Here is a 461,373-nt window from a genome sequence, read left to right as displayed (position 1 = left end):
GTGAATAATGACCAAACTCATAGTGCCAGGACGGAGCAGGCCAGCATTCGATTAAAAAAGGGCACATATAATTTGAAAGTGCAATATTTCCAAGATCGGGCTGGCAATGTGCTAGAGGTTCATTGGGAAGGACCCGGTTTTTCCAAGCAACCCCTCGATTTTGAGAAGTTGAGTTTTTGAATGAACCATTTCAGCCAAGAGTCCCGATCTCAATTTGCCAAACCCGTTTCCAAGAATCTCAGCTATGAAAAACACGCTTCAAAAACACTTCAAACGTGAAAAAATGAAAAAAATACTTATCCTATTGGGCCTGCTTGCCTATGCGTTCTCCGGCCATGGCCAGCAAAGTGAACACTTCGAAGCCGATGTGCAGGAAAAAAATCCTTGGACTGCCAAACCATTTTATGACGATCCGCTTCACTACAAATTTGCCATTGTCAGTGACCGCACAGGCGGGCTGAGGCCTGGGGTTTTCAAGGATGCGGTAAAAAAACTCAATTGGCTTTTGCCCGAATTTGTTGTGAGCGTTGGCGATTTTATACCAGGAGTAACTACGGACGAAGCAAAAATGGACAAAGAATGGGCAGCGTTTGAAGGAATAATTGACGAGTTGAGAGTACCCTTTTTTTACCTGCCCGGCAACCACGACATTTCCAACGAACCTATGCGGAAAAAATGGATCGAAAAATTTGGGCGCGCCTATTACCATTTTTTGTACAAAGATGTCCTCTTTCTTTGTCTTGATTCGAATCCGGAAAACGCCGAGACGATCGATGAAGTACAGGTTGCTTACTTTGCCGAAGTGTTGGAAAAGTACCCAAATGTACGCTGGACCTTTGTCATGATGCACCATCCTCTTTGGACTTACGGTGAATTTGCTGGCGGTTTCAACGAGATAGAGCGGCTGGTGGAAAGCAGGCCGCATTCCGTGATTGCCGGGCACAACCACCGCTATCTGTACATGCCTCGCAAAAATGCCAACTACTATATTCTCGCCTCCACCGGCGGTGGGAGCCAGTTGCGCGGCCCGAAGTTCGGCGAATTTGACCATGTAACGTTGGTCACCATGGATGAGCAAGGGCCTGTGATGACCAACCTGAAGCTGGATGGTATTTTGGGACACGATGTCACCACCGTCGCCGATTATGAAATGGCACAAGGACTAATCAACAGCACCAATTTTGGTCATACACTGCTACTTTCAGATGATGGGGAAGAAGAGGCCCACCTATATCTTCAATTTACCAATCCTTCGGATTACCCGCTCAACATTTATATGCGGTTTTTCCACGATCACCTTTTGTCGCCAATTCCCCGTGAAAAAGCTTGGGAACTACCCCCCCACAGTTCGGAAAGTGTACAGGTGAAAATCAGCCCAAAAAACGAGGTGGGCAAATTGCGCTCCAAAATATTGACGTTGGATTGGACCATGAGCTACGAGTTCGAAGACCAGGAAGACCTTTCTTTGAGCGGTTCGAAAATAATTGAAATGTCGCCTTCCGCTGTGCCTGTCATCAGCACAGTGAACCCCGTTTTCGACAAAAAAATGTTAGTAGAAATGGCCGTACCTTTGGAAGGAGCAGAAATTCGGTATACGCTTGATGGCACCAGGCCCAGCCTCGAAAGCGCAAGCTATACCGAACCCATTGCCCTCGACGCTACTGCCACGGTCAGCGCACGAATTTTCAAAGAAACGTTCGGGAGTGAGACTGTTGAAAAAATGTACCGGAAAATTCCACCGGGCACCGGGGTATCCTTCGAATATTTTTCCGGAAGATGGCGAAAGCTACCCGACTTCGATACACTCGTAGCGGTCAATAAAGGAATAATCGATACTTTCGATCCAACGATCATCAAGATGCACGAACACCATTTTGCTGTTAAGTATCGAGGAAAAGTGCAAGTGGAACAGAAGGGGAAATACACATTTTACACGACGTCTGACGATGGTAGCCAACTTTTCATCAATGGTATATTAGTAGTAGACAACAACGGTGATCACGGACCCATGACCAAATCAGGCGAGGTGGTGTTAAAAAAAGGCCAACATGACCTTGAAGTGCACTACTTTGAAAACATTGGAGGTGAACTGTTGATAGTCGAGTGGGAAACTGCCAACATGGAGCGGCAGGAAATTCCTTTCTCGCTAATTTCCCATTGACCGATTTTCGCTACCTTATGTCCCATAATATGACCATCGTGCCCGCTTACCATGACGCCCGTTGGGTGATTTTGTCCATAACATTCCTTGGCATAAGATAAGCGTGGGCCATGTTAATGCTGTCAAAAGATTAAGCTGGTAGTAGGATGTGGAAGGTCAACTCTGGGTATACAAGCGTGACCCGTGGGGCAGGTTGGCATGGCTACAGTCACTATAGCATAACCCAACAAGTTTCGGTATCGTCCGGCCTGAAGTGTAACTACTGCAAGGTAAATTGAAAAATACCCGGGCGAAAGATCAAAAGTATTTTAATAAAGTGCAGTCCTCATTATCCCCAGCGGTCAAAAAAATCGCTTTAGCAGACTTTGTAAAAAATAGTGCCCACGATGGCTGATTGGCAGCTTTAAGTAAAAAATCTGACGAAAATGCCTTTCCTTTTCAGCCATTCCGCATCACGCTGGTCCGCAGGAAGTTGGAAATCCTTTCGGAGGAAAAAATAAGAACAACGATCACCAACATCAGAGCCACCGCACTGGAATATTCCATCATACCCATGGCTATATAAAGGTCAAACCCCAAGCCGCCCCCGCCAAAAATCCCTAAGCCTATGGCCCGGCGTATATTCACGTCGAAAGCGTAGAAAAAATGGCTGATAATGGTGGGCGAAGCCTCTGGCAGCAAGGCAAACCAGACGATTTGCAAACGGCTACCCCCCGTAGCTTCTACACTCTGTAAAATTGCATCATCTACTTTTTCTATGGACTCGGCAAACAATTTCCCAAAAGTGCCGATAGTGGTGATACTCAAAGCCAAGGTGCCTGCAAAAGGACCTATCCCAGCCAAAATCAAGAAAAAAAGCAGGATAATGAAAGAAGGGATGACCCTTTCGGCAGAGAAAAGGGAGTAGACCAAGCCGTTGAGGATTTTTTGCGGTACGATGTTCCTTGCCGCCAAAAAAGCCAATACCAATGCAACCATCCCCCCGACAAAAGTTCCCAAAAAAGCCATAGCAATGGTGGAAATAGCCGACTCGAACACATGGGGATTGTGGAAAAGATAATTAAAATTTGGCGGGAAAACCTCCCGTAAAAATGCCCATGCAAACGGCAACTCGGTAATCATCAATATTGGGTCAAACCCGATGAGCAAACAAATGCTCACCACCATGACCGATACAGCAACTACCTGTGCTACCTTGGCACGGTGCCGGACAGGAGGCCAATAATTGGGCTCGGTTTTGGAGGAAAATAATTTACTACGGTTGGACATGGATTCGGTACATTATAATTCTCAAAAAGCGTTTCGAAAAGTTTTCTTTCCATCAACGCTTTTACGCCAATAGCCTGATAGCTGTTCTGAGGCAAACACCAAAGCTAAAATCGTTAGGATTGCAACCGACATTTCCGAATAAGCCAAATAGTTGTAAGCTTTCAATAATTCATACCCAATTCCCCCAGCGCCGATCGCACCCAACAGCACCGAAGTACGAACATTGATCTCGAACCGTAAGATGGTATTAGCGATCAGCGAAGTGGCTATTTCGGGGAAGACACCGAAAAGGATCACCTGTAACTTGGTCGCACCAACAGATCGTAACCCCTGAATAGTAGATTCGGGTATTTCTTCTATTGCATCGGCATACAACTTACCTAACATGCCAATGCAAGAAATGGCAATAGCAACCACGCCAGGAAACATCCCCAACCCAAAAATGACAATCAGCACTAAAATAATCAATACCTCAGAAATGGAACGTTCCAGAGCGATAAGGATCCGGGAAATGTGGTTAGCCCACCGGGGGCTTAGGTTTTCAGCCGCGTAAACCGCGAAAAAGAAAGAAAGAATACTCCCAAAGACCGTTCCCAAAATAGCCAATAGCACCGTTTTAGAAGCAGCTATCAACATAACGGGCAGTACTTCCCATGCCGGATACAAAAAATCGGATAACAAGTTCAAGATCCGAAAGTTTTTTTGTTCAAACACCCGCATGTCCACCTCTACTAGCCAAGCGGAAAAAATCAAAAAAGGGAATAGTATAAAGAACGGCCATAATCGCCGCCATTGCTTCCGTAATTTGAACTTTCGATAGCCGGCGGTGTCCATTACTTTCCAAACATTTCTTTTTTAGTTAAAAGTGCCATTTCCCTGATTTCGTTCCACAGTTCTTGCCGAGCGGGGAAAAGAATGACGTCACGATCACTTACAGGACTGATACCGTACCAGATTTCAGGCGCTTCTTGACACATATCAACCATCGCCTTTATCGCCTTCTGTTTTAGTTCTAGGGGCAGGTTAGGCCTCACTACATAGGCATCTGTTTGGATAGGATCTGATTGAAATAACGTGACGAAATCATTTTCAGTAATTTTGCCCGACTGTAAAAACTTGTTGATGGTGATGTTCATGACGGCAGCCACGTCCACATTCCCCGAAAGTGTTGCCATGAGAGAGGCGGTGTGGTCTGGACAGTACAACACCTCTTCGAAATCAGTTTCAGGGTTAATGCCGTTTTCTTTCAGGTATTTACGGGGTATCAAATGCCCCGAGGTAGAGGCTGGGTTACCAAACGCTAACTTCAAGGTATGGGCTTTTTCCTTAACATCTTCGATTGTCTTCAAATCCTTTCGCGTCGTGATGAATAGAGAAAAGTAAGAGCCTTTTCCGGTGTCTTTGTGCCCACGATATGCTATAGGTTCTATGCCTGCTTTCTCTTCTGCAATGACGAACGCAAAAGATCCCAAAGTGGTCATTTCGATTTTGTTCGCCCGCAATGCCTCAATCGCAGGGGCGTATCCTAGAATCTCATAAAGTTCTACAGGCATTTCGAGTTTCTTTTCCAAATATTGCCTGAAACCGTCCAATTCTGCCATTTTCTCCCCCACATCGACATCTGGCGGACGATAACCATAGCGGAACACCTGCGGAACCTGGCTCCCACTGTTTTCCACATCCGTACAAGAAACCATCACCAAACATACGCAAAAGATATAGACACCCTTCATCGTTGATTTTTTTACTTTCATCCAAACTTAAAAAAGAAAAACTAGCACCAGATTAGGATTTAGTTACGTGTAGGTATTTTTGTGGTTATAATCTTGCAACCCATGCCCACGGTATTTGGTAGGAAACGTTCTGTAACTATCTTTACAAGAATCCGATGCCTTATCAAACGTGTAGCCGTCGGGAAAAATTAGGAAGTGTAGCCAGATTAGTAGCAAGTGAAACAGGAATAGATAACGATTATTGGTATGAAAATCATTTTACTTTCCGACTTTTACCCAGTCCCTGAAGAGCATCTATTACTTCATAATCTTTTCGAACAAGGGCTCAGGTATTTTCATCTCCGAAAGAAAAACTATACAACCGATGAAATGGTTGCTTATTTGAATAAAATCCCCTCCCAGTTCCTTGACAGGATTATCATCCATTCCCATTTCCATTTGGTTGAAGAGTTTGGGCTGAAAGGAGTGCACTTCAACAAAGCTTACACCGTTCGGCATTTTATGCAGGACAACAGCCATACAGTGGAGCGGATGCGGGAAAAATACCGGCACATTAGCCACTCGGTGCATTCCCTCTCTGACATCCAAAACAACGATTTTCCATTTGACTACCTTTTTTTAAGCCCCGTTTTCGACAGCATCTCTAACAAGGGATATAATAGCCAAATCAAAATACTAACGATCAAAAAGTTTTTTAAGAGTGAACCGGATCATGTGGATGTGATCGCTCTTACGGGCATCACCGCTGAGAAGGTAAATAGCATCTATCACGCAGGGTTTAACGGCATGGGGCTTTTGGGGCACATTTGGGTGGCCTATAAAGAAAATGGAAATTTGGAAAATGCTCTGGAAAAATTCAAAAAGGTGAAGGCCAATATTGTGCAAATTCAAGCCGTTGCTCCAAAAGTATTTGGATGAGAATACCTCTGGCAGGTGGGGAAGGCTGAATTTTGCACACTATTACAAGGGTCCTCAAAAATAAAAAACCCTGCCTCCCTACCTGATAATCGGGTTTTCTAAAAAGAGTGCACAAAAATCTCAAACGTTTATACGCTAACAAACCTCTTTTCCTATGCCTCTAAAAATCATTACCCTTAACACTTGGAAATGCGATGGGAATTATTTTCAAAGGCTTAATTGGATGGCGGATACTTTGGCAGCTCTTCAACCTGATATTATATTGTTGCAAGAGGTTTTCCGATCGGTGGACGGGACAATGGCCACGGATTTTTTTTTGAAAGACCGCCTTGGACTGCAGGTTTATTGGATACCTGCGCGTAGGAAATTCCGCCAATTGGCGGGGCAAATGCTGGACAGCCATTCGGGTTTGTCAATTCTTTCCAGGCATCAAAGTGACTTCAACGAACCCCTATCCTTACCCAGCAATGAATCAGATGGTGGAAGAGTGGCGCAGCTGGCCGCTTTTAAAATAGCTGGCCAACAACTTCTTTTTGCCAATGTGCACCTTTCCCACCTGTCTAACTGCAACGGACTCAAAATCCGGCAGGTAAAAGCTGTACTCGACCGACTCACTGAAATCCCTTTCGAACTAGGGTTTTTGGCAGGCGATTTTAACAGCAGGCCCCAATCGAAGACGGTGGAGTACCTTTTAACGCACTCTAAATGGCACATCCGAGATACATACGCAGCCACCGAAACCGCAGAAAATGCTACAGTTGGTGCTACTTTTTGCCACCAAGGTGTAAGCAAAAGAATCGACTACATCTTTACTATCAAACGAACGTTGCAGTCCGAAAAATGGGAGACCACTCAATCACGAGTTGTTTTGAATGAACCTAGCCCCAGGGGCTTACTGCCAAGCGACCATTTTGGAGTGATGACCACATTGAAACTTGTTTAAAAAGCTTTCTGTGCTCGCTACTTATCTGGCTACTTATCCCTTTTATTACCAATGGGTTAACAAATAATCGTAAATATTTACGATAGGTTAAACCCTCTAATCCAATACTAATACTAAGGAAATACTTAAGTAAACCTCGCTGCCTAACTTTAAGGGTAAACCAACCTCTCTCAACCATGTATCGATCATCTATTCTACTCATCGAAGCTAACGCCGATACCTTGCAGGCGCTGACGTCTAACTTCCAACGGGAAGGTGCCACTGTAACCACATTCAACAATGCAACAAGGGGTTACGATTACCTCAAAAAGGGTACAGCCGATCTAATCGTTACCGATTGGAACATGGCCATTTTTGACGGCCTAGACCTCTGTAAGCTCCTCAAACGCTCGCAACAACATGCCCACATTCCACTGGTAATGCTCACCGACCGGGAAAGCGAGATTGATGCCGTCACCGCATTGGAGGTAGGTGTCGAGGATTACATTAGGAAACCCGTAAAAGTTAAAGAACTCATCGTTAGGATGAAGAATATTTTACGGAGGAAAGAAAACTATTATCCTGTGCATGGTTTAAGCAATGGGCTTACTGCATCAGCCGAAGATCGCCCCATCGCTATCCGGCAACCGGTGATCAAGCTAAACGAGGTAAGTTTGGATAACTACAGCCATAAAGCATACTTGCTCGATAAAGAGTTGAGCCTTACTTATTCAGAATTCAAATTGCTGGAGCTATTTATTTCGAACCCTAGGCGGGTATACCAGCGTAGTACGATTATCGAAAAAATCAGCGGAATAGATTATTTTGTAACCGAACGGTCTGTGGATGTCATGGTCGTGGGTCTGAGGAAAAAATTGGGAGAATACAAAAAATACCTGGAAACTGTACGCGGGGTCGGATACCGTTTCATAGGCTAATGCTGAATTCTAATCTATTCCTATTCGTAACTTAATATCTTTCAAATAACGCCCTTGTTACTTTGGGAAAAGTTGATCGCTATACGTATTATGGAATTAATTGAAAGAGATTATATTTTGTGCGAATGCCCTTTGAAGCATTTGGTGGACTTTGTGGCCAAGCTGGAAGACCAATACGAGATCACAGTCAGCAAGGCGCCCGAGATATGCCTGACCATGGTCAAAGCGGAAGATTCAGTAGAAGGGCAAGCGTTCTTTTTGGGCGAAGCGCTCACCACCACTTGTGAGGTAGTAATAGGCAAGGAATCCGGTTTGGGGATCGTGTTAGAAGACCAGCCGGAACGGGCATATTGCATCGCAGTACTGGATACCCTAAGCAAACTAAAAGACAGAAATTGGCCCGAAATCGATGCGTTTTTGAATGCTGAAAAGGCCCAAATCATGAAGGCGGAGACCGAAGCGCACACGAAAATTATGCAATCAGCTGTAGATTTTAAGCTAATGGACGACGCGCACCCATGATGGCGAACGCAACACCATATGACCCAATTTTTGATGCCCAACGCCATTTCAGGGTGCTTTTAGACTGCATGGCCCGGCCGGGAAAAATCGCGGGTTTGGCAGATGTGCCGTTGGCCATGCCAACCGGACTCGGCCTACCAGCGGCTTTGATCGGCTTTGCTTTATTGAATGAATATACCAGTTTTTGGATACATCCTTCCCTCTCTGAAGCATCATCGTATTTCCAAAGGCAAACTGGAAGCCGATCCTGCCCTTTGGAAAAAGCCGATTTTCTTTTTGGATCGGTCTCTATGGAAACCAATTGGGTGCAAAAAGCTCCATTAGGGACGGCAGAATATCCTGAAAGCGGCTCCACATTGATCGCGGAAATCAACGAAATAAGTAATGAACCGCTAAAAGGAACAATGGCAATAACGCTGAAAGGCCCAGGAATAGACCAAGCAAAGACGTTGCATGTTTCCGGCAAAAGCGAAAACTTCTGGCACGCATTACGCGAAAAAAATGAGAATTACCCCTTGGGTGTTGACACCTTTTTGGTGACCAAATCAGGTTTAATTTCCGCTATCCCCCGGTCTACCAAGTTGGATTGGGAAAGGTGAAAACGGCGGGATGGAACGAACGTTACTTTTGGAAAAAGAGATGGACTCGAAGAAGTCGAAGGCGAAACATAGTGCAAGGGTTATTAAATAATGCATGATATCATATGGCCGCTTGACGACAATTTTAAACCTATGAAACCGAGCCTGCCTACCGGACAGGCAGGTAGGACATACCCGTCACACACCGGGATCATTATAAGTTATGCGAGATTCCATAGCCTGTCCCGACTAGTCGGGATGACCACAAAAAGACAATTATAAACAAATGAAAAAATGGGATATGTAGCGGTTCAAGGAGGGAAAGAGGCGATTGAAAATGCGCGCCAGTTGGTGCAGTACTATCGGCTCCAGTCGGGCACGAAATCGATTGAGGTGAACCAGTTGAGGGGCCAATTCCGTTTAGGGATAGACAGGGTGATGGGGGAAGGATCACTTTATTCCACAGAATACGGTGCATTGGCCGTAAAACAAGCCGAAGGGGATGTTTTGGAAGCGGCTTTTATTTTACGCGCCTTCCGGGCTACATTAAGCCGAAACTTTTATTCCGAGCCACTTGACACGCGGAATATGCAAGTCATACGCCGTATTTCTGCTTCCTTTCGGGAAATTCCTGGTGGGCAGGTACTGGGGCCAACCCGCGATTATACCCAACGATTACTCGACACCGAACTTGCCTTTGAAGCCGACGAGGAAATAGAAGCATTTTTCTCCAAGTATGAAAACCAACTAGCGGAAGTGCCAAAAAAATTGCCCCGAACATTTAGCAAAGTGATCGACATTTTGAGGGAGCAAGGATTGCTAAAAGAAGTGGGCGACCGAGAAGACAATCGCCTCATGGATATTACCCGTGAAGCTGTGCGTTTTCCCGCCCCACGTTCCGCTCGACTACAGATGATGGCGAGAGGGGAAACCGGAAGCATTATGGCCTTAGGGTACAGCGCGATGCGGGGCTATGGGGCAGTGCACCCCACCGTTGGCGAACTGCGCGTAGGGTACACCAAAATCCATGTCACCGACCGGCTAGGGAAGCGACGATACATCGGCAAGATCATGGTCACCGAAGCAGAAATGGCTTCCCAAGCCGAAACCAACCGCGAAAAGAATGTGCCCTACATTGCCATAGGTTACGGCCTTTGTTTTGGACAAAACGAGACGAAAGCTATCTGTATGGGCATCCTTGACCGGGCCATGCGAAAAACCAATAAAGATGCACCGGCCAACGACCAGGAATTTGTGCTTTACCACACGGAAGGAATTGAGGCGATGGGATTTACAAACCACCTAAAACTACCCCATTACGTGACTTTCCAATCCGAATTGAAAAACTTGAGAAAAGCTATGGCGCGTGAAGCCAAAACCAGTGATTGATATTCCCGATTTTGTTTTAAAATTTTCCACGATGCACAGGGCCTTGTGGTTCTTTGCCTTTTAGATCCATGATCAAGACCAAAAAGTTTAACAGACCGTACAACTATGCCTTCATCGATGAAGCTACCAAAAAGGAAATCAGGCGAAAATTGCTTAAAGCTGTGTGTATACCCGGTTATCAAGTGCCCTATTCTTCCCCCGAAATGCCCATTGCACGGGGTTGGGGGACTGGCGGTTTGCATGTAACCCTGGCCATTATCGGTAAAAAGGATATCTTCAAAATCATCGACCAAGGCAATGACGAGAGCGTCAATGCCTGTAATTTGCGTGATTTTGTACATGCAGCTGCCGAATGTAAAGTTACATTTGACACCAGCCAGGCCAGCATAATCCAAACCCGCCACCGCATTACCGAGGAGAAACTGACCGACCAACAGATCATGGTTTTCCAAGTACCCCAGCCCGAGCCTTTGCGGTCGGTGGAACGATACGAGAAGAATACCCGGGAAATGCACGCTGAGATGAATTATGCGAAAATGTGGATTTCCCTGTACGAAGCTTATGTGAAATATGGGGCCATTATGCATGGGGCGGGCTATCCGGTAATGGTAAATAGGCGTTATATCATGTCCCCTTCGCCCATCCCCCGCTGGGACGTACCCAACTTGCACCAAAGCGATTGCCTATACCTGTTTGGTGCAGGCCGGGAAAAGCGTCTTTACGCCATCCCTCCCCATACCGAAGTTGAAGCGTTAGAATTCGACGATGTAACGTTTGAAATAGAAAAGTTTTTGGGAACTCCTTGCGAAGTCACCCAAGAGGAGATTGCATTTCTCGACGAAATCTACGAAGAAGGTGGGAAGAAAAAGCACCTTATCAACGACAGCAACTATCTCGATAAAAGGAAAAACAGGCAGGCTATCTTGCAGCATACCAACCCTTATTTGGAAGAACACAAAACCGAACAAAATGAACGAAAATAATTGGTTGCTCCGGGTTCAGAACTTGACCAAAGTTTACGGACCTTACCGTCCAGGCTGCCTGCAAAAGACCGGGCCAGCATTTCATACGAACATCTGCCCCGATACGGGTAGCATCGTTGCCTGTGCCCACATCAACTTCGACATTTACCCTGGTGAAGTTTTGGGTATTGTCGGGGAATCCGGTTCGGGGAAGAGCACCGTAGTTCAGCAACTGTATTTCGATTTGGAAGCCAGCGAAGGAGAGGTGTTTCTTTCCAAATACCAATCTGGGACGACCAACTTGCTGACCGAACCTAACGATAAAAAGCGCTATATCCGCAACCATTTGCTTGGCATGGTCTATCAAAACCCGCGGGATGGATTAAATTTTCGGTTTTCATCCGGAGGGAACATTGCAGAAAAACTGTTAATGGCTGGAGTTTTCCACGTCGGTAAAATACGGGAAAGGGCTTCTGAACTATTGGACCGCACGGAAGTGCCCCTACAACGAATGGACGATGCACCCGCCAATTTCAGCGGGGGTATGCAACAACGGGTGCAAATTGCCAAGGCCATGGCCAATAACCCCCCATTATTGCTGCTCGATGAAGTCACCACAGGCTTGGATGTATCCATCCAGGCCAAAGTGCTCGACCTTATCCGAGAAATCCAACGCGATCTCCATATCTCCATGGTGGTTGTATCCCATGACCTGGGCGTAATCAGGATGTTGACTAACCGGACTTTGGTCATGAAAAACGGGCGGATCGTCGAACATGGACTCACCGATCAAATATTGGAAGATCCGCAGCATCCATATACGCAATTGCTGGTTAGTTCACTGCTTTAAGGGAAGATACATGAAACCGATCCTAGAAATAGAACACTTGCGCAAAGAGTTTCTGTTGCATAACCTCCGCAGAAAGCGGATTTTGGCGCTCGATGATATTTCGCTCACAATCCGGGAAGGGGAAGTCATTGGGTTGGTCGGAAAGTCGGGCTCGGGTAAATCTACCCTAATGAAATGCATTTACCGAACCTATCTGAGCAGCACAGGTAGTATCAAATACCACTCTAGAACTTTGGGCGCCACCGACCTTGTCACCGCTACCGACCACGAAGTACTTGCCTTGCGCAAGTTAGAAATTACGTATTGCCCCCAGTTTTTGATCGCTATACCCCGGGTTCCTGCGGTCGAAATTGTTGCAGCCGGGCTGCGGGAACGGAAAACCGGCCATACTTTTTCTCCCATCCATTTGGCCAAAGAATATTTGCTGCGGATGGGGCTACCAGGTGAACTTACCGATGCCTATCCGGCAACTTTTAGCGGCGGGGAGCAGCAACGGATAAATGTAGCTCGCGCCATCATCTCCCAGCCCCGTTTCCTGCTCATTGATGAGCCGACAGCTTCTCTGGATTTACAAACTAAAAATACTGTTATAGATATGATCTTAGAACTGCGAGAAAATGGATCCTCTGTATTGCTTATCTCTCATGATGAACACACACTCCACCGTATGTGTGACCGGGTGGTCGAGCTGGTGAACGGGAAGACCAATTCCTAAAAAAACTACTGATGCATGAAAAGACTATTGATTTATAATGCCCATATAGTGACGCCTCTAGAGGTAATCCCATTTGGGTCGGTGGAAATTAAGGAGGGAAGAATTGTAGCGGTCAGCCGGGAGAATCCTCCATCAACTGGCACAGGAAATTTTTCGAGTTACCTGGATGCAGAAGGAAAATTATTGATGCCTGGCCTCATTGACCTACACACCGATGCCATTGAAAAGGAGATCCATCCCAGACCGGGCGCTAACTTCCCCGTTAACATAGCCTTCCGGGAACTAGAAAGAAAAATGAGTGGCTGCGGTATTACGACCGTCTACCACTCCATCTACCTTGGCTACCAGGCCGCCGAGGAATATGCTACGACCAGCCGGGTCAATCTTTTCGAAACGGTCGCCCAACTTTGCAAATCCAAGACCATCCTCAACAACCGTATCCATTTGCGCTACGAAATCACAAGTTCGAAGGATGTGGACACCTGCCTCACCCTGATCGAAAACGGATATGTGCAATTACTCTCGTTTATGGATCATACGCCAGGGCAAGGGCAATATGCTGGCGATAAATACCGGCGTTATTTAAAGGCAGACAGCAAAAATAAAGCGGAAATTGAAAGAATTTTCAGAGAAAGAATCACTCGAAACCGAATTATCCAAGGCGAATTGCAACGTATTGCCCAAGCCTGCCTGCACTACCAGATACCTATTGCTTCCCATGACGATGACCACGCGGTAAAAGTGATTGATATGCATAACTTGGGTTGTACGATCTGCGAATTTCCCATTAACTTCGAAGCGGCGCACCAAGGCAGGCTTTTGAACATGTACACCGTTGGTGGTGCAGCCAATATTTTAAGAGGGGGATCTCTTTCAGGAAACCTGAACGTGCAAGAAGCTGTTAAATCGCGGCTGATCAATACGCTTTGCTCTGACTACTATCCGCCGTCGTTACTACACGCCATTTTTAAGTTGGAGCAGGAAAAATCACTTTCACTACCAGAAGCCACGCGGTTGGCGACGTTACATCCCGCCGAAGCTGTAGGGCTAGGCAGTACCAAAGGCAGTATTCAAGAAGGAAAAGATGCCGATTTGATTTTGGTTGGGAGGGTCGAAGGCACGTACGTAGTCAGCCATACGTTTATCCAAGGAAGATTGACAGCCAGAGCGCATCATGAAACGCGCTTTGATTCCCTTCCGGTCGGAATTTAGAAAAGGCGAGGTTTATGAAGTATTTGAAACAAGATCTTTCATTCTCTGAGCACAATGACCACCAGGTCTGTGAAGTGAAACCTCTTACCCTTTGCGAAAAGGGTGATCATTTTCAGTTTGGGAAAAAATTTCGGTTAGTCAATGGCAAGTGGGAAACCTTGCCCTATCGGGGTTTTGCCTTCGTATGTATGGTAAAAGACAATAGCGGAAACGACTCGCTGCTCGACGAGCTTCGTTCTTACCAGCAACAGCTACTTACCGGAGCGCTTCGCGATCAAATTTACCCGTTGCCGCCGGACAGTTTCCATCAAACTATCGCCAATCTATTGTCCGGCAGCCGCTTTGCAACGCACATAGAAACGCCCGGTTTAACCACGGACTATCCACGGATGGTGGAGCAGGCATTGCGGGAAATTGTGCCATTTTCACACCCAAAGCCACTAGTCATGCAAATGATCGGGTTGGGAATTTTCGGATCTGCTTTTGGGGTTTTAGGCATCATCCCCAATGAAACGGATTACAACAAGATTGTCTACTTTAGGAATAAGCTTTACCAAGCACCACAAATGAATCGTATGGGTATCCAATGGACACGGCCTTTTATAGGGCACATTACCCTTGGGTATTTCGGGGAAGACATCGTAAAAAGTGACGTCCGCCAAAAACAGCTCATCGAGAGATGCATATCCCTCAATCAAACCATTAAAAAAGAGGGGCACAAATTCACCCTTCACACTGCCCAATTGAGGCGTTATGAAGATTTATCGCGATTTGAACACCCAAGCAATTATCCTGAATGGATTTTCTAAGTACTCTTGCAATCAATCATCTAGTTATTCTATTTTCTCAATCCAAACCGAATAAAATCAAGCCTGCCTACCGGACAGGCAGGCATCTGACCATTAAAGACAATTATAAATAAATGAAATTCATTGACCAATTTCCAGCAAAAAAGGGGGATTTGCCGCTATTAGGAGAAGAACCGGTGGTGGATGAAACCTGTAAGCTTTACAAAGTAGAATTGGGCTGTTACACCTACCTTGCCCCACACACTTCAGCGCACGATGTCAGTTTTGGGGATTACAGCTATACCGCCGGGAATGTTTCGATGGCTTATGCGCGCATCGGGAAATTTGCCTCTATTGCCAACAGTGTCCGAATCAACCCTGGAAACCATCCCCAATGGCGGGCTACTCAACACCATTGTACCTACCGCCGAGTGCTTTACGGGTTCGATTCTGAAGACGATCATGATTTTTTCCGATGGAGGCATGACCACCATTGCCTAATTGGCCATGATGTGTGGATAGGCCACGGTGCGATCATTATGCCAGGCGTGAAAGTTGGGACTGGTGCTATTGTCGGATCAGGCGCCATCGTCACAGATGATATTCCCCCTTATGCGATTGCCGTCGGCGTAAAAGCCAAGGTGATCAAATTCCGGTTTCCGGAACACATCAGCCAAGCATTACAACAGATCGCTTGGTGGGATTGGGATCGAGTCACCCTGGAGGAACGTTTTAAGGATTTCCTTCAAGTAGAAGCATTTATCGAAAAATATGGTCAATAAGGGGCTCAGACATTTGATGTGGCAACGTGATTTGTCATTTTCAAAATATACTACCATGAAATTGAGCCGGACGAGAAAGTTACTTACACAGTTAAAAGATTATCGAGCATGCTAGATTGACTGCCTGTATTGGCAAAAAGGCATGGCAAATACGTCACACGATGGGATGATCATAAAACATGCGACCAGCTTGCCGGTAGGCAGGGATTCCCCTTCCGACTGGCGTTATCCGGGCATCTGAAGTCTTAAAAAAAATTATAAACAGATGAAATTACAAGTAAAGGGAATCACCAAAGTATTGCCCAATGACAAAAAATTACTTGACCAAATCTCTTTTGAGGTAAAAAAAGGGGAATTTGTTGGGATTATCGGGAAAAGCGGTGCCGGTAAAACCCTCACGTTAAAGTGTATCAATGGCCTTTTGAAACCCGACAGTGGCTCCGTTTGCTTGATCGACGAAGCTGGAAAAATTAGGGAACTCAACAGAGTAAAAGGCAAAAAGCTCCGGGAAACGAGGCAGATGATCGGCGTGGTGTTCCAAGGTTTCCATTTGGTAAAAAGGCTGACCTCCCTGGAAAACGTGCTAATCGGGCGTTTGGGCAGCATTAGCCCCTGGCGGAGCATTTTATTGGGCTTTACAGACAAGGAAGCGCACGAAGCCCTGGATCTCCTCGAAAAAGTAGGCATCAAAGATTTGGCTTTCCGGAGGCTTGGGTCGCTGAGCGGTGGGGAAATGCAGCGCGTAGCCATCGCACGTGCCTTGTTCCAGTCTCCAGCCATCTTGTTAGCCGACGAGCCTATTGCCAACCTTGACCCTGCCAACGCGTTGGCAATCATGCAATTGTTACAACCTTTGAAATCCAAAATGCCTGTTGTAGGGGTTTTTCACCAACCTGAGATGGTGGCTCGTTTTTGCACGAGGGTCATCGGCCTGAAAAACGGTCAAGTTATTTACGATGGCGAACCACGCCTCGAAGCAGCTCAGTTATTGGAAATTTATGGCGAGGAGCTGGGGGAATTGTCGTCTTTAGCTTATTAAACCATGCAAAAAACGATTTTAAAAAACGCGCACATTGTCACCCCCCACGAAGATTTCATGGGCGGGTTGGTCATTGAAAACGGCGTTATCACAGATATTAGGCGGGGCAGGCATCTATTGGAAGGCGAAGATCTGAATGGCAAATGGCTTATTCCAGGTTGCATCGACATCCATTCAGACTATTGGGAAAAAGAGATCCACCCCAGACCCAGCGCTAATTTCCCGCTCAACATGGCTTTTCATTTTATGGACCAGCGTGCGGCGGCCTGTGGCATCACTACAGTTTTTACAGCCATTAGTTTTTCCGAAGATGCTGACAAAAACCGTACCTTTTCCGAGGCCATACACTATGCCAAGACTTTGGAAAACTGCTCCCAATCGGCCCTAGTCAGGCATTTCGTCCATGCACGGCTTGACCCAAACACGGATAAAGTGCTGGAAGTTCTACCCGAAATCAAAAGCATTGAAGCCTTGAAGTTGGTAGTTTTCAATGAAAACATCCCGGGCCAAAGGCAGTTCTCCTTCGAATTTGAGGTAGAAAGGAATGCCCACCGATTGGGGATTTCCCGACCGGAAGCAAGGAGTTTTCTTCAAGAAAAAATAGACCGGATGCGCGAGATCAACCACCGCTCAGCCATCAGCCAAATGCTTCACAAGCAGGTTTGTCTGGGAAGCCACGACGATACCATGGTTACGCATGTAGACGAAGCTGCCGCGCATGGCTGTGTGCTTTCCGAAATGCCCACCAGCATCGCCGCCGCCCGAAGGGCCAAAGAACAGGGGCTATGGGTCTGCATGGGCGCCCCCAATTTAGTCAGAGGCGGGTCGCATTGTGGCAATTTGTCTTCACTGGATGCGATGAAGGAACGCCTTGTCGACATGTTCTGCAGTGACTACCATTTCCCTACGTTGATGACTGGGGTGATGAAGATGCTACAACTTGGATGGACACCCAGCGAAGCCGTAAACCAAGTGTCCCTCAATCCAGCAAAAATGCTTCAGATGAACGAAATAGGAAGTATCGAGATTGGGAAAAAAGCAGATTTGGTGGCTTTCCATCCAGAAGGTACCTTCGCAAAAGTCGAAACGGTTTGGATAGAAGGTATTGAGAAGTTCTCGCTGCGCCTTGGCGAAAAATGACCGAGACGAGGTCGCTTTTTTAATTTGACATAGAAAACATCGCCGCCATTAGCCAAGTGTTTTGCCTGTCAAAAACGCCCATTAATTCCTAATTATGATTGTCCTTTTTCTAATGGGTCTGGGGCTGGTGCGAATGACAGTTGTATGCTCAACTACGGGCCTTGGTCTAACTACCACTGTTCGAGGCCGGAAGTATGGCGGATAATATCCAATCCGGTAGGGTGATATCCAACCGGTATATCTAGGCCCCCAAAACCAAGTCACAATGGATGGAACTCGCCTGTAAGCGGGTATGACCACATAGTTTTTACCATAAAATGCTTCATCTCCTATTACCTCAACATTAACTTCATTATTGCTATCTTTAATCACAACAATAGAAGCAACTGTTTTATTTGTGTTGTCATTCACAGCCGCTTGAACATAAACCGTGCGCTTATCGCCTTCCTCTTTTTCTACGACCTTTAAATAATCTACTTCATCATCTTTATTGAGGTCAAGGTTTGAAATCTTATTAGCTGGATCGTTAAGTCGTCTCTCAAAATCTTCAAGATCTGATGATTCCCCGAAAATTTCCGCAACTACGTCCAAATCCAAATTTTCTTCGGCCTCTTTGATTTCCTCTTCACTAAAAGTGTTTACATCACTCATTTTGATTTCCGGTAAAATTTCAGGCAAGTCTCCTGCTTTATCCCATTCAATCACCTTTTTCCCAAAGCCACTGTATACTGTAATGACAAGCTGTTCATTTTTAGGTTTAAATTCTGCATTGTACCATTCTCCCCTGTCTATCACATATATTTTTCCTTTGTAGGAATCCCCACTTTTCACAAGGTCCTTGACCAAAATGTTGCCAATTTTCGCATTGAAATTATCGGAAGCATATATGGTTCCATCGTACGTATTATTCACTTTTTCTATTTTAACAACCGTGTTTTCTTTACCCGTATTCCACAAACCTTCTAAGGACTGGGCGTTCAAAGAGATTGATGTAAAAATAAGAACAACTAAGACTGCTAGGTTTTTCATTGGTTTACTATTTAACTTACAACTATAACGAATGAATTATAAATCAACTTAATATAAGATAAGAACAGAATCCGGCTCGCGTTTTTTTAAGCAATATTCAGCCTGCTACAATAGTCTATGCGTGCACCAATGCTACTATCTAGTTCACAGTATCTTCTTGTTTATTTTTAAATAATAGCTTAAAAATTACCGGTACAAAAATCAGCAGGATAATTGTTCCAAAAAGTAGTCCAAATATTATGGTGATCGCCATTGGCGACCAAAGTTCACCTCCGCCTGTCCAAAGCGGAACCATACCGCAAGACGTGGTAAGCGTGGTAAGCATAATAGGACTAAAGCGATCGTTTGCCGCTTTTTTGATACTTTCCAACAACCCCTTTCCCTCGTTTAACTCACTACCCATTTTATCTATAAGGACAATAGCATCATTTATAATAATTCCTGCGAGGGAGATTATACCCAAAAAGGCCGTAAAACTAAAAAATGAACCCACTACCAAAAGGCCTCCTGTAACACCTACAATAGCAAGCGGAATAGTCATAAAAATGATGCTTGCTTTCCGGAAGGAATTAAACTGAATTACCAGGAGAAGAATGATAATAAAGAAGGAAAGAGGTAAATTGAGAATAACCGCTCCCATGGCGTCGTTACTACCTTCTGCATCTCCTCCAAATTCATAGGTATACCCACTATCCCATTTTTGGGACTCTTCGTGCATCAAGGGACGGATGGCTTCATCCATTATATCACTCGCAAGGTATCCGTCTGCCACGCCTGCCTGGATAATTAAATTCCGAGCAAGCTTTCGTCTTAATATTTTAGAATATTGCCAAGGGACTTCAATTTCTGCCACTTGCGACAATGGGATACTTGTACCTCTGGCTTGAGAAAATACATTCAGGTTCTCAATATCCGTATACGCTAAATTCTCAATTCCTTCCCTTTTCATAGTCATCGGGATACTTTGATCTTCATCCCGAAACTCACCAACCTCAAAACCATCTAAAGAAGTAAGCAAAGAAATCGCAACATCTTGATTGGTGAGGCCGGATCTTGAAAGTTTATTCTCATCAATTTTTACATATAGTTTTTTAATTCGAGACCCCCAGTCATCTGTAACATTTATAGTTCCGGGAGTTTGAAATAGTTTTGTTTTGATTCTATCAGCAATCCTGAATAATTCATCTGGGTCGTCTCCGGCAATTCTTATTTCTATAGGTGCTGCGGCACCGCCTGATCCCACCAGCCGACTGATTTTTACTTCGGCATCAAGCAGATTATTACCCGCAAAATCCCTTAACTTATTTATTACTATGTCGTTAGCTAAATTAGATGTTGTATTGAGCAGCATATGGGCATAGGATGAGTTAGGTTCACCGGCAAAATACCCTAAGTCATATGCCTCTGGACCTTTACCTATATACGATGACCAATTGATTATGCCTTCTTCAATATTCTCATTGACCAGTAGACTATCTTTTATATAACTTTCAAGAAGCGCCACTTTTGAGTCAGTAGTTTCAATCTTAGTACCTAGCGGATAGTTAATATCTACCACCACTAGATTTCTATCATTTGGCGGCATAAAAATGCTTGGGATGAACCTAAATCCAAAAAGTGACAGGAAAAATAGCACTAGGATAGTTAAACAAGTAAGCACTGGTTTGTTCAATGCCCATTCTAAGTACCTGTTATAGTGCCCCCTCAGGTAATCAAATATGGTTTTATGTTCTTCTGTTCCGTTGTGGACTTTCAAAAGTGAGTTGCCAAAAAGCGGGATGATGGTAAACGCCATCAACCATGAAGAAAGCAACGCCATCGTGATAACTAAAAAGATATTTCCCATCATATCCCCCATAGTGCCATCTGCCAAATAGAAAGAAAGAAAGGCTGCACTGGTAGTTAATGAAGAAATAAGCAGCGGTGTCATATACTCTTTGGCAGAATTTACAGCCGCATCAAATTTTGATTGTCCTGCATGCAGCTTTTCCAGCAAGCCCTCTACCATTACAATGCCATTGTCAACCAACAATCCAAGCGCCATGATAAGAGATGCAAGTGTCACCTGATTAAGCCCAACGTCAAACAATCCCATCAGTAAGAAAGTAAGGATGATGGTACCCGGAACCATACTGGCGATGATTACACCCGCTCTCCATCCCAATACAACTAAAATAACCAAAAGAACGATTACAATACTTTGAAGTAAATTAACTATAAATACATCGATTTTCTTCTTAACCTCTTTATCCTGAGAGGCGATGCGCATGGCATTGATTCCAAGGGGCAATTTTGTCTCATTGTAGTCCTTTATAAGATTATCAACATCGTTACCTAATTCAATTAAGTTAGCTCCTTCTTTTACAGAAACATATAAAGCTAAGGACTGATTGCCGTTTATCCTTACAATGGATTCCTTAGGAGTAACATAGCCTCTTTTAATGGTTGCCAGATCTCCTAACAATACCGTTTCTCCTTGTAGGCCTATGGGTATCACTAGATTTTGAATGGATTCAATAGATTCAAAATTTCCGGAGGATTCCAGAATTATTCGTTCCTCGCCAAGATTGATTTGACCCGATGGGATGATGATATTACTTTCTGAAATAATATTTTTTAGTTGACCTGAAGTGAGTCCGACTTGAGCAAGTTTAGCATCGTTATACTCAATATGTATTCGCTCTTCAACCGTACCACCAATAATTACTTTGGCTGCATCATCAAGCGCTATTAGGTCATCTCTAAGTTTGTCAGCATGGGCTTTTAGCTCATTATATTCATAACCATCGGATTCCAAGCCAACGAAAATGCCATATACCACACCAATATTTTCGTCGTTTAGATTGGGGCCATAAATACCCTCGGGAAGGTCTTTCCTTATATTGTCTATTTTTCTTCTGGCCAAATCCCAAACAGACTGTAATTTATTTGCAGGAACATCTTCCCGGACGGTCATTTTCACAATGGAAACGCCTGTTCTGCTCGTACTTGTTATTGTTTTAACTTCCGGGATTTCTTGTAATATCTTTTCTACTTTATCACTAATAAGGGATTCGACGCGTTCTGGGCTGGCTCCAGGAAATTGGGTGATGATGGTTGCTACTCGTACGGTAAATGGAGGCATACTATCCCGGGATAGGTTCCCGTATTCTACGAGTCCCATTAAAATTACCAGCAGCAAGGCAAGGATCGTTATCCTGTTATATTTAAGTGAGAGTCCTGTTAAATTCATAAGAGTTATTTTTCCAAGAGTTTCACTTTTTTCCCATCGAATAGCGCTCTAAGCCCGGCAACAGCAACAAGATCACCCTCCTTAAGTCCCTTTTTGATGATATACCCATCCTCGGTAATGGCACCTAAGTCTATTGCAACCTTCCTAGCTATATAAATCCCTTCTTCATTATCTGGAATCAGCTTGAATGCATAATTACCTTCTGTTCCACTAGCAATGGCTTTTAAAGGAGCTACAACTTCATTTCTTGTGGCCTCCTTATCCGTACCCACCCTAAAATTAACTTCGCTTACCATGCCCGGTCTTATTTCATCTACTGGGCTAATCATTTTGAGTTTAACCGGATAGGTGGTTGATTTTTCTGAGGCGAATGCGATTTCTACCACCTCTGCCTCAAATAATTGCGCAGGCAACGAAGGGAATTTTACGGTTGCTTGCTGTCCCATCGTAAGCTTATTGATAACAACTTCTGGAACGTTTACTTCAACTTCCGGACGGCCAAGCGAACTCACCTTGGCAATCAACATGCCGGCATTCACTACCTCATTAGCCTGCACCTCTATCGCTGTAATGACTCCATCTATTGGAGACGACAAACGGGTATAACTCATCTGATTGCCAGCAGCCATTAATTGTTGGTCTGTTGTTTTAACTTGCGAACTTGCGGCATCGTATTGTGCTTGTGCCGCATCAAGGGCCGCCTTTGCCTGTTGGTATTCACTAAGAGCCACACTGTTATTTTCATAGAGTTGGGCTACTCTATCGTAGGTTGATTTCGCACTGATGAGCTGGGCTTCAGCCGCTTTCGCATTGGCCACAGCCCCTTCTTTTTGCGAAACCGCCTGATTGGATTGAATAGAATAATCCGCCGGGTCAATCGAGGCGATAAGTTGCCCTTTTCTTACCCTGTCACCTAATTTAACGGCAACGGAGGACAAGGTACCCGCTACCTTAAAACTGAGATTGGTTTCATTTTGCGCTTTTGCCACTCCTGAGAAGGTATATGTTTTCACCCCTGAAGGAAGCTCAACTTTTCCATATTTGATGGAACGAATCTGTTGGTCCGTTTCTGCTGATTTTTCCCCACAAGATATGAGGGCAATCAAAAAAAACGGTATGATAGGTAGCTTCATAGTTAGTTAGTTTTGAAATTGAGAAAGCGCTGAAGAAATTCTGCTCTTTGGGCTTCGGTTGCCAAAAAGGTATAGTTGCCTATGGATCGTTGCAACGCAAAGAAATCGAGCATAAATTGGTAAGCTGCATTGGTTGCATTAAGCTGTGCTCCCAACAGTGAATGCTGCGCATCCACCAAAGTAATAATATCTACCTGCCCAGATTGATATAGATTCCGGACTATTTCGATATTATTCTCCGCTGAGGCTGCGGCACTCTTTGTGAGTCGTATGTTATTATACGAGGCGTTTACCTGTTCCATATTGGCCCGAACCTGTAATTCGAGCAGATTATTCACATCACTTTGTTGATCTTTCAATTGGTACAAACTCACTTTCGTTTTTTGCTTCTCATATTTTCTTGAACCGCCTGCAAACAATGGTATCGACACATTGACGCCGGCATTCCAAGTCGGAAGATTATTTATTTCAACTCCGGGAAGGGGAAGCGGATCGCCCGGATTTACCGTCTTGATAGGATAGTCATAGCCGGCCCCTAAGGCCAGGGTTGGCATGTAAAAGGAACGTCTATTGGATTTCAGTAAACGCTCTTGAGCGGCAATGGCCAATTGGATTTGTTGTAATTCCGGAAGATTCTGTTGCGCTTCATTCACCAAAAAATCAACAAACTGATTAAAACTTGCCTGGTCTTGAATGAGGGTTAAAAAAACTGGCGTTACCTCTTCTATATATTGACTGATATTTTCTGATGACTCAACGGAGAACACGTCACCAATTGGACGGTTTAAGGTCTCATTCAACTGATATCCGGCTGCTTTTAACTGCGCATTAGTTGCATACAGTTCCGTTTTTGCCAGATCTAACTCCGTTTGCCACCTGTACACATCACTCGATCCACTGTAGCCCACTTTTTCCTTATTCTTAGCAATGGCCAGATTTTGATTAACCGCCCTAATGTTATTGTTTTGTAAATCAAAAACTGCTGATGCTTGCATATACGTGAAGTAGCGTTGAGCGACCTCTAGGATGACATCCAGTTCTGATTGCTTTTGAGCCTGTCGTTGACTTTCAAACAGTAGTTTTTGAATGGCAATATTAGCCATTGCTGGCTCTGAAAAAATCAGCTGTGAGAAGGAAGCGCCTGCTGTCCAATTAAAACTTCCCAACGTGCCAAAGGAACTATTTACGGTATTTTCATCTAGGGAAAAGCCTGTTGATTCCACATTTAGTTGAGGTAAATAATTGCTTTTCGCCAAACTCACATCTTTAGCGTTAATCTGGGTTTGTTTGGCTTCAATTTGGTATCCCAAGTTATTTTCGATGCCTTCTGCGATAGCCCCTTTCAAAGTGAGTATTCGTGGCGTGTTCGGTCTATTGATATTGACCAATAATGCATTATCCAAAAGGGTCCAATTTGGATATTTAGCTGTCTTATTGACCGTCTCCATATTGATCACTAGTTGGTTGCTAAAAGATTCCATATTGACTGGTAAATCCTTCGGATTTTCACCGCCTGCAATCTTCTCAATATTGATCGCAATTCTTCGCGGTATCTTATTGATGTTATCGCTTACCGCAAAAGCCGCATAGGCGCCTTGCTGCAGCATCGGGACATCCAACATAGAAAAGGAAGGCAACTTTCTTTCTATTAATTGAGCAAAAAATTCTTCAATTTCTTTGGAAGAATAGGTAGTCAATGGAGACAGGATATAAACGCCACCTACATCCTCCGGAATTTTGGCAACGGTATTTTCTAAAACAGTTTCAAGACTAATCCATTCTATTTCCGTATCAGCCGGAATTTGGATATCTTCTCCACTAAAACCAAGGGTTGAAAGGTTGAAATGGGTCAGAATCGCCAGTTTTGAACAGCGACAAATTTCTTTCAGGGTATTAATCCCTGCCACAATATCGAAAGGGGATTTTATGTAGGTGTAATTAAAAATACCACTCCTAGCATTTGGCAATAGCAGATTTGTACTATCCTCGTTGAAAAGTTGGATGGATGCAATGCTTGGTATTGGAAAGACCCTTTGATTGGAGATGATTTTGCTTGATAAAACACCTACTCCAACCAAGACGTCCACTTGCTTTTTGGCATAAATAGCTCCGATTTCATCGTTGATCTCTATTAAATTTCCATTGGTATAAACTTCTGTAAAACTCAAATCGTATCTGGAGGAAAGCAAAGCACTTATCTCTGCTTTTATTACCCCTTCAAATAAATGTTCACCTTGTTTGGCACCATCCGATACAATGCCCACCTTAAAGGTTTGTTGTCCGTTGGCCTCAAAAAAAAACACCACCGTTAAAATTATACTAATGAATTTTAGAGGACCTAGCGATATTGGTTTTTCCATGTTTTTAGTGCTTGCTTCGTTTAATTATTTTGCCCTTCCTCAAAGTTCTTATATTTTGGAGTGAAAGAGAGCCCCACTGCAAAGTAAGGTGCTGCTTGTGGCGTCCTGTCAATTATTTCACCATCAATATCGACCAATTCCAATCTTCTTCCAACTGCCATACCGCCTTGCAGAGTTATATTTATAGCATTTTTTAACTTCCAGGAAATCGCAGGACCAACTACTAGGCGGCTGTAACCCACTTCGTCGATTGAGCTACTGACAGTCTGAATCTCGGTTGTATTATTAAACACCCCACCATTTAAGCCAGCCCTCAGACCGTAGGTAAACAAATTGCTATGTGTCTTAAACATCAAACTATATTTACTTGGCAAAACAAGATCCAATTCAAGCTTTCTTGTATCGTACTTTATAAAACCCGTTGGGATGAGCAGTTGACGACCAATAAGTGTGGTATAGGCCAACCCAAGCCCATATTTGAAATTTTCATTTTTGGTATTTATCAATAGGGCATTTGCTTGGTACAGCAAATCATCCCCGCTTAGGGTTTCTTCAAGATCCGAAGCAAGAGTTGGGGCAAAGTTGACTACCAATCGCCAATTTGGATTCAAGGATTGGAAAAGCCCGAGGTTATAGGAAATGCTGTGATAGTATCTTTCGGCTTTTACCCTACCGCCAAGGGTTGGGTTAGCTTCGGTAATGACCCTAAGATTGCCATATTCAATTCGATGAATAAGGACCGTCTTTCTGTTTCTTTTAATGGGCTGAGGTATAGCAACCTGTACCCCCCATTCAAAAAAACCAATCTCACCATCTATCGCAGTCTCCTCAATAGTCTGCTTAGGATAATATGCAGATTGAATTTTTATAAACTCAAAATCCTGAGCATACATATTGAAGCTGAATAGCAGCAATGAAATTAAATAAAAACACTTAGACGTAAAATGGACTGTCCGCATACGAATGTTTAATAACCTTTTTTCACAATCACTCCTTTGTCCACTTCAACGTTTTGCTCTTAAACCCTGAACCGACTGTAAGCAGCAGTTGTTTTTCCTCTAGGGCAATAACCGCATCATACCATTCATTTCTTTTGGGACTATACATTTTTCCCTTCCATTTCCCACCAACTGATTTGACATCCTTTGGAATTATATTTCCTATCTTAGCATTGGTATTATCAGAAGAAGCAATTCTACCTTCATAGACATTGTCTTCTGTTATTTCAATTGTGGTATTGTCTTGTCCCATGTTCCAGATGCCATCCAATGATGCCTGGGCATTCATTACCTCGGGAGAGAACACGATGTGGAATATAAGTAGAAGTTCCATTGCTTATGTTTTTTATTTTTTAAACAAAGATATCGACAGTGTGATGTATGTGGCGTTAACAAAGGATCATATATAAAACAGTGCTATTTTTTCTTCACAATTAGCACAATGCCCCACACAAAAAACAGGGACTCCACTGCAGTAGATACCAAAGTGACTCTGTCCACATTCCCGGAAACCAATGTGGGAATCCTGCTCAGTATAAGCATTCCAAAAACAACTAGCACCGCTTTTATATAAATGGCTTTGTTCTCCATACGTGTTATTTCAATAGTTCTTTAATTAGATTTTGATTCGATTTAACTGTCAAGCTGATAAAAGCCCCTTCATTGACCATATATATAGTTCCACCATATCGCGCTCTGACTTCTTTGAGAAATGGCCGTATAATTAAATCATTCCTTTGACCATTTTTATTTCTTGCTCATCCATTCTGACTTGCCTTTTATCTGTTTTCGCCTTTTACGCCAAATAATAAATAGGGCAATGCAAATTATTATAACCAGTAAGAATGGTGAAGCTGATTTACGGATAGCGACAACCGATTTTTTGGTGACCTCCATTTCAGCAGAATAGCCTTCCGGCATGTCGATCACGCCCACTGCAGAAGCATAATCTTGGTATTTGGAAAGCATCTTTTGAAAAAGAACAGGCTGAACAAGAGCCAGATCTTTTGTCTCCCCCGGATCGGTCGGCAGGTGGTGCATATGCCAGGTATTATCCCCGAGGGGAATATTATTCTTTACGATCTTATATCCATCTAGAAAATAGGCAGAACTGTTGCCAGATTCTAAGCCTACCCCTTCATCCTCTCCATATATGGGCTGTGTGGGATCGGTAATATGCGCAAGCATACTCTTGCCGGTAATGGGTGCATAACCTTCGTTGGCGGTAGGAGAAAGCCCTACTAAATCATAAAGAGTTGGCGCGATATCCGTAAAAAAACAGAAGGAGTTAGATTGGATCCCTTGAGGAATACTATTCCCACTCATAATAAAGGGAACCCGTACCCCACCTTCGCCGGCGTAATATTTAAAATAAGAAAAGGGAGAGGCCATGGCATGGGCAAATTCAGGTCCCGTGGCTCCATAGTATCCTTTGTCACCGAACTTGTCAAAATTACGATGGTAACCCTGCCTCAAAGCCCATTTCATGACTGTACTGTGGTACGCTGTCCCTTCTGGACCATTATCAGAAGTAATGATGAAGATCGTATTGTCCATCAGCCCTTCTTGCTCTAAATAATCAACATAGCGCCCTATGTGGAAATCCATCGCTTCAATCATACCCGCTGTGACAGCCATATCTGTTGTATACATTTCCTGATCTTCTACGCCGAGTTCCCCCCATTTTTGGAACTGAGGAAAGATGTCATTTAACTCTGCATTGGGGGAAATAAACCCCAATTCCTTAGCCTTTTCAAAGCGGCTTAGGCGTAGCTTATCCCATCCTGCTGAATAGGTAGTCCTATACGGTTCGACGAATTCCTTAGGAGCCTGTATGGGAGCGTGAATGGCCTGAAAGGCGATGTAAGCAAAGAAGGGTTTGTCTTTATTTTTTTCTTCTTGATGAAAGGATATGGTTTTGTCGATGTAGGTTTTTGAGGAATAAAAATCATCGGGAAGGTCGACCTCCGCTCCATCAGCATACCACTGGGCTGTAGGTTTCATGGGCAAATAGCCCTGAGCCTCATAATTATTGGCACCCGAAGCTCCCAAAATAAAAGAGCGGTCAAATCCTCGCTTGGTCGGGAGAGTATGTTCATCGTGCCCCAAATGCCATTTTCCCGCCGCATACGTGTTGTAGTTTACTTCCTTTAATCGAGTAGCAATGGTTTGCACCCGATTGTTCAATACCCCTGCATATCCGGGTTTATTCTGATATGCTTCTGGAAGCATTTCCGGTAAATTGGCTACACCGGCTAAATGGCTATCGGTCCCTGTCATCAGCATCGCCCGGGAAGGGGCACATGCCGGCGAGGCATGCATATTGGTGAACATCATCCCCTTCCTGGCCAATCCGTCAATCGTAGGGGTGCGTGCTTCTCCACCATAGATCCCAAAATCCATGAAACCCAAGTCATCAACCAATAATACTACAATGTTGGGGAGACGTTGAGTCGTATCATGCTGAGTGAAACCGGATTCATTGAACCCAAAAAGACTAAAAAATAGGCATACATACCTGCATAAAGCTCTTATCTTCATAACTGATTTTCAGATAATACTTTCATAATCAATTGGGCCGTTTCATGTCCTGAGTTTTGATTCTGTCCGGTGACAAAGCGCTTTTCTTCATCCACGACCGTTAGGGTAGCGAAAAAGTCCCTTCTTTTCGTGTTGGCTTGAAAATTGGCTCCGGCTTTCTTCAACTCTGCCTCCGGGTGTTTCGGGGTAAATTCGATGCCCAATTCGTCCAATTGTTTTTGCGTAACCCCAGTCATCGTTTTTCCCTTTATCAAATATGCTCCCGTACTGTCCCTGGCTTCTACAAATGCCAAAGCGCCGTGGCAAACACTGCCGAAGATTACATCTGAATTATAATAACCATCAGAAACCATATCGGCTAATAATTCTGATTGAGCCATATCGTAGGCAGCTCCCCAACCTCCGGCAAAGAACACCACATCGTATTCTGTAAAGTCGACAGCTCTCAGCGGAATGGAGTTTTGTACTTTGGCCTGAAAGACCCCATCTTTCAAATACCTTTTATCGGCGTCATCTTTTATGAAATAATAAAAGGATTGTGGGTCGATCGGTATTTCTCCTCCCTCAATGCTGGCTACATCTACCTCCATGTTGGCATCAAGGAAATCGTAATAAGGGATGGTCATTTCTGAACCAAAAACCCCTGTTGGGTCTCCTGTTGTTTCACCGGGTTTGTTGAGTACTTCATGACTTGTACAAACGATCAAGGCTCGTTTTCCTGTCATGTCGTATTGCTTGCTGCTTTCAAAATCCGGATGCAAACCAAAGGATTTCAGAATAGAAGGCAATGCAAGGACAAAAATGATAAGTATTGCCAGAATGCTTGATGCACTATAAATTAGGACCTTTTTGTTTTTCATCTTTATAAAGCTTTATTTTAAGATTTAACCTCGTTTTTCTTTCATCTTCTTCTGCATCTCTTTCTGCTTTTCTAGGTAGGTCTCATACTGTTCTTTGGAAAGCAATTTTTTCATTTCGGCATTTCTATTCCTGCTGATAGACTGTACCTTTTTGTACTTCGAATACCTACTTCCTCCACCATCTCTAACGGCCATCATCTGACCTACATATTTCTTTGTAATGGATTCAAATTCAGATTTTTGCGTTTCCGAAAGGTTTAAAATCTCCTGGAATTCTTCCAGGTTTTGAGCCAGTTGTTCTTTCTGTTCATCGGTCAGCTTCGTTTCTTGTGATTGCGCAAAGCTAGTGTTGGTGCCCAGTAAAAAAAGGGCAAAGAAAAAGGACAAGATTTTTAAGGATTTCATAGATTTTAATTTTAAAGTGATTGAAAGTTAAATTCAATTGTATTTCTCTTTTACATGATCAAAAATAGGGGAAAGTGGATAGGGATGAACTGCCAATCAAAGTGAATTGAACATAATGGAAGGTGAACTGAATAGATTGGAAAGATTTGGAATCTTGTCGCTTATTTTATGACATCACCTTGGAAGACCTTTGGCTTTCGTTTAATAAAGTAGGCATTTCCCAATCCTGAGTATTCATTCCCTGCTGTTGTTAAAAAGCTAAAGTGGCATCCCACACGCTTTGGATCAGTTTGTTCTTGGTCGGGTTATCTTTTTCGTAGATTGCTCCCCAGCAGAGCCTACGTCCGTTTCAGACCGGTATGGTAAAATTCAATACAAAAACTACATTTACAACCTGTCAGAATTCCCAGCCATATACCCAATGGCCTAAGACATAACCAAAAAGCAAACAATATTCTGATATGCCGAACACTTTTTGGCCGAAATTTGAAGGAGGTTCCAAAACCATTTTGATTCCGAAAAATACGACCCCGACGGGGTCGTGGGTTATTCCTATCGCTTCGCGCTATAAACATGCGACCTCTCCGAGGTCAGCCATTTTCCCTTTAGGATCGTTGCTATATGCATATTATTGCTCTAAGCTTATAATTAAATATTAGGTAGTATTCCGTATGGACACCCCCTAATCGGTACTTTAATAATTATATTTTTCGTTAATATTGAAGAGCTTCGTTACCCACATGATTCCGGAGGGATCAAATGTTTATAGCATCAATGAATAGATATTAAACCACGACCCCAAAGGGGTCGAATTCTTTTTGCCATTAACGCTTTCTATATATTGTGATCTTTCCCCTGAGATTTATGGAAACCCTTTATTCAATGAGAATCTAATGATCGATCCACGAAGTGAAGCGAAACCTACAAAAAATTTAAAATCCTTTGCGGCAAAGACCACTTCAGGCGCTTGGATACCAAACACCAACCGACTATGCAGCATAGGGTTTTCTAAAGGAATCAAACTCCCAAAATGGAAATGGAAAAAGGCTGTCAACTAGACAGCCTCGGGTACCATTTCGGTCGGCCGATCTTATCCCTGGTAAATCCTTGAAAAACGATTTTATTAGGTATCGTTTCAGTCATACGAATCCTACACTGCCATCTGAATCGGTTTCAGAGTTTACATTAAAAACTTGGGATTATAATGCGAACAGCATCGAAAGTTTTCTAGGTCAGGGCAAAAAAACACCAGCCGAACAAGCAATTTCCTCCAATAGCTCCTTTCTCCAGTCTGATTCCAACTGTTCCAGGTAGTGACCAACGGTTTCTGCCTCGTATTGCATCGCTTTAATTTTACCGGACTTCGATTAGCCCCGAACCAATAGTTGATTTTTAGCAGCTACCCCGGATTTCCTACCAACTATCGCCTAACCAAAACTGAGGGCAAACCGAATATTCTAAGGTACTAAAAAATATTGACCCCGGTTGCAGGGCTTGCAAAAAATTGCGGTTGGCTCGGAAATGGCGGGTTGGCTTATCCATCGGGCAATCCGATATTTATAGATCTATGAACCAGGCTTTTACTGCCTATCCTTCCAGCGCCCTTTTGAGGTAAAGCAATTGACCGGTATGGTAGGAGTGGTGATTGGCCATGAGGATAATTTCCCGGAATATCGTGTAATCCGGAGCATGCGCAATGGGGGCAAACAGATCAATCGAATCATCTTCTACCAGCCGGATCAGTTCCTTTCGGTCGGCAAAAAAACCTTCTATAGATTGTTTCCAGGTATACGTGTCCGCTTCGGCTGTTGGCCAATAGTCCTCCGGCCAGTTCATTTCCCGGTAGTTGGGGTTGTTAATAAATTCGATGATATCCCGCTGCGCCCTTCGCATGTGTTCTACTAGGAACCAGGGAGAATGGGGAATGCCCGGCACTTTATTGTTGATGGTCTCCAGCGGAAAGTCGGTCACGGCCCTATCGAAAGTCATGTGTGCTTTTTCACCACTTAGCGATTCGATCAGGTGTTTGCGTAAAATTTGACGTTCCGTTTGGTTTAAGGGCATCGTAGGAATGGCGTTGGTTGAAGGCGTGTCCGTATCAAGCGATCTCCGGGAGGTAGCATAACGTAGGTACAAATCCTACATCTCTCGGTGATTTCAATTCCAAACTCAAAATAAGGATTCGGGATCAAAAAACCACTGGAATCGGCAATTTTCTGGCCCCGGGCGGAAAGAAATACACGCCAATTCGCGACTTTCGGCCTTTTCTGCCGCTAGTCGATAACCTGGTTTGCCTTTGTCTAGGGAATACCTACCTTTCCGTTCATTGCTTGAATCATGGTAGGTCAGCCAGCCTTTGCCCTACCCGTTATTGTTTGATGACCCAAACATCCGTTACCCGCGATTGCTGACGCCAGTTCAGGTGCTCTTCGTCGGGCTTATCGAAACTGATTTCCAATTTGCCATCCGAGATCAATTCCTTGGGAAGCGGAAATTCCTTGAATTCCTCGTATCCCTTCTCATATTTGGTAGGTGTAAGCCGTTGTCCATTGGCCCGCAGGAGGGCTTCCCCATAGCCCGAAACCCGAATGAGGTAATCGGAATTCGGGTCCAGCTCATCGTAGGACAAGGTGGGCGTAAACTGGAACAACTGCGTGGACAGCCGCTTACGGTTGATCCCGTTGTTTTCCCACAAGAAGTCGATGGCATCATCGGTTTTGGACGTCACGTGTTTGGCATCGGCGCTGGAGATGTTGTCGTAAAAGCTTCCTTCTCCCGGGTACTCGTAGGTTTGGATAAAGTCCAACCGGGCGAGTTTTTTGGCCTCGGATCCCAGCGAACGTACCTTTTCAAACTCGTCTTCCAACCACCAGCGGTTGTTGAGCGGGTAATCGATAAAATCCAGAATGGCACCCCGCTCGGCACCACTGGCACCGTATTTTTCCACACTGGTCTGGGCCCCCACGCTCTGGAAAAGCATTTCTCCGTAAGCAAATACTTTTTCCTTAAGGTCCTGAGACACCGGCTCGGTTTCCACTTTTTGCAGGCGTTGCAAAGCCTGCTCTATCGCTTGATCGGCCCCGATGGAGTCGGCTTTGGCCAGAATGGCGTAGGCCTCGGTTTCCAGCTTTTTTTCAAAAGCCAGGCGTTTTTTGATGTATCCATCGTAATGGGCCCGCATCAGCAATTGCTGCCAGCGCCAATTTCCGGCCAGTTCGGGGTTTTCTGCCTCCAATTTTTTCCAAAGGGCCAGCGTTTTTTCTATGTCTGGATTCTCCAAAATGGGTCCGTCCCAATTGTCTTCCAGCGCGAAAATCCCCAGAGCGGCTTTTTCCGCCAGCTCCGCACCAAAGAAAAACCGGGTATATTCCCGCACAATGGTTTCCGGATCTTTTCCGGGATCCCAACCCAATTGGCTCCATACGGCTTTATTTACATCGTCATGCGTACCATCGGAATACGTGATAAACCCATCGGTATGGGGGCTGTCCCGGTTAAACAAGCGCGTATACATTTCCGGCTGCGGGTTGCAGGGTTCCCTGCCCAGGGTCAGCGCATAGGCCTGATCCCAGTTTTCAACCGGATAATGGCAGCGAACGGTATGGGTAATATCGGGGTAAAACCGGTGGAGGTATTTCTCCGGCAGGAGTTCTCGTTCCAGGGCAACCGGCGGACTACTGGGCCCGTTCACCACCCCCGCCAGCCAATCCGGATTATTGGTCTGCAGGTAGTCAAAAAAATACCGCACCTTTTCTTCGTTGAATCCCTGCAGGGAAACCCAGATACCCGCATCCGGATGGTATTGGTGCAACACCGCCGACAGATCCTCCAGATAGGGTATTAGCTCGGAAGGATGGTTATCCCCGGGATCGCCTCCTGGAACAAATACTGCATTCAATCGGGGAACACGCGCATAAAAGTCTTCCTGTTTCTGAAGCCCCTCCTGAGGGGCTCCGGGCGCACTCAGGTCTCGGGGAGCCGGGGTCCAAACCCAATAATCGGCGTCGTATTTTTCACAGATTCGGCTGAGTTCCAACTCCATTTGCTGCGGATTCACTTTAAAATGTGGGCTGGAACCCACTTCCTGGAAAGGAATGTTTTCAAAGGAATTGGCCCCAAAGAGCACCTGCTCCCGAAAATGCTGATCAAACTGCTCTACCGTCCAGGCATCCCAGGAATTGGCCGTGTTCCGGTACCCAAACTGATGCCCGCGAAGGGCATACTGCGGGGATTCGGAAAAATCGATGTTCCTGCTGAGTGCGACCTTACCCTCGCTCAGGTCGGCCGTTCGCAGCAGTTTGCCAATGCCATACAAAATTCCCCGGGTATCCGCACCGATCACCCAGAGCGTATTCCCTGCCTCGTCAAATTCATGAAAGATCCTGTAGCCTTCATCTTGTTGTTCCGGAGCGTCGGATCCCGCTCGTGAAGGAACGGTCTTTCTAAAGAGCACCGTATCGGTAGCCAGCGCGAGGGCAATTCGGGTATCGGATTCCCAACCGTTGCCCAGTTCAAGAGGGATAGTGCTTCGTTTTTCGATCTCTTCTACCAAAATGGTTGACACCGTTTCCTGCATCGAGCCGGCAATCTGTGGCGAAACCAAAATCACGGCCTTGGAAAGATCCAGGGTTTGGTTCTCCCGAGTTGAGCAGGAAACAAGGCCCCAGATAAATACGGCAAGCAGCCAAATGGGTACATAGTTTTTCATGGACTGATGTTTTATGTTGGTCTTCTGTCAATTAACCGATTACCGGCACAACGAAGGAGGCACCTGGCAAAAATGGCCGCACAATCACTTGTACCCAACGTGTAATACGCCGAAAAAGATAAATCCTACCAAGGAAAGATCTACTTTTTTCAAAAAAACATTTCACCAATCTATTTTTTGATTTTCAAAAACAGATTTTCAAGCCAAACAGTAACGCTGTGCCTACCCCTCTATAACACCAGCCGCCTTAGAACCCAATAAACCGAAAAGGCGCTGATTCCTTACAGTAACCGGAGGTTTCCCCCGAATACGTCTGTTGGTTGGATAGATCCGGTTTTGGTATGGCTGCTTTTCCGCTGAAATCGATCTTCTTCAAATCCACCCAAAAGGCATTCGGCCTCAGGGCCACTTCGAAATGGTACACCAGGTTTTTCTGGTCGGCCACCATGCGCAAACGGGTGGTAGACAAAATGGGGTAGCCTTCGATTTCGAATCCGTATGGAACAGATACGTCTCGGATAAGGCTAAATACGCTGGCCAAGGCCCCTCGCATGTTGTATGTCTTTGCGATGGAACTGAGAAAAAAAGATGCCCGTACAAAACAATCGAAGGAAATCACTGAGCCGGGTAAAAAAGGTCTTTCTCGGGATGTTTTCCCAGTACTTGCTGATCGCGAGCTGCTGCTCGTAGGGAGAATCGTTGGTCATGATCTGATAGAAAGCATCGTGGTGGAAATATCCCAGGAGCTTACCCCCAGGCTACCGTATTTGGATGCCCATTCGATGGGATTTTTCCCCACTTCTCCACTGCGCCCTATTCCCCTGTACTCCCGGTTAGCACCGTATTGTTTGGGCCTCTTTACACCCCCGGGTGCAACTTTCGGATTCAGGGATAAAGCCAACAATAACCAGCAAGGGCAAGCAGATCGGAAAGATTGTTTTTGGCAGTAGCCGATTTAGCACGTTCGTATTTTATTTCGTTTAGCCAATAGCGCGTCTGCCGGGGTATTTCCCGAAGGCGTTACTAAGGGTTCGCTAGCATAGCCAAACCGTTTTCGCCGGTATGAATCACCAACGTAAGGTCCTGATTTCGACACTCGCTTGGTTGATTTATGTAGTAGCAAGCGATTAATTTAGGCTATATGAAAAAAAAAGCCATTTACCGTTCTATTTTTGCTTCAATCAAAACGCAAGAATTTGTACCCGCTCTCCGGCAATTAATCGAAAAACCTCGACTATGCTGCCAAACACCAACGAATGACGCATAAAGTTAGCGGTTCGAAAGCGATCAACCGTTCGATAGGTGTTGGTTCTTGCTGGACCGGTTAGGGAGGGTGTAGTTCGGATCTTTTGTTCAAAAGAGTAGGCGTCGCCTTGGTCGCTAACGCCTTACCAGCTTCCACCGGCTCCTCCGCCACCAAAGCTGCCGCCACCGAAGCCACCGAAACCTCCTCCTCCCCCACCGAAGCTTCCCCGGCCGGAGGAAAAATCACCGAATTTTCCCCGGCCGCCGCCAAGCATGTTGGCGAGCAACAGCGTAGTGAAGATGTCCACGCCTCCACGTTTTCCGCCCATGTGATTGTTATTATCCCGTCGGTTTTTAATCAGCGTCAAAATCAGCAGGCCACCCATAAAAAGCAGTACCAGGGGAAACACGGGAGTTGGTCGGTCCGTTTCAGACAATTGCGCTGCATCGTATTCTCCCGACGCAAGTTGAATGATCGTATCCGTGGCCTGATCCAGGCCGGCAAAATAATTCCCTGATCGGAAATTGGGCACGATGAGCTGCTCGACAATCCGCTTGGCCAAGGCATCGGGAACGGCACCTTCCATGCCGTATCCCGTCGCGATAAACACCTTGCGGTCTTTCATCGCGGCGAGGATAAGGATGCCGTTGTCCTTGTCCTTTCTTCCAATCCCCCAGTTGTCTCCCAGTTGAAAGGCATAATCGCTGATCGCATAGGGCCCAACGGAGTTGATCAAAACAACGCTGACCTGAGTGGAGGTGCTGTCGTCATACGCAACCAGTTTGTTTTCGAGCTGTCTGATCTCCTGTGCAGAAAGGGTCTCAGAGAAATCATTTACCAGACGGGGTGGATTGGGTTTTTCCGGAAAATCTCCCTGCGCCCAGCCAGAAAATGAAAGGGATAAGGTAAGCAAAAAGGAAAAAAACGGTATGTTGGTCATGGTAGCTTAGTCAAAGGAAATTTCGTTGGGTAATTCGTTAATATCCCCCTTTTGGTCAAATGGAAAATGTTGCTGTAACTGTTGCCCGGATAGTTCGATGCCTTTTCTAAGTCCTTCGGTGAATTCTCTCTTTTTAAAATGCACCACCATTTCATCCTTGATAGCTTCCCAGAAGTTTTCCGGTACCACTTGATTGATGCCTGCATCACCCAAGATAGCAAATTTGTGGTCTTCTGCTGCCAGGTAGAATAGCACCGCGTTGCGGTAGGTAGTCCGGTGCATTTTGAGTTTTTCAAATACTTCCGCAGCCCGGTCCAGCACTTCACCGCTACAGTGGCTTTCGATGTGAACCTGGATTTCGCCGGATGTTTTGGCTTCTGCGTTCCGGATGGCCTCGGTGATGATGGCCCGGTCTGCTGGACTAAATAGTTTCTCGGCCATATGTCCTATCGTTAAAATTCTACCGTAGGTGCATTTTCAGCGCCTGCAGCGGCTTCGAAATATCCCTTTCGTTCAAATCCATACCAGCCGGCAAAGATATTATTGGGGAAGGTCCGCAGGTTGGCGTTGTACCCTTGCACGGATTGGTTAAAGTTTCTTCTCGCCACGGCAATCCGGTTTTCCGTACCTTCGAGCTGGGCTTGCAGTTCGAGAAAGTTTTGGTTCGCTTTCAGGTCCGGATACCGTTCCACGGCCACCAACAACCGGCTAAGCGATCCGCTGAGTTGATCCTGCGCGTCCTGAAATCGGGCAATATTTTCCGGACTCAGGTCATCTGCCTGCAAGGTGATGGAAGTGGCCTTCGCACGGGCTTCGATGACACCCGTCAAGGTTTCCTGTTCAAAGTCGGCATAGCCCTTTACGGTGTTTACCAGGTTTGGAATCAGGTCTGCCCGGCGCTGGTACTGGGTTTCCACTTCGGCCCATTGACCGTTGACGGATTCTTCGGTTTGGACAAAGGTATTGTAGACCCCTACGGCTTTGCTGTATACAAAGATGCCGATCAAAACAAGGATACCAATGGGAATGAGTACTTTTTTCATAATTTGTGTATGGCTGTTAAAAAACGGTGCAGCTATTGGACGTAAATATAGGCACAGGGGTTGTGAAAATCACTTTTTTTCGCCGACTTTGCAGGTGACAAAACGGATAATTGGCTGCGCAATTCCCTGTCTATTACTAGCTTCAAAAGGAATTGCGGAAATAGTAGATCAAAACAGCCCATCCTTTCGCTTACAGCGAGGTCAGCCTTAAAAAAAATCGTTTTCACCAGTTGCGCTCTCCCGTTTTATGGACCGGCCAATAGGTCAACGAACGACCGTAATCACAAGAAGAATCAACTGTTCACCGGAGCAGCTTTGATTGGGCAAATTGACTGGTGAATTTCTTGATACGATTCCCACAAAAAATCGTTAGTTTTGGTACAATTAGTTGTACGTGCGATGAAAAACAGGTTTCTTATTTTTAGTTTTTTGATCCTTACTTTTTGTGGTTGCGAGCAAGAGCCTGCGCCCGACCCTGTTCCCGCAAGCGACCTTTACTTTCCACCGCTACTTTCCGAGAACTGGGAAACCACTTCGATTCAGCTGGAGGAGGCGAAGGTACAAGAACTGGAAAAAATGCTGGTCGAGAACGGCAGCAGAGCCTTTATCCTGTTGAAAGATGGAAAAATCGCCCTGGAGTTCTATTCCGGAAACCGGCTGGCTTCTAACCTACCCTTTCAGCAAAGCTCATTCTGGTACTGGGCCTCTGCGGGAAAAACACTAACGGCCACGTTGGTCGGCCTCGCCCAAGAGGAAGGATACCTTTCCCTGAATGAGTCCACCAGTGAAATCCTGGGACCTGGCTGGAGCAGTCTTCCCACAGAAAAAGAACCCCAAATTCAGGTGCACCACCACCTGAGCATGACTACGGGACTAGCAGATGATGTAAGCAATCCAGATGATTACAGTCCCGAAAGCCTGCGGTACCTGACCGATCCCGGGAAACGCTGGGCCTATCACAACGCACCCTACACGTTGTTGGATTCCATCCTGACCCGTTCCACCGGTTCGGATTTTCCCGACTTTTTTCACCAAAAAATCGGATCAAAGATAGGAATGAACGGTTTTTGGCAAAAAATAGGATTCAACCAGGTATTTTTTAGTGATGCCCGCTCCATGGCCCGTTTTGGGTTGATGATTCTCGCCGGAGGCCGATGGGAACAAGAGGAGATCGTTCGCGACAAAAACTACTTCTCCGCGATGCTTTCAACCTCTCAGGACTACAACGAAAGTTACGGCTACCTTTGGTGGCTGAATGGCAAGGAAAGCTTTATGCTTCCCGGTGTGCAAACCACCTTCCCGGGAAGTTTTATACCAGAAGGACCCTCAGACATGGTATGCGCCATGGGCCGGGATGGGCAGTTCCTTTGCGTGGTACCCTCGGAACGCCTGGTTTTGGTACGGCTAGGAGAAAACCCCGATCAGAGCCCGGTACCATTTCTGTTTCTGAACCGCATCTGGGAGGTACTTGGGAAATAGGGCTAGTTGTTCACGGCCACTGGCTTTACCTCTACATTAAGCGAGTCAATGACGTTAACTTCGTAGCCCAAATTGATATCGACTTTCGCACCCGTAGCGACGAATTCTGCAGCGGCTTCCTTACTGATACCCGTTTCCCATGCGTAGAGACGCCTCAAATTAGGCAATCCTGCCAGGTGTTCCAGCCCGGCATCACTGACCTCGGTCCCATAGAGATTCAAGGATTCCAGGTATTCCAGGCTAGCCAAATGCGCCAGCCCTGCGTCGGAAATGCGCGTTTTCTCTACCCGCACGCGGGTAAGGTTTTTCATCTTTCCAACCGCAGCCAGGCCCGTATCGGTCAACGGCGTATCTTTTGCATCAAGCCAGGTGATTTGCTCGGGAAAATCTACAGCTAGTTTTTCCAATACCTGATCTACCGAATCTTTTCTATATAAGGTCACCTGTAACCAATTCGAATCATTGGAAAGAGACTTCACGGAAATCCCCTGTTCGGCGTAAGCCCTTAGCTTTTCCTGGTCGGGAGCTATGGTTCCTTCTCCGAGCAATATTTCCACGGCCGACTTATTTGCATTGGGATCGGCGAGGGTGAGCAATACCGACTGTACCTCCTGATCTGCCTTAAGTTCTGCGACCTTTTTATCAAAAGGCGCTCCTTCGTTGATCCACCATTCCAGGAGCAGGACCTGTTCGTCCGTCAATTGGGATTTTCCTTTGGGAGGCATGTGGTCATCGTGATTGGGATCCAGATGAATTCGCTTGATCATCTCGCTTTCTGTGGCATTTCCCGCGAGGAAGATGGGACCATTTTCCCCACCTTTTAGCAGTGCTTCCCGGGTATGCATCTGCAAATCGCCTTTTTTCTTACTGGCATTGTGACAGGAATTGCACCGAATCTCCATGATGGGATGGATGATATCGGTATACACCACGGCCTCGTCCAGGTTTTCAATTAATTTGGGACCCTTTTCTTCTATCGGCATGCCCGCCAGTTGCTTGATTCCATTTGGCAGGTATTGGGTAAGGTAATTTGCCCCGTGGGTCAGCGATCCGCCATAATGACCGGCCACTGCCAAAAAAACCATCATGAGCGCAAACGAGCTCATGTAGGCACGATTTAATTTCAGGGTAGCCTTTTTTTCCTTTTGCCCGTAGAGCCACCAGGTGCCAAATGCGAAGAGCACCAGCAAAATGCCAGCCCATTGATGAATAAATAACAAATCTTCGCCATAATCTCCGGCCTGGGCCAACATCAGTCCAAGTATAGCGGTAAGCAACGCCGAAAGCGCGCCCAGTCCAAGTACAAAGCCAATGGCAGGTTTCAGGTACGAAAACTTCTCCCGGCGAGACATGAATTCCATAAGAAATCCCAAGGCTAAAAAGCCAATAGGAAGATGTAGAAACAAGGGGTGAAACCTCCCGAAAAAGATGATGATGTCTGATGATTGCTCCATGTAATTTATGCGAATAGTTTATGTACTACTTTTCCTGACACGTCGGTCAACCTAAAATCCCTTCCTTGGGCAAAATAGGTAAATTTTTCGTGATCCATGCCCATCAAATGCAAAATACTTGCCTGCAAATCATGTACATGCACTTTATCCTTAATCCCATAATAGCCGATTTCATCGGTTTCTCCATAGGTAAAGCCTCCTTTCACGCCGCCACCGGCCATCCATATGGGAAAGGCCTCGGTGTGGTGATCCCTACCTTTGTACGGCCATTCCCGGCCGCCCCGGTTTTCCTGCATGGGGGTACGGCCAAATTCTCCTCCCCAAACCACCAAGGTTTCGTCCAGCAAGCCCCGCTGCTTTAGGTCCTTCACCAGCGCAGTCATGGCCTGATCCACCGGCTTGCATTTGATCGTCAATCCTTTATCCAGTGATTCACGCTCCGCTACCCCGTGCATGTCCCAGCCCCAGTCAAACAACTGCACAAACCGAACCCCTTTTTCAATCAGTCGTCGGGCCAGCAGGCAATTGTTGGCAAAGGAGGTTTTGCCGGGTTCGGTTCCGTACATCTCGTGGATGTAAGCCGGCTCATCCTTGATATCCATCACCTCAGGGACGGAAGTCTGCATGCGGTACGCCATTTCGTACTGGGAAATGCGTGTCAGGGTCTCCGGATCACCAAATTCCTGATATTCCTTTTCATTGATTCGGTTAATGGCATCGATGGTCTGTTTGCGCAGGGAGCCGTCCATTCCGGAGGGGTTGGTCACGTAGAGGACCGGATCTCCTTCGGATCGGCACTGCACGCCCTGGTAAACAGAAGGCAAAAAACCACTTCCCCATACCGATTTGCCAGCATCCGGGGTGTTTCCTCCCGATACCAATACCATAAATCCAGGCAAATCCTCGTTTTCGGAACCCAACCCGTAGGTAACCCAGCTCCCCATGCTGGGGCGCCCCAACCTGGGCGAACCGGTCTGCAGAAGCAACTGCGCAGGAGCGTGGTTAAATTCGTCCGTGTGCATGGTTTTGATCAGGGTCACCTCATCGACGATGGTCGAAAAATGGGGCAAATTATCGGATACCATCATGCCAGATTCCCCTCTGGGCCGAAATACGGCCTGAGGCCCCAGCATCTTGGGAATGCCCTGAATAAAGGCAAATTTCTTTCCCTCCAGTAGGGATTGGGGACAATCCTTCCCGTCCAATTTGGCCAACTCGGGCTTGTAATCAAACAGCTCCAATTGGGAAGGTGCGCCGGCCATGTGCAGGTATATGATGCGTTTGGCTTTGGGTGCAAAATGAGGTACCTGTCGGAGCAGGTTTTCCACCTCCTGGCCGGAGGCCTCCAAGCCCGGGGACCTCTGGCAGCCCATCATCCCTCCCAGGGCAAGAGCACCCAATCCGGTGGTGCACTGCTTCAGGAAATGCCTGCGGGTTTTGCTTTGCAGGTACCGGTACCGTTGTTCGTCGGCTAAACTAATTCGTTTACTCATGACTTCATTAGAAATTCATCCAGGTTCATTACCGCATTGGCTACCACGGTATAGACCGCCAATTCTTTGTCTTCTTCTCCCACTAATTGACACACGGCCTCCGGCTGTGTGTCAAAATATGCACGACTTTGCTCTAGCAAAACCTGCAAGTCCGAAAGCTTCTCCTCACTGATCCCCCTTCCCGTGGCCCGGCTATATAACAGCGCCAGCCGTTCATCGTCTGACGTTGCGTTTGCCAACACATTTCTTCCCATCGCTTCCGCCGCTTCCAGGTATACCGGATCATTGAGCGTAACCAGGGCCTGAAGGGGCGTATTCGTAGCGATCCGTTTGGGCAGGCAGAACTCCCTGCTTGGCGCATCAAACGCTATAATGGAGGGGTACGGACTGGTTCTCCGCCAAAAGGTATACAGCGACCTGCGGTGCTTGTCTTCTCCTTTGCTTGTTCTCCACTGATCCCCGCTGTAAACCACCTGCCAGATTCCCTCCGGCTGTTCCGGCATCACACTTGGCCCGTACATTTTGTCACTCAACAATCCGGAAACAGCCAATGCCTGATCCCTCACCTGCTCTGCTGTCAACCGCAGCCGGGGCCCTCTGGACAGCCACTCATTCAGCGGATCCAAATCCTCTTGAGGATTTTTGAAATGAGAAGACTGGCGATAGGTGGCCGATAGCACAATTTCTTTCAGCAATCGCTTGATGTCCCAGTTCAGGTCCCGGGAAAAACGCAAGGCCAACCAGTCCAATAATTCCGGGTGTGTTGGAGCAAATCCCTGTGAACCAAAATCCTCCAGGGACGATACCAGACCCCTGCCAAACAATTGCTCCCAAAGCCGATTGACCATTACCCGTGCCGTCAAGGGATTATCGGGACTGAAAAGCCACTCACTGAATCCCAGGCGGTCTTGGCTATAGCCCTCATCAAACGGGTTCCAAATCGCCGGAACGCCAGCGCTGACAGGTTCTCCCGGAACCATCCAGGCACCTTTTTCAAATATCCGTGTCTCGCGTCGGTATTGCTCCGGAAGGGAAACCATCACGGGCGTCGTCTCTTTTTCCTTTTCTGAATTAGACAATTCATAGAACGTCTGTTCCATTTCTTTATACCCTGCCCGATCTTTGCCAGGAAGGGAATGGTGCAGCATCACCCATTCGAAGATGCAGGTGCTCTCCTTACCATCTAGGCCCTCCCAAACCAGGTACAGATCGTGCGTTCCCTGCAGGGATTCGAGGGGTATGGATAGCACTTCGCTTACCGAATAGCTGACCTGCTTTTTCCTCGATTCATCAAAGCGGGTTTTCGTTTTGGCACGAACGTCCCAGGCGGCTACTTCCCTTCCCTGAAGGCTATCTAACCGAAAGCGAATCGCACCAGCCTCCCCCTCTACGCGCACCTTAAACATCATCCGGTCCTCCCCCGAAAAGGGGAGTTGCCGCGTAATCGAATGGATTTTGGGATCCACTTTAAAGGTAGCGGTCCCTCTCACGGGTATACCCCGGTCCATTTGCTCAAAGTAGTGCGGATGAAGCTTGGGTTCGCCCAGGCGGATAAGTTGGGTAAAATAATCCGCTGCCGGACCCTGATTCGCCGAAGACACATCCTTTACCCAGGTTTGAATTTTTTGTAATTTTTGCTGATCTTCCTCGGATTTGAATTCGACGAGTAAGGGGGCTTCGCTTGGAATATCTGCATCGGCAGTCTGATTAAAAAAGGCCAGACTACGGTAGTAATCCTCGTGCCGTATCGGGTCGTAGGGGTGGCTGTGACACTGAACGCATTCCATAGTCGTTCCCTGTACCACGGTCCAGGTCGTGTTTACCCGGTCCAATACGGCCGCCACTCGAAACTCTTCGTTATCCGTTCCACCCTCGTCGTTGTTCATCGTATTGCGGTGAAAGGCAGTGGCAATGTAATTTTCATCCGTGGGATTGGGGAGCAGGTCCCCTGCCAGCTGTTCGGTAATGAAACGATCGTAAGGCATGTTATCATTGAAGGCACGTATCAGCCAATCCCGGTATTTCCAGATCTTTCGGGGGCGATCTGCCTCGTATCCCTTGGAATCCGCATACCTGGCCAAATCCATCCACATTGCCGCCCAGCGTTCCCCATAGGCCGGGGAGGCGAGCAAGCGGTCCACCAGACGCTCGTACGCATCTGCCGATCGGTCTTCCGAGAAGGACTGTACGGCTTCCAAGGTTGGCGGCAAGCCAGTAAGGTCCAAACTCAACCGACGGATGAGGGAATACGTATCCGAAAGGGGGTTGGGTCGCAGGTTTTTTTCTTCCAGTTTTTGGACAACAAATCGATCGATATCGTTGATGGCCCATCCGGAACCTGCAGAAGGAACCTCTTGCGGAAGCGGTGCCTTATACGCCCAGTGGTCGTCCCAGGTAGCCCCCTGATTGATCCATTTGGTAAATAGTTCGATTTCCTCTTCGGTCAAAGGATCCGACTCCAGCGGCATGCGGTATTCCGGGTCCTCGTGTTTGATCCGTTTGATGAGTTCACTTTTCCAGACATTTCCCGGTACAATGGCTCGCTCACCGGACTCGTTGACAGCGAGTGCTTCGTCTTCGAATAAAAGACTGAATCCACCGGACTTTTTTACCCCTCCATGACAAGCAATGCACTTGTTATTGACAATGGGACGAATATCCCGGTTGTAATCGATTCGTTCGCCAAGAACAAATTCCGGAATGACCCGATGCTTGTTTTCAATAGGCATTACACGAAGCACCCAAACCAACAGACCGAGAAACAAGAAGAAGGAAAGGGGGTAACGAATATTTTTTACTAAAAGGCGCATACACATTTTTGCTGACTGCGTCAGTTTCCGAACCAAAGTAATTAAAAAAGCCTTGATTTCAAACATTTATACCAGCTCGGTGGCGATTTCCGGATAAACGGCGTTAATGACACCAATTAGGCAACCGCGAACCGGCTTCCTTCGGATAAAGTCCGTACTCTTTTTTCCTACCCGTTCCAAAGCAAGCAATGGTTTACCTGATTGAAAACGAAAAGGCTGTGGTAAAAAACGGGAAGTATTGCGAAAATAAAAAAAAGGTAAGCGTGTAACCACCTACCTTTTCTAAAAAGAAGGATTAAAAAATCACCAACTTACTCTTTTATATGATACATCATCAAACGAAAGTATGAGCCATTCGCTGTCTGAATCAATTCTTTCCAGCTTTTTTGTTTTTCGGTGTTGGGTGCGTATGTTTTTTCTTCCGATACGGGTGTCGAAGGCGCTTTCGCAAGCACTGCATGCCCCTTTTCCCGCATCTGCTGAAGCTCATGCCGCTCACAGGTAAGGCATAGGACCAATACCAAAAGGACATCGGGGAAAAACAACCATTTACTTTTCATGGGTACGGCTTAATGTATCAAGTATCTCACAGTATAGCCAGTACGGATTCCAGGGATGAAGTGTCCTGAACGTATGATATTTTATTTACTTTTTTTTACTATCGCTATTTTGGGCCATTTAGGAGCTTCCATCCCTTCACCCAAATAAAAATCCGTATGCGGAGGTTGATTGTACCCCACGTTTTGCCATGCAATGCCAAGACGGTACTGCGGGTTATGCATCAGCGTTGGAAATCGGTAGGACGTTGCCTCCCTACTGGTATAAATTCTCAACGATTGGTTGTCCTCCGTTCGAAACACGACCTCTTCCCGCCAGTCGCCAAACAAATCTGCAGATAATGCAGGCGTGGCCTTAGAGCCGTTATTGGCTGCACAACCCGTTGCAGTCAGTAAATTGCACAGCCGTTCCGCTTCGTAATCCCACTTATCGATTCGGTTTTTATCCAGCAATTCCCGCAACAAATCCCCGTCCCACCAGAGGGCAAAATTAATGCTGCCTGGTTTCTTCCCAATTTCTTCACCCTTAAAATTATACAATCCACCGGATCCATTCCACCAAAATTCCGCGCCTTCGTGCCGGGGATCGATATCGGCAGCAAGGCCCCTTCCCACGTCCCTTCCCTCTTCGGCTCCCCAGAGAATGCCGCCGGTTCTGGCGTTGAACAAGGCTACACCAAAGCCTGATTCGTTGGTTTCGTTTTCATGAATTCCCCATACCACCTGATCCGGATAATCCGGGTGAAAGCGGCTCACATGCAGGGCATCTCCGTGCCGCAGTCCGGTACTGTAGCGACCGCTTCCGTCATCCTCTACCACCATCGCTCCGTATACCATTTCATCCCGTCCATCTCCATCCACATCGTTGACGCTCAAACTGTGGTTTCCTTGTCCGGAAAAGGGGTTTTCTCTACCCTCCGAATCAAAAACCCAACGGGATCGAAGGGTTTCCCCATCAAAATCCCAGGCAGCAATGACCGATCTACCATAATAGCCTCGTGCCATAAGTAAGGAGGGCTTTTTTCCATCCAGGTACCCAACCCCCGCCAGAAAGCGATCCACCCGGTTACCATTGCAGTCGTTTCCAGCATTTCCACCTTCCCCACCCCATCCGCAAAGATCGCCTCTATCCGGAATGTAGGCTACGGTGGACAAGGCCTGTCCCGTATTCCCTGAAAAAACCGTCAAATACTCCGGACCGTCCAAAATCTTTCCAGCTTGGTTTCTCCAGTCCTTGCTGCCGTCTCCAATGACCGTACCCAGACCGTCCCTGCTTCCATCGGCCGTTTTGCAGGAAACCTCCGCCACACCGTCTCCATCCAGGTCGTACACAATGAATTGGGTATAATGGGCCCCTTCCCGGATATTGATGCCCAGGTTAATCTCCCATAGTAAGGTTCCGTCCAGGGTATAGGCGTGAAGAATCGGCGGGTCAGTAAATCCATCTTGGGAATTATCGCGGGACTTGCCGGTCATGTGCACGACCAATTCATACCGACCATCTCCGGTCAGGTCGCCTGCCGAGGCATCATTGGGCCGATAGCCTTCCGGTGTCTGTAGGGATATTTCCAAAAAGGAATTTTCCCAAACCACTACAGACTTGCTTTGATCTTGGGTTCCTGTCCGGACGAAATACCTGGGATTCCGGCTCAAATCGACTTTGCGGTCAATAAACGTTGTACTTTGAATCAAGTGCGAGGTGTTCATCTTTACTGCGGGCTCCTCTTCATAGATACGGTACAGGTCAAACCCAGTATCCGCGGGTTCGTCGCCCAGAAGGCGCCAGCTCAGAAAAACCCCACCCTTCTCGTCCGGCAGGGCGATCAGGCCGCGGTCCAGGTATTCCATTTGTCGTTGCCCCATAGCAGACAGACTAAGCGTGATTAGTGCTGTGGCGCAGCCAATCAAAAATCCATTTTTATCAATCATTTCGATTCTATTTCGTCGCCCTTTCCCCTATTGTTTGAGCTGCGTCAATATACGCATTTTCAGGCAAGCACGTAATTCACTGTATCCGATGAAGCGGCAATGCCTGTAAACAGTCACGGCGGCCGCTAGAATGTGCCAAACTGATTCCAATCCAGGAAATGTTCCACAAGCGTTAGTCCCGATAAACCGTACCAGAAGAAAGAAATCGATCATTGCCCGCATGTTTACCAAAAAACGCAGGATTTACTGCCCTCATTACCAGCAGGACGGCACCGCTCGTACCGGGGATTTCTAGGATTTATTTTTGTCGATAAAAACCGCCAAGTACTTGCCGAAAAAATAATGCGGGAATCCTCGGACGACGTTATTTCTAAAATGCTTTGCCAATTTTAAAACGCGCGGCGGGGATAACTTCCCCATCGCTAAACACATTACCTGTATGAGGTCCAATATCGAAACTTACCAGGATATTGTTTTTCCAAAGACGGCTGATACCGATTGGTAGGTACCCATAAGATCCCTCGGAAAAGTACCCCGCTCCCCCAATTAATCCTATATAACCATTCAATTTCCCTGCCCTCGCTGGCGCAAAATACAGCTTCGGGCCAATAGACAGGCCTATTAACCCGACAGCAACCTCTCCGGCTAGTTTTGCGGAAAACAAACGCTCATAAAACAAACCCAGTAGGGGTTCTGCAATTCCTGCTTGTAGCCCAAGGACGCTTTTTACCGATGTCATCTTAGTGGATTTACCCGCCGAAAATGCAGGAAATCTTTCCTTGGTTGTGTATTCAATATGCCGACTATCTGAATTGAAAGAAAGGTTATCTTGCGAATAGGCTATCTGCGAAACGAACAGAAAAAGTAGAACGATGATTTTTCCCATTTTTTAACAAGATGAACAATAACAAAATATAAAGCAATAAAATCCCACGAATTAGTTGAGCGCTAGAAAACATGAAACAAGCCATTCCCGCCGGGCAAATCGCTTCGTCGGCGCACAGATATCTGAATTTCCACCTGGCATCCAAAATACCGGGAGAAAATTCAATGGAACGTCAACCTTACCTGGGATGCATTTTGATACAAAAACGGAACTTCTTCTTCAGGGAGAGGCTGCGCTGCATGGATCGTTCACCTACTTGTGGTTTTCCCAATAAAGTCAGCAGACAGCCTGCCCACAAATAAGCATCGTTTAGAATTATTTGCTGATAACCTCTCCGGGTTGTTGCAACGGGCCGGACAAGGAAGCACTACCGGCCAGGGTATACCCCTTAGGAAGCCAGCTACTATTGCTGCCAACGGGCCCGTTTTTGATTGTTTAACAACCGTAAGGTGAAAAATCCGCTCAACGCCCTTGCAACCGAATAGGTTTTGACAGCGGAAGCACCATTCGAAATTGGTAGCCGCCAAAAAGGAAGCTTTAGACAGACTTCCGGTGATAAAAATACAATTTGGTTATTTAATAGGTACGATTCCGTAAATTACTGTCACCTACGCAACCATTTGGTGCTCCCGCCTGTACAGGCGAATACAAACCCAGCAACCGTGAAAAAACACCTGTCAAAAGAGCTCATCCGTGGAATTTCGAGCGCTGACCCGAAAAGTCAGGAGGAATTGTACAAGCAATTCTACAGCTATGGAATGAGCATTTGCCTCCGGTACGCCACAAGTAGGGAAGAAAGTGTAGAAATACTCAATGATGGCTATTTAAAGGTGTTTCAACATTTTGATCGGTACGATACCACGCGCCCCTTTACCCTTTGGTTTAGGCAAATCTTGATCAACGGAGCCATTAACTACTACAAAAAAAACCAAAATCATTCCCAAACTATTGGCCTGGAAACCATTTCAGAAATCCCAGATCTTGGAAAGGACGTAGCCGATGACCTGAAATACACGGAGATGATCCAACTTATTCAGGCGCTACCAATGCAATATAGAACGGTATTCAATTTATATGCAATCGAAGGATACGATCACCAGGAAATCTCGAATATGCTGGGCATTTCCCCAGGAACCTCAAAATCAAATCTTCACAGAGCGAGACAAAAGTTGCGGGCAATGTTAATCGTTAGAAATCATGAAGAAGCAAGTATCAAAAATGAGTGATAAAGAGCTGGATGATTTCTTTAGAAAATTATCCGCCGAACCAGAAATTCCCTATGAATCCAAGGATTGGGACCGGTTTGAAAAACTGCGGAGCACCAACAATGTAGCACAGCCTATCAATGGTTTTTGGTGGTACTTACTCGGGTCTCTGCTGGTTGCCGGACTTATATTCACGGTTTTGATGACGGTTTCAACCGATGGTATTCAAACCGGTAATGAAAATTCGCTACAACGTGATTCTTCCTTGCGAACCGATTCGGAAGCGTTCGTTGATAATAAAGCAAAACTCCCGGTTGGAAAAAAACCATTACCCGCCATTTTTGAGAGCAACCGCTCGAAACGTCAGAATGCCGCTGCAGCGAGCCAAAAACCCGTACAAAAACCTACTTCGCTTACCGGAAAAAGGGCCGCAAAAAACCCGAGAACAGCCATTCCCCTGCTTTGGGATGCGGATTCAAAAGGGACCGTATTTGATGAATTCAACCGTGTTTTGTACGTGGAAATAGACGAAGGCATCCATAAAACTTCAAAGATCCTGGTGGACCCGATCGCATCTATCCCCCGAAAAAATGGGATCGCACTCGGATTCATGGTTGCTCCCGATATCAGTGCCATCCGCTTTGACCATTTTGCTAGCTCTGGCAGAAGCGTCGGTTTCAGTTTGGATTATTTTGTAGGCAGCAGCTGGAGCCTTTCGATTGGCGCAATTCATGGCCAAAAGCGGTACCGAGACGGACGGGGGTATTGGCGGGGATACGATACCCCTCATCAAGCACTCATCGGCGACTGCTGGCTGATCGAAGTTCCCCTGAATATAAAGTACTACCCCATCAACGGATCGAAAAGCCGCTGGTTTATTAGTTCAGGTTTGTCTTCGTATTTCATGCTGAAAGAAGCCTACTCGCTGGTTTATGAGAACTACAGTGGAGATCGCTACACGGAGGAAATGGAAATCCTCGGTAGTAACCAACATCTCTTTGGCGTGTGGAACATGGGGTTGGGTTACGAGCGGAAAATAGGTAAAAATTTCGCCGTGCAAACCGAACCCTATATCCGTTTGCCGCTGGCAGGTATCGGAGAAGGCAACCTCAATGTAAAAAGCGTGGGTATTTTCTTTGGCATCAAGTATTATCCATCCAATAAAATCGTAAACTTCTAAACCCCAACAACTCCACGACCGATGACTACTAAATACAAACTATTTCTTGTTTTCCTGGTATTTGTATCATTTTCCTTTTTCACCTGCGCGACTGAGAATGAAGAGGATATGTTACCAGAGGTGGAGCGATGCGGTGAGCAGACCGTATCGCTGTCAAACGATGTACTTCCGATTATTACCCAAAACTGTGCCGTATCAGGGTGTCATGTCTCCGGAACCAGTCGGGTAAACCTGTCTATCCAAAGCAATATCCTACAACATGCGAATCAGATTAGGAGCTTTACTCAAAGTGGTTTCATGCCGCCGGAAAGATCGGGAAACCAACTCACCGACCTGCAAGTAGAAACCATTTTCTGTTGGGTCGATCAAGGTGCGTTGGACAATTAATTTACCATGAGACACATCCTATTACTTAGCGTATACCTGTTTGCATTGGCGACCCTGCATGCACAGGGGTACAAAACCACTACGGGAAAAGTGGGTTTCTTCAGCGATGCTCCTGTGGAAGACATTACAGCTGAAAACCAAGCGGTTACCGGACTGTTTAATCTTCAATCCGGAAATCTAGCATTCCTGGTCCCAATCAGTGCGTTCCGCTTTCCAAAATCGCTAATGCAGGAACATTTCAATGAACGGTTCATGGAATCTTACAATTATCCGGAGGCTACGTTTGCGGGGAAAGTAAGCGGGTATGTTCCCACCGCTGCAGGACCGCAGGACGCGCTCGCTGAGGGTACACTAACCATCCACGGCCTGACCAAACCTTACCGCATTCCCGGTACCTTGTCAATTGAAGACGATCGGGTACTAATGAATGCAACGTTTGTGGTGAAGCTGGAAGACCACGCTATTGAAATTCCCAGCGTACTTTTCTACAATATTGCCGAACAAGTAGAAGTAACTGCCCAATTTGTATTTGAAAAAATAGAAAAATGACCTGCAAATCCTTCTTCCTATTTCTTCTCGTATCCCTGTACATCCTTCCCGCAAGAGCCCAGGAAGCCTTTTTGGATCAACTAAAAACTGAAAGTAATGCCGATTGGGACAGCCCACTTTCGACGTTCAAAGCCATCCGGCTAATCAATGGCCACACGGTAGAAACCAGAAGAAAGGGGAATTTGGAATTTTTAATTGCGCACCGCTTTGGCCGCGTAAACACGGGGGCCTACCAGTTTTTCGGAATGGATCAGGCAAACATGCGCCTGGGCTTGGATTATTCGTTGGAGGATTGGCTTACCCTGGGCATTGGCAGAAACTCCTTCAACAAAATGTACGATGGGTTTATTAAAATCAGACTGCATCGTCAGGGGCAGGGAAAAACCAAGCTCCCCATTTCCGTGGTGTGGCTTTCGAATAGCTCCATCAACACCCTTCAACGACCCGAACTACCCATGAATCTGCGACGAAGACTGCGGTACGCGCATCAACTTCTCCTCGCAAGCAAACTAAACCATTCGGCCTCCGTCCAGCTTATGCCAACGTACATTCATCAAAACTTAGTCAGCGAATCCGGCGAAAAAAATAAGGTTTTTGCTTTGGGAGCAGGAATGAGCTATGGCATTACCAAAAGCGTATACCTTACCATGGAATACTACCACCGGATAACCGATCCTGCCAATGACAGCAGGAATCCCCTTTCCTTTGGCGTGGACATTGAGACGGGTGGCCATGTTTTTCAACTGCACCTGACCAATAGTCAGGAAATGACCGAAACCGGCTTTATTCCTTCCACGACGGGTAATTTCTTTAAAGGAGATATCCACTTTGGGTTCAATATCACCCGCAACTTTCAGTTAGGCAAACCCCGCTAGATCGATTTTAGGCTATTTCAGCATGGGTTTTGCCCGCTTACAAAACTGAATGGCCAGGCCCCAGGGGTCCCGTAGCATCAACAACCGGGTTCCATCTGCCAGGGTATCGTCGCTCACCAACACGGCTCCTGCCGCAACAAGGCGCGATTTTTCCTGCTCCGGATCTTCGGATACAAAGGCCAGGTGTAGCATCAAGGGATCCAGCTTGGCAAATTCCAATACCGACGCCTTGGAATTTTGGTAGAGTTCGATCATCACTTTGCCGCTATCATCGGCCAGAAACGTCATGTAGGGCGCCTCGTCCATTTTTTTTACGACCGTTAATCCCAAATTCTTTTCGTACCAGTCGGAGACTGCTTGGGGGTTTGTTACGTTGATTGCCAGGTGTTCGATTTTCATAGGGTAAAGAAAGATAGGGTGCAGGGATCATCAAATGCCAAAAGGTACTAAAAAACCCCTCCATTAACCAAAAAAGGCCGTATGGAGGGGAAAAATTAATTACTTAGGTCCGGTTGGGGCTTGGTTGTATGCTGGTAAGATCGGCGATCTTTACCGGTCCATTGCTTTCGATACTGTTTCTAGCAGCCACGCCGATCAAGACCGACATGATACCGTCCCGCAATCCTGCGGAATGTTTGTACGGATCGGCTGCCTCGGGGTTCTTGAAGATTTTATCGTGTAGCCGCTTGTCGCCTCCTCCGTGCCCCCCACGCTCGCTGACGACCTGAATGATTTGGGGTTTTTCCCGGTTCTTGTGGAGCACCAATGGTTCCCGATTCATGTCCTCGGATAGGTTTTGGTCCATTTCTGCCGCGTGAAGCGCCTCCTGATCCATTGTTTCGTTGCTCATAAAAGGAATATCCAGCCAGGCATCGATTCGTCCCTTCTGCCCATTAAACGCAATCTTCCACCCTTCGTAGGGGCTATAGGTAGTCAGGGAGTAATTGACCACGGCTTTGTTGGCGTATTTGATATTCGCAGACATCTTATCGTAAATATCGATTTCGTGCCGGTATACGCAGCCATCTCTAAAATAGCCGTCGTGGTGCTCGTTTTCCGCGTACAACTTCATGTCACGTGGGCTTTTGGTAATATCCCAATAGTACGTGCAATCATTTTTGTGTGCACAGCTGCGGCAATTTTTGCCACGGAACGGGCCGTTGCTGCCGTAATGCTCCAGGGCACCGTAGGCAAATACTTCTTCTGGGTCCGAATCCAGCCACCAATTGAGCAGGTCAAAATGGTGGGTCGCTTTGTGCACCCAAAGGGATCCTCCGTTTTCGGTAACCCCGTGCCACCTACGAAAATAGGAAGCCCCGTGGTGGGTGTTGAGGTACCAATGAAAATCTACCGATGTGACTTCTCCGATTTCCTTATTTTGGAGCAGTTCCTTTATCTTGGTGATATACGGGCTCCAGCGGTAGTTAAATCCGACGATCAGGTTTTTATTGGAGTTCTTTTCAGCGTCTAAAATTTGCTGACATTTGGCTTCGTCCGTAGTGAGGGGTTTTTCGGTAAGCACATCGGTCCCGGACTCCAGTCCCTTGATAATAAATTCGTGGTGGGTGGAATCCATGGTGGTCACGATCAATAAGTCGGGCTTGGTAGTTTCCATCATCTCGTCAAAATCCACGAAGGTGGGACAATTCACTTTCATGTATTCCAATGCATAATCCAACCTCCCAGGGTTGATGTCACTCAATCCCACAAACTCCAAAATATCCGAATACTGCTCGACCAGTCTTCTTCCCCAAAATGAGGTACCGCGCACCCCGGTACCCACCAGGGCTATGCGTAGCTTGCGCTTCATTCCAAATCCCATCAGGGGGGTACTCACGGCAGTTCCAGCCGCCAGCAAGCTCACGGCGTGAAGAAAAGACCTTCTTGAAAATAAATTCTCCATGGTAGACGAATTGGTTGATGATTGAATCGATCGCTCGGAAAATCAACGCCTGATTCCGTTGCGCAATCGATTGCATTTTACCTATTATTTAAGAATTTGCCAACTATTTTCCAGCAGTACAGAAATTATCGCTTTCAAGAACTCGAGGATCGATATAAAATTTTATTTTGAAAAAATATTTTCATGTTTAATATATACGTTTTTTTTTACTTTTTCACCTGATTAAACAAACGATACTATTGAGTTATGAAATCCAAGCGGCTAGCGACTACTTACTTATTTATAATGATTATACATAGGGCCACGGGCCTTAGGTTGGGTTTGGTTGCGAATACCCGTAACTTGTTGTTGCGAATTGTCACCTGCAACGAATGCTAGCTGCAGGTCTTGTTTTAACCAATATACCCATCTCTATGAAAAGAAAACTTAAATGGGGCGTCCTGGGCGCCGCAAAAATTGCCCGGGAAAAAGTGATCCCTGCCATGCAAAACAGCACCGATTACGAAATTTATGGCCTGGCTTCGAGAGAGCTGGAGCGGGCACGAACCGTGGCCAATGAGCTGGGAATCCCAAAGATTTACGGTTCCTACGAAGAATTGATCCAGGATCCGGAAATTGACGTGATCTACAACCCCCTTCCCAATGATTTACATGTACCCTATACCCTGCAGTGCATTGAGGCTGGGAAACACGTGTTGTGTGAAAAGCCCCTGGCCCTGGACGCAGATGAAATCGATGCTTTGATCGCTGCCAGAGACAAAATGGGGGTAAAAGTAGGAGAAGCCTTTATGGTCGCATCCAATCCCCAATGGATCAAGGCCAGGGAATTGGTTCGAAATGGCTATCTGGGACGCATCAAAGCCGTACACGGGTTCTTCAGCTATTTTAACCTGCAGGGTGACAATATCCGCAATATCCAGGAAAAGGGGGGCGGAGGTATCTGGGATATCGGATGTTATCCTGTCTTCACCTCTCGGTTTGTCCTTGAAAAAGAACCGGGAAGAGTCGTGTCCATGCTGGAATTTGACCCGCAATTCAGAACCGACAAGCTGGGGTCTGTTCTTGTAGATTACCATGAAATTCAAATGACATTCACGGTAAGTACACAACTTACGCCTTATCAGCGCATGTTGTTTTATGGAGAGGAAAAAATCCTTGAGGTACGGATTCCCTTCAATGCCCCATCGGATCAAGGTAACGAATTGTACATCCATGATGGCAACTTCCTTGAACCAAACCCGGAACGGATCGTTTTGCCGGTAAGCAATCAATACACGGCGCAGGCGGATGATTTTTCCCGGGCAATTCTGGAGGACACCGAGGTTCCGGTAAGCCTGGAAAATGCCCGGGCAAACACCCGAATTTTACAGGCTATTTTCGAATCCGACCGGAATGAAAAATGGGTGGCTATTGACTGATTTCCTCGGATGCTTCCGAGTAAACCAGCCTACCCTCCACCAGCGTAAGGCTTACCCGAATATCCGCATCAAACAGTACGATATCGGCGTCCATTCCTCGGCGAATGGCGCCTTTTTTATGCCCAATTCCCATGATGCGCGCGGGGGTCTGACTTATCATTTTCACTGCCTCTAACAGCGGTACATCGGCCATGCCGATCATGGTTCGAAGCAAGCGGTCTGCGGTGGCCACGCTGCCTGCAAACGAACTGCGATCGGGTAGTTTTGCCACCTGGTCTTCAATTATGACTTTGAGCCCATCGTCTTTGTGTCCAAGTATGCTCTCTCCTTCCAGCATACCGGCTCCACGCATGGCATCCGTAATCAGTGCGATTTTCTCCGGGCCCTTTACCTTGTAAATCAGTTTTAAAAGCGGAGCGGGTAGATGCACCCCATCTGCAATGATCTCCACGTCCAAGGCGTCCAAAAGCAGGCTGCTTTCGATTACGCCCGCAAAGCGGTAGGCGTTTTTTCGGGTCACACCGGACATACCCGAATACAAATGGGTTGACAGCGAATAACCGGCTTCAATCGCTTCCAAAACTTCCTCGTACACGGCATCTGTGTGAGCGATTGCAGCCAGGATACCTTTTTCACGCAAGCGCCTGCCAAAGTCCAGGGCACCTTTGCGCTCGGGAGCCGCACTCCAGCGCGCAATGAGATGGGAATATTCCAGGATTGCTTCGTATTCGGAGGGATCCGGATCCCGGATGTACCGGGGGTCCTGAGCACCCCGCTGATTCATGGCAAAATACGGCCCTTCCAGGTGCATCCCCAGAAACGTGGCTCCCTTATCCGTGTAGCGGGAAGCCTCCTCGTAGATGCGGAGCAAGTGTAAAAGCTGCTCCCCAGTACTTGTCAATGAGGTAGGCACCATCGCCGTCGTTCCGTGTCGTGCATGCAGCTGCGCAATCTGCTGAAAACCCTCCACTTCTCCGTCCATAAAATCGTGTCCCCCTCCCCCATGCACGTGCAAGTCAATAAATCCGGGCGAAACAAAACGGCCAGCGGCATCGATGGTCAGCACATCCGGCAGCGCACGATTATCAGGGAAAATAGCGTCAACGCGCCCGTCCCGTATCAGGACGGACGCGTTGCGTACTATTTCAAAAGGCGTAATGACCTGCCCATTGATGATTTGTAAGGATCTCTTGCTCATACCATAGCGGGTATTTTCGGTTTATCGGTCCTTGACCGGAGGAACCAGCTGTTGTTTTTTACCCGTAAGGTGACTAATGAGTGCTACCAGCCCCAAAAATACAAAGAGCAAGAGGTCTAGCCTCAAGCCCGCATACATGTCGGGAATAAAGCCGGCCAGTGAACTCAAGAATACGAGCAATCCGCCGAGGGAAAAATAGATAATGGCCGGAGAAACCTTTCGGTCACTAAGAATCCCCAAAATGATCATGGGGCCCATGATTCCGGTACCGGCAAAACTGACCCTGGCCAGCAAAACCAATTGGTCAAACACGATGATCGAGAAAAAGAAAGCGATGATCGAAAAAACAAAAATGCCAATTTTTGTATTTCGCATGATGCTGTTTTCATTGCCTCGCAAAAGACCCCGCAATTCGGATCCCAAAGCAAAGATTTGCGCATTGGTAGTCGAAAGCCCCGCAGCAATCAAGCCGATAATCGCCAAAGCGGCCACTGCATCCGGTTGATCGTACAGAAATGCATTGGCGAAAAACTCGTCTCTGCCATATTCCGAATACAGGTCCGCTCCGTACATGCCGATAAAAATGGTAGGAAGGATCACCAAAATCGCGAAAGCCCCGAGGGATACGGCCATGAGTTGCATGGTTTTCATACTTTTCATTACCACGATCCGGGTGGTAAATTGCGGCTGCGTGACCGGAATCATCAGAATCGCGATCAACGAAGCAATCAAAAACTGTGGCGTCAGCAGACCCTGCGGACCGGGCGTAGACAAGAGGTCCTCTTGCATTGCACCGACCTTTTCGAACATAGGTCCGATACCTCCAAAATGACTCAGGCAAGCCCAGCCAATGATCCAAATGACGCCCAATAAGAGGAGTCCTTGAATGGCATCGCTGAAAATAATTGCCTTTAACCCACCGATTTCACTATACACCAGCATAATAAGCACAATGCCTGCCGACCAGCCCCATGCCGGAAAAGACCCTGGGAAGGCCGCATCCATAAAGATAGCAATGCCTTGTATCTGAATTCCCACGTAGGGAATCAAAAACAAAAACGCGCTGAGAAAGAATACATACCCGGCAAGTTTGTTTTCGTAACACCTGCTGATCAATCCCGAAACACCCCGGAATTCCATTCCCTTGACCCGGTTACGAATATGGTAGCCAAACCATAGGAGTAAGAAGACCATGGCCCCGTCGGAAACCGCGAGGAAAATCCAGGCGCCTACCCCATTTATCCGGAAAAAATCCGGCATTCCCAAAAACGTAAAGGTGCTAAACAGGGCCGCAGCAAAGGTCAATACCCCCAGCGTCAATCCAATATTGGACCCAGCCATCATGAATTCTTCTGAAGACCGATTCTTCTTGTACGACTTCAACGAAGCGAAAACCAATAGGCCTGCATAAATGAGGCCAAATACCCATACCCAGAATATCATAAATCCTCCTCCTCATTTTGCATACCCGGGTGTACACGTGTACCGATGTAGGTAAGTACGACCAAAAGTACGGTAATAATAAAACTGGTCCACAAGCTATAGGGAACTCCTCCAAGTGCAGGCGTAGCTATTCCTTGTGGAATGACGAGAGGAGTAAATGTCAGGATGCAAAGACCGATCGCAGCGACGCAACAAATCCTCCAATAAAGTTTCTTTTTTTCCATTTGAGTTGGGTTTCGTTTGTTTGATTGACAATATACGTTTGTTGACTGGATTAGTCCAAAATTTTTAGAAAATGCGCCACTAACCGGATTTTCCTCCCGGTTGGTGGCGCATGCCATTATAATCTTGGGATGGTTAGTCCCCCATCTACCATGATCACCTGACCGGTAGAATAGGGAAAGTCTCCTTTGGCCAGGGAGGCGACGGCCAGCCCTACGTCTTCCGGCAGCCCCCATCTGGCCTGTACGCATAGGCCCTGACCAAGCAAGGCATCGTATTTTTCTTTGACGCCCGAGGTCATGTCGGTTGCAATGATGCCGGGACGCACCTCGTACACGGGGATAGCAAATTCGCCAAGCCGCACGGCAAAAAGCTGTGTGGCCATGCTCATACCCGCCTTCGCTACGCAATATTCTCCTCGATTGACAGAGGCTACCGTCGCAGAAATTGACGAGACATTAATGATCGCCCCTTTAAAATCTGCAGACTCCCTTTTCTGCGAAATCATTCGGTTTGCGGCCAGCTGAGAAAGGAAATAAGCGGAGTGAAGGTTCGTTTTTAACACGTAGTCAAAGCTTTCTTCCGACGCCTCCAGGATGTCCTTTCGTTCCTTGGGCGCTACCCCCGCATTGTTTACCAATACGTGAAGCCGACCAAAATGCGCATCAATGGCGTCCATAATTCCTTGCCGTTCTGCAGCATTTCCTACATCCCCCTGGCAATACACTACCTCCGCTCCCAGGGAGCGCAACTCGTCCAGGCTCGCTCGGGTATCTTCTTCCTTTCGCATGCCATTAATGGCCAAGTCAAATCCCTCCCTGGCCAGACACCTGGCGATTCCCAAACCGATGCCTCTTGAGCCACCAGTAACCAGCGCTACTCGTTTCATAGCCATATATTTTATAGTTCAGGAATGTCTACCCAGGCGCGCTTTGCCCAACTTTCCAAGCCTTTTTCTGCCAACTGTACCCCTTTGGCACCTGCTTTCATGTCCCAGGGAAAAGGCTCATCGGCAACCACATGCTTTAAAAACAGTTCCCATTGCACTTTAAATGCGTTATCCATGGGCTCTTGCTCCGGAACCTTGGACCATCCTTCGTAAAAATCGATCGGCTGCACGATATCGGGATTCCAAACGGGCTTTGGTGTATTGCCGTAATGCTGAATGTAACACTCCCGCAAACCAGCCACGGCCGAACCCTTTGTCCCATCCACCTGAACGGTCAACAAATCATCCCTTCGAACGCGTACGGTCCAGGATGAATTAAAATGGGCAATAATATCTCCCTCCAATTCAAAGGTGGCATACGCCGCATCGTCGGCTGTGCAGGTATATGGTTGCCCCTGCTCGTCTACCCGTTCTTTGATATGGGTGGCACCAGTGCAGGAGACTGCCTTCACTGCGCCGAAAATATTGTCCAACACATACCGCCAATGGCAGAGCATATCAACGATAATGCCTCCATCGTCTTCCTTCCGGTAATTCCAGGATGGCCGCTGCGCGGGTACGGTATGTCCTTCAAAAACCCAATAGCCAAACTCCCCCCGTACGGAAAGGATTTCTCCAAAGAAATCATTTTCGATCAAGCGTTTTAACTTCCTGAGCCCAGGCAGCCACAATTTATCTTGAACAACGCCGTTTTTTACTCCTGCCTTGCTGCATATCTCGTGGAGTTCGAGTGCTGTGGCCGTATCCACCGCTACCGGCTTTTCACAATAGATGTGCTTACCCGCAGCGACGGCCTGCTTGACTGCATCTGCCCTGCGGCCGGTGGTCTGTGCATCGAAATAGATGCTATAGCGCTTGTCTTGCATCACGGAATCCAGATCGGTGGTATACGCCTGTACACCGGACCTCTTGCTTAATTCCTGCAATTTGGCTTCGTTTCTGCCTACCAATACGGGGTCCGGCATGATGCGATCGCCATTGGCCAGCTTGACGCCCCCCTGCTTGATAATTTCCACGATGCTGCGCATTAAATGCTGGTTGGTACCCATCCTTCCGGTGACACCGTTCATGATAATTCCTACTTTATGTTCCATGTATATTGGTGTTTACTAGCAATGATAATAACTCGATACAATTTTGTTTAAAAACTCGTTCTGATCCCCGGCCCAATGGCGGTCGGAAAAAATTTCCACCTCATTGAAACCGGAAAATCCTGCCTCCTCTGCCCAGCCTCGAATGGTCGGTATGTCGATGCATCCTTCTCCCATCAGGCCCCTGTCGTTCAGGAAATCTACCGTTGGGCTCATCCAATCACAAATATGAAAGGCGAAAAGGTTCCCGTTTCGCCCGCAGCGGAGCAATTCCTCCCGTAGGTCGGGGTCCCACCAAAGGTGGTAAACGTCGGCTGCCACTCCCACGTAATCGGAGCCAATCGCCTCTGCCATTTCGTTTGCCTGACGCAGGGTGTTGACGGCCGAACGGGTGTCGGCATACATGGGATGTAGGGGCTCAATGGCCAGTTTTACACCGTGCTCAATGGCTTGCGGCAATACTTTTTCAATGCCCTCCCTAATTTGCTTCCGAGAGGTCTCCAGGGACTGGCCTGGGTCGGCTCCACAAACCAACACGATCATGGGGGCCCTTAACGCGGCAGCTTCCTCTACTGCTTTGAGGTTGTCCTGGATGGCTAGTTCTCTGTTTCGCTCGGAAACGGCGGGGAAAAAACCGCCACGCACGAGGGAAACGATTTCCAGACCGTGACTGCGAATCCGCTCGCCTGCAGCGGCGATATCGCGGCCTCCCAAATACTGCCTCCAGACAGATATTCCTTTAACACCCGCCTTCTCGTAATTTTCCGCGGCTTCCTCCAGGCTCCAGGGCTTGGTGGTGATGGTGTGAATACACAGCTTGCTTAAGTCGTTGATGGGTTGTGCGCTCATGATAGACAATTAAAGAAGGTGTAATAGGGATCCTTGTCTACGATTCGTTGTACGTAAAGGGCTAGTTCCCTGGCGTGGTAATCCCCCCACATGCTGGACTCATTGCAGGCAATTTTTTGTCCCCTGGGCACATTGTCCCAACCATTTGGTTGGTGGTAGATGGAATGCAGCAGGATACCCTGATGGTTTTTGTCGGTACTCAGGTAGGGTTCTTCCAACAGGGTTTTCAGTACGGTCAGTCCGGCCTGCCAGTACTTTTTTGCCTTTTCGGTCTGCCCCTTGCGTTGGAGGTAGTGCCCCAGACGCAGCAAGCCCTGAGCGCCAATGGCAGCGGCAGAGCTATCTACGGGTTCGTAGGCATTGTACGGATCGGCCGGCTTATCCAGGTAATCCCCCAATTTATGCAGGCTAGGCGCACCGGTATCCCAATACGGAACGCCGTCCACCGGAGTGTGATCGATGTAAAAATCACAACTTGCCGTTGCGGCTTTCAATAAAAACGCCTCAATTTCTACGGGTGAGCCATAAGCTTTTAAGGAATCATCGGATAAGTTGTCGATGTATTCCAATTCCTCAGCAAAGCCACACATGGCCCAGGCAAGGCCTCTGGTCCAGGTAGAGAAGCCCGTATAACCCTGCTGGGAATTGGGACAGCGGAAATTACCATCCCGGGTATTGAAAACGCTCTCGTGGGCCGTCCTGCCCCAGACATCGTACCGGTCCCTACCCTCCCCGTAAAACACGGAATAATCCGCCGTGGCTTTGGCGTGTTGCAGGCCTCTGACCAGCAAGTTTACCTTTTTGTCGTTTTCCTCCTGAAGCACATGGCCCAGGCTGTAGCTCAGCATGAGTATACGTACGGTTCTTATGGTATCCACAAATAGGGAATGGGGACCGTTAAAGGAGTGGATGAATCCTCCGTCGGGTAGGCCGGTCCACCTGCTGGCCTGTACGGCACCGGAAATTTTCAGGGCCAATTCGTAAAAATTCTTTTCCCATTCGTTGTAGGGTATTTTTTCCTCCACCATGAGACGAAGGAGATTTCCGTAGGTACTGACGTTGTTAAAACCGTGATCGTGTACACCCGTATGGCTGATGTGGGGCGCCATCAATTGCAAGGTTTTCATCTTTCCCTTATCCAGAAACTGTGACTCGCCGGTGGCGTCGAACTGCAAAATAGATGAACCAAACTGAAAGCCCTGCGTCCATTCGGTCCATCCCCGTGTCGTGTATTTTCCATCCTTGGTAAATACCGGTGAACCTTGGTTTTGTGGATACTCGTGCTCAATTGAATGGATCTTCTCCGCAGAAAGATCCCAGAAACGGTCCAGCCTTTTTTTCAAATCCTTGGGCTGAATTTCAAAATCTATTGCTATCATATTTTTAAATGGGTTTAAAATTATTCCGGATATCCGACAAATGTCCCGAAATTCAAAATTTAAATCGGAACCAATTTGTTAAATCTTGCACATTTTACTTCCAAGGATAAAGTTACCTTTAAAAACCACTCCTACAAAGGTATTTTTCAAATTAAAGCTGGTACTTTTCGTTTTCTGACTTTCTAAAGTCCGACGGGGATTTTCCCGTTTTCCGTTTGAAAATTCTGCTGAAATAGGATGGATCCGGGTAGTTTAACTGGTAGGCAATTTCTTTGTTGGAAAGGTCTGTATAAATCAGGTACCGCTTTGCCTGCAGCATCAATCGGTCTAAAATAATCTCACCAGCTGTAAACCCGGTAATGTTTTTGACATGCTTGTTTAGCAGGGAGGGAGTCATGGCCATAAGGGAAGCATACTCCTGCACCTGATGAACCTGACGAAACCGCTGCTCAACCAGCGCATTGAATTGCTGTACCAGCGAAAAATGGGGGTCCAAGGTCTTGTTCGTATCCGCAAAATACCGCAGGTAATATTGCTTACACTTTAAAAGGAAAATTTGCAAATAATGGCGAAGGATGTCTGAGGAAAAGTTATTCCAATGGATGTATTCTTTACGAAGCGATAAAATTAAATTAAGAAGTTCGCTGAAATCCGCTTGGGTCAGGTTTAAAATCGGCACAAGCGTAGGGTTGTTAAAAAAGGGTAATTGAAATAGGACGTCCTCATTGCCCTGCTCCAGTCCGTAAAATTCCCTGGAAAAAACCATTAGATAGCCATGGTAATCGTTTTCGCGACTTATTAAATGAATTTGGCCTGGAGACAAAAAATGGACGCTATTTGAATGAATGGGATGTGCTTCAAAATCAATCTCGTGTTTCCCCGCACCGGTAATAAACACGCAAATTTCGTAATACGTATGCCGGTGGGGACGATCCGTTTCGTGGGGATAGGTGGTGTTCTGTATGGTTTTCCCCTGAACTTCATACAGTTGAAACGCCCGCTGATTGGTATTCGTCGGCATTTCGTAGATTTTTATCGGCTCTCCCATGGACCCTTTTACACTTTTTTTTCCAAGGTAAGGAAAATCCGAAAAAGACCCGTTTACAATTCGTCAATCGATCGGTCATTCCTTTTGTAAAAATTACATTGTTAAATAAAAAACGGGTAAATAATTAAAAATATCATATTTTTTTGAAATACTTATTCAATTATTTTTAATTTCTAACCGGTTATACTACCTTTGAAATATCAAATAAAGACAAATGGTCTTTTTACACTGTAGGATGATGAAATTGGCAGACATGCCCTCCTGTCTCGGGGGTGGGGGTCACAGGACAAAGCAAGTAGCGAGCTCGTATTTTGCCTAACTGCCCCGTGGAGGTTCGAGTCCTTCTCCTACAGCAGGTTATTTTGGGTTTATTGTTAATTGACTAAAGCTATGAGACACTGTTTCATAGCTTTTTTGATTTATAGCGGCTCCTTACCATCCCCGGACTGCCCCATTGGTTTCCCTGAGTGTTACTCCCAGTTGATGCGGGAAAAAAGACGGGTATCTCGGCACAGGGTTGCCAGAGTGCCTTTGTTTTTCAGCTACCTTCTCATGCCATTACCTCGGCTACTCCCCTTTTATTGATCTAAAATCAGCGAGATGGAATCAGCCTTGGTTCGAACTTTCAACCAGGACTTAAGTCGGTCGGTTTCCGGTTTTCCAGGGGTATTGGAAAAGGTGGCAACCGCTACCAAAACAGTATCCTGCCGGTCTTCTAACAAATTGGCCACTACGGTTCGGTTTACCGAGAAAGCAATCAAATCTTTGTGGTTGACCCGGGCTTCCTGCGCCAGGTCTACGACCATCCCTGTCGACGCTGCATATTGGGCCACTTCGCGCTCCAAAAAGGCGATTTTCTGGTCCTTGTCGCGTACCATGGCTTCGTTTCGTTCGTACCGATCTTTCAGTACATCGGAACGGAGCATATTCATATCCATTCCAGTATCTCCACTCTGCTTGACCAGTAGAAAGGTCCGGTTCAATTTAAAGGCCTCGGTTTTCTTTTGCATGCTGGCAATTTCCTCTTCTTTGATGCGCTGTCCCACCATCACCACTTCGATAGTACTGCTATCTGGCTCATAGTGGAAGTTACTCGTAATTATTTGGGTGCTGGGAAAATCAAATTCCATTTGCACAAATTCCTTCGCTGATTTTTCCCAAAGGGTCCGCTTAACGATATTATACGCCAGGTAGATACTGGGTACAATCGTGATGACAATGAAAATGGAAATGTAATTTCGAACCCGTCTTTCACGCTGACTGTCAATGAATTCTTTTTTTGGGAATCCCATGAACCGAACAATCAGGTAGGTGGAGAGGCTGATAAAAACCGAATTGATAAAGAACAGGTAAAAGGCCCCCAGGAAATAATAAAGGTTCCAGGTAGCCAGCCCGTACCCGGCAGTACAGAGAGGCGGCATCAAGGCGGTAGCAATGGCTACTCCAGGGATGGCATTGCTTTTTTCTTTCCTGGACCCTGCAATGATGCCAGCCAGCCCCCCAAAGAGGGCAATCAATACATCCCAAATGGTGGGTTCCGTTCTGGCGAGCAATTCGGATTGCGCATCCGCCAGCGGGGTAAATGAGAAATACAGCGTAGAGGTCATGATACTGATCAGTACGGCGATCCCGAGATTTTTCATCGACTTTTTTATCAATTCAAAATCGTTGACCCCAGCTGCCATGCCAATCCCCATAATCGGGCCCATCAAGGGCGAGATTAGCATGGCCCCAATGATTACCGCGGTTGAATTGACATTCAGTCCGACGGAAGCCACCAAAATCGCAAAAATGAGAATCCATAGGTTTGCACCCCGGAATTCCACATTCTTTCGTATGTATTCAATGGTTTCTAATTCATCCTCTTTGCCTTCGTGAAGATCAAATCTATCCCGGATGAATGTCAGAAAGCCGGCAATTCGCTCTGACAAGACATTCAGTTGCTGTCGGTCGTTATTCATCGAATTCGTTAAAAGAAACGCCTGCAAGTTACCTAAAAAACCATTCGCTGAAAAAAAAAAACTGGAAACAAAAAAGCAGGAGAACCTCCCCTGCTTTTTATTTTTGAAAACTAAACCAACTATTATTTAACTACCATAATACGAACAAAATTAATAATAACTGACAGAAATCAAAATTTCAGCGAAAAAAAGTAAACAAAAGTTTATTTTTTACCACCGACTTTATACAGAATACCCAATGCCAGTGCCTGACTAACTTGCACGCCCGGGTCCTGATCCAAATCGTATAGGGCAATTCCATTTAGCGTCACGTTGATAACATTGGTGATTTTGGCCGTCAGGGTTACGTCAAGGCGGTGGTCGATGGAGTCGAATGCCAGGGTTTCGTAATTCGCAAATAGTGCGTAACGCGTTTTCAGGTTAAGACTTTCGGAAAGGTCTTTGTCTAGGCTGGCGAATATATTCATTGCCAACCATTCGATTCGCATCGTTTCTCCAGGCAGGACACCGTAATTCGAGGGGACGTTATTGATGATTTCTGTATCGGTGACGAAAGTAAAGCGGGGCGAAAAGGGCCCGATACGTACAAAAAAGGTTTCGTTCGGCTTGTACTCGAAACCAAGCGAAGAGGTGAGGAATCCAGGAGCCATAAATTTTGAAATCAGCGTCCGGGTCCCGTCATCGTTGTAATTGTACCCTTCTGCAAATTGGGTCAGGTAGTTTGCAGAAAGGTAGGCAGACCATCGCTCGGTCATTTGGTAGCCCAATTTGGAATCGAGAAAGATTCGATCATTCGATTTTCTGGTTTGCTCCCCTTCGTTGCGTACAATTCCGAATAATAATTCCATCTCGTTATCCCAGGAAAACCGATCTTTTTTGTAGGCAACCTTCCCCGCTACGATACTTCCAAAGGCAACGGAATTTACCCCACCGGCCTTCCAGTTAGCACTAAAACCTGCTTGATTAAAATTGAGACCGGCACTGAACTCAGATTGCCAGAAAGTGGTGTCTTGCTCGTTGGTGGGTGCCTCGGTTTCCTGTGCAAGCAATGCCTGACAAAACACCAGCGTAACGACTAACGTAAGTAAATAGCTTCTCATGGAAAATATATTTGGTTGAAACGTTTAATGTGACAAATTGTACAGTTGATTCAAAGATATACCTTTAAATTTGTGCGTAAAATCATAAATAATCCGCAAATTTATGGAAAATCAAACAGAAGAAACGTTGATCGTTCGCGATTTTTTGGCAAGACAACGAACAAAACTAGCCAATGATCGAACGCTATTATCTTATGTCCGTACGAGTTTGTACTTTGTGGTAAGTGGAACGGCATTAATTAAAGTGAATGACCTCGAAAATGTCAAAGACCTGGGGTACCTTTCTTTTTTGATAAGCATCGTCCTGCTGGTCCTTGGCTTTATCAATTTCTTCAGACTAAAAAAGAAATTACAAAAGGGAAATTACGAGAAGATGTAGTTTTCTATGGCGCCGTTTTATTACGCGAGGAAGTTTGGTAAGCTATTTGTAACGGTAATTAACGAACCAAACGTTTACAAACCATGAAAATTTTAGGAATCGTCCTCATAGTCGCCGGTATCGTTATGTTTTTAGTCACTGGCATTTCGTACACCACCGAAGAAACGGTCATTGATGCCGGCCCAATCGAAGTAAATGCTGAAAACGAGGAATCCCTTAATTGGCCTCCCTATGCCGGAGGAATTGCAGTAATTGCCGGCTTTGTGCTTGTCGCAATCGGGAAAAAAAAGTAAAAATATCGTACCTTTCGTCAGCCATTTTTCCTCATACCCTGAGAAGAGTAGCGGAGGGAGTTGTTTGTCCGGATGCTGAATTCCGCGCATACAGCTCCTTTTCTAATTTGTAACAAACCTTATTCGACAACACAACCACTTTTCATTGAAATTCGCAGCAGTAGATATCGGTTCCAATGCGGTCCGGCTTCAGGTCACCCAAATACATTATTTTCAGGGGCAGCACACCTTCAAAAAACTGGAATACCTTCGCTTTCCCTTGCGTTTGGGTAAGGACGTTTTTTTGAATCAGCAGATTTCAGAGGAAAATCAATATAAATTCAAAGAACTAATGAAGGCGTTTTACATCCTTATTCGATTGTATGGGGTGAACGACTACATGGCATGCGCCACCTCCGCGATGCGGGAGGCGAGGAACGGGAAATCGCTGGTTAAAGAGGTTCGGGAGGAAATAGGCCTGAAAATTACCATCATCGATGGAAACAAAGAAGCCGAATTGATCAACAAGTCGCTTGGCAGTCACATTGACGGGAAAACCTACCTTCATCTGGACGTTGGAGGCGGCAGTACGGAGCTAAATGTATTTAAGAAAGGAGAGAAAGTAGCCGCAAAATCCTTCCAAATGGGATCCGTCCGTACGTTAAATCAGGAACTTCCGCAGGCCGTGCTTCAACAAATGAAACGGTTTATCGATCGCCACCTACTCGGGGAAAAAACCGTGTATGGCATCGGTACAGGTGGAAACATCAACAAGGTTTTCGACTTGTCAGCACCTCAGAAACGGACGAATTACCTCTCCATCGAAAAAATGAGGGAGGTACTCGCCCTGCTGGAACGCCATAGCAATGAGGAAAAACTAAACCTGCTTCAGCTGAATGAAGACCGGGCGGATGTCATTGTTCCGGCAACTAAAATCTACCTGGCTGCCTTTGATGCTGCCCGTATTCAGCGAATTAAGGTACCCGAATTGGGTCTTAAAGACGGCATGCTGCTGCAGCTATTTGAACGAAATCGAAATAAACAGGAGCAGCGCTAGCGAGGACGGCTATCCTGACAACCATTCGGTTGGCTTATTCGATCAGCCGCACGTCTTCAATCATTTCCGGCCTTAACTCAAAGAATTTTTGATGGATATTAAACGGCTCTTCTCCCTCCTTGGGGTGCTTGCTGATATATTGCCCGTCTTCTTGCATGACATAGGCGTTTTCGTTGTCCTTCAGGTTGTACCGGAGGATGTTCATCAGTTGTTTTTGGAGGAATTCACTCTCCACCTTGAACAAAGATTCCAGCCTTTTGTCAAAACTCCGAACCATCGCGTCTGCACTTCCCACGTAGGTCCGGTAGTTGCCATTGTTGTGAAAATGATAAATACGGGAATGTTCCAGAAAATCTCCGACGATTGAAATCACTTCGATGTTTTCACTTAACCCTTTTCTTCCTGGCCGCAGGCAACAAATACCTCTGACGATCAATTTGATGGGTACCCCCGCCTGGGAAGCTCGGTACAAGGCGAAGATAAACTCGGAGTCTTCCAGCGAATTGATTTTGATGAATATTCCAGAAGGCAGGCCTTTGCTGGCATTTTCAGCTTCGATCTCGATAAACTCGATCAGGTTATTCCGCATGTCCCGGGGGGAAGTGATCAGGTTCTGGTAGTTGGTCGGTGCCGAATGCCCCGTGATAACGTTAAAGAATTCTGAAACATCGTTGGCCAGCGTCTCATTTGTCGTCAATAGACCAATATCTGTATAAATTCGGCTGGTTTCCTCGTTGTAATTTCCAGAACCGACGTGGACATACCGTGTCACCTTGTTTTCCTCCTTTTTTACAATGAGCATCAACTTGGTATGCGTTTTGAAATTACTCACACCGTAGATGACGAAGCAACCCGCCTTTTGCATCTTTTTTGCTTCACGGATATTGTTCTCCTCGTCAAACCTGGCTTTCACTTCGAAGAGCACCGAAACGTGCTTGCCGTTTTCTACGGCCTTTAACAGGGCTCCCACAATTCGGGAATTTTTTGCGAGCCGATAAATGGTCATCTTTATCGCCATCACATGGGGATCATCTGCCGCCTTATCCAGTAATTCCAGGATGGGTTCCATGTCGTTATAGGGATGATGCAACAAGACATCCTTGTGTTTCAGTACCTGAAAAATGTCCTCGGATGCGGCTTCGGGATAGGAAAGCGGTGGAACCGGATCTGGCGTGGGCGGAATTTTGTCCTTAAACCGCTTGTTTCCAATAACCTGCCAAAGGCCTGTAAAATCCATTAGGCTTTTACGCTCGATTTTAAAAATACTATCGTCGCTCAGTGTCCATCGCTGTTTCAGCAAGTTGACCATCCACTTGCTGTATCCCTCTTCAATCTCGATGCGTACCACCCTACCGGTTTTTCGCTCGTTTAGTTTCCTTTTTACTTCCTCCAAAAAATTGGAATCCATGTCTTCGCTCTCCTCCAACGTAAAATCGCCGTTTCTCGTGATGCGGAATAGGTTGACGGACTCGATCGTCACGTTCCGAAACAGGGAAACGAGGTGCTCCCGTATCATCTCCTCGATCGGTACATAGATCATTTGGTCTTCACGCTCCAGCTCAAAAAAGCGGGGGATGTTGGAAGGAATCTGTACAAATGACAGTTTTTTATTGTCTTTCTTTTCTCCCGGACCAATGGTAACGACCCCAAAGATCAATAATTTATTCATCAAAATGGGGAACGTATGGTAGCCATCAAACACCATGGGAGTCAGCATGGGGTACACGGCTTTGTAATAGTAGTCCTTAATCGTTTTTTGTTCGTCTTCCTGCAGGTTTCGTACGTTGCTCAGCAGAAATCCGGCTTCCTGGGTTTTGCCCAGCAACTCTTTCACAAACTGATGCTGCAGTCGCTTGTGAAAATGCTGGGATTCGATCATCAATTTCTTTTTGAAATCGTCTTCTCTCAGCCCGGAATAGTCGATACGAACCTTATCGTAATCCAGGTAGTTGTACAGAGAGCCCACCCGAATCATAAAAAATTCGTCCAGATTGGAGGCAGCAATGGCCAAGAATTTAAATTTTTCGAAAATATTGCGTTTTTCCTTTTTTATTTGATCAAAAACCCTTTCGTTAAACTTCAGCCAGCTTAGGTCCCGACTGATAAGTTTACTGTTTTTTATGGTTTCTTCTGTTTTATCATGTTGGATCAGTTTCATAACTTCTCGTTTTTAAAGGGAAAAAAGTAGGCCAATGATAACAAATTAATCGAAGAATAAAAAAAGGGCATGACGCCCTTTTTGCTTAAATTGAACGTATCGTTACATCGATTAGGTATCGATTTTAGCGTATTTCGCGTTTTTCTCAATAAAATCCCTACGCGGGGCAACCTCGTCGCCCATAAGCATGCTGAACAGATGATCTGCTTCTGCTGCAGAGTCGATCGTCACACGCTTTAAGGTTCGGGTTTCCGGATCCATGGTGGTGGTCCAAAGCTGCTCCGGATTCATCTCTCCAAGCCCTTTGTACCGTTGGATGCCTACACTGTCAACTTTTCCATCGGGCGCCAACTCCTGGGTCACGGCTTTTCGTTCATCTTCGGTCCAACAATACCGCTCTTCTTTTCCTCGCTTCAACAAATACAACGGGGGAAGTGCTATGTATACGTAGCCATTTTCGATCAGGTTCCTCATGTACCGGAAAAACAACGTCAAAATCAAGGTACGAATATGCGACCCGTCAATATCCGCATCCGTCATGATGATGATTTTATGGTACCGCAAGTGGGACAAGTCGAGCTCCTTTTCGTCGTTGGCCGTACCGAATTTTACGCCCAGTGCCGTCAGAATATTTTTTATCTCGTCGTTATCGTAAATCTTGTGTTCGTGTGCCTTTTCTACATTAAGAATCTTTCCCTTCAAGGGCAAAATGGCTTGAAAATCCCGATCCCTGCCCTGCTTGGCCGATCCTCCCGCCGAGTCGCCCTCCACGAGGTAAAGCTCACAGATAGCTGGATCCGAATTGGCACAATCGGCGAGTTTTCCCGGAAGACCTCCTCCGCCCAGCACATTTTTCCGCTGAACCATCTCCCGTGCTTTCTTGGCTGCATGTCGGGCCTGCGCAGCCAACACCACTTTGCCTACGATGATCTTTGCCTCCTTTGGATGCTCCTCCAGCCAAAATTGCAGGGTTTCAGATACTGCCGTATCTACTGCTCCGGTTACGTCGGAATTTCCCAATTTGGTTTTCGTTTGCCCTTCAAATTGGGGTTCGGCCACTTTTACTGAGATGACTGCTGTCAAACCTTCTCGAAAATCGTCTCCGGAAATATCTATTTTCACCTTGTCCAGCATGCCGGATTTATCCGCATAGCTTTTTAACGTTCGGGTAAGCGCTCGTCGAAAACCCGAAACATGCGTCCCTCCCTCGTAGGTATTGATCGTATTCACATAGGAAACCACATTTTCCGTATACGAGTTATTGTACCCCATCGCCACCTGCACCGGAACGTTGTTTTTCTCCGTTTCGATGTAAATCGGTCTTTCGATGATCTTTTGTTTGTTTTCGTCTAAATATTCGACAAACTCCACCAGGCCACCCTCGGAAAAGAACTCATCGGATCGAAAATTCCCCTCCTCGTCTTTTTCCCGAAGATCTTTTAAAAATAAACGAATGCCAGCATTTAAAAAGGACATTTCACGCAATCGCGTCGCAATCGTTTCGTACTTGAAATCAAGTACCTGAAATATCTCGTGGTCGGGTTTGAAATGGATGTACGTGCCCCGCTTCTCCGTTTCTCCGATTTCACGTACCGAATACTGCGGAACGCCCCGTACATATTCCTGCTCAAAAACCTTTCCCCCACGGTGAACGGTGGCCTTTAATGAAGACGACAAGGCGTTGACGCAGGAGACCCCTACTCCGTGAAGTCCTCCAGAAACTTTATACGTGTCTTTATCAAATTTACCGCCGGCATGAAGCACCGTCATGACTACTTCTAACGCAGAACGGTTTTCTTTGGTGTGCAAGTCAGTCGGAATGCCCCTGCCGTTATCCTCTACGGTGACCGAACTGTCCGCCTCTATCGTGACAGAAATGGTATCACAATGTCCGGCAAGTGCCTCGTCAATGGAGTTGTCAACCACCTCCCAAATCAAATGATGCAGTCCTTTTACCCCGATATCTCCGATGTACATCGCAGGTCGCTTCCTGACCGCTTCCAATCCTTCTAAAACCTGAATATTTTGGGCTGAGTAATCCTTTCGATTTCCTTCTTTGTTTTCGTTCATAACATGTATCAAACGCCCTTTTTTGATAAAAAAAAGCTATTTTCTCATTAAATAATCAACCCGCAATATTACGCAAAAAATTCGAGAGCACATACCTTTTTGCCGAAGTAAATTACCATTGCCGACGAATACAGTCACCTGAAGAAGTCTTTGGAAAAATGGCTGAAACGCCTATGGATTCTTTCAATTAACGTCGTTTAGCCTGGTTTTATAAAAATTTATATTTTCTACCGGTTCACTACATTTTTCCAGCAATTGGTTTACACTTTACAACATTTGTTTATTTTATGAGATTAAAATTTAAACAAATCCTATTCTGTAAAAGTTTACCAGATTGAAATTTTCATAATCCCATTTCTCATTTTAAAAAAAAAACTATGAACACCGTGTTAACTGCTGATTTGGTTGGTCTGGACAAGATCATCAACAGCGACCCAGTAGCCATCACCTTCTTTATGGGGTATATGGCCATGTTTGCATCTGCTGTATTTTTCATCGTCGAACGAGGTTCGGTGGATGGAAAATGGAAGACATCCCTGCTCGTATCTGCACTCATCACAGGGATAGCAGCCGTACACTACTACTACATGCGCGACTTCTACCTGGAAACCGGTCAAAGTCCTACCGCATTCCGTTACGTAGACTGGACGCTGACAGTTCCGCTGATGTGTGTGGAATTTTATCTACTAACCAAGCCCTTTGGAGCGAAAGGTGCCACCTTGTTCAAATTGATTGTTGCTTCACTCGTGATGTTGATCACCGGATACATCGGAGAGACGTCTGGAATCGAAAATAATATTTTGTGGGGCGTTCTTTCTACCCTGGGTTACCTTTACATCGTATACGAAGTGTTTGCTGGCGACATCGCGAAGCTTGCCAAAACTTCAGACAGCCCAGCCTTGGGTAAGGCCATGTTTTTGTTGAAAATCTTCATTACGTTGGGATGGTCCATTTATCCAATTGGATACATGGTACTACCAGGAAATCTCCTTTCCGGAGCGTTTGAGGTTAGCAGCATTGATTTGTTTTACAATTTGGCAGATGCCATAAACAAAATTGGTTTTGGTTTGGTGATTTACACCGTCGCCATAGCTGAAACTGCTAAAAGCAGAAAAGCGGCCATGGCCTAAACTTCTTCAAAGCTGTCCCAACGGGTTTGGGACAGCTTTTTTTCTACCTTCCTTTCCTAAAGTACCGTAGCCTACGTACACCTTCCATGACCGCTCCCAATTTGACCTATGACTTCGTTATTACCGGATTCGGCTGTGCTGGAATGAGTCTTGTACACTACCTGTTAACTAGCAGTTTGAAAAATGCCTCCATTCTGGTCATAGATTCGTCCACAAAAACAGTAAACGACCGTACCTGGTGTTACTGGGCAGAAAAGCCGCTGGAAATTCACCCAAAGAACAGTCCCATAATCCACTGGGAAAACATCAGTATTCGCCTGGGTAATAGAGAAGTTAAAAAACAACTTGGCGGTCTTAAATATTTTCATATAAAATCATCCGACTTTTATTCCGAGATCAAAGAGCGCATTCAGGAGCACCCGAACGTTCGGGTTGTCAAGGATTTCGTCTGTGAAATCAAGGAAAATGCATTTGGACAGGTGTCAATTATCACCGAACAAGGCACACGCTATTCGGGCAGAAAAGTATTCAATAGCATTCCGGATTCCGGATTTCTCCGACCCGAAAGTACGGCATTGAAACAAGTGTTCGTCGGCTGGAAGATAAAAACACCACGGGCTTGTTTTGATAAAAGTACGGCAGTGATGATGAACTTCCTGTCAGATTCCAACGACAAAACAGATTTTTTCTATCTTCTACCTTTTAGTGAAACAGAGGCGTTGGTAGAGTATACCGTTTTTAGTACCGAAAAAATGGACTACCGGGACATGGAACCAACACTGCGCCGGTACATAGCGGAAAACCTGGGGCAGGAAACCTTTGAGGTCACGTTCCAGGAAGAGGGAAGCATACCGATGACCACGTTTGCTGCCGCCAAATCCAGCAGCCCGCACGTCACCCTCCTGGGCACGTTGGCAGGATGCAGCAAAGCCAGTACCGGCTACACCTTCCACACCATACAAAAACATTGCAAATCCATTGTCGAACAACTTGAACGCTCCCAGGAGTCTTTTGAAGCGAGCTGGGAACGGAAAAGGCGCTTTGCCTTTTATGACAACATCATTCTCAACATTGCGAAAAAATGGCCGAATGCACTTCCCGGAGTTTTTTTCAACTTGTTTGAAACCAATTCTGGAACTGAAATACTACGTTTTTTAAACGAAGAGTCAAACTTCCTGGGTGAATTAAAGCTTCTATCCCGATTGAAGTTTTCCATCTTTATCAAATCATTGCTACACTATGAGAAGCATTGAAAATGGTGGGAAATTGGCGGGTGTTGCGATCGCTCTGATCTACCTGTTTCTTTTTCGGGACAATCCCGTGTTTGAGTGGGTGCTAATTGGCATCGTTTTGGTCACAGTGGGCATTCCTCACGGGTCCCTGGATCATTTGCTGCTTAATCCCAGTATTGGTAAGGTCCACTTACTGAAATTTATCGGGAAGTACCTGGCCATCATACTCGTCTACTTATCGGTTTGGCTGCTCTTGCCGGTTCCTGCGCTGCTGGCATTCCTTGCGATGTCGGCCTACCATTTTGGGCAGAGTCATTTCATCCATACCCCCCTCTTTTTCCTGAAAAAAACCACCTACTTGCTTACCGGGGTCTTCTACCTGAGTGTACTATTTTGGGGAGACTTTGCATCCACTACAGAAATCCTCGGTGGGATCGCCGATACCAGCCCCCTGGCGCCGTACGGGTGGTACGTAATTATCGGCAGTTTTAGCATCAGTGCTATTCTTATCATCCGCAACCTACCGAGAAAGTGGTGGCTACACCTGGTAGAGATGCTCCTGATGGGTTCCCTCTTCTACCACTTACCCCTCTTGCTGGGATTCATCCTCTATTTTGGTTTTTGGCATTCCCTTCCCAGCATGCAGGTAGAATACAGCACGCTAAAGCATCATTTTGGCCCTCAGGGTCTGAAAACATTTATTGGGAAAATGATTCCATTTACGGCCGCAAGCATCCTTGGCATGTCGGCTATCCTGGCGATTGTATATCCACGCAGCAGTACGGAAGAGCTTATCCTATTGTTTTTTGTACTGGTATCCCTGATATCGGCTCCGCATATTTGGTACATGAACCGATTTTTGGAATCCCGGTGATGCTAAAATTGGCCGCTTCGGAGCAATACAAGGTTGCACGCCGGTAAGACCTCAATTCCTTGGTCTTTTGCCAAATCATACAATTCCGGATTTTCGGCCCCGGGATTAAAAATGATGCGTAGGGGATTTAGGGAAAGCATGTAATCGTACCACTCTTTCTGGTTTTGGGGTCCCAGATAAAGCGTAAGTGTGTGTACATCTGAAATCGCTGGTTTCTCGCGGAGATTTTGAATCACTGCTCCAAATACCGTTCCCTGTTTGATCCCGACCGGAACGAAGGGAATCTCCGCTTCCTTAAACATTTTGGCTGCTGTGTAGGAAAACCGGGAGGGGTTTGGACTGGCTCCCAGGATGACTGTCTTTTTTTTAGGATTCATAGGTGTATGTATTCGATCAATTATCAGGCCAGTCTGGGGCGACTGTATTTACTGATAAGCCTTTCGGCGCAGCGTTCCCCGTCCATGGCTGCCGAAACGATCCCCCCTGCATATCCCGCGCCCTCTCCACAGGGGTAAAGCCGCTGAATCTGGGGATGCTCAAGTGATTCCTTGTCTCGCGGAATGCGTACCGGAGAAGAGGTTCGACTTTCCACCCCGATCAGTTGTGCCTCATTTGTTACGTACCCTTTCATCTTTTGATCCATCCCTGGCAGCGCCAGTGCCAGCCGCTTGGCGATAAATTCCGGCAAAACGGCGTGTAGGTCGGAACTAGTGAGCCCGGGCTGGTAGGACGTTTTTAGCAGCTCGCTACTTTCTTTTTTCTGAACAAAATCTATGAGACGTTGAGCCGGCGCCGCCTGGCTTTTGCCAGCTGCGGCCCATGCTGCCTGTTCCACCTCTTGCTGAAAAACCATCGCAGCCAGGGGTCCGTGCTGACGGTATCCGTTCAAATCCTCCAGTTCCACTGCCACCACCATACCTGAATTGGCAAATTTGCCATCTCTCCTACTGGGACTCATTCCATTGACAACAATTTCGCCCGGAGCGGTGGCAGCAGGAACGATAAAGCCACCGGGACACATACAAAAGGAAAAAACCCCACGCTGTTTCCCATCGAGAACCGTCTGTTGAACAAGGCTATATGAGGCTGGAGGCAAAAAGCGCCCCCTATCTATCGGACAATGGTATTGGATACGGTCGATTAATTGCTGATCGTGCTCGATACGAACGCCCAGAGCAAAGGGTTTGGCTTCCAGGTATACTTTATTTCTTGCCAGAAGGTAAAAAATATCCCGGGCAGAATGACCGGTAGCCAAAATCACCCCCATACCCAAGACCCGGGCACCTGCCTGCGTAACCACTCCCTGAATACGATCACCGGCCAAAATCAGGTCCACCACCTTGGTTTCAAAATGGATTTCCCCGCCCGCCTGCAGGATCTGCTCCCGCAGGTTTTCGACCAGTGCGGGCAGTTTATTCGTACCGATGTGGGGATGGGCATCCACCAGAATATCTTCTTTTGCTCCGTGAGAAACCAAAATTTCCATGACCCTCCGGATATCACCTCTTTTCTTGGACCGGGTATACAGCTTACCATCCGAGTAGGTGCCCGCCCCTCCTTCACCAAAACAGTAATTCGAATCGGGATCTACCAAGTGCCGTCGGTTGAGGGCAGCAAGGTCACGTCTCCGGGAGCGCACGTCCTTTCCTCGTTCCAAAACGATGGGTTTGACGCCCAACTCAATTGCTCGCAGCGCAGCAAACAATCCTGCAGGTCCCGCCCCCACGATGATTAATGGATCGGAGTTGCGTACGTTGGGATAGGTCTTTCCTGCATTTATGCGTGCTGGAGGCGGTTCACCTGCAAATACCTCTACGGTCACATTGACTTTGACCTGCCGGCTACGGGCATCAATGGACCGACGGACCTGACGGATCACGAGCTCTTCGCTTGATGCAAACCCCGCTTTGCCTGCCACAAGTTGATGAAAAATCGGTTCGTCGTACGCTTCTTCGGGACGGAGGACCAGGTGCAATTCCTTTCTCATCGCTTAGCCGGAAACTCCTCCCAAAAGCTCTTTTTCCACCCAATTTCTTCCCCAATCGTCCATTTCTGAATCGGTCCATAACTCCGGATAAAAAATCACCTTCTGAAACCGGGGGGGTAAAAACTTTTGCCAATTGGTGCCGCCGGTTGCTGCGATATCCATGGGATCTCTCTGCAGGTATTTTACAGCGGATTTATAATGGGCAAGCGGCCAATAAACGTTTGCTTTTTGATCCAATTCCCGCATGAGATCCGTGAGTGCTTCGTCCTTTTCGGGAAGGTACAGGTATTTTTTCCACAAATTATTTTTCCTGAATTTGGCGATCAGTTCTTTCAGCTCGGGCCCATATTTTTGTTCAAAGGATTTGAGTGTCAGCGTTTTTTCTCCCGTGGCCAGCTCCTTTGCTCCATATTGCCAGTACAAAATATCAAATAAGGAGTCGATGCTCGTTAGGTTAATGTCCTTGTAATCCTCTCTCGCTTCCAGGTATACCAAATTTTGTATATCCGTACACATGATTTCGATCATCCGGTATTGGGCACTTTGAAACCCACTGGCGGGAAGCAGGGACATACGGAATTTCATAAACTGCTCCCGTTCCATTCCCTTCCACATTACGGCAAAAGAAGAAATCAACAAATCGAAATACATGATCACCCGCTTGAGCCTACTTTTAAAGAATTCCAGGCCAATTTCTTTTTCCGCCGCCATCTGCTCCAGTTCCCACAAAATGAGGTTAAAATACAACTCTGTGATCTGGTGATAGACGATAAAGATCTTTTCGTCCGGAAACGAGGTGCGCGGCTGCTGCAAGGTAAGCAAGGTGTCAAGATTGATGTAGTCCCAGTAATTCAGGTAGTCTGCGTGAAGTAACCCTTCCAAATACGAGGACAAATCCTGACCCGAAGATCGAAACTTCTCTTCCAGTTGCTTTATTTTTTCAATGATTTCCTTTTTAGGATACTCCTTTTCCATGTGCGTCATTGCCGGGTTTGTGCTGACCAAAACGAGAAACAGCGGCCGCCTGACCGGTAAAATTCCATCATATTACCCAAAATTACAAATCCACTCACAGAATTAAGCGAATTTGAACGCGCAAACCGTACAATCCGAACGGGCCATGCCCGCCTTAGTCAATCCGGCTTTTGATGACAACGGTTTGCGTTGGATTCAAGGGATCGTTACTGAAAAAAGTCAAGGTCTTGTGGTCAATCCCCCTTCTTCCCTTCGGATCAAAGGTAAAAACCAATACCATTTCTTCTCCCGGGTCCAAGTCGTTGGTGGGAATCGCAAATTCCAGGCAGTCACAATTTGACACTACTTTCCGGAGGTTAAGAGGGAGTGGACCTGTATTTTCCAGGCTAACTCTTCCCGAAACGCTGCTGGCAGAACTGATTTTACCCAAATCGATTTCCCGTTCCGCAATGTTTAGCCTGGGTACCTCGTCCACCTGATCGACTGGTATCGGATCAAAATGTTCGTGAATGGTAGCCATGAGCGCAATGGACACATCCATGCGCTCGCCGGAAAGCAGGGACAACGAAAATGCGTCTTCCACAAAACCCAGGTCCTTTTTTAGCGCCGCATCGTAGGTAATTGAAAAGACCGCCCTGGAACCCGCAGGGACTACGGAAGGAATCATCTCGACTGCAATGTGTTCGGGAAGTTGTGCCTGTTTTTGGCTGAGTTGGATGGGGAAGTCGTTGAAATTATAAAAATCCACAAACTTGGTTTTTGGCGCATCTGTAAACAAGGTGCCGAGGTTGATGACCGGGAATACAAATCCCAGACCCGCTTTTCGAACCCCGTAATGCTTTTGCGGGTCTTTCGGATAAGGCACGTTCACTCCCTCAAGAAACAAGGAGTCTCCTTCCGGATACGCATTGGATCGGACAATAATCAACTTAGAAAAGGTTCCTCCCCTGGACTGTGGATCGTACCTGACCTTCACCAAACCAACTTTTTCGGGAGCCAGGCTGTCTTTGGAATAGTCGGCTACCGTGCATCCGCAATCCGTCTCCACCGAACGAATGTATACCGATGAATCGGTTTTGTTGACGAAGTAAAAATCAGCCGTCGCCGGACCATCTTCTGCCAAAACTGCTCCAATATTAACCAGGCTATTTTCCCACACCAAACCAGAACCTACAACGTCCTGACTGTTAACGTCTACGGAACAGGAAAACAAAAACCCACACACCGCTACCAAAAATGTTGTCCTTTTCATGCGTGCAAATAACGGCAAAATTACCGCAAATTATTGCGTTAATTCCCTTAATTTGCAGCAAAAATACAGTAATGGCAAGAGTATTGACAGGAATTCAGAGTTCGGGCAAGCCCCATTTGGGGAACATTTTGGGCGCTATTAAGCCAGCTATCGACCTGAGCCGAGAGGGAAACAACGAGTCATTTATCTTCATTGCGGATTTTCATTCGCTTACCACCATCAAGGATGCGGCGCAGCGCGTGGAAAATGTAAATGCTGTGGCGGCTGCCTGGCTGGCATTCGGGCTGGACACAGAAAAGACGGTGTTCTACCGCCAATCCCGCATTCCGGAAGTCACCGAGCTCACCTGGTATTTAAGTTGTTTTACTCCCTACCCCATGCTGGCAAATGCCCACAGCTTCAAGGACAAGTCCGACCGACTCGCAGACGTAAACGCGGGGCTGTTTACTTACCCTATTTTAATGGCCGCGGATATCCTCCTGTACGAAGCAAACCTGGTACCCGTGGGAAAAGATCAGTTGCAACACCTGGAAATATCCCGGGACATCGCCAATACGTTTAACCACCGGGTGGGAGAAGAACTGCTCACCGTTCCTGAGCCCAGAATATCCGATAATGTGAAAATTATTCCAGGTACCGATGGGCAAAAAATGAGCAAATCGTACAACAATTACATCGATATTTTTCTACCAGAGAAACAATTGAAGAAAAACATCAATGCCATTGTCACCGACAGTACCCCTCTGGAAGAGCCGAAAAACCCAGATACCTGCACGGTATATGCCTTGTACAGCCTCATCGCCGAAAAAGAACAGACGGCCGCCCTGAGGAACAGGTACCTGCAAGGAAATTTTGGGTACGGCCATGCGAAAAAGGAACTTCTGGAGCTCATCCTGGAAAACTTCGGATCAGAACGAACAACATTCGATCATTTCATGAATAACCCTCAGGAATTGGAGTCGAGACTGGAGGTCGGGGAAAAGCGGGCGCGGGAAACGGCACAGGTCCTACTCAACAAAGTCCGGAATCATCTTGGCTTCAGGTAGAGAAGCAGGCAGCGAGCCCCGGTAAGAATGAAGCCAAAAATAGCCTGTCAGGGGCTAAGTACCTCTCGGATGGCCTCCAGGTAATCGAACCCATGGCCCCTGGACGGCTCAATATGATTGCCCTCCAGGTATTCATTCCAACAGCAGACCATCAAGGTATTTCCATTCGATGACCTGTTTTCCAACAGGACTTCTCTGGCATCCGTCAGCTTGGCTTTGAAGGTGCTTTTGTCCGAACGGACCCGGTCTTTCAAAGGTTCACTGGGGAGCCCACTTTTCTGGGGCCAGGTACCTCCTGCAGGCCTTCTATCCCAGCCCATTGCCACGGGAACCTGATAGTCGAACTGATCGTCATCTCGAAAATACGCAGACCACTTATCCCAATGCCCCCGATAAGTCTTCCGCATATCCGCATAACTTTTATTATTCTGATCGTAAAAGTCATGGTAAATGTAGGCCGTCAATCCCTCAAATCCCAAGTCTTTTAGCCGGGGAACGTAGTCCTGAAAAAGCAAACGATCGGAATAGTTCCCCCCTTTCCAGGGCTTATCGGGATCAAACGGTTTCCAGGATGTAGGCATACCATAGGCCTGTAGAGAGGAAGTCATGGCCCCGGAAGTTACCGCTATAAATTTGATTCCCGGAAATCCCGCTTTTTTCGCCAAATTTTGAGAACGTTGCAACAATTCGTTCAATCGTACACCGTAGTAACTCGCCCTCGCTTCCGTATCGTGAGGAAAATAAAAATAGACCACCGGCCTCCCGATTTCATCGGTCAAGTAATCGGACCGATGAAAATATTTATCAATCCACAGCAGGGTTATTTTATCGTGTACACGTAAATAAAGGTCTTTGTCGGGAGTTTCTCCACGATAGTTGGTCTTCGAGCGAAGATTTTCGGGAGAAGCCATACGAAGCCATTGAATCCATCGATCTTCACTATCGTCACACCAATTAAGCGCAAATTTCAACCGCTTACCTTCTGGTCTTTTGTAATTCTCCTGAAGTAACACATCGAGCTGATCGGTCCATTCCTCCACGCCTGGCACCGCTACCCTCCCGTCACGCGCTGCGTCAATTTTCCAACCCTTCGGATAATAGACGTCCGACTGAGGAGCGAAATTTCGATGGTAATAGTAATGCCGCCCAAAGAACCAATTGTACGCAAAAAAGTCGATGCCATAATCGTACATGAAATCCAATTGCGTTCGGACAACTTCCGGATCATCCCGCTTGTAAAACCCTTTTAATTGCTTTGCGGGCATTTTATCCAGAAAAGGACCTTCGTAGGGATATTTAGTCGTATAAATTCTGCCGTTTGGACCCCATGCACCTTTGTCAGCCAAAAAACGGCAATTTTCACGCCCACGGAGACAGGACCAGAAGCTGTCTATATCCTGCATAGGGTTACCCGAAACATTCCAAGATGGCATAAAAAATACGCCTACCTGAATGGGATCTGAAAAAACGTCGGCGGCATCTTTCTGCAACGCCTCCTTCCCTGGGAACGAGGCAATTACACCGTTTGGATTGGAACGGAGACCGGAACACCCGAACAAACCGTGTATCAATAGAACGAGTCCAATAAGCCGAGAAGCAGGATTCGTACCGGCTAAAATGCAGGCCGTTGGTCCCATATCCTTCCGCTTTTTGGTAACCATTTCCAAATCACTGCCTACCTCGAACGCCAAAGATCTTTTAACGAACGCCCGTTGATTACCATGACAAAGCGCGCTGGATTCGGCACCAGTGCAATGCGCACGTCTTGCCCGTCAAACTGCTCGGATTCGATGGGCACGCCTTCCATCCCTTGCACATCGTAGGTCACCACACCCCGGGCATCGGGCTGCATAGGGACATACGTATTCGCCAGATAGGCCGAGGGCAAAAGCACGTCGTTGTCTGAAGAAAGCGCTTCGTAAATCTCTTCCAACCGGGCCTCTAATTCCTCTCCGTATTGCTCGTTAAGCGTATCCTCCAGGTCGTGAAGTTCTTCTTCGATATCGTCGTAATCCGGGTCCGCATACGTAATGGTACTCAGACGAATTCGTAACTCCACGATGGTGGAAAGATCCTTATCAAGTTTATCAAAATCCATAAAGACAAAAAGCTGTTTTGCATGTTTTAAAAGATGAAGGTAGAGAATATGAGCGCATATTCCAACAACCGCTTTTAAAAATTCCCGAGGGCAGTAGTCGGCCGCTTATGCTTTTAAAATTTGCCTTCCAAAGTAGGCGGAAATGCATATTAATGTGTATATTTTGGCGTTCAAATATCAACCAAAACGAATTTTTTTTACCCATGAAAGATGCAGCCATCGTCAACAAAGCCCAATCCTGGCTTAGCAGTAATCTGGATGAACGAAGTAAAGAAGAGATCCGCGCTTTGCTGGATGCGGAGGACCCCACGGAATTAATAGACGCTTTTTACCGCGACTTGGAATTTGGAACCGGAGGTTTACGCGGCGTGATGGGAATCGGTTCGAACCGAATGAACGTCTATACCATCGGCATGGCTACTCAAGGCCTGGCAAACTACTTGAAAATGAGCTTTCCCGAGGAGGAAATCAAGGTAGCCATTACCCACGATTCACGAATCAATAATACCCTATTTGCCGAAACCACGGCCAATGTGCTTACCGCCAATGGTATTCGCGTTTGCTATTTCCGGGACATGCGCCCCACCCCCATGCTGTCTTTTGCCATTCGCCATTACCAGTGCAAAAGTGGCGTAATGGTCACCGCTTCGCACAATCCAAAAGAGTACAATGGGTACAAAGTCTATTGGGACGATGGCGGGCAGGTGGTCTCCCCACACGACAAAAATATCATCACGGAAGTGCTAAAAATTAAATCCATCGATGATGTCAATTGGGAAAAAAACGATGAACTGAAAGAATTTATCGAAGAGGATTTTGATCTAATTTACCTCAACGAGGTCAAAAAACTGAGTTTATCTCCTCAGAACAACCTTGTGGCAAAGGACATGACGGTTGTCTTCTCCCCCATTCACGGCGCTTCCGGTAAGATGGTACCGGCAGCGCTAAAGGTTTTTGGGTTTGAAAATATCCACCTGGTCAAAGAACAAATCGAGCCAGATGGTACCTTCCCCACCGTAAAGTATCCCAATCCGGAGGAAGCCGAGGCACTTGACCTATCCATCAAATTGGCCCGGGAGGTAAAGGCAGAACTGGTCCTTGCCTGCGACCCGGATGGAGACCGCTATGCAGCCGTTATTCCCAATGAAAAGGGAGAGTACGAACTCCTGAATGGCAACCAAACCGGTGCCGTGATCATCTATTACCTACTCAACCTTTACCGGGAACAAGGCAGGCTTACAGGCAAGCAGTTTACGGTAAGTACGATCGTTACTACCGACCTACTCGGAGTTATTAGCAAGGATTTTGATGTGGAATATTACGACGTACTTACCGGGTTCAAAAACATCGCTGCTGTTATTCTGGAAAATGAGGGCAAAATGGAATTTATCGCTGGAGGGGAAGAGAGCTACGGGTTTCTGGTTGGAGATTTTGTGCGGGACAAAGACGGCGTCTCTGCCTGCGCAATCGTGGCCGAAATTGTCGCCTACTACCGTCAGCGAGGCATGAACCTCATCGATGTACTGGCGGAAATATATATGAAGTACGGTTTTTATAAAGAATCCCTGATTTCAATTACCAAAAAGGGGAAAGACGGTGCGGAACAGATTCAGGAGTTGATGCGTGGATTCCGGACCAATAAACCCACCTCGATCAACGGTATTCCGGTGGAAAAAATCGTGGATGTTCAGGAAAGCAAGGTCTACTCCATGAAAGATGGAAAAACCCATCCCCTGGATCTGGAAAAATCAAACGTGATTCAGTTTTACCTCGAAGACGGGAGCAAAATATCTGCACGACCTTCGGGAACCGAGCCGAAAATAAAATACTATATTTCAGTAAATGAACCCTTACCGAATCGGGAGGCCTATCGGGCAACGGAAGCTTCCCTGGACAAGAAAATTGAATCCCTGAAACAATTTTTCGGTTAATCCATCCGGTTTCGAGAAGGAACGAAAATGGCCCCGCTAAAAAAATAGCGGGGCATTTTTCATTGGTCAAACGCTGTTACGTTTAAGCTGATTACAGGTTTATCCAAATAGGTGACCAAATTCTCGGTCACAGAGGGTGAAAAAAGCTGTTGCAAGTCGGTCTTACCGTGGGTAATGAGCGCCACGGCATCCACATCGGCTTCCTGAGCAAATTGTATGATGCCCCGCTCCACATTATAGGCGCTGTAGATATGGATTTCGTGAGGGTATAAGCCAAATTTTTGTAGAAATTCTTCCCCTAGCTGCTTGATTTGGGAGTTTTCCATAAAATTGGCCGGGGTATTTACGTACAACAATTCAGGAGTCCCCCCCATAAACCGTATCGTATCCCCAAGGGTCTGAAAGGCTTTTCCTGAGGCTTCCTTAAAGTCGGTGGCCAATACCACCTTACCGAAGGTAAAGGCGCCTTCAGAAGGCTTCACCACAACAACGGGTATGCCGGCTTTTCGCAGTACGGTGTAAGTGTTGGAACCAAGCACATGGGCTTTGAACCCGTACTTTCCATGGGAACCCATGACCACCATGTCAATTTTCTCTGCGGAAATGTACGAGATAAGGCGCTCCTTGCCATCACTAAAATGCAACCATTCACTGGCACGAACACCGGCCTCTTTCAACCGTTCCAAGCGTAAAGACAGTTCTTTCTTTGCTTTCCGGATGATTTCCAGGGTATCCGGATACAGGTTTTCTTGTTCTTTGGTTAATTTCGTCCAGTTTACTGGCGTCAACACCACGTGCGTCAAATAGATCTCGGCATCGTACTTCTGGGCCAATTGCCTGGCAAAATCAAGCGCGGCGTCTGCATACGCCGAGAAATCCGTGGGAACCAATAGCTTTTTCATATCAAGTTGGATTGAAAGGTTTGCACTGATTAATGGCTTAAAGATAACACAGGGGCCGAAAAAAATTACTTACTTCCATCAATCGAAACCATGACAAACGTCATATTTTGTGATTTTACACGCATTTTATGGTAGGTAAGCGGTGTTTACTTGACGGAAATTATTCCTTCTCCTGCTTTTTTCTCGCATACAAGCCAAACAGGTAAGCAGCGATCAGCACACCGCCGCTAATGGCAGGTATGTAGGGATGATTAATCTGTCCGAAAAAATGGAGCATGTATACGCCGGCAGCCAGGAGGCCCACAATCGCTACAGCAATCTGTAGGGTCCGATTCATGGTGATTTAAGGGTAAATTCCACGGATGATCCTCCTTTGGAATGAAAAAAAGAAGCGTTAGTAAACGAAGGAATTGAGAAAGGCTTACGGGCATCGTTGGAAAAACCGTAGGCATCCTTGGGCATCCCAAAGATCGACTTTCGCATCACCCCGTCTTCGTCTGCATCATGAAAAGCGGATGCGGCATAAAAGCCCTCTTTCAACCCAGAAAACAGAAAGATAGCTTTGCCGGCATCGACAGGCGCTGATTTGGAGCGAACGGCCTTTTTGGGCTGGTCAGGAAAACCCGCAGCTGAATCAAAAACCAGCAATTGAATCAATCCCTTGTTTTCACCCGGGATATGGACGGTTATTTGCAAAAACCCATTATTTCCTTCACTAGTAATGACCATAAGCAAGGCAAAAAGCGTACACATTATTCGTTTTCCCATGCTACTAAGGTACGTATTTGATCGATTTTTCCAGTGGTAGTCCAGCAAAAACGAGGAATAAACCGGATGTCTTTTGGATTCCAATACCGGGGCAAAAGCGCCTTCGCTGCTTTCAGGAGGCGTTCGGCACGTAGTTCATCTCCAATCCCTTCTACCACCAGTACCAGCACTTCTCCCAGCCTGGCGTCTGGGATTCCGGTCAGAAAAAAGTTCCTGGACGGGAATAGTTCCTGGACCAGGGGAGCTATTTGCCCAGAAATTTCTTCCGGATACAGTTTGATTCCCCCGGAATTCACCACAAAATCTGCCCTACCCTTCCACAAAAAAGATCGGTCGGAAGTCAATTCTACCACATCATGGGTGACCAGCCAATCCGCTCCGCTCATGGGTGAGTGAACGCACAGCCGATTGCTGCTATCCGTAGCCAGCGTTACTTCCGGAAGTGCCCGGTATTCCAGCGGTCCGGATGCCTTTAAGTCCGCCAGCGCTACATGAGATACCGTTTCCGTCATGCCAAAGGTTTGGTACACGTTACCAGATAATCCCTTAATTCTTTCACGTAAGTCCGGGCCTACCGGGGCTCCGCCGATAATCAATATTTTGATCCGGTTTAGTGCCTCCCGTGCATGGGGATGATCGAAACAAGCGGCAACCTGCATGGGTACCATGGCCACAAAATCAAGGCTTTCCTGCTGCATATTCTCGAGTGGATTGGCTACCGGCGGTACTACCTGCAGGACGCCTTCCCATTCTAGCCCACGAAGCAACATCATTTTTCCCGCGATCTTCTCTGTATCCAGGCAACACAACAGGCTGCTTCCCTTTTCTATTTCGAAAAATCGACGGGTAGCATGGACGCTGGCCAGCATTTGCTCGCGCGTCACGGAAATCTCCTTGGGGGAACCCGTTGAGCCGGAGGTACGAACACGAAACGAGTCGGTACCCTCCAACCACTGCCGGCAAAAACCAAACGCCTGCTCAAATTCTGGTTTCAGGCCTCTGCGATCCCCTGTTTTGATTGCCTCGGATGTAAAAGATGTGTCACCAAAAATTACCATTGCTACTTTTTTTGTAAAATAACTAAAAAATAAACCTATTGATCGGACTGCGGAAGGGATTCTTTCTGAAAATTCACATTTGACTGCTATCTTGCAGGTAAAAACTTGCTAACAATGATGGATTGGAAGACCGTAAAAGACTACAAAGACATAACCTATAAAAAATGTGAGGGCGTGGCCCGAATTGCCTTCAACCGACCAGAGGTACGGAATGCATTTCGACCGCAAACGACCAGTGAGCTGTACGAAGCCTTTTTGGATGCACGGGAAGATACCCGTATTGGTGTGGTTCTCTTGTCGGCAGAGGGCCCTTCTCCCAAAGACGGCGTGTATTCTTTTTGCAGCGGCGGTGATCAAAAGGCCCGTGGAAAACAGGGATATGTGGGAGAAGATGGCATGCATCGCTTAAACATCCTGGAAGTGCAGCGGTTGATTCGCTTTATGCCTAAGGTGGTCATTGCAGTGGTCCCCGGCTGGGCCGTTGGTGGCGGACACAGCCTGCACGTGGTCTGTGACCTCAGCCTGGCCAGCAAGGAACACGCCCTATTCAAACAAACCGATGCGGATGTAACCAGTTTTGACGGGGGCTATGGTTCCGCTTATCTGGCGAAAATGGTTGGGCAAAAACGGGCACGAGAGATATTTTTTCTGGGGAGAAGCTACACGGCTCAGGAAGCCTACGACATGGGAATGGTCAACGCGGTGTATCCACACAAAGAATTGGAAGACCGGGCTTTTGAATGGGCGCAGGAGATTCTCGCCAAATCCCCCACTTCCATCAAAATGCTTAAATTTGCGTTCAATCTTACTGACGATGGGATGGTAGGGCAGCAGGTGTTTGCCGGGGAAGCAACCCGCCTTGCCTACATGACGGACGAAGCCAAGGAAGGAAGGGATGCCTTTTTGGAAAAACGAAAACCAAACTTTAAGCACATTAAATGGATTCCCTAAAGCGCTAGGTGGGAATCCGTGCAGTTTTTCGCTGGGTATAAACCGGATAGCTGCTTTCTGCAGTGGGGTTTTCTTTTTACGGCCCCGATACCCTCTCCGACGGGACCCCTTGGGTTAAACCTCTGCTAGATCGGACAGGTTTTGGGCTTTGTGATGTTTATTACATACTTCTACTGGTTTTTTCGTCTTCTTTATTTGATTATTAACCAATAAAACCAATGAAGAACTATAAAATTTTAATCGTAGGAGGTGGCACGGCCGGAATCATGGTGGCAGCCAGACTAAAACGCGCAGACAAGCAGCTGCAGATGGCTATCATCGAACCCTCCGAAAAGCATTACTACCAGCCTGCATGGACCCTGGTCGGCGCAGGTACCTTTGATATGGAGAAAACGATACGGGATGAAGCGCAATACATTCCGGAGGGCGTTGACTGGATCAAGGATGCGGCTACTTCCATTGATCCGGAAAACAAAGTAGTGGGCACCCAATCTTCCGGGCAATTTAGCTACGACTACCTCGTGGTAGCGCCGGGGCTGGTAATGAATCTGGATGGGATCGAAGGATTGCGGGAAAGCCTTGGAAAAGATGGGGTATGTTCCAACTACGTGGATCCGGAATATACCTGGGAAGTGCTGCAGAATTTTAAGGGTGGCAATGCCGTATTTACCCAACCCGCCACGCCTATCAAATGCGGCGGGGCGCCTCAAAAAATCATGTACCTGGCCGAAGATTATTTACGAAAAAATGGGTTGCGGGACAAGTCAAACGTGATTTTTGCCACTCCGGGAACCGTCATTTTCGGTGTCAAGGCATTTGCAGATACGCTGAATAAGATTATACAAGAGCGGGATATTTTCTTTAAGCCGTTTTATACACCGGTCAAAATTGATTCTAAAAACAAAAAGATACACTTCAAGTATTCCCAATCCGGTATTAATAGTTGCGTGGGAACCGAAGATAGCAGCATTCGCGAAGAGATCGTGGGAGAAACAGAGATTGTTATGCCCTACGATATGCTGCACCTGGCCCCACCCCAGGAGGCCCCACGATTCATCCAGGATTCCCCGATAGCACACCAGGACGGGCCCTCCAAGGGATGGGTAAAGGTGGATATCAACACCATGCAGCATTTAGACTATCCGGATATTTTCGCCCTGGGAGATGTGGCAGCCCTGCCCACGGCAAAAACCGGAGCGGCCATTCGCAAACAAGCCCCGGTGGTTGCCGAAAACCTGCTCCATCTAATCAAAAACAACAAATTGGGAGAAAAGATCTACGAGGGGTATTCCAGTTGTCCTTTGGTTACCGGCTATGGAAAAATGGTATTGGCTGAGTTTAAATACGACAATGTTCGGGACAGCGATCCGCTATTAAGCAAGCTTTTCGATACGTCAAAAGAGTTGTATCCCATGTGGCTTCTAAAAAAATACGGCTTGCCTTACCTTTATTGGAACCGGATGCTCAAAGGGAAAATGTAATTTAGTTGGAACCCCAAAAAACCTGATACCCTTCAGGTTTTTTTGCTTAATTCGACTAATAAGTTGATAATCCGTGGATCGGTTTGTACTTTTAGGTTCATTTGGACCAAAATCAAACCCATTTATGGATTTTAATTTAACGGCTTACGGGATTAACGTGCCGGATATTTTTCGTAATAGTGCGTCTGCCATTTTATACGAGTCGGCATTACGGCTGGAAAAAGGGTCCGCAATTTCCAACAAGGGGGCACTGATGGTATATTCCGGTAACAAAACCGGTAGAAGTCCCAAAGATAAGCGCGTTGTCCGGCATCCCACGTCGGAAAAAAACATTGACTGGGGTGCCGTGAATTACGAGATGGATGAACATACCTTTCTTGTGAACCGAGAGCGGGCCATCGATTATTTGAATACCCGGGATCACCTGTATGTAGTGGATGCCTTTGCCGGATGGGAACCCAAATACCGCCTGAAAATACGGATTATTTGTACCCGGGCCTATCATGCCTTGTTTATGCAAAACATGCTGATTATGCCCAATAGCGAAGAGCTGGCATCTTTTGGAGAGCCGGATTACATCGTTTTCAATGCGGGTAGCTTTCCAGCCAACCACTTTACTACCAACATGACCTCCAAAACCAGCATCGGACTTAGCCTCGAGCGGAAAGAAATGGTCATTTTGGGTACGGAGTATGCAGGAGAAATGAAGAAAGGCGTGTTTTCTATCATGAACTACCTGATGCCGATGAAGGATGTACTGCCCATGCACTGTTCGGCAAATGTAGGCGAGTCAGGAGACGTATCCTTATTGTTCGGCCTATCGGGAACCGGTAAGACCACCTTAAGTGCCGATCCAAAACGCAGGTTAATCGGCGATGACGAGCATTGCTGGCATGAGGAAGGCGTTTTTAACATCGAAGGCGGCTGCTATGCCAAAGCCATTGATCTAAGTGCGGAAAACGAACCGGACATATTCAACGCCATCCGGTATGGCACCGTGTTGGAAAATGTGGTCTACGATCCGAAAACCCGAGAGGTAGACTACAGCGATACCTCCATTACTCAAAACACCCGGGCTTCCTACCCGATCGAATTTATTGACAACACTCAAATCCCCTGCACCGCAGGACACCCCAAAAATATTATTTTTCTCACCTGCGATGCCTTCGGTGTGTTGCCACCCGTGAGCAAACTCAGTCCCGAGCAGGCCAGTTACCATTTTATTTCGGGCTATACGGCAAAAGTAGCCGGTACAGAAATGGGCGTCAAAGAACCACAGGCCACCTTTAGTGCCTGTTTTGGGGCAGCCTTTATGATGTGGCACCCGAATACCTACGCAAAACTCCTGGCGCAGAAAATGAAAGACCACCAGGTAAATGCCTGGCTTGTAAATACCGGTTGGAGTGGTGGGGATTATGGGTCCGGTGCCCGAATCAAACTCCGCTACACACGGGCAATCCTGGATGCCATTCACAACGACGACTTCAAAGACGTAGCTACCCATGAGGAGAAAGAATTTGGCTTAACCATACCGCTGTCCTGCCCTGGTGTGCCAGCGGAACTATTGGTACCGGAAAACACCTGGGATGACGCAGATAAATTCCGTGACGTAAAAACCAAACTGGTTCGTCTTTTCAACGAAAACTTCAAGCAATTTGAAAAGCAGGTTGATGCGGCGATCACGAATGCCGGCCCTCGGTGAAGCGACCATGGATAAAGTCAAGGTATACCTGCTTTTGGTTTTGATTGGCGGCTGCATTTCCCTGAGTTGTCAAACCAAAAACAACGAATTGCTTGACTACTCCAGCGTGGAATTGGACAATTCGGCGCTAGTCAATTTTGAAAATTGTGCTTCTGAGGTTGCATTCATTCCCCTGGTAGCACCAAAAGATAGCCTCATTAACCTGTCTTGTCGCGTATTCGAATTGGTCGTAACGGATAAAATCTATTACGCCAACAAATGCGTTAACGACCTATCCATTCATTCCTTTGATTTAGCGGGCAATCACTTGAAAAGCTGGAATAGAAAAGGAGACGGTCCCGGAGAATATCCGTCCCTTCACGGCATGATTGTGGAAAAAGACGATCTCTATATCAATACCGGAAGAGGAACGCTTCTCAAGTACCAGCTACCCCAATTTGACCTGAAGCAAGAAATCACGCTGGGCGACTATGGTTTTGTTCCCACGGTTTCACTACTATCTCCCGAAAACTTTTTGATCGCATCAGAACCGGTTAGAAATGTCGGGAATCAGGTATTTCATGCCGTGAATGTAGAAACAAAAACGTCGAAAACCCTTCCGATCGCTACCTTGCCTTACAGCGGCGAGCTTAACCCCGGAATGATCACAAAAATGCAAAACGGCCATTTATTGAGTTTCGGGCTAAGCGACACCATTTATCAATTCATCGATGACTCGGTTTCTACCTTTATCCACCTCAATTTTGGCGAAAAAGGCATGCTACCCGCTGACTTTGAACTGAGCGGTGAAGCATTTATGGAAAACGTCCTGCTCTCTCAAAACTATGCCTTCAATACTGGGCAAATTGACTTCACCGAGGGGGTTACAAAGGTCCTGGTCTACGGGATTGAAAGAAGCCCCAACTTCTCAAGTGAAGACCTTATCACCTTTCCCTTTTTCGAGGTATTCATCCATCGGGATACCGGTAAGAAAAAAATTACAAAGTCGCTATTGGGTTTCCGCAATCAAAGCTATTCAAAAGATGGCTACTTCTACCAGGTGATGCAGCCGTCCGATTGGCAACGGGCGTTGGATATCGGCTATTTCGGCAGCCACGAAAACAAACTCCTTGAGACGGTTGAGCAATTAACAGACCGGGAGGATCCGATAATCGTAACCTACAAAGTCGTGTTTTAATCGATGACTAGCCGAGCGAAACCTGGTAAAAAAGCCAGCTGTACCGGACTAAAAGGAAATGGTGGTTTTCCGGAAATGGCCTTATATTGCCAAAAAAATAGGGAAGCCAGGTCCGTTTGGAGACTCCGACAGAGCCGGCTCAGCCGCCGGTAAATTTCAGGTAAGTCCGTGGTCTGCTCAAAAGTGAATAGGTAGTGAAATCAACAAATGACAATCAAAAAACCCATGCTTACATGAACAAAAAAATCACTTTCTTTCTGCTCCTTCTTTTGGGAGTATCGGGCAATACTTCCACGTTTTTTGCGGTGGCTCAATCCATGGCAAATGAATTATACAAAGTAGCAGGCACCGATAGCCTGGAGATGGAAATCTACTTCCCGGAAAACCCGGCAGATTCCCAACCGGCCATTGTATTTTTTTTTGGTGGGGGCTGGAATGGAGGAAGCCTGCATCAGTTCAAACCCCACGCGGAACACTTTGCCAAAAAGGGACTGGTAACTGTACTTGCCGACTACCGGGTTCGCTCCCGGCATCAGACAAGCCCCTTTGACGCTCTGGAAGATGCCAAGTCTACGATCCGATACCTGAAAATGCATGCGGAACGACTGAAAATCGACAGTAGCCGAATCATTGCCTCGGGTGGATCGGCAGGAGGCCATCTAGCTGCAGCCACGGCACTTATTCCCGGTTTCAACGCTCCGGCGGATCCACCAATCAGTCCCAAACCGGCGGCACTGCTGCTGTTTAATCCGGTCATTGACAATGGGCCGGGAGGCTACGGCTACGAACGCATCGGCCCGCGTTACCCGGAATTTTCTCCCCTGCACAACCTGGCTGAGGGTGCCCCTCCCACGCTGTTTTTCCTGGGAACCCGTGATCGATTGATTCCCGTTATCACGGCACAATACTACGCCATGGTCATGGAAAAAGTGGGAAGTGATTGTCAATTGATCCTGTATGAAGGCGAGGAACATGGGTTTTTTAATTACCGAAATCGCGAAATTTACGAGAAGACCGTGAAAGAAACTGAAGATTTTCTGGTTGCCCAGGGCTTCTTACCAGCAGGCAGGTGACACCGGGCTCTGTCCAATGGCATGCTGTTGCCAGCTGGTATGCCAAGACAGGCTCTCTGGAAAATAGAAAAAGCCGCTGCATGCATTGCAACGGCTTTTTTCATGAATTTTTTTGATCAATAGCCGGAATTTTGATCGGCATTGGATAAGGCGGAATTGTTGTCAATTTCCACCAATGGGATGGGCAATACGTCGTTCCTGGATTGGAAGGCGGGAATTGGCTCGGATGGAAGGGTTCCTTGTCTCCTCCATCGCCGGATATCCCGGTTTCTAATCTGTTCGCCTGCCAACTCCACCCGGCGCTCGTGCATGATGGCCAGCCGCATTTCTTCCCGGCTACCGGTTGGATACTGGACCGTCGGGTACGGAGGCATGTCCACATCTGCCCTCGCTCGTACCTGGTTGATATACGGCAAAGCAGCTGCGGGTCCGGATGTCTCGTTTTCCACCTCAGCCATCATCAGCAGCACATCCGCATAGCGGATCACCCGGAAATTAATACCGGAGTTGGTGTCTTCGTTTTCTCGCTTGTAAATGGCCTGGTACTTTCTCCAGCTGGGACGATCGGTCGCACCCTGTACTTTATCTGCGGTCAAAACGCTTTGCCCGTTATTGTACGTATCTCCAATTCGGAAGAACGTATACCTTCCTCTGGGATCGTCCTTTTCGGCACCGTTTTCCACCGTTTCGTACGCTTCCACCAGGCTGATGGAAGGGATGACGTTCCTCCAGGCAGTGGGTCCGTATTCCTGACCACGGAACGTTACCTCTGCGATGTTGTTTCCATCACCGCTCCAGCCACCCGCATTACCGAATTCTTCCGAAAACTGCACCTCCCATACGGATTCGGAATTGTTTTCATTTTCTGCTTCAAAGTTATCCAAATAGCGATCGACCAATGCATACTCGTTGGAATTGATGACCGCTTCCAGGAAGGGACGTGCTTCCGCAAAGTTCCCGCGGAATAAATGTGCCTTGGCAGCCAATGCCTGTGCGGCTCCGCGAGTAGCCCTACCGATGTCTTCCGAGGCATACTCGCTTTTCAATGGCAGGCGAGAAATAGCCTCCGCAAGATCGGCAAAGATAGTCTGGTATACTTCTCCCTCCGAGGTCCGGGGTAAGCCATCCGGCGACTCGGCGGAAGAGGTCATCAATGGGATTGGACCCCACAAACTCACCAATTCAAAATTAGCCAATGCCCGGAGAAAATAGGCTTCCCCCAAAATTCTATTTCGAAGACCATCCGTAATCTCTTCTACCGCCTTGTCGGCATTTTCCAAAACCAGGTTTGCCCGGTGAACCACGCGAAACCAACCCCGCCAATTGGCCGTGACCAGGGGATTCGATGCATCGAACACATGATTGAGAACCTGGGCCCGGGGAGCTTCCAATTGGGGTCCACCCGTATCACAGTCGTCAGAGAGGAGGTCTTGCAGGAAGAAGTATTCGCGGTTGTACAAATTATTTGCCTGTAGTCCCGCATAGACTGAATTGACCGCCGCTTCCAATTGCGGACCGGAGCGGTAAAAGGTTTCAATACCCAACTGATTGGGGTTTACCGGTTCCAACTTTTCCTCATCGCAGGAAACCATTCCTACAAAGAGGGCTATAAACATGCTTATATATTTCGTTTTCATGGTTTTCGTATCTTGTAAGTGGAATCAAAAGGTAAGTTGTACACCTGCCATCAGGGTTCGTGCAGCCGGGAACTGCCCGTAATCAATACCGGTACCCAGGGTAGAATCCACGCCTGTGCGCACGGCAATCTCCGGATCGTAACCGGAATAATTGGTCAGGGTCAACAAATTCTGACTGGAAAGGTATAGCCGTAGGGAGGAGATGGTACCTCGACTAAACGATTCGAGAGCTGCCCCCGGAATGGTGTACCCAAGAGAAAGGTTCTTTATCCGGAAATACGACCCGTCCTCTATCCAGCGCGAACTGGCCCGGGCGTTTCGGTTGGGATCACCGGAAACCGCTCGGGGGATATCGGTATCGGGACGTTCCGGCGTCCAACGATCCAACACCTGGGTACCGGCATTAAACAACCGGGTCATGCCTTCGGTATGAAAACGCAACAAGTTGAAAATTTCATTTCCCTGGACGCCCTGCATGAAGACGTTCAGGTCGAAATTTTTGTAATTGGCTAAAAAATTTACTCCATACGTGAAGTCGGGAAGGTAATGCCCCAAAAACGTTCGGTCCGCATCTGAGATAGTGCCATCTCCATTTACATCCACAAAGCGAATGTCGCCAGGTGACGCATTTGGCTGCATGCTGGTATCTTCACCCTGCTGAAAGATACCGTCCGTTTGCCAGCCATAGAAATACGCAATGGGTTGCCCCTCTTCGGTAAAAGTCATCTGATCCCCCTGAAAACCGGGTCCAAAGATGGTATTGCCCGTGCCCAGAGAAGTCAATTCGTTGTCGACAAAACCTATATTTCCATCCACGGAGAATTGAAAGGCGCCGGAGTACTTTCGGTAACCGGCCGTAAATTCCAGCCCTCTGTTGGACACGTTTCCAACATTGGCTACCGGTGCCCCGTCATATCCCAGTGAGGGGGGAATTGGCACGCCCAGGATCATTCCCTCCGTGGTGTTATCAAACCACTCTGCAGAAAGGCTAAACCGGTCGTTGAACAATCCCAGGTCCAGGCCAATGTTCCGCATGATGGTGGTCTCCCATCGCAAATCGGCATTGGCCAGGGAGGAAATCGTACTTCCTCCCTGTAGCGAACCGGCAAAGTTGTAAAAGAAGTTACTGTTGATGGTCCCCTGATACACGTAATCGCCGATGCGGTCGTTTCCGGTCTCTCCGTAGCTTGCGCGAAGTTTGAGGTCGCTGACCGCAGGAAGGGCCTGCATGAATCCCTCTTCGCTAATCCTCCAACCCAGCGATAAGGAAGGGAACGTACCCCACTTATTGGCCGGACCAAATCGGGAACCACCGTCTCGTCGAACAGAGGCACTAATCAGGTATTTTTGTGCGTAGTCGTAGTTAATCCGACCGATGTAGCTTATCAACGCATATTCGGTTTGATTTCCGCTGGTGGTTTGATTTTGTACTCCTTGCAACACCCGCACGTCGTTGGTCAGGAAATTTTGCCCGGAACCCTGCAGGCCAGTTTGTTTAAAGGTCTGTTGCTCAAGTACCGCAAGCGCATCGATGGAATGATCTCCAATAGTCTTGCTATAGGAAAGTTGGTTGCTGATCAGAGGGGACACAAACGTAGACCTGTTTTGCTGGATGGATGCAAAAGGCTGGAAATTAAAATCTCCCGCATCAAACCGCGGCGTATATTGATCCTGCGTGCCCAGGCCTATATCCAAACCGACCAGAAACTTGTAGGAAAGGCCGTCGTAAATATCCACATCGATATAGCCGGTACCCAGAATTTTAAAATCTTGCTGGCGGTTGGTACGCAATTCGGCATTAAGCACCGGATTTTCCGGATCGGAACCGTCCACTCGGTCCGGGGAACGGAAGCCTCCCAGCCTGCTGGCATCCCTGACCGGAATATACGGCACCTGCTTGACAATGTGTTCGATTTGGCTTCTACCACCGGAAAACGGTTCGTTGTCCCGGTCCGAATAGGCGAGGGTTAACGTCTGCCCGATGCTGATGCGGTCGTTGATTTTAAAATCGGTATTACTTCGGAAAGAAACCCGTTTGAAACCCGTTCCCCGCATGATACCCTCCTGCTGGAAATAACCGACCGACACATTGTACAAGACGCTTTCGGTACCTCCACTGATCGCCACATTGTGATCTTGTATGGGCGCCGAGCGAAACATCGCTGCCTGCCAGTCGGTATCCACATTGGCAAACTCCCCGAGGTTATCAAAACGCTGCGGGGCAGGCTCCCCCCCATTGGCCAATAAATCCCTGCCAAAATCCAGGTACTGCTCCCGGTTGAGTAAATCCAATTGCTTCCAGGCTGTTTGGGTGCCATAATAGGAATCTACAGACACCCGGGGGGCACCCTGCTTTCCTTTCTTGGTGGTCACCAATACGACACCATTCGCCGCCCTTGACCCGTAAATGGCCGCGGCCGAAGCGTCTTTCAATACCTCTATGGACTCGATATCCGCCGGATTGATCTGATTCAGGCCTCCAGCAGGTACCCCATCGATTACATACAAGGGATCGTTGTTTCCGACTGTCCCGATACCCCGTACCCGGACGATGGGGTTGCTCCCCGGAGCTCCCGAGTTGGTCACGCTTACCCCGGCTGCCCTGCCCTGAATGGCGGAGGCGAGGTTAGGAACCGGCAGGGCACGAATTTGCTCGCTGCTTACCGAAGAAATGGCCCCGGTAACCTTGGCGCGTTCCTGTGTACCGTAGCCAACCACCACCACTTCTGAAAGTGCAGAGAGCTCTGGCTGCATGGCCACATCCAGGCTGCTCGAATTCCCAACCCGAATCTCTTGTACTTCAAAACCGATAAACGAGAAAGCCAAAACGGCATCGGCAGAAGGCACTTGAATGCTGTACTTTCCTTCAATGTCGGTAGCCGTTCCGACCGAACTTCCTTTCACTAAAATGTTTACGCCTGGAAGGGTTTCGCCGGAATCGGCAGAGGTTACGGTCCCGGTGACGGTCCGTTGCTGGGCAAACAGTTGATTGCCACTACCCAGCATACTGCCGACCCAAAAGAGGGACAGTAATGAGCGAAGCAGGGTCTGTCTAACCCTGCGTTTGATAAGGTGTTTCATAGATTACAAAATTAGGTTTATAGGTAATTGAATTAAAACGATCTTAAAAAGCCAAGCCCAACGCACATGTTAACCGTACTGACGGAAAACGGCACTTTAGGTAGCATCATTTAAGAATGATAGCTAATTTTAGGTATTTTTAGTCATATAACCAAAAATTTAGCTAATAAAAATTAGTACTCGCCCGTCAAGAAAAATTGAGCAAATGCAAGGATTAATTTGGGCCAACAACCCTTCTACACCGACCTGCGTAAAGCAAAAATGGTAGCACTAATTAGTATTATTAAATGTAAATAAAACACTTATTTTACTCTTAACCGACTGAAAAACACATAATTTTATTTCGTGAAAATAAAATATACAGATTTTTGTATTTTTTTCTTTTTTTTCTGGTAGATAGTTGGGCAAGCGGCTTGTCCTTCCAGTTGATTTTACTAAGTTTAGCAATCATTCCAAAACACTACGTGCGAAATGAGGCTTTTGCCGAAAAATATAGCTGTAGTCAGTTACTATAAACCCATACCAGGAGTCTTTGCAAACCATCGGCTCCTTTTTTTATTATTGCAGGAGGAAGGTTTCCAACAAATCTCCCACATAATAAGCTACCAAGGCAGCGATGAAGCCGAGAGAAAGTGTTTCCATAACACTTCGAAAAAGTCCTGTTTGATTGACCCAGCTTTTCAGTGCGCCCACAAATAAAAATGCCATTCCGGTCAAAAGGCAGGTCCAGAAAAACACATCAAAGGCAACGGTGTAAAAGTAATCCCACACGTAGACGGTCAAGGGGATAAACCCAACGAGAATAAATGAAATGAGGGTGGCCAATCCGATTTTGAACGGACTTTTGGTTTCTTCCATCATGTTCAATTCATCTTTCATCATTTCGTCCACCCAGCGGTGCCGGTCGGATACGATGACATCCACTACCTGCTGGAGTAATTCTCCCTCGAAGCCTTTTTCGCGGTAAATCACTTCAATTTCTTCGCGCTCCTTTTCGGGTAAATTGTCTACTTCCCAGTATTCGATGCTTTTGTGTTTGGCGTAATTTTCTTTTTCCGATTTGGAGGACAAGTAGGCCCCAATTGACATGGAGAGCCCGTCTGCAAATAGGTTGGCAAATCCGAGGATGATGATTACGATGGGGTCTAGGTTGGCTCCTACCGCGCCGGCCACTACAGCGAAAGTGGTGACCGCACCGTCGATTCCACCATAAACGAATTCCCGCAGGTATTCCTGTAAGTTTTTAAAAATGGGTATTTCCTGATGTAATTGCGATTCTTTCAAAGGCTGGATACGGTTAAAACGTTTACAAACGAATAGCATAAGGTAAAAATAAATTTCGATTAAAACGGCCTTTACTCAGCAAAACTTACGATCCCCCGGCCAGTTTGGGAGTGAAATTATCCCCTAAACGGTTGTGCCGCCCATAATGCATTTAGAAACGCGCCACCTCGCCTGCGGATTAGCGGCGACCAGGAAATTAATCTCGTTGAGTATGAAACCAATAAATATCCCTATCATATTTTTTTCTGGTTGGCCTTGTGTGAAAAAAAACAATCGCCTACCTTTGCATCACTTCAAAAGAGAAGTACAAAACATTTAACACCAAAAACCATAAAAATACCTGGTTAATCTAGGGATTTCGCTAGCAAAAAATCGGTGTTCAAGATGGCTACTCGGTGTTAATGACTAAAATTAGAGTGGTAGTTCAGCTGGTTAAAATGTCCCGACGCATCGGGAAGGTCGCGAGTTCGAACTATTGAACAGATAAATAATTGGAGTGGTAGTTCAGCTGGTTAGAATGCCTGCCTGTCACGCAGGAGGTCGCGGGTTCGAGTCCCGTCCATTCCGCTTAAAAGCCTGGGGTTCCCCAGGCTTTTTTGGTTTAAAACTTTTCTTAACCCATTTAGCTGGGTAGATTGTCCCGACGCGTCGGAAAGGTCGCTTATGCTGGTCCTCCTTTAAAACGAGTTTTTAAAGTACATGAGACCAACCAATTGCCTTTTGGTACGAAAACTGCCTCGGTTTCTGCTGTTATACCAATCCGGTTTTTCACAGTCTTTTCATCAATACTTACCATTTTCGTAACACACGTGTAACCCCGCTTTCGTAGCTTTGTTTGATACCATTCGTTGAAATCCAAACCTGATTTTCGTACCTTGCTCGATATCCATTCAAAGCATTCCCTAAAAATGAAAAACCTTTTTGTTACCCTGTTACTAGTTGCCGCCTGCCAATGGAGCATGGCCCAGGAATACCGCATCTACAAAGCCCCATCTTTTCGCGAAGAATGGAGCAAACCTTCGTATTATCCGGATCGGATTGTGCTGAATTTTGGTGCGGACCCCGCCCATCAGGCCAGTGTCACCTGGAGAACCGACACCAGCATCACCCAGACTTTTGCGGAAATTGCGGTGGCAGATGGCGCACCCAAGTTCTGGCGTAACGCAACTACGCTGCCTGCCAAAACAGAATTACTGGATGCCTCCTCGGTGGAAGTAGCCCGCGTTAAGGCGCATTACCATTCCGTAACCTTTTCCGACCTGCAGCCAGCCACCACCTATGCCTATCGGGTCGGCGATGGGGATACCTGGAGCGAATGGATTCAATTTAGCACGGCATCCACCGACAAGGACGCACCGTTTGCCTTTCTCTATGTGGGCGACACACAAAATTACATTCTGGAACTGTGGGCCCGGCTGATTCGGGAAGGGTACCGTAAGGCACCGGATGCCAAATTTATCATTCACGCGGGGGATTTGGTGAATACTGCCCACCGGGATCAGGAATGGCACGAATGGTTTACCGCAGGAGGTTTTATACACAGCATGGTTCCCTCCCTCTCTACGCCCGGAAACCACGAATACCGCAGCATTCCCGAATGGGACGGGGCAGACGCGGAACGCAGACTTTCCCTGCAGTGGAAACCCCAGTTTACCTTGCCCGAAAACGGACCCGAAGGCCTGGACGAATTAGCCGAAACGGTCTACTACATGGACTACCAGGACGCCCGGATCATTTCTCTGAACAGCAACGTGATGCAGGCAGAACAAATACCCTGGCTGGAAGAAGTTTTGGCCAACAATCCCCAGAAATGGACCATTGTCACTTACCACCATCCACTGTTCTCTGCCTCCGAAGGAAGAGACAATGCCCGGCTTCGGGAAGCGTGGAAGCCACTCTTTGACAAATACAAGGTCGACCTGGCCCTGCAAGGACACGACCACAGCTACGCCCGGGGACGCGTATCTCCGGGAGACAATGTGTTGGACGGCGTGAACGCGCGGGACAAAACCGGAACGGTATACGTGGTGTCCGTAAGTGGAGGAAAGATGTACGAGCTACGCAAAAACGCATGGGATGATCTAGAGGCCGACCGCGACCGGGCCGCTGAAAACACCCAATTGTTTCAAGTCATTCACATCGAAGGCGACAAGCTGAGCTTTGAGTCCTATACCGCCATTGGAGAGCTATACGATGCTTTCGATCTGGAAAAACAAGCAGACGGCACGAACAAATTTATCGAGCGAAAATCCGAAGCCATCTCGGAACGGCGGTTTTCGAACACCATCCCTTACGAAGACCCCTTACCGGAAAACCTGCAAACGATTCTTCAAAGCAAGTACCCGGATTACGCCATCACGCGGGTAAGCGCCCGGAAAGAAGCGAACAACCTGATTTTTGCCGTGCGACTGGAGAAAGACGGCGAAAGAAAAGAACTCAGCATTGACGAGCAAGGAACTATTAGCGAATAAATGCTTGCCGGATTGCGTTCCCTTTGCAAAAAAAAAACATCTTAAAAAACAGAACAGGCGAACTCCCTCCGCAATCGCAGAGGGAGTTTTGTCTTTTAGAGCCTATCGTTTACCTTGTTACTTCGCAGTACCAGCGAAAGCGGCATGTGATCCAAATGCATCGTATTAAAAAATAGCCGCGCTAATCTGTGACCATCTGTGGTGAACGATTTTGTTTACGTCCTCACATTTTCGATTTCAAACTCGTTGCTCAAATTTACTCCTCCGGTAAAGCAAAGGCCACATACGCATCTCCGGCCGGGGTACCCAGTCGATTGGCCCCTCCAGCGGCGATGACCACGTATTGCCTGCCCTCCACTTTATACACCGAAGGCACCGCATAGCCTCCGGCAGGCAACTGGTATTCCCAAAGCACTTCTCCCGTTTCCGCATCAAAAGCCCGGAACATTTCGTCGGCTGATCCACCAATAAACACCAGTCCTCCGGCTGTGGCCACACAACCTCCGAAATTTTGGGTACCCGTAGGCGCCACACCCCGGGCTTTCAATTCGGGATATTCACCCAAGGGCACTTTCCATTTGATGGTTTGGGTGGTCAGGTCGATGGCATTCAATGTTCCCCAGGGTGGTCGACTCGCGGGAAAACCTTCCTCGTCTGTAAAAATGCGAAACCCTTGCAATACATACCGGTCCATGGCTTCCTTTTCTGCTGCACTCGATTCCTCAGGGGTCGTAGCGGGTACTTCGTCCAACAGATAACCGAGCAAGGCGTCCAATTGCTCCTCTCCAAAACCGCGAAAAGCAGGCATCACCCCATTGCCTCCGGTAATGATCTTTTTTGCGGATTCACGGTCGTGCCGCTCCTTCAGGTCCGTCAGAGCCGGGAATGCCTCCCCCAGGCCCTGTCGATTTGCCCCATGGCAATTGGAACAATTGGACAGGTAAATGTACCTGCCAGAACCGGGCCCGCTGACCAAATCTCCCTCCTCGAAATCCCCGGAAAGGTTCCTTAGCTGAAGTACCATGGGTATTTCATTGGCATTCACATAGACCATGTGGTTTTCCGGATCGTGGGAAAGCCCGCCCCACAGCATGCCGCCACGAGTGGCCGGAAAGGTAAGGGAGCCCTCCAGGCTGGGCGGTGTGTACATACCCTCGTTGCGGTATTTTCTGAATTCGCTTTTTGCATAGGTCGCTGCCTCCTCGGAAATCGTCGTCAAATACGTACTGTCCAGCCCCTGCGGGACGACCCGAATTCCCTGTCCGATTTTTTGCGTTGGATGGGCTACTTCTCCGGGCACGTAGGAAGGTGGCACCAGTTGCTCTTCCAGATCAAGCAAGGGTTGTCCGGTCTCCCGGTCCAGCAGTATCAATTCCCCCATTTTGGTCGGCTGAATCAGCGCCTTGACCATTTTCCCATCCATGGGAAAATCTGCCAGGGTCGGTGCGCAGGGCAGGTCGTAATCCCAAATATCGTGACTTACCGCCTGGTAATGCCATTGGTAGGCCCCGGTGCTGGCATCCAGGGCAAGGATGGAATTGCCGTAAAGGTTCTCCCCGATGCGGTTGCCCCCATAAAAATCGTAGGTGGGCGATCCGGTGGCCACGTATACCCATCCGCTTTCTTCGTCCAGACTCAAACCGCCCCAGTTGTTGGTGCCCCCGTAATTTTCGCCCTCCACCCAGCGCCAGGTGTCGTATCCGTATTCCCCTTCCTGCGGGATAGTATGGAAAATCCACCGAAAATCACCCGTTTCGGCGGAATAGGCGCGGACATGTCCTGGAGAAGCATCGTATCCTTCCCCGGTTGCCGATCCAATGATCAACAGATCCTTATAGACGATCCCCGGCGTGTTTAAGGATACCGAAAGCGTTTCCGGATCCCGCCCCAGGTCCTTGCGTAGGTCCAACATGCCGTTTTCCCCGAATGCTTCTACCAGCGCTCCTGATTCCGCATCAAGGGCAAACAACAGGTGCCCGGCTGCCATAAAAATACGGGTTTTACCGCTTGCGGTATACGCCGTAACGCCTCGATTGACGCCACCAGATTGCCCGTACTTCTCCGGATCAAAACGCCAAAGCTCCTCGCCTGTCGCTGCATCCAGGGCGATGAGATCCAACTGTGGCGAAGTCAGGTACATGGTCGTTCCCACGACGATGGGATTGCATTCCATGGGTGTTCGCTCCCGCTTGTCGCCCGTGTGAAAGGTCCAGGCGGGTTCAAGCAGGTGTACATTTTCTTTGGTAAGTTGATCCAAACTGGAAAACTGAGCAGCCGTGGAACTCCCCCGGTACTGTTCCCAGCTACTAAACGGATCTTCAGAGGTACAACCCGATGTCCAAAGCGCACAAGCGCTCAGCATCAAAAGGCAAGTCGTTACGTTACTCATTCTTGCTACTAGTTTTCGGTTTCTATTTTCGAACGGAAAGGCCATTCCGGATCTTCCATCCGGGACGCCTCCATCAATCGATCCATTTCTGCCACGATCTCGGGATGATCTTTGCTCAGGTCTCGGGTTTCGCCGGGGTCCTGTTCAAGGTCATACAGCAAAATTTCCTGATTACCTGCAAAAACATTCAGGCGAATTCCCTTCCACTTGCCCATGCGTACCGCCTGCTTGCCTCCTTGCTCGTGAAATTCCCAATAAAGATGGTGATGGGTCTCCTGTTCGCCTTCTCCCAAAAGGGTAGGCAAAAAGGAAATTCCGTCAATGCTTTGTTGGTAACGCGCACCCGCTGCTTCGGCCAGTGTGGGCAAAACATCCCAAAAAGTGCTGATATGATCCGTTTGACTGCCCGCTTTCACCTTTGCCGGCCAGCTGGCGATCATGGGTACGTGAATCCCTCCTTCGTGTAAATCCCGCTTGTATCCCTGAAAGGGTCCATTGCTGTTAAAGTAATCGGGATCTGCTCCTCCCTCCAGATGGGGGCCATTATCAGAGCTAAATACAATCAGGGTATTTTCCAGAATACCGAGGGAATCCAGCCTGGCCACAATCTGTCCTACCTGATCGTCCAACAGGGTCACCATGGCCGCAAAAGCGGCATGGGGATAGGGCTGGGATCCATAGCCGCCCACTTTGTACCGGGGATGGTCCGGATCGTCTACCCCTTGGTAGGGCGTTTCGGGGCCCAGCAGGCTTTCGTATTGATAAGGTGGCTCCGGATTGGTTCGTTTCAGAAACGTTTCCATGTACGCTTGCGGCGCGAATAACTCCGCATGGGGAATAATGGACGGCATGTATAGGAAAAAGGTAGTGTCTCTGTTCGCTTCGATAAACTGCAACCGTCGTTCCTGAATCAGTTCCGGCGCATATTGCCCCTCTTCGGCACCCTGATTGCCCTCCAGGGTCAAGATGGCATCGTTATCGTTTAATTCCCTGGGGTAGTAATTATGGGCAATGGTCTGGCTATTGTATCCAAAAAAAACATCAAAGCCTTGTACCAGGGGATCGCCCGTAGAACCGGGATAGCCCAATCCCCATTTCCCAAAAGCGCCCGTTACATACCCCGCATTTTTCAATACCTTTGGTAAGGTTTGCGTGGATTCCGGTAAAGGGTATTGGCCCCCGTTCAGACCTCGGTTACCGCGTACCGGCGTATGCCCGGTATGCAAGCCGGTCATCAAGGCCGAGCGGGACGGAGCGCAAACCGTCGTTCCCGCATAATGTTGGGTAAACACCATGCCCCGGGCTGCCAAGGCATCGATATGCGGCGTTTGAAATTTTTCCTGCCCCAAAAAACTCAGATCGCCATACCCCAGGTCATCGGCAAGTATGTAGATGATATTGGGTTTTGATGCAACCTCTTCGCCGCTTTCCTTGGCGGATCCGCAGGAAAATGCAGCACAGGCGATAACAAAAAGCAGCAAGTGCCTGGTGTAGGATGGTAATGGTTTTTTCCTTTCCATAGTTTTCGTCAATTATCCCTGTTTGCGTACAACCCAGTATTGCCCTTTTCTAACTGAGGCAATAGCGCTGCGACGATTTCCGGAAATTCCCCGGCAATGTTTACCGTTTCCATGGGATCGTTCTGGTGATCAAAAAGCTCTAGCGTGGGTTCTGCCTCCCGGAAATACCGGGTGAGCCGGTACCGATCGGTGCGCATGGAAATGCCGTTTCTGAAATAACTAAAAGCCATTGCCGCTCGTTGAGCGTCCCTTCCGCTTTTCATCAGGGGCACCAGCGACTGCCCGTCCAAAGGGAAATCGGTGGGAATACCCGTCAGTTCCATCAAGGTAGGATACAGGTCGATACTGCTAACGGGCAGTTCATTTCCTATTTTTCGGGCTGCCATTCCTGGAACCTTGATCATCAGCGGACTGCGCACCGCCATTTCAAAGGTGGTATGTTTCCCCCAGACCCGGTGATCTCCCAAATGCCAGCCATGGTCTCCCCAAACCACGATGATGGTATTGTCTGCCAGGCCTTCTTCTTCCAGTGCTTCCAGTACCTTGCCCACCAGGGCATCGCTGTAGCTGACGGCCGCATAGTAAGCATGCCGGAGTTTTCTGGCATATTCGTCGGAAAGCTTCCGGTCCAGTCCGGCTTTCTCCTCTCCCAACTGGTACTGATTGAATTCACCACTACCCTGAAGGCTGCTGGGATGAACGTTTTCGGGTAAATCCGGAAAGGGAGACAGTGGAATATCCGCACGGTCATAGAGATCCCAGTATTTTTTGGGTGCCGTAAAGGGCAGATGGGGCTTAAATAAACCCAATCCCATAAAAAAGGGCTGGCCTTTCGTCGAAAGTTCTTTCAGTTTTTTGACAGCCAGCTGGGTAGAAAGTCCGTCCGGATAACCCAGGTCATCCACATCTCCTACTTCGTAGGGTTTGACCTGCTTGTTTTTCCCCTGCCGGTTGGAGCCGTCTGCGTAGCCAAAAAAGGCATTCCAGCCCGTTCCCCATTTGCCGGCATCGAACAGCATCTCGTCCCAGCTATGGGGCATTTCCATTTTGGCTCCCTCGGGGCTTTCTTCGTAGCCATACCACAAGCCATCCACGGAATGGCTGATTTTTCCTATCCCGACCGTGTAATAGCCGTTTCTTTTGAGATGATGGACAAAACTTTCCGGTCGTTCTTTTTCCGGCTCGTTGGATAGAAACTGCTCTATGGCAGAATTCTGCAGATGATTGGTGGTCTGCGGCAGCATGCCGGTCAAAATGCTACACCGGGAGGCACCACAGGTGGGTACCTGCACGTAATGGTTGAGAAAAACCGATCCGCCATTACCGATGGCATCCAGATTTGGTGTCTGAATGATGTCATTGCCATACACCCCCAGTTCGGGTCGTAGGTCATCAATGGCAATAAACAAAATATTGTAGGGTTTTTCTTCGGCTGCCGGTTCGGAGCAGGAAAAAAAAACGGTAAAACACAGGATGGAAAAGATACAAGCGTAGTTTTTGGTCATTGGGTAACTCGTTAATTCGGAAATACGGGTGAAGCACTGGCTTAAATATAGGGGGAAATCGGTAAAATTAAAACAAAGCCCGGTTGATCCTCAAAAAGCTACCCTTCCATTTCGCCCGCTTTTCCTTTTGGTAGCTGCCGATACGAACCTACACGAAAAACCTACCGTTTTTGGGTGACCGATACCAGTCATCCTCAAAATGGAACATATGGACAACTTCCTGGAACATCCGTGCTAACAGGAGGTATCGTTGATTTACTAATTTGGTAGTGTTTAAATAGCAATCCAGCAACTGGAAAAAAGTAGAAAAAATTAACAGCCAATTATATACGGAAGTATAGCCGTATAATAAATTATTCGTATATTATTTTCCAAATAACCCATCGTTAATTTTCTATTTTTGATACATTTCACTTTTACATACGGTAGACTTACACAAAAGAGAATCTGTCGGGAGGCTATTGGTTTCGCTCCTGTCCATTTTCATAGGAGCATAGCTGTGCATTCGCTGCCGCTCATCTGCCTGTTGTGCTTTTTTCTCTATTCCCATACGAGTGAAGCAACACCGATGGATTCAACCAGTGTGATCCTTTCCGAAGTTGACACCAATCCGATTATCCTCAATCAGAACTGGAAATTTCATCCGGGAGACGATCCCTCCTGGGCACATCCTGATTTTGACGACAGCGATTGGTCGCCTATTGACCCCACTACTGACATCCATTACCTGACAGTTTTGAGACAGGCCGAGATTGGTTGGTTTAGGCTGCATGTAACGGTCGATTCCGCATGGTTGAACACGCCGTTGTCCATGGCCATTTTTCAAAGAGGGGCATCGGAACTATTTCTCAATGGAAAGTTGGTACAAACGTTGGGTCAGGTCAGCAAGGATTCCAAAAAGGAACTCATTTATAATCCAAATTTTGTCCCCTTCAGTTTTCAATTTGAAGACAAGCCCCATCAGGTTTTGGCAGTGCGCTTTTCGTTTACAAAACGAAATCCCTACATGAATTTCCTCGGACTATGGGGAGGCAATCCAACCCTGGTTATTGAGCTGGATCAAATGGATAAGGCCGTGAAACGGTTGGTATCCAAACGGGCATTTGTAACTTCCAGATTGGTTGGCAAAGCCACTTTTTTGCTCTTCCTTGCCTTGCTTCATTTGTTCTTTTTCATCACCTTCCCCGTCAATAAAACCAATCTCTTCTACAGCCTGTTTACGTCAAGTCTGGCACTGGGGTATTTTTTGGAACATGTTTTCCGCTTTATGCCCAGGGAAGGAGATTCCTATTTTGTGATTGGATTGATCAGTTGCTTGTTTTTTAGCACATTCATCATATGGGGACTACTTGCCGTGTATTCATTTGCCAGAGAGAAGCTCGATCGATTGTTTTGGTTTGCCACCGTTTCCGCTTTGCTATTTATTCCCTCTTGGAAATGGCCTTATGAAGCAGCAAATTATTATTGGCCGTATTACCTTACGATGGGCCCTTTGGTGGCCGCTCTGGTTAGCTGGAGAGCAGTACGGAAAAATAGTAAAGGTGCCTGGGTAATTTTTTTTGGTTGGCTAGGGAGTTTTGTGTTCTGGTCATTATTTTGCTTGTTCCATGGCAACGTATTACCAGGGTTTCCCTATGATACAGCCATCACATTGGATTTGGCCGTATTTTCTGCAGCCGTTTCCTTTTCTGCATTGTTAGCGGTCGAATACGCCCAAACCAAACGTTCCCTGCAAAAAAGCCTGTTTGATATGGAGGTAAAACGGCTGGAAACCGAAAAAATGCGCGACCTGGACAAAACAAAATCGGACTTTTTTGCCAATATTTCCCACGAATTCCGAACCCCCCTTACCCTGATCTCCGGAACGGTGGACCGCCTTGAGGACGAACAAAAATCTCCTTCACTCCTGCAGGAAAGCCATCGCCTGATAAAAAGAAACGCCGATCGACTGCTCCAATTGGTCAACCAATTGCTCGACCTTTCCAAACTGGAAGCCGGCAAATTAACCCTGGAAAAGGAACCCGGAGAAATCGTCGGCTTTGCCAAAAGACTGGCCGGCACCTTTTCCTCCCAGTTTGAGAGCAAGCAAATCGCTTTTTCCGGCAGTTATCCCGAAGGCCCGATCTGCCTAAATTTTGATCCCGATAAATTGGAGAAGGTGCTTTCCAACCTCCTGACCAATGCCTACAAATTCACCCCAACTTCCGGAACCGTCAGGTTTGACGTTTCCTGCCAGGCCCAAACCGAAGCAGACGTCCGGCTGCAATTCAAAATCGCCGACAACGGCATCGGAATCCCCGCCGAAAGGTTGCCCTATATCTTTGACCGCTTTTTCCAGGGAGAGGCTTCGGCCACCCGCAGCTACGAAGGTACCGGGATTGGCCTGGCACTGGTCCGGGAACTCATCGAGCTTCAGGGAGGAACCATCCAGGTGGAAAGCGGCGCCGATTCGGGAACCTGCTTCACCGTTGAGTTGACCCTGGAGCGGGCCGAACCCGGGGCGATTCCCGGGCTGAAGCAATCGGAAGCCGCACTGGATACCGCCTGGATACCGCAAGCACCAAAGCCAGCCGGGAAACGATCCCTCAACCACCTGGCGATCAGGACTACCGTGCTAATCGTCGAAGACAATCCGGAACTCCGGCATTTTCTCGCACAAAGCCTGCAAAACCAGTACCGGATCCTGGAAGCCGATAATGGACAAGAGGGCTTTACGATTGCCGCTACAAGCGTACCGGACTTGATTATTTCCGATGTGATGATGCCCGTAATGGACGGAATTAGCCTAAGTGAAAAGGTGAAAAATGACGAGCGGACCAGCCACATACCCTTTGTCCTCCTTACCGCCCGCGCCGATTCGGAAAGCAAAATCGGCGGACTGGATACGGGTGCAGATGCCTACCTGACCAAACCTTTCGATATGAAAGAGCTCCGGGTACGGATACACCACCTTATCGAAGGCCGAAAAAAACTCCGGGAACGGTTCAGCCGTTCGCTTGATCTGAAAACCTCCGAGATCGCCGTAACTTCCACCGATGAGAAATTCCTGAAAAAAGCCATGGCCATCCTGGAAGACAATATTGCGAATACGGATTTTGACGTGGTATTTTTCAGCCGGGAAATTGGCATGAGCCGGACCAACCTGCACCGGAAGCTCAAGGCATTGACTGATTACTCAGCTACCGAGTTTATCCGGGCAGTTCGGCTGAAACGGGCCCTGTACCTGCTGGAACAAAAATCGGGAAATATTACCGAGGTGGCCTATGCCGTCGGGTTCAATAGCGTATCCTATTTTGATAAGTGTTTTAAGAAACAGTTCGGGAAAACGCCGTCGGACTACCTGCTACATTAAGTATGGGATTGTAACCGATGAACACCAGCGTCCGGAATTTTTTCGTAACAAGACACACCGATCCTTGATTACCAGGATTCGAACAATGTGCCCCAATTGTACAACTAGTTGGAACATCTGTACTAACGCTTGATTGATCAAAATCCGTAATTTTCATTTTCAGTTTCCACTTGCTTTACAGATAACCCACAGAAGCCGTAAACGGCCTTGACCATGAGATACCTTATCCTGCTGTACGTGTTGCCTGGAATGCCTGCCATCCTTTCCGCGCAAAGCCAACTTACCGGCACCGTAACCGAAGCAAATGGCAGCCCCCTCCCCTACGCGAACGTACGAATATTAGCCGTAAAAGACTCCTCATTGGTAGCGGGGTCAGTCTCTGAAGTCGACGGTAGTTTTCGTTTTGACCGGATTGCCGCCGACGACTACCTGCTCTCAATAACGTCCGTGGGGTTTCGCGCGTACCTGCAAAAGATCCGGGTACCTCGGGACGAAGGGCTCATCGTACCCCCAATTGTACTTATGGAAGGTGAGGACGAACTGGCCGAAGTCGTCGTAGCTGCCCAAAAGCCCCTGTATGAAAAACAGATGGACCGGATGGTGATAAACGTGCAGGAAAGCATCACCGCGGCGGGAAGTTCCGTATTGGAGGTGCTCTCCCGATCTCCAGGGGTGATGGTCAATCAGCAACAAAACAGCATCGCGCTAAACGGCCGGGAGGGAGTGATGGTCATGATAAACAATACGCTGAGCAGAATTCCCATGGGATCCCTTATGCAAATGCTGGAGGGAATGAGCGCTGCCAATGTAGAGAAAATAGAACTGATATCCCAGCCACCCTCCAACCTGGATGCGGAAGGGGCCGGGGGCATCATACACATCGTTACCAAAGAAAGCACCGACTTCGGAACCAACGGTACCTTCGGCTTGAGTGCCGGAGCAAAAAGAGCTGAAGTCTATGGTGCAAATTTAAGTCTCGCCCATAGGGGAAAATCCTTTTCTGTTTTTGCCGAATACGCCTATTTGCATACCCACAATGTACTTCTGTGGCGAAACGCCTTTCGTTCCGAGTCGCTGAGCGGGCTGTTGAAATCCTTTCAAAGCGATACAGATCGGGCCATACTCTCGCAATCCCATCAGTTCCGAGTGGGTATCCAAAAAACCTTTGACAAAACCTCCGAAATCGGTGCCTATATCAATTTGACACAAAATAACAACAGCATGAGAGGAAAGGGTGGGACAATCCTTCAGGTTGGTGATTCACTCGTTCGAGCTGACATTTTGTACCATGAATCAAGAGATATATCAAATCAAAGTTCCCACATTCATTATTCCTTTCAGCTGCGGGACAAACATACATTCAGAATAGATTACGACTGGGTGACCCTTCAGCTGGACAATCTTTCCACCTATGACAACGCCGCTTATTTTGCCGAACAAAGCGAAGCCATCCAGTTTGATTTGGAGAGTTATGCCCCCATGAACTTTCATATCGCTGCCTTAGACTACCAGTTTCAACCTGCCGAAGGCATCAACCTCAAAGCAGGCGCAAAAAGATCCTGGATGGACTTTGATAACTCCATAAAGTCTACTTACGATGAAAATGGTGTCGGGGAACTCGATTCCATCCTGGCCGGTTCGGCCCATGTGCAGGAAATCGTCTCCGCAGCCTATATCAGTAGCGATTGGAAAGCAGGAAACAAGCTAGCGTTTAAAGTAGGGGTACGATATGAACACACGCTCACGGACATTGAAAATGGCAATGAAAAAGGGGATATAAATAGAAATTACGCGAATTTATTTCCCTCTCTCCTGATAGAGAAAAACCTACATGAAAATACAGCAATGGCATTGGGCTACTACCGAAGAATCACCCGCCCCTCCTTGGGAAACCTGGTACCTGTCGTATTGCTTATCAATCAAAACACGCAATTTGACGGCAATGCCGCATTGTTGCCATCACTTATTGACACCTATAAACTGGAGCTAACCTACAAACGAGCATCCGTAGCACTCGAACATAGCTATACGGAAAATGCGATTGCTCTCTTTCAACCCAGTTATGACCCAAAAAACGAACTGGTTACGTATAGTCCTCAAAACCTTCGGTATCTTCAATCCACCGGTCTGCTTTTTTCGGCTCCCTGGATTATTGCTGCCAACTGGGATTTACAGTCTTCCGTTCAGCTGAATCGGAGAAGTTTTGAAACAGCGCACTTACCCGTAAATCAACGGAATGCCGTTTTCGATCTCAATTTGAACCTGAGCAATACTTTCCTGCTTGGAAACGGGTATACGGCGGAAGTGGGTGGGAATTTTCAATCCAGAAGAAACTGGGGCCTGTTGATTTTTCGGCCCATAGGCTCCCTGAACATAGGCCTCCAAAAAAAACTAGCCGGGGAAAATGGAAGCATTCGTCTTGGAATCGTAGATCTACTCAATACCAACAATAATTTGGTTGATACGGAATTCCGGGAACCTCCCCTTCATATACACATCGACTTTTATTTAAGAAACAGGACCCTTATGCTCAGCTATTCCCGATCCTTTGGAAATAAAAAACTGAAGGCAGTAAAAGTCGAATCCGCTTCGGAAGAAGATCGGAAACGGATGGATGTCAAGTAGCGGTGGGAAACCAGAATCGGTCTTTTGGTCGCACCATATGGAGCAAATCAACTGATCGAACAGCTTACTACGGGGAATTATTAATGGTTAAGTTTACCACAACACCAAATACAGAGTTGGGAAACCTCAACGTTCTTAAACCTTTGGGGTCTTTGAGACCCCGAAGGTTTTTTCGTGAACACTCTGGTATAGAATTCGGGGTTGGGAAAACCCCAAAGGTCTGCATGCTGGTTAACCCTTGAGGTTTTGGAAACCTCAAGGGTCTGAGTTGGTTTACTTTTCCTTTTCTAGTTTCTCAGGCCGGCAATTCATGCCGAAGGTGGCTTCTACGGCATCGTACCAATCGGTATCCTCCTGCGCATTCCAATCCACCCATTGCTCGTCAGTCATTGAAGCACGCCAGTTAATAAACGGCACAGCATCGGGGCCTACAGGATGTTTTAATTGCCATGTGCCGCTTTCGGCTATTTCCAATATTTTGTTCGCTACCAAACTCGCTGGTGTTGGGGTTTTGAGAGCTTCAGCGAACAATCTGGCAAAACGACGTACTTGTGGATAAAGGGAATTAATCATTAATGAACATCTAACGGCTGCTTCGGTATCAATAATTCCCGGCTCAACTACTGATACTCGAATATTGAAGGGCTTTACCTCTTGTGCCAACGCCTCGGTAATCGCCTCGAGTGCAAATTTGCTCGCGCTATATGGTCCCATCGGTGTACAGGCAATTTTACCAGATATAGAACTGATATTGATTATACAACCACTTTTATTTTTCCGCATGGTAGGCAGAACGGCCTTTATACACCGAAGGGCTCCAAAATAGTTGGTTTCCATCTGGGCTTTAAATTCTGCTATAGGCGCTTCTTCTACCGAACCAGGCTGCCCAAATCCTGCATTGTTCACCAGTACATCAATGGGCCCATGATCGGAAGCAATCTCCTGTATGCACTGCGCAACGGATTCATCCGAATCTACATCCAGTTGGTAGATGGAAATTGGCAAGGATTCCTGTTCGCTGTAGCGCATAAGCTCAGCCCCGTTTTCAAGGTTTCGCATGGTGGCAAAAACCTGGTGGGCAGCACGGCCAAAAGCAAGGGCGGTTTCCATTCCGATCCCTCTGTTTGTTCCGGTTATTAGTACTTTTTTCATACGATATTTGTTTAGGTGTAGATGGGTTTATCTGGTAGTCTCTCTCTAGAAATGAAAACAACCCCCTGGCTAGGGAGCGATGGTTTTGTTGCACCGAAAGCAGTTTTTGGGATCGAATTCTTGTTTTAGCTGCTTTAACCGTTCTTAATTATCTCCGTATGCCACCCGTACACGATCCGCTCCATCGGTTTCCGATCAAGCATGTCATTCCAACTAGCTCTTGCTGTATCGTAGTGCTATGAATGGGGGAATACAACAGATCCGGAAACCGAACGAACGAGTTCAGCCCAGACCTCAATCGGTAGTCTTTGTTGGAAAACTTCCATGTACGCGTGATTGAAGTAAACAATCGATTTAAACTGACTGGCTATCTATTCCTACAAAGGTATCGTGTATCGACTCATCCATGTAGTACATATGTTTCTATTTGTAAGCTATTTGTTTCATAAAGCGTTGATACAGAAGATTAACCGCCTACTGCGATAACCGGGTAGTAACCCACGAAACGAAGGGCATAGGGGTGGCTGGAAAAAACGAGTTCCATTCCCTTTTTCAACTTCTCGCCGTAACCTGGAAGTAGCATTCGGAACATGCAAGCTGCTGGTAGCACGAATGTCGGAACTACGAAAAAAAAACCGGTGGCCAATGACCCCGGTTTTTTTTGGTAAATAATCCAATTCAATCTGATGTTTTTATTTTTTTCCCGAACCTCAAGGCACCAGCGGATTCCCGTTTCCGGGTATCGGATGCGTTCACCCCTCCCGGATTTTCTGTCCGCCCCGGCTGAAACAGACCTAGCTGTGCGCTAACCCGGGTGCGCCGCAGATCCATTCAGGAAATGGTCTGGTTCCTCCCCCATGCAAACATGTAGCCTGGTGAAAAACCACCGGATACGCCTGCGTTGGCTGAATCGTTGACAGAAATCAGCCGTCCCGTAATTGAGGTAAATCTAGACCATATTTTATTCATTCGGTAGAACAACTATTCCAATAATCGGTACTTAGGTTGCAATTTTAAGTAACGGAAAAGATCGGGGCCTACTGCTATAACTTTTGGAACATCTACACCAGTTTTTGGAACATATGGCCTACTCCTTTTTTGCTCTTTTTCTTAGGTTTACTTCGCCCCTGCAACGGCGTGAATACCCTGTACCAGCCGATTGCTTCGGGACGGTAACAAACACAATTCAACCAAACCCCCATTTTTATGAAAACCAACGATCTGATCTCAACCGACAAAAACGCTCCGGAAATTGATACAGCAGCCTTCCAATCCTCGTTACGGGGAGCGCTACTACTTCCCGATCAGGAAGGCTACAACCAGTCCCGGACCATCTGGAACGCAATGATCGACAAGTATCCGGCCATGGTGGTCAAGTGCGCCGGGGTCTCGGATGTGATCGCTGCGGTGAATTTTGCCCGGGAAAACCAATTGGTGCTGGCGATAAAAGCGGGCGGACACAGTTTTGCCGGAAGATCGACCTGTGATGGCGGACTTTTGATCGACCTGTCCGCCATGAAAGGGGTGCGTGTAGATCCGGTAAAGCAAACCGCAAGGGCGGAAGCCGGTGCGTTATTGGCGGACCTCGATCACGAAACACAGGCATTCGGTCTTGCGGTCACAGCAGGGGTGGTATCCCACACCGGCATCGCAGGATTGACCCTGGGCGGGGGACAGGGATACCTGATGAATAAATTCGGGCTGACCATAGACAACCTGCTTTCGGTAGACATGGTCCTGGCAGACGGGAGCTTTGTCAATGCCTCCGAGACGGAAAACAAGGACCTGTTTTGGGCCATTCGCGGAGGAGGGGGAAATTTCGGTGTGGTTACCTCCTTTGAATACAAGCTACACAAGGTGGGGCCGGAGGTACTGGCTGGCATGATCCTCTATCCCCTGGCTCAGGCAAGAGAGCTGCTGCAATTTTACCGGGAGTACTCCATGAATACACCCGACGACATGAGCGTTATTGCCGGGATCTTTACACTACCCGATGGGACGAAGGTTTTTGGGTTCGTGGTTTGCTGGACGGGAGATATCGACGAAGGGAATCGCCAGTTGGAACCGCTCAGGGCCTTTAGGCCACCCATGGCAGACCTGATTGCTCCAGGCCCTTACGTACAGCTTCAAAAAAGTTTGGATGCAGCCGTTCCCCATGGCTTGCAACGGTACAACAAAATGGGCTATCTCCCAGAAATAAGTGACGAGTTGATCGACATCGTCGTGAAAAACACCGAAGGCATCAGTCCTTATTCCATGGTCTTATTCAACGCGATGAAAGGCGCAGTGACCCGGGTGGATCCGGAAGAAACGCCCTTCCCCTACCGGGACCAGCAATGGTATTTCGACATTACCCCACAGTGGGCGGATCCGCAAGAGACCGATTCGCTGATTGCCTGGGCAAAAGCTTTCTGGGCCGAAGTGGAGCCCCATACGCGGGGCACCGCGGTAAACTGGCTCTCCCCAGACGATGGCCTGGACCGGGTCAAGGTGGCCTACGGGCCGAATTATTCCCGATTGGCCAAACTAAAGCACCGGTACGACCCAGACAATTTCTTTCACCTAAACAATAACATTCTGCCCAATGCGAACGGTTAATGTGGGTGGGAATACCTCCCAACAGGCAGAAAATACGAAGAGAAGGCCACAATCGCTAGCGGGGGCAATAGGTGTGATCTGTGGGCTGTTGATGGCCGCAAGTAGTACGCTGAACTCGGTATCCTACGGACAAAGCAGCCTATCCGCCGCCGACATCATTGATCCGCGTGCGACGGTTAGAGCAGTGTTTTCCGGTGGAAAAGCTCACAGAAATCCGAATCCCAGAAAATATACCGTCCAACCTATGCTTCGGAACCGGCCAATGGAGCAACACACTCTTTATAACTGCCAGAAAAACACTTTACCAGGTAGCGACGAAAAAACAGGGATTTCATAACGAATTGACAGATTAAGTAGCCATTCGTGCTTTTGTGATTCGAACGCATCAACGGTACGCTACATGCTGGCTTTGATATTTAATACGGGCAGCTCCCAGCAAAGTCTCCGAAACATCTGTACCGCTTTTTGGAACATTTGACGCAATCCCTTTCCTCGGTATTCCCTAGGTTTGTCTCGTGCACAGGAAGTCCAATGGCACCCGAAACGTACCAGATGTCCGGTGACGTTACCCATCCTGACCGATCAAAAGTCCGCCAGGATGAAGGCCAGCGCTGTCCTTTATAAAGGGGCCATACGTACAAAAATTGGCGTAGAAATAAGTTATCCTGAAGGAAACGAGGCAACTGGCCGAATACCCGGACGGACTTTCCGAATCTTTTAAATCAATAAGGCATGAAAACGGTAATCGGTTTAATTCTTTGTTCCTCGCTACTTACACCGGGATTTTCGCAGGGAGTCATTCAGGGAGACGTGCGGGATTCCAGGGACAAAGCGCTTGCATTTGCAAGTGTATTGCTCCGGAATGAAACGGATTCTGCCCTGATTAAGGGAGCTATTTCTGATGAATCGGGACACTTTGTTTTTTCGGACATACAAAAAGGGACTTATTTTGTAGAAGTCTCCCTGCTTGGCTTCGAAAAAAGCCATTCTCCCGGCTTTCACTTCCCGGGAACCGGTAAAAATGAGCTGCCTCCTATCCGGGTAATAGAAGAACAACAGCAGCTGGATGAAGTGACCGTGATGGCCACCCGCCCACTATTTGAGCTGGAACAGGGAAAAATGATCGTTAATGTGGCCACTAGCATTACCGCCGCCGGGTTATCCATTCTGGAGATGCTGGATAGGTCTCCCGGCGTATCCGTGGACCGGCAAAACAATTCGCTTTCCGTCTTGGGCAAAAACGGCGTCGTTATCCTGATGAATGGACAACGATTCCGAATGCCCGTAGAGGCCGCCTACCAGATGCTGGCGGGTCTCAACGCAAGCGACGTCGAAAAAATCGAGCTCATCACCGTGCCTCCTGCCAGGTACGACGCGGACGGCGATGCTGGGTTTATCAACATCGTCATGAAAACAAACAATGGTACGATTGGCACCAACGGTTCCCTGACCACGGGTCAGGGATATGGCTCCGGCTACAATGGAAGTATGAGTTTCACCCTGAACCACCAAGGGCCAAAATTCAGCTGGTTTGGGCTATTGTCTGCTTCACATGCCGATCAGGTCCCCTTCGCAACCCGATACAGAGGAAACAATAACGGTTTTGAGGATCTGGGAATCCAAATAGACAGCGATAACTTCCACCGCAGGAAAACATTCAACTATCAGGCTGGATTTGATTACGTGATGGGAAGCAAGACCATCCTTAGCGGACTTATTAGTGGCTACGAGAACCGTAGACATAATAGCGCATCCACACGTACCGCATCCACCTATTCCATCTCCCCGGATTCGCTGGCTGTCATGTCCCTGGATGAAGTTGACAACTGGAGCCATGTAATGGGCAATATCCACCTACAGCATACATTAAGCAGGGATCAGGTCTTTGGTTTTAATTTGGATTACCTGTGGTATACGAATTCCTTCCCTACCAAAAATCAAATCGACTTTTACGATGAGTCAAGTAATTTCATCGAATCGGAGGAAGTAAGAATAGCCAAAGATACGCCCATAGCGCTTTGGGTGGGGGATGCAACCCATTCCATCAAATTAGGGGAGTCGGTTGCGCTTGAATCCGGTATTCGGGGTACCTTTTCACAGCTGGAAAATACCGTCGTATTCGATAAAAAAGTGGGAACGGAATGGGTGTTCAATCCTACGTTTAGCAGCGATGGCGTCCTGCAGGAAGATATCCTGGCTGCTTTTTCCTCGGCCAGCATCGTATTGGATGAAAACACGACGATGGATGCTGGATTACGCTACGAGCATACGTCCAGCAACCTGACTACCGCCTCGGGAGTAGAACTCGTTAACCGAAGCTATGGAAATTTCTTTCCTACCCTGTTTTTTTCCCGAAAAATTAATTTCAATCACCGGGTTCATGCCTCCTATGGGCGCCGGATTACCCGTCCTTCCTTTAACGAGATGGCACCATTTGCACTACTTTTCGACCCCTATACCTTTTTAGCAGGAAATGAAACCATACTGCCTACCTATACCACTACGTTTATGGCTGACTATTCCTTCAAGAGCCTACTTCTATCGGTGCAACACAGTCTGGACAGAGACGTCATCGCACGTTTTCAACCCACCCTGGATGCGGAGACCAATATCCTATTCCTGAAGTCGGAAAATGTTGACCGAGCGCAGACCGTTGCCCTGACGCTCGCCTTCCCAATGGAGTTTACTTCCTGGTGGGAGACCCAAAGTAATCTTACCGCGAACTACCAGAAAATCAATTCTGTGCTGAATGGAGAGGTATATGAGGTGGACCAACGAGGGATTCAGCTGGTGCTGACCAACACCTTTACCCTTTCCAATAACTACACAGTGGAGCTTTTGGGGAATTACCGCTCTCCGACCATAAACGGCTATTTAAATTGGCTATCGAGAGGTTTTATCAACCTCGGTATTCAAAAGGACTTTGAAAAAGCCGGAGTCCTACGGATCGCCTGCAACGACCTACTCGAAACCAACCAACTCCGATTACGCTCATTTGAAGATGCTGTGATTGATTTTTCCGGCAGGGTTAGGTTTGACAATCGGGTGTTTATGGCCAGCTATACCTACAAATTTGGCAACAGCAAAATCAAAGGAACCAGAAAGAGAAAAGTAGGCTCGCAGGAGGAACAGAAACGGGTAACAAACTGACACGGTCCAGAACCGGTAAGCAGCTGGAATAAGGTGCATTGGAATGGATCCGCCAGGTTCCTCCTGAGATAACCAAACTCCCCACTACACCTTTAAGAGAATTCGGTACTGGTTTTGCTCCAGAAAACGTTTACTGAAATGAACTAGTAACGGATCTCTTTCCGAAGAGCCCTTATTTTTGTGGTAGGTTTCAACGTGGAAACCTTCCAACATGAATACGGCATCTGACCAAGCAAACCTGACAAGCAGTCCAGACAGCCTGCCCTTTTGAATATTTTTTTGTAGCATCTATGGGAATATTGTAAAGTTTGCTTTTCTTTAACCTCACCTGCGCCACCCTAGACCCGAAAAAAATGAGCCCAAAAAGAAGCGTCAAACTTAGCCCCCCTCCCAAAACCGCCGCAGGTCCACGATCCATTCAGTCCGTGGCCTACTCCCTGTGGGAAGAAACCCATATCGGTCGGGGGATAAAAACCCTTTTCAAACTTAACCAACCCAAAGGCGTTGATTGCCCCAGTTGTGCCTGGCCGGACCCCGACCCGGAGGAGGTTTCGAAACTAGCGGAATACTGCGAGAATGGAGCCAAGGCGGTGGCCTGGGAGACGGGCTATAAACGGATAGCACCTCCCTTCTTTGCGCAGTACAGCATTCGGGAGTTGGTCGAAAAAACCGACCATTGGCTGGAAAAACAGGGCCGCCTCACTGAGCCCATGGTCCTGGAAGAAAACGCCAGCCATTACCGCCCCATTTCCTGGGAGGCTGCTTTTTCGCTCATCGCCGAAAAACTCAACGGATTGAACCATCCGGACCAGGCCCTGTTCTATACCTCTGGCCGCACAAGCAACGAAGCGGCTTTTCTCTACCAATGTTTTGTCCGGCAATTTGGGACGAACAATCTCCCCGATTGCTCCAATATGTGCCACGAGGCTTCGGGTAAGGCCCTGTCGGAAACCCTGGGTATTGGGAAAGCATCCGTGACCCTGGCAGACATTCCCGAGACCGATCTGCTGCTGGTTCTTGGCCAAAACCCCGGAACCAACGCTCCCCGCATGCTCACCTCCCTGGAAAAACTCAAACGAAACGGAGGCAAAATCATCATGGTAAACCCTCTTCCGGAAACAGGATTGATCCAATTCAGAAACCCCCAAAAACCCTGGGAATGGGTGGGCAAACCAACGGTCATTCATGACCTGCACCTACAGGTAAAGCTGAACGGGGATCTGGCACTGCTAAAAGCCCTACTAAAAATGCTGTTGGAAGCCTATGCCGCCGGGAAGGCCCATACATTGGATCGTACCTTCATTCGGCAGCAAACCAGCGGCTTTGAAGCGCTGCTTTGGCATTTGCAGGAAGTCGACCTGCAACAGTTGATCGAAGCCAGTGGGGTACCGGAAGAAAAAATCCGGGAGGCCGCCGACCTGCTTGCCTCCAGCAAGAAAATCATCATTGCCTGGGCCATGGGCATTACCCAACACCGCAACGCGGAAAACACCATCCGTGAAATCGTCAACATCCTGTTGGTAAAGGGTTCGATTGGCAAAAAAGGAGCCGGAACGCTGCCCGTAAGAGGCCATAGCAACGTACAGGGGGACCGCACCATGGGTATTTGGGAGAAAATGCCCGATGCTTTTCTGGATCGGTTGGGAACGGCCTTTTCTTTCGATCCTCCCCGACACCATGGCCTGGGTGCAGTAGGTGCGGTAGAAGCCATGCTCTCCGGGCAGGCCCGGGTATTTTTTGGAATGGGCGGGAATTTTGCGCTGGCAGCTCCGGATACCGCCAAGGTATTCCAGGGCTTGCAGCAGTGTGAGCTGACCGTTCAGGTTTCCACCAAGCTCAACCGAAGCCACCTGATTCATGGGAAAACAGCGCTCATCCTTCCTTGTCTGGGGCGCACGGAAAAAGACATCAGCCCCGCCGGACCGCAATGGGTCAGCACGGAAGATACGGCTGGACGGGTTCGCATGTCGCAGGGTGACCTGGAACCGGCATCCACGCAGCTCAAGAGCGAAGTGGCCATCGTTTGTGGGTTGGCCAGGGCAGTTCTGGGGAAAGACAACCCGACGGATTGGGAGGGCATGTCGGTTGATTACGACCGAATCCGGGACAAGGTTGAAGAAGTCATACCGGGTTTTGAGCGTTACAACCAACGGGCACGTATTCCCGGAGGGTTCTACCTGCCAAACGGAGCACGGGAAGGTATCTTTCATACGGACGATCAAAAAGCAAAGCTCACGGTCAATCCGCTGCCGACGGATTCGGCGGCAAAGACGCCCTTTACGCTGATGACCATCCGCAGCCACGACCAGTTCAATACTACCGTCTATGGCTACGACGACCGTTACCGCGGAATCGCCAATAGCCGGGAGGTGGTCATGATGCATCCCGAAGACATGGCGGAATACGGGTGCAAAACAGGAGACCGGGTGAAGCTCAGCAGTGTTTTTGAAGGGGAGGAACGGATCCTGGAAGGATTTCAGGTGGTGCCTTACGCCATCACGAGGGGCTGCCTGGCGGTTTACTTCCCGGAGGGAAACGTGTTGGTGGCCCTGGGAAACCGCTCCGGCGAAAGCCAATGTCCGGCGTCCAAATACGTGGAAGTGCACCTCAAACGGATGAACCCATGAGCGGACAAAACGCCTTGGTCATGCCCTGGGAAATCAGAAAACAGCGGGGTTCCTGCACCGAAACCCTGTCGGATTTAGTTGCCGTGGAAGAGCCGCTACAGATCCGTCTGGAGTTTGAAAAATGGGGAGAATGGCAGGAGAAAGACCTGGTGGTCACCATGCGTACCCCCGGACACGATTTTGATCTGGTGATGGGTTTTCTGTACGCAGAGGGTATCATCCAAGCAGAAAAGGACCTGTTGGGAATGCGGTATTGCCAACGGGTAAAACCGGAGGAGGAAGGCAATGTGGTTCGGGCACGCTTGCGGGGAAACCTGGCGATTGATCCCGAAAACCTGGAACGGAATTTTTTTACCCATGCCAGTTGCGGGGTTTGTGGCAAAACAGCCATTGAAGCGGTTAGCTGCAAGGCAGCGGAGTTACCCATGGATGGTCGTTGGACAATCCCGGCAGAAACGATTCGGTCCTTGCCCTTAGCGCTGAACGCCGAACAGACCGGTTTCAACTACACCGGAGGCCTTCACGCCGCTGTTTTGTACGATGCCAGCGGAAAGATGCTCCTGCTTCGGGAAGATGTGGGACGGCACAATGCCCTGGACAAATTGATTGGAGCCGCCCTGCGCCAGGGAATTGCACCCCGGGAAAACAAAATCGTGCTGCTTAGCGGTAGGGTGAGCTTCGAAATGGTACAGAAAGCGGTGAATGCCGGTATTCAGGTCCTGGTAGCACTGGGTGCCCCTAGCAGCCTGGCGGTACGCCTGGCCCAGGAAAAAAACCAAACACTAATTGGCTTTTTGAAACACGACCGGTTCAATAGCTACAGCGGCTGGGAGCGAATAAGCTAGAGAGCAAAAAAATCACCTAAATAATGCTCTCCAGTTTCCATGGAAAAAATCCCATTTCGAAAAATGTACTTATCACCCAGCACAAAGTTAGCCAGATAGGTATTCCGAAAAATACCCGGATCGGGGTATTTTTTCTGCATTTCGCTGGATTTCAATGGGCAGCAACCTGCCCAAACCGGCCGCCTGCCTACCTGATCAGAGCCTTCGGTGGCAATCATTTACCATGCGAATTTATGTTTCACGCAGCAAATCAAGGCACGGGTAGTCCGAAACCAAGCGTAGATTTTCGGGGCGAAACACCTACCGGCAGAGGAGGTGCTAAAAGCAAAAAAAGGCCCAGCTGTGCTGAACCTTTTTTGCTCAAATTTTCACTATGTACAAAATTTACCGTTCAACTGGACGCTGCGGCTTCAGCTACCTGTATGCAAGGGAGCCTTTGCTTCGAAAAGTAGTCCGTTTTGAAGCATCCATTTTCTTAACCGGGATTGCTCTTCTCCAGTCAGTACCTGATTGGCTTTGTGAAGTTCCTTCTTCACCAGACCATAGTCGAAGCTTACCTTTTCCAATATCATTTTGTAGTAATCCAAATAAGACGTACGCATCATTTGTAGCTGTTTTTGGGAGTGAAACCATTGGACTTTATTCGGATATATCGATGATTTTTATGGGTTTCCGCCTGGCTTCCTCCCGCTTTGGTAAGGTAAGCGCCAACAGACCATTATCGAACCGGGCATCGATTTGCTCGGTATCTATGGTCTCCGGGAGTTGGAAGGAGCGGCTAAAGGAGTGGTAATTGAACTCCTTGGTCAGGTAGTGTACCTGCTCATTTGCGGCGTTTTGTTTCGCACTTCCGCTGATACTCAGGACCTGCTGATCCAACTCCACCTTTATTTCCTCCCGGTTCGTACCGGGAAGTCCCATTTCAATACGGTAGGCTTCATTGGATTCCAGAATATTTACCATCGGCACAAAAGCCGTATTTCCTCTGCGACGATTGGTTTGGATCCAATCTCCGGCTACCAAATCGTCGAACAAGCCCGTTGTGGGCTTCCATCCATTTTTACTAATTACCTGTTCCATGGCGTATACGTTTTAAGTAAAACATCAAATAAACCGATTCAATGGGTTACAAATTGCCGGAAATCCGGCAACAACCGTTAACCATTTTATCCAACCAAAAACAAATCATATGCCAATTACGATCGGATCGTTTCCCAACTACCCCGCTGTCAGATTGACAGCGGGGGGAGGGGACCTATCCGGTTACTTATTGACCAAAAACACTGTCAGAATGACACTAATTGATGTGTCGGGTTTCGCATTTTTTATTCGTAGTTGGGATTTTGGGTAATCAATCCCCGACCCAGGTCTATCTGGTTTTGCGGAATGGGAAAGTACTCGTTCTTTCCGGCGGTAAATACCGCCCCGGTCAAATGGGGTCTTCGGGTTTTTTCCACTTCAAAGTACGCATCCAAAACCGTTTTTGCGAGGCCCCATCGAACCAAATCAAAAAAGCGATGTCCTTCGTGGGCAAATTCCAACCTTCTTTCCGTCCGCAATGCCTGTAGTGCCTGCTCTTTGTCTGAAAATGCCTGCGTGTAGGGACTCAGCAGGTAATTGGCTGCATCGGACACCCCGTCCAGTTGGCGTACCCGGCTACCCGAAGCACCGCGCTCCCGCACCAGATTGATATACCGCCTACCTTCTTCCAGCTGGCCGTTTTGAATCGCTGCCTCTGCCTTCCACAGTAATAGGTCAGCATACCGGATTATGTAATAGTTCAAGCTATTCACGTACGGCCAAATTTGCAGGTAATGAGGGGAAAGGGCAGATACCATTCGCTTTTTGGGGCTATAGGGACCGTAAGTAGACAGATCCCGTGCCCAGGAGGCCTCGTAATTGATACCCAAATCCATGTAAGGAATACCCGGCCGGGCCAGGGTGTGGTCAATTCGGGGATCGAAAGACTGCCCATCTACCGGGTCGCTATTGTCTGCCATCGGTAAGCCATTCTCGTCCGTTTTGTAAGCGTTTACCAGATTTTGGCTGGGCCGCAAGAATCCGTATTGCGGATAAAAAGGTCCTCCCGGAGCCATCAATCGATCTCCGATGGATCCGTTGTAATTGCTGGGTGAGCCGTCGTTGATGGAATGTTGCACTGCAAAGATGATTTCTTTCCCATTGTCATTCTCAGGTAGGAAGACGTCCCGGAAATTTTCCATTAGCTCGTATTGCCCGCTTTCGATAACCTCGTCAGCCGCTGCTTCGGCCTGGGTCCAATTTTGCTGGTAAAGAAATACTTTTGCCAGGTATGCTTTTGCCGCCCATTTTCCAGGTCTGCCTGGCTCCTCCGCCGTATCCGGCAAAGCATCAAAAGCCGCATTAAAATCTGCTTCGATCTTGCCCCACAATTCCACCTCGCTCAGTGCGGTATTTGACACGTAATAATCTTCTGCTGTAAGGGCCGTTTCGTCCACATAGGGTATCCGGTTATAGATTTTTTTTAATTCGAAATAAAAATGTCCCCGTAGAAACCGCATTTCTCCCAACCGTCTGCCGGCCACAGCCGCTTCCAATTCCTCACTTTGCTGAATCAGGCGGATCGCCAAATTGGCTCTTTTTACACCCTCGTAAAGGGCAAGCCATTTACGTTCTACATCCCGGATCGAGGGATTGGTAAGGAACAGCTCCATCTGATGGATTTGGTTTTGGTCGCCGGTACCGCCCCCTCCTTTGTACGCATCGTCAGACACCACATCTCCGAAATTCCAGTTGGAGGCGGGAGAATTGAAGGCGCTGGATGCATTGTCCATCTGACCATTTAAAATGCTGTAAGCCGACACAATCGCACCTTCCAGGTTTTCAACCCGAAGGATTTGGTCGGGAGAGATTTCTCCGATGGGCTCTTCGTCCAGGAACGATTCCGAGCAGGAGACGAACAGTAGGGCAAGACTAAATATGCTTGGTAGTAATCGTATATTTTTCATCACAAGGTATGGTTATCGAATCCCCTCCGGACAGCTCGGTAATACCGGGCTGCCCCACAGAGGAATTCATTTGTTTTGTTACAACGTAAGATTTACTCCCAACGTAAAGTTTCTGTTTGGAGGATAGATACCCCGGTCTACACCGATATCCAGGTTGCGCAGCTCCGAATCGTAATTTTGAAGTCCGATCTCCGGATCCAACCCTTCGTAACCCGTAATCGTGAATACGTTTTGGGCCTGAAGATAAATTCGTAGCTTACTCAGGCTTAATTTTCCAGCCAGAGCTTCTGGTAAGGAATATCCTACCTGCATGTTTCTCAACCGAAGGAAGGACCCGTCCGACAAGAAATAAGAGCTGGGGCGAATGTTGTTATTTCCGTCGTTCAGCGACAAGCGCGGCACGGTGGCATCTGGATTTTCGGGATTCCAGGCTTCCGACACACGAAGGTGTTTGTTGTAGGCGCTGAGGTTAAAGAAATCCAGGTAGTATCGGGTGAGGTCGTAGGTTTCGTTACCAAAACTTCCGTAGAAAAAGAGCGCGGCGTCAAACTGCCGAAAAGTAGCCGATAGGTTTAATCCCACCGTCAGATCTGGATGGGGATTGCCTATGAAGGTCCTGTCTTTGCTGTCAATGATGCCATCTCCGTTTGTGTCCCGGAACTTGATATCCCCCGGCTGGGCGTCCGGCTGGGTTGCGTGAGCGGCAATCTCTTCCTGACTTGAAAACAAACCCAGGGCCTCAAATCCGTAAAAGGACGCGATGGGCTGACCAACTGCGGAACGGGTCACTTCCTGTCCAAAGTTAACGGTATGCAACAGGGAGCTGGGAAGTGCAATGTATTCGACTTCCTCGGGCAAGGAAATGAGCTCGTTTCGAATGGAAGACAGATTTAGCCCTACCGAGTAGTTAAAATCCCTTCGTTCTTTTCCGAAATACTGCAGGTTCAGTTCGAGTCCCTTGTTCCGCATCTCGCCCGCATTATCCCAACTGGAAATATTGGATCCACCCAGCATGGGAGTCAGTGGCCGTTCGATCAACATGTCGCGGGTAGTCTTGACAAAATAGTCCACATTAACTCCAAGTCGATGGTTAAACAAGGTCGCGTCCAGCCCCAGGTTGGTTTGGGTGGTTGTTTCCCATTTCAGGTCGGGGTTACCATTTCTCGTTTCTGTCAAACCCAGGACAACGCTGTTTTGGGAACCCGAAAGCGGGTAGTTGGAATAGTTGGGAAAGCTGCGGTAGCTTGAAAACGTGGAATACGGGGGAATGTCCTGATTGCCCGTTTCTCCCCAACCCACGCGCAATTTCAGGTCATCAACCGCGGGGAGATCAAAAAACTCCTCAGCCGATACACGCCAACCGGCTGAAACAGCGGGAAAGGTACCCCAGCGATTGTTGGCAAGTTTGGAACTTCCATCCCTGCGCAGGGTTACCGAAGCAAGGTACTTATCCGCATAGGAATAATCCAGCTTTGTCAGGTAGGAAAAAAGCGACCAATCGGAGGCCGTGCCAGCGTTGCGTTGATCGCTGCCATCTCCCGCGTCCAGGTACCTGAAGTTGGGGTCGTCATACGGAAAGCCAAATCTGCTTGCCGAAAAACCCTCCTGGTAAAAAGAGATTGCTTCCACTCCTGCCAGTAACCCCAATTGATGATCATTGAAAGTACGGCTGTAATTCACCGTATTCGACCAAACCCACTCGTATTGGTACCGATTGTTCGTAGAAAGGTCACTCAATACCCGCTGCGTATACGTCTCCTGAAAACTGGGATTAAATCTCCGGTAATTGTAATTCTCAAAGTTGATTCCCAGGTTTGATTTCACTTCCAGGCCCTCTGTGAGCTCTAGAATACCGTATACGTTTCCAAAAAGCTTTAGATTTTTCCGGACATTATCCTTGTTTCGGTAAAGCCTGCCCAAGGGGTTTTGGGTATCGCTGGTTGCCGAACCGGCAAAATCGCCATTTACGTCATAAACCGGAGAAATGGAAGGAAAACGGTACGCATCGTATACCACACTGCCAAGGGCGGCGTTGGTGGTCACATCGGTATTCCAGGTATAGGCGGCCGTTAGGTTTTCACCAAACGTAAGGCGGTCCAATACCTTGTATTCGGTATTAAAACGGGCAGATACCCGCTTAAAACCGGTATGCTTGATCAATCCTTCCTGTTCAAAATAGTTAAAGGAGACGAAATGATTGGCATCGGAGGTATTTTTGGAGAAATCCAGGTTATGGGACTGAATAAACGCGGGTCTGAAAATTTCCGCTACCCAATCCACATCTGCGGAGGGAATGGTCTGCGCTGCATCCAACCAGGTAGGAATGACAGGCTCCGACCCGGACCCGTACACGTCGCTGGATGGCTGACCACCGTCATTGCGTGTAGCTTCCCATAGCAATTCTCCGTATTGTCGGGCATTCAGCATCTCGGGAAGATTAAAGGCCGTTTGGATCCCTGCATAGCTGTTGAAATTCAAACGTGTTTGCTCCGATCTCCCTTTTTTGGTCGTGATAATCACCACACCATTTGCGGCACGAGAGCCATAGATGGATGCGGCGGATGCATCTTTCAATACCTGAAAGGTGGCAATATCGTTGGGATTGATCATGTTGATTCCCGAGGTGGTGGGCACGCCATCGATGACGTACAACGGATCGTTGTTACGAATAGTCCCAAAGCCCCTGATTCGGACCGCTACCCCACCTCCGGGGGCATTGTCCGAGACCACACTCACGCCGGCCGCTCTTCCCTGGATCATCGCATCCACACCTGCGGCAGGAATATTGGATAGTTCCTCCATGTCGATGCTCGATACGGCACCGGTCACGTCTTTTTTCTTTTGGGAACTGTAGCCGGTGACGATAAATTCGTCCAGAAACAGATCATCGGTCTGAAGGCGTATCTCGAAAAAACGTTGATTACCTACTGAAACCTCTTTGGGGACAAAGCCCACATAAGATACCAGCAAGGCCTCGGCTGCATCCGTTAGTTGTAAGCTGAATTTGCCGTCGATGTCCGTAACGGTCCCTTTCGTGGTGCCTTTGACCGTAACTACCGCACCGATAAGTGCCTGGTCGGTGTCATCGAACACGACGCCTTCGACGGTGCGTTGCGCCTGCACCATCCCACTCGTGAGCAGCAGCAGAAAAAGAAATACTTGTAGTTTTTTTCCCATGGTTGATTCATTTTTTATTGAGCCACAAAGCTCATCAATGAATCTTTCCTGAGATTTACATGGGGGTTATCAGTTGGTCACCAATTGCATTTAAAACTGAAACCAATTTAACAAAACTATAATGGATTTCGAGCGAAATGATGGCGGAAAATAGCTTATACTACGCGAGGTAATGCAGGCAGAGACCATCACTCAGTTGCCGGAGCTCCCTGAAAGGCGAAGGCCCGCTGACCGGTAAAATCACTGCTAAGCATGGAAGGTGCCCAATACCGCTCCACATGGGCTACGACCAATTCCGTTCCCTCAAAATGACTTACATAGGGGGGCATTTCCGGGTTGTACATGGTATCGGTCATGTCTCGCATCAATACCACGTTTTTATCCAGATTTGCCATCTGCCGAATGGCAAATGGCCGTCCCAACACGCACATGTTCAGATGCACGCCCATCACAACGATGTTTTTGATATCCCTGGACTGAATGATGTTGAAAATCTCCTGCCCCTGATCGGATATAAAATCGCCTTCCGCAATGTCTATTTCCGGCGTTTGCCGGGTCCAGGCGGTTCGCTCCTCACAGGGCTCGCCATCGGAGCAAGGCTTGTCACAGCCACCATCGCTATCATCAATGGGCAGGGGGGATTCGGTGTCCGGGTCGAGGTAACACCAATCGTTGATGGGAAATGCTTCGGGAGCTGCATGATAGGCAACGGCTTTTGCCGCGGCTCGCTGCGGGGCATCGGCATAAAACTCCATGGTCCCGCTGGGCGCATGAATGATGGTGACCCCTCTTTCCCGGGCGGCAGCAATGGTGGCGTTCATGGCAGGTGCCAACTCCCCTACCCGCTGTGTTGCACTCTCGCACCAATGCTCGTTCCACATATCGGTCACGATAAAGGCTGTTTTGGTGGGGTCCCATTCCTCCTGGTAGGCCCTGGTTTCCCAGGCCACGTTTTCACTGTTGATGGCCACCTGTTTTCGAAGGTTAACCTGTATCCCATTTGATTCAGAAGTAGCAGCACCCTCCTTGTTTCCAGACTGGCAAGAGGAAATCAGGGCGATTACAAGCAATACACAAAAGATAGGTTTCATCGTACCGGATTTTTCGGTAAGATACGTTATTAATTTAAGGTTTTAAAATACAAAATAATGGAAGTGATGTCATTTTCAGACAAAACACCCAAAAACGAAGGCATTTCTCCTTCCCTGCCTTGTACCACTTTCGCTCCCGGATCCACGATGGACTCCCGGAGGTAGTCCTCATCTGCGGATGCAGTCGTACCATCGGTAAAAGTCCTTTCCGAGCCGTAGAGCCCGTTTACGTTGGGACCGATTTTACCCTCCCCGCTGCCTTCCACCGCATGACAGGCGATACATCCGTAATTCATAAAAAGTTCCTTCCCACGGACAGCATCGGCTTCCTCGCCTGCCGCATCCGCCAGCAAGGAAGCGTCGTATTCCTGATTCAAATCCGCTTCGCTTACATCACTGAACCCCTCCGCCAGTAAGTTTGGCCGGACCACCTCGTTTACGGTCATCCATACCTTATCCGACCAGGAAACGCCCGCTTTCGTTTTCAGCGCATAGCCCACTTCCATCTGCATCACCTCAGTAATCTGGGGCACGATCAGGAAAACCGCTTTCCGATCGTCGGAAAGAACCGCCTCCAAAACGGGTAGGTTCTCCTCCCCCACTGTCCCGTCCAACTTGTAATGCCCGGATCCGTATTTTTGCGTTCGCTGGTAATTCCAGCGCTTTACCTGGTAGGCAGCGATGTCCTGCGCCGCGGCTGGATCCAATTCCAGGTCAAACCGCAAAACGATACCGCCTTCCCGCACCTTGTAGTCACGGGGCATAAAATTATCCTTTCCGGTATAACGCAGCCGGTGTAGGGCACTTAGGGTCTCCGAATTGTGCCCCCAAAGGGAAAATCCGGTATAGTAGACCAACCCATCTCCCGGATTGACTTTTCCCTTCATGGTCGGCGCGGGGTAACTGCCCGGGATGACATTCACACCTCCTTGAATTACGGTCGATCCGCTGTCGATTTTTACCTGAAACAACCCCGGCCTGCCGTAGGAAAGATGTAAGAGTTGGCCGTTGAGGGGACCCATTTCGCTGCTTGTTACCCAGACCTGGCCTACCCCCGAGCGATCCTGACTGTGCGGTATCCAGGCGATGGGGGGCGCGGTCTCTGGAATGGGATCCCGGTGCGCGGTGGCGGGCACCCCGTAATAATCGCCTTTGCGGATCAACATGATCGGGGTGGAAGGCATGTAATGCCCTTGCTGGTCCGAACCGGTCAACCAGCCCTCTTCCGGGTGAATGCCCAGGTAGGGTCCGCGAAATCCCGTTGCAAAGGGGGTCACGGACCGGCCATCCGCAGAAACTTTCAAAACGGATCCATCGTGGTGCGAAGCCGAACGAAATCCCATCAGGGATTTGGGAGATGAAGTCTCGGGTCCCATGTCCAGGGCGCCAAATTTGGCCACGTAAAAACCTCCGTCCGGATCGGCCACCATGCTGGATGCCCATTCCCTGGTTTCGATGGACTGCGCCATGGCATTGGAAAAATTCTCGTACCAGTCGGCTGCGCCATCCCCATTCAAGTCGTGTAGTCGGGTGATTCCGTCTTTCCCGTATACATAAATCGCGCCGTCTACTATCTCCAAACTCTGGGGTTCGTACAGGCCCGAAGCAAAACGAGACCAGGACAGCCGCTCCAAATCAGCCTCAATGCCATCCATGATCCACACGTCTCCTTCGAAAGTAACGAGGGCTGCTTTAGTTGCATCAAAAAATCCAATGTCCACCAAACGCACGTTCCGCTTCCAGGGATTAGGAACGGGAAGGGTAAGGCGATCTGTCACAAAAGCAGCCGTGTCGGGGGAGACATGGCCCTGTGTAAGCACGGCTTCGGTCCAATAAGCAGGCCCTCCCTGATCATAAGCGGGCATCTTTCCCTTAAATTCGGCCGTTGCCGCCTCAAAGGCAGGTAGTTGTTCCGGTGCCCCTTTCCATACCAGCAATCCAAATTCGATCGCTTCCGCATGGGGGGCTATTTTGGCTACTAAATACCGGTCATCGAATACGGCCAGGCGTACACCGGAATGACCCGGTGGAAGGCCAAGACCGGTAATTTCTCCCTTCCGATGAATCAACAGGGTGTTTTCCCCCTGTTCCACCCGGTCGGCACCAGCTACTTCGGCCACTACCAGGAAAAGGGAATCTTCTGTAGGTGCAACCTCAAAATGCCTTGTAAAGGCCGTCATTTCCTCCTGCTTCAAACTACCGGGCAATTCGTGAATACGGGTTTCTCCCACCGAATAGGCAATTACTGCCTGTTCACCAAGGGTATATATCCCTTCGTACCGGCCGATTTCCGCGGGAATCGCTCCCCAGGCTGGGCTCTGCGGGTGAGGAGAGGGTGTTCGGGGATCCGAGAACAGCGGCTTACCGGAAGACCAACCCGGATAGCTACCGGTGGCTACCTTGGGATCGCCGGCGATTTTGGGAATCTGGTTTCCCTTATTGTAAAAATCATCGTAGGATATCTGAGCCATGGTAACCATGGGCATAAACGCGCCCGTCCAGGCCACCGTCCAGCGTAGCATGTCCGTATCAAAGCAGGCGTAGGCTTCATTGCCCAATTGCAGGGCCAATACCCGGGCGGAAATATTGTCCGCAGGAAACCCTTCTCCCAGTTCCCGGCCGTCCATGGATGTGGTAATAAAGGGAAAATTCGGTTCGACAAAAGGAGCGAATGCTTCGGTTTCAAAATCAACCGCTGTGATCTTTTTCTCAGGTACCTTCTCCTGGCAGGAAAAAACCAGAATAACTACTAAAAACAGCAGAACGGATTGGATGCTACGTGTAAATTTCAAGAATGGAACGGTGGAATTTGCGTACTTCATGCGTTTATAAAACAACCTTTACTAAAGTTTTGAGAACAGTCTCCCAAATTACTGCCAAAAGTTTCAAATACAAAAATTTTGGGAGGCTAAGGTCCAGCCGGTGGCACCTTGAATTTGGATTTGGGGACCACTGCACAGAAAATGTGGTTGAAGGTGCCGAAATAAACTCGATTTTTCTGACAAAATCCCTCGCTTTTCCTCTTGCCAGCCTACTGCCTGCTTTCGCGATCAAAGAGAAGAGCTTCCCAGGTACCTATCTTTTAGCAAATGCAGCATATACACATTGATTTCCCATTGGTTGGCAACCGGCATTTGGGTGTAAGCCAGGGAAGGCATGTACGGAAACGGTCCAAACTCGGTGGTAATACGCAGGCTGGTACCGGCCTTGCGGTGCCGCTCCACCACCCGATCCCACCAACCCAGGTGTGCCTGCAAGGCATCGCTCCATTCCGGAGCCCGGGGATCGTTTACCTGGGGCCCTTCCGCAAACCCTACCCGGCTGTGAATGTGATCGGTTCGGGAAAGGGCCAGATCCACGGCTTCCTTTTGGTCTTCCAGTAAAGACTCGTGCACGTTGCACCAATGCGAAATATCCAAACAAATGCGCAGCTCCGGAATTTTTTGAAAATACATGGCTGCCACCGGGGCCGAATACAGGCATTTTCCGCGATGGGTTTCGTGGGTGATGGGAATTCCAGAGGCTTCCGACAGTTCTCGGGCCAGCGAAAAATGGGGCTCGTTTTCCTGAAAGCTGAAAAAATCTTTACCCGTTTGGCAGTTAACCGCTACCGGGGCGGCCTCCAGTAAGTGCTCCAGGTAGCGGCGGTAAGCAGCGAGATTGGCAACCGGCTCCGGTTCAAAAGACTGGTAGTACTGGGCGATCAATTCCAGACCGTATTCCTTCAAGGTATTCAGCACCTCGCGCTTCGCCGTCACGTCCAGCGGAAGTTCCATTTCCACGCCTTCGTACCCGGCTTCGGTTACGTTTTTACAAAATTCCTTAAACGAGCGCGTATTGCCCCACAAGGGAGCGTAAAATTTGATCGACATGTCTTCTGATATCGTTAGTTACTAGTATTTCCAGTATCAACCGATACTGGAAAAAACTAGTGGGTAAAATCAACTTCTACGGTTTTTGCTTTACGTGTCTGGTGCGTTCTCGCATCGGAAATCATCCATTTTATTTGGCTTCGAGTCAGTGTCTGACCTAAAAACCAGCAAACCCTGGCCGGGAAAATCATTCACCCTGCTGTCTTCCCAATCAGGCGACCAAAAATGTGTCAGGAATAAAAACTCCTGGGAAAGATCGAGGCCTGAGGTCAGAAACAGACCAAATAAAACTCAGCCATCTTTACGCACCTGCACGTCTGCTTCCCAACCCGTATTTTTGAGGGCCGGGTCGTTTTCTTTTTTTAGAAAATCTGCCTCCGAAAGAGACGCCGCTTCCCATTCCAGAATTGCTTCGTCCGGCACTTGCTCGATGGGTTCTTTCCAGGCAGTAGACGTCTCATTGTAGGCCAGGTTGGATTGGGAATTAAAGCAGGAAATAATGCTCCACCTGGGTTTATCGGATAGGTTTGCGGCCGAGCGGTGAAGCAGGTTGCTGTGAAAAAACAAGGCATCGCCGGGCTGCAACTCGCAATATACCAATTCCATGGTTTTTAGTGCATTATCAACCATCACCTGATCTGCCCCTACCTGTTCGCCGGCAAAGCCATGATTGACTCTACCCAATTTGTGGGAGCCCTTAATTACCTGCAAACAACCATTTTCTTTGGTGGCAGGCGTCAGGGCTACCATCACACTAAGTAATTGGTCCGGAAACATGAACTGATTTTTGTACCAATAGCCGTAGTCCTGATGCCATTCCCAGGCCCCTCCGACTTTGGGTTCCTTTTGCATGAGTTTGGAATGAAAATGGCAAACCGGGGAGTCCCCGTCCAAAAGCGCAGCCACGGACTGCACCATTTTTCGGCTCCGCGTCAGGTAGCCGAAAACATCGTTACCCGGCTTGAACCATAGCGACAAACGCGTCTTTTTCCCCGATTGGTCGTTCAGGTCCATCGCATTCGTTCGCATGGCTTCGTCCTCAATGGCGACTCGGTACAGCGTATCCGTTTCCTTCCGGGAACAAAACTCCGGCACAAGCAGGTACCCGTCTCGGTTATAATCTTGGATTTGTTGTTTGGTAAAGCTATTCATTAAGGAAAACTAACCATATTTTTCGAAAAATAAAAGGCCATGTTACACCTCTCCGGTTTGTTGCTCTACCTCTTCTACACGTACCAAAGATTTTGCGCATCCAACCCCCCCTCGCCGGAGTACCGGTAAGCGACCAACTTTCCTTGGTTTGCGACGCTGTAATCCAGGCAACAGACATTGGTTTTTTGAAAGGAGGGAGTTCCTTTTAACCAATAATGCCCAAAAAACACCTTTTTTTCAGTCGCTCCGTAATACACCTGGGATGGAAAATCTGCCGCGTCTAGCGGAAGATCCGGAAGTTTTTCGTTGGGCTCCACACTGATAGACCGGTAGGTCATTTGGGAAGGGTTTTCCCACCATTTAATCCGTATGGACGACCGCAGCGTACCGTCCTTATCCGGGTAGGTTTCGCCCTCCGGTAGCGCCAACTCTTTTCCTTTCAAGGTCTCCTCGACGGCCAGATTAAGGGCTGTTCCAACGTTGACCGATTCGTAAATCAGCGCATCCGTCAACTTCTGTTCTTGCAGCGTTGCTTGCAAAAAATCGATTTGTTGCTGATCCCAGCACGCATGGACAGCTCTAAAGCCTTCTGTTTCCACATAAAGCGGCAGCGTTTTAAACCATTCCAGGTATTTTTCGTACTCAGATTGCTTGTTTTGAAACTGCTTGAGCGTGTCGTAATGCTGGATGATGTTCTTTATTTGGTGTTTTCGAAGGTGGCCCCCTCCCCTTTCCTGAAAATGAAAACAGAGCGCATTGTACTCATGATTTCCCATCAACGCGGTGGCATGGCCGCTTTCGCACATTCCCTTGACCAGTTCAAGGGTTTCCCTAATTTGGGGGCCGCGATCAATATAGTCCCCCACAAACACCACCTTTCTGCTGGGGTGCGCATAGACGGATCCTTTTTTGCGGTACCCGAGTTTGAACAGCAATTGTTCCAGTTCGGCGGCATGGCCGTGTATATCTCCAATAAAATCTATCCCCATCGTTTTTTCTTTTGTTCAGATTCTACTACACCAAATTTAGGAGGATTCGTTTGCTTGAGGCATCCCCGGCCGAATTTTTTCTCAAAAAGTACGGATAGCGATGAGGCATATTTAGCGGAAGCAAGGCCGAGTCGTTGCGCATTTTTCCAAAATTTTGACTAGCTTGGAAAATTGCTTGCAGCCAAAAAACCCGGTTCAGGCATACCTGAATCAAAAACCCAGCTAACTTCATGATGTATACGTCGCGCTCATTTTCCTGGTACGTACCGTTTTTAGTCCTTATTCTTCTGCTATCGCCTTTTGTATCCACAGCGCAGCAAGAGCCGGTACCGAATTCCATCCTTTCCTACCTGTACCAATCATCTGCTGCCCTGAGTGCCGATTTTCCACTTGCCGATCTTTCCGCGTCCACTTGGGAACGTGAGCGACCGGAACGCCACCGGCAGTTTATGGAAATGATGGGGTTTTCACTGGAAGAACCGCGCGACCCACCCACTGTTCGGCACACAGGCACGGTACAAGAAGACGGCTTTCGCATCGAGAAATTCTTCTTTGAATCCATGCCCGGATTGTACGTCCCCGCCAACCTGTACGTTCCCGAAGGCAGCAATGCACCCTCCCCCCTGGTGTTGTACCTCGCTGGACATGCCCCGGGACAAAAAGTCCACTACCAGGCCCATCCCAGAAAGCTTGCTCAACTGGGGTTTGCTTCCCTAATCTTTGACACCGTCCAATTTGGCGAAGTCGCCGGCCACCATTGGGGGCCTTATAATAGAGGTTGGTTTCATTGGTACTCCAGGGGTTACAACCCGGCCGCCGTGGAGCTGTGGAATGCCATACGGGCCCTGGACTACCTCGCCATACGGGAGGAAATCGATATGGAAAATGTGGGCGTCACTGGTATTTCGGGAGGCGGATCCCAAACCTGGTACCTGGCCGCCGCCGATTCCCGAATCAAGGCGGCTGCCCCCGTTTGTGGAGCGGGAACCCTCGATTCTCAAATTGGCGAGCGACGAATCGACGGGCACTGCGATTGCATGATGCCGCACAACCCGTTCCAATGGGACTTCACGGACATCGGGGCACTGATCGCCCCCCGGCCATTATTGATTGCTCAGTCCGATCGGGACGAGTTGTATGGCATAGAATCGACCCGTGCCTTTCACCAAAAATTAGCTACCTTCTACCAGAACCTGGGTGCAAAAGGCCAGGTCAGCCTGGTAGAAACCCCCGGGGGACATTCCTACCACAAAAAATCGCGTACGGCCATTTTTTCTTTTTTTCTCGAACACCTGATGGGCAAACATATTTCGCCCGAACAGATCACCGACATTGAAACGGATACGGAAGCCCTGCTTTCGGCCGAACAGCTGCAGGTGTACAGCGAGGGAGCCCCGGCTGACGACCTCACCCCGGTCATTCAGGATCATTTTCTCAACATGCCCCCGCCCCCTGTCATTCAAAACGAGGCAGACCTGCTGCAACTGCATAAAAAAGTCACCGACTACCTGCGAACCCATACTTTTGCCGCCTTTCCCAAAGAAGCGGCACGTTTTGAAGGGAAAGAAATCTACCGCACGGACGATTTGGCACCGCATGGAAACAAGACATTTGCCTTTACGAGCGAGGCAGGTTGGCGGTTGAAACTGAATGTATTCTACCGCCAAAATCCGGAGGAAGCGCATCCGCTTGTGATTGTTTTGCGGAACCCGGGAGAATTGCGTTGGGATTCGGAAAGTTTTGCTCAGAAAATTGCCCGGGGCCAAAACGTTGCCTACCTGGAAGTGCGGGGCACCGGAGAGGTTGGTTGGGCACCTGAGTTAAACTGGCATATTCGAAGAGCGGCAGCCTGGACAGGTAGAACACTTCCTTCCATGCAAGTGTACGATGCCCTACGGGCTATCGAATTTGCGCGCAACCTACCCGGAGTGGATCCACAGAAAATTAGCATCGCGGCTCGGGACGGAATGGGACTGGTGGCGATGTATGCAGCATTGCTGGATGGATCCTGCGAAAAACTAATCCTCTCCAACCCTCCTGAGACCCATGACCTACCCAGCCCCGCACACGGTATGGATACGGCATTGGAACTCCTGGGGGTACTAAAATTTACGGATATGTATCAAATTCCTGCCCTGCTGTACCCCACCCGAACCAGCTTTTTGGGAGAAGTACCAGCACGGTACCTTTGGTCCGAAAAAAGTCTTAAAGCCGCAGGTAGACACGGTTTTACTCGACTGTAGTTGTTTAAAAACCGGTAGTCTTTTCACCACCGGGTTTGCGGCCAGGAAGGACCAAACCCTATTCAATCTGCCACCGGGATGCATCGAAGGTAGTTTGTTTTATAATTTGGCCTTGATTTCTTTGATTCGGCCCTTGATGCTCGTATTCTCGATGTCTATTTTTTCGGAAACAGCCAGCAGAAATTCCTTTACCGCACCTGCATGTTCGGTAGACTTTCCTTGGGCCATGTCTACGTACCGCATGGTCGTCCAGAGCAGGGTTTTCAACTCTTCCTTGTTGTCATCGGTCATGTAATACTCGATAAGTACTGTTTGGTGGTCGTGCCAGATCACCCGACTCATGATGCGTACCCATTCTCCCACCCGGGCAGGCCGGATATAGGAGATAGTGTGGTTATACACCACCCAGGCGGCCTTGTATTTGCGAATAAAATCGATCATTTCCACCCCATACAGCTTGGGAACCTGGTCCTCCCGGGCATTGAAAAAATAATCGAAATACTTGGCATTATTCAGGTGTTGGAGCGGGTCGCAATCCTGAAACCGGACTACCACCCGGCTTTCCGTTTCCTTCGGATAGTGTTTATTTTTATCAAATTCAAACATACGCTTGCGATGGATTTCTTGTCAATTGCAAAGATATATGATTTAAATCATTGTGGCGAATCGATTAAAAATCCGTACCTTAATGACTGTAAAAACCACATACTATGAAAATCTTGGTCCCTACCGATTTGTCGGAAAATGCCGCCAATGCATTCGCTTTTGCCCGGTCCTATGCCCGGCAGCAGGATGCCAGTATCACGTTAATGTATTCGTATTATGCCGTGTATGACTTTGCTGCACAGGCAGCAGAGATCATTCAAGCCATCGAAACGGACGCCAAAGCGGCGTTGAAAAAAGCCATCAGCGAAACCGATGGCTCGGTGAAGGTGGATTATAAAATCATCCAGGGAACCGTGTCCACGGCCATATTTGCCACCGTGGCCAACGGGGATTACGACTTGATCATCATGGGGACGCAGGGAGCCAGTGGGATCAAAAAAAACCTGATTGGGTCCAACACCGCCACAGTTGTCAAAGAAAGCGAGGTCCCGGTCATAGCAGTTCCCTTTGGGGCCGGTTTTGATGCGGTAAAATCGATCAAGGTAGCCCTGGAACTGGAAAATGAGAACGAGTCCATGTTTCGGAAACTGGTCGAACTGACCGAAACCTGGAACCTACCCTATGAGGTGGTCCACGTGTCTTCCGACGCGGACTTCACCAAGGAAATCAGCTTTAAGGGGGTTGAAACCTACCTGGACGAGCATTTTCCCGATTGCGACTTTTCGTTTCAAAAACTCAGCGGAAAAGATGCAAACGAGGGGTTGAGTCGATACCTTCAGGATAAATCCGATAGCTTGCTCGTCATGTTTTCCAAAGAAAAAAGCTTCTTTTATTCACTTTTTAAATCCAGTCATAGCGTAGAAATGGCCTACCATACCCATATCCCACTGCTGGTAATCAAATAATGATGAAGGCTGTTGTGATCAAACAGGCTGGTCCAGCGGAGGTGATGGAGCTATCCGATCATCCGGTGCCGGTTCCGGGAGACAATGAGGTACTTATTCGGGTTCGGGCAGCGGGTGTCAACCGTCCCGACCTGGCGCAGCGCAAAGGAAAATACCCGGCTCCGGAAGGTGTTCCGGCAGATATTCCCGGACTGGAGGTTTCAGGTTGGGTGGAGCAGTTGGGGAAAACGGTAAAAACCTGGGAGATCGGAGATCCGGTTTGCGCACTACTCGCAGGAGGAGGGTATGCTGAGTACGCGGTGGTTCCTGCAGATCAATGCCTCACGATTCCGGAAGGCGTCAGTCTGGAGGAAGCGGCAGCGCTTCCGGAGACGTTTTTTACAGTTTGGAACACTATCTTCTCGATAGGTAAATTTCGCTCCGGAGAGAAGGTTCTGGTGCATGGAGGCAGCAGCGGAATAGGTGTGGCCGCCATCCAAATGGTCCGGGCACTTGGGGGAGAAGTCTACACGACCGCAGGCACAGACGAAAAATGTCGGATCTGCGAAGAGTTAGGGGCCAGTCTGGCCATCAATTACCGAGAGGATGATTTTGAGGAAAGGCTAAAAAACCACCTGCAGGGAGCGAAAATCGACCTGATCCTCGACATGGTAGGTGGCGCCTATACATTAAAGAACATTCGGTTGCTCGCCCGGAAGGGACGACTAATCCTAATCAATGCGATGAGTGGTACCCTGGGGGAGGTGGACCTGATCCGGATAATGAAAAAGGAACTCGTACTCACTGGCTCGACCCTGCGTCCCCAATCGGTCGCCTACAAGGGGAAAATTGCTACCCAACTCATGGCTCAGGTTTGGCCATTGTTTCCGGATCTTATCCGGCCGGTGGTACACACCGCCTTTCCATTAAAGGATGCTTACAAGGCGCATCAGCTGATGGAAAGTTCCACTCACGTGGGAAAAATCCTGCTACTGGTCCAATCCGGGCAGGCACCCGCTATGTAAACCCAATTAACCTCATAGGCCATGAACTACCTATTGTCTCTCGTTTCACTCAGTCTACTGCTATTCTCCTGCGGATCAAACACGCAAACCTACCCGCTAAATGCCGATTATACCGTGCTGGAAAACGTTTGGCTAATCGACGTAGCCACCGGCAAAATCAATAAATGCCACGTCGTAGTTGGAGACCGGATAATCGACCGCATCTTACCTGCCGGACACCCGGTAGATTGGGGGGCAGGTACCGTCATTCCTTGCGAAGGGAAGTACCTGTTACCCGGCCTTACGGAAATGCATGCACATATTCCGGCAGCAGCCTGGGACGATTCCCTGGTCAAAGAAACACTATTTCTCTACCTCTCCAACGGCATTACCACCATCCGTGGTATGCTGGGAAATCCGGTTCATTTACCCCTTCGTGAAAAGGCAGATCAAGGCCTGATTCTATCCCCCCGGATAGTCACCTCCAGTCCCTCCTTGAATGGCACCACCGTACGAACCCCCGAAGAGGCACGTGAAAAAGTAACCGCATACGCCAATGCGGGCTACGATTTTCTGAAATTGCATCCCGGAATCCGCCTGCATGTTTTTGATACCTTGGTCCAAGCCGCCCGCGAGGCAGGCATCCCGTTTGCCGGTCACGTGTCCAACCTGGTGGGAATTCGGCATGCACTGGAAAGCGGATACCAGACCGTGGATCATGTCGATGGCTTTCTGGAAGGCCTGGTACCGGAATCAGTTGGGGTCAACCCGATCGAAAATGGGTTTTTCGGTTACAACTTTACCGGTGTGGCAGATACCTCAAAAATCTCCGAACTGGCCGCTTTGAGTAAAGCGAACGGGGTCTGGGTAGTCCCAACACAGGCGCTGTTTGATCGCTGGTTTTCTCCGATACCTGCGAGCAAACTGGCAAGCGAGCCGGAGATGCGCTACATGCATCCGGAGACCATCCAAGCCTGGATCGCCAGCAAAAACAACCTTACTACCGGGGAAGCGTACGACCCGGAGCAATGGCAGCGATATAATAAAATTCGACACCAATTGATCAAGGCCCTTCACGAGCAGGGACAGGGCTTACTGCTGGGTTCGGATGCGCCGCAGGTTTTCAACGTTCCCGGCTTCTCCATTCACCACGAGTTACAGGGCATGCTGGATGCCGGATTGAGTCCGCTCGAAGCCCTGCAAATTGGCACACTCCATCCGGCGGCCTTTTTTAACGGAAACTTCGGGGAAATAAAAACAGGAAAATCCGCTGACCTGATCCTGGTGGATAAAAATCCCCTGGAAGACCTGAAATACCTACGCCATCCGGCAGGCGTGATGGTACGTGGAACCTGGTTGGATGGAAAAACCATCGAGAAAGAACTGGCTGCCATCGCCAATAAGTACGCAAGTCAGGAGCAGGAATAGACCCGGGAAGGCAGCTCACAAATTGGGGATTTCGGGCATGACCAAGTAGATGTCCTCTTTCTGTTCCCAACGGTCATACCCCTGCAAGTATTATTTTTATCGCTATGCGGCTGGTACAGGGAGGCACCTCGGCTGCCGTCTGGGTCGGCGGTCCTTCCTACTCCCTGCTGCGGTAGCGTTTTTTCCAGTGGATGTCGAATTTCCGGCTTTCTATACAGGGAAGTCTTCATCGTTTCCGATGGGATTTAAAAAAAAATATGGTTTATTTACACATCGGAAGCATGTTTGGCTACACAACTAACGAGTAACTATGAGACCCTATATTTTGGCAGAGACCAACTGGAAAGCATTAAAGGACGAGCGTATCGAACTGGCGGTACTTCCCTGGGCAGCAACCGAAGCCCATAATTACCACCTGCCCTACGGCACGGATTGTTACGAAGCAGATGCCATCGCAGCAGCTGCCGGAGAAATTGCCTGGAAAGCTGGTGCCAAAATCACGATCCTACCCACCATCCCGTTTGGAGTCAATACGGGGCAGTCGGACATCTACCTGGACATGAACCTCAACCCCTCCACCCAGATGGCGATCATTCGGGATCTGGCAACGGTATTGCAGCGGCAGGGTATTCCCAAGTTGCTGATTCTTAACAGCCATGGAGGCAACGATTTCAAATCCATTTTGCGAGAAATCGGTCTTGCCTTTCCCGATATGTTTTTCAGTACCTGCAATTGGTTTCAGGCCATGGATAAAACGGCCTATTTTGAGCACATGGGCGATCATGCGGATGAAATGGAAACCAGTCTCATCCTTCACCTACAACCTCATTTGGTGGGCCCTTTGGAAGAAGCGGGCGACGGAGCCGAAAAAAAATCCAGGATCAATGCCCTCCGGGAAGGATGGGCCTGGGCAGAACGAAAATGGTCCATGGTGACCGAAGACACCGGCATTGGCAATCCGAAAGCCTCTTCCAAAGAGAAGGGCGAGCGTTTTTTTACCGATGTCACCCAAAAGGTAGCGGAATTCATGATCGATTTGGAAAAACTGGACCTGGCAGACCGCTACGAATAAATAATCCTCCTACGCATGCAGCAACTCGCTTTCCAAAAAATTGGCTCCCTCGCGCTTTTGTGCACCACTTTGTATACCCTTACCCTCTTCCCAACCCAGGCCCAGCAGACTTCTGTGCCGTATTCCCGGCAGGACAGTTTGCGGGGAAGCATCACAGAGGAAAGGGAATGGTGGGACTTGCTGTATTACCACCTGGACGTGGAGGTTGACCCGAGGCGAAAATCCATTCAGGGCAAAAATACCGTTCACTATAAGGTTCTGAAATCCTACCAAACGCTTCAAATAGACCTGCAGGAACCCATGGAAATCAAAGGCTTTTATCAGGAAGGCCGAGAAATGCCTTACCGGCGGGAGGGCAACGCGTATTTTGTGGAATTGGAATTGCCTCAGAAGGTCGGTGAAATCCATCAACTCCAGGTAGTCTATGGCGGAACCCCACGAATAAGTCCGAATCCCCCCTGGAGTGGCGGCCTCACCTGGGAAAAAGACCAGAAAGGGCGGCCCTTTATCGCCAACTCCAATCAGGGCGATGGAGCCAGTCTCTGGTGGCCCTGCAAGGATCACATGTATGACGAGCCGGATAGCATGCTGATCAGTGTGACCGTTCCGGATCCATTGATGAACGTGTCCAACGGAAGGCTCCGAAAGACCGAAAAACCGAGTCCGGAAAAAACCACCTATCACTGGTTCGTAAGTAGCCCCATCGCCAATTACGGCGTTAATATTAGCATAGCCGATTACGCCCATTTTTCCGAAGAATACCTTGGGGAAAAAGGCCCGCTCACACTGGATTTTTACGTATTGAGGGAAAACCTGGAAAAGGCTCTTGTTCAGTTTAAGGATGCTCCCCGAATGATGCGGGCATTCGAGCATTGGTTTGGACCGTATCCGTTTTACGAGGATGGTTTTAAACTAATCGAAGTCCCCTACCTCGGCATGGAGCACCAATCGGCCGTTACCTACGGAAACGGATACCAGCAGGGCTACAAGGGCAAGGACTTTAGCGAAACCGGCTGGGGCCTTACCTTCGATTACATCATCATTCACGAAGCGGGGCACGAGTGGTTTGCCAACAACATCACTTACCGGGACATCGCCGACATGTGGATTCACGAAAGTTTTACCACGTATTCAGAAAGCCTTTTCCTTGATTACCACTACGGCGTGAACGCCGGGAACGCCTACCTACAGGGAGCCCGTAGCGTGATCAAAAACGACATCCCGATCATTGGTGATTACGGGGTAAACCAACGGGGATCAGGTGACATGTACTTCAAGGGGGCCAATATATTGCATACCCTCCGGCAGTGGATAGATCAGGATGAAAAATGGCGGGCCATTCTCCGAAAAATGAATGCGACCTTTTACCACCAAACCGTGTCTACACAGGATATAGAAGGGTTTTTGGCACGCGAAACCGGTCTGCCGCTGCAGACATTTTTCGACCAATACCTTCGGACCGCTCAGGTACCGCTTTTTCAGCACTATTGGAAAGACGACCGACTGTATTACCGGTGGCAGGAAGTGGTGGATGGCTTCTCCATGCCGGTCACAGTCAGCCAAAATAACCTAACCCATGTGCTGCATCCAACGGCTGCCTGGCAGTCCACCGACTTGCTGCTACCGGGCAGGGTATTCGAAACAGATCCCAACTTGTATATTTTCACCCAACAAATTCGAGCACCGTCCGAGTAGCGCCCGTGCTATTTTTAGAAAAATAATTGACTAAATTTACACCTATATCGTAAATAAGAAACCAGAAATGGAAACCAACACCAAGATTGCCATTATAGGTTGTGGAAACCTGGGACTGTCCATCGTAAACGGGTTGCTGGGAAGCAAAGGGTTTGATGGCAAAAACCTAACTGTAACCAAACGGCATCCGGAGAGTCTGTTTTACCTGCAGTCCCAGGGCGTTCGCGTTTTGGCTGATAACAAAGAAGCCGTACGGGACGCCGACTTGGTCATCATGGGCGTAAAGCCGTATAACATTGTGCCCATTTTACAAGAAATCCGACCATTTCTTGTAAAAGAGAAGGTGGTCATTGCCTCTCTCGCCGCTGGAGTTACCATCGCTACCTTAAAAAATGAACTGGATCCCGGTACCACCATTTTTCGCGTGATGCCAAACATCGCCGCAGACATCAAGGAATCCATAACCTGCATTTGTGGGGAAAATTTTAGCCCCGAATCGGAAGACCTGGTAAAAGCCATTTTCAACAGTGTCGGCATCTCCATCACCATTGAGGAGCACCTCATGGAAGCGGCTACCGTTCTGGGCGCATGTGGTACAGCCTTCGTGTTGCGGTTTATGCGAGCGATGACCCAAGGGGGGATTCAAATTGGTTTTGATGCCAAAACGGCCAATAAAATCGTGAATCAAACAGTGAAGGGTGCGGCGGAGCTAATCATCCAGAAAGGCATCCATCCCGAGGCAGCCATAGACAAGGTCACCACCCCAAAGGGATCCACCATCAAGGGTCTTAACGAAATGGAACACCATGGCTTTAGTTCGGCCATGGTACGGGGAGTTGTTGCTTCGTACGAGGATATAAAAAAATAACCCATGAAAAAACTTATTCCCTGGCTAATGGGAACGGCCATTTTACTGGTCATCCTGTACATGGTAGGTCCGAAAGAAAGCGTTCAGGACCTCCGTGGTGCGTATCCTGAGGTGCCGGAAAATTTAACCGCATTGGAGAGCTACGTTCGGAACAAAGAAGATACGGTAGCTGGCCTGAAGCCGGGCAACCGGGCTACCATTGTCTGGGCGGATAGTACCCGGAAGGAGAAAACACCGTATAGCATTCTCTATGTGCATGGCTTTGGTGCCAGCCACATGGAGGGCGATCCGGTACACCGCAAAATTGCCGCACATTTTGGTGCCAACCTGTACCTGAGTCGCCTACCGGAACACGGAATCAGCCGGCCAAATGCCTTCGAATACCTGAGTGCATCCGATCTGATCCGGGGAGCACGGGAAGCGTACATGATCAGCAGGCAGTTGGGCGAAAAAGTAATTGTCCTCGGGACTTCGATGGGGGGAGCCTTGTCCCTGGTTCTGGCCGAAGAGCGTCCGGAAATAGCAGCCGTCTTGCTGTATTCACCCTGCATCGCCATTTACGGAGACCGGTTGGATCCACTTTTTCAGCCCTGGATGAAGCAATTGATGCAACTGACCATGACCGAGTCGGGAATCATGGAAGTACCGCGGGAACCCGAAGAGGGAAAATACTGGGCCGGCCGCCTCCACATCAATGCTTATACCAGCCTTGCCGTATTGGTAAAAAGCAAAATGAATGCCGAGACCTTTGAGAAAGTCCGGCAACCGCTTTTTATGGGCTATTTTTACAAAAATGAAGAAATCCAGGACAGGGTCGTATCGGTACCAGCCATGTTGACCATGTACGAGCAACTGGGCACACCGGAAGCGGACAAACAAAAAATGACCTTTCCCGATGCCGGTGACCACGTAATTACGTCCCCGATCAAAACCGATCAATGGGCGTCCGTGCTCGATGCTTCCATTTCTTTTCTGGAAGAGGTGGTCAACGTACCGGCGCGGGAAATCCCCGTGCCTTCCGGAGAGTAGCCTACCCGTGGCTGGTCAGCAAAAAAAAACGGAACGCCCGCCACACGTAGTTGGCAAACATTCCGTTTTGAATGCTAAAACCCATTTACTGCACCGGCGATCAGCCCAATCACCAAAAGTACCAAAAACAAGTAGAAAATAATTTTAGCGATAGACGCAAGACCCGAAGCAAGTCCGGAAAAGCCCAGTACGGCGGCGATCAATGCTACGACAAGAAATACGATTACCCATGTTAACATAGTTAGAGTGGTTTGGTAGTACGGTTTTAAAATTTACTCTTCGTTTACTACAAAAAGCAAACCAAACTCCGCAACTACCGGATTCAGGTGGTTTAATCCCTGGTTTTCTACCGCTGATTGCTGCCCATTACGGATTCCCAATAAGTATGCCCAGTTCGGCATAACTTGCCGGATTATCGTCCAGTTTATCCAGTGCCCGCAACTGAATGTACCTGCCTGTTACGGTAGGAAAAGTAACCCGTTGCTCGATAGGGCTGTTCACAATGTTACCAAATTCGCCCTCACTCACCTGCGTCCACTGTCGCCCGTCTTCGCTAACTGCGAATGCGTACCGGGTAATCAGGCCGGATAGGTACCTGTTTTGCATGGGGAAATAGGTAAATCCGGTCAATGCATAGCTTTTTCCCAAGTCGATGGAAACACGGTCCGTATCTGTAAAATAGTTTGTCGTCGGGTCTTCGTCGATCAGGTGTTCGGACTGTTCGCCATCACCCAAGACGGTCCAATCTTTTCGGGCAAGTTGCAATGCCTTGAGTGCAACCTCGCTAATTTCTCCAGTCCCCGGATCTTTTGAAAGCACCCGAATCGCTGTTGGATCCAGTACGGGGAAAGGCTCGGTATACCGCTTGCCTTGCTGCGCCGGGTCGGAGCCATCCAGCGTGTACCAGATCTCCAGCCCCTCTTCCGGTGCTTTCAGGCTTACCATGCCGGATTTATCCCGGTTGATGCTGGGAGGAAGCAGTAATTTGGGAGCCAGGTAAAACGCCAGGTGTTGCACCGTGGGGCTTGCTTTTGCATCCGTAATGGCGAAACGAATGGCCGTGGTTTCCGTATCCGGCAGGCGTAAGATCCGCTTAAAGCCCACGGTGGTGCCGGAGGCAAGAGGCGTCCAGCTTCCCTCCTCTGTCCTGATTTCGACATCAAATGCCTTGATTCGTTGCCCCAGCTCAATATTTTCCTGGACGAGAAACCGGTTGAACCGGACCGGGTCGGGAAACTCCAGCTGAATGGTGGCTGCAATGGTTCCTTCCGCTGCCGCCCAATAGTGGCCCTTTTCTTCCAATATGGCCGACACTTCGTATCCCTTTCCCAAAGTGGAAGTAGCCGTAATGCTGGCCTTATCCAGCGGCAGCGGTACAGAAAAGTCCTCCCGAATTTTATGGACCAATTTCATCAGTTGGGCCTGATCATTTTCGTGAATCAAGCCCCTTCTATCAATGGGAAAATTCAGCAAAAGGGAACTATTTCGTCCGATACTGTGGTAGTAAATATCCAGTAACTGTGGCAGGGATTTAACCTTATGGTCTTCATAGGGATGGTAATACCAGCCTGGCCGGATGGAAACATCCGCTTCTGCGGGCACCCAGTGGGTTCCATTTTCCTGGCCGGGAGCGTAGACTTTGGCGTATTCCGGCATACCACCGTACACCGAATCCCGCATCAGATTAGACCAGGTGGTCTCGTAGGCAAAACCGTGCTCGTTACCTACCCAACGTACGTCCGGTCCAGCATCCCCAAAAATGACGGCATTGGGCTGCAATTCACGAATCAAGTCAATGGTGGTAGCCCAGTCGTAGTAGCTTTTTTTGTCCACCCGCCGCTCTTCATTGGCTCCGCCATAGTATCCAGTCCCGCCGTTTGCACCATCAAACCATACTTCAAAAATTTCTCCGTAGTTGGTGAGCAATTCCCGGAGTTGCTGCCGAAAGACATCGATGTACTCCGGCTTTCCATAATCGGGATGATTTCTATCCCAGGGAGAAAGGTACACCCCAAATTTGAGACCTTCCGCCCGAAACGCTTCGGAAACCTCCCGAACGATATCTCCCTTCCCATCCTTCCAGGTGGCGTTTTTTACGGAATGGGAGGTGGTTTCGGTAGGCCAAAGGCAGAACCCGTCGTGGTGTTTGGCCGTTAGGATGATTCCTTTCATACCTGCCTCCCTGCAAATTTTCGCCCACTGCGAGGGGTCAAAATCGGTTGGGTTAAACAAGGCAGGATCCTCGTCGCCCATGCCCCATTCCCGATTGGTAAAGGTGTTCATATTAAAATGGGCAAATGCGTAAAATTCCATATCCTGCCATTCCAGCTGCCGTTCGTGGGGAATGGGCATCACGGGTTCCGGTGGGGTCGCCGAAGGCCCGGAACAGGCACCTGACAATACGAGCGCTAACAGGAGGTAGTACAAGCTAGTTATCCTCGTTTTCTTTTTGGTAATGAGAGGGGATTTTTCCATAATTGGCTTTAAAGTGTTTGGAGAAATATTTGGCATTGTTGTAACCTACCTTGTAGGCGACTTCCGATACGGTAAACCGATTGGTAACCAACAATTGGGCTGCACGCTGCAGGCGAATGGATCGGATGAACTCCAGGGGCGTCTGTCCGGTAAGTGAGTTAATTTTTTTGTACAGGTGCACCCGGCTCATTCCAAGAAGCTTACTAAGTGTCTCTACCGAAAAGTCCGGATTATCAATTTCCTTTTCGACCTGCAGTACGGCGTTTCGTATCAGCCGGTCATCCAGTGATTCCAGCTCGGCTTCGCTTGTTTTCACCGTGATGAGTTTGCGGTAATGTTGCTGCAGCCGTTCCCTTTCCCGTAGTAAGTTGGCCAGTGATGAACGCACGATTTCGAGATTAAAAGGTTTTTCCAGGTAGAGGTTGCAGCCGGATTGCAAGCCAAGCAAATGATCTTCTTCGGCAGTTTTGGCGGTGAGTAAAACTACCGGTACATGGGAAGTCTTAATGGTGGTCTTGATCGCCTGACAAAGAGCCACCCCATCCATTTCCGGCATCAGCACATCGGAAAGAATGATATCCGGGATTTTCCGAAGCGCAATAGCAAGGGCCTCTTTGCCGTTGGCTGCCTGATCGATGATATAAGAATCACGGAGCACCTCCGCAAGGTATTCCCGCAAGTCTGGGTTGTCTTCTACCAATAACAGGCTGGGGCGGTCCTGTTCGGCCTGCCCCGAACCAGAGGAAATCAGCTCTTCCTTTCCAGTATCCATGAAAAATTCCTCCCAGACCAGGTAGCCCTCCCGAAGGATAAGCGGAAGCGAAACAATAATCGCCGCTCCCTGGCCCGGGATGCTCTCGGCCCTGGCACTGCCTCCGTGTAGTTTTGCGTATTCTTGTACCAAAGAAAGCCCGATACCTGTACCCTGGTTTTCGGAAGAACTAAGCGTGACATAACGCTCAAAGATGCGGTCCAGTTGATCCCGAGCAATTCCCGGTCCCGAATCCCGAACGCAAATAGCTGCCCAGCCCCCGGACAAGCTGTGTTGTTTGAAATCCAGGCTTACATTGATTTCTCCTTCTGCTGGCGTAAATTTAAAGGCGTTGGAGAGTAAATTGTACAGGATTCGCTCCATCTTTTCTCCATCAAAAACGGTCGGAATATTCCGTACATTGGAGCTAAAGGTGAGACCAATTTGCCTTTGTATAGCCAAACTCCGAAAAGCGTGAACCTGCTCTTCCAAAAAAGTGACCAAATCTGCTTCTGCCGTTTGCAATTCCAGTTGCTCGTTTTCCACCTTTCGGATTTCCAGGAGTTGGTTGACCAGGGTTAGCAGCTTTCGGGCATTTTTCTGGACAGTTTGCAGCTGAAACCGCACGGGACCATCCGGGGTGTCGGTTACCAGTTTTTCTACCGGTGCCAGAATAAGCGTCAGTGGTGTCCGAAACTCATGGCTCACGTTCGTGAAAAACCTGCTTTTCATCTGGTCCAGTTCAGCCAGACGTTTGTTCTCCTTAATTTCCTCCAGTCGGCTAAGCCGTTGACGTTCCCGGTACACAAACCACTGCCAGGAAGAGGCAATACATATAACTAGCACCAGGCCATACATACCAAATGCCAGGGGTGTTTGCCAGAAAGGAGCCAAAATCTCTATATCAAGGTTGGCCACTTTCGCTCCCCAGGCTCCGTCGATGGAGGAAGCTTTCACCTGTAAGGTGTAATTTCCAGGGTCAAGGTTGGTAAAAGTGACTTCAAAAGGGGAAGTCTCCACAGCAATCCACTCCTTACTGAACCCCTCTAGCCGATACAAAAAGCTGCTTTTTTCCGGGTTTAGGTAATTCAAGGAAGAAAAAGAAACGGAAAAAATATTTTCATGGTGCGTTAGTTGTACCGATCGACTTACGTTCAGGGGTTTGTCCAGCAACACCCGGCCGTTTACCCGTTCGTTCACCGCTACGGTTTGGTTGAACAGGCGAAAATCCGAAAAAACCACCTGTGGCTCGGCGTCAAAAAAAGGAAAGGTTTCAGGATGCAAGTAGGTTATCCCATCCACTCCGCCGAAATATACCCTACCATCGCTGGATAGGTAGGCGGCATTTTTGTTAAAGCTATCACCTTGTAATCCATCCCCACTAGTGAAAAATCGAAACGAGAGGGAAAGAGCTGTAGCACTACGGTCCACTTCGGCCTGAATCAAGCCGTCATTGGAACTCAACCACAGATTCCCTTGCTTATCCGGTACCAGACTTACCAGAAAATCGTTTTTCAACCCGTTGGACTGGTCAAATACATGAAAGGAATCCGCTGTTTCTTCAACATAGAACAAGCCCTGGCCTGTGCTTATCCAAATGATTCCATAGCGATCCCGAAACATGTCCGAAACGTTTGAGTGGCTAAATCCGGATGGATCGGTAGAATTTCCAGGAAAATACCGTTGGTAGCCTTTTTCGGGATGAAAAATGTCAATCCCAAGGCTTCCCCCCACCCAGATATTTCCGGAATTGTCTTCGGTAATGGCAGTGATGTATTGGTTATTCAATGCGATACCCATGTCTTCCGGGCTGCACTGCGTAAAGGTACCCGAGGCTTTGTCGAATAGAAAGAGCCCTTTCCGGAGCGTACCTATCCAAAACCTTCCGGCACTATCTTCAAAAATCTTCCAAATATTGTTATCCTGTAATGCATCCGGCTTGCCTATTTGGGCCTCATAGTGGGTAAAATTTTTTCCATCGTATGCATACAAGCCTCGTTGGTAGGTACCGATCCACAAGGTACCGGACCGGTCGCTGTACAAATCAACCACTACTACATCGGAATCAGGCACGGGTCCTGTATCGTTTGGCCACTGCGATACATCCAAGTAAGTGCCGGATTTGGAATCGTACCGCCACAAGCCTCCACCGTTTGATCCCACTATAAGGCTCCCCGAGGGATCCTCCTCGATCGCATTGACGTCATTTATGGGCAAGGGGTTTTCCGGATCAATATCCCTCCTAAGCAACCCAAATCGATCCAAATTGGGGTGGTATAAGTCTACTCCCCTTTTGTGCGTACCCACCCATACCACTCCGGATGCATCCTTAAACAGAACGTAGACCGCATTGTGGGATAAGGCCAGGCTACTTTCCGGCCTGTTGAGCACATAATGAACGTTGTTACTTTGGGTGTCAATAATATTAATCCCCCCGTGATCCGTACCTACCCAAATTTCTCCTGGGGCATATTCCAATACGGATTTAACCAAGGGATTGTTAAGACGAATCCCCTCGGAATCCTCGCGAATGGCCTGCACCTGCCAGGTTTTACCAGAAATATGAAACAAACCAAGCGGAAAATCCGGACAAAAAACCCAGGCATCCCCCGATTGATCCAGCACCAATTCAAAAATATAGTTCTGAAGAATCTCCGACTCATCGAGTAATGACAGCCTTTTTTTAACCCGTAAATTCGCCCCGGAGAGAATATCAATCCAACCATTTGCGTGAACCAGCCAGAAATTACCTTCCGAATCTTCCTGAATATCCGTGACCAAATTGCTACCTATGGTTCCATCCTCCGATGTTTTGGAAAAAAAATACCGTGCCTCCTGCAAGCTGCTGTCAAGGAGCGTAATGCCCTCGAAGGGGTGCAAAAACCAATACCGTTTTTTGGAATCTTCGAAGACCTTGGTTATCACTGCACTTCTCAGCTGGTACCGGGCGGCAAACTTTTCCATGTCTCGTGCAAAGATTTCCTTGTCCTTTAGGTACACGTTGACAATCCTCTCGGCATCCTTAAACCATAAATTACCCGCCGGTCCCGGGTAGATTTTGCTGATGGAATTACTACTGATCGTACTGGAATCATGCTCATCTGCAAAATACCTGCGCAACCTGGATCCATCAAACCGATTCAGCCCATTGCTGGTGCCCAGCCACATGTAGCCATCCACATCCTGAAAAATAGCCTGTATGTCTCCGCTGGAAAGGCTTTGACCGGTATACAGCTTTTTAAACCGGAACGATAAGGCCTCCTGCGCTTGAAGCGTTGGTAGGCACACCATCACCATACAAATCAACCTAAAAAAAAGGAAGCCTTTTCCCATAGACTACTTCATTTCTTGAACCTTCGTTGCCCGCGACTGGCATTGGGTGACTCCTATGGTTCCCGTAAGCGGTTGGATTTTTTCACACGCACAAACGGGTTTCTAAGGGGCATTTATTTACTAATCAATTCCTCAAAATCATCGCGAATGTAGATCACGTTTCTACCCAGCTCGATCCACTTTTTCTTTTCCAACTGCTTGAGCAACCTGGAGATTACCTCGCGGGAGGTACCCAGCTCCGAAGCTATTTCCTGATGGGTGGTGTGCAATTCATTAGCCTTTGCCTGCTTCATTTTGGTTACAATGTAACGCATCAATCGCTCATCCATTCGCTTAAAAGCTACCGCATCGAGTGTCTCAAGCATTTCCTGAAATCTGGATTGATAGGTGGTGGAGACGTAGTCTTTCCATTGTTTGAATTCGTCCGACCATTGCTCGTGGGTATGCACCGGAACGGCCAAAATGAGGGTATCTTCTTCGGCTACGGCCTTGATTTCACTGGGTTTGGAAGCCGAACAGCAGGTGAGCGACAGGGCGCAGGTTTCGCCGGGCTCCAGGTAATACAGAAACAATTCCCTTCCTTCCTCGTCCATACGTAGCACCTTGATGCTTCCCTCCAAAACGATCGGCACCATTTTCACAAACTGACCGGGTTCCATGATGGTCTTTCCCTTGGGGATTTCCATGACCTTGCCTTCTTTTGCCAGGGCCTCCCGAAGTCGGGAATCGGTGATAAAGGGTAGGTTTGTTTTTAAAACTTCGATATCAATCTTGTCGATCATAGGAACTTATTTAGCGGATGGGTTGGACGCGTCCAACGAAAAGGTATTCACCTCATTAAACTCATATACCAACACAAAAAACAACAAATGAATCATTTGCGAGGGCAGGGCGGACCAATTTTCAATCATTGAAGTACCAAACATAAGCAAAAGCATCAATAAAGCACCGCTGATACCGGCAATTCGCGTCTTCCAGCCCAAAATAAGCGCCAGTCCCAGCATCAACTCCAGAAAGGGCAGCACCAGACTAAAAAGAGTCACCAAAAGTTCGGGCAAATAGGATTCGCTAAAATTGCCTACCATCCCGGCACTGAAGGCAGACAGCTTCGGGATTCTAACCAAACCATGCCCGAGCATACTGATGCCGATTCCCAACCGGATAAAAACAAAGGATACGGGTTTCATCTATTTATAATTGTCTTTAATGGTCAGATGCCTGTCCCGATCACATCGGGAGGATCTCGCATGATTACTAATCATTCTTCCATGTACCGCTTGCGCTATGCATGTCTACCTAAGGAAGGATCGATTTCATCTGTTTATATTTTTTTTCAGCGGTCAGATGGAATCTCGCATGATTGATAATCATCCCACTGTGTGACGTTTTCGTCATGCTCGATTTCATGTGTTTAAAACTGTCTTTTAGTGGTCACATGGAATCTGTTAATACTCTTTTTTTTAGGCCATAGGCCTGTCATAACCTTCAGAAGAACCCTGCCTACCGGCACGCAGGTCGCATGTCTCTCCTCCCGACGCTTATCGGCGAGGGGATGTTATCGGGATATTACCTCGCGAGGCGTATTTGTCAGGAATTTCCGCCTCAGACAAGCACTATTTCAGTTTTTTATCGGTTAAAATTAATCGTTCCCGCCGTTCCCACCAAGTGTTTGCCTGCCAATATGTCTCCTTTCTATTTTTTTTCTGCTTTTTGGATGTTTTTAATCCCTGCTAGCAGGGCATCGGCATTAAATGAAATGCTATCGATCCCCAACCCGACGAGAAAACCGGCAAACTCCGGGTAATCACTGGGAGCTTGTCCACATAATCCGATCTTTTTTCCCTTTTTCTTAATGGCCCGGATGACCTTTGTTAACATCTCTTTTACGGCAGGGTTATTTTCATCAAACAATCCGCTCACCATGGCCGAATCCCGGTCCACCCCGAGCACTAGCTGAGTCAGGTCGTTGGACCCGATGGAAAACCCGTCAAATAAGTCGGCAAAAGACTCCGCAAGGATGACATTGCTAGGGATTTCCACCATCATGTAGATTTCCAGTTTGTTTTTTTTCCGTTCCAGACCAAACGACTGCATGCATTCCAGGACACGCACGCCCTCATCCACCGTCCGGCAAAAGGGGACCATGAGTTTCACATTATCCAAGCCCATCTCTTCCCGAACACGTTTCATAGCCTTGCATTCCAGGCCGAATCCCTCCCGATACAGCTCGTGGGAATACCTGGATGCACCCCGAAATCCCAACATGGGATTTTCCTCCTCGGGTTCGAAGTACTTGCCGCCGATCAATTCCCGGTATTCGTTGGATTTGAAATCGCTCATGCGTACAATCACTTCCTTGGGGTAAAAGGCGGCGGCTACCATGCCCACGGAAGCTGCCAATTTTTCCACAAAGTACTGCTGTTTGTCCGCATAATCCATTGTCATGGCCTGTATGGCTTTCTTTTCGTGACTTTCCACCATCTCGTCGAACTTCACCAGTGCCATCGGATGGATCCGAATGGCTGTGGAAATGATAAATTCCATGCGTAGCAGCCCCACTCCCTGTTGGGGATACATGGCCAGCTGGAAGGCCCTTCCCGGGTCTGCAAGAATCAGCATGGCCGCGGTCTTTGTCGTCCGGAGCCCTTTCAGTGACACCTCCTTTTCCTCCCAATCCAACTTTCCCTCAAATACGCTACCCCGATCTCCATCAGCGCAAGACACGGTCACCAACTGCCCGTCCTGCAGTTTTTGCGTGGCATTGCCCGTTCCTACCACGGCGTGAATGCCCAATTCCCTGGCCACAATGGACGCGTGGCTGGTTCTACCACCCTTGTTCGTAACTATACAAACGGCTTTTTTCAGCAATGCATTCCAGTCAGGATTCGTACTGTCCGCCACGATAATATCCCCCATTTTAACTTTAGGACCATCTGCAAGGGAATTGACGATGACTACCTTGCCACTTGCAATGGCCTTACCGACGGCTTTTCCCTGGCAAATCGGTTTCGTTTCAGGCTGTAGGTGATAGGTCTTTAATGTCAGCGGCTGTTGTTGGTGCACCGTCTCCGGGCGGGCCTGAACAATAGTCAACTCCCCTGTTTTCCCATCTTTGGCCCATTCAATGTCCATGGGACGCTGGTACATTTTTTCGATTTCCAGACACCATTTACCCAATTGTACGACCTCCGTTTCGCTCAGGGAAAATTCCTTTTGTTCCCTACCGGAGGTCGGGATTTTTTTTACAGGATTTTTCCGGTCCTTAGTGTAGACCATTTTGTGTTCCTTTTCCCCGAGTTTCTTTTCCAATAACGGCTGTGGTAATCCTTTTTCAAGCGCAGGTTTGAACAGGTAAAACTCATCCGGGTTTACAGCTCCCTGAACGACCAGTTCACCCAGGCCCCAGGCGGAGGTAAGGTAGACCACCTTGTCAAAACCCGATTCGGGGTCCAAGGTAAACGCGACTCCCGCGCTGCCTTTGTCGGATCGGACCATGTATTGCACCCCCACAGAAAGGGCTACTTCCAGGTGATCAAACCCCTTATCCAACCGGTATTTTATGGCTCGATCGTTGAAAAGAGAAGCATAGCAATTCCGGATCGAAGCCAACAATGCGGAAGAACCCCTGATATTCAAAAAACTATCGTGCTGTCCGGCAAAACTGGCCGTGGGAAGATCTTCCGCAGTGGCACTACTTCGGACCGCTACGGCCTTCTTTTCACCCAGCTGCTGATAGAATTTCACCACTTCTTCCTGCACGGAATCCGGTATTTCTGCCGACAAAATCAACTTTCGACAGCTGCTTCCTACCTTATCTAAATTTTTCAGCGTTTTCGTGTCAAGGGAGTCCAGACTCTTTTTCAGCGGTTCGAGTAAGTCTGAAGCTTCGATATACTCCCTGTACGCGGCAGCGGTCACCGCAAATCCGCCAGGCACCTGTATTCCCAGCGGCGTCATTTTTCGAATCATTTCTCCCAGGGAAGCATTTTTTCCTCCCACACGCGAAAGGTCCGTGTGCCGGATTTGCTCAAATGGAATACAATATTTGGTCATTTTAGGGCTAATTTGTTTACAAAGAGTAAGTTACCCAATTTTAGCAATCAACATCATGACCTCGCTCATGTTCAAAAAGAAAAATACAACCCATCCATGCAAACACTGCCCCACCCTTTTCTTCACTCAGAGACCAAGAGTTTGGCGTAGTCCAATTTGTAAAGATTTTAGAACCCCCTATCTGTTGTAAAAAACGTTAAAAAAAACCCGAACCTTGGGTCCGGGTTTTCTTTTCGTTTAGGGATGTGTCTCCAACAATTAATACCGGTAGTAATCCGGTTTGTAAGGTCCCTGTTGGTTGACACCGATGTACGACGCCTGATCGGGCGACAGTTCATCCAGTTCCACACCGAGTTTTTTCAGGTGCAAGGCTGCTACCTTCTCGTCCAGGTGCTTGGGAAGCATGTACACACCCGCTTCGTACTGATCGGTATTGTTCCACAATTCCATCTGGGCAAGGGTCTGATTGGTAAAGGAGTTGGACATCACAAACGAAGGATGTCCCGTAGCACAACCCAGATTCACCAACCGGCCTTCCGCAAGCAGGATGATGTCTTTGCCATCCAAATGGTACAGGTCCACCTGCGGTTTGATTTCGTCTTTGGTATGTCCGTACTGTTCGTTCAGCCAGGCCATGTCAATTTCGTTGTCGAAGTGGCCAATATTGCAAACAATGGCTTTGTCTTTCATCGCGCGAAAATGTGCCTCACCGATGATGTCTTTGTTGCCGGTTGCCGTAACCACAATATCCGCTTCCTTTACGGCATCCATCATTTTTTTCACCTCAAATCCATCCATTGCTGCCTGTAGGGCACAAATGGGATCGATTTCGGAAACAATGACCCGGGCTCCGGCACCCCTGAGGGATGCAGCAGAACCCTTGCCTACATCACCATAACCAGCTACGGCAGCCACTTTACCCGCCATCATAATATCGGTAGCCCGGCGGATTGCATCGACCAGCGATTCCTTACATCCGTACTTGTTATCAAATTTTGATTTGGTGACCGAATCGTTGACATTGATCGCGGGAATGGTAAGGGTACCGTTTTTCATTCGCTCGTAGAGTCGGTGAACACCCGTGGTGGTCTCTTCCGACAGTCCCTTGATACCGGAAACCAATTCCGGATACTGGTCCAACACCATGTTCGTCAAGTCTCCTCCATCGTCGAGAATCATGTTTAGCGGCTTGCGCTCCTCTCCGAAGAAAAGTGTTTGCTCGATGCACCAATCGAACTCTTCAGCGGTCAACCCTTTCCAGGCGTACACGCTGATACCAGCTGCAGCCACCGCAGCAGCGGCATGGTCTTGTGTAGAGAAAATATTACAAGACGACCAGGTCACCTCTGCCCCCAGGGCCACTAGCGTTTCGATCAGCACTGCGGTTTGGATGGTCATGTGCAAACAGCCCGCAATCCGGGCGCCCTTTAGCGGTTGGGAGGCACCGTACTCTTCTCGCAGGGCCATTAGACCCGGCATTTCACTCTCCGCAAGACGGATTTCTTTTCTTCCGTATGCGGCCAATGAAATATCTTTCACCTTATATTGAATATATTTCTGTGATTTGGTTGTTGACATGTTAACGAAGCTATGGTTTAAATTAATTTTTGACAAATTTAGGAATTCACGGACACAAAAGAAAATGCTGAACTAAACGAATGCTATTTGTTTCAGGTCATAACAGGCTACACTACCGTTTTGTTTGCGTACTTGTAGCCGGCCGTCTTCGCCCACGCCGGTAATCTTTCCGGTAAATAGCTCCCCGTCGTTGTAGGTAGCCCAGCTTCCAAACCGGTACAACTGTCCAAGGTATTCGTTATGGATGGCCTCCCATTTGCCGGCCTTCAGCCGAAGGTAATAATCCTCCACCGATTGTAGAACGGCCGACAGCACCTCATCCAGCGAAAACGTGTTACCAGAAATCCCCGCCAGGGAGACCGCCTGCGGTACCGGAAACTCCAGCTGATTCACATTGATGCCGATTCCTGCCACCTGAAGCACCAGCTGCTTTCCCCTCACACTATTTTCCAGGAGCATGCCACCCACCTTTTTTCCCCCTTCGTACAGAAAATCGTTGGGCCACTTGATGGAAAGACCCGATACAAATTCTGACAACCCCTTGTGAACCCCAAGGGCAACGGCCATGTTCAACACAAACTGCTGGTTTACAGCAATAAATTCAGGCCTGAGTACGATGGAAAAGGTGAGATTCAATCCAGGGGCCGCGTACCACTGCCTGCCTCGTTGTCCTTTGCCTCGGGTCTGGTTTAGGGCTAGCACAACCGTTCCCTCTGCGGCCTTCCCGGAACGAACCAATGAAAGGGCCGTTTCGTTAGTAGAATGACAGTCTGTCAGTATTTGCAAATCTTTTCCTAAAAAAACCGTATTGGCAAGGATTTTATGCATTTATAATTAGTTATTTTATTCGATAATCTGGATATTTAAAATCAGGTTAAATGTAGGAATAAAATAAATTTTAACTAAAAAACCACAGAAAAAAGCACCTATGACGGCAGAGGAGTTGAGCAAAGTGATCGTGACCGGGATGGAAGACAAAAAAGCATCCGATATTGTAGTAATGGATTTGCGGGACATCACGAGTACGATGACCGATTTTTTTGTGATTTGTTCGGGCTCCTCTGACACGCAGGTAGAGGGTATCTCCAACGCCGTGGAAGAAACCGTCTTCAATCGAAGCAACGAACGTCCCTGGCGGAGCGAGGGAAAAACAAACCGGCAATGGGTACTGATGGATTACGTTAATGTGGTGGTTCACATATTCTTAAAAGAAAAAAGAGAATTTTATCAGTTAGAAGAGCTTTGGGGAGATGCCAAGGTCACCAAAATAAACAGTCACTAAATCAACTGGATTTAAACTTTCATTTTTTAATTTCGTTGTACAAAAAGTTTATAGAAATAAAAAAATCAACATGAGTGATAAAAATAAATCGAAAAAATTTGTTCCAAAACCACCTCAGAAACCTAATTTTCAAATTTGGTTGATCATAACCGCGGTTATTGTCCTGATCGGTGTCACTTGGTTCAACCAAAATTCAGCTACGGTAGAAATCACGATGAAACGGTTTGAGGATATGGTGCTAAGCAGCGATGTCCGGAAGGTTACGGTGATTTACAATCAAAATTACGTAGAGGTCTCCCTTCGGGAAGAGGCACTCGAAAACCAACGGTACAAAGACGAATTGGAAGCCCAAAACCGATTTTACAATCCAACAGGACCTCACTACCGAATCAACATCGCGTCCGTAGACAATTTTATTGAAAATTATACCCGCCTGGAAGAGCAACTCCCCGAGGAAGAACGCATCGGCTATTCGGCCAAAGAACAGGAAAGTTGGGGAAATTGGATCTCGAGTTTCGGCTTTCTGATTTTGATATTTTTCCTTTTTTGGATGATGATGCGTCGCATGTCAGGGCCAAGCGGTCCGGGAGGTCAAATATTCAATGTGGGCAAATCCAAAGCCCAATTGTTTGATGCAGAGAACAAGGTCAAAATTACATTTGACAACGTGGCAGGCCTGGATGAGGCGAAAGAAGAAGTGGAAGAGATCGTCGAATTTCTTAAAAACCCCGGGAAATTCACCAAACTTGGTGGCAAAATACCCAAGGGTGCGCTATTGATTGGCCCTCCCGGTACCGGTAAAACCCTGCTAGCCAAGGCAGTGGCCGGTGAAGCAGGGGTACCTTTCTTTACCCTATCCGGGTCAGATTTTGTGGAAATGTTCGTCGGTGTGGGAGCTGCCCGTGTACGGGACCTCTTCAAACAGGCCAAAGAAAAAGCACCTTGCATCATCTTTATTGATGAAATAGACGCCATTGGACGCTCACGGGGAAAAGGGCAAATGCCTGGTTCCAATGACGAGCGCGAAAATACGCTGAACTCGCTCCTTGTGGAGATGGATGGATTTGGCACCGACTCCGGAGTAATCGTGTTGGCGGCAACAAACCGACCGGACGTACTGGATAGCGCGCTCTTACGCGCTGGTAGATTTGACCGTCAAATCAGTATTGACAAGCCGGACATTGTGGGAAGGGAGGCCATCTTTAAGGTCCATTTGGAGCCAATCAAGACGTCGGATGACGTAGAACCCAAAAAACTCGCGGCTCAAACTCCCGGTTTTGCCGGAGCAGAAATAGCCAATGTCTGCAATGAAGCTGCCTTGATTGCTGCAAGACGAAATAAAAACGCGGTAGACATGCAGGACTTTCAGGATGCCGTCGACCGGGTCATTGGTGGTTTGGAAAAGAAAAATAAAATCATCTCTCCGGAGGAGAAAAAAATCGTTGCCTACCACGAGGCCGGTCATGCCGTAGCCGGTTGGTTTCTGGAGCATGCCGATCCCTTGGTGAAGGTGAGTATCGTACCAAGAGGTATAGCCGCCTTGGGCTATGCACAATACCTTCCCAAGGAACAATTTCTCTACCAAACCGAGCAATTGATCGACGAGATGTGTATGGCCCTTGGAGGACGAGCCGCAGAACAGATTATTTTCGGTAAAATCTCTACAGGAGCATTGAGTGATTTGGAACGCATCACCAAGATGGCGTATTCGATTGTTTCCATATACGGGATGAATGAAAAAATTGGGAACGTATCCTTTTACGATAGCAAGGGGAGCGAATACAAATTTGATAAACCGTATTCGGAAAGCACTGCACAAACCATTGACGAGGAAGTTCGAAAGTTAATCGAGTTTTCCTACGGCAAAACCATTACCTTACTGAACGACAGAAGGAACGAACTCGAGATAATTGCCAAGGAGTTATTGGAAAAGGAGATCCTTTTTCAATCCGATTTGGAAAGCCTTATAGGAAAAAGACCTTTTGACAAAGAGACCACCTATGAGAAATTCACCAAAGTCGTAGACGGCAAAAAGATCGAAGCTGAAGTCAAAAACGATGCGGAAGCCACCGGAGAGCCGGAGGAATCCAAAGAAGACGTAGTAGAAAACAAGGACTGATACCCGACCTCGACGATGACCCCAGTTCCAGAGCAAAAGCGGCAAAACCCGCTATTGCTCTGGAATTGCTTTTGGAGGCAACACGGACCCCATGCCCTACGGTCAGCGGCAAAATTGCCTGGCACAGGAGGCTTTCCAGGCGCTATTGCTCTTTTTTTAGGCGATTGTTTTTAACTTGCGATGGGGTTGGCCGGTTCAGCCCCTTTCCCTTACCAATGGAAGCCTCGTGTGTACGATGGTGCAATAACTAGTACTCCAGATATGTCATCCTTCGGAAACGATACGCATGTTACACCAAAAATGAAAATTCGGTTATTGGATCACCAAAAAGTCTATTTTGTCTCAGACTTTCATCTGGGAACACCCGATGCGGAATCCAGCAGAAAAAGGGAGAAGAAAATCATTAACTGGCTAAGTGACATCGAAAAGGATGCGGCTGCGGTTTTCTTTGTAGGAGATATATTTGACTTTTGGTTTGAATACGACAAAGTCATACCCAAGGGATTCGTGCGATTTATCTCCAAGATTACTGCCATGAGAGAAAAGGGCATTCCTTTATTCTTCTTTACCGGAAACCACGACTTGTGGATGAAAGACTATTTCACCAGTGAGCTGGATATTCCGGTATTTCACCATCCCCAGGAAATGGAAATTAATCAGAAGAAATTCCTGGTCGGCCATGGAGACGGACTGGGGCCAGGGGACCGCAAATACAAGATACTCAAACGATTTTTCACGAGCAAAACCTGCCAATGGCTATTTAAATGGATTCACCCCGATATTGGCATGGCCATTGCTCATCGCTGGTCCCAAAACAGTCGCTTAACGAACGATCAAAAAAACGAAGGGGAATTCAAAGGAAAGGAGAACGAGTGGTTGTACCAATATTGCCTGGAGATTGAAAAGAAAATGCACTTTGACTATTACGTTTTTGGGCACCGGCACCTTCCACTAAACCTTTCGGTTTCCAGCGAAGCCACCTATTTTAATCTTGGTGAATGGGTACATCAGTGCCATTATGGCGAATTCGATGGATGGGCCTTCCAACTCAAATCCTACAACGGATATGCCATCAAATCCGATTAGCAGCCTGCTATTCTTTTCCTTTCTCCTCGCCGCCCTTCCAGGATTGGCTCAGGATATACAGCTGTCCGGAGAACGATGGCAATTGGACCTGAGCGAGGCCTCCCGAATTTCCGTAGACCGAAACGGTGCGATCTTTGTCAGCGACCGAAGCGGCTATTTGCGTCAGTTTGACGCAGGGGGAGATTCGCTAAACATCTATGCACCGGCTATCAGCACGGAACTGAATCAGTTAGAGGCATACTGGACGGTAAATCTGTTTCTTTTTTCTGCGGGTCAGCAGGTAATCGAAATCCTGGATCGCTTCCTGAACCCACTCAGCAGAAACTCAATGGCGGATTTGGGCTTTGGGGGCTATATTAGTCAGGCCACGCTGGGTAACAACCATGGCCTCTGGCTATACGACGAAACAGACCTGAGCCTGAAAAAAATTGATTTTTCCACGGGGCAACTGTTGCAGGAACAACCCCTAAACATCCTGCTACCGAACAGTAGCCTGCAGGTGCTGCAGTTGCTGGAACGGAAAAACATCCTATTTCTACAAATAGTCGATGAAGGCATGTACCTTTTTGACAATCAGGCAAACCTAATCAAAAAACTTCCGCTAGCGGGGAGTATTCCCGCCTTTGTGGACAACGAACACACCTACCATCTGGAAACCCAGCGATTGGTAAGAACCAATTTTCTGAACGGGGACCGCAGCAGTCTTGCCCTACCGGCACTACCCCCAATCATCGGTTTGGCATTGACCAAAAACCAAATTCTATTGTTGACTTCATCCAAGCTCTACGCCTATGACCGCCCGGATAACTATTGATGGGAAAGCCCATGTCACCGTACCACTTACATAAAACCAAACAATTTGATTCCTTTCGGAGTATTGTATTCCGATATAAATTATAATTTTGTTAATTAATAGTAATTATAGGTGAAAAATTAAAATTTTTCAATTCGATTTTTGCAATTTGCACATCAATGGATGAAGATACGCATACCCACAGACTCCTATTTCCGGTCATTCTCCTGATGGCCTTTTTTTATGCAGGCAGCCTATTGGTTCGGGCACAAAATGTCGGACGGCCAGTTGAGACATCCATTTCTTTTCCAAAAGACCTGAGTACTCCCATTGTTAATTTTGACCTTCAGTCGCTGGGAAATAAAAAATTTAAATTGGTTTTGGAAAAACCCAATAACCAACTCACCGATGTAAAAATATACGACATACTGGGTAACCTTATCTTGCACGACCGACTCCGGCCAGCGGACGGAAAGCAAAAAAATTACGATTTCACCCATTTAAACAGCAAGATCTTTGTAGTAGAGGTAGGCAATGCCAAATACAACAAAACAAAAAGCATCTATGCCAATCCGCAGGGAAACCTAGAAAAAAGCTCGGCATTGGATAAATAAGTAAAGGGAGACCCTTGCAGCGCATGGTCTCCCCCCTTTCCTTTACCTAATGCATACCTTACGATACTTCGACAAGTTTGATATCAAATACCAGGTCCTGCCCTGCCAGGGGATGGTTGGCATCCAGGGTGATTTTAGCCTCGTCAACGTGAACCACCTTTACGGGGGTTGGTTGTCCCTGCTGGTTTTGGATGGAAAGATCCATTCCTACTTCCGGTTTGATATCCGCAGGAACCTGTTCGATGGGTACGTCTAACATCATGTCCTCTCGTTTTTGGCCATAAGCCTCGTCGGCAGGAATGGTCACACTCTTATCGTCTCCTACCTGCATACCCTGAACGGCCACGTCAAATCCCTTGATCATTTTCCCGTCTCCCAAAATAAATTCCAACGGCTCCCTATCCTGGGAGGAGTCAAATATTGTTCCGTCCTTTAGTTTTCCTGTGTAGTGTACCTTTACGGTATTTCCTTTAGTTGCTACAGACATATGTATGTATTTTTTTGTTTAAATAGCAAAGATAGCACTTTTATCAAGGGAATAAAAAGCAAAGGAATATCAATCCCTACTTGTTCATTTTCGTACCAATTATGTCCAATTACGGACAACACAAGTAGGTGAATCGGCATTTTCTTTGTAAATTGGCAGGATTTAACATTGGCATTATTTCAGCACTAATCGGTTAAAAAAGGATGGAAGATAAGAATTTAGGCAAATTGTTGATAATTGACGACAACGAAGACCTTTTGTTTGCCGCCAAAATGTTATTAAAAAAGCATGCAAAAGAGGTACATATCGAAAAAGATCCCCGACGGATCCCTTTTTTGGTTACGAATAATAGTTTTGACGTGATCCTTTTGGACATGAATTTTACGGAAGATACCACCTCCGGAAAAGAAGGGTTTCATTGGCTTCGTCAGATCAAGGAAATCGATCCAAAAGCGGTGGTTATCCTGATTACCGCTTTTGGCGATGTGGAGATGGCCGTGCAGGCACTTAAGGAAGGGGCTACAGACTTTATTTTAAAGCCCTGGCAAAACGAAAAATTATTGGCCACGTTGTCCGCAGCTATCAAATTAAAGGAAAGCTACAACGAGGTCGACAAGCTATCCAGTAAACAACGGCAGTTGCAGGCAGATCTGAAAAAACCCTTTTCCGATATCATCGGGCAGAGTGCCTCCATGAAAAACGTTTTTTCCATCATCGAGAAAGTGGCCCGAACGGATGCCAACATCCTGATTCTTGGGGAAAATGGGACGGGAAAAGAGCTGATCGCCCGGGCTATTCACGATCGTTCGGAGCGGAAAGACGAGATTTTCGTAGGCGTGGACATGGGTGCCATTACGGAGAGTTTGTTTGAGAGCGAACTCTTCGGCCACAAACGAGGAGCCTATACCGACGCTAAGGAAGACCGGGCCGGAAGGTTTGAAGTGGCGGATAAGGGGACCTTGTTCCTGGACGAGATCGGCAACCTGAGCATGCCGCTACAATCCAAGCTACTTACCGTACTGCAAAAGCGGGAAGTAACCCGGATCGGTACCAATAAATCCATCCCGATAGATATTCGACTCATATGTGCCACCAACATGCCGGTGCACGAAATGATTATGGAAAACAGTTTCCGGCAGGACCTGTTATACCGAATCAATACGGTGGAAATTTTTCTTCCGCCACTTCGGGACAGGCAAGACGACATCCCCATTTTAGCCGCCCATTTCCTAAAGGTCTATTCTGCCAAATACCGGAAGCAATTCAAAGGCCTGAAGCAAAATGCCCTGCAACTGCTGCAACGGTATAGTTGGCCGGGAAACATCCGGGAACTGCAGCATGCCATCGAACGGGCCATTATCATGGCGGAAGGAAACGAGCTGGATAGCCGGGATTTCTTCTTTCTTTCTGGAAAGCCTGCCACCGATAAAGTCAGCACCAATACCTACAATCTGGACGAGGTCGAAAAAACCCTGATTCAGAAAGCCATAGACAAAAACGGAGGCAACATTTCCAAAGCAGCAAAAGCGCTGGGATTGACGCGGGCCTCCCTGTACCGAAGGTTGGAAAAATATGGATTATAAAATCGGCTTACTGGGTAGGATTTTTGTGCTCACCCTGACCTTGTTTTTGTTTGCTTACATGATCCTAACGGAGGCGGGCGTATTTGCCATCTCCTTATTCATTATTTTGACATTTGTACAGCTGATACTCCTAATCCGCTATGCGGAAAGCAGCTTTAAAAAAGTACGTCAGTTTTTGGACAATATCAAACAAAACAACTATTCCACGGTCTATCCGGTGAAATTCGACGGGACAGAAACCGACGACCTGCATATCGAATTCAATGCCATTTTGGCAAAACTCAAGGAAGATCAGATGGAAAAAGAAGCCAACTTCCACTATTTTCGGACGGTCTTTCAGCACCTCAGCATCGGTCTGATTACCTTCGAGGCAGACGGCAGCGTGCAGATCCTTAACACGGCCGCCAAACGCATGTTAAACATTGAAAAGCTTTCCCATATCCAGGAAATCGCTTCCATCAACAAAGAACTCCATCATGCCATCGAAAACCTGCGTACGGGTGGAAGCGAATTGATAAAAATCGCCCATCCGGACGGGATCATGCAGCTCTCCGTCTATGCCATCGAGCTGGTACTTCGGGATGTTAAATTCAAATTGGTCTCCCTGCAAAACATCCAAAGTGAACTGGAAGAAAAGGAAATGGAGGCCTGGCAAAACCTGATTCGGGTGCTGACCCATGAAATCATGAACTCCATTGCGCCCATATCCTCACTAGCGGCTACGATCAGCATGGATATTAACCAAAAACTGAATCAGCAGGCAGCGGTGGATACGGAGGAACTTCAGGATTACCAGATGGGCCTATCCACTATTGAAAAACGCAGCGAGGGGCTGATCAACTTTGTCAGTGATTTCCGAAGTCTCGCCCATATACCGGCACCAAAATTTTCGGCAATTAAGATCCATGACTTATTCGACCAGATGGACATGCTCTTGCAAAATCAGCTCGAAACTCAGAAGGTCAACCTGCACAAACAGATCACTCCGGAAGACCTTCTTTTATTTGCAGATTGTTCACAGATCGAACAGGTACTGATCAACCTTACCCAAAACGCCATCCATGCCCTGGAGGATGCACCTGAAAAAAACCTATACCTACGGGCCTTTATCGATGATCACGGCAAAATTATTATCGAAGTAGAGGACAGCGGCAAGGGCATTGAAGAAGAAGCCCTAAGTAAAATATTTATTCCCTTCTTTACCACCAAAAAGAGGGGATCGGGCATCGGATTGAGCCTTTCCAAGCAAATCATGCGCAGACATAAGGGCAATATTCAAGTGAAGTCGTCCCGAAACAAGGGGACGATCTTCAAACTTATCTTCAATGCATGAGGTAGGCCAACACCCGTATAACCGGTAGGTAACAATTCATTCACACCTTTCGGTAGATCAGCTACTTTAATAGCATTTTGATAAACGATTCTTCATCACCAGTTTATCTTATCCAGCTACATTGCTTCCAAAACAACAACGTTTTGGAAACAAACTTTAAAACCATTGTTCTTTCCGATATACATCTGGGAACAAAAGGCTCCAAAGCCAAAGAGGTGGTGCGGTTTCTCAAGCAGTACCAATGCGAAAACCTCATTCTCAATGGAGACATTATCGACGGGTGGCAGTTGAAAAAATCCGGTAGTTGGAAACGAAAGCATACACGGGTATTCAACCGGGTGCTAAAAATGATCGACTGTGACCGAACAAAGGTGGTTTACCTCCGGGGAAACCACGACGATTTTTTAGACCAGGTGTTGCCGCTCGAAATCGGCAATCTGTCGATACAAAAAGACCTGGTATACGAAAGCCAGGGTAAAAAATACTTCATTACTCACGGTGACGTATTTGACAACATCACGACAAACCTGCGTTGGATCGCCTACCTCGGCGATATGGGCTACACCTTTTTACTCTGGCTCAACACCCGGGTCAATCATTACCGGCGTAAAAAGGGACTTCCCTATTACTCCCTTTCCCAGTATGTAAAATCCAAGGTAAAATCTGCTGTGTCCTACATTGACGGATTTGAAACCGAACTCTGCAAAATCGCCCGGTCCAAAGGCTGTGACGGCATCATCTGCGGACACATCCACAAAGCAGAAATACGGACTATTGACGGCATCGACTACCTCAACTCCGGCGATTGGGTGGAATCGTTGAGCGCACTTGCCGAAGACCATGAGGGTAATTGGCAGCTGATCTATTACAACGAGCTGGATTTTGGAAAAGGTCAGCAGGAGGAAAGCAAGGTAATTCCCCTCCGGGAGCCGACCGTTTCCCGGATAGATAAATTTTCCTAACTGCCATGAAATTTTTATTCATTGTTCAGGGCGAAGGTAGGGGACACATGACACAGGCCATGGTCGTCAGCGAACTGCTTCGAAATCAGGGCCATGAAGTAGCAGCAGTGGTGGTAGGCAGCAGCACGCGTAGAAAAACCCCCGCCTACTTTCTCCAAGCATTTTCTTGCCCGGTTTACCGGGTACAAAGCCCCAATTTTGTCACCGATAAGGAGCAAAAAGCTATCAAGATGGGTTCGACCATTCTTGAAAACCTAAAAAAGCTACCGCTGTATATCCGCAGCATTCGACAGCTGGATCGTTGGGTACAGGCGCATCGACCGGATTGCATCTTGAATTTTTACGATATACTGGGAGGGATTTATGCCATGTGCTACCCTCAGCGGGCCACTTACCTCGCCATCGGACACCAATACCTGATGTACCATCCGGATTTTACTTTTGCCCAACCGGGAGGCGTTCAAAAGCTATTATTCAAACTAAATACCCGCATTACCTGCTGGAATTCCTCCCAAATCATTGCGCTCTCCCTATGGGAACCCCGCCGGGTGGGAAAGAAGAAAAACCTGGTTGTGTGGCCTCCCCTGATTCGCAATGGCGTCCGTCAAGCCAGTCCCGCTACCCGGGATTTTTTTCTCGTATACATCGTCAATTCGGGCTACGCAAAGGAGGTATACACCATTGCGGCGAACCATCCAAGTATTTGCATAGAGGCCTTTTGGGATGCCCAAAAAATGCCCCCGGGTTATCAGGCGCTGCCCAACCTAACGTTTCATCACATTGACGACCGGCTGTTCGTTGAAAAACTGAGTCAATGCAAGGCCTACCTGTCCACCGCGGGCTTTGAATCCATAGCAGAAGCCATGTATCTGGGAAAAAAGGCCCTGATGGTTCCGGTGAAAGGACAATACGAACAGCAATGCAATGCATGCGACGCGGAAAAGGCTGGAGCAGGAATGGCGGCCGATCGCTTTGCGGCTGAATTTCTGGACAAACTATTGGAGGAAGAAACCGACAGCAGCCAGTCAGGCAAGGAATTTTACCAATGGCAACACGGGCTGGAGACAGCATTTGCCGACTTTCTGAAACGCCTGCCTGTCGCGGAGGAGGTTCCCGTAACCCCTTGATACATATCCACTGCCGATCCATTCCCAATTTTTCAGTCTGACGTGAAAAAAACAGGTCAAAAAAAACACCTATCGGCTGCTTGTATGGCTTACTGACAACAAGAACGTACAAAATTTAACCTCATTAGAAAAAAATAGAAATACATCCGGGATAAGTTGGCAATTAGAACGGTAAATGGTTTAAATTCGCTCTTTATACGGACGGCCAGCTATACCCATGAATAAAGAGTTAGAACGACTAAAGGAAAACCGCGAAAAAATCCGTCATTGGAAAAAATGGGGGCCCTACCTCACCGAAAGACAATGGGGCACCGTGAGAGAGGATTACAGTCCGGATGGAGCTGCCTGGGAAAACGTCACCCACGACGATGCCCGGAGTAAGGCCTATCGATGGGGAGAGGAAGGGATCGGGGGAATCAGCGATCACAAACAGAAGCTTTGTCTTGCATGGGCCTTTTGGAATGGAAAAGATCCCCTAATAAAGGAGCGTTTTTACGGGCTTACGGGAAACGAGGGCAATCACGGAGAAGACGTGAAGGAGTTGTACTACTACCTGGACTCCTCTCCTACGCACAGCTACATGAAAATGCTGTACAAGTATCCCCAGGAAGTATTCCCTTACCAGCAGCTGTTGGAACAAAACCAATTGCGGGGGAAAAACGAAAAAGAATACGAAATACTGGATACCGGTGTATTTGACAAGAATGCCTATTTTGATATTTTTCTTGAGTACGCCAAAGCCGATGTGGAGGATATCTTTGCCCGGGCTACCATTCATAACCGCGGTTCGGAAGAAGCCACTATCTGGGTAATGCCCACCATTTGGTTTAGAAAAACCTGGTTTACCGGGGATGAACCCTTTATGCCCAGTTTGAAAAAAAGCGGACCTTCAAAAATGACCGCTTTTTCTCCAAAATCCGGAAACTACACCTTCACCTTTTCAGGGGAACCGGATTTACAGTTTTGCGACAACGAAACTAACCGGGAGCGGTTGTACCACATCGGCAACCAGAAGAAATACCTGAAGGATGCCATCAATGACTACGTTTTACAGGGAGATAAAAAACACCTGAACCCCAAATTTACCGGAACCAAAGCAGCGGCCATCTACAAAATCTGCATCCCGGCAGGAGAAAAAGCGGAAGTTGTTTTTCGGATGCAACACGCAGCAACGGAAACACCCCTGGAGTCTGCAGAAAAAACCTTTCAGGACCGAATAGCAGATACGGAATCCTTCTACGGGGACCTGCAGGAGCGGGTGAAGGACGAGGAAATGAAGCTGATACAACGCCAGGCTTTTGCCGGCATGCTATGGAGCAAACAGTTTTACTACTACAACGTGGAGCGCTGGCTGGAAGGAGATCCGGGCAGGTACCAACCTCCGCAGGAACGAAAGTCGGGCAGAAACAGCAATTGGCGCCATTTGCAAAACTACGACATTATTTCCATGCCGGACAAATGGGAATACCCCTGGTATGCCGCCTGGGACCTGGCCTTTCACTGCATACCCCTGGCCAGACTGGACCCGGATTTTGCAAAAGACCAGCTTTTGGTCCTGTTAAACGATTGGTACATGCACCCAAACGGGCAGATGCCTGCCTACGAATGGAATTTCAACGATGTCAACCCTCCCGTACATGCCTATGCGGTTCAGCGGGTGTATCAAATTGACAAAAAATACAACGGACAGAATAGAGGCGACCAGGAGTTCCTGGAACGGGCCTTTCACAAATTACTACTTAATTTTACCTGGTGGGTCAACCAAAAAGACGAGGAGGGTAAAAACATCTTTGAAGGTGGGTTTTTGGGGCTGGATAATATCAGCGTTTTTGATAGAAGCCATGTGGACAAACTCTTCGGGAAACTCGAGCAGGCAGATGCTACCTCCTGGATGGCGATGTTTTGTTTGAACATGCTGCGAATTTCCCTGGATTTGTGTGAATTCAACAAGGTATACCAGCATACAGCGACCAAATTTTTGGAGCATTTTTTATACATCGCCGGGGCCATGAGCAATATCTCCAAAGAAAATATCAGCCTTTGGGATGACGAAGACAATTTCTTTTTTGATGTGTTGCACTTGTCGGGAGAAGAACCAAAGTTGATGAAGGTGAAGTCCATAGTGGGGATCATTCCGCTATTTGCAGTGGAACCCATACGGGAAGAGCTTTTCGACGACCTTCCCGAATTCAAAAAACGTCTGGATTTCTTTTTTAAGGAAAAACCAAAGTTGGCCGCGTTGGTTTCCAATTGGATACATCCCGGTCAGGAAAAAAGAAGGCTTTTTTCGCTCCTCCGCGGGCACCGCATGAAAAGCATTCTGTACAAAATGCTGGATGAAACCGAATTTCTATCCGAGTACGGCATCCGTTCCTTGTCCAAAGACCACCTCAAAAATCCCTATTCGGTGCAGATCAATGGCAGCCGGTTTTCGGTCAGCTACGCGCCCGGTGAATCGGAGACCACCATGTTTGGCGGCAACAGTAACTGGAGAGGCCCCATCTGGTTTCCTATCAATTACCTCATTATCGAATCCCTGAAAAAATTTGATTTTTATTACGGGGGTACTTTTTCCATCGAATATCCCACCGGTTCCGGAAAGTTTATGACTCTGGACTTGATCGCAAAGGAACTATCACTTCGGCTAATCAACCTGTTTCGCAAGGATTCCAGCGGCTACCGCCCCATTTACGCAGACAACAAAAAAATGCAGGAAGACCCGCACTTCCAGGATCTGATCTTGTTTTACGAGTATTTCCATGGGGACAATGGCCGGGGCCTCGGGGCCTCCCATCAGACCGGCTGGACAGGTCTGGTGGCGGAACTGATCCACAAGTACTACAAGGAGAAAGAGTTTTATCCAAATGCTGCTACCTTATTTAAAAGCTAACCGAAAAGAGGCCGGCTGCGACGAGGTAGGCAGGGGATGCTTGTGCGGACCGGTGGTGGCAGCAGCGGTGATCCTTGCCCCCGACTACGCCAATGAATGGATCAACGACTCCAAAAAGATCATCAAATCCCGCCGGGAATCGCTAGCAGAAGAGATTAAATCCCAGGCTTTGAGCTGGGCCATAGGAAGCGCTACGGTAGCCGAAATCGACGAATTAAATATTCTGAACGCCTCCTTTCTGGCCATGAATCGGGCTGTAGATGCGTTGGATGTATCACCCGATCATTTGCTGATCGACGGAAACCGATTCAAATCGGTACGAGACATCGGCTTCGATTGTGTCGTAAAAGGAGATGGGAAATTTGCCAGCATTGCAGCCGCCTCCATCCTGGCAAAAACCTACCGGGACGAACTCATGGCCAGGCTTTCCCGGGACTATCCGGGCTATGGCTGGGAACGAAACGTGGGTTACCCTACCCGAGAACACCGGGAAGGCATTCGGAAACTGGGCCCCAGTCCCCTACACCGCAAATCCTTCCGGCTCTTACCGGAGCAGTTGAAAATCGACCTGTAAGCGAAGATCCGGTCTGGGCTGGAACGAATGCTGTTCCAAGAGGGTTTAAACAAATAAAAATAACCGAATGCATATGAATCCCACACCTGTTTTTTACCTACTCCTTTTCCTCTTCCTGCACCTTGGCTTGCAGGCGCAAACCCCTGTGCAAAAAGCCCAGCCCATTTTGGGCGAAGTACCACAGAAAACCGAAGACGTATTTCTCCCGGAGGTACCCGGTGTAAAAGTTGAAGTCTGGGTGGATAGCCTGACCATACCCTGGTCCCTCCGGTTTCTGCCTAATGGCGACGCCCTGGTAGCACAGCGACCCGGAACGATCGTCCGTATCCCCGCCGGGCATTCCGAACCAGTCCCCTACCTGGATGTTCCCGGTACCATTCACGAAGTGGATGCCGGCCTGATGGGTATGGCAGTACATCCGAATTTTGAAACCAATCAGTGGATTTACGTCATGCATGCCTACCGGGATGCGGAAGATCGGCTTTTAAGTAAAGTGGTTCGGCTAAAAGATACCGGCACTACTGCCCAAGTAGACAAGGTGATTTTGGACAAAATACCGGCCTATGCAATCCACCTGGGTGGTCGGATTGCGTTCGGCCCTGACGGCATGCTGTACATTGGAACCGGCGACATGTCCCAGCCCTTTGTGGCACAGGATACCAAAAACCTGGCCTCCAAAATACTGCGACTAACCGACGAAGGGGCAATTCCCTCTGACAATCCCTTTCCCAACTCACCGGTCTATTCCTACGGGCATCGGGTGGTGCAGGGATTCGCCTGGGATCCGGAGACGGGCGCGTTCTTTAACTCTGAACACGGTCCTTCGGGCGCTGAAGTAGAGGGAAGTGTGCGCTACCGGGACGAAATAAATATGGTGGAAAAAGGAGGTAACCATGGGTGGCCCATCGTTGTCGGAGCTCCCGGGATGCAAGCCTATGTGGATCCCAAAGCCTCCTGGAACAAAGCGGCCGTCCCTCCGGCCGGCATGACTTTCTACAAAGGGGATTTGTATGTGGCCTCCCTTGGAGGGCAAGCACTGATCCGATTGGTAGTCGATAAGGAAAACGAGTACGAAGTAAAGCGGGTCGAACGCTGGTTTTCCTATGCCCCTTCCAAAGGGATTTACGGACGAATGCGGGACGTCACCGTTGGGCCCGATGGAAATCTGTACGTGACCACCAGCAATACTGACGGGCGGGCAGCGTTGCGCCTACATGATGATAAAATTTTGAAACTGACGTTCGAATAAAATCAGACGATACCGAAATGCCGAAAACTCTCGGGTATTTTTTCAAGGATATCACTGGCCAGGGTCCCCCTTCCGAATTGGGACCCTGCCAATTCCCCGGCGTGTCCGTGATGAAACACACCACATAAAACGGCGTTTTTCATGGAATAGCCCTGCCCAAGAAACGAGGTGAGTATGCCGGTCAATACGTCTCCCGAACCGCCAGTAGCCATGTGTACGGAGCCCGAATTATTGAATACCTGTTGCCCATCCGGAAAACTAATCAGCGTATAGGCCCCTTTTAGCACCAACACGCAGCCGTATTTCACTACGAAATCCCTGGCAAGATCCATCCGGTGAAAATGATTTTTCCCTTCAATGCCCGTGAGCCGTTCAAACTCCTTGAGGTGGGGGGTCAACACCACCTTGGCATGCAAAAACGACAGCCATTCCGGATGATCGCCCAAAATATTGATGGCATCGGCATCCAGAACGGTGGGACCGGAGTAACGGCGCAGCAACTCATGCACTAATTCCACCGCACCTTTGCCCTTGCCAAGCCCGGGACCCATGCCCACCGCATCGATCCCCTCGGTTTCCAGGCTACCACCCACTTCGGTTTCTCCCCCGGGTGGCAGTACCATGGCTTCCGGTATGCTGGTTTGTAGGATGTCTACGCCACAAGCAGGGACCTTGCAAAAAACCAGGCCCGACCCGGTACGCAAAGCGGCACGGGTACTCAGGCCGATGGATCCCATTTTGCCATAACTTCCTCCTGCCAAAATGATTCTCCCAAAATCACCCTTGTGGCTTGAATTTGGAAAAGTCTTGTGCAGGGTTTCCAGGGCTTCACCCGAATAAAAAAACCGTCTGGAATCAAAGGATTCAAAATAACGTCTGTCGATACCGATGCTTTTAACCACTAGCTTGCCGGTGAATACCGCGTGTTCCGGTGCCAATAAAGAAAGCTTTGGAAATTGGAAACTCACCGTATAATCGGCTCGAAACACATCCCCCTCGGCAGGCCCATCGGAAGGCAGGCCCGACGGCATGTCCACACTTATTTTTAATGCAGCACGGGCATTTAACTCCTGCACCAGGCTTTGGTAATCACCGCCCAATGGTCGATTGATACCCACGCCAAAAACCGCATCAACAATCACCTGCCCGGAAGGACATTTTTCCCAGCTATCCAGGGAAACCCTTTCCGGCAAAACCTGAAGGTTTTGCCGGAAATCGGGCGAACCGGAATCTGGATCCCCTATCAGCCCTACATGAACCGAATATCCTTTCCCATCAAGCATTCGTGCAATGGCCAGCCCATCTCCTCCATTGTTTCCTGTCCCGCAGTAAATGGAAACGGATTTCTCCATTGGTACCTCTTGAACAAACCACGCACAGAAAACCCGCGCCGCTCGTTCCATCAGTTGGTACGAGCAAATTCCTTCCCCTGCAACGTACTGTTGATCCAGTGATTTTACCTCATTACCCGAAAGTATCTTTTGCATGTCCTTGCTTTTTTTGTTCCAGAATACCGCCACTCGCCGCACGGAAAATCGGAGGAGCCAATGCGCTTACCGGCCAACCTGACCGGGACCCCTTCGTTTGCCGTGGAAGCTGCTAAATGAAACAGAAGTTCGGGATTTAAAAAAAAATAACCTAATGAAACGCCCGGGATTAGGGAAAAATGGTAGCCTACCGGGGATCCGCACAGCGCGCAGGAGTACGCAAATGGCTCCCGGGAGCCACCTTAACCCGCGTTGCTACGAAGGGATTCAACTTCGTCGGGGGAAGTTTCCAGTGGCGTACCCAAAAGCTCCGAACCATTAGGCGTAATCAGAAAATCATCCTCGATCCGAATACCACCAAAATCACGAAAATCGGCCAATTTTTCGAAATTGATAAAGTCCCGATGCAGGTTTTGGGCATTCCAGGAATCCATTAGTTGGGGAATAAAATAAATACCCGGCTCCACTGTGAGCACCTGCCCTGCTTCCAGTTCCTTGCCAAATCGCAAGGATTTTAGGCCAAATTGGCTGCTTTTCTGCAAATGATCCGTGTATCCTACGTACGACTCACCCAAATCTTCCATGTCGTGTACGTCCAATCCCATCAGATGACCCAGGCCGCAGGGAAAGAACATGGCGTGCGCTCCTTGTCGTACGGCCTCCTCTACATCACCCTTCATAAGCCCCATGGTTTTGAGCCCTTCGGTAATCTTCCGACAGGCCAGGAGGTGTACATCCAGAAAACGTACGCCTGGCCTCAACGCGGCAATTGCCGAACGGTGCGCCAGCCATACGATCTCATATACCTCTCGCTGTACTGCTGAAAACCGCTTACCGACCGGAATCGTGCGGGTAATATCGCCGGCATAATGCATGGCTGTCTCGGTACCAAAGTCACCGAGTAGCATTTTCCCCCGCTCCAGGCGGTTGGCATACCGGTGGTTGTGCAAGGTCTGCCCATCGGTGGTAATGATGGGCGGAAACGAAAGGCTACCTCTTCCCGACAATGTTTCCCCGGAGACCATTCCTAGCAATTCGTATTCGTACATGCCCGCTTGGGCGCTTTGCATGACCTTGCGATGCACGTTTACGGTATGGTTCACTGCTTTGGTAATCTCACGGACTTCCTCGGCTGATTTAATCGATCGTAACACCGCAACGGCCTTGATGAATTCCACCGAAACCCGGTCCTGAATTTGGGCGGCTGCAAGGCCCAGCCAGTCCATCAGCTTCAGGGTATTTTCCGGCCGGTAAGGGGGTAGAAAATGAATTCTACGCTGGGTGGATTTGGCAAGGAAGCTGCCAATCTCTTTGGATGGTCTCACTTCTTGTACCCCAACCAAGGCCGCCAAATCTACCAATTTGGGCTTTTCTCCATGCCATACCAGCTCTTCGGTAGACAGCTCGTCTCCAAAGAGGATCACCTGGTCCGCTTCCAGGTCCGCCACTGCTACCAGACCCGGCAAGTCCAGCCCAAAAAAATACAAAAAGGAACTATCCTGCCGGAAGGGATACCAGTTGTCTTTAAAATTACTACTACTTTCTTCATTACCTAAAAACAATAAAACCCCGCCAGAGACGGATTTCATCAAGTTGCGTCGTCGTTCCTGGTAGGTTTCTTTTGAAAATAAATCCATGGTTCGTTCCATACAGTTTGGGTGCACCAAGCCGGTGCGGGTAGAAATACCCGTGTGTAAATCTCTATAAAATTTCCTGGCTTACCCAACGCTCATAGGGTCATTTTTTGCCAGGTCGGTAGATCGGGCCGTACAGCAAGCGAATCTTCGATAATTTTCCAAATTTGCTTCCGTTCTTCCCCGGACAGCATCAGCCGCGGTGCCCGTACGTATTCCGTTCCCAAACCGGTGGCGACCTCTGCCAACTTGATATATTGCACCAGTTTTGGGTGAATATCCAATTCCAAAAGTGGGAAAAACCAACGGTAGATTTCCAATGCCTCTGCAATTCGCCCTTCCTTTACAAGGCGATAAATGGCCACAGTCTCGTAAGGAAACGCACATACCAGGCCGGCTACCCAGCCATGCGCCCCGAGTACCAGGCTTTCCAGGGCCAATGGATCTACACCTGCCAGGATTTTGAACCTATCTCCAAAACGGTTGATCATCTTGGTAATCAGCGTGAGGTCTCTGGATGAGTCTTTGACAGCTTGTATATTCTTACACGATGCCAATTCCTCAAACATGTCCGGGGTTACCAAAATCTTATAATCGATGGGATTGTTGTAAACCATGATGGAAAGGTCGGTGGCAGCCGCAACTTCCCTGAAAAATGCAAGCGTTTCGCGCGAATCCGCGTAGTACCGCATGGGCGGCAAAACCATCAAGCCCTTGATGCCACTTTCCTGCGCGGCCTGTGCCAACTCCACCGCTTTTTTCGTGGATTGCTCAGCTATGGTCAGTACTACTGGAATTTTATCAGATACCAGTTCCACGGTGGATTGTACCAGTACCTCTTTTTCCCGGTCGCTGAGCGTACTTGCCTCACCCAGACTACCACCGATGATGATTCCATCGATTCCCGCTTTTAGTTGTACCTTGATATTGGCATGAAAAGCGTTTAAATCAAGCTTGTCATCCGAAGTAAATTTGGTGGTAATCGCTGGAAATACTCCTTTCCATTTTATCATAGCTTTTTATTTAAGAGTTTCAACATAGCCTACTGTTTTGCATTCAGGGTTAGTATAAACGCATTTTCAGGGCTCCGCCTAACGGGGTCCCGGTTCCAAATGTTCTATCCAGAATTTTTTCATGGTCTCTCGCACGTGAAGGGAGGTGTTTTCTCGTTCATTGATCCCATGCGCCCGCATCGGGTATACCATCATGGAAAACTGCTTGTTATACTGAATCAAACGATCTACCAACATTTCAAAACTTTGGTAGTGTACGTTGTCATCGGCCGTGCCGTGCATGATAAGCAGATCGCCCTGCAGGTGCTGGGCGTGATGAATGGGAGAACCATCCCGGTATCCCTCCGGATTGTCCTCCAGGAGCCCCATGTAGCGTTCCTGATACGTGGCATCGTACAGGCGCTGATCCGATACGAAGGATACCGCAATACCAGTTTTGTACACGTCTGGGTAGCGGAACATACAGTTTAAGGTCATCTGACCTCCACCGCTCCATCCCCAAATTCCCACGCGGGATGCATCGATAAAGTCATGGGAGGAGAGGATCTTTTGAGCGGCTGCATGCTGCTCCTCCGCGGCCAGAATGCCTATCTGCCCATAAATGGACTTTCGCCAATCCCTGCCGCGTGGAGTTTTGGTTCCCCGGTTGTCAATACTCACGATCACGTAACCCAGCTGCGCCAGGTACTGGTGCCAAAGATCCCCGTTCATCCAGCTGTCCTGCACAGTAGATCCCGCGGGCTCGCCGTACACGTAGAGTAACAACGGATACTTCTTGGTCGGGTCAAACGCAATGGGCTTGATCATAAATGCATCCAGGACCAGCTCACCAATATCCACTTTGATAAACTCCTTCGGACGTAGTCCGAGAGCATCGTATTTTTCCTTAAGCGCCCGATTTTCTTCCAATATCCGTAATTCGCGATGGGTAGGAAGTGCTACCAGCGAAATGCGCGGGGGTCTGACCGCATTGTGATAGGTGTGTATAGCAAAGCGTGAGTCGCCCGAAAGCTGATAGGCATGCTGTCCGGGAAGATTGGTAGGTGTAATTCGCTCAGCCGGCCCCGGTCGGTCTATCGGGCTTCGGTACAGGTACCGTTGGGTGAAATTATCAGGAGAGGCGATGTAATACACATACCCTCCCTCGGGATCGATGTGACTGATTCGTTCCACGTCGAAATCCCCCTGGGTGAGTAAGGTAATGGAAGATCCATCGCGGGATACCTTGTACAAATGCCTCCATCCGTCCCGCTCACTGGTCCAGGTAAAGTACTGCTGTCCATCCAGCCAAATCAGGTTGTCGTGAATGTCCAAAAAGGTTTCTTCTTTTTCTTCCAGCACCCGGGAAAGCGACATGGTAGTGATATCCCCCGCCCAAACGGTATTGGTATTCTGCCGCCGGTTTAGCTGTTGGATCAGCACCTCGTCAGAATCCGGAATAAAATCCATCCGGGCCAGGTAATTGTTTTTTGGGTCGCCCGGAACTGCAAACCACCTGCTGTCTCCTCCCTCAGCAGAAACCACACCGATTTTGACGGTTGATAGCTTGCTTCCGACTTTGGGATAGGGTAAGGGAATGGGTTGGGAATACACCGAGTCAATGTTATTTATCAGGTAAAAAGTCCCAATGTCGCGCGTATCGGAATGCCAGTAGGCGATGTGCTCCCCATCGGGACTCCAGCGAAAGCCATCGCGACATCCCAACTCCTCCTCGTATACCCAATCAAAGGTACCGTTGATGGTATTTTCTCCTCCATCGTTGGTAAGTGGAATGATCGCTCCACTTTCCAGGAATTCAACGAAAATATTGTTTTTGCTTACATAGGCGACGCGGGAACCGTCCGGAGAGAACTTGGCAAACATCAGACTGGACCCCGGGAGTCCCCTACCAAGCTGCCTCAATGCTTTTGTTTCCCGATCCAATACCCAATAGTCACCCCGGGTATGGTACCGCCATACCTTTCGCGTGTTGGTAAAAAGCAGCAACTTCCGGTTATCCGCCGACCAGTGGTAATCGGCTATCTGCAAAGGTGCTGTCTGACCTTCCGGAATCAATTCTTCCGCAGACACAAGAAGGCTTCGCCGGCCTGAGGCTGCATCGTACCGAACCAGGTCGTCCCCGTCTACGTCTGCATTCTTTTCAATACTTGAATAGCCCTTCGAATCCCGCATCCACCGAATGGGGCCGAATTTGGCAGCAGCAAATGCATTGTCCCGGTAGATATCCTCCAGGCTAAAACTGCGTTGGGAGAAACCGACTCCTGAAAGGATAAAAAAATACACCGAAAGAAAAACGATCTTATTCATTTGCAGACACGAACTAGTTGCACACCTAAACCCAGTCAGCGTATACGGCTATGCCTTCCAATCTCCTGGAATACCGCTCGCTAACTACAGGCATAAAGATAGGCGCTTCCAATAGATTTACTATTCCATCATTTTATCCAAAGGGTATGGTATTTTAACGAAAAACAGGAAACCCACGCCGATGCAACCCTTCGCCATGCAGCAATTTTTATTTGCCTGCTTCTCGGTATTCGGCACAAGCAATCCATCGGAAATCAATTCGATTGTTTCAGGATATTGTTTCTGTATTCAAGCGGCGTCATACCGGTGACACTTTTAAAATGTTTGTGGAAGTTGGAAAGGTTGTTGTAGCCGGAACTGTAGCAACATTCGGAGGTATTGAAATCATCCTGGTACAAGAGGCGGCAGGCATTGGCTATCCGAACTTCTATCAAAAACCGGGAAAAGGTCTTTTGGCTTTTGTACTTAAAATACCGGCAAAAGGCCGTCGGCGACATGTTTACCAATGCTGCAACTTGTTTGAGGCTGATCTTTTCGCTGAAATTTTTCCTTACGTAATCAAAAACCAGGTTTATCTTGGGTAAATTCTCCTGTACGGAATGTAAGGGAATGCCCAGCGATGAAATAAAATGGAGGTTGTTGTCCTTGGAGATGCATTCAAGGATATCCAACAGCCCCAGAAATCGTTCAAAGGAATTTTTGTCGGGAAGTACGGCCAGCTTTCTACTGATTTCTGCTTGTTTGGAATCGGAAACCTTCACCCCATATACCGAAAAATCAATCAATCGCTGTATGGCATAAGCTTCCGGAATGTCACATAGCGAATTTTTTAGCACATCCTGATTAAAGAAAACCGAGACAGCCCTGGCCTTGTGGTGGCCGCTACCGGCAAAGGCAAAGTTTTTGTTTCGAAATACGTGTGGAAGATTCTTGCCAAAAAGGTAAATCTCCCCTTTCTTAAAGGGGATGACGCTTTCCGCAACAAACAGGGAACCCTCCCCTTCCCGGATCAATGAAATCTGAAACTCTTCGTGGTAATGGATGGGTTCGAAAAAATTATCCAGGTCCCAACATTCCACCCGGATGGTCTCTTCTTTTAATCGGGGTACTTTAAAGTGTAATGGCTGCATGGCTTAAGGAACAATGGTTACTCACTCGATTAATTTAGACCAAATGCAGATAGAAAGCAAAAAAGCATACAAATAATCAGCGAATTGCTAAGATAGTATACAAATTAGCTAAAATTTGAAAATGGATCGGCGGCAAATACCACTACATTTAACTACAGACCAAAACAATAGCAACCATGAACTATCCAAGTATATTTAACGACGTCGTAGGCCCGGTGATGCGGGGACCTTCGAGCTCTCACTGTGCCGCTTCGCTTCGAATCGGACGGATCTGCCACGACCTAATGGGCGGGCGCATCTCCTCCATTGAAATAGAATTTGATCCGGAGGGCTCCCTGGCCACTACCCACAAGGAACAGGGATCGGATATGGGATTGTTTGGCGGCTTTCTGGGATGGGAGGCGTACGACGAGCGCCTGGTTCAGGCCGAGCAGCACATGGGCGCTGCCGGTATTCAAGTTACCATTTCCATCCGCGATATACAGGCCGACCACCCCAATACCTACAAAATCACCCTGACAAATCCCTGGGAGACGCATCAGGTAACGGCCATTTCTACCGGCGGAGGCATGATCGAAGTAATTGATATTGACGGGGCCGAGGTGTCCTTTGCCGGAGATTGCTACCTGACCCTGATCTACACTAACGATCCAGCTGGCACAATAAACTACTTAAGTCATGCCTTACCGGAGGTAGATGGTCTGGAAATACGGACCGGCGAGCCACCCTATATTGAACTAAAAGCACAACAATTTCTGGAGGAAGCGATCTTAGGGGAACTGGAACAACTTGAAAACGTGTCCGGGGTAAAACAAATACGGCCCGTTTTGCCAGTGCTCACCGCCAAAAATCAACAAGTTCCTTTTATTACCTGCGAGGAGATGTTGGCCTATAACGAAGGCAAGGACCTATCGCTTTGGGAGCTGGCCCTCCGGTACGAAAGCATGCGGGGAAACATTTCGGAACAAGAGGTACTGGACAAAATGGACGACATCCGAAAAATCCTCAAGGATGCGGTGAGCACCGGCCTGAAAGGCACCGAATACCAGGACCGGATCCTGGGTCCACAATCCGTGAAATTCAAATCCCTGATGGAAAGCAAAAAGCTTGTGGATGGAGACGTGCTGAACCGAATCATCATGTACGTGTCTGCGATCATGGAAGTAAAAAGCTCCATGGGAGTAATCGTGGCCGCACCAACCGCCGGCTCCTGCGGGGCCATGCCCGGTGCTGTACTGGGAGTTTCGGACTCCTTGGGCTTATCGGAAGAGGAAACGGTAAAAGCCCTGCTAATTGCAGGTCTGATCGGTGTATTTATTGCGGCCCATTCTACCTTTGCTGCCGAAGTGGGAGGCTGCCAGGCAGAATGCGGCTCGGGCTCATCCATGGCTGCTGCCGCGCTGGTATACCTGGCCGGGGGCCAGCTACCCCAAAGTATTTCCGCGGCTTCCATGGCCTTGCAAAGCTCCCTGGGCATGATCTGCGATCCCATAGGCAACCGGGTGGAAGCCCCCTGCCTAAACAAAAATGTGATGGCCGCCTCCAATGCCCTTTCCTGCGCCAACATGGCACTGGCGGATTACGACCATTTGATTCCCCTGGACGAAGTCATCGAAACCATGTACGAGGTGGGCAAAAGCATTCCCAATACCCTGCGCTGCACCAATCTGGGTGGGCTATCTATTACGAAGGCCGCAAAAGAAATCGAACGAAAACTCGGACAGGGCCAATTTTATAAAAGCTGTTAAAAATTCATACCAAATAGCGTATTAACCCCTCCAGCCCAGGTATGTGACTGGAGGGGTTTTTGTTACAAGGAAGATGCCTCTCCCAGCTTGTGAATGGTGTTTTGAATCAATCCTTCCACGGCTTCGCCGCTTTCGCTTTCCAGCGAATAGTGGATCTCCATCACCCATGTGGGTTGAATACCAGGGATTTTTAGCTTAACCGATTTTCCATCCCGACCCAATTCGGCCGCCTCCAGGGGCAATTCCTGTTCGTTGTAATGCTTGGATCCGTACTTTCTTGACCGCAGTAAATCCCAGGTAGCAACGGTAAAATTGTCCAAATTTTCTACGCTGTTTTCATCCAGTTTTTCGGTAAAGGTTAGTAGCACCCCATCTTCCTGGGCCTGAATTCCTACCGGCAGATTCACCGGGGTATCGGTCATGCGAATGCGGTAGAGTCCTCCCAATTGGGGCTGCGTCGAACCCCAGGCAGAAAGCCCACAAAGATACAAATGACCATCCTCTGGATTGAACCGACCCCGCATCACGCCGGTGGCAAAACGAGGTAAGGGAAGCTCTACGATCCCTCCCTGTACCTGACCGTCCAGTTTTTCAAATGGAACCAGATAGATCTTTCCGTAACCATACGAGAAACTGAGCAGTTTACCGTTCAAGGCTCCCCATTTTTTACTATCCACCCAAAGCAATTCGGAGGGCGATCGATCCCGCTCCCGCTCTACCCACACCAGCGGCTGTTCCATTCCGGAGTCGGTGCTATCCGCCGGTGGATTAAAACCAAACATGTTGCCATAAAAACCGCCCTCTTCCACCCAGTTGATGCGGTTCATGGGGTTCCAGTGCCCCTCCTGATCGGTGACAATAAAGGTACCGTCCGGATTGAGGCAGACCCCGTTGGCCGCCCGAAATCCCGTAGCAATAATGTCCGTGCGCTCCCCATCCGGACTGACACGTAGCAAGGTCCCGTGCTGCGGTACGAGGGCTTCTCGGGCATGACGGGCACTTTTGGCATAGTACAGATTCCCTTCTGCATCGGCCTGCAAGCCCATGGCAAACTCATGAAAATGGTCGGTAACCTGATGATCGCTATTGAAGCTTTCGTAAAAGTCGGTTTCTCCATCCCCATTGTAATCCTGCAGCCGGACGATTTGGTCCCGGCAGGTTACAAAAATTTCTTCGTTGATTACCTTGATTCCCAGGGGCTGAAATAGCCCGGATGCGATGCGCTGCCAGGTCAGTTTGCCCTCGTTTTCGGTAAATCCTTCCACCAGCCAAACGTCTCCATCCGTGGCACAAACCACACCTTTGTTTCGGTCTTTGAAAAAATCCAGCCCACTCAAGCGCAGCTGGTTTTTCCAGGGACTGTTAAACGGTGGATTCAAAATATCTACCTGAAAAGCACCCTCCTGCTCCCCCGGTATTATGGCCGTCTCCAGAAGTTGCGGATAGCGGGCGGGCCCTCCACTGATAAACGCCGATAACGATTCGGCGGGAGCGGCATTACGCACGTACTCCTGCAAGCCTGTAAAGCCCGGTGCCGCCAGAAATAGCTTGATCTTGATCGGGTCGGTAGCCGTGACGTGCAGTAGCTGGTAGCCGTTTTCCTCTACCAGTTCCGCTCCTGACCCCATCAGGGCTACTTCTGTTCCCACTGGAGCCACCCGCATTTTTAGTAATTCACCCGAAGGGCTGAGATTCAATGTTCGGGTAAAAACGGGCCGATCGCCAGAATACGCAACACCGAATGTCTCCAAAACAGGTGTATCGCCTACGGTGTAAGAAACGATTGTCCGGTCTTCGTACTCATACAGCCCTTTGTACTGTGCCCAATCCCGGGGAAGGGGTCCGAATCTGCGTCCGTCGCGGGCCTGAAACCGGGGATCCTCAAACGTTCCGCTTCGCGGATGCGCCCAGCCGGGGCCGGTTTCGTTTTCGAAGTGCAGTTCTCCGATCGTTCTCGGCGAAATGTTGTGTTTTTCGTTGAAAAGAATGGCTTCCCAGTCGATAAAACCTTCTCCTGTCCAGCCGCCGGCTACCCGCATCAGGTCGTGATCAAATAGCATCCAGGCATTTCCTGCAGCCACGCCCCCGCTTCCTTCGTCCAGTCGAACGGCAATGCCTTTGTAGGCAAAATTAGCCTTGCTAAAATCCTCATCCGGGAGCGGCTGCACCGGCCCGGTGGACCGCTGCCTGGGGGCTGCATCCGCCGGCACCAGTTCGTAGGTGTTGATCAGAAAGTTGCCGTAATCCATCTCCGCCCAGGGCTTGTATTCCCGGGGTTCCGGCCCCATGCTGCTGCCAGCAGGCAAACCTGCCAGATACGCTTCGTTGAGGGCAAGGTATTGGGTGGGGTTTTCCGGGGCTACAAACGTTTCGCGTATGTAGTGAATGACGTCGTATTTTTCCACAGGCGTCAGGTTTACCTGGGGAGGCATGGCACCGTGACCGCGGGTAAGGGTCTGGTAAATGGAATAAGGATCGTTTCCCACCTTAAACGTGCCCTCCCAAAATTTAAACGCCGTCGGCAAGGATCCCTCCTGTTCCGGATCCCCATGGCACGTGGCGCAGGTATTCGTATAGATGTGTTCTCCAGTACGCATGGACTCCCCGTGCCTGTCGCCAAGGGCTTCCAGTAATCCTCTATGATCGATGTTTTTTTCGTAAGCCGGTAGATCGGATTCCTGAAGGATAAAACCATCAGCCGAGATTTCCATGGTGGTCTTCTTGTCGGAATTGTTTTCGCAAGCCAAGGCAATAAATAGGAAAACAAGCGCCTGTTTTGCATCAAATTTTAACTTCATGGGTTTTGTCAACGATTCTGTTCAAAAGATAAATGAAATACACCGAATAAAAAACAACAGGGATGGGTTTAATCGGGAATCCGTCCCCACCAGGGGCCTTCGTCCCGGATGTCCAGCCAAAGTTGTTGCATTTTGGGAATCAAATCCAGCAACCGCCCGTATTCCTGCTGCGAAATATCCCGGGTTTGACCTGGATCTTTTTTAATGTTGTACAGTTCAAAGGAGTCGGGAACGGCAGTTTTCAGCCAATCCACAGCCGGATAGGTTCCCGGACCTGGCAGACCGGTAAAGTCTCCACGGGCAGGGCCCAGTCTGCCCACCAACACATACTCCGAATCGCGCATGGCCATTTGGGCCATTCCAGGCATGTCAGAAGCATTCAACAGAAAAAACCAGATAGGTAGAACTTCACGTTCGTAGTCTTTTCCGAGAAACGCCTGAAAAGCATCTGTACCATCGATGGTTCGGTCCTTCGGTATGGCGGTGCCGGCCAGTGTGCACAGCGTGGGGAGGAAATCGGTCCCGTTAAAGAGCCGATCGCTCTCCGTCCCGGCGGGAATCTGTCCGGGCCATCGAATCAAGCCGGGAACGCGATGCCCCCCCTCGTAGGGATACCGCTTCATGCCCTGCAGTATTCCGGGGGTACCAAAACAGTTGTCCCGAATGGGGTCTTCCCATTCGCCTTTGGACTCTTCCAGGGTAACGGGATATTCCGGACCATTATCGCTGGTGAAAATGACCAGGGTGGATTCGCGCAATCCTTGCTCATCAATAAAGCGCATAAACGTGCCAAAAGAATGGTCTAGCTGCGCTACCGTTCCGTAGTATTCCTTTGAATGGTGCGTCAAATCTTTGGTAGGCCGCGGTACGCCGCCGTAAGAAACCTGCCCGGATAGTTTCCGCACCTCCTCCGTATCATAGGCGCTTGCGAAGCTTTTCGGAGGATCCAGCGGGGTGTGTGGCTCGTTGGTCGAAACGATCAGGAAAAAAGGGTTGTCGGGATTCCCTCTCCCAGCGATCCAGCTGCTTGCTTCCCGGGTAACGATGTCCACGTACCAGCCCTCCATCGGACCTTCGGGAACCCCGTTTCTGACGAATTTTTCTGGGTTTTTCGGTCCGGTTCCAAAGGCATTGACGGAAGTGGCGAGGGAATAGTCAAAACCCATTTCGTTTACGGATACTTCTTCCGGCGATTCCAGCTTCGATAGGTGCCATTTGCCAAAAAATGCGGTTTCATAGCCCACTTCCTGCAGCAGTTGGGGCAGGGTGATTTCTTCTTTGCTGAGGGTCGTTCCGAAAAAGCCGGCAATGTTGTAGAAACCGCTTCGGTACCCGTTCCTTCCGGTGAGAATTGCGGCCCTTGAAGGGGAACAAACCGATGCGGCGGAATGCATGTCGGTCATGCGCACCCCTTCCCTGGCAAATTGATCCAGGTGTGGGGTTTGGATGATGGAATTCCCATAGCATCCCAGGTCTCCATAACCCAAATCATCCGATAGGAATAGAATAATGTTGGGGCGGGGCGCCTGCGGGCTTGCGGCCATCGAATGGTGGCACATACTGTTCCAGGAAATTAGCAGTCCAAGCATCCATTTTTTATCGAAAAACAACGTTTCCTGCATCGAAAATACCATTAGCTAGGGCAACCAACCATAGATTGCCAATTATTTTTTTGTAAACCGAAGCCCCAAAGGCCACTGCACCGATACGGTATTGGCTTCCTGAAGCTTCTTTTGCCCAATCCTCCGGATTAGAATAGCCCGTATATTCACGGAAATCACCGGGTCATCTTCTAGCAAGTGCCGAAGTCGACCGATCCGATTCCGCAACCAATTTCCGCTCCTGACGGACCACGATGGGAACATACCCCACTTCCATGCCGGCCGGAGGACTGAGGATCAACACCGGGTCAATGGCCACCAGCCCGCCGGAACTGGGCGGTGCCATGTAGGTTTTGTCAATGGTCCAGTTTCGGTGGATCTTTTCTACCAGGGCCTGCAGCTCAGCTTTTTCTTCGGTGCTCCAGTCAAATTGCTGAAAAGAAGGCTGGTCAATAAAGCGGTACCACTTGTAGGTAACTGTTGATCCATCCTTTAGGTCTACGGAATAAGCTTCGGAAGCAGGTCCCGGATGCGCCCAGGCACCCGTAGTGGGCGTAGAATAGGGAAGCTCTTTGTCAATCCGGAAATTTCCCGAAACGATCTCGTTTCCATCCCTCCAGTTGATGTATTCCTTCTCGGTACCTGCCAGAGCGAACGTACTTTCTGTTAACTCTTCCGGGGCCTCCGCTTCCGGAATGGGCACCCGTAGGTCTCCCACTTGCTTGAAGTACTCCGGAAAACGACCCTGCTTTCCAAAGGGGTTTTCCTGCCACTGCAAACCGAAGGCGTTGGAATCGGTTACGATGGCTTCCACGACCGATTCCAGGCCGCCCAGCTTGGTACCTCCGGCATTAAGTTGAGCACCCCCATCGAGAGAAATTTTCCTGGGACTGATATCAGGTTTCCAGGAATGGGCTTCGCGAAAGGCTCCGGAAACCGCTTCGCCTCCGTTTTTCCAGGCCTTTACGGGATTAAACAAGGCGTCTTTGGAGTAATAGGTAACGTCCTGCACGAGTAACGAACGTCCCTGCGCATCGACGGGAAATTGCAATTGGGGGATTTTAATGTACAATTCCCCTTCCGGTGTTTTCATTTCGAAGGAGGGTACGGTATTGATTTCCATGGCACCTCCTCCGCCCATGGTTCCTTCCCGGGCGTCCAACCCCATGCCTTCGATGGCGGGGTACTCTTTGGAAAGGCGACTCCACATTTCGGGAATATAAAACGCCACGGGTCCCTTAAAATTCGCGGAATTGAGAAACAGGGTCCAGCTTTGGTCGCCAGTAGGTGGTGGTCCTTCGCGCTTTTCGGTAAGTGGCAGCATCATGTGCGTATAGCCCAAAAACTTTCCTTCCAGGTCTTCCACAAAGGTGATTCCATCGGGTGGCACCAGTATACGGTTGCTAAGCTGAGCGATCCCCAGCTGGTCTTCCGGCAAGGCAGCCGCCCGGTAAAAAAAGGGCCAACCGGGAGAGGCAATTTCCGAATTGTAGCAATCGGGTACCCCGTTCATGCTGAATTTGGGTGGTCCGTAGTGGTAGCGGTTTCCACGCCAATAGCCCAAGCCCCCTTCCTGGGTTTGAAACACACTGGCCCAGGTAGGACCGCGTGGTTCCCAGGTGCGCGCAATGGTTCCTTCAGGACAGCAAGGCATATCCTTGTTGTCCGGATTATCCGGAATGATCCAATTGCCGGGGAGTCCGATTTGAAATCCGGCAAGGGGCTTTTCTACCAGCGGCCATACCGCTGTGTAAAAGCCTATGCCCGCACCGAATCCTTCCGGCCGCCTTGGCGAACTGTAGCCGATGTAGCCGTGCAGTCCGTTTGCCCGCTGGGAAATTTCATTGGTCGCAAGGGCCGAATTTTTCGGCTGAGGAGTGGTGGCATGGATCAGCAGACCGCTAATCCCAAGCAATAAGCCACTGACAAAGAGTCGTACATACATAGCACTTTTTGATTACATGGTTGAAGTTCTACAGTCTGTGTACCGTGGAGCAACACGGCCCCATCCTTCGGCATGTGTAAGGTGGAACGGGATGGATGGGGTGTTGTACTCCGGACGGTGCCTCGCTAGTGGCACTGGTGCAGCACAACACCCCTGGTCATGGTAGCCAAATAGGGCAACCGAACGCTGCTCGTAGCCGATTGACCGTGTCGGCAGGCATTTGCAAGGTCACCTATTCTACCCCGGTCCGGGTATCCCACCATACCTGTATTCCATAGAAAATATCTTCCTCGACAACATCGGTTGGGAAACGTTGGTTGTGGGCAATTTCATTGGCTGGATAGGCCATGCGGAACGGCGGTCGGTTGTGGTTGGCGGCGTAGTCGTTGGAAACCTTGTCCAGCAGGGGCACATCCGTTCTGCGTACCTCCGCCCAGGCTTCCACACTTTGCTTATACAGAGCGATCCAGTTCTGCAGTCGGATTTTTTCCAGGTTAGTGGACGTACCGGAATCCCAGGCCACGCCCGGACGTTGCAAGTATTCGTCGATCAGGTCCTGGGAGATACCGTTTTCCTGAAGGGATACAGTAATGCCTGTTTCGTAGGCTTCCTGGCTATTGCCTCCAGCAACGAGGTTTCTTTCAAACGCTTCGGCTTTGATAAACCAAACCTGGGCCGCATTCATAAAGGGAGAAAAACCCTCGTCATCGTATCCAAATCGGTCTCCGATATGCGATACATTTGCCTGGGCATTCATAGGATCGCTGGTCTGTCCGATTCCCATTTTGTACCCATTGAAGAACCCATTTAGGTTCTCATCGGCATAGACCGGTAATCTCGGATCGTCCATGTCCTTGAGCCGTTCGATCAGGTCGTAATTGGTGCGGTATTGATCGTTTTTGTTGGTGGGTGTGCCCAGGCGCTGCCGCCAGGGTTCGATATTGGAACTGATCCCCGGCCAGTGCAAGTAGGCATTATCGCTGTGGTCTTCAAATACCGGGTAGGTGGAAGGATTGCCCAGAATTTGGTTCAAGACCGACGCCGCATCCTGAGGGACCACGGACGACATGCGCATGGCCACCCGCAACCGGATGGAATTGGCGAATTTTTGCCACTTTGCAATATCCCCTCCATAGATAAAATCGCCTACTCCGATTGCCGGACCACTTGGATCCAGCATGGAATTAGCTGCTTCCAGTTCTTCCAGAATTTTGTCATACACCACTGCCTGCGTGTCAAATTCCGGACTCAAAATCCCCTCTTTATCCAGTAAAAAGGCCTGTGTGTAGGGAATATCTCCCCACATATCCGAAACCTGATGGGCCGTATACGCTTTCATGATCAGGGAAACTGCTTCCAGGTTTTGGTTTCCTTCCTCCCGGGCGATTTCCGCTGCATCCACAAAATAGGCCATGCCCCGATACAGGTTGTCCCATTGGCTGTTATTGATATCCACCCGGAATTCGTAATCCCCGGCACCAATAGCTGCCAGTTGACCGGACCAGGTGCCCGCGTAATAAATACCGATGCGTTCGCCGAACAGTTGTCCGGCTACTACGGTCATGCCGGCACCCAGCACGTTGCTGGCAGGTACCTCCGACGGCTGATTGGGGTTGACATTCATCTCGTTCCAATCTTCTGTACAAGAAGCGAAAATCAGGGCGGAAGCGAGCACGAACCCGGGGAGTTTATAGTTGATGGTATGTTTCATTTGGAGCACATTTTAGCGAAATATTGGTTTACCTGACGCGTACAATTCCCTCTCATAGGGCGATCCGTAAATTGAATCCATAGGACCGATTGGTGGGCGGCATGAAGTTTTCAAAGCCGGTACCGGCCTCACCCCCTCCCATCTGGGAAGCGGATTCGGGATCCAGACCCAGCTCCTTTGCTTTGGCGCTTCGGTGCAGGATCGCGAGGTTACGACCGAACACCGAAACGTTGACGTTTTGCAACTTCCAAACCGAAAATCGGTAGCCCAGCGTGAGCTCCCGCAGTTTTATAAAGGACCCATCGATGATGGAGTACTCGTGGTTGTTCCACACCCAGGATCCATTGTAATAGTCCTGCGCCGAGATGCGAACATCGTTTGGTGAGCCATCTCCCTGAACACCCTCGACCACAATCCCCTCGGCCCGTACGTTGTTTTGGACGCTGTTTTCAAAAGCTCCTGTGGGATACGAATGCCAATACGTGGTGCTGAAGAAATCTCCCCCCATGCGGAAGTCAAACAATCCTCCGAAGGTAACATTCTTGTACCGGAAGCTGTTCTGTATCCCTCCGATCCAGTCCGGGGTGACATTTCCCAAAATCACCTGTTGGTTGGTGGTCATGGGTGTCCCGTTTGGATTGATCATGATGTTGCCACTATCGTCTCGCACGTAGGGCAGGCCACTCAGGTCCCCCCAGGGCTGCCCGGGCGTGCCGACCAGCCGAACCCCGCCAAAACCGGAACTGATGGTAATGTTTTCCAGCCCCTGGTACAGCGATTCCACCGTACTGGTGTTTTTGGCCCAGTTTACGGTCGCGTCCCAGGAAAAGTCTCCCCGTTGAACCAGGCTACCTCGCAAAATGATTTCAATGCCCTTGTTTTCAATTTCTGCGGCATTGATCAATTGGGAAGCGTAACCCGTGGACCGGGCGGTCGGCACCTGCAAGATCATGTTTTCGGTCACCTGCCGGTAATAGGTTGCATCCAGCGATAAGCGATCCGAGAAAAAGCGCAGATCAGCCCCCACTTCAAAGGAAGTGGTCATTTCCGGCAGCAGGTTGGTGGGCGGCTTTACAGCAGTGGGAGTAAATAAGGAAATGTTATTAAAGGTTGTCGTGCCGTAGGTCCCCATCAGTTGGTACGGATCGGTATCCGAACCCACCTGCGCCAAACTGGCCCGGACCTGTGCATGACTCAGGGTCCTGGAAGTCATGTTCAGCGCTTCGGATAGGGTCAAGGCCAGGTTAACGGAAGGGTAGAAATAGGAGCGATTCTCCTCCGGCAGCGTAGAACTCCAGTCATTTCTTCCGGTCGCCCCCAAAAACAGGTACCCTTTGTAACCCAAGGTAGCGGAAGAATAGATACTATAGGTTTCCCGCTGACTTTCGGACATGCTTGTACCCGGTGTTCCGCGCACATTGGAAATATTAAACAGGTCCGGAACCGCCAGGTCGGGTGCGCTGAGGGAAAGGAAATCGGCGGTGTTTTGCCGGAAGTTTCCGCCCACCAAGGCCACCAGGGAAAAGTCATTCAGAAATTGCTTGTTGATGTTCAAGCGGATATCGCTATTAAACTCCTGCCTGCTGAGGTTGGTAAGGGAAAACTGCCCTCCGCGGTTGTTGTTGATATTGGCCCGTGTACGGGAGAGGGTGATGGATTTTCTCTCCTCCGTATAGTAATCGAGGCCCGTTACCATATTGGCAGAAAGCCAGTCGTTAAGCTGGTAATCAATATTGACGTTTCCAAAGAAACGTTTTCGGTCCATGCTGTTGGTGTTTTCCAGGTCATAATAGAAATTGTTGGCATTTTGGTTGTAGCCGCTGCCCATTTCGTTGCCATGCTCCCGATAGACCTTTTTCACCTCATCCAGCGGAATGTTTCGAAAAGCACCCCAGGCCAGTTTGGTCATGGAGCCATAACTAACTACCGGGATGTTATCGCTAAATCGGTTGACGTAATTGAAATCTGTACTCACTTTTAATTTATCGGTGGGCAGCAGGGTGAGACTGGCATTGAAGGTATTGACCGTCTGGTCGGTATTGAAAAAGGTCCCCGTCATCTGACGGTTTGAAAAGGCAACACGCCCATAGGCTTCTTTGCCTCGTGCGGTCACAGCTACCTGATTGATCAGGTTACTTCCAGTCTGAAAATAGTGGTCGTGGATGTTATTCGGGATGGACTCCCAGGGGCTATTGGGGCCCTTCACCCACTGATCCAGGAGCAAGCCGGCATCGTAACGCGGTCCCCAGGAAGTTGCGTTTTCGTTGATACCACCGCCGATTCCGTTCACATAGTTGTAGCTGTTTTGTTTCGCGTATTCATTATAGCTCAGGTTGGAACCGGGATTGTTTTGCAGGTATTGCTGCCAATCGTACTCTCCGCCCCGTTGCCCGGGTCCGTAGTCGTTCTGAAAATCCATAAAAAAGCTGGGTACATCAAACACCAGGGAGGAGTTCAGTTCCACACCCAGTCCCTGTTTGCCCTGCTGCCCTTTTTTGGTTTCGATCAGGATGACCCCATGCGTGGCCCGGTTGCCGTACAGGGCCGCCGCATTGGCGCCTTTTAGTACGGTAAGTGAGGCAATGTTTTCCGGATCAATGTCTGCGGCGGTATTGCCATAATCCAGACCGCCGGCACCTCCCAGGTTGCTGCTGGAATTATCGATTGGGATTCCGTCTACGACAAACAGGGGTTGGTTTCCGGAGAACGACGCATTTCCCCGAATGACGATTCGGGAGGAGGCGCCCACCTGAGAACCGCTATTGGTTACCTGTACCCCGGCAATTTTTCCACTAAGAGAATTGACCAGGTTGAAATCGTTGGCACTGGTCAGGTCTTCGGGTTTCAGTGCCTGTACGGTGTAGCCCAGTTCTTTTCGCTCACGTTGGACGCCAAAGGCCGTCACGACCACCTCGCCCAGGTCCTGCGAATCTTCCCGCATGACCACATCGAGGGTGCTACGTCCGTTAACGTCGACGGTTTGGGATTCGAAACCGATAAAGGAAAAAGAAAGGCGTTCGGAGCCTTCGGGAACGGCGAGTTGGTATTGGCCGTCAATATCCGTAACTGTACCAATGGTGGTACCAACCACCAGAATGCTGACACCGGGCAGGACCTCGTTCGACTCGTTGCGAACGGTACCACTGACCCGGTTTTGTGCGTTCGCTTCAGAGGCAAATAGCCCTAGAAACAGCAGCAAGCCCAGGCACAGGGAGGCCCTGTGGCAAGGGAGATGTAGGGTAGATTTTTTCATATGCGTTGATTAGGTATGAAAGGATAGGCTAAGTTAGATTAGTACTTCCCCAAACCTGTGCTACATCTTAACCAAAAAATATGGTATCTTATCCAAAATCCGGAATCGCCCCTGGAAAGAGGAGCAGGTTAATAAAAAATGACACATTTTGGAAGCTTGGGACTTTTTCTGGGGATAAGGCCCGTTCGTGCACAAAATCAGCAAAAGAAGGGGGGGGGGAACTACCGGGGCTAAAAAATCACCGGCAATCCACGCCCGCGAGGCCATGAAGTACTCTTTCGCGCCAATTTGCTCCCGTAAGCCCGCATAACCTAACCGGAAATACCGACCAACCCAACCTATCCCCAGTTTAGTTTTCCCTGGGAGACAGCGGTCAGATTTGCGATCCGGTACAAGATACGGGCGCCTACGTTGGCATCCCATTCGCCCCCGTCGCTACCAGGCGCCACCTCTACCAGGTCAAAGCCAATCAGTTTCCTGCCGGACCGTACGAGCATTTTGATCAAAAACATGAGTTGCTGGTAATCCAATCCTCCGGGTACCGGCGTACCGGTATGTGGGCATAGCTGTGGAATCAGGCCATCGATATCGATGCTTAGGTAGACCTGCTCCGGCAGGGCCGCAAGGATCTCCCGGCAAAGCGCCTCCCAGGTATTGCCTCCGTACAATTGCTCCTTCAGGTTTCCGTCGGTAAAAAGCTGGCAACGCGTATCGGATTGACTAAGGTTCCATTCTTGTTCGCATACATCCCGAACGCCCACCTGTACCAGGCGCTGCACCTGGGGAATTTTCAGGAAATTATAGGCAATGGAAGCATGAGAAAGGTCGAACCCCTCGTAAGCCGGGCGCAAATCTGCATGGGCATCGATTTGCAGAATGCCGAACGATTCGTGTTTTTTGGCAAGCGCCTGCACCAGTCCCAAAGGCGTACTGTGATCGCCACCCAGCAAACCGACCAGTTTGCCCTGGTCTAATTGCTTCTCGGCCTGTTCGGTTACCCAATCGTTCATTTTTCGGCAGGCAGCATTGATAATGTCTGGCACGGCAGCGAAACGTTCGTGGTCGGCCTCCGGAGATCCCTTCTGCAGCCATTGGATGTATTTATCCGCCAACAAGCGGTAGTTATCATTATCCGCCTTTAGTGCCGGGTTCAGGGGCAGCATGGACAGGCCAAGCTTCCAGGCATCCCGTATGTCCTCTTGAAACAAGTCAACCTGTACGGAGGCCTCAAGGATGGCTGCAGGTCCACCGGCCGTGCCCGACCGGTAAGACACCGTCACTTCCCAGGGAACGGGAAGGATCAGCAGCTGACTGTTTTCGGGTTCAAAGGGAAGGCCAAAGAGCTTGCCGGCTTGGCCCAGACCGTTTGGATCAAAATTGGTAATGGAAGTAGGGTTGGCTGACATAAAAAAAGGATTTTGCGTACGGATAAATTCAGGTTGGGAATGGAAATGAATCCTATTGCAGGATTTCCTCCAAGGTTCCGGTTCCTTTGGACACGGCCTCCCATTCCTGGTCAGTGAAATGAATCCGAGCCATCATACCCGGGGAAAACACCAGGTGAGACTCTCCGGTAAGGTAAGCAGCAAGCTGGCTGACGGCCGGATTGTGTCCCACCAACAGCACCTGATTGGCTTCTTTCGGAAACTGCGTTAACTGCCGAAAAAGCTGCTCCCGGCTGGCCTGATAAATGGATCGGTGAGCATTGCAGGTTTTCACCGACAATTGTTGGGCAAGAATGGCCGCAGTTTGGCTGCATCGTCTGGCGGGGCTGTGGATCAAATAATCGCAGGTTTGGCCGTTTATGGCCAGCGTCCTTCCCAATCGTTCCACCTGCTGGGCACCAGCGGGCGTGAGGCTCCGTTGCATGTCTTCCACTGCAAAAGAAGGTGCCGTTGCTTCTCCGTGTCGGGCCAGTAGTAATTCCTTCACCATAAGCTGTCGTTGGTCGTTGCTTTGAAAATTAAATATGTAGATTTTACCCCGGCAATAAAAATTGCGGGGGAGGAATATTTGGAAGACAAGTATATGACATCTATTTTTAGGCCAAATTTAGCGGATAGTAACCGGATCCCATGTATTTTTATCTTTAACTACGTAAACCATGCCAAAAAATTTAGTCATTGTCGAGTCCCCTGCAAAAGCCAAGACCATAGAAGGTTACCTTGGAAAGGACTTCAAAGTTACTTCCAGTTACGGGCATGTGCGGGATCTACCCAAAGGGGAAAATGCCATTGACATAAAAAATAAATTCAAACCAACGTACGAGGTCAGCCCCGATAAAAAGGAGGTAATCCGGGAATTAAAAAAATTAGTTAAGGAGGCAGAGACCATCTTTCTGGCAAGTGACGACGACCGCGAAGGCGAGGCCATTTCCTGGCACCTAAAGGAGGTTCTCAACCTGAAAGACGAAAATACCAAACGCATTGTGTTCCGGGAAATCACCAAATCCGCCATCATCAAGGCCTTGGAATCTCCCCGCAAAATCGACCTGGACCTGGTCAATGCGCAGCAAGCCCGACGAATTCTGGACCGATTGGTGGGTTTTGAACTTTCACCGGTCTTGTGGAAAAAAATAAAAGCCGGGCTGTCCGCAGGCCGGGTACAATCCGTGGCCGTGCGCTTCATTGTAGACCGGGAGCGGGAAATAGAAAAATTCGACGCTACCTCTTCCTACAAGATCACCGCGCTTTTTGACGTAGAAGGAAAGCAGCTGCAAGCGGAACTGCCCAAGAAGTTCGATACCAAAGAAGAGGCAGAAGCCTTTTTGAAAAACTGCCTGGAAGCTGATTTTTCCATCAAATCCCTGGAAACCAAACCGGCGAAAAAGACCCCGGCTGCGCCCTTTACTACCTCCACCCTGCAACAAGAGGCAAGTAGAAAGCTGTATTTCTCCGTGGCCCAGACCATGAATATCGCCCAGAAACTCTACGAATCCGGCAGGATCACCTACATGCGTACCGACAGCGTAAATCTCTCGGATGATGCACTAAAAAGTGCAGAAGCCGAAATAACGTCGGCCTTTGGAAAAGAATACCACCACCAACGAAAATTCACTGCCAAATCGGAAGGAGCGCAGGAGGCCCACGAAGCCATCCGCCCTACGGAATTCTCGGTTACCGAGGCCGGAAACGATCGCAACGAGCAGCGGCTGTACGAATTAATCTGGAAACGTGCCATCGCCTCGCAAATGGCCGATGCCCAATTGGAAAAAACCAACGTTTCCATAGCCATTTCCAACGCCGATCAAACGCTGAGCGCAAGCGGAGAAGTAATCAAATTTCAGGGATTTTTGAAGGTATACCTGGAAAGCACCGACGAGGACGAGGAGGAAGAGTCCACTGCCAAAGGCTTGCTCCCTCCCCTAACCGTGGGACAGGAATTGCAGTTGATCGAAATGAAGGGCCGGCAATCCTTCACCCGGCCACCGGCCCGGTACACGGAAGCTTCCCTGGTGAAAAAATTGGAAGAGATGGGCATCGGTCGCCCGTCCACCTATGCTCCCACCATCTCCACCATACAGAAACGAAACTACGTACTCAAGGAATCCAGGGACGGAACGCCCAGAAAGTATACCGAAATGGTAATCAAGGACGGGTCATTTGTATCCGCCGAGAAAACCGAAACCACTGGCACGGAAAAAAACAAGCTTTTCCCCACCAACATTGCCATGGTGGTGAACGACTTCCTGGTCGAGCACTTTCCAAACGTGATCGATTTTTCTTTTACTGCCAAGGTGGAAAAAGAGTTTGACCACATTGCCCATGGAGAGCAACCCTGGGAGGAAATGATCCAAAATTTTTACGGGGCTTTCCATACCAAAGTAGAGCAAACGGAAAACATCAAACGCACCGATGTCAACAGCTCCAAGGAGCTGGGTATCGATCCCAAAACCGGTAAAAAGGTCATTGCCCGACTGGGGAAATTTGGACCATTGGTGCAAATCGGGGATCAGGAAGACGAGGAAAAACAATTTGCCAGCCTGTTGAAAGGGCAGTTTATCGAAAGCATGACCCTCGAAGATGCGCTGGAACTGTTCAAATTGCCACGGGACGTGGGCCATTTTGAGGACAAGAAAATTGTGGCCGCCGTGGGGCGATTCGGACCCTACATCCGGCACGACGGCAAGTTTGTATCCTTGGGCAAAGAGTACGATCCCCTATCGGTCACCGAAGAGGAAGCCATCGAACTGATCAAGGCCAAGCGGGAGGCGGATGCCAAAAAGCATATCAAATCCTTTGACGAAAACCCCGAACTACAAATACTTAACGGTCGTTGGGGACCCTATATCAAGATGGGTAGAAACAATTTCAAGATCCCCAAAGATAAGGAGGCCGAATCGCTGACCTTTGCTGAAACCATGGAAATCGTCGAAAGCCAGGGAGACAGTAAAAAAGGGAAAGCCAAACCCAAGAAAGCCGCTCCTACGAAGAAGAAAACGAAAAAGTAAGTTTATTCCCCAGTTTCAACAAAAAATCCGGATACACACATGCGTTTATCCGGATTTTTTATATACAGAAACAGGCAAGGAAAGTGTGAATTTATCGCATAAAGATGGGTGGGGCAAACTCCCACTAAGGACCCTGCTTAGTTCTTCATCGGGCTATCGTCCGCCGGCAAGTCCCCCACCACGTACTGTAGCCCATCCACAAAAAATTGCAGCAACTCCGGCTGCTCCAAACTTTGGGCATTGTGGGAAGGGGAACTGTAAAACACCCGGCCTTTTCCGTGCCGCTTGATCCAGGCCACATAGATGGTATTGTTGCTCACTTCCCCTCTGACACCCTCTAGTTTATCGGCTTCGATGTATAACAGCGGGCGGAAGTTGTAGTCAAAATAGGCATTTTTAAAGAAGTAAGGCTCATCCGTATGAACGAACCCCTTGCCATCAAATGCCTGTACCAGGGGATGGCCTGGGTCTACTTCCTTTAAGTGCATTTCCTGTTGCTTGGGGTGGTAGTCAAAGCTTCCACCCACCATGGAGCTAAATTTTTGTGAATTGTTTTGAACGGTAATGGCACCGTGCATGATAAACAGGCCACCGCCCTCCTCCACGTATTCCATCAGATTGGTTTCGTATTGGCTGGCCAATTCTGCAATGCGGGCATCATCCAGACTGGAATTTTTCTTTAGCAAATCTGCGAACAGGTCCCGATCCGGACCGGAAGGGTTGGAATTATTCAGCACAACCGCGTCGTACTGCTTTAGGTTCTCTTTTTCAAACGTATCGATATCCCGGGCGATGGTAATCTCAAAGGCACCGGTCTTTTTTGCAAGAATTTTAAGTAGTTCGTCGTTGTGGGGGATGGTCCAATGGTAAAAGCCCGTATGCTGGGAAAAAACCAGGATGTTCTTTACCGGGGCCTCAATTCTGGTGTCGGAAGGGGCCAGGGACTCGATTTTTTCCAGCCATTCCTCGTTGACCGGAATATCTTTCATACTCTGCGCAAACAGACCGCCCGCAATAAAAAATAAAAGTAAGGTGTAGATGCTTTTTCTCATGGTAACTACCGGGTATATCGTGGATTATTTGGTGAATACTGTCTGGAAACGCACCGGATACACCAAACAGACCGACTACTGCATTCTCCAATTTGATTGCCATCGGTTTGTTTTCGTATTCTAACGAATCCGCGGGTGAATATAGGCGAAAAAAACGATCGTACCAACGGGAACCGGTCCCTTTTGCCGATTTTCACTGTCAGCGGTGCAGACATCGGGAATGCTTTCGCGCAACCAACCTGGGCAAAACGGCGCCCTCCAGACCAGAAATTCCCCGGTGGCCAGGCACCTTCAAGCCCTTCAATCGCTGCAGGTTAGCAGGAAAATGAGCTTGCTTACCGCCCATTTTTAAGATGGAATTCCTACATTCGCATACGTAGACACACATGCAACAAAAAATCTATCAAATCGACGCCTTCGCCGACCGGGTTTTTGCAGGAAATCCGGCAGCTGTTTGCCCCCTGCAGGAGTGGCTGCCGGATTCGCTACTCCAGCAAATCGCCATGGAAAACAACCTGTCCGAAACGGCGTTTTACGTAAAAGAAAGAGATCGCTACCAGATCCGCTGGTTTACCCCGCGGGTGGAAGTAGACCTGTGCGGGCACGCTACCCTGGCTGCCGCCTTTGTTCTGTTCTCCTTCGAAAAGCATGCGGGCAGCAGTATTCACTTTTATTCCGACCGGAGCGGAGACCTGACGGTTTGCAAGGATGGCGATCAGCTAACCCTGAATTTTCCGCCGGACCCCGTTCGGGAAATTCCGGTAACCGACAATCTCCGCAATTGCTTCGACCTGTCTCCCACAAAAGCCTTTGCTGGCAAATCGGATTACCTGCTGGTCTACGACTCTGAAGCAGCCATACAAAATCTGCAGCCACATTTTGAGCGGATCGCAGCACTTCCTGCCCGGGGGATAATCGTCACCGCCAAAGGTACACAATTGGATTTTGTGTCCCGATTCTTTGCACCAGGAGCGGGGATAAACGAGGATCCGGTAACGGGTTCGGCGCATACCACCCTGGCACCCTACTGGGCGGAGCAGCTGGGCAAACCAACCCTGCGTGCTGCCCAGCTTTCTTCCCGCAAAGGCTACCTGTACTGCCGCTGCGAGGGCGAGCGTGTAGCCATTAGCGGAACCGCCAAACTTTACCTCATCGGCGAACTCTTCCTGGATGAATGGGCGCAGCGCTAAGGCTGCCCGCGGACATCTCATTTCAAAATCCGTATTCCTTTGAAGAAAGGAACTGATTTTGCGGCAGGTTTTGACTCCTTTCGTGAGAGGTCGTATATTGAAACGCGACAACCTTTTTACTAAGAAACCATGAAAACCGCCCTTAACTCCGCTTTCGGAAAAATCCCCCAATCCGTATTGCTGGTGTTTGTACTCGGATGGGCCTGCCATCATCCGGAACAGCTCATCGAATCCGAGGTATGCATCTACGGCAATTCCAGTGCTTCGATCCTGGCGGCCGTACAATTAAAAAAGCGTGGTCGGGAGGTAGTGATCGTCAGCCCGGATACATATATCGGAGGCATGACGATCGAAGGCCTGGGTGGATCGGATATCAACAATCACTCCGGCTTTAAAAACGATTCCGTGATCGGTGGGCTTACCCTGGAGTTTTACAAAGACGTGGCCCGGCATTATGGGGTTACCAACTTCGATTCGGCACGAGCCCAGGCCCGCACCTGGCGCTTTGAGCCGCATGTGGCCAAGGGTATTTTTGATCGCTGGCTGGCCGAGCTGGAAATCCCGGTCTATACGGAATCCAGGCTACGCCTTGCCTTCGATGCGGTAACCAAAGAGGGCGAAAAAATCGTGTCCATTGAAACACGTAACGGGAAAACGTTTCGGGCTTCCCTCTTTATCGATGCCTCCTACGAAGGTGACCTACTGCACTATGCCGGGATATCCACGATCGTAGGTAGGGAGCCAAATAGCCGCTACGGAGAAACCAAAAACGGCATCCGCGAATCGAATACCTACCGGAATTTCGAGGTGGCTGTGGATCCTTATGTAGAGCCCGGCAATCCGCAGAGCGGGTTGATTCATACCATTCAGGACGAAGCCCTGGGTCAACCCGGCGCGGGCGATGGGCGCATTCAGGCCTACTGCTTCCGCGCCTGCCTGACCAAAGACCCATCCAACCGCGTACCCTTTGCAAAGCCCGAAAACTACCAACGCGATTGGTACGAGATCTACCTGCGCTACCTGGACGCCGGCGGTAGCCTGTACAAGCCTTCCTACTCCATTCCGGGCAACAAAACCGATCTGGGGGCCTGGCACGACCTGTCGCACAACCTGTATGGCATGAACCACGCCTACCCGGAAGGGGACTACGAGCAACGGGCCGAGATTTACCAATACCACCTGGATTTTACCCGTGGCCTGTTTTGGTTTCTGGCCAACGACCCGGAAGTTCCCAAAAACGTCCGCCAGGAATGGCGTCAGTGGGGTACCACGAAAGACGAATTTACCGACAACCAGGGCTGGCCCCGCATGCTGTATATCCGCGACGGCCGGAGAATGCAATCCGATTACGTCATTACCGAGCACCATACCCGCAAAGATACCAGCATTCGTATCGAGGATCCGGTAGCCATTGCCTTTTGGCCTCCGGATGTGCACCACGTGCGGCGCATTGTGCGGGAAGGCAAGGCCTATAACGAAGGCTTTGTTTTTGGTGGGGACAATTGGAAGCCCTTTCCCATTCCCTACAGCAGCCTGGTTCCCCGGGAATCCGAATGCAACAACTTGCTGACACCCACCTGTCTTTCTGCCAGCCACATCGCCTATGGAGCCATCCGGCTGGAATGGACCTTTATGCTGTTGGGGGAAGCGGCGGGCATCGCGGCCGACCTGTGCCTGGAAACGAACACATCCGTGCAACAGCTGCCCTATTCCGAATTGAAAGAACGCCTGGAAGCTAACCGGACCGTTATCACCTTACGTTAAACAGCGCCAGGACAATCCGGAAAAAAGCCCATTAATTCGAATCCCGCCAATGCGGCTTTTTCCTGACGGTTTATTCAATTCCTTAACTCGTCGTTATCGGAATGCATAAATGGATGTGATCGGCGAGGCACTGCTACAGCTTTTACGCAATCCAGAAGGCACAGAGGACTCCGACTACCGGGCATGAATACGTGAAGTACCAATAAGCAAAGGTGTAGACGTTGAGAGCGATCCAATTTCTATCTTAGTTTCGCCCCAAAAGTAGGCCCTGATCACTAAACCCACAGCAGGTTTTTCCTGCTATTGTTGCAACTTCTTCTAATTTAAAGGATATTTACTCAAGAGGTTCATCCCAGGAAAAGCAGCCTGTTTGTCCGTCTGTGGAACGTGCACCTCTTGTCAAACCTAAACCGAAAATCAACATGAAACCCTTTGCAATGCTGGCACCCTTGCTTTTTTTGACCCTTTTCACCACCGGACAGCAGCTCCCCCTGCTGAAAATCTCCGATAATCAACGGTATCTGGAAACAGCGGACGGGCAACCCTTTTTCTGGTTGGGAGATACCGCCTGGGAACTGCTCCACCGCCTGAACAAAGCAGAAATAGACCGGTACCTACAGGACCGGGCCGATAAGGGGTTTACCCTTATCCAAACCGTGATCCTGGCCGAACTGGATGGATTGAACAGTCCTAATGCGCAGGGAGCTACCCCATTGATCGACAACAACCCCGAAAAGCTAAACGAAGCCTATTTTGAACACGTAGATTACCTGATGGAAAAGGCTTCGGAGCTGGGGCTATATGTGGGACTTTTGCCCACCTGGGGAGATAAGTTTAACCGCCGGTGGGGGGCTGGCCCGGAGATCTTTACCCCGGAGAATGCCGCCACCTATGGCGAGTTACTGGCCAAACGCTACCACAACCACAGCAACCTGGTGTGGATACTGGGAGGAGACCGGGCGATGGAGAACGAAACTCATTACGAAATCATTCGCGCCATGGCCCAAGGCATTCGGGCCCATGACCAACGCCACCTGCTGACCTTCCATCCGGTCGGTGGAAAGAAAGCGACGGACTTTTTTAGCGAGGATGCCTGGCTGCAGCTGGACATGTTTCAAAGCGGGCACAGCCGCCTGGCAAAGGACTACCAATACGTACTGGACGCGCGAAACCTAAGGCGCACCCGGCCGGTAATCAACGGGGAGCCCCGCTACGAAAACATTCGCGATCGGTTTTGGGAAGACAGAGCGTATGGCTGGCTAGACGATGCAGATGTGCGGGTGGCCGGATACTGGACCATGCTATCGGGAGCCGCCGGCTACACCTACGGCTGCAACGACATCTGGCAAATGTACAGCAGCAAGCACGAACCCGTAATCAATGCCCGCACGGGATGGCAGGAGGCGCTAGACCTACCCGGTTCGAAGCAAATGGGCTACCTGAAAAACATCCTTTCAGCGCTGCCCTGGCAGGAACTGCAACTGGATCAACGCTTACTGCTGGGAGACAATCCCGAGGACACCTCCCACCGCTTACTTGCCCGAACGGAAAGGGGCGACCTGTTACTTGCCTATACCCCTACCGGTATGCCCCTGCACCTGGATTTACCAAAACTGGATGCGGAAACCGTCAGCGCGTACTGGTTCAATCCCCGAAACGGCCGGGTCAAGGCGATTGGCGACCTGAAGACCAGCTCAGCACACCGCTTTACCCCCTGGGCCAGTGGCTGGGGCAGCGATTTCCTCCTGCTGCTGGTGGACAAAGCGGCCGGGTACGATTTTTCGGCGTTTATGGACTAAGTCACGATTCCTTCCCCTTTTTGGGATGCGCACGTAAGCGCCGCTGATCTTTTCCCCGATCGCTGCCTGTATTGCCTGCCACTTGCTAACTGGCTTGCAGCTATTTTTCTAAAGAATACACCCGTAGTTTCGCGGCTGGTTTGAGTCGAATCAGGAACCCCGGAGTCGGCAGGTCCGCCGAACTCCAGCGGACAATCCACTGGTGTCCTTTCGCAATTTCCACAAGGGAAAGCAGGCAATAGCCTCCTCAGGGAATGGCCTATCCCAGGCTCGGGTTTCCGAAACTTAGCCGCCTCTTTTACTCTTTGGGCTATTCAGACGGCCAATTGGATTAGCGAATAGGGAATGTGAAATCCATAGAAAAAATCAATATTTATTTAGTCTAAATAATTTTTAGCTTCTGAAAGCATGTTGCATATTTGCTATTATTTTAAATCAATCTAAATAAATATAAGATGTCCCGATACCTATTCTTTGTCTTTTTTCTTCAGGTTCTTTTAGCAGCACAGCCCCTGAAGGCACAGACCGGAACCCTTGCCGGTAAGGTTACCAATGCTACTGGGGAACCCCTCCCCTTCGCCTCCATCGCGTTGAAAAGTTCCGCTACCGGAACCGTAACCGGTGCGGACGGTTCGTTTTCCCTACCAAACCTGGCACCGGGTAGCTATACCCTGATGGCGTCCTCTATTGGATACGAGACCCAGTCTCGGGTGGTAACGATAAACGCCGGAAAAGTGACTCAGGTCAATGTATCGCTCACACAGGGGCTTTATGCCTTGCAGACGGTAGAAATCACCGGCCGACGAGAAGTTGGCTACGACAACAAGGAAACCTATTCGGCAACAAAAACTGCCTCCTTGATAAAGGATGTTCCGGCAACGATCAATTTTGTCACAAAAGAACTTATGCTGGATCAGGTAGCCTTTACGGTCAACGATGTGGTGAAAAATGTAGCTGGTGTGAATCAATTTAGTTTTTACAACGACATCACCATTCGAGGTTTTCGTGTACAGGGCCAGCGCAATTTTGGCACATTGCTGAATGGCATGCGCACCTTTACCAGCTTTTGGAAACCGCAATTGATTCCCCATATAGAGCGGGTAGAGGTGATCAAGGGGCCGGCTTCTGCCCTGTTTGGAAATGCATCCCCGGGCGGTGCCATCAACCGGGTGACCAAAAAACCCCTGGCAGAATCCCGTAAATCCATCTCTACCACGGTGGGTAGCTTCAATACCTTGCGCACCCTCGCTGATTTTACCGGCACCATGACCGAAGATAAAAAACTATTGTATCGCCTCAACATCGGCTTCGAAAACTCGGACGGCTTCCGGGACCTGCAGTTTAGCCGAAACCTCGTCGTGGCCCCCTCTTTTGCTTTTTTACCAACGGACAATACCAGCCTTAACTTCGACATCGTTTACCAGGACTCAAAGGGCCGCCTGGACCGGGGACAAGCAGCCTTTGGCAACCGGAACCTGTTTACCACGCCCATTACCACCTCCCTGAGCGCCATCAACGACTTCCTGGATGAAACCACCATCAATGCCACCGTTTCCTTGCGGCACCAGTTTTCAGATCAGGTCAGTTTTAACAGCAGCTACCAACTCTCCAGCTACAACGAGGACCTGTTGGAACACCGGACTTCCAACCGCTTTGCTTCGCTGGGGGACGGATCCATCGACGATACCAAGGTAGCCATGCGGGTTTTTATCCGCAAACGTTCCTGGAACAACAATTCGTTTAACAATTACCTGAACGTAGACTACCAACTGGGAGCGACCCGCCATACCCTGCTGGCAGGATACGACTATTTTCGACAAGAGCAATTGCCCGGAGGATCACAACTGGAGGCCCGGTCCTATCTCCTACAGAACGGAGGCACATCCAATGTATTCAATCCGGCGAATGCAGCCAATTATGTCATGGATGCCAATGGAAACCCGGCCACCAATGTGGGACATTTTGACCTTACCTCTCCCATTGCTAACGGCATGCGGGACATGAGCGGCTACCGCTACATACAGCGCACCTTCAACCAATTTATGCAGGAGTCCCACGGTATCTACCTTCAAAACCAATCTGAATTCGGACCCTTGAAAGTGCTGCTTGGGCTTCGCCAGGAATATTTTAATGATTACCTGAATTACAACAGCCCAGCCGAAGAAACGGTGGACCAGCAGGCCCTGTTGCCCCGGGTAGGGCTGGTGTACAGCATTCATCCCACCACCAACCTGTACAGTACCTGGGTTCAGGGATACCAACCCCAAACTGCGGCCGCTTTTATCAACCCCGAGGCTGGCGGCCCATTCGATCCCCTAACCAGCGAAATGCTGGAAATCGGATCGAAATCCAACTTGTTTAACGATCAGCTAAGTGCAACCCTCGCCTTCTATCAAATCGTAGAGCGAGGGGGCCTGTATAATGCCAATGATCCGACAAACCCCGAAAGACTGGTACAACTGGGGGAAGAGGAAGCCCAGGGTTTTGAATTGAACCTGAGCGGAAACATCCTTCCAAATTGGTCCATTGTCGCGGGCTATGCCTTTAACGACGCAAAAATAACGGCTGCCGACGAGGAATCAGTGATCGGCCGGCAAAAACCGAATGCCCCCCGACATACTGCAAATGTCTGGACCAAATACATCTTCGAAGGGGGAGTATTTAAAGACCTGGGGATAGGCCTGGGTTACAACCACGTTTCCGAGCGGTTTGGCTCCATCGTCTCCGGTGAGGAACCCGACGTGTTTCCGTCCTATGGCATAGTTGATACGGCTTTGTTTTACAAACTGGACAAGGTGCAGTTTCAAATCAACATCAATAACGTATTTGACGAAACTCACTGGGTAGGAGGCTACGACGTGATTCGGGCGTTTCCCGGAAGTCCACGAAACATCCTAACCACCGTTTCCTACTCCTTTTAACTTATTACGCACGTGAGGGTGAACAAACGCACATTGTTTCAGCTGCATAGCTGGATTGGCATCAAACTAAGTCTTCTCTTTTTTATCGTTTGCTTTTCGGGCACACTGGCTACCCTGAGCAACGAAATGGATTGGCTTTTTCACCCGGGCCTACGCGCCACTGGCAGCGGGGACCGGGTGCCATACAATACCATTGTGCAGGAATTACAACAGGCCTACCCCAACCATACACTCAGTTACTGGCTCATGCCGAAAGAGCCCTATCTAAATGATATCCTGTATCTGGAAAAAGACGGATACCGTACCTATGTTTTCGCCGATCCCTTTACCGGAAAGGTAACCGGAGCGACAAAAGTGACGTTTCAACGATTTTTTCGTGATTTTCATTATTACCTGTTTATGCCCTTTTACCAGATCGGCTACTTCATGGTGTTGGTGTTTGCCTTTCTGCTGGCAATATCCCTGGGTACTGCGCTACTCTTCTACAAAAAATGGTGGCGTAAGTTCCTGGAGCTGAAACGGAGCAGCGGAAAGCTGGTACTGTTCCGCAGCTTGCACCGCCTGGTAGGGCTATGGTCCATTCCTTTTGTGATGGTATTTTCGCTGACAGGGATATGGTATTTTACCGAGCGAACCAACCTGGGCAAGGTTTCCGATATATCCAACCCTGCCGCACCAAAACTGGACAGAGAAGTAGCCCTTGATTCCGCAGACCAGACGCCCTTTCCGTACCGGTGGGATTACGACATGGCCGCTAAGGTTGCCCTGCATACCATACCCGGACTGGAAATCAGGGGCATTGTTCCCCCCAGACAGCCATCCAGCACCATCTATTTACGGGGAAAAAGCCAGGTACCACTGGTTAGAAACCGAGCCAATCGGGTATATGTGGATCCCCTCAATTACGAAGCCGTAGGCGTGCAAAAAGCGGAAGATATTCCAACGATCATGTACCTGAACGATATAGCCGACCCCCTTCATTTTGGCAATTGGGGTGGCTTGACATCCAAAATCATTTGGTTTATCAGCGGCCTGGGAATTTCCGGACTGGTGCTTACCGGAATTTGGATTGCCCTACGAAGGCAGCTTAAAAAATCAGCAACGAAAAAAAATGCGGTGATGGGGGCTTGGAAGTACATCAACTGGCTGCTTGCGGCGCCGATTTTCGCCTACCTTTTCTTCTTTATGCATTTTCGGTATGGCCTGTCTTGGGAACCCATACTCCTCGTCGCGACCATCCTCGCAAGTGTAGGCTGGCTGGCCTGGTACGTTTTTGTAACAAAAATGAGACAGGCCCGATAGGCCTCTTCGGGTTGCTGCCCGCAGCTTGCGGGCGGCAGCAACCGGATACCCAGAGACGATCCCCACCGCAGAACAGCGTTATTGGTGTCCCTTCGGAAGCCCTGTAGCCAACCGAGACCGCGTACTTCGGGGACTCCGATTTATTGGCCCGGTAGGCATTAAATCCCGGGCGCAAGATCTTTCCAAAATCCTGCCTATTTCCATTAAAACAACAAAGCAACCAGTCTTTTTAATTTAGTTTAATTACAAACTAGCTATTTATATAGCCGATAAGAAACATTTCCTTAGATAACTAGTATATTGAGGGTAACTAACGATAAAAAGCTATGGAAAAAGTTTGTTCGAATTGCAACCATTGGGAGCCAACGGCGCCCGTAGTTGCCAACAAGGAGAATTACGGTGAGTGCAATAAGTTAAGTCACCTGGAGTCAAAAATGGACCCGGATTACATCATCCCGGTGTTAAACGACGGCCGACCTATTGACCAGAATGCCAAGTCAATAGAATTTATTACCGGAGCCGGTTTTGGCTGTAATCAATTTGCAACCGCCTAAGAAAAGGTAAACGCTATGGTTATAAAATAGACTGTAGCGTTTCTTTTGTGTTGGTATTTAGAATTAATCCAACTATAAATTTTTCTCCTTATCTAAGGAAGTACCGATAGCTTTTCTTAAGATAAGGTAATACGTATAATTTCTCTGCGCACCTTTCTTATTCCTAACCAAGCCCTTATACAATTACCCCTTAATCGTCCTTCGGGCAGCCAGTTCCCCACATAAACGTAGGACTCTTTCCCGGCTTTCTTTGGGAGACAACTACCCTTTGTTTAGAAGGAAAACCAACCACTCAAAAACAACAGCAACCGGCATAACTGTTACCCGAAAAGGCAGTAAGTTAACATGCAGCCGGGCTCCGTGCTGGCTCCAATCCGGACTCGGTTGATCGGCCAGGGAATTTTTTGAGGCCAGGGATGGGGTGTTTGGCAGTGCCAAAAAAAAGCATCCTGAATTTATTTAGCTGACTTTTATATCCCGGCTTGGACGAACAAGCTTTTAACGCTATGTTTCATCTGTTTATATTTTTTTTCAGCGGTCAGATGGAATCTCGCATGATTGATAATCATCACACTGTGTGACGTTTTCGTCATGCTCGATTTCATGTGTTTATAATTGTCTCTAAGTTGCCACATGCCTGCCTGTCCGGTAGGCAGGCTCGATTTCATTAGCTCATCCAATTAAGGGCACACCGGGAGACCCGAAAAAACAGCGAATCGGCTCCCTAAGAAACGACCGAAGGCTACCTACCGGTACAGCGATACGCGAGCGGATGGCGGCTGCGAAAATAGCAGACAAATGTGCTCGATCAGTGATTTATTAATCTAGATGAATGCGTGGAAGCAAAAAAGAAACCATATTTGTCTTTAACCCTATTCTATCATGAAAGACTATTCGAACGAAGACATCACGATCCATTGGAAACCCAATTTGTGCAAACACGCCGGAATCTGTGTAAAAACGCTTCCCCAGGTATACAACCCAAAGGCCAGTCCCTGGATTGCCATTGAAAATGCCAGCACAGAAGCGCTCAAAGCACAGGTTTCGGCCTGTCCTTCGGGCGCATTGAGCTATTCTCTCAACAAAAAAGCCTAATGGCCGTTCCTCTGGTTTCATGCGTAACAGCCCATTGAATTTAGGAAGATCAACGACAAATCCTACCCCATGAATTCAAACGAAAACTTCATTCCCTGGCCCGTCCTGCATTTCCCGGAAATCCACGATACCCTGGAAACGCTGCATCAGTGGATTCAGATTGTGGGCAAAATACGCCTGCGAACCATGCCCTGGCAAAACCATTCCTGGCATAGCACGCTCTACCTAAGCCCACATGGCTTTAGCACCCAGGCCATCCCCTATCGAGGTGGCTTTTTCCAAATTGATTTTGATTTTCGGCAGCACCAACTTCTTATCGCCTGCGCACACGGCGAAACACTGCGGATGGAACTACGCTCCATGACCGTAGCCGATTTTTATGCGGAATTGTTTGAAAAACTCGCACAGCTGCAAATACAGGTGGCCATTCACGGGCGTCCCAACGAACTGGAAACAGCCATTCCCTTTCAGGAGAATACTGTAAATCGTACCTATAAACCCGAGGCAGCGCAGAAGCTGTGGCAGGCCATGAGCAAGGCACAGCAGGTGTTCACGCTTTTCCGCAGCGAATTTGTTGGCAAATGTAGTCCCGTGCACCTGTTTTGGGGGGCCTTTGACCTGGCCGTTACCCGCTTTTCCGGAAGACCTGCTCCCCTACACCCGGGAGGGGCGCCAAACATGCCCCTAGACGTCATGCAGGAAGCCTATTCCAAAGAAGTGAGTAGTGCCGGCTTCTGGCCCGGTTCTGCCAATTTTCCGGAACCGATTTTTTATTCCTATGCCTATCCGGTAAGTCCGCTCTTCAGCGAACAGAAAATCCGGCCAAATGAAGCGTTTTACAGCGTGGAAATGGGCGAGTTTATACTGAAATACGAGGACGTACGGCAAGCATCGAATCCCGAAGCCCTGCTTATGGATTTTCTGCAAAGCACCTATGAAGCGGCTGCTGTAACGTCGCATTGGAACAGGGGAGAATTGGAACGAGCCACCACATAAGCAAAGTCTCATCCAGTCCCTTGGCTTTTTTAGTTGCTAACCCGAAAAACCCCCTGCATCACGTACGCATGCCCGGGAAAGGTACAGACATACATGTAGTCCCCGGGTACCGTCGGTGCTTCGAAGTAAATGGTCTCTGAAGTCTCAGGAGAGAGGATATTCGTGTGGAACAGTACCTTTTCGGAATCGGGGATGTAATTTTTTTGGGAGCCCTCTAAGCCCAAATTTAACGCCAGCTCCCCCACTTCGATCGCTGTGCCCGGTTGAACAAGCACCAGGTTGTGCAGCATGTCGTCGTTGTTATTGAAGGTGATTTGCACCTTGCTGCCTGCCTTTACTTCAATGAGCTCCCGATCGTATTTCAAGCCTGGTAGCGTTCCCAGGACAACGGTTTGATCCGGCCCATTGGACCAGGAGACGGGCATGGTCGTCGTTCGCTTCCCGGTAACGGATGCAGGCACACCAACAACCGTTTCGTTCGTACGCAGGGCAGTTGGTTGCCCATGGGCAGCATGGGGATTCGGAGTGGATGAATCGATCTCAGATAAAGCCACTTTTTCGCCCTCCGGAATTTGATTCAGTGTGTAATAGCCGACAGCATGCAACAAATCACGGCCCGAACCAGACTGAACACCTGCTGCATTGATTTCGTGGATGTATCCCTCCTTCAGACCTTCCACCACCAATCGTACACGAAGACCGTCCCCGGCAACAAGTGCCGCCTTTACGGCAAGCTCTTCCAATTCGATAACCGGGCTACCGTAATTGTGGTGGTACTTATAGGTAAAGCTGGATACGTTGTAAGACTCCGTATTCCCGGCAATGGCAGGCGCTACGGGTTCGGTAAACTCCAGTTCAAATCCATCCGGTTGGGCGTTTACCGTTTTTATCTCAAAGGGCATTTTTCCGGTCCAGCTCAGTTTTTGCAGACCAAAAGGAGCCTTTCCGGTAGCACTCCAGCCCCGGCTGGTCATCCCCACAAACAGGGAAGCATCCGTTCCCCATACCATGCGCAAAACCCCGGAAGAAAAACCCTCCCGAAACGGAAAGGCCACTCCCTGGTACACCCCGTTTACTTTTTCCAGGTAGACCCGCACGATCTTGCTATGGCCCTGGTCGCCCACAAACAGTTGCCCGGCAAACGGCCCAAAGCCTCCAGCCGTTTTATCCGTTACGATATCCGAGGTGGAAATCCCCATGAGCCCATGGGGAAGCCAAACAGCGGGGGTTTTGAACCCCGGGATATCGGCTGCCACCTTTGCCATGGGCGATCCGGTATCGGGAATATCCTCCGGCTTTAGGGATACCGGCGATTCTGGCAGGTGCGTCCATTTCAAGCCTTCCGGATTTCCTACAAAATCCCCTTTTTCCACATGAGTAATCCGGCCGGATCCTACCCAATCCCCCTGATTTTCCGCATAAAACACGTCTCCTTCCGCATTGTAGCCCATACCGGCCGGAGATCGCATCCCCGTGGCAAGGGGCAGCATGGTGCCATCGGGCGAGACGCTGAGCATCCAACCCCGCCATTTTGCCAGACTCGCACCGTGACCGATCCATCCCAGGTTTAGGGCCACCAGCATGTTGCCTTCAGGCGTAAACAAAGGGCCGTAGGAATATTCGTGGTAATTCCCCGACAAAGGCCAGGAAACTACCGTCTCGAAGCTGTCGGCACGGCCGTCTCCGTTTCGATCGGTCATTTTAGTCAACTCGGAGCGCTGGGAGGCATAAAAACTGCCCCGGTGATAGGCCAGGCCCAAGGGCTCGTGCAATCCGGCCGCGAACTGGCTAAACCGGGGAATGCGCGTGCCGGTCATGTACGGATTTTCCACCAGCCAGATTTCCCCCCGTCGCGTGGCAATGCCCAGACTCCCATCTGGTGTAAGGGTCATGCCGCCTACTTCCAACTCGATGCCATCGGGAATAGGAATGTCTACAATGCTGTAATAATCCGCTTCCCTCGCAGCGACCTCTCTGGTTTCCGCTGTTTGCTGCGCTTGCAAACCCAGTGAAACCATTCCGAGTAAGAACCATCCGTATACCTGGAATTTTTGGAAGCCACCGCTTATTTTGCAGCGCAATTTTTCCTTGCCTTTGTCTTGTATGTTCATATCCTGTTTTGCTACCAATTGACGTTCCATTCCTTTTTTCGCATTCACCAAATATAACTGTAGACCAGACTATTGCTATTCGCATCCGCTGCGAGTGAAACCAGCAATTCCTGACCGGATTCGGTTTCCCGCAAAACGACCTTACCAGGGCTGCCTTTAGCCACATGTAGGTAAAACTGGCCCTGGTTTACCGAATAGAGGCCTTCACCTACCTCTGCAAGAGTCCCAGCAGCGACAATGCGCGCCCATAGGTCCGACCGTTTTTCCGGATTGGAGTACCGAATCGTTCGGGTTAATAATTTACCATCGAGCTCTGGTTCAAAAAAATCCTCCACGGCTAGCCCCTCAAGCAGGTACTTAAAGGTGGGCCTTCGGTCCCGGTTTAGTGCGTACCCCTGTATACGCAGTTGATCGCTGCCGAGCGAATCCGGCCAGGGACTATCCGCGGCGGGAAGCGCAGCAATAGCGGGTCCCGCTGCCAGGTTGACCATGGCTCCCAAAGGAAGCATCAACTGCGATTGCCCCCGCTGCCTCCACATGGGCGAGGCATCCAGGTATTCGCCCCGCCATAGGCTCAACAGTGCGCCTTGCTCCAGATCGTAGGCATAACTTATCCCAGAGGGTTCGCCCACCGCCACCGTGTGTGTTTTTTTCTCCCCTCCGTGCTCAAAAAACCCTCGTGTAAGTAAGGGCTCCTGGGCGGGTTCCAGGTAAACCGGCTTCTGTATCAGGTGCTCAACGTAGGAATTCGCTTCGTGCAAGGGACTTTTTCGGATTCCTGGCCCTTCCACAAATACCCCGAGCTGGGGACTACGGCCAGGGTAATTGTTCTTGTAGAAAACCAGGGTAAACGAAACCGGCCCCACGGGCAGGTACCGGGTACCACTCCTGGGAGAATCCGCGGGAAATTGCGTCCCGTCTGCGATGATATTTTCTCCATCGATGTACAAACTGGTCTTCCCGAAAGCCGCCAGGGAAAAGGTGTAATCGCCGGCTTTTTCAATCTCCAGCGTACCGGAATACACGTAGGCAAAATCGAGCACCCCATGGCCCAGGTCCCAGGTTATTTTTTGCAAGTCGCCCCTTTCCTCCGGATCGCCCTCCTTGAAATCAGCCTCAGAGGGAAATTTGCCTTTATAATACGCATAAGTCAAATCTCGAATTTCAGGCGCCGGCTGTCCAAAAGGCTGGTACCGTATATTTCGGATGGCCACCGGACCGTGGTCTCCCTGAATCATCAAGGGACCCAGTGGCTGTTCGTCTTCAAACATGGCGGATCGGGTAGGCCCGGTCACCTCCACGTTTTCGTGCACCAAAACCCCATTTAAAAATACCTGATTGAATTTCGCATTCGATACTTTATTTCCTGCCGCATCGAAGCGCGGTGCTTCAAAATCAATTTTTAACCGTTGCCAGAGACCGGGAGCCCGGGTAGCATTGGTCCGGGGAGCTTTTCCTTCGAATCCCTGTTTTTTTTCGTCATTCCAGCGTTGGTAAATTCCTCCGGCATCTCCGGATGTGGGATGGGCTTTTCCCCAGCTATCAAAAATCTGAATCTCGTACCGTCCCTGCAGGTAAACGCCCGAATTGGAGCCCTTGGGGACCATAAACTCCAGTTCCAGGGTCAGGTCTCCGTGGACAAAGTCGGAAACGAGGTGCGGCCCGTTGTCCGGCTTCGGCGGGTTAACGAGTATTCCGGATCCCGGAAGCGTCGACAAAAAATCCGCCTGTTCCCAGTCGGCCAATACCTCCCCTACCTCCTTCCAGGTGGATGGAATGTCACCAAAATCCGTCAAGTCATCGAAAACGATCACCTCCTGTGCAGAAAGCCTGCACGAAACCACCAGCAGCAAGGGCAAAAGCAGTTTTCTAACGTATACAAAAATGAGCATAGGTATTTTTTTCTTTATTGTTTGCTACGTATTCATTCACCTCCTTGGGAAAAGCTGTCCGGCTCAACCTACGTATCGGCTGCTATCCGGCAGGAAAATGACCTTTCCGCACCCCTTCCGCCAAAAAGGATAGGCATCGAAGGTTTTATTTGACTGGCTTCAATCATCTTTTATCAAATACCCACCGGCTTTGGCTTCCGAAATCAGCCGATCCATGCTTTCTACCAATTCGGGCTTTAGCGCGTACTGATTCACGCGCTGTTCGGGATCCACGGCCAGGTTAAACAACAAGCCCGGCGTGGCAAAGGTCTCGTAGCTCCGCAATTTTGAAAAGGATTCGGGCATCGCTGAATGTTGGCCAGTGCTGTCGTTGATGTACAACCACTCCCCTTGTCGAACCGCCCATCGGTTGGCCATCGTGTTGTGAATCAACCAGTCTCGTTGCGGAAACTGCTCCGGACGGGTACGTAATTCGGGCAGGAAATGGTGACTATCCGGGGCCGCTCCCTCTGGGAGCGCGGTTCCCGTCAAATCCGCCAGGGTTGCCATGATATCTAGCTGGGAAACCAGCTTGTCAGAAACGGTTCCCGCCGGAATTTTTCCCGGCCATCTGATAACAAAGGGAACCCGGTGTCCCCCTTCCCAAATATCCCGTTTCAGCCCGCGCAAGGGCCCCATACTGAAATGCCCGTGTTTTTCCCCCCGATCAAACGCGTACCGCTCCGGACCATTATCCGAACTGAAAATAACAATCGTGTTTTCTTCCCATCCCTTGTCCCGAATTGCTTGCATCAACTGCCCCACGACCCAATCGGTCTGGTACATGAAATCCCCATAGGCGCCCGCCTGGGACTTGCCGTCAAATTCATCGTTGGGAATAATTGGCGCATGCGGAGAAGGTAGGGGAAAATAGAGAAAGAAGGGTTTATCTTCGGTCTGACTGCCGATCCATTCCACTACTTTTTCGGATAGCGTCGGTAGCACCTCGTAGGGATTCCATCCCGGCACTTTGGGACCGGGGCGAAATTCCCAGTTGCCTTCCTTTGTTTCGTAGCCGATATCCTGAATGTCCATGACTTCCGTCGGAACCGTTAGCAAGCGGTCATTTTCCATCCAGGCGTAAGGCGGGAAATTGATGGTGCCATCCCCAAAATAGTATTCAAAACCCCGATCGGTGGGGCCTCCAGTGACCGGTTGGTCCCAGCTGACATCATTCGGTAAATAATACGATACCTCCCTTCCCCATTGGGTAACTTTCCCGGAAGGAGGATTCGTAAAATTCCAGTTCCAGCCCAAATGCCATTTGCCAATGCATGCCGTGGCATAGCCCCGCTCCTGAAGTACCTGTGGAAGGGTAATATCTCCATCGTTAAAAAACGGTGGACCGAAAGCACCCACAATCCCGTGTTGACGTCTCCAATGGTACGTTCCTGTCAGCAAGGCATACCGGCTAGGCGAACAAATACCGGAGGAACTGTGCGCATTGGTAAAACGCATCCCTTCAGAAGCCAGTTGGTCGAGATGAGGCGTGGGAATTTTTGAATCCGGGTTTTGGATGGCAAGGTCGCCATAGCCCATGTCATCCGCATAAATGATGACCACATTGGGCGCGGTAGTTTTGGTGTCCCGTTGGCAGGAAAGTGTTGCTCCTGCCAGCACCGGCAAAACGATACACCAGGCTGACACTGCCTGGGTAATTTTTAGGAGGGCTATCATGGGTTGATGACGCGTTCGTGCATGAGTTGTTGTATAATTGAATCGCAGGTATTGGAATAGTGGGTGACGATCTCCGCATACCGTTCATCTGTCGCGAGATTATTGACTTCGTGAACATCTGTTTTGTGGTGGTACAATTCGATCAGATCGCTGTCGTCGTACCGGATAAATTTAAACGCTTCGTCCCGATACCCTTCTGTTTTTAGCAATTTCTCGTTGTTTTCCAGGCGGTGTTCGAGAAAGATACCGGAGCGCCAATCTGCAGGAGCGCGCTCGTAAAATTCCGTCAGGCTGCGGCCGGCATAGCTATCCGGAATCTGCACTCCGGCCAGGGAAAGAATGGTAGGCGTTACATCCACGTTCAGTACAGGCTGCGCATACCGTTTCCCGCGCTTGTTTTCCGGTTGTCGGGGATCGTACACGATGAGAGGCACCCGAATGGAAGGCTCGTGCAAGAGCCATTTTCCGGCATAACCCCGTTCTCCCATAAAATACCCGTTGTCCCCCATAAAAACGATCACCGTATTGTCGGCAAGCCCTTCTTTCTCCAGCGTGCGCCGGATTCTGCCCAGTACGGTGTCCACCGTGCTGATCATCCGGTAATATCCTTTCACCATTTTCTGGTACTTTTCCGGGCTGTCGTAGCGCCAAAACCACCGTTCCCGGTTCATGGTATTTTGTAGAAACCCCGGCAAGCTGTCATAAAAGGACGGGTCCGCGGTGGGTGGAATGGGAATGGTCACATCCCGGTACAGGTGATCCACGTACTCCGGCCAAAAATATTGCTCTTCCGCGCCATCATCCGCATGAGGCGACCAAAAGGAAAGGGAAAGGCAAAATGGCTGGTCTCCGGCAGTTTGGATAAATTCAACCGCCCGATCCCCATTGATATCTGCCAGGTGCGCCTCCTTACCTGCCACTTCCCTGAGGTAAGGCCAGGAGGTTTTATCCATGTGATGGAAGAGTGAATCTTCGATTCCCGCATTGACCTTCACCCCAAATTTACCGATAAATCCGGTGCGGTAGCCGGCATTTTTGAGGAGCCAGGGATAACTCTGCCGCATGTAGGCATCCTGCAGGGGCGGTTTCCCAAAGGTGAAATCGTGGGTTCGTTCGTACAAGCCGGTGAAAAGGGAAGCACGGCTAGCCGCACAGATGGCCGTGGTCACAAAGGCATTATCGAAATACAAACCCTCGCCAGCCAATGCATCCATGTGCGGCGTATGGATAATCTCATTCCCGGCAAAACCCAAGGCATCCCACCGCTGATCGTCGGTCAGGATAAAAAGAATGTTTGGTTTTTTGGAGGCCATCCCCGCGCCATCCGTTTCCTCCGAACTACAGCTCGAACAAATTGAAGCAAAAAGGAGAAAGGCAAGGCCCATTAATCCAGGAAATGGGAAGGCAATTGGCTGGCAATATTTCATTAGTTGTAACAACTAGTTTTTGGAAAGACTTTGCTCGATAAACTGCTGGTTCAACGCATCGGAATCCCCGTATTGCTCCCGTAGTTCTTCCAATCGGCTGTGCAGCGCCTCTTGCACCTCTGCGTAGTTCGGGTCGCCGTATACACTGTTCATTTCGTTCGGATCGGCTTCCAGATCGTATAGTTCCCATTCATCGATGTCGTGGTAGAAATGGATCAACTTGTAGCGATCCGTGCGGACTCCGTAATGCCGTTTTACACTATGGGGACCTGGGTATTCGTAATAGTGGTAGTACATGGCATCCCGCCAGGGAACATCCTCACCCGCCGCAAGGGCACGCCAGGATTCCCCCTGCATTTCGGCAGGTTTTTCCACGCCGGCGTAGTCCAGCAGAGTGGGCGCGTGATCCACGTTCACCACCATGTCTTCAACAACGGTCCCGGGGTTGATTTCCCTTGGGTAGCGCACCAATAGCGGTGTGCTTAACGATTGCTCGTACATGAAGCGTTTGTCGTACCAGCCGTGTTCCCCCAGGTAGAATCCCTGATCGGAGGTATACACGACGATGGTATTGTCCAGTAAGTGGTTTGCTTCCAGGTAATCCAACACTTTCCCGATGCCATCATCCACCGATTTGATTACTTTGAGGTAGTCCCGTAAGTAGCGGTGGTACTTGAATTTTGCCAGGGCTTCGCCGGTGGGTTTTTCCTGTAGGAAGGCTTCGTTTTTGGGACCATAGACCGCATTCCAGGCGGCCATTTGTTCCTCCGTCATGCGTCCAAAAGGAGCCGCGAGCCGGCTGGGTTCCCCGGTAAAAGGGTTGGCTTCAAACTTCATGTCCCAACCCCAGTACATGTTGTCAACGATTTCCATTTCCTGTTCACGCGCTGCCGTACCTCTCCCGGCATAGTCATCGAAAAAGTTGTCGGGAAAGGCGAACTCCTCGTCCTCCAGGTAATCCAGGTACTTTTCTTCGGCCATCCAGTTGCGGTGCGGGGCCTTGGTGTGGTAGTTGATGGCAAAAGGCTTGGTCTTGTCCCAATCCTTCTCCAGCCAATCCACGACAAATTCCGGGATCAGGGCCTCGCAATGCCCTTCAAAAGACACCTTTTCCTCCCCATTTTTGATGAAATCCGGATTGTAATAGCTCCCCTGTCCGGGTAGGGTCAGGGAATAATCGTATCCCTGAGGCTTTCCCGCCAGGTGAATTTTTCCGATAAGTGCCGTTGCGTAGCCTGCCTCCTGCAACAATTTGGGATACGTCAGTTGGTCCCAGTTAAATGGTAACACATTGTCCACCTTTCCATTCAGGTGGCTGTATTTTCCGGTAAGCAATACCGCCCGGCTAGGCGCGCAAATGGAATTGGTGACAAAACTACGCTTGAAAAGTGCTCCCTCGCGGGCCAGTCTTTCCATGTTTGGAAAATACACCTTGTCCAATAAGCCCTGGCCGTAGGCATGAATGGCCCGCTGCGAATGATCATCGGACATGATAAACAGGATATTGGGACGTGGCGCCACCTCGGCCTCCTGACAGGATACCAACAGGTAACACAAAACAAAAAAGGGTAGTAGGATTTTTTTCATGGATGTTCTTATTTTTTCAAGGCGTTTAATATAGTAAAGATTTTTCCAAGGCCGGCTTTTTGGTGTAAAAAACTCAGGAAGCATCTTTACGAAGGCGCGGTGATTGGGGAGGAACGGTTCCTTCTTTGTCGTAGGGAATGCTTCCATGGTCGCCGGGTTTTAATTGCCAGCGATCGAGGTACCATTGCGCCGGGTGGAAGGCATCGCCCCGTTTGCCCAATAGTGCCCATAACTGTTCATCCAATTGACTGACAATGGCTCCATAGGCAGGTTCCTCAATAAGGTTATTCAGTTGCAAGGGATCCTTCTGATCGTCAAACAGCAACCAGGGACCGTCCAGGGAACGAACATAGGTGTATTGCGCGGTTTTCACCGCCCGGTATTCCCTTCCGTAGGGACCGGCTACGCCCCAGGGAGCCAGCTGCATGTACAGCACGGCATGACCTTCTCTTTCGGAATTTTCGGTCAATATTTCAGATAGATCGTCTCCTTCGTAGCTTTCCGGGATGGGTAAGTCCAGCAGCCCAAACAGCGTGGGAAAAATGTCGGGTGTGGTAATGGGGGTTTGCACCCTCCTTCCCGTTTTTCCGTGCAGCAGAGGGTAGTGAAGCAACAAGGGAATCCGGGCGGACTCCGCGAGTGGCACTTGTTTGGCCTTGGGTCGGACTCCATGTGCTCCAAGCATCTCCCCGTGGTCGGACGTAAAGACAAGCAGCGTTTCGTCCCGGATGCCCAACCCGTCCAGGTAAGCCAGCAATTCGCCAATGCTTTGGTCCAAGGCCTCGCAGTGCGCATAGTAGCCCTGCGCTTCTTTCTTTACCTGCTCGGCCATGGATTCGGGCACGTTTGCCGGAAGGAGGATATCCGCCGGTGGGTAATGTTGTTGCAACTCCTGCGGTGCTGTATGGTGGGGAAAATGTGGGGTACCGTACGAAAGAAACAGGGCAAATGGCTTGTCGTTTTCCAACTGCCCGGCAATGTATTCCTGCGCGTCGGCAGTCTGCGCATACACATCGTAGCCTTCCCAAAATTGCTTTTCCGGGGAATTACCGGTGTAATAGTGGGATTGATTGTAGTCGTGATCGCACTCGGCCGCTTTCCAGTAGGCAAAACCCCGCCGCCTGTCCGGAGGAATATAGGCATGACGACCCTGCCCATCCAGGTGCCATTTTCCAATGTAGGCAGTGGTATAACCCCTATCTGCCAGCACATCTCCCAGGCCGTATTCACTCAAGGGCAGGTGCAGGTCGTTTAAAAACATGCCGGTGGAGGTGGGATAGCGCCCGGTCATCAGCGAGGCACGGTACGGGGTGCAAACGGGAATTACCGAAACGGCGTTTTCGAAATTGATGCTTGCTCGCGCCAATTGATCCAGGTGAGGCGTCCGCACGTTTGGATCGCCGGCATAGCCTGTGGCAGAGGCCCGCCACTGGTCCGCGAGGATGTAGATGATGTTGGGCTTTTTCTCTGGGGTTTTGGACGCACAGCCCAGAGAAAGAAAAACCCAGACATACAAAAAACCGGTAAGGTAAATGCAGCGCCGCCTATACGCCTCGCTTGATAAGTGGTGGTGAACGGTCTTGCTTGCCATCGTATCGTCCTGCTAATTTTGGGTTAAAAACTGGATCTCTGCCTTTCCCAGCAAGCCGGATTGAAGCAGAGGACTGTTTGCCGTGAATTTCCCCCGGGCGTTGGTTCGGGTAACGGACTCCGCTTCCGGATGCCGCAGATCCCCAACGATCCGGTTGTTCCAGGTATTGATCACCCGCACGGTAAGGATATTGGTCCCTTCCCTCAGGTGCGGGGTGATACGGGCAGTATAGGGTGGAAGCCAGACGATGCCGCAATCCTTTCCATTGACCTGAACCTGTGCCATCTCCTGAATGGCTTCAAAGCGAACAAACGCCTCCACTCCTGCTTGCAGCTGGGACGCCTCCAAGCGAAACTCCTGGAAATAGGTAGCCTGGCCGGAGTGATACCTTGCCTCTTGCTCGTTCAAATCCGACCAACTGACAAGCGAATCCATTTTTACCGTCAAGGGATCTCCCTCAGGGCGGTCAAAACGAACCAGCCAATCATTGGATAGGTCAATGGATGGAACATCGGTATCGCCCAGGCCCTTTTCGGAAAAACCGAACTGCAAATCGCGGTGCAGTCCCTCACTATTCTCCCCGGCAATATTTTTTTGGAAAACCACAAAACGGGAACCGATGGGCTCCAGCACGAGGTCCAGCTTTATCCCCTCGGCAAGCCTTGTAAAAGCGACCTCTCGCTGCACCAGCCCGGAGGCTGCATCCCATAGTTCCGGCTTCAAATCCGGATCCACGCGGAAAACCAGGCGTAGCTGCTCCTGCTGTTCGCTGCTGTTGGAAATAAAATAGATTTCTTCCGTTTCGGTTTGCCGATGGACAAAATCAATATGCCTGTCCGAATTGTCCGGCCCCTTCACCGCCACATCCGGCCGGATCTGCAGCTCCTTCAAGACTTCCTCTATGGACCTGCCCCAATAGACGGTTCCCGCTCCATAGGTAGTCGAAAAAACGGTTTGCCCATCGGTGTTGCCCCATATTTTATCCGCTAGATCCTTTACCTCCCGATCAACCGCCGGGTACCCCTTCAACGAACTGGCTCGTTCGGGTTTTGGTCCCAGAACCACGGCTCCCGCTCCGATTAATTTTTCCAGACTTTTGAGCACGTCCAGGGACATGTCTGCTCGGTCTGGCAACACCAGCAAACGATAGGAAGCCCCATGCGGAAGCCGTAGCTTTCCGTCCTCCGCCTCCAGCCTGTTTGTGATCACGTCAGCATTTATATAATCGTATTCGTACCCCGGCAAATCTCCTGTACGAATGGGGCGGGGCATCCCGCAATGGGGACACTTTGTTTTGTCGTAAAAATAGGTTGGAAAAATCCCCGGCATATCGGGCGTATAGTTCGGGTCTACACGCTTGGGAGGTACCAAATTGGGCGCATCGTCTCCGTAATAGAGTAGTATATCGGCCACAAAATTCCCCTGCCGCAGCAAATAGGAGGAACGCGCGATGTAATCCATAAACGGGCGAGAATAAGGCCACCAGGTGGCATTAACGTTCACATGCTCTCCTGCATGGTACACAAAACCGGGCTTTCCGGCGATGGCCGGGTTGTGCGAGAAGGTGTGAAAAACGACCTGATTCAGGCCCTCACAAAAGGCAATATCTATAAGCTGCTTGAAGTCGGTTGGTCCGTGTTGCCAATGATTCCATCCCGTTAGGGATTCGGAGGCAACAACCGTGTGTCCGTAAATATGGGCTGCACTGGCAGCTTCTTTGGTGACCCAATGGCGTTGCCTGTTCCAAAACTCGCCCATGGGGATGTGCGAATTGCCCAATGCCTTGAGCGGCTCCACCCGGGGATGCCCACCGTGACCCGCTTCCGTTATCATTTGGATACCGTGTTTGTCGCCGATCTTTACCGCTTGCGCATAGTGGTTTTCGATGAGTAAGTCACTGACCAATCGCCGATAATCCCCTTCAAACCTTGCTTGAATCAGGGAATCGGTAAGATTATACCCCTGCAAAAGGGGTAGAAAGGGAGTTGGATCGTAACCATAGCGTTGCTGAAATTCCTCCAGAAATCCATCTGTCCAGTCCGTCATTTGCCATACTTCGTAACTGTCCAGAAAAATAAACTTCATTTTTCTCACTGCCGTACTAATCCGATCGAGGCGAGATACGAGTTCCTCCAAATGGCGGGCTGTGGCCGGGCCACTCAGGTGGTCGATGATTAATCCCGAGGAATTTGGACTGGGCACCACCAGGGGCTGCATGGTATTGCAGCTAAAAAAGGAAAGAAGTTCCCACTCCCCCTCAGGCGCCTGCCAGGACAGTTTTGCTCCTGCCCGATCCTGTTCCGAAAGGACAATGACCTCCTCCGAAGCAAAGGTCATTTTCGGGTTTTTCGGAACGGCAATTACCGTTAGCAGTTCGCAGTTTTCCGCCCTTCCTCTGGGGGATTCGGGGTTCGATAGCGTAATTTGGACAGTCGCTGGACCTTCCACGGGATAGGAAGAACGCAACAATTCTTTGCTACCGTCTGCTGCCCGCACCCATTCGCCCCCCGAATTCCAGCTACTGGCAGCGCTCATCCCCAAATCCAAGCCCAGGGAATCGCTGGTAGCCAAAGCGAGGGCGAGGTATTGGAGCGATTCCGGACCAAGAAAAGCCGGACCATCCGGGATCATCCCATCCGGGTTGATGAGGGCACCGATATCCCAAACGATCGCCCCCCGCATGCCCTTGTCTTTCATTTCCTGCAGCTCGTATACCAATTGTACCGTATCGACGTATCCGTTCATCCAGGTCCACAGTGCCATTGGACGGTTTTCCGTGGAAGGATCAAGAAATGCCTGTTCTGAAAGAACGGAAACCTCGGGGGGATCCGATCGCTGGCAACCCAGCATCAACCAAACGCCGACTACTACCAAAAAAATAGTCGCTTTGCGGTGTTTACTGCTGTGGAATGGATGGATAAATCGGAATAGCATTCTGCGGATTAACCTTTACCACTATTGGTGATTGTAAGCCCTAAATGTAGGTCGATTCTGTCGGGAAATCTTTCAATATATTACCGAAACAGTGTATTATTTTAACCCGGGAGCCTCCCGACTTTTTTTCTTTTTCACGAAGCCGCGGCACGGTTAAAGGGCATTACGGCTCCATTTAATTTCATTTTCGAGCTCAATCACCCGTTGGATCAACCTGTCGGAGGTAACCTGATGTTGGGAATCAAAGGGGATGGAAGACACGCGCACATGGGCTGTAGGATAGATCCCCTGGCGAGCTAACAAACGTTTGAAAAAATGAATGGAAATTTCCAGGTGCTGATTGGAAAAGGCCAATACCGGCAGAATGCGGTAAAACAGTTCGGTTGCTTCCTCCGTTCCCCCCTGCTTCCAACAACGGTAAATCTCGGTATACGCCCAGTGCATGGCGGTCGGCATGAATGCATGAACCCCGCGTTCCAGGCCTTCGATCATTTGGGCAACGGCCCATCCTCCGCTAACGTGCAACCGCCCATCTGTAAGGGCAAGCATTCTGGAATATTTGTAACCCGCTGGAACCGTCTCGATTTTCAGGCATTGAAAGGCCTCCACCTGTTCAAACAATTCGCAGATCAGGTTTTCGGGCAAGCCGTACCCGCTCGCATCCCAATCCTGCAACATGATGGTTTGCACATTTAATTCTGCCAGGCGGTAGAAATCGGTCTTGAACTGCGTCTCGTCCCGAAAGGGGATTTGGAAAAGCACCTGTTTGCAGCCCAGTTCCAGGTAGGCGGCCAGCAGGGATTTTCCTCTGGCGGGGTCCGGTTCACCCGCACCGGCAAACACCGGCACCTCCCCGTTCACCGTTTCCAGGACGGTTTCCACAAGTTTAAGTCGCTCTGGATGGGAGAGTTGATAGACTTCAGAAGCCATGGCCGGAACCAGGAAGCCCGCCACTCCCGCGGCCATGGCCTCCCGCACGTGCAGGCGTAACGCGGCGTAGTCAATGCCCCCATCGGTTTTAAATGGGGTATTCAGTACCGTGACGATACCAAAAAGCGGATACAGAGTTTTATTCATGGGGTACAGGTTGGTCCGGGTTCTGCTTTGCCGTTTCAATTTATTGATTAGCGGTAGGAAAACGAAAGCGATCCATTGATTTTTGACCGCTGCATGCAAAAAACCAGCCCGTCGCCAAAGGACTTTATCCTCGATTCAAATAAACAGGCCAACCTCCATCCAATGAAGGAAGGATATGCTAAAACCAAGCGCTGAAGGCGCGAAACACCGCGGCAGATGGTCTAGCCCCATGATAAACTTGTGAACAACGCCTACGCAAGCCCAGATGGGGCGAAATACATTTGCCTTTCAATTATTTTCTAAAAAACCGGCTTCAAAATCACCGGCCAAATGATCATCCGTACGCCTCATTTCCCGGAATAACCGCTGCTTCAGTCCGTCGACAATCTCCCGATATGCCGGATCATCAATGAGATTGGTAAGCCCATCGGGGTCCCGGGCGAAATCATAAAGCTCCTCGGTCACACGGTATTCGTACATCTCCAGGCGCCTGGCCACTGCTTCGTTTTCGGCAGCCGCTTCTACCATGGCGGGATAGGTCCTGCCGCTGGCAGCATCTCCGCGAATTTTGTGTTTCCCGTCACTCCAAAAATTAACGATATACCCGTAATTGCCCTCCTGCACGCAGCGCATGGAGTAATCCACACCGGCAAAAATCTTGTGAAACTCCGTAAAAACACGCGTTCTGTTGGCTTGGGCCTTGCCTTCCAGCAGCGGAAGAAAGGAGCTCCCATCCATATCCGGCACCGGCGGTAGGTGCAAAGCGTGTAGAATGGTCGGCATAAAATCGATTCCGGAGATAAAATGTGTGCTATCCACCCTGCCCTCGGGGATTTTGCCGGGCCACTGCACGATCCAGGGGGTCTTATTGCTGTTTAGGTAACAATTCGACTTGCCGAAGGGCAGGGCCATGCCGTTATCACTGATAAACATAACGAGGGTGTTTTCGGCCAAGCCGGAATCGTCAAGCGCTTGCATCAAGGTACCAACCGTCTGATCCAGACGATAGACCGAGGTATAATACTCGGCTATTTCCCGCCGGATCTCTGGCAGGTCCGGAAGAAACTCCGGTACCGTGACCTCCTCGGGCCGAACGGTCCGGGTAGCTACCGGCAGGTCATCTCCCCATTGTCTTTTTTCCTGCTCACTACCGGCAAAGGGTCGGTGGGGATCGTGGCTATTTGCCATTAGAAAAAAGGGCTGGTCTTCTTTTTTGGACTTGTTGAAAAACTCCATGGCGTACTGGTAATACAAGTCGGGGTCCCTGCCGATACCCAGTCCCGATGCCAGGTCTGCCTCTCGGATGTAATAATCCCATTTAAACTTTTCGGTAGGTTTTAGGTGGATTTCTTTACCCAGGATACCATTCAGGTAGCCTACCTGGCTGAGTTGTTCCTGCAGGGTAGCCACCGACGCGTCGATTGGCTCGAAGCCCAGCGCCCCATTGGTATGCGGGTACCGGCCCGTCAGGATGGACTGCCGGGACGGCTGGCACACCGCAATGTTCACAAAGGCATTTGTAAAACGCATGCCTCCTTTGGCCAACTTGTCCAGGTTAGGGGTAATATCTGGCACCGAACAACCGTAGACCCCGACCGAGTTATAATTCAAATCATCGGCGGTAATTAGCAATACATTTGTGGGGTGGTATGCCGCTTCTCTTTTTTCGGCGGGGGCCGCACACTGTGCGAGGTACATACCGAACAGGAAAAGGGAGAATAGGGTACTGATTTTTGGTATTTTATGCATGAATGGGTCAAATTTATTGGACCGGAAAGTGATCGGTCCCTGACGTGGGATTTTTTTACAGCTTACTTACGCTTTCTTGGGCCGGTTACGATTGGCTCAGTTGGAAACGCGCAGGGTGTAGGCTCCTTCCTCCAGGATAAAGTTTCCGCTGGCTAACCCGTCCATGCCTTCCGGCTGAAATCCTTCCGGATGTTTCTCCACCACCAGTTTCTGAGAAGGGAGAACGGCTACCGAAACCCGGGCCCTACTGCCTTGGGGTACCTTCATTTCATAGGTAATGGTGCCTTCGGTGCCTTTTTTCCAATGGGAGACAATTTCCCCATGGGGAGAATGATACGTACTGCGAACAAAATTCAGATCCCGAGGGACCCGTGGTGCCAGCACAAATTCCCGAAAACCAGGGTAGGACGGATCCGGGCGAATTCCCCCCAACCAGCGGTAAAACCACTCCGTCACCGAACCAAACATGGGATGGCAATTGGTAAAGGTATTGTCACTTTCCTTCCAGGTTTCCCAGATGGTGGTCGCACCGCGGTCGATCATGTGCCCCCAACCGGGATACTGTCTGCTGTTTACAATTGCAAAAACCTCGTCAACCGAGGCATGCTCGGAAAGGGTTTCCAGAATGTATTTGGTACCAAAAATGCCGGTAGTGAAATGCCCGGCGGGTGCCTGAAGGATGGCCATTCTCAGGGAATCCCGTGCTGCCCCCAACTCCGCCTCCGGGATGATTCCGTGGTAGAGCAGAGTGGAAAACAGGGTTTGTCGATTGATGGGACCTTCCACTGCCTGCTTCCAAAATTCCGCTCTCAGTAATTCCTGCAAGTGATCGGCCAACTGACCAAAGTGTTGCTCGTTAGCGGCATCCCCCATCACCGAAGCAAAGGTCGCCATGATCCGGGCACATTGCAGGTAATGGGCCGTGCCCGTAAGTTGCACCGGCACGGGGTCCAGGGATTCGTGATCACTGAGGCCACTGTCCACCAACCCCTCCGGATGGATCCGGGCCACCTTTTCCATCCATTCAAGGTTTTGCTCGTAGCGCTCCTCAATCAAATCCACGTCGTTGTAATACAGGTAGAGGTAGTATTGGGTGATTAGGTAAGCGGATTCCCAGCTGATGCCACAATACTGTATACCGGCAAAGGGCGCTGTATCTACAAAGGACGAATCATTCATGGCATCCACCCAGTCATACACGGTTTTTCGGTAAAAGTCCTGCATGTCGAAATTGTACATAAACGACTCACTGGTGGCATTGAGGTCTCCCCCGTAGCCAAACTTCTCCCGGACGGCGCAATCGGATTGCACACTTACCAAATTGGAAAGAAAGGTTCGTTTGGTTGCCTCCTGAATCTCGTTGAGCAGGGGACTGGAACTGCTGAAATCATTTCGATCCGGCACATCGGAATAGGTAAACCAGCCCTGAATATCGTTCAGGGAAGGGGTTTGCTCGAGGCCGGATATTTCCATGTAACGGTAGGTTCGGTAAACAAAATCAGGCGTAAAATAGGCCTCCTTCCCGGCTGGAACGTAGCTGTCCGTTTGCCAGGCAATGGCAGGTGCTCCCGGACCACCGATCCCCTCTCGCTTGATCTGTCCGACCACGGTGGTCATGGGGTTCAGGCTTCCATCTTCGTACACCCGCTCCCCAAACCGGAAGGTCAGGGTATCGCTTGCACTGGCAGGAATTCGTATCCGATAGGTTCCGGTAAAATTCACCCCCATGTCCACGAGGTGTTTTCCATCGGGAAGGGTGCTAACGGAAATGGGCTGAATTTCCTGCATCTTTTTAACCGGCGGGAAAAAGGCGGGTTGCAAGGCACCGCCGGGACCCGCTCCTAGCTGCACCGCCTGCCAGGAATCCGCGCTATAGTTCGGCGTATCCCATCCCGGTAGTTCCTTTCCCTGGTCATATACCACGCCTATGTACACACTGTTTTTTTGAAGGGGCCCATACGCGTAGCTCCAGGAATCATCCGTCACCACCTCCGTGGTTTGTCCGTCGGAATGATACAGCACAAGCCGGGCAATAAAGGTGGGTTTCCCCACATTCAGATCCACTCTGGGGTTTCTTCGCCCCCATTTTCGCAAGGGAAGGGGGTTGTAAAAACCATTCCCCAGGCTTACTCCGAGGCAATTGTCACCTTCCGTTAGTTGTGAGGTTACGTCGTACGCGGTGTAGTATATCCGCTTGCTGTAATCGGTCCATGCCGGGTCCAATAGATTTTTCCCGATAGGCTCTCCGTTTAGCGAGGCCCTGTAATAGCCCGCTGCGGTAATGAACAGGCGGGCGCTATCGATTTTTTCCACCAGGGAGAATTCCTTGCGGAAAAGCGGCGCGGGTCGGGGCAAATAAAAAAGCGAGTCTTCATCAGGCAGTTCTTCAGCAACTTGGATCCATTTAGCCGCCGTGTTCGCGCATAGTCCACAGTCCGGCAGGTTTTTATGGGATTCCTGACAGGATATCGCGAGCAAAAGCAGGAATAGCCAGGAACGGCTAATTGTTTTTTTTACCATCGGTTGTATCTCCTTCATTGTTTTTTTATACGTCAGAATACTTTTGACTGGATAGTACATACTTTATCCATATTCCTGTTTTCTATCGGCATTTCTCACTTACCCACCCAGCTTTTGGGAAAATAACGTTTCTGTATCCGTTCAATCTGATCAATCGCTTGTGCAGCATATGCCTCATTCCAATCTGTATGGATAAACGCCATGTCCCGCTCCAGGTCATGACCATCCGCTGAAGGATGCCCTTCTTTTGGAAACATCCATTTCGCATGTGCCTGAGCCTGTGCCAGTGTCTTGGGAAGGATGGATTTGTAATGCTCCAGTGTTTCGAAAATTTCCCTGGATGGATTTAATCCAGCTGCTTCAAGACTGTCAGACAAGCTACTGTTATTTTCTGGAGGTCTCCCCCAAAAATGAAGTAAAGGACGGAGGTCCGCACTTGCCGCAACCGACATGCGTAAAATCCTGTCATCGGTGGGGTGATGGGTCTTTTTAATGATAATTCCCCGGTTATAATCTTCATTCACTTGTTTAAACATGTTCCCCAGGGCGTCCCAGCCAAATAGGCGCACCACATCCACGTATTTGCCATGTCCCCGGTGCTGGTAAGACATGCGATCTCTGTTCAAGGGTAGATCGTTTCTGAAGGGGTCTGTTACCATTAGATTAATAGCTGCCCTATCCAAATCCACATCCAGGCGGTTGCTTACCGACCAGCCAAAAGCGGAATCCAGTTCCATACCAAATCCATGATTAGCAACTGCAACATGTAGCAGGTTTACAATAGATTCTGTTTCATTTTCAAAAAAGGAGGGGACGTGTGAGTGGCCCATTTCGTGGAAAATGACCCAGGGTTGCTCCACAGGTGACTGCAGCATGATATGATTTCCTTTTCCGTCTGATTTTTCTGTTGGGTCATACGTAACATTGATCTCGGGATAGCCGGGCGCATGGACTCCTGCTCGCATGATTGCATCTACCTGCCGGAACATAAAGTGGGTTCCTAGTGGCAATGGCTTGCCCAACAGATTAGCTACGGCATCCATGGCCCTGTCGTACCTGTTGAGCATGGTTTTGGGATTATCAAAATCATAAATCCAGCTGGTGGGCACCTGCATGAGAAATTTGTCAGATTCAAAATCGGCCCAGGCCCCGGGATGGTGGCGTTCGGTTTCGTTCCAATCCTCCAGGCTTGTGCGGTTGTACTCCCTGGTAGAAAAATAGGGAGACCGCACGGCTCCGGTAATTTCCAAATCAATGATCCCGTCCTCTTTTCCTTCCGGAACTTCAAAGTAAATGTTTCCGCCCAGAGGAGAACCTACGGTGATGGTTTCGGCGATCACGGGATAGATGATGGTTGCCCTATCCAGCCGCGCGATTCTGTTCCGGTACCGCAAATCCCAGAAATGCGTTCCAATCCGGATGGTATACCCCTTGTCAACAACTGCTGAAGGTACTTTAATAGTAACAAGCGTACCGGGAGCGACGTAGGCTCCGGTAGGTCGGCGGGAATAGGCATCCTGGTGAAAATAAATGGGCGTTCCCCAGTTTGCTGTCTGTGATGCCTTCACTTTAACCCGGTAAACAGTACCCGCATCTTTCGGTGGATTCACCATCCCTGGAAAATAGGCTGCGGTCTTGAACATGGCCCCTTGGTATACCTCCGGAAACTCTTCCAGCTTTGCAGCACTATAGCTACGGGTAATGGCATCCATGATATAAAAAAGCGCATAATGAATCTCCATACCGGGCTGTACTTCCCTCGGGAGCATGATTCTTTTTCCTCGAATATCGAATAAGGGACCTTCCGTCTCCTCGTAGGTACGTACCAGCTCAAAAGACTGCTTAATGATTTCTTTTTTGATGCCGATCGCTGAAATATTGGCTTGAATAATGGAGTCCTGTAGGGTAATCTCCTTTGGTGTAAGTACTGATTCCCCTATCAAATGCTTCTTCAGTTTAGAAAATGCTAGTTTAAGATTAGCGGAAGGGGTCTCCACATCCATTTCGCTGATGGTTTGGTACCAAGCTTTTTCCACTTCTGCCGAACTCGGCCCCCCAAAAAACTGTCCACGCGAAAAAACAATCTGCCCCACCTGATTAAACAGGTATTTATAATTTCCATTGTTCCCAAAAGCGACATTGGTTGGCTCTTCAAAATACGTTTCCGGTCCGCATTCCTGGTAGCCTGCTGGCCCCTGAGCCAATGTACGTATGGCGATTGAAAAAATCGGTAGAATTAGTAACATGGCCTTTAGGGATCGTTTCATGGCGGTATTGGTTGTTTTTATTCGATCAAAAGGAAAATTAAATTAATTTGAACCTGCCTTATTCGTTTTTTGGATGGGCAGTCTCGTTGCAAGAAGGGAATAAAGTTACAGTCTTTGCACGGGTTACTACTCAAACATCTTAGCCAAAAAATATGATATGTTAACGGTGACCGGATTGCGTTCAAAATTTTTCGTAGCCTTTCCATAAAATACCAATTTAGCGCAAAAAACTTGTGGTCATGCGTACGGGTCAGGTCAGAAAGTGTGCTTTTCACGGGCAACGGGTTAATTCCGAACAAGATAAGCTTTAAAATAATAAGACCATTATTTTTGCATAGCTCCCTCAGACTGCCTTTTCTGGTCACAAGAGCTCAGAACATGCAGATGAAATGGTCCAACTTCTTATGTTGCTTGAAATAGGGTTCGGAACCTTCCGGCTCAACAACCCTTTCGAAAATTTCCTTTGGGACCAGCGATAAAAGTTGAGCGATGATAGGATGTCCGAAAAAAAAATTATTCCTAACTTACTTTTAAGATATTTTTCGATTAGATTATTTCTAGTCTTTTCGATCTTGGACGACCGTACTATCAGATAACTAACATGAAAAAGAATACCTGGTACACGTATTTTCCTGAATTGTTGCCTATCGCGTTTTTTAAAATTGCCAGGTCTTTTTTTTGGTGGACGCGAACGGAATATTTTAGAATCACACACTTAACCGTTTGTTCGCTGCTCCTGTTAGTTACTGCGGTTGCTACCGCCCAGGATGCTGAGGAAAGCGCTAAAGAAAGCATGATCCGAAAGGCCCATGTGGGTGGGTATATGATTACACAAAGAGAAATAGTGGATGAATTATACAATGCAGGCTACTCCATGTACGCTGCTGCCTGGCCTTTGTTACGAGAATATTCGGGAAGGAGTTTTCAGTCCGGGTTATTCGGTACCTGGATGCATCCGCAATATGATGGGCCTTTGCCGGTAGAAAAATTGTATACAGATATTGAAGGAGGTCTTGGCTGGTGGCGCGATACCGAGTATGCAACAACAACGCCTAAATTTATAATGGGCGGTGTCCAACTTAATTTTGCCGGATGGGCCAACGGTCCGGGGGCCGGTAGAGGAAGGGACTGGAGCGACCCGAGAGGGAAATATGGCGTAGCGCAACTGAGTCCATGGCTACTGTGGCCTCCGGATGGTCTGAATCTCAAACAAGGCACCAGTGGTGAGCTATTTGGTAGTGGATACCTGCCTTTACCGCTTACTGAGCCGACATCTACCACCGCAGGTACAGCTGTACCCACTGGCAATCAGTGCTGGACCTTATTTTTAAATGCCGGAAATTTTAAGGGTCCCGTGGCATTCTTTACTCCTTATTTTTGGAGTCAAGCATCAGTGGAAGACCCTCGTCTGAGTGGACTGTTTTTAGATCAACGTCCCTCAGAACCGAATAAGGCTTTTCAAATGGAAACCCAGCATATTCACTCCTATGAAGCCACTGATTCCAAAGGTCAGACCTATGCACGTATGGCTCCGACGCAATATCCGGCAGGTCCAGATGGCAACTCGGAACTGCTTCACCGCCTGATGGTCTATAAAAAGGAGGCCCTATGGGACAATGTCAAAGCATGGTTTGACGGGGGTGATGCTGTTGACGGTAAAATAAAAGTGGAACACGCTACCATGCAAAAGTTTAACAAAGGTGTCAGATCAAACTGGAAATTTTACGGAGAACATATTCCAAAGGACAAACGTGCTTTAATGAATATTACTTCTTATATGGACGCAAATGTTACTGATTCGGCTACCTTAAGGGTCCGCTGGGATGGGGATCTAATCACAAAATCAGATAAAAACGGCCATACGCTGGCAACACTTCCTGAATACTATAAAATGGTAAAAACCGGTGAGGATGACATTGGCCAATGGGTAGCAGTGGCTCCGGGTGATGTTCCTGCTGAAACCGGACTGCATAATGTGAGCTTTAATAGGGCTGAAGATGACAGGCCCTCCCTTACTTATGTTACTCCTGAAGAGGGAGATAGTAGCTGGAAAAATCCAGGCCCGGCGGCTGGGCCTTTCAAGGCAAAACTGGGAGATGGCAGTACCGTTACCTATTACTGGTATCGATTTGCCGACCAACCTGCCTTGCTCAATGCTGATTTGAGTCATGAGGAACGGGAAGAAATGCAAAGAAGGGTGGAGTTGCTACACAGAAACTGGAAAATGGACGAGGAATACCTTCCTCCGCCTTTGATAGGGAAGTTAGCCGATGTTGACCCGGCTTTGATCGTCACTCCGCCGGCAGGTATGGAGGCAGGCTATGTGCCAATCGTTACTCGACAGGGACTGGAATAATCAGTTTAACAGTGTTCGATGTTTTGATTGGATCAATTGACTTTAAAATGCCATTACAGCGATCAAAGTTAAATGTATTCAGTTTTTAAAGGTCACCGAAAATTAACTGCTTATTGCATATTTCAGGTTTAAGAGACATTTACATACTATTTTATAAGCGTTTAGTAATTTTAAAATTAAAAAGGAATCCAATGCAATACTTATCATCTGTAAAAAAAATATTCTTTGTAACATCTATCATTATAATTAGCATCTCGAGTTTAATGATTACAGGCTGTTCGCAACCGAGTGATGCAAAAATTGATGGGGTTTATTTTGCTCAAAAGCATGTTATGGAACCTGAAAATGAACTTTTCAGGCTTTTTAGTAATCTGGAAGCCCTTCTAAAAGTACATGTGGTTTCTCCAAGCCAAAGTCAGGCTCCTGAAGTAAAAGCAAACTTAAAATTAAATGGTAAAACCTTGACCATGCCCCTTTCCGGTCCGGAAATACTACCTGAAAGTATCCCTAATGGCCCAGGGATAATTCAGCATAGTTATGAAAATTCCTTTACTGGTTTTATTCCCAAAGAATGGGTGCAGCCGGGCTTAAGTATTGAAATCCAGGCTGGTGATAAAACCCATTCAATTGAAAGTCTTAAAGTGGGTGCACCATCAAAGATTATCATGACCATGTTTGATGTTCATTATTTCGATTATACGCCGGGAGACTATCCGAAAGGATGGCAAGTAGAATTGGAAGCTAAATGGCCTACTGCTGATATGGAAGTTCGCCGAGTACCTGATATTGTTTTTCCTGAATTGATCATCCCGGAGAGAAAAATGCAAGGAGGGGCTGTCATACCAGCGACACGAGTGGATTCTAAGGCTGATTACAAGGTAAAAACCGGATACGAATTTGATGGCGAACAAGCTGCCGCATTGGCCTGGAAGTCTGCCTTGAAAGCTGCCGGAGGAACCAATGGTCGATTTAGTCTTTATTATGTAAATATTTATGGTGCCAATGCAGGCGGACAGGCCTGGGATTTTGGTGGCGTGGGAAATGGCACCAGCCCGGGTATTTTAATTCATGAGTTAGGACATGCTTTTTTGCTGCCTCATTGGGGCAACGATGAAAACTATCCCTATCGAGGTGACATGTATGGAATTCCTGCTCCGGATAATTTTAAAAAAATTCATGCCGGTCCCACCTGGGCCTTTGACTTGCCAGGGAAGGCCTTTATTCCTCCAACTGTGCAAGAAAATGCGGTTAAGCTTAATAGAGGTAAACCAAACGTAGTCGGAACCTATAAGATAGATCCAATGCAGGGAGGTGGAACAGGTGATCAGGAAGAAGGTTATATCTTCCGTCATTTTTCAGATTATTCCATGCACAAAGCGCAAAATTACCTGGAGCAGCACATCGTGATTTGGGATGAAGGATTGAATAGTTACGTCAGTTGGGACGAGCAGACGGGTGCCTATACAAAAACAGTGTCAAATAATGGGGTGGAATACCCAATTGAACGCGATGTCGAGGTTATTTCCGTGATGGCTGCTACAAGTGCCGTTTCGCCACAGGCTACCCTTGTGTATCCGCCTATTGGCCCTTATTCATCGGGCATCATTAAAACCTTCGACCCATCAATAGAAGAAGATCGAAATACTGCCAAAGAGATATTTTGCGAAGACGGAGGATGCGATCTCAGCCTAAGGGTCACACAGGGCGGGAAGGTTTCCGTTTACATGTTGAGTGCTTCACTCGATACTGAGAACGAATCCCTTATAACACAAGCAGTAAATCTTAAAGCCTCGGATGGAGAAGTAACAAAAATCGAATTTTTGAGTACGCCAGATGCTGAGGAAAATGGACTCCCGGAAAATCCCGTAGTGATCGAATTTTGGGAGAAGTAGTTAGCTATTTTTGAAGAGAAAACTATGTAAATAAGTCACTCAGTTACTACTATTGGGAATTTTACTATCAGACCGGGAAATGTTTGAAAAGAAATAATATTCACAGAAAAGCGATTACTGACTTTGAAGAAGATTACTTTACTCAAAAAAACAGGCTGTATTGACTGCCCAAAATTGCTGAAAAAACACGTGTATACTCATTTAATCGGCGAATTTAATATGCTTTAAATAGAAAAATATATTTAGACAATATGATAAAAAATAGCAAATTTTCACTATTGCTTTCTTTGATTCTGCTGGCCAATGCCGCTTTCCTGTCATATGTCGCCTATGGTCAGTCAAACGCATCTCAAAATCACCCGAAAGTGGTTGTCCCTGAACATACTAAGGAAAGGTTGAAGGAGATTTATGAAGAAAATGCTTTTTCACCCAATTCATTCAACGGAAGATGGCTTCCGAATGGTTCGGGTTACATTCTCCTTGAAAATCTAGCGGGAGAGGATACACAGGCACTGGTAAATTATGATGTGCCCGGGGGCAAGCGAACGGTGCTGATTTCCCCAGAGGATTTTGACAGGTTTGGTTATTCAATCCCTTTTATCATTGAAAACTATGTTTTGTCTTCGGAGGGTGACAAAATTTTAGTAGAAATCTCCGGTAAGGACGACGATCACACCGGGTCCGATTATTGGATGGTGGACCGGAAAACGGGTGCCAATGAAAAAGTTGTGGCCGGAGCAAATAACCGTATTTCTCCGGATGGTACGCAAATTCTCTTTGCTGAACAGGGAGATCTTTTTGTCTATAACCTGATTAGTAGAAATACTACCCGACTTACGTTTGATGCCAATTCCGAAGCGGTTTCAAACGGAAGGGCTGTTTGGAGTCCCGATGGTACGCATATCGTATTTGTACAATCCGATGCGAAAGAGGTGAGAAAAAGAGCTTCACTTATTCCCAGTGATCCTTCTTATCCGGAAATAAAAGAGCAGCGATTTGCCAGGGTGGGTGGAGCTATCGCTGTATTGCGTGTAGGTGTGGTGGACACTTCAGGAAAAGCCATTCGATGGTTGCCACTACCCATACCAAAAGAAGGATATTATATTGGACAGGTTAGCTGGGCAGGAAATTCGGAGGAGGTACTGGTGGAAAAGAGAAGCCGATTTAGGGACCAAAGACAATTTTTGACCGCCAACATTATTAATGGAAGTATAAACACTATTTACGAGGAATCTGATCCGGCATGGGTAGTAGCAAGTTATGGAACGAACGGAGGTGTGGATTGGATTAGTGATACCCGCAATTTTATTGTCCTGACTGAAAAGGATGGTTGGAGACACGCCTATTTGGTGTCCGGTGAAGGAAAGAAAGAGATACTATTGACACCGGGAGAGTACGATGTCATCGGTAGGGCAGGTATGGATGAGGATAAAGGGTGGTTTTACTATTATGCATCTCCCGACAATGGGACCCAAAAGTATTTGTACCGTGTACGGATTGACGGAAAAGGAAAAGCAGAACGGATAACCCCAATCGATCAGCCGGGGACGCACCATTATACCATCTCTCCTGATGGTAAATGGGCATTTCATACTTTTTCTTCTGCAAATACACCTCCTGTAACGGAACTTATTGGTCTGCCTGAGCATAACGTGAAACGTGTACTTGAAGGTAACAGGGAGCTCCATGAAAAAGTCATATTGCTGGATCCTCAGCCAAAAGAGTTCCTGACCCTTGATATTGGCGATGGAATTAAAATGGATGCCTGGATGATCAAGCCGGTCGATTTTGATCCGGCTGCCAAATACCCTGTTTTTGTCTACGTTTATGGCGAACCTCACGGGCAAACCGTAATGGATTCCTGGGGACATGCGATGACTGATTATCACCGTGTTATTGCCGACCTCGGATACCTTGTGGTATCGATTGACAACCGGGGTACCCCATCTCCTAAAGGAGCAGCATGGCGCAGGGCCGTAGCGGGAAGATTGGGTCCCCTGTCAACGGATGAGCAGGCAGCGGCCTTACAGGAGCTTGGGCGGACCAGGCCCTATGTTGACCTTAGCCGGGTAGGGATCTGGGGATGGAGCGGCGGAGGGTCCAATACCCTAAATGCCATGTTTCGTAAACCGGACGTATATGATGTGGGAATCGCTGTTGCGCCGAAGCCGCAGCCCCACCTTTACAACGCCTGGTTTCAGGAGATCTACATGAATACGCCTGAAGTGAACCCTGAAGGATACCGTCAATCCGCACCTATAAATTTTGCGGAAGGATTAAAGGGGGATCTTTTGATTATTCACGGAACAGGTGAAACCAACACCCACCTTGAAATTACCGAAGGATTGGTGGATCGCCTGATCGAACTGGGTAAGCCGTTTGATTACATGACCTATCCCAACCGAAACCATGGTCTGAGTGAGGGAAAAGGCACTTCACTGCATTTGAGGCTTTATATGGTGAGGTATTTGCTTAACCACTTACCCGCAGGGCCCCAGTAAACTTCATTCAAAAGAATTGGCTAGGGTACAATTTTTAAAAAGCTGTTTGGGGAATTTGACTCACCAGCTGGGTGTCGTTTGCAACTAGACCCAGCTGGCATTTGTAGTTGGAAGATGGATGCAATTACCAATAATAGTCTACATCAATACGTTGCCGCCTCACCCTTCAAGGGGATGGATTGTTGAATAAACTCCCGGAGATCATTGGTAGAGGTTACCAAATCTTCCTCCCTGACATACATCATGTGGCCACTTTCATACACGTTAAAATGCAAACGGTCTTTCATTTTACCGCTTGGATCAAGCTTCCACATACCATTCATTTGTCTGAAATAATTCACCAACATATCGTAATATCCGGCTTGAAATAATACGTGTAGACGGGGGTTCTGCATCATGGCATTACGCAATTTATCTCCGGTCCCATCCGTAAATCTGTCCCAGGGCCAGGGAAATACAGCACCGGAAACCTGGTATTGCAGGTCTGTTTTAAAATTCAACTCATCTCGAAGGTATGCATTGATTGCTGGAGTGAAGGCATTATCCCAGGCAGCTGCCTCCGGTGGCGTACTTCCGGTAAAGGTATCGCCCCCATCCATTTTATCGATACCCTTATACCGTGCATCCGAAAGACCAATGAAATATCCTTCGTCCCTTAGCAACTCTTTTCTGAAAGCTTTCGTGGGGACGGTCAGATTGTGGTCCAATATGAATTCCTTCGTGAGACCGGTATACCGGGCTAATTTTTCCGCAACGGCTTGTTTCTGATCTTCATCAATAAATCCCCCTCGTTCGACTGCTGGTAAATATTCCTCTATGGCATACGTTTCAACTTCTGAGAGCAATTCCGTGAGACTTTTTTTCTGTAAATCTTCAGGTAGCTTTTTATGATACCAGGCTACCGCAGCGTAGTTAGGCAACTGTAGTACTTCATTGCTTGCGATAGGTAGTTCCATTTTAGTCCCGGAAACAATAACTACTCCATTGAGGTAAATCCCATGGTGGTCTTGCAGTTCAGCAGATAAGCCCGCTACGCGTGTTGCCGAATAACTCTCCCCAATCAGATACTTGGGGGATCTCCAGCGTCCCTGTCGTGACAGGAAATTGTCAATCCAGTCAGCCAGGTAGGTAATATCCTGATACACCCCAAAAAAATCTTCCCGCTTGCCGTCATTCACTATGCGTGAAAAACCCGTATTAACCGGATCAACATATACAATGTCTGCTACATCTATAATTGAATGGGAATTATCAACGATACCATAGGGTTGGATGGGATATCCCTCATCACTTATTTCCAGTCGCTTGGGACTTGTATAACCCAAATGCATCCATAGGGATGCAGCTCCCGGCCCTCCATTGAATGACAATGCAATGGGTCGATTTTCGACCTGATCGACGTCATTTCGCTCGTAATAGGTATAAAACAGCGCTGCATCAGGTGCTCCATCCTCACCGTATACCGGCTGAGTACCTACCGTAACCTGATAGGGTATTCTTTTCCCGTTAACGGTTACTTCATCAGTAGAGACAATTGACGTGTCGGCCGGTAACATAATCTTTTGGGCGTGTACCGCAGTACCACAACCAATCAATAAAAGTAAAGGGAAGATTATTTGATGGAGAAACTTACTCGTTTTATTACACATAATAAGGAATTTATTTAGGGGTTATACTTTTACTATTTTTTAAGACATGGCGTAAAGCCTTGCACAAAGGTTATTTATAGGCTTCAAGCGCATGTCGCATGGCACTAAGTAGTGGTTTAGCACTTAAAGGCTCTCCCGTTGCTTCAATCATCCACAGATCCGGAGTAAGCTTACCGATTTTGCAGGTACGTATCATTTCCGTTGCAAAATCCTTTCCCTCGAATTGCTCTTCCAATTGCATGACGACAATATTTCCAATGGGATAGCTGTGCAAATAGAGCGCCCCGGAAATGAAATGGTTATAGATGGCTAAGATAGGGACATCCCTTACACCAAAAATGTCTGCAAAATACTGGTTCCAAATATCCTTCGCAATCGTAATGGTTGCTTCCTTAAGCTCTTCAACCGTAGCGTCCGGATGATCATACAGCCAATGCCAAACCCTGATCTCGTGAAGCGCTTCCGATCCCATTTCACAAACAAACCAAAACGCCGCCAAGGCATTGTCCTGTTTTTCCCGGGCGCTGTATTCCTCATTTATTCCTAAGGCAATCAAGTTTCGGTACGCAATAAGATCTGCCATGGCCTCTGTATAGGGGCTGCTTGGGATGCCTTTCAGTAAATAATAATCCGACATGTAGGTGCCTACATTCTGCTGAATGGTATGGCCGATTTCATGCATACCCACCCTGTAATTTTTGTAATCCAGGCCATCCTTTTCAAAACGGATACGCAAATGTGCTTTAGCGCCTTTCATTTGTGGCCCATTGGCATGACCGCCGGAAGGAATAGGATCAACTACCACGTGATTGCCAAAAAATTCCGCTTCAAAATCCGGGAAACCAATTCTTTTGAGGATGTTGGGTAGATCTTGCTGGAACGCCATTGGGGTGGGATATTTTTCTTTGATCAACTGATCCAGTTCATCCATTTTATAATTCGTATTGTCGCTGAATCCCGTGTACCAAATGTCGAAGGGTTCTAACTTTCTCCCAATCTTTTTTTCAATCAATGCCGCTACGGCTTTCTTTTCTGGAACGTTTAAAACCGATTCCAGTAAGGAGACAATTTTTTCTTCACTCAGTTGGGCATTTTTAAAGGTTCGGGTCAAATAGGTTGATCCTTCAGGATAGTTGGCATCCTGCCGCATCTTCGACAACATGTTGTGATGCAACACTTTGTATCTAGTATCGGGTTCAGCCTTAAAAGCTGTTTCGACAAGTTTTTCTCCCTCTTTCAGATACACCTTATTGGCTATGGGTTCCCAATAATAAGCCGTTTCTCCCACCATGCATGCCGGTATGGTTTGATAGATGATATGCATCACGATGGTACGTATGACGCGCTGCTTTTCCAGCGGATTATCCCTGTAATAAAGTCCTTTGATTTCGTCTCGTAATCCATTGTGACTGTTTAGCCGGGTTCCTTCAGGAAAAAGGACTTCCAGTTCGGGTGATACCACATGATCCATTGATAGAATATAGCGGCTGGTATAATCACGAAGCTCATCGGGAATCGGCATGGGGTCGGGCTCCTTATTCGGGTCGGACCTGAAATCAAATTTATCTCCCAATCTGACCATTGCCCACTTTTTCCGACTCCAGCTAGCCCCAAATGCTTCCTTTTCTTCATTGGTATAATAGGGGAAATTGAGGGCGATGGCGAGGGCAAGTTTGCTTTTGAAAAAATCAATCGTAATTTTTGAATCGCTAAAAAACCGATCAAGCTCAGTGATCGGTCGCGTCATGGTCACCAATGGGTAATCGAGTGCCAGAGAGAGTTCCCGTTGGTACCCATTGATGGCACTGAATTGTTGTTCAGCAATATGGAGCGCATTATCAAGCTCCGGACCTGAAGGGATAAACTGCTTCAGACAAAACTCCTGAAATTCAGCGCCATTCCCATTTTCTTCAAACCAAAGATCCGATAGGTGCCTGACACCCCGAACAATGCGTTCATTGTTTTCTTTTCCATACGTCGTTATCAATTTCTTGGTAACCAAGACTACATCATCCTGTAACGTATTTTTGAAAATCTCCTGCCCAAAACTGTGAAGTGAGACAAAAGTCAGGGGGATAATAAGGTGTAAATAAAAGGCTTTCATGACAACGAATACACTTAGCTGAGAGAACGTAGCAAATTCCTCTCTGGGTTTTTAATGTTTAGTTTAGATGGGGTACGTTCAGAATTTCCGGGTAAGATCGGTGAAGCGCGTGTCCTTCAAAGTTACGCCCAGGGTTCATTCGCCATACATGTCGTGGCGAGGTACTTCTGATTGCTTATTTTATACTCAGCGGATGCCCTTCCTCGAATAAAACCGGGTACCTCTTTTTGATCATCTCTTGTTCTTCCGGATACAATGCCTCTATTTCCATCGGTACATCTTGCGGCCGGCTTCCTTTTTGATTTAGACGATTCATCAGGCTCCAGTTGCGAATGGGATGTCCGGGTCGCGGATCAGGCGGTTCCTGCGCTTTTAAATCGTATCTGGTGAAGTCTATGACCCTTTCCGGTGTCTGTTCGATCCAGTTTCTGAGTGTAGCCATTCGAAAATCCTTGTTCATAAACCAGCGAATCTCCAGTTCCGGTTCGGATCCGCAGATGCCGGACCCCCGGTGTACAAAACGGTAATCCAATTCATCATTGCTTTTGAAATGATCCCGCCATAGCATCCCAAACTCTCCATGCGTGATGGCCTTCGCGTCCGGCCAGCGCCGGCGAATTTCACGTAGCCAGATATCCAGGCCTTCCATACCATTGCGCCCCTGGTAGCCGGGAAAAAGCTTCCGGGCTTCGACCAGGCTCAGTTCCCAGATGGAGGTCACCCAGGCAAACCCGTTCAGGTCATATCCTTTATCAAAGTGGGTGCTGGTAGTCGCCAGCATCTGCTGCACACCTGGTGCTGTACCCAATCTAATTACTGTTTCTATCGGACCGACTCCCATCCGGCTGCCACAGTTGACGCCATCGATCCGTCTGGCGCCGGGATACCTTGCATTCAGAAAGTCGACCGTCCAGCCATCCAGATTCACACAATCGATTTGATCGGCCGCTCCCTGGGCCGGCTTGTTGAAATGTTCGGCGGATGGATAATAGGGGTACACAATGGATCCTTCCCCGTCTCCGTTATCCACCGCGTACTGGCTCCAGATGGTGCCCTGACAAACGTGAATTCCTTCTTCCTCGGCAAGGTAGCGGAGGTTATCGGCCGACATAAAACCGGCGATAACCGCCAGGGGCCGGTACCCATCCCCCACCATCTCAGAGACGCGTTGCAGGCCTTCGTGCAGGTCGCGGTTGGTTTGTTCCCGGCTGTTGTACATGGGGGAAAAATAGGCGCCCGGTATAAAGGTGATTTCGTCCCCGTATTTTTTATTGTAAGAAACGATGAGTTCCCGAAGTTCGCGGTAGTTTTCCCGCTCGTCATGCAAGGCAAGCCAGCTGAAGGCCCAGGTCATCCGAGCTCCCGGCCAGGCATTTTCGATGGTTTCTCGGAAGATACGGGCTTCCCTGGGGCTGTGCACGGCCGACTCATCCACACCGCGCGACTCGGTTCGGGTGGTTTCGATTTGGTTTACCCGAACCACGGAGGCAAAGGTAAGGAATCGATTTCCCATTAGTTCCAAAGGCTCTCTCCGATCAAGCTGCGAACTATTCCCGTCCGAATCAGCAGCCGCGGTTTGCCCGCAGACGATCCACGCTCCAGATAGGTTTAGGGCCAGGAAGCCCCACACCAGGAACCTCAGATGCAGTTGTTTCTTTTTCATTGGCTGACAGTAAAGGTAGCGTTGTTTGGAAAAGGGCTAGGGTCAAAGAGGCTGTAAAAAGCAGGCCACGTCCGCGCAGACCGGATAGTCGCGCCGACGCAGCCATGCATCATTCGTTTATTTTTAGTTTAGAACAGGTTACCTTACCAACCCGGATTTTGGTCGAGGTTAGGATTTAACGTCAGTTCATTGGTTGGGAGCGGCACCAGATAATCCCTCTCGGGATCAAATCCGTATCCCCCATCCGGACCACTTAACCGATCCCGAAATGGATCAAAGAATCCGTTCGGATTTATCGGAACATTTGATATTTCCTGTAATTCGGGCGTTGCAAAAGTACCGACAAAGCGCTTGCCTGCCCAATATTCGTGGGCTCTCCAACGCATCAAATCGTCAAAGCGAAACCCCTCTGCAAACAATTCCACCACCCGCTCTCTCCTGATCTCGTGTAAGTAATCTGGCAAGGAATAGCCGTAATCCGGCCAATTGGGATCGGGGGTGATGGCATTCAAGATCAGGTGAGGCATCCCTACCCGATCCCTAAGCTGATTAATGGTCATGTCCACATCCGCCTGTGTCAGGGTACCCAGCTCGGCCTTCGCCTCGGCATAAATCAACAAAGCCTCTGCATAGCGCATAAAGATGTAATCAACGTTGCCGTTATTGATGCCCACAGCCGGGTCTACGACGATATGGCGGAATTTTTGCGATTCAATACCGGTACCGCTATTATCTACGTCCGGGACCTCGAAGTACAAGGTGTCCGTGCCTTGTATTCGTCGGATATCGCCGGGTACCATAAACGTCTGCGCAAGTCTGGGATCGCGATTCGTTTCCAGAATTTCTAAAGTCTCATCGCCAACAAAATTTGGGCTGACCGCTATGGGCAACCCGTCGTTGCTTAGATAAAACCGGGATGCATCGTAGGTATAGCCGTACCCATTTGGCCAGTTCCACAGCTGATTACTAAAGCTGTCTCCGTTTACCCGATCAAAATGTTGGTAAAAGATCACCTCCGGATTACCGGCATAGTTTACCTGATTAAAGAGCTCAAAATAGACGCTGTTGCTATCTCCTTGGACCAGAGAAAAATTCCCCTCATCAATCAGCTGCTTCGCAGCAGCAGCCGCTTGTTGGATGTATCCGCTGCCATCCGTTTGTCCGCCAAAGACGGTGCCCTGATGGTATTTTTCCCAGCTACCGGCGAATAAGGCTGCTCTGGCTTTAAATAACAACGCAATGTCTCTGCTCAACCGGGTTCCGGGCGTTGCCAACTGATTGCTTGGGTCCATTTTGGAGATGGCCATATCGATGTCACTGAGTATAAAATCAAAGACCTCCGTTCGGTTGGCTCGACCACTGTACAAGATATCTTCATCTTCTGCCGTGACGGGAACCGTAATGATGGGCAAGGCGCCAAAATCCTTGAACAGGTCAAAGTAAAACCAGGCCCGGAAGAAATGTCCTTCGCCTACGTAATGCTCTCGCATCGCTCCTCCTTCGGGAACGCGGTCGACATTGGCAAGGAAGTAGTTGATGTTTCGAATATTTCCCCAATTCCAGCCCCCACCGGAACCCGGTACGTTCAAAACCCCATCCATTCGTTGGGTAAAGGTGCCGCCAAAGGCATTGAGGCCTTCGAGTGCAAAGTCGGTTCCCTCGTCCTTGGTGGGTGCTTTTCCACCACCAGAAGCGGGCCAACCATCGAACGTATCATAAAAGGAATTAAGAAATAACTCCAGGTCGGACTGACTATTCCAGAATTCCGGATCGGATATCTGATCGAGTGGTGACCGCTCCAGGAAATCTTCCTGACAAGAAACCAGAAACGTTCCCGATACAAGTAAGAATATATAAAATAGCTTTTTCATGTGTTTATAATTATCTTTTAGTAGTCACATGGAATCTCGCATGGCTTGTAATCATCCCGGTGTGTGAGGGGTACGTCATGCTCGATTTCATAGCGTCGTTTTTTTAGAAGTTAAGGTTTAAACCGGCAGACATGGTCGTGCTCAGCGGATAGGCATCTCCCGCACCGTACCATCGTCCGGCAAGTGCCTCCGGATCAAAAAACATCAAATCGGTAAAGGTTAACAGATTCTCACCCGACACAAAGATCCGGGCATTCGTTAACAACACTTTTTCAGCGATTTTTCGCGGAAGCGAATACCCAATCTGTAGGTTTTTAAGCCGCAGATAGGCTGCATTTTGCAACAGGTGATCCGTAGGTCTTCCGTAGTTCTTTACATTTTCGCCAAAAAACTGCGCGTAAGGCCTTGGGAAATAGGCATCCGGATTGGCACCCAATGCACTTGTTTCGTCACGCCAGTAATCCATATGATCTTCCAGAACATTGTTGTGCATCGGACCGGCAGCCGGTCCCCTAAATACGGCGCTGCTTCCAAATGTCCAGTCTCTTTTGGCTACTCCCTGAAAGAAAACCGAAATATCGAAGTTTTTGTATTGTGCGCTCAAATTCAACCCATAGGTGTACCTCGGCGTGGTGTTTCCAATGATCTCCTGGTCGCCGGGATTGGTCACCGTATTGTCCCCAATATCGATTTTACCATCTCCATTCAAATCTTTGTACCGGAAATCACCCGTTCTCCACACGCCGGAATAAATGAAGCTCTGATCTACCCCTTCGTTGATTTCCGCCTGGGTTTGAAAATGCCCGTCGTACCGGTATCCCCAGATTTCATTCAAATCCTGTCCCGGGTAAAAGGTGTTCAACAAGCCGTTTGGATTGTTGTAGTCCACCACGGTGCTTCGGAAATCGGCCAATTGGCCTCTGATTTCGTAGCGGAAATCCTGATTTACCTGATTTTTCCAGGAAAGTTCCAGCTCCCACCCACGTGTTTTTATCTCTCCTTCGTTCCTTTTTGGCACGGTTGAGCCCAATACCGCCGGAAGGGGCTGTCCTGGTCCCACCAGATCGGACGTCCTTGTTTCGTACACACCGAAGGTTACCCCTAAGCGATTGTTGAGTAACTCGGCATCAATGCCCAGGTCCAGTGTGGATACGGTTTCCCAGGATAAATTCACACTGTTTAGATTGGGTGCACCCACTGTCCAGGCCCGCTGTGTACCAAATAACCAGTTGTTGGTTTGCCGAATCGGCATGGTCGGGATGAATAAATAATTGGCCACATCCTGGTTACCCAGCGTTCCATAGGATCCGCGAATTTTCAACAGGTCAAATAAATTCGTTGCTGACATAAAATTCTCTTCCGATAGTATCCAGCCGGCCGAGACCGAGGGGAACACGCCCCATCTTTCAGCTTCTTCAAACCTGGAGGATCCATCCGTCCGCATGTTTACTTCAAGCAGGTATTTTTCGTCAAAAATATAATTAAACCTTCCAAAAAAGCTTCGCGTAGACCAATGTCCCACTCCGTCATTTACCAATTGATCTCCGACTGCCGTACTAATCGACGGAATGGCATCACTCAATAGGAAGAAACTTCTTGCACCCAGGTTGCTGAAGTTGTACTCCTCTTGTTGGTACCCAAGCATCAATTGAAGGTCGTGCATTCCCAATACCCTGGAGTACGACGAATAGATGTTGGGAGAAAGATAGGTATTTCTTCTCAACTCGTTGTGATACTCCGTGGACTCCCGGTTCTGTGGAATAAAGTCAATTTCACCACCAGAAAAATTAGGGCCGTCACCGGGCCTGACCCAGGGATATTGCAGGGCGGTTCGGGTGTCTTCCACTTGCGTGGACGTATAGTTCAACTGTACTGTCGTCACCCAGCCTTTTATTGGTTCTAAGGCTATTTTTGGTGACAGCACAATCTGGTTATCCGTAATCGTTTGCCGTACTTTTCTCCAGGCCTCCACATTGGTCTGTTGGGTCCAAATATCGGTACCGGGATACTTGGCTGGGGTACCAAATTTTATTTTACCAATCCAGTTCATGTACCAGGCGCGTCCAAAGTTCTGGTTCCAGGGAAAATCCTCATTTTCTGATTTGTATTTAACAAATAGATCCAGGTTCATCCAGTCGGTTACTTTGGCACCGATTTTCGCATCCACATTAAATCGATTAAAGGATTCATCCCCGAAACGCAACAATCCGTCTTCCTCATAAAAGCCAGTGGATACATAATAATTCACGTTATCGTTTCCACCGGAAACAGACAGGTTATGTTTCACCCGGAGCGAATTGTCCTTCATGATCAAATCTCGAATACCGTCATTCGCCACACCTCTGGTACCGGTATTCATTAGGTCCCAATTATCGCCCGAACCAAGCGGCAACATGCCCGGGGCGCTACCCGGATTGGCCAGGTTTTGTTCCAGACGCTGAATTGCTTCTTCCGGATAAAATGGAGAGGCCCCAAAATTGGTCCGGGCATCGTTTAAGGCATGCGCCCAGTCCGTTCCTCCCTGTAGCTCTGGCCAGATGGTAGGCGTACTAATCCCGACATTGGTGGAATAGGAAATTCTGGACCCTTTACTCCCTTTTTTGGTGGTAATCAGGATCACTCCGTACGCGGCCCGCGCACCGTAAATAGAGGTGGAAGCGGCATCTTTTAACACCGACACGGATTCGATATCGTTGGGATCAATGTCGTTGATACCCATCGGAACCCCATCCACGAGTACAAAGGGGGCAGTATTCCCTTCAAACGATGCCAAACCCCGGATGGTCATAGCCATATCTGCTCCTGGCTCTCCTCCTGCGGTATTGGGCTGAATGACCAGGTTACTCACCAGCCCTTGCATGGCCTGCTGTACGTTGGTGACCGGACGATTGGCCATGTCTTCTCCTCGTGCTGTGGAAACAGCACCAGTAAGGTTAATTTTCTTTTTGGTGCCGTATCCCACGACCACCACTTCATTCAGGGAGGATAAACTTGCCTGTAGGGAAATATCAATCTGGGTCCGATTGCCCACCACTACTTCCTGACTTTCAAAGCCGATAAAGGAAAACACCAGCGTGGATCCCTCCTCTACCGAAAGCGTGTATTGACCATCGATATCCGTGACCGTCCCGTTTGTCGTACCCGCCACGGTGACGGAAGCACCAGGAAGAGGCTCTCCGGCATCGTCGGTGACGGTTCCACTGACCTGTATTTCTGCCCGCAGCGCAGCTTCGTTGGGTATACCTGCCTCGGTTAGGCTGACGTTCAGCTCGATACGTGCCAGGTTGGACCCGTTTTTAGCTGTAATTCCGGCCAACAAAGGGCTCGATATCCCCAGAAATAAGCAACCCAGGAACGCGGAAAAACAGCCGGAAAATCTCGTGATAAAAGCGACTGATCGATTATCAGTCCTCTTATCCCTTAGTTTAACGCTATCAGTATCAGTTGTTTTCATAATAATTTGGTTAAATAAACGATGCTTAAATGTATCAAGATGACACGGCTTTCTTATCCAGTATTTTAACCAAAATGTGTCCTATGTTGACAAAGAAGGCTCCCAAAAATACCGGTAGGAAGGGATTCATCCCGATTTCCTGAAAAGTGGGCGAATACAACGCGTAAACATGGTCGGTGAGGCTGTATCTTTTTCATAAGGGAGCGAGCCGGACAGGAGAGGTGCCCGGATAGATCACCGTCCCCAATTTATTCCGATCGCGCCCATACCTGCATCTTTCCGTTTGCCCGGTTTGCCCATCGGTGGTACGGCACGTAGGTTAGGTCTAGGGATTCGTTTTTGGCATTCGTAGCCCGGGTTGTAACGGCGACCACCCCTTCGAGAAGGTCGCTCTCAAACGTACTTTCCAGCGTTTTGTAATGGATACGGTGATTTTCTTTGTCCCGAAAATACGCCGGATTGTCCACCTCTTCCAGGCAATAAACAAGTGGACCTCGCACCAAGGCTACCTTACCTTTTGTGTCTTCGATCTCCGGATGGCCGACTACAGGCCTTGCCTCCATGGGAAAAGAAAGGGATATCCGATCCCCCGGCTGCCAGGTACGCTGGATTAGCAGGTAGCCATTGGTATAGATAGGGTCCTTTAAGGGCGCACCGTTCAAGACGATGGAAGGGAATATCTGGTCATTAGCCAGCGTATCGGCATAGGCATACAAATTGCTACCGGGAAGGAAATTTCCCCTGCTCCAACCCGGGATTCGGATACGCAAGTCAAAAAAAGCCGCTTCTTTCGGATTCACATACAGAGATACGTTTCCCTCCCAGGGAAATTGGGATTCCATCCGAAGCGACACCGGTTGATCCTTCACCAGAACGTTCGCGTCGTTTCCAATAAACTGATTGACATAAATCCCCTGTTCGTCTTTGGCATATACCAACGAACCGATCGCTGGAAGAAACCGCACCATATTGCTCGGGCAACAGGCTGGATTAAACCAGGGCCTTCGTTGGTACGCTCCGTCGGATTCCAGTAAGTTTCGGTAAAAAAACCGGTCACCCTCCATCGAAACGCTGGAAATAGCCGCATTGTAAAGCAGGTACTCCACGAGATCGGCGTATTTACTCTGTCCCAGTAGCAATCCCATTCGATTGCTCCATAGCGTAAAACCAATACCCGAACAGGTTTCGCTGTAAGCGCTAGCGTTGGGTAATTTGTACGGGCTACCAAAGCCTTCGTCGCGAAACTCGTGGGTACCAATTCCGGCCGTTACGTACATTTTTTTGGTGACAATATCCGACCACAAAGAATCCAGTGCGGGAAGGTACCGACCCGACTGGGTTTCCATTTCCACGTCCGCCATGGCCGAATACATGTATACCGCCCGGACACCATGACCGCGGGCATGGTACTGCCGGTCCACGGGCAAATGGTCCTGTCGGTAAAACGGATGCCTCCACCGTAAAGGCGTATTGGCATAGGGATCGACTGCGGGAGGAACGGTGTCAACGCGTGCTGGATTTCCCCGTTCGTCCAGAAAAAAGGTGGCCAGGCGGAGGTACTTTTCGTTTTCGGTTGTTTGGTAAAGTGCATACAAGGCCAATTCGATCTCCTGGTGACCCGGCGCTTCCTGCCGCTTACCCGGACCAAAAATGGAATCAATGTGATCCGCAAACCTAATCGCCACATCCAACAGCTTCCTTTTGCCGGTCACTTCGTAGTACGCAACCGCCGCTTCAAACAGGTGCCCGGCACAATACAGCTCGTGGTCCCGGTTGATATCGGTCCATCGTTTGGTACGGTCACCGGCGATATGGGGGGTAAATAGGTAGCCATCGGGCAATTGGGCGGCGGCAATGGTGTCGATCAGCTGGTCGGTAAATGCTTCCAGTTCCGCATCCGACTCGTGATGAAGGGCATGGGCCACACCTTGAATCATCTTATACACATCCGAGTCACTGGCCATCATTTGATTATGCTCCCCCTGGCGCATGCCCGCTGCGATTGCGAAGTTGGCCAGGGAAGATTCGACTTCAGCGAAGACAGAACGCAGGCCGTTTACCCGACTCCGATGGATTTTAGAACCCCAAAAATCATCAACGATGCGAACATCCCGGTAAGAAACAGCCTCCAGGTAGGCGGGTTCATCCGAAGCGAGTTGGTCGGAGGCGGGCTGCTCGGTACAGGCAGTACCAATCGTTGCCGCCAGGAGAATCCAATGGTATACATTTTTAGGCATCATACGGTTTTTTTGTTTTTTTGCACTCCAGATAGCCAGGGAAGAGGGACCGTCGGTTTCATCCGCTGCCAGCGAGAAAAGGCAGGCCTCCCCAGTTCCTACCTTTTACTGACAATTTCACCCATGATTCTGGGTGGAGAAGGTGTCTGGATGCAGGTGCATCTTGCCGAACACAATCAACCGGAGCCCGATTTACAGCAGCCGGCACCACCGGAAGGACTATCTGGAAGCCCGTTCTAACATGCAGGGAAAGATAGGTACACCGGCTTGGAAAGGCATCCTTCATCTTGACCAAAATGCATGCTATGTTACCATTTCTCAACCAACACTTGCTTTGTAATGCCTCCTCCCCGGGCCTGCCCGATAGCCGGTTTTCCGTACGGGTCCCGGAATTCAGCATACGCGCTACCTGTACCACAATAAATGTCCTCCTCGGCCGCACCTATTCTACCCATGAATGAGTCGTGCTGCCTGCAGCAATTTTGCGCGGGTACCTACCCATTCCGCCAATCCACAACCCCGACCCGCTGTACCCATTCGGTGTCATTTTGGAGCAGGAAGGCGGCCTGTTCGGGAGGAGAAAAAAATAAGAAAACCCATACTTTTTTTGACAGGAACGGTACCAATATAAAGGGATTTTTTTATATTGATTTCGAATCCAACGTAACAGATTATGGGAAAATTTGAAGTGTACATCGACAAGGGTGACAAGTACCGATTCCGATTGAAGGCGTCCAATGGTCAGCCCATTCTGGCTAGTCAGGGTTATGCCTCAAAAGCCAGCTGTATGAATGGCATTGAATCCGTTAAAAAGAATGCTGGTGACGATGCCAAGTTTTTACGACTAACTGCAAAAGACGGAAGCCCTTATTTTGATTTGATCGCCGAAAACAAACAAGTCATCGGCACCAGTCAAATGTACAGTTCCAAAGAGTCCATGGAAAATGGCATCGCTTCGGTCAAGAAGAATGCCCCCTCCGCTCCAATTGAGGAACTATCTTAGGGCAGTGTTGATCGAAAGTGAAGGCCAGCCCTGCTTGGCCTTGCTTCACCCCGTACCCATTCCGGTAAAAAAATCAGACCCCCACGGCTTTCCGGGAGTCTGTGCTTCCCAGGTAGAGGAACCGTATCGGTTTCCTATGAAATACACGATTCGAAGGTTACGATGCGAGTAAGTTGGCACTGGAAATGGACTCTGAATTCAGACGTTTTGCCTGCAGGCTTACATACAAGGCAGAAGCCAGAAAAACGAAATGAACAAACAATACCCGCACAAGTAGATCAGGCAGGCCCTGGAATCGGAATGCCCCCTCTATGAAAATATCCGACAACAGACTGACAAATGCCACCCCAACGGTAGACCAGATCAATAACTGAAATAGGGAATAGATTACCTCTTCTTTCCGGCTACTAACAGCTACCAGGTAGGCAACGAGCAATGTAGATAGAAACACGACGAATACCTGGATCCAGGCGGAAACCTCCACTTCAGGAGAGGGCCGGAGATCGCGCATGTAGTCGATGGCGGTATGGCAGAAGGTCAGTGTAATCCCCACTTGCCAGGCCCAGGCGCTTCGATAAAGAGCGATCACTACAAACACCAATCCGTAAAATGCGTAGGAATCAAACACCTGAAAGAAGTGTAGCAATACCCCCCGGTCACCATCCGGGTAGAGGGTATTCGTGATTGCGTCAACGAGCCAGGGAAATACGTAATAGACCAGCGCCACGAGGATTCCGGACAGCAACCATTCCAAACCCAGAGAAATAGTTTTCGGTGCCTCGATATCCGGGTCTCCGATCTCCTTTCTGGACTTCCAGGCGGCGTATCCCAGGCCCGCTCCAAACAAAAAGCCAAAAGAAAACTCCATCATCTTCCACCAGCTCTTAAACAGCACCTCAGGAAGGAGACTTCCGAGGAATATCCACAAACCGCCTAGCCCAAATCCAAGGCCTCCCGCGATCAGTCCGTAACTGCTAAATCGAACAATCAACCTGAAAAGCGGCTTCTCGATCGTGAATCGCAGGTAGCCAATCAGCGCAAGTGCACCCAGCAACAAGCCTGCCCAGGATTCCGATCGGGGTTTACTTACCGGATCAGAGAAATAAATCAATTGGGGTGCATTGATCAGCGCAATTCCCAGGACCAGCCCTACGATCAACAGGACGAGTGAAAGAACGACCGTAGATTTTTTCAGCTGATGATGAATAAGGCCCAGACCGAGCAATGCACCGCCACCCAGGCCCCAAACCGCTCCCTTAACGGTTGTTCCGATGCTTCCCCACCACAGCGTATCGGGATCGCGCAAAAACCCAAGGGTCTGACCATAGGTCATTTCTCCGCCGAGGCCTATGCCTACCACCCCAAAAACAACTACCATCGAAAGGAAGGAAGGCCTCAGGCGCAGCAAAATCCCGATGGCAAGGGCGACCATCGCTCCGGGTATCATGGCTCCAAAAGGCCCTCCTCCGATATAGCCACGCAAGCCCCAGCCCAAAAGCATGGCAACTCCCGGAAAGAACAGGAACAGGGAAAGGGTGGGTATGGATGGTTGTTTTTGCATAAGACGCAATTGATTTTTTGCAATACTATTAAATTTCAACCCAAACACGATTAAAAAAATCATTTTTTCCCGCCTGTTTGGTTTAACCGGCCATAACTCAGGTTGCATCAACCATTTCCCTGGCAAAAAAACGAGCCCTGCACCGACCTGGCTGCCAATCTGGAAGGGGTATTTCTACCTGTCAACTAGCAGCGCAGGCTCAGCGATTCCCCCAATCCACAACCCCAACCCGATTGGCCCATTCGGTATACTTTTGGACCAGAGACGAAGTAATGTCGGGGTGAACCGTTGCCAAATTCCGCATTTCTGTTCGATCGGCCTCCATGTCGTACAATTCCCATGCTGTCTCCGGTCCTTTGGTCGCTACCAGCTTCCACTTCCCATCCCGAAAACCCCGGTTTCCTTCGTGTTCCCAGCCAATGGGCGCGTGGACAAAGGATTGGTTTTGAAAAACCGGGCCCAGGCTTTGTCCTTCCATGGGTAAAATGGTTTCACCCCGGTATACATCGGGATACCTTGCCCCCGATACGTCCACAATGGTAGGCATGATATCGATGATGTGTCCCAATTGCCGGGAAATCCGGGAAGGATTCCGAATCCCCTCCGGCCAGAAGGCAATCAGGGGGGTGGAAATCCCTCCTTCGTGCACGTAATGTTTGTACAGGCGAAAGGGCGTGTTGCTGACATTGGCCCACTCCGCCGAATAGCTCATGTAGGTAGCCTCCGGACCGGGCATGACCTGTACGTCGTTTCCCCGGAGCAAGGGAGAACCGTCACGCTGGAACGCGGGAAAATGCAGGGACCGGGGCCAGCGGTCCGTCAACACCTCGTGGCAGCCCCCGTTATCCTGCAAAAATAAAATCAAGGTATGCTCCAGTTGCCCCGTTTCCTCCAGGGCCCGGATAATCTTGCCGATTCCCTGATCCATGCGGTCCACCATCGCCGCATACACTTCCATGCAAGCCGCCCACCAGGCTTTGTGTTCTGTGGTTTCCCAGGAATCGATTTCCGGACCGCGTGGGCTGAGCTTCCAATCGGCTGGAATGATGCCGCTTTTTACCATGCGTTCCATCCGTTCTTCCCGGAGCCGGTCCCAACCGGCGTCGTACTTACCTTTGTATTTGGCGATGTCTTCAGGTAGCGCATGCAGGGGCCAATGGGGGGCCGTGTAGGCTATGTATCCAAAGAAAGGCGCATTCTCGCTTGCAGATGCCCCCAGGGTCCGAATCTGCTCGGCGGCATGATCGCTGATGGCGTCTGTATAATAAAAGTTTTCCCCCGGAGATACCGGCGTGTTGTTTTGGGTAAGCGTGGCGGGATCATAATAGCTGCCAGCACCGTGAATGGTGCCAAAAAAGGTGTCAAATCCTCGCTGCAGGGGCCAATTATCCTTGGATGTACGTATTTTCTGATTTTCCGGCAACCAGGTCCTCCAAAAATCCACATGCTTGGTCACATGCCATTTTCCGGACATAAAGGTGTGGTACCCACTCTCTTTAAGCGTTTCGGCGATGGTTACGCATTGCCGGTTAAGGTCTCCCCGGTAGGAAGCAACCCCCCGGTCGTTGGTCATGCCACCCATCCCGGCCTGATGAGGGTACAGGCCGGTGAGTAGGGATGCCCGCGTGGGACAACACCTGGCCGCATTGTAAAACTGGGTGAATTTAATTCCCCCTTCCGCCAGCCGATCCAGGTTGGGCGTTTCGATTTCTCCTCCAAAGCTTCCCATATCGGAATAGCCCATGTCGTCCGCCATGATCAGGAGAATATTGGGTCGTTGTTGGGCAGAGAGATGGCCGAAAGCGAGTGCAAAGAAAGCCGCAAATATCGGCAACGAACGGGAGATGTTCATGGCAACTGGTGGGTTTAGGATTACTCTTTTGACTTAAATTTATTCGAATTTTTTGGTTCTGCCCCATTTGACCGCCAATAAATACTATCGCAACCGGATTCACCTCCTATTGCTCGTCTTGCCCCCTACTGGGTAGTTGATTCGAAACGTCAGCCGCTTTTACCTGGTGCCGGTGCCAAAAAGCGCCTCTGTCAGAAAAACTTCATCGTTTCATAATACAGCGCTGGGCCGGGAAAATAAACTGCTGCGTATTTTTGACGTACGCATTGTTCGCTTCAAATGACTGCTATTCTCCTTTCATTGATTGCCGGCCTGGTCTTGTTTTTGTTTGCCGTTGGGAATTTGTCCAAAACCATTCAACGAAGCATGGGAGACAAGGCGTCTTACTGGATCCAACGGTATACCTCTACTATCTTCAGCGGTATTCTGGTCGGGACCGGAGTAACGGCACTTTTGGGATCCTCTTCAGCAGTGATCATCATCGCCATCGTGCTGGTGAACGCATTGGTTCTCCCCTTCCGGCACGCCATGGGTCTGGTCCTGGGTGCAAATATCGGAACCACCATCAGCAGTCAGTTGATCGCATTGGATGTGGGCAAGTACGCTCCGGTGCTGCTGCTAATCGGATTTCTCCTGCTTTTTCTTTCCAAATCGGAACGAGTCCACAACAGCGGCAAAATCATTTTTTATTTTGGCCTGTTGTTTTTTGGCCTGCTTACCATGGAAACGGCCGTCGCTCCCCTGAAGGAAGAAGCCTTCTTTTTTGACTGGATGAAGAAAACAGAAAATCCCCTCCGGGGCACCCTTACCGGTGCACTGGTAACCTTGCTTGTCCAATCCTCCTCGGCCACCGTGGGCATGGCCATCGTGCTGGCCAAACAGGAACTGCTAAGTCTTACCGGTGGCTTGGCCATCATGTTGGGCGCGGAATTGGGAACCTGCAGCGATACACTGATCGCGACGATCCGGGGAAATGCCGCCGCCCTGAAGACGGGGTTGTTTCATGTGACGTTCAATTTACTGAGCCTGATTGTGGGTTTGTTGTTCTTTTTCCCTTTTGTCCATCTGGTAAAAACCCTCAGTGCCGATGTACCGATCGAACGAATCATTGCGAACGGACACATGCTGTTTAACCTACTCGGGGTAGCGTTTTTTGCCTGGACCATACCCCTCTTTGAACGGGTGCTAAATCGGCTACTTCCCGACCGGCCCCTGACGGATACCGGCTTATCAGGCGGCTAAGCCTGGCTGGCCGGCGGGCCTTACGGATCCGGAAACCAGGTCTCCTCGAATTCTTTCCGAATATCTTGCAGCGCTTCCCGGTAGGCTGGGTCTTCCGTGACGTGTGTGGTTTCGTAGGGATCCGACGTCAAGTCCATCAGACGCTCCTCAAAACCCGCTGCATCGTAGCGAATGTATTTCATTCCGTCTTCCCGGATCACCGCCCGGCTTATTTCCCCTTCGATGCCAAGGCTTTGCCTCCATTCCACCGAACTCCCCTCAAACAACGGTCGCAGGCTCCTCCCACGTGGATCCGTGGCGGCGGGCAGGCCGGCATACGCAGACAAGGTAGGCAAGAGATCCAGACCCACCGAAACCAGTTGCCGGCTAACTTGTCCGGGAGGGATCCGTCCTTTCCACATGGCCGTTAAGGGTACCTTTACCGATTCTTCGTAGAGCACATTCTTGTGTTCCAGTCGATGCGAGCCGTCGTTATCCCCATGGTCGCTGGTAAAGATCACCAGCGTGTTCTTCTCTTTTCCGCTTTCGATCAGCGCATCCAGCAGGACCTGTACATGGGCATCGACCATTTCGGTCAGCCGGGCATACGCCCAACGGTGCATGCGCCACTGTTCCTCGCTGTAGTCCCGTCGGGCCCCGGCCCGAAACGAGCGAGGATCCCGGTTGAGAAACAGTTCAATGGCTTTTGCTTCGTCTTCCTGGGGCTCAAAATTGGGTGGAAGGGGCGGACAGTAGTTCTCAAAAAACTCCTCCCGGCTGACGCCTGCCGGCAATTCCAGGGCTTTGTCCAGCAGGGCCAATTCCGTTGTAAAATTTCGCTCCAATTGCAGCCGGTAGCTGGAATCGGCGAAGTCCCGAATGGCCATAAAACAGATATCGTGTGGGTTGATCAGGGAAACCACCATAAAAAAGGGGTTTTCACGGTCCTCCCGGATGCGATCGGCAGCCTTTTGCGCCAATTCTCCGCGCGCATCGTTGGTCAAGACCTGAAAGCCGAGCAACTCGGGGTCCAGGAAAGAGGGCAGGTGTTTTTTGCCTCCGTATACCAGGTCGTAGCCGGCTTTCCGGAGGTAATCGGGCAAGTTGGCCCGGGAGGCTTCCGGTAGGGAAGCAGGTATATCCATGGAGCCCGCATTGTTGCGCACCAACTGCCCGCTGGAATCGGTAAAAAAGCCGGGAAATCTTCCCGTCAACATACTGACCCGGGAAGGGGAACATACCGGATTGGTGACATAGGCGCGGGTAAAGCGGATGCCGTTTTCAGCAATGTAATCCATGGCCGGTGTATGCAGGTAAGGATTACCCGAACTACTCATCATGGATTCACTCTGCTGGTCCGTAACGATCAAAATAATGTTTGGCGGGCTCGTCTGTTCCATACAGGACATTAAAACCAGCAGCGGCAGCAGGGCTACGACAGCGGAAATGGTTGGGTGTTTCATGGGGGTACGGGTGTATACCACCGCATTAAACAAAATTTACGCAACATTTACAACTACTCCTTAAAAAAGCGGGCAGGTTGTTATCTGTCTTTGCAACGTCCAATGGCATTTACTGCATACATTCGATTCCAGGCAATCGGGCAGTGCTTCCGGAAGTTTTCGAGGGAAAAAGCAAATCATCGCAATCTTTCGAATAGGCGTATTCCAGTTCAATTACTGAAAGCTTGCGGTTCCAGATACGATTGGTAGTTCGAATGGTATTTATTGTCTCAATGGGATCGGTTGGGGGTTCCCGAAAGCCCAAATAGGCAATAACACACCCAATTATTGGTTCATAATCCTTGTGAAAGGGTTCGTTGAAGTCAGTCAACACATCTGTATACTCTTTTCGATTCGTCAACTTCTCAAAGGTGGATGAAGTTGCCTCCTGATTCTTTAGTGGGATTTCGGCCCAATAAAGTGCTTTGCGGAATTCCTGAATTTGCCAGTTGCATCGAATCAATAGGCCTACCACCTGAAAGTAAAGGGAAGGATGGAGATATTGGGCTAAGTTTTCGGTGACTTTCTGAAAATGAATAATCGCTTCGACGTGCGCATTTGCCTGCCAATAGCAAAACCCGATTTGCTTGCGGAGTTTTACGTAGAGCACATCCGGATCCATGGTCGCCTTAACCGTCGCAGCGTAGCTAGTTACCCGTTCAGATTTGTCGGTTACATTCCCAGGCAGGGATGTCACGACACAAGCTGAGTACAAGTTCCTTCGGTAAAAAATCGGTTGCTAATTGCGCTTTATTCATGGAATACTGATCGGTGGAGAAGGCCGTGTACAATAAGTGTCCCTTTCTCCTTTGTTATTGAAAATTTTTGCAAGTTTTCTCAAAATGGTCATTATTTTAACCGAAACAGGTAGACTGATTGCCTCTTCCAGTATTTTTAGCCTCGTTTCGGTGACAAATGTTTTTTTATTAACATAAACTTACAGATCGCACGCTATAAATACGCCCGCCTATTTAAGGAGGCTATACAAATCCGAAATGCACCTTTTTTTACATGTCTATTTCACAAAAAATAGGCATGTGATCACTGAACTCTAGCCATTCACCTACTTGCCCGATTTCAAATTTTTTCAGCCTTTTTCGGAATTTTTTTGAAGCAAACACATAGTCTATGTGATAGGGCCTTTCTCGTTTTCGCTGAAAAAATAACGTCGCTTTGGTTTCTTTCCCCTGCTGTTCGCCAGTATGCGCATGATATAGACTTTCTATACCAATCTGTTTCAACGCGTTTACTACGTCGGGGTGGTTCCACCACCTGTCCCATTCATCCCAAATAGCATTGCTGTTAAAATCTCCGGCAACGATCGATGTATTCAATCTGGCTTTATTGACCTGCAGGTACTTCCAAAACTGTCCAATATAGCCGAAATTTGGCGAATTGTTTCGGTGGGTCCAAACGGCAAGAAGCTCAAAATCCCGATTGATCCGACAGGGTAAAAAGTGTTTTACGAAATGCCCTTCAAACCGGTTCGACCAATCGAGTTTTTCCAGATCAATCTCTGGTCTGGCAAATACAGCAAGTCCCTTGTTTTTGGTATCTCCTGTCCAAATATGGTTTTTTGCCCAACGCTGATACGGAGGATTTCCGGATTCGGCTGGGTTTTCACATTCTTGAATCACATAGATATCAGCGTCGAAGCCCGCTACTTGGGAAAACTTCTTTCTAAACGCTCCATTACAATTCCAGGTTACGATCCTCAATTTTCTGTGACGTTAATGGTATACGAGATTTTTCATTCAGAGAAAACTACAAGTTAATTTATAAAAAGCCTACTGCTTTTATTTTTCTATACGCACACGTCAGCTTCGGGGCAACAAACTTATTTCTGCGATACTGCAAAAATACCGGGACAGCCACGAACAATTCAGAAAGCCCCCATTCCCGCATCAGGCTCCCTGCCTGCTACCCCCCGCCAACGACCCTCCTCTCCGGCTTGTGCCATAGAATCCGGACTTTTCCAAATTCATTTTTATGTATTTAAAATGCTTTTTTATGAACTTTTATACCAGTCGCGTTCTTTTTCCCGCAATTTTCTCTATCTTTCCCTCCTATTCCAACAAACCAACCCGCATGTACCGAATACCCCAACTGCTTTGCCCCTTATTGTTTTGGGCAACGGCTGCTGCTGCCTTTACCGGAGACCCTGCGCTTATGCAGGTGACCGGCACTGCCACTGCCAGTTCCTCCGCCGCCAATTTCCCCGCCCAAAACGTTCAGGACGGTGACCTCAATACCTCCTGGCTATCCGCTAATCCCTTTCCAAACGGATATTTCAGCAACCCGGAACAAAATATCCTGCTGGGACAGCCGCTCAGTAGCCCCGCAGGCACCGACCTTCGCCTTGCCACCGATGGAAAATTGGGCACCTATAGCCCCCAAATCCCCCTGGTCAATGGACAGGCGCGTGCGGAACTTTTCTTTTCCGAGCCGAAGACCCTGCACCTACTCGGCCTGCGACTTGGTGGCTTGCAGGCAGATGTGGTCCTGGAGATCTGGGACGCCGACGGTGGCATTACTACCCTGCAGTATACCCCCCAGCAAAACAACGCTACCGTTCGCCTGACGCCCAATGTCGAAAACACGGTAAAAATCAGCCTGCGCAGCGAGGCTCCTTTTTTTATTTACGATCTGGCGGCCCTGGACCAACCCGCCGTTGAATACCTCACCATCGACCTGGAGCAAGCCCAGTGGATCAAGGAAATTCGTAGCAAGCACTGGGCCGGCTGGGGCAATGCCTCTGCCACAGCCCTGCTGTTGGGCACCCACCTGGACAGTTTGGTGCAGGTCGCCAGCCTCAACCCCTCGGAGCTTTCGGTGGTGGTTACCGAATTGCCGCAGGCCATAAAAGCCCGTTACGTCCGGATTGCGCATACCCTGGTGCCGGAAAACTACAAAAAAGTATCGGTCTTCGAACTAGAGGTGTATAGCGAGCCCGCCCCCGAGCCACCGCCTTCCCGTACCTGGGACCCTCATGCAGGGCTGTACCCTTCCCTCTCCTCCGAAGCAGGGGTGCTGCCAAGCTCCACCGCGCCCGGGGAGCAAAATCAAGCGGAGCGGGTACTGGACAATGACTTTTCCACCGCCTGGGTATCGAGTAATCCCCTACCCGACGGGTACGTTTCCAACCCCCGACAAAACCGGTTGCTCGGCAGAAACGGGGAGGCTTCAAACGGCGTGCCCGTGGACCGAGCCACCGATGGCTCGCTGGGAAACAGCACGCTGGCCATAGCGCCTGCCGAAGGGGAAAGCCTTGCCTGGTACCGACTCGCCCTTCCCTCCCTCCCCATTCACCGACTGGGTGTGCGGCTGGCAAGCAATTTTACCGAGCCGGTAAGCATACGCCTCACCCGTTCGGACGGGAGCGTCACCACACGTAGTTATGCCCTGGGAAGCAGCGGACACCAACGCTTTGTTATTGAATGGGACGAGGTGGTCGAGATTTTTCTAAGCTCGCCGGCAGCCTTTCGTATTCAGGAGATCGCCGCCTACAGCGAGCCACTCACCGAATACCTGACCCTGGACCTGGGCGAGACCAAACCCGTGTCCTGGATCCGTTCCCGGCATTGGAACGGTCGTGGTACGGCCCTCTCCGCCCGGCTATTGCTGGGAAATTCGCTGGACAGCCTGGTGGCCGTGACCGAGCTGGACCCAAACCTGCTGGATTTCCAAACGATCCAGTTGCCCAAACCGGTACCGGCCCGCTACGTACGCGTGGAAATAACGCTGGCCGATGAAAATTATAAAAAAGCGGCCATTCACGAAATCACCGTGTACGATGAATACGGCATTTACGGACCCGCGCCCGCAGACCGACCGCAGGACCGGAGTTTTGGCGAACTCTTCGGCCTAAATACTGTCTGGGCCTGGGGAACCAAAAAGGTACCCAACCTCCAGGGACCCGACGAGGGAGCCCAGAAATTCATCCGGGCTGCTTCTCAGGCACGAAATTACCACAACATTCACTGGGATACACCCGACCCGGACCAGATTCCCAGCTATGACCCGGAAAACCTGCAGGTGCACCTGAAATGGACCCAATGGGAACAGGAATATTCCGATTGGAAAAACAAAGGATTTACAGTGGATGCCACCTACACCTTCGACCGCTTTCGGGAATCCGATTGGGATAGCCCCTACGCTTCTGCGGAAGCCCTCGGGCAGGCCTTTGCCGGTACCTTCGGCCCGGGCAATCTCAACCTGATCCGGTCTGCCGAGATCGGCAACGAGCCCTGGGATTACAGCGATAGCACCTACCGCCGCATTTTGGAAGGCATGGCAAAGGGCATGAAATCCGCTGATCCGGACCTGATCGTACTGCCTGCAGCATTACAAGCCTCCAACCCCGAGGCCGGGAATTCGGGCATAAGCAAAAATTACATGGGCTACAAACTGTCCGAGGACGCCGCTCCCTACCTGGATGGCATCAACCTGCACCTGTACAGTTACATTCGAAACGAGCAGGGCGTCCGACTGGCGGTGCACCCCGAGCATCCCGCTTCCGAAATACGCGCCCTCTTTGCCGGCTTGCGCTTCCGGGACCGTAACCTACCCGGAAAGGAAGTGCATGTCACGGAATGGGGCTGGGACGCCTCGAGTGCGAACGAAACCGCATCCAACAGTGAAGCCGTGTCGGCCATATCCCAGGCGGTGTATGCCGTACGCGGATTGCTTTGGCTCAGCCGCATGGGCGTGGATCGGGCCCATTGGTACTTCTATGCCAACGTGGACCTGGAAAGCACCGATTCCGAACGAAATTACGACCGCTCCGGCCTTACCGATTCGCGCAACTTCAACTTTCAGGAAAAACGGTCTTTTATTGCTGCCGAAGCCCTGCAAAACACCATGGCGACGCTGCGCTTTCAGGAAGTGCTGAAAGAGGACGAGGATGCCTATATCTACCTGCTCCGCAACGAAGCGGGAGATGACAGCCATTTGGTCGCCTGGAGGCCGGTAACGGGAGACGATACGCTGGCCATTAACACACCTTTCCCGTATGCGTTCCCGGCGCAGGATGCTCGGTACCTTTCCGGATTGGATCCCCAGGGGGAAGCGGTCAACGTTGCCTACGAAAACGGGGCCCTTCACCTGCCCCTTTCCTCCAAGCCGCTCCTGGTTTCCCTGGCATCCCCCGCTGAAGCGAACCTCCGGGTCCGACAGGAGGCGCAGTTGCTGTCCGAAGAGGAAGCAGGTAAAGTCAAGCTTACCTTGAAAACCGGAACTCCCCTTGAGCATGTGGAAAGCATTGCCTTGACCCAATCCCTGCAGCCGTCGGATGCATCCCTGGTATGGGAAGCCAGCGGCGAGCGTAGCTGGCAGGCCTACCTGGAACACCTCCCTCCCGGCAGCTACACCACGGCAGCACTGCTGCGCGGAAAGGACGGGGCCTTGTTGCAAACCAATGCGGTAACCTTTGAGGTCAATAGCCACTTTTCCCTACAGCCCAATCCCTCTAGGGGTTGGATCAGCCTTCGGACAAAGCGCTCCTTTCCGGAACCAAGCCAGCTATCCATCCTCTCCGTAGACGGGCAGGTCCTGGAAACCCATGTGCTTCCGGCAAACGAAACGATGCTGCTGCTGAACCTCCATCACCTGAATACCGGACTGTACGTATTCAAGCTGGAAAACAGCGGTTTTGTTGATCGGCTTCGGTTTTTGAAGGAATAGACGCAACCGGTTTTATGCCGCATGGCTTACCTGCCGGTAAAAATAAACGATTTGGGTAATCGGCTCGTAGGCGGTGTCAATCGTTTATTCTTCTTCGAGTTGGTTGGTTTTTTCCGCAATTGATCGGATTACATCGTCCAGTTCGCCTGCAGATGTACAGACATGCGAAAGAAATTCCTGGGTTTCGTTTTCGTCCAATACTTCCTCGCGCAACAAATCCACCAGACCCAGCAGACGGGCAAGGGGTGCACGAACCAAATGAGATTGGGTCCAGGCAATGTCTCGCAGTACCGCATTTTGTTTTTCCACCTTTTCGAGGTAATTGAGGGTCTGAGTAATGTCATTGGCAACGACAAGTTTCCCTTTTCGACTGCCTAGGTCAATAGGTATGGAAGACACTTCTACCTTGATACGTTCGCCCGATTTTTTTTGATGGACAAACTTTTCTTTAAAAATACCCCTGTTATCGGGGATGCTTTTTATTCGGACTTTAAATTCCGCTGCTTCATGTGGGGGGCGCAGGTCGAGTATTGTTCGTTGCAAAAATTCTGATTTCGTGTAGCCATAATTATCAATTGCAGCCTGATTGACATCCAGTATTGATAAACTTTCGGTACTGAAAACCCACATGGGTATGGGACTGTTATGAAACAAGTCGCTGTATTTTTTTTCTGAGCGCATTACTTTTTCCAGGGCCTCCATGATATGTTCCTGGGCCTGCTTTTGTTTGGTAATGTCTGTTCGTACGGCCAAATACCGGTGTACCTGATTATCCCGGTCCCGAAGTGGAAAAATACTGGTCAGTACCCAGTACTCGGTGCCGTCCTTACGTTTGTTTTTGATTTCACCTTTCCATACTTTTCCAGATTGAATCGTCTTCCACATATCTTGGTAAAAGGCACGCGGATGATGGTCCGACCGGTTGATTCGGGTGTGGACGCCCAATAATTCTTTGCGTGAATAGCCGGAAAGGTCGCAGGTGCTTTGATTTACATCCAAAATTATGCCCTCCAAATCGGTGAGAATAATATTGGTGCTCTGGTCCAGGGCGGTACGAAACTCACTCAATCGCTGGTAGGAGGATTTCAACTTGTTTTTAAGAACCATTTCGCGATTGATATCTCGCAAGGAACCGATCATCCGTAGGGCCTTTCCTGTTTTATCCCGAAGCAAAAATCCTCTTTCCAACACGTAAAAATAATTGCCCCGATGGTTTTTAATCCGGTACTGCCAAGACCAATGCTTTCCAGAGGAATTCAGCAGAAATCTGCTAAGCGCATTGGACGCAGTCTCCAGGTCTTCCGGATGAACCCAGGATTCCCAATCTCGCAGCGAAAACTCGCTTCCTTCTGGTTTCTTGTGGCCCAGGGATCGATCAAAGCTACCTCCCCAAAAGATTGTTCCTTCCAGCAAATCAAAATCATAAATGACTTCATTGGTAGCCTTGTTGACCAATTCGTGGCGCTGGTTCGCAATCAGCACTTCCTCCAACATTTGCTTTCGATCGGTGGCGTCGGTTACGATTCCGACCAGCCCAAAAACCTCCCCATTTTGGTCGATCATCGGAGACAGCTTCGTCAAAAACCATTTCCTGGCATCTCCCTCAGCCATGGACCATTCATAGTGAACGTGGTTACCGCAAAGCGCAATTGCGTAGTTCTTGCCATGTACCTCAGCGGCCTCTTTCCCCAGGAGTTCTTCCGCTGTCTTGCCCAGAAAACATTTTTCTGAAATGCCGGCATACTCCAGAGACCGGCCATAAATCCCCGTATACCGTAACGATTTGTCCAGGGTAAAAATCAGGTCATCCATGCTGGACACCAATTTTTTAAATTTCTCATCGGATCGGGATAATGCGGTCTCCGCCTGTTTTTGGGAGGAAATATCCAGAAAAATCGCTTCCCAAACAGGTAACCCCTCATCCTGCCCAAAGGTCCACCAGGTTTGGAACCAAAACGTTGCCTCCGGTACCTGGATGCAGACGGGATAGAAAAATGACGTCAGGTTTGCTGTTGGATGCGAAATACGTGCCTTCAAATAGGCCCGGTCTGTTTCTGAAATACTGTTCCACAAAACTTCCTGTTTGTATACACGCTCGGGTTGCACCCCGGTAAATTGAGCTACCTTGTCTCCAAAAAATACTGCCTCTTCCTTCCCTTCGGCGTTTGTAAACAACCGAATAAGAAAACCTGGAAGGTGTTCTTGAAAAAAACCAAAAACCTGCGAGTTCTCCGGTGTCCTGTCTAAACCCTGAAGGCTACCATACATCTTTGAAACCCGGTCCCCCTCGTCTAAGGCATGGGCGATAATTCTGACCCACCGGTGGGTACCCGACGAATCGACCAGGGAAACGGTCTTATCGAACGATCGGCCTTCTCGCATGCACCGATAAAAATGGCGCAGCAAACTTGTCCTGAGCGGGCAGCCTGAAAGAAGCATTAGCCCCTCCTTTAGGGTTAACTGTGTTCGTTGGCCGATGCCCCAAATGGATGATACCGCTTGGTCCAAGGTCAGCACATGGGCATGGAGGTCAATTTTCCAGCATCCAATCTTCGGCAAAACCTCGACCCCAAAGCTCTTGGGGTGTTCCGGCCTTTCTTCCAGGGACAAGGTCCAGAGGATGTGCTCGTTATCGGAACATACAACCGGGCAAACACTGACCCCAATCATCCCCGAGGAGCGTCCCGGCAATCGGGCGGAAAACGACCGATTTGGGCCTTCTGAATCTGCTAGCTTGCTTCCGATAAAATCACCATCCAAAAAAATAGATTTCAACTCCTTACCCCGCCAGTTTGGCGCCATGTAGCGCCTGATGTCAGCATTTGCTTCAATCATCACACACCGACTATCGGTAAGCACCACCCCCACCTTTAAGGAGTCAAACAACGGACTCCAATACGTACCAACCGATTCCATATCTACATAAAAGTATGTTCGAAACCCATGAAAAAGAAATACTGAAAAACACCTGATCGGATTAAAAACCGATTAACCCGAAGAGTCAATCGTATGGATCATCCAAACCGTAACGCCCTGTCTTAACGGGGAATGTATTACGAATTTTCGTAATGCACAAATCTAATGAACATTTCCTACCAATAAACCAAGGGAACAGTAAAATTGCTCAAAAACAAATAAAATTTGTAAAAAAAGACTATTTATTCGGACCGGACCCCATGAAAATCCCGTTTATGCCTTGCTCCGACACCGCGAAAGCCAGGCCCTTTCCGGTCCAGGCACAACTTCTTTCTTTCAAAAACGCTTGTTCGGATGAGGTAGCCAAGGGTTCCTGTAACGAGAGTAGGAATTGAGTTACGGCGATAATTATCCCCAGATTGCCAAAAAAAATCAACCGAAAGCCCGTTTGTGTACCGTTTGCATGCGCATACCCACGCCCCTTTCAGCTAATTCTCCGACTTAGATTCCTTTTTCTCGGAAAATCGCCAGCTTTCCAACGAAAAACCCAAGGAATTAACCCATAGCATTGTACATTTAGACTTGTGTATTATCCGGAACCGTAAAAAATCCCCTTCCAACCAAATGAGACCGACCTTTTCATTCATGACCCGGAACCTTTGCCTACCTGCGCTCGGCATACTGCTGTGCCTGGTTTCCATGCAGCGTACTTCCGCACAAACCGGAGAGGATACCACCGTGTACCACAACGGAGGAAATCGGGTGCATGTAGTGGATTGCATCCGGTTTCAGCGACTCGGCGCAGCTGCGCAAGCGTCCATGCAAAAAATGACGCTCGCGGCGGCGCGAGCTCAGGGACTTGCGCTTTGTTCGAAGTGCCCGGCAGATACGGCCTCCCAGCAGCAGACCGATCTTCCCCGGTCTTGGGTAAGCCCGGCGCCTGCTACAATACCCACCCATGCCTTCGAACCAAGCCCGCTCCAGCCCCTGGTAGCCCCGGGCCCGGACGGAAAGCTCGTATACAAACCCTACAGCGATCGGGGTGACCGGATCCTCGATTGGTCCCAAACCGGGTACAAACAAAGCAATGTGCCCATTCCCGTGGTCCCTGTCCGGAAGATCATTCGCCCTTCCCATGGAGAGATACTTCCGGACGGCTCCATGGCCTATCCCAAGGGACCCGATAGTTGGGCAGAAATTCAAGACGCCCTGCAGGCCGTCGGAAACCTTAAGCCCGATAGCCTGGGCATAAAAGGCGCCGTCCTGTTGAGCGCCGGTACCTACTACATAAATGAAAGCCTGCAGGTCCCCTCCGGTGTGGTCCTTCGCGGGGAAGGCAATGCGGCGGATGGCACCCGACTGATCTTCCGCACCGACAAGGGAGGGGGAAATGCCATTGTTATCGGTGAAGGAGAAATCAAGCAGTTTCCGGAAAATGCCATTCGCATCGCGGACGACTACGTGCCTTCCGGCAGCTACGAACTGTCGGTAACGGATGCCAGCTACTTTGCGGCGGGTGACTTTGTCTACGTCCGGAAAACCGTCAATCAACAATGGATAGATGAACTTGGCATGGGCGAGCGGCTCCGGCACATTCGCGGCGGAGAAGAAGGAGCAAAGAAAAAACCCTGGAAGCCGGAGTCCTTCCAATTTATGCACCTGCGGCAAATCGAAGCCGTGCAGGGCAACACCCTTCGTCTTCGGGTCATGCTACCTCAATCTATCGCAAAAGAACATGGCGGCGGAGAGGTATTCCCGGCGGATTTGGGTTCGCTGGCCACCCACTGCGGGGTGGAGTCCCTGTTGATCGTGTCCAATTACGACACCCGGGTGGAAGATACCGGCAAATCGGCAAATTTTATGAATTTCAGAACGGCCGTCTCCATCAGCAATGCCCGAGACAGCTGGGTTCGGAACGTTCGGGTCAAACACCTGCAATTTGCGGCAGTTGCCCTGGGAAAGGGCTCGCAACAGGTGACCGTTCGCGACTGCGCCTACCTGGAACCCGTTGGCCCGAACCGCGGTGGATTCCGGTACGCCTTTGTGATGGGAGGCGGAACCGGCCACCTGGTATACAATTGTTATTCGGAGGATGCCCGACACGATTTTGCGGGGGGTGCCCGGACGATGGGTCCTTTTGCCTTTGTCAACTCCACCGCGGTGCGGGGACAGCAATCCGAGCCCCATCACCGCTGGGGCACGGGCTTTCTCTACGATAACATCCGCACCAAAGACGGGAGCATCGCAGCCATCAACCGCGGGGATTCCGGCACCGGCCATGGCTGGTCTGCCGCCAACACGGTGATTTGGAACAGCGATGCGCCCAGCATCGTCGTTTTCGATCCGGAAACTGACGGAGAAAACAACTTTGCGATCGGCTATACCGGCGATAAAAAAGAAGGCTTCGATGCCAATGGCGTCCGCTACGCCAACACCCGATCCGGCTACTGGGACACGCCCCAACAGGGAAAATTTTATGGATACGCATTGATGGGCAGCGGCTATATCGAAAGTCCGGATGCACCGGTTGCCCCTCTAAGCCTGTTTGAGCAACAACTCATTGACCGTATCGGGCAGCAGCAGGCGATGCGGGTACTCTCCGATGCGCCGGAAGCGGCGCCTCAAATTATTTTTGAAGATCCGATGACGGGGGACTGGAAGGAAAACTGGTTCCTGGATGGAAAACACGCCAGCCTGCGCGCATCGGCCGATGGCTTGTTTTTCTCCGGAGGAACCGTGACCAAAGAGGACGATTCCCTGGCCTACCATGCCCATCACGCGGTACTCTGGACCAAAAAGGAGTTTGAAGGTGATATCAACATTAGCTACGAGATGCGCCGCATCGACGAGAGCGACTACGGTACCACACTGCTATATATCCAGGCGCAGGGCATCGGTACCCCACCCTATCTGCAGGATATCTCCACCTGGAACCACCTTCGGGAGGTTCCCGACATGGGAATTTACTTTACCTACATGGACTTATTGAGCCTGAGTTTCCGCGAAAACCTCCGCAACAAGCGCTACCCCTGGCGGGACGAGGAGTTGAACTGGTATCCCGGAAGAGGGCTGATTGAGCCGATGGTGGACTATGGCGAGATCCTTCCTGGGAAAACCTATCGGGTGCAGGTGGAAAAGCGCGCTGCTTCCCTACGGCTCCGTTTGGTAGAAAAGGACAGCGGCCATTGCATGATTGATCATACCTGGAACACCGATGCGATTTCCGGGGGGATCGAACCCAAACGCATCCATAAAGGCCGCATCGGTTTGCGTCACATGGCCACCCGTCAATTTGTCTACCGCAATTTCAAGGTGGAACAATTTTGAACCCGGAAAACTGTCCTTTAGGCAGTTGTCGGAACTTCCAGGTGGGTTATCGCATGGCAGGCACCCGTAACCACTTCCCGCATATTATCAAAATCCAGCGTATCGATGGTATCCGATGCCAAATGATAATGGGGATTCCGCACAAAAGACGTATCGTTGATCATCAACGCGGGGTATCCAAAAGTCCAGTAGTTGCGTTGGTCGGAAAGCCCGGCTAAGCCGGTAGCACCTGTTTCGGCAGGAAAACTAACCACCTGTACATCGATCTGTGCCCGGTCGGCCATCAGCTTTTGCACACTTTTATTGAAAGCATCGTACCGATCTATTCCCACCACGATGATAAAATTAGCCGTACCAGGGTACCGTCGCGCCAGTTCGGCTGAAGGGAAAGGTTGGGAATTTGGCGCATCGGAGAAATAGCCAATCATCTCGTAACAAATCATCCCAACAACCGCTACCTGCTCTTCAAAAAGCGACCGGGCATGTACGTAACTACCCATCTTTTCGGTGCCAAAAAAGGGAGGCTCTTCCAAACAGTAGGCCACCAATTCGATGCCGTAATCCGTTTCCGGCTGATGCTCGCCCAGGAGTCTGGCCGTTTCCAGCAATCCAGCAACGGCACTGCCATTGTCATCGGCACCGGGTTGATCGCCACACACATCGTAATGGGCACCGACAATCAGGCGCTTGGACATCTCCCCCTTATACCTGCCGATTACATTGGTGTATTCCCTCCCTGCTGCAATCCATTTCTGCAGCGATACCTGCAGCCCAGAGGCCGTAAATGCCTCCACTATGTAGGCAGCCACTGCTTCCAGACTCTCCATATTTTGGTAGTTTCGATACGGTCGCAATGTGGTTAGGAATGCTAAATCGTTGTACAAGCGATTTTTCTGTGCGTTCATCATATGTTTTATTCGTTTAGTAGCAATCGTGTTTTCGCCAGACGGCATCCGCAAGTAGCATCTTCCGGTTTGGCTATTTTCGGCAGCAAGCCCTGGAGTACGCCGCTTCCCGAAGCATCCGGCACCCAGCCGGTAGGCCGTATTGATCGGGGACTGTCCCCGGCTATCATCCGCGCGTTGCGTTCGGTAATCGGCTAGATATCCGGTGCAGCGGCTGTCTGCCCGGTGGCTTTCCCATCGTGGGGCCCTTCGATCAACTGCGCCACAGCGGCCCGAGCGGATTCGCAGGCCCCGTGCACCGTCGCCTGGTGGTCGAGTGAAAGTGCTTCCCCAGCAAAATAAATTCTGTCCCTTACCGGCTCTTTTATTTCTGCAACGGTGCGGCTTCGGTTTCCGTCAAAAGAATAGGAATAGGCGCCTTGAATAAAGGGTTCCTCGGACCAGTTTTGCAGGACGTGCTTTACATAATTGGCCGATGCTTTTCCCTCAAATATCTCGTCCAATTCGATCAAAACCTTCTCGACGATCGCTGCTTCGCTTTTCAGTTGGGTGTAGGCAAGTGCCTTTTCGTTGATCGCAAACAGTCCCAAAATATGCTTGTCTGAATCTTTCCGAAAAGCTGCATCATACAAGAATTTATTTTCCTCGCGCATTGCGCGAAACAGTTTGTCAAAAACCAGTATATCCGGATAAAACCGCTCCTTGAATTCAATAAATAGCTTCATGCCCTCGCCCATATACACCCGGTTGATGGCCCTTGTTTTGGCAAGGGGCAAGGCGGGTACAAAGGCAATTTGTCGCTGCTGAAGGGTCTTGATCGAGCTGGTGAGGAGCACCTTGTCTGCCTCGTAGTGCTCGCCGGCCTGCGTTGTCACGCGTACTTTTTTGTTTTCATAGTTGATTTCGGAAACCGGTGCACGAAGTACCAGCCGATCGGAAATCGTTGGCACGATGAATTGCTCAAAAAAGTCAAACCAGGTCGTGCTGGCAAATTTCCATTCCCGGTAAAAATTCCGGATGAAATTGTGGGAGTTGAGTTTTCCCGCATGCCAGCTTTTGATGGTTTGGGGATGGTAATCCATGATTTCGACCGGGGTAGGCGCTTTGGGATCGTTGCGAATGGCCGACAGTACCCTCGGGTGGGTATGAATCGATTCTGCACCCAGGTCTAATGGGAAATCGGCAAAATCATTGATTTTTTTTAGCCGCCCGCCGTAGACCGGGGCCGCTTCGATGAGCAAAAAATCAATTCCGTACTGCTTGAGCAAATACGCTGCGGAAAGACCGGCGGCACCCGCCCCGATCACGAGTACTTTTCCAGAAAAATTCCTTGGAAACTGCGGTAAAATGGACCGCTCGCCGCCGAAAGTGGGTAGCAAAAAAGAAGGAAGAAAGGGCAAGCAAACACCCATCCGCAGACTTTGCTCCATAAACTCTTTTCGTGTCATTTTTTTTATTTTGAAGGGTATAGGGTTCAGCCAGAAAGGCTGGCAAACCAGTGGTTCCGATGGTTTTTTTCGTGCATCGCTTCGGTAGCGCCACAGCATCCCTGGGCATGCCGCCGCCCCGAACAGCTCGTTGTACAGGTCTGCGAAACAGGGAACAAGAACGGCCGTTTCTGCTTAGTATCCGCCCGGTGCTCCCCGTATCGGCATCTCAGGCCCTGGAGACCCGGCTAAAACAACCGGTGGGCAATACCCAGGTAAATCACGTTGTTTCGCAACTCCCTGTCAGCGACAAGCCTGGTCAATCCATGGCAGTACCGTATCCCGATGGACCAATCCGTTTCAAATGCGTATCCCAGTCCGGCATTTATCGAGAAATCAATCGTTTCCACATTTTCCAGCCGCAGGTTATCCGGTACGGACTTGCTGGTATTGACGGTAAGGAAGCCCAGTTGTAGACCCAATTCCGTATAAAACTTCGCCTCCGTCCATTTCAACATCAGCGGTACGTTGATGTAAGAAATTTTGTACCGCCCGTTTTCCTCCGATTGCTCCCCTTGCAGGGACCAAATCATTTCGGGCTGTAGCTTCAGCACTTTTGAGACCTTGAAAGCGGCATAGGCACCCACCGAATAGCCGACTTTTCGGTCACTTTCCGGAAGGGCATCGTTGCCCCATAATTCGGCAAAATTGACGCCTGCTTTGATCCCGTAGTGCACCTCCGCTGCTGCGCTCGTTTCTTGCGCGCGGAGCGGAACGGCGTTCAGCAGGGTAAGGCACAACACGCAGCCCACCAGGCCAGGGAATCGTTTACTCGGGTTTTTGGGTGCCGGTATCGGTAGGTAACGCATGGGCTCAGTCTTGTTTTTTGCAAAATTCGCTAATTAAGCCGACACGGCATTTGATTTGGATCACAAAATCACCTTGATCGAAGGCGGCTTAGGGTTTCCCGGGATATCCCCAAATAGGAAGCGATGTAGGTAAGCGGTACCCGCCGAAACACTTCCGGTTGATGGGTCAACAGGGCATTGAACTTATCGGCGGCAGCTTTCATGTGCAAGTCAAAAATTTTGTCTTCCATAAAAAGAGCGTACTCGAGGATGGTTTGATTGACAAATCGCATGATCTCCAGGTTCTCCAGCATCAGGGATCGGAGTCCGGGAATATCAATAGAAATCAGGATGCCATCTTCAAGCGATTCGATGTTCTCCCGGGAAGGGAGCTCGTTGAAACTTCGCAGCGAACCGATCACTTCATTTTCGAACGCAAACCAGGTGTGTACCTCCGTCCCGTTGTGCAGGTAAAAACTTCGGGAGGCACCTTTGCAGATCCAATAGAATTTGGTACAAATCGTTCCTTCCCGTACCAGGAGCTGCTTTTTGGATACAGCAACCTGTGTCAGCAGTGGCTGCAGCAGGACAACGGCCCGTTCCGATAGCTGCGGCTGGAAATTTGCCAAAAAATCGGCAACATACGGTGTTTTTTCTGTCATTGAATACGTTTTTAGCAGGGCCTGTACGGGCCAAAAAGGACCGTCCCTTTCGCCCATCAGGCTATGGGATGGTACCGACTGTAACCCAATATACCGGTAAAGCATGGCGGAGTTCGGTACGATGCTGCGCTGTCCGCAATTCATGCAGTAGTCACCCCTATCCAGTCGATCATCCGAAGTAACAAGCTACGGAAAAAACGGCTTTTCAGGAAAAAGCCAATAAATACTTACTCCCCTTTTCCCAATCCTGGAATGCGGTGGAAAAGGACGGTGGCTATTGTACGATCGGTCATGCCTGAAACACCGATGCCATCGCCCCGGAGAAAAATAAATCCAAAAGGTTAATTTTAGAGCCAGATTCTCGTACTCCTCCTTACCAAACGTGGAATTCTCCTTTTATTTTTACCTGCTTTTTTTTAATTTCCGAAAAAGTTTCCACCAATGAAAAAAAGAGCCTTCCTAAAAAACCTCCTGGCCCTGGGTGTTACGGCCAGCCCCGGCGTGAATTCCTTTGGCCAACTCCTGTCCCGTTACGAGCACATCCCTCCTGCGCAACTTGCTTCCAACGAGGACTTCTGGGCTGGAATCCGGGCCGGGTACCGGCTCAAACCCGATTACATCAACCTGGAAAACGGCTTTTATTGCTTTGTCCCACAGGAAACTCTTGAAAATTTAATCGGGCACGTGCGGGAGGTAAATTACCAGGGATCCTGGTACATGCGAAACGAGCGCAAGGGAAACAAAGCGGCCACCACTGCCCGCCTGGCCGAATTGGGAGGCTGCAGCCCCGAGGAGGTGGTCATCACACGAAACGCCACCGAGTCCCTGGATTTGATCATCACCGGCATTCATTGGAAGGAAGGAGACGAGGCTGTCATGGCCGAGCAGGACTACGGCGCCATGCTGAATCAGTTCAAGCTGGCCGCCAAACGGTATGGGGTGGTAAACAAGGTGGTATCTGTTCCGAACCTGCCCCAATCCGACGAAGAAATTGTGGAGCTCTACGCGGCTGCCATTACGCCCCGGACACGGCTGCTGATGGTCTCCCACATGATCAACATCACCGGGCAGATCTTGCCCGTGCGGAAGATCTGTGACATGGCCCATAGCAAAGGGGTGCAAGTGTTGGTGGACGGGGCGCATGCCTTTGCCCATTTCCAGTTTAACCTACCCGATCTGAACTGCGATTATTACGGATCCAGCCTGCACAAATGGCTGAGCACGCCGCTTGGTGCGGGCCTTTTGTACGTAAAGAAAGGGAATGCGGAGCATGTCTGGCCCCTGCTTGCCGAAGGAGAGCGTGACCCCAACGACATTCATCGCCTGAACCATATTGGTACCTACCCGGCCTATACCGATCTGGCCATCAACGATGCCATCGATTACCACCATGCCATCGGCGGAAAACGAAAAGAAGAACGCCTCCGGTATTTGCAAACGTACTGGACCAGCAAAGTCCGGGATATCCCGGGGGTAATAGTAAATACGCCCAAGGACCCTGGGCGGCATTGCGGCATCGGCAACGTGGGCATCGAAGGCATGAAGCCTGCGGAACTTGCGAAAGTGCTGATGGAGCGGTACAAGATTTTCACGGTCGCGATCGACGGCTCCAACGTGCACGGCTGCCGGATCAGCCCCAACCTCTACACCACACTGGACGAGTTGGACGTGCTGGTGAAAGCCTGTATCGAGCTGGCAAGGGCCTAGGCAGCCTACCACAAGCAGACTGCTTGGGGCGTGCCAAAGAAACCGATTGACAAGCGGTCAGCATGGGTTCTACCCCAGAGGCAGCAATTATTTGTTGACCCGAAAAGGGGCGAATTCCGCAGTGGTTCCGGGTCCATTTTTCCAATCAGCAGTACCAACGTGGCGGGTATACTGATCCGTACAGAGTAAAAATTGGCTAACACATCTGCACTAGCAAATGCTATCGGGCACCATGCGGGCTACAGGCTTTTCAGGTCGATCACCTCAAAATTCCTCGCATCAAAATAATCATCCAGTCCATAGTCCGTATTGATGATGATACCTCCCAATAAGGTTACCTTGTCCGCATGGAATTCATCTTTACAGGTTTTTAGGTATTGGCGAATCTTGTTGTCGATAATACCGTAGGTAGCTTCTGTAATGGCTTTTGGGGGATTTTCGCTGGCAAGTATCTCCGCTCTAAAGGGAAGTAAACTTTCTTCCAGCTTCATCTGTTGGTAATCGTCGTCATTGACGATGGGCGTGTACCCATCATGCTGTAAACGATCCAGGGCAAGCATCAGCGCCCCGCATGAATTGCCCTTTTCCTCCATTCTTGGTCGGAACATTTTGCCCAATTCTCCATCCAAGGTAATGCCAATGTGAGGCCCATAAAAGATAAACGCACTTCCTTCATCCGGAATATGGTGGGCATAGGCCGTCATCCCGGTTTTTCCAACAAATGGAACGCCTCCGAGTCCGCCCATTACGAAGGGGCCAAACAGAACGTTGAAGAAGGTAGTCGATGGCACATTGATATCGTCCGAACAAACGGATGTTGCCATAAGAATTTTTGAGACATCCAGTTGATGCTCGATTTGCATTTTTCCTAAAAAATGAATAGACGTGTCTTTCGCATCCCTGGCATTTGGGAATTCCTTTTTTACTATTTCGTCAAATTTCCTTTGTAACATAGGTAGATGGTTTAGCTTACCCACTAATTAGCCTTTTAAAGGTAGGCAAAATTAACAAAATGAAAAATTACTGCAGGTCGCGTTGCATTGAGAACCGCTACCGCTTTGCCCGCCAGGATACGGTAAAGTCGATGTTGCCCGGTGACAGGAAGTGCCTCTGCTAGGGAACAATTGCGCATTCCGGACCATTGAAAGTGGCTATAGTCCATTATTTTATTTCATTTTTGAAAAACTATTGTTTTTTGTCTAGCAATTAATTTGACCGTTTTTTGATTTACCAGCAAATGATACCGTCACCTTTCCTTTTTCACCAGCGGGTCCTTCATGAACACCTCCTTCAAATGAGCCGGTACCCGACTGCGTCAGGGCCAGGCAACGAACTCCGGATAGATCTTCCCCACCAAATCACCCTGTCCATTAGTAGGTAATACACGTAATTATTCCTTTAAAGATCATCGGAAGAAACATTTTTCTGCTATGCTATCAAGGCTACAAAATTTGAAGGAAATACCCTTTTCTCTGTTTCGCCGGAAAGACGATGCCTGTTTGGAAGGAGATCAGCGAGTAGTATCTCACTTCCCCGCTGCACATAGGCGGATCCAATGCCTCGATTGAAGGATTGCCTGTTTTGGAACGCGTCTCCGGTATAATCAGCCCCATCCGGGGTTGGAGATAGTTTTGCTGGCAAACAACCGTAGGCGGCACCCACAGTTAATATTGTTTAGGCGCTTCAGGCCGGCATTTACAGAGCGAAACAATACAGGCAATTCCTGTACCTTCTTCTACCAATATGTTTTCAGGAACATAGTCATTAGAAAAGAAGCGGATTGCATCCTTTCGACAACACTACCGCCACAGGTAATTTCCTGTAAGCTAAAAAATGAGGCGGCCAAAGGTTTTTTTAAAAATTTGTTGGCAGATTAATAAAATTATTTGCATACTGTCACTATTTTCAACAACAAATTGGCATTCGCTAAGATGTTTAACTTCTCCATCAAGGCACTGGAAAACAAAAGTTTAACCTGGAAACAATTTCGGTACTATGAAAAAAATAACAGGAAAGATCCTGCTAGTGGATGATCAGCCCTATGAAGAGTTATTACTTAAAGAAGCATTAAACTTGATAGACCGTTTTCCTGAGGTAGAATATATTTCAGATCCTAAAAAAGCACTCGTGCACCTTAGAGATAATCGCGACAAGATTTTTCTAATCATTTGCGATATCAATATGCCGGAAATGAGCGGTCTGGATTTTAAAAAGGAAATTGAAAAGGACGCTTACCTGCGTGAAAAATCCATTCCATTTGTCTTTTTTTCCAGTGAAGATTCCAAAGAAAGGGTAAAACAAGCCTATACGTATAATGTGCAGGGTTTTTTTAAAAAAGCGGATAGTATTGAAGCCCAGGGCGAACTTCTGAAAATTATTATTAGGTACTGGGCAACCTGCCTGCATCCGATTATGGGTGTTGAGAAGTAGCTAAAAAATTATCGTAAAGGAGTGTTTGGGGAGTGTTAGCTCAACTCTGTCTGGCTTCTTTTGAATATTTAAAATGAGTAACCGATCAGAAAAATATGACCATTGCTTTTTTCCGTGTCAATGGTATAGAATTCTTCCAGTCTATAACTAAAGAAAAGTTCATGTTCATTTTTTAGACTTTTGATTACCCTTATTCCATAGTCTCTCTCATTAGGAAATCGTTCAAATGTAGCTGGATCTCTGATAAAGAACCATTCAAAGTAAGGGCGGATGACCCAGGAAGATTCCTCTCCGCTCGGTATGGGGATATCAACCCCTATTTGATAGCGTAACCGTCCATAGTTTTCTCTTGTTGAGTTGTATCCTTCGGTATAGAAAAACCGCCATTCGGATTTCAGTCTTTGCCTTAAGGTAATCTTCCCAGCAATTGGAATCGTGTATTGAACAGCGGACAATGGACGCACTTCAAAGAAGTTTGTGATATCCCTATTGAAGGTGTAATAACTATTTATCCCACCAAGTATTCTAAAACGCTTAATTCTTCGAACACCGGCAAATGATACGCCCCATCTTCTCCACGCGGGTTCGTCATATAGGTGTTTAAAGTTGGCCTCACCGATAAATTCCCATTCTTCTTTCTCTAGCAGTGTTTTTTCAATGACTATTTCATGGAAAAACTCATCCTGCGCAAGTGCCTGATGACTCAAAATAAAGAGTAGGAAGCTAAGAATACCTAGTGAATGCTCCTTCATATCTTTTCCAATACTATTAATATTTTAGGTATATTGATTCTACACGTATCTTTAGTTCTTTGTTGAATCTCTTATACATTGCAGTCATTTTATGCTCAGCAAGAAAATTAAAAAACTTGCTGTGAGGGCCGTGTAGTCCATCTTCTTGTTTGAATAATGTAGTTCCACTTGGTGTAGGTTCTAGGGAATAGACATGATGATCCTTGATTTTTCCAATAATATCACCAGACCAACCAAATTTCACTCCCTCCTCATACTCGGTGCATATATGTTCCAACGCTATGTTACCGCTTGATAGCGGATTCTTAAAGTAGGATACAAATTTCTCTCCCTTTACAGGTTTACTTACAGAAATTCCTATGAAAGAAGAGCTCCATTCTTTTAACATATTCCAATCCGTCAACACATTCCATACCTGCTCTGGTGTCGCTTGAATTTCTATTTTCGTAAATACTACATTGTTCTCGTTTTCCATAAATTCTTGCTATCAGTTCGTTTAAAAATTATATCCTATGGAAACTGCATACCGAAAGGTCCAGTACCAAAAATTGATTTCCGCTTCCGAACTATTGAGCTCGATTTCCCTGAAATTTCTTCTAATTCCAAAATTTTGGCTTAAAGCATCTGACACCTGGGCAAGTTCGTCATTGCTTAAGGCGCTATCCGCATTAAATTGAATCCAATTGGGCGCATAGCCCAAGCCCCCAAACTCAAAATCAATGAGCCAATTATTTCGTTTGATTTGATAGCCCACCAACCCCCCAAAATTCAGAGATCTAAAATTTGTTTCAATCCTTGTGTTAAGATGGGTACTGCTACTCCCAAATTGCAGATCGGAGGAAAAATCCACACGATTGTACCGAACAAAGCCTCCTGCATAAAAGCCATGTGGTGAGACAAGACCACAATCACAGAAACCAATGTAGCGGCGTACTTCAGCTAAGAAGTAGCGATTTTGAATGTCTCGATTTAAAAAACTTAAGTCGGCATCTGAGCTTAAAACAAAATCAGATTGATTGCCCCTCAGATTGGCTCCAATACCTGCGACAATACTCAAATTTGGGCGTAAGAAACGCTCATAAGATACTTCGCTTGTAGCACTCAAAAGGGGAGGTAGAATATTAATTTTGAGTGCATTTTTTCGATGATTTTCACCCTCAGATTGACCGTAAGCAATAGAAGAAGCGATACAAAATACAAGTAGAAATAGCGATTTTATCATTTCGCTTTGTTTAAATTTTTCAGTAAAACTCGGGCATTTTCGTGGTGTCGTTGGGTATAAAAAAATTGAAAGAAGATGAATAGATATATTCACGTGTTTATTCATTTCTTCTGTTTTTGTTTTTTCCACACCCTCACGCTATTTTTACTTAGAAAGGCGTATGATAAGACCTGTTCCAATATCGGCCTGGATAAAATAGGCTCCCGCACTTGCCTGAAGACCGCTACCACCACTTCCTGCATAAAACCCAAAACCGTTGAATTGTACGGGAAAATTTAAACGCCCATGTAACCTTAACCCGATTCTTTCTGTTAGATAAAGGTTCGTGCCTGCTTGCAGCCCAAAGGACAAGGCAGCCTCGTTATATCTGTTAGGTGAGGAATCCAAATTAAAGTTTGTGAGTCCTAGAGATGCTCCTGCGAATGGTACAACTTTCTCATTGGTAGCAAATCTTTGTCTTACACCTATATGGTACCAACTAACTCGCAAATCAGAACGCTGATTATTGAGGTCCGGATTGAAATAATCCCGATAATCTCCGATAGTAGGTTGATAAAAGTATTCAATTTGAAAAGAGATATTTTTATTCACAATGTCAAGTGATATACCATAACTCTCGCTATCTTTTATATTCAGATCCCCAAACCGTCCATATATTTTTCCTCCAAAGGTATAGTTAATCTGAGGAATGATCTCTATACGCTGTGCCTGCGCATGAATGGTAACTGCCAGGAAAAACACGAATGTCAATTTAATATTTTTAAACATTGGTTTTTATTTTGGTTTGTGAATTAATGAATAATCTCCCATTGTTGGAATTGTGAAAAAGACTATCAAAACTTTGCCAGCCCCTTTCATCACAGGTCTCTTTAATCCACTCTAATGGTATAATCTTTGTTTTGTCCTTCAATTTTTACGTTTTCAACGGGCAAATCAAGTTTCGTTGTAGTGATGTGATTCACGCCGGAAGATTTAAAGGTATCGTATCGCACTTCTCCAGAAATGGGATCAGCATTCATTTTAGTGGAAAAGCTCTTGCTAACGTATCGCTTGGTTTCTGCGTCTATATAGATGATCAGCTCATCACCAGCCACATAAATATCCTTTCCTTTTGCAATGAGAACGCCATTTTGTTCAATAACCTCCGCTTTATCGAAAAAGTCAAGTAGTTGACCTTTAGTCATGTAGGTATAGCTCAACGCATATTGCATAGCTTTTTCAATATATTCAGCCTTGCTCTCGATTGCATTTTGCTGCATTTTACCACGAACACCAGGTTTCTTTTGGATAGTGGTTTCTCCGCCTACCAAATTGATGTTCAACGCTCCAGAGTCATCATATTTAAACTCACTGATAAGTGTTATCTTATTTTCACCTTCACCAAATACATCTGCATGTAATTTCCAGATATACTCCTTCAATTTTTCTGTATTTTCAGCATCCACCTTGCTAACATCCAAGGCTAGTTGCTCTGTACTAATTTGAGAGAATCCGCTCAAACTGAAAGGGAAGAATGCTACAAATAGCAAAATACTTTTTTTCATCTTGAAGAATTTATGTTAATTTTTTTAGCGGTTTAATTATTCATTAATTAGCTTTCTAAAGCCAAACATGATGACAGCAAATACTGCTTTACCCGATTAGCCTTCGGGTAAACGCTATACCAGAATAGCGTAGTCCCAACCACACTTACTCAACTGATTACTTATGACTTGGTATATTTATCGTTGTTGCTGGATTTAGGTCTTCCCTAGGATCTGTAAGATACCCCGCTGGAAAGGAAGCGGATAGCGGTGTACCAGTTACATCCAGACAGAGTTCGTGGTTGTTATCTCCATCCCCTAAATCGGCAATAGCAAAGGGAGTTACCTCAATTTTGCTACCATCCTCTTGCTGAACCGTAACTTTGTATAGCAGTCGTTCCACATCGTTAATTTCTTCGCCACCCGGCTTGGTGACCCCTCCGGCCCAAGTTACTCGGACTACTTGCTTGGTACCTTCGGGAGCTCCACTGCTACCGCCCCAAACCAGTGCGGTTGCTTTTTTGCCCAAATCCCAATCTTCTTTGGGAACAACTTCCGCCCAAATCATAGTTGGACCATCTTCTAGTGGTGTGATATCTATGTTCGTTCCTTTAAAGTTCAGCTTCCCATCAATAGAAAGCACGTTACCAATAACTTCAAATTTGACCGGCTGATCTTTGATGCTGCCATAATGACCTGCAAACAAAACCGTCCGAAACTCGCCTTTATCGTCAGCAGGAGCAAGGGTAACCCAATCGATTTCACCATTTTTTCCAGAAGCTGTGGTAATCCTAAAATCACCAGGCTGCAAGGTGCGTGGATCAATTTCATGTGAAAAGATGACAGGCATTCCATCTGCTCCACCAGCCCCTTTACCAATACTTTTATTTGCTGGACGGGGCAAGGCATCATCAAGACCGTAAAAGGCTGAAAGTAAAGTTGCTTGCCTTCCCATTCCGTCGCGATTTGCGGTAATATTGGTACTTGTTGTATCCAAAGCCGATGAATTAGCTGTTAGATTTTCATAGGAACGGAGTAACTTAGCTTGGTTTAGAGAGCCACAACTCGTAGTGATTAGTAACACCCAAACAAATGAATATATTTCTTTTTTCAGCATGTCTATTTTTTCGTTTTCAATAGGTAAAGGTTGTAGTCAATGAATGAAACAACCTCCCTAGAGTCTCAACTTAATTTTTTGAAATTTTCTTATTTCTCCTTCTTCGCCAAATCAAGAAACTGATAGCAGCAGCGATTACACCAACAACCACAAGTAGTAAAGGTAGAAATCCCCTAATCATGCTTTTGGTTGCATTTTTAGCAACAAATCCTTGGGCGGAATAACCCTCAGGCATTTTAAGTACACCTACTTCTTTTTCGTATTCGGCATAGGCTGCGAGCATTTTTTTGAATAGTTCCGGTTCTTGATCAGCCAGATCTACCACTTCTCCAGGGTCGCTTTCAATATGATGAAGATGCCAAATGTTATCTCCATCCGGAATATTGTTTTTCACAATTTTATACCCATTCATAAAGTAAGCGGAGCTATTTGCCACTTCTATTCCAACGCCTTCGTTTTTATTATAAATGGGCTTGCTCGGATCATTTATGTGTGGAAGTAAACTTTTACCGGTGATAGGAGCATATCCTGCTTTTGCAGAAGTGGAAATACCCACAATGTCATAGATAGTCGGGGCAATATCTGTGAAGAAGCTGAATGCATTAGAGGTGTTTTTCGGAATATTTCTTCCACTGATGATCAGGGGGACACGTAAGCCACCTTCTCCCGTGTAGTACTTGAAATAGGAAAAAGGGGATGATACTGCATTGGCAAAGCCGGTACCCATAAAACCATAAAAGTGTTTTCCTCCTTTGTTATCAAAATCTCTATGATACCCATTTTTTATGGCCCATGGTACAGCAATGCTAAAGTCACCCCCATCAGGCCCATTGTCAGATGTTACGATAAAAATGGTATTCTCCATCTTTCCTTCCTTAGTCAGGTATTCAATATACCTTCCTATATGGTAATCCATAGCTTCCAGCATACCGGCTGTAACAGCCATACTTGTGGTGTAATCCTTTTGTTCTTTTTTGCTTAACTCATTCCACTTTTTAGCGTTCGGGATATTGTCACTCAATTGTGCACTTTCAGGAATCAAGCCGAGTTTTTTGGCTCTTTCATATCTATCTTGACGCATTTCGTCCCAACCTTTGGAGTAAATATCCATATAGTGATCCACAAACTCTTTTGGTGCTTGTACAGGCGCGTGGATTGCTTGGAAGGCAATATATGCGAAAAATGGATTGTCTTTGTTTTGTTCCTCTTCGTGAAAAGAAATGATCTTATCAATGTATGTTTTAGAAGAATAGAAATCTTTAGGTAGTTCCACCTCTTTTCCATCGGCATACCAATGGGCATGCGGCTTTTGTGGTAGGTAGCCTTTAGAATCGTAGTTGCTCGCTCCTGAGCTACCAAGAATATACGATCGATCAAATCCCCTTTTGGGGGGGAGTGTTTTTTCGTTGTGTCCTAAGTGCCATTTTCCAGTTACATACGTGTTGTAATTGACTTCCTTAAGCCGAGTGGCAATGGTCTGTACCCGATCATTAAGTTCTCCGCCGTACCCTGGCTTGGACTGATACTCCTCTGGAAGCATTTCAGGCAGATTAGCAACCCCGGCAAGGTGACTATCCGTTCCTGTCATCAGCATGGCCCTAGAAGGGGAGCAAACGGGAGAGGCATGCATATTAGTAAACATGAAACCACCTCGAGCCAGCTTGTCAATAGTGGGGGTTCGTGCTTCGCCACCATAGACACCAAAATCCATCAATCCAGAATCATCTACCAGGATGAGAACGATACTAGGTTTTGAACTGACAGAAGCGTTTTGGCCAAATGCATCTGCTGAACCCTTAAAGATGAGTAGGGATAAAGCGCATACGATTATTAGTTTTTTCATTGTAATTCCGTTAGTGTTTTCATCATGAGATGGGCAGTTTCATGACTTGAGTTTTGATTTTGTCCCGTAACAAACCGCTTTTCTTTGTCTATAACCGTCAAGGTGTTTAAGGGCTCCAATATTTTTTTGCTCTCCGCTTTGTAAATAGCACCTGCCTTTTTCAATTCCAATTCAGGATGATACGGTGTGTATTCAATACCAAATGTTTTAAGCTGTCGCTGCGTCACACCCGTCATTGTTCTACCCTTCACTAAATATCCTCCGTTTTTATCTTTGGCTTCGGTGAACGCCAACGCTCCATGGCAAACGCTCCCGAAAATAACATCGGAATTATAATAAGCGTCAGACACTTTAGCAGCAACAATAGAATCATTCATATCGTAAGCTGCTCCCCAACCACCACCGAAAAATACTAAGTCATAATCCTTGAAATCGACCTCAGCCACCGCGAATGAATTTTCAACCTTCGCTTTATAAATGTCATCATCCAAAAACCGCTCGTCTTCAGGAGCACTCACGAAATAATAGAACGATTGTGGATCAATAGGAACTTTTCCACCTTGTATACTAGCAACATCTACTTCCATATTAGCATCTAAAAAGTCATAATAGGGAATTGTCATTTCAGAAGCGAATATTCCGGTAGGCTGTCCTGTAGTTTCACCAGGTTTATTGAGTACACCATGACTTGTCGTTACAATAAGTGCCTTTTTACCTGACAAATCGAATGTTTCACCATCATAGTCAGGGTGCAATCCACGGAAATGCAGTATGTAGGGTAGTGCTACGGCTAAAATAACTACTAAAGCCAATAGAGCAGCAAACACGTAAATTAATTTCTTACTTGGTTTCATGGTACGTAGCTTTTAAGTCTAACTGATTTAAAAATTTATGTATTAGTGGTTCTTTCTTAGTAAAGTCAGGGATTAGTTCCCTTGAGTGTTCTCTCCAATGAATGGAAGTAGAGAGTAGATATTTACTTGAATAAGGGAACTAAAGTAGGTCTCAAGTTGCCAAAACTGCGCAGCTTTTTGAACCCCAACCTCTTTCTTCATCTTTCTAAAATAGGTCTGCTGAAGTTTGGCAAATGATTTTCTAAAGGCGTTAGTCCTCTTGAAAAGCTCTATAATCTTTTCGTCAGTAATGTTAGGGTAATGTTGGGCGTATTCTGAGATGACTTGGATTCTTTCGTTCCCAAGCTTCTTACGTGCTGCTTCATATTCGTCGTAAATTGCCCAGAAGTTTTCCGCATCCGCTCCCAAGTCCATAAAATTGGCAAGGGCAGCTTCCTTTTCAAGACCGAAAGCTTCTTGAATGATTTCCACCTCTGTTTGAGAGGTTTGGGGAAATGCTGTATTAACAACAGCTAACAAGACCAGGAGCGTGATTGACGCTTTGAGAGTGTAAGGATGTTTCATGGTGTGAAATTTTATTGTTTGATGACACAAATCTCACACCTCTTAACACACTATCCTTTTACATTTGTTGAAAAATCTCGATTGTTTACTTTTTTTCTTTTCTGATTCTACTAAGTTGGGTTTGGGTCACCCCGATCATGGATGCTATGTACTTGAGTGGGTATTTCTTGAGTATTTCGGGATTAGTCTCCAAAATATACTGATATCGTTCTTTGGCAGTACCATTTAGAAACATCAGATGTCTTTTGACTAATTCCATGGATCGATCCCCTATATATTCTCTAATCAAAATATTAAATGTTACGTTGTATTCGAGCAAACTCCAAACGCTTTCCATATTAGCAACAAGCACAATCGACTTTTCTATAATCTCTATAATTATTGGGGATTTATCTCCAGTCCTAACACTTATAATGTCTGATAGAAAGTTATTGATCTGAACGATTTGATCCGTAATTTCATCTCCTTTATCATTTATAAAATAGTTTCTTGCGCTACCTTCTACGAGAAATCCCAGTTTTTTTATAGCTGTATTTTCCTTTTTGAAGGGCTCTCCTTTATTAAATTTTTTCTTGGAGAAAATGGATAAAATTTCTTGAACTTCATGATCTTTCGCTCTTTTTACTCTTTGGTAAATAAAGTCTTCAAATTGTTTTTTCATGCCAAGTCGGAATTGCAGCTAATCGGTTCAGGCAATGGAATTTTACCCTTGTCATTCCAGTGAACTCCCGAAGAATCAGGGGCGCTTCATGTTCTGGTCACTGTGAATATAGGAATATTAATGGTTGAATAAATTTCCAATGATGGAAGAAAGGACAGAAAGGTATTTGTACCGCTTTCTAGCGCCCACGAACGGGCGCCCTTGGTGTACAGGACATTTACCTCTGTTAGTAGCCGCAGGTTTTTATTCGCGTTTACTAAACGTATCCTCTGCCGCCGTATGTGCGGCAGCAAAAGTCGGTGTTGAAAACTCCCCAGCACGAGCCTCTTCGGCAGGCAGATCCGATGTTTTGGGATTCTGCCATTGGTACGTGCACTGGTTTCCAAGGTCATTCAATGGTCTCTGCCATGCAAAGTGCCTCAAAGGCATAGCCGATACGTATTATTGGCTGAACTACCTGTTTTTTCTTTGCGTTTTTCTACACTGCATTTTTCTGTTCTTGCCCATACTTCCGAGAAATTGGCCCATTTGGAAGGTTTTCCGGGCAATACATGCTTTCAGTAATCCGTCAATTTAAGTTGCGTTCTTTTAAAACCTCTTCCAAATCCTTGGTTTTGTTTGGACCTTTGAGCATCCGATAAATAAAAACAATGGGTATTACCATGGGAATAAAGAATCCCAAGTTTTTGTCCGAAGAGAGACTCCAGGAGACAATACCGAAAATGAGTATGCCTCCAAGAAAGCCAATCGCTGCTGCATTAAAGATCTTGGATTTATTTAGTTTCTTCTTCTCGACTACTAGTTCTTCGTCAGTCAATTGGTACAGGTCTTTCTTTTCCATTTACTTGAGTTTTGTAAATCTTTACCTTGTTTGATCAATTTCTATTGGGCAAGAGGCATCTAAGTATTTTTTATTCGCATCAACGTATCGGCTACCTGGATTTTCATTCAGTCCAAAAACAAAGCAGGCGTCAACATGTCCAATTAGAACTATTAATGTAAGATTTTTGTAATTCATTTTTTGGTCAGGTATCTGTAACTATTTTGGTCGGTTTCCCTTTATTGGACATACCGATCGGCAGCCCTCGCAGTTATTTCCCTACCGGGCGCTGGACGCAACATCGTTAAATATAGAAGAATTTGGAGGAATTACAACTAGCTTTGTGATTACAATTTTTCTTAGCCATTTAACCGATACGGAATCGTCCGCGTTGGATTCGCGATTCCAACCGCTTATCCGGGCACCCTTTCCCAGAGGCATTTCTTGGCATTGGCCCGGAAGGTACTGCCTGGCTATGCCCCATTCGATTACGTTAAGAAAAAAGTGCTCGTAACAACAAAATAAACCGATACCAGAGGGAGCGTTCTCTCCCAAGCCCGATCTACGATTGATCGGCAGTTTTTTGATGATCTTGGTTCCAGTAGCTCAGAAATCCATCAGCACTTTGCCACAGACGGATGCAAAGGGTATAGGGGCCGTGTCTGGGACAGTCGCACGTTGGACCTTCCAGCATCCAAATGTGGGATTTCAAGGCAGTTCTTGTCCGCCTACTATATGGAAATCTGTCTATGCCCGATTGAAAGCAACTCGACCCGAGGATCTTTACCTGGGACAATATTTTAAGCCATTCCTTTTTGAAATCAAGCATCAAATTAATTAAATTTATCCAGCAGCATTTAATCGCATATTGTATATGCCATGGCAAGGTTATACTTCTATATTCAGTTCATTAGAAGGTTCTTTTTCAAATGGTGTTTGTTAGGATTTAGTTTGGTATACCCAACGTCGTCGGTAGTAGGTCAGTTAATTGACGTGAGCCTTCGTCACTTTTCTACCGACAGTGGCCTGGCTACTTCCATGGTCAATGACCTATATCTCGGCCATGATGGGTATCTTTGGATCGCTGGGTTGGGTGCTTTGACAAAATTTGACGGCACGGAATTTAACAGCTTTGCTCCAACCGGAAAAGAAGCTAATTCTATTAACTTCACGTCTGTTGCTTCAGATAAAAAAGGCACCGTTTATGCGGTCGGCATTGACCGTTGGAACACGTATCATCTTTACAGATTGCTTCCTGATTCGGAGGAGCTGATGGTGGTAGGCAATGACTGGGTCTCTGTTCAACCCATTCGGGCTGTAATTCCTGCCAAAAACGGAGAATTATTATTTATCACCACCAAAGAGGAGGTCATTTTGTCCGATGGTGATCGGGTATCACGGTTGTTCGAATCGCCTGGGCAAACCCAAATCATCTCTACCTACTGTACGACTGAAAATTTCTTCTTTCGGACGTCAGGGGACATTTTTAGCGTGAGTCGCACGGGAACTTTCACTTCAATAAACGAATCCGAACTACCTCCCTATGAAGAAACGATACCGTTAGGGGGTAATTATTACCCAATCCATAATGTACCATCAAACGATCTTTCTTACTTTTTCCCCATGTTACGTAGCCTGCTGTATTCGCCAACGGTATCCTCTTTTCCTGAAACATCCTACATTTTTCTTGACCCGACAAGCTCTTCGCAATGGAATATTAAAAAAAGGAGGATTACACACGTGGATCGTAAGACCAAAGAAAGTAGAGACTTCTCGTTTCTTTTACAAGATTTCCCGAAAGCCCACGGTATTAAGTGTGCTGTAATGGACCATTTCGGGCAGGTATGGCTGGGCACAAACGACGGCGTTTTTGCCATCAAACCTACATTTTCCATCGCGCAAAAACTGTTTACGGGAAGGGATAGGTTTGGCAATGCCTTTAGCTTCCGGGGGATTGCCCAATGGAGGGGGAAATTGTACGCCAACAGTTACTCGGGAAGATTAATCTACCAATTTAATGAAGGAAGCGAATCACCGTTTTATAATAACAAGCCTGTTGTGCATCCACTGGCAGCCCATGCAGGAACCGAAGGCTCTCTTTGGCTATCAGATGGTCATTACCTGATGCGATTTCACGATGCAAACAGGGAGCCCACTGTCTTTACACTTCCGCTCTTACCTAACTTTGATTACACCAGCTTGAACATATGGAGCATCTACGAAGACGCTGAGCGCAAGGTATGGCTTGGGACCAGCGTAGGCCTTGCCGTTTTGGATAGCTTGGGAGGTCAGATACGCTTTATTTTCCCCCCATTGGTCCCTTCGGATTCCATAGCAAGGGTCAACCACATACATCCTGTACAAGATGGCCTTTTATTGGCTACCACCCTAGGTCTGCGGCATTTTGATTTCAAGCATGGGTTTAGTGGGCAAGCGGGAGTTTATGATTCATTGGTAAATTGTACCAAAGACACGCCCATTTACCACCTACACATAGACAAGCGAGGCATTTTTTGGATCGCCAGCCATGGAAAAGGGTTGCTGCAGTGGCATCCGGAAAGGAAGCAGCTGACCAGCTTTGATGCATCTAATGGGATAAGCAGTAACGAACTGCACGCCGTTTACGAGGACAATAAGGGAGGATTATGGATGCCTTCCGAGGACGGGCTTTTTATGTTTGATCCATCGGAACAAAGAGCCGTGCGCTACGGAAAGGAACATGGGCTAACTGATGATGAGTTCAACCGCATTGCTCACTTTCAAGATCAGGAAGGCCTCCTTTATTTCGGGGGTGTGGCGGGCATAAATTTAATCGACCCGGCCGACATTTACCGAAATTACACAGATAGTACGTACTCGCTTAGATGGAATGCCGCTGTAGTTTCGGCCCAGGATGGAAGCTTCTCGGAAGATATTACTTCTGCGGTTCTTTCTAAAAAACCGATCGTCCTTACCAGCGAGCCTACTACCCTTACCCTAAAGCTCTTTAATTTGGGAGGATACACCTCATTCGAATACAGATGGAAATCTGACAGTGCGGGTTGGCAAAGGTCGAACGAACCCTTGCTACACCTTGTGGACCTTCCGGAGCGACGGGATGAACTCCTTATTCGGGCACTCGATAGTCGGGGTAGCGTGGCCGGTATGCTACATCTGCCCCTGGATGTACAACACCGCTATACCATTCAGGAACTACTAGTGCCCACAATGATAGGAAGTGCACTGCTTGCCGTAGTGGTTTTTTCCTTCTTTTGGCAAAAGAAATCCAGTGACAAGAAACACCGTTCCAGGCTAAAACAACCTAGATTCGCTTCCCCATTCGATCAACCTGTAGAACCGCTTTCTGAATCGCTGGATGGATTTGCCGAAAAGATTGAGGGAGTTGTAAATCAGCACCTGTCGTCTCCGGAATTTGGCGTTAGCCAACTCAGTGAGGAGTTATGTTTGAGTAGAAAGAGCCTCTATCGTAAAACCAATCAGTTAATCGGAAAAAATCCCAACGAACTAATCAAGGAAAAACGGCTAGCGTATGCCAAGCAGTTGCTTTCCTATTCCGATCTCAACATTGCTGAAATCACCTTTAAGGTCGGGTTTAATTCAAGCAGCTACTTTACTAACTGTTATAAAAAACAGTATGGGCAAACTCCCAGGGAATATAGAAATCAGCTACTGAAACGAAAGAACTCCTAAACGCAAGGGGTTATTCAGCGTTTTTTGTCCCCAATCTTTCTTTTTTTGACCCAAAATCAACATTTTTTTACCTCCAAAAAGGCCAGATTTACACCGAATTTCAATCCACTTACTATGAAAAAGGGTCTATTCGTTTTATGCTTAATGGGGCAGATTTTTGTTGCATATTCTCAAATGATCGCCAATGAGGCTGGCATCGGAATACAAGGCATTGCAAGAGATGCCAATAACAATGCCCGGTCAAATGAAGCTATTACCTTGAGGTTTACCCTGTATTACCTGACAGAAAACAATACAGAGGAAACCATTCTAAACGTAAACGAAAACCTTCAGACGGATGCTTTTGGGGTTTTTTCCTATGTATTCGAAGTGGGCCAGCAGCATTACCCGGTTATTGCCTATTACGAAACCTATCTAAAGATAGAAGAAGGCTCCACTATCATCTCCGATGAAAAACTAAAACAAGTTCCGTACGCTGTAAGTGCAGGAAATGGGGTGCCCACAGGATCCATTATGCCTTACATTGGAGATACAGCACCCCAAGGCTGGGTGCTATGTCACGGACAGGATGTCTCAAACGTGGCAGGCTCGGAAAGACTGCGAAATCTGCTGGGTAAAGCGACCGTTCCCGATCTGAGGGGGATGTTTTTAAGAGGTACCGGTCAAAACCAGGAATTTGGAAAGGAAGGACCGGACCTTTTGCAAACACAAGCGGATATGCTGGGAACACATCGTCATGAAGCAGGCGCTGACATGGAGGCAGTAGGAGGAGAACACCAGCATTCCATTCGATCGGATGGCGCACTTGTAGCAACTGGACTATTTCGCTCTATTACAAACTATATACGTACGAACGGCGGTTCCATGACCGATTTCTTTACACAGCCCGACGGGGCCCACACCCATCCGATAGAAGGAAATACCGCCGAAACGGGAGGAGATGAAACACGCCCCATCAACACAGGTGTAAATTACATCATCAAACTTTGAGCCGACAAATGAAACGGCTGCTCATTATATTGCCTCTGTTGGTCCTTTGCATTGGTACTGTCTTTGCACAGCGAGTCAATGTGAAAGATGTTACCGCTTCCCAAGCTATTCGTAATCAAGGGTTTACATTGCAAGTAGGAGTTCCTATACTGGGCGCCAACAGGGCAGTGTCGGAACGAAAGTTTGCTCCGCTGGACATCCGATTTCCTTGGGACATTTTTTATCAATACCAAACCTTTGCACCCGAGTTTTTTGAAATATCGAAAGGATACTTTGGTGATAAGGTCCGGCTAAACTGGGAATTTCTAAACAATCAAGACCGCATTACCAGCGTAAAGATATATAGAAGAATATACAGCGACAACTCACCAGGCCCCTTTCAATTGCTGGCCAACCGACCAGGTACTACGACAGAATTTGAAGACGCGTTTGCAGAGGGAGGCGTGCTTTACGAATATAAAGTAAAGGCAGAGGGTATTTTAGATACAGAAATGCCATTCGTGAACTTCATTACAGGCATTGGCTTTCGTTCTCCCACGGCTACGGTAACAGGCAATATCTCCTTTGAAGGCGGAAATCCAGTGGCCGACGTTACGGTTTATGCGGAACCAACCGGTACGCCAAACAATACCGGAAGTGCATTACAGATTCCGGGAGAGAGTGTACTGCCGCTGAACCTGGTTAACCGCCCACTCGAGGGATCGGTGGTTTTCCAAGCTTGGATTAAACCCGATCAGGAGGAAATCAATCCAACAGGTAGGATCTTTCGTATGCAATATTTTGAAGAAACACTGGATGCGCACTATGCTTTTGATGCATCCAATCAAACCTTGCGTATCCGGGTGGATGGATCTACCTTCGAGATAAAAAACTACTTGCCTAACGGGAATATTGACGCACGTGGGGATGATCTCCTTGTGCCCATTGCCAACTTTGTCAATCAATTCACGCACTTCACCATCGTTCTAAAAGACAATGATCATCCGCAGCTATACCTGAATGGCCGAAAAATTGGAAAGGATTATTTAGCGCTGATCAATACTACAGAACGGCTGTTGGATCCTACCTATGCCCGAGGCCCCATGGAGATCACCACCAACAGCGAGCCCCTGGTACTTGACCGTGGAGGAAACCAAGGCAGGTGGCAGGACTTCCGCATGGGAGGAGAAGGACAGCTGATCCTGGATGAAATCCGAATTTGGGACAACCGCGAAAACCGGTTGGACTCTGCCACCATACGACAGGACTTCAAGCGGTATATCGGAGGCAACGATCGATCGCTGATCGCCTATTTTAGAGCCAATGAAGGCACCGGCCGATATGCCTATGATCTCTCAAGAAACGGTTTCGAATACAATAAAAACGATATCCGCTTGTACACAGCTCTTACTCCTGAAGACCAAAGACCCAGATGGGTTCGAGGGGGCGGAAACATTCCCAACAGCGACCAACTGGGCGTGATGGGAATTACCAATAGCAATGGAAACTATGAGATCAATGCCATTTCTTATTCTGGCACCGGGGAATCGTTCAATATTACCCCACTATTCGGTCAGCACAAATTTGATCCCGGCCAGCAGATGGTGTTTTTGGGAAGAGGCTCTGAGGTGGTCAACAGGATAGATTTTACGGATATCAGTTCCTTTATTTTCAGGGGACGGGTCCTGTTTGACACCAGAGGCGTTTTCCCCTCGTTTGTAGAAACCAATGGAGGGCAGTTTGAAAATCTCAGCGAAGGCATTGAATATGTTTCAAACCCCGGGATTATCGATGAGGGGTACAATTATTACGAAAAAGGGGGGCTAACGTATCCAAAGGGCCAGTATTGGTACAACGATAACGGAACACCGGCAGACCCTGACGACGATTACCTGGAGCAATATGCGACCATCAGTCCGCAGGAAATCAGCATTCGCGTGGATGGACAGATTGTAATGGGACCCAATAATCGTCCGGTGCAACCCAATCAGCAAGGAGAATTTGAGATCAGGGTACCCATCGGTGACCACGCGATTTCGGTGGAAAAAACCGGGCACCATTTCTTATTCAACGGCAGATTCCCTGCCGAAGAAGGAGAATTCAAGGAGTTTTTTGAAGATGCCACAGAGACCGTGTATTTTATAGACACCACCCGGGTAACAGTGGTAGGTAAAGTGGTAGGGGGAAGCGTGGAGGCCGAGAAACCGATTGGATTTGGTAGCGAGGGTATCCGGAAAGAAAGGTACCTGGATAGAGAAGGGGTTGAAATAGAACAGGTAATTAGTGCCATCAATAATATAGGACTGGCAGAACTGGTTTTGGACCACCTCCCTGGAGGAAGCAGTCCTACGGAGGAAACCCGGCATAGGTTTCATACCCATCCAGCGTCGGGGGAGTTTAGGATCAAGGTTTTGCCGCTTCAATATGAAATAAATCACTTAAACGGGCTTCGGATTTCTTCAAACCCCACGCTTTCTTTGTTGGAAGCTACTGAAGAGTTGAATTTTGAGCAGATAAGGCCCGAAATAAGCCCGGAGTTTATCCTTCCGGATCAGCGTAAGGTCGTTGGAGATCCCTTTCAATACGAGCTAAGTTTTATTCATCGGTCGATGCCAGTGCTCAGGATCAATTCCCAAACCGTTGACCCAACGCTTCAACTAAATGATTCTACAATCATTAGCACAGAAGGAATGCCCTACCCCATCTTTACGCAATTCAGAGAGTATGAAATCGCTATGAGTAGTTTTGAACGGTATGTAAACTTTGATGGCGGTGAAGAAAAAGAAGACAAGGTACCCATTTTGGATGGGGAAATGGTCGTCAATAACAACCTTGCCTTGGATAATTCAGAGAATTTCCTTAGAGATAAAGAAGACCAAAGCATCATCCGATATACCTTCAAAGCCGGCAGTCCGGCCATTTCGCCCCCCTTTACCAGAAATCTCGACATTCGGTTTCGCATAAATGGGGTGGATTACCCAGCGGAAAATTACCTCAGTGAAGGGATTATTTTAGGAGGGGAATCCGATGGAAGCCAGACCTTTATTACAAAGGCTCCCGATATTCCGGACATAATATTGAGAGATCCCCCAGGTTCGAACAGCTTTGCCGCTATCGAGCAGGGACAACGGGTGAGTTTTACCAGTAGGGTAAGAAATGCGTTTTCTGGTGGACTTTCCTTGAACTTGAAGGTCCTGTTCGGCGTGGAAGTTGCCGCTGGCGGTGGGATAGTTGGTCCTTTAATTACGACCGAAACCATAAATGATATCGCATCCGGAATAAACCTGGTGACAGGATCAACAGATGGGGAGTCGCTCACCAAAACCTATACCTTTACCCAGCGAATGACGACCAGCAACGATCCCAGGTTTGTGGGTGCCAAAGGCGACCTGTACATAGGGCAATCAAAAAACATTGCCTATGGTCAATTTGACAATGTACAGGCCTCCCACGCTCGAATTGGGAGCAATCCCTACCTTGAACTCCAAAATAAAGCGGGTGAAAGCGCCTTTATCAGTACTCAGAAAGCCATATTCTTTAATGAACGGCCTACCGAAACGTTCTTTGTTTATACACAAGATCATATTATCAATCAATTGATCCCAGAACTCGAAAAGATCATAGAAAATTTGGATAATGGCCTTATTCAAGAAGACGATCCCGGCGTGTTAAGAAGAGACGAGTACCTCGAGCAAATTTATCAATGGAGAAAAACCATCCAAGACAACGAACGGGCTAAAAACCTGGCCATAAGGGACAAATTCTTCTTTTCGAGAGAGTCCAGACTATTTTTAGAGGAATACAATACGGATTTAGTGAATTTAATCAATGACTCCGACCTTCAAGGGGCTGGGGCGGGTTCCTACGAAGGCAGATTAAGAAACCGGCTAACCCGCTCGGAATCGTTGTTGGAATTGATCAATCAAAGCCAGGTAAACAATATTTCCTTTGATGCGGGAGCGGGCGAAATTACAAGAACCTTGGAAACAGTAATCGTGAATGAAAACACGAAGGAATTTAACCTTACCATTGACGAAACTTTCGCATTTCGTACGGGATTCCGCCTGAATAAAGCGGGATTACTGATTTCAGGTGGAGGATTTGCCAAGCAAGATATGAATGCCTCCTTCACAGAGGAAAGTGCCTCAACCGTAACCATCTCCTATACCTTGAAAGACCCAAATCCGTTTAACCTTTTTAGTGTAAATGTGATGAACACATTCGACGGAAACGGGCCCATTTTCAGCACGATTGGGGGAAGTACCTCCTGTCCGTACGAAGGGGAGGAACTTTCCCATTTCTATTCCCCCAAATTTCAGGGAAGCACATTCCCTATTTTACCGGTACCGGAGGAGCACCGTGTTCCCCTAAGTAATGCTACCCAACGCATAGAAGTCCCGCAAATCAGCGTGGAAACAGCAGACTTGGCCAATGTCCCAGAGAGCCAAAACGCGGAGTTCACGTTGATCCTGGAAAACAACAGCGCCGCGGAAGTAGACGGGTACTATCAATTGATCGTAGACAATACGAGCAATCCAAACAATGCCATTTTCAATATCAGCCAAAACGGAACGGTGGTATTTATTCCTTACGGGGAAAGGGTAGAATACGCGCTAACGCTCGGCAAATCTATCTCAGATGTCTACGATTACAAGGATATCAAGGTAATCTTGCAGTCTCTTTGCGACCCAATAAACACCTTTGACGAGGTGGTGATTTCCGCCCAATTTGTGCCATCCTGTTCGCAAGTTACCCTGAGCGCTCCTCTCGAAAACTGGACCTTTAACCGAGAGACGGCATTTAACCTGGATGGCAGCAGCAATCCCTTATTGATAAATCTGGGTGGCTATAATCGAAATTTCGGTGGCTTCGAACGCATTGATCTGGAATACCGCCCTCTGGGCTTTCCCACATGGAGCAGGTTGCACACATATTACAACCTGGAAGCCAGCTACCAAAATGCGTTAGCCTCCAACAGGCAGCAGATAAGCCTTATCGCCACCCCAAATCTGACATTCCCATTTGATATTGTGGAAAGGGGCCTTGCCGATGGCCGGTATGAAATCCGGGCCAGAAGCACCTGTACCAATGGTACCGAATTCGTTTCGGAAGTTGCACAGGGAAGGGTAGATCTGAATGCACCCCTGCGATTTGGAACCCCCTCTCCTACCGACGGCATATTATCGATAGGATCAGATCTAAAAGTAAGGTTTAATGAGCCCCTTTTCTTTAATCCCGCAGTATCGTTGGTGGAAATAAAAGGACAAACCAACCAACTCCCGGTAAACCATGCGGTTTCTCTTCGATTCCAGGGGCAGGAAAACGTGATGATCCTGGAAAATCCCCAAATTCTGAATGAGGATTTGACCCTGGAATTCTGGATGAACAATGCCACGGAAGCACCTTCCGCCACGCTGATATATCAGGCCGGAGGATTGGATATTTCACTTGAAAACGGGGAATTGGCCTTCACCCTTGGAAATACCCGGATCAAAGGCCCTATCTCAGATGATGGTCTGTTTCATCATTATACCTTCACATACGATCACCGAAATGGGGATATTAAAATATACGAAGAAGGTACCGTGGTAGCCTCCGGCAATGGAGGCACAACCATGAGTATCGCCTCAAACAACCCCATTGTCCTGGGCGGAAACACCTTTATCGGCAACATCCACTCCGTTAGGATGTGGCGAAGAGCCATTTCCCTGCAAGATGCTTTTGCCAATATGTACAACAAACTACAAGGAAATGAACCAGGTCTCATAGGCTACTGGCCACTTGACGAAGGCAGGGGAACTATTGCCCATGATCTCGCCCGATTCAAACATGCCCGAGTAGAAACGGACTGGGACATTAGACCCAAAGGAACAGCCTATCATTTTGACCAGGCACAGTACATGACCCTGGACAATGTTGGATTTGTACAGCTTACCCCGACCATGGATGCAACGCTTTCATTTTGGGTTAAAACACCAGCAGGTCACGAGGGAACCCTCTTTTCCAATGGGAAGGGCGATGGTACAGACATCCGGCAAAGCAACGGATTTGCCAATAAGTGGGCCATTAATCTGAATGCAGAAGGTAACCTTTCCTTTGCCAGTGAGGGCTTGGAACTTCCCTTGACCTCCACGTCCATTGCAGACGATACCTGGCATCATATTGTCCTATTGCTCAATCGTTCCGGGAATTTAAGAACCCTGGTGGACGCCCAAGAGGTGTCCTCTCACCTGTCAACGGGTATTGGCGGATTTTCGGGAAACCGGATATGGATCGGTGCCAGAGGCAGTGTGTCGCTAGATGGCGCAGAAAACGTGGACCGTCCCTTTCAGGGGCAAATCGACGAATTGAGGCTTTGGAACACACTTAGGAATCTGGAGCAAATCAGCCGTGACAGGTATTTTGAAATCGACGAAACCTCCATCGGCCTACTGCTCTATGCCAGGATGAATGCCCCCGAACAGCTGAATAATAGCGGCCCCAGGTACTTCCATGCCTTTCGCAATAACAGCCTGATCTCGACCCCGGCATTGCTTAGTCACGGAGGGGTAAATTACAGCGCGGACGGTCCGCCGATCAAACCGGTTCGAAACCTGGTAAAATTCCAGGTAAACCAAATCATCAACGAGGATGAGATGATCCTGGAACCGGTTATCAATCGTTGGGCCGAAATTGAAGGTCAGGTATTGGACATCACGGTACACCGAATGTTCGACGGAGCAAATAACCAACAACAATCCCCCGTCACTTGGACTGCCTATGTACAGAAAAACGCCGTCAACTGGTTCGTGGAAGGGCATACAGCGCCTGTGGACCTGGTAAAAGATTCCGAGCAAGACATGACGCTGAACCTGGTTGTTCAAAACCAGGGCGGCACACCACAGTCCTATAGCTTTAGCGGAGTTCCAAGATGGATCAGCCTAAGCAGGACCTCAGGAACGCTCCCCCCGCTTAGCCAGGTAACCATTCAGGCGCATATTGCCCCGGAAATGACGCCCGGGGTTTATACCGAAAACCTGGTCCTGGATACCGATTTCGGATTCCCCCAAAGCCAGGTGGTCAATCTTAGGGTGCTTCCCGAAAGCCCAGACTGGAAAATTGACCCTGCTGCTTTTGATTACAGCATGACCGTAATCGGTAGAGTCAGACTCAATGGTATCTTCAGCCGGGACGGGATGGATCAGGTGGCAGCTTTCCATCAAGGAGCCCTGCGCGGGGTCGGAAATCTCAGCTACGACCCTGCATATGATGAATACTTTATCTTCCTAACGATTTACAGTAACGAGCTCTTCGATGAACCGATTTCCTTTAAAATCTGGAACGCGACCAATGGCACCATTTATGAGGCTACGTTAAACGACCAACTGACTACACCTTTTATGCTCAATAAGGTAATAGGTAGTTTGCAGGCCCCTGGAATAGTCGCGAATACCGAAGTACAGGAACAAGCGATACCACTGAATCAGGGTTGGACCTGGATTAGTTCTCGGGTACACGATCCCCTATTTGCCGATCTTAATCAACTGACCGCCAGCATTAATTTGCATACCGATGACCGTATTCAGAGCCACTCCCCCGCACTTTTGGAGACCTATTACAGAGACGAACTACAGCCTGGCAACAGCACTTGGTCAGGTACCATCAGCAATAGTGGCGGGCTGAGTGCGGAACGTATGTATAAGGTCTATTTACGGGAAGAACAATCGCTCCAACTCCGAGGTAGACCCGTGGATCTATCCGAGTGGTACTTCGATGTGCAACCCAACTGGAACTGGCTCCCCTTCCCAATAGGGCAGAATATACCCGTGAGAGACGCCCTGGCCGGCTTTCAGGCCACAGAAGGTGACCTGATCAAATCCCAGTCCCAATTTGCCATATATGACGCACGTAACGGCTGGAGCGGTAACCTGACCTTTTTGCGGGCGGGAAGAGGCTATATGCTTAAATCTGCAAGTGGTCAGCGCTTTGCCTATCCGTCCATTTTCCATGCCAACCTCCGAACCCAGCCCAATAAAAGCACCCAGGCAATGGCACCGGATGAAGGAGGGCGGATGCAGCCTTCCTGGCTTCAGTATCCGGAAACCATGAATGCCATCGTTCAACTGCCAAAGAGCTACGAACAGGTACTAGTCTATGACGTGAAGGGTGAAATAAAGGGACAAGTAGCGCCCATGGAAATTGTCGGCAAAACCCTAGGCTTTCTCACCATTTATGGTGATCAAAAAGAGAAGCTGACTTTCTATTTGGGGCGGGGAAGCGATGAAACAATGACCTCCACCACCTTTGAGTTTTCGGGAAATACGATCCTGGGCACACTCAGGCAACCCGTAATCCTGCAGGTGGCCGAAAGCCAACTCAACGTGATCCCCAATCCCTTCGACCATAAATTTATGCTTCAATTCGGTGCCAAAGAGGTGCAAGACGTTTTGGTACAAGTATATACCGTGGACGGCAGAAAAGTAGAAGAATCGCTTATCGCCGCCAAAATCGGAAAAAACCAAATAGAATTCCAGCCGGCCATTGCAAGCGGGATGTACATCCTGCGTATCCAGGTCGATGGCCGAGTACTCCACAAAAAGATCATTCGACGATAATGACACGATCCATGCAAAAAATCATCTGTTTCGTTTCGATTGCTTCTATTTTCCTGCCAGCATGGGGTCAGAGCCCGGACTGGAAAGTATCGGAGCAGGATTTCGAACATACCATGTCTTTGGTAGCCTTTGTCAATGTGGACGGAAGAACACTTACCGGCTCCGGGGATCGGGTAGCTGCATTTGTAAACGGAGAATGCAGAGGCGTTGCCGGTTTGACAGAAGTATCCAGCCATCAGGAACATCTGGCTTACCTCACGGTGTTTGGCAACACCAACAATGAAGTCGTGAGTTTTAAAATATATGATGCCACTGCCGATCGGGTCGTCGACGTAGCGCAGCAACTGGTGTTTCGAATAAATGCCCACGAAGGAAACCTGCTCCAGCCCTTCAGCATCGCACAACCTGCACTAAGTGCCGCCGCCTCCATTACCGAGATCAGCCTTGCCGGATTGGAGCCATTGAACGTAAAGGTAGCGGACCAGAAAGTGGTCTTCCTGGTAGAAAAAGACACACCCATATCGGCCCATACCTTGCTATTTACGTTGACTGCCGGTGCCACCCTCTTTTGGAATAATCAACCGGTCATTTCCGGAGAGAATCTCCTGGATTTTTCCCAACCTGTCAGTTTACAACTTCGCTCGGAGGATCGTTCGGTGATCCGGTCATGGACGGTCGCTATTGAGTTTGCCAGTGAACTTTTGGTATACCGGCGAAATGCCACCTGTTTCGAAGCGGGCGCCATTAAAGTTACCGGAAGTAGCGACGGGCAACCCGTTTCGTTGATTCGGAGCGGTCAGGTAATCAGCAGTCGGTCCATGACAGGTGGTGAAGTACTCTTCGATCGCTTGGTACCGGGAACGTATACAGTGCAGACCATAGCATTTGAAAAACTGGTAATCATCGAACAACCATGAAGAACAAGAACACCCTGCTGACAATACTTGTTACCCTTTTACTAACCGCCTGTAGTAGAGATGAGGAGGTTATCATAGAGGCCTTGGGAGTAGATTTTGGCTATCGAAACGGCGAAGTAATCCTTGAGGGCGATTGCGTTGATCCCAACCAAAATTTTGCAGTGCTGGTGCACGCCACCATGGGTAACTTCGGCACGCTTACGCCTCGGGAGTTTGACGTCTTGGTAAACGATATCCTGTATAACGTGACATTTCGGGGAGAGGGCACCAAGCTGATTCCCGTCGAGCTGAAACAGGGTGAAAACATTGCCAGGATTCCGGGAACGAATCACGAAGCACGGCTTGTTAAAAATGCTGCTCCAGCATTTGAACGGGTAGAGTGATGGATTCTTTCCGGTTCGTTTACTACCCGAAATGATTCGGTCCTATTGCCCAAACACTGCTAAAACCCGTATGCATGATACTCAGGACCGTGCTGTCGTTCTTTTTACCTCATGCGATTCAAATACCTCTCCAACAGGGTATGTCCATCTGATCTGATAAAATGGTATTTCCATTTACTGGCTAACAGCAACCAGTGCCGATAGTTTCCTTGTAACTACATTTCTTGCCCTACTACTAGAGTAGGAAAATTACGCAAAACACCAACCAGCATTTTTCTATTCATTGAACGAAAAGTCACCGGGTAGCCGATCAAATCAAGCGGATTTGTGCCGCTCCTTTTCACCTTGGGATTGGACCAATAAAAGAGTCCTGGCAGACGATCCCAACAGAACCAATTCCCTTAGCATTTCTTGGTAAAACCAACCCAAAATCGGATTTCTATGCGATAGGCAAAGGCCAATGGGCCCCAACTGCCCCTCATTCCAAAACTGAAGGCGCAACCAGGTACTTGTCCCGTATGGCTTTTTACTCGTCCAACTCTCGGGCGGTCCAGGGTTTGGTTCGCCCGGAGACCTCCGCACGGGTTTTCGCAACCATTTCCGGAGCAACCGCACGTGATCCGTTACCAAATTCCTTGCGGATGTACGTGAGGACATCAGCGATCTCCTGATCGCTCATTCCACCCATGGGAGGCATGGGAATGGACTGGGTTCCGGCACCGTATTGCTCTCCCGCTACGTCTAGGGGACCGGTAAGCCCATTGAGCACGATTTTGATAAGCTTCGTTTCGTCTCCGGTGACCCGCTTTGAACCCAGCAAGGGTGGATACACCCCCGGCAGACCCTTACCACCTGGCTGATGGCATGCCAGGCAGGCCTTTTCATACAGGGCTTCGCCAGCTGAAACGACCGCAGGTCCCTGATCCAGAAGCTCCCGCAGAAAGTCATTTTGAACCTTGGATGTGGGGTTAAGTTCCCCCTCCTGAAAAGGAGTCTCCCAGAGAAGTTGAAGGGACCTCGCACTCTGCCTCAACGCGTACTGCAGGAAGGGGTCCAACGCGTGTTCGAGCGCTGCGGTTACCAATTCGATCGCTGGGGTCTCCCGCAGGTAGCTGGCGGCTATCACGGCCTCCAGGCGGACCCTGGGGTGGTCGTCATTTACGAGTTCCCGTAGCCGACCAAGGGCTCCACCTTCCATCCGGGACGCCCAGTCTCCCAGCACACGGGCACCATAAGCCCGAATCCGGAAATCCTTCGAATGCAACAGGCGATCGAGCAGCTCCGGTCGAACCGTCTCATGCGCCTGATAAACCCCGATCAATTCGAGGAGAAACCGGTCTTTTCGATCGTGAAGCTCCAACGCATCTGCCGCAGCCACAACCGTTTCCGTTGGCTGGTAATAAAGCAGGCGCTTCGCCTGGTAGCGCAACCATCGCTCCTGAGAACCCAAAAGTTCTAGCAGTTGGCCCTCATCCATTGCGGATAGCTCGGGGTAGGTTAAGGACGACCTGGCATCTGCGGTGATCCTCCAAATACGGCCATGTGACTTGTCGCGACGTGGATCGGCATAGCTCGCCTGGTAGTGACCGATGATCGGATTGAACCAATCTGCCACATACAATGCCCCATCAGGCCCCACAGAGACATCCACCGGGCGAAAGGAATTATCGGCCGAGGTGATCAATCGGGGAAGCTGTCTGGTAGCAAACCCTGCACCTGCATCCTGGAATTGGTGCACTTCCACCACCGATCCGAAGTATCCGCCGATCAGTGCCGCGCCTTGTAGCGCTTCGGGCATGGCTGATGTTCCAATGATTTCCAGGGATGTGGTTTTGGGCGAAGTCTCAAAAAGGGGGCCTACGTCGTGATATTGCTCCGGATTGTTCCTTTGGTAGGCCTTGTTCGGATCCTCATGGTAGCGGGAACCGTCCTGTTCCGGAAAAGGAACCAATCCGGGCACGGTCCAATAGCCTTCCGGGCGGTCTCCGGTCTTGTGAAAGACCTGGCCGTAGTCATCAAACGCGACGCCCCAGCAATTGGCGCCGGCCATTCCTCCTCCGAAGAAACTATCCAATTTTAAGCGGCGGGGGTGATAGCGCCAAACCCCGGCCCGGTCCAGACGGGCAACGCCATGTGGGGTCTCCACGCGGGAAATGGCGTGGAGACCCTGGGTAAACCACAGCGTCCCATCCGGTCCATGCGTAATGCTGTTTACCAATTGATGCGTATCGCCTACGCCAAAACCGGAGAATAGTACCTGCCGCTCATCAGCCTTTTTGTCTCCGTCGGTGTCACGAAGATAAAGAATTCGATCGAAGTCGCACACGTAAAGCCCGTCTGCACCCGGTTCTAAGCCTTGTACCATTTTCAGGTTTTCGGCAAAGCGCCAGGAGCTATCTGCGACCCCGTCGCGGTCACGATCCTCCAGGACTTGAATGTAGTCCTGCGCAGGCATCCCGGCCAGGGTCTGCGGGTAGGAAGGTGAACATGCGACGTAGAGTCTTCCGTCCTCGTCCCAGGCGAATTGCACGGGATTCACGACTCCTTCCAGCTCTGAAGCAAAGAGATTGACCGAATACCCTTCGGCGGTCGTGAACCCGGCCAGTTGTTCTTCTGGTGTCAACGCATCCATCTCACTGTACACCACCGGATCAACCGAGACTCCTGGTGCTTCTTTACCAGCTATCCGGTCATAAATGACGGCATCTGCGTTTTCCACAAGGGGCAGCTGCTGCTCAAAAGCGACCTGTAGCGAGGGCTCAGCCCCGGCCCCCTGCCCATACAGCTGATTCACACGGTCTCCATAGACAAAGGACCAGTTTGCCGGCCGCCAGAAATCAAACCACAGGCGATTTTTTTGAACAATGGCGCGACGGACCTCCTCCGAAGGTAGCTCCCCGATTTCAACATCCAACTGCCGGGCAATTTCCTCACTCACCAAGCGTAACCCCTCCGGTGTCAGGTGGATTCCATTTTCAGTGAGCCGATTCCCGTATGGCATCCTGGTCAAATCCACGAACAGCGCGTTGCGTTGGGAGGCGATCTTTTCCATCGATTTCACATACAACTGAAGGTCGTCATTCCTTTCCCTTAGATCGGGTGCGTGGGAAGCGAGCGGTTTTTCAAAACGGATGGGAGACACCAGCACCAACTTGTGGGTTCGGTGGGAAAATTTTTCCAGCAACTGGTTGTAGGCTGCTTCGAAATCCGCCAGTCGGTTCGGTCCATCCAGTGCTTCCATCTGACCAAATTGAGCCAGGATCACCGTAGCGCCCACCGCATCCAGTTGATCGCTCCAATCCCCGAAGTTCAGGTCACGCCATTGCTCATAGACCAGATCCCCTTCCCAGGCCATCGAACGAAAACGGGGCCGTTGCCTGGCAAAACCTGCCGCCAACAGCGACTCCAATTCGCCCGATCGTTGCTCACGCACAAAATTCTCCTGACCTACAAATACGACCACATCTTCTTCTAGCAACTGGAAGGTGCCGTCTTCGAAGGCAGGAACCGGCGCCCGGGTCTGTACGCTTCCGAAACGGCTCAGGGTAGACTCATTGGATGGGATGACCGTATCATCCAACTCCTCAATATGCAGGTTTCGGAACGAGATTTCTGCGTTGCTGTCGCCATGGATCTGCAAGGCAATGTGTCCTTCCAGCGGAATATCTCGCTCCTGCTCCCGATAGGTAATGGTCCGTTGGCCGTTGAGAAGGATCGTCACCTGCCTGCCACGGGCAATGACTTCGTATCGATTCCATTGGCCCGGCCGCTCAATCGAAGCAACGAAATCGGGGTCTGCTTCCGCCAGGAAACGTTTGCGCCGCGACTCATCGTAGAGGTAGCCCGTATAGCCTGCACCGATATCAGCCTGGTAACCGATCATCTCATTTGCCGGGTGGCTGGTTCGTTGGCTGTGAAACTGTACGCCACCATTTACGAATCCTTCTGTGCCCACAAGCCGGTATTCGAGCCGCAGGTGAAAGTTTTTGTAGACCTTGTCCGTCGCCAGGAATTCGTTGCGCGGATTCCCCTTCAAACTGCCACCCGTAATGACGCCATTCTTAATGCGCCAAACCGATGCTGTGTGGGCATTCCAGCCCCTAAATGAATGCCCGTCAAAAAACGTATCCGAAGGAATTTTGGAGGGAGCACATGCAGACAGCCAGGATGCGAAAAAAACGAGCAGTAAGCATCCAATGTTCCGACGAATAGACGGACAATGGGTTAATGGGAAATTTACCCGCGCCTGACTGGCTAAAGCGGTGATGGGGATTTTTGCGGATTCAATACCAGGATTGCGTTGCCGTTGGCATTTTCTGCTGGATACGCGTTTAGTTTTTGGCATTATACGATCAGTTAATTGGTTCCTTTGTGCAATCGGGTCCGGCAGGGAGTTTTCACTCCCACCTTCCCACGAAACGCCCTAAAAAAACGGGACAGGCTGTCCGCGAAAATCTCCCTTCACACTGCCTGCCCCGATGCATCGGGAGCTCGTCAGGCTGTTGTCACTGTGAATATAGGAATATTCATGATTGGATCGATTTCCAATGATCGAAAAAAAAGGTCGGGGTATTGCTGGTGTGGCTTCTTGCTTCAGGGAAGCGCATTGTAGTTAATAAACTTAGCATATAAGTCCTTCTTTTTCCAATAGTTTAGCTGAATTATTTCCATACTTTTATTCCGTAGCAATTACCCCGCATAACGCTTATACAATGTAGTAGGTTGTATTTCATTTGGGTCAACCGCTACAATTTCCCCGTTCCTTACCACGATCATCGGACTTTTCTTTTGCTTTTTGAATTCGACAAGCTTTCTATAAGTCTCCTCCAGGCCTTTGACTATTTTGTGCCGTTCTCTTTCAACTGTTCTTTAATTCCCATAGTAATTCTTTTATAATTCTTCCCATTGTTTTGCATTGGTACTTGTCTGTTCATTCAACGCTCCTTCAGCGATAACTTCATACCGTACTTCTTTTTGAAATAGGGTTTTTCACTACCGCTGGCGACTATGACTTTGAGGATCTCCTTGCCTTCACTTTCTTCTTCCACCACGTCAAATAGACCCATGGCAGATGGAGCAATATTATTCTTGATGCGGTCTTTAATTTTCAGGGCATCCCCATCGGTATCCGGAACACCCAATACCTTTCCCGTTTTATCAATGCCAAAATAGATCAATCCTCCTTCCCGGTAATTCAGAAAGGCCACCACCTCTTTTTCCAAATTCAGGTCTTTGGTTAGTTGGGCTTTGTATTCTATGCGATTGGTTTCGGGCAGGTATTATTGTCTTTGATAGAATTTGTCTTTACCCCAATTGGCCGGGTTGTTTATGATGTAATCGGTAATGTTACGATATGAATTTTCATTTCGGATAATGTGGTCGTAATAATTGCGTTGCCACAATGTTCCCATTGTTTCGTTTTTTGATTTATAAATATCCAAAGAACCATTGGCGACCAATGATTTATATGCACCAACAATATCCGATACCGTAGGGGCAATCCCTCGCGGTTGCCCATCATTGTATGATTCCCAATCAATGATTTGCGGTTGCCTGGCATTTTGGGCAGGGGTAAACCCTGCCCCTATGGTGGGGGTATGCAACGATATGATCCCGTGAATATGATTGGGCATAATTTGGAAAACATCTATTTGCATATTGTTAAACCGTTCGAATAATTTCATCCATTCATCGTATGCAATTTGCCCGAATTCGTTTAATTGCATCTCATCATTCTCAATATACCCAAAACGGCAAATCATGTCCTGACAACATATTGTAATAAAATACAAACCCTCCCGGCTGTAATCGTACCCTTTTAACCTGATAGACCTGCGATGGTGGATGTTGGGCTTGTATTTCATACCACCTCCCTCTCTTTTTCAGCTTCAACTTTGGTCATTTTTGAAAGAATCGTGGATTCAACCTCCTTGAGTTTAAGACTATATTGTTCGCTCGTTCTCAACTAGTTATGAATTGCTTTCTCTTTCATCGCAAATACTCTTTGTACCTGCAGAGAAGGAACGAATATTTTATAATTATTTAAGTCTCCTGTTGTGATTTGTGACTGTGCTGAACCGCAATCCAATGATCTCACGTTATTATACTTTAAGTAGTACCAGCAGCATCAATTTTTTTGCGAAGCTTGTCAGCCGATTCCCAGAGCGACGCTTCCAGTTGGCCGACCGGTTGTTTCGTCAGTGGATCCTTTGTTTTCTTTGCCATTTACGTTATTACTTTTCTTTGTCAGTTTTTAGAAATACTCACTCTGCAAGGGCGACGGCCAAAAAAAACAGGCTATTTAGCTCGCGGAGCGACAGCCTTTAGCCTTCGGGCAAGTATACTATGCCTTGAATGGTGAATATAGGTCAAAAAGTTGACCGTTGCAACGGATAAAATATTACTTGTGTAACAGGTTGAAGGCAGGAAGGTTCTGCCTCACAATGGATACCTCCACATTTGGCAAGTGAGTGCCGATTTCTCTATCTCCACCAGTTAAATTTTCAACACCTGGTTAGTTCCCTTGATCTGTAAAAAAAAAGCCCTGCCAGTTGAAGCTGACAGGACTAAACTCCCTAAAGTATCTTGGTGAATCTGCACAAAATCTGCACCAAAATCTAGTGACTAGCTGATAATCACATTATCGTGGGCCCACCTGGGCTCGAACCAGGGACCTCCTGATTATGAGTCAGAAGCTCTAACCAACTGAGCTATAGGCCCGATCTAGCAACTACTTGCTGCTACTTATTCCCGCAACAAATCCAGCGCCTTTTCGTCGGTTTTGCCTTGCTTTTGGGACTGCAATGTTACATATTTGATTTTAATTTCACAACTTATACCTGCATGAAAAACCGTCCGGAAATCCAACATTTGATCTTTGACCTGGGAAATGTGATCTACGATATTGACTACCAACGAACCTTTGACAAACTCTACACCCGACTGCCGGCCGACAAACATCCCCTGGTCAGGGAGTTTATGGTCTCCCCCATCCACATGGACCTGGAAACCGGCAAAATCGACGAGCCGGGCTTCCGAAACGGGGTGCGGGACTACTTCTCCGCCGACTGGGAAGATACCTGGATCGACGAGGTCTGGAACAGCCTGCTCGTGGATATCCCGCAGGAACGCATCGCCCTGCTACTGCAACTCAAACAACGCTACCCCCTGTACCTGCTGAGCAATACCAATTCCATCCATTTTAAAGTAGTGGAACAGGTTTTTTTACAAAAACTCCCCGAAAACACCTGGCCGCAGCTCTTCGATCACTTGTTTTTAAGCCACGAAATGGGCCTGCGCAAACCGGGGGAAGCCATCTACCAATCGGTGCTGCAAACCATGGGCGCCAAACCGGAAGCATGCCTGTTTTTTGATGACTTGAAAGAAAACCTTTTGGGAGCGGAGAAGGTTGGCATACAAACCCACCACATCGACCATCCAAAAGCGCTGATCCATTTTTTCCAACAACATGTATAGCACCAAAGACTACCTAAAACACGGAATCCTTTTTCTTTTAACCTTGGTCGCCACCACCCTCGCCGGAGGGGAATGGCTGTTTGGACGAAGCATCCTCTCCAGCGAAAAACCCCTCACCTGGCCCTACTTCTTGCGCTCCCTGGAATTTTCCATCCCCTTTCTGGGCATCTTGCTGGTACACGAACTCGGGCATTTGCTGACGTCCATCTACCACCGGGTACGGGCTTCCCTCCCTTTCTTTATTCCAGCCTGGCTGGGATTTATCGGCGCGCCCTCCATCGGTACCTTCGGCGCCGTAATTCATATGAAAAGCCTGGTCAGCAGCCGTAAAAAGTTTTTTGACATCGGCGTGGCCGGACCCCTGGCGGGCTTTGTACTGGCCATCGCCGTATTGGCCTATGGATTTACCCACCTGCCGGAGGCTTCCTATATCTACGAAATCCACCCCGAATACGCAGATCCCAACTACGACAAAGCGGCCGATGAAAACGTGATGGACCTGGAACTGGGCTACAACCTCTTGTTTTGGCTGATGCAGGAAACCCTGGCTGACCCGGACAGGATGCCGGAAATGGCCGAGGTGATCCATTACCCCTACTTGTTTGCCGGCTACCTGGCCCTGTTCTTTACGGCCATTAACCTGCTGCCCATCGGGCAACTGGATGGAGGGCACGTGGTCTTTGGGATCTTTCCCAAACAGCACAAGGAACTGTCCCTGATCGCCTATACGCTGTTTTTGTTTTTTGCCGGACTGGGCGTGGTAAGCCCATACGAGGATCTGAATTACCTGATTTTTGCCCTTCCTCTTTACATCGGCTTTCTTTACATATGTTTTCGAAAAGCAGGAATTTCGAATACCAACCAATGGATAATCGCTTTGGGAATGGCCGCGATTCAGTACACCCTGGCTAGTTTTTTTCCGGGTATTCAGGGCTATTCCGGATGGTTGTTGTTTGCCTTTCTAATTGGCAGGGTATTGGGAATTAATCATCCAGAAGTACCGGATGGCCGACCTTTGGACCAAAACAGAAAAATCCTGGGATGGATTGCTATCGTGATTTTTATCCTCTGCTTTATCCCCAAACCTTTCATGATCGAGTAATGGTTATTTAGTTAAAATGCTTGAAAAAATCCCCCTTGCCCCCTTTAAAAAAGGGGGATTTGCTTTCGATCAGATTTTTAGGTACGTTTCTGGCGTTAAGATTTGTTCCTGGACCTTGCTGGACCGTAGCAGCCCTGCGCTACCCGGGAAATGCGAACTCGCGAGATTTCAGTCCTCTTCCTCCAATTCCCGATACGCCAAAATCCCACCCAGCACGTTTCGCACCTTGGGAAATCCCTTGCTTTCGAGAAATTGCTTGGCATTGCCACTTCTGGCGCCCGAACGGCAGTGGATGATGATCTCTTCTTCTTTGTGGGGCTCCAATTCGGCCAACTTGTGCGGCAGTTGGGCCAGCGGTATCAGCCAGGCGCCGAGGTTGTCTTCCTCGTATTCGTAGGCCTCCCGCACATCGATGAACACAAATTTTTCGTTCTTATCCAGCCGTTCTTTTAATTCGTCTACTTCTATATCTTTCATTGCTTATTTAACGATTATACGCTCAGTAACCACGCGGGTACCCTGCGTGTATTTGATCAGATACAGTCCCTTTTGGACAGCTGTAAAAGTAAGCATTTTCCCATTTTTATCCCCTTCCTGTGGAATTTTTATCTCCCTTCCCTGAAAATCGTAAACAGCCACATCCTGTACCTCTCCCTGAATCCACAGGCGCTCCGATACGGGATTGGGATACAGGCGGACTTCCGGGTCGGCTACCCCGGGATCGTCCGGAAGCAATTCCGTACTCAGATGCGGCCGAATCATCAGGTTGCCTCGTACCTCTTCGTTTTGCTGCCAGGCACCCAACACGTTGTAAAAGATCCGCTCGCCGGTATCCCCGCTTTTGTCCAGGCCCAGGTGCAGGTAGTCGTTGGAAAATTGGGTATATCCTACGTAAAACGTATCTTCCACCAGTACCGTGGTATCGATGGGAAAAAAGGCAAAGCCATCCGGACCAGCCTCCGCAGGAATGACCACCTCCTGCCGCAGCAGAGGCTGGTTTTCCAGGGAATCCCAAACCATCAATTCGATGCCGTTGCCACGTTGCAGGGCGTTGGTAAATTTTATACTGACCCCGGTCAAGCGACCCGGATTCAGTGCCCGGTACTGCAATGCCAGCATGCCGCCCCGCTGATTGATTCCCGCCGCGTAATCTGCCGAACCATCGTCGTAGGCATAAAAATCCCGAAAGGGAATGACGATGCGGCTGGTATCGTTTATTCGGAAATCCACCGTTTCCTGAAACACGGTGTCTTCGCCGGTAATGGACTCCACCAAAAACCCGTCTCCCGCCGAAAGCTGCACCTGTACCTCCAGGTCAAAGGGGCTGTCAGTCAGTAATTCGAGTTCCTCGGACAAGCTGCTGAAAAAATCCCTGCGTTCCAGCGCCTGAGGCACGGGATTTATCGGGCTGTTTTGGTCCGGCCGGGCAATCAGCCGCCCCGAGGCCAACTCCCGCAACTCCACCGTGAACTCCATGGCCCGGAAGCGGTTGGTCAGGTTCTTAAACTGGCTTTCCACCCTTCCGGAAACCTGATCTGCCGTAAATTCAAAATGGGGAATGGCGTAATAGGGCGCAAAAGGGCTGCCGGGTAGCCGGGTCAGTGCCCGGTCGCTTCGAAACAGGTCCTGCGCATTTCTACCTTTGTTGAGAAAAACGTAATCGAGCACCCAGGTATCAAATGGACCGGACAGGCGGCCGGTTTGGCTGAATTTGAACCGGAAATCCACATGCTGGTACGCGGGCGGTACGGGAAGGATCTCCTGTGCAAATTCCATATCGGAGAGGTCCTCTCCGCCCTGTTGGGTCCAGACAGGTACCCAGTCACCTTGTGCATCCAGAAAGGACAAGACCAGGGCATCCTGCGCATCCGGATGTTCTCCCCTGCCGCCTGCCTGCCAAAAAAAACTCAGGTACACGCTGCCTTCATCGGCAACACTGATCCCGCTCAAATCGATGGGATGGGATGTCAGGGCATCGCCCTCTCCGTTTTCCAATGCGTTTCGGGAATAGGGGTTGCCACCGGCATCTACCCCATCCAAATACACCACGCCCAGCGAGGGGGGATTGATGCCGATGCTGTAGGAAGGAAAAGCACCCTGGGTTTCCCACTTTTCCTTCGACAAACTGCCGCTGGAAAAATCGTCCCAAAAGGGCAAGTTCAGAGGAACCTCTTGCGTCCGCATCGCGCGCTTATCGGGCAGTTCCTGCGGATTGCCGGGTGCCAGGGGCAATTGGCGAAATTGCGCCAGGGCTTCCTGCTGAAGCACCAGCCCTAGCAACACGAGGCAGCAAGAACCGAGGATTCCGTTAGCGGTCATTCAATCGTTAATTCATCGGTAAGTTTGGACACCCACACATCCACCCGCTCACCGGTCTTCATGTCCAGTCCGGGAGGAGGCAACTGCTTGATGACCGTCCCCTTGGGTACGGTGTCTATTTCAACGTAATTGATGGTCCCCATGCTCAGGCCTGAGCCAAGAATCAGGAATTCGGCTTCCACATCGTCCATTCCGATGATATTGGGCATTTCCAAAATTTGATTGCCCAGTCCATCTCCGACCACCAAATCTATTTGCGAGCCTTTGGGAATCTCAAAACCTTCTTTGATCTCCCTTCCCCGGTATTTTTGCTCCAATACGGCGTTCAGGCCGATGTCCGGCACGTACACGATGTCTCCCCGGACCAGGCCAAAATTTGCCAGGATTTCCTGTGCATTCTTCAGTGGGGTGTTGACCAGATTGGGCATGCGAACCATGGGGGCATTTCTGGCATTGAGGGTCACGTAGATTTTCCGGTCCTGCTTGACTTTGGACCCGGGTTTTGGGTTCTGCTTCAGCACCTCCAGGGGTTCGGCCTCGGCCACAAAACCACTGTCGGGCTCGATTTCCAGCAAGAGTCCCCTGCCTTCCAGGTAGGACCGCACCTCCTCGTAGTCAAAACCCTCCAGATCGGGCACCGTTACGGATTCACCGTGGTGGGTGTATCCCGGCAAATAGATTTTAAAAAACACCAACAAGAGGGCAAACGCGATCCCCATGATGATCAATAGGTGCATGCCTATTTTTTTTAATCCTGTTTTTAATTCACTCATCGTAGTACACCTTGTGTCCCGGTACGGCCAATCGGCTTCCCGGATTGATTCCTAACTAGCGGCAAATTACAGCTATAATTTTAGAAGAAGTAGGATAAAGCGGGTATTTTTACGATAAAACGTGCGTTTCGACGGTTTGGTATCATTGAATAAGCAATCTTTTCACCTGGGTCCAGCGTTCTCCGGTAATCTTCACGACAAAGAATCCCGGACTCAACAGCGCCTTGCTAAACGAGTAGGTTTGGTTGAGGGTGTTGGGAAACAAGTTATCGTAGGCCAATTGCCCGGAAGTGGTGTAAATCTGTACCCGTACGTCCTCGTAGTCTTCCAGGTTGAATGCCAGATTGAACACCTCGTTTGCCGGATTGGGATAAAGCAACACCTCATCGGAATCCGGCACCACCGGCTGCGGATTATCTGATAGAAACAGTTCGATATCGTCCAGGTACAGCACGGATTCCGGACGCCGCACGCCTTCCACCTTGAAATACACACGTAAATCCTCCAGTCCTGCATAGTCATTCAGGTTGATAAAGGCCGACTCAAAGGAGTCCTTCGATTCCGGAAAAACTCCCGATGGGCCGGGAAGCGTTTGCAGAGCATTGCCGTTCTGCTCCCAGATCTGAATTCCGCTTAGGCCCCCGTTCGTGCTGAGCCACACGGAAAGGGATCCTTCTTGTTGGGCGAGCCCGGACCCTGCCCAGTCAAAAAACAGGCTGGCACGGGAAGTTCCTGCCAGGGAAAACTGAGGTGAAGCCAGCCAATAGGTATTGTCCGGCTCCATCCGGGTAAGTACCAGCAATTCGCTTTCTCCGTTGCTTTCCGTATAGGGCTCCCAAGCCAATTGATTCGATTCCGGATTGATGCTTACCCAGTCCTCAAACTGCTCCGGCCGGTCAAAATTCGCCCGCCAGGGACTGCGTACCCGGGTGCTATCAAACACCAGGTAGTGCCGCAGCTCGTCGGCCGCCGGTTGGTTTTGATCAAAATTGGGATCACGCAAAACATAATCCAGTCGGTTTAACCCCAGGCGTAGCCGGTTGTCATTGGGCAATGTTACGGTGGCCGAAGTGCCCGCCGGTAGCTCCTCCTCTACCACCAGCGTGTCGGTGGTGCTGATATTGGTCGTGCGGACTACCCGAAACCGTTCGATATCAAGGTTCCCAACATTTTGCACGACGAGCCGTTCCCTTCCCTGATCCCGACCCACCACGGGCAAGGGATTTTGCAGGGAGGTCAGCTCAAATTCGTAGGTGAAAATCTCCTCCGGCTCCACGCGAATGTCTTTGATGTACAGGTTATTTCCAAAGCCGTTGATGGAAACAAAGGCGATCCGCACGTCCGGATTGCCTGCGTAGGGAGACAGGTTGATAATCTCCTTCCGAAACTGCCCGGAGTTGGTCGGAACAAATTCACTAAGGGTCTCTGGCTGAGTGGCCAGGCTTTCGGCGGTTTTATTATATGCCGCCGACAACAGATCAAAGGTATTGCCGCAATCGGTAGAAATGGCCACCAGAAGGCTTTCCTGAAGGGTTGGGTTATCGTAGGGTGCATAGGCCATTTCAAAGGACAGCTGTGGCCGGGGGAGATTCGTCAGGTCAAACCGCGGGCTGATCAAGTAGTCCAGCTCCCCGCTTCCGTTGTAATTAAAGCTGTTTACGTAAAACAGTTCTTGCTGCGTTCCGTCTTGGAGGAGGGAAATAGGTTGCCAGGTAATGGAATTATCGGGATTCAGGATGTCCCAGCCCGTTTGGGCAAGGTGCCCCGGATAGGCATAGGGTAAATTTTCTTCGCGAACCAACCGCGCATTGGTCTGAATGCGGTTATTAAACGGATTGCCGTCTGTACGGCCATTTACCTGAGCGATGCTGACCTCCAGGTTGTTTTCCAGCCCCGGGAAAAGTACCGGGTCGAAGGTAAGGTCCGCCTGTTCCTCCGATGCCAGATTTACGGCAAAGGTCTGACTGATCAACACCTGCCCGTTCAAGGCCAATTCCAACGCGACTGACGTTACGGTGGATAATCCGGTATTGAGCACGCGCACCTTTGTGGGAACCTCTTCGGAGCAGTTAAAGCCCACCGGCGAGAGGAATTTTTCGAGTGCCAAATCCAAATCGAGCATTTCCGGCTCCTGCAGGGCACGGCTGGTAAGCAGGGAATTTCTACGCGGACTAAAGGCCAACACCGCCTCCATGCGTTCTACCTGACCAGCTGTAAACAAACTCATGCACCGGTCGGGGGTATAATCCATGAAATTCTCTACCATATCCCGGGAATTGCAGGTTTCCCGGGGAGTGGGCGAGCAAACGGCATTGAATCCGTTCTGCAGAGGTGTATCTGCGACAAAATCGTCTACTTCACAACCCCCGTCTCCCCAAATATGCCGCAGGCCAAAAAAATGGCCCAACTCATGGGTAGCGGTCCGTCCCCTGGAACTTTCCGTAACGTTTCCCAGGCTGCCGAAATGGAAGGTATCGATCCCGATTCCGTCCATTTCCCGAAAGGTAGGCGGATTGGTCAGCCCTTCCAATTCGTCAGAAACGGGAAAACTGGCATAGCCCAACTGGGTGGGCACCAGGGGAAGCACCCAGATATTTAGGTATTCTTCCGGAGGCCAGGACACCATGTCGGCGACCAAGGCGGCATCCCGGGAACTGTATTCGTCCTTGGGTCCTTGTACCCGGTTGATGCCATTGGTAGGCAGGCCATCGGGCCGTTGTTTGGCCAGCACAAACTCCAGGTTGGGACTGGCTGCCACGCCTAAAAATTCGGTGGGCGTGTTGGAAAAATCCGGGTTTTGTTGTTGAAAGTCTTCGTTGATGATTCGGAGTTGATCCAGAATCTGAGCTTCGGTGATGTTGGTACCCGATCCCACCGACTCTCCTTTGTGAATCACGTGGATGACGACGGGAATCTGCCGGAGTCCCTCGGACTGTCGGCGGCTGTTCCGGGAAAGCTCGCTGAGTTGCTCTTTTTTGGCGTCCAGCCAGCCTTCAAAGTAGACCCTAGAGCCAAAATAGCCCAGCTTATCGGCTTGCTTTTTTTCGATAAAAACAGCCCCGCAACGCTCCGAATGAACGTGTGCATCCGGCAGGGAGGGGAAGCCCTGCCCGGAAACCAGACCTTCATACCCCAGAAAAAAGAATAGCACTGATACCGCAATCCGTATCAGTGCTTGAATGTTTTTTGTTACCATTACAGGATCCGCATCAGGCCACTTCAACATTAACCGCTTCCACTTTGGTGATTTCCGGTATGGCTTTCTTGATGGCCTCCTCGACGCCCGCTTTTAGAGTCATGGTGGACATGGGGCAGGAACTGCAAGCGCCGGTCAATTCGAGCTGCAAAACCATGTCGGACGAAAGCCCGATTATCCTGACATTCCCTCCATCCGCTTCCAAATAGGGCCTGATCGTATCCAACGCAAGCTCGATTTGATCTTTATATTGTTCCAGCATTATCTATACTTTTATCTGTACTACCTCTGTTTTACTCATTTCCGCATTCCGGATAGCCACCTGCCGGGCCACATTTTCGGCAAATTGGCCAAAGGCCTCCCCAATCAACCCTTCTTTCATCACGGCAGGATACCCGCTATCGCCACTTTCCCGAATGCCCTGTACCAGGGGGATTTCACCCAGGTAGGGCACCTTGTATTTATCTGCCAGTCGTTTACCGCCACCTTCACCGAAAATGTAATACTTATTATCCGGCAACTCTGCGGGTGTAAAATAAGCCATATTTTCCACAACTCCTAAAACCGGAACGTTGATCTGGGCCTGCTGAAACATGGTAAGCGCCTTGGTGGCATCCGCCAGGGCTACTTTTTGCGGGGTAGTCACGATTACCGCACCCGTCACCGGCACGGTCTGCACCATGGTCAGGTGAATATCCGAGGTACCCGGCGGTAAATCAATCAACAGGTAATCCAATTCTCCCCATTCCACATCACCAATAAACTGCTTCAATGCCGAACTGGCCATGGGTCCTCTCCACACCACGGCACTCTCTGCCGGCGTCAGAAACCCGATGGACATCAATTTGACTCCATACTGCTCGATGGGTAGGATAACGTTTTTTCCGTTCTCTTGTTTGATCGCGGGTTGTTCGCCCTCTACATTGAACATGGTGGGCACGGAAGGTCCAAAGATATCGGCGTCGATCAAGCCAACCCGGGCACCCGATCGGGCCAGCGAAACGGCCAGGTTGGACGAGCAGGTACTCTTTCCCACACCCCCTTTGCCAGAAGCTACCGCAATGATATTCCTTACCTTGGGCAAAAGCGGGGCATTGTCCCGAACAGTGGTGACATTTGAAGTCATGAATATATCGGTCGCCACCGCATCTCCAAAGGCCTTTTTCAGCGCCTCTTCGCAATTCATCCGAATAAGCTCTTTCAGGGGACAGGCTGGGGTAGTCAATACCACCTTAAAGCGGATGGTCTGATCAGCCGTAATTTCCAGGTCCTGAATCATTCCCAGCGTAACCAAATCCTTTTTCAAATCCGGGTCTTCTACCGTTGCTAACGCTTTTAGTATGTTTTCTTTAGAAAGGGTCATTCCTGTTCTGTTGATTTGGCTGCAATTTAGGGTTAATCTGCCGTTTATTAAAATTAAAACCGGAGGTAATCCCTCCTTCGTTACCTCAACTTTAGCCGGTAGAAAATAGTTTCTTTTTGGGAAAAGATAGGTTCCTACCATCTTTCGCCGATTAACCCTATCTTTGTAGATTGATCGTTACCTATGGCCATTTCCAATGATACCACCGAAAAAGTCAGGGAACGCGTTGACATCGAAGAGGTGGTCAACGATTACGTTACCCTAAAGAAGAAAGGGCAAAACCTGTGGGCTTGCTGCCCGTTTCATCAGGAAAAAACTCCTTCCTTTTCGGTCTCTCCGGCCAAACAAATCTACAAGTGCTTTGGCTGTGGAAAAGCCGGCGATCCCATCCAATTCATCATGGACATCGAAGGGATCGGTTTTGTAGAAGCCATCCGGCACCTGGCGACCAGGTACGGAATAGAAATCGAGGAGGAAAGCAACAACACCGACCCGGAGGCCATACAGGCCTACAACGAGAAAGAAAGCCTCTTCATCGCCCTTAACTTTGCCCGTGAATTTTTTCAGCAAAACCTGGGCACCGAAGAAGGGCAGTCCATCGGTTTGAGTTATTTCAAAGAGCGGGGATTTACGCCGGCCATTATCGAAAAATTTCAACTGGGCTATGCCCTGGACAGTTGGGATCGGCTGCTGGTACAGGCCAAAAAATCCGGGTTTGAAACCGGAATTCTGCTAAATGCCGGCCTCATTCTGGAAAGAGAAAACAACCCCGGCAACTACTACGACCGATTCCGCGGGCGGGTGGTATTCCCTATCCACAACCTGAGTGGCAAACCGATCGCCTTTGGCGCCCGCATCCTGACCCAGGACAAAAAACAACCCAAGTACATCAATTCTCCCGAAACGGCCATCTACCACAAAAGCGATGTGCTGTACGGGATTTTCCAGGCCAAACAGGCCATTCGGCAGGAGGACAATTGCTACCTGGTGGAAGGCTACACGGATGTGATTTCCATGCACCTCTCCGGGATCGAAAATGTGGCCGCCTCCTCGGGGACATCACTGACCGAAAGCCAGATCAAGCTGATCAAACGGTTTACCGATAACGTAACGGTCCTGTATGACGGAGACGCTGCCGGTATTCAGGCCTCCCTGCGGGGAGTCGACCTCTTGTTGGAGGGGGGACTGAACGTAAAAACGGTGGTATTTCCGGACGGGGAAGACCCGGACAGCTTTGCCCGGAAAAAAGGTTCCGCCGATTTCCGCCGATTTATCCAAACCCAGGCCAAGGATTTTATACAGTTTAAAATCGATTTTTTTACCCGGGACGCCGCCAACGATCCGATCAAAAGAGCGGAAGCCATCCGGCAGGTAGTGGGCAGCATCGCGCGCATACCGGATCCCATCACTCGCTCCGTCTATGCCCGGGAATCGGCTCGCTTGCTGTCCATGGAGGAGGACCTCCTGCTGGCCGAGCTCAACCGGCAGCTGCTAAAAACCCATCAGAAGGCTTCCGGACAGTCGCGCGAACACCCCACCACGCCGGTGGAGGAACTTTTACCGCTAGACCCGGAACGGGAGGAAAAACCGGTCCCCAGGCAGCAGAAGGAAGAGCGGGAACTAATCCGCATTCTGATCAACTATGGCTTCGAGAAAGTTTCCGACGAAATGCACGTATGCGAGTACCTGCTGGAGGAAATCAGGGAACTGGAATTCGCCACCCCGGTGCACCAAAAACTACTGCAGCATTACAAACAGGCCCTGCTTCAGGGCATTTTGCCCAAATTTGACCATTTTCTGAAAATCCAAGACGCCGAAATCAAACAAACCGTGGTGGACATGATTGCCCAAAGCCGGGAAATATCCACGAATTGGGAGTCGCGGCATCAGATATTCACCCACCGGGAAACCGACGATTTGTCGGCAACCACCTACCGTACTTCCCTGCGACTCAAGAGTGCCTACCTAAAAAAAATGCGCCTGGAAGTGCAAGAAAAAATCAAAGTTGCCGGGGAATCCGATGTGGAGGAATTGCTACGAATTCACATGGAAATCACCCAGTTAACGACCAAAATTGATCGGGAACTGGGAAACGTGATTCCTTCCAAAAACTAAACTAAAATTTCGTAAAAACGGTTAAGAAAATAATTAATCGTAATTTTGCAACTTGATTTATCGCATAGAACAAATAAAATGAACGATACCATCCAATTAGATCCGATCGAGGACGCCATAGATGCCATAAAAAATGGAGAGATCATCATTGTCGTGGACGATGAAGACCGGGAAAACGAAGGAGATTTTGTGTGTGCGGCCGAGATGGCCACCCCGGAGATCATCAATTTCATGGCCACCCACGGCAGGGGTCTGATTTGTGCACCGCTAATTGAGGACCGCTGCGAAGAATTGGGTCTGGACCTGATGGTGGGCACCAATACCGCCACCTTCGAGACACCGTTCACCGTTTCCGTGGACCTGATCGGACACGGCTGCTCTACCGGGATTTCTGCCAGCGACCGTTCCAAAACCATCAAAGCCCTGATTGATCCGACTATCAAGCCGGAAGAACTGGGAAAACCCGGCCATATTTTCCCGCTGAAAGCGAAGAGAGGCGGCGTATTGCGCCGGACCGGCCATACGGAGGCGGCCATTGACCTGGCACGCATGGCAGGCCTGCAACCAGCAGGTGTACTGGTGGAAATCATGAACGAGGATGGGAGCATGGCGCGACTGCCGGATCTGGTAGAAGTGGCCAAAAAATTTAACCTAAAGCTGATCTCCATCAAGGACCTGATTGCGTACCGACTCAAACACGAATCGCTGATCAAGCGGGAAATCGGCGTGGAAATGCCCACGGAATGGGGGGATTTTGACCTCATCGCCTTCCGACAGACCAATACCGACGAGATTCACATGGCCCTGATCAAAGGTAAATGGGAACCCGACGAGACCGTCATGGTCCGGGTACATTCCTCCTGCATTACCGGGGATATTTTCGGTTCCTGCCGCTGCGATTGCGGTCCGCAACTGCATCAAGCCATGAAGATGGTGGAAGCAAACGGCAAGGGCCTGGTCCTGTACATGAATCAAGAGGGACGGGGAATCGGGCTGATCAATAAGCTAAAAGCGTATAAGTTGCAGGAAGAAGGCATGGATACCGTGCAGGCCAACCTGGCCCTGGGCTTCCCCATGGATAAGCGGGATTACGGGGTAGGTGCACAGATACTTCGCGATCTGGGTGTGAGCAAAATCAAACTGATTACCAACAACCCCACCAAGCGCGTGGGCCTATCCGGATACGGGCTGGAAATCGTGGATACCGTGCCACTGGAGATCAACTCCAATCCGCATAACGAACGGTACCTGCGAACCAAGCGGGATAAAATGGGGCACCAAATTCTCTCGAACACGAAAGAGTGAGCCGACTTTTGGTCGAAACCATTCAACAAACCGCACAACAATTACGTATCAGGGGTAGAAACAAAAATCAACACAGTCATGAAACGAGCCATCTATACATTGTTACTACTGGTACTGATTTCCTCTAGCGCCTTTGCGCAAGAGTTTCCTTCACAGGTCTGGCACGACGGCAAAGTATTTCTAAGCTCCGGGGGAATCCATGAGGGAAAAGTGAAGTACGACCTGGAAGCGAATATCGTGCAGGTTCAGTCAAATGTGATAGAAACCTTTAGTTCGGCCTCCATCAGTCATTTTGAGATTTTCGATGAAATCTATGGGGGTATCCGGGTCTTCTACAGCCTGCCTTATGCGCTAAACTCCGATTACAAAACACCGATTTTCTTCGAATTGCTTACGGAGGGAGAAGATATTACCCTACTCTGCCGGGAATTTATCACAGTCGATAACCGCAATTTCAATACCATGGGCATGCGAGGCATGTACATGAATCCCATGTGGGGAATGCCCATGGGAATGGGCTTCAACCGGCTGGACTTCGAGTATTTCTTTTTTCGGGATCAAAAAATCTACCGATACAGCCAGAAAAAGCGGGAGTTGTTCAACGATTTTATGGATGACCGCTCCGCCGAGGTGAAGCTTTACATGAGAAAAAACAGGCTTTCGCACGACAAGCGTGGAGATTTGCTCCGAATAACAGCCTATTACAATCAAATAAAAGAAAATTCTTAATGACAAAACCGTTAATCTTGGTTTCCAATGACGATGGGATCACCTCCCGGGGAATTCGGGTACTCGTAGACGTAATGAAGCAGTTGGGTGAGGTCGTGGTCGTAGCCCCGGACAGCCCCCAATCGGGCATGGGACACGCCATCACCATTGGAAACACCCTCCGCCTGTCGGAGGAAGAAATTTTTCAGGATGTGTTGGCCTATAAGTCCAGCGGGACTCCCGCAGATTGCGTCAAACTGGCCAAACACTATGTATTGAAGGACAAGAAACCCGACCTGATTGTGAGCGGGATCAATCACGGAAGCAACACTTCCATCAGCGTGCTGTATTCCGGTACCATGTCGGCGGCCATCGAAGGAGCCATTGAGGGCTACCCCTCCATTGGCTTCAGTCTGTGCGATTACAGTTCGCAAGCGGATTTTTCGCATGTGGAGAATTACGTGTACCAGATAGCAAAGCAGGTTCTCGAATTCGGTATACCCAAAGGCGTGGCCCTAAACGTGAATTTTCCGCCAAAACGAAACGAGGCGCTTAAAGGGATCAAAATCTGCCGACAGGCGCGTGCCAAATGGCAAGAGGATTTCGAAGAACGGTACGACCCCAATGGACGGAAATATTTCTGGATGGCGGGAAATTTCGTCAATTTTGACAAAGGAGAGGATAACGACGAATGGGCCATCGCTAATAATTTCGCCGCCGTGGTTCCCTGCCAGTTTGATATGACCGCCCATCATGCCATCGCGCAGATAAACGATGACTGGGATTGGGAAGGACTTAAAACCAGTATTTGATACCGGCTGGTAACAAATCCATTCCTCCAGCATTTCCTTGCTGTTGAGGAAAATTTTCGGAAACAAAAAATTAAGAAAACCAATTGGAAGCCGTTCCCAATGATTCTTACATCGTGCCCGCAGGTACCCGTATTGGACACGTGCACTTAAAAGTAGCGGATTTGGACCGCTCTCTTGAATTCTACTGCGGACTTCTGGGCTTTGAACTGACAAGCACCTATGGTGAAGACGCAGCTTTTATCTCGGCCGGTGGATACCACCACCACATCGGGCTAAACACCTGGTTCAGCAAAAATGGAACAGCTGCTCCCAAAAACAGCTCCGGCTTGTTTCACACGGCCATTCTCTACCCTAGCCGAAGGGACCTTGCCAGGATCCTTCATCGCCTGCTTCAGGCGGATTACCCACTCACGGGGGCGGCTGATCATGGGGTTTCGGAGGCACTGTACCTGGACGACCCGGACAAAAATGGCGTTGAATTGTATTGGGACCGTCCTACAGATCAATGGCCCAAAAAAGTGGATGGCTCCCTGGAAATGTATACCCGCAAACTAGACCTAAATGGCTTGCTACGGGAGTTGACCTGAGCGAAAATCCGGTAGCGATTTCCGTTTTTGGCCTGTTATTTGTTCCGATTAGTACATGATATGTACACCGCACCTAAAACCATCCCTAGTACTGACCGGTCTGCTTTCTCTGCTTGCCTACGCTCCTTCCTTTGCCCAAATGCAGCCCAACATACCCCAGCCGCGGGGGCCAGTGGACCTAAGCGATACCAGCAACCTGATTATTTTTATCATCCTTCCGGCTTTGGTAATCGTCCTGTATTTTTTTTGGAGAAGGGCGATCAAAAAAAGAAAAGCCGAACGGGAACAAGAAGAATAGACCCGATCAGTGGTTCCTTAGCCGCTCGATTAATTCGTTTTTTCGAAGCTTGCTGATTCCAGATAACCCGATTTCACGGGCTTTCTCGTAAAGCTCCTCGCGCGTCCATTCTTCGTAAGGTGGAGCAGCACCTCCTTTTTTACCGGCTACATGATCCGGAGTATTGGCGATTCTGGCGGCCTTTTCCTTGCTATATCCCTGTTCTTTCAGGGCTTCGTACTGTTCTTCGTTTTTGATTTGGGGGCGTTTGTCGGCTGACATGGCTTTTTTTGTTTAGGCGTTGTCTCTTCTGAACCGATCGCTTTCACTGCTCCATTCCTTATCGGCTTCCTTGGCGCGCATCAGTTCGTCTGTTGCTTTTTTTGTTTTTTCGGTGGATTCGGTTTCGCTGGAAGCCTTGCCGGCAGGGGCTTCCTTGCCGTCCCTGGCCTCCTCCTGGGCTCGTTGAAAACTATTGTCTTCAAAATTTTCGGGTTGCTCTTTTTTATTCTTTTTCGTCATCATGGGATTATTTTTCTGTGTCTTCTGCCCTTTTGTAATCCAAAACCATTCCAAAACGACCACAATGGATTATTTCACAGGAAAATTTTACCTGAAGTACCATTTTATTTGCTTATCCTTTCCCAAGGAAATATATTCACGTAGCAATAGTTCGAAAAAATTTTATAGAAATATGAGCGATAATTCAAAAAAATCCAGAAGAAGCTTTCTAAAAGGAAGTCTTTTGGCGCTGGGAGGCATCAGCATTGTCCCCCGACACGTGTTAGGCAACGGATACCTGGCACCCAGTGACCACCTGACCAAAGGGATCATTGGGGTAGGCGGTATGGGAAGAGGCCATTTCAATTACGCAGGCACCAAGACCGTGGCCATTTGCGACGTAGATACGCGTCACATTGGCATCGCACAGGAAACCTTGGGCCAGGGCGTAAAAACGTTCTCGGATTACCGGGAATTGATTCAGTTACCCGAAGTGGATATTGTTCATATTGCCACGCCCCCACACTGGCACGGGATCATGGCCGTGGACGCCGCACGCGAAGGCAAGGACATCTGGTGTGAAAAACCCATGACCCGCACCATCGGCGAAGGAAAAAAAGTTGTGGAAGCCATCAAACAGCACGGAAATATCTTTCGCTTGAATACCTGGTTTCGGTTTGATGCCAATTTTTACGGCATGAACACCGAAGTGAAAAACATCAAAAAGCTGGTGGATTCCGGCATGTTGGGCTGGCCATTGAAAGTAACCGTGGGGAAACTTACGGGGTTTGACTGGAAATTTTACTGGGTCGGACGCACCGGACTGGATACCATGCCGGTACCCAGGGAACTCGATTACGATCGCTGGCTGGGACCTGCTCCCTTCAAGCCCTACCACGAGCACCGTACCCACGGCACCTTCCGCGGCTATTGGGATTATGACGGAGGCGGTCTGGGAGACATGGGCCAGCATTACATGGACCCCATTCAGTATTTCCTGGGCAAGGACGATACCAACCCGGTGAAGGTGGAAATCGATGCGCCCCAGCAGCACCCGGATGCGGTAGGCACCTGGCGAAAAATCACCTATACCTATGCCGACGGTTGCCAGATTATACTGGACGGAGAGGGAACCACCGAAGCCCCCTACATCGAAGGTCCCAACGGAAAAGTCTACCGGGGGTTCAAATCGGATATCCCCAACATGGAGCGCAAGCTGGCACAGTTTCCCGATCCGGCACCGCAGGTAACGGACTTTGTGGATGCCGTGAAAAACCGCAAGAAATTTGCACTGAACGAGCAGAACGGGCACCGTTCCTGTACATTGGTAAACATGGGCCTGGTCGCCCTTCGCCTCGGCAGAAGTCTGGAGTTTGATCCGGAAAAGCAGGAGTTTATCAACGACGAAGGCGCCAACCGCCTGGTCGATCAACCCATGCGTGCGCCGTATACCATCTAAATGCAACTCATCTTAAAGGAATAATCAGAACGATGCAAAAACACCCCATTCTAAACATAGCCCTGGTAGTAAGCCTGGTCCTCGGACAGGTATTTTTCAGCCTGGCGCAAAATCAACTGGACCAGGGACGGACCACCGCCACCAAAATCGCCGACCTGCTCAATCGGTTTCCTGCAGCCAATGCACAGGAAATGCAAAACGCCATGCAGCAGATGGAAGACCTGGGTACAGAAGGAATTTCCCAGATGGCCTTACTACTGAAACCGGGTTCAATCAACGAAAAACTGGAATACGCCCTGGCAGGCTTCGCGTTTTATGCCAGCGACCCGTCCCGGGAAAACCTGGCCCGCATGGCCGTACAAGCCTATGGGAAAGCCCTGGACCAATTGGAGGACCCGGAAGCGAAGAATTTCCTGCTGACGCAATTTAAATGGATCGGAAAAGAGGATGCTACCCCTTATGTGGAGCCCTATTTGCAAGACGATCGCCTCTCGGGCACCGCAGCCCGGGTTATGGCCAATATTGGATCGGAATCTGCTGAACGAGCCCTGGTCCTGGCTTTGAGCGCCACCGATTCGGATGCAAAAAAGGCTGATTTCATCGAAGCGCTGGGAAGTTTCTCCAGCCCCGAGGCCTTGGATGAAATCACTCCCTATGCCAGCTCTTCCAATCCGGAATTGAAAAAAGTGGCGCTGTATGCCCTTTCCCAAATCGCCGATCCTCGTAGCGCAAAGGTGCTCTACGCAGCGGCGGAAAATGCGGGTTTCACCTACGATCCCAGCAATGCCTCTGGAGAATACCTGGGCTACATCGCGGGGCTTGCAGAAAGTGGAGAAACAAAAACAGCGCTAAAACTGGCGAAAAAAGTCTATAAAAAAACCAACACCAGCGATCAGTTCCATACCAAAGCCGGTGCACTGGGCCTCATGGTCCAGCTACAGCCGGAAAAAAGCAGCGACCTGTTGTCCGAGGCAGCCTTGGATGCCCATCCCCAATTCCGGGGAACCGCGTTGAGCCTGTTGACGGATGAAACCTTGGTCGCCGACCTGGATACCTGGAAAACTACCCTGGAAAAAGGAACAACGGAAGCAAAAGCAGCACTCATCCGACGGATGGGAAAGGTGAAGGACCCGGCCGTGGCCCAGGCCCTGCTGCCTTACCTGAGTAGTGATAACGAGGAAGTGCGGATGGCCACCATTCCTGCGCTGGTAACTGCCGGCGACGAGCTTGCGCTGGAGCCCCTACTCGATCGATTGGAAGCGACCGGGAACGAAGCGGAGACCGAAACCTTACTCACTGCATTGAAAACCATGAAAGGTGCGCGGGTACCTGCCGCGATTGCCGATCGAATTCCCGATGCATCTGCAGCGACAAAAATTCAGTTGATCGGATTGCTGGCGTCACGCGCAGCTGAAGCGCAGGTAGGTGTCGTGTTTGAGGCCACAGCGGACGCAAATCAAGGGGTGAAGGAAGCGGCACTTTCGGCCCTGGCCGATATGGCCAGCCCGGGAGACCTGGATGCGTTGGTGGGCTTGTTACGGAATGAACAAAATCCTGCCAATCTGGAAAAAATCCAGGAAGCCATCATTGTAGCCAATGCACAGAAGGACGATCCTGCCGCGGAAACGCGCTGGACCATGGATCTGTTGCCGCAACTTCCTGCAGACAAACAAGCCTACCTGTACAAAGTGCTGGCAAAAACCGGCGGAAAGGTAGCCCTGGATAAGTTGCAATCGATTTACGAGACCGGAAATCCCTCCCGGCAGGCCGCCGTGGTAGCTGCGCTGAATCAGGCCGACGATGCAGCCGCCAACGTGGCCCTGCTTCACATTGCCCGGCAAGCAGAAAATGCCGCGTTGCGTGAAGAAGCCCTGATGGGGTTCATTCGCCTGGTACCCGCCGTGGAAGCAACAGCCACCCAAAAGGTCCTGATGCTCCGCAATGCCCTGGCCCTCGCCCAATCCGATGAAACGGTGCTCGCTGCCCTGGGACAATTGGGCAACTACCCCACCCTTCAGGCCTTGTTGGTAGCCACCGATTACCAGGAACAAGCCGCCTACCAGCAATCTGCTGCCAGAGCGGTGATGAACATCGTGCTGAATAACGAGGAAATCTACGGAGACAAGGTGCGGGAGATCGTATCGAAAACCATTGCCGTTATCAGCGGGCAGGACAGCCAGTATTACAAAACCTCGCTACAGAAATACCTGGACGAGATGCCGGAGGGCAAAGGCTACTATTCCCTGTTCAACGGAGAAAACCTGGACGGATGGAAAGGTGTATTCAGCAACCCCATCAAGCGTGCAGAAATGAACGAGCGCACGCTTGCGCGAGAGCAGGCGAAGGCGGACGAAATCATGGAAAACGGTTGGAAAGCCGAGGACGGCCTATTGATTTTTACCGGAGAAGGACAAAACATCGCCACCACCAAAGACTTTGGCGATTTTGAGTTGTTTGTGGACTGGAAAATAACGGAAGACGGCGATGCGGGCCTTTACCTGAGAGGCACACCTCAGGTTCAAATATGGGATACCGCCCGTACCGACGTGGGCGCAGAAGTAGGTTCCGGCGGCCTGTACAACAACCAAACCTACCCCAGCAAACCGCTACAGGTGGCGGACAATCCGGTGGGCGAATGGAATACCTTTCATATTCGCATGCAGGGGGAAAAAGTAACCGTTTTTCTCAATGGCGAACGGGTGGTGGATGAGGTCCCTCTGGAAAACTACTGGGACCGCGAGCAAGCGATTTTTCCCGAAGGGCAATTGGAATTGCAAGCACACGGCACCTATGTGGCCTACCGGGACATCTACATCCGGGAGCTAACGGGAGCACCTACCTTCGAACTAAGTGAAGAGGAAAAAGAAGCCGGATTTGAGGTACTGTTTGACGGAAACGATCTGGACAAGTGGACCGGTAATAAGACCGACTACGTGGTAGATAACGGTGTATTGGCGATTTATCCGGATAGGGGCGGCAGTGGCAACCTACTGACCGAAAAAGAATACGGGGATTTTGTCTTCCGCTTTGAATTCAAGCTCACTCCGGGTGCCAATAATGGCTTGGGAATCAGGGCGCCTCTGGAAGGAGACGCAGCCTATGTGGGCATGGAATTGCAAATTCTGGACGATACGGCTGAAATCTACAATCAACTGAAAGAATACCAATACCACGGTTCCCTCTACGGTGTAGCCGCCGCTACCAAGGGCCACCAAAAACCGGTGGGCGAATGGAACTACCAGGAAGTGATCGTAGAAGGAGACCGCATACAGGTCATTCTGAACGGAACGAACATATTGGATGTAAACATCGCCGAGGCCAAGAAAAACGGCACCCTTGACGGCAGGGAGCATCCGGGACTTTTCCGGGACAAGGGACACATCGGCTTCCTGGGCCATGGAGATGTGGTATTCTTCAAAAACATCCGCGTGAAAGCGCTTTAACTACCCATTTATCACCACAAACAAGAGGTTGTTTCTTCAGGAGGCAGCCTCTTTTTTTTACCACTTCCACACACACTACCTTGTATCCCGAATCCGCTGACGCGATATCGAGCGATTTCTAAAAAAAGATCCCCAAAACCGCTGCAACACCGCAACAAAAAGAACCTTACCCAGCAAAATTCGGCTTAGTTTTTGCATTATTTTGAAAAATTATAGCGACTTATTCTATTTTTTTGCGGATAAGCCGTTTTTAACGCTCTAAAACCAATCTGCTTCCCATGCAAACGAAACGAATTTTATGGATCATTGCGCTTCTATGTTGGCCGGCCCTGGTACAGGCACAATACGAATCGGTTTCATTTTCCGCCGAAAAAAATCAATTGAACGGAGGGCTTCCACTACCTTCTGAAACGCCATTCTACCTGGAAGGAAGCCTGCCGGAAGGAATCAAACGCGTAGAGGTCCAGGTTTTTAAAAGTAAAAAAACCGAGAAACAGGCAGATTTTTATTATTGGAAAGCGCCCTACCTTCGTAGCCCGACCAATTACGAACTCTTTGTCGCCTATCCCCTGCGCAGTAGCGAAAATTACACACTGAGATTTTATTTCTACAGTGCGTCGGATGAGGAAGAAACGGCCTCGCTAGAAAATGCCCTGCACGAAAACCTGGAAAGTTACATTCAGGCCACAATCCTGGCGGGAAAACGGGGCACCGAAACCTTGAGTCGCCCCGCTGCCATGTTGGACCACGTAAACGAGATCGTCTGGCAGGGGTTAAAAAACTTCCAACACCCGCTGGACCAGGAATTTGAGGGATTTTCGGATGTGGTGAAGCAAAAAATTGCCCAACTCGATCGGGTAAAGCTTAAAAAGGCCCGATTTAATTTACTGGCAAAGAAAACGGATCCAGACATTCAGGATCAAGCGCTCTTTGCGGATCAGTTAAAACAGGAGCTAATCAAACTCCTCAAAGCAGAAACCAGTCAATACCTGCAAAACCAGATGCTGATGCTGGTGGACGTACGTGTCATTGACAATTACCCCACGGAAAACAAGCCTTACTACCTGCCCCTAAGTATCGGGTACGCGGGTACGTATTTTCGCGGAGATTTCAATAACCTGGATTACGGTACCTCGGCCTTTGGCGGGATATCGCTTCCACTGGCCAATAAAAATTTTACCAAAGTATTGGGAAATGCATCCATTTCAACGGGCGTCTTTTTCAGCAATATGCGGGATAGCAATGAGCGAGAGATCAGCGGCCCCCTGATTGGCAGGCCGGTTTATGTAGGCCTGGGCTACAGTTTTTTCCGGGTATTGCGCTTCAATGCCGGTGCCGTACTTACGTCAACGGATGTAAATTCCAACATTGAAGACGTCACCATTTACCCTTTTGTTGGCTTCAGTGCGGAGTTCAGCCTATGGTTGGGATTACGAAAATAAGAGCCGATGAAAACCAAAAACTGTATCTTGCTACTCGTCGTCTTTTTCCTTTACCTGATGCCGGGGCTATCCCAGCAGTATCGGTGGCGAATGGGACTTTCTACCGGGTACACCAACTATTACGGTCAACTGCGCCCCTATTCCTCGGAAATATCCGCTACTTTGAGAGAAGCATTCCGCCCCTCCTTTCCCCTGAGGCCGGAATCCAATTGGAATGCAAGCTTGGAAAAACGGTTGACTAGCGGTTTGGGATTGTCCTTCTACGGTGGCAGACAGACCCTCTCGGGCAACGGAACCGACCTGTCCGAAATATCCCTCAAGGACCAGGCTCCTACCCTTTACGAGGCAAAGCTTTGGTCCATGGGGTCGGCACTGATTTTTCGGATGGACAACGGAAAGCTCCTTCGCCAAACATCCTTTCTGGCACCCTACGTGCTGCTGGGGATTGGCTGGCGTCACTGGGAAGGGCAAACCCATAGGCTGCTTTTCGACAGCCCCCAAGCAGATTTTGCCGAAAACGAATCCGGCCCCCTGTTCAGGCAAGAGCAAAGCGGATCGCACTATTACCTGGATATGGGTCTGGGACTACGGCTGAGACTAAGCCGACAAGTGGAACTGTTTATTCAATCCAATGCGCAGCCAAACAATACCCCACTTTTTGAGAAGCCGCGGCGGCTCCCGGCAGGCGCCGAACTCAGGGATCAAGCGAACCGATCCGATCCCGCTACAGACTGGTTATTTCAGCACCAATTGGGCATTAAGCTGAGCCTTGCACCGCGAGGAGCTGTATTTAACGCCAGTAGCGTCAGCCCGTCCGGCCGGTTGGTTCGAATCCGGAGCGAACCGGAGATAAGCAGTACCGAAACAATCGCAGGCAGACCCGAGGGCATGCCGCTGCCAGCTTCATCGGAGGAGAGGTCCGCTATTTCTCCGGATCCGAAACCCGAGCACGCACTGGAATCTCCAGTCGCCCCTAATTTGTCGAAAGGTACGCTGGAATCCAATACAACCGCCCCTACAGAAAACAAACTGGCAAGCAGGTACTTTTTGGGATCCGGCGAAACCCTACCCTTGGAATCGGATTACGTGCAGGAGCGAAACGCCCCCTATCCGTCCTTCCATTCGGTTTATCCGGTCTATCCGGAACCGCCATCGGAACGTAGCGGCGGGACGTTCCGGCAGTTGCCGCAAGCCCGATCCTTTCCTCCCAGACAATACGCTGACAACCGCCCTGCCCGATCTTATTACAGACTGTTTGTCCCGGTGCTACCTCCCCTCGTCGGCAGACAAATGGGTTCTTCTCCCGATACAAGCGCACGAGACAACCTTCCCAAACTGTCTAGCGGCATTTCAAAAGTTCCGGCCGCTATGCCTGCAAGCCCCGGGCTGCGGTTGCAACCGCAGGTACCTCTTTGGTCCGGCTCGATCCCGGAGTGGTGGGGCGATTTGCCGGGAATCTGGATAGGCACTACAACCACCACAATCCCACCTGAGGAAATAACCCTGCCGCCTTTATACGCCGCCATCTATTTTGAAATCAATCAACATGCGGTATCCGCACCTGCTCTGGCCAAATTGGCGGCAATTGCGGGTACCTTGCGCCGTTTTCCGGATACCCGGGTAGCGCTTACCGGCTATGCGGACCATACCGGAAGTACGGCCTACAACCTAACCCTGGCGGAAAAACGTAGCCGGTCGGTGGCCCAGGCGCTGGAGGAACGTTTTGGCATAGCCCGGGATCGAATTCAACTTTTTCCTGGCGCACAATTGGTCCGAGGTGCGGTGTCGGCTGCACAACCGGAGGACCGAAAGGTGGAAGTTCAAATTTTATTTTTAAATTCAGGCATCGAATAACGAAACCTGTCAGGTAGGATGGACAAGCCGGAAAAAAAACACCTGGTCGTATTGACCGGAGCCGGGATTTCTGCGGAAAGCGGAATCCGTACGTTTCGGGATGACAATGGCTTGTGGGAGGGCCACGATGTGATGGAGGTGGCCACGCCCGAGGGCTGGAAAAAAAACCGGGAATTGGTATTGGATTTTTACAATCAGCGGCGGAAAGCCTGCCGGAAAGCCCTTCCCAACACGGCACACCTGAAGCTTGCGGAAATGGAACAGCAATACCGCGTAACAATCGTCACGCAGAATGTAGACGACTTGCACGAAAGAGCGGGTTCCACCCGGGTCATCCACCTGCATGGAGAGCTTTTCAAAGCGCAGAGCAGCCTGGACCCCAGGCTGGTTTACCCCATGGAAGGAACGGAAATCAACCTGGGGGACACTTGTGAAAAGGGCTCCCAATTGCGCCCTTTTGTCGTCTGGTTTGGTGAACCGGTTCCCATGATGGATGCCGCCATCGCTGCAGTGAATGATGCCGACGCCTTCGCGGTGATTGGTACCTCGCTATTGGTGTACCCGGCAGCAGGCTTGATCGACTTTGCTGCGGCAGAAATCCCTAAGTACATCCTGGACCCAAAAATGCCTGCCTATTACCCAGCCGCAAATTTGATTCCGATTGAACAAACGGCAGGAAAAGGGGTCTTGCTCCTGGAAGCGTACCTGCAACGACAGTTCTTTCCGCAGTAACCTTTTTTTCGTACTTTTGCTTCCAAAACAGCAGCCCTTGAAAACAGCCATAAACACGTATTCCAAAACCGATACCGGTATTCTACTCGCAAAAAACATCCTGAAGCTCAGCATTGCCGGCTTCTTCATTGGGAGTTTTCACGCACAGGATGCCTGGGTAGGCGTGATTTTGGCACTATACCTGGCCTATTCCCTGGTCAAAAAATTCCGAATTCATGCGGAAGACCGATACGTTTTCCTTACGGGTTCCCTGTTGGGAGGGCTGTTAGGAGTTTGTTGCGAAGCATGGGGAATTTACTACGGTCATTGGGAATACCATGATCTGGGAGGGCGTACCTTTCCCTATTGGTTACCATTTGCCTGGTCCCTCGCCTTTACTTTCGTTTATCAGCTGGAAAAAGACCTGTTTGCATCCCTTCGCATGGAACGTACCCGTGACAAGGTAATTCTTACCTTGTTGGTAGCGCTGATATTCCCTACCTACGGAGAGATCATCACCATACAGATGGGCGTATGGACCTATGCCTGGCCTTACCAGTTTTTTGGCGTTCCCTTATTGGCCATCTTCCTACTGGTCGTGTTCCATACCGGTGTCAATTACCTGATGGTCCAGATTTGTCGACGAATGGGATGGCAAAACGAGGTGTTCCATCCAGCCTGATTTAGCGAACGAGCGTTTCCAGCGTAGCCAGATACACCCATTTCTGATCACGTGAATTCAGGCCCGCTTCTACCGCCTGCTGCTGCGCTTCCGTGATTTCCATGTCCTCGTATTCCATGGAGTTGAAGAATTGCAGGTAGTTGGCATAAATATTCATGGTCAGGTGGGTAGATTTGGCCTCACTACCGGTGGGAAGTGCGGTGCGCAGGAAACACCAGTTTTCCATCAGGTCTGCCTGTATCTTTTTCTGATGGATGGGCAAAAAGACCTCCTTCTCCGCCCGTTCGTAGTCCTGAAATTTGCCTTCTACGGCTTTCATCAGGTCAAAGGAAGCCAGCATCCCCGGTTTAAACTCAAACGCATCGGAGGTCCTGGCCACCTCCACCATATAGCTTCGTACGGCCAGATCCCGCATGTCCATGGCATCCCTGATTTTGTTCCGCACCTGATCTTCGTCCATCTCCGGAAAGGCACTGATTGCGAGGTCCACCAGTTGATCCGGATCGTTTCCGTTCATCATTTTAACAGGATCCTGGTAATAGGTGACGGTAACGTACTGAAAATTTTCTCCCTCCAAATCGGAACCCGACTGCAGAGACCAGAAATCCCAACCTTCGATGTGGCCTTCCGATTTCGAAACTTTGTGTACTTCTGCCAAAAAATCTTTGTACTCCAGGTAATCCAAAACCCGGTTGGGTTCAACTTTGATAAATTCAAAGACCAAATACTGCTGTTCCTGTGCGATGAGGCTTAGGCTTACAAGTAGTGCCAAAAACCCCGTAATTAGCTGCTTTTTCATAACTCGGTTAATTGGGTTCCCAGTTAAGGTACAAATTTTTAAACAGAAAAAATACCGATTATCCGTTTTTCTCACCTCCCGAACGAATTCCATTGCAAAATAAAAGCCCTGAATGGTTGAAACTCCATTCAGGGCCTGTTAAAATCGACGTCTAAAACAGGTCTATGCGCGCAACAGCTGTTCGATTTTCGTCAGTTCTTCCTCCGAAAAATCAAGCGCCTGCAGGCTGTTTACGTTGTCGTTAAGTTGTGCGGCTTTGCTGACTCCTACCAAAACGGATGTAATGCGGGGATCTTTTAGTAGCCAGGCAATGGCCATTTGGGCCAGACTTTGGCCTCTTTTCCTGGCCAATTCGTTGAGTTGCTCCACGGTAGACAAAAGCGCTGGGGTGATCTTGTCGGTCTGGAGGTACCTCCCATCCTTCACGGCCCGGGAGTCTTCCGGAAAACCTTTCAGGTACTTGTTGGTAAGCACCCCCTGCTCCAGGGGAGAAAAGGCAATCGCTCCGATTCCTTCGGTCTCCAGCACATCCAAAAGTCCATCCTCCACCCAACGATCCATCATGCTGTAACGCGGCTGGTGAATCAAACAGGGCGTTCCCAATTTTTTCAGGATTTTCGATGCCCGCGCGGTGTCTTCCGCATTGTACTGAGAAATCCCTACGTAGAGGGCCTTCCCCTGTCGTACGATCAGGTCCAGGGCAGCCATGGTTTCCTCCAGCGGGGTGGCCGGATCGGGACGATGGTGGTAAAAGATATCCACGTAGTCCAGCCCCATGCGGCGAAGACTTTGATCCAGGCTGGCCACCAGGTATTTTTTGGAACCGAAATTTCCGTAGGGGCCTGGCCACATGTCCCATCCGGCTTTGGAGGAGATTAGGAGTTCGTCCCGAAGTGGCTTAAAATCTTTTTCAAAAATTCTTCCAAAGTTTTCTTCCGCGGCACCGTAGGGTGGTCCGTAATTATTGGCCAGGTCAAAATGCGTGATACCGAGGTCGAAGGCCGTGCGAAGAATGGTTCGCGCATTCCTGAAATCATCGCTATGCCCGAAATTATGCCAGAGACCCAGGGATAGCATGGGCAGGTCGAGGCCACTTTTGCCACACCTCCTGAATTTCATGGATTCGTACCGGCTTTCTTGCGGTTGGTAGGGCATCAGTGGATCCAAATCGTTAATTTTCATGGGTAAATCGTAGGTTAGTTGGAGCGCCAAAGGTACACTTTAATCCAGAAAATGGAAATCAATCTTCTGCCAGAGGTATGATCCGGCTTTGGGGTAACTTCGGCAAAAACGCCTGCAACAAGGCTTGGGTTTCCACCACACGCTTTACGGGCTTCAAAAAAGAAAGGACTTCCCCACTGTGCTGCAGGTCTGTCGCCTGATCGATGTAGCCAAATGCCGCCAAAAATCCATCCTCCACGAGCAATACGGCCTCCTCTTCCGGGTTTCTTCCCCGGTCTTTTATCAGAAAGCGCTCCCCTGCCCGGCTACCGCCTTCCTCCCACAAAACAGCAGCCTTTCGGTTGTACGCCTCGGGAGCTTCGAAGCCACAGCAGGCACCGGCACATTTTCCAAGGGCAAAATCGTAGCAGGCTCCCGGTGTTTTCTGTATCCCGGTTAGTTTTGGGCAGAGCGCGAGTTCACTGGTTTTTTCCAACAGTTTTTTCCAGGCTTCAGCATGACTGCTAAAGGTGAGTATCGGTTTTACGCCCGGAAAAATCTTATTGACCTGAAACCGCTGAAAGCCCTGTTGGTCCGAGTACGCAAAAATCCCCCAGGAGGCTGCTTTTACTTTCAGGGAGCGGTTGTATTTCGGCCACAACCGCTTTATTTCCAGTGTTTCCAGCAATAGCGCAAGCAGTTCACTTCCCGTGACTTCAAAGCTGACGGCATGTATTTCGGATTTTAGGCTTACCTTCGACTTGCCGGTAAAATGGCCTTCAAATCGGCTTTTGATATTGACTGCTTTGCCCACATAAATGACCTTACCGTTTTTATCGTGAAAATAGTAGACGCCTGTGGCCGTGGGCAACTGCCTGTACTGTTCGTGGCTGATATTTGGCGGAAGTACGCGTGCCTTTTCCTTCCCTTTGATGGCTCGGGGAATTTCTTCCGTACGGTCTTCCCGAAGCATTTGCTCAAAGAGCAAAGCCGTGGCCCAGGCATCTCCCAGCGCCCGGTGCCGGTCTTTTACCCGAATACCCCGTGCCTCACACAATTGACCCAGGCTGTAGCTTCTGAGACCGGGAAAAATCTTACGACCAAGCCGGACCGTACACAAGCGGCGGGGTTTGAAATCCTTGTTTTCCTGCGCAAATGCCTGTTTGACAAAGTTATAATCAAAACTCACGTTGTGCGCAACAAAAATTTTTCCCTCTAACAAGTCCCATAAATCATTGGCTATCGCAGAAAAATCGGGCGCATCCGCCAACATACCGGCATCAATTCCGGTAAGGCCCGTGATGAATGCCGGCAACGAACGCCGGGGGTTAAGCAGCTGCTGGTAATGGCCCGTAATCTTTTCTCCATCGTGAAAGACAACGGCAATCTCAATGATGCGGTGCTGGGCAGCAAAGCCGCCGGTAGTCTCAATATCTACGATGGCATACATAAGCAAAAGATAAAATAACGGCTATTGGCTGGAGAATCAAAAGGAATTGATTTAAATTCTTTCTTGAATTCCTCTTATCATTTGCGTAATATTAAGTTTTGATGGTTGGGAAACGACTTTTATTCACGGCCCAGGTATCAGAAAGGATAAACCAACGAACCCGCTACGCAATGAACGAAAAAGCCGATGCCTGGCAGATGGAACTGACCCAGATTACCTGGGATGTGGATACGCTGCTAAATGGGTACGACCTGACTACCCTCAATCAAAAGCCCGGCCCGGAACAATGGAGCCCCATGCAGGTAGTACACCACCTGGTGCTGGTAAACCGATCCTACTTCCCCATTTTTGATCAACTTATCGAGCAGCGCTACAAAGCGCCACTGCTTGGAAAAATCCCTTTCTATGGCAGGAAATTGGGGGAACTGATTCTTTCCGCTAACCAAAAACCTGCCCGTATCAAAACCTTTTCCCCCTGGGAACCAGGTAATTCCCTGCACGATAAAGAACTGCAGCAGGCATTCGTCGACACCCAGCATCGGCTATCGGCCTACCTTCAAGAGCTAGAGCCTTATTTTAATCGAGGTCTGATGATCGCCTCTCCCGCCAATCGCTGGCTAGTCTATCCCCTGGATACAGCCATTGACATCATCATTGCGCATGAAAAAAGACATTGCAAACAACTGAAATCCTTATTGGCTTCGGAAAAATGAAAACAGAAAAAGAAAAAATGCTCGCAGGCGAATTGTACCTCGCCTCCGACCCGGAGCTTTCCAAAGAACGGCTTCAAGCCCGGGTCTTATTAAAAAAGCTAAACGACAGCGCCCCGGATGAAACGCTGCTTCGGCAGCAGGTACTTTCCCAATTACTGGGAGCGGTGGGTGCAGACGTTGGATTGGAGCCTCCTTTTTTCTGCGACTATGGCTACAATATACGGGTGGGCGACCAGGTGTTCTTCAATTTCAATTGTGTGGTGCTGGACGTAACACCGGTACATATCGGCGACCGCTGCCTGTTTGGACCGAATGTGCAGATTTATGCAGCCACGCATCCCCTTGATGCAGCCACCCGGGGATCTTTATTGGAATACGGGAGGCCCATCCGCATCGAGGACGATGTCTGGGTAGGCGGCGGGGCCATCATCTGTCCCGGGGTGCACATCGGCGCACGCAGCATTGTGGCAGCGGGTGCCGTAGTCACCAAAGACCTGCCTTCGGATGTAGTGGCCGGAGGCAATCCCGCCAGGGTCCTAAGAAACTTGAAAGCCGATGAGCGGAGGGCCTAGCCTACGCTTGTAGCTTTTTTTCGTGGTTTTCGCGGATTACCCGCCGAAGTATTTTTCCAACGTTGGATTTGGGGAGTTCGCTAACAAAATGGATTTCTTTGGGCACCTTATAGCTGGTCAGGTTTTCCCGGGAAAATTCGATTAATTCCTCTGCTTTAAGCGAAGGATCATTGCTCACCACGTAGGCAATCACCCGTTCGGTCGATTTCTCGTCCGGTATCCCAATCACCCCTACTTCGTTGACCATCTCGTGTGCCGCCAACGCATCTTCCACCTCGTTGGGGTACACGTTGAATCCCGAAACCAGGATCATCTCCTTTTTCCGGTCAACGATGCACAGAAATCCATCCTCGTCCAATACGGCGATATCCCCTGTCTTGAACCATTCCCCGTAAAATGCGGCGGCGGTTTCTTCAGGCCGTTGCCAATAACCCGGCATTACCTGTGGACCTTTCACACAGAGCTCACCTCGCTCGCCCAAAGGCAACTCATTTCCGGCATCGTCCACCACCTTAACCTCCGTATTGGGAAGAGGCACACCAATCGTGCCGAGCCGTTCCGTTCCATCGATGGGATTGCAGGAAACCACCGGAGAGGTTTCGGTAAGGCCGTACCCTTCGGCTAGTGGGGTACCGGTCACTTTCTGCCAGCGGCGGGCAACGGCCTGCTGCACGGCCATTCCCCCGCCTACGGCTATTTTCAGGGATCCAAAGTCCAGGGATCGGAAGGCCTCCTGATTCAACAAGCCATTAAAAAGGGTATTGACACCTGTAAACACACTAAATCGGTGTTTCTTTAGTTCCTTGCAAAAACCGGGCATGTCCCGGGGATTGGTGATCAGCACGTTATGTGCACCGATCTTCATCATGGCCAGGCAATTGACGGTAAGGGCAAAAATATGGTACAGCGGCAGGGCCGTTATGACCGTCTCCTCCCGTTCCCGTAGCTTTGGTTTCATCCAGGCAGAGATTTGCTGCATGTTGGCAACAATGTTGCGGTGACTCAGCATCGCTCCCTTGGAAACTCCGGTGGTACCTCCGGTGTATTGAAGAAAGGCCAAATCGGCTCCCTCCATTCCCTGCTTTTCAAAGGCCTTCGGATTGCCTGCTGCCATTGCCTTTTTGAAAGACCAAGCATCCGGAATGGAATAGGCAGGCACCATCGTTTTCACGTATTTCACGACCAGGTTAACAATCGCTCCCTTCAGTCCCCCCAATAGGTCTCCGATTTCGGTAACGACCACGTGATTGATTCCGGATTCTTTCCGTATTTTCTCCAGATTATGGGCAAAATTTGCCAAAATCACCACCGCCTTTACACCGGCATCGGTAAACTGATGCTTCATCTCAGACGCCGTGTACAGCGGATTGGTGTTTACCACAATCAGCCCTGCCCGGAGCGCGCCAAACATGACCACCGGATATTGCAGCAAGTTGGGCATTTGGATACCGATGCGGTCCCCCTTTTTCAGCTGCAGCTCCTGCTGAAGAAATGCCGCAAAGGTCTTTGATAAGACATCCAGTTCATTAAAAGAAATGGTTTTTCCCATGCACTCATAGGCAACGGCATCTCCATATTTCCCGATGCTTTCTTCCAATAAATCCACCACACTGCTAAACTCGTCCGGGTCTATCGAGGTGGGTACCGATTTGGGGTAAAATGTAAACCAGGGGGAATCTTCCATATCCAATACATTAAGGTTAGGTAATTGGGCTAATTTCACTAAGATATTGAATGTACGCTTCTTTTAAAACGTTTTGTAAAATTTTGTTGTAAAGGGGGGATTTGCGAAGAAATTACCCCTTTCCCGGCCGGCCAAGTTGCAAGCTCCCCTTTTTCTCCTTTCTTTTACAAAACCGTTTGCAGGTATGCGTAAAAACACGAAGGTATGATGAGGTTTTTGGCTGGGATCGTTACTGCCCTTTTGTTGTATGGATTGATCCAGTTGTTCGTCCGTCAAACCAACGAAAAACAGGAACTCCAACAAAATACCGCCCTGCTGGAGCAACAAATCCGGCAGGTAGGAAAGCTGGTGGTAACCGAAGGCTACTTTTCCCAGGTGTTGAGTTACAAAAACTCCCGTAAAAACTACTTTGATATTTTTTCTGCCAATAAAAAAGCATTGGTCATCGTCAATGCAAAAGTGACCGTGGGATACGATTTGCGCCAACTAAAAACAGAAATTGATACCGAAGCCAGGCAGGTACGGATTGTACAGCTCCCGGAACCAGAAATCAACATTTACCCCGATTTGGAATATTACGACGTAAGCCAGGATTACTTTAACGAATTTGATGCGGACGATTACAACAAAATCAAAGGAAGCGTGCATCAGCTGCTGGAGAAGAAGATCGCGCAGTCTGACCTGAAGACCGATGCCCGCGAACGCTTGCTCAGCGAGCTATCAAAAATATACATCCTCACCAAAACCATGGGCTGGACGCTTCATTTCGAAGAAGAAATCCCGCTTTCCCCAGAGGAACTGGAGCGGCTCAACTATTAAAAAAGCAAGGATCTTCCTACATGGGATGGATTTTGCCCGTCGTTTCGCATGCCTTCACCCAACTGGTTGGGAACGCTACTTTCCGGGGATAACTACCCCGACGACGGGAAGCCCGGTTGGCCTTACTGCTCTTACTGGGCTGGTGGGGACACCTTGAAAACGGAAAGGCTTTCGGCCATCAGGATCCCGATTCCATTGGAAATGTTCGAAAAAACCTGCACCGGCTGGGCAAAGGGATCTCCCTCGTTCCACCATTGCAATCCGTACGTCGTATGAAATTGGAAGTAATTCCTGGAGACGGTTTTCAGGGTAAATCGAATTTCACCCCCCTGGGCATCCGGAGAAAACGAACTTTCGATAAACAGCTCGAGATTGGCTTCCTGCCCCTCAAACAGGCGATCGTCTATTAACAATTTCCCATAGGTATTGTAATCGCGTTCGTACGTAGGATTCTTCGGCTCCAGGTAGAGCGGATAGTTGTTTTCGTACAGTACGGTGTTTCCCTGCTCGTCCACATACGAATAATACCCGAAATAGTCGGCGGAAATCTCGTAATAGTTTTCACCTTCCGGATCGTCAAATAGTAAACGGACGTCTTCCCTGGATGACCAGGAGTCCACTTGCACCCGGCCCTGGTACACCACCTGTTTAATTGGTACCGAAAGCGGAATACTTTCGGTGGCACGAACGATTTCGTATCCGGGTAACTCCGCTTCCAGGGTATAGGTATTTCCTTCCCGTAGCAACAGCTGCAAGTTTGTGTATTCGCCGGTTTCCTCATTGAAGGTCAGCGGAAAGCGTTCATTCTGGTGAATCAGGTTAACGGCCGCGTCGGGAATGGGGCTAAATTCCCACTCGTTGTCCAGGATGTGCTTGCTGTAGGTCAGCCGTACTGCGGGAAAAAGGTTGTTTTGGAGATTGGCATTCATCGTCACCTGGGGTTTGTCGAAGGGAATTTCGATATCAACCACGGTTTCACAGGCGAACAAAAACGGGACAAGGAGAAGCAGGTAACCCAGCTGGCTGAAATTCCGGATATAGTGAAGGCATGTTTTCATTAGCTTTTAGAATTTAAATGCGTAAGCAAACGACGGAATGATTGGGAAAAGGCTGTATTGCATCAACTTCCGGTTTCCCTGCCGGTCGTAGCCCAAATCCATGAAAAACGGATTCATTCGGCTGTACACATTGTATATTCCCAGTGTCCATTTGCGCTCGCCCCATCGTTTGGTTTTCCACCAGCTAAAACTCAGGTCCAGGCGGTGGTAGTCCCGGTTTCTGAAATTGTTTCTACTTTCGTAGTAATTGACGTTCGGTCTGATTCCTCCACTAAAGCGGTTCATTTCCAATCCCTCGTACCGCTGGGTAGGCAGAGAAACCGCATTTCCCGTTCCATAAACCCAGGCCAGGGAAAAATCCTTGTTGTCCTTCCATTCGTGTGTCAAGGCAAAACTTACGTCGTGCCTCCGGTCGTATTTGTAGGGAAACCACTCCCCAAAATTGACTTCGTCAAACCTTCGTTCGGTATTCGATAGCGTATAGCCCAGCCAGCCCGAAACCCTGCCGACCTTGCGTTGTACAAGAAATTCGGCGCCAATGCTTTTGCCTTCGCCCACAGCTACTTTGTCCTGCCAGTCCTGGTCCAGGTTCAGGTACGTAGCCCCGTCCTTGTACTCGATCAAGCCGTCCATGGTCTTGTAATAGGCTTCCAGGCTGATTTCGAAACCGTTCACGTTTTTTACGCCACCTACGGCTACCTGCATGGCTTCCTGTGGGCCAATCCTGGGCGTAGCGGGTACCCAAAGATCCGTGGGAAGTCCCAATCCCGCATTGGTCAGCAGGTGGATAAATTGTGCCATGGTCACAAAGGAAGCCTTTAGCGAAGTAGAGGCATTCACCAGATAGCGTGCTGCGATGCGGGGCTGCAGGGAGCGGTAATGCTGCCCGTCCGAGATAAACCCGGAATAATGAAGCCCCAGGTTGGCTTTCAATCGGTCGCTGAAGTTGATGTCGTCTTCGGCATAAGCGGCGTATTCGAAAGAATCGAGCTCGTCGGCTCCCAACCGGAGATCGTTATCGGCCGCACTACTTCTGCTCGCATACACCCCCGGAGAAAAGCGATGCAAAATTCCATTTACGCCAAAGCGGATGTAGTGATCGGGATTGGGAATGTACTCAAAGTCCGACTTGGCTGCCCAGTCCCGAATCCCTGAAAAATACCGCTCGGAATAGGAACTCCTTTCGTCCACACCTGCTCCCGTAATCCGCTCATCGTAATTGCTAAACAAGTCAAACTTATACCGGCTATGGGTAAAGGTATGGTTGCTAAAGAGACGGCTGTTGATCACATTGTTCCAGCGAAGCGCGGTGATGAAATTCCCCCAACTCAGGCCAAATTCATCTTCGTAATCCGTTCGCTCGTTTTCGAAAACATAAAAATCCTTATACCGGGAATAGGCTTTATCGTCTCCGGAATACACGCTCAGGTACAGCCGGTTCTTATCGTTGATGATGTGATTGATTTTACCGTTGAGGTCGTAAAAATAATACCCGATATTTTCCTCGCCGGCCGTGGTGGCTTTGATAATGGGACGTGCCAGCAAATCCAGGTAGGTTCTCCGGGCAGAGAGAATAAAGGAGGTCTGATCCTTGACAATGGGGCCTTCTACCGTCACTTTGGAAGCAATCAACCCGATTGACCCTTCGCCTTTGTATTCCTGCATGTTGCCCTCTTTCATGCTGATATCGATCACCGATGACAAACGACCGCCATAGCGGGAGGGAAAACCTCCTTTGATCAATTCCACATTGTTGATGGCATCGGCGTTAAAGATGGAAAAAAAACCGAAAAGGTGCGAGGCATTGTACACGGGCACTCCGTCGAGCAAAATCAGGTTTTGGTCCGGTCCCCCTCCCCTTACGTACAAGCCACTTCCACCCTCCGTGCCCGATTGCACGCCGGGCAGCAATTGCAATACCTTGAACACATCCACCTCGCCCATAAATGCGGGCAATTCTTTGATTTGCTTCAGTGGCACGTTGATCGAACTCATCTTGGTGACTTCCTGAATCTGGTCCATTCCTGCCGCCGATACCACGACTTCCTCCAGATTCCCGTCGGGCAGCAGCGACACGTTAACAACGGTGTCCTGCGCTACCTTCATACGGAAGTTTTTGGTCTGAAAACCGACAAAACTAAAGTAAAGGTCCACGCTATCGGCTGAGGTAGTATAGCTGTAAAAGCCAAATTGATTGGCAACCGCGCCTTTTTCGGATACCCGATCGAAAACATTGGTGCCGATTAGGTGTTCACCCGTTCCCGCTTCCGTCACGGTCCCGCTAATGGAAATCCGCTGCGCAAACCCGGAAATACCAAGTAGCAGGAAAAAAAACGTTAAAATCTGGTGTTTCATTGGAATGCCACAGTCATGCAAACTCAGGTGCATATGAAAATTTTTTCAAATTTATTTGAATTTTTCGATCAACTAGAAATAATTAGTAAATCTAACACAAATTTAATTTCACTTTTTTCAGCTCAAGGCCTGGCGGGTTGGTTTCCGAACAGAAAAACGTCGAATTGAGGTTTACTACCACATCCGGTCTGCAAACCCACGCTTCCGAAGACAAGACGGATAAAATGCTGCAGGTGAGACACCCGAAAGGAGCTATTTTGAAGAATTTTTCAACACCGGAGCCTTTCTCTTCCAGGGGGGTAGGCTAAAGATTAACCCGCTTCCATTGGAGGGGAGGCATGACCCTTCGCCCTCACAGGTGGCACGGGTTAGTAAAATCCCTAATGCGCACACGCCATGTTCCTGTTGGCGAGCATTGCCTATAGCAATCGTTTCTTTAAGAGAAATAGCACGCCAAATGCAGTAGCGGCAAGCAGCAGCAATAGCAGTCCGGAACCCGGGTTGCCGAATAAGATCGACCCGGTCCCAAACAAAAAGGCGTATACAGCGGTAATCCCTGCGGCGAAAGCCAACAACGCAGCCTGAAAATCAAAATACTGCCTGGTGTCCACCTTTTGGCCAGTTTTTTCCAGGTAGGCATGGATTCGCTTCCAGCCGGGGCCGGGGGCCTTTGTTTTTTGCACAAAAGCGACTAGGACCTCTCTGTCCGTGGCCCTGGTCCAATAAGCCGTTAGTACCCAGCTCCCCGTTGTGAATAAAATACCCGCTATCAATTCGGCGGCATTTGGGAGCGGCTCGAAATACAGCTCGTGCAAAAATGCGAAATACAGGGCAACCAAAAAGGAGGCGGCCATGGCCACCAATTCGCTGAGGGCATTGATTCGCCACCAATACCAGCGCAAGATGTAAATCAATCCCGTTCCCGCCCCGATCTGAAGCAAAATACCAAAGGTCTGCAATGCATTTTCCAGGTGCAGGGCCACGTAGCCCCCCACTACCATGATTCCTATCGTGGTCAGCCGCCCGACGGCAATCAGGTGTTTTTGGGAAGCGTCGGGTCGGATAAATCGCTGGTAAAAATCGTTCACCACATAGGAAGAACCAAGGTTAAGCATGGTGGAGAGGGTAGACATGTAGGCGGCCACCAGGGAGGTGACTACCAGTCCCATAATCCCTACCGGCATGAACGATAGCATGGCGGGATAGGCCATGTCGTCCTGCACAATGGAAGCATCGGCATTTGGAAAAGCATCCCGCAATGCATCCATGTCCGGAAAAACCAGGATGCTGCACAGGGCGACCAGAATCCAGGGCCAGGGGCGGATGGCATAATGCACGATTGTAAACAACATAATGGAGGAAAGCGCATGGTTTTCGTTCTTGGCTGCCAGCATCCGCTGTACGATAAATCCGCCCCCGCCCGGCTCTGAACCCGGATACCAAACCGACCACCACTGCACAAATACCGGGATCAGAAATACCGCCAAAAATAGTTCCCAATGATTGATGTCAGGGATAAAATTCAGTTTATCGGTAATATCGGGATGCTGAATCAATTGATCCAACCCACCGACAGCAGGATGATTGACCGACACCCAAGCCGCGGCGATGGCCCCTGCAAGGGAAAGTCCAAATTGCAGAAAATCCGTAAACACCACGCCACGCAGGCCACCCAGCGTGCTGTACAGTACCGTGACAAACCCGGATATCAGCAAAACGGGCAAGGGACTGAGGCCCAATAGCACCCCTCCGATTTTGATCGCCGCGAGTGAGACCCCGGATATGATCACCACATTAAAAAAAATACCCAGGTACAAGGCGCGAAATCCCCGAAGAAACGAGGCCGGTCGACCACTGTACCGCAACTCGTAAAATTCAATATCGGTAAGTACTCCCGAACGCTTCCATAACCTGGCAAAGAAAAAAACCGTCAGCATGCCGGTCAGCAAAAAGCTCCACCAAACCCAATTCCCGGAGACGCCATTTTTCCGTACTATATCGGTGACCAAATTGGGGGTGTCGGTGGAAAAGGTCGTGGCAACCATCGATATTCCCAATACCCACCAGGGCAAATTGCCGCCCGCCTTAAAAAACTCCTGAACGTTTTCGGATGATTTTTTGGAACTGTACAAGCCTATTCCCAGCGACAATGCAAAAAACAGAAGGAGGATCAGCCAATCAATGCCCTGTAGTAACATGCCCGGAATATAAGACATAAACTGCAAACTAGTAGCAAGTTCGCCGCAAAACCAACCGACATTGATGGAAACACGGCCAATACCCCGGCCATTGCATCGCCACTCGTCGGAATAGGCTAGCGGCGCAAGAAAGAAATACCCTGAACGTAGGCTGCAGTCCATCTCACAAGGCTCCGGCGGGAGTCCCATGCGTTTGTACCAGGGAACGAAATGAATGGCCGGAAAACCAATTTGCCTCTCCGAGACCTAACAGGAGTCGAATCAGAAAGTGGCAGTGGCTGGCACATTTCAGCCCTAAAAGGTAATGGTAAACCGCGCCCCTTCTCCCGGTTTGCTGGCTGCCTCGATTTTACCTCCCAATGAGGTGATATGGCTGTGAACCAAATACAAGCCAATACCCTTGCCGTCTGCGTTGGAATGAAAGGTCTCTCTAAAACCGAACAACTTGTCTCCAATCTTATCCGTATCAAATCCAATCCCATTATCCGAAAAAACCAATTGGGTACGCTCGTTGACCAGCTGCGAATGGATGGAAATGAGGGGAACGGTTCCCGGCTTCGCGTATTTGATCGAATTGGTAAACAGGTTGAGGAAAATACTTTCCAGGTAACCGGCATTGAAGTTGACCCTGTTTCCTTTGGAAAAATCCATCAAGACTTGGGTCTTGGACGTTTCAATGAGCGACCGAATGGAATGCATCACCTTTTTACAGCTTGTGTCCAGCTCCACCGGTTCCAGCGATACCGCCAACACATCCCGCTGACTCAAATTGTCGACGTAGCCGTCCAGGGTGTTTTTTAGTCCTTCGGTGGAAAGCTGCATCATATCGATAAACTCCAACATCTCCGATTTTTCCATGGTGCGGGCATTCACCAAGCTGAATAGGGCCAGTAAATTGTTTACCGGGGAACGCAGATCATGCGAAGTAGTAAAGGTCAATTCTTTTAATTGTTTGTTGGATTGGGTTAATTTGGCGATCAACAAATTTCGCTCTTCTTCAACTTTCTTATTGTGGGTGATGTTTTTGGCAATCGCGTAAATCAATTGCTGTTCCTTGTCTGGAACCGATGTCCAGGAAAACCAAAGTGTTTCTCCTTCCCTGGATAAATACCGGTTTTCAAAATGCATCAGGGGCATGCCTTCCACAATCGTGTTCCGGGCATGGGAGGTTCGTTTCAGATCCTCGGAATGAACAAAAGTATCGATTGAGCGGGTATACAATTGCTCATCGGAATAGCCCAGCACTTTTTTCAAGGCAGGATTGATTTTCTTGAAATAGCCGTCAAATCCTGCGATACACATTAGATCCAGTGACAAGTCAAAAAACAAATCCATCCGGAAAGAATCCACGCGGATTGGAGTTGCATTTTCGTTAATCGAACGCATAAGAATGATTGCCAATTACTGTTAAAAATATGCTTTGGTATACACGCTACCAAAACCAAAAATAATTACCGCTGTTTTCGTCCTGCTAAACTATCAAACAATTCGATACTTTTACCGATTTCTGATAATTTGTTTTGAGTAAGGAGCTGGACTTGCAAAAAAACAAGGGCTTTCACTGACAAAATCCCCTTCATTTCGCCAAAAAAAATCACAGCTCATCGACGGGTGTCCACCGCCACGCCACAGTTTATCTGGGTTTGATCCAACGCCATTCCGATAAACATGGGGTAACTCCAGCTTTTGTACCGGCCCCAGATTTCGCCACTGTATTTCGGAAAGACTTCGTTTTGAATGGCAGCCAGCAAGGGTTGGGCGTTCTCGCCCAACTGCCGCACGCTGATCGCGGCCTGCAATACCTGTACCTCGTCTTCCTGTTTCAATAGTTCTTCCAATACGGCAAAAGCCTCCGGATCATTTTTTCGTCCGGCCAAAATCTCAGCGGCCTTGGTTCGTACGGCTGGCATTTCGTCCTCAAGCAGTCGGCGCACCGAAGGCATTACCGCATCGATTTCACCAGAATAAGCATCCAATGCCACCAGGGCCCAAAACCGCTGTGCCGGTTCGGTGGCTACAAAAAACGATTCCAGTATCGCCGGGTCCTCCACCTTTCCCACCAATTGGGCCACCTCCAGAATGGACCGAAACCGCTCGGGAGAATACTCCCGGGCGATTTCGTACACGCTTTTCCCAGCCGCTTTGGCCTGCGCCATCATGATTCCTTCCGAAATCAACCCGGTATCCCGATGGCGAATCATCCAAGCATCCAAGGCTTCACGCAAACGGGAAACCCGTTCCGCCACTTCCAGATTAGCGACCAGGTTGGTTTGTTCCAGGGGATCGTTTTCCAAATCGTACAGCAATTCTACCGGCTTGGGTAGAAAAAATTGCCGGACCGGCTCGGATAACTGCCCCAGGGCCCTCAAGCGATTGATCTCTTCGTAACTCCCCCCCTTATTAAATATCAGGGCATTCTGGTAATAGGGCAACTGTGGCATAAAATGACGCACGTACAAATACCTGCCGTCAAACACCGACCGGGATACTTCGTAACAATCGTCCGCCCGGTCCCGGTAGCCAAATATAAATTCTTTTTCCTCCGCTGTTTCGCCCAAGAAGTTGGTCCCTTCCATGCCTTCCGGGACTACGGCTCCCGCAAGCCCGATCACCGTGGGGGCAAAATCCACAAAACCCACTTTGTGGTCAGTTACGGGAGCGGCTAGGTTGCTGACGAGGTGCTTGTATTTGTCCGGAACGTGCAGAATAAAAGGAACCTGTAAACCTGCATTATCCAACCAGCGCTTGTGCCCGGGCAAACCATGTCCGTGATCCGAGAAGACAAATACGATGGTTTCCTCCAGCAACCCGTCGGCTTCCAACTCGGCAAGCAGCCTACCCACTTCCTGATCGAAAACTGCCAGCAAATCGTACATATGGGCCCAAATTTCTCGCATTTTTGGACTGTCAGGAAGGTGCGGTGGCAATACTGCCTGATCGGGCGCACTGAAGACCTGCAGCGACTCGGTATCGCTGTCGCGCAGCGCATTTATCGGCCCCTCATGGGTCATCATAAAGTTGAAAACACTGAAAAAAGGCTGTCCTTCGGACCTATTGCGCCAGTGGGCTTCCCTGCTGCTTTCGTCCCAGCGACCCTGATGATCAAAATTGTAATCGGTTTTAACATTGTTACTCGTATAATAGCCCGCTTCACGCAGCACTTCCGGTAAAATTTTCATCCCCTCGGGCACCGGAATTTCGGAGCGCAAATGCTGTGTTCCCAACGAAACGGCATACCTGCCGGTAATCAGCGTGGATCGGGCAGGCGCACAGATTGGCGCATTGGAAAAAGCCTGGGTAAACCGGATGCTCGTCTCCGCCAGGCGATCAATATTCGGGGTCCGTGCATAGCTGTCTCCATAGCAGCCGTATATGGGACTCAAGTCTTCGTGGGAAATCCATAGAATATTGGGGCGATCCAACGATGCTTCGGGCGCACCACAGGCGACCAATCCCAAGAATAGCAGCAGCAAGGGTAGAAGGCCGCCTCCCCTGCGGTTTGTATGGACTGTATGGTTCATGCTTTGTATGTCTTACCGTTTCGTTTTTTTCAAAATGCTTTCGAATCTATCCGCCGCACCGCCAGCCAAAGCATCGCGATAGGCTCATGCCGACATTGACGCTGCCTTGTTCGCAGTTATTTTTTTACGAGCAGCGCAATGCTGCCATTTCGTACCGGACTCTTTAATGTGAGGGTTTCATTTTCGGAAATATTGCTGGCCGACAGCCATTTTGCGTCGTGTACCGAAAGCCAATGAAGTACGCCGGTTCCGCCCATGGCGGAAATATCCACTAGCACTTCTCCCTCATCTGGAAAATAAATCAGGTAATACCTTCCCTCGTTGGCGGCACAGTAGGCCTCGTTTTCCTCCCGGTCAGCAAGCAGGTCCATGCGTGGCTGCATTTCCCAAAACCGTACTTTTTCCTCCACTTTTCTTACCGACGCGATGGCCCGCATGGAGGGAATCGAGAGCCCCAGACCGGATGGCGGACGATGAAAGCGGCTCGATGCAAATCCGCCAAGGATATTGCGAAAGAACGTTTCTACCGCGTGCCTGCCGTCAATTCCCCGGTTTACCCAGGAACTGGTACTACTGCCATAAATTTTGGTACTGTTGACTGGCCTGGGATTGGGTTCGATGTACTCAAAGATGGCCCGAGCCTTGTCCCAGTTTTGTTGCCCGGTATTGTGGCTGTTTTGGGACAGGTCGATGTAAGAGAAGGTATCCGGTCGATCGAGTGTTCGCCGATGCATGGCAGAGGTGATATCCCAATCGTCCCACATTTGGGTGACCATGATTTCCTTTTCCCCGGCTTCTTTTTTTAAAAACGCGGCCCAATACAGCGCCCACGCGTCTTCCCCTTTGGTTTCGTTGTCGATGCAGTACAACACGTGGTCATAGGGCAGGGAATGCGTTAGGAGTTTTCGCACAAACGATTCCTGGTAGGCCAATAACTCCGGATTGTGATCCAGGGCTGGAACCGTATAAAAAAAGGGCTGTTCGTTGGCGCCGGGGTGATTGGGATACAAGCTATCCAATCGGGCACTTTCGTAGGTGTAGTTGGTATTATTTGCCGGGTGGTAGGGATCCGTTAGCCAATTATCCCGGGAGTGATCAAAGCGGTCCCAAATTTCAATTTGTACGACGATATCCCGTTCGGCCGTCCACCGCAGCAGGCTGTCAAATTGCCGCCAATAGGCCTCGTTCCAGGTATTCAAATCGTATTTGCCCTCCCCGTTTCGGGCGAAAGCGCGTAGGTCTCCCGGATCCCGATCGCTCATGGTATTACGGATATAGTTTCCTCCCACCGCATGCAGACTGTCCAGGTGGGATTTCAGGTGGAGGTTCTGAAACAAATTATCGTTATCCGTCGCTCCCAGTAGAAGTACCGGTTCGCCCCGGTATTCCCAATAGGCCGGGTTCGCTGCCCAGGGCCGGATTCCGGAGGGCGCTTCGGCTTCCGATCGCTCAGCCGGTACCGACTCGCATGCCGCAGCCAGAAAAGCAAGAAATACGTACAAAGTTGTGCAACCTGTTTTCATTCCGAGGAAATTAGACGTATGCGCTTATAGGCAGTCAGGGAGGGGCTGCCAGTATCCCGCACTTCAAGAATCAGGTGAATGGCCTGCTCCGGAGCCAGGTCTGGCATGGTCAGTGTCACCGCCGTACCGGCTGCTTCGTATACCATTTGAAGGTCTGCATCGGGACGGTAAATTTCCTCGTACACCCACCAGCGGAACGCCAGCTCCTGCCCGTCCGGGTCGTAGGTTCCCTCCGTCTCCAGCCGTATAAGCTCCCCTGCGTTCGCAGAAACAAGTACCGGTTCGGTACCGGCATGCCCGTTCACTACCACTACTGGGTTGTGATTTGCTTCTCCGTAGGAACGATGCGCCCATTGCACGCGCGCCATAAAATCGGATTGAAACGCCTTGCGCCAGCGTGCCACCGAGTGGCGTTCGTTGAGGGTGCCGTCCAGGAAATCCGGGGCGTCTATGTAAAGATTACCGCGCAATCGGCGGTACCGGCCTCCCCAGCCTCCCCATTCCGGTTGGTAGGGTACATTCAGCCCGTTGGCAAGTAAGCCCAGAAAGGAGGGGCTATCTCCTTCTTTCATCCCGTTTGTCCCATGCCCGTGCAATTGATAGCGCTCGCTAAGCGGGCCGTTTCCGTGGATATTCGCCCGTACCCAGTCTCCGTCCTGCATGCTTTGATCGCCGGTCATGTACATGCCCCGAAAAGCGGATAATTCCCGAATACCCGTAAAACCCTGCCAGGCAAAACCATTAGCAATAACGTTTAGCGCCTTAAACTCCCGGATCAGGTACTCCCGATGCCCGTCCTGGTCCCCGATGGCATGCACCTGAATTTTTTGGCAGAAGGCATCCACCGCCTCCGGTGAACGGCTTTGTTTCACCCGCCAAAGGGCCTGCGCTAGTTCCCGCGAACCACCCCAAATCGGGATATGAACCAACGCATCGGACCGGTCGACCAGGTCGATGATGGCTTCCGAGGCATCGCTATCAAACCCCTCCCCAAGGTCTTTGGAATTCCCCAGACCTTCCCGAACCCGGGAAAAAAGCGAGTCCGGATGAGGGAAATCATCCGAATGCAAGCGCAGGTTGGGATAAATTTCTCCATAGGCGTCCAGCTGCGCCCGAATGATCTCAGGTCGAATGTCCTGCCCGTGTCCCATCCTACTCGTGGCACATAGCGCCAGGATATCAAAATGATCCGCGTAATACAAAAAACGCGTCAGGCTTTGCTCGTCGTCGGTATCTCCTCCAATATCCGTCAATACGATTACCTGGGGTTTCTCCTGGCACATGCCGTTGCCCGGCAACAAAAAGCAAGCGGCTAGCAATCCAAGCAGTACATGGGTATATCCTTTCATCTCGTTTATTTCTTTTACGGGTAAACGTCGAATTTTAAAAGAAACGGCGCCATTCGCCAATCAGGCCCCTTCGCAGGTCCTATTTCAATTCCAGGGCCTCCGTATTCACAAAGCCTTCGCCCCGGATCGCAATGAAATCCTGCAATAGGGCTTTCAACTTTTCGGGGTGTGACTCGGCCAGGTTTTCTTGCTGTCCCTTATCCCGACTCAAATCATACAATTGAAAATCCGTATCGTTTCCCAGTTCGATGTTCACCTGGGTATTTACCGCCGGACCACCGTAGGGGGGAATGAGCACCCAGTCTCCCTGCCGGAAAGCGGTACGCGTGGTTGCTTCCAGCACCAGGGATTCCCTACCCTGCTCTGACTTTCCGAGAAAGGTATCCATTAGGTCCTTTCCATCCGCACTGCGTTCGGAACTGCCCGTCAAGGCGGCCAGAGAATTCAACAAATCCAATTGGCTGACCAATGCATCGGACTCTCCCGGCGCGATGGTCCCTTTCCAATAGGTAATAAAGGGCAGGCGTGTGCCTGCTTCAAACAAACTGTATTTTCCTCCTCGAAACGGTCCCCAAGGCGTATGGTCACCTAGTTTTTCCACGGCCTCATCGTAATAACCATCGTTTAACACCGGACCGTTGTCACTGCTAAAAATCACCAGGGTATTCTCCAGCAAGCCCGCTTCCTCCAGCGTTTCCATAAACTGTCCGATACACCAATCGGCTTCCAAAATCACATCTCCCCTGGGCCCCATGCCAGACTTGCCGACAAACCGTGGGTGAGGTGTACGCGGCACATGGGGTTGCTGAAAGGCATAGTACAAAAAGAATGGTTCTTCCCGATCTTCCCGTACGTACGCACTGGCTTTTTCCAGAAAATGATCGGCCATATCTTCGTCCACCCATCGGGCTTTCTCCCCGCCTTTCATATAACCAATGCGGGGGATCCCGTTGACGATGCTGTTATTGTGCCCGTGGTGCCAATTCATGGTTAGCAGCTCGGGGTTGTCCTTTCCTGTAGGTTCTCCTTCGAAGTTTTCGCTATAGCTCACTTCAATGGGATCGTTGGGGTCCAGGCCCTGTACCAGTCCGTTTTCCAGGTAAACGGTGGGCACCCGATCCTGGGTGGCCGCCATGATGTAGGAATAATCAAAGCCCACTTCATTTGGTCCCGGGCTGATCGGTTCGTTCCAATTTACCTGGCCGGTACCCAAACCCAGGTGCCATTTACCCACCACGGCCGTGGTATAGCCCTGTTTTTTCAACATTTTCGGGAGTGTCAACTCGTCCGTACCAATAAGTAGCGGAGCTGTTCCTGGCAAGATTTTGGCATTTTCGTTACGCCAGGGATAGGTTCCGGTAAGCAAGGCATAGCGACTGGGCGTACAGGTAGCAGAGGAAGCGTAGGCCTTCGTGAATTTCATCCCTCCATTTGCCAAAAAATCCATGTTCGGGGTTTCCAGGCTACCGGCCTCGTAAGCACTCATGTCCCCATATCCCAGGTCATCCATGTAGATAACAATGATATTGGGCTTTTTTGGGAGGGTTTGCTCCTCGTTCTTTTCGGAGGAACAGCTGGAAAAAAAAGTGAAAATACAGCTGAAAATCAGGGTTACTGCAATTGGGAATCGAGCCATGAACGGAATATCGGTTATTGGTGAAGAAAATTTTCAAACCAAGATAGAGAATTTTTGTCAATTCCCTCCGGAAGGCTCCGCTGATTTTCCAGCCAGAGCTATCGATTGCCCCAGGGTAATAAAAAAAAGGGCACCCGGTGGATGCCCTTTTCTAACAGATATTGCCTGCGATAATCCGCAATTAATTATCCCAGAAAAGTGGGGTGGTCAGGTTATCGTTGGCCTGTACGCGCTGGTAATTCTCCAGGTTATACGTGGCTTCCGATCCTGGATAAATCCATCGGTTGGGAGGAAGACGCTGCTGGTTGGAGCCATCTTCCCAGAATTCAAGCTCAAATTCGTCTACGCGTCGCATTTCGGCCCAGTTTTCATTGGGTTGTACCACGTTGAAATGTAGCCATCGCTGCTGCGCAATCCGCTTCATCTTTTCGGTCATGTCCGCAGCCCCATCCCAGCTAATATCCGCATCGGCAAGGTAGGCATCAATGGCCGCATCCGTGGGGGGGGTGGCCTCAGGAGAAATATTATTGTTACTCATGCCGCGAAGCATGTCGTAATAATGCACGGACTCGCGTACGCCTGTCTCGTAATGGGCCTTGGCCTGTGCGTCCTGGCCTGCCTTGAGGTAATGCTCTGCCGCCATAAAATGTACCTGGCTGGAGTTGATCAGCATTCCGGGAAAGTACTGGTTTCGGCTTAGCGTGGAGCGGTTGTAAATGGCCACCGTGTTGGAACCGATCAATTCGGTCTGCACGGAGGCACTCAAAAACGGATCCAGTCCGATGTATTCCCCTTCGGCTGCTTCACCTGGCTCAAATACATAAGTCAGTCGGGGATCGTCGTTGGTGAGCATGTGCTCCAAAATTACCTTTCCCGCTACGTTGCCATCCCAGTCCTCCAGGCCACTTTGAAAATCATTGGCTCCGATAAGGGTTCCCAATTCGTGCTTTCGGAAGGTGATGTTATCCGCATTGGAAGCCACGATGGGATAGTTGGTAGGATTCGACAGAATCGCATTGATCTCGGCGGTCGCACGGGAGGAAAATTCCGATGTTCCACTTACCCGGGTCAGCATGCGCAGGCGTAGCGAGTTGATGTATTTCAACCACATGTCGATATCTCCCCGGTTAATCAAGTCCTGGGTACGAAAACCGGTCAAAATCCCCGGGTTAATGTTCATGGTGCGTAGCTCATCGGCAAATCCCGCCAAATCATCCAGCATCTTGGTGTAGATGGCCTGGGGTTCGTCGTAACCTGGATAGGATTTACCAAAGTCACCACCGTTGGTGCTCAACATCCCCGCTTCGGAGAAGGGAATGGCGCCGTGCAAGTCCACGATTTTCTGGGTGTGGTCGTACAGATAGGTTGCCGCTGCAATCATGTACACCCGGTTATTCTGCTTTTGAACATCGGTCAGTTCGGCATATACCTTTTCCAACTCCCGGTACTGGGCCAGAAACTGGTAATAGTTGTTCCATCGGTCGTTGATGGCGGCCGATCCGGGTACGTATTGATTCTCCTCGTTTGCCCATCCGACGGCCTGCGTATACCGGTTAAGTGTGATACGCAAAACCACGAAATAATTCCAGTAACTGGGAAGTACGTACGTCCGGTTTGCAATCATAAAACCGGTAAATTGCTTCTCTACAGAGGTCTCCGAAACCTTGGAAGGATCGGTGTAGTTTTCCTCAAATTCGGAATACTGACAGCTCGCGAGGCTGGTAAGCAGTGCCAGGGTCAGTATGACTAGTTTATTTTTCATATTGCGCTTATTTTTTATTCGTGTTCGCTTAGAACCTGGCCCTAAGCATTAAACCTACGGTACGTGTGGCCGGATTCGTTCCCGCGCTGGTCAGCGTCTGTGCCCAACGAGAACCTCCCGTCAACACTTCCGGATCCAGATCCTTGATGTTTCGGTAGAAGAAAAACAAGTTTCGTCCAAAGGCAGAAACGTTGATGCTGGTAGCTCCCAATTTCTGAGCAAAAGCAGCAGGAACCTGATAGCCCAGGGAGAGTTCCCGCAATTTCATGTAAGTATTTTCCTTGATATACAGTTCGTATCTGGCCTGGCTGTATTGTGGACCACCCCAGTTGTACGTTCGCTGGTAATACATGGCTTGAGAAATCACGTTGGTATTGGGGTTTCCATCTGCGGTCACACCTTCCATAAGCATACCATCGTTGTATACGGTCTCTCCGTTGGGTCCCTGAGGGCTGGAAGTTTGTACACCCTGACCCTCTGCATTGAGGTAATAGGCCAGTCCTCCGCTTTCGGCATCCATGTACTTCAAACTTTCTTCGGTCAATCCCCTACTGATCATCCAGTTGATACCGGTAGGCATCACGTGTCCACCGATCTGGAAATCCGCCATGATATCCAGGGAGAAGTTTTTATAAGCCAAATTATTGAAGACACCACCCACCGCTTTTGGCATGGCATTGCCCGCAAGAATCCAGTTGTTGGCGTCGATTTTATACATTCCGTTTGGCTGTACGATCTTTTCTCCATTCGCATTGGTCTCTACGGGACGGGCAAAGAAATCACCCATGGGGCGCCCGACTACGGAACGTAGCTGTGCTGCATTGCCATCGTAATCGGCGTGTAGCAATTCGGTCGCATTGTTGGCGAGTTTTTCTACCACGTTCATGTTGCGGGCAAAATTAACGCCTGCCATCCATGTCAATCCACGTGCCTGGTACAGGGTACCGTTCAAGGCAATTTCGATTCCTTTGTTCCGCAGTGTACCGATGTTCGCTAAAACGGAATTGGCTCCGGACGTAGCCGGCAGGGTAAGAGGCAGAATTTGGTCCCGAATCTGTGCATTGTAATAGGAGAACTCCAGGTTTAACCGACCGGCGAAGAACCTACTATCCAATCCAAATTCAAATTCGTGTTTTTGCTCTGGACGAATGCCGTCGTTTCCAAAACTGCTGGGAATGTTGGTATATAAAACAGGGGCACCGCCCGGCTGTTGTACGCCCAGCGTATTTTGGTTGTAAGCGATATTGGCACGGTATACGTCCGGATAGTTACCCACGATACCCCAGGATCCACGCAGTTTGGCAAAACTTACGAAACTTGGCAAGTCCACGGCATCCGACAGGATAAAGCTGGTGTTGGCAGAAGGATACACAAAGGAGTTATTGTCCGGGTTCATGGTAGAGGTACGGTCCCGACGAACGGTACCTTCGACAAACCAGATGCCTTTGTAGTCCAGGTTTACGGTACCCAGTGCGGCATCGATTACCCGTGAGGTTCTTCTGGAACCGTTGTTGGGAATGTTTACCGAAGCAACAATATCAAAGAGGTTTTCCGAACTCAAGCCACCATTGGTACCTCGGGAGATCGAGGAAAAACTCTCCTTATTGGCGGTGTAGCCAGCCATGGCACTGAAGGTAAAATCATCCGTCAATTGCTTGCGGTAGGTAAGCAATAGATCCCCATACAAGATATTAAACGTCTCGTTGGACATGCTAAACCCTCCGGAAGGACCGAAAGCCAGAGGCCGGGTCGTTGATGTTTCATTCTCGCTAGACCTGTACGTAAAATCCGTAGAAATCCTGGCACGTAGTGTTAGTTCGTCTGTAAAGTCAATGAAGTTGGTGATGCTACCGATCACCCGGTTGCTCAACTCCGATGCCCTGTGCTCGTTTACCCGCCAGACATAGTCGCCGATGGCTCCCTGAAACCCGTTAAAGGTGATGTTTTCATCGGGCGTCAGGCTTTGTCCATTTCCTGTCACGAAGCGGTATCCCAGGCTGGTCTTGTATTTGTCCAGGTACCAGGCACCGTTATCGAAGCGGGTCATCATCCCACCAAAATTGTTGATCAATCGGTCTACGGAATAGGGCCGGTTGGCCGTGTATTGGTTGATGTAGTTTACCATTACGTCCGTACGCACCTTTTTAGACACGCGGAAAGTAGCGTTCAAATTGGCGATGTTTTTGCTGTTTTTGGAATTCAAACTCAGCGCCTCGTTGTCCTGACGGGTCAGTGAAACCCGGAAATCGGCTACATCTGTGGAATTGGAAATGGCCACGTTTACCTGCGAACTAACGGGGTTGTTAAACAGGGCAGCGTAGTTGTCTTCCTGCGCTACATAGGGTCTCATTTCCCCATCCCATGACCTTGCAGGCTGTCCGTCAAATCGAGGCCCGTAATTGATATTCGTGTTGGGAAGTCCCCGGGAACCGTCTTCGTAAATAAAGAAACCGTCTTCGTTTACGCCGTTGTTTGCCCAACTTAGCGCCTGTACGTGCTGGGGAGCACCCGGGCCTCGTACGTTTTGATACCGTGGTAAGTACGCGATCTCATCCTGGGTGTAATTTGCGTTGAAATCAACGGTAAACCCTTTGGAGGTACCTTTTTTGGTGGTAATCAACACCACACCGTTTACCGCTTCGGATCCGTACAATGCAGCAGCAGAGGCACCTTTCAGGATCGATATATCGGCAATGTCCTCCGGATTGATGTCCAGCAGGCCATTTCCTCGCAAACGTTGGTCGCCCCAATAGTTATTATTGGTTACCTCTTCGTTCCGGATGGGTACCCCGTCCAGAATAATTAACGGTTGGTTTCTTCCAGTGATGGAGTTGATCCCCCGAATGGTGATGTTTACCGCTGAGGTGGCACCACCAGCGCCGGCCTGAATCCGAACACCCGGAGCTTTACCATACAAGGCCGTAGCCAGGTTGGGTGTACCTACCTTTACAAGTTCGTCGGATTTAATAGTAGTGGTTGCGTAGCCCAGGGCGCGTTGTTCCCGTGGTACCCCAAGGGAAGTCACCACAAACTCGTCCAGGCTTCCCACGTCTTCTTGCATGGTGACATCAATGGTACTGCGGTTTCCTACCTGAATGGTTTGGGTTTTAAAACCGATAAAGGAAAACACCAGGGTGGCATTGTCTGGAGCATTCAGGCTGTATTTCCCTTCTATATCGGAAACCGTACCCATGGAGGCTCCCTGTACGGTAATGGTTACACCCGGCATGGGCGCATCGTTTTCATCGGTAACGGTACCCGATACCCGGATATCCAGTTCAGCGGCAGCCGCTTCAAATGCTGCAGGCGCTGCCGGATTGGTAGCAGCCAATGCCTGTGTTGCTAACACACAGGCCAGCACGATTCCCTGAAACAAAAAGAATACGTTCCTTTTTATTCCAACGGAGTTTACTAGTAGTTTTTTCTCATTTTTCATTTGTTGATGGGTAAGGTCCAGGTACGCCTCGGCAATGCCTGAACATTTGGATAAACTTTTAACTAAAATTTTGTTGATTGGACAATCGGCAACGATTGTCAAGCCATTTTTCCCATAGGCAATACCTAATTTTACGTGTAACGATGGTTTAGTAGAATCTATTAAGGTGTCAATTACACAATTTTTTTAAACAAAATCCAGTAGTTAATTAAATTTTTTATTTTGGTAACAAACTTTTTTTTAAAATTCAAATGAAAATCCGTATCTGGTCCATTTTTTACCGATTTCTATTGCGCTCGGGAAGCGCTTCGTTTCCTGAACTTGCCGTTTCGACAAGCGCATGACGATTCGATTTTCTGTAGTTAGGAATAGCAAACCATGCGGTATACCCGCCGCCAATGGCCCATTGGGTACCTGCGCGCGTAGTATAAAAAAATCGATTCGTGTGCATGCACATTTACCGTATAATTGCTTCGATTTGCCTTACCCTGGTTGGGTTGGGGATACAGGCCCAAGACCGTACTTCCCTACCTGCTGCGCCTAATATTATCGTTATTTTGGCGGATGACCTGGGATATGGCGATTTGGGTGGATTTTTTGGTGGGAAAGCCCAGACACCCCATCTCAATCGGCTGGCGGCCGAAGGGATGCTGTTTACCGACTTTCACAGCAACGGGGCCATGTGTTCGCCTACCCGGGCGGCCCTGTTGACCGGAAGGTACCAGCAACGAGCAGGCATAGAAGATCCCCTACCTGGAGATTGGCAGAAAAAAGGAGTGGGCGCGATCAAAGGGATCGCTGGAGACGGATTGTATTCCTCGCCGACCATGGCCGACTACTTGCAGCGGGTCGGTTACGCGACCGCTTTTTTTGGCAAATGGCACTTGGGAAACCACCCCAGCGCCAACCCCCTTCATTTCGGATTTGATGAGTTCAGAGGACTAACCTCTGGCGACGGCGACTACTTCACCAAAATGGACCGTCACGGGTATCCGGATTGGTGGCACAACGAAGAGCTAAGCTTTCAGAAAGGCTACACCACGGATGTGATCACCGACAACGGGATTCAATTCATCGAAAAACACAAAAACCAGCCATTTTTTCTCTACCTGGCCCATTTGGGTGTGCACTTCCCCTGGCAATCCCCGGATGACGGGCACTTGGAAACGCGAAAGGAAGGTACCGATTATACCTCCAGCCAACCCGGCCCGGCAAGCAAATTAGGGCCCCACGCGCCCGCTGAAATACCGGATGCTTTGGTGGCGATGATCGAAACACTGGACCGCAACGTTGGCAAACTCCTTGCCTACCTCAAAGCCGAGGGGCTGGACCAAAACACCTTGCTATTCTTCACCGCCGACAACGGGCAGTATCTGAGTTACCAGGGAGATACATGGCCTGCTGTGGGTTCCAACGGCGTGCTTCGCGGAGAAAAGGCCGATTTGTACGAAGGAGGACACCGGGTACCCAGCATCGCCTGGTGGCCCGGGAAGATTAGGGCCGGTAGTCGCTCTGAGGCAACGCTAGCCTCGTTCGACCTGCTGCCAACCTTTCTCGACTTGACCGATCAGCCCCTTCCTGATCCCGAGGGAGCCGACTGCTTGGATGGACAAAGCTTTCTTTCGGTTTTGCTTTCGGGAAAAGTCATCCCGGAGCGAACCCTGTTTTGGCGGACACCAGAAGCCATTGCCGTGAGAAAAGGTCCCTGGAAACTACTGGAAGACCGGGAAAACGGTTCCCTCGCACTCTACAACCTCGAGGGAGACCTGTCTGAAACAAGGGATTTAAAGCCGGACCATCCGCAGTTGGTCCGGGAACTAATCCAAGCGCGAGATGCCTGGGAGAAGGAAATGGATAAAAAACCGTAAGCGTTTTTCTTCCGGGGAGATCGGGGAATTTCTGATGTGCGGAAATGCAAAAGCTGTCAGCCCTTTCACTCTCCGGTAGTCGTTTCCCGAACGTGCCGGTATCGCAGGTCCAAGACGAACACTTTCAAGGTAGCAAAGACCTCGAAAGCTAGTGAAAAATCCTCAGCGCCTGAAGGAAAAAAGGCAGGATCTAGGATCCTTTCACCCTGGCAATCCACCGCCTAACCTCCGCTTCCAAAATCCCCAGAGGGAGGGCTCCCCCACCCAAAATCGTATCGTGGAAACCGGCAAGGTCAAATTGCTCGCCCAATTCCTGTTCAGCCAATGCACGGAGTTCCTGAATTTTTAGCATCCCAATTTTATAGCCGGTGGCCTGCCCGGGAATCACCATGTATCGGCGCACTTCGGCTCTGATCGCCCCCTCAGAAATGGCGGAATTTTCCGAAAAATAACGGATAGCCTCTTCTTCCGTCCATCCTTTGGCATGCAGCCCTTTATCTACCACCAGACGGATGGCCCGCCAGATTTGGTTGACCAGGCGGCCAAAGTCGTAATACGGATTTTCATAGCCCCCCATTTCTCTGGTAGGTACCGACCCTTGCGGTTAAACCTCATAAAATCGTTTCCCATCAGGTTTAGTAAGAGCCATTGGTAAGCGTAAGTACGGAGCGGGCAGGAACAAGCAGTTCTTCAATGGAAGAAATTTCCCCGAAGGCCAAATCATGGTCCGGGTCCGTCAGGTAAGCCGTCCATTTTTCACCCGATTCTCCACCAAGTACCCGTACGGCTATTTTTGCTGCTACAGAAGTAGCGTTTACCAACACCATGACCAGATTACCCGACTTGGGATCCCGATACGCCGAAGCCAACAAATCCCCATCCCCAGATTGATCCCCATGCAGCTTGGCGGAAACCCGCTGGTACCCGGGTCGGATAAAACGGCTGTAGTTTCCGAGGGTCCAGAGCATCTTACTGTCTTCCAATTCCCCGTCGGCTTCTTTCTTGGAAATATATACCAATCCGTCTTTGTAATCGTACGGAGAAATGGCCAGCCACCAGTGCCAGGCAGAGGCGTTTGCCACGACCAGATCGTTGTGAATCACCTGGGCCATGTACAGGGCAGGGGCCATGCCCAAATCCTTCTTATCGCCGGAGATTTCCCCGTTATTCCCTCCGAGGATGCAGTATTCCGACATCCAGTATTTCAGCCCCGGCACTTGCCGAATAGCCGCTGCCAATACTTCCCTTTGCTCGACGGCTTTTTGGAAAGGGGACGTGGTAAAATAGCTGTGACCGGAGATCGCCTGACTCACGTGGCTCAGATCTCCTAGAAAATTAGGGCTGCTGCTACCAAAGAATTCTACGATCTGATTGGACCTACCAGGACGATTATGTTCCTCATACAGGTACTCGATTTGGCCTGCTTCGGCAATATCGATCTTGGTAGGCAGGCCGCTATCCTGCAATGCTGCATTTAGGTATCGTACAATACCAGCGATTTCGTGGTTCCAATAGGGCGTACCTTCCTGCCCGCCATCGTCCCAGTCCCATTGAGGTTCGTTCACCGGGCTGATGAAACCCACGGATAGCCCTTCCTCTTGGAGGCCGGCGAGGGAAGCGACCATAAAATCGGCAAAGGCACCGTAATTTTCCGGGGCCAGGTTGGATTGGGTACCACTATCCGCAAAAGCTTTACCGTTCCGGGTCAGCCAAACAGGGGGACTGTTTAAAAACGTCAGCAGGTATTCCACATGTCGTTGCTTCGCTGCCTGGGCCAGCCACAATTGCCCTTTTTGCCCCGCTTTATCGAAATTCCCACGTTCGTCCACAAAGGAGGGTGCCCTTCTCCAGGGGTCTTTTATCCCGCTTTCCGCTCCTTGCCCGGCACTTCCTGCGCCCAGGTTCATCCGCCACATGGAAAGGCCGATACCTAGGGGATCTCCCGCGGCGTCCACCTCTTTGCTAAACAGCCAATCGGCAATGGAGTTTTTTTTGTGTTCGGGCCAGTTGCCCACAAACTGCCCGGACCAGGCATCAGAGGCGCCAAAATGATCAATGGTCTGATAGCCGATTTGCGGGTCGACCCTTAGCGTAAGCATGTCCGGATCCGGTGCCTGCCCGCACAGGCAACCCGTATTAAGCACAAACACGAAGAAAAAGATCAATTTTGACATACAGTTAGCAATTTTTAAGGTATCTCATTTTTCCACGATACCGATCAACCTACGTATTGCAATCGCTTCAGATACCGGCCCAAAACGAACCACCGCTGGTGATCCCACTGAGCCTGCCGTAGCGCCTAGGCTGAGCCTGTCGAAGCGTTTAGGCTGAGCCTGTCGAAGCCTCACCTTACCGGCACCCACAAAACGGCATCGGCTACCACATTGCCATCGGCATTTTTGTTGGAGACTTCTACAAAAGGTGAGGTATTGGGCTTAAAATCATAATCTCCCAAATGCACCCATTCGCCGGAAGTCTGCCCCTCTACCCGGATATCCTCTTCCTTGATCACCATTTCGTGTTCCTCAAATCCATCTCCCAATACGATATGGGTTTGAGAACTGGCCTCGGCTACCCGGGAAAAATACACGTATACGCCATATTTTCCTTCATCCCTGATGGTGGGGCGAAACCGGACGGAATTATTACCGGCACTACCTGCAACTAAAAAGCTGGGGCCATACCCTCCCCTACTCATCTTTTCCCAATTTCCTACCAGGCTCACCTGTGCCACATCGTCGTTGTCCACCAGAATATCCGCCGTACTACCATCCGCCAGCGGATTCGTCTTGAGTTCTTCCTGAAGGGCCGGTACATCTACTTCCTGAACCGCCTTTCCTCCGTCAATGGCCATACTGGCAGCTACGGCAGTCGACTGTCCCAACACCATAAATACCGGCTCCATGCGGATGGACCCGTAGGCAATATGACTGGCGGACAGCGCTACGGGCACCAGCAGGTTTTTTGCATCTTCCGATTTGGGAATAAGGGAACGGTAGGCAATGGGATACGGACCAAATCCGCCTATTTCCACGTTTCCTTCGTTTTTGACCATCTTTTTGCCTTCTTTTTCGATCACAATCCGCTGAATATTGTGGGAGTCCATGGTGTAGGCCGCCATGCCAACGCCATCGTCCACTACCGCTTCTCCCACGCAATTGGCCTGGGTCATAACGTATTCTCCGACCATGCGCCTGACTTCTCGCACATAGAGTTGGGGAGTCCAGTGTCCATTGTCCACGTACTCGTCTTTGGGGTAGCCCCATTCCTGTATCTGCTCCTGTAGCTCCGTTGGTACGCGGGGATCTGTTTTGTAAAAATAGAGCAGGGATTTGGTGTAGTGGGTGTGCGCATCGATGATTTCCTGACGGGTTGCATAATCTGCCTCCGGGTAATCGTGGTTCATGCCAATCATATCGGTGGAAAAGCCGCCCCGGTTGTTGATGTCCGTTTTGCTATTTGGCATACGGCTCCAGATAAAGTAATTGCCAAGGCTGCGCCGATCGGGTTGTGCCTCAAAGAGCCGCACCAATAAATCGAACATGGAAGGGTCGTAGCCTTCGGGTTCAGTAATTTCTATGCGATTTGCCGGATCATTGGTCAGGCAAATGCGGTAGTTATAGGCCTGGATTTTATCGTCGCCGGTACCATCTGGTTCCAACGCATCCTCACTGATCCCCCAAAGCAGGCCACTCGAAGGATCACCGGGAGTTTGGTAGGGGTCTACGCCGTCGGGAAACTGATGACCGGTCATCAATTGTACGCCGTTATACGTTTCGCCGTACTGATCGTTGGGTTCCCTACCGATGGTGTAGGAAACACCAGCCCGAGCCATCAGGTCTCCCTCGTAGGTAGCATCGATAAACATCTTTCCGGAAACGGACCGTTTTGCCCCGGAGGGATCCGCCGTATTTTCCAAACGAATTTCGGTAATCCAACCCTCCTCTTTCGTTGCAGCGTCTATTCTCCATCCGTACTGCACCTCAATTCCCACCTCATCCAGGTAGTCCTGAAAGGTCTTTTTGGCCACGCTGGGTTCAAATATCCACTGTTCGAATTTCCCATAATGATCGCCCAATCTTCGGTAAAAATCCCGGGAAAGTCCCGTGACGGCATATTTATTGCCGATATCCGTATACCCGAGGCCCCCGGTGGTTAGGCCGCCCAAGTGTTGGCTCGGCTCTACCAGCAACACGGATTTTCCCATGGTTTTGGCAGTATAGGCCGCAATCACACCGGAGGACGTAGCCCCGTACACGACCAAATCGTAGGTTTCATTGGATTCATTTGCTTCCTTGCAGGAAGACAGGAGCATCCCAACCAGGCAAGCCCAAAGGAGCATGTTTCGTTTCATATTCGTTTACGTTTATTGGGTTATTTCAACAGGTTTGACTAGCAATTTTTGTACGTCCATCACCTGATTTCCTGGAATTCGCAGGGCTTTCAGGCTAATCGTTTGTATACCTTTCTTCAATGAAATGCTGCCCAAGTGCATGGGCTTGAATTCTTTCACATAGGACTCCATCCGTTCGATCCGGTCGTTTTCCATTCCCTCAAGGGGAGGATCGTGTGCTTCCTTTACCCGAGCATCCAGGTGGGTTGTCCCTGCCTGTAGGCGAATTTCGGCACCCACATCTCCCTTCGGGCAGGTGTAGTACGCCTCCACCCGGTAGTCGCCTGCTTCCAGGACCTCGACCTCCCAGGTAATGCTGTCTTCCAGACTGACCCAATGGGTGAAAAAGGAATCGTTGGGAAAACGGTTGGATCGTTGGATCGACCCGTGGGCCATGCCATCTCGTGCGGGCAACTGTGTCAGTGGCGCCTGCGGTGCGCCCAGGGTAAAGGGGCGGTTTTCCGGATCTTTCGTCTGTTCTTCCACCATCGCCATTTCCCATTCAACCAGTGCTTCCCGGAGATTTTCGGCAACTTCGGGGTACTGATCCTGAACCGGTTGCTGCTGACCAGGATCGGATTCCATGTCGAACAGGTTCCCGTCCTTATCCAACCGGTACTTTTGCGTGCGCAAGCTGCTGTTTCCATTCCAGTGGCTGAAAATCATCCGGTCAGTCCAGGAGGGGTCTTCCTTCATAATCAGCGGCTTCAGGCTTTTGCCGTCCAGCGGCTTTTCGCCGGAATGGGTCAGGCCCGCCATATCCAGAAAAGTGGGAAACAAATCGATGGCTCCGGCAATTTGGGGGATCACTTTCCCTTCCGGAATGTGGCCTTTCCATTGCATAAAGAAGGGGCTCCGCACGCCTCCCTCGTCTGTGGAGCCTTTTCTACCCTTCATGCCTCCGTTCCAGCGAAAGCTATTGGGTCCGTTATCGGTAAAATAAACCACCAGCGTATTTTCGGTAAGTCCCAGGTTTTCCAGCTTTTCCAGCAGACGGCCGACATTCCAATCGATGTTTTCACACATGGCCAGTGCAGCCCGGGTAAAATCCGGATCTTCTCCGGCTACCAGACTATCCAGCGGCTTGTTTTCGAAACGTTCCCACCAGGAATCCGGAACCTGCATGGGAGAATGGGGCGTATTCAGCGGTAAATAAACCAAGAAGGGTTCGTCCCGATGCGCATGCATAAAGTCCATGGCCTTATCGGTCAAATCATCCGGCAGGTAGCCCTCTCCTTGAACGGGGATGCCGTTTTCTTCCAATGGGGGGCTGAAGTAATCCCCCCAATGTCCCGAACAGAAACCATAAAAGGTGTCAAATCCTCTGGAATTGGGATGGTAGGGATGCTGCATGCCGTTATGCCATTTGCCAAAGGCAGCCGTGGCGTATCCCGCCTGCTGAAACAGTTCCACAAAAGTGGTTTCGTCCAGGTCCAGTCGCTCCTCTCCGGCGGAGGTTCCCCTTACCCCTCCTCTCAGGTGGTACCGCCCCGTCAGCATTTCCGCCCGGGTAGGCGAACACACCGGCGACACGTAAAACCGATCGAAACTTACGCCCTGCCGGGCAAGCGCATCGATAGCTGGTGTAGAAAGATGGGGATTACCGGAGTAACTCAAGTCTCCCCATCCCTGATCGTCGGTCAGGATTACCAGCAGGTTTGGTGGGCGCTCCGGGGCTGCCTGCTGACAAGCGGGCAGCAGCGCTCCACCAAAAACCAGCAAAAAAAGATACGCTATCAATCGATGCATTCGCAAGCTGGTTTATTGTATACGGTCTTCCAGGGTCAGTACCTGCCCGTCGGCAAGCAGGCGCGTTCGCAGCTCGGCATAGGGCAGGTCCTGCACGGGAATTCCCTGCTCCATGGCCATGACCGCGGCGGTGGCTGCTGACTGACCCAATATCATAAATACGGGCTCCATGCGAATAGAGCCAAATGCAATGTGGCTGGCGGAAACCGCTACGGGAACCACCAAATTCTGAATTTCTTCTTTCTTGGGAACGAGCGATCCGTATGCGATCTCGTACGGTTGTGGCAAGGGTACGCCGATATCCCCTTCGTTGTGCACGTGGCCGTTTTCATCCACATAGCGCTGTATGTTATGGGAATCGATGGTATACGAACCCATGCCCACGGATTCGGGGGTTGGCTTTTTCTGCAGCAATTCGTTTTCGGTCATGACGTAGGATCCGATCATGCGCCGTGCTTCGCGAACATAAATCTGATGCGGCCAGTTTCCGTTATCGGTAAACTCATCTTTGGCCAATCCCCATTTCTGAAATTCCTCCTGCGTTTCTTTTGGCACCCGAGGATCGTTTGCTACAAAATACAGCAGTCCTTTTTGGTAGTCCTCGTGTTCCTTGATGATCTCCTTTCTGCGTTCGTAACTTGCCTCGGGATAGTCGTAGTTCATGCCGATGTTGTCCGAACTAAATGGTCCGTGATTATTGGTATCGGTTTTCCGGTTGGGAATCATATCAAATTTCCCAAACCACTCCCTCCAGCCGGCATCAAAAATCCGAACCAGTAATTCGTACTGGGTGGAATCGTAATTCGCTGGTCGGGGGAAGGGTACCCGGTTATCCGGATGGTTGGACATGCAGGTACGGAAGCAATAGGCTTGCACTTTGTTATCGCCTTCGCCCTTTACGCCCGGGTCCTCGGCACTTATCCTCGGCAAGAGTCCGGAGGAAGGATCTCCGGGAATCCAATACGGATCGATGGGCTGGTCCAATACCTTAAAATGGTGTTTGTGGTGGTAGACGCCTGTTTGCACGCCGTTCCACGCTTCACCGTATACGCTATTGGCCTCTCGTCCGACATGGTAACTCACCCCAGCGGCGGCCATCAGATCCCCTTCGTAGGTTGCATCGATAAACATTTTCCCGGTAAATTCCTTTCCACTCAGGGTGCGGATCGCGGTGATTTTACCTTCTTCAACGGTGACGCCGTTTTCGCGGTCCAACCATTCGTCTCTGAGTACCTCAATTCCCAATTCCTCCACCCATTCGTCGTAGACTTCTTCGGCCACATGGGGTTCAAATATCCACATCGTGCGAAACGCACCGTCTATGGCCGGCGTACCCTGGCCTTTGTTTCCAAAATCCTCCCGGTCCTCCCATTTCCAGGCACCTTCTTCCTGGTACTTGTCGTAGACGCGCTGGTAAAACTCTCGGGACAGGCCGCCGATGACTTCCTTTTTACCGGTATCCGTCCATCCCAGTCCCCCTGCGGTCAGCCCGCCCAGGTGTGTATCGGGGGAAACGACGATCACGGATTTCCCCATTTTTTTTGCTTGAATGGCCGCTGTAATGGCACCAGAAGTACCGCCATAGACGATTACATCGGTGATTTCTTCCTGCTCCTGGCCGGGGCCACAAGCTACCAAAACGGGCAGCAGGATGAGGGCCAGCAGGGCATGTTTAATTCGGTTTAACTGGATCATACGAAATAAGATTTAACGTGCGTGTTGATTATGTTATGATGGTATGTTGCTTGCTCTGTTTTTTTTGCTCAGGACGCATTTGGCCGTATTTCCATTTTTTCCGGATCCCAGCCAACGATTTTCTTTTCGAAATAACTGATATTTCCAGCTTCGGTAGGCCCGGAAGCCCGCAACCCAAACACCGCATCTTCCACGACCGGTTTGCCGGTTCGGATGGAGTCAAAGAAGTTGACAAAGTGTTCGTACCGGTCCCCTTTGTAATCAGCAGGTACCTTAAATTCAAAGACCGAAGGCCCAACCAGGGAAGCTTTTTGGGGATATTTTCTGTAATGATCGGCCTTAATGGCTTCCTGCATGGCCTCCGGAAAACTGTTGAGGGACATGCCGGGGTCGGCAGGAAAGGGGGTTTTTCGTAGCACGAGCCCGGAAAATCCAATGGAGATGTCTCCTTCCGATCCCACGATTCGAAACAGAAAATTATCTCCTCCCCCACTGACCAAATTGGTTCGCAATGCCAGGTTAAAGGCCGGATGTTCCGGGGTTTCGGGGTAATCGAATAAGCCCACATGCAGGTCCGGAACATCCCTGCCGTCTTTCCAGTACCGAAGTCCTCCGGTGGCCAATATCCGGTTGGGGCCCTTGGAGCCGGTGACAAAATGGAGCATGGATAGCATGTGTACGTACAGGTCTCCGGCCACTCCGGTCCCGTAGTCCCGGTAGTTTCGCCAGCGGAAAAAACGGAGCGGATCCCAGGGCCTTTTGGGAGCCGAACCCAGGTACGTGTCCCAGTCCACAGTCTCCGGTGAAGCATCCAGGGGAAGGGTGTATTGCCAGGCTCCCCGGGCGCTATGCCGGTCTATTTGGGCTTCAGCAAAATTAATCGCTCCGATTTCCCCCGCCTCAATCAATTCCTTTGCCTTGGCATGAATGATGGAACTCACGTATTGACTACCTACCTGAAAAACCTTACCGGTCTTTTTTTGCATGGCAATGATCGCATGACCGTCTTCGGATTTTTGAACCATGGGTTTCTCACAATAGACGTGTTTGCCACTTTCCATGGCATCCAGGCAAATTTTCTGGTGCCAATGATCGGTCGTGGCATTGATCACGGCATCGATATCCGAACGCTGCAGAATTTCCCGGTAATCTTTGGTAGTATACAAATCCTTGCCCCATAGTTCCTTTGCGCGAAGCAGGCGGCCGTCGTACAAATCGCAGGCAGCCACCACTTCTACCCCGTCCACGAGTAGCGCGGTATTGACATCGCCGATTCCCATGCCACCGCTGCCAATGACCGCGATCCGAATGATGTCATTGGGGGCGAATGATTTGTTTTTTGCGGGAATACTCAGGTATTGCGGGCTACCGGGTCGGTTCCGGCCGGCAGACATTGCCGGTGGAACTCCGGCGGCAAGCGCCGCAGACGTACCGATTTTTTTAAGAAATGACCTGCGGTTTTTGTTGGGTTTCATGCGTTCAGCGATTATTTTTTTCGACTTTTTATAGGTACGGGAGCATGCGCCGATAGGGGATCATTCTTTAGTAGATCAAAGCCATCGTCCGCTCGGCCTCAGGCGGGCTCGATTTTATTGATTTTTAGTAAACAAGATTCTCCGGTGCATGCGAATGTATTTCTTGCTAAAGGGAAGAAGCAATGCGACGATTCGATCCGGTTCAACACACCGGCCAGGATGCGATTCCAACTCTATTACCGGTGTTCCAGAATTTGTCCATCGGCTTTCAGTTTGGCGCCCAATACCTGATAATCCAGCTCCTGAACGGATACGTTCCTATCGATGGCCAGTGAGGCGGCGGTGGCGGCGGATTGCCCCAGCACCATGAATACCGGCTCCATACGGATGGACCCGAAGGCCACATGGGTGGAACTCACGCATACGGGTACCAGTAAATTTTCTGTCTCCCCTTTTTTGGGTACAATGGCGCGGTAAGGAATGGGGTAGGGTTCTGGCACATGGGCCTCAAAGTTGCCTTCATTCTGCACGTACCCATTGTGGTCCACGTACCGCTGCACCATATGGGAGTCCATGCCGTAGGCTGCCAACCCTACCACGTCGCTTACCGGAGGCTCCAGGCCTTCACAATCCCGCTGGGTAACCACGTAATCGCTGCGCATCCTTCGCGCCTCGCGGATGTACAGTTGGGGTGTCCAGCCCTCACGTTGTTCAAATTCGTCTTTGGCCATCCCCCATTTGGAAACCACATCTCGTACTTTTTGGGGAATGCGGGGATGGTAGGCCAGTGTCCACATCAACCCTTGCTGGTATTCCAGGTGGCGCTTAGCGATGGCCTCCCGCTCTTCGTAACTCGCATCGGCAAAACCGTGATTTTGACCGACAAAATCGGTAGAAAATCCTTTTTGGTTATTGGTATCCGTTTTTCTATTGGGCATGGGGGTATTGATCCAGGGCACGAGGGGGTCTCCGTAGTGATACATTTCCTCCAGCGGGCCAGTGGCTGCCTCGTAATTTCTGAACAGCAACTCGTATTCCAGTTCCTTGTAGTTGGCGGGCTTCTCAAAGGGAATCCGGTTATCCGGATGATCGGTAAGGGTCATGCGGTAGCAATAGGCCTGTAGCTTATTGTCTGCTGTTCCGTCGATACCCGGACCGCCTTTAATGACGAAGGGAAGCAAGCCGCTGGAGGGATTACCTTTTTCTACATAGGGATCCACACCGGGGATAAAATTGTGGTGAATGGCGTTGCGGGAGACCGCATTTTTCAGGGTCCGGTTGTAGTAATTGGCTTGAACGCCATTGAGTGTTTCACCAAATTCGCTATTGGCTTCCCTTCCAACCATGTAACTCACCCCTGACGCTGCCAGCAAGTCGCCTTCGTAGGTAGCATCGAGAAAAACCTTTCCCCGATAGGTTTCCCCACTTTCCATGGTGATCGCTACGATGCGGTTGTTTTGTAGGGCCACTCCGGTAGCACGATTAAGCCGCTTTTCGGTAACCAGGGTAATGGTTTCAGCGGCCATCATCTCTTCGTACACGGCTTTGGCTGCGGAGGGTTCGAAGGTCCACATGGCATCTTCTCCCTCTTTGGACCTGCCCTGGTCCGGACGGGTAAAGTAGTCGGACCGTTCCTGCCAGGTCCAGTTGTCCGGGTTGTCGTAGTACCGTTTGATCCCCTGATAAAACTCCCTGGAAATGCCGCCGATGGCCTGTTTGTTTCCAATATCGGTAGCCCCAAGGCCGCCTGTGGTGAGTCCACCGACGTGGGCAGAGGGCTCAATCAGAATCACTGATTTGCCCATGCGGGAACTTTGGATGGCGGCGGCTACACCTGCGGAGGTCCCTCCATAGATGACAATGTCAAACGATTGGCCTTGTGCCTGAGCCGGTTGCAGGGTCAGGACTGAAAAAACGAAGTATATCGTTAATAAATAGTTTTTCATGCTTCTTTAATTTATGTGATTGAATTTAGGGATTTTTTCCTATTCCAACCGTTGTTTATGAGCGATTAATGCTGATTTTAATTGTGCGTAAGGCAAATTCTGAACGGCAAGGTCGCGATCGATGGCCAATGCCGCTGCCATTCCAGCAGACTGACCCAGGACCATAAATACCGGTTCCATGCGAATCGAACCAAAGGCGATGTGTGTGGCGCTTAGGCAAACAGGCACCAACAGGTTTTCCACCTCTCCTCTTTTGGGAACAATGGCCCGGTAGCTAATGGGATAGGGGCCGGGCACCCCTCCCTCCACATTCCCTTCGTTCCTGACAAAGCCATTTGCATCCACGTACCGCTGCACGTGATGGGAATCCATCCCATACGCCGCCAGCCCGATGGGATCCTCCACTACGTCAAGGCCTTCGCAATGCCGTTGGGTCATCACCACATCAGCCAACATTCGGCGGGCTTCCCGGATGTACAATTGTTCCGTCCAGCCGTCCGCCCGACTAAATTCATCTTTGCAGGTACCCCAGCGCGAGACCTCCTTGCGAACCCTTTCCGGAATTCTGGGGTGGTAGGCCAGGGTCCACATCAAGCCCTTTTGGTAGGCTCGGTGTGCTTCCTTGATCTTTTCCCGTTCATCATAGCTTCCCTCCGGGTAACCATAATTTTGGCCAATAAAATCGGTTGAAAAGCCGTGTTTGTTGTTGGTATCGGTTTTTCGATTGGGCATGGCCGAATTGGCCCAGGGAAGGTATGGTACTCCGTAATCGTACATGGTTTCCAGATCGCTCGCCGCCTCGTAATTCCGGAAAAGCAATTCGTAGTGGGACTCGTCGTAGGAAGCCGGTTTTTCAAAGGGAATGCGGTTATCCGGGTGATCGGTAAGTGTCATCCGAAAACAATAGGCCTGAATCTTCCGGTCTCCGCTCCCGTCTACTCCCGGACCATTGGAACTGATGTGGGGCAGTAAGCCCGAATCGGGATTGCCGGGTATTTGGTACGGGTCTACGCCTGCCAGCAAATTATGGTTTTGGCCATTTTTTGCCAGCCTGCCCCGCAGCGTTACACCATAGGAATTGGCCTGTACACCGTTTAGCGTTTCGCCGTATTGGTCGTTGGACTCCCTTCCCAGGGTATAACTCACCCCAGCAGCAGCCAACAAGTCTCCTTCGTAACTGGCATCGATGAATACTTTTCCATGAAATCGCCTGCCACTCTCCATTTCGATCGACCGAATCAGCCGGTTTTCCCGAATAACGCCTGTTGTGCGCTCCAACCTTTGGCCGTAAACACTAACGATTCCCGACTCCTTTTCAAGCATCTGGGTAAAAACCTGAAGGGCAGCAGAAGGCTCAAAGGTCCACATGGTTTCTTCTCCATCTTCCGTACGGGAATAAGCCACCCCTTTGTACGTTTCTTTTTTTTGCCAATCCCAATTTTCTGCCTGATTGTAATACAGGTAAATATTGCGATAAAATTCCCGGGCAATCCCTCCGATTGCCTGCTTGTTGCCGATATCGGTTTGCCCCAGGCCTCCGGTAGTCAATCCACCCAGCCGATTTCCAGGTTCGATCAAGGCTACCGTTTTTCCCATTCGCGCTGCCTGTATGGCCGCTGTGACACCCGCAGAGGTCGCGCCATACACTACCAAATCGTACGTATCCTGTGTGAAACCCGGTTTCGGATGCCAAAAGACCAGGCACAAACCTAGAAAAAACAACAGGGGAATTGCTTCCTTTTTTGTTCCGGGAATCCCGGAATTTGGCTTTTTTCTGAAAGAAATGGAATCCCACTGCTTGGATAAGCAGCAGGATTCCAGGGCAACGACTATTCCGTGCATGGGGACAGGATCAATAACCCGGATTCTGGGTCAAGGTGGTATTTGTTTCCAGTTCAATTCGCGGAATGGGCCATAGGTAATCCCGCTGAGGATTAAAATTACGGGTCTCGATCACCACCATGTCTTCTACATTGCTGATGTGGTCGTAGCTTGGCGTACCGATGGGATCGATCCTAGGTGCTTCGCTTAGCCAGCCCCCTCCGCCGTACCGATTTACCCTACCGCGGTAAGGCCCCGGGATAACCTCTTCGGCAATTCCCCAGCGACGGATATCGAAATAGCGAAAGCCTTCCATGCCCAATTCGTGCCGCCGTTCTTTTCGCACCAGGTTTCTCATTTCCTGCTGGCTCTTACCGGGATCGATGGCGGGCATTTGCACCGACTCTCGCTGCCGCAGGGCATTGATCGCGTCGTATACGCTTTCATCAATTTGATTCAATTCCACCTTCGCCTCGGCATAATTCAACAAGACCTCTCCGAACCGGAAAATGGTCAGGTTTTGGTCGGTAGATCCCACATCCGTAGGGTAGTTTGCCACATCAATGTGCTTTCGGTACAAATAACCCGTAAAGGAAGCAAAAGCATGTTGGGCTTCGATATTCGGTACGCGTACGCTATCCTCTCCGCGAAACTCCCAGGTCATGGTGCTATCCCGATGGGTTTCATAGATCCAATTAACCAATCGGGAACCGGGCACCACCAAGGTATAATGCAACCGGGGATCCCTGTTTTCAAAGGGACGTAGCGGATCGTAAAGCGGTGATTCATCGATCGGCAACCCGTCGATACAGTCGTAGGTATCCACAAAGTCCTGCGGTGGCTTTTTATTGGAGTGGCCCAGGGCCATTCGCGACCAGAAATTTCGAGGCAGGTTATGGGTCTGCACCCCGCGTAAGTATTGAATTCGGGTGATTACCTCCGGAGAATTATCCCCGGCAAACGTAAACATGCCCTCGTAATTGGGATCCACGGAGTAGGTTCCCGAATCGATCAATTCTTTTGCTGCGCTGGCAGCCACATCCCATCGCTCGTTCCACAAAGCCACTCGGGACATAAGCGCCAGTACGGTACCCCGACTGATTCGTCCCTTTTCGCTAACATCCAAGGGAAGGTGGGGTTTGATCGCATTGAGTTCTTGTAAAACAAAATCAATGACCGCTGATTTTTGGGTACGTGGCGTCTGCGACTCTTCGAGGGTAAGCGTGCTGGTTACCAACGGAACATCCCCGTACAATTCCGCCAGGTAGGCATAGAAATAGGCGCGTATGAATCGGGCTTCTCCTACCAGCCGGTCGTATTTGGCCGGATCCATTTCGTCCCGTAGGTGGTCTGCCCGCGAGGTGATAAAATTGGTGCGGTTGATTGCCCGGTAGAAGTGTGCCCAAAAACCATTGGTATAGGAATTATCGGCATTTTGTTCGCCCCTGCCCAATGCCTGCAGGGGGCTACCATTTCGATCCCACCCATCATCGGAAGCAAAATCAAAGGATAAAAACCAGGCAACGCCTGCCGGCCAGTACCAGAGGCGGTTGTATACCCCGGTCACGGCCATTTCCAGTTCCGTTTCGTTCTCAAAGAAGGTTTCACTGGATGGAGAATCCAGGGGGAGTCGCTCCAGAAATGCATCTTCACAGGAAAATGAAAGGAGCAGAATAGGTATCAATAGTAGATAGTTACGTATATTTTTCATCGGTTGCTGCTGTTTAGAAGTTGACATTCAAGCCCATGGTGTAGGTAGCCATCTGCGGGTACCAGCCGCCATTGCTGACCGGTGCTTCCGGATCGTACCCCTCGTAAAAGTCCGTTACGGTAAACAGATTTCTGCCGCTCAGGTACACCCGTACGCTTCCGATATTCATCGGGTCCAGCACGCGCTTTGGAATGGAATAGCCTAGCTGTACGTTTTGTCCGCGTAGATAGGCTGCATTACGCATCCAAAAACTTGAATTCTGCTCATTATTGGTTTGATTCCAGGCCAATCGGGGAAAGGATCCATCGGTATTGGTCGGCGTCCAGCGATCTTTGTGCTGTTCATGTACGGTTCCTCCAAGGAAAAATGGCATGATCCCCTGGCCAAAGAGGTAGCCATCTGCCTGGCCAACTCCCTGCAGAAACAGGGAAAAATCAAACCCCTTATAGTCTGCATTCAGGCGCAGCCCAAAGGTATGCCGGGGAATGGGGCTTCCGATCACCGCCAGATCGCGGTCGTTGATCATACCATCCCCATCCACATCCCGGTATTTGATATCTCCCGGCGCTACGTTACCGAATTGGTCGGCATGATTGTTTACTTCCTCCTGGGTTTGAAACAAGCCTTCGGAAATGTAGCCAAAGAACGACCCTATAGGATACCCTTCTCTGTTTACGGTAAGTCCGGTATTTTCAATTCCGCGCATGTCGACAATTTCGTTGCGCACGTCCGAATAGTTGAGCATGATGCCGTAATTGAGTTCCCCAATCTTGTTCCGGTAGTTTACCATCAATTCGAAGCCGTTATTTTTCACCTCTCCGGCATTCTGAAAAGGAGCACTTAGACCGATGGTTTGGGGGATGTTCAGGGCAAGTAAGATGTCCTTGGTCCTTCTCATGTAGTAATCGGCGGTGACATCCAATTTGCCCCACAGGTTCAGCTCCAATCCGATATCTGTCGTTTCGGTGGTTTCCCACTGTATGGAGGAGTTGGCCATGCTATTCAATGCGGCTCCGGGTGCATTGGCTCCATTAAAGGCGTAATCCTGACCACCGCCCCCGAGGGACATGAATGCAGCAAAGGGGTACAAACCGATATTTTGGTTGCCCAGTTGCCCCCAACTGGCCCGTAACTTCAACTGGTCAATGATCCCGGAGGAACCCTGCATGAAGCTTTCTTCGGAAATCCGCCAGCCTGCAGAAAAGGAAGGAAATACACCGGAGCGATTTCCCTCGGCAAAACGAGAAGATGCATCCCTACGCACATTTCCTTCCAGGAGGTAGCGTTCGTCGTAATTGTAGGTCACCCTGCCGAAAACCGATTGCAAGGCCCAGTGAGAGGCGGCACCGCCGGTTTGCTCGTTTGCCCGGTTACCGGCGTTGATTTGCTGGTATTGGGGAAGCGGAAATACCTCCCGATAAGCAGAAATCCACTGATTGGTTTGGTCTTCCTGCTGGTAACCTGCCGTAATTCCAAGGGTATGCAGCTCGCCAAAAGTTTTGTCCATCGACACGATGGCCCGGATATTATTGTACCATTCGCGGTCGTACCGTTCCGTGAGGGAATTCCGCTGGGGCACGAAGTGCGTGGGTGTCTCCCCGTCGCGGGCATAGGTCTGGGTGATGTTTGAAAAACTCTTGGTATGGGGGTTCCAAAACTTTGGTGCATACATCAATTCGGCGGATAGCCAATCGGTAAATTTATAATTCACGCGAAAGTTGAGGATGGCATCAAGGCTCTCCACGGTACGCAGGCCACCGTCCCGGGCACGGGCCAGGGGATGGTCCCCGTTCCAGCCTTCTCCGTATCGCCCATTGGAAAGGATCCCTACCTCGTTGGCGGGAATGCGGCGCATCCAGTGAAACACATAGCCGGTACCGGAGGATGGTTCACGCTGAAACGACCTGCTCAAAAATAAATCTGTGGACAGGGTAAGTTTTTCCGAAACGTTCACGTCCGAATTGAGTCGTAGGTTAAACCGGTTGAAATCGGTGTTTGGAATAATTCCGTCCTGGTCCAGGTAGCTGATGGAGCCAAATACCTTGGCTTTCTCACTGCCCGCATTGATGCTGACGTTGTGATTTTGCATAAAGGCCGAATTTTTCATGGTCAGCGCCTGCCAGTCCGTGTCGGGATACTGGTCGGAGGGCATGCCTGCCCGGTAATCGGCGAGAAATTGTTCGGAGTATTGGGGGTCGTTGCCCACGTTGGTGAAGGCTTCATTGGCCATTTCCATGTGATCCAGGGCTCCGACGATCGTCGGCAGCCGGGTAGGCATCTGGAATCCCGCGTACATATTATAGTTAACCCGAACGCCTTCCACACCTCGTTTGGTGGTAATCAAAACCACGCCATTGGCCGCCCGGGCACCGTAAATGGCGGCGGAAGAGGCGTCTTTCAAAATGGAGATGCTTTCTATTTCGTTGGGATCCACGTTATTGATGCTGGTCTCGACGCCATCCACCATGACCAGCGGATTGGAATCTCCGAGGGTTCCCACGCCCCGGATACGAATGGCACCTCCATCCCGACCCGGCTGCCCACTTCGCTGTGTAATGGTGACACCGGGCGCTACTCCCTGAAGGGCCATGGAGGTCTGACCTACCGGTTGATTGACGATGTCCTCCGAGGTGACCGTGCTCACGGCTCCGGTGAGGTTTACTTTTTTCTGCGTACCATAGCCGACCACCACGATTTCATCCAGGGAGGACAGGTCTTCGGAGAGGGTGATCGTGAGTTCATTTTGATTGCCTACTTCTATTCGCTGGGATTCGTACCCGATGTAAGAAATGACCAGAACGGCATTGTCTGGTACTTCCAGGCTGAAGTTCCCATCAATGTCTGAAGCCGTGCCAGTAGCAGTTCCCTCCACCAGAACTGTTGCCCCGGGAATTCCTTCTCCGTTGGCGTCAACGATCTTTCCAGTGATCGGGCGGGCTTCGATGCGTATTTCTACGGCCGATTCAGAAAGAGAGCGGTTCCCCTTTGCTACATAGATGGAGTTATCCACCTGTTTAAATCGAAGGTTGGCGCCAAGAGCGATGTCTACCAACAACGCATTGACCGTTTGTCGTTTGCTATTGAGGGTCAGTAGGGTGGAAGTGGTCAAAATTTCTTCCGGAAAGACGAACTGGTAATCCGTCTCTTTTTCCACTTCGCGGAAAACTTCTCCAAGATCCCAGTCGGCTTTTTTCAGCCGAATATAGGATTCATCGATGGGTATGATCTGGGCGTGCATCTCGTGCGCCATCAATGTTGTCAGGAACAAACATTGAAGTACCAATCCGTACAATAGGTTCTTCGATACCATTTTGATTAGGTACAGTAATTTTCTTTTCATAATTTTAAATGATTTTAATTGTTACTGATTGAAATCTGCAGGGTAAAGCATTTCATTTGGCGATGGGAGTTTTGCCCTGCATTTTTGTTTAGTTCATAGGCTTTCTTTTTTAATGACAACCATTTTTTCATTTATCTCAAAATCAAATCCCATGGAAAAACCCAGTCCTGTGAGTACATCGGCCAGGTTTTTGTTTCGAAAGGTCCCGATCACCCGGGCATTCAGGTCCAGACTCGGGTCAATTTTCATATCCACGCCGTACCAAGAACTCAGGTCATCCAACAAAACCTTCAGTGGTTTTCTGTCTAACACCAATTGTCCTTCTTTCCAACCTATGGTCCTGCCTACATCAAAAGGCCGGACGTTTAGGGCATCCGGTTCTCCCTCCGTATACAGGGTAGCCATTTGACCCGGCTCCAATTCGATTCGCTTTTTGGCAGCATCTACGGCAACCTTTCCCTCGGTGAGTGCCAATGCAAACCGTTCGGAACGTGCATAGGCATTAAATTCCGTACCCAGGGCCGTGGTAATCATTTTTTCAGTATGTAGCTGAAAGGGCAGCGCTGGGTTTTTTGCAATGCTAAAATAGGCCTCTCCCTGGAGCTGAACAATCCTGTCCCCCTTTCCAAAGCCCGAAGAAAAAGACAACGTAGAATTAGCATTTACGGTGATTTGGGTACCGTCCGGCATTTGCAAGGTCAGCTTTTCTCCAGGTCCGGTCGTTTTTGTAATAGTGGTTTCGGCGATTGGAGCCGGTGCGGGTTTTTCGTAGCGCAAACCCTGCATCAAAAAGAAGATACTTCCGATCAACAAAAGCCAGGAGGCAGCGACCCGCAATGATGGCCCCAAACGCCAGCGTCTCTTGCTGTTTCTCTTATTTGAATTTGGTTGGATCGTTTCGTGAATACGCTCCAGAAGCAGGGAATAGTCCGTGAGGTCCGCATCCTGAGGAAGGGATTGCTGCCAGGTTTCCTTTAAAAATTGGTCAAAAGCTTCCCGGGCATCCTCTTGCTCCAACCATTTCAGAACCTGCTCCTTTTCGGACTGACTGGCGCTGCCATTTAAAAATCGAATGAGATGTTCGGTATTCACTGGGTTTATTGCTGTTTGAGGTATAAACCGCCAGCCAGTCGATTTACTTAACCAAAAAGTAAAAAAATACGAACAAATTTTTCTTTTCCACTATTTTTAAAAATAATAAAACTATGTTTTGAAAATAACCGAAATTAACCGATGATTCCAAAGTTAATACCGAGTACAAACATTACCTGAAAGGAAGGATACTGAAGCAGGCTTTTTTTCAGCGTTTTGGTGGCCAGGTAAATGTGGTGTTCGATGGTACGTTTGGAGAGATTCATTTGCAAAGCGATCTGCTCGCTATTCATACCATCTAGCTTGTTTAGTTTAAATACCTCCTGTTGCACCTTCGGCAGGTTGTTGATCAATTCCATGGCCAGGTCTTCCAATTCCTGATAGGCCAGCTCAGTTTCTCGTTGCTGTCCGGCCAATTCGACCTGACCGGCTGCTTCGTCGAGACAGCATTCCTTTTTTCGATTTCGAACGTGGTTATACATGTAATGCTTCGCTGCCTGAAACAGGTAGCTCTTAAACGACTTGGACGCATCCAGTTTATGCCGCCGCTCCCAAATCCGGACAAATACGACCTGAACGGCCTCTTCTGCCAGGTGCTGGTCAAAAAAAAAGGTGCGGGAAAAGGCCATCAGCTTTTTTGCATACCGGCGATACAATTCGTCAAACGCTGCGCCATCCCCCTGACGGAGGCAAACCAGCAATTCGGTATCCGTATGTTTGTGTAAAACTCCCATGGATTGGTCTCGTCGTATCGCGCTTCAACGCACGGAAAGCGCCGGGATGGTTCAATTGATTTGGCGGCTTGCGTGGTTCAATATACCCTATTTCATTTTAAATAAAAAACTACGTTCTTTGACGATATACAGCTCAGAATTGTCCACTTCCGGTTTTGGCTGTAATCCAACGTATGGCGTAATACTCGCATTCTCCTGTTCCCACATTCCGGATACCGTGGGGATCCAAAGCGGACAAGAACACCAGCGACTCTGGTCCCAGTCGGTACTCGGTTCCCTTGATATGTTCGCTCACCTCCCCCTGTAGCACCAAGATAATCTCTTCATCCGCATGTACGTGGGGATCGTGACTCTTTTCACCTTCCTTTAAGGTTGTGATGTGCATCTCCAACTCTTGCAGGGTTTCTGTCGCGGCTCGCATCACCGAACGCCTACCCCCCTTTGCTGTTTCCTGATAGTCCATCGAGGCATACTGAAAAATCCGGGGTTCCCAGCCTTCAGGCTCGGTTTCGCGGGAAGCCGGGTCTACGTCCCAGGCAATCAAATACAGGGACACCTGGGCATCTTGGGGGGATAGCAGGACTTCCGTTTGCCGGGGCAGCCAGGCGACGCTTCGTTCACCAAGCGTTTCGGCTTTTTCCCCCGTTTGAAATTGGAGGGCACCCGCCGTGACTATTAGCAACATTTCCCGGTCTTCGTTTAGTTGAAGTGGTTCGCTTGCCGTGAGGACACGATGCTGCACGCGGAAATTTTCCAACGTCTTGGTGGGCCAATCCATCAGCTGCCTTTCTTCACCGTGCGTATGAACTGCTGCAGGAAGCATCGTAAACTCAAACGCCGACGAGGGATGGGGAATTTCCTGTTGCGCATGTGACTGGGTGAGGGCAAGCAGAAATGCCAGAGAGAATAGAAGTTTCATGTGGGGATTTGGGTTTATGTATTGGTGAAAATAACGTTATTTTTTTAGCAAAACAATTTTACCGTACAGGCAATTTCCGGTAAAAATCACCTGCCTGTACCGACTATCCGTTCACGCTACATTTATTGCGCTCTTACCGATACGTTTTCTGCCATTCCTCTGGTCTTGATCTCAACCTTTAATAAGGCTCCCGGTGCGGCATTAAAATCAGCAGTTACGCTGAGTTCATTCCCGCCTTTTTCCAACCAGGGAACCGCCTCCGGGCTTGCCATTTCGGAGAGCTTGTTCCACTGCCTATCGTACACGACCAGGCTACCGTCCTCATTCAGTTTTACGTGCTGATTTGCCTGCAGCCTTACCGGAACTTCCCAGGAATGAAATTGATTGAGTGTCAGGGTAATGTTGGTTGCAGTCGCCTGGCTGCCGCCTTCCTCCGGAATCAGGCTTAGCATGCATTGAAGGGCTTGTTTTTCATGGGGATTGTGCCAGGTAAGGTCGGTTTGGGTAGGTTCACCCGGCTGCTTCAAACGATTGGCATGCTCGATTCGAACCAACGCGTAGGGAATAAGCTTCCATTGGTCCGGTCCGTCGGATTCCAGGCGAAATTCGTTTTGAATGTCCTGCATCCGGCGTTTCTGTCCGTCCGAAAAAGCTCCCTGCATCCGCGCGGTTTCCCAGGTTTTGATGGCCTCGAAAATGGCTGTTGACTGCCCGTTTTTTGCTACAGCATCTAAACTCAGGTTAAACGCAAATCCGGCATCAAAACCCGCAGCTCGGGCCAGCAGCCATTCCGTATCTTCCAGGCTGGTTTCCGGACGCATGCTGAACCAACCCAGCATGGCCGGTAATAGGTTTCGCTTGTAGAAGTCCTGATTCATCAGCCGGTAGTTGGTTTGGCTTTCCCGAAATCCCGCATACCAGGGCTCTCCCCAATTGTAGCGCGTATTGATGTGCCAATTGAAATGGGAGGGGTTGCTAGCGTCGTTGATTACCGTTCCCTGTAAATCCGGGTTCAACTCGTCAAACCAGGTTTTGGTAAATAAGCTGCGTGCGTATTGTCCCATCCCTGTAGACCAATTGCCTTCCAGTCCGTCAAAAGAAATCTGCTTCAATCCGGTTTCGTTAAACAGTCGGGCCAGGGTGCTGGCCATTTCGCGGGAAAGATCCACATCGCCCAAAAATACCTTGTAGCCGTGATCGGTTAATTTCCCGATTTCAGCTCCGGCCGAATGGGCAGCAGGCGCGGTACCGAATGCGCCACGCAGGCAGCCCTCAAGGCGCCAGGGAGCCTCGGTGGAAACGGAGCGATAACGGATGATTTCGTTTCCAACCTGAACTGCCTGCAGGGTGTTGTTTTCCATCTGGTTAAAAAAGTCCGGAGATTCGACAAACACCGCTTCATCTGTCCGATCAAGCGCACGCGAAAGGCGGGAATACCCCACCTTGGCCAGCCGGGGATCGGGAACGGGTGTCACGTAGAAGTCTTTGGTGGAAATAAAATTGGAAAGGGTATGTACACCCAGCGCTATTCCCCGGTCCCGAGCGCGGGTAACGGCCACCTTCATGCTTTTCCAATTTTCAGGAAACGCTTCGGCTATCAAATCAAAATGACCCCAACTTTTAAAAGGTCCGCCATGGTACAGGTAATCCAAGCCGGCTTTTTCGGTTAAATCCAATGCCTCGTCAATCGTGTCCACCGTAAAATCAATGATCAGGTAGGAGGCGGTGGCTTTTCTGGATTTTTTTGCCCAAACCCCATCGATCATCGGATGCGGCAATCCTTCCTGCAATTCAATTTCTCCAATCAGGTCCAGGGCCTGTGTTGCCGGGCAGCCAAAAAGCGTAATGGCCGAACCCACCGGCCCACCGTCTTCGTAAGCCGGTGCCAGGTACCGATCGTGCCCCAGATTGGCAATCACCCGGTCTTCCCCCCGATTCCGGCTATAGACCTGAAGCAGGCTGCCATTTTCAATTACCTTTGCCGTTTGCCCCCGGTAGAACTTCTGGTTTCGCCAGCTGGCTTCCACATCCACCAAATCCCCTGTTTCAAAAATATCGTAGGCCGGCTCGATATCACTTTCAGCATCGGGAAAGCCTCCCAGTGTTTTGACATTCAGGGCCTGTATGCCCACCGCAAAGGACTCGTTGCGTACAACCCCCACCGTCTCACCGATGATTTCCTGTATGCTGGTAGCAAAGGGACCCCATACCACCCAATCGACCCGGTCCTCGTTCGTGATCGAACGAATTTCAAACCGCAGGTAATTGGGAAAGATGCGCGGCTCAATCTCAATCTGAACCGCAGGCACTGGAAAATCCAGGTACAGGCGATCTTCCTGTACCACCAGTTTTTCCGGAAAAAAAACTTCCCCGGATACGCGTATTTGCATGAAGAAACGGGAGTCCGTTGCTAATCCGTACTCGGTTTGGTGTACTTTATCGAATAGGCTTTGTACCTGACCCTGCTGATCAAGTACCAATCGAAAGAATGCGGTCTCAAATGCAACTTCCTGTGCGAAGCTCCGGCCGGGTAATACCAGGAGGCAGATGCAGATCCAAGTGGTTAATTTCATAGGCAACAAGTGCGCAACAACGGCCACGCAGTCGATTTGGTGAATGGAATCGGAATATAAGGAAATTTGGTAATAACCGGCCTATTCCTACGCACTCCGACACCCGGCTATATTTCGGCATTCGCCTGGAACGGAATAATTTACCCCGGACTACGAGCTGCCGTCAAAAAGAGCCACACGTTGTTCAGGCCGAAAAAAGAAGGTAGTTGCTCGTGAAGGCGCTCAGCTTTGTTTGCGCTTGGCCTTTTCCCAGGTGCTTTTTTGGCTACCCCTCAAAAACCGAATCAGCCCGGCAACCACGGCATAATTCATTAGGCAAAAGTAGTACGGGACGAAAAGCACCTTTACCCGAAGCTTTCTATTTTCCAGGACATAGCCCAACGCGGCGGCCCCGTAAAAAAACAACTGCCCCACCATCAATGCCTGGTACACCCAGCCCTGGGACCACAAAAATAGGTTGGCGATAAAGATAAACACCAGTAAAAACGGCGTGATGGTCCACCTGAGTACCCGGTGGGAAAAATACTGAAAAAACAATACGGGTTGCTTAAATGGCGTGATTCGGGAAAACAATCGTTTCATGGACTGCCAGCCACCGGCACTGATTCTTATTTTTCGTTTTAATTCTTCCCCGGTGGAATCGGAGCCCGTTTCCATGGCGTAGGCATCGGGTTCGTAGACAATTTTATATCCCTCCGAGGCGATCAACATGGATTGCATGAAATCATCCAGGATGGTGTCTTCCGGAAGGCACTGGTAAAGTGAGGAACGAAAGGCTACCAGTTCGCCCGCCGCGCCCACGGCCGAATAAAGCATGGAGTCCAGTTTTTTCAAAAAAGATTCGTATTTCCAGTACATGCCCTCTCCGGCGGCGCTGGCTGAATCAGCGTCTTCTATGAGCACGCGTTTCTCGCCGGAAACACAGCCGACCTGCTCGTCCGAAAAATGCCGCACAATATTTTTGAGGGCCATTTTATTCAATAGGGTATTCGCATCGGTAAAGACCACAATCGGGGTATCGATTTCTTTCATGGATCGGTTTTCTGCAGCGGTCTTGCCCGCTCTGCGGTCTTCGTGCAAAATTTTTATTTGCGGGAACTCAGCCAGTACTTCACGGAAATTATCGGTGGACCCATCCGTGATAAAAACTATCTCGCATTTCGAATCCGGATATTCCAGAGAGAGGGAATTCGTTGCTTTGCTTTTCATAATATCTGCCTCGTTAAAGCAGGGGATCACCAGGCTTACCCTGGGCCAATCGTCCGGTTCGTTCCGGTCTTTTGGCGTTGAAAAAGCACCTTTTGCCTTAACCAGAATATATAAGACAACGCCATATCCTAAAAAAGCATAAAAAACTACGCCTATGGCCAACCAAAACAGTACATCGAGCATGGGATATAATTTTGCGCCTTGATTTGATTTTTAAATTAAAATCTCGAATTTGTAAAAATAAGTGGAATGATTGGAAAGCATCATGGTATGAACCAAAAATTTTCGTTTTTTTACTCAGCGAAATGTACGATTTATTTCTTTGAGCAATTGTCATTAATTTCGTAGTAACTTTAGAAATCGATCTAACCGCCAACCTTCAGTATTCGCACCATGAATAAAGGTAATTCTTTGAGAGGTAATAGCAAAGGCACCAAGGCTTCCGGGTTTTACCTGGGAAAAGGTGTCCCCAATGAAAATTTTGACCGTATCGTGTTGTTAGCCAAAAAACTCACCGGATGCGCACATGCTTTCATCGCTTTTCTGGATACCGAGGGACTTTGGTTCAAGTCCAAATCGGAGCTCATTCAACCTCAATCCATCCCGGAGGCCGATCCTCTGTATCTGTGGCTAACCTCCGCGGAAAAATTCCAGGAACTCAGGGTCGTAGCCAAACACCATGAGCTGGAGAAAAGTGAATTTTTACAGAACATGAAAGAAATTGGGTACCTGGCTGTGCACCCGGTCCCTGAAACGAGTGGACAAATTTTGGGTTACCTGATGGTGTTGGACGGCACGGCTCATGAAAACACCGAGATGATCGAAGAAAACCTGGGTATTTTATCCAAGGCCACCTGGGAGCAGATACGGATTAAAACCGAGATTTTTGAGGATCGAATATTAAGCAAGGCGCTTTCTCTATCGCAGGACCTGATTACCGTCATTCGTTTTGACGGAAAATTTATCAAGGTAAATGCAGCTTTTGAAACCTTGCTAGGTTACGGCGAGGAGGAGCTTTCTGAAAAACCCATGGCCGATTACATCCATCCAAGTGATGTGGATCAAACCATGGTAGAAATCAACAAGTTAATCAAAGGCGAAGCTAGTAGTAATTTCAATCACCGCTTAAAAACCCAGGCTGGTGACTACAAAACCTTTGCCTGGACTGCTACAGGGGACCTAAAAAATAAGTGGATTTTTGCTATTGGGAGGGACATCACGGAAGAAAAAGACAAAGAGGAGCGGCTGCTATCCAGTGAAGAAAAGTTTCGGTCTTTTTTTGAAAATAGTCAGGGATTGATGTTAACCCACGATCTGGAGGGCAATTTCTTGAGCTTTAATAATTACGGTGCGCGGCTCCTGGGCTACACCGTAAAGGAAATGTTATCCAAAAAACTATGGGACATCATTCCGTCTCGTTTTCATTCGGAGATAGACAGCTATTTTGGAGAATTAAAAAACGATGGAAAAGCCCAGGGCCTGATGACCACCCGTCAGGCAAATGGAACCCTAAAGGTGTGGTTGTACAGCAATACCCTGGAAAAAGACCACGCGGGGGAGAGCTATGTCATTGGTAATTCCATCGACATCACCGAGCGGCTTCGTCTGGAACGAACCATCCAAAACGCCAAGGAGCTGCTCAACCAAACGCACATGATGGCAAAAATCGGGGGATGGAAATACGATGTGGAGAAAAATTTCCTGAGTTGGACCGATATCACCAAAGCTATTTTTGAGGTAGAGGATGGCTACAAGCCAGATTTGCAGGATTCCTTCCGGTTTTATAAAGATGGATTTTACCGGGAACGGATGGAAGAGTTGTTTTCCCTGGCCAGAGAATACGGCAAAGCCTGGGATGAAAAATTAAAGATCGTAACCGCTACGGGAACAGAAATTTGGGTCCGCAGTATCGGGGAAGCGCACATTGAAGAGGGAAAATGCCTGTACCTATTTGGGACCATTCAGGATATAAACGAAGCAGTGAATAGAGAAAACCAACTCATACAGAAAGAACAGATGCTTTCTGCCATTTCGAAAGCCACCGACGAATTGCTTTCGAATCGAAATCTAAACGAGGCCATTTCCAGAAGTCTGGAGCTCATCGGAAAGGCCGCCGATGTGGACCGGGTATATTACTGGGAAAACAGCAAGGCGCCGGATGGCACCACCCTCACGTCCCAACGGTTTGAATGGAGTGCCGATGAGGTAGAACCACAAGTCAATAACCCAGATTTGCAGGATGTCCCGATCAATTTTTTTGGCGACTTTGTCCAACCCATGGAAAACAACGAAGTGTTTCAGGCCATTCTTTCGGAGATGTCAGAGAGTTCATCTACCCGGGAATTTCTGGAAGAACAAAATATCAAGTCCATACTGGCGATTCCGATTTTTACGGAGGAGGGCTTTTGGGGTTTTACCGGATACGACGATTGCAAACTGGAAAGGCAATGGTCGCAGGCGGAATTGTCCTTGTTAAAGAGTTTTGCAAACAGCATCTCCAACGCCATTGACCGCAATATCCTGGAGCGTAATCTGGTGGAATCCAAAGAGCTTGCCGAAAAAGCCAGCCTGGCAAAGTCCGAGTTTCTGGCCAATATGAGTCACGAAATCCGTACCCCGCTCAACGGCATTATTGGATTTACGGACCTGCTCTTAAAAACCGACCTGAACGAGGTTCAGAACCAATACATCGGGATTGTCAATCAGTCCGCCAATACCCTGCTCAACATCATCAATGACATCCTGGATTTTTCCAAGATTGAAGCAGGGAAACTGGAATTGGACATCAGCAAAACGGACGTCTTTGAGTTGGCAGGACAGGCGACCGACGTGGTCTCCTACCAGGCGCAGAAAAAAGGGGTTGAAATGCTGCTGAATCTTGAAAAGGAGCTACCCCGCTTTATCTACATTGACGATATACGACTCAAACAGATTTTAATCAATCTTTTGGGCAACGCTGTAAAATTCACCAAAGCAGGAGAGATTGAGTTAAAAGTCCAAACCCTGCAGGATCTTCCGGATGAAAAACAGCTCATCCGCTTTGAGGTTCGGGATACGGGTATTGGCATATCCGAGGAAAACCAAAAGAAAATCTTTGACGCATTTTCCCAGGAGGACGGCTCCACTACCAAAAAATACGGAGGTACCGGTCTGGGGCTAACCATTTCCAACAAGCTATTGGCCATGATGGGCTCCGAGTTGAAACTACATAGCAAATTGGGTGTGGGAAGTCAATTTTATTTTGATATCGAGCTTACCACCGAAAACGGCGACTGCATCAAAAAAACCGATACAGACTTTATCAAAAAGGTACTGGTGGTGGATGACAATGAAAACAACCGATTGATTCTAAAAGAAATGTTTTCCTTAAAAAACATTCACATGGAGGAAGCGACAAACGGTTTCGATGCGCTGCAAAAGATCGAGTCGAATGGAGGCTTCGATACCATCTTGATGGATCTAAACATGCCCTACATGGATGGATTGGAAACTGCCGAAAAAATTCGAAATAATTTTTCCGGGGAAAAAGCCAACCAGCCCATTGTGCTACTGCATAGTTCGGCAGACGATGACTACATCCATAAAAAATGCAGGGAATTGGGCATACGCATCAAATTGGCCAAACCTATCAAAATCAAGGACCTTTACGATGCCCTCGCTCAGCTCAATCCAGGCACATCCCTTCCGAAATCAGCAGCCGCTGAAGCGGTCTCAGAGGAATCCCTACGCCATAACTTTAAAGTATTGATCGCTGAAGACAATTCCATCAACATGTTTTTGGCAAAAACCATCATTCTAAAGGTGTCGCCCGATACGGAAATCCTAGAGGCCACGGACGGTTTATCGGCGGTTGAAATGGCGGAAGCACACCTACCGGATATCATATTAATGGATATCCAAATGCCGGTTTTGAGTGGTCACGAAGCCACAAAGAAAATCAAACAATCCCCTGCGCTCAAAGATATTCCGATCGTGGCCATTACTGCGGGCAATATCAAAGGAGAACGCGAAAACTGCCTGGCATCCGGAATGGTGGATTTTGTCGCCAAACCGATCGTAGAAAAAAATATTCGAACCATTTTCGAACAATGGTTGCCTGCCAAAAAAGTGGGGAACTCCGGCGAAGCCGCACCCGCGGCCCCCACAGAAGCCCTTCTGACGGAGCCGGTGAACCTGACGGAAACGGAGTCACTCAACCATTTTAATTTAGGCAAAGTCAAGGAATACCTGGGGGATGAACCGGAGGTGATCAACGAAGTACTCAAGCTCACCGTCAAAGAACTTGCGCAGTCGGATAAGGTATTAAAAAAACACTTTTCTGAAAAAAACCTGGAGGGGCTGTCCTCCGAAGGACACAAGTTGAAAGGTTCGGCGCTCACCGCCGGATTGGACGCATTGTATGCCATTGCATTGGATTTAGAATCACTGGAACGATTCGAGGAGAAGGCGATCGCAAAAATGCTAGATGATTTCTCAAAGGAAAATGCCCTGGTGACAAAACTGATCCAACGGCACGTCAACGAAGAGTAGTACGGGCGAAAAAAGTTGCAGGCTTCCCTTGCTGGGTAGGGCAAGGGGAACTGCCCCTTTTTTATAGAAAATTAACGCTGTTTTTTAGCTGTTCCTTGTACTTGGCACCGATGGGAATAATTTTTCCATCCACCACCGCAGTATCGCTGTCAAAATCCGTTAGGTAGTGCAGGTTGATCACGTAAGAGCGGTGTACCTGTACAAATTCCGGATTGGCGGCCAACTTCTCCAAGAAATTCGAAATGGTCGATTTGATGGTATAGGTCTGGGACTTGCATTTCAGGCTGATATAGTCTCCCTTTCCTTCGCAATAACTAATGTCAGCGAAGAGAATTTTCTTGTACAATCGGTCGTCCTTTACGAAAATAAAATCCCTGGAGTAGGAATTGGGATCGATGCGTACCTCGGCTTCTTTGAATTTTTCAATCCCCTTCAAGAATTGGGTGTAAGAAAAGGGTTTGGGTAGGTAAAAACAAGCATTTGTTTCAAACGCCGATATGGCGTTTTCGTGATTGGCCGAAATAACGATCAGTGCTCCATCGTATTGGCTGTGTTTCAGGATTTCAAAGCCATTCATTTCCGGCATTTCAATATCCAGAAAAATCAAATCAATCGTTCCTTTTTTTTCCACCAAAAAGTTTAAACCCTCGATTGCATCCGTAAATTTAGCCACCAGGTCCAGTGACTTTGTTTTGGAAATGTAATGCGACAGCACTTCAATGCTTGCCGCATCGTCATCTATAATTACACAACGATTCATTTTATCTGGATACATTTATACGTTTCTTCACAAACTAGGCCCTAGAATCCTCCTGTATGGCAGGCTCCGATTCGGGCGTGGCTAATTTTCTGATAACCTGAGCAGGCACTCCTCCCACAAGGGTATAGGGAGCTACGTCTTTGGTTACTACGGCCCCGGCCGCTACCGTGGCACCCTTTCCAATGCGCACGCCTTTGAGTACCATACAACGGGTAGCAAGCCAAGCCCCGTCTTCAATGGTAATGGCGCCGGATTTTCCCTTCTCGGAACGGTCATCCACCCCGTGAAAATCACCGTCCATGATAATAACCTGATTGGCTACCTGACAGTTTTTTCCAATTGTAATCCGCTCGCTTGCAGAAATGATGCAAGCGGTATTGATGAAGGTACCTTCCCCTATGTCCAAAACCGCCCCTCTATCGGCATACAACTGGGTGGTACCCATGTGCGACCAAATGGTGCATCGGTCACCCACGCGAATCTCTCCCAATCCTTCCACCCGTAGACGCCCTCGTACCGTGACCAGTTTTCCTAACGCGGCGCATTTTCTCAATCGGTATTTTGCGTTGACAATCCGGTAGAGGCCCTGCATTACTTCTCGCAAAAAGGCCCAATACAAGCCTATTTTTTCGCTTGTGTTGCGTGCTTCCCTGCCGTAAATCGCTTCGCTTTTTCGGGACAATCTGTCCGCTAATTGCTGCTGAACCATCGATCTTTTAAATAATTAATGAATATATGCCGTGAAAATTTAAATTCAAAAAAAAAGGATAAATTAAAAATTTTGTTACTTTTATTTTAAAATTCAGGCAAAAACAGTAATTTATTTTACATAAAACAATTTTTGTCATTGATATATAAATAAATGAAATTCATGTTAAAAAACCCTACAAGGCCTCTTTTCCTGAGCCTGTTTTACTTTTTAGGATTTTTTACCTTTTCCGAAGGCTTACGTGCCCAACAGGCGGCAGCTTATTTCGAGGACCTCGATTTGAATGTTTCTCTTGAGGATCAATTGCCTCCATTGGACAGCCTGATCGACATGGCCATTGCTCAGCATCCGACCATCCGCCTGAATGAAGCCCTGATTGGATCCGCAGAGTCACGGCTGAATCTTGCCAAAAAATCCTGGACCAATTTATTGCGTGGATACATCGATTACGGGTATGGAAATCAAGCCATCGTCACCACTGGAACCCAGGGAGCCGACCTGTCGAATATTGCCAATGGTTACCGGGCAGGTGCCAACCTAAGTATCCCCCTCTCAGAGATTTTTAACCGAGGCGATCGGATCAATCTTCAAAAACAGGAAATGGAGGCTACTTATTATAAAACCAGGGAAATGGAGTTGGTGATTGCCGAGCAAGTAATCGAACAATACAACACCCTCATCCTCGCCCAGCGACTGATGAATATCCGAATGCAGATGCAGGAAAAGGCGAGAACCAACCTATTGCAGGTAGAAATGGAGTTTAATCTAGGTAATCTGGACGCGTCCAGTTACATGAGGAACGCAGAAATCCATACCATAGCCCAATCGGAATACGAAAACGCGCGAAGTAGTTTTTTTGTTGCCGTTCAAAAATTGGAACTATTGATTGGTGTGACATTGACGCAAATAATCCGAAAAAATGAGCCTTAAACAACTTTTTCGCCTTCTTTGGAAGAATAAATTCCGTATTATCCTACCGCCGATTCTAGTCGGTCTGGGGGTGTTTATGCTCACCCGAAACATGACACGCGAATACGAAAGCAAAACCATCGTGTTCACGAATCCAACAAGTAACCGGGGAGCTACCGATGGGGGTGTGATCCGCATGGATTTTTACACCTCTAACAATTTGTTTGATAACCTTACCCTGTTGGTAAAGTCACGGGAGACCATCGAAGAGGCTTCGCTTCACCTGCTGGCCTTACATATCTCGCTCCCAGAGCCCGACCCATCCGTTATTCACAATGACTGCTGGCTGGATCTTCGGGAGCACATTCAACCATCCCTTTGGCAGGAGTTATCCGTACCCGGCGACGAGAAGGAAACCTTTGCCCGAGTAAAAGCCCACTACATGCGCGAACCGAACTCGCCCGTCGAATACCTGCTGCGCGAGCACCGGCATTATGCAATGGCAAAGATCCTGGAGCGATTGAGTGTCGCAAGAAAATTCTCCAGCGATATGATGGAGCTGTCGTACCGTACAGACGACCCCGGAGTGTGCTACCATACCTTGCGCTTGCTAACTACGGCCTTTATGGAACGCTATTCGGGGATGAAGGAAATGGAGAACACCAATTCCATTGCTTATTTCCAAAGCCAATTGGACATCGCTCAAGGGAAATTACGGGAGGCAGAAGATAGGCTCAAGTCCTTCATGACCGAAAACCGAATCCTGAACTATTACGAACAGGGGAAATACCTGGATATCGCCAAATTGGAACACGAGCAGGACGAAGAGCGGTCCAAGCGCCTACTATCCGGAACCGAATCCAATTTGAATGAAATCCAGGAGATGTTTGAAAATTTTGACAAGCGGCAAGTGATCATTCAAAACATCTCCGCCCTTCAGGACGAAATTGTGGTCCGGGACATGGAGATTCAGGGCTTGCAGGCCCAGAATAGCGCCGGACCAAAAATCACGCAATTGGAAGACGAAATCGTCCAATTGAAAGACCAAATAGCAGCGGATTCGAAGGAGTTATTTCGAAATAGCAACTCCCTTCAAGGCATAGAACGTGAAACGGTCTTGGAAGAATGGCTGCGGCTAAAAATTCTTTTCGAAGAACAAAAGCAAGCCCTGGACGTCATGCAAAACCGAAAAGCATACCTCTCGGAAAAAATACAGGAATTTGCACCCCTGGGAGCGGAACTAAAAAAACTGGAACGGGAAGTAAGTGTAAACGAAGACCAATACCTATCCATACTGCATGGACTAAACATGGCGTACCTGCAAAAATACGATCTGGAAATGTCTTCTTCACAAAAACTGATCGATGAGCCGTACTATCCCAAATCCCCTCTACCTTCCAAACGAATGATCTTTATTATCGGAGGCAGCCTGGCTACGGGATTCTTCGGATTTTCGATCGTGATCCTCTCTTTTTTTATTGACCGTACCATTAAGTCCGTACCACAGGCCGAAAAAGTAACCGGACTGAAGGTTTCCGGAGCATGGATTGATGAATGGGGCCTAAGTAAGGCAATAAAAAAAGACGTCCTCTACAACCGACTGCGGAAGCAGGTTTACAACAACCTGGGTAAATACCTACCCCAACAGGGGAAAAAAATCGTCCTTTTTTACAGCCTTAAACCCGCAGAAGGAAAAACCTTCCTTATCCGCAAGTTGGTGGAAGAATTAACCCTCCAAAACCGAAATATTGTGTACTGGGGACATTCGCGGGACACAGCGGATATGCCTTGCGATACGCTTTCTTACGATCAACAGGCCATCCTCTATGACCAACGGGATGCCTATTGGGAAGAGCGAATTGCTCAAACGGAGAAGGAGTTTATTTTATGGGAATTACCCCCAATCGAAGAAGTCCCACTAAACTATCCGTTGATCAATCAAGCCAATGTGTTGGTCATGGTATTGGATGGGCAGCGCAACTGGAAGCCCGCCGACGAACGTTTTCACGAAAGCCTGAAAGAAATGGTCAAGATCCCGCATACCGTCTGGCTAAACCGGCTGCAATCCGATGAACTGGAGGACATGAACGGGGAAATACCTCGAGACAGGTCCTTTCTGCGGGCAAAGATGAAAAAATACCTTTCCTGACGGCCATGGAATATTCCCGAACCCATCTCGCCTTCCCCGTTGTCGCATTGATTCTTTCCCTGCTGATCAGTGTATGGGTGGTGCATGCGGAGTTCCTGGCAATCGCCACGCTTTTTGCACTACCAATCGGAGTGGCGATGGGTGTATTCATTCTCTGGCACCCCTCCCATGCCTTGTATACGGCATTGGTACTCGCTTTTGTTTCCATCGGAGCGGCCAGGTACATTCCCAATTTGCCCCTCGGGCTGACAGTAGATTTTGCGCTTGTACTGGTGCTACTCAGCGCCGTTTTTCACAATCGGGTAAAAACCGACTTCACCCAGCTAAAAAACCCGCTAATTGCGGTAACCCTTATTTGGATGGCGTATAACGTTGCGGAGATTTTTAATCCCGAGGCAAGAAGCATAACCGCCTGGGTCTATGCGGTACGCGGTACGGCCCTCTACATGTTTCTGACCGTGCCGATAACCTTGTTGTACGCCAATACCGAAAAAGACCTGAACCGAATGATCAAAATCATTTTTGCTTTTTCGATCCTGGCGTCTTTTTGGGGATTGCGGCAGTATTACATCGGCCTGGACTACGCGGAAAACCGATGGTTGGACCAGGGGTCCCGAAGCACCCACGTTTTGTTTGGAAACCTCCGGGTATTCAGCTTCTTTTCGGATGCGGGGCAATTTGGAGCGGGCATTGCCCATTCGGCCATGATCGCTCTGGTACTTGCGCTGGGACCTTTTCGGGTAAAACAACGGCTGATCTTTGCAGGCTGTGCGCTCTTATTTTTTTACCTGATGATCATGAGCGGTACCCGCGGAGCCCTGATGGTGCCAGTGGCTGGATCATTGGCCTACCTCTTTGCATCGAAAAATTTTAAATTAATGGCCATCGGATTGGCGGCACTCAGCCTGGTTTTTATTTTCCTAAAGTTTACCAGTATTGGCAATGAAAACTACCAGGTTCGGAGGCTTCGCTCCGCGCTTGATCCCAACGATGCCTCGTTAAATGTGCGGTTGGAAAACAAAGCAAAGTTCTCAGAATACCTGAAAAACCGCCCTTTTGGTGGAGGCATTGGCACTTCCGGATTTTGGGGACAGCGCTTTAGTCCGGGTACTTTCCTGGCTGAAACACCTAACGACAGTTGGTTTATAAAAATCTGGGCCGAAATGGGTATCGTTGGGCTATACCTTCACATAGGCATACTCGCCTTTATTGCATTGCTGGCCCTTTTCCGAATATGGCAGGTAAAAGATCCCCGCCTTCGGCAAAAGCTACTTGCGCTTTTCTCCGGTTATGTCGGAATTGCGGCTGCATCGCTAGGAAACCCCCTGTTGGGTCAGATGCCCACCGGGATCATTCTTTACATGTCCTGGGCCTACCTGTACCTTGCTCCTTCACTTGAAACGAACGCAACCAAATTGGATAACCATGGATAAGCCACTGATCTCTGTCATTACGATCAATTACAACGGATTGACCCATACGCTGGATTTTTTAGCGTCTTTTCAGAAGGTGAGCTACCCGCATGTCGAAATCATTGTCGTTGACAATGCGTCGAGCGAAGACCCTGGGGCAATTGCCGAACGCTACCCGAACACCATTCTGGTTAGGAACCCCAAAAATGAAGGATTCGCAGGGGGAAACAACCGGGGTATGGAAGTCGCAACCGGCGAATATTTTTTTCTAATCAACAACGATACCGAAGTTGCGGAGGACATACTGGACGTGCTACTCGAACGGGCCAAGGCAAGCCCCAAGGTCGGCCTTATTTGCCCCAAAATTTTGTATTACGACCAGCCCGATACCATACAGTATGCGGGATTTTCTGCGATCAATCCCGTTACCGGTAGGGGAAAAGGAAAAGGGTACCTGGAAAAGGACCTCGGGCAGTACCAGATAGCCGAACCCACCCAACTGGCGCACGGAGCAGCCATGTTTATTCCCAAGTCTGTGGTCCTCGAAATTGGCATGATGGCCGAACTCTACTTTCTGTATTACGAGGAAATGGACTACTGCGAGCGCATCAAAGATGCAGGATACACGCTGTGGTACGAGCCAGGAAGCCATATTTTACACAAAGAATCCATGAGTGTGGGGAAAAACTCCCTGCTAAAAACCTATTACATGAGCCGAAACCGCTGGCTATTTTTGCGCAGAAACGTGACCTGGCCCCTGTTTTTCTTTACTGCGGCCTATTACTTTGCGGTGGCCTTGCCCAAGAATATCCTCGTACACCTGACCCAAGGCGAATGGTCCCATGCCAAAACGTACTTCAACGGATTTGTAGCCGGCCTTTTTATGCAAAACATTCAGGAAAACCTAACCCTAGTCCATCATGAGAATCGGAATTGAAGCGCAGCGTATTTTTCGCAAAAAACGACACGGAATGGACATGGTGGCCCTGGCACTCATCCGAAACCTACAGGAAATGGACCGGGAAAACCAGTATTTCATCTTTGTCAACGAGATGGAGGACACGTCCCCGCTACGCCCAACTGAGAATTTTACCATCGTCCCGCTGCCGTCCAGCCCCTACCCCATCTGGGAGCAATACCATTTGGCAAAAGCCGTTCGCTCCTACCGCCTGGACCTGCTGCATTGCACCAGCAATACCGCCCCCGTTAATTGCCGGGTACCTTTGCTAATTACGCTTCACGATATCATCTACCTGGAAAAAATAAACCTAAAAGAAGGCACCCTGTACCAACGTTTCGGGAATCTTTACCGCCGTTGGAATGTACCTGCAGTGGTAAAAAAGGCCGTCGCCATCTTTACCGTTTCGGCCTTCGAACAAGAACGCATCACCCGGCATTTTCACATGGATTCCTCCCGTGTGCAGGTCGTATACAACGGCGTGGCCGGGCACTTCCGAAAAGAATCGGTGGAAAGGCAAAAAGCAGTTCGGGAAAAGTACACCTTACCGAATACCTTTATCCTGTTTTTGGGCAATACCGATCCCAAAAAGAACCTCAGAGGCGTGCTCAAAGCACTCGCCCTGTTGGAATCGCGAAAGGTACCCTTTCCGGACCTGGTCATGCCCGACATCGGAAAAGAAATCCTGGAATCCATGCTCGCCGAGATCGGTGCTCCCCAATTGCTCAATACGATCCACCTGACCGGGTACATTCCCAACGAAGACCTTCCAGCCATTTACAGCCAGGCGGTCCTATTCCTCTACCCATCGCTGCGTGAAAGTTTCGGGCTGCCGATTTTGGAAGCGATGGCTTGCGGATGTCCGGTCGTTACCTCCAATACCTCCTCCATGCCCGAGGTGGCAGGCGATGCCGCCTTGCTGATCGACCCCACGGCTCCTCTCAGCCTTAGCGAGGGAATCGAACACTTGCTTGCCCATCCGGATGCACGGAGCAAACTCATTGAAAAGGGCTATCTGCGCCCACCCCTTTTTGATTACAAAAAAGGAGCTGTCATTACATTGGATTGCTATAAAAACCTGGTCTCCAAAGCATGAGCGATAAAAAATATTGGCTCAAAAGTGGATTTTTTACCATGATGCACCGCGGGGTGGACTTTCTCCTAGGCTTTGTCGGCTTCATGCTATTGGTACGTATTTTGTCACCGGAGGATTTTGGGGTTTGGGTGCTGCTGATCACCATCACCGCTATTCTGGACATGGCTCGAAACGGCTTTATTCAGAATGGAATGATTAAATTTATCGTTGGTAAAAATTCAGCCGTACAACGGAAAATACAGACAGCAGCGCTTTTGCTAAATACCTCATTGACTTTGTTAATACTTGTGCTGCTCGTGCTGGCGGCTTCTCCGCTTGCCCGCTTGTTCCATGCGCCTAAACTAGCAGAAATTCTGACCATTTATGCCTGGGTTCTCCCGGTGTTGGTGTTTCATACCCACAATTTGGTGTTGATGCAGGCCCGGTACGACTTCAAGGCCTACTTTTTAGCCGGAATTAGCAAGAGCCTTCCCTTTTTCTTGATCATCGCCCTGTCCTACTTGTTCAAACAGGAACTGAGCCTCTACGCACTCGCCTGGTACCAAAACGCTGCATTTGCCCTGGCCACCCTGATGTCAGCCTATCAGGTACGTACGTATTTTCGGGTACAGTGGAAGGCGAAAAATTACTGGCTGGCAAAGGTATTTCACTTTGGGAAATACGTGTTTGGGACCAACCTGATATCCATGCTTACCAATGGCCTGGATAAATTTCTCCTCGGCGCGTTACTCTCCCCCGTACAGGTGGCCATGGCCAATTCAGCCGGGCGAGTAATGAATGTGGTCGAAATTCCGGTAAACTCCATTGCCTCCATCAGCTACCCCAAAGCGGCCGAAGCCCACGACTCAAAGCAAACAGCGAGCCTGGGAACCCTTTACGAAAAGACACTGGGAATGATGTTGAGCCTGACCATCCCTTTTTGGCTGTTCTGCTTGCTGTTTGCACAGCAGATAATCCTGCTTATTGCCGGTGAGGCTTACCTGGAGGCGGTCCCTTTTCTTCGAATTATGGCATTTTTGGCGTTAATCAAACCCTTTGACCGACAATCCGGTGTGTTTTTGGATGCCATCGGCAAACCCTTCATCAACATGATCATGGTCCTGGGTACTTTTCTCTACGGAGCGGGGTTGAGCTGGCTGTTTATCCGCTGGATCGGATTGCCTGGGGCAGCGTATGGCCTGGTAACTGCTGTTTTTTGTACGGCATTGATCAAGCACCTGATTTTGCGAAAATACCTCCCGATCCGCTTTTTTCACTGCCTGCTGCAGGCGGTAAACATGTATCCCAGCATGCTACGTTCCATCCAGGAAAAAGTAGCGAAACGTTAATCCCCGACACAGCGGAGTTTATTTCCACCAGTTTTCCAGGTAACTGAATTCCTCCTTCCGCTTCGCCCATAGCGGTTCGATTTCCGTTATTTCCTGATGGGTAGTCGCCATAAAATCCTTATTGGCTTTGCGTATGTGGAGCATACCCGAAAGTTGTCCCCAAACGAAAAGTGGAATTTTCGGTATGGCCCTCAGTACTTCCGGGGGGCTGTGATTAAAGGCAAGCAGGGTCAAAAAGCCCAATGCAAACAGGACCATGCAACCGACTAGCAGGAAGAAGTAGCTGACATTTACCCACAATGCCAGCAGGGCCATCAGGCCACTTATCCCCACGAGGATTACCATGGGAGGCATGGCCACCATCAAGGCAAAATAGATGCGGTTCCAATCCAGAGATACCAGGCCTTTTCCCAGTAGGCGAAGGGAAGCGGGTAATTGCCCGAAGAAGCTATTCAGCCACCTGCCCCGCTGCCGACCTATCTGCGTCGCAGCGGTGATTTTCTCGTCAAACAAGACGGCCGCACCCGCGTAGGCGATCCGAATACCTCGCTCCACCAGCTGCAATTGCAGTGACTTGTCTTCGGCGACTACCACCCCTTTTTCTTCCAAAACCTGCATCTCACCGGCGATATTTTCCCGATACAAGCCAATCTCCAGCGACATCCCCGAACCAGCAATGGTCGAGGAAGAACCCAGCAAATAGGGCACATTTCTGACGGCAAAATCATAGTAATATTCACCGAGGGCATCAAGCGCCGCGTAGGTTCCCTCCGTGTTTTTAGCGATTCGCTTTCCTTGCACCGCCTGAAAGCCATTGGCATGGTACCGGTCAATGACCCGCAAAAAATGTGCGGGGACGAGATTGTCCGGATCGAAGATAACCACATGGCTGTGGCCGTGGTCCATTTTTTCCAGGGCAAGGGCAATAGATGCCACTTTACTATTTAAAAAAGGCCGCGGCTGAAAAATTTTGAGTCGTTGATCCTGTACCTTAGCCTCGAAGTCTTCATCGATGCCGTCTGCTACCAGGTATACCTTAAAACTCGGATGATCCTGTTTCAGCAAGGCCCGAACCAGGGGCCAGGCAATGTCTTTTTCTTTATAAACGGTGATAATGCAGGCGAAATCCGCAACATAGGATTTTTCGTCAAGGGCTTCCTTTTTTCCTAAAACCGCGAATAGACCACTTCCTAAGGGAAACACAAGGTAAAAACAGCAAAGCCAGGCGATAATTTCAAACAAGATCAAAGCTTCAAAAATTAATGATTATTTTTATCCTAAATTTACTATTTCTTAAATACATTTCGACAACTTGCACCGATAAAAAACGAGATTTTTATGCGTAATTTTTCTCTTTCCAAATTTAAGCAACTTCCAATCGTAATGACCAGTATGTCTCGTTGGGACGGCGATTTTTCCTCGGCTTCCTGGTCGCTAGCCAAAACCTTCGCCCGGGACCAGGTGGTAATCTACGTAGACTACCCCTTTACCTTACTGGATTTTATTCGGGAACGAAAAAAACCAGGCGTAAAGGCAAGAAAGCGGGCCCTGCTTTTCGGAGAAAATTGCCTGATACCGCTTCCCGATTACGGACCCAACTTATACGCACTGACTCCCCCGCTCATGCTACCGATTAATTGGTTGCCACCGGGCTGGCTCTACCGCACATTGGCAGAGTGGAACAACCTGCGCTTAAGCAAGCAAATAACGAAAGGATTGCAGCATCTGGGGTGGACTGATTTTATTTTTTTTAATTCGTTTAACCCACTTTACTTGAGCAGTCTCCCCGAGGGTTTTTCCCCAAAGGCCTTTATTTATCAGTCACGGGACAACATACGGGCGCTTGAGCCCTATCTACGTAAACACGGTGCTTACTTGGAAGTTGAAGCCATACGAGAAGCCGATCTGAGTCTGGCCACCTCACGTCTTCTGCAAAAAGAATTGTCGGAATTGTCCGGACATACCGTCGCCTATTTTCCGAACGCGGCTGATTTTACCCTTTTTAAATCCGCCTACGAAAAAGCATTACCGCTACCCGAAGAGCTGCAGGAACTACCCAGGCCCATCATTGGGTATACCGGAAATATATGCCATCGGATCGACTACGAGATAATCAAGGGAATCTGCGAGAAATACCCCGAGAAAAGTGTGGTGCTTGTAGGCCCACGAAACCATTGGGGGCATACGAATATCGACCTGGACGCCCTCCCCAACTTGCATTTTACCGGACCGAAAAAAATTGAACAACTGCCCACATACCTGGCCCATTTTGACCTGTTGGTGTTGCCGTTTCTATGCAATGACGTTACCAGAAGTATTTATCCCCTGAAAATAAACGAATACCTTGCCTCCGGAAAACCCGTGGTGGCAACGCCTTTTTCCGAGGACATCCAGTCGTTTCACCCGCACATACGTTTGGAAGGTGAAAAGGAATCGTTTATTCGGGCAATTGACGAAGAATTGAAGCAGAACCTGCCTGAAAAAGCAGAAAAACGGTACCGGGAAGCCGCAGCCAATACCTGGGAGGGACGTGTTTCCCTTTTTTGGAAACTGGTCAATCAAACGTTTTCGCTTTGAAACAATGCCGGAACGGTACGCAGTAGAATTTTTAGGTCAAACCAAATGGAAAAATTCTTGACGTAGTCGTTATCCAAACTCAATCGTTCTTCTTCCGACATTTCGCCTCTTCCCCGTTTTTCTACTTGCCAAAGGCCGGTGATCCCCGCAGGTCCCAAAAAACGCAAGGAATACTTGTCCGTGGTGATCTTTTCAGCCTCGTATAAGGGCAACGGACGATTGCCTACCAGGGACATGTCGCCTCGCAGTACATTCCATAGCTGGGGCAACTCATCGATGCTGGTATTCCGGATAAATTTACCAATCCGGGTGACTCTGGGGTCGTCTTTGATTTTGATAAAGGCGGCTTCCTGATTGCCAGCCTTTTTTGCCAAAAGAATTTTCTCGCAGACCATTTTGTTATCGTCGTACATGGGCTGCAAGCAACCACCGCCAGCTTGTTCGCAAAATTCACACAACTCCTTCACTTCAGAAATAGAAGGGGCCGCCGTTTCTTCCTGCGCCGGATCTTCTGCCTTTTGGTATTGGTTGAGGTGTTTCAGTTGTTGCAATTTGGCATCGGCATCCGGATCCATTGATCGAAATTTATAAAATTTAAAAATCGTGTATCCGGTTCCAACGCGGTAAGAATAGTAAAAAATGGGACCTCGGGACTCCCATTTAATCAAAATGGAAACAATCAGGAACAAGGGAGACAGGGCAATCAGAATAAGCCCGGACACCACGATATCGAATAATCGTTTGATCAACGGCATCTTGTATTCTTTGACCGGTGTGATTTCGGACTCCTTGATTTTGCCAATAGGATGGCGAACCTGAAACTCAAGGCGGGTCAATAACTTCCCTGGATCAATGGGTTTCATGATGAAATCCGAAACTCCCTGCTTGATTGCCTGATAGATCTCTTCCCGGCTAGCCTGATCTACCAGCAAGAAAAACGGTAGGTGGCCAAAACCCAATTTTTCTATGGTCTGCTTCAACGGAAGTCCATGAACTCCCATCATCGAAGAATCACTCAAGACCATGAAAAAATCTCCCTTTAACTTGGATAGGTGATTGTAAAAGGTAATGCCATTCGAAAAGGTATTCATCTCGAATACGCCATCCACTGCTTGCGTGACCTCGTCAACGATGCGTTGATTTTCGGAAATCAACGCAATTTTTCGGACAGATTTATCCATTTATTGTTTGCAAAGTCGGTTTCCCGGTCCTTCGTAAGATGGAATTAATGCGGGCTTCCAATTCCTTTGGGTTGAATGGTTTTACCATAAAATCATCCGCACCAAGATTTAAAATATCAATCTTCTTTTCGGAGGATTCGGTCGCAGAAAGAACAATCAGCGGGATCGCCGAGAAAAAACCACTGGCACGAATCAATTCGACAAATTCGGTTCCGCTGATTTCAGGCATATTTAGATCGCAAATAATAATATCCGGCAGATTACCCTCGTGCATGGTAGCAACGGCATCTGCAGGCTTATTGAAAACATTCACTTCAAATTTACCCTTAAAGTAATGTTGGATGATCAATAAAACAGAAGGCTCATCATCGATAGCAAAAATTTTATAACTGCTTTTCATGACTGCGTAGGATTAAGGTGATTAGTATTGCCTGGTAAAGATACCAATCACCAAACAAATAAAAAAAGGTTTTACCTGTTATTTTTTAATAAAAATGGATTATTGTTGTTGAATATTTAATTTTTATTTTGATTTACTATCAAATACAAAATTTACTATTCGAACACCTAAAATCTGTGTTTAAATTATTTTTTTCTTTTCACCTGCTCTCCGACCTGTCCCCATTTCCAGCAGGCAAAAAAAAGCATTGTTTTCGGAAAATCGAAAACAATGCTCGGAGCGGAATTAAACCAGCTCGTTAGTACAATCCTTCGCGAAGCACCTGATCAAAATAGGCAATCGTTTCTACCAGTCCTTCCCGAAGCTGCACCTTGGGTTCCCATCCCAGCTTTTCCCGGGCCAAATCGATGTTTGGCTTCCGTTGCATCGGATCATCCTGAGGAAGAGGTAGAAATCTCAATTTACTTTTTGAACCGGTAAGTTCCAATACGTTCTCTGCCAACTCCAGCATCGTAAATTCGACGGGGTTTCCAATATTAACCGGACCGATAAAGTCACTTGGACTGTTCATCAAGCCGTGCATGCCGGCGATCAAATCACTTACGTAACCGAAACTTCTGGTTTGTTTTCCGTCACCAAAAATGGTTATGTCATCGCCTTTCAATGCCTGAACGATAAAATTACTTACGACCCGACCGTCGGATGGATGCATGCGGGGTCCATAGGTGTTGAATATCCGCATCACCTTAATTTGGAGCTTATGTTGTCGGTGGTAATCAAAAAACAAGGTTTCTGCGCACCGCTTCCCTTCATCGTAGCAGGCCCTGGGCCCGGTCACACTTACACTGCCTTTATACGATTCCGGCTGCGGGTGAATCTCCGGATCCCCGTATACCTCACTTGTACTTGCTTGCAGAATCTTAATTTTTAACCGTTTTGCCAACCCCAGCATATTGATTGCACCAAGCACGCTGGTCTTGGTGGTCTGTACCGGGTCAAACTGGTAATGGACCGGACTTGCCGGACAAGCAAGGTTGTAAATCTCGTCTACCTCCACATACAGGGGTAGCGTGACATCGTGGCGTAGAAATTCAAAATTCTTGTTGTCCAGCAAGTGATGAATGTTTTTTCTCCTGCCGGTAAAAAGATTATCTGCGCAAACTACCTCGTTTCCTTCACCTAAAAGTTTGTCGCAGAGATGGCTGCCCAAAAAACCAGCCCCTCCCGTTACTAAAATCCGCTTCATGTTTTTGAATTAACTAATAAAGAATAAAACCTAACAATAATTACAAAAGATAAACCAAAAATAATAAGAAATTTTCCATTGCTATAATTTATTTTTAAAAGTAGTGTTATTTTATATACTTTTGTGATCGGATTACCGGTTTTGGTTCCGGAAACTTACCATTAAACACAATATACCATGTTTAGAAATAACCCGTTACTGCTTGGGGGCAGTTTGTTAATGTTGGCATTTCTCACGGCTTTCACCCAATCACAGGCCCAGGATGGAAAAAGAGATCTGTACGAACTGAAAATATACCACCTGGAAACAGCGGCCCAGGAAAAAATGGTCGATGATTATTTGGAATCGGCCTTTATTCCGGCTGCGCATCGAGCCGGCGTGTCGAATGTGGGGGTATTCAAACCCTTGGCATCCGAAGCTGACGCCGGAAAAAAGATTTACTTGCTGTTGCCATTCAAGAATTCGAAGGAATATTTTCAATTTCAGGGAAAGTTAGACAAGGATCAGGCGTATCAGGCCGCGGGAAAAAGCTATATTTTTGCTGCCCACGATCAGGCGCCCTTCGTTCGTCTGGAAACGTTGCTGCTGCAAGCCTTTACCGGTAGTCCCCGAATGGCAACACCTAGCCTGACGGGGCCAAAGTCTGAACGAGTTTATGAATTGAGAAGTTACGAGGCCGCCACCGAACGTCTTTACCGGCAAAAAGTAAAAATGTTCAACAGCGGTGAAATTGACATTTTTGACAGGCTCAATTTTAATCCGGTTTTCTACGCCGAAACGCTTGCTGGAGCCAACATGCCCAATCTGGTCTACATGACCACCTTTGAGAACAAGGCAGACCGTGACGCCCATTGGGACGCCTTTCGGGTAGACCCGGACTGGGAAGCCATGAAGGACCTGGAAGAATACCGCAACACCGTGTCAAAAAACGATACGCGCCTTTTGTATCCGACCGAATATTCCGATTTCTAATCGCAAGCCGTACTTACACACGATACACCTCGCTGTCTCCTTTCATGGGGACAGCTTTTTTTTACTTCGGGCTGCGGTAATACAAGGCTGCCGTCGAAACTTTCTTTTGGATTAGCTTCACTTGGGCCAAAATATCCATGGTTTTTTGCAAGTGGCTTTGCGCTATCTCCGGGGAGGTGGCCCAGCGGGTTTGTCGCAACCATTTCTTTACGTCTGTAGCCTCCAGCTGGTACCTGTTGGCAATGGGAGACACAATCGCTTCTTTATCGGCCATTAGCCGGGCATTGGTACGGTAAATCTCCTCGAGCAGCCTATCGGCGAGGTCCGGATGCTTGGCGAGAAAATTTTCGGAAGCCACAATTACAAAACAAGGCCAGGGAGTAGGAATTTCGCCAATACGACGAAACCAACCCTTGGTTACCAAAGGTTGCGTTGTGTATTTTTCCCAAAGAAAAGCCTTCGGATTGTTGCTTTTTAACGATTTAATGGCGCCTTCGAGGTTCCCGATGATTTCAAAATCCATCGATCCGGTATCCCACCCCTGTTCGCTCGCGAGAAGAAAAGCCATCAAGTGGGAGCCCGAGCCCAGCCGACTTACCAAAAAAGGAACATTACGCAGCTCAGCTGGGTGCTGAAGTGCAGATTTTGCCGGTACGTGTATGCCCCATACCAACGGAGAATCTACGTGAAAACCGATGATTTTTCCAGGGTTACCTTCGATTTTATCTTTCACAAAACTCTCCGTGAGGATGATCGCCAAATCCGCATTACCCTCTCGGATGGCTTTGTTCATGGCTCCTGATCCTCTGGGTTCATCTTCCCAAACTAGCTGAAAATCATCCTCAAGGAAAGGTTGACTTTCGACCAGATTTAACCAGGGAAAATTAAAATGTTCGGGTACACCCGTAATGGTAATTTTTTCCATGGACAAAGATAAAAAGGAAATTTTATAGTTTCTAATATAGAAAAAAACCCCGTGCTCCCTCGGTTTCTTTGGTTTATAGGTTTTTTTCATGCACTTCATAAGGCAATTGTTAGCCGGTATTCCTATCTTTGTGTTTTGATACGGTTTTTCCTGAAAAAAGAAGCGTACGATAAATCAACCAAAAATCATTCCTTATGAAATTCAAACCTGGAGTTAAATACGGCGAAGAGCTGAAAGACCTGTTGGCTTATGCCAAAGAAAGTGAGTTTGCCATGCCGGCCGTTAACTGTATCAACAGCAATACAGTCAATTCCGTACTGGAGACTGCTAAACGTGTCAATTCTCCCGTGATGATCCAGTTTTCAAATGGTGGAGCTCAGTTTTTTGCGGGAAAAGGACTACCCAACGACAGACAGCAGGCTTCCATCGCCGGTGGCGTCTCCGGAGCTATGCATGTGCATAAAATGGCGGAAGTATACGGGGTGCCTGTAATCCTGCACACCGACCATGCCGCCAAAAAATTGCTTCCCTGGATAGACGGGCTCCTTGCAGAAGGAAAAGCCTATTATGAAGCCTTTAAAAAGCCCTTATTTAGTTCCCATATGCTGGACCTGTCGGAAGAGCCCCTCGAGGAAAATATTTCAATTTCGGTAGATTATTTTAGAGAGTTTGCCAAACTTCAAATGGCCATCGAAATCGAATTGGGCGTGACCGGTGGGGAAGAAGACGGAGTGGACAACACCGATGTGGACAGTTCCAAGCTGTATACCCAGCCGGAAGAAGTCGCCTATGCCTACGAAGCATTAAAAAAAGTAGGCGATCTGTTCACGGTCGCAGCCGCCTTTGGCAACGTTCATGGCGTGTACAAACCGGGAAATGTATCGCTGAAGCCCGTCATTCTAAAAAATTCCCAGGATTATATCAATGAAAAATTCGGTACGACCGGAAAACCCGTAAACTTCGTTTTCCACGGAGGATCCGGTTCTACCGTAGAAGAAATTCGGGAAGCAAACGGATACGGCTCCATCAAAATGAATATCGACACGGACCTGCAATGGGCCTTTTGGGAAGGCATTCTGAAGTACTACCAGGAAAAAGAAGGGTACCTGCAAACGCAACTGGGCAACCCGGATGGAGCAGACAATCCGAATAAAAAATTCTATGACCCCCGTGTATGGTTGCGTAAGGGCGAGGAAAACTTTGGCAAACGTCTGGAATTGGCCTTCGACATGTTGAATGCAATCAATCGAAACTAATGCAATTGAAACGTATGTATAACAAAAAAGCCATCCCTCGGGATGGCTTTTTTGTTAGTAACACTCCCCTATCTGGTTTCTCAACGTGGATATAGAGCCAGCTGACCAGCTGGTACTTACAGCTGCTTTCACAATTATCGATCTAACCTACCCCACTTGCAGTGTAAACGTGTGCACTGGTTCTTGTGAGCCACTGACTTGTTTCGAAATCGGTGATACCGAAGCACATGGGCCGTTATCGGTACGCCATTCGCACCGTTTCCAGTTCCCGAAGACTCCGGCTCAAGGTTGCAGCCATTGTTTCAGATACGCCTTTCTAGCCTCTGGATCTTCTGTTTGCACATAGTTGATTTTTTCCAGATGCCCTCGTTCCGGTAATAGGCTTCCACTCTCGGATGGACTCCCGAAAGTGCCCTGAATTACCAGCGGATTCCTATCCACCAGGTTTTCCAGTAAGTCCGGCAAATCGTAGTAGGGCAAAGCGTTAGCCACGGAGTAAGCGATTAATGAGGGATCGTATTCCTTGCGTTCTACCAATTCCCGGTAAGAAATCATGGGATCGATCAATGCGATCGATTGGTAAGCATCGCTGTAATTGGCGGCGTGCAACAATACGGCCGACATGGCTCCTTTGGCAACCCCGCGGATGTTTTCTTTACCCGAAGTTTCTTGCAGTACCTGTACCAGGCGATTGGCGTCTCCGGCATGCAAGCCAACCAGGCTTCGCCCGATCAAAATGCTCCCAAACCAGTGATTGTACGAATTGCCGCCAAAGTTTGAATCTCCATTAAAGGCGCCATCGCCCATTTCTCCGGTATTGAGCAAGTCCGGCGCCAATACGGTAGCACCTTCCCTGACGAGTGCCTCAATTTCGCCTCCTACGGCTGCATCAGCCGCTTTTCCCTCCGGATGCAGGTAAAGCACGGCTTCGGTACTTCCTTCGTTTGGCCGGAATAGTAGAAAAGGGAGCCAATAGCCGCCTTCTCCCTTTACCAGGTGCTTTTCGACGGTATACCCATCGCGTTGGTACCTACCGGTCATCATACGGTCTACTACTGGGGCAGGCTCCCGGTAGCCAGACAGTTCCCGTGAAGAAGCAACCCGCTCTGAGAGGCTTCCCTCCGGTCCGTCCACTGCCAATTCCTTGCTAAGCTCGTGTATTGTCTTTCCCGGATAGGTATCCAAGAGTTGTCCCGTCGGGCTCACGCGTAGTTCGGCCTGAGTCAGGGTGTCGATGGGTTCGTCCAGCGGCTTTCCGGGGTGCCGAAGGTGTTTTTGGAAAAAAGCGTACATGGCCTCGCGGTTACTTTTGGTGGAGGCATGGCCAGCGTCGTCTTCCACCATTTCCACGTTTTCTGGTTTGCCGTAGGCAGCGTAAATCCGACTAAGCTGGTTTCCTGTCTCCTTCGCTCCTTCTATATTAAATATATCCCTGGTCGTAGCGATCAGCAGATTTGGCTTGGGTGCCCGCACCAAAACCAGGTCCGGCTGATCCAAACCCGAGGAAATACCCCGGTAAAAATTCTGCTCGGCATCCTGCGGTCCATGGGTCAGCCACAATCGCTTGAAATTTGTCAGGTAATTCTCGGGAGCGGAAGCGTGAATTCGCTCGTCAAAAGCAGCGATATAGGACGCTTGCGTACCTCCACCCGATCTTCCGGTAATACCAATCCGCTCCCGGTCTACTTCGGGTCGGGAAATCAGGTAATCCACGGCCCGTATGCCATCCCAGATCATGTACTTCGCCTGGGAAGATCCGGCAATGAACGCCTGCGCACCCGGGTAGGAGTGTTGTTTGGTAGGACCGCCAATCGTTGGTTTGCCTGTCTTGGAATCGAAATACTCCAGGCGTTCGCCCTGACCCACCGGATCAAAGGCAAAAACAATGAACCCTTTTTTCACCAAATTGAGTATCACATGCTGGTAGGTGACACTGCGGTAAGCTTCGAGCGCATGCCCCGAACAGTACACGATGGCGGGCGCTTTGCCTGGTAATCCATCCGGTATAAAAAGTGTTCCGCTAAGATAAAAACCCGGCTGTGATTGAAAGACCAGGTGATCCATGCGGTAGCCTGGCTTTTGAACGGTACGGGTGATCTCTGGATGTAGCGGCGTTTTTTCCGGAAAGGGTCCCACCACCTCCATCAGCTTTGCTTTCACCTGCTTTTGCCATTCTTTCCAATCATCCAGTGTTTGGAGTTGCGCTACCGCTTCCTCCCGGGCATGCAGTAATTCAAAAGCTTGTGCTGCCTGGTATTTATACAAGGCATTGGGACCATCGGTGAAATTAACCCACTGTGGCTGAATCACCTTTAAATCCTCCTGGCCCAGACCAACGGTGGAAAGTAGTAGAACGAATAAAAGGGTTAACGAGACGTATTTCATGCGTTTTCTGGTTTTAATTGGAAATTCTTTCCTTCCATGCAGGGCAATCTTTTGATTGGGACTTTCCGGGAAAGCTGTTTGTATTTAATGACAAAAGGGAACGACAGTATGCCTTCCCTTTTGCCTTTTGTTGACCAGTTACGCTACCCGGTCTTGGATTAAACCTGATCGGGAATCACGTAGGGTGGACGGCTGGGTCGGGTCAGCAGTGTGTCTGCCTCGGTATCGTTGGCGAACTTCTCGTATTCTCCCATGAACTTCAGTTCTCTTCCCAATCGGTAGGAAATGTTTGCGATCAGCGGTAAAGCGGAGGAGTAGTAGCCCTCCCGGATATCGCAATGCAAGCTTTCCTTTTTGCCGTCACGGATGGCATCCAGAAAGTTGGCATAATGCTCCGCACCACCGGGTGCTGCCAAGACGTTTGAACCAGCAGATCCTTCAGCCGTCGCTGTTTGCGAGCCGGCGAAGGGTTCTTTTTCGTCTTTTCTAAAGGCTTTCCAAGTGCTCCCATCGAGTTCCAGGTAGCCGTCGGTTCCGTAGAACATGTTTCCAATTTTGATTCCCAGGCTGGACTCTCCGTGGGTATACCTGCCCCGGGTTTCAAATTCCAACACCTTACCATCGTCGTATTTAAATAGAGAAGTCTGCGTATTGGGTGTTTCCTGGGAGCATTCCTGAGGAGTCATGCCATAAATTCCACCGGTGGAAAAAACGGATACGGGGTGTTCGTTTTTATTCAACCCCCATCGGGCGATATCAAATTGATGGGGTCCCTGGTTTCCGGTATCACCGTTGCCGGTATCCCAGTGCCAGTGCCAGTTGTAGTGGCCTTTTTTCTCATTGTACGCCCGGTAGGGAGCAGGGCCTAACCAGAGGTCGTAGTGCAAGCCGGCCGGTGGCGCACTGTCTCGCGCGATTCCAAAGGAATTTCTAGGCTTGTAACAAAGTCCCCGGGCCATGTATACATCCCCAATGTTTCCATCGTGCAAGAACTTCATGGCTTCCATCACATTCTGAATGGATCGGTTTTGGAAACCCACCTGCACGATGCGGTTGTACTTTCGGGCGGCTTCGATCATCTTCCGTCCTTCAAACACATTGTGGCTGGCAGGTTTTTCTACATAAATGTGCTTCCCCGCCTGACAGGCCCAAATGGTACCCAGGGCATGCCAATGGTTTGGAGTAGCGAAAGATACGGCGTCAATGTCCGGATCTTCAAAAACCGTCCGCATGTCGTAGGCCGTTCCGGGCTTGTCCCCTACCCGATCGTTGACCAGCTTTACTTTTTCTGCCCAGGTATTTTCGTCGGTATCACAAAGGGTTTTGATCACCACGTTGCGGCTTTCTTTCAATTTACAAAATTGGTTGATATGGTTGGTTCCCTGACCGCGTATCCCAATTATTGCCAAATGCATTCGCTCGTTGGCTCCCAGGATATTACCGTAGGACTTTGCACTCATGGTTATCCCTGCCATGGCAATGCCTGCACTGCCCAGCAGGCTCTTTTTAATAAATTCTCTTCGTTCAGTCATGCGTAATTTTCGGTTTATTTTTTGTACTACTTATAGTTTCTTCATAAAATTCTCGACCATACCTTTCTGCTCGATCATGGATGCGATTTTATCCAGGGGATTGCTGTGCGCTTCCAGTAAAATCCAACCCCGGTATCCTGCCCGATCCAACAGGCGGAAAAGTTGCTGATAGGGATAGGTATTTTCATTAAACGCCCGCACATGCGTGGTATCCCCCAATCGGTCTTGCACCAATGCAAAATTGGCTTCAAGGCCGGGTTCCATCAGATCGGTATCGTTGCTATTCCAGCAAATTTTCACGTTCGAAGAGGTAACTTGATCGAAAATCGCCTTCATCACCGGCAATTGCTGGGTGATTTTTCCGTGCACCTCTACCCGGATCAATTGGCCGTGGTCGGCTGCAAACGCGCCTATCTCGTTAAATGATTTGGCAATTTGAGCGATGGTTTTCTCCCGGGACACGCCCTCGGGAAGGGTGTTGGGTTTTACCTTGATCCCGGTAGCACCGATATCCTGGCATAACTGAATATAGGTCTTGGTCTGCTGCAGGTTTGCTACCAGCACGGCCGGATCCGGGCTATGAAATTCAAAGTTGCTACCGTACCCGATGCAGGTGACCGAGCTATCTTCAAACTGCTTGCGTACTTCCCTTCGTTCTTTTTTGCTAAGCGATGCTTCCACCCCGTGGGCGTGTTCCGTCCGCAATTCCACACCCGCATACCCGGTTTTCTCACAGGTAGCTATGAGTTCGGGCAAAGCCCAGTCTTTTCCCCATAAATACGTCACCAAACCAAATTTCATGGGTGTGCTTTTGGGATACCAGGACGACAGGCCGCTCAGCACAAGTCCAGAGATCAACGTCCGTTTGATGAATTCACGTCTTTCGGTAGATTTTTCACCCATGATTAATCCCATTTTACGTGAAAGATAGAGGTGATTCCGTCTTCTGGAAAGGGATTACCTGCGTCGAAGGGATACAAGGCTTGTTGCGGTTCCAGTACCACTTTTTCTTCGTTGAGACTTCCATCGGCATGCAACGCTTTAGACAGATCCAAGCCCAGGTGTTTGGCAAGAAAGGGATAAACGGCCTGCCGTTTTTTGGCATCGTAACCGTGGTTATCCTCCGGTATGTGTACATTCTGTACCTGTTCGGGCTTGCCCTTCAGTTCGTAAATGTATTGCAGGTGTGGGTATTCTACTTCGGGGGTGTTTTTGGTCCAATCCCCACCCACCGACACCAGCAGTAAAGGCTTGGGAGCGACCAGTGCAGCTATTTCCACGTTATTGGTTTGAAAGTCTTTGGACCGGTGAATCGGCATACCGCTTTCACACACGCAGCCACCAAAAAAATGGGCCGAAACCATGACAACCGGGGCGGAAACATCTATCCGGTCGTCCACCGCGGCGAGTAGAAAGGATTGAGTTCCTCCCCCCGAGGCTCCGGTTACTGCCAGGCGCTCGGGGTCAGCACCCAGTGAGAGTATAAAATCCACACTTCGGATGCTGTTCCACAACTGTAGCTTAAGGATTTCACCGTCAGCCCGGTGTTCCCATCCGAGTTCCTTTTGCTGTCCGTACCCAATGGCATCGTAAGCAACTACCAGTGCTCCCATCCTTGCCATTGAAGCAAATCGTTTCTGTGCATCTGCCCGGTATCGACCAACCTCCCCTTCCTGGTCCCAATGTCCGTGCGGACTCAGAATTCCGGGTAATTTTCCTTCCGGGTCAGTTGGTTGGTAAATACTTCCTGTCACGTATACCCCCGGCAAGCTTTCAAAGGCTACGTTTTGCACCTTATACCCATCGTATACCCGCACTTCCCCTAAAACAGGATTCAGTGGGGTCTTTTTGGGCATTTTTGTCAAGCCGGTCCCTTGCAATAGTTGTTTTCGAATGGCTTTTGCCCGCCTATCCCAGGCTTTTTCGGAAGGGTAGGCTTCCCGCATGGTTTGAAGAAAAGCCGCGCCCTCTTCTTCGGTCCAGTGTGCGCCCACGCAAAGCATGTCGGAGGCTTCGGTTTGGGAAACTGCCGCGGAAAACGGCACAAGCAAACAGGAAAAGAGTATGGCCCATAAACCGGTAGTTCGGTACATTGACTGATGTTTCATAGGAATTGGGTTAGTTTTTAAGCCATTTGTCCCACCAGGCAAAGGCTTCCTGCTGCATGGGTTGATCAAATTTGTGAGGTCCGGGATAATACGATGCCTTGTATCGATCGGAAGCGCCGACCTTCTCGTAGATACGCTGTAGGATTGCATCTGCTTTTTTCATTTCGGGAAGGGTATACAATTGGTCTTGCTCGTCATTTAAAACCAGCGTTGGAAGGGGAACCCGCAAACCTAGTATTTCCGGAAAATCAAGCTCTTCCGGCAACCTGGGTACGTAGGTCATCCAGGTATGGGTGAAGGATTTGTGCAAAAGGAAGTCGGTCCAGGTACTCATAAACCCTACACACACGGCACAGCGGATGCGCGCATCCAGCCCTGCCATCATCACCGTCCGCAGCCCTCCACCGGACAATCCCCCACAACCCAGGCGGCTTTCGTCCACATCGGGGCGGGACGCCAGGATATCCAGGGCCATTTGATCCTCCGCAAAGAAAACGCCCGGCCAGGTAGTCCCCCCACAAAACAGGGATTTTGCCATCACGTGTTCGTGCGCCCCTGCCCATTGGTTATACGCCTCGATGGACGTGGGATTTTCCGGATCGCTATCGTTCAGGCCCGAACGCTGATTTTCGGGAACATCCTCCAGCATTACCCGCCGACTGGCAAAGGTGAATGCATCGGAAACCATGACCACATAGCCCCTTTTGGCTACCTCATTGGCCCAAGCCATTCCTTCGTAGTAATGCTCCTGATGCGATTTCATCAGCGGGTGCTGTTCTTTTCCTGTTTTGGTGATTTTTCTCCAACCAAAATATTTATTTCCACCGTGGTCGTGAAAAGCCAAAATGCCCGGCAACCTGCCCTCCGCATTTTCCGGTTTCAAAACCAATGCTTTGGTGGGTCGTCCATAGGGAAGTTGCCAGGATACTTCCTCTATCCGCAGACCATCGTACGTGTGGGAGTCATGGACCGTCACACGTGGACGCTCACCGAGGACGGGGATGCCCAACCGTTCCCGGGTACGGGAGAGGGCGAGGGTTTTCCATTCGGATAAATCGGTAAAGGAATCGTTTCGGAATGAAAGGGAGGGTAGTTCCCGACTCATGACCCGGTCCAACCAGGGGCCGTAAGGGCCGATGATACTTTGCTCTGCCCGATACCGACTGTCCGAGGCGGGCGTAGGTTCGGCATTTGATGCGCTCGGTAGGGAAAACCCCGCCGCCAGACTTGCGCCAGCAAGTCCCGCTTTTTTGATAAAATCTCTTCGCTCGTTTTCCATTACCGGATACCGTAAGGTGGTTTATTTCGCGAGTTCCAGGCCCTGAGTGGTTACGTAGTATTTTGCCAGCATGTTGGGTACTTCCCAATCGGGTAATTTACCGGCAGTGAGGTACCGAATATAGGCCTCGGTCACCTCCCGGAAATGATCTTCATGGCTGGTTCGAAATGCCTGTGGGATAACGATCCTCCAGGAAGCCTTACCCGGCACCTTCACCACGTCCAAGCCTGCAAATCTACCTGATAGTTGCTGTACTTGTTCCTGCACGGTACTTTCGAAAGCTTCGGTATCTACGCCTTCAACCGGTTCGATGTACAGTTCGGTTATATAATCCTGTTCGGCATCCTGGCGGATTATCAGGTTGGATTTGGTACCTCTCATGATGGAATAGTGGGTATCTGCAGAGCCTTCCGGAGCGATATAGTTCCAGATTACTGATACTTTGGCATGAATGCCGTTGATCTTGTAGCTTATTTCTCCATTGCCGTAGACCTTCAGGGTATCGTCCTCCACCACATTTTGCAGGTAAGCGGGATACGCATCCAGCCCCGTTGAGCGGGAAAACTGTTCGAGGGTCAGGTCGGTAGTCCATCGTTCGGCCTCCAGCATTTCGATATCGGTCTCGTAATTGATGATTTTTTCAGGAAAACTCTCCCACTGTACCAGGTCTACAAGGTGCGTCGTGACGTCCACAATGCCATTACCCTGCTGGTTTACGTCGTAAAACCAGGCTGGACGAATAAGGGGTTTGCCCGAAACCTGCTTGAAAAAGTGGTGTACGCTTTCTTTGGTGATGGCCGGATCGTCCAGACTGCCTTCCACCAACGTGCCAAACACTTCGGGAATCATGGAAAATTCTCGCTGAAGAATGGTGGAAATCTCAAATCGCTCCGTCATGATATCGTAGAGCAATACGTTATTTTCCTCAGCCGAGGCAAAGGCCTCCTTCAGCAATTCAAAACCAGCCACATCAATGGCCATGGGTTTGTCTGCCAGCACGTGAAAGCCGGCATCTACCGTGGCTTTGATATTCGCGGTCTTTTCCCGGTTATTGCCCGCCGTCACCATGACATTTCCTTTCCGTTCCCGAATCATGCGTTCCAGGAAATCGTCTCCTTTGTAAACATCCAATTCCCAGGAGGTGGGATTCTCTTCACGGGTATTGAAGCTTTCGATGGCCTGAAGGTAGGCTACTAGTTCCGGCCCATCAGGGGCATAGACATGGACTTTGGGGTCTACCTGCTCGTACATGGATTTTTTCACGAGGTGTGCGTGAAAATGCCCGGGGTCGAGTGTGAGCAGTTTGATTTCATTTTTCTCACCAGAAAAGGTTGTTTTCACTTCTTCTTCCACATTTTTTTCGTTGGTACATGCGATGGATAAAAGTAAAATTGAGGCAGCGACAGGTGACCAAAATTTACTATTGAACTTCATAGAGCGATTTTTAGAAATGTATGGATTAGTAATGGTTGTAGTTTGTTTAACCGATTTTTTTGACAGAAATGGATGACAAGCGCCGAATCTACGTCGAAAACGGCACCGAACTGAATAATGGACTAAAGATAAAGAATATCGCAAAAGAATAAAACATATATTAGCGCAATCGATTGCATTTGCTGGATTATTTCCTTATTATTCATTTTAAACGGCAATACGACTGTTTTCTAATTTTCGCTTTTCCGAAGCGCGCTAATGAAAAAAAAAGAAAAGATTACGATTCATGACATTGCCATGGAGATCGGGGTAACCGCATCTACGGTTTCCCGGGCATTGAATAACCATCCCCGAATAAGTCCGGCGACAAAGAAGATGGTGCTGGAAGCGGCTAAAGCTATCAACTACAAGCCAAACCGCATCGCCGCGGCGCTGCGCCATGGAAAGAGCAAACTTATTGGCATCATTGTTCCTACTATCAATCGTAATTTTTTCTCTTCCATCGTCCGGGGCATCGAAGAATACGCCAACGCACGGGATTACAAAGTAATGATCAGCCAATCCTACGACGATTACCGGAAGGAAGTAGAAACCATCGACGCGCTGCTGGACGCCCGGGTAGACGGCATCATGGTATCGCTGGGAAAAAACACCCATAGCTACGCCCATTTTGATGCCGTCCTTCAAAAAGGAATCCCCCTGGTGTTTTTTGACCGGACCACGGATGAGTTAACGGTAAATCAGGTGGTAATTGATGATTTTGCCTCGGCTTACCAGGCCACGCATCACCTGCTGGACCAGGGTTACCGGCACATTGCCCATTTTACCAGTCACATGAAAATCAAGATCTATCTGGAAAGACTGCGGGGCTACAGCCAGGCTTTGCGGGACTATGGTATACCTTTTGATGAACGATTGGTTGTGGAAAGCAACATGCAATTGGACGGAGGGCAAGAAAGCACCCGGTTTCTATTGGAACAGGGCCTTGGATTCGATGCCATCTTTTCGGCCAGTGACTACGCGATCGTGGGTGCCTTGCAGGAGCTAAAAAAGATTCAGGTAAAAATCCCTCAAGAAGTGGGACTGATCGGATTTAGCAACGAGCCCTTTACTGAATTTACCGAACCGGCCCTCAGCACCGTCGATCAGAAAGCCATTGCCATGGGACAGACTTCTGCTGCCCTCTTTTTTGAGATGATCGCGGACGATGGAAAGCCAAAAGCCATGGTCAAAAAAACCCTGGATGCCAACCTGATCATCCGCTCTTCTTCTAGCAGAATTAGCTAATTCCAACGTTAAATCACATTCGTATATTTCAACTTACTTATGAAACCATTACACAGAAAAAACATTCCTACCCTCCCACCGAGACCTTTAAAAATCGTGCAATTTGGTACAGGTAATTTTTTAAGGGGCTTTGCAGATTGGATGGTTGATCTACTTAATGAAAAGACGGCATTTAATGGAGACATCCAAATGGTACAGGTGCACAGCCGCAAGCCCGCTGCCGGCATAAATGCCCAGGATGGCTTGTATCACCTGCTCACGCGTGGCTTCCAAAAAGGCCAAACCATCGAAGAAAACCGGTTGATCCAATGCGTCCGGGGGGCCATTAATCCGTTCGTTGATTACCCGGCATTTCTGGCTTTGGGCAATGAACCTGACCTGGCCTTTGTTTTCTCCAATACCACAGAAGCGGGCATCTATTTCGACGAAAAAGACAAAGACCGCACCCTAACCCCCGAAGCCTTCCCAGGAAAGCTGACTGCCCTGTTGTACCAACGGTTTTCGCACTTTAAGGGCGATCCTAACAAAGGACTGGTGCATTTGCCATGCGAGCTGGTAGAAAACAATGGCGATAAGCTCAAAGAAAATGTCCTGCGCTATGCCCGGCTTTGGGAGCTGCCCGTAGCCTTTGAAAACTGGCTGGAAGCACACAATCACTTTTGCAACACCCTGGTGGACCGCATCGTGCCGGGCTACCCCGTCGAATCGGCCGCCCAGATACAGGAAACGCTTGGTTTTCGCGACGAGCAACTGGTGGTGGCGGAGCCTTTTCATTTTTGGGCAATCGAGGGGCCGGACTGGCTTCCCGAGGTCTTTCCTGCTGAAAAACTGGGCTTAAAGGTAATTCTGGTGAAGGATCTAAGCCCCTTTCGCACCCGAAAAGTCCGGATCCTGAACGGGGCCCATACCTGCATGGTGCCGATGGGGTACCTCCAGGGAAAGCGACTGGTCAAAGAAGTATTGGACGATCCTGAAACCGGACGTTTTATGGAATCCACCATTTTTGACGAAATCATCCCCTCCATGAATTTGTCCAGCGATCTGGTGGTACCCTTTGCCCACGATGTGTTGGATCGATTCAAAAACCCGTTTATCAAACACAAACTAATCGATATTTCTCTGAATTCCATCGCCAAGTGGAAGGTACGGGTGCTCCCCTCCTTATTGGAGTACGCCATCACCGAAGGTAAGTTACCCCTTCACCTGTGTAAATCCTTTGCAGCACTACTGGTGTTTTACCGGGGGCATTACAAGGGAGCCCCCATTCCACTGCGGGATCGGGAAGAAAACCTGCACTATTTCGATCAGCTTTGGAAGATTAAGACGCCGGAGGACCTCGTGGGCAGCGTGCTTTCCAGAATCGACCTTTGGGACCAGGATTTGAACCTCGTTCCCGGCCTTAGCGAACTGCTTATAAAAGAAGTAAAAGCCCTGCTTGCAGCAGAATGACAGGCAACCAAAAAAAGGCTTCCCCGGGTAAGGGAAGCCTTTTTTTAGCCCGAAAGCGATGCATCAAATGTATTGATTCAGGATATTTTCGTACATCTCTTGCTTGCCGCTGATCATCTCTGGTTCGCCGATTTCCAGCGCATGGGCTCTCAGATCCTCCAGACTAAGTTTACCCATTTCAAAGTCTTTGCCTTTACCGCTATCGTAGGAAGCATACCTTCTTTTTCGCAGCAATTGGTAATCGGATTTTTCCATGATCTCGTTGGCAATCAACAAGCTTCTGGCAAATGCATCCATGCTGCCCACATGGGCGTGAAACAAATCCTCCAGATCGGTGGAGTTTCTGCGAATCTTGGCATCAAAATTCACCCCACCTGTAGTGAAACCGGGACCTTGCAACAATACCAACATGGCTTCTGTTAATTCCTGCAAATTGATGGCAAACTGATCGGTATCCCATCCGTTTTGGTAATCGCCTCGGTTCGCATCGATGCTTCCAAGCAAACCGGCATCCTGAGCGACCTGCAGTTCGTGCTGAAAGGTATGGCCCGCTAGCGTGGCGTGATTAACTTCGATGTTAAGTTTGAAATCCTTTTCCAATCCGTAATGACGCAAAAAACCGACTACCGTGGCCGCATCGTAGTCGTACTGGTGTTTGGTTGGCTCCATGGGTTTCGGCTCGATGAGGAAGGTTCCTTTGAATCCCTGCTTGCGTCCATAGTCTCTGGCCATGCCTAAAAACTGCGCCAGGTGTTCCGTCTCACGTTTCATATCGGTATTCAACAGGGACATGTAGCCCTCGCGGCCACCCCAGAAAACGTAATTTTCTCCACCCAGCTCAATGGTGGCATCAATGGCGTTTTTGATCTGCGTAGCCGCCCGGCTCAGCACATTAAAATCCGGATTGGTGGCCGCCCCGTTCATATAACGGGGATGGCTGAACACATTGGCTGTGCCCCAAAGCAGTTTGATTCCGGTTTCCTGTTGTTTCTGTTTTGCATAGTCCACGATGGCCTCCATGTGCTTTTCATAGGTAGCGATGTCATCGCCCTCGTCGATCAGATCTACATCGTGAAAACAGTAAAAAGAGACGCCAAGCTTGCTGATAAATTCAAAAGCGGCATCCATTTTGTCCTTGGCCCGCTGGATCGGGTCAGCGGCTTTGTCCCATTCCCGGACCATGGTACCTGGTCCGAAAGGATCGTTGCCGGTCGCGCAGAAGCTATGCCAGTACGCAATGGCAAAGCGAAAGTGATCCTTCATGGTTTTCCCGTTAATGATCCGGTTTTCGTCGTAAAAGCGGAAAGCTAACGGGTTTTTAGAATCCCTGCCTTCAAATTTGATTTTTTCGATACTGGGGAAAAATGTTTTTGACATGGTAAACTATAGGTTAAGATATTTAAAATTCGTATTATTTGATTAGCTGATGCAGGCTCTGCTCCCAGCGTTGAAATACCTCCCGGTATGCTTCGCGTTTTTCTTGCTCAGGCTCCACCACTTGAAGTCGCTCCAAGCCCTCAAAGGCTTCGGCAGCATTGGCGTAAATGCCCCGACCAATTCCTGCACCCCGGGCAGCACCCTGGGCGCCATCGGTATCGTACAATTCCAGGGAGACCTCGTTCATGTTGACAAAAGCTTCCCGGAAGAGCGGACTTAAAAACATATTGGCTTTTCCTGCTTTCACTGTTTTGAGGTTTAGCCCCATGTTCTTCATGATTTGAAAGCCATAGGTAAGGGCCGAAACGATACCTTCCTGTCCGGCCCGCAATACGTGACGGTGATCGTGTTTGAGTAAATTTAGCCGGGATAAATGCGCTCCCACTTGCTTGTTCTCCATGATTCGTTCCGCTCCATTACCAAAAGGAATAAAACGTAGTCCTTCGGCTCCAATGGGCACCTGCTGCGCCAGTTGATTCATTTGCTCGTAGTTGAGTTGTTCGTTTCCCAATAGCTTTTTGAGCCAGCTGTTGAGGATACCGGTACCGTTGACGCAAAGCAGGACACCGTACCTGGGATCTTCCTTCCGGTGGTTGACATGCACAAAGGTATTGACCCGAGACTTCGGATCGTATACCGGCTGCGTACTCACGCCGTAAACGGTGCCCGAAGTACCGGCTGTGGTCGCCAATTCCCCTTCTTCCAGTACATTCAACGAAAACGCATTATTCGGCTGATCCCCAGCCCGGTAGGTAACCGGTATACCGGCATCCAATCCCAATTGCCGGGCCGCTGTCTCGGACAGGCTACCTTGATTTCCAAAGGAAGGAACCGCCTCCGGAAGCAGGGATGCATCCAGCCCGTAGTAATCGAGCAAGCGTTTGGAGAGACCATTGGTCGTAAAATCCCAAAACACCCCTTCGGAAAGTCCGGTTTCGGAGGTTTGTATTTCCCCGGTTAATTTCATGGCAATGAAATCACCTGGAAGCATGATTTTGTAAATGCGTTCGTACACCTGGGGTTCATTGTCTTTGACCCATTTCAATTTGGATGCAGTGAAATTTCCCGGAGAGTTTAGGAGGTGTTGCAGGCAATATGCTTCTCCCAGTTCCTCGAACGCCTGCCTTCCGATCCCTACCGCCCGGCTATCGCACCAGATAATCGCCGGACGAATGATTTCCCTATCCTTATCCACCAACACCAGCCCATGCATCTGGTAGGCAATGCCGATGGCGTTGATTTCACCGGTTTTTACATCGCCCTTCCGCAATACTTCCAGCGTGGTGGCCTGTATGTATTTCCACCAAAGCTCCGGGTCTTGTTCGGCCCAGTCTGGCTTTGGTGCATGAATGGTCATTTCTTCCTTGGGCAACCCTTCGGAAGCCACGACCTTACCGCTGTCTGCGTCCAGCAGCGTGGTTTTTACCGATGAACTTCCCAGGTCATAGCCTATCAATAATCGTCTCATGTGCGCTTTTATCGGTTAATAATTACCAGAATACAATGTAAAGGGCGGCGATGATTCCCGAAATCAAAATGGCGCCAATCTTAAACTTCGTACTGGTAACAAAGAGATCTTTGGTGATTTCAATTCCTTTGGGATGGTCCTTCCCTTTCCCTTCGTACAAGCTGATTCCAATGATTAACACCGAAATAATAAGAAACACCAGTCCCATCCGGTCAATAAACGGAATACCCGGAGTAAGGAATTTAAACGCCGTTGACAAAGGAATCGTCAATGCAGCCGCTGTAAGTGCCGCATTGGAAGTGGCCTTTTTCCAAAAGAACCCAAAGATAAAAATAGCGAAAACTCCCGGTGACACAAAACCCGTATATTCCTGAATGTACTGAAATGCCTGATCTAGTTCGCTCAGCGCAGGCGCGACGATAGCCGCAATGAAGAAAGCAACAATGGCTGTAATTCTTCCTACCCGTACCTGCTTGTTTTCGGATGCCTTTTCGTCAACAAAACTCTTGTAGATGTCCAGCGTGAAAATGGTAGAGGTACTGTTGGCCATAGACGCCAGCGAGGAAACAATGGCCGCAGTCAAGGCAGCAAAGGCCAGACCTTTCAATCCCGAGGGAAGTAGTTGCAGTAAGGTGGGGTAAGCCCGGTCGGATTTAATGATGCCACTTTCCGGGTCGGTCATCGAGGAGATAAAGCTGGTATCCAGCCCCTGATTGACAATAACAAAGGCTGCAATACCTGGGATTACCACGATCAGCGGCATGAGTAACTTTAAAAACCCGGCGAAAACCATTCCCTTTTGGGCTTCGTTGAGGGATTTCGCAGCCAGCGCCCGTTGGGTAATGTATTGATTGAAGCCCCAGTAATTCAAATTAATTACCCACATGCCCCCTATAAGAACGCTAATTCCGGGAAGATCCAGGTAGGCGTCTCGTTGACCGCCTGCCCCGTCCGGAATCATCATTTCTCCTTCGTTGATGATCATTTGAAAATGAGAAGGCGCTTCCCGAAGCAGGGAAGTAAACCCGGCGATCACGTCCCCGGAACCAACAATGGATAGGGCAAGGTAGGTCGTGGCTAATCCACCCAAAACCAGAAAAAACACCTGAACGACGTCGGTCCAGGCTACGGCTTTTAGCCCTCCATAGATCGAATACAGCATGGCAAAAACTGCCAGTCCCGCAATCCCATAGACGAGTGGTACGCCAAGAATTGTTTCCAGGCTCAAGGCACCCAAATACAGCACCGACGTAAGATTAACAAAAACGTAGACCAGCAGCCAGAAAACCGCCATCACTGTCCTGACGCGTGAATCGTAGCGCCGCAACAAAAACTGGGGCATGGTACTAATCCCTTCCTTCAGGTAAACCGGTAAAAAGAATATTGCCACAATGATCAAGGTGGCAGCGGCCATCCATTCGTAAGTGGATATGGCCAGTCCCAGGGCAAAACCGGAGCCGGACATGCCGATAAATTGTTCAGCAGAAATATTGGATGCAATCAAGGATGCCCCCACCGCCCACCAGGGCAGTGCTTTTGAGGCGAGAAAGTAGTCGTTGGAATTTTTTATGTGTCCCTTTTTTTCCCGGGACACCAGGTAGCCCATGGATAGGATTAGTAGGCAATAACCTGAGAAGATGGCCAGGTCTAACGCTGTGAAATTCATGAAGAAGTGGATTAATGGGTTTGGTCTTTTGTCAATTCATTGGGTAGTATTCGGAAAATTAAAGATGCAATATAGTCAAATAAGGTTTTTATAAAATTAAATTGATGCAGAAAGTGAAGCGGTGGAAGATGCTGGGATCGTTCCCTTCCTGTAAATCAATGACCGTTTAATCCAATTGACTGCCGCTTTGTGTGAGGCAGACCTTGCTACCTGTAAGGAAAACAGTATCTTTGACACATTAACCATTTTCAAACCTCCGCATCCCATGGAACCGAATTTGTCTACCTTTCGCTTGTTATTTTCCAGCCGCAAGTACCTATGGTCTCCACTGCTCTTTCTGCTTGGGGTAATCCTTACAGTAGCCTGCCAATCCAACCAAAAGGAAGAAGTGGATGCAGCGTCGGTTACACCAAGTAAATCGGTACCCAAAGTTGCGATTAACGATATAGAGGCCGGAATCAAGGCATACATCGATGCAAAAACAGCGGAAAATGAGGGGTATTTCCTGGTTAGAGACGAAGACAAGCTGCTACGTTTGCGACTGGTACGGGTACACACCGAATACCTGTCAAATCTAGGACCAAATAGCCATTTTGCCTGCGTGGACCTGGCCGATGTCAATGGAGACGTCTACGATGTGGATTTTTTTCTGGAGGGAAAACCCGGGGCAATGGAGGTGACCCAGACCTCGGTACACAAACTCAATGGAAAACCGTTCTACAGCTGGAAGCAGAAAGAAGACAAAACATGGTTCCGTCTGCCCATTGAAGAGGCAACCAACGAATTAATGGGCGTAATCGAAGGGGAGGACCGGTTTCAGTTTCATTACAAGGCAACCGTTCCGCAGCTTACAGCGGATGCAAAGATGTGGATTCCTATTGCCGTGAGCGATTCCTTCCAACGTGTGGAATTAGAAACCATGCAGGTGCCCGGAACCCACCGTTTGATAGAAGATCCGGTCAATGCAAATACCATCCTGTACATGGAACTGAATCCCGAACACAGCGGGCAGGAAATTGCGCTTACCTACCGTGTATCGCGTAAGGAGAAAGGTCCCTACGAAGAAAGCGGGCAGGTAGCTGACCGGTACCTGGCTTCCAACCGGCTGATGCCGGTGGATCGTAGGTTTCGGGAAATCGCCATGGAAGCGATTGGAGAAAAAAGAAACGATAGCCAGCTGATGAAAGCCCGCGCAATATACGATTACATTATCGACAACATGCGCTACGCGAAATCAGGCGAATACGGCAAAGGAGATGCCGTCTATGCCTGCGACACCAAAACCGGAAATTGTACCGAATTTCATTCGCTGTTTATTTCCCTGGCCCGATCCGTGGGCATTCCGGCTCGATTTTCCATTGGAGCGGCCATTCCTTCCGATCGGAACGAAGGCGGAATTGACGGGTACCATTGCTGGGCAGAATTTTATGCTGAGGGCAAATGGTGGCCATTGGACATCAGCGAAGGCAATAAATACACCGCATTGGCTACCTACTACTTCGGCAGGCACCCTGCTAACCGGATCGAGTTCAGTCGAGGAAGAGACCTGGAACTAACTCCCGGTCCGGAATCGGGACCCATTAATTTCCTCGCTTACCCGCTTCTAGAAATCGGGGGGCAACCTGCGGTAGCCGAGTCCTCCTTTTCGTTCACACGCCTTCAGTAAGAAAAAAGTGACGAACGGAAACAAGCAGAACCAGTCACTTTTGGAATAAAATTCCAACCGTGAGGGAATCATGCATGCTTCTATTCGTCACTCGCCCTTCCCCTTATTGATGGGGAATGAATTGGGTGGGAGGCACTCCGAAAGTTATTCCGGATGCTCGTCTCCGCCTTCAGGATGTTCTCCGCCTTCTTCTGCTGGATGCTCGGCATCTCCTTCAGGATGTTCCGCTGCCTCTTCGGTGCTTTCACTTTTCTTGTTACCACAGGAAGTAACGGTGGCAGAAAAGAAAAAACCCAAAAGCATCAGTAATAAGACGGTCGATTTCAAACGGTGTAAGAATTTCATTTTCTATTTGGTTAATGGTTTTACAACTCTGTAAAGTTACACTTTTTACAAAAGGATGCAATTTTCAAGGGGTAAAACCCCGGCATGTGGCCTACGCAAACTTGCAGACCCGCTAAATTGTGCGTATTTTAACCGTATATACCAAACCAACCCATTTTAGTACCCACTATTTACTAACCCATACTCCGAAAAATGGAAAAATTAACCCACAAAAAAAAGGTGATGGAGCAAGCCATTCGCTACCAGGAAGCCATTGTTGCAGATTTTAGAAACCGCATTCAGGAACTCAGAGAAGGTGAACAACAGACTCAGGATCAGTTGTATGAATACGACCAACAAGGACAGGAAGACGAAAGCGCAATTGTCATCAACCGCATTGCAGACGAGTTGAATTTTGTGATCGAGGAACTGGATTTTCTAAAGCAAATGAAAACCGCAACAAATCTTTTTGAGGAAGTTACGCTGGGAGCCATCGTAAAAACCGATAAAATGACTTTTTTTCTCAGTGTGAGCATTGAGAATTTTGAAGTTGATGGAGAAAATATTTTCGGCATATCCCGGAAAGCTCCCATCTATAAAGAAATGGTAGGCAAAAAGAAAGGAGATTCTTTTTCAATGAATGGCCGTACCTATACCATCCTGGACCTCTATTAGCCACTAGCAAGGCCTGTGGGAAGTGGTTTCCCCTACCTGATTGCTATTGCTAAAGCGTGAGATACCATCCAAATTTAAACCAGATGCGCTGCCGCAGTGCAGCATCGAAGAACCGGTCGGTTCGGTGATCGATACCGACCTGAAACTTCTGTCTGTTTCGCGACAAATGGCCCAGGGCCGCCACAAATCGGTTTTCCAGTCCGCTATCCCGGTCCTGATAGCTATAAATGAGCTCATCTGCTAACACGAGGTAATATTCTCCGGGGTCAACGGTCTGTCCCTGAAGCGCAATTTCGGCAGAAAGCTGGTACCGTAGCCGGTACTCAATTGCCTCTGCGGCTGCGAACGTCTGATCGGTTCGAATCCGATGCCCCAGGCGAAAGGTACTTTTACGTTGTAAAAAGGAAATCTGCTGGATGGTCCGGTGGCTGTCGTTGTTTCGGCCATCCAATCGAAATTGGTAGCCGCCGGTCAGGGAGACGAATGGGTTGATCGAAGTACCCGCAAACCCTTGAAAATCGGTAAGCACGTGCCGGTAAGCCCAACTGGCCTCATTTCCCTCAGGCAAGGAAGCCATGCCGTGTTGACTTTCAATTTTACCCGTTAACCGAAGTTTTTCGCTTGCCTTCACCCGAACCTGAAGCTCGGGGAAAAAGCCCAGATTGGTGAGCCGCCCTTGTGCCATGCCCTGATGGCCCACTATCATCCCAAAAATAACTACCAGAATATACCGCATCAAAAGAACAGGTGATTGGTGGAGGGTATGGCAATTTCTCTCCGACTTAGCAAGTTTCCGTTTTCATCAAACAGACCCTCCCAAAGTTGTTTACTGGTTTCATTTTCGCCGTAAAATTCAATTTCGTACCGGGTCGTTGCTGTTACAAAATCCGAATTTTTCACCGAATCCTTCAAGTCCTCAGGCGCTCCAGTGTATTGTACCTGAATTTTTTCAATCCGGTATTTTTTAAACGTGTCATTGAAATACCTACCGATTGACTCCCGTGTAGATTCGGGTAACGCTTCCCAGGTGGTTTGTACTTCTATGTCTTCTATCCTGCCAGATAGGTCAAATTCCACGCTGTGGGTCGCTCCTCGGAACACAAACTTGGCCTCATAGCTACTTTTCCCGGAGGTTTCTTCAACATACCATTTCACCTTACGTGGCGATCCAAACGCCTCGTACAGCCAATCTTTGGCCGCTTCCGGCACTGTCCCGGGCTTGATGCGAAATTCCCGCTCAATTTTCTCCTGCCCATATAACGTAAGGGATGAGAACCATACAAGACCGGTAACGACCAGCCATCTACTTATCCAAGTCATCGTTTGTCGCATGCATATTTAGTTAGATTCCCGCGCATGCCTCGGATATATCGACCCAAGGAAGCGTGGATGCGCAATTCGGCCTTTCGCTACCTGTCAAAAAGAAACTACCACCGAATGATCCCCGCCTGCCCCACAGATGCTCTTTTTCGGAAGAATCATCGATCAACATAAAATAGGCAAGGTAAATTTTTTTTTACGAAAAGAGCCGTTGCGGTGTACACGTCCATTGTCCCCCACGCTTCCTTACGATGAAATGCGAATGTGGTTCGGTGAAATCGGTCCGTCGCATTGCATCGGGCGAACTACCGCATTTCCCCATCCGAATCGGTACGCCAACCGCACACTGCCATCCCGCTTTTCATTCCTCATATTCGTGAGAAAGCGGCACCAGGCGTGCGCTCAAGTCCGGCGTTTCCATTTCCGGATCAAACGGGAACATGGGTCGGTTGATTCGCTTAAACTCCAGGCGTTCCAGGTCCTGATCGACACCTCCCGGGGTAAGTGCCATGATCCAGTCGGCTCGCATGTCGTACAGTTCTGGAACGAGGTAACCGATCTTTACCACCACAATATCCGATTCCCGGGGGTTTAACCCCAGATTGGTGAAATCACTTTCCCGATGGTAGGGTTTGCGCTTTGCGGTGACGATCACCCGGACACTTCCTACTGCCACCACTACTTCCGTTTCCGCATTTTGATCACCCTGTTCGATGGCCGTTACCGTTCCACTCAAAGTGATCGGGGGAGAGAAACGGTCGTCTACGGCCGCTCCCACTTTTGCGGTTACCTGACCGCCCACACCCACTTCCAGAGCGGCATCCACCAGTTCCGGACCCGGAATAGAAGCATAGATCAGCGAGGGACCATCCGGCGATTGGAACTCAGGCCTGGCTAGAATCTCCCGAAGGGTCCAGGTCACATCGCCTGCGCCTCCTGCTGTGGGGTTATCACCCATATCGCTGATCATAAATGGCTTTTTATCACTCGCTATGGCCATGTCCAGGCTTTCGCGAAGGCTTGCTGTAGGAGCAATGAATTCAAACGCAAACCGTTTTTCCCAAAAACTTGCGGCCAGTTTTTCCGCCGTTTCGGTAACGGTAGACCGATCATCCCCCGTCACCATGACCACCGCATGGTTTCTGGGTTCATCCGCCCAGGCATAGCCCACCCATATCGCCGCATCGGTCACACCTTCCTGATCAGCAGCAGGGTACACCTCCGCATACAACGCCTTTCCGGGGTCCACCCGGGTGCTGGTCTTTTCTCCGGGTAGCAGGATGGGAACCGGTATCCAGGCCTTGTAGGCTGGTTTTCCCATTCCCGACTCCAACCTTTCCAATAGATTATCCACGGCCCTTTTTTTGGATTCCAGGGCATCTTCGTGAGGAGCCATCCGGTAGCAAGTGATGAGATCGGAATGCGCAGCAAGGCGCCAGGAAACATTGCCATGCAAATCCATGGAAGTGGAAATTATGGTTTCTGTACCCACTACCTCGCGAACTCGTTGGATAAAATCTCCTTCCGGATCATCCAGGCCTACCACACTCATGGCTCCATGGATATCAAAAAACAGGCCATCGTAGGGAAGGTTTTCCCGGAGCCGATCGAGGGTTTCTCCAACCAGGGATTCATAGGCCTCGCGAGCCACGATCCCCCCCGGAATGGCATGTCCGCGCAGGGTTGGAAACCAGGTGGCCCGGGAACGATTCAGCGAATCCTCGTGCATAAAGGGATAATACCCAAACACCTCATCCCCTCTACGGGCATGAAACGCGTCCTCTTGTGTCACCGCCGGTGAAAAAGTGCTGGACTCAATCGCCAAACCCGCGATGGCAATTCGTGGTAAATTCGCAGATTTTTCCTGGATTTGGGAATCCCCGCTTCCACATGCCCCCAACGTCAACGCGTACAGGGCCAGGTAAAGTAGGTGAAAAAAAGCGTGCTTCGTGGTCATAATTCGATTCATTACAGATAACTTGATAAAATACGCAGGCTACTATTGGGTTCAAGCGTTCTAAACGGTAGGTCGGTGGAATCGCCTGAGCGGCTGATCCCGGTACTAGTGTTGCTTCGGTAGTTTCTCGAGGATTTCCCTCAGCAAATGATTTTGCTCTTCCTTCAGGTCGTTGTGCCTTTTGGCCCACCTGAAAACCAGCACAAAAAAGACCAGAAGTAGCAGCGAATAAAAGGCGGAAATAAAAACCATGAGCAGAAATGATTTGGTGAAACTAGCTTTCAATCATGAAATAACCAAAAAAACGGTTTCTTCAATTTTTTTTTGCAATCTAATGAAAGTAACTGGCTTTTTGTGCCAATTTGTGGGTAAATTAAGCCTGTTAACTACAAATTACTTTTATCAAGTAAACCAAGGTGTTAGCCATGACCCTCAATGAGCGTAATCCCAGTGCTTCTACGCATTGGCAACATCAACTGGATCGATTTTGTAAACAGGAAAATCTAAAAGGACTCATCCTTTCCCTGTATCAGGAAAGAAAGGATCCGATCGCCTGGATCGGGGCATCTGGAAACCTCAACAAACGGCAACCCTATTTTATTAGTGGCCTGGCAAAACTCCATATCGCTGCTTTGCTGATAAAATTAAAGATAAGAGGTAAGGTGAATCTGGATGAGCCGTTTAGGCAGTATTTGACCGGACCGGAATACGCCGGTATTGGCCGCCGGCGAGGTACCGACCGTACGCCGACGATCACGCTGAAACAACTGCTGACCCATCAGTCCGGATTACCGGATTACCTGCAGCTGCCCATCGGAGGAGAAAAAAAATTAAAAGACGAACTTTTTTCAAGAAATGACCGGGAATGGACCTTTGCTGAAGTACTACAGGTAGTTCGGAATACCTCTTCCTTATCCCGGCCGGGTGCTTCCCAAAAACCGCACCCCTCCGAAACCAATTTCCTACTATTGGGAAAGGTAATCGAAGAAGTGACCGCCCTTAGCCTGGAGGGGGCTTTGGAAACCTTTCAGACCAAACCCCTGGCCATGACGGAGACGTATGTTTACAAAGACCCCTACGATCGAACGCCCACTCCCTTTTACAACGGAAATGAAGCCGTTCAAATCCCGCGGGCCATGGCCTCATTTGGAGCCGCAGGGGGCATGGTTAGTACGGCACAGGACTGCATGAACTTCCTCAAATCGTACCTACACGGGAAATTCTTCCCTCCCAGCGAGTTAGACGTGATCTTTGACTGGCAGCGAGAATCCGCATCCCTGTCTCATGGCCTGGGTATCTGCCGCTACCAAAAGCCTTGGTATATCCTACCATGGGGGAAATCACAGGCGATCATCGGACAAACGGGAATCACCGGCGCTTTTTCCTTTTTTGTCCCGGACCGCCACCTGTATTTGACCGGCACGGTCAATCAATCAGACAGACCGCTCCTTCCTTACAAACTCGCCCGATTTATTCTCCATGCGCTGAGCAATACGAATCAATCTCCGGTGATCACTTAAGCCAATCCGGCTTGGTGGTATCAATGGATGCCTGAAGTTGATTCAATAGATTATAAAGACCGAAATAGGTCCGATTGATGTACAAGCCATGCCGGGAACCTCGTGCCTGTTTCGATTTCCTGAACATTTTGTCGTTCGATATTTTGTCCCCGAGGGCAAAAATCTGCTGGAAATACGCATCGTCTGCGAAGTCAAATCTTTCTACATGAAACGGCTTGCCTAGCAGCGAAATCATTTCTTTGAAGATGGCCTTAAAATACAGCTTCTCTTCCTCGGAATCTTTGTCACTAATAAACTCCAGGTTGTAGAAAATTTGATTCAACTCGTCTTCCCGTATGAGAAGGTCCTTTTTTATTAAGGAGAAATAACCTTGATAGAAGTCCTCTGGAATCACTTTGACACATCCAAAATCGATAACTGCCAATTGGTTTCCCTCCTGAATGATGAAATTACCCGGGTGGGGATCGGCATGCACCTGTTTCAATTCGTGCACCTGGTGGTGGTAAAAATCCCAAAGGGCCTGCCCTACCCTGTTTTTTGCGGCTTGATCGGGCTGCGTAGCCAACCACTCCTTCAGGTGCAGTCCTTCCATCCAATCCATGGTAATGATACGCGAACTGCTCAGTTCCTCGTAGTAGTTGGGGAAATTCAGATCGGCAATGTGACCGCAAGCCTTGGAAATTTCCTTGCTCCGCTTCACCTCCAGTTCGTAATCTGTCTCTTCGAGTAATTTTTCCTCCACCTCTTCCATGTAGTGGTCCAATTCCCGCTCGTTCATGTTTAAAAGGCGGAGTGCGAATGGTTTTACCAATTTAAGATCGGACTTTACGCTGGAAGCCACGCCCGGATATTGGATTTTTACTGCATATATTTTTCCATCTTTCGTAGCCTGGTGCACCTGGCCAATGGAAGCCGCGTTGACAGCAGAGGGAGTGAAGGTATCGAAAAGGTTTTCCGGTCCGGTTTTAAAATATTGCACAAAGGTTTTTACCACAAGGGGATAGGACAAGGGCGGCGCGCTGTATTGGGCCATGGTGAATTTGTCCTGGTACGCCCGTGGCAACATGTTTTTGTCCATGGCCATCATCTGGGCCACTTTCAAAGCACTCCCCTTTAGCTCACTTAATGAAGCATAGATATCGGTAGCATTGTCCCGGTGCAAGTCGTCCTTATTCAGGGAAGGATTGACTACCTTTTTTGCATAATGCTTCATGTAGTTGCCCCCAACCCGCGCACCGGTACTGATAAATTTGGCAGCCCGCTGTACCTTGGAAACGGGAATACTTTGCTGTTCTTTTAGTTTCTGAGTCATGGTCTCTACCTGGATTGAAATAAAAATTTGGCAAAATCCACGAAACTATCCACTGCGGACTTTCCCATTAGATCAAACGCCAGATTTACTGATTTTTCGATGGCCGCATCGGTCTTTTCGAATGCTGGAGAGTCATCTTTCAGCCAAAATCGAAACAGAAAAAGCACCTGAAGCCAAAGGGCTTCGTCGTACCGATCCGACAGGTAGGGTCGCTCGGCAATTTCCTCGGTCTCCTTGCCCTCAAGTATCAACTCATTAACAAAATCCTTAAAACTACGCTTAAATTCTTTCAGCTCGGTCGGGAAATTTTTATCCTTGAATGCAGTATCTCCGTAGACAGCCAGTAAATAGGAGCGCCTGCTTTTCAATTCTTCCACCCAGGTAAAGTAAAATCCAAGTAGCTTTTCACGGGTAGAATACGACTTGTAAACTTCCTGACTTTCCAGGTTAGCGAGTGTGGCCTCGTAAACGCGAGCCCAAACAGCTTTTTTGATGGATTCAAAATTGCTGAAGTGATCGTAAAATGCAGCTTCCTGCATTTTCAATTCCTTGGTGAATTTAAAAACCGACGCCGGTTCGTTGCCTGTCTCTAAAATATGGTTGATGTACGCATCAATTATCTTATTCTTTTCTGTCTTTTGACTTTTTGTTTTTTCTGTCATTTCCTCGTCATTAATGTACTCCAGGAAAATAACACGTTCGGGGTCCAAGAGGTTTGTTAAAATGTGTAAATAATTTTATCGGGCACCCAAACAGGTTTGGTGAATTAATTGATCCGATAGATTTGTTTACCCAACGTGCATCCAATTCGGGTTTTTTTTCGTTAATGATGGGGGAAAATGAAAAACAGGTTATGGTGTTGCTAGTAAGGAAATATTTTCTTGGGCTTTTTTTGGGACTTTCGGTGTTCCTCGTTTCCTGCAATCGGGAATTTGAAGAAATGCCCAGCAGTGAATCGCTGGTCAAAGAGGCAATTTTTGAAAGCATGCAGGAATGGTACTATTGGAACGACCGTTTGCCAGCAACCATCAATTCGGGCAGTTACCGGAGCAACGATGACCTCCTGTACGATCTCATGTACCTACAACTGGACCGTTGGTCCTATCTGACCACACAGGAGGAATTCAACAAGGCCTTTACCGGTCAAAATGCCGGACATGGATTTGGTTTTGGTCTTGGCGAAGATGGGAAACTGTACGTGTCGTTTGTCTACAAAGACTCACCAGCCGGATTGGACGGCTGGGAACGCGGCTGGGAAATCATTGAAATCAACGGGAAACCCATCGAATCCTACCGCTCGGCGAACGGATACAATTTTGAGTTGGGGGAAAGTACACCGGGAGTTACCAACACCTTTACGTTCAAACTACCGGACGGCAGTACCACTACCCGAACAAATATCAAATCCGAATACCAGGCGAACTCGGTTCTTCACCGAGAGGTATTGGAAACCGGAGGCAAAAAAGTAGGCTATTGGGTGTACAATAGCTTCAAGGTAAGCCCTGGTGTCAGCCCCAACCGCAGCCTGGAGGTGGAAGAAACGCTTTCCTATTTTGAATCACAAGGTATAGACGAACTCGTTTTGGATTTGCGGTACAATGGCGGTGGTTCTGTGGATGTCGCAGAACAAATCATGAATGCGCTCATACCTGCTTCCGAAGACGGAAAACTCATGTATACCAATGCCCTAAACGCGGAAAAAACCAATTTTAACGAGACCTTTCGGTTCAGTAAAACCGGCAATCTGGAATTAGATCGACTGCTAGTCATCACCTCCCGCGGCTCTGCCTCTGCAAGCGAGCTAATCATCAACTGTTTGGATCCGTACATGGACGTCATTCTGGTAGGAGAAAACACCTACGGCAAGCCCGTTGGCTCTTTTCCCCTATCCCAATTTAACGAAGTGCTGTCGCAAAACCAGGTGGAATTAGTCCCCATTACGTTTGCTATCGCCAACGCAAATGGAAATGCTGCGTATTACCAGGGTTTTCCGGTAACCATCCCTTCCAGGGACAACCCCGCCTTTAACTGGGGCGATCCGAAGGAAGACAACCTGGCAAGTGCACTTACCTACATTCAATATGGGGGCAGTGCGTCAAACAACCGACAGCGATTTCAGCCATCTACCTGGCAAATGATTGACAGTTTTACCGGTCTGGAGAAAGAATTTCCCGTTTACTAGGCTGTTTTGTTTTTTGTCATTCGTCTTCTTTAAGTTAAATCTACCGTAAACCGCCGACTCTTCCTATGAAAATACTGCCCATTGGTTCGTTTCAATTGTTCACGAAAGGATTGGCTTTTTGCCTGCTTGTTGCCGCTTGTTCCCCACCGTCGGCCGAAAATCAGGTGAATAAAGGGCCTGGTACCCTCGCTTTCGGTTCATGTAACCGGCAACACCTGCCACAACCACTTTGGAAACCCATCCTGGAAGAAAAGCCAGATGTCTGGGTTTGGTTGGGAGACAATATCTATGCGGATACGCACGATATGCAGGAAATGGCTGCTAGTTACGAAATGCAATACCAGCAGCCGGACTATCAGAAGTTACGGGTAACTACCCCGGTCGTGGGCATATGGGACGACCACGATTACGGGATCAACGATGGCGGCAAACACTACAGCCAGAAGGACTCCAGCCAGCAATTGTTGCTTGATTTTTTAGAGGTGCCAAAAGAAAGCCCCAGAAGGTCTCAAAAAGGTGCCTATGCTGCGCACACGTTTGGTTCCGGTGATCGGAAAGTAAAACTACTCCTGCTCGATACACGTTACCACCGGGATACGCTTCTAAAAGTCAATGGCAGCTATGTTCCGAATGAGGAAGGAACCCTCCTCGGAGAAGCCCAATGGAAATGGTTGGAAGAGGCTTTGGAGAAGACCGATGCCGCCATCCACATCCTCGCCTCGGGCATTCAGTTTCTGCCGGAAGAACACCGGTTTGAAAAATGGGCCAATTTTCCAGCCGAGCGTCGGCGATTGCTGGCGCTAATTGAAAAAACGAACCCCAGCGGAGCGGTGTTGATAAGCGGGGACCGGCACATTTCGGAGGTATCCAAAATGACCTTAAATAACGGCTACCCCCTTTATGAAATCACCAGCAGTGGGTTAACCCATGTGTATTCGGACTACTCGGGAGAACCAAATCGATACCGACAGGGGGAAGTCATCCATGAACTCCATTATGGGCTGCTGACGATCGATTGGGAAGAGAAACGGATGAAATTTCACATAAAAGGAGTAGAAGGACTGGCGCTACTGGAACAGGACATTTCGTTTTAGCAAGGGCAATTTATAGAGAAATATACAGGCTAATTTCGCAACAAAATATGACAAAAGCTTCGGTAACATTTTTTTTGGTTTTTTGGTCGGCCTGTCAGCTGGTACAGGCTCAGTCTTTTTCTTTCACACAAAAACTGGAAGAGGAAATGGCAAATTTTGGTGGGGAAACCGGTCTGTATGTGGAACATCTGGCAAGTGGAGAAATTTTTGCCATTCGGGCGGATTCTCTTTTCCCGACCGCCAGTGTCATCAAAGTGCCGATCATGGTGGGTATTTTCAAGCAAATCCATGAAAAAAAATTGGAGCTGGATACGGCCCTGCTTTACAGAGACAGCATCCGGTATGGAGGTTCCGGGCTCATGCAATATTTTAAAGACAGCACGGAGACCGACTTGGCCACACTGCTCTCACTGATGATCGGCTACAGCGATAATACCGCTTCCCTTTGGTGTCAGGAACTCGCTGGAGGTGGGCAGGAGATTAATAAACTTCTGGACAGCCTGGGTTTGGAACACACCCGGGTGAATTCCCGTACAGCGGGCAGGCAGGAAGCCTGGGAAAAATATGGCTGGGGTCAAACAAGCCCCAGGGAAATGGTTTCCTTGCTACGAATGATTCGCCACGAAGAATTATTCTCTCCCGAACTATCTCAAAAAATGTACCGGCTTATGAGCAATGTGATCTATGATAATTACGCGCTTTCTGCCATACCTCCCTACATTCAGACCGCCTCCAAACAAGGGATGGTGAGCAGTTCCCGCTCTGAACTGGTAATGGTCAACGGCCCGTCGGGCGACTACGTATTCTACATCGCCACCAAAAATAATCGAGATACTAGCTGGGATGAGGACAACGAAGCCTACCGACTTCAGCGAAAACTATCCGGAATGCTATGGAATTACTTTGAAGCAGAACAGAACCAATAAATTAACTCTCCTAAAAAACGATGGGAAACCTCTCCAATCAATGATTTTTCTACCTTTCATAAAAAATTCCGTGACTAAGGCTAGAATCCGAAAATTTGGCTTTAATTTTACGGTAGTAATCAAAATTAAATAACAGTGATTTTAATCGTTCTATTTCTTCTGCATTGGTACTTTTCGTTATTCTGTCAGAGTTTTTTTCTGCACCGGTATGCTGCCCATCAGATGTTTGTAATGAGTAAGTTCTGGGAAAAATTTTTTTACATTTTCACCTGGATTGCTCAGGGCAGTTCGTACCTTTCCCCCAGAGCATACGCTATCCTGCACCGCATGCACCATGCGTACAGCGATACACCAAAAGACCCGCATAGCCCCCATCATACAGAAAATCTGTTTACCATGATGTGGAAGACAAAAAAAATATACAACGAACATTTTACATTTAAGGTCAAACCCGAAGAACGGTTTTCAAAAGATGTGCCGGATTGGAACCGCTTTGATCGGTTTGCAGATACCATGTTTCTACGAATCGGCTGGGGTTTGGTATACGTAGTAATATACGTGTTAAGCATCAGTGTATTTGAATTGGCAGGAACCCACTGGTGGATGTACTTCCTGCTCCCCATACATTTTATGATGGGCCCAGTACATGGAGCCATCGTCAACTGGAGCGGCCATAAATACGGATACGCAAATTTCGACAACAACGACCACTCAAAAAATTCCCTGTTTTTAGATTTTCTCATGTTGGGAGAATTGTTTCAAAACAATCACCACCGCTTACCTAAACGGGCCAACTTTGCCGTCAAATGGTACGAGTTTGACCCCACTTATCCCATTGTTAAATTACTCCATGCAACGGGAATCATAAAATTAAAACCAATGGGTTAACTCCCCTTACAAATCAGCTGTTCACGGACTTTGAGGACAGCTGATTTTTTTGCGCAAAAAAAAGCCAAGGCCCAAAAAACATTTAACTTTTAGTAGGATTTTTTGAATAATTCTTTTTACAGCATATTTTTTTTAAAAAAGCTTTGCAATTAAAAAACTAAATGGTTAAGTTCATGCGAAATCACCTACTTTAGTAAACTTATGAGAGAATTAACAAGAGCAGAAGAGCAGATCATGCAGATTCTATGGGACATTGAGAAAGGATTTGTCAAAGATGTCCTGGAAAAAATGAAAACGCCAAAACCGGCGTATAACACGGTATCGACTATTATACGTATTTTGGAGAGGAAAGGTTTTGTTAAGCACCGTGCTTATGGCAAATCCCATGAATATTACCCCATTGTTTCGAAAGACGAATACAGAAGTTTTACCATAAAAAATCTTCTATCAGGATATTTTAGTGGTTCATTCGCCAAATTGGCCTCTTTTTTCGCCAAAGATGAAAAATTGGATGTGAAGGCGCTCGAAAAAATTATGGACGAAGTAAAAGACGATGTAAAAAGCACCTGATCAGTAAACGGGTAACAAAAAAGGGTGATTTCTCACCCTTTTTTGTTCCAATTCTCCCATAGGTGCTTTTCAATTTTTAATCTGCGGTCCCAATCGCATGCACCTGAAATCCAATGGATCGTAGCGCCTCTTTATCAAGAATATTTCTTCCATCAAATACGTGGGCAGGTTTAAGCATCCCATCGTAGATACGCTTCCAATCGTAGGTTTTAAACTCATCCCATTCGGTCAACACCGCTACTGCGTGAGCTCCTTCGCAGACCTTGTACGGATCGGTACCCACCGTTAAATTTTTACGATTTTCTTCCGACGACCTGCTCCCAAGATAGTCAAGATCTGTATATACCTGTTCTTTTTTCACTTTCGGATCATACGTTTCTATGAAGGATTGCTCGTTTAGCAGATGATCCGCTACATAGATGGCGGCCGATTCGCGGGTATCGTTGGTGTCTTTTTTAAATGCCCAGCCTAAAAAGGCAATCTTCTTCCCACTTACCGTATTGTATAGGTTTTTGATAATCTTCTTCGCAAAACGCCGTTTTTGATGGTCGTTCATAATGATTACCTGCTCCCAATAGTCAGCCACTTCGTTCAAGCCGTAGCTTCTGGAAATGTAAACGAGGTTCAAAATGTCCTTTTGGAAACAAGAACCTCCAAAACCCACCGAAGCCTTTAAAAACTTGGGACCAATGCGCGAATCGGTACCGATTGCCCTAGCTACTTCATTGATATCTGCCTCCGTAAATTCACATAATTCCGAGAGAGAATTAATTGAAGAAACCCGCTGTGCCAGATAAGCATTTGCAGTAAGTTTAGACAATTCAGAGGACCACACGTTGGTCGTCAGGATTTTATCTTTGGGAACCCACCTGGCGTATACATCTACCAGTGCCTGAATGGCATTCAAGCCTTCCGGTGTCTGGTCCCCACCAATCAATACCCGGTCCGGATCCATTAGATCCTCCACTGCAGTTCCCTCAGCAAGAAACTCCGGATTGGAAAGTATCTGGAAACTTAATCCGTCTCCTGTATGCGTCAAAATATCCTTCAGCGTACTGGCTGTACGAACAGGCAAGGTAGATTTCTCCACAACGATTTTATCTCCCTTAGCTACCCGGGCGATCTGCCGGGCACATAATTCGATCCATTTCAAGTCCGCGGCCTGTCCCTTCCCTTCTCCGTAGGTCTTCGTAGGGGTATTTACAGAAATAAAAATCATTTCGGCTTCGTCAATGGCTTTGTCCACATCTGTGGAAAAAAATAAGTTTCTTCCCCTTGCCTCTGCCACTACCGCAGATAAACCCGGCTCGTATACCGGAATATTATCTACGTTCTCATCATTCCAGGCAGCAATGCGCTCCTGATTGATATCCACCACCGTTACCTTGATGTCTGGACATTTTTTTGCAATCACCGCCATGGTCGGGCCTCCCACATATCCCGCCCCGATACAACAAATATTCTGGACTTTCATTTTTTTTTTGGTTTAAATCAGCACACGTGCGGACAGTATAAAATTAATTCTACTTTCTTTTATTAAAAATTTAATCTAAAATTCTCGCGGAAACCGTTGTAAGTTAGGAGGCAAAAATAATTCATTCCACGGATTATCAAAAATAAAGCGTGTTTTTGTTGATGAATTTGCATTCCTACAGTAAAAAATAGTGCCTGTTTGTAGCGAACCAACTTCCATTACCGGCCAAACGAAAAAAGGGAGCTCGAAATCGAACTCCCCTTCCCGTTACTTTTATACTAGCCAAATTGGTCAATTGGCTGTTGTCACGAGGGAACTTCTGCTTACTGGCATTATCGAACGATGATCAATCGCTGCATATCCCTGTAACCCGAATCGGTAATCGTGCTGACAAAATACAACCCTGCCGCCAGATCATTGACCGAGATCTCATACGACTTACTGAACTGATCCTCAGCCGGCACAAAGGTATTCACCAGTCTTCCACGCAAATCGAAGATCCTAACCTCCGCAATCTGTTCCGTAGGATGATCCAGTCTCAAATTCACGAAAGTAGAGGCTGGATTCGGATACATCGCAATCGTAACCGCTTGTTCAACCACCGACTCACCGTCTTGATCCTGCGATTCATCCCAAACTGTTACCATCACTGTTTCGGTGTACAGCGGAATACCGTATTTACCAATCCTGGCCTTTACTTCGTACACACCTGGCTCGGTGAAGATATTCACCGGATTCTTTTCTTTGGAAGCGTTGCCGTCTCCAAAATCCCAGTAGTAGCTCAATTCAGGATCTGCAGTTCCCAGCAAGTCGCCAGAAAATTTGACCATCAATGGACCTGATCCCTCCATGGGGCTTGCGACCAGTAACGGTGCTGCTTGTTGTTGATTCGTACGCAGCCCGGATCCGTCTATTTCGATAACCTCAAACGCCGAGAGTTTTGGCTGATCCGCTCCGCCTTGTGCAGAGAAGTTCATCGTCAGCTCGCCATCACTTACCGTGACATCGAAGGTTTTCGTCAACACCGTACCCGGCGCCGCTTCCGCGTTGATGTCAAAGGAACTCAGCACCGGATCCCCTTCGATGTTCACATTGAACACCCGCTTGCCGCTGCCTCCGGCAACGCCGCTTGCCACTCCCCAGTAGATCTCCGCAAAGTGAAGCACTACCTGGTAGTCGCCATTTGCTAGCGGTACCTCGTAGGCAAACGTTTTCGTTGTCGAACTTCGCTCTGTCTGGTACAAGGTCGGAAGCGATGCACTGCTGTTCGTATAGGTTTTTCCTCCCACAAAGTACGTGTCCGCAGCAAAGTCCTTGCCCTCGTACGTCAACGCCGGTCCACCTGCGTTAATGCGCAACTCGAATGCCGGATCAACTGGCGGTACCACTTCCGGAGACACCACAATCGTCAATTGATCGCTGGCTTCTTCTCCCTGCTCATCCGTTACCGTCAGTACCACGTCGAAGGTACCAAACTGATTGAACGTATAGGTTGGATTTGGCTGGATTGAATTAAATCCATTTCCAAAATCCCAGAAGTAGCTGATCGCTCCTTCTGCATCACTGCTTCCATCTCCGGTGAAACTCACCGTCAACGGTGCGGTGCCCGAAGTTATGTTTGCCGCCGCAACAGCGGTGGGTGGCTGATTCGATGAAACCTCAATCGTGATCGTAGCCTCATCGGTCAATCCGAGCTCATCCGTAACTGTCAGCGATACCTCATAGGTGCCTGCCGAGACAAAGGTATAGGCTGGATTCATCAATGTACTGGTCACATCGGTACCAAAATCCCAGAGATAAGTAAGGTCTCCCTCTGCATCCGTACTGTTGGAGCCAGTGAAGTTTACCGTGAGTGGAATAAATCCACTTGTCATGTCTGCCTCAATAACGGCTATCGGTGGTTCGTTCGCTGCCACTTCCACGCTGATCGTGGTTGCATTGCTTTCGCCTTGCGCATCCGTTACGGTCAGCGATACGTCATAAGTACCCGCTTCAGTAAAGGTGTACTCCGGATCCGCCTGTGTACTCGTCACACCGGTACCAAAATCCCAGAGGTACGTAACCGCTCCTTCTGCATCCGTGCTGTTGGAGCCGGTAAAGCTTACGGTCAATGGAGCAAATCCAGTTGTTACGTCTGCTTCTGCCACGGCTACCGGCGGTTCGTTCGCAACCACTTCCACGCTGATCGTGGTCGCATTGCTTGCACCTTGCGCATCCGTTACCGTCAGCGATACGTCATAGGTACCCGCTTCAGTAAAGGTGTATTCCGGATCCGCCTGTGTACTCGTCACACCGGTACCAAAATCCCAGAGGTACGTAACCGCTCCTTCTGCATCCGTGCTGTTGGAGCCGGTAAAGCTTACGGTCAATGGAGCAAATCCAGTTGTTACGTCTGCTTCTGCTACGGCTACTGGCGGTTCGTTCGCAGTGGTGGCTCCTTCGATCGCAATACCGGAAATACTTGGACGGTTTGCACTTGGATTCATGGTGATCTCCAGCAGGCCGTCCGTAACTTCGATATTTGCAAAAGTCAATTTCACCGGACTGTTTCCTGACTCAATGAATAGATCCAGGTCATCTTTCACCAGTTCTCCTTCCAATAGGATATCGAATACCCTACTACCTGCACCTCCTGCCACTACTTTACCAAAATAAAGCTCGTTGTGATAGGTGCTTACGGTGTAGGTTCCATTTGGCACCGCAATACTCAGGGTAAGGGAGGCCAGATTAGCTCCCGATCCTCTTTCCGTTTGGTAAAGTGGCTCTGAGCTGGCAGCGGCATTGGTATACGTATGATTGACATCGTAGTACGCCGGAAGATTTACGTCCCCAATGAAGGTCTTGCCCTCGAAACTTACATCCGCCGCACTTCCGGTATTAAGGTAGAGCGAGAAGTCCGGGGTTACCGGTTCCTCGACCACACTGAGAATTTCGAAGGCAGCCAATTTGGGTTGATCGGTGCCGCCGACTGTTGCCAGGGCAGAGAAATCCATATTTAGTTGCCCGTCGTTCACCTCCACTTCGAACACTTCTGTTACCGGTGTTTGTGGTCCTACCAAATCATTGATATCGTAATCGTCCAGAACCAGGCTTCCCTCCAGACTAACGTCGAATACACGCTGACCGGCGGTTCCGCTGCCGCCGCCGCCAGTAGCGCCGTGGTAAATCTCCGCAAAGTGCAGGATTACCTCATAGGTACCATTGGGCACCGGAACGTTGTAGCCAAACACCTGAGGTGTGGAACTACGCTCGGTCTGGTACAGGGTTGGCACGGTCGCATTGGTATTGGAATACGTTTTACCTCCTTCAAAATAGTTATCTGCTTCAAACACCTTACCGTCGAAAGACACCTGCGGTCCACCTGCATTGATTCGCAAGGCGAATGCTGGCTCAGATCCGGGGTCGTTAACGACTACTTGAAGTTGTTTTTCGTCTTCATTTCCAATTCCATCCGTAACGGTAAGGATGACGGTATAGGTACCTGGCTCGGTGAAGGTATAGGTTGGATTCTCTTCGTTCGAAGAATCGCCATTTCCAAAATTCCAGAAATACGTCAGGTCATCCAGGTCATCGCTGCTGCCATCTCCAGCAAAGGAGACCGTCAACGGCGCATTTCCACTGGTCACATTGGCCTCAGGTACTGCCACTGGTGGTAAGTTTTCCTGAACCGTTATGGTTAGTGTTGTCTCCGCGGTATCCCCAGCATCGTCCGTCACCAGCAGGGTAACGGTATAGGTACCGGGCGCTGTAAAGGTATGCACCGGACTAACCAGGGTGGAGCTATTGTCGTCGCCAAAATCCCAAGCATAGGAAACGATAATGCCGTTGGCTTCAGACTCGCTGGCATCGAACTGAATGGTCAGCGGTGCAATTCCCTGCTGCACATCTGCCGTAGCCACCGCTATCGGTTCTTGCAAATCCACCACGTTGATGAGTTGCGTGGCAGAACTTGTAAGGCCGCGATCATCGGTAAGGGTTAGTTCGACGGTGTATTCTCCGATGCTGGTGAAGGTATGGGTAGGGTTGGGCAATTCGGAAGTTGTTCCGTCCCCGAAATCCCATTCAGTAGCAACGATTTCACCTTCATCGGTGGAGTTCTCACTGCTAAATTCCACGGTAAGCGGTACCCTTCCTTCCGTAACCGATGCTTCCAGAACTACCACCGGCGCTTTATTGATCAACAGATTCATTTGTGCATCAGCAGTCAATCCATTCAAGTCCGTTGCCGTTACCGAAAGCTGGTAGTTGTTTTCCTCGTTTGCTGGCACCGTTCCGGAGAGTACTCCCTGTCCAGAGATGTTCAACCATCCCGGAAGGGCTGATCCGTCGGCAAGCGTCGCGCTGTATTGCAGCTTGTTGCCTGGATAACCCTTGTCAAAGGATCCCGAAAGATCCGTACTGAACGTTGCTCCCAGATCTACCAGGTAATCGTCGATGGCTGCTGCCGTAGGCACAGCTTCCGGACGTATGTTGATGTAATAGAACGTATTGTCGTTCCAGTCACAATTGGCCGATCCGGCACCGCATCCGTTTTGTACAAAGTCTTGTAACACGATGTACTCGTTTGGAATGATGTTGCCATCCCTGTCAATTGCCTTGTAAATCCGCAGACCCAACAGGTCCGGTCGGTCTCCGTTAATGTTGTTTCCTCCACTGGATAGGTAGTTGGAAACCGCAATTCGGAAAGGAACGGAAATGGTATTGGCCACATCAAAATTGATGGTCTCGTTGTCTCCGCCTTTCGGAAGCAGGGTTTGGTACCAGTCGGCCTGGTGCCCAAAACTTATGCCACCGACCGTTCCGGTTCCGTTTACCTCCACCAGTCGGGAGCTGTTGCTCGAAGGTCCTCCGTGTAGGGCCGACAATTGGATTCCAATCACCGGTTTGGTAGGATCTGCCTGCACAAAGTTATCGGACAGAATCAGGTCCCCTTCGTACCCGGCATCAATATTTGCCGGAACCGGATAATTGGAACTTGGCCTGAAGGTGATCGTATTCGGTGGATCTATGGTTCCATCGTCATTGACAATGCTCAGCATACTGGACTTGAATCCGAAGGCATCAAAGACCTGCTGGGCATCGATTTCTTTACCTCCCTCCGGCACCGGTACGTAACCACCGTGAAGCGTCGCCAATGCGGCGGCTCCATTGTCGGCATTGCTGACAATTTCGATGGTTTCCTTCATCATGGTAGTGGTATTACCGTTTGCTCCAATGAAGGTGATGGAAAGATCCCGCGAACCGCCGGCTGGTATGGTCAATGGCAGCGTTGTAGATTCAATTCCCTGCGGTACGATTGCATAGATAAACCGGTTCTCATCCGAGATATTGATTGCTTCGATCACCAACGGTTCCGTTCCCGTATTATTCAATCTCATGACATTGGCGTCATGGAAACGAGCTCCGGTAGATCCGGTGTTGTTGATTCGATAGAAGGTAAAGTAATCCTCTGCCGGGAATCCGCGGTCCGTACCTGGTACTTTGGTCATGTTTTCCATTTCCACCAGGGCTCCCGTGGGCGTTTCTATGCTAAAGGAATAATTGCGGGTAGTGGTATTGCCATTGGCATCCACTGCTTCTACCAACAATTGAACCGCTCCTAATTCATCCAAAACGAACGGTCCGTCAACGCTAGTGAATGCCCCGCCATTGATACTGTATTCCAGGCGCTCTATGGCACCGCTTTCACTTTGATCTTCAGCAAACAGGGTCACAGTCACCGGTCCTCGGTAGACTCCTTCTGCTGCCTCCAGCCCTTCAAATTCTGCACGTAGGGTGGGTGGCAGGGCTGCCGTGTTGATTGGCGCAATACGGATGTAGTTCGGCTTGGCGTTCACACCTTCCGGCGCCAGGCTCAATCGAAGTTTCCCATCGGTCACCTCCACGAGCTCGGTGTTTTCGAAATTCAACAGGTTATCCGGATTACCCGCTTCCTGATTGAAATCGACTACCCGTGTGCCGTTGACATCGAGCGCATGGTAGCTATCGGTGAAGTCGGGATCGCCCACGCTGATGTTTACGTTATATAATCCATTCGGAACCTCCAGCAACCAGTCCCGCTGCGGGAACGTAGCCGCCGTGCGGTGACCAATAATGGTAAAGGTATTCAGCAGTGGCTCCTCATCTGCCAGGGTATTACGGTTTCGACCGTTGGCACTGGCATCCGCTGGAGTCTCTGTATTCGGAAGTACCCAGCCAAAGTTCAATTGTCCCAGATCGGTGGTTTGCAAGCCGTAAGGCGCGCCCAAATCGTCAATATATCCTTCTGGAGATACAGACACCTGCTCCGGTGTTTGGAAATTGAACTGGTACACATAGACGGCCTCCTGGGTAATATTGGCCCGTACTTCCAGCGTAGCGGGCTCGTAATTTGGCGCATCCGCTGTAAGTGTAACCGTGTAATTACCAATGGCCAATCCTGCCTTGTCAAAACTGATTTCAAAGGGCGTACCCAGTTCAAAACTGGATGGAAGGGTGATCCTTGGATCAGAACTGGTTAGCGTAACCTCTCCTGCAGTCAATCCACCGTTTGCAGACAGGCTGATCTGCTGCAGCAGGGGATCCGGATCATTGATGCTTCCGTTCAGCACCACTACTTCCGGATCGAATTCCAAACGTAGCGTGCCGTCTTCAAACGGAATGACATTCTCGATGACGAACATGTAGTCCTGGTAGTCACCGTTTGTGGCATCTTCAAAATTGATCAGGTAGCTATTTTCTACCGGATTACCTTCCCTGTCGATCACTGGATAGGTCCGCACCCGTCGCGCTACGCCTCCTGTATTCAGGTCGTCTTCGGTGTAATTGGTGCGATTGAATACCTGCGAGGTGACGTATACACCGAACACGGCTCCCAGAGGATCAAAAGTGTCAGTACCCGATGAAATTTCCGGGTAAAGGGTTTGGTGTTGCCCGAATACACCGGACATCACGCCCACCTCATTGAGGGTCACTGTTTCATCCCGGGTATACCACCCGAAAGGAATTTCTTCGTTTGGCGAGTACCTGCCAACAGGTGTGATTTTCACTGCTTCAGGCCCTGCTTTCACCCATTGCTGCACCAGTACTTCGTCTCCTTTCAATACGGCCTGGGTACCGTCCGAGAGGGAGGTCCAGCCCACATTGATGGAAATACCCAAGGCATCCACCACGTCCTGCAACGGAGGCTCATTGCCACCCTCGTAACCGGTTTTCTTCAAGGCATGCAGCCCTACTTCCAGCAATGGCTGATCCGGATTGTCCGTTGCAATCTCCAGCACTGCTTCCTGATATCCAAGGTTACTGCTAGTCAGATCCGGTGCGTAAGTAACCGTGTACGTGATGGATTCACCCGCCTCTAGGGTAACGGGACCCGCAGGCGTGACCGGATCGTACTGATCAGCAAACGTCCCGGCTATAGTCGCGCCATTGATCGTGACTCCTTCGTTTCCTTCATTGGTGATTTCCACCGTCTTGGACTGAGACTGATCGCCTTGCGTATTATTGGTAGTTTCGAAGAGCAACTCGTTCGGCGCAGCTACCAACTCTGCCTTGAGCGTAGCAGGTATGGCTGCCCGCAACAGTGTCAGTCGCGGTGTGCCGTTGTTATCCCGGTCGTATTCCGAAACGTATATATTACCCGTTTTGGGGTCCTCCACCAAATCCAGGGGATCGTCAAATCCACGCATGCCCGGAATCTGATTGTAAACCTCACCAATATTCCCGTTATTATTTGGCTCCATCACCAAAACATCGTTCTGACCACTGAATCGTACGACCATAAGCAAGCCCTGAAGTTTTCCGTCAAAGGCATCGCTTTTGTATTCGATGACTCCATTCGGCGACTTGTTGTTGCCGAAATCGTAGGCAGGCGTTCGGTAATTTGGATCAGGGCCCAGGGTGATCGGGTATTTCGCCACATCTCTATAGGGCTCGGTTTCCTGCCCTGGCACCCCGCTGTATGGCAAGCCGCCGTGGTTCAGAATGAACTCCCCTCGGTACGGATTGGGGTGTCCGTGGTAGCTTCCTCCCTGGGTTTTAAACAACCAGTCTTTCTGAGTTTCTCCGCCCGTTAGTTTTGGCGCAAAAGGAATACTGGTCAACCCGTCAATTCTCCTGGCAAGCGGGTAATCCGCAGTGCTTGGCGAGTTTGGTGAATTGTTGTTATTCCCGGCCGTTCCGTTGGTGGGTACATACAACCATCCATTGGAGTGCCAAAGCAGGTCGTAGGCATTGCGGACCCCGGTGGCAAAAATGCTGACCGGAGAATCGGCCGAATACGGGTTGTAGGTCGTTCCATCACCCATCAAGAGACCCGTAGCCGGTGCGGCGTTGATAACCGCGATATCGTCTGTTGTGTACACACTTAGCGGTAGATTGGCCGGCAATTTATCCAGATCAACTTTCAGTACAGCTGCTGCCAACAAGCGTTCCGGTCGGTTATTCCAGGCCGGATCGGGATCTCCACCTGCTGAGTTACTTCCCTGAGCAATGTACATTAGGCCGCTGTCGTCAAAGGCAAGGCTATTTGTCAGGTGATCCTTGGAAGACCGCGGCAAATGAATTACCAGGTCCTGCACGGTGGAAAGGTCCGGACCGGAAAGACGGGTAAGCTTGCCATCCCATTCGGGACCATTGGTCAGCGAGGCAGCGCTGTGCGTGATGTAGGCAATCAGGTTATCGGCCGTAGAAGCCGGATCAAAGACCAATCCGATAATCAAGCGGTTGTTGCCTGCCATCACTCCGGATACAGGATGCGGCGATCCGTTTAGTTCGGGACTCAACACCTCCAGGTTACTTAAGGTACCATCGGCCGCCATGTCCCAACGGAAGATCTTTCCATCCGACTGGAAATCTCCAATCGTACTTCCATACAATTTCCCATCGGGTCCTACGACCAAACTGGAGAATCGCTCGTTTTCTGTACCTTCTCCCAAAGCCGTTCCTCCAGGAACGATGGTAAACGCCACGCCTTCCAGATCCCGGATGGGAACGGGCAAGTCATCCAATGAACCCGTTGTAAAGCGGGACTCAAAGGTGGCGAAGGTAAGCCGATCGGATAGGTCACCGGAACGGTTTGCTTCTACCCCCGCAATTCGGAACAGATACGGCGTGTTTTCCTTTAATTGGTTGATCGGCGTCAGGGTGATTGCATCCCCTCCCCCCGTATCGTTGGAGTTGCTTGGTACCAGGACCTCCCCGTCTGTCGTCAATTCGTAGAGGTTGACGTTTCCGGCAAGCGTACCATTATCCAACTCGTAGCCATCAGGAGTCAATATCTCCACATTCACCTGTAGGTCATTCAGCGAAACATTGGTGGCGTTGTTTGCGGGAGTTACGTTGGTAAACACCGGCACATCCGAACCCGATACCTGTACGATTTCGATAGAATTAATTTTCGTATTGAACCCACCATCGGCGTCCACCGTGAGCCTGCCGTCCAACACGGTGACGGTCACGGTAGTGGACGTCATCCGCGTGGATGCTCCATCCGTTCCGGTTGGAACAAAGGCGTTTACCGCGTTAACGTTTTCAACCGATACGGTGTGAGAAGGAGTGGTGTTCTCCTGACCGTCTACCTCCGGATCGCCGACACCAACGGTCACCTCATAGGTGCCGTTTGGTACGCTGATTTCCCAGATTCCCTCGGTGTTCACTCCGTTTGTTCCACCAACATCACCGTATTGCATGTGAATAATGGTGTTTTGCACCAGGCTCACCCCTGCCAATGCCCTGTTTCGGGTATTGGCCTCCAGGTTAAGTGGTGTTTGCCCATCTGTGGTTAACCAACCGTAGGCATATGCATTTCCACGATCACCGTAAGCAGCACCTGCATCTTTAATGTAGCCGGCTGGCACGTCGTCGATGGCCCGCGAGAAATTGATTTTTATGGGATCAAAATCGCTTGGAGGCAATTGATCTGGAGTGATTTTAAATTCGGTAAAGGTATACACGACTTCGGATACTTCCTCCCGCCGTTTGCTCGCAAAAATTCCCGCAAAGGTCAGGTCCTGATGGGCAGGATTGCCGTTCAGGTATACCGCAGGAAGTGCCACCGAACCCAATTCAACTTCGGCCCCGCTATTTAGGCTGTAGTAGGCAGTAAGCAGGCTGTTTTCGAGGTCCACGTACAAGCGCAAGGTAACCGCACTGCTATGAAGGCCCGCCACATTGTTCGCCTGAACGTTGTTGGCAGCATCCGCAGGGGCCAGACCATTGAGCTCCCGAAGCAGCTCCACCTTGCCACCGTTGGCTACCACCAACTTAACAAAGTTGTCTTCGTCCAAACCGAACCAAATACCTGCCTGCTCGGAGTTATTGGTACCGTCGCTGTAGGGGTTTGCTACCGTCGTACTAATGCTGAAATTGCCGTAGCCATTGGCATCCACACCCACTCCCAATGTATTGATTTGAGAGTTTACATCCGTACTAGTGGTAGCTGTGGTGCCATTGGTACGGTATGCGATCCCGTTAGTGGCATCTATCTGTAGGTTTCCACCGGTCAAGCTAAGCCTGGAAGGCTCGTATCCCGGCACGTTCGGGTAGGAAACCGGACCATCTAGCACCAACCGGGCGGAGGGGTCGTCCACCATGGTAAAGCCGGTATTGCCCAATCCTCCTTCGTCTCCGCTAAACTGCAGGCTGAAAGGCAAGGCAGCCTCCAACTCGTCACAGTTCAGCAAGCTAATCGGCGGACATCCGTCCAAAATCCCCTCAAATGGCCGCACATTTCGGGCAATGACCACGATGTCCTGGTAATCAAATCCACTCACATGTTCCTCGGTAGCGATGACGTAGGCATCTGCTTCACCCGGCAAGGCGTATACCCGTATGTGGTGCGGGATGGCCCCGGTGAAGGTGTTTAGCGCATCTTCGCTGTACAGGAATCGGTTGCCGAAGAACGGCCATCGGTTGTAAAAACCAAAGCTTGCGGTTCCCGGATCAAATGACGTAGTCCCTGTTATGACCGGATTCAGGGTTTGCCCGTTTCCGGCAACGGTATTTTGAACCGTGAACAATTCCTGCGTAGAACCGCCATCTCCACTGGCATACCAGCCAAAGCCCGTGATCGGGTTATTGGCTTCGGGGCCGTAAACGGCCAACAGTTCAAGTTCTACAGGCGCATCGCTGGCACGCTGAAATGCCTGAATATCCAGTTCATCTCCCAGCAAATTATTGTAAGAACTTCCGGCCGGCAAGTTGATAAGGTTGGTAGCCGGATCTGAATCTCCTACATCGATCAGGCCCTGACCCAATTGGGTATCCAAAATCCACTGCAAAGAAGGCTCTGAACTTCCACCCGTTCCGGTTTTGCCCAGCCCACTCAGGTTGATTTGAACCGGATCGGCTCCCTCTCCGGACAGCGTCAATTGGGCAAATTTCGGACCATTGCTGGTCGGCGTGAATACCAGCGTAAACGATGCTGAGTTCTGCGCATTTACAGTTGTGGGTAATCCGGTGACGGCAAACTGGTCGCTATGCGTTCCGGAAATGCTTGCCGTGATGCCATTCAATGGAGCATTACCCAGATTTGACAACAAAATCTCCTCTTCGTAGGAATTCTGTCCGGTGATGGCATCTCCACTAATGGTTTCGGTACTTACAGCTATGGAAGGCGCAGGAGCAGCCTGGTTGCTGGGTTTGAGCAGGATAATCTCGCTTGTGGCGTAATCAGAAACGTAGATATTGCCCGTAGCCACATCCTCAATCAAATCCAACGGATCGACAAATCCCGTGAAACCCGGTATGCCCTCTTTAAATGACGCGATGTCTCCGTTGGGTCCGTCCGGAACCAGCGCGATGATATCGCTTCCACCGCTGTATCGAGCCACCAGCAGAGCGCCGGTCAGGTTGCCATTCTCGGCGTTGCTTCGGTATTCGATAACGCCGTTTGGCGATTTATTGAATTCAAAATCAAAGGCCGTACCCCTGTAATTGACGTCTGGTTCTACGCCGTTGTACACACTATTGGTTACATCCACATCGCCGCGATTCAACACGTACTCTCCCCGGAAAGGATTGGGATGTCCGTAATAGCCCAATCCGGCAGACGGATCCATTCGGAACAGCCAATCCCGCTGTACGTTATTATTATTGGATGCCGAAATGGGTGGATAATCGGCATTGGCATGGTCGTACACCGTTCCGTCGGGTCTTCTGGTGCCGCTGACAGAGGCGGGTGAATTGCTGCCTCCCGCCGTTCCGTTTGTGGGCACGTACAGTTGTCCGTTGGAATGCCAAACCAAATCGTACGCATTTCGAACCCCCGTAGCAAACAAGGTTAGCGGTGCTTCCACGTAGTAGGGGTTGTACATCCCGTCAAGTGTGGGCGAATTGATATCTACCGCATTGATAGCCGATTGGTTGCGGGTGGTCATCACGTCCAGGGGAAGCGATGATGGAAGTTTTGTCAAATCCAGTTTCAGGGTAGCCGCGGAAAGCAAGCTCTCCTCCCGGTTACCCCAAGCGCCATCCGGTGCACCTCCAGCACTGTTGCTTCCCTGGTTGAAATACAGCATGTTGGGCTCGCCGGGTCGGAAAGCAATGCTGTTAGTAAGGTGATCCCGAAGAGACCTGGGAAGATTGGTAACCAACAATTCCTCGTTTTCCAGATTTGCTCCGGTCAGTCTGGAAAGATTGCCATCCCAATCCGGTGCACTGCTCAAGCCGGAAGAATTGTGCGAAATATAGGCGATAAGGTTGCCGGCGGTGGCGTTGGGGTCAAATTCCAGCCCCACAGCCGTGCGCCCGCCATAGGCCGCTTTCCAAGCGGAGAGCGTCTGCTTCCCGGAGAGCGTACCGTCTGCATTGATGGTCCAACGGTGAATGTCACCGCCGATGGTCAACCCGTATAATTTACTGTCTGGCCCTATGGTAAGCGTGGTGTATTTCGCTCCCGTGGCTACTGCCCCCTGTTTCGTAAACGATACATTGTCCAGGTCGGTCGTGGGACCGGTGGTTCCCCCCGACCCGGTAGTAAAGGAAGAACTAAAGAAATCAAAGGTTTCACCGGCAAGGTCTTTTACCCCATCTACTTCAAAAACATACGTGGTATTGGCTTCCAATGGCAAATTTGGAACCAGATTGATGGCATCGCCACCACCCGTACCGTTTACACTCGCTCCAACCGGGCTGGTACTTCCCTGCTTAAATAGCTTAACCGTACTGTTCGTGATGGTGCTATTGTCCACGCTGGTCAGTCCATCCTCATTCGGATTAGGGAGGAAAAGGCTATTTGCCGATACGCTTGTATTCACCGATACGCCCCCTGCCCCGTCAGCGGGGTTTACACCCAGGATGCGTGGAGTTTGCACACCACCCGCTCCCGGAAGAATGCGTACGAAATTAATTTTGGTATTGAATCCCGTTCCGGGCGACAGTGTCAACCGCCCGTCGGTAACGGTTACCTGAACCGTTCCGGAAGTAAACCGTCCGGTCGTTCCCGCGGCTCCGCTGGGAACGAATGCAGCGATGGCGCTGACGCCCTCCACGTCGATCGTATGGGAAGGCGTGTCTTCTACCGAACCATCAACGGCCGGATCTCCAACGCCTACCGTTACCGCGTAAGAACCGTTAGGAACCTCGATTTCCCAGCTGGCATCCGGCAAGTAGCCGTTGGCCGCATTATTGGAAACATCCCCGTATTGCATGTGGATAAGCGTATTTTCCAATACGCTCACGCCTGCCAATTCCCGGTTCCTTCCGTTCAAGGTAAGGTCAGCCGGGGTACTGTTGGCAGCATCGACCCAGCCGTAACTGAATCCATTGCCCCGGTCCCCATAGGCGTCTCCTGCGTCTCGAACATAACTGGCTGGCGGTGCCGTTTCGGGATCAGAAAAGTTAATGTTTGCTTCAAAATCCGGTGTGCCTGGATCCACGGTTGCTTCCGTAATCTCCAGGAAAACTTCCATTTCCGCATTTTCATAGCCGAGATCCGGCTGGTCAATGGCGATGACCATGGTGGAATACGTACCTACCGGCAGATCTTCCTTTATACTGAATTCCAACGGACCTAAAACGGGTCCCGCCGGCAAATTTAACCATTCCCCGGCATCCGGATCGTCGGATAGAACAATTGTCGGATTGCCGCTGTTCGCCGATAATTCCACGGTTTGTGGAGCAACGACTGCCCCTTGCTCAGCTGTAAAGTTGAGTTGGGATACCGAGAAATCCAGACTTAAAACCGGACTTTCCTGATCCACTGAAAAATAGGCAAAATCGGTATTGAAAGGCGTGGTGCCGTTTCGGTAGGAGGAATAAATACCTGCAAATGCAATTCCCGTCTCTGATCCGACCGTAATTCCGTCAAGGTATTCCTGAGGTAACGTCATGACTTCCAAACCGGCTTTGGTCAATTCCACAAAATCACCAGTTCCAATTGCATAATATCCACGGATGGTCCTATCCAGAGGATCAATAACCAGACGAAGGGTTACGTTTTGGCCGGTAACTCCCACATTGGTCACCTGTATCTGGTCCGGTGTGCCCGCCCCATTCACTGAAATGGCATTGACTTCCTTGCGAAGTTCGACGTTATTGGAATTAACATTTAGTTTTACAAAGTTATCCTCGTCCAATCCGAACCAAATGCCCGACTGGGCCGCATTTCCTCCGGTAGTGATTCCGAGCATCTGGGTTTCAATCACCAGTGGTTGCGTAAGGTCGGTTATACCCACACCCAGTGTATTTACCTGGGTATTGGTATTGGCGCTTTGACCGGGATTGAGATAAGCAATGCCTTTGGAAGCAGTCAAGCTTAGGTTTCCTCCGTCTACCGTGATCTTGTCTGGTTCGTATCCGATTACATTCGGATAGGTTACTGGCAAATCAGCTGTCAATCGGGCTTCGGAATGCGGATCGACCATGGTAAACCCGGTACCTACTCCATTGCCATCAACGAGTCCGCCCTCGGTACCATCAAATTCCAACCGAAGCGGAAGAGCCTTGGGAATACCGTTGCAATCAAGTAAGCTCCAGGGCGAACAAGGCTCGGGTGCATCTACCGTTACCGATACCGTCCATACCTGCGCGCTGCCATCTTCTGCCGTGACGGTGTATTCCACCGGATTGGTGAA

The 461,373-nt window shown here is 49.1% G+C and carries 319 protein-coding genes, 2 tRNA genes and 1 pseudogene (1 of these 322 only partly in view); 127 read left to right on the top strand and 195 right to left on the bottom strand.

Features of this window, described 5'->3' with window-relative positions:
- Nucleotides 1–180 carry the 3' portion of a PA14 domain-containing protein gene (locus BMW71_RS01645; RefSeq protein WP_177179553.1) on the top strand. The gene continues 1,602 nt to the left of window position 1, outside the view, so the window shows 180 of its 1,782 coding nt (coding positions 1,603–1,782); the start codon falls outside the window, past its left edge; its stop codon occupies nt 178–180.
- A gap of 103 nt (nt 181–283) precedes the next feature.
- A complete protein-coding gene (locus tag BMW71_RS01640; RefSeq protein WP_177179552.1) occupies nt 284–2,161 on the top strand; it encodes a PA14 domain-containing protein in 1,878 nt (625 codons plus the stop codon).
- Between the two features lie 438 nt (nt 2,162–2,599).
- On the opposite strand, the gene BMW71_RS01635 is transcribed toward BMW71_RS01640, so the two are convergent.
- Genes BMW71_RS01635 through BMW71_RS01625 form a run of 3 tightly spaced genes read right to left on the bottom strand, consistent with a single transcriptional unit; the run spans nt 2,600 to nt 5,184 of the window.
- Nucleotides 2,600–3,430, bottom strand: a complete 831-nt coding sequence (locus BMW71_RS01635; RefSeq protein WP_092168554.1) for a PhnE/PtxC family ABC transporter permease — start codon at nt 3,428–3,430, stop codon at nt 2,600–2,602.
- A 21-nt stretch (nt 3,431–3,451) separates the two neighbouring features.
- Nucleotides 3,452–4,264 carry a phosphonate ABC transporter, permease protein PhnE gene (phnE, locus tag BMW71_RS01630; RefSeq protein WP_092168551.1) on the bottom strand — a complete coding sequence of 271 codons (813 nt, stop codon included), beginning with the start codon at nt 4,262–4,264 and terminating at the stop codon, nt 3,452–3,454.
- On the bottom strand, nt 4,264–5,184 hold the full coding sequence (locus tag BMW71_RS01625; RefSeq protein ID WP_092168548.1) for a phosphate/phosphite/phosphonate ABC transporter substrate-binding protein: 921 nt from the start codon (nt 5,182–5,184) through the stop codon (nt 4,264–4,266). The genes phnE and BMW71_RS01625 overlap by 1 nt, the downstream gene beginning before the upstream one ends.
- A gap of 225 nt (nt 5,185–5,409) precedes the next feature.
- Between BMW71_RS01625 and BMW71_RS01620 the strand changes: the two genes are divergently transcribed.
- The 14 genes from BMW71_RS01620 (at nt 5,410) to BMW71_RS01555 (ending at nt 17,918) form a co-directional block, all read left to right on the top strand.
- Nucleotides 5,410–6,081 (top strand): thiamine phosphate synthase, encoded by a 672-nt coding sequence (locus BMW71_RS01620; protein ID WP_092168545.1) that lies wholly within the window; start codon nt 5,410–5,412, stop codon nt 6,079–6,081.
- 154 nt (nt 6,082–6,235) lie between these two features.
- Nucleotides 6,236–7,024 (top strand): endonuclease/exonuclease/phosphatase family protein, encoded by a 789-nt coding sequence (locus BMW71_RS01615; protein WP_092168543.1) that lies wholly within the window; start codon nt 6,236–6,238, stop codon nt 7,022–7,024.
- Between the two features lie 176 nt (nt 7,025–7,200).
- On the top strand, nt 7,201–7,941 hold the full coding sequence (locus tag BMW71_RS01610; protein WP_092168540.1) for a response regulator transcription factor: 741 nt from the start codon (nt 7,201–7,203) through the stop codon (nt 7,939–7,941).
- A 90-nt stretch (nt 7,942–8,031) separates the two neighbouring features.
- A complete protein-coding gene (phnG, locus tag BMW71_RS01605; RefSeq protein ID WP_092168538.1) occupies nt 8,032–8,463 on the top strand; it encodes a phosphonate C-P lyase system protein PhnG in 432 nt (143 codons plus the stop codon).
- On the top strand, nt 8,460–9,062 hold the full coding sequence (gene phnH / locus BMW71_RS01600) for a phosphonate C-P lyase system protein PhnH (RefSeq protein WP_092168535.1): 603 nt from the start codon (nt 8,460–8,462) through the stop codon (nt 9,060–9,062). The genes phnG and phnH overlap by 4 nt, the downstream gene beginning before the upstream one ends.
- Nucleotides 9,063–9,335: 273 nt before the next feature.
- Entirely contained in the window at nt 9,336–10,430 is a 1,095-nt protein-coding gene (locus BMW71_RS01595) for a carbon-phosphorus lyase complex subunit PhnI (protein ID WP_092168532.1), read from the top strand.
- Nucleotides 10,431–10,498: 68 nt separating this feature from the next.
- Nucleotides 10,499–11,413 (top strand): alpha-D-ribose 1-methylphosphonate 5-phosphate C-P-lyase PhnJ, encoded by a 915-nt coding sequence (locus tag BMW71_RS01590; protein ID WP_092168529.1) that lies wholly within the window; start codon nt 10,499–10,501, stop codon nt 11,411–11,413.
- A complete protein-coding gene (locus tag BMW71_RS01585; protein WP_092168526.1) occupies nt 11,400–12,242 on the top strand; it encodes an ATP-binding cassette domain-containing protein in 843 nt (280 codons plus the stop codon). Before BMW71_RS01590 ends, BMW71_RS01585 begins: the two co-directional genes overlap by 14 nt.
- A 10-nt stretch (nt 12,243–12,252) precedes the next feature.
- Nucleotides 12,253–12,957 (top strand): phosphonate C-P lyase system protein PhnL, encoded by a 705-nt coding sequence (locus BMW71_RS01580; RefSeq protein ID WP_092168523.1) that lies wholly within the window; start codon nt 12,253–12,255, stop codon nt 12,955–12,957.
- 15 nt (nt 12,958–12,972) lie between these two features.
- Nucleotides 12,973–14,169 (top strand): alpha-D-ribose 1-methylphosphonate 5-triphosphate diphosphatase, encoded by a 1,197-nt coding sequence (locus BMW71_RS01575; protein WP_092168520.1) that lies wholly within the window; start codon nt 12,973–12,975, stop codon nt 14,167–14,169.
- A 14-nt stretch (nt 14,170–14,183) separates the two neighbouring features.
- On the top strand, nt 14,184–14,978 hold the full coding sequence (locus BMW71_RS01570) for a hypothetical protein (protein WP_092168517.1): 795 nt from the start codon (nt 14,184–14,186) through the stop codon (nt 14,976–14,978).
- A gap of 113 nt (nt 14,979–15,091) precedes the next feature.
- Entirely contained in the window at nt 15,092–15,739 is a 648-nt protein-coding gene (locus BMW71_RS01565; RefSeq protein WP_092168514.1) for an LbetaH domain-containing protein, read from the top strand.
- Nucleotides 15,740–16,004: 265 nt separating this feature from the next.
- Nucleotides 16,005–16,778, top strand: coding sequence for a phosphonate ABC transporter ATP-binding protein (locus BMW71_RS01560; protein WP_092168511.1), 774 nt, complete (start codon nt 16,005–16,007; stop codon nt 16,776–16,778).
- Between the two features lie 3 nt (nt 16,779–16,781).
- Nucleotides 16,782–17,918, top strand: coding sequence for an alpha-D-ribose 1-methylphosphonate 5-triphosphate diphosphatase (locus BMW71_RS01555; RefSeq protein ID WP_092168509.1), 1,137 nt, complete (start codon nt 16,782–16,784; stop codon nt 17,916–17,918).
- 81 nt (nt 17,919–17,999) lie between these two features.
- Here BMW71_RS01555 and BMW71_RS01550 read toward each other — a convergent pair whose 3' ends face one another.
- The 15 genes from BMW71_RS01550 to BMW71_RS01480 form a co-directional block, all read right to left on the bottom strand.
- Entirely contained in the window at nt 18,000–18,947 is a 948-nt protein-coding gene (locus BMW71_RS01550) for a DUF2147 domain-containing protein (RefSeq protein ID WP_092168506.1), read from the bottom strand.
- Between the two features lie 139 nt (nt 18,948–19,086).
- Nucleotides 19,087–22,179 (bottom strand): efflux RND transporter permease subunit, encoded by a 3,093-nt coding sequence (locus tag BMW71_RS01545; RefSeq protein ID WP_092168503.1) that lies wholly within the window; start codon nt 22,177–22,179, stop codon nt 19,087–19,089.
- A 5-nt stretch (nt 22,180–22,184) separates the two neighbouring features.
- The gene (locus BMW71_RS01540; protein ID WP_092168500.1) at nt 22,185–23,312 is read right to left on the bottom strand and encodes an efflux RND transporter periplasmic adaptor subunit; all 1,128 of its coding nucleotides are present in this window, start codon (nt 23,310–23,312) and stop codon (nt 22,185–22,187) included.
- 2 nt (nt 23,313–23,314) lie between these two features.
- On the bottom strand, nt 23,315–25,672 hold the full coding sequence (locus tag BMW71_RS01535; RefSeq protein WP_092168497.1) for a TolC family protein: 2,358 nt from the start codon (nt 25,670–25,672) through the stop codon (nt 23,315–23,317).
- A 20-nt stretch (nt 25,673–25,692) separates the two neighbouring features.
- Nucleotides 25,693–26,565: a DUF6268 family outer membrane beta-barrel protein gene (locus tag BMW71_RS01530; RefSeq protein ID WP_092168494.1), complete on the bottom strand. Its 873-nt coding sequence runs from the start codon at nt 26,563–26,565 to the stop codon at nt 25,693–25,695.
- 94 nt (nt 26,566–26,659) lie between these two features.
- A complete protein-coding gene (locus tag BMW71_RS01525; protein ID WP_092168491.1) occupies nt 26,660–27,004 on the bottom strand; it encodes a DUF2147 domain-containing protein in 345 nt (114 codons plus the stop codon).
- Between the two features lie 413 nt (nt 27,005–27,417).
- Nucleotides 27,418–29,211, bottom strand: coding sequence for an arylsulfatase (locus BMW71_RS01520; RefSeq protein WP_092168488.1), 1,794 nt, complete (start codon nt 29,209–29,211; stop codon nt 27,418–27,420).
- Nucleotides 29,208–30,071 (bottom strand): type 1 glutamine amidotransferase domain-containing protein, encoded by an 864-nt coding sequence (locus BMW71_RS01515; RefSeq protein WP_092168485.1) that lies wholly within the window; start codon nt 30,069–30,071, stop codon nt 29,208–29,210. Before BMW71_RS01515 ends, BMW71_RS01520 begins: the two co-directional genes overlap by 4 nt.
- Nucleotides 30,072–30,095: 24 nt before the next feature.
- Nucleotides 30,096–30,458, bottom strand: coding sequence for a hypothetical protein (locus BMW71_RS01510; RefSeq protein WP_143057524.1), 363 nt, complete (start codon nt 30,456–30,458; stop codon nt 30,096–30,098).
- A 1,605-nt stretch (nt 30,459–32,063) separates the two neighbouring features.
- Nucleotides 32,064–32,540: a DinB family protein gene (locus BMW71_RS01505; RefSeq protein WP_143057523.1), complete on the bottom strand. Its 477-nt coding sequence runs from the start codon at nt 32,538–32,540 to the stop codon at nt 32,064–32,066.
- A 304-nt stretch (nt 32,541–32,844) separates the two neighbouring features.
- On the bottom strand, nt 32,845–35,184 hold the full coding sequence (locus tag BMW71_RS01500) for a hypothetical protein (protein WP_092168477.1): 2,340 nt from the start codon (nt 35,182–35,184) through the stop codon (nt 32,845–32,847).
- A gap of 247 nt (nt 35,185–35,431) precedes the next feature.
- Nucleotides 35,432–35,803: a linear amide C-N hydrolase gene (locus BMW71_RS01495; RefSeq protein WP_177179550.1), complete on the bottom strand. Its 372-nt coding sequence runs from the start codon at nt 35,801–35,803 to the stop codon at nt 35,432–35,434.
- A gap of 769 nt (nt 35,804–36,572) precedes the next feature.
- Nucleotides 36,573–37,370 carry a TPM domain-containing protein gene (locus BMW71_RS01490; protein ID WP_092168474.1) on the bottom strand — a complete coding sequence of 266 codons (798 nt, stop codon included), beginning with the start codon at nt 37,368–37,370 and terminating at the stop codon, nt 36,573–36,575.
- A gap of 6 nt (nt 37,371–37,376) precedes the next feature.
- On the bottom strand, nt 37,377–37,811 hold the full coding sequence (locus BMW71_RS01485; protein ID WP_092168471.1) for a TPM domain-containing protein: 435 nt from the start codon (nt 37,809–37,811) through the stop codon (nt 37,377–37,379).
- A gap of 11 nt (nt 37,812–37,822) precedes the next feature.
- Nucleotides 37,823–38,413, bottom strand: coding sequence for a LemA family protein (locus BMW71_RS01480; RefSeq protein WP_092168468.1), 591 nt, complete (start codon nt 38,411–38,413; stop codon nt 37,823–37,825).
- A gap of 375 nt (nt 38,414–38,788) precedes the next feature.
- Here BMW71_RS01480 and BMW71_RS01475 point away from each other — a divergent pair, with 375 nt between their 5' ends.
- On the top strand, nt 38,789–39,892 hold the full coding sequence (locus BMW71_RS01475; RefSeq protein ID WP_244891040.1) for a serine hydrolase domain-containing protein: 1,104 nt from the start codon (nt 38,789–38,791) through the stop codon (nt 39,890–39,892).
- A gap of 2 nt (nt 39,893–39,894) precedes the next feature.
- Here BMW71_RS01475 and BMW71_RS01470 read toward each other — a convergent pair whose 3' ends face one another.
- The 6 genes from BMW71_RS01470 to BMW71_RS01445 all read right to left on the bottom strand — a co-directional run bounded on the left by BMW71_RS01470 (nt 39,895) and on the right by BMW71_RS01445 (nt 49,021).
- On the bottom strand, nt 39,895–41,346 hold the full coding sequence (locus BMW71_RS01470; RefSeq protein WP_092168462.1) for a c-type cytochrome domain-containing protein: 1,452 nt from the start codon (nt 41,344–41,346) through the stop codon (nt 39,895–39,897).
- 5 nt (nt 41,347–41,351) lie between these two features.
- Nucleotides 41,352–42,839 (bottom strand): DUF1501 domain-containing protein, encoded by a 1,488-nt coding sequence (locus BMW71_RS01465; protein WP_092168459.1) that lies wholly within the window; start codon nt 42,837–42,839, stop codon nt 41,352–41,354.
- On the bottom strand, nt 42,836–45,649 hold the full coding sequence (locus BMW71_RS01460) for a DUF1553 domain-containing protein (RefSeq protein ID WP_092170147.1): 2,814 nt from the start codon (nt 45,647–45,649) through the stop codon (nt 42,836–42,838). The genes BMW71_RS01465 and BMW71_RS01460 overlap by 4 nt, the downstream gene beginning before the upstream one ends.
- Nucleotides 45,650–45,960: 311 nt before the next feature.
- Nucleotides 45,961–46,209 carry a hypothetical protein gene (locus tag BMW71_RS01455; protein ID WP_092168456.1) on the bottom strand — a complete coding sequence of 83 codons (249 nt, stop codon included), beginning with the start codon at nt 46,207–46,209 and terminating at the stop codon, nt 45,961–45,963.
- An 81-nt stretch (nt 46,210–46,290) separates the two neighbouring features.
- On the bottom strand, nt 46,291–48,135 hold the full coding sequence (locus BMW71_RS01450; RefSeq protein WP_177179549.1) for a rhamnogalacturonan lyase: 1,845 nt from the start codon (nt 48,133–48,135) through the stop codon (nt 46,291–46,293).
- A 370-nt stretch (nt 48,136–48,505) separates the two neighbouring features.
- Nucleotides 48,506–49,021 carry a hypothetical protein gene (locus BMW71_RS01445; RefSeq protein WP_092168453.1) on the bottom strand — a complete coding sequence of 172 codons (516 nt, stop codon included), beginning with the start codon at nt 49,019–49,021 and terminating at the stop codon, nt 48,506–48,508.
- 662 nt (nt 49,022–49,683) lie between these two features.
- Here BMW71_RS01445 and BMW71_RS01440 point away from each other — a divergent pair.
- From BMW71_RS01440 to BMW71_RS01420, 5 genes are read left to right on the top strand one after another with little or no spacing between them, the layout of a single operon-like run.
- Complete coding sequence (locus BMW71_RS01440) at nt 49,684–50,247, top strand: RNA polymerase sigma factor (protein ID WP_244891039.1); 564 nt, start codon at nt 49,684–49,686, stop codon at nt 50,245–50,247.
- Nucleotides 50,219–51,406, top strand: coding sequence for a porin family protein (locus BMW71_RS01435; RefSeq protein ID WP_143057521.1), 1,188 nt, complete (start codon nt 50,219–50,221; stop codon nt 51,404–51,406). Before BMW71_RS01440 ends, BMW71_RS01435 begins: the two co-directional genes overlap by 29 nt.
- A 21-nt stretch (nt 51,407–51,427) precedes the next feature.
- The gene (locus BMW71_RS01430; RefSeq protein ID WP_092168447.1) at nt 51,428–51,793 is read left to right on the top strand and encodes a hypothetical protein; all 366 of its coding nucleotides are present in this window, start codon (nt 51,428–51,430) and stop codon (nt 51,791–51,793) included.
- 6 nt (nt 51,794–51,799) lie between these two features.
- The gene (locus BMW71_RS01425; protein ID WP_092168444.1) at nt 51,800–52,342 is read left to right on the top strand and encodes a YceI family protein; all 543 of its coding nucleotides are present in this window, start codon (nt 51,800–51,802) and stop codon (nt 52,340–52,342) included.
- Entirely contained in the window at nt 52,339–53,217 is an 879-nt protein-coding gene (locus BMW71_RS01420; protein WP_092168441.1) for a DUF5777 family beta-barrel protein, read from the top strand. The genes BMW71_RS01425 and BMW71_RS01420 overlap by 4 nt, the downstream gene beginning before the upstream one ends.
- Before the next feature lie 12 nt (nt 53,218–53,229).
- On the opposite strand, the gene BMW71_RS01415 is transcribed toward BMW71_RS01420, so the two are convergent.
- Together BMW71_RS01415 and BMW71_RS01410 are read right to left on the bottom strand one after the other, a co-directional pair.
- Nucleotides 53,230–53,616: a VOC family protein gene (locus tag BMW71_RS01415; RefSeq protein ID WP_092168438.1), complete on the bottom strand. Its 387-nt coding sequence runs from the start codon at nt 53,614–53,616 to the stop codon at nt 53,230–53,232.
- A 103-nt stretch (nt 53,617–53,719) separates the two neighbouring features.
- Nucleotides 53,720–55,120, bottom strand: a complete 1,401-nt coding sequence (locus BMW71_RS01410; protein WP_092168435.1) for a Gfo/Idh/MocA family protein — start codon at nt 55,118–55,120, stop codon at nt 53,720–53,722.
- A 413-nt stretch (nt 55,121–55,533) separates the two neighbouring features.
- On the opposite strand from BMW71_RS01410, the gene BMW71_RS01405 reads away from it, so the two are divergent.
- Nucleotides 55,534–56,538, top strand: a complete 1,005-nt coding sequence (locus BMW71_RS01405; RefSeq protein WP_092168432.1) for a Gfo/Idh/MocA family protein — start codon at nt 55,534–55,536, stop codon at nt 56,536–56,538.
- Here the strand turns inward: BMW71_RS01405 and nagA are convergent.
- The 10 genes from nagA to BMW71_RS01355 form a co-directional block, all read right to left on the bottom strand.
- Nucleotides 56,528–57,736: an N-acetylglucosamine-6-phosphate deacetylase gene (gene nagA, locus BMW71_RS01400; protein ID WP_092168429.1), complete on the bottom strand. Its 1,209-nt coding sequence runs from the start codon at nt 57,734–57,736 to the stop codon at nt 56,528–56,530. The genes BMW71_RS01405 and nagA overlap by 11 nt on opposite strands.
- Before the next feature lie 21 nt (nt 57,737–57,757).
- Nucleotides 57,758–59,179 (bottom strand): sodium:solute symporter family protein, encoded by a 1,422-nt coding sequence (locus BMW71_RS01395; RefSeq protein ID WP_092168427.1) that lies wholly within the window; start codon nt 59,177–59,179, stop codon nt 57,758–57,760.
- On the bottom strand, nt 59,176–59,403 hold the full coding sequence (locus tag BMW71_RS01390; RefSeq protein WP_092170138.1) for a hypothetical protein: 228 nt from the start codon (nt 59,401–59,403) through the stop codon (nt 59,176–59,178). Before BMW71_RS01390 ends, BMW71_RS01395 begins: the two co-directional genes overlap by 4 nt.
- A gap of 116 nt (nt 59,404–59,519) precedes the next feature.
- On the bottom strand, nt 59,520–60,290 hold the full coding sequence (locus tag BMW71_RS01385) for a 3-ketoacyl-ACP reductase (protein WP_092168424.1): 771 nt from the start codon (nt 60,288–60,290) through the stop codon (nt 59,520–59,522).
- 11 nt (nt 60,291–60,301) lie between these two features.
- On the bottom strand, nt 60,302–61,444 hold the full coding sequence (locus BMW71_RS01380; protein WP_092168421.1) for a Gfo/Idh/MocA family protein: 1,143 nt from the start codon (nt 61,442–61,444) through the stop codon (nt 60,302–60,304).
- A gap of 15 nt (nt 61,445–61,459) precedes the next feature.
- On the bottom strand, nt 61,460–62,290 hold the full coding sequence (locus tag BMW71_RS01375; protein ID WP_092168419.1) for a sugar phosphate isomerase/epimerase family protein: 831 nt from the start codon (nt 62,288–62,290) through the stop codon (nt 61,460–61,462).
- Nucleotides 62,287–63,669: a glycoside hydrolase family 88 protein gene (locus BMW71_RS01370; protein ID WP_092168416.1), complete on the bottom strand. Its 1,383-nt coding sequence runs from the start codon at nt 63,667–63,669 to the stop codon at nt 62,287–62,289. Before BMW71_RS01370 ends, BMW71_RS01375 begins: the two co-directional genes overlap by 4 nt.
- Before the next feature lie 151 nt (nt 63,670–63,820).
- On the bottom strand, nt 63,821–64,717 hold the full coding sequence (locus BMW71_RS01365) for a helix-turn-helix domain-containing protein (RefSeq protein ID WP_092168413.1): 897 nt from the start codon (nt 64,715–64,717) through the stop codon (nt 63,821–63,823).
- Between the two features lie 578 nt (nt 64,718–65,295).
- Nucleotides 65,296–66,678 (bottom strand): TIGR00341 family protein, encoded by a 1,383-nt coding sequence (locus tag BMW71_RS01360; RefSeq protein ID WP_092168410.1) that lies wholly within the window; start codon nt 66,676–66,678, stop codon nt 65,296–65,298.
- A 203-nt stretch (nt 66,679–66,881) separates the two neighbouring features.
- A complete protein-coding gene (locus BMW71_RS01355) occupies nt 66,882–67,778 on the bottom strand; it encodes a DUF3078 domain-containing protein (protein ID WP_092168408.1) in 897 nt (298 codons plus the stop codon).
- 103 nt (nt 67,779–67,881) lie between these two features.
- Between BMW71_RS01355 and BMW71_RS01350 the strand changes: the two genes are divergently transcribed.
- From BMW71_RS01350 to BMW71_RS01340, 3 genes are all read left to right on the top strand, one after another.
- Complete coding sequence (locus tag BMW71_RS01350; RefSeq protein ID WP_092168405.1) at nt 67,882–68,157, top strand: DUF202 domain-containing protein; 276 nt, start codon at nt 67,882–67,884, stop codon at nt 68,155–68,157.
- 83 nt (nt 68,158–68,240) lie between these two features.
- Nucleotides 68,241–68,450 (top strand): hypothetical protein, encoded by a 210-nt coding sequence (locus tag BMW71_RS01345; RefSeq protein ID WP_092168402.1) that lies wholly within the window; start codon nt 68,241–68,243, stop codon nt 68,448–68,450.
- Nucleotides 68,451–68,595: 145 nt separating this feature from the next.
- Nucleotides 68,596–69,486: a Ppx/GppA phosphatase family protein gene (locus BMW71_RS01340; RefSeq protein WP_092168399.1), complete on the top strand. Its 891-nt coding sequence runs from the start codon at nt 68,596–68,598 to the stop codon at nt 69,484–69,486.
- Nucleotides 69,487–69,520: 34 nt separating this feature from the next.
- Here BMW71_RS01340 and ppk1 read toward each other — a convergent pair whose 3' ends face one another.
- Entirely contained in the window at nt 69,521–71,644 is a 2,124-nt protein-coding gene (gene ppk1, locus BMW71_RS01335; protein ID WP_092168396.1) for a polyphosphate kinase 1, read from the bottom strand.
- Between the two features lie 111 nt (nt 71,645–71,755).
- On the bottom strand, nt 71,756–73,714 hold the full coding sequence (gene gyrB, locus BMW71_RS01330; protein WP_092168393.1) for a DNA topoisomerase (ATP-hydrolyzing) subunit B: 1,959 nt from the start codon (nt 73,712–73,714) through the stop codon (nt 71,756–71,758).
- Nucleotides 73,715–74,091: 377 nt separating this feature from the next.
- Between gyrB and BMW71_RS01325 the strand changes: the two genes are divergently transcribed.
- The 3 genes from BMW71_RS01325 (at nt 74,092) to BMW71_RS01315 (ending at nt 76,950) form a co-directional block, all read left to right on the top strand.
- Nucleotides 74,092–74,844: a bacteriorhodopsin gene (locus BMW71_RS01325; protein WP_092168390.1), complete on the top strand. Its 753-nt coding sequence runs from the start codon at nt 74,092–74,094 to the stop codon at nt 74,842–74,844.
- 86 nt (nt 74,845–74,930) lie between these two features.
- Nucleotides 74,931–76,097 (top strand): lycopene cyclase family protein, encoded by a 1,167-nt coding sequence (locus BMW71_RS01320; protein WP_092168387.1) that lies wholly within the window; start codon nt 74,931–74,933, stop codon nt 76,095–76,097.
- Entirely contained in the window at nt 76,084–76,950 is an 867-nt protein-coding gene (locus tag BMW71_RS01315; RefSeq protein ID WP_092168384.1) for a Brp/Blh family beta-carotene 15,15'-dioxygenase, read from the top strand. Before BMW71_RS01320 ends, BMW71_RS01315 begins: the two co-directional genes overlap by 14 nt.
- A 2-nt stretch (nt 76,951–76,952) precedes the next feature.
- Here the strand turns inward: BMW71_RS01315 and BMW71_RS01310 are convergent, their stop codons facing one another.
- The 4 genes from BMW71_RS01310 to BMW71_RS01295 all read right to left on the bottom strand — a co-directional run bounded on the left by BMW71_RS01310 (nt 76,953) and on the right by BMW71_RS01295 (nt 81,164).
- Complete coding sequence (locus BMW71_RS01310; RefSeq protein WP_092168381.1) at nt 76,953–77,327, bottom strand: CoA-binding protein; 375 nt, start codon at nt 77,325–77,327, stop codon at nt 76,953–76,955.
- Between the two features lie 23 nt (nt 77,328–77,350).
- On the bottom strand, nt 77,351–78,937 hold the full coding sequence (locus tag BMW71_RS01305; protein ID WP_092168378.1) for an NAD(P)/FAD-dependent oxidoreductase: 1,587 nt from the start codon (nt 78,935–78,937) through the stop codon (nt 77,351–77,353).
- 3 nt (nt 78,938–78,940) lie between these two features.
- A complete protein-coding gene (locus BMW71_RS01300) occupies nt 78,941–79,912 on the bottom strand; it encodes a tryptophan 2,3-dioxygenase family protein (protein WP_092170135.1) in 972 nt (323 codons plus the stop codon).
- Nucleotides 79,913–80,066: 154 nt separating this feature from the next.
- The gene (locus tag BMW71_RS01295; protein ID WP_092168376.1) at nt 80,067–81,164 is read right to left on the bottom strand and encodes a DUF1573 domain-containing protein; all 1,098 of its coding nucleotides are present in this window, start codon (nt 81,162–81,164) and stop codon (nt 80,067–80,069) included.
- A gap of 71 nt (nt 81,165–81,235) precedes the next feature.
- On the opposite strand from BMW71_RS01295, the gene trpS reads away from it, so the two are divergent.
- A complete protein-coding gene (trpS, locus tag BMW71_RS01290; protein ID WP_092168373.1) occupies nt 81,236–82,210 on the top strand; it encodes a tryptophan--tRNA ligase in 975 nt (324 codons plus the stop codon).
- Nucleotides 82,211–82,257: 47 nt separating this feature from the next.
- Here the strand turns inward: trpS and BMW71_RS01285 are convergent, their stop codons facing one another.
- Nucleotides 82,258–83,556, bottom strand: a complete 1,299-nt coding sequence (locus BMW71_RS01285; protein ID WP_244891038.1) for a glycoside hydrolase family 99-like domain-containing protein — start codon at nt 83,554–83,556, stop codon at nt 82,258–82,260.
- Between the two features lie 329 nt (nt 83,557–83,885).
- The gene (locus BMW71_RS01280) at nt 83,886–84,308 is read right to left on the bottom strand and encodes a hypothetical protein (protein ID WP_092168370.1); all 423 of its coding nucleotides are present in this window, start codon (nt 84,306–84,308) and stop codon (nt 83,886–83,888) included.
- A 203-nt stretch (nt 84,309–84,511) separates the two neighbouring features.
- On the opposite strand from BMW71_RS01280, the gene BMW71_RS01275 reads away from it, so the two are divergent.
- Complete coding sequence (locus tag BMW71_RS01275; protein ID WP_092170130.1) at nt 84,512–86,239, top strand: phospho-sugar mutase; 1,728 nt, start codon at nt 84,512–84,514, stop codon at nt 86,237–86,239.
- A 59-nt stretch (nt 86,240–86,298) separates the two neighbouring features.
- On the opposite strand, the gene BMW71_RS01270 is transcribed toward BMW71_RS01275, so the two are convergent.
- From BMW71_RS01270 to BMW71_RS01260, 4 genes are all read right to left on the bottom strand, one after another.
- Nucleotides 86,299–87,141, bottom strand: a complete 843-nt coding sequence (locus BMW71_RS01270) for a universal stress protein (protein WP_092168367.1) — start codon at nt 87,139–87,141, stop codon at nt 86,299–86,301.
- Nucleotides 87,142–87,301: 160 nt separating this feature from the next.
- Complete coding sequence (locus BMW71_RS23640) at nt 87,302–87,478, bottom strand: hypothetical protein (RefSeq protein WP_177179548.1); 177 nt, start codon at nt 87,476–87,478, stop codon at nt 87,302–87,304.
- The gene (locus tag BMW71_RS01265) at nt 87,475–87,909 is read right to left on the bottom strand and encodes a DUF2141 domain-containing protein (protein WP_092168364.1); all 435 of its coding nucleotides are present in this window, start codon (nt 87,907–87,909) and stop codon (nt 87,475–87,477) included. Before BMW71_RS01265 ends, BMW71_RS23640 begins: the two co-directional genes overlap by 4 nt.
- The gene (locus BMW71_RS01260; RefSeq protein ID WP_092168361.1) at nt 87,894–88,967 is read right to left on the bottom strand and encodes an AMP-binding protein; all 1,074 of its coding nucleotides are present in this window, start codon (nt 88,965–88,967) and stop codon (nt 87,894–87,896) included. Before BMW71_RS01260 ends, BMW71_RS01265 begins: the two co-directional genes overlap by 16 nt.
- Nucleotides 88,968–89,084: 117 nt before the next feature.
- On the opposite strand from BMW71_RS01260, the gene BMW71_RS01255 reads away from it, so the two are divergent.
- The 5 genes from BMW71_RS01255 (at nt 89,085) to BMW71_RS01235 (ending at nt 95,351) form a co-directional block, all read left to right on the top strand.
- On the top strand, nt 89,085–89,918 hold the full coding sequence (locus BMW71_RS01255) for a 1,4-dihydroxy-2-naphthoyl-CoA synthase (RefSeq protein ID WP_092170127.1): 834 nt from the start codon (nt 89,085–89,087) through the stop codon (nt 89,916–89,918).
- 218 nt (nt 89,919–90,136) lie between these two features.
- A complete protein-coding gene (locus BMW71_RS01250) occupies nt 90,137–91,399 on the top strand; it encodes an NAD(P)/FAD-dependent oxidoreductase (protein WP_092168359.1) in 1,263 nt (420 codons plus the stop codon).
- A 124-nt stretch (nt 91,400–91,523) separates the two neighbouring features.
- Complete coding sequence (gene pckA, locus BMW71_RS01245; protein WP_092168356.1) at nt 91,524–93,101, top strand: phosphoenolpyruvate carboxykinase (ATP); 1,578 nt, start codon at nt 91,524–91,526, stop codon at nt 93,099–93,101.
- Nucleotides 93,070–94,278 (top strand): 6-bladed beta-propeller, encoded by a 1,209-nt coding sequence (locus tag BMW71_RS01240; protein WP_092168353.1) that lies wholly within the window; start codon nt 93,070–93,072, stop codon nt 94,276–94,278. The genes pckA and BMW71_RS01240 overlap by 32 nt, the downstream gene beginning before the upstream one ends.
- A 233-nt stretch (nt 94,279–94,511) precedes the next feature.
- A complete protein-coding gene (locus BMW71_RS01235) occupies nt 94,512–95,351 on the top strand; it encodes an alpha/beta hydrolase (protein ID WP_143057520.1) in 840 nt (279 codons plus the stop codon).
- 116 nt (nt 95,352–95,467) lie between these two features.
- Here BMW71_RS01235 and BMW71_RS01230 read toward each other — a convergent pair whose 3' ends face one another.
- The 3 genes from BMW71_RS01230 to BMW71_RS01220 form a co-directional block, all read right to left on the bottom strand.
- Entirely contained in the window at nt 95,468–96,988 is a 1,521-nt protein-coding gene (locus BMW71_RS01230) for a RagB/SusD family nutrient uptake outer membrane protein (RefSeq protein WP_092168350.1), read from the bottom strand.
- Between the two features lie 24 nt (nt 96,989–97,012).
- Complete coding sequence (locus BMW71_RS01225) at nt 97,013–100,069, bottom strand: SusC/RagA family TonB-linked outer membrane protein (protein WP_092168347.1); 3,057 nt, start codon at nt 100,067–100,069, stop codon at nt 97,013–97,015.
- A 558-nt stretch (nt 100,070–100,627) separates the two neighbouring features.
- Entirely contained in the window at nt 100,628–101,353 is a 726-nt protein-coding gene (locus BMW71_RS01220; RefSeq protein ID WP_244891037.1) for a VIT1/CCC1 transporter family protein, read from the bottom strand.
- A gap of 493 nt (nt 101,354–101,846) precedes the next feature.
- Here BMW71_RS01220 and BMW71_RS01215 point away from each other — a divergent pair.
- Both BMW71_RS01215 and BMW71_RS01210 read left to right on the top strand, forming a co-directional pair.
- Nucleotides 101,847–101,920, top strand: a tRNA-Asp gene (locus BMW71_RS01215).
- A 341-nt stretch (nt 101,921–102,261) separates the two neighbouring features.
- Entirely contained in the window at nt 102,262–103,824 is a 1,563-nt protein-coding gene (locus tag BMW71_RS01210; RefSeq protein WP_092170122.1) for a purple acid phosphatase family protein, read from the top strand.
- A 256-nt stretch (nt 103,825–104,080) separates the two neighbouring features.
- Here the strand turns inward: BMW71_RS01210 and BMW71_RS01205 are convergent, their stop codons facing one another.
- Genes BMW71_RS01205 through BMW71_RS01195 form a run of 3 tightly spaced genes read right to left on the bottom strand, consistent with a single transcriptional unit; the run spans nt 104,081 to nt 109,238 of the window.
- Complete coding sequence (locus BMW71_RS01205) at nt 104,081–106,213, bottom strand: pyrroloquinoline quinone-dependent dehydrogenase (protein WP_092170120.1); 2,133 nt, start codon at nt 106,211–106,213, stop codon at nt 104,081–104,083.
- Nucleotides 106,214–106,221: 8 nt separating this feature from the next.
- Nucleotides 106,222–107,733, bottom strand: coding sequence for an arylsulfatase (locus BMW71_RS01200; protein ID WP_092168342.1), 1,512 nt, complete (start codon nt 107,731–107,733; stop codon nt 106,222–106,224).
- 8 nt (nt 107,734–107,741) lie between these two features.
- Nucleotides 107,742–109,238 carry a sulfatase gene (locus BMW71_RS01195; protein WP_092168340.1) on the bottom strand — a complete coding sequence of 499 codons (1,497 nt, stop codon included), beginning with the start codon at nt 109,236–109,238 and terminating at the stop codon, nt 107,742–107,744.
- 568 nt (nt 109,239–109,806) lie between these two features.
- On the opposite strand from BMW71_RS01195, the gene BMW71_RS01190 reads away from it, so the two are divergent.
- Nucleotides 109,807–112,590: an ATP-binding protein gene (locus tag BMW71_RS01190; RefSeq protein ID WP_092168338.1), complete on the top strand. Its 2,784-nt coding sequence runs from the start codon at nt 109,807–109,809 to the stop codon at nt 112,588–112,590.
- Nucleotides 112,591–112,803: 213 nt separating this feature from the next.
- Complete coding sequence (locus BMW71_RS01185; RefSeq protein WP_092168335.1) at nt 112,804–115,215, top strand: TonB-dependent receptor; 2,412 nt, start codon at nt 112,804–112,806, stop codon at nt 115,213–115,215.
- Nucleotides 115,216–115,488: 273 nt separating this feature from the next.
- Here BMW71_RS01185 and BMW71_RS01180 read toward each other — a convergent pair whose 3' ends face one another.
- Nucleotides 115,489–116,367, bottom strand: coding sequence for an SDR family oxidoreductase (locus BMW71_RS01180; RefSeq protein ID WP_092168332.1), 879 nt, complete (start codon nt 116,365–116,367; stop codon nt 115,489–115,491).
- A 69-nt stretch (nt 116,368–116,436) separates the two neighbouring features.
- A pseudogene (locus tag BMW71_RS24085) lies at nt 116,437–116,505 on the bottom strand (BBE domain-containing protein); the annotation flags it as partial.
- Nucleotides 116,506–117,573: 1,068 nt separating this feature from the next.
- Here BMW71_RS24085 and BMW71_RS01175 point away from each other — a divergent pair.
- The 4 genes from BMW71_RS01175 to fdhD all read left to right on the top strand — a co-directional run bounded on the left by BMW71_RS01175 (nt 117,574) and on the right by fdhD (nt 125,587).
- On the top strand, nt 117,574–118,965 hold the full coding sequence (locus BMW71_RS01175) for an FAD-binding oxidoreductase (RefSeq protein ID WP_092168329.1): 1,392 nt from the start codon (nt 117,574–117,576) through the stop codon (nt 118,963–118,965).
- A gap of 732 nt (nt 118,966–119,697) precedes the next feature.
- Nucleotides 119,698–122,115, top strand: a complete 2,418-nt coding sequence (locus BMW71_RS01165) for a TonB-dependent receptor domain-containing protein (protein WP_092168323.1) — start codon at nt 119,698–119,700, stop codon at nt 122,113–122,115.
- A 353-nt stretch (nt 122,116–122,468) separates the two neighbouring features.
- Entirely contained in the window at nt 122,469–124,742 is a 2,274-nt protein-coding gene (locus BMW71_RS01155; protein ID WP_092170117.1) for an FdhF/YdeP family oxidoreductase, read from the top strand.
- On the top strand, nt 124,739–125,587 hold the full coding sequence (gene fdhD, locus BMW71_RS01150; RefSeq protein WP_092168317.1) for a formate dehydrogenase accessory sulfurtransferase FdhD: 849 nt from the start codon (nt 124,739–124,741) through the stop codon (nt 125,585–125,587). The genes BMW71_RS01155 and fdhD overlap by 4 nt, the downstream gene beginning before the upstream one ends.
- Nucleotides 125,588–125,997: 410 nt before the next feature.
- On the opposite strand, the gene BMW71_RS01140 is transcribed toward fdhD, so the two are convergent.
- The 9 genes from BMW71_RS01140 to BMW71_RS01100 form a co-directional block, all read right to left on the bottom strand.
- The gene (locus BMW71_RS01140; protein ID WP_143057519.1) at nt 125,998–126,192 is read right to left on the bottom strand and encodes a hypothetical protein; all 195 of its coding nucleotides are present in this window, start codon (nt 126,190–126,192) and stop codon (nt 125,998–126,000) included.
- 34 nt (nt 126,193–126,226) lie between these two features.
- A complete protein-coding gene (locus BMW71_RS01135; RefSeq protein ID WP_092168308.1) occupies nt 126,227–126,667 on the bottom strand; it encodes an Hsp20/alpha crystallin family protein in 441 nt (146 codons plus the stop codon).
- Nucleotides 126,668–126,912: 245 nt separating this feature from the next.
- Nucleotides 126,913–128,574, bottom strand: coding sequence for a RagB/SusD family nutrient uptake outer membrane protein (locus BMW71_RS01130; protein ID WP_092168305.1), 1,662 nt, complete (start codon nt 128,572–128,574; stop codon nt 126,913–126,915).
- A gap of 78 nt (nt 128,575–128,652) precedes the next feature.
- A complete protein-coding gene (locus tag BMW71_RS01125) occupies nt 128,653–131,751 on the bottom strand; it encodes a SusC/RagA family TonB-linked outer membrane protein (RefSeq protein ID WP_218145543.1) in 3,099 nt (1,032 codons plus the stop codon).
- 188 nt (nt 131,752–131,939) lie between these two features.
- Nucleotides 131,940–132,842 carry a cysteine hydrolase family protein gene (locus BMW71_RS01120; RefSeq protein WP_092168302.1) on the bottom strand — a complete coding sequence of 301 codons (903 nt, stop codon included), beginning with the start codon at nt 132,840–132,842 and terminating at the stop codon, nt 131,940–131,942.
- Between the two features lie 29 nt (nt 132,843–132,871).
- Complete coding sequence (locus BMW71_RS01115; RefSeq protein WP_092168299.1) at nt 132,872–135,664, bottom strand: DUF6797 domain-containing protein; 2,793 nt, start codon at nt 135,662–135,664, stop codon at nt 132,872–132,874.
- Between the two features lie 228 nt (nt 135,665–135,892).
- Nucleotides 135,893–136,714, bottom strand: a complete 822-nt coding sequence (locus tag BMW71_RS01110) for a sugar phosphate isomerase/epimerase family protein (protein WP_092168296.1) — start codon at nt 136,712–136,714, stop codon at nt 135,893–135,895.
- A gap of 291 nt (nt 136,715–137,005) precedes the next feature.
- Entirely contained in the window at nt 137,006–137,866 is an 861-nt protein-coding gene (locus BMW71_RS01105) for a phytanoyl-CoA dioxygenase family protein (protein WP_092168294.1), read from the bottom strand.
- A gap of 74 nt (nt 137,867–137,940) precedes the next feature.
- Complete coding sequence (locus BMW71_RS01100) at nt 137,941–138,855, bottom strand: metallophosphoesterase (protein ID WP_092168291.1); 915 nt, start codon at nt 138,853–138,855, stop codon at nt 137,941–137,943.
- A 230-nt stretch (nt 138,856–139,085) separates the two neighbouring features.
- Here BMW71_RS01100 and BMW71_RS01090 point away from each other — a divergent pair, with 230 nt between their 5' ends.
- Nucleotides 139,086–141,098: an alpha/beta hydrolase gene (locus BMW71_RS01090; protein ID WP_143057518.1), complete on the top strand. Its 2,013-nt coding sequence runs from the start codon at nt 139,086–139,088 to the stop codon at nt 141,096–141,098.
- A gap of 99 nt (nt 141,099–141,197) precedes the next feature.
- On the opposite strand, the gene BMW71_RS01085 is transcribed toward BMW71_RS01090, so the two are convergent.
- A complete protein-coding gene (locus BMW71_RS01085) occupies nt 141,198–141,704 on the bottom strand; it encodes an acyl-CoA thioesterase (RefSeq protein ID WP_092168282.1) in 507 nt (168 codons plus the stop codon).
- Nucleotides 141,705–141,808: 104 nt separating this feature from the next.
- Here BMW71_RS01085 and BMW71_RS01080 point away from each other — a divergent pair, with 104 nt between their 5' ends.
- The 7 genes from BMW71_RS01080 to BMW71_RS01050 all read left to right on the top strand — a co-directional run bounded on the left by BMW71_RS01080 (nt 141,809) and on the right by BMW71_RS01050 (nt 149,684).
- Nucleotides 141,809–142,609: a universal stress protein gene (locus BMW71_RS01080; protein ID WP_092168279.1), complete on the top strand. Its 801-nt coding sequence runs from the start codon at nt 141,809–141,811 to the stop codon at nt 142,607–142,609.
- The gene (locus BMW71_RS01075) at nt 142,609–143,613 is read left to right on the top strand and encodes an NAD(P)H-quinone oxidoreductase (protein ID WP_317041118.1); all 1,005 of its coding nucleotides are present in this window, start codon (nt 142,609–142,611) and stop codon (nt 143,611–143,613) included. The genes BMW71_RS01080 and BMW71_RS01075 overlap by 1 nt, the downstream gene beginning before the upstream one ends.
- A 21-nt stretch (nt 143,614–143,634) precedes the next feature.
- Nucleotides 143,635–145,020 (top strand): amidohydrolase family protein, encoded by a 1,386-nt coding sequence (locus BMW71_RS01070; RefSeq protein WP_092168273.1) that lies wholly within the window; start codon nt 143,635–143,637, stop codon nt 145,018–145,020.
- Between the two features lie 310 nt (nt 145,021–145,330).
- A complete protein-coding gene (locus BMW71_RS01065) occupies nt 145,331–146,092 on the top strand; it encodes a creatininase family protein (protein ID WP_092168270.1) in 762 nt (253 codons plus the stop codon).
- A 15-nt stretch (nt 146,093–146,107) separates the two neighbouring features.
- Nucleotides 146,108–147,787 (top strand): M1 family metallopeptidase, encoded by a 1,680-nt coding sequence (locus tag BMW71_RS01060; RefSeq protein WP_092168267.1) that lies wholly within the window; start codon nt 146,108–146,110, stop codon nt 147,785–147,787.
- Between the two features lie 67 nt (nt 147,788–147,854).
- On the top strand, nt 147,855–148,655 hold the full coding sequence (proC, locus tag BMW71_RS01055; RefSeq protein WP_092168264.1) for a pyrroline-5-carboxylate reductase: 801 nt from the start codon (nt 147,855–147,857) through the stop codon (nt 148,653–148,655).
- Nucleotides 148,656–148,658: 3 nt separating this feature from the next.
- Nucleotides 148,659–149,684: an alpha/beta hydrolase gene (locus tag BMW71_RS01050; RefSeq protein ID WP_092168261.1), complete on the top strand. Its 1,026-nt coding sequence runs from the start codon at nt 148,659–148,661 to the stop codon at nt 149,682–149,684.
- A 74-nt stretch (nt 149,685–149,758) separates the two neighbouring features.
- Here the strand turns inward: BMW71_RS01050 and BMW71_RS01045 are convergent, their stop codons facing one another.
- The 8 genes from BMW71_RS01045 to BMW71_RS01010 all read right to left on the bottom strand — a co-directional run bounded on the left by BMW71_RS01045 (nt 149,759) and on the right by BMW71_RS01010 (nt 162,702).
- A complete protein-coding gene (locus BMW71_RS01045) occupies nt 149,759–149,923 on the bottom strand; it encodes a DUF1328 domain-containing protein (RefSeq protein ID WP_092168258.1) in 165 nt (54 codons plus the stop codon).
- Nucleotides 149,924–150,050: 127 nt separating this feature from the next.
- On the bottom strand, nt 150,051–152,159 hold the full coding sequence (locus BMW71_RS01040; RefSeq protein WP_092168255.1) for an alpha-L-fucosidase: 2,109 nt from the start codon (nt 152,157–152,159) through the stop codon (nt 150,051–150,053).
- Nucleotides 152,113–156,243: a hybrid sensor histidine kinase/response regulator transcription factor gene (locus BMW71_RS01035; protein WP_092168252.1), complete on the bottom strand. Its 4,131-nt coding sequence runs from the start codon at nt 156,241–156,243 to the stop codon at nt 152,113–152,115. The genes BMW71_RS01040 and BMW71_RS01035 overlap by 47 nt, the downstream gene beginning before the upstream one ends.
- Before the next feature lie 113 nt (nt 156,244–156,356).
- Nucleotides 156,357–157,013, bottom strand: a complete 657-nt coding sequence (locus BMW71_RS01030; protein ID WP_092170113.1) for a Crp/Fnr family transcriptional regulator — start codon at nt 157,011–157,013, stop codon at nt 156,357–156,359.
- A gap of 18 nt (nt 157,014–157,031) precedes the next feature.
- Nucleotides 157,032–157,430, bottom strand: coding sequence for a DoxX family protein (locus BMW71_RS01025; RefSeq protein WP_092168249.1), 399 nt, complete (start codon nt 157,428–157,430; stop codon nt 157,032–157,034).
- A 505-nt stretch (nt 157,431–157,935) separates the two neighbouring features.
- Entirely contained in the window at nt 157,936–160,296 is a 2,361-nt protein-coding gene (gene ppsA, locus BMW71_RS01020) for a phosphoenolpyruvate synthase (protein WP_092168246.1), read from the bottom strand.
- A gap of 258 nt (nt 160,297–160,554) precedes the next feature.
- Complete coding sequence (ahcY, locus tag BMW71_RS01015; RefSeq protein ID WP_092168243.1) at nt 160,555–161,874, bottom strand: adenosylhomocysteinase; 1,320 nt, start codon at nt 161,872–161,874, stop codon at nt 160,555–160,557.
- A gap of 72 nt (nt 161,875–161,946) precedes the next feature.
- Nucleotides 161,947–162,702: a biotin--[acetyl-CoA-carboxylase] ligase gene (locus BMW71_RS01010; RefSeq protein ID WP_092168240.1), complete on the bottom strand. Its 756-nt coding sequence runs from the start codon at nt 162,700–162,702 to the stop codon at nt 161,947–161,949.
- Nucleotides 162,703–162,802: 100 nt separating this feature from the next.
- Here BMW71_RS01010 and rsfS point away from each other — a divergent pair, with 100 nt between their 5' ends.
- The 5 genes from rsfS (at nt 162,803) to BMW71_RS00985 (ending at nt 167,768) form a co-directional block, all read left to right on the top strand.
- Nucleotides 162,803–163,156: a ribosome silencing factor gene (gene rsfS, locus BMW71_RS01005; protein ID WP_092168237.1), complete on the top strand. Its 354-nt coding sequence runs from the start codon at nt 162,803–162,805 to the stop codon at nt 163,154–163,156.
- A gap of 70 nt (nt 163,157–163,226) precedes the next feature.
- Nucleotides 163,227–165,275 (top strand): ATP-dependent zinc metalloprotease FtsH, encoded by a 2,049-nt coding sequence (ftsH, locus tag BMW71_RS01000; RefSeq protein WP_092168234.1) that lies wholly within the window; start codon nt 163,227–163,229, stop codon nt 165,273–165,275.
- A 300-nt stretch (nt 165,276–165,575) separates the two neighbouring features.
- Nucleotides 165,576–166,361: a UDP-2,3-diacylglucosamine diphosphatase gene (locus BMW71_RS00995; protein ID WP_092168231.1), complete on the top strand. Its 786-nt coding sequence runs from the start codon at nt 165,576–165,578 to the stop codon at nt 166,359–166,361.
- A complete protein-coding gene (locus BMW71_RS00990) occupies nt 166,342–167,175 on the top strand; it encodes a hypothetical protein (RefSeq protein ID WP_143057517.1) in 834 nt (277 codons plus the stop codon). The genes BMW71_RS00995 and BMW71_RS00990 overlap by 20 nt, the downstream gene beginning before the upstream one ends.
- A 158-nt stretch (nt 167,176–167,333) precedes the next feature.
- Nucleotides 167,334–167,768, top strand: a complete 435-nt coding sequence (locus BMW71_RS00985) for a T9SS type A sorting domain-containing protein (protein WP_092168225.1) — start codon at nt 167,334–167,336, stop codon at nt 167,766–167,768.
- A gap of 58 nt (nt 167,769–167,826) precedes the next feature.
- On the opposite strand, the gene BMW71_RS00980 is transcribed toward BMW71_RS00985, so the two are convergent.
- Entirely contained in the window at nt 167,827–168,255 is a 429-nt protein-coding gene (locus tag BMW71_RS00980) for an FKBP-type peptidyl-prolyl cis-trans isomerase (protein ID WP_092168220.1), read from the bottom strand.
- Between the two features lie 203 nt (nt 168,256–168,458).
- Here BMW71_RS00980 and BMW71_RS00975 point away from each other — a divergent pair, with 203 nt between their 5' ends.
- The 7 genes from BMW71_RS00975 to BMW71_RS00945 all read left to right on the top strand — a co-directional run bounded on the left by BMW71_RS00975 (nt 168,459) and on the right by BMW71_RS00945 (nt 177,973).
- Nucleotides 168,459–169,838, top strand: coding sequence for a sigma-54-dependent transcriptional regulator (locus tag BMW71_RS00975; protein WP_092168217.1), 1,380 nt, complete (start codon nt 168,459–168,461; stop codon nt 169,836–169,838).
- Nucleotides 169,828–171,171, top strand: a complete 1,344-nt coding sequence (locus BMW71_RS00970) for a sensor histidine kinase (protein WP_092168214.1) — start codon at nt 169,828–169,830, stop codon at nt 171,169–171,171. Before BMW71_RS00975 ends, BMW71_RS00970 begins: the two co-directional genes overlap by 11 nt.
- A 143-nt stretch (nt 171,172–171,314) precedes the next feature.
- On the top strand, nt 171,315–172,133 hold the full coding sequence (locus BMW71_RS00965; RefSeq protein WP_092168211.1) for a UDP-2,3-diacylglucosamine diphosphatase: 819 nt from the start codon (nt 171,315–171,317) through the stop codon (nt 172,131–172,133).
- Nucleotides 172,134–172,138: 5 nt separating this feature from the next.
- Entirely contained in the window at nt 172,139–173,260 is a 1,122-nt protein-coding gene (locus BMW71_RS00960; RefSeq protein WP_092168208.1) for a glycosyltransferase family protein, read from the top strand.
- Between the two features lie 217 nt (nt 173,261–173,477).
- Nucleotides 173,478–176,150 carry an MGH1-like glycoside hydrolase domain-containing protein gene (locus BMW71_RS00955; protein ID WP_092168205.1) on the top strand — a complete coding sequence of 891 codons (2,673 nt, stop codon included), beginning with the start codon at nt 173,478–173,480 and terminating at the stop codon, nt 176,148–176,150.
- Nucleotides 176,125–176,724 carry a ribonuclease HII gene (locus BMW71_RS00950; RefSeq protein WP_092168202.1) on the top strand — a complete coding sequence of 200 codons (600 nt, stop codon included), beginning with the start codon at nt 176,125–176,127 and terminating at the stop codon, nt 176,722–176,724. The genes BMW71_RS00955 and BMW71_RS00950 overlap by 26 nt, the downstream gene beginning before the upstream one ends.
- 73 nt (nt 176,725–176,797) lie before the next feature.
- A complete protein-coding gene (locus BMW71_RS00945; protein WP_092168200.1) occupies nt 176,798–177,973 on the top strand; it encodes a PQQ-dependent sugar dehydrogenase in 1,176 nt (391 codons plus the stop codon).
- A 2-nt stretch (nt 177,974–177,975) separates the two neighbouring features.
- Here the strand turns inward: BMW71_RS00945 and BMW71_RS00940 are convergent, their stop codons facing one another.
- From BMW71_RS00940 to BMW71_RS00920, 5 genes are all read right to left on the bottom strand, one after another.
- A complete protein-coding gene (locus BMW71_RS00940; RefSeq protein WP_092170110.1) occupies nt 177,976–179,460 on the bottom strand; it encodes an NAD(P)H-hydrate dehydratase in 1,485 nt (494 codons plus the stop codon).
- 242 nt (nt 179,461–179,702) lie between these two features.
- Nucleotides 179,703–181,109, bottom strand: a complete 1,407-nt coding sequence (locus BMW71_RS00935; protein WP_244891036.1) for an aminopeptidase P family protein — start codon at nt 181,107–181,109, stop codon at nt 179,703–179,705.
- Nucleotides 181,110–181,189: 80 nt separating this feature from the next.
- The gene (locus BMW71_RS00930) at nt 181,190–182,107 is read right to left on the bottom strand and encodes a dihydrodipicolinate synthase family protein (RefSeq protein ID WP_092168197.1); all 918 of its coding nucleotides are present in this window, start codon (nt 182,105–182,107) and stop codon (nt 181,190–181,192) included.
- A gap of 78 nt (nt 182,108–182,185) precedes the next feature.
- Nucleotides 182,186–184,414 carry a S9 family peptidase gene (locus BMW71_RS00925; protein ID WP_092168194.1) on the bottom strand — a complete coding sequence of 743 codons (2,229 nt, stop codon included), beginning with the start codon at nt 184,412–184,414 and terminating at the stop codon, nt 182,186–182,188.
- Between the two features lie 254 nt (nt 184,415–184,668).
- Complete coding sequence (locus tag BMW71_RS00920; RefSeq protein WP_092168191.1) at nt 184,669–185,544, bottom strand: AraC family transcriptional regulator; 876 nt, start codon at nt 185,542–185,544, stop codon at nt 184,669–184,671.
- Between the two features lie 176 nt (nt 185,545–185,720).
- Here BMW71_RS00920 and BMW71_RS00915 point away from each other — a divergent pair, with 176 nt between their 5' ends.
- Nucleotides 185,721–187,292 (top strand): L-serine ammonia-lyase, iron-sulfur-dependent, subunit alpha, encoded by a 1,572-nt coding sequence (locus BMW71_RS00915; protein WP_092168188.1) that lies wholly within the window; start codon nt 185,721–185,723, stop codon nt 187,290–187,292.
- Between the two features lie 62 nt (nt 187,293–187,354).
- On the opposite strand, the gene BMW71_RS00910 is transcribed toward BMW71_RS00915, so the two are convergent.
- The 7 genes from BMW71_RS00910 to BMW71_RS00880 all read right to left on the bottom strand — a co-directional run bounded on the left by BMW71_RS00910 (nt 187,355) and on the right by BMW71_RS00880 (nt 200,535).
- Nucleotides 187,355–190,090: a DUF6797 domain-containing protein gene (locus tag BMW71_RS00910; RefSeq protein ID WP_092168185.1), complete on the bottom strand. Its 2,736-nt coding sequence runs from the start codon at nt 190,088–190,090 to the stop codon at nt 187,355–187,357.
- Nucleotides 190,091–190,158: 68 nt separating this feature from the next.
- On the bottom strand, nt 190,159–191,679 hold the full coding sequence (locus BMW71_RS00905) for a sulfatase family protein (RefSeq protein ID WP_244891035.1): 1,521 nt from the start codon (nt 191,677–191,679) through the stop codon (nt 190,159–190,161).
- 196 nt (nt 191,680–191,875) lie between these two features.
- Nucleotides 191,876–193,636, bottom strand: a complete 1,761-nt coding sequence (locus BMW71_RS00900; RefSeq protein WP_244891034.1) for a hypothetical protein — start codon at nt 193,634–193,636, stop codon at nt 191,876–191,878.
- Nucleotides 193,637–193,868: 232 nt separating this feature from the next.
- On the bottom strand, nt 193,869–195,347 hold the full coding sequence (locus tag BMW71_RS00895) for a SusD/RagB family nutrient-binding outer membrane lipoprotein (protein WP_092168182.1): 1,479 nt from the start codon (nt 195,345–195,347) through the stop codon (nt 193,869–193,871).
- A gap of 52 nt (nt 195,348–195,399) precedes the next feature.
- A complete protein-coding gene (locus BMW71_RS00890) occupies nt 195,400–198,600 on the bottom strand; it encodes a SusC/RagA family TonB-linked outer membrane protein (RefSeq protein WP_092168179.1) in 3,201 nt (1,066 codons plus the stop codon).
- 338 nt (nt 198,601–198,938) lie between these two features.
- Complete coding sequence (locus tag BMW71_RS00885; RefSeq protein ID WP_092168176.1) at nt 198,939–200,006, bottom strand: agmatinase family protein; 1,068 nt, start codon at nt 200,004–200,006, stop codon at nt 198,939–198,941.
- Nucleotides 200,007–200,058: 52 nt separating this feature from the next.
- Entirely contained in the window at nt 200,059–200,535 is a 477-nt protein-coding gene (locus BMW71_RS00880) for a SixA phosphatase family protein (protein WP_092168173.1), read from the bottom strand.
- Nucleotides 200,536–200,704: 169 nt separating this feature from the next.
- Between BMW71_RS00880 and topA the strand changes: the two genes are divergently transcribed.
- On the top strand, nt 200,705–203,050 hold the full coding sequence (gene topA, locus BMW71_RS00875) for a type I DNA topoisomerase (protein ID WP_092168170.1): 2,346 nt from the start codon (nt 200,705–200,707) through the stop codon (nt 203,048–203,050).
- A 137-nt stretch (nt 203,051–203,187) separates the two neighbouring features.
- On the opposite strand, the gene BMW71_RS00870 is transcribed toward topA, so the two are convergent.
- Nucleotides 203,188–204,102 carry a ThuA domain-containing protein gene (locus tag BMW71_RS00870; RefSeq protein WP_092168167.1) on the bottom strand — a complete coding sequence of 305 codons (915 nt, stop codon included), beginning with the start codon at nt 204,100–204,102 and terminating at the stop codon, nt 203,188–203,190.
- 386 nt (nt 204,103–204,488) lie between these two features.
- Between BMW71_RS00870 and BMW71_RS00865 the strand changes: the two genes are divergently transcribed.
- From BMW71_RS00865 to BMW71_RS00825, 8 genes are all read left to right on the top strand, one after another.
- Nucleotides 204,489–205,292: a PhzF family phenazine biosynthesis protein gene (locus tag BMW71_RS00865; RefSeq protein ID WP_092168164.1), complete on the top strand. Its 804-nt coding sequence runs from the start codon at nt 204,489–204,491 to the stop codon at nt 205,290–205,292.
- Between the two features lie 129 nt (nt 205,293–205,421).
- On the top strand, nt 205,422–207,056 hold the full coding sequence (locus tag BMW71_RS00860; protein ID WP_092168161.1) for an FAD-dependent oxidoreductase: 1,635 nt from the start codon (nt 205,422–205,424) through the stop codon (nt 207,054–207,056).
- 422 nt (nt 207,057–207,478) lie between these two features.
- On the top strand, nt 207,479–208,855 hold the full coding sequence (locus BMW71_RS00855; protein ID WP_092170102.1) for a glycoside hydrolase family 140 protein: 1,377 nt from the start codon (nt 207,479–207,481) through the stop codon (nt 208,853–208,855).
- Between the two features lie 455 nt (nt 208,856–209,310).
- The gene (locus BMW71_RS00850; RefSeq protein WP_092168158.1) at nt 209,311–211,776 is read left to right on the top strand and encodes a TonB-dependent receptor; all 2,466 of its coding nucleotides are present in this window, start codon (nt 209,311–209,313) and stop codon (nt 211,774–211,776) included.
- 18 nt (nt 211,777–211,794) lie between these two features.
- Nucleotides 211,795–213,078, top strand: a complete 1,284-nt coding sequence (locus BMW71_RS00845) for a PepSY-associated TM helix domain-containing protein (RefSeq protein ID WP_177179547.1) — start codon at nt 211,795–211,797, stop codon at nt 213,076–213,078.
- Between the two features lie 326 nt (nt 213,079–213,404).
- Nucleotides 213,405–213,632: a hypothetical protein gene (locus tag BMW71_RS00840; RefSeq protein WP_092168152.1), complete on the top strand. Its 228-nt coding sequence runs from the start codon at nt 213,405–213,407 to the stop codon at nt 213,630–213,632.
- 882 nt (nt 213,633–214,514) lie between these two features.
- The gene (locus BMW71_RS00830; protein WP_092168146.1) at nt 214,515–214,727 is read left to right on the top strand and encodes a (4Fe-4S)-binding protein; all 213 of its coding nucleotides are present in this window, start codon (nt 214,515–214,517) and stop codon (nt 214,725–214,727) included.
- 69 nt (nt 214,728–214,796) lie between these two features.
- On the top strand, nt 214,797–215,723 hold the full coding sequence (locus BMW71_RS00825; protein ID WP_092168143.1) for a DUF5996 family protein: 927 nt from the start codon (nt 214,797–214,799) through the stop codon (nt 215,721–215,723).
- 29 nt (nt 215,724–215,752) lie between these two features.
- Here the strand turns inward: BMW71_RS00825 and BMW71_RS00820 are convergent, their stop codons facing one another.
- From BMW71_RS00820 to BMW71_RS24080, 12 genes are all read right to left on the bottom strand, one after another.
- Complete coding sequence (locus tag BMW71_RS00820; RefSeq protein WP_244891033.1) at nt 215,753–217,834, bottom strand: plastocyanin/azurin family copper-binding protein; 2,082 nt, start codon at nt 217,832–217,834, stop codon at nt 215,753–215,755.
- 44 nt (nt 217,835–217,878) lie between these two features.
- Nucleotides 217,879–219,726 (bottom strand): 3-keto-alpha-glucoside-1,2-lyase-like domain-containing protein, encoded by a 1,848-nt coding sequence (locus BMW71_RS00815; protein WP_092168140.1) that lies wholly within the window; start codon nt 219,724–219,726, stop codon nt 217,879–217,881.
- Between the two features lie 159 nt (nt 219,727–219,885).
- Nucleotides 219,886–221,442 carry a sulfatase family protein gene (locus BMW71_RS00810; protein WP_092168138.1) on the bottom strand — a complete coding sequence of 519 codons (1,557 nt, stop codon included), beginning with the start codon at nt 221,440–221,442 and terminating at the stop codon, nt 219,886–219,888.
- The gene (locus BMW71_RS00805) at nt 221,439–222,755 is read right to left on the bottom strand and encodes a sulfatase family protein (protein ID WP_177179546.1); all 1,317 of its coding nucleotides are present in this window, start codon (nt 222,753–222,755) and stop codon (nt 221,439–221,441) included. The genes BMW71_RS00810 and BMW71_RS00805 overlap by 4 nt, the downstream gene beginning before the upstream one ends.
- Before the next feature lie 126 nt (nt 222,756–222,881).
- On the bottom strand, nt 222,882–224,456 hold the full coding sequence (locus BMW71_RS00800; RefSeq protein ID WP_092168134.1) for a sulfatase family protein: 1,575 nt from the start codon (nt 224,454–224,456) through the stop codon (nt 222,882–222,884).
- 73 nt (nt 224,457–224,529) lie between these two features.
- The gene (locus BMW71_RS00795; protein WP_092168131.1) at nt 224,530–226,047 is read right to left on the bottom strand and encodes a sulfatase family protein; all 1,518 of its coding nucleotides are present in this window, start codon (nt 226,045–226,047) and stop codon (nt 224,530–224,532) included.
- Between the two features lie 12 nt (nt 226,048–226,059).
- Nucleotides 226,060–228,981, bottom strand: coding sequence for a glycosyl hydrolase (locus BMW71_RS00790; protein WP_092168129.1), 2,922 nt, complete (start codon nt 228,979–228,981; stop codon nt 226,060–226,062).
- A 153-nt stretch (nt 228,982–229,134) separates the two neighbouring features.
- A complete protein-coding gene (locus BMW71_RS00785; RefSeq protein ID WP_092170097.1) occupies nt 229,135–230,058 on the bottom strand; it encodes a dihydrodipicolinate synthase family protein in 924 nt (307 codons plus the stop codon).
- A gap of 288 nt (nt 230,059–230,346) precedes the next feature.
- Nucleotides 230,347–231,807 (bottom strand): sulfatase family protein, encoded by a 1,461-nt coding sequence (locus tag BMW71_RS00780; protein WP_092168126.1) that lies wholly within the window; start codon nt 231,805–231,807, stop codon nt 230,347–230,349.
- A 96-nt stretch (nt 231,808–231,903) separates the two neighbouring features.
- Nucleotides 231,904–234,345, bottom strand: a complete 2,442-nt coding sequence (locus BMW71_RS00775; protein ID WP_244891032.1) for an alpha-L-rhamnosidase — start codon at nt 234,343–234,345, stop codon at nt 231,904–231,906.
- 77 nt (nt 234,346–234,422) lie between these two features.
- On the bottom strand, nt 234,423–236,594 hold the full coding sequence (locus tag BMW71_RS00770) for a M60 family metallopeptidase (RefSeq protein WP_092168123.1): 2,172 nt from the start codon (nt 236,592–236,594) through the stop codon (nt 234,423–234,425).
- Between the two features lie 371 nt (nt 236,595–236,965).
- Entirely contained in the window at nt 236,966–237,085 is a 120-nt protein-coding gene (locus tag BMW71_RS24080) for a DUF4372 domain-containing protein (RefSeq protein WP_394333676.1), read from the bottom strand.
- A gap of 110 nt (nt 237,086–237,195) precedes the next feature.
- Here BMW71_RS24080 and BMW71_RS00760 point away from each other — a divergent pair, with 110 nt between their 5' ends.
- The 3 genes from BMW71_RS00760 to BMW71_RS00750 all read left to right on the top strand — a co-directional run bounded on the left by BMW71_RS00760 (nt 237,196) and on the right by BMW71_RS00750 (nt 243,343).
- The gene (locus BMW71_RS00760; RefSeq protein WP_244891031.1) at nt 237,196–238,950 is read left to right on the top strand and encodes a hypothetical protein; all 1,755 of its coding nucleotides are present in this window, start codon (nt 237,196–237,198) and stop codon (nt 238,948–238,950) included.
- A gap of 191 nt (nt 238,951–239,141) precedes the next feature.
- Nucleotides 239,142–240,842, top strand: a complete 1,701-nt coding sequence (locus tag BMW71_RS00755; protein ID WP_092168120.1) for a M66 family metalloprotease — start codon at nt 239,142–239,144, stop codon at nt 240,840–240,842.
- 395 nt (nt 240,843–241,237) lie between these two features.
- The gene (locus BMW71_RS00750) at nt 241,238–243,343 is read left to right on the top strand and encodes a S9 family peptidase (RefSeq protein WP_244891030.1); all 2,106 of its coding nucleotides are present in this window, start codon (nt 241,238–241,240) and stop codon (nt 243,341–243,343) included.
- A 143-nt stretch (nt 243,344–243,486) separates the two neighbouring features.
- Here the strand turns inward: BMW71_RS00750 and BMW71_RS00745 are convergent, their stop codons facing one another.
- From BMW71_RS00745 to BMW71_RS00720, 6 genes are all read right to left on the bottom strand, one after another.
- Nucleotides 243,487–244,899, bottom strand: coding sequence for a S10 family peptidase (locus BMW71_RS00745; RefSeq protein ID WP_244891029.1), 1,413 nt, complete (start codon nt 244,897–244,899; stop codon nt 243,487–243,489).
- A gap of 163 nt (nt 244,900–245,062) precedes the next feature.
- On the bottom strand, nt 245,063–247,096 hold the full coding sequence (locus tag BMW71_RS00740; RefSeq protein ID WP_092168112.1) for a hypothetical protein: 2,034 nt from the start codon (nt 247,094–247,096) through the stop codon (nt 245,063–245,065).
- A 175-nt stretch (nt 247,097–247,271) separates the two neighbouring features.
- Nucleotides 247,272–248,759, bottom strand: coding sequence for a DUF3863 domain-containing protein (locus BMW71_RS00735; RefSeq protein ID WP_092168109.1), 1,488 nt, complete (start codon nt 248,757–248,759; stop codon nt 247,272–247,274).
- 143 nt (nt 248,760–248,902) lie between these two features.
- On the bottom strand, nt 248,903–250,630 hold the full coding sequence (locus BMW71_RS00730) for a RagB/SusD family nutrient uptake outer membrane protein (RefSeq protein ID WP_092168107.1): 1,728 nt from the start codon (nt 250,628–250,630) through the stop codon (nt 248,903–248,905).
- Between the two features lie 103 nt (nt 250,631–250,733).
- Nucleotides 250,734–253,946 carry a SusC/RagA family TonB-linked outer membrane protein gene (locus BMW71_RS00725; RefSeq protein ID WP_177179545.1) on the bottom strand — a complete coding sequence of 1,071 codons (3,213 nt, stop codon included), beginning with the start codon at nt 253,944–253,946 and terminating at the stop codon, nt 250,734–250,736.
- A 386-nt stretch (nt 253,947–254,332) separates the two neighbouring features.
- Nucleotides 254,333–256,324, bottom strand: a complete 1,992-nt coding sequence (locus tag BMW71_RS00720) for a glycoside hydrolase family 127 protein (protein ID WP_092168101.1) — start codon at nt 256,322–256,324, stop codon at nt 254,333–254,335.
- 670 nt (nt 256,325–256,994) lie between these two features.
- On the opposite strand from BMW71_RS00720, the gene BMW71_RS00705 reads away from it, so the two are divergent.
- Nucleotides 256,995–257,324, top strand: a complete 330-nt coding sequence (locus tag BMW71_RS00705; protein WP_092168094.1) for a YegP family protein — start codon at nt 256,995–256,997, stop codon at nt 257,322–257,324.
- 157 nt (nt 257,325–257,481) lie between these two features.
- Here the strand turns inward: BMW71_RS00705 and BMW71_RS00700 are convergent, their stop codons facing one another.
- Together BMW71_RS00700 and BMW71_RS00695 are read right to left on the bottom strand one after the other, a co-directional pair.
- Entirely contained in the window at nt 257,482–258,885 is a 1,404-nt protein-coding gene (locus BMW71_RS00700) for a hypothetical protein (RefSeq protein WP_143057516.1), read from the bottom strand.
- Between the two features lie 199 nt (nt 258,886–259,084).
- Nucleotides 259,085–260,737, bottom strand: coding sequence for an arylsulfatase (locus BMW71_RS00695; RefSeq protein WP_092168089.1), 1,653 nt, complete (start codon nt 260,735–260,737; stop codon nt 259,085–259,087).
- A gap of 279 nt (nt 260,738–261,016) precedes the next feature.
- Here BMW71_RS00695 and BMW71_RS00690 point away from each other — a divergent pair, with 279 nt between their 5' ends.
- Entirely contained in the window at nt 261,017–261,979 is a 963-nt protein-coding gene (locus BMW71_RS00690) for a Na/Pi cotransporter family protein (protein ID WP_092168086.1), read from the top strand.
- 20 nt (nt 261,980–261,999) lie between these two features.
- On the opposite strand, the gene BMW71_RS00685 is transcribed toward BMW71_RS00690, so the two are convergent.
- The 3 genes from BMW71_RS00685 to BMW71_RS00675 form a co-directional block, all read right to left on the bottom strand.
- The gene (locus BMW71_RS00685) at nt 262,000–263,421 is read right to left on the bottom strand and encodes a sulfatase family protein (protein WP_143057515.1); all 1,422 of its coding nucleotides are present in this window, start codon (nt 263,419–263,421) and stop codon (nt 262,000–262,002) included.
- 109 nt (nt 263,422–263,530) lie between these two features.
- Nucleotides 263,531–264,157 carry a hypothetical protein gene (locus BMW71_RS00680; protein ID WP_092168083.1) on the bottom strand — a complete coding sequence of 209 codons (627 nt, stop codon included), beginning with the start codon at nt 264,155–264,157 and terminating at the stop codon, nt 263,531–263,533.
- A gap of 310 nt (nt 264,158–264,467) precedes the next feature.
- Nucleotides 264,468–265,178 (bottom strand): endonuclease/exonuclease/phosphatase family protein, encoded by a 711-nt coding sequence (locus BMW71_RS00675; RefSeq protein ID WP_092168080.1) that lies wholly within the window; start codon nt 265,176–265,178, stop codon nt 264,468–264,470.
- 370 nt (nt 265,179–265,548) lie between these two features.
- Between BMW71_RS00675 and BMW71_RS00670 the strand changes: the two genes are divergently transcribed.
- Entirely contained in the window at nt 265,549–269,142 is a 3,594-nt protein-coding gene (locus tag BMW71_RS00670) for a discoidin domain-containing protein (protein WP_177179544.1), read from the top strand.
- An 84-nt stretch (nt 269,143–269,226) separates the two neighbouring features.
- On the opposite strand, the gene BMW71_RS00665 is transcribed toward BMW71_RS00670, so the two are convergent.
- Nucleotides 269,227–272,058, bottom strand: a complete 2,832-nt coding sequence (locus BMW71_RS00665; RefSeq protein WP_092168075.1) for a PAS domain-containing protein — start codon at nt 272,056–272,058, stop codon at nt 269,227–269,229.
- 624 nt (nt 272,059–272,682) lie between these two features.
- Between BMW71_RS00665 and BMW71_RS00655 the strand changes: the two genes are divergently transcribed.
- Nucleotides 272,683–275,385, top strand: a complete 2,703-nt coding sequence (locus BMW71_RS00655) for a hypothetical protein (protein WP_143057513.1) — start codon at nt 272,683–272,685, stop codon at nt 275,383–275,385.
- Between the two features lie 17 nt (nt 275,386–275,402).
- On the opposite strand, the gene BMW71_RS00650 is transcribed toward BMW71_RS00655, so the two are convergent.
- On the bottom strand, nt 275,403–276,293 hold the full coding sequence (locus tag BMW71_RS00650) for a M28 family peptidase (protein WP_244891028.1): 891 nt from the start codon (nt 276,291–276,293) through the stop codon (nt 275,403–275,405).
- On the opposite strand from BMW71_RS00650, the gene BMW71_RS00645 reads away from it, so the two are divergent.
- A complete protein-coding gene (locus tag BMW71_RS00645) occupies nt 276,294–276,488 on the top strand; it encodes a hypothetical protein (protein WP_092168068.1) in 195 nt (64 codons plus the stop codon).
- Here BMW71_RS00645 and BMW71_RS00640 read toward each other — a convergent pair.
- From BMW71_RS00640 to BMW71_RS00630, 3 genes are all read right to left on the bottom strand, one after another.
- Complete coding sequence (locus BMW71_RS00640; RefSeq protein ID WP_177179543.1) at nt 276,485–277,738, bottom strand: flavin monoamine oxidase family protein; 1,254 nt, start codon at nt 277,736–277,738, stop codon at nt 276,485–276,487. The genes BMW71_RS00645 and BMW71_RS00640 overlap by 4 nt on opposite strands.
- A 227-nt stretch (nt 277,739–277,965) precedes the next feature.
- Nucleotides 277,966–278,586, bottom strand: coding sequence for a porin family protein (locus BMW71_RS00635; RefSeq protein ID WP_092168063.1), 621 nt, complete (start codon nt 278,584–278,586; stop codon nt 277,966–277,968).
- A 68-nt stretch (nt 278,587–278,654) separates the two neighbouring features.
- The gene (locus BMW71_RS00630; protein ID WP_177179542.1) at nt 278,655–279,227 is read right to left on the bottom strand and encodes a Crp/Fnr family transcriptional regulator; all 573 of its coding nucleotides are present in this window, start codon (nt 279,225–279,227) and stop codon (nt 278,655–278,657) included.
- Between the two features lie 441 nt (nt 279,228–279,668).
- Between BMW71_RS00630 and BMW71_RS00625 the strand changes: the two genes are divergently transcribed.
- Nucleotides 279,669–280,934: an aminotransferase class V-fold PLP-dependent enzyme gene (locus tag BMW71_RS00625; RefSeq protein ID WP_092168058.1), complete on the top strand. Its 1,266-nt coding sequence runs from the start codon at nt 279,669–279,671 to the stop codon at nt 280,932–280,934.
- A 239-nt stretch (nt 280,935–281,173) separates the two neighbouring features.
- Here BMW71_RS00625 and BMW71_RS00620 read toward each other — a convergent pair whose 3' ends face one another.
- Nucleotides 281,174–281,887, bottom strand: coding sequence for a hypothetical protein (locus BMW71_RS00620; RefSeq protein ID WP_092168055.1), 714 nt, complete (start codon nt 281,885–281,887; stop codon nt 281,174–281,176).
- A gap of 1,042 nt (nt 281,888–282,929) precedes the next feature.
- Between BMW71_RS00620 and BMW71_RS00615 the strand changes: the two genes are divergently transcribed.
- Nucleotides 282,930–283,364: a response regulator gene (locus BMW71_RS00615; protein WP_092168054.1), complete on the top strand. Its 435-nt coding sequence runs from the start codon at nt 282,930–282,932 to the stop codon at nt 283,362–283,364.
- Between the two features lie 68 nt (nt 283,365–283,432).
- On the opposite strand, the gene BMW71_RS00610 is transcribed toward BMW71_RS00615, so the two are convergent.
- From BMW71_RS00610 to BMW71_RS00560, 11 genes are all read right to left on the bottom strand, one after another.
- Nucleotides 283,433–284,116, bottom strand: coding sequence for a DUF2490 domain-containing protein (locus tag BMW71_RS00610; RefSeq protein WP_092168051.1), 684 nt, complete (start codon nt 284,114–284,116; stop codon nt 283,433–283,435).
- A 16-nt stretch (nt 284,117–284,132) separates the two neighbouring features.
- Nucleotides 284,133–284,591 (bottom strand): SRPBCC domain-containing protein, encoded by a 459-nt coding sequence (locus BMW71_RS00605; protein WP_092168049.1) that lies wholly within the window; start codon nt 284,589–284,591, stop codon nt 284,133–284,135.
- Between the two features lie 21 nt (nt 284,592–284,612).
- Complete coding sequence (locus tag BMW71_RS23485; RefSeq protein WP_143057512.1) at nt 284,613–285,467, bottom strand: hypothetical protein; 855 nt, start codon at nt 285,465–285,467, stop codon at nt 284,613–284,615.
- A 15-nt stretch (nt 285,468–285,482) separates the two neighbouring features.
- Nucleotides 285,483–286,106, bottom strand: coding sequence for an outer membrane beta-barrel protein (locus BMW71_RS00595; RefSeq protein WP_092168044.1), 624 nt, complete (start codon nt 286,104–286,106; stop codon nt 285,483–285,485).
- Between the two features lie 101 nt (nt 286,107–286,207).
- Nucleotides 286,208–286,882: a hypothetical protein gene (locus tag BMW71_RS00590; protein ID WP_092168041.1), complete on the bottom strand. Its 675-nt coding sequence runs from the start codon at nt 286,880–286,882 to the stop codon at nt 286,208–286,210.
- A 157-nt stretch (nt 286,883–287,039) separates the two neighbouring features.
- Entirely contained in the window at nt 287,040–287,978 is a 939-nt protein-coding gene (locus BMW71_RS00585; protein ID WP_092168038.1) for a hypothetical protein, read from the bottom strand.
- A gap of 70 nt (nt 287,979–288,048) precedes the next feature.
- Nucleotides 288,049–289,821: an arylsulfatase gene (locus BMW71_RS00580; protein WP_092168036.1), complete on the bottom strand. Its 1,773-nt coding sequence runs from the start codon at nt 289,819–289,821 to the stop codon at nt 288,049–288,051.
- Nucleotides 289,818–290,675: a type 1 glutamine amidotransferase domain-containing protein gene (locus BMW71_RS00575; protein ID WP_092168033.1), complete on the bottom strand. Its 858-nt coding sequence runs from the start codon at nt 290,673–290,675 to the stop codon at nt 289,818–289,820. The genes BMW71_RS00580 and BMW71_RS00575 overlap by 4 nt, the downstream gene beginning before the upstream one ends.
- A gap of 72 nt (nt 290,676–290,747) precedes the next feature.
- Nucleotides 290,748–291,239: a hypothetical protein gene (locus BMW71_RS00570; protein WP_092168030.1), complete on the bottom strand. Its 492-nt coding sequence runs from the start codon at nt 291,237–291,239 to the stop codon at nt 290,748–290,750.
- Between the two features lie 85 nt (nt 291,240–291,324).
- Nucleotides 291,325–291,900, bottom strand: a complete 576-nt coding sequence (locus tag BMW71_RS00565; RefSeq protein WP_092168028.1) for a Crp/Fnr family transcriptional regulator — start codon at nt 291,898–291,900, stop codon at nt 291,325–291,327.
- 568 nt (nt 291,901–292,468) lie between these two features.
- Nucleotides 292,469–292,741: a hypothetical protein gene (locus BMW71_RS00560; RefSeq protein WP_092168025.1), complete on the bottom strand. Its 273-nt coding sequence runs from the start codon at nt 292,739–292,741 to the stop codon at nt 292,469–292,471.
- Between the two features lie 1,803 nt (nt 292,742–294,544).
- Between BMW71_RS00560 and BMW71_RS00550 the strand changes: the two genes are divergently transcribed.
- From BMW71_RS00550 to BMW71_RS00530, 5 genes are all read left to right on the top strand, one after another.
- Nucleotides 294,545–296,410, top strand: a complete 1,866-nt coding sequence (locus BMW71_RS00550; protein ID WP_177179541.1) for a helix-turn-helix domain-containing protein — start codon at nt 294,545–294,547, stop codon at nt 296,408–296,410.
- 114 nt (nt 296,411–296,524) lie between these two features.
- Nucleotides 296,525–297,400, top strand: a complete 876-nt coding sequence (locus tag BMW71_RS00545; protein ID WP_143057511.1) for a tail fiber protein — start codon at nt 296,525–296,527, stop codon at nt 297,398–297,400.
- Between the two features lie 8 nt (nt 297,401–297,408).
- Entirely contained in the window at nt 297,409–305,973 is an 8,565-nt protein-coding gene (locus BMW71_RS00540; RefSeq protein ID WP_092168015.1) for a LamG-like jellyroll fold domain-containing protein, read from the top strand.
- A gap of 11 nt (nt 305,974–305,984) precedes the next feature.
- Complete coding sequence (locus tag BMW71_RS00535; RefSeq protein ID WP_143057510.1) at nt 305,985–306,890, top strand: hypothetical protein; 906 nt, start codon at nt 305,985–305,987, stop codon at nt 306,888–306,890.
- The gene (locus BMW71_RS00530) at nt 306,887–307,273 is read left to right on the top strand and encodes a hypothetical protein (RefSeq protein ID WP_092168010.1); all 387 of its coding nucleotides are present in this window, start codon (nt 306,887–306,889) and stop codon (nt 307,271–307,273) included. The genes BMW71_RS00535 and BMW71_RS00530 overlap by 4 nt, the downstream gene beginning before the upstream one ends.
- 526 nt (nt 307,274–307,799) lie before the next feature.
- Here BMW71_RS00530 and BMW71_RS00525 read toward each other — a convergent pair.
- From BMW71_RS00525 to BMW71_RS00505, 5 genes are all read right to left on the bottom strand, one after another.
- Nucleotides 307,800–311,618, bottom strand: coding sequence for a PVC-type heme-binding CxxCH protein (locus BMW71_RS00525; RefSeq protein ID WP_092168008.1), 3,819 nt, complete (start codon nt 311,616–311,618; stop codon nt 307,800–307,802).
- Between the two features lie 589 nt (nt 311,619–312,207).
- On the bottom strand, nt 312,208–312,531 hold the full coding sequence (locus tag BMW71_RS00515) for an AlbA family DNA-binding domain-containing protein (protein ID WP_262485665.1): 324 nt from the start codon (nt 312,529–312,531) through the stop codon (nt 312,208–312,210).
- Nucleotides 312,532–312,552: 21 nt separating this feature from the next.
- Nucleotides 312,553–313,137: a transposase gene (locus tag BMW71_RS00510; protein WP_092168006.1), complete on the bottom strand. Its 585-nt coding sequence runs from the start codon at nt 313,135–313,137 to the stop codon at nt 312,553–312,555.
- A 101-nt stretch (nt 313,138–313,238) separates the two neighbouring features.
- Nucleotides 313,239–313,370: a hypothetical protein gene (locus tag BMW71_RS24075; RefSeq protein ID WP_143057509.1), complete on the bottom strand. Its 132-nt coding sequence runs from the start codon at nt 313,368–313,370 to the stop codon at nt 313,239–313,241.
- A gap of 549 nt (nt 313,371–313,919) precedes the next feature.
- Nucleotides 313,920–313,993, bottom strand: a tRNA-Ile gene (locus BMW71_RS00505).
- Nucleotides 313,994–314,116: 123 nt separating this feature from the next.
- Between BMW71_RS00505 and BMW71_RS00500 the strand changes: the two genes are divergently transcribed.
- Nucleotides 314,117–314,749, top strand: a complete 633-nt coding sequence (locus BMW71_RS00500; protein WP_092168003.1) for an HAD family hydrolase — start codon at nt 314,117–314,119, stop codon at nt 314,747–314,749.
- The gene (locus BMW71_RS00495; protein WP_092168000.1) at nt 314,742–315,851 is read left to right on the top strand and encodes a site-2 protease family protein; all 1,110 of its coding nucleotides are present in this window, start codon (nt 314,742–314,744) and stop codon (nt 315,849–315,851) included. The genes BMW71_RS00500 and BMW71_RS00495 overlap by 8 nt, the downstream gene beginning before the upstream one ends.
- A 168-nt stretch (nt 315,852–316,019) precedes the next feature.
- On the opposite strand, the gene BMW71_RS00490 is transcribed toward BMW71_RS00495, so the two are convergent.
- From BMW71_RS00490 to BMW71_RS00465, 6 genes are all read right to left on the bottom strand, one after another.
- Nucleotides 316,020–316,328, bottom strand: a complete 309-nt coding sequence (locus BMW71_RS00490) for a rhodanese-like domain-containing protein (RefSeq protein WP_092167997.1) — start codon at nt 316,326–316,328, stop codon at nt 316,020–316,022.
- A gap of 3 nt (nt 316,329–316,331) precedes the next feature.
- Nucleotides 316,332–318,170, bottom strand: coding sequence for a T9SS type A sorting domain-containing protein (locus BMW71_RS00485; RefSeq protein ID WP_092167995.1), 1,839 nt, complete (start codon nt 318,168–318,170; stop codon nt 316,332–316,334).
- Nucleotides 318,167–318,943, bottom strand: a complete 777-nt coding sequence (locus BMW71_RS00480) for a PASTA domain-containing protein (protein ID WP_092167992.1) — start codon at nt 318,941–318,943, stop codon at nt 318,167–318,169. Before BMW71_RS00480 ends, BMW71_RS00485 begins: the two co-directional genes overlap by 4 nt.
- A 142-nt stretch (nt 318,944–319,085) precedes the next feature.
- On the bottom strand, nt 319,086–322,139 hold the full coding sequence (locus tag BMW71_RS00475; protein WP_218145542.1) for a M43 family zinc metalloprotease: 3,054 nt from the start codon (nt 322,137–322,139) through the stop codon (nt 319,086–319,088).
- Between the two features lie 13 nt (nt 322,140–322,152).
- Nucleotides 322,153–322,401: a NifU family protein gene (locus tag BMW71_RS00470; RefSeq protein ID WP_092167988.1), complete on the bottom strand. Its 249-nt coding sequence runs from the start codon at nt 322,399–322,401 to the stop codon at nt 322,153–322,155.
- A 3-nt stretch (nt 322,402–322,404) separates the two neighbouring features.
- On the bottom strand, nt 322,405–323,502 hold the full coding sequence (locus BMW71_RS00465) for an Mrp/NBP35 family ATP-binding protein (RefSeq protein ID WP_092167986.1): 1,098 nt from the start codon (nt 323,500–323,502) through the stop codon (nt 322,405–322,407).
- A gap of 183 nt (nt 323,503–323,685) precedes the next feature.
- Here BMW71_RS00465 and dnaG point away from each other — a divergent pair, with 183 nt between their 5' ends.
- From dnaG to BMW71_RS00435, 6 genes are all read left to right on the top strand, one after another.
- Nucleotides 323,686–325,617 (top strand): DNA primase, encoded by a 1,932-nt coding sequence (dnaG, locus tag BMW71_RS00460; protein ID WP_092167983.1) that lies wholly within the window; start codon nt 323,686–323,688, stop codon nt 325,615–325,617.
- 78 nt (nt 325,618–325,695) lie between these two features.
- A complete protein-coding gene (locus tag BMW71_RS00455; protein ID WP_092167980.1) occupies nt 325,696–326,922 on the top strand; it encodes a bifunctional 3,4-dihydroxy-2-butanone-4-phosphate synthase/GTP cyclohydrolase II in 1,227 nt (408 codons plus the stop codon).
- Between the two features lie 78 nt (nt 326,923–327,000).
- Complete coding sequence (locus BMW71_RS00450) at nt 327,001–327,651, top strand: hypothetical protein (RefSeq protein WP_092167978.1); 651 nt, start codon at nt 327,001–327,003, stop codon at nt 327,649–327,651.
- Nucleotides 327,651–328,442: a 5'/3'-nucleotidase SurE gene (gene surE / locus BMW71_RS00445; RefSeq protein WP_092167975.1), complete on the top strand. Its 792-nt coding sequence runs from the start codon at nt 327,651–327,653 to the stop codon at nt 328,440–328,442. The genes BMW71_RS00450 and surE overlap by 1 nt, the downstream gene beginning before the upstream one ends.
- 83 nt (nt 328,443–328,525) lie before the next feature.
- Entirely contained in the window at nt 328,526–329,029 is a 504-nt protein-coding gene (locus BMW71_RS00440) for a VOC family protein (protein WP_092167972.1), read from the top strand.
- 55 nt (nt 329,030–329,084) lie between these two features.
- The gene (locus BMW71_RS00435; RefSeq protein WP_092167970.1) at nt 329,085–329,327 is read left to right on the top strand and encodes a hypothetical protein; all 243 of its coding nucleotides are present in this window, start codon (nt 329,085–329,087) and stop codon (nt 329,325–329,327) included.
- Nucleotides 329,328–329,333: 6 nt separating this feature from the next.
- On the opposite strand, the gene BMW71_RS00430 is transcribed toward BMW71_RS00435, so the two are convergent.
- Both BMW71_RS00430 and BMW71_RS00425 read right to left on the bottom strand, forming a co-directional pair.
- Nucleotides 329,334–329,588: a DUF7218 family protein gene (locus tag BMW71_RS00430; RefSeq protein WP_092167967.1), complete on the bottom strand. Its 255-nt coding sequence runs from the start codon at nt 329,586–329,588 to the stop codon at nt 329,334–329,336.
- 12 nt (nt 329,589–329,600) lie between these two features.
- Nucleotides 329,601–329,831, bottom strand: coding sequence for a hypothetical protein (locus tag BMW71_RS00425; RefSeq protein ID WP_143057508.1), 231 nt, complete (start codon nt 329,829–329,831; stop codon nt 329,601–329,603).
- Between the two features lie 169 nt (nt 329,832–330,000).
- On the opposite strand from BMW71_RS00425, the gene BMW71_RS00420 reads away from it, so the two are divergent.
- From BMW71_RS00420 to BMW71_RS00395, 6 genes are all read left to right on the top strand, one after another.
- The gene (locus BMW71_RS00420) at nt 330,001–331,266 is read left to right on the top strand and encodes a Gfo/Idh/MocA family oxidoreductase (RefSeq protein ID WP_092170081.1); all 1,266 of its coding nucleotides are present in this window, start codon (nt 330,001–330,003) and stop codon (nt 331,264–331,266) included.
- A 32-nt stretch (nt 331,267–331,298) separates the two neighbouring features.
- The gene (locus BMW71_RS00415; protein WP_092167962.1) at nt 331,299–334,709 is read left to right on the top strand and encodes a DUF1080 domain-containing protein; all 3,411 of its coding nucleotides are present in this window, start codon (nt 331,299–331,301) and stop codon (nt 334,707–334,709) included.
- Between the two features lie 278 nt (nt 334,710–334,987).
- Entirely contained in the window at nt 334,988–336,151 is a 1,164-nt protein-coding gene (locus tag BMW71_RS00410; protein ID WP_092167959.1) for a hypothetical protein, read from the top strand.
- A gap of 6 nt (nt 336,152–336,157) precedes the next feature.
- Nucleotides 336,158–338,005: an OmpA family protein gene (locus BMW71_RS00405; protein WP_092167956.1), complete on the top strand. Its 1,848-nt coding sequence runs from the start codon at nt 336,158–336,160 to the stop codon at nt 338,003–338,005.
- Between the two features lie 18 nt (nt 338,006–338,023).
- Complete coding sequence (locus BMW71_RS00400; protein WP_092167954.1) at nt 338,024–338,737, top strand: SIR2 family NAD-dependent protein deacylase; 714 nt, start codon at nt 338,024–338,026, stop codon at nt 338,735–338,737.
- Between the two features lie 37 nt (nt 338,738–338,774).
- The gene (locus BMW71_RS00395; protein ID WP_092170079.1) at nt 338,775–339,398 is read left to right on the top strand and encodes a hypothetical protein; all 624 of its coding nucleotides are present in this window, start codon (nt 338,775–338,777) and stop codon (nt 339,396–339,398) included.
- A 1-nt stretch (nt 339,399) separates the two neighbouring features.
- Here BMW71_RS00395 and BMW71_RS00390 read toward each other — a convergent pair whose 3' ends face one another.
- From BMW71_RS00390 to BMW71_RS00380, 3 genes are all read right to left on the bottom strand, one after another.
- Nucleotides 339,400–340,197, bottom strand: coding sequence for a hypothetical protein (locus BMW71_RS00390; protein ID WP_092167951.1), 798 nt, complete (start codon nt 340,195–340,197; stop codon nt 339,400–339,402).
- Nucleotides 340,198–340,359: 162 nt separating this feature from the next.
- Nucleotides 340,360–341,379, bottom strand: a complete 1,020-nt coding sequence (gene mgrA, locus BMW71_RS00385) for an L-glyceraldehyde 3-phosphate reductase (protein WP_092170076.1) — start codon at nt 341,377–341,379, stop codon at nt 340,360–340,362.
- Between the two features lie 58 nt (nt 341,380–341,437).
- On the bottom strand, nt 341,438–342,808 hold the full coding sequence (locus BMW71_RS00380; RefSeq protein WP_092167948.1) for an exonuclease domain-containing protein: 1,371 nt from the start codon (nt 342,806–342,808) through the stop codon (nt 341,438–341,440).
- Nucleotides 342,809–342,978: 170 nt separating this feature from the next.
- Between BMW71_RS00380 and BMW71_RS00375 the strand changes: the two genes are divergently transcribed.
- Together BMW71_RS00375 and BMW71_RS00370 are read left to right on the top strand one after the other, a co-directional pair.
- Nucleotides 342,979–343,521: a DinB family protein gene (locus tag BMW71_RS00375; RefSeq protein WP_092170074.1), complete on the top strand. Its 543-nt coding sequence runs from the start codon at nt 342,979–342,981 to the stop codon at nt 343,519–343,521.
- Nucleotides 343,518–344,093, top strand: a complete 576-nt coding sequence (locus BMW71_RS00370; protein ID WP_092167946.1) for a sugar O-acetyltransferase — start codon at nt 343,518–343,520, stop codon at nt 344,091–344,093. Before BMW71_RS00375 ends, BMW71_RS00370 begins: the two co-directional genes overlap by 4 nt.
- A 1-nt stretch (nt 344,094) precedes the next feature.
- Here BMW71_RS00370 and BMW71_RS00365 read toward each other — a convergent pair whose 3' ends face one another.
- Nucleotides 344,095–345,777 carry an AMP-binding protein gene (locus BMW71_RS00365; protein ID WP_092167942.1) on the bottom strand — a complete coding sequence of 561 codons (1,683 nt, stop codon included), beginning with the start codon at nt 345,775–345,777 and terminating at the stop codon, nt 344,095–344,097.
- Nucleotides 345,778–345,981: 204 nt separating this feature from the next.
- Between BMW71_RS00365 and BMW71_RS00360 the strand changes: the two genes are divergently transcribed.
- Nucleotides 345,982–346,596, top strand: coding sequence for a DUF4230 domain-containing protein (locus BMW71_RS00360; protein WP_092167940.1), 615 nt, complete (start codon nt 345,982–345,984; stop codon nt 346,594–346,596).
- Between the two features lie 131 nt (nt 346,597–346,727).
- Here BMW71_RS00360 and BMW71_RS00355 read toward each other — a convergent pair whose 3' ends face one another.
- The 10 genes from BMW71_RS00355 to BMW71_RS00310 all read right to left on the bottom strand — a co-directional run bounded on the left by BMW71_RS00355 (nt 346,728) and on the right by BMW71_RS00310 (nt 365,434).
- On the bottom strand, nt 346,728–347,654 hold the full coding sequence (locus BMW71_RS00355; RefSeq protein WP_092167937.1) for a DUF4249 domain-containing protein: 927 nt from the start codon (nt 347,652–347,654) through the stop codon (nt 346,728–346,730).
- 6 nt (nt 347,655–347,660) lie between these two features.
- Nucleotides 347,661–350,009 (bottom strand): TonB-dependent receptor, encoded by a 2,349-nt coding sequence (locus tag BMW71_RS00350; protein WP_092170071.1) that lies wholly within the window; start codon nt 350,007–350,009, stop codon nt 347,661–347,663.
- A gap of 419 nt (nt 350,010–350,428) precedes the next feature.
- Nucleotides 350,429–352,207 carry a sodium:solute symporter family protein gene (locus tag BMW71_RS00345; RefSeq protein ID WP_092170069.1) on the bottom strand — a complete coding sequence of 593 codons (1,779 nt, stop codon included), beginning with the start codon at nt 352,205–352,207 and terminating at the stop codon, nt 350,429–350,431.
- Nucleotides 352,208–352,501: 294 nt separating this feature from the next.
- A complete protein-coding gene (locus tag BMW71_RS00340) occupies nt 352,502–353,593 on the bottom strand; it encodes a sensor histidine kinase (RefSeq protein WP_092167934.1) in 1,092 nt (363 codons plus the stop codon).
- 215 nt (nt 353,594–353,808) lie between these two features.
- The gene (locus BMW71_RS00335; protein ID WP_092167932.1) at nt 353,809–355,728 is read right to left on the bottom strand and encodes a sulfatase-like hydrolase/transferase; all 1,920 of its coding nucleotides are present in this window, start codon (nt 355,726–355,728) and stop codon (nt 353,809–353,811) included.
- Nucleotides 355,729–355,844: 116 nt separating this feature from the next.
- Complete coding sequence (locus BMW71_RS00330; protein ID WP_092167929.1) at nt 355,845–357,251, bottom strand: hypothetical protein; 1,407 nt, start codon at nt 357,249–357,251, stop codon at nt 355,845–355,847.
- Entirely contained in the window at nt 357,248–358,600 is a 1,353-nt protein-coding gene (locus tag BMW71_RS00325) for a DUF1593 domain-containing protein (protein WP_092167926.1), read from the bottom strand. Before BMW71_RS00325 ends, BMW71_RS00330 begins: the two co-directional genes overlap by 4 nt.
- A gap of 79 nt (nt 358,601–358,679) precedes the next feature.
- Nucleotides 358,680–360,236, bottom strand: coding sequence for a sulfatase family protein (locus BMW71_RS00320; RefSeq protein WP_092167924.1), 1,557 nt, complete (start codon nt 360,234–360,236; stop codon nt 358,680–358,682).
- Nucleotides 360,237–360,417: 181 nt separating this feature from the next.
- On the bottom strand, nt 360,418–361,998 hold the full coding sequence (locus tag BMW71_RS00315) for a SusD/RagB family nutrient-binding outer membrane lipoprotein (protein ID WP_092167921.1): 1,581 nt from the start codon (nt 361,996–361,998) through the stop codon (nt 360,418–360,420).
- A 28-nt stretch (nt 361,999–362,026) separates the two neighbouring features.
- The gene (locus BMW71_RS00310; protein WP_092170066.1) at nt 362,027–365,434 is read right to left on the bottom strand and encodes a SusC/RagA family TonB-linked outer membrane protein; all 3,408 of its coding nucleotides are present in this window, start codon (nt 365,432–365,434) and stop codon (nt 362,027–362,029) included.
- A gap of 449 nt (nt 365,435–365,883) precedes the next feature.
- Here BMW71_RS00310 and BMW71_RS00305 point away from each other — a divergent pair, with 449 nt between their 5' ends.
- Nucleotides 365,884–367,302 carry a sulfatase-like hydrolase/transferase gene (locus tag BMW71_RS00305; RefSeq protein WP_092167919.1) on the top strand — a complete coding sequence of 473 codons (1,419 nt, stop codon included), beginning with the start codon at nt 365,884–365,886 and terminating at the stop codon, nt 367,300–367,302.
- A gap of 190 nt (nt 367,303–367,492) precedes the next feature.
- Here the strand turns inward: BMW71_RS00305 and BMW71_RS00300 are convergent, their stop codons facing one another.
- From BMW71_RS00300 to BMW71_RS00230, 15 genes are all read right to left on the bottom strand, one after another.
- The gene (locus BMW71_RS00300; protein ID WP_092167916.1) at nt 367,493–367,879 is read right to left on the bottom strand and encodes a DUF885 domain-containing protein; all 387 of its coding nucleotides are present in this window, start codon (nt 367,877–367,879) and stop codon (nt 367,493–367,495) included.
- A 58-nt stretch (nt 367,880–367,937) separates the two neighbouring features.
- The gene (locus tag BMW71_RS00295; RefSeq protein ID WP_092167913.1) at nt 367,938–369,476 is read right to left on the bottom strand and encodes a glycoside hydrolase; all 1,539 of its coding nucleotides are present in this window, start codon (nt 369,474–369,476) and stop codon (nt 367,938–367,940) included.
- 170 nt (nt 369,477–369,646) lie between these two features.
- The gene (locus tag BMW71_RS00290; protein WP_092167911.1) at nt 369,647–371,656 is read right to left on the bottom strand and encodes an FAD-dependent oxidoreductase; all 2,010 of its coding nucleotides are present in this window, start codon (nt 371,654–371,656) and stop codon (nt 369,647–369,649) included.
- A 12-nt stretch (nt 371,657–371,668) separates the two neighbouring features.
- Nucleotides 371,669–373,444, bottom strand: coding sequence for an arylsulfatase (locus BMW71_RS00285; RefSeq protein WP_092167909.1), 1,776 nt, complete (start codon nt 373,442–373,444; stop codon nt 371,669–371,671).
- Nucleotides 373,445–373,456: 12 nt separating this feature from the next.
- Nucleotides 373,457–375,139, bottom strand: a complete 1,683-nt coding sequence (locus BMW71_RS00280) for an FAD-dependent oxidoreductase (RefSeq protein WP_092167906.1) — start codon at nt 375,137–375,139, stop codon at nt 373,457–373,459.
- A 68-nt stretch (nt 375,140–375,207) separates the two neighbouring features.
- A complete protein-coding gene (locus BMW71_RS00275; RefSeq protein WP_092167904.1) occupies nt 375,208–376,614 on the bottom strand; it encodes a Gfo/Idh/MocA family protein in 1,407 nt (468 codons plus the stop codon).
- A 236-nt stretch (nt 376,615–376,850) separates the two neighbouring features.
- Nucleotides 376,851–378,560 (bottom strand): FAD-dependent oxidoreductase, encoded by a 1,710-nt coding sequence (locus BMW71_RS00270; RefSeq protein WP_092167901.1) that lies wholly within the window; start codon nt 378,558–378,560, stop codon nt 376,851–376,853.
- Between the two features lie 39 nt (nt 378,561–378,599).
- Nucleotides 378,600–380,402 carry an FAD-dependent oxidoreductase gene (locus BMW71_RS00265; RefSeq protein ID WP_092167899.1) on the bottom strand — a complete coding sequence of 601 codons (1,803 nt, stop codon included), beginning with the start codon at nt 380,400–380,402 and terminating at the stop codon, nt 378,600–378,602.
- A gap of 10 nt (nt 380,403–380,412) precedes the next feature.
- A complete protein-coding gene (locus BMW71_RS00260; protein ID WP_177179540.1) occupies nt 380,413–382,092 on the bottom strand; it encodes a RagB/SusD family nutrient uptake outer membrane protein in 1,680 nt (559 codons plus the stop codon).
- Between the two features lie 13 nt (nt 382,093–382,105).
- Nucleotides 382,106–385,432: a SusC/RagA family TonB-linked outer membrane protein gene (locus tag BMW71_RS00255; protein ID WP_092167894.1), complete on the bottom strand. Its 3,327-nt coding sequence runs from the start codon at nt 385,430–385,432 to the stop codon at nt 382,106–382,108.
- A 93-nt stretch (nt 385,433–385,525) separates the two neighbouring features.
- Nucleotides 385,526–386,524, bottom strand: coding sequence for a FecR family protein (locus tag BMW71_RS00250; RefSeq protein WP_092167891.1), 999 nt, complete (start codon nt 386,522–386,524; stop codon nt 385,526–385,528).
- A gap of 134 nt (nt 386,525–386,658) precedes the next feature.
- Nucleotides 386,659–387,258 carry an RNA polymerase sigma factor gene (locus BMW71_RS00245; protein ID WP_092167888.1) on the bottom strand — a complete coding sequence of 200 codons (600 nt, stop codon included), beginning with the start codon at nt 387,256–387,258 and terminating at the stop codon, nt 386,659–386,661.
- 133 nt (nt 387,259–387,391) lie between these two features.
- On the bottom strand, nt 387,392–388,177 hold the full coding sequence (locus BMW71_RS00240; protein ID WP_092167886.1) for a cupin domain-containing protein: 786 nt from the start codon (nt 388,175–388,177) through the stop codon (nt 387,392–387,394).
- A gap of 122 nt (nt 388,178–388,299) precedes the next feature.
- Complete coding sequence (locus tag BMW71_RS00235) at nt 388,300–390,750, bottom strand: hypothetical protein (RefSeq protein ID WP_092167883.1); 2,451 nt, start codon at nt 390,748–390,750, stop codon at nt 388,300–388,302.
- Between the two features lie 222 nt (nt 390,751–390,972).
- Nucleotides 390,973–392,142: a glycosyltransferase family 2 protein gene (locus BMW71_RS00230; protein WP_092167881.1), complete on the bottom strand. Its 1,170-nt coding sequence runs from the start codon at nt 392,140–392,142 to the stop codon at nt 390,973–390,975.
- A 228-nt stretch (nt 392,143–392,370) separates the two neighbouring features.
- Between BMW71_RS00230 and BMW71_RS00225 the strand changes: the two genes are divergently transcribed.
- Nucleotides 392,371–396,489, top strand: coding sequence for a response regulator (locus BMW71_RS00225; RefSeq protein WP_244891026.1), 4,119 nt, complete (start codon nt 392,371–392,373; stop codon nt 396,487–396,489).
- Between the two features lie 61 nt (nt 396,490–396,550).
- Here the strand turns inward: BMW71_RS00225 and BMW71_RS00220 are convergent, their stop codons facing one another.
- Nucleotides 396,551–397,249: a LytR/AlgR family response regulator transcription factor gene (locus tag BMW71_RS00220; protein ID WP_092167875.1), complete on the bottom strand. Its 699-nt coding sequence runs from the start codon at nt 397,247–397,249 to the stop codon at nt 396,551–396,553.
- A gap of 34 nt (nt 397,250–397,283) precedes the next feature.
- Nucleotides 397,284–397,958 carry an acyltransferase gene (locus BMW71_RS00215; protein WP_092167873.1) on the bottom strand — a complete coding sequence of 225 codons (675 nt, stop codon included), beginning with the start codon at nt 397,956–397,958 and terminating at the stop codon, nt 397,284–397,286.
- Between the two features lie 153 nt (nt 397,959–398,111).
- Here BMW71_RS00215 and BMW71_RS00210 point away from each other — a divergent pair, with 153 nt between their 5' ends.
- Genes BMW71_RS00210 through BMW71_RS00185 form a run of 6 tightly spaced genes read left to right on the top strand, consistent with a single transcriptional unit; the run spans nt 398,112 to nt 405,810 of the window.
- Nucleotides 398,112–398,888, top strand: a complete 777-nt coding sequence (locus BMW71_RS00210; protein ID WP_092167870.1) for a TolC family protein — start codon at nt 398,112–398,114, stop codon at nt 398,886–398,888.
- The gene (locus BMW71_RS00205) at nt 398,878–401,016 is read left to right on the top strand and encodes a GumC family protein (protein WP_092167868.1); all 2,139 of its coding nucleotides are present in this window, start codon (nt 398,878–398,880) and stop codon (nt 401,014–401,016) included. The genes BMW71_RS00210 and BMW71_RS00205 overlap by 11 nt, the downstream gene beginning before the upstream one ends.
- A gap of 5 nt (nt 401,017–401,021) precedes the next feature.
- Nucleotides 401,022–402,449 carry an O-antigen ligase family protein gene (locus tag BMW71_RS00200; protein ID WP_092167865.1) on the top strand — a complete coding sequence of 476 codons (1,428 nt, stop codon included), beginning with the start codon at nt 401,022–401,024 and terminating at the stop codon, nt 402,447–402,449.
- The gene (locus BMW71_RS00195; protein ID WP_092167862.1) at nt 402,442–403,365 is read left to right on the top strand and encodes a glycosyltransferase family 2 protein; all 924 of its coding nucleotides are present in this window, start codon (nt 402,442–402,444) and stop codon (nt 403,363–403,365) included. The genes BMW71_RS00200 and BMW71_RS00195 overlap by 8 nt, the downstream gene beginning before the upstream one ends.
- Nucleotides 403,349–404,482: a glycosyltransferase family 4 protein gene (locus tag BMW71_RS00190; protein WP_092167860.1), complete on the top strand. Its 1,134-nt coding sequence runs from the start codon at nt 403,349–403,351 to the stop codon at nt 404,480–404,482. Before BMW71_RS00195 ends, BMW71_RS00190 begins: the two co-directional genes overlap by 17 nt.
- A complete protein-coding gene (locus tag BMW71_RS00185) occupies nt 404,479–405,810 on the top strand; it encodes an oligosaccharide flippase family protein (RefSeq protein ID WP_092167857.1) in 1,332 nt (443 codons plus the stop codon). Before BMW71_RS00190 ends, BMW71_RS00185 begins: the two co-directional genes overlap by 4 nt.
- A gap of 18 nt (nt 405,811–405,828) precedes the next feature.
- On the opposite strand, the gene BMW71_RS00180 is transcribed toward BMW71_RS00185, so the two are convergent.
- Entirely contained in the window at nt 405,829–407,013 is a 1,185-nt protein-coding gene (locus BMW71_RS00180; protein WP_244891025.1) for a glycosyltransferase, read from the bottom strand.
- 135 nt (nt 407,014–407,148) lie between these two features.
- Here BMW71_RS00180 and BMW71_RS00175 point away from each other — a divergent pair, with 135 nt between their 5' ends.
- Entirely contained in the window at nt 407,149–408,387 is a 1,239-nt protein-coding gene (locus tag BMW71_RS00175; RefSeq protein ID WP_244891024.1) for a glycosyltransferase, read from the top strand.
- On the opposite strand, the gene BMW71_RS24065 is transcribed toward BMW71_RS00175, so the two are convergent.
- The 3 genes from BMW71_RS24065 to BMW71_RS00160 all read right to left on the bottom strand — a co-directional run bounded on the left by BMW71_RS24065 (nt 408,369) and on the right by BMW71_RS00160 (nt 411,214).
- Nucleotides 408,369–409,568 carry a sugar transferase gene (locus tag BMW71_RS24065; protein WP_092167850.1) on the bottom strand — a complete coding sequence of 400 codons (1,200 nt, stop codon included), beginning with the start codon at nt 409,566–409,568 and terminating at the stop codon, nt 408,369–408,371. The two genes, BMW71_RS00175 and BMW71_RS24065, sit on opposite strands and share 19 nt — an antisense overlap.
- The gene (locus BMW71_RS00165; protein WP_092167847.1) at nt 409,561–409,968 is read right to left on the bottom strand and encodes a response regulator transcription factor; all 408 of its coding nucleotides are present in this window, start codon (nt 409,966–409,968) and stop codon (nt 409,561–409,563) included. The genes BMW71_RS24065 and BMW71_RS00165 overlap by 8 nt, the downstream gene beginning before the upstream one ends.
- Before the next feature lie 298 nt (nt 409,969–410,266).
- Nucleotides 410,267–411,214 (bottom strand): UDP-glucuronic acid decarboxylase family protein, encoded by a 948-nt coding sequence (locus BMW71_RS00160; protein ID WP_092167845.1) that lies wholly within the window; start codon nt 411,212–411,214, stop codon nt 410,267–410,269.
- A gap of 177 nt (nt 411,215–411,391) precedes the next feature.
- On the opposite strand from BMW71_RS00160, the gene BMW71_RS00155 reads away from it, so the two are divergent.
- Nucleotides 411,392–412,186: an NIPSNAP family protein gene (locus BMW71_RS00155; RefSeq protein WP_317041109.1), complete on the top strand. Its 795-nt coding sequence runs from the start codon at nt 411,392–411,394 to the stop codon at nt 412,184–412,186.
- A 61-nt stretch (nt 412,187–412,247) separates the two neighbouring features.
- Here BMW71_RS00155 and BMW71_RS00150 read toward each other — a convergent pair whose 3' ends face one another.
- Entirely contained in the window at nt 412,248–413,111 is an 864-nt protein-coding gene (locus tag BMW71_RS00150; protein ID WP_092170061.1) for a type 2 periplasmic-binding domain-containing protein, read from the bottom strand.
- Nucleotides 413,112–413,305: 194 nt separating this feature from the next.
- On the opposite strand from BMW71_RS00150, the gene fbaA reads away from it, so the two are divergent.
- Nucleotides 413,306–414,367 carry a class II fructose-bisphosphate aldolase gene (fbaA, locus tag BMW71_RS00145; RefSeq protein WP_092167842.1) on the top strand — a complete coding sequence of 354 codons (1,062 nt, stop codon included), beginning with the start codon at nt 413,306–413,308 and terminating at the stop codon, nt 414,365–414,367.
- A gap of 282 nt (nt 414,368–414,649) precedes the next feature.
- On the opposite strand, the gene BMW71_RS00140 is transcribed toward fbaA, so the two are convergent.
- From BMW71_RS00140 to BMW71_RS00115, 6 genes are all read right to left on the bottom strand, one after another.
- Entirely contained in the window at nt 414,650–416,752 is a 2,103-nt protein-coding gene (locus BMW71_RS00140; protein WP_092167839.1) for an alpha/beta hydrolase family protein, read from the bottom strand.
- Nucleotides 416,753–416,910: 158 nt separating this feature from the next.
- Nucleotides 416,911–418,284, bottom strand: a complete 1,374-nt coding sequence (locus tag BMW71_RS00135; RefSeq protein ID WP_092167837.1) for a Gfo/Idh/MocA family protein — start codon at nt 418,282–418,284, stop codon at nt 416,911–416,913.
- Nucleotides 418,285–418,314: 30 nt separating this feature from the next.
- Complete coding sequence (locus BMW71_RS00130) at nt 418,315–419,187, bottom strand: sugar phosphate isomerase/epimerase family protein (RefSeq protein WP_092170058.1); 873 nt, start codon at nt 419,185–419,187, stop codon at nt 418,315–418,317.
- Nucleotides 419,188–419,189: 2 nt separating this feature from the next.
- On the bottom strand, nt 419,190–420,392 hold the full coding sequence (locus BMW71_RS00125; RefSeq protein ID WP_244891023.1) for an alpha/beta hydrolase family protein: 1,203 nt from the start codon (nt 420,390–420,392) through the stop codon (nt 419,190–419,192).
- Between the two features lie 10 nt (nt 420,393–420,402).
- Complete coding sequence (locus BMW71_RS00120; protein ID WP_092167831.1) at nt 420,403–421,671, bottom strand: prolyl oligopeptidase family serine peptidase; 1,269 nt, start codon at nt 421,669–421,671, stop codon at nt 420,403–420,405.
- Nucleotides 421,672–421,692: 21 nt separating this feature from the next.
- Nucleotides 421,693–423,105, bottom strand: a complete 1,413-nt coding sequence (locus BMW71_RS00115) for a putative oxidoreductase C-terminal domain-containing protein (protein WP_092167829.1) — start codon at nt 423,103–423,105, stop codon at nt 421,693–421,695.
- Nucleotides 423,106–423,363: 258 nt separating this feature from the next.
- Between BMW71_RS00115 and BMW71_RS00110 the strand changes: the two genes are divergently transcribed.
- A complete protein-coding gene (locus BMW71_RS00110; RefSeq protein WP_092167826.1) occupies nt 423,364–424,392 on the top strand; it encodes a LacI family DNA-binding transcriptional regulator in 1,029 nt (342 codons plus the stop codon).
- A gap of 39 nt (nt 424,393–424,431) precedes the next feature.
- Complete coding sequence (locus BMW71_RS00105; protein WP_092167823.1) at nt 424,432–425,841, top strand: tagaturonate reductase; 1,410 nt, start codon at nt 424,432–424,434, stop codon at nt 425,839–425,841.
- Nucleotides 425,842–425,904: 63 nt separating this feature from the next.
- On the opposite strand, the gene xylA is transcribed toward BMW71_RS00105, so the two are convergent.
- From xylA to BMW71_RS00090, 3 genes are read right to left on the bottom strand one after another with little or no spacing between them, the layout of a single operon-like run.
- Complete coding sequence (gene xylA, locus BMW71_RS00100; protein ID WP_092167821.1) at nt 425,905–427,218, bottom strand: xylose isomerase; 1,314 nt, start codon at nt 427,216–427,218, stop codon at nt 425,905–425,907.
- Between the two features lie 34 nt (nt 427,219–427,252).
- The gene (locus BMW71_RS00095; RefSeq protein WP_092167818.1) at nt 427,253–428,746 is read right to left on the bottom strand and encodes a xylulokinase; all 1,494 of its coding nucleotides are present in this window, start codon (nt 428,744–428,746) and stop codon (nt 427,253–427,255) included.
- A gap of 22 nt (nt 428,747–428,768) precedes the next feature.
- Nucleotides 428,769–430,412, bottom strand: a complete 1,644-nt coding sequence (locus BMW71_RS00090; RefSeq protein WP_092167815.1) for a sodium/sugar symporter — start codon at nt 430,410–430,412, stop codon at nt 428,769–428,771.
- A 265-nt stretch (nt 430,413–430,677) separates the two neighbouring features.
- On the opposite strand from BMW71_RS00090, the gene BMW71_RS00085 reads away from it, so the two are divergent.
- The gene (locus BMW71_RS00085; protein ID WP_092167813.1) at nt 430,678–432,078 is read left to right on the top strand and encodes a transglutaminase-like domain-containing protein; all 1,401 of its coding nucleotides are present in this window, start codon (nt 430,678–430,680) and stop codon (nt 432,076–432,078) included.
- A gap of 144 nt (nt 432,079–432,222) precedes the next feature.
- On the opposite strand, the gene BMW71_RS00080 is transcribed toward BMW71_RS00085, so the two are convergent.
- Complete coding sequence (locus tag BMW71_RS00080) at nt 432,223–432,423, bottom strand: hypothetical protein (RefSeq protein ID WP_092167810.1); 201 nt, start codon at nt 432,421–432,423, stop codon at nt 432,223–432,225.
- Between the two features lie 192 nt (nt 432,424–432,615).
- Between BMW71_RS00080 and BMW71_RS00075 the strand changes: the two genes are divergently transcribed.
- The gene (locus BMW71_RS00075) at nt 432,616–433,077 is read left to right on the top strand and encodes a hypothetical protein (protein WP_092167808.1); all 462 of its coding nucleotides are present in this window, start codon (nt 432,616–432,618) and stop codon (nt 433,075–433,077) included.
- Between the two features lie 49 nt (nt 433,078–433,126).
- Here BMW71_RS00075 and BMW71_RS00070 read toward each other — a convergent pair whose 3' ends face one another.
- From BMW71_RS00070 to BMW71_RS23635, 4 genes are all read right to left on the bottom strand, one after another.
- The gene (locus tag BMW71_RS00070) at nt 433,127–433,813 is read right to left on the bottom strand and encodes a DUF2490 domain-containing protein (RefSeq protein WP_092167805.1); all 687 of its coding nucleotides are present in this window, start codon (nt 433,811–433,813) and stop codon (nt 433,127–433,129) included.
- On the bottom strand, nt 433,813–434,397 hold the full coding sequence (locus BMW71_RS00065) for a hypothetical protein (protein WP_143057506.1): 585 nt from the start codon (nt 434,395–434,397) through the stop codon (nt 433,813–433,815). Before BMW71_RS00065 ends, BMW71_RS00070 begins: the two co-directional genes overlap by 1 nt.
- Before the next feature lie 361 nt (nt 434,398–434,758).
- The gene (locus tag BMW71_RS00060; RefSeq protein ID WP_092167800.1) at nt 434,759–436,354 is read right to left on the bottom strand and encodes a M81 family metallopeptidase; all 1,596 of its coding nucleotides are present in this window, start codon (nt 436,352–436,354) and stop codon (nt 434,759–434,761) included.
- A 105-nt stretch (nt 436,355–436,459) separates the two neighbouring features.
- A complete protein-coding gene (locus BMW71_RS23635) occupies nt 436,460–436,606 on the bottom strand; it encodes a hypothetical protein (RefSeq protein ID WP_154856440.1) in 147 nt (48 codons plus the stop codon).
- Between the two features lie 173 nt (nt 436,607–436,779).
- Between BMW71_RS23635 and BMW71_RS00050 the strand changes: the two genes are divergently transcribed.
- Complete coding sequence (locus BMW71_RS00050) at nt 436,780–437,874, top strand: serine hydrolase domain-containing protein (RefSeq protein ID WP_092167795.1); 1,095 nt, start codon at nt 436,780–436,782, stop codon at nt 437,872–437,874.
- Here the strand turns inward: BMW71_RS00050 and BMW71_RS00045 are convergent.
- Together BMW71_RS00045 and BMW71_RS00040 are read right to left on the bottom strand one after the other, a co-directional pair.
- On the bottom strand, nt 437,867–439,186 hold the full coding sequence (locus BMW71_RS00045; RefSeq protein WP_092167793.1) for an ABC1 kinase family protein: 1,320 nt from the start codon (nt 439,184–439,186) through the stop codon (nt 437,867–437,869). The genes BMW71_RS00050 and BMW71_RS00045 overlap by 8 nt on opposite strands.
- 5 nt (nt 439,187–439,191) lie before the next feature.
- A complete protein-coding gene (locus BMW71_RS00040) occupies nt 439,192–439,848 on the bottom strand; it encodes a TetR/AcrR family transcriptional regulator (protein ID WP_092170055.1) in 657 nt (218 codons plus the stop codon).
- 191 nt (nt 439,849–440,039) lie between these two features.
- On the opposite strand from BMW71_RS00040, the gene BMW71_RS00035 reads away from it, so the two are divergent.
- The 5 genes from BMW71_RS00035 (at nt 440,040) to BMW71_RS00015 (ending at nt 444,846) form a co-directional block, all read left to right on the top strand.
- The gene (locus tag BMW71_RS00035) at nt 440,040–441,368 is read left to right on the top strand and encodes a S41 family peptidase (RefSeq protein WP_092170053.1); all 1,329 of its coding nucleotides are present in this window, start codon (nt 440,040–440,042) and stop codon (nt 441,366–441,368) included.
- 65 nt (nt 441,369–441,433) lie between these two features.
- Nucleotides 441,434–442,462: an alkaline phosphatase D family protein gene (locus BMW71_RS00030; RefSeq protein ID WP_092167790.1), complete on the top strand. Its 1,029-nt coding sequence runs from the start codon at nt 441,434–441,436 to the stop codon at nt 442,460–442,462.
- Between the two features lie 47 nt (nt 442,463–442,509).
- Complete coding sequence (locus BMW71_RS00025; RefSeq protein ID WP_092167787.1) at nt 442,510–443,388, top strand: serine hydrolase; 879 nt, start codon at nt 442,510–442,512, stop codon at nt 443,386–443,388.
- Between the two features lie 135 nt (nt 443,389–443,523).
- Nucleotides 443,524–444,276 carry an acyl-CoA desaturase gene (locus tag BMW71_RS00020; protein WP_092167785.1) on the top strand — a complete coding sequence of 251 codons (753 nt, stop codon included), beginning with the start codon at nt 443,524–443,526 and terminating at the stop codon, nt 444,274–444,276.
- Between the two features lie 201 nt (nt 444,277–444,477).
- Entirely contained in the window at nt 444,478–444,846 is a 369-nt protein-coding gene (locus BMW71_RS00015; RefSeq protein ID WP_092167782.1) for a BlaI/MecI/CopY family transcriptional regulator, read from the top strand.
- Nucleotides 444,847–444,922: 76 nt separating this feature from the next.
- Here the strand turns inward: BMW71_RS00015 and BMW71_RS00010 are convergent, their stop codons facing one another.
- Nucleotides 444,923–446,320: a UDP-glucose 6-dehydrogenase gene (locus tag BMW71_RS00010; RefSeq protein ID WP_092167779.1), complete on the bottom strand. Its 1,398-nt coding sequence runs from the start codon at nt 446,318–446,320 to the stop codon at nt 444,923–444,925.
- Nucleotides 446,321–446,652: 332 nt separating this feature from the next.
- A complete protein-coding gene (locus BMW71_RS00005; protein ID WP_218145541.1) occupies nt 446,653–461,361 on the bottom strand; it encodes a PKD domain-containing protein in 14,709 nt (4,902 codons plus the stop codon).
- Between the last annotated feature and the right edge of the window lie 12 nt (nt 461,362–461,373).

Origin of the sequence: Cyclobacterium xiamenense (assembly GCF_900109255.1) — a bacterium.
GTDB lineage: Bacteria > Bacteroidota > Bacteroidia > Cytophagales > Cyclobacteriaceae > Cyclobacterium > Cyclobacterium xiamenense.
Note: the sequence above shows the minus strand (reverse complement) of the source record. Positions and strands in the feature narration are given on the sequence as shown.

Excerpts from the sequence above, each read along its gene's own strand:
- BMW71_RS01640 (WP_177179552.1), top strand. The coding sequence starts at position 284 with ATGAAAAAAATACTTATCCTATTGGGCCTGCTTGCCTATGCGTTCTCC.
- BMW71_RS01635 (WP_092168554.1), bottom strand. The coding sequence starts at position 3,430 with ATGTCCAACCGTAGTAAATTATTTTCCTCCAAAACCGAGCCCAATTAT.
- phnE (WP_092168551.1), bottom strand. The coding sequence starts at position 4,264 with ATGGACACCGCCGGCTATCGAAAGTTCAAATTACGGAAGCAATGGCGG.
- BMW71_RS01625 (WP_092168548.1), bottom strand. The coding sequence starts at position 5,184 with ATGAAAGTAAAAAAATCAACGATGAAGGGTGTCTATATCTTTTGCGTA.
- BMW71_RS01620 (WP_092168545.1), top strand. The coding sequence starts at position 5,410 with ATGAAAATCATTTTACTTTCCGACTTTTACCCAGTCCCTGAAGAGCAT.
- BMW71_RS01615 (WP_092168543.1), top strand. The coding sequence starts at position 6,236 with ATGCCTCTAAAAATCATTACCCTTAACACTTGGAAATGCGATGGGAAT.
- BMW71_RS01610 (WP_092168540.1), top strand. The coding sequence starts at position 7,201 with ATGTATCGATCATCTATTCTACTCATCGAAGCTAACGCCGATACCTTG.
- phnG (WP_092168538.1), top strand. The coding sequence starts at position 8,032 with ATGGAATTAATTGAAAGAGATTATATTTTGTGCGAATGCCCTTTGAAG.
- phnH (WP_092168535.1), top strand. The coding sequence starts at position 8,460 with ATGATGGCGAACGCAACACCATATGACCCAATTTTTGATGCCCAACGC.
- BMW71_RS01595 (WP_092168532.1), top strand. The coding sequence starts at position 9,336 with ATGGGATATGTAGCGGTTCAAGGAGGGAAAGAGGCGATTGAAAATGCG.
- BMW71_RS01590 (WP_092168529.1), top strand. The coding sequence starts at position 10,499 with ATGATCAAGACCAAAAAGTTTAACAGACCGTACAACTATGCCTTCATC.
- BMW71_RS01585 (WP_092168526.1), top strand. The coding sequence starts at position 11,400 with ATGAACGAAAATAATTGGTTGCTCCGGGTTCAGAACTTGACCAAAGTT.
- BMW71_RS01580 (WP_092168523.1), top strand. The coding sequence starts at position 12,253 with ATGAAACCGATCCTAGAAATAGAACACTTGCGCAAAGAGTTTCTGTTG.
- BMW71_RS01575 (WP_092168520.1), top strand. The coding sequence starts at position 12,973 with ATGAAAAGACTATTGATTTATAATGCCCATATAGTGACGCCTCTAGAG.
- BMW71_RS01570 (WP_092168517.1), top strand. The coding sequence starts at position 14,184 with ATGAAGTATTTGAAACAAGATCTTTCATTCTCTGAGCACAATGACCAC.
- BMW71_RS01565 (WP_092168514.1), top strand. The coding sequence starts at position 15,092 with ATGAAATTCATTGACCAATTTCCAGCAAAAAAGGGGGATTTGCCGCTA.
- BMW71_RS01560 (WP_092168511.1), top strand. The coding sequence starts at position 16,005 with ATGAAATTACAAGTAAAGGGAATCACCAAAGTATTGCCCAATGACAAA.
- BMW71_RS01555 (WP_092168509.1), top strand. The coding sequence starts at position 16,782 with ATGCAAAAAACGATTTTAAAAAACGCGCACATTGTCACCCCCCACGAA.
- BMW71_RS01550 (WP_092168506.1), bottom strand. The coding sequence starts at position 18,947 with ATGAAAAACCTAGCAGTCTTAGTTGTTCTTATTTTTACATCAATCTCT.
- BMW71_RS01545 (WP_092168503.1), bottom strand. The coding sequence starts at position 22,179 with ATGAATTTAACAGGACTCTCACTTAAATATAACAGGATAACGATCCTT.
- BMW71_RS01540 (WP_092168500.1), bottom strand. The coding sequence starts at position 23,312 with ATGAAGCTACCTATCATACCGTTTTTTTTGATTGCCCTCATATCTTGT.
- BMW71_RS01535 (WP_092168497.1), bottom strand. The coding sequence starts at position 25,672 with ATGGAAAAACCAATATCGCTAGGTCCTCTAAAATTCATTAGTATAATT.
- BMW71_RS01530 (WP_092168494.1), bottom strand. The coding sequence starts at position 26,565 with ATGTATGCTCAGGATTTTGAGTTTATAAAAATTCAATCTGCATATTAT.
- BMW71_RS01525 (WP_092168491.1), bottom strand. The coding sequence starts at position 27,004 with ATGGAACTTCTACTTATATTCCACATCGTGTTCTCTCCCGAGGTAATG.
- BMW71_RS01520 (WP_092168488.1), bottom strand. The coding sequence starts at position 29,211 with ATGAAGATAAGAGCTTTATGCAGGTATGTATGCCTATTTTTTAGTCTT.
- BMW71_RS01515 (WP_092168485.1), bottom strand. The coding sequence starts at position 30,071 with ATGAAAAACAAAAAGGTCCTAATTTATAGTGCATCAAGCATTCTGGCA.
- BMW71_RS01505 (WP_143057523.1), bottom strand. The coding sequence starts at position 32,540 with ATGCCCTTAAACCAAACGGAACGTCAAATTTTACGCAAACACCTGATC.
- BMW71_RS01500 (WP_092168477.1), bottom strand. The coding sequence starts at position 35,184 with ATGAAAAACTATGTACCCATTTGGCTGCTTGCCGTATTTATCTGGGGC.
- BMW71_RS01490 (WP_092168474.1), bottom strand. The coding sequence starts at position 37,370 with ATGACCAACATACCGTTTTTTTCCTTTTTGCTTACCTTATCCCTTTCA.
- BMW71_RS01485 (WP_092168471.1), bottom strand. The coding sequence starts at position 37,811 with ATGGCCGAGAAACTATTTAGTCCAGCAGACCGGGCCATCATCACCGAG.
- BMW71_RS01480 (WP_092168468.1), bottom strand. The coding sequence starts at position 38,413 with ATGAAAAAAGTACTCATTCCCATTGGTATCCTTGTTTTGATCGGCATC.
- BMW71_RS01470 (WP_092168462.1), bottom strand. The coding sequence starts at position 41,346 with ATGGAGCAATCATCAGACATCATCATCTTTTTCGGGAGGTTTCACCCC.
- BMW71_RS01465 (WP_092168459.1), bottom strand. The coding sequence starts at position 42,839 with ATGAGTAAACGAATTAGTTTAGCCGACGAACAACGGTACCGGTACCTG.
- BMW71_RS01460 (WP_092170147.1), bottom strand. The coding sequence starts at position 45,649 with ATGCGCCTTTTAGTAAAAAATATTCGTTACCCCCTTTCCTTCTTCTTG.
- BMW71_RS01455 (WP_092168456.1), bottom strand. The coding sequence starts at position 46,209 with ATGAAAAGTAAATGGTTGTTTTTCCCCGATGTCCTTTTGGTATTGGTC.
- BMW71_RS01450 (WP_177179549.1), bottom strand. The coding sequence starts at position 48,135 with ATGATTGATAAAAATGGATTTTTGATTGGCTGCGCCACAGCACTAATC.
- BMW71_RS01445 (WP_092168453.1), bottom strand. The coding sequence starts at position 49,021 with ATGGGAAAAATCATCGTTCTACTTTTTCTGTTCGTTTCGCAGATAGCC.
- BMW71_RS01435 (WP_143057521.1), top strand. The coding sequence starts at position 50,219 with ATGAAGAAGCAAGTATCAAAAATGAGTGATAAAGAGCTGGATGATTTC.
- BMW71_RS01430 (WP_092168447.1), top strand. The coding sequence starts at position 51,428 with ATGACTACTAAATACAAACTATTTCTTGTTTTCCTGGTATTTGTATCA.
- BMW71_RS01425 (WP_092168444.1), top strand. The coding sequence starts at position 51,800 with ATGAGACACATCCTATTACTTAGCGTATACCTGTTTGCATTGGCGACC.
- BMW71_RS01420 (WP_092168441.1), top strand. The coding sequence starts at position 52,339 with ATGACCTGCAAATCCTTCTTCCTATTTCTTCTCGTATCCCTGTACATC.
- BMW71_RS01415 (WP_092168438.1), bottom strand. The coding sequence starts at position 53,616 with ATGAAAATCGAACACCTGGCAATCAACGTAACAAACCCCCAAGCAGTC.
- BMW71_RS01410 (WP_092168435.1), bottom strand. The coding sequence starts at position 55,120 with ATGGAGAATTTATTTTCAAGAAGGTCTTTTCTTCACGCCGTGAGCTTG.
- BMW71_RS01405 (WP_092168432.1), top strand. The coding sequence starts at position 55,534 with ATGAAAAGAAAACTTAAATGGGGCGTCCTGGGCGCCGCAAAAATTGCC.
- nagA (WP_092168429.1), bottom strand. The coding sequence starts at position 57,736 with ATGAGCAAGAGATCCTTACAAATCATCAATGGGCAGGTCATTACGCCT.
- BMW71_RS01395 (WP_092168427.1), bottom strand. The coding sequence starts at position 59,179 with ATGATATTCTGGGTATGGGTATTTGGCCTCATTTATGCAGGCCTATTG.
- BMW71_RS01390 (WP_092170138.1), bottom strand. The coding sequence starts at position 59,403 with ATGGAAAAAAAGAAACTTTATTGGAGGATTTGTTGCGTCGCTGCGATC.
- BMW71_RS01385 (WP_092168424.1), bottom strand. The coding sequence starts at position 60,290 with ATGAAACGAGTAGCGCTGGTTACTGGTGGCTCAAGAGGCATCGGTTTG.
- BMW71_RS01380 (WP_092168421.1), bottom strand. The coding sequence starts at position 61,444 with ATGGAACATAAAGTAGGAATTATCATGAACGGTGTCACCGGAAGGATG.
- BMW71_RS01375 (WP_092168419.1), bottom strand. The coding sequence starts at position 62,290 with ATGAGCGCACAACCCATCAACGACTTAAGCAAGCTGTGTATTCACACC.
- BMW71_RS01370 (WP_092168416.1), bottom strand. The coding sequence starts at position 63,669 with ATGATAGCAATAGATTTTGAAATTCAGCCCAAGGATTTGAAAAAAAGG.
- BMW71_RS01365 (WP_092168413.1), bottom strand. The coding sequence starts at position 64,717 with ATGGGAGAGCCGATAAAAATCTACGAAATGCCGACGAATACCAATCAG.
- BMW71_RS01360 (WP_092168410.1), bottom strand. The coding sequence starts at position 66,678 with ATGAATAACGACCGACAGCAACTGAATGTCTTGTCAGAGCGAATTGCC.
- BMW71_RS01355 (WP_092168408.1), bottom strand. The coding sequence starts at position 67,778 with ATGAGAAGCTATTTACTTACGTTAGTCGTTACGCTGGTGTTTTGTCAG.
- BMW71_RS01350 (WP_092168405.1), top strand. The coding sequence starts at position 67,882 with ATGGAAAATCAAACAGAAGAAACGTTGATCGTTCGCGATTTTTTGGCA.
- BMW71_RS01345 (WP_092168402.1), top strand. The coding sequence starts at position 68,241 with ATGAAAATTTTAGGAATCGTCCTCATAGTCGCCGGTATCGTTATGTTT.
- ppk1 (WP_092168396.1), bottom strand. The coding sequence starts at position 71,644 with ATGAAACTGATCCAACATGATAAAACAGAAGAAACCATAAAAAACAGT.
- gyrB (WP_092168393.1), bottom strand. The coding sequence starts at position 73,714 with ATGAACGAAAACAAAGAAGGAAATCGAAAGGATTACTCAGCCCAAAAT.
- BMW71_RS01325 (WP_092168390.1), top strand. The coding sequence starts at position 74,092 with ATGAACACCGTGTTAACTGCTGATTTGGTTGGTCTGGACAAGATCATC.
- BMW71_RS01320 (WP_092168387.1), top strand. The coding sequence starts at position 74,931 with ATGACCGCTCCCAATTTGACCTATGACTTCGTTATTACCGGATTCGGC.
- BMW71_RS01315 (WP_092168384.1), top strand. The coding sequence starts at position 76,084 with ATGAGAAGCATTGAAAATGGTGGGAAATTGGCGGGTGTTGCGATCGCT.
- BMW71_RS01310 (WP_092168381.1), bottom strand. The coding sequence starts at position 77,327 with ATGAATCCTAAAAAAAAGACAGTCATCCTGGGAGCCAGTCCAAACCCC.
- BMW71_RS01305 (WP_092168378.1), bottom strand. The coding sequence starts at position 78,937 with ATGAGAAAGGAATTGCACCTGGTCCTCCGTCCCGAAGAAGCGTACGAC.
- BMW71_RS01300 (WP_092170135.1), bottom strand. The coding sequence starts at position 79,912 with ATGGAAAAGGAGTATCCTAAAAAGGAAATCATTGAAAAAATAAAGCAA.
- BMW71_RS01295 (WP_092168376.1), bottom strand. The coding sequence starts at position 81,164 with ATGAAAAGGACAACATTTTTGGTAGCGGTGTGTGGGTTTTTGTTTTCC.
- trpS (WP_092168373.1), top strand. The coding sequence starts at position 81,236 with ATGGCAAGAGTATTGACAGGAATTCAGAGTTCGGGCAAGCCCCATTTG.
- BMW71_RS01280 (WP_092168370.1), bottom strand. The coding sequence starts at position 84,308 with ATGGATTTTGATAAACTTGATAAGGATCTTTCCACCATCGTGGAGTTA.
- BMW71_RS01275 (WP_092170130.1), top strand. The coding sequence starts at position 84,512 with ATGAAAGATGCAGCCATCGTCAACAAAGCCCAATCCTGGCTTAGCAGT.
- BMW71_RS01270 (WP_092168367.1), bottom strand. The coding sequence starts at position 87,141 with ATGAAAAAGCTATTGGTTCCCACGGATTTCTCGGCGTATGCAGACGCC.
- BMW71_RS23640 (WP_177179548.1), bottom strand. The coding sequence starts at position 87,478 with ATGAATCGGACCCTACAGATTGCTGTAGCGATTGTGGGCCTCCTGGCT.
- BMW71_RS01265 (WP_092168364.1), bottom strand. The coding sequence starts at position 87,909 with ATGGGAAAACGAATAATGTGTACGCTTTTTGCCTTGCTTATGGTCATT.
- BMW71_RS01260 (WP_092168361.1), bottom strand. The coding sequence starts at position 88,967 with ATGGTAATTTTTGGTGACACATCTTTTACATCCGAGGCAATCAAAACA.
- BMW71_RS01255 (WP_092170127.1), top strand. The coding sequence starts at position 89,085 with ATGGATTGGAAGACCGTAAAAGACTACAAAGACATAACCTATAAAAAA.
- BMW71_RS01250 (WP_092168359.1), top strand. The coding sequence starts at position 90,137 with ATGAAGAACTATAAAATTTTAATCGTAGGAGGTGGCACGGCCGGAATC.
- pckA (WP_092168356.1), top strand. The coding sequence starts at position 91,524 with ATGGATTTTAATTTAACGGCTTACGGGATTAACGTGCCGGATATTTTT.
- BMW71_RS01240 (WP_092168353.1), top strand. The coding sequence starts at position 93,070 with ATGCGGCGATCACGAATGCCGGCCCTCGGTGAAGCGACCATGGATAAA.
- BMW71_RS01235 (WP_143057520.1), top strand. The coding sequence starts at position 94,512 with ATGAACAAAAAAATCACTTTCTTTCTGCTCCTTCTTTTGGGAGTATCG.
- BMW71_RS01230 (WP_092168350.1), bottom strand. The coding sequence starts at position 96,988 with ATGAAAACGAAATATATAAGCATGTTTATAGCCCTCTTTGTAGGAATG.
- BMW71_RS01225 (WP_092168347.1), bottom strand. The coding sequence starts at position 100,069 with ATGAAACACCTTATCAAACGCAGGGTTAGACAGACCCTGCTTCGCTCA.
- BMW71_RS01210 (WP_092170122.1), top strand. The coding sequence starts at position 102,262 with ATGAAAAACCTTTTTGTTACCCTGTTACTAGTTGCCGCCTGCCAATGG.
- BMW71_RS01205 (WP_092170120.1), bottom strand. The coding sequence starts at position 106,213 with ATGAGTAACGTAACGACTTGCCTTTTGATGCTGAGCGCTTGTGCGCTT.
- BMW71_RS01200 (WP_092168342.1), bottom strand. The coding sequence starts at position 107,733 with ATGGAAAGGAAAAAACCATTACCATCCTACACCAGGCACTTGCTGCTT.
- BMW71_RS01195 (WP_092168340.1), bottom strand. The coding sequence starts at position 109,238 with ATGACCAAAAACTACGCTTGTATCTTTTCCATCCTGTGTTTTACCGTT.
- BMW71_RS01190 (WP_092168338.1), top strand. The coding sequence starts at position 109,807 with ATGGATTCAACCAGTGTGATCCTTTCCGAAGTTGACACCAATCCGATT.
- BMW71_RS01185 (WP_092168335.1), top strand. The coding sequence starts at position 112,804 with ATGAGATACCTTATCCTGCTGTACGTGTTGCCTGGAATGCCTGCCATC.
- BMW71_RS01180 (WP_092168332.1), bottom strand. The coding sequence starts at position 116,367 with ATGAAAAAAGTACTAATAACCGGAACAAACAGAGGGATCGGAATGGAA.
- BMW71_RS01175 (WP_092168329.1), top strand. The coding sequence starts at position 117,574 with ATGAAAACCAACGATCTGATCTCAACCGACAAAAACGCTCCGGAAATT.
- BMW71_RS01165 (WP_092168323.1), top strand. The coding sequence starts at position 119,698 with ATGAAAACGGTAATCGGTTTAATTCTTTGTTCCTCGCTACTTACACCG.
- BMW71_RS01155 (WP_092170117.1), top strand. The coding sequence starts at position 122,469 with ATGAGCCCAAAAAGAAGCGTCAAACTTAGCCCCCCTCCCAAAACCGCC.
- fdhD (WP_092168317.1), top strand. The coding sequence starts at position 124,739 with ATGAGCGGACAAAACGCCTTGGTCATGCCCTGGGAAATCAGAAAACAG.
- BMW71_RS01140 (WP_143057519.1), bottom strand. The coding sequence starts at position 126,192 with ATGATGCGTACGTCTTATTTGGATTACTACAAAATGATATTGGAAAAG.
- BMW71_RS01135 (WP_092168308.1), bottom strand. The coding sequence starts at position 126,667 with ATGGAACAGGTAATTAGTAAAAATGGATGGAAGCCCACAACGGGCTTG.
- BMW71_RS01130 (WP_092168305.1), bottom strand. The coding sequence starts at position 128,574 with ATGAAAAATATACGATTACTACCAAGCATATTTAGTCTTGCCCTACTG.
- BMW71_RS01125 (WP_218145543.1), bottom strand. The coding sequence starts at position 131,751 with ATGGGAAAAAAACTACAAGTATTTCTTTTTCTGCTGCTGCTCACGAGT.
- BMW71_RS01120 (WP_092168302.1), bottom strand. The coding sequence starts at position 132,842 with ATGAAACCTATCTTTTGTGTATTGCTTGTAATCGCCCTGATTTCCTCT.
- BMW71_RS01115 (WP_092168299.1), bottom strand. The coding sequence starts at position 135,664 with ATGAAGTACGCAAATTCCACCGTTCCATTCTTGAAATTTACACGTAGC.
- BMW71_RS01110 (WP_092168296.1), bottom strand. The coding sequence starts at position 136,714 with ATGTCGATCAAATTTTACGCTCCCTTGTGGGGCAATACGCGCTCGTTT.
- BMW71_RS01105 (WP_092168294.1), bottom strand. The coding sequence starts at position 137,866 with ATGAATAGCTTTACCAAACAACAAATCCAAGATTATAACCGAGACGGG.
- BMW71_RS01100 (WP_092168291.1), bottom strand. The coding sequence starts at position 138,855 with ATGGGGATAGATTTTATTGGAGATATACACGGCCATGCCGCCGAACTG.
- BMW71_RS01090 (WP_143057518.1), top strand. The coding sequence starts at position 139,086 with ATGATGTATACGTCGCGCTCATTTTCCTGGTACGTACCGTTTTTAGTC.
- BMW71_RS01085 (WP_092168282.1), bottom strand. The coding sequence starts at position 141,704 with ATGTTTGAATTTGATAAAAATAAACACTATCCGAAGGAAACGGAAAGC.
- BMW71_RS01080 (WP_092168279.1), top strand. The coding sequence starts at position 141,809 with ATGAAAATCTTGGTCCCTACCGATTTGTCGGAAAATGCCGCCAATGCA.
- BMW71_RS01075 (WP_317041118.1), top strand. The coding sequence starts at position 142,609 with ATGATGAAGGCTGTTGTGATCAAACAGGCTGGTCCAGCGGAGGTGATG.
- BMW71_RS01070 (WP_092168273.1), top strand. The coding sequence starts at position 143,635 with ATGAACTACCTATTGTCTCTCGTTTCACTCAGTCTACTGCTATTCTCC.
- BMW71_RS01065 (WP_092168270.1), top strand. The coding sequence starts at position 145,331 with ATGAGACCCTATATTTTGGCAGAGACCAACTGGAAAGCATTAAAGGAC.
- BMW71_RS01060 (WP_092168267.1), top strand. The coding sequence starts at position 146,108 with ATGCAGCAACTCGCTTTCCAAAAAATTGGCTCCCTCGCGCTTTTGTGC.
- proC (WP_092168264.1), top strand. The coding sequence starts at position 147,855 with ATGGAAACCAACACCAAGATTGCCATTATAGGTTGTGGAAACCTGGGA.
- BMW71_RS01050 (WP_092168261.1), top strand. The coding sequence starts at position 148,659 with ATGAAAAAACTTATTCCCTGGCTAATGGGAACGGCCATTTTACTGGTC.
- BMW71_RS01045 (WP_092168258.1), bottom strand. The coding sequence starts at position 149,923 with ATGTTAACATGGGTAATCGTATTTCTTGTCGTAGCATTGATCGCCGCC.
- BMW71_RS01040 (WP_092168255.1), bottom strand. The coding sequence starts at position 152,159 with ATGGAAAAATCCCCTCTCATTACCAAAAAGAAAACGAGGATAACTAGC.
- BMW71_RS01035 (WP_092168252.1), bottom strand. The coding sequence starts at position 156,243 with ATGGGAAAAGGCTTCCTTTTTTTTAGGTTGATTTGTATGGTGATGGTG.
- BMW71_RS01025 (WP_092168249.1), bottom strand. The coding sequence starts at position 157,430 with ATGAAACCCGTATCCTTTGTTTTTATCCGGTTGGGAATCGGCATCAGT.
- ppsA (WP_092168246.1), bottom strand. The coding sequence starts at position 160,296 with ATGACCAAATATTGTATTCCATTTGAGCAAATCCGGCACACGGACCTT.
- ahcY (WP_092168243.1), bottom strand. The coding sequence starts at position 161,874 with ATGTCAACAACCAAATCACAGAAATATATTCAATATAAGGTGAAAGAT.
- BMW71_RS01010 (WP_092168240.1), bottom strand. The coding sequence starts at position 162,702 with ATGCATAAAATCCTTGCCAATACGGTTTTTTTAGGAAAAGATTTGCAA.
- rsfS (WP_092168237.1), top strand. The coding sequence starts at position 162,803 with ATGACGGCAGAGGAGTTGAGCAAAGTGATCGTGACCGGGATGGAAGAC.
- ftsH (WP_092168234.1), top strand. The coding sequence starts at position 163,227 with ATGAGTGATAAAAATAAATCGAAAAAATTTGTTCCAAAACCACCTCAG.
- BMW71_RS00995 (WP_092168231.1), top strand. The coding sequence starts at position 165,576 with ATGAAAATTCGGTTATTGGATCACCAAAAAGTCTATTTTGTCTCAGAC.
- BMW71_RS00990 (WP_143057517.1), top strand. The coding sequence starts at position 166,342 with ATGCCATCAAATCCGATTAGCAGCCTGCTATTCTTTTCCTTTCTCCTC.
- BMW71_RS00985 (WP_092168225.1), top strand. The coding sequence starts at position 167,334 with ATGGATGAAGATACGCATACCCACAGACTCCTATTTCCGGTCATTCTC.
- BMW71_RS00980 (WP_092168220.1), bottom strand. The coding sequence starts at position 168,255 with ATGTCTGTAGCAACTAAAGGAAATACCGTAAAGGTACACTACACAGGA.
- BMW71_RS00975 (WP_092168217.1), top strand. The coding sequence starts at position 168,459 with ATGGAAGATAAGAATTTAGGCAAATTGTTGATAATTGACGACAACGAA.
- BMW71_RS00970 (WP_092168214.1), top strand. The coding sequence starts at position 169,828 with ATGGATTATAAAATCGGCTTACTGGGTAGGATTTTTGTGCTCACCCTG.
- BMW71_RS00960 (WP_092168208.1), top strand. The coding sequence starts at position 172,139 with ATGAAATTTTTATTCATTGTTCAGGGCGAAGGTAGGGGACACATGACA.
- BMW71_RS00955 (WP_092168205.1), top strand. The coding sequence starts at position 173,478 with ATGAATAAAGAGTTAGAACGACTAAAGGAAAACCGCGAAAAAATCCGT.
- BMW71_RS00950 (WP_092168202.1), top strand. The coding sequence starts at position 176,125 with ATGCTGCTACCTTATTTAAAAGCTAACCGAAAAGAGGCCGGCTGCGAC.
- BMW71_RS00945 (WP_092168200.1), top strand. The coding sequence starts at position 176,798 with ATGAATCCCACACCTGTTTTTTACCTACTCCTTTTCCTCTTCCTGCAC.
- BMW71_RS00940 (WP_092170110.1), bottom strand. The coding sequence starts at position 179,460 with ATGCAAAAGATACTTTCGGGTAATGAGGTAAAATCACTGGATCAACAG.
- BMW71_RS00935 (WP_244891036.1), bottom strand. The coding sequence starts at position 181,109 with ATGGAACGAACCATGGATTTATTTTCAAAAGAAACCTACCAGGAACGA.
- BMW71_RS00930 (WP_092168197.1), bottom strand. The coding sequence starts at position 182,107 with ATGATAAAATGGAAAGGAGTATTTCCAGCGATTACCACCAAATTTACT.
- BMW71_RS00925 (WP_092168194.1), bottom strand. The coding sequence starts at position 184,414 with ATGAATAAGATCGTTTTTCTTTCGGTGTATTTTTTTATCCTTTCAGGA.
- BMW71_RS00920 (WP_092168191.1), bottom strand. The coding sequence starts at position 185,544 with ATGCAGCCATTACACTTTAAAGTACCCCGATTAAAAGAAGAGACCATC.
- BMW71_RS00915 (WP_092168188.1), top strand. The coding sequence starts at position 185,721 with ATGAACTATCCAAGTATATTTAACGACGTCGTAGGCCCGGTGATGCGG.
- BMW71_RS00910 (WP_092168185.1), bottom strand. The coding sequence starts at position 190,090 with ATGAAGTTAAAATTTGATGCAAAACAGGCGCTTGTTTTCCTATTTATT.
- BMW71_RS00905 (WP_244891035.1), bottom strand. The coding sequence starts at position 191,679 with ATGCTTGGACTGCTAATTTCCTGGAACAGTATGTGCCACCATTCGATG.
- BMW71_RS00900 (WP_244891034.1), bottom strand. The coding sequence starts at position 193,636 with ATGTATGTACGACTCTTTGTCAGTGGCTTATTGCTTGGGATTAGCGGT.
- BMW71_RS00895 (WP_092168182.1), bottom strand. The coding sequence starts at position 195,347 with ATGAAACATACCATCAACTATAAACTCCCCGGGTTCGTGCTCGCTTCC.
- BMW71_RS00890 (WP_092168179.1), bottom strand. The coding sequence starts at position 198,600 with ATGAAAAAATCTACCCTACATCTCCCTTGCCACAGGGCCTCCCTGTGC.
- BMW71_RS00885 (WP_092168176.1), bottom strand. The coding sequence starts at position 200,006 with ATGTCAGCCAACCCTACTTCCATTACCAATTTTGATCCAAACGGTCTG.
- BMW71_RS00880 (WP_092168173.1), bottom strand. The coding sequence starts at position 200,535 with ATGGTGAAGGAATTACTACTGGCCCGACACGGAGAAGCAACGGCACCT.
- topA (WP_092168170.1), top strand. The coding sequence starts at position 200,705 with ATGCCAAAAAATTTAGTCATTGTCGAGTCCCCTGCAAAAGCCAAGACC.
- BMW71_RS00870 (WP_092168167.1), bottom strand. The coding sequence starts at position 204,102 with ATGAGAAAAAGCATCTACACCTTACTTTTATTTTTTATTGCGGGCGGT.
- BMW71_RS00865 (WP_092168164.1), top strand. The coding sequence starts at position 204,489 with ATGCAACAAAAAATCTATCAAATCGACGCCTTCGCCGACCGGGTTTTT.
- BMW71_RS00860 (WP_092168161.1), top strand. The coding sequence starts at position 205,422 with ATGAAAACCGCCCTTAACTCCGCTTTCGGAAAAATCCCCCAATCCGTA.
- BMW71_RS00855 (WP_092170102.1), top strand. The coding sequence starts at position 207,479 with ATGAAACCCTTTGCAATGCTGGCACCCTTGCTTTTTTTGACCCTTTTC.
- BMW71_RS00850 (WP_092168158.1), top strand. The coding sequence starts at position 209,311 with ATGTCCCGATACCTATTCTTTGTCTTTTTTCTTCAGGTTCTTTTAGCA.
- BMW71_RS00840 (WP_092168152.1), top strand. The coding sequence starts at position 213,405 with ATGGAAAAAGTTTGTTCGAATTGCAACCATTGGGAGCCAACGGCGCCC.
- BMW71_RS00830 (WP_092168146.1), top strand. The coding sequence starts at position 214,515 with ATGAAAGACTATTCGAACGAAGACATCACGATCCATTGGAAACCCAAT.
- BMW71_RS00825 (WP_092168143.1), top strand. The coding sequence starts at position 214,797 with ATGAATTCAAACGAAAACTTCATTCCCTGGCCCGTCCTGCATTTCCCG.
- BMW71_RS00820 (WP_244891033.1), bottom strand. The coding sequence starts at position 217,834 with ATGAACATACAAGACAAAGGCAAGGAAAAATTGCGCTGCAAAATAAGC.
- BMW71_RS00815 (WP_092168140.1), bottom strand. The coding sequence starts at position 219,726 with ATGCTCATTTTTGTATACGTTAGAAAACTGCTTTTGCCCTTGCTGCTG.
- BMW71_RS00810 (WP_092168138.1), bottom strand. The coding sequence starts at position 221,442 with ATGATAGCCCTCCTAAAAATTACCCAGGCAGTGTCAGCCTGGTGTATC.
- BMW71_RS00805 (WP_177179546.1), bottom strand. The coding sequence starts at position 222,755 with ATGGCCTCCAAAAAACCAAACATTCTTTTTATCCTGACCGACGATCAG.
- BMW71_RS00800 (WP_092168134.1), bottom strand. The coding sequence starts at position 224,456 with ATGAAAAAAATCCTACTACCCTTTTTTGTTTTGTGTTACCTGTTGGTA.
- BMW71_RS00795 (WP_092168131.1), bottom strand. The coding sequence starts at position 226,047 with ATGGCAAGCAAGACCGTTCACCACCACTTATCAAGCGAGGCGTATAGG.
- BMW71_RS00790 (WP_092168129.1), bottom strand. The coding sequence starts at position 228,981 with ATGCTATTCCGATTTATCCATCCATTCCACAGCAGTAAACACCGCAAA.
- BMW71_RS00785 (WP_092170097.1), bottom strand. The coding sequence starts at position 230,058 with ATGAATAAAACTCTGTATCCGCTTTTTGGTATCGTCACGGTACTGAAT.
- BMW71_RS00780 (WP_092168126.1), bottom strand. The coding sequence starts at position 231,807 with ATGCATAAAATACCAAAAATCAGTACCCTATTCTCCCTTTTCCTGTTC.
- BMW71_RS00775 (WP_244891032.1), bottom strand. The coding sequence starts at position 234,345 with ATGAAGGAGATACAACCGATGGTAAAAAAAACAATTAGCCGTTCCTGG.
- BMW71_RS00770 (WP_092168123.1), bottom strand. The coding sequence starts at position 236,594 with ATGAAACGATCCCTAAAGGCCATGTTACTAATTCTACCGATTTTTTCA.
- BMW71_RS00760 (WP_244891031.1), top strand. The coding sequence starts at position 237,196 with ATGAAAAAGAATACCTGGTACACGTATTTTCCTGAATTGTTGCCTATC.
- BMW71_RS00755 (WP_092168120.1), top strand. The coding sequence starts at position 239,142 with ATGCAATACTTATCATCTGTAAAAAAAATATTCTTTGTAACATCTATC.
- BMW71_RS00745 (WP_244891029.1), bottom strand. The coding sequence starts at position 244,899 with ATGTTACCGGCCGACACGTCAATTGTCTCTACTGATGAAGTAACCGTT.
- BMW71_RS00740 (WP_092168112.1), bottom strand. The coding sequence starts at position 247,096 with ATGAAAGCCTTTTATTTACACCTTATTATCCCCCTGACTTTTGTCTCA.
- BMW71_RS00735 (WP_092168109.1), bottom strand. The coding sequence starts at position 248,759 with ATGAAAAAGAAACAACTGCATCTGAGGTTCCTGGTGTGGGGCTTCCTG.
- BMW71_RS00730 (WP_092168107.1), bottom strand. The coding sequence starts at position 250,630 with ATGAAAAAGCTATTTTATATATTCTTACTTGTATCGGGAACGTTTCTG.
- BMW71_RS00720 (WP_092168101.1), bottom strand. The coding sequence starts at position 256,324 with ATGATGCCTAAAAATGTATACCATTGGATTCTCCTGGCGGCAACGATT.
- BMW71_RS00705 (WP_092168094.1), top strand. The coding sequence starts at position 256,995 with ATGGGAAAATTTGAAGTGTACATCGACAAGGGTGACAAGTACCGATTC.
- BMW71_RS00700 (WP_143057516.1), bottom strand. The coding sequence starts at position 258,885 with ATGCAAAAACAACCATCCATACCCACCCTTTCCCTGTTCCTGTTCTTT.
- BMW71_RS00695 (WP_092168089.1), bottom strand. The coding sequence starts at position 260,737 with ATGAACATCTCCCGTTCGTTGCCGATATTTGCGGCTTTCTTTGCACTC.
- BMW71_RS00690 (WP_092168086.1), top strand. The coding sequence starts at position 261,017 with ATGACTGCTATTCTCCTTTCATTGATTGCCGGCCTGGTCTTGTTTTTG.
- BMW71_RS00685 (WP_143057515.1), bottom strand. The coding sequence starts at position 263,421 with ATGAAACACCCAACCATTTCCGCTGTCGTAGCCCTGCTGCCGCTGCTG.
- BMW71_RS00670 (WP_177179544.1), top strand. The coding sequence starts at position 265,549 with ATGTACCGAATACCCCAACTGCTTTGCCCCTTATTGTTTTGGGCAACG.
- BMW71_RS00665 (WP_092168075.1), bottom strand. The coding sequence starts at position 272,058 with ATGGAATCGGTTGGTACGTATTGGAGTCCGTTGTTTGACTCCTTAAAG.
- BMW71_RS00655 (WP_143057513.1), top strand. The coding sequence starts at position 272,683 with ATGAGACCGACCTTTTCATTCATGACCCGGAACCTTTGCCTACCTGCG.
- BMW71_RS00650 (WP_244891028.1), bottom strand. The coding sequence starts at position 276,293 with ATGATGAACGCACAGAAAAATCGCTTGTACAACGATTTAGCATTCCTA.
- BMW71_RS00645 (WP_092168068.1), top strand. The coding sequence starts at position 276,294 with ATGTTTTATTCGTTTAGTAGCAATCGTGTTTTCGCCAGACGGCATCCG.
- BMW71_RS00640 (WP_177179543.1), bottom strand. The coding sequence starts at position 277,738 with ATGACACGAAAAGAGTTTATGGAGCAAAGTCTGCGGATGGGTGTTTGC.
- BMW71_RS00635 (WP_092168063.1), bottom strand. The coding sequence starts at position 278,586 with ATGCGTTACCTACCGATACCGGCACCCAAAAACCCGAGTAAACGATTC.
- BMW71_RS00630 (WP_177179542.1), bottom strand. The coding sequence starts at position 279,227 with ATGACAGAAAAAACACCGTATGTTGCCGATTTTTTGGCAAATTTCCAG.
- BMW71_RS00625 (WP_092168058.1), top strand. The coding sequence starts at position 279,669 with ATGAAAAAAAGAGCCTTCCTAAAAAACCTCCTGGCCCTGGGTGTTACG.
- BMW71_RS00620 (WP_092168055.1), bottom strand. The coding sequence starts at position 281,887 with ATGTTACAAAGGAAATTTGACGAAATAGTAAAAAAGGAATTCCCAAAT.
- BMW71_RS00615 (WP_092168054.1), top strand. The coding sequence starts at position 282,930 with ATGAAAAAAATAACAGGAAAGATCCTGCTAGTGGATGATCAGCCCTAT.
- BMW71_RS00610 (WP_092168051.1), bottom strand. The coding sequence starts at position 284,116 with ATGAAGGAGCATTCACTAGGTATTCTTAGCTTCCTACTCTTTATTTTG.
- BMW71_RS00605 (WP_092168049.1), bottom strand. The coding sequence starts at position 284,591 with ATGGAAAACGAGAACAATGTAGTATTTACGAAAATAGAAATTCAAGCG.
- BMW71_RS00595 (WP_092168044.1), bottom strand. The coding sequence starts at position 286,106 with ATGTTTAAAAATATTAAATTGACATTCGTGTTTTTCCTGGCAGTTACC.
- BMW71_RS00590 (WP_092168041.1), bottom strand. The coding sequence starts at position 286,882 with ATGAAAAAAAGTATTTTGCTATTTGTAGCATTCTTCCCTTTCAGTTTG.
- BMW71_RS00585 (WP_092168038.1), bottom strand. The coding sequence starts at position 287,978 with ATGCTGAAAAAAGAAATATATTCATTTGTTTGGGTGTTACTAATCACT.
- BMW71_RS00580 (WP_092168036.1), bottom strand. The coding sequence starts at position 289,821 with ATGAAAAAACTAATAATCGTATGCGCTTTATCCCTACTCATCTTTAAG.
- BMW71_RS00575 (WP_092168033.1), bottom strand. The coding sequence starts at position 290,675 with ATGAAACCAAGTAAGAAATTAATTTACGTGTTTGCTGCTCTATTGGCT.
- BMW71_RS00570 (WP_092168030.1), bottom strand. The coding sequence starts at position 291,239 with ATGAAACATCCTTACACTCTCAAAGCGTCAATCACGCTCCTGGTCTTG.
- BMW71_RS00565 (WP_092168028.1), bottom strand. The coding sequence starts at position 291,900 with ATGAAAAAACAATTTGAAGACTTTATTTACCAAAGAGTAAAAAGAGCG.
- BMW71_RS00560 (WP_092168025.1), bottom strand. The coding sequence starts at position 292,741 with ATGGAAAAGAAAGACCTGTACCAATTGACTGACGAAGAACTAGTAGTC.
- BMW71_RS00550 (WP_177179541.1), top strand. The coding sequence starts at position 294,545 with ATGGACCATTTCGGGCAGGTATGGCTGGGCACAAACGACGGCGTTTTT.
- BMW71_RS00545 (WP_143057511.1), top strand. The coding sequence starts at position 296,525 with ATGAAAAAGGGTCTATTCGTTTTATGCTTAATGGGGCAGATTTTTGTT.
- BMW71_RS00540 (WP_092168015.1), top strand. The coding sequence starts at position 297,409 with ATGAAACGGCTGCTCATTATATTGCCTCTGTTGGTCCTTTGCATTGGT.
- BMW71_RS00535 (WP_143057510.1), top strand. The coding sequence starts at position 305,985 with ATGCAAAAAATCATCTGTTTCGTTTCGATTGCTTCTATTTTCCTGCCA.
- BMW71_RS00530 (WP_092168010.1), top strand. The coding sequence starts at position 306,887 with ATGAAGAACAAGAACACCCTGCTGACAATACTTGTTACCCTTTTACTA.
- BMW71_RS00525 (WP_092168008.1), bottom strand. The coding sequence starts at position 311,618 with ATGCCAAAAACTAAACGCGTATCCAGCAGAAAATGCCAACGGCAACGC.
- BMW71_RS00510 (WP_092168006.1), bottom strand. The coding sequence starts at position 313,137 with ATGAAATACAAGCCCAACATCCACCATCGCAGGTCTATCAGGTTAAAA.
- BMW71_RS00500 (WP_092168003.1), top strand. The coding sequence starts at position 314,117 with ATGAAAAACCGTCCGGAAATCCAACATTTGATCTTTGACCTGGGAAAT.
- BMW71_RS00495 (WP_092168000.1), top strand. The coding sequence starts at position 314,742 with ATGTATAGCACCAAAGACTACCTAAAACACGGAATCCTTTTTCTTTTA.
- BMW71_RS00490 (WP_092167997.1), bottom strand. The coding sequence starts at position 316,328 with ATGAAAGATATAGAAGTAGACGAATTAAAAGAACGGCTGGATAAGAAC.
- BMW71_RS00485 (WP_092167995.1), bottom strand. The coding sequence starts at position 318,170 with ATGACCGCTAACGGAATCCTCGGTTCTTGCTGCCTCGTGTTGCTAGGG.
- BMW71_RS00480 (WP_092167992.1), bottom strand. The coding sequence starts at position 318,943 with ATGAGTGAATTAAAAACAGGATTAAAAAAAATAGGCATGCACCTATTG.
- BMW71_RS00475 (WP_218145542.1), bottom strand. The coding sequence starts at position 322,139 with ATGGTAACAAAAAACATTCAAGCACTGATACGGATTGCGGTATCAGTG.
- BMW71_RS00470 (WP_092167988.1), bottom strand. The coding sequence starts at position 322,401 with ATGCTGGAACAATATAAAGATCAAATCGAGCTTGCGTTGGATACGATC.
- BMW71_RS00465 (WP_092167986.1), bottom strand. The coding sequence starts at position 323,502 with ATGACCCTTTCTAAAGAAAACATACTAAAAGCGTTAGCAACGGTAGAA.
- dnaG (WP_092167983.1), top strand. The coding sequence starts at position 323,686 with ATGGCCATTTCCAATGATACCACCGAAAAAGTCAGGGAACGCGTTGAC.
- BMW71_RS00455 (WP_092167980.1), top strand. The coding sequence starts at position 325,696 with ATGAACGATACCATCCAATTAGATCCGATCGAGGACGCCATAGATGCC.
- BMW71_RS00450 (WP_092167978.1), top strand. The coding sequence starts at position 327,001 with ATGAAACGAGCCATCTATACATTGTTACTACTGGTACTGATTTCCTCT.
- surE (WP_092167975.1), top strand. The coding sequence starts at position 327,651 with ATGACAAAACCGTTAATCTTGGTTTCCAATGACGATGGGATCACCTCC.
- BMW71_RS00435 (WP_092167970.1), top strand. The coding sequence starts at position 329,085 with ATGATATGTACACCGCACCTAAAACCATCCCTAGTACTGACCGGTCTG.
- BMW71_RS00430 (WP_092167967.1), bottom strand. The coding sequence starts at position 329,588 with ATGTCAGCCGACAAACGCCCCCAAATCAAAAACGAAGAACAGTACGAA.
- BMW71_RS00425 (WP_143057508.1), bottom strand. The coding sequence starts at position 329,831 with ATGATGACGAAAAAGAATAAAAAAGAGCAACCCGAAAATTTTGAAGAC.
- BMW71_RS00420 (WP_092170081.1), top strand. The coding sequence starts at position 330,001 with ATGAGCGATAATTCAAAAAAATCCAGAAGAAGCTTTCTAAAAGGAAGT.
- BMW71_RS00415 (WP_092167962.1), top strand. The coding sequence starts at position 331,299 with ATGCAAAAACACCCCATTCTAAACATAGCCCTGGTAGTAAGCCTGGTC.
- BMW71_RS00410 (WP_092167959.1), top strand. The coding sequence starts at position 334,988 with ATGCAAACGAAACGAATTTTATGGATCATTGCGCTTCTATGTTGGCCG.
- BMW71_RS00405 (WP_092167956.1), top strand. The coding sequence starts at position 336,158 with ATGAAAACCAAAAACTGTATCTTGCTACTCGTCGTCTTTTTCCTTTAC.
- BMW71_RS00400 (WP_092167954.1), top strand. The coding sequence starts at position 338,024 with ATGGACAAGCCGGAAAAAAAACACCTGGTCGTATTGACCGGAGCCGGG.
- BMW71_RS00390 (WP_092167951.1), bottom strand. The coding sequence starts at position 340,197 with ATGAAAAAGCAGCTAATTACGGGGTTTTTGGCACTACTTGTAAGCCTA.
- mgrA (WP_092170076.1), bottom strand. The coding sequence starts at position 341,379 with ATGAAAATTAACGATTTGGATCCACTGATGCCCTACCAACCGCAAGAA.
- BMW71_RS00380 (WP_092167948.1), bottom strand. The coding sequence starts at position 342,808 with ATGTATGCCATCGTAGATATTGAGACTACCGGCGGCTTTGCTGCCCAG.
- BMW71_RS00375 (WP_092170074.1), top strand. The coding sequence starts at position 342,979 with ATGAACGAAAAAGCCGATGCCTGGCAGATGGAACTGACCCAGATTACC.
- BMW71_RS00370 (WP_092167946.1), top strand. The coding sequence starts at position 343,518 with ATGAAAACAGAAAAAGAAAAAATGCTCGCAGGCGAATTGTACCTCGCC.
- BMW71_RS00365 (WP_092167942.1), bottom strand. The coding sequence starts at position 345,777 with ATGGAAGATTCCCCCTGGTTTACATTTTACCCCAAATCGGTACCCACC.
- BMW71_RS00360 (WP_092167940.1), top strand. The coding sequence starts at position 345,982 with ATGATGAGGTTTTTGGCTGGGATCGTTACTGCCCTTTTGTTGTATGGA.
- BMW71_RS00355 (WP_092167937.1), bottom strand. The coding sequence starts at position 347,654 with ATGAAAACATGCCTTCACTATATCCGGAATTTCAGCCAGCTGGGTTAC.
- BMW71_RS00350 (WP_092170071.1), bottom strand. The coding sequence starts at position 350,009 with ATGAAACACCAGATTTTAACGTTTTTTTTCCTGCTACTTGGTATTTCC.
- BMW71_RS00345 (WP_092170069.1), bottom strand. The coding sequence starts at position 352,207 with ATGTTACTACAGGGCATTGATTGGCTGATCCTCCTTCTGTTTTTTGCA.
- BMW71_RS00340 (WP_092167934.1), bottom strand. The coding sequence starts at position 353,593 with ATGCGTTCGATTAACGAAAATGCAACTCCAATCCGCGTGGATTCTTTC.
- BMW71_RS00335 (WP_092167932.1), bottom strand. The coding sequence starts at position 355,728 with ATGAACCATACAGTCCATACAAACCGCAGGGGAGGCGGCCTTCTACCC.
- BMW71_RS00330 (WP_092167929.1), bottom strand. The coding sequence starts at position 357,251 with ATGAAAACAGGTTGCACAACTTTGTACGTATTTCTTGCTTTTCTGGCT.
- BMW71_RS00325 (WP_092167926.1), bottom strand. The coding sequence starts at position 358,600 with ATGAAAGGATATACCCATGTACTGCTTGGATTGCTAGCCGCTTGCTTT.
- BMW71_RS00320 (WP_092167924.1), bottom strand. The coding sequence starts at position 360,236 with ATGGCTCGATTCCCAATTGCAGTAACCCTGATTTTCAGCTGTATTTTC.
- BMW71_RS00315 (WP_092167921.1), bottom strand. The coding sequence starts at position 361,998 with ATGAAAAATAAACTAGTCATACTGACCCTGGCACTGCTTACCAGCCTC.
- BMW71_RS00310 (WP_092170066.1), bottom strand. The coding sequence starts at position 365,434 with ATGAAAAATGAGAAAAAACTACTAGTAAACTCCGTTGGAATAAAAAGG.
- BMW71_RS00305 (WP_092167919.1), top strand. The coding sequence starts at position 365,884 with ATGCACATTTACCGTATAATTGCTTCGATTTGCCTTACCCTGGTTGGG.
- BMW71_RS00300 (WP_092167916.1), bottom strand. The coding sequence starts at position 367,879 with ATGGGGGGCTATGAAAATCCGTATTACGACTTTGGCCGCCTGGTCAAC.
- BMW71_RS00295 (WP_092167913.1), bottom strand. The coding sequence starts at position 369,476 with ATGTCAAAATTGATCTTTTTCTTCGTGTTTGTGCTTAATACGGGTTGC.
- BMW71_RS00290 (WP_092167911.1), bottom strand. The coding sequence starts at position 371,656 with ATGAAACGAAACATGCTCCTTTGGGCTTGCCTGGTTGGGATGCTCCTG.
- BMW71_RS00285 (WP_092167909.1), bottom strand. The coding sequence starts at position 373,444 with ATGCATCGATTGATAGCGTATCTTTTTTTGCTGGTTTTTGGTGGAGCG.
- BMW71_RS00280 (WP_092167906.1), bottom strand. The coding sequence starts at position 375,139 with ATGATCCAGTTAAACCGAATTAAACATGCCCTGCTGGCCCTCATCCTG.
- BMW71_RS00275 (WP_092167904.1), bottom strand. The coding sequence starts at position 376,614 with ATGAAACCCAACAAAAACCGCAGGTCATTTCTTAAAAAAATCGGTACG.
- BMW71_RS00270 (WP_092167901.1), bottom strand. The coding sequence starts at position 378,560 with ATGAAAAACTATTTATTAACGATATACTTCGTTTTTTCAGTCCTGACC.
- BMW71_RS00265 (WP_092167899.1), bottom strand. The coding sequence starts at position 380,402 with ATGCACGGAATAGTCGTTGCCCTGGAATCCTGCTGCTTATCCAAGCAG.
- BMW71_RS00260 (WP_177179540.1), bottom strand. The coding sequence starts at position 382,092 with ATGAAAAATATACGTAACTATCTACTATTGATACCTATTCTGCTCCTT.
- BMW71_RS00255 (WP_092167894.1), bottom strand. The coding sequence starts at position 385,432 with ATGAAAAGAAAATTACTGTACCTAATCAAAATGGTATCGAAGAACCTA.
- BMW71_RS00245 (WP_092167888.1), bottom strand. The coding sequence starts at position 387,258 with ATGGGAGTTTTACACAAACATACGGATACCGAATTGCTGGTTTGCCTC.
- BMW71_RS00240 (WP_092167886.1), bottom strand. The coding sequence starts at position 388,177 with ATGAAACTTCTATTCTCTCTGGCATTTCTGCTTGCCCTCACCCAGTCA.
- BMW71_RS00235 (WP_092167883.1), bottom strand. The coding sequence starts at position 390,750 with ATGAAATTAACCACTTGGATCTGCATCTGCCTCCTGGTATTACCCGGC.
- BMW71_RS00230 (WP_092167881.1), bottom strand. The coding sequence starts at position 392,142 with ATGCTCGATGTACTGTTTTGGTTGGCCATAGGCGTAGTTTTTTATGCT.
- BMW71_RS00220 (WP_092167875.1), bottom strand. The coding sequence starts at position 397,249 with ATGAATCGTTGTGTAATTATAGATGACGATGCGGCAAGCATTGAAGTG.
- BMW71_RS00215 (WP_092167873.1), bottom strand. The coding sequence starts at position 397,958 with ATGGTTCAGCAGCAATTAGCGGACAGATTGTCCCGAAAAAGCGAAGCG.
- BMW71_RS00210 (WP_092167870.1), top strand. The coding sequence starts at position 398,112 with ATGAAATTCATGTTAAAAAACCCTACAAGGCCTCTTTTCCTGAGCCTG.
- BMW71_RS00205 (WP_092167868.1), top strand. The coding sequence starts at position 398,878 with ATGAGCCTTAAACAACTTTTTCGCCTTCTTTGGAAGAATAAATTCCGT.
- BMW71_RS00200 (WP_092167865.1), top strand. The coding sequence starts at position 401,022 with ATGGAATATTCCCGAACCCATCTCGCCTTCCCCGTTGTCGCATTGATT.
- BMW71_RS00195 (WP_092167862.1), top strand. The coding sequence starts at position 402,442 with ATGGATAAGCCACTGATCTCTGTCATTACGATCAATTACAACGGATTG.
- BMW71_RS00190 (WP_092167860.1), top strand. The coding sequence starts at position 403,349 with ATGAGAATCGGAATTGAAGCGCAGCGTATTTTTCGCAAAAAACGACAC.
- BMW71_RS00185 (WP_092167857.1), top strand. The coding sequence starts at position 404,479 with ATGAGCGATAAAAAATATTGGCTCAAAAGTGGATTTTTTACCATGATG.
- BMW71_RS00175 (WP_244891024.1), top strand. The coding sequence starts at position 407,149 with ATGCGTAATTTTTCTCTTTCCAAATTTAAGCAACTTCCAATCGTAATG.
- BMW71_RS24065 (WP_092167850.1), bottom strand. The coding sequence starts at position 409,568 with ATGGATAAATCTGTCCGAAAAATTGCGTTGATTTCCGAAAATCAACGC.
- BMW71_RS00165 (WP_092167847.1), bottom strand. The coding sequence starts at position 409,968 with ATGAAAAGCAGTTATAAAATTTTTGCTATCGATGATGAGCCTTCTGTT.
- BMW71_RS00160 (WP_092167845.1), bottom strand. The coding sequence starts at position 411,214 with ATGAAGCGGATTTTAGTAACGGGAGGGGCTGGTTTTTTGGGCAGCCAT.
- BMW71_RS00155 (WP_317041109.1), top strand. The coding sequence starts at position 411,392 with ATGTTTAGAAATAACCCGTTACTGCTTGGGGGCAGTTTGTTAATGTTG.
- BMW71_RS00150 (WP_092170061.1), bottom strand. The coding sequence starts at position 413,111 with ATGGAAAAAATTACCATTACGGGTGTACCCGAACATTTTAATTTTCCC.
- fbaA (WP_092167842.1), top strand. The coding sequence starts at position 413,306 with ATGAAATTCAAACCTGGAGTTAAATACGGCGAAGAGCTGAAAGACCTG.
- BMW71_RS00140 (WP_092167839.1), bottom strand. The coding sequence starts at position 416,752 with ATGAAATACGTCTCGTTAACCCTTTTATTCGTTCTACTACTTTCCACC.
- BMW71_RS00135 (WP_092167837.1), bottom strand. The coding sequence starts at position 418,284 with ATGACTGAACGAAGAGAATTTATTAAAAAGAGCCTGCTGGGCAGTGCA.
- BMW71_RS00130 (WP_092170058.1), bottom strand. The coding sequence starts at position 419,187 with ATGGGTGAAAAATCTACCGAAAGACGTGAATTCATCAAACGGACGTTG.
- BMW71_RS00125 (WP_244891023.1), bottom strand. The coding sequence starts at position 420,392 with ATGAAACATCAGTCAATGTACCGAACTACCGGTTTATGGGCCATACTC.
- BMW71_RS00120 (WP_092167831.1), bottom strand. The coding sequence starts at position 421,671 with ATGGAAAACGAGCGAAGAGATTTTATCAAAAAAGCGGGACTTGCTGGC.
- BMW71_RS00115 (WP_092167829.1), bottom strand. The coding sequence starts at position 423,105 with ATGAAGTTCAATAGTAAATTTTGGTCACCTGTCGCTGCCTCAATTTTA.
- BMW71_RS00110 (WP_092167826.1), top strand. The coding sequence starts at position 423,364 with ATGAAAAAAAAAGAAAAGATTACGATTCATGACATTGCCATGGAGATC.
- BMW71_RS00105 (WP_092167823.1), top strand. The coding sequence starts at position 424,432 with ATGAAACCATTACACAGAAAAAACATTCCTACCCTCCCACCGAGACCT.
- xylA (WP_092167821.1), bottom strand. The coding sequence starts at position 427,218 with ATGTCAAAAACATTTTTCCCCAGTATCGAAAAAATCAAATTTGAAGGC.
- BMW71_RS00095 (WP_092167818.1), bottom strand. The coding sequence starts at position 428,746 with ATGAGACGATTATTGATAGGCTATGACCTGGGAAGTTCATCGGTAAAA.
- BMW71_RS00090 (WP_092167815.1), bottom strand. The coding sequence starts at position 430,412 with ATGAATTTCACAGCGTTAGACCTGGCCATCTTCTCAGGTTATTGCCTA.
- BMW71_RS00085 (WP_092167813.1), top strand. The coding sequence starts at position 430,678 with ATGGAACCGAATTTGTCTACCTTTCGCTTGTTATTTTCCAGCCGCAAG.
- BMW71_RS00080 (WP_092167810.1), bottom strand. The coding sequence starts at position 432,423 with ATGAAATTCTTACACCGTTTGAAATCGACCGTCTTATTACTGATGCTT.
- BMW71_RS00075 (WP_092167808.1), top strand. The coding sequence starts at position 432,616 with ATGGAAAAATTAACCCACAAAAAAAAGGTGATGGAGCAAGCCATTCGC.
- BMW71_RS00070 (WP_092167805.1), bottom strand. The coding sequence starts at position 433,813 with ATGCGGTATATTCTGGTAGTTATTTTTGGGATGATAGTGGGCCATCAG.
- BMW71_RS00065 (WP_143057506.1), bottom strand. The coding sequence starts at position 434,397 with ATGACTTGGATAAGTAGATGGCTGGTCGTTACCGGTCTTGTATGGTTC.
- BMW71_RS00060 (WP_092167800.1), bottom strand. The coding sequence starts at position 436,354 with ATGACCACGAAGCACGCTTTTTTTCACCTACTTTACCTGGCCCTGTAC.
- BMW71_RS23635 (WP_154856440.1), bottom strand. The coding sequence starts at position 436,606 with ATGGTTTTTATTTCCGCCTTTTATTCGCTGCTACTTCTGGTCTTTTTT.
- BMW71_RS00050 (WP_092167795.1), top strand. The coding sequence starts at position 436,780 with ATGACCCTCAATGAGCGTAATCCCAGTGCTTCTACGCATTGGCAACAT.
- BMW71_RS00045 (WP_092167793.1), bottom strand. The coding sequence starts at position 439,186 with ATGACTCAGAAACTAAAAGAACAGCAAAGTATTCCCGTTTCCAAGGTA.
- BMW71_RS00040 (WP_092170055.1), bottom strand. The coding sequence starts at position 439,848 with ATGACAGAAAAAACAAAAAGTCAAAAGACAGAAAAGAATAAGATAATT.
- BMW71_RS00035 (WP_092170053.1), top strand. The coding sequence starts at position 440,040 with ATGGTGTTGCTAGTAAGGAAATATTTTCTTGGGCTTTTTTTGGGACTT.
- BMW71_RS00030 (WP_092167790.1), top strand. The coding sequence starts at position 441,434 with ATGAAAATACTGCCCATTGGTTCGTTTCAATTGTTCACGAAAGGATTG.
- BMW71_RS00025 (WP_092167787.1), top strand. The coding sequence starts at position 442,510 with ATGACAAAAGCTTCGGTAACATTTTTTTTGGTTTTTTGGTCGGCCTGT.
- BMW71_RS00015 (WP_092167782.1), top strand. The coding sequence starts at position 444,478 with ATGAGAGAATTAACAAGAGCAGAAGAGCAGATCATGCAGATTCTATGG.
- BMW71_RS00010 (WP_092167779.1), bottom strand. The coding sequence starts at position 446,320 with ATGAAAGTCCAGAATATTTGTTGTATCGGGGCGGGATATGTGGGAGGC.